This window comes from Rhizobium sp. F40D2 (assembly GCF_051810745.2).
Classification (GTDB): Bacteria; Pseudomonadota; Alphaproteobacteria; order Rhizobiales; family Rhizobiaceae; genus Rhizobium.
Genome location: NZ_CM131436.1, coordinates 1,570,001 through 2,021,860 on the forward strand (window position 1 = coordinate 1,570,001; position 451,860 = coordinate 2,021,860).

A 451,860-nucleotide genomic window follows, 5' to 3' on the forward strand; every position below is an offset into this window, starting at 1 on the left:
CCTATAGCGCGCCTCACTCGCTAGTCTCGGAGGAAAGACCGGTCCGGCGGAGTGAAGGTTTGTCCTCAAAGAAGAACAGCCGGCCGGCGCCACCTCCTTGCCTATGAGACGATGACAGGACGAAAGTGACAATCAGTGCATCATTGCCGGAGCTTCCGGTTTCACATGTCCTGCCGGCCGTCGGCGCCGCCCTGGCTGAGCAGAAACGCGCCGTTCTTTCGGCGCCACCCGGCGCCGGCAAGACGACGCTGGTGCCGCTTTACCTGCTCGACCAGGCCTGGCGCGGCGACGGCAAGATCATCCTGCTCGAGCCGCGGCGGCTGGCGGCGCGGGCGGCGGCAAACCGGATGGCATCATTGCTCGGTGAACAGGTTGGCGGCACGGTCGGCTACCGCATGCGCCTCGACAACAGGATATCGGCGGCGACGCGGGTCGAGGTGGTGACCGAAGGGGTTTTTGCCCGGATGATCCTCGACGATCCGGAACTCGCCGGGGTCTCGGTCGTAATCTTCGACGAATTCCACGAGCGTTCGCTGGATGCCGATTTCGGGCTGGCGCTGGCGCTCGACGTCCAATCGGCGCTGCGCGAGGATTTGCGGATCCTCGTTATGTCGGCGACCCTCGACGTCGAGCGTGTGGCGGCCCTGCTCTCTCATCCACCTGTCATCGAAAGCCTGGGACGCAGCTTTCCGATCGATACGCGTTACCAGGATCGACCAGGCGGTGAGCGTATCGAGGATGCGGTCACGCGGGCGATACTCGATGCCCATGCCGATGAAACCGGCTCGATCCTCGCTTTCCTGCCCGGCCAGGCGGAAATTACCCGAACCGCGGAACGCCTGCAGGGACGATTCGGAAGCGAAACACTGATTGCGCCGCTCTATGGCAATCTTGGCCAGAAGGAGCAGGACGCGGCAATACGACCGGCGCCCAAAGGAATGCGTAAGATCGTGCTGGCGACGTCGATCGCCGAAACCTCGATCACCATCGACGGTGTCAGGATCGTGATCGACAGCGGGCTGCAGCGTCTGCCGGTGTTCGAGGCGTCGACCGGGATCACAAGGCTGGAGACGGTGCGCGTGTCACGGGCGTCGGCCGATCAGCGGGCGGGCCGCGCCGGCCGAACGGAACCGGGCATCGCCGTCAGGCTGTGGCACCAGGGACAGACGGCGGCCCTGCCGGCCTTCACACCGCCGCAGATCCTTTCCAGCGATCTTTCCGGGCTGGTGCTCGATCTCGCCCATTGGGGCGTTCAGGATCCGGCATCGCTTGCCTTTGTCGACCAGCCGCCGGAGACGACGCTCAGGGAAGCGCGCGTGCTGCTCGGCCAGCTCGGTGCGCTCGACAAGGATGGAGCGCTGACGGCGCGCGGCAAGGTCATGCGCGATCTCGCCTTGCCGCCGCGGCTCGCCGCCATGGTCGTTTCTGCAGGCGAATCGGGGCACGCCCGGGATGCGGCATTGATTGCCGTGCTTCTGACCGAACAGGGACTGGGCGGGACGAACATCGATATCGAGGAGCGGCTGCGACGCTTCAAAGCCGAGCGCGGCGAAAGAGCCGAAGCCTCGCGGCGGCTGGCAGGACGGCTGGCGAGCAGCCTCGACAAAGTGATCTCCACGGCGCCGGCGCTTGCGGGGCAGTTGCTGCTGCATGCATTCCCGGATCGAATCGCCCTTCAGCGCGGCGGGCGCGGCCGATTCGTGATGGCGAACGGGCGCGGCGCGGAACTGCCGGAAACCGAGAGACTGGCCGGCAGCCAGATGCTTGTCATCGCCGATCTCACCGGGCGGGCGGCGCAGGCGCGGGTTCTGGCGGCGGCCGAGGTGACACGCGGCGACATCGAAGCCGAGCTGCCCGGCGAGATCAAAACCGGCGATCAGATCTTCTTCGACCGGCAAAGCAGGCAGATACGGGCGCGGCGGGCAACCCGGCTCGGTGCGATCGTCTTCGAAGAGACGCCCTTGCCACGACCTTCCGGAGCCGCGGTCACCCAGGCGCTGGTAGAGGGCGTGCGCGAGCTCGGGCTCGATCACCTCGCCTTCTCGAAGGAGGCCGTGCAGCTTCGCGAGCGGATCGGATTTCTTCACCGGACGATCGGCGATCCCTGGCCCGATGTCAGCGACAATGCCCTGCTTTCCCGGCTGGAGGACTGGTTCGGCCCGTTTCAGACGGAGGCCCGCGGCCTCTCCGAGATCTCCGCAGCCGGGCTTTCGAACGGGCTGATGTCCTTGGTGCCGCACGCGTTGCAGCGCGACCTTAGCCGACTTGCACCGACCCATTTCGAAGCGCCGACCGGTCAAAGGCATCCGATCCAATATGAAGGCGAGGAGCCGGTGTTGACGATCCGCGTGCAGGAGCTGTTCGGGCTGAAGCAGCACCCGGCGATAGCCGGAGGCCGTCTGCCGCTGCTGCTCGAACTAACTTCGCCGGCGCATCGGCCGATACAGACGACCCGCGACCTGCCGGGCTTCTGGGCCGGCTCATGGAAGGATGTGCGCGCCGATATGCGCGGCCGTTATCCGCGGCATCCCTGGCCGGAGCGGCCGGAAGAGGCGTTGCCGACGACACGGGCTAAACCGCGTGGTACATGAGGGCCATTTGAGGAGCCCGCGGCATGATCGACAAGACGGAAAGCCATACGCTGGAAGACCGGCACAGCAGCCGCAGGCTGCGCCTGCAGACGCTGGTGCGGCTGCGTTGGCTCGCGGTCTGCGGACAGGCGCTGACGGTGTTCATCGTGGCCTTCTGGCTGAAATTTCCCTTGCCGCTGATCGCCAGCTCTTCGCTAATCGCCGCCCTTGCCGGGGTGAATTTCTACCTGACGATCCGCTATCCGCCGACACACCGGCTGGAAGCGCCGGCCGCCTTTACACTGCTCGGCTTCGATCTTCTGCAGCTCTGCGCGCTGCTCTTCATCACCGGCGGCCTAGCCAATCCTTTCGCAGCCCTCGTCTGCGTGCCGGTCATCATCTCGTTTGCCTCGCAGCCGATTCGTTACAGCACGGCGCTGATCGGCTTTGCGATGGTCTGTATCACGGTGCTTGCCTTTTCGCCCTTTCCGTTGCCGTGGTTCGACGGCGTCGAGATCAATGTCCACAACGTCATGCAGTTCGGTGTCTGGTGTTCGATCGCCTCGACCATGGCCTTCGCTGCCTTTTACGCCTACCGGGTGTCGATGGAAGCGAGTCAGCTTGCCGATGCGCTGGCTGCGACCGAACTGGTGCTGCAGCGGGAAAAGCATCTTTCCCAGCTCGACGGACTGGCGGCGGCCGCTGCCCACGAACTCGGCACGCCGCTTGCCACGATCAGCGTCGTCGCCAAGGAAATGGAGCGGGAACTCAAGGACGACGATCGTTTCCGCGAGGACGTAATGCTGCTGCGCAGCCAGAGCGAGCGCTGCCGTGACATCCTGCGGCGGCTGACGACACTGTCTTCAGAAGGCGACGCGCATATGCGCCGCCTGCCGCTTTCCTCGATGATCGAAGAGATCGTCGCGCCTCACCGGGAATTCGGCATTACGCTGGAGCTGATCGAAAAGAGCCCGCGCAAGGACGAGCCGGTGACCGACCGCAACGCCGGCATTATGTACGGGCTCGGCAACCTGATCGAGAATGCCGTCGATTATGCCCGGGAGAAAGTGAGGATCACCGTCGAGCATGATCACGATAAAGTGCTGATCGTCATCGAGGACGACGGCAACGGTTACGCCCCCGATATTCTGACGCGGATCGGCGAGCCTTACATGACCAAGCGGCAAAAAGAGGATACGGCGGGCGGCCTCGGGCTCGGGCTTTTCATCGCCAAGACGCTGCTGGAGCGCTCGGGCGCATCGCTGGTTTTCGAGAATCGCGACCCGGAAAGTGCGGGCGCGCGTATCCGGATCGAATGGCCGCGCATGCTGATCGACGCAAATTCGACAAAGTGACTTTGTCGGCATAAGTAGGATATAAGCGATTTACGCAGATCAGGCGTTCAAGCGCCAGGGCCAAGACGATGACAGAACGCAATCACGAAAATTTCGCCGCTGGGGATGAAGACCATATCGGTCCCGACGCCAGCCTGCTGATCGTCGACGACGACGGGCCGTTCCTGCGCCGGCTGGCCCGGGCGATGGAGATGCGCGGTTTCCAGGTGGAAACGGCCGAATCAGTGGCGGAGGGAGTTGCGAAATCGAAAGGCAGGCCGCCGAAATATGCAGTGGTCGACCTTCGCCTCGGCGACGGCAATGGGCTTGATGTCATCGAAGCGATCCGCCAGCGGCGCGACGACACTAGGATCATCGTGCTGACCGGCTACGGCAATATCGCAACCGCGGTGACCGCCGTAAAACTCGGCGCCGTCGATTACCTGGCAAAGCCCGCGGATGCCGACGACGTCTTCTCGGCGCTGACGCAGCGGCCGGGCGAAAAGGCCGAGCTTCCCGAGAACCCGATGTCGGCCGACCGGGTGCGCTGGGAACACATTCAGCGGGTCTATGAAATGTGCGAGCGCAACGTCTCGGAAACGGCGCGCCGGCTCAATATGCACCGGCGCACGCTGCAGCGCATCCTCGCCAAACGCGCGCCGAAATAGCCGGGACATCCGTCAAACGTCATCGACGGTGAACGGCTTTCCGTTCGCCCATTCGGCCATCATCAGCCGTTGCGCGGCGGCGCGCGAGAAATTGAGCGTGACGGATTTACGCGTGGCCGGGGCCAAACGGTGTTCTGGCGCTTCGCGAATCATATGGGCGCCATAACCGTCCGAGAGGAAAAGCCCGCACTCCTCGGGAAAGATGTCGAGCGGCACACCTTCGTGAGTCGCGAAGAACAGCCGGTCGCAATGCAGCCGGTATTCCGGCCATTTGCGATCCACCCTGAAATCCTCGATCGAGGTCTTGATTTCGATGATCCAGACCTCGCCCTTTTCCGAAACGGTGATCAAATCAGCACGGCGGCCGCTGGCCAGCGGCAGTTCGGGCAGCACGGCATGGCGCATTTCATGCAGCAAAATCTGCGTTCCGCGCCGCACCATCATGGCTCTGTCCGATTGCCGGCCATCGATTAACGGATTGTTATTGTAAACGCTCAAAATCGTCATGGATAACCACAGTAGGGGCTGGCGTGTTGTTGCAAAAAAACCATGCGCTTCTAATTTGCGCCGCAGACCGATTTGTCGCGCTGCAGTAGCCTTGCAAAGCGCAAGTTAATCGAAAATAAACCATAATCAACGATGGTCGAAAGACTGTTCTCCTTGCCCTAAAACTTCAAGAGTCATCTATGCGCATCCGCAATGCATTCCCGGTATTTGGCCTGCTGACGACGCTCGCACTGGCCGGTTGCTCCACAAATTCCGACAGCGCATCCGTCGACGACAAGGGCGCAGGCCCGACGGTACAGACAGCCCAGATCTTTAACGACGCCTATGGCGTGACGAAGGATGCCGGATATTCTCTGCCGGCGATACCGATCGACAGGGTCAAGCCGCAGTTCCGCCGCCAGGTCGTCAGCTACCAGACCACCGAGCGCCCGGGTACGATCATCGTCAACACGCGCGAGCGCTTCCTCTATTACATCCTGGCCAACGGCAAGGCGATGCGCTACGGCATCGGCGTCGGCAAGCAGGGCTTCGCATGGGCCGGCACCGCCTACGTCGCCTGGAAGCAGGAATGGCCGACCTGGCACCCGCCGAAGGAAATGGCAGTTCGCCGCCCTGACGTCGCCAAGTATGTCGAGGACGGCATGGGCCCGGGCCTCAGCAATCCGCTCGGCGCGCGCGCCATGTATCTATTCAACGAGGATGGCAAGGACACGCTGTTCCGCCTGCACGGCACGCCGGAATGGGCCTCGATCGGCACCGCCGCTTCCTCGGGCTGCATTCGCCTGATGAACCAGGACGTGATCGATCTTTATAGCCGCGTCCGTCCCGGCAAGGGCACGTCCAAGGTCGTCGTCATCCAGTAAGCTAGATAGTGAATTCGGTATAAAGAAGGCCGCCGGACTATCGTCTCGGCGGCCTTTTCATATTCTCAGTATACCCTCAACCGGCCTGCTTCGCCTTCCGCTCGAGACGGCGGCGATGAAGCACCGGCTCGGTATAGCCGTTCGGCTGTTCCCTGCCCTTCAGCACGAGGTCGAGGGCGGCCTGGAAGGCGATCGAGCCGTCGAAATTGCCGGCCATCGGCTGGTAGAGGGGATCCGCCTCATTCTGCCGGTCGACGACGGCCGCCATGCGCTTCATGGTTTCGACGATCTGCGCCTCGGTGACGACCTTTTGGTGCAGCCAGTTCGCCATGTGCTGGGCCGAGATGCGCAATGTGGCGCGATCCTCCATCAGGCCGACATTGTTGATATCGGGCACCTTCGAGCAACCGACGCCCTGATCGACCCAGCGCACGACGTAGCCGAGGATGCCCTGGGCATTGTTGTCAAGTTCCCGCTGGATTTCCTCCGGCGTCCAGTTCGGCCGCACCGCAACCGGCACCGAGAGAATGTCGGAGAGCTTGGCGCGGGCGCGGTCCTTCAGCCCCTGCTGAACCCTGGCGACATTGACCCGGTGATAATGGGTGGCATGCAGGGTGGCGGCGGTCGGCGACGGGACCCAGGCGGTGTTGGCGCCGGCCTTCGGGTGGGCGATCTTCTGCTCCAGCATCGCCGCCATCAGATCCGGCATCGCCCACATGCCCTTGCCGATCTGGGCGTGGCCGGCAAGGCCGCATTCGAGGCCGATGTCGACGTTCCAGTTCTCATAGGCCGAAATCCAGGCCGCCTGACGCATGTCGCCCTTGCGAATCATCGGGCCGGCTTCCATCGAGGTGTGGATCTCGTCGCCAGTGCGGTCGAGGAAGCCGGTATTGATGAAGACGACCCGCTCGCGGGCAGCACGGATGCATTCCTTGAGATTGACCGTCGTGCGGCGCTCCTCATCCATGATGCCCATCTTGATGGTGTTGCGCGCCATGCCAAGCGCATCTTCGACCCGCGAAAAGATCTCGACGGCGAAGGCGACCTCTTCGGGCCCATGCATCTTCGGCTTGACCACATACATGGAGCCGGTGCGGGAATTCTTCCTCCGGCCGGCCGGCCCGATATCGTAAAGGGCGATCAGGCCGGTGATGACGGCGTCCATGATGCCCTCCGGCACTTCGGCACCGTCGCGGTCGAGGGTGGCCGGATTGGTCATCAGGTGGCCGACATTGCGCACCAGCATCAGCGAGCGGCGATGCAGCTCGAAGGCTGTGCCATCCGGACCGGTATAGTCCAGATCCGGGTTGAGCTTGCGGACGAAGCTCGTTCCGCCCTTTACCACCTCTTCCTGCAGGTCGCCCTTCATCAGGCCGAGCCAGTTGCGGTAGACGACGGTCTTGTCCTCGGCATCGACGGCGGCAATCGAATCCTCGCAGTCCATGATCGTGGTGATCGCCGATTCCAGCCAGACATCGGAAATATGGGCCGGATCGGTCTTGCCGATCGCCGTCGTCGCATCGATGACGATCTCGATATGGATGCCGTTGTTCTTCAGGAGAACATGCGTCGGGGCGGCAGCATCGCCGAGATAGCCGGCAAAACGCCCGCCATCGACCAGCATGGCCTGCTCGCCATCGACCGATCTGATGACAAGCACGCCATCCTTGACGGCGAAGCTGCCGACATTCTTCCAGCTGCTGTCCTGCAACGCCACTGACATATCGAGGAAATCGCGTACCCAGGCGATGACCTTCTCGCCGCGCTTCGGATTGTAACCCTTGCCCCTTTCAGCGCCGTCGCTCTCCGGAATGGCGTCCGTGCCGTAGAGTGCATCATAGAGCGAGCCCCAGCGGGCATTGGCAGCGTTCAGCGCATAACGGGCGTTCATGACGGGAACGACGAGCTGCGGGCCAGCGATCGAGGCGATCTCGGGGTCGACATTTTGGGTCGAAACCTGGAAGTCCGATCCTTCTGGCATGAGATAGCCGATCCCGCGCAGGAAGGATTGGTAGTCGTCCATATCCGCAGGCGCGCCGTGCTGGCGATACCAGTCGTCGATCTTGACCTGCAGCTCGTCGCGTTTTGCCAGCAGGGCGCGATTCCTCGGGGCAAGATCGTGGACGATCGCCGAAAAATCGGCAAAGAACTTGTCCGCATCGATCGCCAGACCCGGCAGAACCTCCTGGACGAGGAAATCATGAAGGACGGCTTCGATGGCAAGACCGTTCTTATCAATGCGGCTCATGCGACATTCTCCCTGGCAACGACTGTGAATGCTGCCACTTTGCCCGGCTTTCATTCACAGTCAATTCCGCAATAATTCGAAAGATTTATGCTTGTCGGGAAATTATGCGCGGCGTTACCCGCATCGGCAGGCCGTTCTGCGGCTGCGTCGTCAGCTTCTGCACCGGCCAGGGATTGGTCTCATCGGTGCAATCGAAGCGATAGCGATGCATCAGCACGGCAAGGGCAATCACCGCCTCCTGAAGCGCAAAGGTTGCGCCGATGCAGACACGCGGACCGGCGCCAAAAGGCAGGAACTGGAAGCGGCCGATGGAGCCGCGATTTTCCGGCAGGAAGCGCTCGGGCATGTAGGCGCGCGGCCTGTCCCAATAGAGTTCGTGGCGATGCAGCGTCCAGGGCATGATGAGTACGGTGATCCCGGCCTCGAGCTCGACCCGCTCGCCTTTGGGGCTTGTCCAGGAATCGTCCGATATGGCGGCGCGGTTGATCGATGGCGCCGGCGGATAGAGGCGTAAGGTCTCCTCGAAGGCGGCGCGGGTTTGCGGCATCATATCCAGCCATTCCACAGGTTCGGCCCCGGTGGCGAGCACCGAGTCGATTTCTGTTTCCATCGCCTCGCGGATATGCGGGCTGTTCGAGACACAATAGAGCGCCCAGGCCAATGCCCGTGCCGTGGTCTCATGCCCCGCGCCGATAAAGGTCAGAATATTGTCTTCGATTTCTTCCTTCGTCAGCCCGTCTGGGCCGGCCTGTTCCAGCAGCAAGGTCAGGAAATCTTCGGGTGCTGTAGCGCGATCGGCCTTCATCTTTGCGGTTCGCATATCCATCGTGTCGCGCACGATGGCACGGAATTTCTCCAGCACTTTCTGACCGCCGATGCGTGTCACACGTGGAATCCAGGAAGGAGCGCGCATCAGATCCATCGGGTCGACGCGGCCCATGCGATGCAGGAGAGCATTGACGTCATCGGCGAAATGACCGCTCGAGGTGACGATTTCACCCGAAAATAACGTGTCGGCGAGAATCGCGAAGGTCAGTTCGGTCATGTCGGTGCTGACATCGAAAATTGCCCCCGCCTCGCCCGCGCTCTGATATTTGCCGGCATAATCTTCCGACTGGCGCAGCATCTGCCCGGCAAAGCCCTGGGCATGGCGGGGCGTAAAAACAGGCGCCACTGCCTTGCGTGATCTTTTCCAGACAGGACCTTCGGCGGTCAGAAGACCGTCGCGGAGGATCGGACGCAGGACGAGCTGGCGCACATCCGACATGCGGTAATTATTGGCATTGTCGACCAGTACATGCTTGATGAGGCCGGGATCATTGACGATCAGCGTCCTCTGGCCGAAGAAATTGGTGCGGATCCAGGGCAGCGTATAGGACGGCTCACCCCAGAGTTCGAGCGGATTGCGCAGGATGGTGCGGATGATTTCAAGCCGGCTCGGCGGCACGGTGCGCGGCAACGGTGCCGGGGGAACGAAGGGTTCAGGACGCATGTCCATCGGAAAAGCCTTTTGGGGAAGATCAACGCTTCCCGTCAGGCTCTGAAGCTAGAGCAGACCCTTCAGTTCGTCCAGCTTGTCATTGATCAGCCAGCCGTAATAATTCTCTTCCGGCCAGACGGTCGCACCCGAAGAGCGGTTTTTCGCAGCGAGTGCGGCGGCGCGCTGGCGCGAGTTGCCGACATTGTAAAGCGTTGCCGTCAGACCGGGGTTGCCCGAGATATCCATGCCGGCAATCTCCTTGTAATCGTCGATCGACCGGCGGATCGAGGCCGCGACGAAAGCGAGCGAGATATCCGGATCCATGATCGCCCTGTAGACGGCGCCGGCATTCTTCTCGTTCAGCTTCGGATAACCGGAGACGCGGGCCACGAGATCGGAGAGCATCAGCGCCGTCAGCGGATTGACCTGGCCGAGGCCGAAGGTCTGACCGGCATAGAAGGGCTGAAAGAAAACCGCGCTGAAGCGATTGTTGGGGAAGCTCTTGCCACCCACGGTCTTGCCGCGGAAATCGCTTTCCCAGACATCTTCGCGGCAGGACCACAGCGTGTAGGAATCACTCTTGACTTTGCATTCGGCAAATTGCGGCCGCGCCACGAATTCATCGACGTTCTCGCCGTCATAGGCGAAGCGGAAGCTTTCTCCGGCGTAGGAAGCGGCCTTGACATAATAGGATTGCAGCCGGTCGTAGGCGTCGACATTATAGGTGTGTTCGCCAACGATCGCGCCGACGACATGGATGGGATTGATGCCGTAGGCGCTGGAGACCTTGCGGATCTTGGCCATAAGCTCGCGATCGGTTACCAGCAGCTCGTGAACCTTTTCATACTTCAGATCGAAGCTGCTCTTGGTTCCCTTGGTGCGCCTGACGGAAGCGCCCGGAATATCGGGCTGCTCGGCATGACGATTGCCGGCCGGCACCGTCTGCATGGCGAAGGCGGGCGCCGAATTCGCCAGGGCAACGGCAATCAAGAGGCTTGTCAAAAGGCGTCGCACGATCCGCTATCCCGTCCCGTTCCATCATCCTGTTTGCGATGCGGCTGACTGGACCAGAATCTTGGCCGAATAAAGCCGGAACGGAAAACAAAACGGGCCTTCACTAAAAAGTAAAAGGCCCGCTGTCGAGAGAGAGTTCGTCACAATCCGGCATCCACGTCGGGAAAGGCATGGACCGGTGCGCCAATATCACAGAATGAAGCGCGAGAGATCGGTATTTTGCGCGAGATCGCCGACATGTTCGCGCACATAAGCGGCATCGATGGTGACGGCCGTCCCGCCGCGATCCGGGGCGTTGTAGGAAATGTCGTCCAGGACCCGCTCCATCACCGTCTGCAGCCTGCGGGCGCCGATGTTTTCGACCGAAGAGTTCAGATGGACGGCGACATCGGCGAGCGCATCGATCGCGTCCTCGGTGAATTCGAGGTTCAGGCTTTCGGTTTCCATAAGCGCGCGATACTGGCGGATGAGGCTTGCTTCCGTCTCGGTCAGGATCCGGCGGAAGTCCTCCTTGTTCAGCGGGCGCAATTCGACGCGGATCGGCAATCGGCCCTGCAACTCCGGCAGAAGATCGGAAGGTTTGGAGACATGGAAGGCGCCTGAGGCAATGAAGAGGATATGATCCGTCTTCACCGGCCCGTATTTGGTCGAAACCGTCGTGCCTTCGACGAGCGGCAGAAGGTCGCGCTGGACGCCTTCGCGCGAAACGCCGGCGCCCATGCCGCCGTCGCGGGCGGCGATCTTGTCGATTTCATCGAGGAAGACGATCCCGTCATTCTCGGTGGAGCGAACGGCCTCGCGCTGGATCACCTCATTGTCGATCAGCTTGTCGGATTCATCACGGATCAGATCGGTATAGGAGGCCTTGACCGTCGTGCGAACCTTCTTGGTACGTCCGCCCATCGCCTTGCCGAACATTTCCGACAGGTTGAGCACGCCGATATTGGCGCCCGGCATGCCGGGAATTTCGAAGCCTCCCATGCCGGAACCGGCATCGGCCACCTCGATATCGATTTCCTTGTCGTCGAGCTCGCCGTCCCGCAGCTTCTTGCGGAAGCTCTCACGGGTGGCGGGCGATGCGGTGGTGCCCACCAGCGCATCGAGGACGCGCTCCTCGGCGCTGACATGCGCCTTGGCCTGGACCTCGGTCCGCTTCTTCTCACGCACGAGACCGATGCCGACCTCTACCAGATCACGGATGATCTGCTCGACATCGCGGCCCACATAACCGACTTCGGTGAATTTGGTGGCTTCCACCTTGATGAAGGGCGCGCCGGCGAGTTTTGCCAGACGGCGGGAGATCTCGGTCTTGCCGACACCGGTCGGGCCGATCATCAGGATGTTCTTCGGCATCACTTCGTCGCGCAGGCTCGGGTCGAGCTGCTGCCGCCGCCAGCGGTTACGCAGCGCGATCGCAACGGCGCGTTTGGCGTCATGCTGGCCGATAATGTAGCGATCGAGTTCGGAAACGATCTCGCGGGGGGAAAAGGTCGTCATTGCGTATCATTCTCCTGGCGGTCCAGGGCCATCAGCGCCCGGCCGCAATTCGTCTTTGTTCGCCGCGACAGCGGCAGGAAGGCCTGAGATTCAGCCTTCGACATCCAGCGATTCCACCACGATATTGTGGTTGGTGTAGACGCAGATGTCGGCGGCGATTTCGAGGGCGCGGCGCGCGATCTCTTCGGCCGATTTGTCGGTATCCATAAGCGCGCGGGCGGCGGCGAAGGCAAAATTGCCGCCCGAACCGATCGCCGTCGTGCCATGCTCGGGCTCCAGGACATCGCCATTGCCGGTGATCGCCAGCGTGATCGACTTGTCGGCGACGAGCATCATGGCTTCGAGATTACGCAGGTATTTGTCGGTGCGCCAGTCCTTGGCCAGCTCGACGGCGGCGCGCATCAGCTGGCCGGGATATTGCTCCAGCTTCTTTTCAAGCCTTTCGAGCAGGGTGAAGGCATCGGCCGTGGCGCCGGCGAAACCGGCGACGACTTCGCCCTTGCCGATGCGGCGCACCTTGCGGGCATTGCCCTTCATGACGGTCTGGCCGAGGCTCACCTGGCCGTCGCCGGCCATCACCACCTTGCCGCCTTTTCGAACTGTAATGATCGTTGTCATCGAACACCTGTCTGCCCACGACGCGGGCGTTTACGCGAGACCACACATTGGCCCTGTTGAGCCCTATGTAAGTGGGCCGGCGCCGTTTGCAAATGGGCGGGCTTTTCTCTTGCCCGGCTTCTGGATATTTGCCGATCCGCCTGATAAGGAACGGCCTTATTCCGATGGAGGGCCATATGGCCGAGACCGCAGCAAGCCGTACGGGCAGCGTTTCCCGCAAGACCAACGAAACCTCGATTTCCGTCTCCGTCAATCTCGACGGCACCGGTAAATCGAAGATTTCGACCGGCGTCGGCTTCTTCGATCATATGCTAGACCAGCTTTCGCGGCATTCCCTGATCGACATGGAGATCGAATCCCAGGGCGACCTGCATATCGACGACCACCACACGGTCGAGGATACAGGCATCGCCATCGGCCAGGCGATCTCCAAGGCGCTCGGCGACCGGCGCGGCATCACGCGTTACGCCTCGATCGATCTCGCCATGGACGAAACGATGACCAAGGCGGCGGTCGATCTTTCCGGCCGGCCGTTCCTCGTCTGGAACGTCGCCTTCAGCGCGCCGAAGATCGGCACGTTCGATACCGAACTCGTTCGCGAATTCTTCCAGGCGCTCGCCCAGAATGCCGGCATCACCTTGCATATTCTCAACCATTATGGCGCCAACAATCACCATATTGCCGAGACATGCTTCAAGGCCGTTGCCCGCGCATTGCGCACGGCGACAGAGATCGATCCGAGACAGGCCGGTCGTGTACCTTCGACGAAGGGCACGCTCGTCTGAGCCCCTCAAGGGAGCGGCGACAATGACATCCAGCTATATTTTCCTGACGCCGCCCGGCGGCACGAGCGCCACGGTCGAAGAGACTCGGACCATCCGTGATGGCTTCACGCTGCTCGCCTTTCTGTTTCCGTGGGTTTGGCTGCTCGCATACCGGCTGTGGCTACATGCGGCCGCGGCCTTCCTTCTGCAGGCAATCGGCGGTGCGCTGATGGACAAGCCGGGTCTCGGGCTGACGGGAGCAGCCCTCATGCTGGGCGTGAATGTGCTGGTCGGCCTCGAGGGCCAGAATTTCCGCATCCGCAACCTCGCCGCCAAGGGCTGGACCGAAGATGGGCTCGTTGCAGCCGATACGATCGCCATTGCCGAGGACGTCTATTTCTCGGACAAGGCGGCCGTTGCCGACAGCAACAAGGACACCCCACCGGACTGGGAGAACAAGACCCGTCCGAACAATCCGCCTGGCCAGGCGACCTCGCTTGGCCTCTTTGGTTTTGATGGAGGACGCTGACGATGCGCGTCGCGATTATCGATTATGGTTCCGGCAATCTGCGCTCGGCGACCAAGGCTTTCGAACGGGCCGCCCGTGAAGCGGGCATCGATGCGCATATCGATCTCACCGACAAGGCCGAAAATGTGGCCGCCGCCGATCGTATCGTGCTTCCCGGCGTCGGCGCCTATGCCGATTGCCGGCGCGGTCTCGATGCCGTGCCCGATATGGCCGAGGTGCTGATCGAAGCTGTCGAGAAGAAGGCGCGGCCGTTCCTCGGAATCTGCGTCGGCATGCAGCTGATGTCCTCGCGCGGCCTCGAGAAGACCGTGACGCAGGGTTTTAACTGGATTCCCGGCGACGTCGTCGAGATGACGCCCGGTGATCCCGCGCTGAAGATTCCGCAGATCGGCTGGAACACGCTCGACCTGAAGCGCGAACATCCGCTCTTCGACGGCATTCCGACGGGGTCCGAGGGGCTGCATGCCTATTTCGTGCATTCCTACCATCTTGCCGCCGAGAACGCCGACGATGTCATTGCGACCGTCGATTATGGCGGTGCGATGACGGCTTTCGTCGGGCGCGATAACATGGTCGGCGCCCAGTTTCACCCGGAAAAGAGCCAGAAGCTCGGCCTGGCGCTGATCGCCAATTTCCTGCGCTGGAACCCGTAATACCGCCGCCTTATTTCCCCTTTATGGAAACGGCGGAACAGGAGTGCGCTCGATGCCGGCTTCGCGGAAATCAGGCAAGGTGTTCTATATGCTGAGACCGTCCAGAGAAGGCCTGCCGCCCTTCTCGGATATCCGGCTTCCCGACGGGACGATCATCCGCCGTGTCGATGAGACCATTCACAAAAGAGCGCTTTCCAATGCAGCCAAGGCGTTGAAAGAAAGGCTGGACCAATGATCCATGAATTCCTTGCCGGCAACGAGAATTCGCAGCTGCGCGCCAACGGCATCAACGCCGACGATATCGCTGAGGCCGTGCTGGAATTTTATATCGAAGGCGAGGACGATCTGATCGGCCTGCTTGCCTATGCCCTTTACGAACGGCAGAAGCGCGATTTCGTCCTCAGCTATCGCAAGCGCAACGCCGGCCGTTCTCCCAACGAGGCCGAGCTTGCCGCGGTCGCCAGCAACTACCTCTCCACCGACCTGCGCAATACGCTGCGCGACCGCGCCTCGCAGATCCTTTCGAGTTATGCCGAAACCTATGTGGAGGCGATGGAGCCGGAAATCCGGCTCGCCGCCGTCAACAGCCAGGCGCTGCGAGAGGTGCGCGACATCGAGACATCGGTGAAGCGGCGTCTCGGCTTCTGGCGTCAGGTTCGGGCCGGCTTCACCGTCACCCTGCTCCTTCTTCTGCTTTTCGGCGCGGCCACCATTGCCGCTGTCTTTTTTCACTCGGATATCGTAGATGCGTGGAATGCGCTGATGGTACCGACCACTCTACGGACGTAAGACGACATGATCCTTTTTCCCGCGATCGATCTGAAGGGCGGCCAATGCGTCCGCCTGAAACTCGGCGACATGCAGCAGGCCACGGTCTACAACACCGATCCGGCAGCCCAGGCGAAATCCTTCGAAGACCAGGGTTTCGAATGGCTGCATGCGGTCGATCTTGACGGCGCCTTCGCGGGACATTCGGCCAATGGCGATGCCGTCGAAGCGATCCTCAAGGCAACGAAAAATCCGGTGCAGCTCGGTGGCGGCATCCGCACCCTCGATCATATCGAGGCCTGGCTGTCGCGCGGGCTGCGACGTGTCATACTCGGCACCGTCGCGGTCAGAAATCCTGATCTGGTCATCGAGGCCTGCCGGAAGTTTCCTGGTCACGTCGCCGTCGGTATCGATGCCAAGGGCGGCAAGGTGGCCGTCGAGGGCTGGGCTGAAGCTTCCGAACTGGGTGTCATCGAGCTCGCCCGGAAATTCGAGGGCGCCGGCGTCGCCGCGATCATCTACACTGATATCGACCGTGACGGCATCCTTGCCGGCATCAACTGGACCTCGACGCTGGAACTTGCCGAGGCCGTTTCCATTCCGGTCATCGCCTCCGGCGGCCTTGCCTCGCTCGATGACGTCAGGCGCATGCTGGAGCCGGATGCGCAGAAGCTCGAAGGGGCAATTTCAGGCCGGGCGCTTTACGACGGCCGCATCGCCCCTGCGGAAGCGCTGGCGCTGATCAAGGCCGGCAGGGCAAAGGAGACTGCATAAGTGACCCTCAAGGCCCGTGTCATCCCCTGCCTCGACGTCAAGGACGGCCGCGTCGTCAAGGGCGTCAACTTTCTCAACCTCGTCGATGCCGGCGATCCCGTCGAGGCGGCGAAGGCCTATGATGCGGCCGGCGCCGACGAACTCTGCTTCCTCGACATCACCGCTTCCTCGGACAATCGCGAGACGATCTTCGATGTCGTGTCGCGCACGGCCGACCAATGCTTCATGCCGCTGACAGTCGGCGGCGGGGTGCGCACCATCGCCGATATCCGCAAGCTCCTGCTGTGCGGCGCCGACAAGGTCTCGATCAATTCGGCGGCGGTTAGCAATCCCGACTTCGTCGCTGAGGCGGCCGACAAGTTCGGCGATCAGTGCATCGTCGTCTCGATCGACGCCAAGCGCAGGCGCACGCAGGCGGTCGGCGGCGACAATCTCAGCGCCTGGGAAATCTATACGCATGGCGGCCGCAATGCGACCGGCATCGACGCCGTCGAATTCGCCCAGAAGATGGTTGAACGCGGCGCCGGCGAATTGCTGGTCACCTCGATGGACCGCGACGGCACCAAGGTCGGCTACGATCTGGAACTGACCCGGGCGATTGCCGATTCGGTGCGTGTGCCCGTCATCGCATCGGGCGGCGTCGGCGACCTCGACGATCTCGTCGCCGGGGTGAAGGAGGGTCATGCCAATGCCGTTCTCGCCGCATCGATCTTCCACTTCGGCGCCTATTCCGTGGCAGAAGCGAAGCACTATATGTCGAAGTGCGGCATCGACATGCGTCTCGACTGAACCTTGGAAGCGGACATATGAACGGATTTTCTCTTTCCGATCTCGAAAGCATCGTCGCAGAGCGCTCGACAGCCTCGCCGGAGCAATCCTGGACAGCGAAGCTGGTCGCCGCCGGCCAGCCGAAAGCGGCAAAGAAGCTCGGCGAAGAGGCGATCGAAGCGGTGATGGCAGCGGTGACCGGCGACCGCGACAATCTGACTTATGAGGCCGCTGATGTGCTCTATCACCTATTGGTCGTATTGAAGATTGCTGAAATACCGTTAGAAAATGTCATGGCCGAACTCGAGCGCAGAACCGCGCAGTCCGGCCTCAAGGAAAAGGCCGACCGGCAGAGTTCATGAGTATCGCGACTGAGATTATCGGGGTGCCGGAAACGTTGGATCACTTCCAGTCGGACTCCTATTCGCCCTACCACTTCTTTTCTTCCGAACAATGGGCGCAGTTCCGCGCCGATACGCCGCTGACGCTGACCAGCGACGAGGTCAAACGGCTGCGTTCCATGGGCGACCCGATCGATCTCGACGAGGTCAGGCGGATCTATCTGTCGCTGTCGCGGCTGCTGTCGGCGCATGTCGAATCCTCGCAGATGCTGTTCGAACAGCGCAACCGCTTCCTCAGCCTCGCCGATGTGACGAAGACGCCCTTCGTCATTGGCATCGCCGGCTCGGTCGCCGTGGGAAAATCGACCACGGCCCGCATTCTCAAGGAACTTCTGGGACGCTGGCCTTCGAGCCCGAAGGTCGATCTCGTCACCACCGACGGCTTCCTTCATCCGAACGCCGTGCTGCAGCGGGAAAAGCTGATGCAGCGCAAGGGTTTTCCGGAGAGTTACGACACCGCCGCGATCCTGCGCTTTCTCTCGGCGATCAAGGCCGGGCAGCCGGATGTCAAGGCGCCGAGCTATTCGCACCTCGTCTATGACGTGCTGCCCGACGAATACAAGATCGTCGACCGGCCCGACATCCTGATCTTCGAGGGGATCAACGTACTGCAATCACGCGACCTGCCGGCCGGCGGCAAGATCGTGCCGATGGTTTCCGATTTCTTCGACTTCTCGATCTACATCGATGCCGCAGAAGACCAGATTCACAACTGGTACGTCGCACGTTTCATGCGGCTGCGCGAAACTGCCTTCCGCGATCCGAATTCCTATTTCCATCGCTACGCTTCGATCAGCGACGCGGAAGCGCTCGAAATCGCCGGGGATCTCTGGGCGAACATCAACCTGAAAAACCTGCGGCAGAACATCTTGCCGACGCGCCCGCGTGCCGATCTCATCCTGAAAAAGGGCAAGGACCATCTGATCGAGCAGGTCGCGCTGCGGAAACTATAGCAGGCGATCCTGGCTGACCATCAGCTTGGTGGATTGACGCGGCGCAGCGTCAGATTGATGCGGCCGCCATTCTTCAACAGCGTCGACGTCGCCGGATGAATGCGGTCGACGCCGTGGAAACACAGTCTCCCCTCGCCGCCCAGCACGACCAGATCCCCGCTCGAAAGCTTGAAGGATAGGGTACGATCATTGCGGCTGAGGCCGCCGACGCGGAAGAGGCAGCTATTGCCAAGCGAGATCGAGACGACCGGCGCCTGCAAATCCCTCTCGTCCTTGTCCTGATGCAGGCCCATGCGCGCTTCGTCGGAATAAAAATTCACCAGACAAGCTTCCGGCGGCTTGTCGTAGCCGGCAACGTGATTCCAGATATCGAGCAATTCCTGCGGCATATCGGGCCAACGCCTGCCGGTTGCCGGATGCGTCGGCTGGTAGCGATAGCCGCGCTCCTTGTCGGTCACCCAGCCGAGCGGCCCGCAATTGGTCATCCGCACCGACATCGGCTTGCCGGTCCCGGGCATGACGGGCACATAAAGCGGCGCCTCGGCGACAATCGTGCGGATCACCTCGACCAAGGCCTCCTGACGCGCCCGGTCGAGATAGCCGGGAAGATGGCGAATACCGTTCAAGAGCTCCGGCATGTCATTCACTGCCGCCGCCAGGGCGGCCGCGCATTTTCTTGACTTCCGAGCGGCCGGATTTTTCCTTCAGGCGGCGCTCGACCGAACCCTTGGTCGGCTTGGTCTTCTTGCGCGGCGGCGGTGGTGGCTTGGCGGCCTCCAATATCAATTCCTTCAGCCGCTCGCGTGCATCCTCGCGGTTGCGGTCCTGGCTGCGAAACCGGCTTGCCTCGATCATCAGCACGCCGTCCTTCGACAGGCGCCGGCCGGCGAGCTTGACCGCGTTGGTTTTGACACGATCATTCAGCGACGGCGAATTCGGAATGTTGAAAAACAGCTGGACCGCGGTCGAGACCTTGTTGACATTCTGCCCGCCGGGGCCGCCCGCCAGAACGAACTGTTCCGTCAGCTCCCATCCGGCGATGGTGATCCTGTCGTCGATATAGAGTGCGTCGCTGGCCATGCGCCGTTCTATCTCACATCGGCAGCCCGTTGAAAATATCGGCCGTCAACCGAAAAACCCGGCAATCCTACGATGCCGGGTTTCACGTGAGTCAACGATTATTCGTTTTATTCGGCCGCAACCTTCACGCCCGGGGCCGCGTCGCGGACGCCGCCATCGACGTGACCTTCGAATTTGGCGAAGTTGGCGATGAACATCGAGACCAGCTTTTCGGCCTGTGCGTCATAGGCTGCCTTGTCGGCCCAGGTCGAGCGCGGGTCGAGAATGCTGCTGTCGACGTCGTTGACGGAGACCGGCACGGCGAAGCCGAAATTGGTATCCGCACGGAATTCGACCTGACCGAGTTCGCCGGTCAGGGCGGCGGCGAGAAGCGCGCGAGTCGCCTTGATCGGCATGCGCTTGCCGGCGCCGTAGGCGCCGCCAGTCCAGCCGGTGTTGACAAGCCAACATTCGACGCCGTGGCGGCTGATCAGCTCCTTGAGCAGATTGCCGTATTCAGCCGGATGCCGCGGCATGAACGGCGCGCCGAAGCAGGTGGAGAAGGTTGCTTCCGGTTCGACGACGCCCTTTTCGGTGCCGGCCACCTTGGCGGTGTAGCCGGAGAGGAAGTGATACATCGCCTGATCGGGCGTCAAACGGGCGATCGGCGGCATGACGCCGAAGGCATCGGCGGTCAGCATGATGATCGTCTTCGGATGTCCGGCCCGGCCTGTTTCCGAAGCGTTCGGAATGAAATCCATCGGATAGGCGCAGCGGGTGTTCTCGGTCAGCGAGCCGTCATCGAAATTCGGCTCGCGGCGCTCGTTCAGCACGACGTTTTCGAGCACGGTGCCGAAGCGCTGGGTCGTCGCATAGATTTCCGGCTCGGCTTCGGCCGATAGACGGATGGTCTTGGCGTAGCAGCCGCCTTCGAAGTTGAAGATGCCGTTTTCGCTCCAGCCATGTTCGTCATCGCCGATCAGCGTGCGGGCCGGATCGGCCGACAGCGTCGTCTTGCCGGTGCCGGACAGGCCGAAGAACACCGCCGCATCACCATTCGGGCCGACATTGGCCGAGCAGTGCATCGGCATCACGCCCTTGGCGGGCAGCAGGTAGTTGAGAACGGTAAAGACCGACTTTTTCATTTCACCGGCATAGGAGGTGCCGCCGATGAGGACGAGACCGTTGGTCAGGTCGCAGGCGATCACGGTTTCCGAACGGCAGCCGTGGCGGGCCGGATCGGCCTTGAAGCTCGGCAGATCGATGATCGTCAGCTTCGGCGCAAAGCTCGGCAGCGCTGCGGCGTCGGGGCGAATCAGCAGATTGCGGATGAACAGCGAATGCCAGGCAAATTCGGTGACGACGCGGGTCGGCAGAGCATGGCCTTCCTCGGCACCGCCGACGAGATCCTGAACGAACAGGTCTTTCCCCGCAGCATGCGCCAGCATATCCGCGCGCAACAGCGCGAAATGTTCCGGCGAGAGCGGCTTGTTGTTGTCCCACCAGATTTCGCCATCGGTATTGCTGTCGCGAACGACGAACTTGTCACGCGGCGAACGGCCGGTGTGCTGGCCGGTGATAGCCCGCAATGCACCCTGAGCAGTCAGTTCGGCTTCGCCCCGGCGGATCGATTCTTCATAAAGCGCGGCGGCGGAAAAGTTGTAGCGAACGCTGGCTGCGCCGCCCAATCCAACCGTTGCCAGCTCTGTTGCCGGGTTATGAACTCCGAACATTTCCATGGCTAGTTCCCTTCGCTCAGGCTCGTTGCCGTTAAAACTAATCGCGAAAATACGGGTAGAAATTTTAAAACACAAGAGACAAAACTTGAAAAAATATAGTAATATCAATTATTTAATCGATTTAAATTTCACGCCATAATTTTAAATCGTTTTAGATGGGCGCGTTGAAACATTTTACCGCACCACTCAGGATTGCCTTCGAATTCCACGACAATCTTTCCCTTTATCTTTGCCACAATTTGTTCCACCTTTATCCTCCATAAGCGCATCCGGTCACTGAGACCGCCTGGGGAAAGCAAATCCGGGAGATTGCGCACTGATGACGGAGACGAACACCATGCCGACAATCGCGCTCGTTGATGACGACCGCAACATCCTCACCTCGGTGTCGATCGCACTGGAGGCCGAAGGATATAAGGTCGAGACCTATACGGACGGTGCTTCGGCCCTCGACGGCCTGCTGGCGCGCCCGCCGCAGCTGGCGATCTTCGACATCAAGATGCCGCGCATGGACGGCATGGAATTGCTGCGCCGCCTGCGGCAGAAGTCGGATATTCCCGTCATCTTCCTCACCTCCAAGGATGAGGAGATCGATGAGCTGTTCGGCCTGAAGATGGGCGCCGACGATTTCATCACCAAGCCTTTTTCGCAGCGCCTGCTGGTCGAGCGTGTCCGCGCCGTGCTGCGCCGCGCCTCGAGCCGTGAAGCCGCAGCCGCCGGCGCCAGCCCCGTCGGCGCACCGAAGAACGGTGCCGTGCAGCAGGCCCGCTCGCTGGAGCGCGGGCAGCTGGTCATGGATCAGGAACGCCATACCTGTACCTGGAAGGGTGAGCCCGTGACGCTGACGGTCACCGAATTCCTGATTCTGCATTCGCTGGCGCAGCGCCCCGGCGTCGTCAAAAGCCGCGACGCGCTGATGGACGCAGCCTATGACGAACAAGTCTATGTCGACGACAGGACCATCGACAGCCACATCAAGCGGCTGCGCAAGAAATTCAAGATGGTCGACACCGACTTTGATATGATTGAAACACTCTACGGAGTGGGATACCGCTTCCGCGAAGCAGCCTGAGCCCAAACGGCGCAGCGCGAGACATTGTTGAGGGCTGCGGGCCGGTTTATCCGGCCCCGCCCTTCGAAAGGGCCAGTCGTTGGCACAGTTGGTGCAGGAAAGGGATCTCGACGATGCGGAGGGCGTGAGCACCCGTCGCGTCCGAGGCCGCCGTTGGTCGCATCCCTTCACGCTGATCCGCCGCATCTTCGGCAATGCCGTGTTTTCGAGCCTGACGCGGCGCATCGTCTTCTTCAATCTCGTCGCACTGCTGGTGCTCGTCGGCGGTATCCTCTACCTCAACCAGTTTCGCGAGGGACTGATCGACGCCCGCGCCGAGAGCCTTTTGACGCAAGGCGAGATCATCGCCGGCGCCATTTCGGCTTCCGCATCGGTCGATACCAACTCGATCACCATCGATCCGCAGAAGCTGCTCGAGCTGCAGGCCGGCCAAAGCATCACCCCGGTACCGAACGACGAAGACCTCGAATTCCCGATCGATCCCGAGAAGGTCGCGCCGGTGCTGCGCCGGCTGATCTCCCCGACGCGCACGCGCGCCCGCATCTTCGATGCCGATGCCAATCTCCTGCTGGATTCTCGTCATCTTTATTCGCGCGGCCAGGTGCTGCGCTTCGACCTGCCGCCGGTCGAGGAAGAGAAGCAGACCTGGAGCGAATGGTTTGCCACCTTGTTCAACAAGGCGCTGCAGCCCGGCAACCTGCCGCTCTACAAGGAAGCGCCGGGCGGCGACGGCTCGATCTATCCTGAGGTGATGAACGCGCTCACCGGCGTGCGCGGCGCCGTCGTGCGCACGACCGAAAAAGGCGAGCTCATCGTTTCGGTCGCCGTACCGATCCAGCGTTTCCGCGCCGTGCTCGGCGTGCTGCTACTGTCGACGCAGGCAGGCGACATCGACAATATCGTGCATGCCGAGCGGCTTGCGATCATGCGCGTCTTCGGCGTCGCGACGCTCGTCAACGTACTGCTTTCGCTGGTGCTCTCGTCGACGATCGCCAATCCGCTGCGCCGTCTTTCAGCCGCCGCCATCCGGGTGCGCCGCGGGGCCAAGACACGTGAGCAGATTCCTGACTTCTCCGCCCGCCAGGATGAAATCGGCAATCTTTCCATTGCATTGCGCGAAATGACGACGGCGCTCTACGACCGCATCGATGCGATCGAGAGTTTCGCCGCCGATGTCAGCCACGAACTCAAGAATCCGCTGACCTCGCTGCGCAGCGCCGTCGAAACGCTGCCGCTTGCCCGATCCGATGATTCCAAGAAGCGGCTGATGGACGTCATCCAGCACGATGTCCGCCGCCTCGACCGGCTCATCAGCGATATCTCCGACGCCTCGCGCCTCGATGCCGAGCTTGCTCGTGTCGATGCCGGTTCCGTCGACATGGAGGTGCTGTTGCGCGACCTCATCGAGGTTTCGCGCCAGGTCAGGAGCACCAAGAAGCAAGTGGAGATCGAATATGCGATCGACCGCAAGCCGAACGTCAAGACCCGCTTCGTTGTTACCGGCCACGACCTGCGCATCGGCCAGATCATCGCCAACCTGATCGAGAACGCCCGCTCCTTCGTACCGGAGAAGGGTGGCAAGATTACCGTGCGGCTGGTGCGAACACGGTCACGCTGCGTTACCACGATCGAAGACAATGGCCCCGGCATCCAGGCTGAAAATATCGACCGCATCTTCGAACGCTTCTATACGGACCGGCCGGAATCGGAAGGCTTCGGCCAGAATTCGGGGCTCGGCCTGTCGATCAGCCGCCAGATCGCCGAGGCGCACGGCGGCTCGCTGAGAGCGGAGAACATTACCGATGCCGAAAGCGGCGAGGTGCACGGCGCGCGCTTTATCCTCGCCCTGCCCCTCGATCCAGCCGCATGAACGAGGCTTTGAACATCCACGCCACGGCGATCGTCGTCGGCAAGACGGGGCTCCTGTTCAGCGGTCCCTCCGGCTGGGGAAAATCGATGCTCGCCTTCACCTGCATGACCGAGGCGCGCCGGCTCGGGCTGTTTACGGCACTGGTCGCCGACGACCAGGTTCTTCTCTCCGAAGAGACCGGCACCGTGGTGGCCACATGCCCGCCGTCGATCGCCGGGCTGATCGAACTTCGCGGCACCGGCATCGTCCGACAGGAGCATGTGCCCCAGGCGGCGATGCATTATGCCGTGCTTCCGGGCAGTGCGTCCGGTGAAAACCGCGTGCCGCCGGAGGGTGAAATCGTCAGCCTCGCGCCTGGTCTTTCGCTTCCCGCGTTGCGGCTGCTCACAGGCGTCCCTTCACCGCTTGCAATGCTGATGGCGAAAGCGCCCGATATCGGACATTCAAGCCTTCCGGATTGATCAATCTGCCTTATATAGTCGCATTTTTATCTTGCACTTCGGCTTTTCATGGCCAAGATGTGCCCCCACCGGTGGACGTAATTGCTGCATTGCGATATTGGGGCCACCGTTCGCGTATATGGGAGCAGTAATATCATGATCGGACTTGTGCTTGTCACTCATGGCAAGCTGGCTGAAGAGTTTCGTCATGCTGTCGAGCACGTCGTCGGTCCTCAGAAATTCATCGAGACGGTCTGTATTGGCCCCGAAGACGACATGGATCAAAGACGGCAGGACATTCTGGAAGCTGTATCCGGTGCCGATGACGGCCATGGCGTCGTCATTCTGACCGACATGTTCGGCGGAACGCCGTCCAACCTCGCCATTTCAGTCATGAGCAGCGGCCATACCGAAGTCATTGCCGGCGTCAACCTGCCGATGCTGATCAAGCTCGCCGGCGTGCGTGGCGAGAACAATATGGAGAAGGCGCTGGTGGAGGCTTCCGAAGCCGGGCGGAAATATATCAATGTCGCGAGCCGCGTGCTCAGCGGAAAATAACGGCCCTTCATGACATCGCTCTCCCGGGAACTCCTCATCATCAACAAGCGCGGCCTTCACGCACGCGCCTCCGCCAAATTCGTGCAGATGGTCGAGACCTTCGATGCCGCCATCACCGTTTCCAAGGACGGGATGACGGTCGGCGGCACCTCCATCATGGGCTTGATGATGCTGGCGGCAAGCCCCGGATCGAGCGTCGTCGTCTCGGCAAGCGGCAGCCAGGCCGCGGAAGCGCTTGAGGCCCTGGACCAGCTGATCCAGAACCGGTTCGGCGAAGAGATGTGAGCTCTCTGAGCTCATATAAACATATAAAGACTTCTTTATATCCTTATTGCCTTCCCATCCGAAGCCTGCTAAACGGCGGATATGCCGTGCGCTAAAGCATGTTGCATCGAACTTGCTTCATGCGACACGCTTCAGCTCTCTTTTTCGTGCATGTCGTCATCCCGGAACCGCTGCAGACGTCCGGGTGACCTGCATCAGGACGCGGCCCATCCATCGCGCGGTCATCTTCGCGCCTGCGCCAATTTTGAGACGTTTTTCAGCCTGGAGACCTCTATGAGCACTGAAAAAGATTATGTCGTCGCCGATATCGGGCTTGCGGATTTCGGCCGCAAGGAAATTACGATCGCCGAGACCGAAATGCCGGGGCTGATGTCCTGCCGCACCGAATTCGGCCAGACCAAGCCGCTGAAGGGCGCGCGCATCACCGGCTCGCTGCATATGACCATCCAGACGGCCGTGCTCATCGAAACGCTGGTGGCCCTCGGCGCCGAAGTTCGCTGGGCCTCGTGCAACATCTTCTCGACGCAGGATCACGCCGCTGCCGCCATCGCCGCCGCCGGCGTTCCTGTTTTCGCCATCAAGGGCGAGTCGCTCGAAGATTACTGGGTCTACACCGACAAGATCTTCCAGTGGGCCGATGGCGGCCTTTCCAACATGATCCTCGATGACGGCGGCGACGCCACCATGTACATCCTGCTCGGCGCCCGCGCCGAAGCCGGCGAAGACGTGCTGTCGCATCCGCATTCCGAGGAAGAGGAAATCCTCTTCGCGCAGATCAAGAAGCGCCTCGCCGCTTCGCCTGGCTGGTTCACCAAGCAGCGCGACGCGATCAAGGGCGTCACCGAGGAAACGACGACCGGCGTCAACCGCCTCTACCAGCTCAGCCAGAAGGGCCTGCTGCCCTTCCCGGCGATCAACGTCAACGATTCCGTCACCAAGTCGAAGTTCGACAACAAGTACGGCTGCAAGGAATCGCTGGTCGACGGCATCCGCCGCGGCACCGATGTGATGATGGCCGGCAAGGTTGCCGTCGTCTGCGGCTACGGCGACGTCGGCAAGGGTTCTGCCGCTTCGCTCTCCGGCGCCGGCGCCCGCGTCAAGGTGACCGAGGCCGATCCGATCTGCGCCCTGCAGGCCGCCATGGACGGCTATGAAGTCGTGTTGCTCGAGGACGTCGTTTCCTCCGCCGATATCTTCATCACCACCACCGGCAACAAGGACGTCATCCGCATCGACCATATGCGTCAGATGAAGGATATGGCGATCGTCGGCAATATCGGCCATTTCGACAACGAAATCGAAGTTGCAGCACTTCGCAATCTCAAGTGGACCAACGTCAAGCCGCAGGTCGACCTGATCGAATTCCCCAAGGGCAACCGCATCATCCTTCTTTCCGAAGGCCGCCTGCTCAACCTCGGCAACGCCACCGGCCATCCGTCCTTCGTGATGTCGGCCTCCTTCACCAACCAGACGCTGGCGCAGATCGAGCTCTTCACCAAGCCCGATCAATATTCGAACCAGGTCTATATCCTGCCGAAGCATCTCGATGAAAAGGTCGCACGCCTGCATCTCGACAAGCTCGGCGTGAAGCTGACGGAGCTTTCCGAAGAGCAGGCTGCCTATATCGGCGTCTCGCCGAAGGGCCCGTTCAAGTCCGACCACTACAGATATTGATCTGATCGTTAATATCCACAAGATGTAGAAGCCGCGGCATTGACAAATGCCGCGGCTTATTTTTTGGGCGCTCCCTTCCCGCCGATTCCCTTCCGAAGTATTGTTTTAAGACTTGATTCGTGGCGCCGGACCCTGTCCGGCCGCTCCGGAAATGGGATGTCTTGTCGTAATGCGGCACATTGAAGGACGGAGACATACCGCGGATGTCGGAACTGAAACACAGCCTGCCCGGTCAGGCGGATGATGGCGCTCGCGCCGGTCGCCGCCCGCTGATGGCACGTCGAAAACATCAATCTGCAACGGCACACGAGGAGGCAAAGCAAGCGCATGGATCATTGTCGCGCTTCCTGAAAGCCTGCGCGGCCGGCACGGCGCTTGCCGCGCTTGCGCGGCCGGTTCTGGCACAGACGGAGCAGCAGGCGGTGGCCTCGGCTCACCTCTTTACATCTTCGCAGGTCGTCGGCGTTTCCGTCGTCATCGGCGTCATATCCGCAGCACTGCTTTCGACATTGTGGCTGGTGCGCCAGCGCGGCAATCTGGAAAGCGAGAGCCGGGAAATCCGCTCGGCGCTTTCCGATGCCCAACAGCGCATTTCGCAATACCAGGCGCTGATCGCCGACAAGAACCGGCGCATCGTCATCTGGGACGGCAATGCGCGTCCCGAACTGCTCGGCCAGCTTCCGCCCGAGACCGGCGCGCCGCAGGACGGCGAATTCCTGGCCTTCGGCCTCTGGCTGAAATCACGCTCCGCCGCCGATCTGGAAAAGGCCATCGACCGGCTGCGCGACGGAGCACAGAGCTTCGACATGGTGGTCGAAACCATCCGCGATGAAATCCTCGAGGCGCAGGGCCGGGTTTCCGGCGGCCGCGCCTTCGTCCGTTTCGTGGCACTCAACAATCTGCGCGCCGAGCTTGCGGAGCTCAGGATCGAGCGCGACCGGCTGATGACCTCGATCTCGGCCTTCCAGACCATGCTTGACGCGATCGACATGCCGGCCTGGCAGCGCGATCCGGCCGGTCGCCTCACCTGGGTCAACCAGGCTTATGGAGAGGCCGTCGAAGCGCGCTCGCCGCAGCAGGCGATCAATGAAGGCCGCGAGATGCTGACGACGGTGGCGCGCGAACGCATTCGCGCGACGACGACGCCGGAATCGCCCTTCCACGATACGATCTCGACGGTCGTGCACGGCAACCGCACCTTCTTCGACGTCGTCGACGTCAGGCTTCCCGGCGGCTCGGCCGGCATCGCAATCGATGTGTCCGACATTGAGGCGGTGCGCGCCGAGCTGGAACGGACGCTGAAGAGCCATGCCGAAACGCTCGACCATCTCGCCACGCCCGTTGCGATCTTCGACGGCGACCGCCGGCTGCAATTCTACAACCAGGCCTTCGTCGCACTCTGGGAGCTGGATATCGCCTTTCTCGAAGGCCGACCGGACAATAGTGAGCTGCTCGAGCGGCTGCGGGCAGCCAAGAAGCTGCCGGATCAGCTCAACTGGAAGAGCTGGAAGGAAGCGGCCCTTTCCGTTTATCGCGCGCTCGACACGCAATCCGATCTCTGGCACCTGCCGAACGGGCAGACATTGCGCGTTTTTGCGACCGCCCATCCGCAGGGCGGCGCCACCTGGGTATTCGAAAACCTGACCGAGCAGGTCGATCTCGAAACGCGCTACAACACGCTGGTCAAGGTGCAGGGCGAAACGATCGACCATCTTTCCGAAGGTGTGGCGGTGTTCGGCCCGGATGGACGCATCCGTCTGTCGAACCCGGCCTTCCGCGCGCTCTGGGGAATCACCGAAACCGAAGCAAAGCCCGGCACCCATATCCGCGCTCTCGGCGAGGCTTGCGCGCCCTCCTACGACCGGCCGGACGGCTGGAAGGCGTTCGCGGAACTGATCACCAGCTTCGACGACGAACGCCGCTCGGGCCAGGGAACGCTGGAACTCTTCTCCGGCCTCGTGCTTGATTACGCCGTCATCCCGCTGCCGAATGCGCAAACCATGCTGACCTTCGTCAACATGACGGACAGCGTGCGGGCCGAGCGGGCGCTGACCGAGAAGAACGAAGCGCTGCGCAAGGCCGACGAACTGAAGAACGACTTCGTTCAGCACGTCTCCTACGAACTGCGCTCGCCGCTGACGAATATCATCGGCTTCACCGATCTCCTGCGCACCCAGGGCGTCGGGCCGCTGAACGAACGGCAGGCCGAATATATCGACCATATATCGACCTCGTCGTCAGTCCTGCTGACTCTCGTCAATGACATTCTCGACCTTGCGACCGTTGATGCCGGCATCATGCGGCTGAACTATGCGGATATCGATCTCAACGACCTGCTCGAAGACGTCTCGATGCAGATCGCCGATCGGCTGCACGAAAGCGGCGTCGCGCTCGAAATCACCGCGCCGGCCTATCTCGGCTCGATCGTCGCCGATCCGCAGCGGCTGAAGCAGATCCTGCTGAAGCTGCTTTCCAACGCAGCGAATTTCTCGCCCGAGGGCACCTCGATCTCGCTGGAGTGCCATCGCGAAGGCACGGATTTCGTCTTCTCCGTCAGCGATCGCGGCCCCGGCATCTCCCCTGATATGATCGCCACCGTCTTCGACCGTTTTGCGACCGGAGCAAAAAGCGGCAGACGCGGCGGTGCCGGCCTCGGACTGTCGATCGTCGACAGTTTCGTCAGCCTGCATCATGGCGACGTGACGATCGATAGCGAGCCGGGCAAGGGCACGACCGTCGTCTGCCGCATTCCCTCGGTCGATATCCCGCATTCCGCTGCCGCCGAATGACGACCGGCGATACGATCTCGCTTTTCCTGAAGGACGAAGCCGCGACTATCCGCTTCGGCGAAGACCTGGCGCTCGCCCTGAAAGCCGGCGATTGCCTGGCCTTTTCCGGCGATCTGGGCGCGGGCAAATCCTCCCTCGCCCGCGCGATCCTGCGCGCCATGGCCGACGATGACGGGCTCGAGGTCCCGAGCCCGACCTTCACGCTGGTGCAATCCTACGATCTGCGCTTGCCCGTTTCGCACTTCGATCTCTATCGGCTTGGCGATCCGGCCGAACTGACGGAACTCGGCTTCGGCGAGGCCCTGGAAAACGGTATCTGTCTCGTTGAGTGGCCTGAGATGGCTGAGGGCGAACTACCCGCCGATCGCATCACGCTGAGGCTGGACCATGAGGGCAGCGGCCGCCGGGCAACGATCAAAGCCGCAGACCCACAGGCCTCACGCATCCGCAGGGTCCTGGCGATCCGTGCCTTCCTCGATGAAGCCGGCTATCCCGATGTCAAACGCCGCTTCCTGACCGGCGACGCTTCGCTGCGGGCCTATGAAGCGATCTATCCGGACAGTAGCCCGCGAAAAATACTGATGGATTGGCGCCCGCATCCCGAGGGACCGCCGGTCTATGACGGCAAGCCCTATCCCAAGGTCGCGCATCTGGCACAAAACGCCTATCCTTTCGTTGCGATTGCCGATGCCTTGCGCGAGCGGGGTTTTGCGACGCCGGAGATTTATAAGGTCGATTATGAGCAGGGCATCCTGCTGATCGAGGATCTCGGCACCGAAGGTGTGCTCGATGACCACGGAAGGCCGATCGCCGAACGTTACCGGCAGAGTGTCGCCTGTCTTGCCCATCTTCATTCCATGCAGATCCCGCAGGATATCCTGGTTTCTGCAACGCATACGCATCACATTCCGGACTTCGACCGCACCGCGATGAAGATGGAAGTGCAGCTTGTGCTCGATTGGCACATTGCTTGGAAGCGCGGCACACCTGCGACGGATACCGAACGAGCGGACTATCTGGCGATCTGGGACGCGCTTATCGACGAGCTCGCGACAGCCGAGAAGAACCTGCTGCTGCGCGACTTCCATTCGCCGAACATCATCTGGCGCGACGAGAAAAGCGGTATTGGCAAAATCGGCATCATTGACTTTCAGGATGCGATGATCGGCCCGACCGCCTATGACCTTGCTTCCATCGTCCAGGACGCGCGGGTTACGATCGAACCGGAACTCTTCCGGCAGCTGATGGATGATTATCTCGCCCTTCGCCGCGCCCAGGGCGGCTTTGACGAGGCCGGATTCATGAAGGCCTGGGCGATCATGTCGGCGCAGCGCAATTGCAAGCTGGCCGGTCTCTGGGTGCGGCTGTTGCAGCGCGACGGTAAGCCCGGCTATCTCAAACATATGCCGCGAACGCTCGCCTATCTCCAGGTCGCGTTCGAGCACGAAGCGCTTGCCCCCTTGCGCGATTGGTGCGCAAGGGCTGGAATAGGCCAAAGCGAATCATAAGTTCCGGATCAGCATGACCATCAGACAAGCCATGGTACTGGCTGCGGGCCTTGGAACCCGTATGCGCCCGATCACCGACACGATCCCGAAGCCGCTGGTGAAAATCGACGGCAAGCCGATGATCGACTATGCGCTGGATTCGCTGGTTGCGGCCGGAGTCGAACGGGCTGTCGTCAATGTTCACCACTTTGCCGGCCAGATGCTCGACCATCTCGAGGCCTATCGCGGCCTCGACATCATCATTTCCGACGAGCGGGAAGCACTGATGAATTCCGGCGGCGGGCTGGCGAAGGGTTTGACGCTGCTCGATCGCGAGAACGTTTTCGTCATGAATGCCGATCTCTTCTGGATCGGCGAACAGCTCGGACGACCGACGAACTTGCAACGCTTAGCTGGATTCTTCGATGCCGAACGCATGGACATGGCGTTGCTCTGTGTGAGGATCGAGGATACGACGGGTCATAACGGCCGAAATGATTTCGGTATGGCGGTCGACGGCCGCCTGACGCGGTATCGCGACGATCCGTCCAATCCCGTCGTCTATGCCGGCGCGATCGTCATGAACCCGTCGCTGCTCGACGACGCGCCAAAGGATGCCTTCAATCTCAATATTTATTTCGACAAGGCGATCGCGCGCGGGCGGCTTTTCGGCATGGTGCTCGAAGGCCACTGGCTAACGGTGGGAACGCCGGAGGCGATCGGCGAAGCAGAGGAAACGATCCGACGGCTGCGGACGTTTGCGTGAGATATGGCGGAGCGGCACCAGCCACGCATTCTGACAATCCCGGCGGGCCTCTCCTTCCTGAAAATGCTGGCGATGACGCTTTGCGACGGCCGCCTGACGCCGCTCTTCCGGCATGAGGCCGACGATCCGCTATCGCTTTCCAGGGTGACGATCTACCTGCCGACGCGGCGCGCCGTGCGTGTGCTGCGCTCGGAATTCGTCGATCTGCTCGGTGGCCGCTCGGCGATCCTGCCTGTTATTCGTCCCCTCGGCGAAACCGACGACGACAGCGGTTATTTCGACGAGGCGCTACCGGCAACGATCGATCTTGCCCAGCCGCTGTCGAATACCGCTCGCCTGCTGGAGCTTGCGCGCCTCATTCTGGCCTGGCGAAACAAACTGCCCGAGATCGTCCGCCACATTCATTCGGACTCACCGCTCGTCGCACCGGCAAGCCCGGCAGATGCGATCTGGCTCGCCCGCAACCTCGCGGAACTGATCGATTCGATCGAAACCGAAGACCTCGACTGGTCGGAACTGTCGAAACTCGACACCGGCGATTACGCCGCCTGGTGGCAGCTCACGGCGGAATTCCTGCAGATCGCCAGCGCCTTCTGGCCGGCGCGGCTTTCCGAACTCGGCAAATCCTCGCCGGCGCGGCACCGAAACGCCATTCTCCGGTCTGAAGCATCCAGGCTTTCGGCGGCGAAGCCCACCGGACCGATCATCATCGCCGGTTCAACGGGTTCCGTTCCTGCCACCGCCGATCTCATCGCCGCCGTCGCCAATCTGCCCGAGGGCGTGATCGTGCTTCCGGGCCTCGATCTTGCCATGCCTGAAAGACACTGGCAGATGGTGGCGCCGGAGCTTTCACCCGGCCAACACGCCAATCCCGCAAGCCGAAGCCACCCGCAATATGGCCTGTCGTCGCTGCTCAAGCGGCTGAAGCTCACGCGTGCCGACGTCACCCTCCTCGACAGGCCGGAAGCCGATCTTGACCGGCGCACCGAAATCCTGTCCCGCGCCCTCGTGCCGGCGGAGGCGACCAGCGATTGGGGCGCCTGGAAGAGCGGGCTGCCCGAGGGCGCGTTCTCTTCAGCTTTCGCCGATGTTTCGCTGATCGAAGCCGCCAACGAGCGCGAAGAAGCGACGGCGATTGCCATTGCGCTCCGACTGGCGCTGGAAAGACAGGGGCAGGACGGCGAAAGCCGGGCGGCGCTCATCACGCCGGACCGCAATCTCGCCCGCCGGGTGATGGCCGAACTTTCGCGTTTCGGCATCCTCGCCGACGATTCGGCGGGTACTCCGCTTGCGGCCACACCACAGGGCACGCTTCTGCAATTGCTGCTGGAGGCAGCGCTGCGCCCGGGCGATCCGGTGGCGATCGTCTCGCTGCTCAAACATCCGCTGGCCCGCTTCGGCCTCGAACGTACCGCATTGATTTCCGCCACCGAGACGCTCGAGCTGCTGGCGCTGCGCGGCGGTGTGGCGGAGGTGGATATCAGCAGGCTCGAACCACTGCTCACCCATCAGCTTGCCGAACAGGCGCAGGACAGGCACGCGCCGCAATGGCGAAAGGCGCTTGCGCCTGACGCCGCCGATGCCGCTTACGACCTTGCCCGCCGGGTCACACAAAAAACCGAGCCGCTGGCTTCGGCCCTGATGCGGCACCGGCCGGAAGATCGCGGAAGGACGGCAAGCTTTACCTTGTCCGAATGGGCTGAACGCACCGGCCGCTCGCTTGAAGCGGTGGCGGCCGATCCGCACGGCAATCTCGCCGATCTCTGGTCGGGCGAAGCCGGCGATGCGCTTGCCGCCCTGCTCGGCGAAGTGATCGACACGAACGGCCAGATGGAGGCCGACGGGCCGCAATGGATCGACATCATGGCAGCCCTTGCCGCCGGTCATGCGGTGAAGCCGCGGGCGCTCAGCCATCCCCGCCTCTTCATCTTCGGCACGCTGGAAGCCCGCCTGCAGAGCGTCGATACGATGATCCTCGGCGGCCTGAACGAGGGCACCTGGCCGGGGCAGACCGCCAACAATCCCTTCATTCCGCGCATGATGAAGACGGAAATCGGCCTCGAGCCGCCGGAACGGCGCATCGGTCAGCTGGCGCATGACTTCGAGATGGCGAACGGCACGCGCCATCTGATCTATTCACGCGCGCTGCGCCAGGGCTCGACGCCAACGGTCGCCTCGCGCTGGCTGCAGCGGCTGCTGGCGCTGGCCGGAGAGGCCTTCGAAGCAGAATTGAAGGGACGCGGCAACCGCTTCCTCCAATGGGCGAGCCTGATCGATCGGGGCGAGCCCCAGGCCCCGGCGCAGCGGCCGTCGCCGAAACCGCCGCTGACGCTGCAGCCGACATCCTACTCTTTCAGCGAAGTCGGACGACTGCGCCGGGACCCTACGCCATCTATGCCCGCCGCATTCTGCGGCTCGATCCGGTCGATGCGTTCAACCGCGATCCGGGAGCGGCCGAGCGCGGCACGCTCTACCACACGATCATCGACCGGTTCATTCGCGAAGCCCATGTCGCCGGCACGCCGGATGCGGCAGCGGCGATGGAGCGCATTCTTTCCGAGCTCTTCGACATGGAGCAGCTGCCGCCGCATATCGATGCGGTGTGGCGGCCGCGATTTCGCGCCGTGGCCGGCGCCTTTCTCGACTGGGAGGCCGGACGGCGGCCCGGCATCCGCAAGACGCTGACGGAGGTGCGGGGCGGCGTCGAACTGGAAGCGATCAATATCCGGCTCAACGGCGTTGCCGACCGGATCGACGTCACCGGACCGCATGCCGCCGATATCATCGACTACAAGACCGGCTACAATCCCTCGCCGACGCAGGCACGCGTGCTTCTCGATCCGCAGCTAGCGCTCGAAGCGGCAGCCCTGAGCGCCGGTGCCTTCCGCGATGCCGGCAGTCTCGTGCCGCAGGATCTGCTCTATGTGCGCCTGCGGCCGGGACGCCGTTTTCAAGTCGACACCGTCAACAACGAAAGTTCGGCGCGCAGCGACAAGGCGAAATCGGCAATGGATCTCGCCGAGGAATCGATTGATCAGCTGGTCAAGTTCGTGAGCCTGCTGCAATCCGGCGAGAAAGGCTTCACCTCGCGGCTGATCCCGGCGCAGCAATTCGATTTCGGCGGCGATTATGATCATCTTGCTCGCGTCTCCGAATGGTCGACGGCAGAAACCGAGGAAGGGGGCGGCGATGAGTGACGTGACCGCGCTTCCCAATGACGATGATCCGGGTGCCTGGATCGGCTGGACGACGATCCAGCAGGCGATCGCATCCGATCCCGAGCGTTCCGCGTGGGTCTCGGCCAATGCCGGCTCCGGCAAGACGCATGTGCTGACCCAGCGCGTCATCCGTCTACTGCTTGCGGGGGCGCGGCCTTCCGCCATTTTATGCCTCACCTATACCAAGGCCGCCGCTTCCGAAATGTCGAACCGCGTCTTCGAACGGCTGGCGGACTGGGTGGTGCTTGACGATGAGGACCTTAGCCGGCGGATCACCCAGATCGAGGGCGCGGCGCCTGACGGAATAAAGCTTGCGGAGGCCCGCCGGCTGTTTGCGAAGGCGCTGGAGACACCGGGCGGACTGAAGATCCAGACGATCCATGCCTTTTGCGAGGCGCTGCTGCATCAGTTCCCGCTGGAGGCCAATGTGGCCGGGCATTTCTCGGTTCTCGACGACCGCGCGGCGGAGGCACTGCTTTCCGATGCGCGCCGGGCGCTGCTGACGGCGACCACGCCGGAGGGAGACAGCGCCCTTGCCGAGGCATTCGCCTATGTGCTCGATCTCGGCGACGAATCCGGCCTGGAAAACCTACTCGGCGACATCGTCGCCAACCGCAACGCCATCCGTCGTTTTACGGCAAGGGCCGAACGGCAGGGCGGCATCGAGGCGGTTCTGCGCGAAAGACTTGACCTTGCCCCGGATGACACGGAGAGCCGGATCGCCGCCCAATATTGGCCGCTGCCGGAGCTTTCCAGCGGTATGCTGGAGCTTTATCTGTCGCTTGCCGATCAGAAGGGCGGCGCGAAGGCGCAGGAAGTTGCCTATGGGCTCAGGCTTGCCGGGCGGGAACGCGATGAAGCAAAACGCGCCGAGTTTCTCGAGAAAATCTTTCTGACGGTGAAGGGCGAGCCGAAGGCGGATTCGCAATTCACCGTCAAGGCGATGCTTACCGAAGCGCCGCAGCTGGCGGGCGCCATTGCCGCTGCCCGCGCCCATGTCGCCGCAAGCCGCGACCGGCTGAAACTGATGCGGATGTATGGCGCGACCTATGCCGCGCTGGTGCTGGCAGAGCGGCTCAATCACGACTATGAGGAGCTGAAGAAGCAGCGCAGCCAACTCGATTTCGAGGATCTGATCACCCGCACCGCCGACCTGCTGACGAAAAGCGGCGTCGGCCCCTGGATCCACTACAAGCTCGATCGCGGCATCGATCATATCCTCGTCGACGAAGCGCAGGATACCAGCCCGATCCAGTGGAGCGTCATCCAGTCGCTCGCCGAGGATTTCTTCTCCGGCGAAAGCGCCCGGCCGGTCGTGCGCACGCTCTTTGCCGTCGGCGACGAGAAACAGTCGATCTATTCCTTTCAAGGAGCGCGGCCCGAGCGTTTTTCCGAGGAGAGCGATCGGACGCGACGGCGCGTCTCCGACAGCGGGCAGAGCTTTTCCTCTGTGCGGCTGCCGCTCTCCTTCCGCTCGACCGCCGATGTGCTTGAGGCCGTCGACCATATTTTCAGGGAACCCGACAATTCGCGCGGCCTCAGCGCGCTCGGCGAACCGGTCGTGCATCGCTCCAGCCGCATCGGACATCCCGGCGCCGTCGATCTCTGGGAGATGGTCGCGCCGGAAGCGGTGGTCAAGGAAGACGACTGGACGGCGCCCTTCGACGCGACGCCGGAAAGTGCGCCGGCCGCAATCCTGGCCCGACGGATCGCCCATTCGATCGGCGCGCTTGTCGGCCGCGAGACGATCGTCGACAAAGGCCGGGAGCGCCTGATCGAAGCCGGCGACATCCTGGTGCTGGTGCGCAAGCGCGACGCCTTCGTCAATGCCTTGACGCGCGCCTTGAAACGCCGCGGCGACATTCCGGTCGCCGGCGCCGACAGGCTGGTGCTGACCAGCCATATCGCCGTGCAGGATCTGCTGGCGCTCGGCCGCTTCCTGCTGCTGCCGGAAGACGATCTTTCGCTCGCCGCCCTGCTTAAGAGCCCGCTTTTCGATCTTTCCGAGGACGACATCTTTGCGATCGCCGCGCTACGCGGCGACAATGAGAGCGTCTGGAACCATCTCAAACGCTTCGCCGCCGACGGCGCCGAGCGTTTCCGCGCGGCCGTGGAAAGGCTGGAGCTGTTCCTTCGCCAATCCAGAAGCCTTTCGGTTCATGATTTCTATGCGCGTGTGCTGGGCAGCCATGGCGGGCGGCGGCAGTTCCTTGCCAGGCTCGGCACCGAGGTCAGCGATATCCTCGACGAATTCCTGACCTTCACCCTCGATCACGAGAACTCCGGCCTTCCCGGCCTGCAATCCTTCATCTCGACGCTGGAGCTCGAAGCCCCGGTGGTCAAGCGCGAGCAGGACAAGGGGCGCAACGAAGTGCGGATCATGACGGTGCATGCCTCCAAGGGTCTCGAGGCACCGATCGTTTTTCTCGTCGACGGCGGTTCGAAGGCTTTTACCCATACCCATCTGCCGAAGCTTCGCCTGATCGAGACCGATGCCGACGAACCGCCGATGCCCGTCTGGGTTCCCGTCTCCGATCTCGCCAATTCGCTGACCCAGAACGACGCCGTCCGCATCCAGATGCTGGCGGAGGAAGAATATCGCCGATTGCTCTACGTCGCCATGACGCGTGCCGCCGACCGGCTGGTGGTCTGCGGCTATCGCGGCGTGCGTGTGAACAACGACACCTGGCATATGATGATTTCGACGGCACTGCGTGACGACCATCCGCATGTGGAGGCGACCACATTCTCCAGTCCCGATGGCGAATGGCCGGGTATCAAGTGGCGTGTGCCGCGAGTGGAACGAAGCTTCGAGCGCATCGACCGCAGCCAGGAGCGCGACAGCGAGGAGAGGCTGCCAGACGGCCTGTTGCGGCCATTACCACCGCAGGCCGAGCTGCCCCGGCCGCTCAGCCCATCCGGCGCCGGGACGATCATCAATGAAGACGAGGGCGGTTTGCTCGTCGTTTCGCCGCTGTTCGCAGAGAAGGAGCGCAGCGATCGGTCGCTGGAGAAGGGCCGTCTGATCCATCGCATGCTGCAGGCGCTTCCCGAAATTCCACCTGCCGAACGGGTCGATGCCGCAGGCCGCTATGCCGAACGGGCGGCGCGTTTCTGGCCGGAAGCCGAACGGCGCAAGCTGGTCGATTCGGTTCTGAAACTATTGGACGAAGAGGGTCTGCAGACCGTCCTCGGTGACGAGGCCCAGCCCGAGGTCTCGATCATGGGAACATTGACGCTTGAGGATAGGCGCTATGCCGTCTCCGGCCGCATCGACCGGCTTGCCGTCCTTCCCGATCGCGTCGTCATCCTCGATTACAAGACCAATCGGGTGCCGCCGGCGACAGAGGCGGCTATCCCCTTCGCGCACCGGGCGCAGTTGGCGATCTATCGCGAGATCCTGGCACCGCTCTATCCCGGTAAGCCTATCGAGTGCATGCTTGTCTACACCGAGAACGCCTCGCTCTATACGCTGAGCGAAAAGGCGCTCGGTTTGGCGCTTGCAGCGGTCAAGACAAAGTGAAATACCGGACATTGAAAATTCGGCACCGCACCATCACATGTGGTTCAACACCCGAGGTAAAGGAGCAGCCCATGGCTACCGTGAAAGTCGATATCAACAATTTCCAGTCGGAAGTTCTGGAATCCGCAGAGCCCGTCGTCGTCGATTTCTGGGCTGAATGGTGCGGCCCGTGCAAGATGATTGCGCCGAGCCTTGAAGAAATCTCCGTCGAGATGGAAGGCAAGGTCAAGGTCGCCAAGCTGAATATCGATGAGAACCCGGAACTCGCCGCACAGTTCGGTGTGCGCTCCATTCCGACCCTGGCAATTTTCAAGGGCGGCGAAGTCGCCGATATTTCTGTCGGCGCCAAGGCGAAGACCGCGCTCTCGAACTGGATTTCCAGCGCCGCCTGATATCGCCCAATTCACATCGATGAAAAAGCCCGGCTTCGACCGGGCTTTTTTCATTTCGTATTCTTCATTTCACCGATCACTTCGGGGGCGTGCCGTTGTCGGAAAGCACATCGCCAACGAGATAGAGAGAGCCGCCGACGAGGATGCGCGGGGGTAGACCCTCCGGATCGAGGACCGCTTTTATAGCTTCCAGCGCATCGCCGACGGTCGACATCGGTTCGGCAACCAGGCCGGCATCATAGGCGGCGTTCGACAAGATCACCGGGTCGATCATCGCATCGCTGTTGCGGATCGGCACGCAGAAGACCTTCTCGACCAAGCCGGCAAACGCCTTGAAATAGCCGACCGGGTCCTTGGTGTTGATCATGCCGATAATCAGGAAAAGCGGCCGGGACTGGCGCTCTTCGAAATTGGCCATGGCTTCGGCAATCACTTCGCCGGCACCGGGATTGTGCCCGCCATCGATCCAGATCTCGGCGCCGGCGGGCGCATGTTGCAGCAGCCGGCCTTCGCCGAGGCGCTGCAGCCGGCCCGGCCATTCCACCGAATTCATCGCCTTTTCCATCATCATCTCGGTGACGGTGAAGCCCGCCGCCTTGACGGCGCGGATGGCGGCGGCAGCATTGGCATATTGATGGCGGCCGGGAAGGCGCGGCAGCGGCAGGTCGGCCAGACCGAATTCGTCCTGATAGACGAGTCGGCCATATTCCTCATGCGCCATGAAATCCTGCCCGAAGACGGCGCTCGGGCAATGCAGCCGTTCGGCCGTCGACATCAGCACGTCGAGTGCGGCGTCATATTCCTGGTGGCCGATGACCACGGGAAGTCCCGGCTTCATGATGCCGGCTTTTTCGGCGGCGATCAGCTCGACCCTGTCGCCGAGATAGGGCTGGTGATCCAGCGAGATCGGCATGATCACCGAGACGGCCGGATCGGAAATGACATTGGTCGCATCGAACCGGCCGCCGAGGCCGACTTCGATGATCGCGGCATCGGCCGGCTGTTCGGAAAACAGGATGAAGGTGACCGCCGTCAGGATTTCGAAGACCGTAATATGCTGCCCGGCATTGGCATCGGCCACACGGCGCAAGGCCTCGGCAAAGACGGCGTCATCGACAAGCTGCCCGCGCCCGCCCGCCACACCGATGCGATAACGTTCGTGCCAATTGACGAGATGCGGCGAGGTGTGAACATGAGCGCTGTAGCCGCCGGCTTCGAGCAGAGCGCGACAGAAGGCGGTGACCGACCCCTTGCCGTTGGTGCCGGCGACATGGATCACCGGCGGCAGTTTCCGATGCGGATTGCCGAGCACATCGAGTAGACGGGTGATGCGATCGAGAGACAGATCAAAACCCTTGGGATGCAATCCCATGAGCTTGTCGATCTCCTGTGCTGCCTCACTCACCGCGGTTTGGCCTCTGGGTATCAATTCGGCACCCCGCCTGCTTATCGGTTATCGGGCGCTCGCCGCCAGGGCGATCGCGCCGCTATTCATGTCGTTCGCCGCCGAAACTGGCTTCTTCGTCAGGATCTTCAGGACGCGCGCCAGCGTTTCCGGAATATCGTGACGTTTGACAACCATATCGACCATACCATGCTCCAGCAGATATTCGGAGGTCTGGAAGCCTTCGGGCAGTTTTTCGCGCAAGGTCTGCTCGATGACGCGCTTGCCAGCAAAGCCGATTTCGGCGCCCGGCTCAGCCAGATGAATATCGCCAAGCATGGCATAGGAGGCCGTGACGCCGCCTGTGGTCGGATTGGTCAGGACGACGATATAGGGCTGACCGGATTCCTTCAGCAGGTCGACGGCAACCGTCGTGCGCGGCAGCTGCATCAGCGACAGGATGCCTTCCTGCATGCGCGCGCCGCCGGAAGCGGGGAACATCACCAGCGGGCACTTTTCAGACGTCGCACGCTCGAAAGCCTTGACGATGGCCTCGCCGGCAGCCATGCCGAGCGAACCGCCGATAAAGTTGAATTCGTGCACGACCGCGACGAGTTTCAGGCCCTGCACCTTCCCGAGGCCGGCGAGGATGGTATCCTCCTGTTCGGTCTTCAGGCGGCTGTCACGCAGGCGATCGCTATATTTTTTCGAATCGCGGAACTTCAGCGGGTCCTGGGCGACCTTCGGCTGCGGCAGCGATTCATATTCGCCATTGTCGAACAGATCGGCCAGGCGGGCCTTGGCGGGCATCTTCATGTGATAGCCGGAGGCCGGAATAACCCATTTGTTGCCTTCCAGATCCTTGTGGAAGACCATTTCGCCGGTTTCCGGGCACTTGATCCAGAGGTTCTCCGGCACTTCGCGACGGCCCAGCATGGAATTGATCCGCGGGCGAACGTAGTTGGTGATCCAGTTCAACTCGAATACTCCTGATTGACCAGAGCGCGTCGCGATCTTTCAGATCGCTTTCCACGCTCTAGGTCCTTGTTTTCCCGCATGTCGTTGCCGCAAAACCGCTGCACGGTTTTGCGCGACATGCTTTGACGCCAATGTGGGGAAACTATTCGGCAGCAACAAGGCGCGCCGAACGTGTTCCCGTGGAAAGGCCGCGCACCAGCGTGGCAACGGCCTGAACCGTGTCCGCCGTTGCCTTGCCCTCACTCGTCAGGCTGGTCGCGACCTGATTGACGATGGCGGTGCCGACGACGACGCCATCGGCCGAACCGCCGATGACCTTTGCATGTTCCGCCGTCTTGACGCCGAAGCCGACGCAGACAGGCAGTTGCGTGTGCTGCTTGATGCGTTCGACCGCGCCAGAAACCAGCGACGGATCCGGCAGCGCCGACCCTGTAATGCCGTTCATCGAGACGTAGTAGACGAAGCCGGAGGTGTTCTTCAAAACCTTCGGCAGGCGCTTCTCATCCGTCGTCGGCGTTGCCAGGCGGATGAAATTGATGCCTTTGCGGATCGCCGGAATGCAGAGTTCGTCGTCCATCTCAGGCGGCAGATCGACGACGATCAGGCCGTCGATACCGGCAGCAATCGCGTCGTCGAGGAATTTCTCGACGCCGTAAATATAGATCGGATTGTAGTAGCCCATCATCACGATCGGCGTGGCGTCGTTGGTCTTGCGGAAATCGGCCGCCAGCTGCAGCGTCTTCTTCAGTGTCTGGCCGCCTTTTAGCGCACGCTGACCGGCGAGCTGGATCGCCGGGCCGTCGGCCATCGGATCGGAAAAAGGCATGCCGAGCTCGATGATGTCGGAGCCCGCCTCCGGCAGCGCCTTCATAATGCCGAGAGAAGTATCGTAGTCAGGATCGCCGCCCATGAAATAGGTCACAAGCGCCGGACGGCCCTCGGCCTTCAGCTCGGCAAAGCGTTTGTCCATGCGTGCGGTCATGTCTTACAGTCCCATTCCCAGAATCTTGCCGACGGTGAAGATATCTTTGTCGCCGCGGCCGGAGAGGTTCATCAGGATGATCTCGTCCTTGCCCATCGTCGGTGCGCGCTTGATCACTTCGGCAATCGCATGCGCGGCCTCGAGCGCCGGGATGATGCCTTCGAGGCGAGTCAGGGTCTGGAAGGCTTCGAGCGCTTCGTGATCCATGATCGGCACATAGTCGACGCGGCCGATATCGCTGAGCCAGGAATGTTCCGGGCCGATGCCGGGATAATCGAGACCGGCCGAAATCGAATGGCCTTCCTTGATCTGGCCGTCGCCATCCTGCAGCAGATAGGTACGGTTGCCGTGCAGTACGCCCGGCGAACCGGCGGTGATCGACGCGCAATGTTCGTCGCCCTGCAGGCCCTTGCCGCCGGCTTCGACACCGACGATCTTGACGGAGGAATCATCAAGGAAGGGGTGGAAGATACCGATCGCGTTCGAACCGCCGCCGACGGCAGCGATGACGAGGTCCGGCAGGCGGCCTTCGGCTGCCAGCATCTGCTCTTTCGCCTCGGTACCGATCACCGACTGAAAATCGCGGACCATTTCCGGATAGGGATGCGGACCGGCCGCCGTTCCGATCAGATAGTAGGTATCCTCGACATTGGTGACCCAGTCGCGAAGCGCCTCGTTCATCGCGTCCTTCAGCGTGCCGCTTCCGGCCGTCACCGGCTTCACTTCGGCGCCGAGCAGCTTCATGCGGAAAACGTTCGGCGCCTGACGCTCGACGTCGGTAGCGCCCATATAGACGACGCAGGGCAGGCCGAAGCGGGCGGCAACGGTGGCGGAGGCAACACCATGCTGGCCGGCGCCGGTTTCGGCGATGATCCGGGTCTTGCCCATGCGCTTGGCAAGCAGGATCTGGCCGATGCAGTTGTTGATCTTGTGCGAGCCGGTGTGGTTCAGCTCCTCGCGCTTGAAATAGATCTTCGCGCCACCGAGTTCGGCCGTCAGCCGCTCGGCGAAATAGAGCGGACTCGGGCGGCCTATATAATGGGCGCCGAGATGCTTCAATTCGGCCTGGAATGCCGGATCGTTCTTCGCCCTGTCCCATTCGTCCTGCAGATCGAGGATCAGTGGCATCAACGTTTCGGCAACGAAACGACCGCCATAGATGCCGAAGCGGCCGTCTTCATCGGGCCCGGAACGGAAAGAATTCGGTTTAGGCGTCTCGTTCACTCTCAACTCCCTGAGGCCATGACAGGCGCATCCGCCTCGTCGACCGCATCGAAAAATTCATCGATCATTGCGACGCTCTTCACGCCAGGCGCACTCTCGACGCCCGAGGAGACGTCGATACCACGTGCCTTGGTATTCGCCAGTGCATCCGCGACATTGTCCTTGTTCAGCCCGCCTGAGAGCATGTAGTCGATGCTGCCGTCGAGCCAGCTCAAGAGGCTCCAGTCGAAGGAAATGCCGTTGCCACCCGGCAATTCGGAACCCTTCGGCGCTTTTGCATCGAAGAGGAAACGATCGGCGATGCCGATATAGGCCTCGACGCGCTTCAGATCATCGGCCGTGCGCACCGAAAATACCTTCATGACCGGCAGACCGTGAAGCGCCTTTATGGTCAGCACGTGTTCGGGGCTCTCATTGCCGTGGAGCTGCAGAATATCCGGCTTCAACAGCGAAACGATCTCGTCCAGTTCGTCATTGCTGGGATCGACGACGACGGCGACGATCTTCGCCTTACCGCGCGCGGGCTCGGCAAGTCTTGCCGCCAGGTCCGGCTCGATATAACGCGGGCTCTTTTCGAAGAAAATAAAACCGATATGGGTCGCACCGCGCTTCAGCGCGCGATCGACAGCGTCGGGCGTCGTCAAGCCGCAGATCTTGATATCCGGTCTCATGGCAGCGAAGTGACACGAAACGCGGCAAGAGTCGAGCCAATTTGCATGGAAAGCTGTATTTAGAGCTGCCTTCGGCTAAAGCGCGTCGCGATCTTTCAGATTCACTCCTCGCGCTTTAGCCCTTAATTTTTACGCATGTCGTTTGCGGCAAAAGCGCTGCACAGTTTTGCGCGACAGGCTCTAGTCGAAATCAATCGCATGCAGCTGGCTGCCATGCCGCTTCAGCCAGGATTTTGCTTCTTCCATCCCGGGGCAAAGCCTGCGGCAGAGCGCCCAGAAGTGCGGGCCGTGGTTCATTTCCTTGAGATGGGCGACCTCATGGGCGGCAAGGTAATCGATCACCGGCGGCGGTGCCATGACGATGCGCCAGGAAAAGCTCAGATTTCCTTCCGAGGAGCAGGAGCCCCAGCGGCTGCGCGTATCCTTCATCGAGATTGAGCGGATCGGCGCCCGGATCGTTGCGGCGTGCAACGTCGCAAGCTTCACCAGCTCAGCGCGCGCCTCCTTCTTGAGAAAGGCCGCGATGCGTCGTCCGAGATGTTCCTCCATTCCGCTGACACGCAGCACCGGTCTGCCGTCCACCAAAACCACCTCCGTCAGCCCACGCAAGCTGCCGGTATGCTGGATACGATGGGAAACGCCGCGAAAGAGGATTTCGCCGCCGTCGCGCAAGCCGGCATCGGTCGAAAACTTCGCAAGTTTGGTCAGCAGCCAACCTTGGTGCCGATCGAGAAAGGCATTGACCTCGCGCGCCGCAAGACCTTTCGGCACCGTCATCTTCAAAGCCCGGCCGCCCGGCTCGATCCGCAACGTGATGCGCGTCGCCCGGTCGTGCTGCTTGATGGTCAGAGGCATCGGCCGACCGGCCACCTCCAGCGTCCGCATTTCGGGCGGCGCCGGTTTCCGCGCTTTCGGCCTTGTCTTCAGAAGCGAGAACATGGGTGTTTTCTATCCGATTCGCCGGGAGAACGGACATAGAAAAACCGGCATCGGAAGATGCCGGTCATCAATTCAGCGTTCAGGCCTTCAAGGCGTCTGGTATTCGGCGACCGGGCCATTGTCGTCACGCTTGGCGTTCTTGCGGTCACGCATGAAGCGATCGAACTCTTCCTGGTCCTTGGCGCGGCGAAGTTCGCGCATGTAGGCGTCGAATTCCTCGCGCATTTCATCGAGCTTGCGGCGCTCTTCCTCTATCCGGTCGATCTCGGCCTTGCGCCAGTCGTCGAAGGCGACGTTGCCGGTCGAGAAATGCGGGCGGTGACGGCCGTTCGAGCGGCGGCAGGAGGCAAAGAAGCCATCGGTCGCCTGGTTGACGTCACGCTTGAAGCCGCGCAGACGGTCGCCGAAGATGATGTAGGCAAGCATGGCAAGACCCAGAGGCCAGAAAACCATGAAGCCGAGAATCATCAGGGCAATGGTAGCCGGAGTCCAATCCGGTCGAAGCAATGCTGACTGGTTCATCGTGCGGGTATCCTCGCTTTCCACGCCCGGCAGAATACCGAACGCTGAAATCGATGTGGTTACCGCAATAACGACCTTCAAGACGATTGCCCGTGAAATCGGACAAGCCCTTGAATCTATTTTGCTAATTCAGCTGCGCCTGATTTAGGCGGTCCGCCCGCCCTTGATGACACGCGGGACGGGACGCTTGACGGCAGAACGGGAATGCTGACGGACGAAATCGAGGATGCGCGGCGCGATCTCGCGGCGGAACCGCGAGCCGTTGAAAACACCATAATGGCCGACATCCGGCTGCAGATAATGCATGCGCATGTCTTCGGGAATGTTGACGCAGATTGTCTGCGCCGCCTTGGTCTGGCCGACCCCCGAGATATCGTCGTTCTCACCTTCGACGGTCAGAAGCGCCACCTTGCGGATCGCTGCCGGATCGACGCGTTTGCCGCGATGCATCAGTTCGCCTTTCGGCAGCGAATGCTTGATGAAGACCTGCTCGACCGTCTGCAGGTAGAATTCGGCAGTCAGATCCATGACGGCGAGATATTCGTCGTAGAATTCGCGATGTTTTTCCGGTTCGCCGTCGTTCTTCACGAGATGCATGAAGAATTCCTTGTGCGCGACGAGATGCCGGTCGAGATTCATCGACATGAATCCCGAAAGCTGCAGGAATCCCGGATAGACCGGGCGCATGAAGCCCGGCTGCGGCCAGGGCACGTTCATGATGACATTGTCGGAGAACCACTGCAGCGACCGCTCCTGGGCGAGTTTGTTGACCGCCGTCGGGTTGATGCGCGTGTCGATCGGGCCGCCCATCAGCGTCATCGATGCCGGCGACAGCGGATCATTGGCTTCCTCCATCACCGCAGCCGCAGCCAGCACCGGGACGGAAGGTTGACAGACGGCAATCACATGTGTGTCGTGACCGAGAAAATGCAGCATCTCGATGACATAATCGACATAGTCGTCGAAATCGAAGGTGCCTTCCGCCATCGGCACCATGCGGGCGTCGATCCAGTCGGTGATGTAGACATCGGCACTCGGCAGCAGCGCCTCCACCGTGCCGCGTAGCAGCGTCGCATAATGGCCGGACATCGGCGCAACAATCAGAATGCGCGGATCGTTGCCGCGGGCGGCTGGAACATTGCGGGCGAAATGCAGGAGATTGCAGAAGGGCCGCGACCAGACGACTTCTTCACGGACGGAAACCATCCGATCGCCGATCACCGTCTGCTTCAGTTCGAATTCCGGCTTGCCGTAACGGCGCGTCGTGCGCTCGAACATTTCAAGGCTTGCCGCCATCGTCCTGCCGAGAGGTGTATGGGAAAACGGGTTCAGCGGATTGGCATAGGCAAAACGCATGATATCGGCCGCAGCGCGAAACGGCGCCATGGCGGCATGGTTCAATTCATAAAGCTGATAAAACAAAAGCGCCACCTTTCTCTATCGAAAAGATGAGGCCGATTGAGCGGCATCGACTCTTTTCGTTACACGGGCACGTAACGCAGACTAACAGTTTTTTGTTGCACAGCAACATGGACGAACCAGACCCACACAAGAAATGCCGGAGATTTGATCCCCGGCATCATAATCGCTCTGAAAACTTAAGTTTCTCAACAGGAAGCGTCGTTAACGGTCCGCTACGAAGGTCTGCTTCTGTGTGCCGAGACCTTCGATGCCGAGCTCGACCACGTCGCCGGCCTTGAGATAACGCGGCGGCTTGAGGCCCATGCCGACGCCCGGAGGCGTGCCGGTCGAGATCACGTCGCCGGGATGCAGCGACATGAACTGGCTGAGGTAGGAGACCAGGAAAGCCACCCCGTAAACCATGGTCTTCGACGAGCCGTTCTGCATCTTCTGACCGTTGACTGTCAGCCACATGCCGAGGTTCTGCGGTTCGGGAATTTCGTCCTTGGTCACAAGCCATGGGCCGATCGGGCCAAAAGTGTCGCAGGATTTTCCCTTCGTCCATTGCCCGGACCGCTCGGTCTGGAAAGCGCGCTCGGAAACGTCATTGGAGACGCAATAACCGGCCACATAATCCAGCGCTTCGGCTTCCGTTACATATTTGGCAGTCTTGCCGATGACGACGCCAAGTTCGACTTCCCAATCGGTCTTTTCCGAACCGCGGGGGATGATGACATCGTCGTTCGGGCCGACGATTGCCGATGTTGCTTTCATGAAGATGATCGGCTCGGGCGGAACGGTGGCGCCGGTTTCGGCGGCATGATCCGAATAATTCAAGCCGATGCAGATGAATTTGCCGGTGCCGGCGACGCAGGCGCCAATGCGGCCAGCGCTGAGTTCCGGAAGGCTCTTCGGATCGATCGCCGCTATCTTTGCAAGACCGGCCGGCGCGATCACCTCGCCGCCGATGTCGGAAACATGGCCGGAAAGATCGCGGATCTTGCCATCGGCATCGAGAAGTGCGGGTTTTTCGCTGCCTGCTTGGCCAACACGCATCAGCTTCATGGAATTCCTCCTCATCGAAAAACGGATTTGTAGCCACCTATGAACGAATTATTCACGGGTGTCATTACGGCTTTGCCGCGTAGCGGTACGGCTTTGCTTGAATTCGGACGGATTCCTACGATGTTTTTCATGTCGTAAACCGCTTTTATGACGACAGTCTGTGCACCCGAATTGCGACGACGCTGCGCTTGCCAAGCCGACGCAGCAGGAAATATGACTCCCGACCGATACGAAGATGACGTGGAGTTCGAAAATGCATCTCTCCCAGGCTGTCGTGCGCACGGAACATGCAAGCCGCTATCTACAGCAGCTCTGCAAACACTGGAGTCATAAATTCAGCGTCGATTTCGATCCGCACAAGGGCCGCGTGCCGTTCAGCGAGACGACCGAGGTGACGTTTACCGCCGACGATGCGGCGCTGACCATGATGCTTTCCGTCGCCGACCCCGCGCAACAGGGAAGGATGCAGGGCGTCATCGATGATCATCTGAAGCGTTTCGCCTTTCGCGGGGAACTCGACATCGTCTGGACCGACTGACCCGAACCCCGATCCAAATTTCAGCCCTCAGGGAATTAGCATGACCAAGAGCAATAGCCGCGAATCCCAATATCCGATCGATCCGATGTTTCTCGACCGCTGGTCGCCCCGCGCCTTCACCGGCGAAATTATCGAGGAAGCCCAACTGCTCAGCCTGCTCGATGCCGCTCATTGGGCGCCGTCTTCATCCAATCACCAGCCCTGGCGCTTTATCTATGCGCTCAAGGGTTCGGAACATTGGGAGAAATTCGTCGCATTGCTCGTCGACGCCAATCAGGAATGGGCAAAGAACGCATCGGCGCTGATCTTTGTCGTATCGCGCAGCTTCACCGGCGCTGCCGGTTCCGGCGAGGAGAAGCCCAGTTACACCCATTCCTTCGATGCCGGCGCGGCGTGGGGCCACTTGTCGCTGCAGGCGCGCCTCTCCGGTTTCTACGCCCATGGCATGGGCGGAATCAAACACCCGGAAATCATGAAGAGCTTCGGCATCCCCGAGGGTTATCGGGTGGAAGCCGGCGTTGCCGTCGGCCGTCTGGCCGACAAGAGCGTTCTTTCCGAACGCAACCAGGCGCGCGAATTCCCCAGTCAGCGCAAGCCGCTCGCCGAGGTCGCGTTCAACGGCCGTTTCGTCGCGGATTAAGCGCCCCTCACAGGCAAAAGCCCCGCCATCTGGGGATGGCGGGGCTTTTGCTTGATAAAATAACAATCAGATATCGAGATTTGCGACGCTCAGTGCGTTGTCCTGGATGAATTCGCGCCGCGGTTCGACCTCGTCACCCATCAACCGGGCGAAGAGGCCATCAGCATCGGTGGCGTCGTTGACTTTGACCTGCAGCAGGGAGCGCACGTTCGGATCGAGCGTCGTTTCCCAGAGCTGCTCCGCATTCATCTCACCAAGACCCTTATATCGTTGCATGGTCAGGCCCTTGCGGCCGGTTGCAAAGATTGCGTCGAGCAAGGCGCGCGGGCCCGAGATCTCGAGGTCGCCTTCGCGGCGATGCAGGGACGGCGGCGTCTGATAGATTTCCTTGAGCCGTGACGTCAGCTGGTCAATGTGCCGAGCATCCGAGGAGCCGATCAGCGCCATGTCGAGCACGACGATTTCCTTGACGCCGCGCACCATACGTTCGAGGCGCAGGCCTCCATCGCTGGTCAGATCACCCTGCCAGCCACGTTCGGTTTCCTCAGCGATGATGTCGAGGCGGCTTGCCACCTCGCTCGTCAACGCCTGGGCTCTTGCCCGGTCGCTGACGCGTTCGGCATTGAGGGCGCCAGCGATCGCCGCCTGTTCGATGGCCGCACGATTGTAACGCGAATGGAGATTGTCGAGCAAAGCGCGCATGCGCAACGCATCGAGGATAACCTCACGCAGATCCTGGCCGGTGCGGACTTCGCCGCTGCCGAGCTTCAGCGCCGCATCTTCCAGGCCCTGGCTGATGAGGTATTCCTCCAGGGCCTTTTCGTCCTTCAGATACTGCACCGACTTGCCGCGCGAGACCTTATAGAGTGGCGGCTGGGCGATATAGAGATGGCCGCGCTCGATCAGTTCCGGCATCTGGCGGAAGAAAAAGGTCAGTAGCAGAGTGCGGATATGGGCGCCGTCGACGTCAGCATCCGTCATGATGATGATCTTGTGATAGCGCAGCTTTTCGACGTTGAACTCGTCCTTGCCGATGCCGGTGCCGAGTGCTGTGATCAGCGTGCCGATTTCCTGGCTCGACAGCATCTTGTCGAAACGGGCACGCTCGACATTGAGGATCTTACCGCGCAACGGCAGGATCGCCTGGTTTTCGCGCGAGCGGCCCTGCTTGGCTGAGCCGCCGGCGGAATCGCCCTCGACGAGGAAGACTTCGGATTTTGTCGGATCACGCTCTGAGCAGTCGGCGAGCTTGCCGGGCAGCGAGGCGATATCGAGTGCGCCCTTGCGGCGGGTCAATTCGCGGGCCTTGCGGGCCGCTTCGCGCGCCGCGGCTGCCTCGACGACCTTGCCGACCAGGATCTTTGCTTCGCTCGGATGCTCTTCGAACCAGGTGTTCAGTGCCTCGTTGACGAGACTTTCGACAACCGGACGGACTTCCGAGGAGACCAGTTTGTCCTTGGTCTGCGAGGAAAATTTCGGATCGGGCACCTTGACCGAGAGGACCGCGGTCAGGCCTTCCCGGCAATCCTCGCCCTGCAGCGTCACCTTTTCCCTTTTGGTGATGCCGGAACTGTCGGCGTAGGAGACGACCTGGCGTGTCAATGCCGCGCGGAAGCCGGCCATATGCGTGCCGCCGTCGCGCTGGGGGATGTTGTTGGTGAAGCAGAGCACGTTCTCGTGATAGCTGTCGTTCCACCACATCGCCACTTCGACGGTGATGCCGTCCTTTTCGCCGCGGATGGCGACCGGCTTGTCGACGAGCGACTTCTTGGCCCGGTCGAGATAGGCGACGAAAGCCTCGAGGCCGCCGTCATAACGCAGTTCTTCCTGCTTGATATCGGAATGGCGCTTGTCGGTGAGCAGAATGCGCACCCCTGAATTCAAGAAGGCGAGTTCGCGCAGGCGATGCTCGAGCGTACCGTAGTCGAACTCGGTCATGGTGAAAGTGTCGGTGCTCGGCATGAAGCTCACTTCCGTGCCGGTCTCATTGGGCGCTTCGCCGGTGACTTTGAGCGGCGCATCGGCCACGCCATGGGTGAAGCTCATTTCATGGATCTTGCCCTGGCGGCGGATCTTCAGTTTCAGCCAGACGGACAATGCGTTGACGACGGAGACGCCAACGCCATGCAGGCCGCCGGAGACCTTGTAGGAATTCTGGTCGAACTTGCCGCCGGCATGCAGCTGCGTCATGATGACTTCGGCCGCCGATACGCCTTCCCCGGTATGAATATCCGTCGGGATGCCGCGGCCGTTGTCGGTGACGGTCACCGAGCCATCCGGATTGAGCGTGACGGTGACGATGTCGGCATGGCCGGCAAGCGCTTCGTCGATCGCATTGTCGACGACTTCATAGACCATGTGATGAAGGCCGGAGCCATCGTCGGTATCGCCGATATACATGCCGGGACGCTTGCGCACGGCATCAAGGCCCTTCAGAACCTTGATGGAATCTGCGCCATATTCGGTGCTTACGCCGTTGTCCGTCGCGGATGTATCGCTCATTCTGTCGAGATTTTCCCTGTTGTCGTAAAGCTGCGGCGCGCCTTGCGAATCACCGGCTTTCTTCACTCTCGTATATAGGTTTTTTGGACACACTTCCCAATGGCAAGTCCCCTGAACAAGGCATAAAACAGGGGATTATGACGCTTTTCCGTCGCCTTTGACGCCATTTTCGAGAAGAGCGGATAGCCGGCCTATCTCTGCACTGTCAAGGCTACGGATCCGACGCGCCAATCGGTTAGCAAATTCAGTATATTCCGGCGGCAGGCCCGATGTGTCGATGACGACGCGCGGGTCGGAGGAGCGGGCGAGCAGAAACAGTTCCTCGGCCTCATCCCAGATGATGTTGAAATAGCCGGCGATGCGCTGCAGTAGATCGAATGTCGGCAAACCACGCTTGCCATGTTCCAGCGCCGAGAGATAGGCGGGAGAGACATTCAGCGCTTCCGCCATCTCTTTCTGCGAGACACCCTTACGCGCTCTCAGCTTGCGAATCGCCTCACCGAAAGGGGTCATGGCCTTTCCCCATGCCGCCGCGACAGGCGAATGTAGAGAGCGCCCTCCCCGCCGTGATGCTGTGCGGCCGACTCATAAGACGAAATCAGGTAGCGGAATTCCGGCTTCGAGAACCAGAGCGGCACGGCCCGCTTCAGCGCGCCGTCGCTGCCCATCGAGCTGCCCTTGCCGGTGATGACCAGGACATGGCGCATGCCGCGCTCGTGGGCGCGCATCAGGAAATCGAGCAGGATGACATGAGCCTCGCTCTGCACCAGCCCATGCAGGTCGATCCGGGCTTCGAGCGCCAGCCGGCCCTTGGCGATCTTGCGCTTGACCGGCTTTTCCAGTGGATGATGCACGCCAGCCGACGGTTTCGGCGCCGAGGGTGCTGCCGGCTGCGGCGGCAGAGGCGCGGCGGATGTCTGCTTTCCCGCCTTCTCCTCTTCGGCAGCGGCTTCAGCTTCGACAAGAAAAGCATCGAGTTCGGTCAACTCACCGGCCTTACCTGGCATCGGCCGCGTGCTGCGGGCAACCTTGCCCCAGAGGATCCTCTCGTCCGCGCTGAGTTTTCGATCCCTGGCCATCAGTCGAATCGTCCGGCGGCGGCTTGGGGAATAAGGATGGCGAAATCGGCGTCGTTGCGGACGGTGCCGGCCCTTTCTCCCGCCATATCGCCCGAGCCGGTGAAGATATCGCCGCGCGCCGGCCCGACGATCGCCGAGCCGGTATCGAGCGCCAGCATCAGCCGGCGGAAGGGCCGGCCGTCATCGAGATGGGTGAGACTTTCGGAGCGGATGAAAAAGGGAAAGCCGAAGGTATGGATCATCCGGTCGACGGCAAGCGAGCGGCCGGCGAGAAGCGGCACCTTGGCGGCGGCGATCGGACCGGCCTCGGGATCGGCCACCAGCGCCTCCCGAAAGAAGATATAGGAGCGGTTATGCCACAGCACCTCGTCGACGTGCTCGGGATTGCGCGCCAGCCAGGCGCGGATCGACTGCATCGAGATGTCGGCGCGAGCGATCTCGCCTCGGTCGATCAGCAGCTTGCCGACCGCCGAGAAAGGATGGCCGGCCTTCGCCGCATAGGTGATGCGGCCGATGCGGCCATCGCTGTAACGCAAACGGGCCGCACCCTGCACATGCACGAAGAAAACGTCGACCTTCGACTTCGCCCAGGCGATTTCGAGACCCCGGCCTTCGAGAAGACCCTGGTCGATGGCGCGGCGATCCGGATAGGCGGCGATATGGCCATCATGCAGGCGGCCGAAAGCATAGGAATTGTCGAGTTCGGCGGGGCGATTGGCATCGTCGAGATCGATCAGATCGTCCGGGCGCCGGTAGAAAGGAAAACGGAAAACCTCGTCCGGCCGCTCCGACACCTCGATATCAGGTTCGTAAAAGGCAGTGACGAAACCGGGATTGCCATCCTTGCGGCGAATCAGGAAGGGCCGACAATGCGTCTCGAAAAAGGCGCGCGCCGCTGATGGCGAGGACGGCGTGAAATCTTCGGCGGCCAGCAGAAGCGGGAGCAGGTCTTCCGACCTCAGGCCAAGCGATCCGGTGCGGTAGGGTTTGACATCGCTGATTTGGCGGCGGCAGCGTCGCATAACTTCAAAAAGGCCGGAGGGATCATCATCCTTCCAGCCTTCCAGAGTGTCGAAGCTTATGGCCTGCAGGACGAAATCCGATGCGTGGTCACTCATGTTCCGATTCGGTCGCCACGAGTTTCCAGTTCGGATCGCGCGAGCGGGTGTCGCGGGCGAAGGTCCAGAGGTCGTTGACCTCGGCGACGTTTTCAGCGTCGCCTTCGATCAGCACATCCGCTTTGTCGTAAGTGGCCGATATCAGCTGGCTGATGATGCGAACGGTGATCTGCGCTTCGCTGCCCTTCGTCTCCGCATGGGTGATTTCGGCCTTGTCGATGCCGACGAAGGTCGACTTCACTTTCTCGCCCCGGGTTTCGCGCTCGCCGATCGCGGCATCGAAGCCGTCGTAGACTTCGCGCGACAGCAGGTTCTTCAGCGTTTTCCGGTCGCCGTCGGCATAGGCCATGACAATCATCTCGTAAGCCATGCGGGCGCCGTTCAAAAACTCCTTGGGGCTGAAGGCCGGATCGGCCTTGTTCAGCGCGCGCAGCGATCTGTTGAGCGGCGTTCCGGGTGCGGCGAAGGCGTCGATGGCGGCGAAACGATCCTCATCCTCCGTCGTCGCATCGCGGCGCGGCAGCGTCACGACCTTGCCGGCATCGGCAGCTTCGGCCGGAGCCGCATCGCGCGGTGTATAGAGATCGCGCGGCGGCTTCTCATTTCCTGTGCGGCGCCCGAGCACGGAGCGGAGCTGAAAGAAAATCAGCACAGCCGCCACCAGGAAGAATAATGTGATGAAGTCGTTCGAACTCATATCGTATCGCAGCCGCCGTTAACATCTCTGATTTGTACTCCCATATAGTCTGCCTATACAGATGATTCAAATGATGGCTGGCATCTTCGCCGGCCCCAAGAGGAGACCGGCAAGCCCGGGACATCACGACCATGCGTTTTTCGATCCTGCCAGCTTTCATTCTGCTGCTGCCGCTCGCCGAAATTGCCGGTTTCGTCGTCGTCGGCCGGGCAATCGGATTGTGGCTGACACTGGCGCTCGTCATGCTTGGCTTCGTTCTCGGGATGGTTCTTCTGCGCCGGCAGGGCATCGGTATTTTGCGCCGCATGTCGAGCGAAGGACGAAACGGGGTGATGCCGGGCCGCGAGCTGCTGCGGCCGGCGATGAACGTCATCGCCTCGCTGCTGCTCATCATTCCCGGTTTCATCACGGATGTCATCGCAATCCTGATCCTCATTCCGCCGGTGCGTGATTTTGTCTGGCGGTGGGTCGCCAAACGCTTCGTCACCGTCAACGCCAGGACCGGCTTTTCCACTGGCCCGAAACCGGATTTCCGCGACCGCAACCGGAATTCGAAGGTGGTCGATCTCGACGACGAGGACTATCATAGGGAGCCGGACCGCAAATCGCCATGGTCGGGCAAACATCTCGGAGATTGAGGCGCTTCGACCGACCAGCGGTGCCAAGCGCTCAGGGTTGTAAGCCCTTCCCTGAAATGTTAGATGGCGGCACCATTCCCATGCCCCTCGAGGAAAAGCCAATGGCAGACGATAACAACACCAACGGTGCGGCCAGCCCCACCCTTTCGATCCTTGCGCAATATACCAAGGATCTCTCCTTCGAAAATCCGGGTGCGCCGCGTTCGCTGCAGGCACGCGACAAGGCGCCGACGATCAACATCAATGTGAACGTCAACGCCAACCCGCTTTCGGATACGGATTTCGATGTCGTGCTGTCGCTGAATGCCGAAGCCAAGGACGGCGACAAGACGGTGTTCCATACCGAACTTGCTTATGGCGGCGTCTTCCGCGTCGCCGGTTTCCCGCAGGAACACATGCTGCCGGTTCTCTTCATCGAGTGCCCGCGCATGCTCTTCCCCTTCGCCCGTCAGATCATCGCCGACGTCACCCGCAACGGCGGTTTCCCGCCGCTGATGATCGACCCGATCGACTTCACGCAGATGTTCGCCCAGCGCGTTGCCGAAGAACAGGCCCGCGCCAAGGTTCAGGCGGTTCCGAACTGATCTGATCTTTTCGGTTTTGAGATGCGGATGCCCGGGCAAGTCCCGGGCATTTTCAATTGAGGCCGTTTAATTGGGGCGGGCGTATTTCGCCCAGATGCCTTTTTCGCCGAGCTTGGCGACGAGCGCCTCATGTGCCTGCGTCTCGGACTGGCTGAGGCGGGGGGCAAGCGGGCGGGGCCGCTCGAGCACGGATGCAATCACCACATCGTCTTCCTCACTCGCATCCCCGCGACCGTTCTGACCTGATGTCGCGGTCATGCTCAGGCCGAAAGCTGCCTGCCTGCCGCCGATCATCTCGATATAGACCTCGGCGAGAAGTTCGGAGTCGAGCAGCGCGCCGTGTTTGGTGCGGTGCGAATTGTCGATGCCGTAACGCCGGCAGAGCGCGTCGAGCGAATTCGGCCCCATCGGATGTTTGCGCCGCGCCATCGACAGTGTGTCAACCACCCGCTCCGGCAGGATCGGCGGCATACCGATCCGCGCCAATTCGGCGTTGATGAAGCCCATATCGAAGGTGGCGTTGTGGGCAATCCACTTGGCGTCGCCGAAGAAGGCAAGAATTTCCTCGGCAACCTCAGCGAAGGGCTTCTTGTCCTTCAGGAATTCGTCGGTGATGCCGTGCACGGCGAGCGCATCCGGATGAACCTTCTGATCGCCGGGATTGATGAAGATATGGATCACGTTGCCGGTCGGGAAATGATTGAAAAGCTCGATGCCGCCGATTTCGATGATGCGGTCGGCGCGGTTGTCGAGGCCGGTGGTTTCCGTATCGAAGATGATCTCACGCATTCCGGAAATCTCCCTTGGCAATCCGCGTTTTCAGGTCGGCGATAATCTCGAGCACCTGTTCCTTCGTCTCCGAGATACTGCGGCTGCTGTCGATCAGATAATCCGCCCGGCGCCGTTTTTCCGCGTCCGGCGTCTGGCGTGAGAGAATCATCTCGAATTTTTCCTCGGTCATGCCTTCGCGCGCAAGCACCCTCTCCCGTTGAATCTGTGGACCGGCACTGACGACGACGACGACATCCACTCTTTCCCAGGCGTTGGTTTCGAAGAGCAACGGAATATCGAGCACGACCATCCCGGCGCCAGCGCGGCGCTGCTGTCTTAAAAATTCAGTCTCGCGTTTGCGCACGAGTGGATGGACGATCGCTTCCAGGCGTTTGAAGCCGCCGGGATCAAGCGCCAGCTGACGGCCAAGTTCGTGCCGGTCGACGGCTCCATCCTTCAACGTGCCGGGAAAGGCGGCATCCACCAGGGGTGCGGCCTCGCCGGCATAGAGATCGTGGACCACGGCATCCGAATCGTTCAGCGGGATCCCGGCCTCGGCAAAGAGCTTGCCCGCCGTCGATTTTCCCATACCGATGGAGCCGGTCAGTCCGATCTTCAGCATCAGTGTGCTTCCATATCCGCGATGATCAGCGCGCGCAGTGCCGCATCGACGACAGGACGCTTGCCGAACCATTTTTCGAATCCCGGCACGGCCTGATGCAACAGCATGCCGAGACCATCGACGATCGGAAATCCCTGTTCTTGCGCCTGCGCCAGGATCGGCGTCTTCAAGGGGACATAGACGATATCGGTGACGACGGCCCCAGCCGCGAGAGGGGTGAAATCGAGCTGCGGTGCGGCCTCGCCGTCCATGCCGAGCGAGGTGGTATTGATGAAGAGGCCGGCGCCTTTGATGACCTCGGCCAGCGCGCCGATCGGGTGGGCCTGAACTTTCGGGCCAAAGCGATCGGCCAGTTCACGGGCGCGTTCCACGGTGCGGTTGACGACATGGATCGTCTTGAAACCGCGGTCGCGAACCGCCTGGATGATCGCCCGGCTGGCGCCGCCGGCGCCGAAGACGACCGCCGTGTCCTGGCGGTCCCAGCCCGGATGGCGTTCGTCGAGATTGGCAGTAAAGCCGCGGCCGTCGGTGTTCGTCGCATGCAACAGGCCATCGTCCAGCCAAAGCGTGTTCGAGGCGCCGAGCTCGTGCGATAGTTCGTCCGGCCTGTCGGCGAGACGGAAAGCCAGTTCCTTGTGGGGAATGGTGACATTGCCGCCGGTGAAGCCGGAACTGCCGTCCTTCAGCGAAGCGACAAAATCGGCAAAGGCCTCGGGCGCCACTTCGTGGGCGCGATAGCTGCCCGGCAGACCGAGCGTCTTCAGCCAGTATCCGTGGATCAACGGCGAGCGCGAATGCTTGACCGGAAAGCCCGTGACAAACGCTTTCGCCCCGAATGTTTCACGTGAATCACCCATCGATCGCTCCGAGTTCGCGTAGTTTTTCTAGAAGCGGCAGCATCGGCAGGCCGAGAATGGTGAAATAATCACCTTCGATTTTCTCGAACAGCTGAATGCCCTCCCCTTCCAGCTGATAGGCGCCGACGCTGGAGAGCGCCTTGTCGCCGACCCGGGCCAGGTGCCGGCCAATGAAATCCGCCGTCAACGGCCGCATGGTCAGATCGGCATGGGCGAGATGTCCCCACACCACAGCCCCGTTGCGGACGATTGCCACAGCGCTGTTCAGTCGATGCGTTGCTCCCGAAAGAGTCTGGAGGTGATTTGCCGCTTCGGCCATATCCGTCGGCTTGTGGAAGACGCGATCGTCGAGTGACATCGTCTGATCCGAACCGATGACCAGGCCATCGGGGAAACGGCTGCTGACCTCTTTCGCCTTGGCCTTGGCCAGAACGAGAGCAACGGCATCCGGTTTAGCGCCGGCTTTTTCCAACGGGGCTTCGACCGCCCGTTCATCGATCCGCGCGGCATGCGCCTCGAAGGATAGGCCGGCATTTTCCATCAGCATCCGTCGAAACGGGCTCGACGATGCAAGGATGAGTTTTGTTGTCATAGGCTCCTCGACGTACCGGCTGCCGGTCAGCGCTTAGCGCAGCTTTGGACGCAGGGCAACGATTGCCGCTGCGGTTTCCTCGATGGAGCGGCGAGTGACGTCGATCAGCGGCCAGTTATGGCGAGCGCAGAGCGAGCGGGCATATTTCAGCTCCTCGGATATTGCGGCGCGATCGGTATAGTGTTCACGATCGAAGCCATGCGTCGCGCCGAGGATGCGATTTTCCCGCACCTGGGAGATACGATCGGTGGTGGCGATCAGGCAGACAATCAGCGGCTTGGTCGTCGTGAACAGGCTCTCCGGCAACGGCACGCCATAAACGATCGGAATGTTCGCCGTCTTGATGCCACGGTTGGCAAGGTAGATGCTGGTCGGCGTTTTCGACGTGCGGCTGATGCCGATGATGACGACATCGGCATCATTATAATCGTCCGGCATCTGGCCATCGTCATGATCCATGGTGAAATTCAACGCTTCGATGCGCGCGAAGTATCCGGCATTCATCACATGCTGGGCGCCGACCCGACGGCGCGACGGGGCGCCGAGATAGATCTGAAACGCATTCATGACCGGCTCCAGGACGTTCACCGAGGCGACACCCATCTCGACGCAGCGCTCATCGATCAGGCTCGCAAGCTCTCGGTCGATGATTGTGTAGAGCACGATGCCGGGGGCGTCATCGATCGCCTGCAGAACCGGCAGCAGCTGCTTGCGGTTGCGGATCAGCGGATAGACATGTTCGATCGGCTGAGCGGATTTGAACTGCGCCGATGCGGCGCGGCCGGCGGAGATCAGAGTCTCTCCCGTTGAGTCAGAAATCAGATGCAGATGAAAGAAGTTCGTTCTGTTCTCCACGCTATTTTCCACTGCCTGTTGAAAAGACTGGATGAAACAGAGCTAAGGCGGCAGGGCTGCTCCCGGCAAGGGAAAACATGCCCCTTTATCCACATTTCGAATTTTGCAGATCGCTTTCGGCAGGCCCTGTGGACGATGTGGAAGAGGTTGATTTGTCGTAACGAGGTCCACAGCTTATCCACAGCCGCAAGAAAAAACTTCTGTCCGGAAGGATTTGGAATCATTTTCAGATTCGGTTTCTCCGCAAACTTTCGATGGAATAGCGAAATCCTTCCCATATTTTTTGCGAGCACGCGACAAATGGCAACGGCGGTGGATGGATTTTAATCCTTGATAGACACCGACTCTAAGAAATAGAAACCTTTTAAAATATCTTTGATTTTTTATAGGGAAGACGCGCTTGAACGACACGCGCCGAAAGATCATGAGGGTTCTCGATGGCGAAAGCCTCTCCCCTCCTCCTCTCTGGCTGATGAGACAGGCGGGACGTTATCTCCCGGAATATCGGCAGACGCGAGCAAAGGCCGGGAGTTTCCTTGATCTCTGCTATACGCCCGATCATGCCGTCGAAGTGACATTGCAGCCGATCCGCCGTTATGGCTTTGACGCCGCCATTCTGTTTTCCGATATCCTGGTCATTCCCGATGCAATGAAGCGGAACGTCCGTTTCACCGAGGGCCATGGCCCGGAGATGGATCCGATCGATGAAGCCGGTATCGGGCGATTGAACGGGGAAGAGGTCGTCGATTATCTCAGACCGGTCCTGGAAACGGTGCGGCGGCTGCGCCAGGAGTTGCCTGATGAGACGACGTTGCTCGGCTTCTGCGGGGCACCATGGACGGTTGCGACCTATATGATTGCCGGCCACGGCACGCCGGATCAGGCCCTCGCCCGTCTCTTCGCCTACAAACATCCCCGCGCCTTCGAACAGCTGCTTATGCTGCTTGCCGACGTCTCGGCGGATTATCTCGTCGCTCAGATCGATGCCGGCGCCGATGCCGTGCAGATCTTCGATTCCTGGGCTGGCGTTCTCGGCGAGAGGGAGTTCGAGGCGTTCGCGATCCGACCAGTTGCGCGAATGATTGCTTCGGTCAAATCGCAGCGGCCGCACGCGCGGATCATCGCCTTCGCCAAGGGCGCCGGTTACCAGCTGAAGAAATATCGCCAGAAGACGGGCGCCGATGCGATCGGCCTCGACTGGTCGGTGCCTTTGGCCTTTGCCGCCGAACTTCAGAAGGACGGACCGGTACAGGGCAATCTCGATCCGATGCGCGTCGTTGCCGGCGGCCGGGCGCTGGAAGAGGGTATTGACGATATCCTGCAGCATCTCGGCCATGGACCGCTGATCTTCAATCTCGGCCACGGCATTACACCGCAGGCCGACCCCGATCATGTGCGCCTGCTGGTCGATCGCGTGCGAGGCGCCCAGATGCGAGGCGGGAAGTGACGATGGAAAGGCAGACCGATCGCAGACCCGGGGCTTATGCCCGCCGGCGCGCCCATTTTGCGCTGGTTTTCTTTGCGCTGATGGCGGTCGGGCTTTTCGCCTGGAACCCTGATAATCTCTATCTCTGGATCAAGGCGCTCCATATCATCGCGGTGATTTCCTGGATGGCCGGGTTGTTCTATATGCCGCGGCTGTTCATCTACCACACGGATGCCGAACCGGGCTCGGTGCAATCGGAAACCTTCAAGGTGATGGAGCGCCGGCTGCTTCGCATCATCATGACGCCGGCGATGATGCTGACATGGATTTTCGGCCTCTATCTCGCCTGGTCCGTCTATGGATTCCAGGGCGGCTGGCTGCATGCCAAGATCGGCCTCGTTGTGCTGCTGACCGGTGTTCATATGTTTTTCAGCCGCGCGGTCCGCGCCTTCGAGCGAGATGAAAATCGCCGCTCGGCGCGCTATTGGCGCTTCATGAACGAGGCGCCGACCTTGCTGATGATCGTGATCGTGATCCTCGTGGTGGTGAAGCCCTTCTGAGCCGAAAATCGCCCTCAGGTTAAATTTGCTTCATTTTAAGCAGCCCTCTTGCGGCGGCGATTGCGACTCGCTATTTTCCGCGCAACTCATCTACGTGGCATGTGTGTAGAGTTCAGTCGTCTGCGAGCCCTTTCGCAGTACCGAATACGACCCAACATCGCCTTTCCCCTTCAAAATTGAAAAGAGTATTGGTCACTTCATGGCTGAAATGAAGCTTCAGGAACTTAAAAGCAAATCCCCGACGGATCTTCTGGCTTTCGCCGAATCGCTCGAGGTCGAGAATGCCAGCACGATGCGCAAGCAGGAGCTGATGTTTGCGATCCTCAAAATGCTTGCCAGCCAGGATGTCGAAATTATCGGCGAAGGGGTCGTCGAGGTCCTGCAGGATGGTTTCGGTTTTCTGCGTTCGGCCAATGCAAACTACCTGCCGGGTCCGGACGATATCTATATCTCCCCGTCGCAGATCCGCCGGTTCTCGCTCAAAACAGGCGATACGGTCGAAGGGCCGATCCGAGGACCAAAAGAAGGCGAGCGCTATTTCGCGCTGCTGAAAGTCAACACCATCAATTTCGACGATCCGGAAAAGATCCGTCACAAGGTTCATTTCGACAATCTGACGCCGCTCTATCCGAACGAGCGCTTCAAGATGGAACTCGAGATCCCCACTTCCAAGGATCTTTCGCCGCGCGTCATCGACCTGGTGGCGCCGCTCGGCAAGGGCCAGCGCGGACTGATCGTTGCGCCGCCGCGCACCGGTAAGACCGTGCTGCTGCAGAACATCGCCCATTCGATCACGGCAAACCATCCGGAATGCTATCTCATCGTTCTTCTGATCGATGAACGCCCCGAGGAAGTGACCGACATGCAGCGTTCCGTTCGCGGCGAGGTCATCTCCTCGACCTTCGACGAGCCGGCCGTGCGTCACGTCCAGGTGGCGGAGATGGTCATCGAAAAGGCGAAGCGCCTTGTCGAGCATGGCCGCGACGTCGTCATCCTGCTCGATTCGATCACCCGCCTCGGCCGTGCCTATAACACGGTCGTTCCCTCCTCAGGCAAGGTTCTGACCGGTGGTGTCGACGCCAACGCCCTGCAGCGGCCGAAGCGTTTCTTCGGTGCTGCCCGCAATATCGAGGAAGGCGGCTCGCTGACGATTATCGCCACGGCGCTGATCGATACCGGCAGCCGCATGGACGAAGTCATCTTCGAAGAGTTCAAGGGTACCGGCAACTCGGAAATCGTCCTTGATCGCAAGGTCGCCGACAAGCGTATCTTCCCGGCGATGGACATCCTGAAGTCCGGCACGCGTAAGGAAGACCTGCTCGTTCCACGCCAGGATCTGCAAAAGATCTTTGTCCTCCGCCGCATTCTGGCGCCGATGGGAACGACCGATGCAATCGAATTCCTGATCGACAAGCTGAAGCAGACGAAGAACAACTCCGACTTCTTCGACTCGATGAATACATAATCCTTAGCCGGATTCATCCTATAGAAGCTGGAGGCATCCGAACGATGTCGCCAGCTTTTCTGTTTGGCAGGATCGATTCGGGCTCGAACCGAAACAGGCGATATGGCCATGCTGCATGATACGATCTATGCGCTATCGAGCGGTGCCACACCCTCAGGTGTGTCGGTCGTTCGTATCAGCGGCCCGTTGACCAAAGACATATTGGCGGGGCTCGTCGGATCGGTGCCGACAGCCCGATATGCTGTACGGCGAACGATTCGGACTCGTAACAACCAGCCGATCGACAGCGGCCTCGTATTGTTTTTTCCTGGGCCACACTCGTTTACCGGTGAAGATGTCGCCGAATTGCAGCTGCACGGCAGCAAAGCCGTGCTGGCGGCGCTGTTTGAGGCTCTTGGTGAAATGCCAGGCGTTCGGATGGCGGTTGAGGGCGAGTTCTCCCGCCGCGCCTTTGAAAACGGCAAGCTCGATCTCGTGGAAGTCGAAGGCCTGGCCGATCTTATCGGCGCAGAAACCGAGATGCAGCGGCGTCTTGCGGTCGAACAGAGCGCGGGCGGGCTTTCCCTGGTTTATGATTCGTGGGCGGAACGATTAACGCGCGCCCGCGCGCTGATCGAAGCGGAACTTGATTTTCCCGACGAGGATGATGTTCCAGGCTCGGTCTCAGACATGGTCTGGGCTGATATGGAAAGGCTGCGCCATGATATTGGGCAGCACCTCTCGGCAGCCTCGGCGGGAGAGATTATCCGGGACGGCTTTAAGGTGGTCATCGCCGGGGCGCCGAACGCGGGGAAATCCAGTCTGCTGAACGCTCTCGCACGACGCGACGTGGCGATCGTCACGGATATCGCCGGAACGACTCGCGATGTCCTGCAGGTCGATCTCGATATTGATGGCTACCTGATCAAGCTATACGACACGGCGGGTCTTCGCGAGGCGGACGATCGGGTTGAAATGGAGGGCGTGCGGCGCGCACGTGTCGCGCTCCGTGATGCCGATCTGGTGTTGCTGCTGGTCGACATGACGACCCCCTGCTCCCTGACGACTTGGACCAGGCTTCGCCACATGTTACTGTCGGGACGAAGAAGGATCTCGTGGATGTCGTCTCGGGTCATTACGATCTGCAGATTTCGACGGCAACGGGTGACGGCTTGTCGGAGTTGCGGCAGATGATCGGCAACAGCGTTGCGACGCGATTTACCGGCCTGTCCATGGCAATTCCAAGCCGCCAACGGCATAAGGATTCGCTGGCGAAATGTTTGGCGGCGCTTGAGAACGCTATCGCGGCGACGGATGTCAATCTTGAGCTGCGCACCGAACAGCTTCGTATTGCTGCGGACTATTTGGGCAGAATTACCGGCAGAGTGGATGTCGAGCAGCTGCTCGGAGTGATCTTCTCAGAGTTTTGTATTGGCAAGTGATTCACGTGAAACACCGAGGTTTATGCCGCGGTTTCACCTGAAACGACCGGTGGATTTGGAGTATCGGATGACCGATAAAGTCTATGATGTCATTGTGATCGGTGGCGGCCATGCGGGGTCGGAAGCCGCCAGTGCGGCCGCGCGCCTTGGCGCCAAAACCGCTTTGGTGACACATAGGAGGGATACGATCGGGGTGATGTCCTGCAATCCGGCGATCGGCGGGCTCGGCAAGGGCCATTTGGTTCGCGAGATCGACGCGATGGACGGGCTCATGGGGCGCGTCGCCGACGTCGCCGGCATCCAGTTCAGGATACTGAACAAGAAAAAAGGCGCGGCTGTGCGCGGACCGCGGACCCAGGCCGATCGAAAACTTTATCGTTTGGCGATGTTGGCGGCGATCGAGGCGACTGCCGGTTTGGATATCGTCGAAGGCGACGCCTTTGATCTGAAAGTCATCGATGGCCGCGTGGCCGGGGTGATCATGCAGGATGGTCGCGTGCTTGGAGCGGCGGCCGTTGTTCTGACGACCGGGACCTTTCTTCGCGGCCTCATTCATATCGGTTCAGAAAAGACGCCGGCTGGTCGCGTTGGCGAAGCACCGTCGATGGGGCTGTCGGCCACCCTGGCCAGGCTGGGATTGCGGCTGGGACGGTTGAAGACCGGGACACCGGCGCGGCTGGATGGAAGGACCATCGACTGGCAGGCCATTGGCCGGCAGGGGGCCGACGAGGAGCTTACCCCCTTCTCGCTGATGACCGATGCGATTACCACTCCGCAGATCGAATGCGGAGTCACCCGGACGACCGAGGCGACACACCGCATCATCGTCGACAACATCATGCGGTCGGCCATGTATTCCGGCCAGATCGAAGGCGTGGGTCCGCGCTATTGTCCGTCGATCGAAGACAAGCTGGTCAAGTTCGGAGAGCGGGACGGACATCAGGTCTTTCTTGAGCCTGAAGGTCTGGACGATGATACCGTCTATCCGAATGGGATCTCGACATCTCTGCCGGCAGAGGTCCAGGCTGAATTCATCAAGACGATTCCCGGTCTCGAGAGGGCGAGAATCATCCAGCCGGGTTATGCGATCGAATATGATCATGTCGATCCGAGAGAGCTGACGCCCTCGCTCGAGGTCAAACGGCTGAGGGGCCTGTTTCTCGCGGGCCAGATCAACGGCACCACCGGCTACGAGGAGGCGGCCGCCCAGGGTTTGGCCGCGGGACTGAACGCTGCACTGCAAAGCAGCGATTCGGATCCGTTTCATTTCAGCCGCACAAACTCGTATATCGGGGTGATGATTGATGACCTCACGTCGCGCGGCGTTACGGAACCGTATCGAATGTTTACATCGCGCGCTGAGTATCGGCTGACATTGCGCGCTGATAATGCCGATATGCGCCTGACACCGTTGGCGATACAACTCGGATGCGTGAGCGGCGAACGAGAACGGCGATTCACACGCTATCAGACAGAGATCGAAGCGAGTCGGGCGCTGCTGAAGTCACTGACGGTGACGCCGAACGAGGCGCGGCGCGTCGGTTTGAACATCAATCTCGACGGCCAGCGCCGGACGGCTTATGACCTGCTCTCCTATCCGAATTATGATTTTGATGTCCTGCGAAAGGTGTGGCCTGAAGAGTTGGGGACGGTTGCCGGAAAAGTCGCGGAGGCATTGGAAATCGAAGCGGGCTATTCGGTATATCTCGATCGGCAGGCCGCGGCGATTGCCGATCAGCAGCGCGACGAGGAACGGCATATACCGGCGGATTTCGACTATGCGGCGCTTTCCGGCCTTTCGAACGAGCTCAAGGCCAAGCTCGGCGCTGCTCGGCCTTTCAATATTGCCCAGGCCGCAATCGTTGAAGGAATGACGCCTGCGGCCGTCGCGCTATTGCTCGCGCATCTGCGTAGACGCAACACCTCCGAGCGATATAGCGCCTAGATACAAGATATTGAGAGTGAGAATGGAATTAAACGGCTTACGTGTTTCACGTGAAACACAGGAACGGCTGCAACACTTCGCGGCGCTTTTTCAGAAATGGGCAAAAACCATAAACCTGGTGGCGCCGTCAACGCTCGATGATCTCTGGAATCGGCACATCGCAGACAGCAGCCAAGTGTTTCAGATCCATCCCAAGCCGGTTATCTGGGTCGATCTCGGAAGCGGCGGCGGCTTTCCCGGTGTCATCACGGCGATCTTCCTGGCCGAATTGCGGGACGGATGGGTGCATCTGGTCGAGAGCAATCATAAGAAGGCAGCCTTTCTCCGGACAGCGCTGCGGGAAACAAATGCCCGCGGGAGTGTGCACAGCACCCGGATCGAAGATGCCCATGCAGAGATCGGTGAATGCAGGGCAATTTCGGCCCGGGCGCTCGCCGACCTCGATGGACTCCTCGAATATTCTGCTCCCTGGATGCTGGGTGAAGAAGATTGCCGCGGCTTTTTTCATAAAGGCCGGGATTACCTGAGGGAAATCGACAAAGCACGTGGTCGGTGGGAATTCGATCTGTTAGAACATAATAGCGCCGTCGAGCAGGAATCTGTCATTCTGGAAATATCGAATCTCCGGCGCTTGGTTTAACAGATCGGATATTGCGGCAATGGCTGGCGAACGACATCGGATTATCACCATCGCAAATCAAAAGGGTGGCGTTGGCAAGACGACCACCGCTATCAATCTGGCAACGGCGCTCGCTGCTATCGGCGAGCGTGTCCTGATCGTCGATCTCGATCCGCAGGGCAATGCCAGCACCGGCCTAGGCATCGACCGTCGAGATCGCAAGCTCTCCTCGTACGATCTGATGATCGGCGAGCGCGGAATCACCGAAGTGACACTCGAAACCGCTGTGCCCAATCTCTTCATCGTTCCTTCGACGATGGATCTGCTCGGTGTCGAGATGGAGATTTCGCAGCAGAGCGATCGGGTGTTCAAATTGCGCAAGGCCCTGTCATCGCCCGAAGCCATGGCATTTTCGTATATACTCCTGGATTGCCCGCCCTCGTTCAACCTGCTGACGATGAATGCGATGGCGGCAGCCCATTCGGTGCTCGTGCCGCTGCAGTGTGAGTTCTTCGCTCTTGAGGGGCTGAGCCAATTGCTCGAGACCGTCAGCCAGGTTCGCCGGACGGTTAACCCGCGCCTAGATATTCAGGGGATCGTCTTGACGATGTTCGATGCGCGCAACAATCTTGCCCAGCAAGTGGTCAATGATGTGCGGACGCATCTCGGCGAAAAGGTTTACCACACGTTAATTCCGCGCAACGTGCGGGTTTCCGAGGCGCCCTCCTACGGCAAGCCGGCCATTCTCTATGACCTGAAATGTGCGGGCAGCCAGGCCTATCTGCAGCTTGCCTCGGAGGTCATTCAACGCGAGCGCCAGAGGCTGGCGGCGTAGTTATCATTGCAGGGGTGAGTTTGGATCATGAATGACGATGTATCGAAAAGGCGATTGGGCCGTGGCCTTGCGGCGCTGATTGGCGAAATGGATCAGCCTGTCCCGGTGGAAGCCGAGCGGACGATTAGTGCCGACAGAATGATCCCGATCGAGTTCGTCAGCCGCAATCCCCGCAATCCTCGTCGATTCTTCGATGACACCGAACTGCACGATCTCGCCAGCTCCATTCGCCAGCACGGTATCGTCCAGCCGATCGTCGTGCGGACAATGGACCGCGACCGATACGAGATCATCGCCGGCGAGCGACGCTGGCGCGCCGCTCAACTGGCTGGGCTGATCGAAATCCCTGTTATTGTCCGGGACGTGGATGACAAGACGGCGCTGGAGATCGCCATTGTCGAAAACGTGCAGCGCGCCGATCTCAATCCCCTCGAAGAGGCCCTGGGTTACGAGCAGCTGATTGCCGAATATGGTTATACGCAAAACGACCTCGGCGAAATCATCGGCAAGAGCCGCAGCCACGTTGCAAACTCGTTGCGGCTATTGAAACTGCCCGATCCGGTTCGCGATCTGCTGGCCGCGGGCAGCTTGTCGGCCGGGCATGCGCGCGCACTGGTTTCGACGCCGGATCCGGCAGGTCTTGCTCGCACGATCGTTGCCAAAGGCATGTCGGTGCGCGATGCCGAAAAGCTGGCGCAAAACAATATCAAAGCTCAATCCGAGCCGCAGCTGTCCGCCTCGCGGCGAGATCAGAAGGACTCAGATACGCTGGCTTTGGAGCGGACGCTATCCGACGCACTGGGCCTCGATGTTGCGATCAATCACAAGACGAGCGGCGGCCAGATCAAAATTTCCTATAAGTCGCTAGAACAGCTCGAAGAAATCTGCCGTCTGCTTGAAAGGCGATAATGCATTTTGCCGGGAGTTGCGCGGCAGTTCCGGCTAACGACATCATTAGTAGAGCTTCGGGTCAGGCGGGTTTGCGGCCGGATTGAAGGGTGGTGGAAAGAAGCGTCTGCATCGCCACGCTATCCTCCAGCACCTGTCGCCGTCGGCCTTGAAGAATGGCGGCCTGTAGACGATTGGATTCACGCGCGATGGCTTCCGCGGTCCAATGGCGCAAGGCCTGTTCGATGATTGGCTTGCGGCGGAAGTGCAAATGACGGCCCATCGTCTGCATGATCTGAGGCGTCTGCAGGCGTTTTTCTTCCATTTCGGCGCGCATGGTATCGAGAAGCTGAAACTGCTTCAGGCATGCCTGCAACACAAGAAAGATCGCGGTTTTAGAGCTGCTGATCTTCTGCATTGCGTGCAAAAAACCGTTGAGATCGCCGCTTAAAATGGCGTCGACGGCATCGTCAACGGAGATCGCACTGGCATCGCCGATTATTTCGGTAACGTGATGTTCTTCGACCGTCGGGAAGCCGCGGCAATAGAGAGCAAGTTTGCGCACCTCGTTGCGTGAAGCGATGCGGTCGCCGCCGATCAAGGCAATCAGCGCTTGGCGGGCGGCTGGCGTGATGCCGAGCTTTTCTGCGCTCAATTCGGCATCGATGAGAGTGTTGAGGGCGCGGCTGTCATCGGCATAAGACGGGATCGTCATGATCGATCGCGCGGCCTCGGCCGTCTTGCGCAGCAGCGAACCCTTCTTCAAGTCGCCGGCTTCGACGATCAGATGGGCGGCTTCGAGTGGCTTTCCGGCCAGCAGCGCCAAGGGGTCGACAAGATATTTTTCATTGGCGGCGCCGCGGATCCAGATTAGCTTCTCACCGCCGAACAGTCCGATAGACTGGGCCTCGTCGACCAACCGTCCGGGATCCTTCTGCAGGTCGCCGATATCGAGTTTGGTCAGCGAGAAGGGATCATCGAGAGCCACACCGGTCTTACCGGCCAGCTGAGCGGCCCGCTCGGACACGAGACCGCGGTCTGGTCCGTAAACGACGAAGATCCGATAGTTCCGCGCCGATTTCTGCAGGAAGGTTTCGAATTCGTGGGATTTTATCTCCGCCACATCCCCGCCCTCAGCGGCTGAGCGCAGCGGCGATATCGGCCCCGACGAATTCCGCTACCTGATCGGCCGCACGGTTCTGGGCATCGCGGATTGCCCGCTGCTTGGCGAACTCCTGGTCAGGGAAATCCACCAGTGCCGTGGTCGAGCGGCTGCCGGCCTTGATGACGTGGTTATCGGTCGCCGCGCGCAGCGTGTAGGTAACGCTGACGGTGACACGACCGGCTCGCGACGTATCGGCCGAATCCGTAAGCAGCGTATCAGCCACAGACGAAGTGACGTGCAGATCGACCTGATAGTCCGGTTTTTCAGGTTCGCCGGCACCACGCGACGCCATGAAGATCAAATGATTGCGGACCTGCTGCTCGATCCGGCTGCCTGCCGGGGAAAAGCCGACCGCGGCAAGCTTTTCGGTGAGACCGGAATTTTCCGAATAAAGCGGCCGGACCTGGCAGGCAGAGAGAAAAGCTGCGGAGGCAAGGATCATGGCGATGCCGGCGTTGCGGGCCAGCTTGCAAGCGATATCAAACGACAATGTTCACAATCCTTTGGGGAACCACGATGATCTTCTTCGGTGCCTGTCCGTTCAGCGCGTTCTTCACCGCATCCAGATCCAGCACGGCCCTGGTGACGGCATTCTGATCTGCATCGCGAGAAATTGTCAATTCAGCGCGTTTCTTGCCGTTGATCTGGACCGGCAGGACGACATCATTTTCGATGACGAGTGTTTCGTCGTATTGCGGCCAGCCGGTCCGGGCAAGCAGCCCTTCATTGCCGAGTGCCGCCCAGCATTCCTCAGCCAGATGCGGCGTCATGGGCGCGACGAGCTGGATCAGGATCTCGGCGGCATCGCGCACTGCCGCGCGATAGGTAGCATCACCCTCGCCCGCCGCAACCCTGGTCATCGGTGCGGCCAGCGCGTTCACCAGCTCATAGATCCGGGCAACGGCTTTGTTGAACCAGAGCTTGTCATAATCGTTCTCGACAGCCTTCAGGGTCCTGTGAGCAGCCTGGGAGATTGACAGTGCTTCCCCCTCGGTTGCCGGCGCAGGCGCGACGGCGGACAGTGCGTCCGCGGCTTCGGAAATCAGCCGCCACAGACGCTGGGTGAAACGATGGGCGCCTTCGACGCCGGCTTCGGACCAGATCACATCACGCTCCGGCGGAGAGTCGGACAGAACGAAGAAACGGGCTGTATCGGCGCCATAAGAGGCGATGATATCGTCGGGATCGACGACGTTCTTCTTCGATTTCGACATCTTCTCGATCGAGCCGATGGCAATTTCCTCACCCGTCGTCAGCAGAAGGGCGCGGCGTTTGCCGTCGATCTCCTCGACGCGGATGTCGGCCGGCGCCACCCACTCACGGCTGCCGCCTGCACCGCGGCTATATGTTTCATGCACTACCATGCCTTGGGTGAAGAGACCCTTGAAGGGCTCCGTGGCGGCGACATGGCCGGTCTCGCGCATGGCGCGGGTGAAGAAGCGGGAATAGAGCAGGTGCAGGATCGCATGCTCGATGCCGCCGATATATTGGTCGACAGGCAGCCAACGGTTAGCCGCCTCAGGATCGGTTGGCTTTCCTTCCCAAGGGGCGGTGAAGCGAGTGAAGTACCAGCTCGAATCGACAAATGTGTCCATCGTATCCGTCTCACGGCGGGCGTCCTTGCCGCAGGTCGGGCAGGAGACGTGCCGCCAGGTCGGATGACGGTCGAGCGGATTGCCAGGCTGGTCGAAGGTGACGTCGTCCGGCAGCTTGACCGGCAAATCTTTCTTCGGCACCGGCACGACGCCGCAATCATCGCAATGGATGACCGGGATTGGGCAACCCCAATAACGCTGCCGGGAAATGCCCCAGTCGCGCAGGCGGAAATTGACCTTGCGCTCGCCCTGCGGCGCATTGCCGAGCGAAGCGGCCGACAGGCGGTCGGCAACAATATTGAAGGCTTCTTCCGTCGACTTGCCGTCGAGGAAGCGCGAATTGATCATTACGCCATCGCCGTCATATGCCGTGTCGCCGACGGAAAAGCTCGCCGCATCGCCATCCTTCGGCATGACGACGGCCACGACCGGCAGGCCATATTTTCGGGCAAAATCAAGGTCGCGCTGGTCGCCCGAGGGGCAGCCGAAGATCGCGCCGGTGCCGTAATCCATCAGCACGAAATTGGCGACATAGACGGGCAGCTCCCAGGAGGGGTCAAGCGGATGGCGGACGCGGATGCCGGTATCCATGCCCTTTTTCTCGGCGGTCTCGAGGGCGGCGAGCGAGGTGCCGGCGCGGCGGCACTCCTCGCAGAAGGCTTCGATATCGGCATTCTTTGCGGCGGCATCCTTTGCCAGCGGGTGATCGGCGGCAATCGCCAGGAAGGAGGCGCCGAACAGCGTGTCGGGCCTGGTCGTATAGACGGTGATCTCGGTTTCACCGGCGGGTGCCGTCTCCGCGACGATCTCCCAGCGGATCGTCAGGCCTTCCGACCGGCCGATCCAGTTCTTCTGCATCAATCGCACTTTTTCCGGCCACTGGTCGAGCGTATCCAGCGCGTCGAGCAGATCCTGGCTGAAATCGGTGATCTTGAAGAACCATTGCGTCAGTTCGCGCTGTTCGACCAGTGCGCCGGAACGCCAGCCGCGGCCGTCGATCACCTGCTCGTTGGCGAGCACGGTATTGTCGACTGGATCCCAGTTGACCTTCGACTGCTTGCGATAGACCAGGCCCTTCTCCAGGAAATCCAGGAAGAGATGCTGCTGGTGCTGGTAATATTCGACGTCGCAGGTGGCGAATTCGCGGCTCCAGTCCAGCGAAAGCCCCATGGCCTTCAGCTGTGCCTTCATCGAGCCGATATTCTGGTAGGTCCAGGAGGCCGGGTGCACGCCGCGCTCCATGGCGGCGTTCTCCGCCGGCATGCCGAAGGCGTCCCAACCCATCGGATGCAGCACGTTGTAACCGCGGGCGCGCTTGTAGCGGGCGACGACATCGCCCATGGCGTAATTGCGGACATGGCCCATGTGGATGCGCCCCGACGGATAGGGGAACATTTCGAGGACGTAATATTTTTCGCGCGGATCTGAATTGTCGGTCTCGAAGACCTTGTCTTCGTTCCATTTCTGCTGCCAGCGGGGCTCGGCATCGCGCGGATTATAACGTTCGGTGGCCATGGTATTCAAAATTCCGGAAAATCAGGGGAGGTCGGTCGAGACCTTCACCATGAAACCACGGTAGCGTCAAGTTTTGCAGGCGCTGCAAGCGGCCGATCTTCATCTTGGCCGGGCGATTTCGCGAGAGCGGGTCTTGGCAAGCACAGATTGGCTGGTTAGTTCATTGCCAATCCTTTCATGCTGGTATGTCGAGGCAGAACGATGGAACTTCAAGAGCGCTTGAACGACGTGCGGTCGCGGATTGCGGCTGGTGAACGCCAGGCAGCCCGCCCTGCGGGTTCCGTTCAGCTCGTCGCGGTGTCGAAGACCTTCGAGGCGGAGGCGATCCGCCCGGCCATCGACGCCGGGCAGCGCGTCTTCGGCGAGAACCGGGTGCAGGAGAGCCAGGGCAAGTGGCCGGCGCTGAAGGCCGAGCGGCCGGATATCGTGCTGCACCTGATCGGACCGCTGCAATCGAACAAGGCGGCGGATGCAGTGGCGCTTTTCGACGTCATCGAGACGGTGGATCGCGAAAAGATCGCCCGCGCGCTTGCCGAGGAGATGAAACGGCAGGACAAGAGGCCGCGGCTCTACGTCCAGGTCAATACCGGGCTCGAGCCGCAGAAGGCCGGCATCGCGCCTGACGATACGCCTGCCTTCGTTAGCCTTTGCCGCGACGAACTCGGTCTTTCCATCGAAGGTCTGATGTGCATTCCGCCGGCCGACGAAAATCCCGGGCCGCATTTCGCCCTGCTTGCAAAGCTCGCGCTCAAATGCGGCGTCGAAAAACTGTCCATGGGCATGTCGGGCGATTACGAGACGGCCATCGCCTTCGGCGCCACCAGCGTGCGCGTGGGATCGGCGATTTTCGGCGCCCGCTGATACTCTGCTTTGGTCGGGCTTCCCCTTCCCCCTACTGCTGCCTAGATTGATATCGAGGCTTGCATATCCTGGGGAGGAGCAGATGCAGAACGGCTATCATCAGGCTTATGCCGCCTGGAAACGGGATCCCGAAGCCTTCTGGCGCGAAGCCGCCGCCGAGATCGACTGGTTCAGACCGCCAGAGCGGGTATTTTCGCCCGAGGAAGGCGTCTATGGCCGCTGGTTCTCAGGGGCCGAAACCAATACCTGCCACAATTGCCTGGACCGGCATGTGACTGCCGGGCGTGGTGGCCAGACGGCTGTGATCTTCGACAGTGCGATGACCGGCGAGAAGCGCCGTTTCACTTACGACGAAGTCCTTGACGAAGTGAAGGCCATCGCTGCGACGCTTGTTGATCTCGGGATCGGTCGAGGCGATCGCGTGATCCTCTATATGCCGATGGTGCCGCAGGCGGTGTTTTCGATGCTCGCCTGCGCCCGCATCGGTGCGGTTCACTCCGTCGTCTTCGGTGGTTTCGCCGCCAGCGAGCTTGCTGCCCGCATCGATGATTGCGGTGCGAAGCTGGTGATCACCGCAAGCTGCGGGCTCGAGCCCGGCCGCATCGTCGCCTATAAGCCCCTGGTCGACCAGGCGCTCATGCTGGTGCGTTCGAAGCCGGAGCACTGTCTCGTCGTGCAGCGGCCGGAGCTTCGGGCGGATCTCGTCAGCGGCCGCGATCAGGATTTCGAGGCGGCGGTGGCGCAGCATCGCGGCGCCGAGATCGCCTGTGTTCCGGTCAAGGCGACCGACCCGCTCTATATCCTTTACACCTCGGGCACCACCGGTCAGCCGAAGGGCGTCGTGCGCGACAATGGCGGCCATATGGTCGCGCTCAACTGGTCGATGCGGAATATCTACGGCTTGAAGCCGGGTGAAGTCTTCTGGACGGCTTCGGATATCGGCTGGGTCGTCGGGCACTCCTACATCGTCTATGCGCCGCTGATCTCGGGCGTCACCACCCTGATCTTCGAGGGAAAGCCAATCGGCACCCCGGATGCCGGCGCGTTTTGGCGCATTGTTTCGGAATATCATGTGCGGGTGCTCTTCACGGCGCCGACGGCGTTCCGCGCCATCCGCCGGGAGGACGGCGACGGCGAACTGATGCGGCGATATCCGATGCCGGATCTGCGGGCGCTGTTTCTTGCCGGCGAGAGGGCGGACCCGGAGACCTTGAAATGGGCGGAGCGTATGCTCGCCATACCGGTCATCGACCACTGGTGGCAGACGGAGACTGGCTGGCCGATCGCCGCCAATCCGCTTGGCCTCGGCGCCCTTCCCGTCAAACCTGGTTCGCCGGCGCTGCCGATGCCCGGCTACGACATCGCCGTTCTCGACGATGCCGGCCATCCGATCGAAGCGGGAACGCTCGGCAATATCGTCATAAGGCTTCCGCTGCCGCCGGGCTGCCTGCCGACCCTCTGGAATGCGGACGACCGTTTCCGGTCGGCCTATCTCGACGAGTTTCCCGGCACCTACAAGACTGCCGATGCCGGCTATGTCGACGAGGACGGTTATCTCTTCATCATGTCACGCACCGACGACATCATCAATTGCGCCGGTCATCGGCTCTCCACCGGGGCGATGGAGGAAGTCTGCGCGCGTCATCCCGATGTCGCCGAATGCGCGGTCATCGGCGTGATCGACAGGTTGAAGGGTCAGGTGCCATGCGGATTCCTGGTGCTGAAACGGAATGTTTCGCGCGAGGTGACGACGATCGAATCAGAGGTGGTGGCGTTGATTCGCGATCAGATCGGGCCTGTCGCCGCCTTCAAGATGGCGATCGCCGTTAACCGGTTGCCGAAGACGCGCTCCGGCAAGATCCTGCGCGGGACGATGCAGAAAATCGCCGACGGCATACCCTGGAAAATGCCTGCAACCATTGATGATCCAACGATTTTGGAGGAAATTGCCGAGGCGCTGCGCCGGCGTGGTTTGGGCTCTCTGCCGATGTGAAATTAAACATTCCGTAAGCCTGATTGAGGAATCGTTAAGCGGCTGAAAGACGCGCGAATGCCTTCTCGATTCTGGAACGGATCATGACAAGCATCCTTACCAACAACGCTGTCACGGCAGCGCTGCAGACTTTGCGCCGCATAACGACAGCCTCAAGGACACCCAGCGTCGCGTTTCCTCGGGTTATCGCGTCGAAAAGGCGGCTGACAATGCCGCCTACTGGTCGATTGCCACGACCATGCGTTCTGACAACAAAGCACTCGCAGCCGTCTTCGATGCCCTCGGGCTCGGCGCGGCCAAGGTCGACACCGCCTATTCGACCATGGACAGCGCGCTCGACGTCCTCAGCGACATCAAGGCGAAGATCGTCGCCGCCGCGGAAAAAGGCGTCGACAATACGAAGATCCAGCAGGAGCTCGAACAGCTGCTCGGCACCGCTCAATCGGCCTGAAAACTGGGTTGTCGGCGCTGGCGGCACGAAGGGCGTGGTTTTCTCCTTCGTGCGTGACGGCAGCAATGCCGTCTCGGTCAGTATGACGGACTATGTGCTCGATCTCGGGCTTACTTGGAAACTTGCTCTTCGGGATGAGGAGCACCGGTGCGATCGAGACCACAGCGGGATCATCGGCACGGACTCAATGGAAGCCATGGCGGCACTGTCATCGTCATGGCGTCGTCTATGATCTCGACATCACCAATTTCGCCCAGGGCCAGCTCGATTCAGCCCTGACCGGCGTCGAACTGGTTCTAGGTGCCATGACGGCCGCCGGCTCGGCGCTGGGCTCGAGCTCGACCTGTATCCAGCTGCTGGAAAATTTCGTCAGCGGTCTTCACGATCCGATCGACTCCGGCGTCGACCGCCTGGTCGATGCCGATATGGAAGAGCAATCGAGCAAGCTCTCGGCGTTGCAGAGGCAGCAGCAGCTCGCCGTCGAGTCGCTGTCGATCGCCCAGAACATCCTCACCCTGTTCCGCAGCTAATCCGCAACAAAAAACCCCGCCGGTTAGCTCATACCGGCGGGGTTTTTCATGAGATCGTCGATCTCTCAGTACTGATCGTCGTCGTCCTCGTCCTTCGGCGCCGAGCGCAGCGAACTCAGCTTGCGGAAGACGGCATCGGCGTCGATTTCCTTTTCCTTTTCCTCCTCGCGCTCGTAGCTCGGGGTCAGGCGCTCGGTTTCCTGGGCCGATTGCAGCGTCGCGCCAAGCTCGGCGGCGGTCGGCAGAGGACGGCCCTTCGCAGCCTTTTCGACTTCCATGTCTAGATCGATCTGGCTGCAGAGGCCAAGCGTTACCGGATCCATCGGCGCCAGGTTGGCGGAGTTCCAGTGGGTGCGCTCGCGGATCTGCTCGATGGTGGATTTCGTGGTGCCGACAAGCCGGGAAATCTGCGCGTCCTTCAGCTCCGGATGGTTGCGAACGAGCCAGAGAATGGCGTTCGGACGGTCCTGACGCTTGGAAACCGGCGTATAACGCGGGCCCCGGCGCTTGGATTCCGGCACCCGCACCTTCGGTTCGGAAAGCTTCAGCTTGTGGTTCGGATTGGCTTCAGCGCGGGCGATCTCGTCACGGGAGAGCTGTCCGGTCGAGATCGGGTCGAGGCCCTTGATGCCCTGCGCGGCTTCGCCATCGGCGATCGCCTTGACTTCGAGCGGATGCAGTTTGCAGAACTGCGCGATCTGATCGAAAGACAGCGCCGTGTTGTCGACAAGCCAGATGGCGGTCGCCTTCGGCATGAGCAGTGTTTGAGCCATGGATATAGTCCTTCTATCGTCCGCGCCGGTCGCGGTCCGTGGATTGTCACCACAATGTCCGGGAAATATGCCGCTATATAACCGCACTGTCGCAGAATTGCAATTCTTCCGAAATCAAATGACCTTTGTCTAATTGCGGTGGCGATGCGAGCTGCTATGAATTGCCGTGATTTGAATCCGGGCCCTAACGCTCACCTGGCCCGTCGCATGTCCCATGAGGAGGAGTTGCATGTCGGAGAAGATCTATCCGGTCACGAAGCCGGTGAAGGCGCGCGCCCTGATCGATAAGGAAAAGTACCTGAAATGGTACGAGGAAAGCGTCGAGAACCCGGACAAGTTCTGGGGCAAACACGGCAAGCGCATCGACTGGTTCAAGCCCTATACTAAGGTCAAGAACACGTCCTTTACCGGCAAGGTTTCGATCAAGTGGTTCGAAGACGGTCAGACCAACGTCTCCTATAATTGCATCGACCGGCACCTGAAGACCAATGGCGACCAGGTGGCGATCATCTGGGAAGGCGACAATCCCTATATCGACAATAAGGTCACCTATAACGAGCTCTACGAACATGTCTGCCGGATGGCGAATGTGTTGAAGAAGCACGGCGTCAAGAAGGGTGATCGCGTTACCATCTATATGCCGATGATCCCGGAAGCGGCTTACGCGATGCTCGCCTGCGCCCGCATCGGCGCGGTGCATTCGGTAGTCTTCGGCGGTTTCTCGCCGGAGGCGCTCGCCGGCCGTATCGTCGACTGTGAATCCACCTTCGTGATCACCTGCGACGAAGGTCTGCGCGGCGGCAAGCCGGTGCCGCTGAAGGACAATACCGATACGGCGATCCATATCGCCGCCCGCCAGCATGTGCATGTCAGCAAGGTGCTGGTCGTGCGACGCACCGGCGGCAAGACCGGCTGGGCGCCAGGCCGCGATCTCTGGTATCACCAGGAGATCGCCACGGTGAAGCCGGAATGTCCGCCAGTGAAGATGAAGGCGGAAGATCCTCTCTTCATTCTTTATACGTCAGGTTCGACCGGCAAGCCGAAGGGCGTGCTGCACACGACCGGCGGTTATCTCGTCTATGCGGCGATGACGCATGAATATGTTTTCGACTATCATGACGGCGACGTCTATTGGTGCACCGCCGATGTCGGCTGGGTCACCGGCCACTCCTATATCGTCTACGGGCCGCTCGCCAACTGCGCGACAACGCTGATGTTCGAGGGCGTGCCGAATTTCCCCGACCAGGGCCGCTTCTGGGAAGTCATCGACAAACACAAGGTCAATATCTTCTATACCGCGCCGACGGCGATCCGCTCGCTGATGGGGGCCGGGGACGACTTCGTCACCCGTTCCTCGCGCTCGTCGTTGCGGCTGCTCGGCACGGTCGGCGAACCGATCAACCCGGAAGCCTGGGAATGGTATTACAGTGTCGTCGGCGACAAGCGCTGCCCGGTCATCGATACCTGGTGGCAGACGGAAACCGGCGGCCACATGATCACGCCACTGCCCGGCGCCATCGATCTGAAACCCGGTTCTGCGACGGTGCCGTTCTTCGGCATCAAGCCGCAGCTGGTCGACAATGAAGGTAAGGTGCTGGAAGGTGCCGCCGACGGCAATCTCTGCATCACCGACAGCTGGCCGGGCCAGATGCGCACGGTCTACGGTGACCACGAACGCTTCATCCAGACCTATTTCTCCACCTACAAGGGGAAATATTTCACCGGCGACGGCTGCCGGCGCGATGCGGACGGCTATTACTGGATCACCGGCCGTGTCGATGATGTGCTCAACGTGTCCGGCCACCGGCTCGGCACCGCCGAGGTGGAATCGGCGCTCGTCTCGCACAATCTGGTTTCGGAAGCCGCGGTGGTCGGTTATCCGCACCCGATCAAGGGCCAGGGCATCTATTGCTATGTGACACTGATGGCTGGCCATGAAGGAACGGACACGCTCCGCCAGGACCTGGTGAAACATGTGCGTGCCGAAATCGGCCCGATCGCCGCGCCCGACAAGATCCAGTTCGCGCACGGCCTGCCGAAGACCCGCTCGGGCAAGATCATGCGCCGGATTCTGCGCAAGATCGCCGAAGACGATTTTGGCGCGCTCGGCGATACCTCGACGCTCGCCGATCCTGCCGTCGTCGACGATCTAATCGCCAACCGACAAAACAAGGCGAACGCCTGATATAGCGAGCCGTTCCGGCCTTAACGGTTTCTGGGGCGGCTCACTTTGCTTCCATAACTGGATGCGTGGGCGTGGCCGGGCGATTCCCTCATTCCTGCAAGACGATTGCCGGCGCGGTGACGTTAGCCGGATTCCTGGGCGAACGATCCCACCATTCCGTCCGTCGCATCGCGCGCCAGATTCCGACCGAGACGAGAAAACCTAAAAATCGATCGCCCGACCGTTGATCTCGTAATCGCCGAAGCGGGCCGGTTCGGCGCCGCCGCGGCCGCCGGTTTCCGGCGGCAGTTCCAGCGGTTTCTGGTTCTTTCGCCGCTCCTCGGCTTCGGCAAGCGCACGTTTGGCAGCCGGGGACAGCATTTTGCGCGGCGGCGATGCCTCGGCCGTCGGCGTTTCGCTATTGTCGTTATCGGCGTCCTGCATGGCATCTCCTGCCGGAAATATTGAAAATGGCTGGCGAATAACCAAATCATAATGCGCCGTTGCCGGGATTGAAAGCTTGCGCCGGCGAAATCGGAGATGGAGATCCGCAATGAACCTCGTCCGCACTGCCATGTTGCTTGCCTTCATGACGGCGCTTTTCATGTTTGTCGGCTTTCTGATCGGCGGTCGCGCCGGCATGATGATTGCCTTCGTCATCGCCGCCGGCATGAATTTCTTCTCCTACTGGAATTCCGACCGCATGGTGCTTTCGGCTTATCGCGCCCAGCAAGTCGATGAACGCAATGCGCCTGAGTTCTTTGCGATCGTGCGCGATCTCGCGCGCAATGCCGGCCTGCCGATGCCGAAGGTCTATCTCTACGACAGCCCGCAGCCGAATGCTTTCGCCACCGGCCGCAATCCCGATAACGCCGCCGTCGCCGCCTCGACGGGCCTGCTCCAGGCATTGTCTCCGGAGGAAGTCGCCGGCGTGATGGCGCATGAGCTCGCCCATATTCGGAACCGCGACACGTTGACGATGACGATCACGGCAACGCTCGCCGGCGCGATCTCGATGCTCGGCAACTTCGCCTTCTTCTTCGGCGGCAATCGTGAAAACAACAACAATCCCCTTGGTTTCGTCGGCGTTCTTGTCGCGATGATCGTGGCACCGCTTGCGGCCATGCTGGTGCAGATGGCAATCAGCCGGACGCGCGAATATTCGGCCGACCGCCGTGGCGCCGAGATCTGCGGCAATCCGCTGTGGCTTGCTTCGGCGCTCGGCAAGATCGCGCGCGCCGCCGCCCACGTGCCGAACGAGGATGCCGAGCGCAACCCGGCGACCGCGCATATGTTCATTATCAATCCGCTGTCCGGCGAGCGTATGGACAATCTGTTTTCCACACATCCGAACACGGAAAACCGCATCGCTGCGCTGCAGGACATGGTGCAGGGCGGCATGAACGTCTCGACGCCGCCGGTTCGGGCTGCTAATCCGTCGCGCAAATCGCGCTCTGTTCCGGATACGGGTCTTGGTCGCGGTGGTTCGCAACCGCCAAAAGGTCCATGGTCTTGAATTCAGACGGCACGAAGAAACTATTCCGCAAGCATAAGCCGTCCACCGAACGATCTGCGCCGACCAAACCAGGCCTGCAGGCGCGGGCTGCGGCGGCAAAAATTCTCGGCGCCGTCGTCGACCGCAAACTGCCACTCGACGGCGCTCTCGATCATGAACACGGCAATCCGGCCTACCGGGCGCTCGGCGAAAACGATCGGGCGCTTGTCCGCGCCATGCTGAACACGACGCTGCGCCATTTGCCGCGCATCGATGCTGCGATAGCCTCGTTGCTGGAATCGCCACTGCCGGAGGGTGCGCGGGCGCTGCAGCATGTGCTTTCGATTGGCGCCGCGCAGATCCTCTATCTCGATGTGCCCGACCATTCGGCTGTCGACCTTGCCGTCGAGCAGGCCAATCAAGACCCGCGCAATCGCCGTTTCGCCAAGCTGGTCAATGCCATTCTCCGCCGGCTCGGCCGCGAGAAGGATGAGGTGCTCGCCGAGATCGGCAAGGTCGCACCAATGCCGGCCTGGTTCATCGCCAGGCTAGAAAAAGCCTACGGCCGGGACGCGGCGCTGGCGATTTCGGAATCTCAGCTCCAACCGGCCGCAATCGATCTGACCGTCAAGTCGGATCCCGAAGGCTGGGCAAAGCGGCTGAACGGTGTTCTGCTGCCGACCGGCGGCGTGCGACTTGCTGCCTTCGATGGCGGCATCCCTTCGCTCGAAGGCTTCGACGAGGGCGCCTGGTGGGTGCAGGATGCGGCCGCAAGCATCCCGGCGAAGCTGTTCGGCGATCTCTCGGGCAAGCGTGCCGCCGATCTCTGCGCCGCGCCCGGCGGCAAGACGGCGCAGCTCATCCTCGCCGGCGGCGCGGTTACCGCACTCGACCAGTCGGAAAGCCGGCTGAGGCGGCTGCGGTCGAATCTCGACCGGCTCGACCTGAAGGCAGAGACGATCGCGGCGGATCTGACGACGTTCGAACCGGCCGAGCGTTTCGACGCAATCCTGCTCGATGCGCCCTGCTCTTCCACCGGTACGACACGCCGGCACCCCGACGTGTTGTGGACCAAAGGGCCTGAGGATATCGGCAGGCTGGCGGCGCTGCAGGAGCGGCTACTGCGTCATGCGCTGACATTGCTGAAGCTGGGCGGCACGCTGGTTTTTTCGAATTGTTCGCTTGATCCCGCCGAGGGCGAGGAGGTCGTTGCCCGCGTTCTTGCCGATACGGATGGGATCGAGCGCGTTCGGATCGATGCCGGCGACTGGCCTGGCCTTGAAGCGGCGATCACGCCGCTCGGCGAATTCCGCACGCTTCCCACCATGCTGAAAATGCCAGATGGCATCGCCTCCGGCCTCGACGGCTTTTATGCCGCCGTGCTGCGGCGTGTGGCCTGATTGCGGGCGCAGGACGCTTTGCATCCGTGCGTGAACGCGGAAGAAATGCGTTAATTTGCGTATATTCGAACATTGTTACGAATTAATTCATTGCGGGCGATGAAATCGGCCGCTTTTCACCTATTCTTAACCACGAGGGTCAATAGACAATAGAATATGCAGTCCGGTCGGCGTTTTGCGAGCATGTATGTTCGGGAGGCTTGGCGGCGCGCCTTGCGCCGCGTCGCGCTGCTGCGCCTAAAGCTCTTTCGCCATTCGATCAACGTGCCCGAGCGTCTGATCGTCGCGCCGACCGATCTCCGCAGCATCGATTTGCATGTCGCCGACGAGATCCTCAACGGACGTTTTCTGCTGGCCGGGCGGATGCTGGAAACGAGTGGAAAGTCACCCTTCACCTTTACCCTGCCTTCGCGCCCCTTCGCGATTCGCCTTCACAGCTTCGGCTGGCTGCGGCATATGCGGGCGAACAAGACGGAGCGCAGTTCGGCCGCTGCCCGCGCGATCGTCGACAGCTGGCTTTCCATCCATGCCGGCCGCATGGAGGGGGTTGCATGGGAGATCGACGTTACCGCGCAGCGCGTCATTGCCTGGCTCTCGCATTCGCCGGTCGTGCTGCAGAATGCCGACCGCGGCTTTTATCGCCGCTTCATGAAGGCACTTGCCTTCCAAGTGAGGTTCCTGCATCGCATGGCGCCGTATACGCTTGGCGGCCTGGAGCTGTTTCGGCTGCGTATCGCGCTCGCCATGGCCTCTGTCGCCATGCCTGCCCGCGCATCGACGCTCAGACGGGCGGCGCAGGCGCTCGACCGCGAATTCGATAGCCAGATTCTGCCGGATGGCGGCCATATCTCGCGCAATCCGCGCGTCGGCCTGGAATTGCTGCTCGATCTGCTGCCGCTGAGACAAACCTATGTCAATCTCGGCCATGACCTGCCGCAGAAGCTGATCTCCGGCATCGACCGCATATATCCGGCTTTGCGGTTCTTTCGCCATCAGGACGGGGATCTGGCGCTGTTCAACGGGGCGACATCGACGCTGGCAAACGAGCTGATCTCCGTGCTGCGCTATGACGAGACCGCCGGCCAGCCGTTCAAGGCCTTGCCGCAGTCACGCTATCAGCGGCTTTCCGGAGGTAAAACAGTCATCATTGCCGATGCAGGCACGCCGCCTTCGGGAGGCGCGCTGCGGACCGTGCATGCCGGCAGCCTCTCCTTCGAAATGTCGTCCGGCCGCCACCGCTTCATCGTCAATTCCGGCTCGCCGAAATTTGCCGGGCACCGCTATGTCCAGATGGCGCGCACGACAGCGGCGCATTCGACGGTTATTTTGAACGACACTTCGTCCAGCCGCTTTTCGCCCTCGCCCTTCCTCAATCACGCGATCACCGAACCGGTGAGAACAGTCACTATCGAGCGCGCGGAAACTGAGGACGGACGCGACGGCATCAAGCTCAGCCATGACGGATATCTCAGGGTGTTCGGGGTGCTACACGAACGTGAGCTGACACTCAATGCCGCAGGCTCGATCGTGACCGGGCGTGACCGGCTCGTCGTCCGGGAAGGGTATGAACATCACGAGCCCCTGAAGGCCGTCGCCCGTTTTCATATCCATCCCTCCATCGTCCTTCAGCAGAGCGATGGGGAGTCCGTGCTGCTGACGGCGCCGGACGGCGAAAGCTGGCTGTTTTCGGCGCCCGGCAACGAAGTGCTGATCACCGAGGACATCTTCTTCGCCGACAGCTCCGGCATTTGCGGTTCGGACCAGATCGAAATCGACTTCGATCTTGCCGAGAAGACAGAAATCCGCTGGTTTTTGTCTCGCAAGGGGTAGCACCTGTTTGCGCGGCGGCGAAGCTGTGCTAACGCGGCCTCACAATGCGAGCGTCCTGGAGTAGGATGATCTTAGGCCCGAGCCGGCCTGAAATCCGAATCCTGCTCTAAAGCAAGCGGATGTCTCCCGAAGACCGAACGGAGAAGGTTTCATGGCCGTCATTTCCAAGAAGATCCCCGCCCCCGATAAGGTCGAAATCAAGACCGCCCTCCTCTCCGTCTTCGACAAGACCGGGATCGTCGAACTCGCCCAGGCACTTTCGGAACGAGGCGCGCGCCTGCTGTCGACCGGCGGCACCTACAAGGCGATCGCGGCCGCCGGCCTTGCCGTTACCGATGTCTCCGAGATCACCGGCTTTCCCGAGATCATGGACGGGCGGGTCAAGACGCTGCATCCGACGGTGCATGGCGGCCTGCTGGCGATCCGCGACGACAGCGAACACCAGGAGGCGATGAAGACCCACGGCATCGAGGCCATCGACCTCGCCGTCATCAACCTCTATCCCTTCGAAGAAGTGCGCGCGGCTGGCGGCGATTATCCCACAACCGTCGAAAATATCGATATCGGTGGCCCGGCGATGATCCGCGCTTCGGCCAAGAACCATGCCTATGTGACGATCCTGACCGATCCGAGCGACTATGCCGAGTTCAAGGAGCAGCTTTCCGCAGATGGTGGCAAGACCGGCTATGCCTTCCGCCAGCGCATGGCCGCCAAGGCCTATGCCCGCACCGCGGCCTATGACGCTGTGATTTCCAACTGGTTCGCAGAAGCGCTGTCGATCGACACGCCGCGCCACCGCGTTATCGGCGGGGCGCTGAAGGAAGAGATGCGTTACGGCGAAAACCCGCACCAGAAGGCTGCCTTCTATGTGACCGGTGAGAAGCGCCCGGGTGTTTCGACGGCTGCCCTCCTCCAGGGCAAGCAGCTCTCCTACAACAACATCAACGATACCGATGCCGCCTACGAGCTGGTCGCCGAGTTCCTGCCCGAGAAGGCGCCGGCCTGCGCCATCATCAAGCATGCCAATCCCTGCGGCGTCGCCACCGGGTCGAGCCTGGTCGAGGCCTATCGGCGGGCGCTTGCCTGCGACAGCGTTTCCGCCTTCGGCGGCATCATCGCGCTCAATCGGACGCTGGATGCCGAAACGGCTGAGGAGATCGTCAAGCTCTTTACCGAAGTGATCATCGCGCCCGATGTGGCCGAGGACGCGAAGGCGATCATCGCCCGCAAGCCGAACCTGCGACTGCTGTCGGCCGGCGGCCTGCCCGATCCGCGCGCTGCGGGCCTGACGGCGAAGACCGTTTCCGGCGGCCTGCTGGTCCAAAGCCGCGACAACGGCATGGTCGAGGATCTGGAGCTAAAGGTTGTCACTAAGCGTGCGCCGACGGCGCAGGAGCTCGATGATATGAAGTTCGCCTTCAAGATCGGCAAACACGTGAAATCGAACGCCGTGGTCTATGCCAAGGACGGCCAGACCGCCGGTATCGGCGCCGGCCAGATGAGCCGGGTCGATTCCGCCCGCATCGCCGCGCTGAAGGCGGAAGAGGCCGCCAAGGCGCTCGGCCTTGCAGTGCCGATGACGCATGGGTCGGCAGTCGCCTCGGAAGCCTTCCTGCCGTTTGCCGACGGTCTTCTGTCGATGATCGCAGCAGGGGCGACGGCGGTGATCCAGCCTGGCGGTTCGATGCGCGACCAGGAAGTCATCGATGCCGCCGACGAACACGGCATTGCGATGGTCTTTACCGGCATGCGCCATTTCCGGCACTGAATGAGGACTGCGCCACGCTTCCGTCAGGTCCGACGCGCGTAACCCTACGCGCGATCGGCCGGATAGGGCGTGCGGATGAGCAGCACCAGGCCGCCGGCGAGAAACAGGATCAGCGTGGCCATTCCAAGCCGCGGTGACCCGCTCATATAGGTCATCAGCGAGAAGAGCAGTGTCGCCATGAAACTCGTGGCGCGCCCCGAAAGCGCGTAGATGCCGAAGTAGCGGCCGGCTTCCTCAGGGCTAACGCTACGGGCGAGATAGGAGCGCGACGAGGCCTGCACCGGCCCGAAGGTGAACCCGATCAGCAGACCGTAAAGGATATAGGCCTTTTCCGCCGCGGTGCCGAAGAGGCCGCCGGAATCCGCCGTCGGCAGCGGCAGCAGGCCGAACAGGGTGTAACCCGGTCCTGTCGAAATGATGCCGATGGTGGCGAGAAGCAGCATGGTGAGGCTGATGACGACGGTCACCTTCGAACCGACGCCCTTGTCGATGCGGCCGGCGATCAGGCAGCCGAAGATCGCGACGACATTCAGGATGATGCCGTAGACGCCGATCTCGATCGTTGCCCAGCCGAACATGCCGGCGGCGAAAATACCGCCGAGGATCAGCAGGCCGTTGACGCCATCCTGATAGATCATCCGGGCGATGAGAAATCTCAGGATGCCGCGGCGTTCCTTGAGTTCGCCAAGTGTGTTTTTCAGTTCCCGCAGGCCGGCGCGGACGGCAGTGCCGAACGGAAGACCTCTGCCGACATCCGGCGTAAAGAAGAACATCGGCAAGATGAAGATCAGATACCAGACGGCTGAGATCGGCCCGGTGATGCGTGCATCCTGGCCGGTCCGAGGATCGAGACCGAAAAGCGGATCGAGGCCGAGGATGGTCTTGCCGCTCTCCGGGCTCGCAGCCAAGAGGGTCACGACGGCAATGAGCACGATGATGCCGCCGAGATAACCGAGCCCCCAGGCGGTGTTGGAGAGCTTGCCGACCTCGTGCTTGGCGACCAGCCGCGGCATCATCGAATCGTTGAAGACGATCGAAAACTCGGCCGAGATCGAGGCAAGGATCATGAAAATGACCGGATAAAGAACAGGCGAGCCGGGGGCTGCGAACCACAGGCAGAAAAGGCTGACGATCTTGATGATCGCGAAAAAGCCGATCCAGGGTTTGCGCGCGCCCGACTGGTCGGCGATCGAGCCGAGGATGGGCGAGAGCAGGGCGATGATCACCGAGGAGATCGTCGCCATGTTGCTCCACGTCGTCTGCGCGGAAACCGGGTCATCGGTCAGACGGGAAACGAAATAGGGACCGAAGATGAAGGTGGTGACCACGGTAAAGAAGGGCTGGGCTGCCCAATCGAAGAACATCCACCCCCAGATGCCCTTCTCCGTGGCCTTCGGCGGACGCGTTCCTGTCCAGTCAATGCGATTCAACATCCGCTCCTTTTTCCGCGGACTGTCTCACCTCACCCGGTCGCGCGCAAGATCGGTCAGGATACCTGCAGCAACGGTAATACGCGCAAGATTCGGATCGCCGCTGTCGCTGAGGCTCGACAGCTCTTCGACAATCCGGTTGATGCGGACGCGATCCTGGGCGTGCCAAGCCTGAACGGGGAGTTTTTCCTTGCTGTGATCGGACAGCGCCGAGATGACGATGTCGCGTCTTGCGCTGGCGATCTGGTCGATGCTGCGGGCAAGCGCCAGGTTCTCGTAATGGTCGGAGGTGACGATCCGTCCACCCGCCGCCAGCAGCCGGGCGATCCGGAAGGTCTGCGACACCGCGAAGTAGTTTTCGGCGGCGCGCACCAGAGGCTCGCCGGTGCGCTCGGCAATCTGCATGATCTCCGGCACCAGCGCGAAGCTCTGAAGATTGGCGATCTCGGCTGCGAGCTTTTCGGGCACGCCCGCCTGGATATATTCGGCCTGGCGCGCCGCGGTATCGCCGGCCGATTGTTCGGCGAAGGCAGGTTTCAGTTTCTTCAAAGCAGCCTGCAGCCGGCTAATTACTTCGGCCATATCCGACCTGGTCATCGCGGTCTTCAACAGCAGGCGTGTCAAAACGGTAAAGCTATGGCTGATTTCCTGGTAGATGCGGTTCTGCATCTCGCCCGATATCCGGCCGTCGAGCGCATCCGTTTCGGCCCAGAGTCTGGTCAAGTCGAAACCGTCGCGGGCAACGATCGCCGCTCGCACCACTTCCGGTGCCGACGCCGCCGTCGCATCCATCATGGCAACGGTGAAGCTCGGCCCGCCGCGGTTGATCGCCTCGTTGGCAAGCACCGTCGCGACAATTTCGCGCTTCAGGCGGTGACCGGCGATATCGCCGGCGTTCGACTTCTGCATCTTGACGGGGAAATAATTCAAAAGCGTCTCGGTAAAATAGGGATCATCCGGCAGATCGCTGGCGGCGAGCGCATCGAAGAGCACGATCTTGGCATAGGATACCAGGACGCCGATTTCCGGGCGCGTCAGCGGTTTGCCGGCGGTATAACGTTCGGCCAGCGTCTGTTCGTCCGGCAGCGTCTCGACCTTGCGGTTCAACTGTCCGGCGGCCTCGAGCACGCTCATGAAACGGCCAAGCTCCAGACCGTTTGCCGTGCCCTTGCGTTCCGTCAGCGAGATCGCCAGCGATTGCAGATAGTTGTTGCGCAACACCAGGCTCGCCACTTCGCCGGTCATCGAAGACAAAAGCTGGTCGCGTTTTGCGCGCGTCAGACGCCCGTCATGCATGGCGGACGCCAGTGCGATCTTGATGTTGACCTCGACGTCCGAGGTGTTGACGCCGGCCGAATTGTCAATGGCGTCGGAGTTGCAGCGTCCTCCCTTCAGACCGTAAGCAATGCGACCCTTCTGGGTGACGCCGAGGTTTGCGCCCTCGCCGATCACCTTGGCGCGCACCTCTACTGCCGTGACGCGGATCGGGTCGTTGGCGCGGTCGCCGACTTCGGCGTCGGTTTCGGACGGGGCTTTCACATAGGTGCCGATGCCGCCGAACCAGAGCAGGTCGACCGGGCTCTTCAAGATCGCCGTGATGATTTCGAAGGGCGTGGCCACGGCCTTATCGATGCCGATCGCTGCCACTGCTTCCGGTGTCAGCGTGACCGATTTCGTCGCGCGGGAGATGATCATCGCACCCTTGGAGAGCACGCTTTTGTCGAAATCCTGCCAGCTTGACCGGGGCAGGTCGAAGAGCCGCTGGCGCTCGGCTAGCGTCTTTTCCATATCGGGATCGGGATCGATGACGATATCGCGATGGTCGAAGGCTGCCATCAGCCGGATCTTCGGAGAGAGCAGCATGCCGTTGCCGAAAACGTCGCCGGACATGTCGCCGACGCCAGCGACCGTGAAGGGCGTCGTCTGGATGTCGATGTCCATTTCACGGAAATGGCGTTTGACGGTTTCCCAGGCGCCGCGGGCGGTGATGCCCATCTTCTTGTGGTCGTAACCGGCCGAGCCGCCGGAGGCGAAGGCGTCGTCCAGCCAGAAACCGGCTTCCTGCGCCAGCGCATTGGCGGTGTCGGAGAAGGTCGCGGTGCCCTTGTCGGCGGCGACCACGAAATAGGGGTCGTCGCCGTCGAGCCTGACCGTATCCTTCGGCGGCACGATCTCGGTGCCCGATATATTGTCGGTGATCGACAGCAGCGTGCGGATATAGGTCTTGTAAGCCTCGCGGCCGGCATTGAAGATCTCGTCGCGGCTGCCGCCGACGGGGAGCTTTTTCGGATAGAAGCCGCCCTTGGCGCCGACCGGCACGATGACCGCGTTCTTCACCTGTTGGGCCTTGACGAGACCGAGCACCTCGGTGCGGTAGTCCTCGGCGCGGTCCGACCAGCGCAGGCCGCCGCGCGCCACCTTGCCGAAGCGCAGGTGCACGCCTTCGACTTCGACGCCGTAGACGAACATCTCGCGGAAGGGTTTGGGCTGTGGCAGCCCGTCGACCAGGTGCGGATCGAGTTTGAACGCCAGCATCGGCTTCGACGATCCATCGGCATTCTTCTGGAAATAATTGGTGCGCAGCGTCGCATCGACGATATTGACGTAGCGGCGCAGGATACGGTCGTCGTCAAGGCTCGGCACGTCGGCAAGCTCGACCTCGATCGCCTGATGCAGGTCGGCCAGCTTCTTGACGCGGGCCTTTTCGGAAAGCCTGGTATCGAGCGTGTCGTGGAACAGCCGGAAGATGGCGGCGACAACACCGGGATATTTGTCGAGCGTCGTCGCGATATAGTCCTGCGAATAGGCGATGCCGGCCTGGCGGAGATAACGTGCATAGGCGCGCAGCACGTTCGTCTCGCGTGCCGACAGCCCGGCCGAGAGGATCAGCCGGTTGAAACTGTCATTGTCGATCGTGCCGGCGAAGGCAGCAACGAAGGCTTCCTCGAGGGTGGCGCCGTAACGCTGCAGATCGACGTCGTCGCCGTTGCGGGCCTCGAGCTCCATATCGTGCAGCACGACGAGTTTCGTTTCTCCGTCCGTTTCCGGTACTCCGATGTCGAAGGTGCGTTCGCTGACGACATTGAAGCCGAGATTCTCGAGAAGCGGCACCCGGCGCGACAGCGCCAGCTGGCCACCGGCATGGAAGATCTTCAGCGAGAGGGTTCTGCTCTGCTCTTCCCGACGATGGTAGAACTCGATACGAAGCGGCTCGCCAGCGGCGCAGGCGACGATATCGGCCAGGTCGGCCACTGTTTCCTCCGGCGTGAAGGAATCCTGAAAGGCCTGGTCGACCGATATCTTCGGCGCCTTGGGTCCGGCCAGCGCCTCGAAACGGTCGTCCCAGCGGGCGGTAATCTCGCGGATCACCTGCTCGAGCTTTGACTGCGGAACGCGCGGCGTCTTGCCGCTGGAGCGGCCGATGATGAAATGCACGCGCGCCACGCCGCCTTCCGGGAAAGCCGGGTAATAGGCGGAGACACGACCGTCATAGACAGTCTTCAGATAGGTGCCGATCCGTTCGCGGACGATCGAGTCATATTCCTCGCGCGGCACATAAACGATCACCGAGACGAAGCGATCGAAATGGTCGATGCGCGGCAGGACACGCACGCGCGGCCGGTCGGCCAGGTCGTTGATCTGTTCGGCAAAACTGGCAAGCAGCGTGGTGTCGATCTGGAAAAGGTCGTCGCGCGGATAGGATTCCAGCGTGTTGTCGAGCATGCGGCCGGAATGGCTCATCGGGTCGAAGCCGAAATGTTCCTTCACCTTCTCGATCTTGGAACGCAGGAGCGGGATTTCCGAGGCGAGCGACGTATAGGCCGTCGAGGTGAAAAGGCCGACGATGCGCAGCTCGCCGGTGACGTTGCCGTCGGCGTCGAAGCGTTTGACGCCGACATAATCCATGTAGGCGCGGCGATGGACGATTGATTTCACATTTGCCTTGGTGACGATCAGGAAGTCCGGGCCGTCGAGGAAGGCAAGGATTTCAGGCGTCGTCGTCACGGCGTCCTTGCCGGTGCGCAAAACGAGCACATCGGGATTGGAGAGAATGCCAAGGCCGGTACCCTTGTCGCGTTCGACCCTGGCATCGGAACCCTTGCCGGAATAGACATATTCGCGCATCCCGAGGAATGTGAAATTCTCGTCGCGAAGCCATGTCAGGAAGGCGACGGCTTCATCGCGATCAGCCTTCTTCCGGCTGGCGCCATTGGCTGAAAGCTCGGTGATCACTCCGTCGATCTTGGAAAGCATCGGCTTCCAGTCGGACACTGACAGGCGGACCTGCTCGAGCACGGTTTCGATGCGTTTGACCAGATCTGCGGCCTGCTCGGAGTTGAGCGGCGCAATGTGGAGCTGGATATGGCTGACGCGGTTGGCCGGGTCGCTCGGGTGATCGGCGGAATAGAGCGCAGGCGCCTTGCCCTTTTCCATGACCAGGATGGGATGCACGGCCATGAACAGGTCGCGATAGGTGCTCGTCACTTCACCCATGACCGACTCAAACAAGAAAGGCATGTTCCGGTCGGTGACCGAAAGCACCGAAACGGCAATGCCATCGGGCCTCACATCGGCGATGGTGTCGATGCCGACGCGGGGCGCCTTCCCGTTCCAGGCGGCGAGTTCCTTTGCCGAATGCACGGCGGAGAGCGCCAGCATCTCAGGCGTATAGAGTTCGAGATCGTCATTGCTGGCCCGTCCGAAGAGAATTTCCGGATCGAGATGCGCGTCGCCCGTCGCCTTGGCGATCTTCCGCGCGCTTTCGATCTGTTTTTCCCGTTTCGGATTGTTTCTGGCAGCCATGAATCGCCTCCCGCAATGGACTGGTTTTCTGCAAGCTAGCAGAAGATTTCACGAAAAAATCTCTAAAATTCCGCCTTGAGGGATCGCTTTGATGCTTTTTTGACGCTTGAAATGGGAAATTGTCGGAGATTTTCCGATTCGTGGTCAAAACGAGCCGGAGGACCCTCTTTTTGTTTTTCGTTCCGCCGCACATTTCCATGCCCACGTGAAGAATGGTTGACAGTGCGGCGTCAAAAAGATCATCAAACGCGGTCATCATTCGGATCTTGTCTCATGTCGGAAAATGCGGCGGGCGCAGTCATTGTCATCTCCAGTCATGTGGTGCGCGGCTCGGTTGGAAACCGGGCGGCTGTCTTTGCGCTGGAGACGCTTGGTCATCCGGTCTGGGCGCTGCCGACCATCGTGCTGCCCTGGCATCCCGGGCACGGCCGCTCGACGCGGCTGACATTTGCGGAAGCGGATTTCGACGCGGCGATCGACGATCTGATCCGGGCACCCTGGATCGGCGAAGTCAAGGCAGTGCTTTCTGGCTATTTCGGTAATGCCGCACAGGTGCGCTCCGTCGCCCGGCTGATCGCTGCACTCAGGCAAGATAATCCCGAACTCCTCTATGTCTGCGATCCCGTCATGGGCGATCTTGGCGGTCTCTACGTACCGGAGGCGACCGCGGAGGCCATTCGCGATCATCTCATCCCGCTCGCTTCGCTCGCGACGCCGAACCGCTATGAGCTTGCATGGCTGTCCGGGGCAGCGCTTGACGACAACAGCGCGATCATGGAGGCGGCACTGGCGCTCGGGCCGTCGCGCATGCTCGTCACCTCGGCCGTGCCGATGATGGCAGGCGGTACCGGCAATCTCTATCTTTCCGGCCGTCACGCGCTTCTTGCCGAGCACCGCGTCGTCGAAAACCCGCCGAATGGTCTCGGCGACCTGCTGGCCGCAGTTTTCCTCTCGCGCCTGCTATCCGGTCTCGAGGACGAAAAGGCGCTGCAACTTGCCACGGCAAGCGTCTTCGAGGTGCTGGCGCGCGCCGTCAAGCGCGGCAGCAACGAGCTGATGCTGGCGAGCGATGCTTCCAGCCTTTCGACGCCGATGGCCATGGTGCAGATGCGCCGGCTCGTGCACCCGGCGCAGCGGCGGAAAAAATGACGCATCCGCCAATGCACTCATTTTGCGGTGCAGCAGTTGATCTTGTCTCCCGCGCGCGCTAATCCAGAAGCATGCAGCGTTTTCCAAATTCCCTTCTGGACGGTTACCGCAACTTCATGAACGGGCGTTATGCCGACGCCCGCGACAGGTATCGGCTGCTTGCCGAAAACGGTCAGAGTCCTAGCACGCTGGTCATTGCCTGTTCGGATTCACGTGCGGCGCCGGAGCTGATCTTCGATGCCGGCCCGGGTGAGCTCTTCGTTATCCGCAACGTCGCCAACATGGTGCCGCCCTACGAGCCGGACGGTCATTTCCATTCGACGTCGGCCGCGCTCGAATTTGCGGTGCAGGCGCTGAAGGTCTCGGATATCGTCGTGATGGGCCATGGCCGCTGCGGTGGTATCCGCGCCGCGCTCGATCCGAATGCCGAGCCGCTGTCGCCGGGCGATTTCATCGGCCGCTGGATGTCGCTGGTCAAGCCCGCTGCCGAGCAGATCCAGAGCAATGACGTGATGACGGCCGCCGAGCGGCAGACGGCGCTGGAGCGTGTCTCGATCCGCAATTCGATCGAAAATCTCAGAAGCTTCCCCGACATCAAGGCGCTCGAGGAAGCGGGAAAAATGCATCTCCATGGCGCATGGTTCGATATTTCGACCGGCGAACTCTGGGTGATGGATGCCGAGACACGTGACTTCATTCGTCCCGAAATCTAGGGATCTGCCGCTTTATCAGTTTATTAAGAATTGCTGCTAAGATTGGCGTCAATTGGTCGCGCACGACCGACGTTTTGAGCACCGTGGCGATTGGCGATGAAGTTCGAAACCATCAAAAGGGTTATCCTGGCCGCGATCATGCTGCCCTTCGTCTTCATGCTCATTGAAGGCGTCGTCGTCATACGGGCTTCAGTCAACCAATACAGGGATCTCGAGAAAGACCGGCAGTTCGCCGACGTGCTAGCCCGTGGCGGGTCCATCGCGGCCACGGAGATCCTGAGTGAGATCGGCGCTACTCGCCTTTATCTCGCGCATCCGAGCAGCAAGACAGCCGCCGATATGCAGAAGAGCCGGGTAACGCTCGATGACGAGCGCCTTGCCTTCTATGCCAGCCTGCCTTCCCGCGATACGCTCGACGAAGGGCTTGTGGAAGAATTGTCGAGTCTCAGCCTTGCCTACAGCCGCATCGTCGCCGCGCGCAGCGCCGTCGACAAAGGCCGTTATGTCGGCAGCGATCCCGGGTCCATCTATTGGTATGCAGCCCTCAAACAGCTTGCCGTCGTCGATGCGCTTTCACCCCTGATCAGCGATCCGGTGCTGCTCGAGAAATCCAACCAGCTAATGGGCATTATGCTGACCTACTACGGGGAGAGGCTGATCACCGGGATTGGCAGCCGTTACCTCGACCAGAGCGTTTCCGCCAGATTTCCGGTGGAGCTGTTCGTGCAGGGCAAGGTCATGATCGGCGAGGGCATGGACCACATGGTCTTCCATTCGGCGGCGCCGATCGTGCGCGACATCGTCGCCTATCTCGATCGCCGCGACCAGGTGAAGGCGAATGCGATCACCGATGCCATCCTCGCCGGATCGCGGCCGACGCGCGCGGTGCGCGATGTCTGGGCGGCTGTACAGAGTGCACGCATGACCTTCCTGCAGCAGAAAATGATCGAGGCGGCGCGAGATATTCACGAGACCGGCGAAAACTTTTCGACGCGCTCGCATTTGCACCTGACGCGGATTCTGGCGCTGTGCGCCGGCCTGCTCATTCTCGCGACATTGGTGATGGTGCTGGCAGCACGGGGTCTGCGCCTGCTCGATCGGCTGACGCGGGACCGGGAGACGTTGGTCGGCGAGTTGCGCAACGCCGCCCAGACTGATCTCCTCACCGGTCTTTACAACAGGCGCGGCTTCGAGTTCGCCGCATCGGCGCTTCTCACGCAGGCCGAGCACGGATCACGCTGGATTTCCGTGGTGCTTTTCGACCTCGATCATTTCAAGAAGATCAACGATATCAACGGCCATGACGCTGGCGACGCCGTGCTCCGGCATGTCGCAGGCGTCGCGCGCGCGCATTTTCGCTCCTTCGATCTGCTGGTGCGCCATGGCGGCGAGGAGTTCCTGGCGCTCCTGCCGGATTCGACGCCCGACGAGGCGGCAATCGTTGCCGAGCGCGTGCGGCTGGCGATCGAGGCGGCGGAAATCCCCTTGGAGAATGGCGAGGTTCTCAAGGTGACGGCAAGTTTCGGATGCGCCGGCCGGGCAAATGAAGCCGCCAACCGGAACTTCGAGGATCTGGTCAAACGTGCCGATCTCTCGCTTTACGCCGCCAAGGCGTCCGGCCGCAACTGTGTCGTTTCGGGGCCAATCGTGCCGGCGCAGGAGGAGCGCCGCAAGACAGCCTCCGGCGGCGGCTTTGATTCCCGCATATGAAAAACGCCGCATGTCGTAACGGCGTTTTCGGGTGTTGTAGTCGAAGAAGACCTATTTGCCGTCGATCTGCTGGCCGATATAGGCGATTGACTGCTGATAGACGCTGGCGGCGTTCCAGCCCTGGATGGCGACGAAATTCGGCTCTCCGGGCTGATAGCCGGCGCCGGCGCGCCAGCCATGACCCTTGAGGAAATTCGCCGTCGAGGCCAGTGCATCGGCGCGCGAACCCACCATGTCGACGCGGCCATCGCCATCGCCGTCGGCGCCGAAGCGCACGACATTGCGCGGCAGAAACTGCGTCTGACCGATTTCACCATGGGCAGCACCCTTGGCCTGCGGGCTCAGATAACCCTCGGAGACGAGCTGGAGCGCGGCATAGAGCTGATCGGTGAAATAGTCCGAACGGCGGCAGTCATAGGCAAGGGTCGAAACGGCCGACAGCGTATGCTGATTGCCCATATAGCTGCCAAAACCGGTTTCCATGCCCCAGATGGCGATCAGCGGGCCGGCGGGAACGCCGAAACGGCGTTCGATCGAGGCAAAAAGCGCCTGGTTGGCTGCTTTCATGCTGCGGCCGCGGGAGATGACGGCGGCACCGCCGCGCTTCTGCATGAAGGCGTCGAAGGAAAGTTTGAAACTCTTCTGGCCGCGGTCGGCGGCGATCGTCGGTTTGTTGTAATTGACGTTGGCGAAGGCGCGGTCGAGGACCGAGCGGCTGACGCCGTTTGCCGCCGCTTCCTGCTTGAAGTCGGCGACCCATGCACTGAAACCGCTGCTATTGTTGCCGCATTGGGCGCCCTGGGCCGCTGCCGGCAGCGCGTGGAGCACGCCGGCTGTCGTAAACGCGGCCAGAAGGAATGTTGTCATGCGCATGAGAAACCCCGCTCCGGTCTGCTGAAGCGCGCCGCGGCCGATCGGACACGTGCGACGCGCCTTAAATCTTCGTTCTGTTCATGTCCCCAAAACCGCTACGCGGTTTCGGGCGGCATGGCCTAGCCTTGATGCCGGGCAGAATGCCAGCCGAAGGCGATTTTGTCACGATCACCCTTTAGTAAGCGCTTATGGACAAAGGGCGCCTACGGCTCGGCAAAAAGCCCTGCCTTCATCCGCAGGGCTTTAGCATATTATGGTTTACAAATCGTATCAGGCGGCCTGCTTGCGCGGCTTGACAAGGCCGCGATTGACGAGCAGCTCGGCGATCTGAATGGCGTTCAATGCCGCGCCCTTGCGCAGATTGTCGGAGACCACCCAGATGTTGAGGCCGTTTTCGACCGTCGCATCCTCGCGGATGCGCGAGATGTAGGTCGCGTCCTCGCCGGCGGATTCGTAAGGCGTGATGTAGCCGCCGTCCTCACGCTTGTCGATGACGAGGCAGCCCGGTGCATCGCGCAGGATGTCGCGAGCCTGGTCGGCGGTGATTTCGTTTTCGAACTCGATGTTGACCGATTCCGAATGGCCGATGAAGACAGGCACGCGCACCGCCGTGCAGGTCACCTTGATCTTCGGGTCGAGCATCTTCTTCGTCTCGGCCAGCACCTTCCACTCTTCCTTGGTATAGCCGTCTTCCATGAAGCTATCGATGTGCGGGATGACGTTGAAGGCGATACGCTTGGTGAACTTCTTGTTCTCGATCGGATCGGCGACGAAGACGGCGCGCGTCTGATTGAAGAGCTCGTCCATGCCGTCCTTGCCGGCGCCGGAGACCGACTGGTAGGTCGAGATGACGACACGCTTGATCTTGGCGAAGTCATGCAGCGGCTTCAGCGCCACCACCAGCTGGGCGGTCGAGCAATTCGGATTGGCGATGATGTTGCGCTTGGTGAACTGGCTGATGGCGTCCGGGTTCACTTCCGGCACGATCAGCGGCACGTCGGCGTCGTAACGCCAGGCCGAGGAATTGTCGATGACGATGCAGCCCTGCTGACCGATCTTCGGCGAAAACTTCTTGGAGATTTCGCCGCCGGCCGACATCAGGCAGATATCGGTGTCGGAGAAATCATAATTCTCCAGATTGGAGACCTTCAGCGTCCGGTCACCATAGGAAACCTCGGTGCCCTGCGAACGCGCGGAGGCGAGCGCCACGACCTCATCGGCGGGGAAGCCGCGTTCGGAGAGAATGTTGAGCATCTCCCGGCCGACATTTCCGGTTGCTCCCGCAATTGCTACTTTGAAACCCATTTCTCAAGCTCTCTTTCTCTTCTCTCCTCTTGTCCGGTGAGGGGAAAGGCGCGACGGATCGCGTCTTCCTGTCCCCAGCCGAGCCGGGGAGAGAGCGGCAGGCCAGAGACGTCAGACGGTTTTCGTCGTCGTTTTGGCCTTGGTTTTGGCAGAAACCGGAACGGCAATATCCACCCCGGCAACCCGTGCCCGGTCATTGCGGTCAGCAATGGCGTGTTCGTCGCGAACCATGGAGATTCCTTTTCCGCTGTTGCTCTTAGAAGGTTTTCCACAGGAGTCAAGGTTTTTGCGCTCGAAGCAGGAGGCGAAAGCGGCGGCCGCGATGCTGCGACGTTTTGTCATGCCGCTGTCATCCTCGGCAGGTATCCCGGCCAGGTTCTCAATGTCTGCAACGAAAACGGGGGTTTTCCATGCGTACGCTTCTTGCCGCCTTTGCGGCCACCACCATGCTTGCGGGCGCCGCTCAGGCGACGACGGTCTATCCGCTCGATCGCGCAACGATTCTTGCCGGTTCGCCGTTCGATTTCAAGGTCGAACTCAACAAGCAGGTCAAGCCCGAAGACGTGAAGATCACGGTCAACGGTCAGGACTACAAGACCGTCCTCGGCGGCGAAGCGCAGTTCATCGAACTGGAAAAGGGCAAAGAGGATAAGGCCCTCGGTTCCGCTCTGCTCCTGCGCAGCCTGAAGATTTCCGCTCCCGGTGCCTACAAGATCGAAGTCGCCGCCGGCGACGAAATGAAGTCCGTCACCTGGAACGTTTACGAAACCGCGGCCCAGCCGAAGGCCAAGAACATCATCTTCCTGCTCGGTGACGGTCTTTCCGTTGCCCATCGCACCGCTGCCCGCATCATGTCCAAGGGCATGACCGAAGGCAAGGCGAATGGCCGCCTGAACATGGACGATCTCGATCGCATGGCTTTCATCGGCACCTCGGCAACAAATGCGGTCGATACCGATTCGGCCAACACCATGTCGGCCTTCATGACGGGCCACAAGACGGCCGTCAACGCGATTGGCGTCTATGCGGACCGTACGCCGGCCTCGCTCGATGACCCGCGTGTCGAAACCTTTGGGGAAGCCGTCCGCCGCACGACCAAGAAGTCGATCGGCATCGTTGCGACCGCTGAAGTCGAGGACGCCACGCCGGCTGCCGTCGTTTCCCATACCCGCAACCGCAACGACAAGGCCGATGTCGTCGGCATGCTGCTCGACGTCAAGCCGGAAGTCCTGCTCGGCGGCGGCTCGGCCTATTTCCTCGGCAAAGAGGTCCCCGGTTCCAAGCGCAAGGACAACCAGGATTACATTAAGCTGTTCCAGGATGCCGGCTACAAGCTTGCGACTGACAAGAACGAGCTCGCCGCCAATGCATCGGCGGAAGGCAATCTCCTCGGTCTGTTCCACACCGGCAATATGGACGTCACGCTCGATCGCGAGTTCCTGAAGAAGGGCACAGTCGACAAGTTCCCGAACCAGCCGGGTCTCGTCGCCATGACCAAGGTTGCGCTCGACCGCCTCTCCAAGAATCCGGACGGGTTCTTCCTGATGGTCGAAGGTTCCTCGATCGACAAGATGTCCCATCCGCTCGATTGGGATCGCGCCGTCATCGAAACCATCGAATTCGACCAGGCCATCGGCGTTGCCCGCGAATTCCAGAAGGCTCATCCGGACACGCTGATCGTCGTCACCGGCGACCACACTCACGGTGTATCGATCATCGGCACCGTCGATGACGACAAGCCCGGCACGGAAATGCGCGAAAAAGTCGGCACCTATGCGGAAGCCGGCTTCCCGAACTACAAGGACGAAAACGGTGACGGTTACCCTGACAAGATTGACGTCAGCCGCCGCCTGTTTCTGAGCGCCAACAACGGCCCTGACCACTACGAGACCTTCCGTCCGAAGCTCGATGGTCCGTTCGTTCCGGCTGTCCAGAACGAAAAGAAGGAATATGTCGCCAACGAGCAGTACAAGGATGTTCCCGGCGCGGTCTTCGTTCAGGGCAATATTCCGAAGACCGGCGACAGCGGCGTCCATGCGGTCGACGACGTCGTCCTGCAGTCGGCGGGTCCGGGTTCGGAAGAGTTCCATGGCTACATGGAACAGAGCGACGTCTATCGCGTGCTCGCCGACACCTTCGCTCTTGGCGCCAAGCAGACGAACTGATCCGAAGCCGATCCGGCAGTCGCTTGCCGGCCTTGCCTGTTTCGTCGATCACGGTCCCGGCCGTTCAGCGGCCGGGATTTAACTCTTGGAGATCGCCATGGAAAAGCTCCCTTCGCTGCATCTCAGCCGCCGCGGCCTGATCGGCGCCATCGGCACGCTGGCTTTCGCCGCTGTTGCTCGCCCGAGTTTTGCTGCAGGTTCCGTGATCAGCTTCGATGAGCTTTATGGCAAGTTTGGCGTGCTCGGCCTCGAATTTTCCGACAAGGTGAAGCGCCTTGCCGGGCAGGAAATCAGCATAAAAGGTTTCATGGCGCCACCGCTGAAGGCCGAGGCGCAGTTCTTCGTGCTCACCGAGGTGCCGATGTCGCTCTGCCCCCTCTGCTCCTCGGATGCCGACTGGCCTGATAATATCGTCGTCGTCTATCTCTTGGAGAAACAGACCTTCGTGCAGCCGCGCCAGACGATCGAAGTGCGCGGCATGCTGGAATATGGTTCCTGGACGGACCCGGACACCGGCTTCGTCAGCCTGCTGCGTATGCGCCAGGCCGAATATTCCGCCATCTGAACCGATATGCTCGCTCTCGATATCGAAAATCTTGATGTCACCTTCCCGGGCCTATCCTCGCCGGCGTTGGCGATTGGCCGCCTGTCGATCGATGCCGGCAGCAGGGTTGCCATTACCGGCGCGTCCGGCTCCGGCAAAAGCACCTTCGTCAATATCATTGCCGGGCTGGAGCGGACCCGCCAGGGCCGCATCCATTGGAACGGCGAGGATATTGCGGGCCTTTCCGAAAGCCGGCGCGACCGGTTCCGTGCCGCCAATATCGGCCTGGTGATGCAGGAATTTCATCTTTTTCCCGGCCTGTCGGCGGTGGAGAATGTGCTTCTGCCGGCACGGCTTGCGGGTGCCGCCACGGCCGCCGTCATCGAGCGGGCGCATGCGCTTTTGGGCACGGTCGGCCTTTCGCGCCCCGGCCAGAAGATCGAAACCATGTCGCGCGGCGAGATGCAGCGCGTGGCGATCGGCCGGGCGCTGCTGCGCAAGCCCGGCGTCATCATTGCCGATGAACCGACGGCGAGCCTCGATGCCGAGAGCGGCGAGGCTATCGGCGATCTCATCCTCGATCTCGCCATTGCCGAAGGTAGCACGCTGATCGTCGTTTCACACGACCAGCGCCTGGCCGGCCGCTTCGACCGGCGCATCATCTTCGGTTCCGGCCGGGTCAGCAACGATTCCGCGGCAACGGCGGGAGAGGCTGCATGATCCGTTTCATCCTTTCCGATCTTCGTCGCCTCTGGGCGGGGTCGCTTGTGGTCGTGCTGCTGGTGGCGCTTGCGACGGCGCTCGGCGTTTGCGTCGTGCTGCAGGAGCGCGCGCTTCGTCTCGGCAGCGCGCGCGCCGCCGACAAATTCGATCTCGTCATCGGCGCCGGCGGCAGCGAGACGCAGCTCGTGCTGTCCTCTGTCTTCCTGCAGCCTTCGCCCTTGCCACTAATGCCGGGCGATGTGCTGGCCAGGCTTGCCGCCGATCCCCGCGTCGGCTGGGCCGCGCCGATCGGCTTCGGTGATTCCTTCTCCGGCTATCCGATCGTCGGCACGACGGTGACGTTAGTGGACAAGCTGTCTGACGGCTTCGCCAAGGGCAAGATTTTCGCCCGTGAGGGAGAGGCGGTGATCGGCTCGGCGGTCAAGCTGCCGCTCGGCGGCGAGATCAAGCCGATGCATGGCCTGGCCGAAGAAGGCGGCGAGACCCATACCGAACTCGTCTATCGCGTCGTCGGCAGCTTGCGGCCGACGGGCACGGCCTGGGACCGGGCCATTCTCGTTCCGATCCAGGCCGTCTGGCATATCCATGGTCTGGGGGCGGAGGAGCATGAAGCCGGGGCCGGACACGATCATGGGCATCAAGGCGCCGGTCACGATGCACATGAGCAGCACGGCGAAATCGACCCAGATGCCGTAATCGACGAAAAGTGGGCTGTGGATGCTCCCGGCCTTCCCGCCATCCTCGTCAAACCGAAGACGATTGCCGACGCCTACAAGCTGCGGCAGGATTATCGCAGCGGCAATACCGTCGCCGTTTTCCCCGGCGAAGTGCTGACCAATCTCTACGGCACGCTCGGCGACGCCAAGCAGATCCTTGTTGCGGTCGCCGCCGGCGCGCAAGCGCTCGTCGCCGCCTCGCTGGTGCTGGTCACGGTCATCCATACCGGCCAACGCCGCCGCCAGATCGGCGCGCTCCGGGCCTTCGGCGCCCCGCGCGGCGCGATTTTCGGCATCGTCTGGCTGGAGTTCTTCTTCCTGGTGGCAGTCGGCATCGGGCTCGGATTCACCTTCGGTTATGCTGCGGCGCTGATCTTGTCCGGCATGTTCTCCGAGACGAGCGGGATCGCCATGCCGGTCGTTTTCGCCCGTGAAGACGCCGGGCTTGCGGTGGTGCTGCTCGCCTTCGCCACAATTCTGGCCGCACTGCCGGCGGTGCTCGCCTACCGGCAATCGCCGGCGCAGGCGCTGAGAGCGTAACCAGCCCGGCTGACGACTCCGCTGCCTGCCAAAGCGCGTTGCCATTCGACTAAAGTCATAATCCCAAAGCATCTCTCTTTCTGACCTGCCGTTTCTGGCACACTCTCGTCAGGCGTGTCGCGGCCAGGGGTCTGCTTTGAGGAGAGTAGGTCGCACGCGTGCTCATCACTCTGTGGAGGACAGACAATGGCAAATGTCGCAAGCATCGACGGCGCGAAGGCCGGTCCGATGACGGGCGAAGAGAAGAAGGTGATCTTTGCCTCTTCGCTCGGCACCGTTTTCGAATGGTATGATTTCTACCTCTACGGTTCGCTCGCCACCTATATCGGCGCAACCTATTTCACCCAATATCCCGAAGCGACGCGCAACATCTTCACGCTGCTCGCCTTTGCCGCCGGCTTCCTGGTGCGCCCCTTCGGCGCGCTGGTATTCGGCCGTCTCGGCGACCTGGTCGGCCGGAAGTACACCTTCCTGGTGACAATCATGATCATGGGTTTGTCGACCTTCCTCGTCGGCGTCCTACCGGGTGCTGCGACCATCGGCATCGCAGCCCCGATCATCCTGATCGCGCTTCGCCTGCTCCAAGGTTTGGCGCTGGGCGGTGAATATGGCGGTGCGGCAACCTATGTCGCCGAACATGCGCCGAACGGACGCCGCGGCTACTTCACTTCATGGATCCAGACGACGGCGACGCTCGGCCTGTTCCTGTCGCTGATCGTTATCGTCCTGGTTCAATATCTGATGGGCCCGGCTCAGTTCGCCGCCTGGGGCTGGCGCATTCCGTTCCTGGTCTCGGTCGTCCTGCTCGGCATTTCCGTCTGGATCCGCCTGAAGATGAACGAATCGCCGGCGTTCCAGCGCATGAAGGCGGAAGGCAAGGGCTCCAAGGCGCCGCTCACCGAAGCCTTCGGGACCTGGAGAAACGCCAAGATTGCGATCATCGCGCTTCTTGGCGCCACCATGGGCCAGGCGGTCGTCTGGTACGGCGGCCAGTTCTATGCACTGTTCTTCCTGCAGAACGTGCTGAAGGTGGACCTGCAGTCGGCCAATATCATGGTCGCCATCGCGCTCTTCCTCGCGACCCCGTTCTTCGTCATCTTCGGCGGTCTCTCCGACAAGATCGGTCGCAAGCCGATCATCATGGCAGGCCTTCTCATTGCGGCGGTGACGTATAATCCTCTGTTCAAGGCGATGACCTGGACGGCGAACCCGGCGCTTGCCGAAGCACAGGCCTCGATCCGGGCAACGGTCACGGCCGATCCGGCGGATTGCAAATTCCAGTTCAATCCGACCGGCACGTCGAAGTTCACCAGCTCCTGCGACGTGGCGACGGCGTTCCTGACGAAGAACTCGGTGCCTTATGATGTCGTGCCCGGTCCCGCCGGTCAGCCGGCAACGGTAAAGGTCGGCAACGAGACGATCCCGAGCTTCGACGTCGTTGCCGCCGGTGACAAGGCCAAGGGCATGACCGCGGCTTTCGAAAAGGGCGTCAATATCGCGCTCCACGATGCCGGCTATCCGCTGAAGCGCGGCGCCGCCAAGGTGCCGGATGCCAAGCTCGATGCTTTCATCGCAGCCAATCCGGAACTGTCGCTCAATGCCGATACCGTGCGTGCCGGCGAGAAGGAAACCATGCCGGCGGCCAAGCTGGTCGAGACCAAGCTGCTGACGGCGGATGAGGCCAACGGCGTCACCGACATGGCGGTCTACAACGTCGCCAATGGCGGCACCTTCGCCATGACCGCCGATCCCACCCGCGTCAACTGGATCGGCACGATCGCGATCCTGTTCGTGCTCGTCCTCTATGTGACGATGGTCTACGGCCCGATCGCCGCTCTGCTGGTCGAGCTCTTCCCGACCCGCATCCGCTATACCGGCATGTCGCTGCCCTATCACATCGGTAACGGCTGGTTCGGCGGCCTGCTGCCGGCGACGGCCTTCGCGATGAGCGCTGCCGCGGGCGATATCTATTACGGTCTCTGGTACCCGATCGTCTTTGCGTCGATCACGTTGGTGATCGGCCTGATCTTCCTGCCGGAAACGAAGGACAGAGATATCCACGCCATGGATTGATCGGCGCTTCAGCGCTTGAGATAAATGGCCCGGCGCTTATAAGGCGCCGGGCTTTTTGATGTCGGGGAAGAAGTGCTTCGCAATCGGCCAGCCATCCGACGCCAGTTTGAAGAGAAGGCCGCAGCGGGCAAAGACGATCGCCGTCAGCAGCGAAAACCAGCCGCCGAAGGCAAGGCCGGCAATGACGTCGCTCGGATAGTGAGCGCCGACCATGACACGCGTCATGCCGAGCCAGATGGCGCCGGCGATGAAGAGAACGCGGTAGCGCGGAAACAGCAGGGCAAAGGCGGCGAAGAAGGCCCCGACCGTGGTGGAGTGGCCGGAGGGGAAACTTTCGAAAGCGGCATGGCCTGAAAAGGGCGTGAAGGAAAACATGCCGTAGTCGTGAAAATGATCGGGACGCGCCCTGCCGATCGCCCGTTTCAGCAGATTGGCGAGAAGCCCGGAGAAGACAACCGTGGCAAAGAGATAGGCGCCGATCCAGCTGACATAGAGCGCCTGCGCCTTGGAGCGCGCCGTCTTCACAAGCTTGTAGCCCGCCCGACCCTGAAAGAACAGGAGTATGCTGGTATAGATCAGCCAGGCGGAATCGCCGAAACCGGTCATCATCTCGCCGAGGTGCTTCACCGGCGCGGGAGCTTTGCTGGCGCCGATCGGCGCATCGAAGAGCAGCATCGAAAGGATCACGGCATTGAGCGTGATGAAGAGGCAGGCCTGCCAACGCAATGGCGGTATGCCGACGCCGCTCCGGCGCCAGCGCCTGTCCAGGGAAGCCCAAAATGCCCGCATTGCCATCGTCCGTTCGAATTCGCCCTGAGCGCCGCGCGCCCGAAAGACGCGTCGAGGGCGCGCTTATCACCGGAATACGCGCTCGCTGAAATCCGGCGCAAAAATACACGAGATTGTGGCCGAGAATAGTCCGTTTCGGAGAATTCGACCGAGCGGGTTGCGGCTCGCGCTCCCTGCATGAAAAGCCCTCCGCATGTCATGCGGAGGGCGCATGTTTCACGTGAAATATATCAGGCGGAAAGCGCCTTGAACTCGGCGAGGATCGCATCGCCCATCTCGACGGTGCCGACCTGCCTTGCGCCATCGGCCATGATGTCGCCGGTGCGGATGCCCTTGTCGAGCACGTTGGCGATCGCCTTTTCCAGGTCGTCGGCTTCCTTCACCAGATTGAAGGAGTAACGCAGGCACATGGCGAAGGAGGCGATCATGGCGATCGGATTGGCGATGCCCTTGCCGGCGATATCGGGCGCCGAGCCGTGCACCGGCTCATAGAGCGCTTTGCGCTTGCCGGTCTTGCCGTCAGGCGCGCCGAGCGAGGCCGACGGCAGCATGCCGAGCGAGCCGGTCAGCATGGCGGCGACGTCGGAGAGCATGTCCCCGAAGAGATTGTCGGTGACGATGACGTCGAACTGCTTGGGCTGGCGCACCAGCTGCATGCCGCCGGCATCGGCCAGCATATGTTCGAGCTGGACGTCGGAATATTTCGCCTTATGCGTCTCGGTCACCACCTGGTTCCAGAGCACGCCCGACTTCATGACGTTGCGCTTTTCCATGGAGCAGACGCGGTTCTGCCGGGTGCGGGCCATTTCGAAAGCGACGCCGGCGATGCGTTCGATCTCGTAGGTGTCGTAGACCTGGGTGTCTATCCCCCGCTTCTGGCCGTTGCCGAGATCGATGATCTCCTTCGGCTCGCCGAAATAGACGCCGCCGGTCAGCTCTCGGATAATCAGGATATCAAGGCCTTCGACCAGTTCCGGCTTCAGCGACGAGGCCGAGGCAAGCGCCGGATAGCAGATGGCGGGGCGCAGGTTGGCAAACAGCTGCAGATCCTTGCGCAGCCGCAACAGCCCGGCTTCCGGGCGCACTTCGTACGGCACGCTATCCCATTTCGGACCGCCGACAGCGCCAAAGAGAACGGCATCGGCAGCCAGCGCCTTCTGCATGTCGCCTTCCGAGATCGCCGCGCCATGGGCATCATAGGCGGAGCCACCGACAAGGCCCTCGTCGGTGACGAATCCGGCGCCCATCGCCTCGTTCATATAGGCGATGATCTTGCGGACCTCGCCCATGGCCTCGGGACCGATGCCGTCGCCCGGCAGCAGGAAAAGATTGCGCACAGTCATGAAACCCTCCTGGGAAAAACAAGTTGCGGTTTCTTAGACCCCGGAAATGGGCATTTCAAGCGAGAGAAGAGGTGAATCGGTACGCTTCGCTCTCGGTCGTGATGATTGCTCCTGCGCCTGTAAACGGGCTAAAGCGCGTCGCGATCTTTCAGATTCGCTCCTTGCGCTTTAGCTTTTTGTTTTTACGCATGTCGTTGCCGCAAAACCGCTGCACACTTTTGCGCGACATGCTTTAGAACAGCGTCCTACCTTCTATGTCTCCGGATGTTTGCCATGCCTTTCGCACCCCTCCACCTCGACACGCCCCTGGTTCAGACAGCGCCTGGCTACAGCGCCAGTGGCAAGCCGCTCTGGCTTAAGCTCGATGCGCTGCAGCCTTCCGGCAGCTTCAAGCTGCGCGGCGTCGGCCGGCTTTGCCAGCACGAGGTGGAAAACGGCGCGCGCGAAATCTTCTGTGCTTCCGGCGGCAATGCCGGTATTGCCGCGGCCTATGCCGGCCGGGCGCTCGGCGTGCCGGTCACCATCGTCGTGCCGGAAACGACGGCGGCTGATGTCCGGCAGACGATCGTTGCAACGGGCGCCAATGTCCTCGTCCACGGGTCGGTTTTCGACGAAGCCAATGCCCATGCGCTCGGACTCGCAGAGAGCCGCAAGGCGAGTTATGTGCATCCCTTCGACCATCCGCTTCTGTGGGACGGTCATGCGACGCTGATCGACGAGGTGGTGGCGAGGGGTGCAAAATTCGATTGCGTCGTCACCAGCGTCGGCGGCGGCGGGCTGCTTGCCGGCATTGTCGAGGGGTTGAAGCGCAATGGGCTTGCCGATGTGCCGGTGATCGCCGTCGAAACCGAGGGGGCGGCTTCGCTCCATGAAAGCCTCAAGGCAAACGAGCGCATCACCCTGCCCGCCATCACCTCGATTGCCACTTCACTCGGGGCGCGGCAGGTGGCGCAGCATGTCTTCGACCTGCCGAAACAGCATCCGATCGAAAGCGTTCTCGTCAGCGACGCCGATGTGGTTGCCGCCTGCCTGAAATTTGCCGATGCGCGGCGCATTCTGGTCGAGCCGGCCTGCGGTGCAGCACTTGCCGTTGCCGATGTGCACGCCGGGCTGCTCTCCGCTTTGACAATCCGCTGATCGAAATCTGCGGCGGCATTGGCGTATCGCTCGAAAAGCTGCGGCTCTGGAAAGAGAAGTTTCTCTGACCTGATATCAAAGAAAAAGCCGGGCGAAGGCCCGGCTTGATCGAGAATTTGGAAAGCGCTTAAGCCGCCCAGGGGTGCGAAGCAGCGTTCTTCTTTTCGAAGCTGTCGATCGCCTTGCCCTTTTCCAGCGTCAGACCGATGTCGTCGAGGCCGTTCAGCAGGCAGTGGCGCTTGAACTCGTCGAGATCGAACTTGATCGAGCCGCCATCGGGACCGGTGATCTCGAGGTTCTCAAGGTCGACTGTCAGGATGGCGTTGGAGCCGCGCGAGGCGTCGTCCATCAGCTTGTCGAGATTTTCCTGGCTGACCTTGATCGGCAGGATGCCGTTCTTGAAACAATTATTGTAGAAAATGTCGGCGAAGCTGGTGGAGATCACGCAGCGGATACCGAAATCGAGAAGCGCCCACGGAGCATGTTCACGCGAGGAGCCGCAGCCGAAATTGTCGCCGGCAACCAGGATCTTGGCATCGCGATAGGCCGGCTTGTTCAGCACGAAATCGGGGTTTTCGGAGCCGTCTTCGTGATAACGGGCTTCGGCGAAAAGGCCGGTGCCGAGGCCGGTGCGCTTGATGGTCTTCAGATAATCCTTCGGAATGATCATGTCGGTGTCGATGTTGACAACCGGCAGCGGCGCAGCAACGCCCGTGAGCTTCACGAATTTATCCATGACCCATGCTCCATTTCAGCAAATCTACTTTCCTGAATTTGCATCTAGTCCAGTTTTCCGCCGAAATGAAGGAGAATCTTTGAAAAATGGCGGCCACGCGACGTTTCGCGCGGCCTGCCCTCTGCGTATGTGCCGTTACTTGGTCGGTGCGTTCAGGCCCCAGAGGACACCGAACGGGTCGCGAAGCTGGCCGTAACGGTCGCCCCAGAACATCAGTTCGACCGGCATGACGACTTCGGCGCCGGCAGCGACGGCGCGATCCCACCAGAAATCGATATCGTCGATAACCAGCTGGATGGCGAAGCCTTCATGGCCTTTGAAGGGATGGCCGTATTCGGGATAGGCATCCGACAGCATGAGGGAGCTGCCGTTGATATAGAGATGCACATGCATCGTCCGGCCGCTTTCGTCGACCGGCACGATATAGGCTTCTTCGGCGCCGAAAGCTTTTTGGTAGAATTCTGCGGCTTTCACTGCGCCGCCGACCGTCAGATAGGGCAGCAGGCCATTCTTGACCGGCGGCATCTTGACCGGATTGTTTTCCGTCGCATCCATGCTCGTCCTCCATTCGTTTTGAAGCGCCGGCAGAATGCCCGGCTGCTTCTAAGACGTATGATGGAAGCATGATGCGACAGTGTCAGTCAGGTTTTTTAAGCGTGAGCCGTTCAGAGATCGATGATCGTGCCGCGGCCGTCGTTCCAGATGCGCATTTCGCGTTGGCCATTGTTTGCCTTGGCGCGCACCGGAGCGGGCTTCATCTTCATCGATAGCGCACGTCCGACCATAAGCACGGTCAGGATGCCGCCGACGGCAAGCGTCACCGAGAAGGTGAAAAGCAGCATGGCCACGAAAACGGTGGCGCCGGCAAGCATGAAGAAGATGGAGCGAATGTTCTGCATGGGTTTTAGACCTTTCTTCAGAAAGGAATGTGGTCCTTCTTTTTCCTCTCTGCAAGGCAAGCATGGCTTTTTGTTGTCTTGCCGGGCATTGCGAAGCTTGGCACTAATGATCGATGAGCCAAACCATCCCTCGCCGTTCGTTAAATCTGCGCCGCTCGGTGCTGAGCGTGCCCGCCATCAATCTCCGGGCGCTCGAAAAAAGCCATTCGCTTGATTGCGATGCGGTTATTTTCGATCTGGAGGATTCCGTTTCGCCCGAGAAGAAGGGGCAAGCGCGGGAAAATCTGCGCGCTTTTTTTGCCGGCCCGCCGCTTGAGGGCAAGGAAAGGATCATCCGCATCAATTCTTTGTCATCCGAATTCGGGCCGGCGGACCTGGATCTGGTCAAGGCGCTTTTGCCCGACGCGGTTCTCCTTCCCAAGGTCGACGGACCTCGAGATATCACCGATATGGGCGATCTGCTCGCCGATGCGGATGCGCCGGAGGAACTGCGCATCTGGGCGATGATCGAGACGCCGCGCGGCGTGCTGAATGTCGGAGCGATCGCCGAATTCGGCCGCACGCCGGGTTCGCGGCTCGATTGCCTCGTCGTCGGGCTCAATGATCTGCGCAAGGAAACAGGCGTCCTGCCGCAGCCGGGACGAACCTATCTCGTGCCGTGGCTAATGCAGGCCGTCCTGGCGGTCAGCGCCTGCGGGCTCGATGCGATCGACAGCGTCTTCAACGATTTCAGGGACGAGCAGGGTTTCGATGCCGAATGCCTGCAGGGCCGGGCCATGGGCTTTGCCGGTAAGATGCTGATCCATCCAACCCAGATCGAGGTCGCCAATCGGCATTTCGGCCCGGATCCGGCAGCGATTGCGGAAGCGGAGGCGATCATCGCTGCCTTTGCCGATCCGGCTTCCGACGGGCTGAATGTCATCAATTCGCGCGGGCGGATGATCGAGCGGCTGCATCTTGTCCAAGCCGAAGCTCTGGTTCATAAAGCTCGCCTGATTTCTGCAAGAAAGCCTGCCTGATGAAACTCTACCGCTTCCTGACCGGTCCCGACGATGCTTCCTTCTGCCACAAGGTCACCGCCGCCCTCAATAAGGGCTGGTCGCTGGAAGGCTCGCCGACCTATGCCTTCAATGCCGCAACCGGCGCGATGCAGTGTGGCCAGGCCGTCGTCAAGACCGTCGAAGGCAAGGATTACCATCCGGAGATAAAGCTCTCCGAGCAATAACGCGTCCTGCCAGACGCGTGGCTTTAGCTCTTTGTTTTATGCATGTCGTTATCCCGGAACCGATGCACGCTTCCGGGCGACATGCATTAGCGCTCGGCGGCTTCCTCGGCGCTTGCCTCGATCCGCTCCATATCGTCGTCGCTCAGCCCGAAATGGTGGCCGATCTCGTGGATCAGGACATGGGTGATGATATCGCCGAGCGTCTCGTCGTTCTCGGCCCAATAATCGAGAATGGGACGCCGGTAGAGACGGATGCGGTTTGGCATCTCGCCGGTTTCTAGCGTGAAACGTTCGGAAATGCCTCTGCCCTCGAAAAGACCCAGAAGATCGAAAGGGGTTTCCAGCGCCATGTCCTCGAAAACATCGTCATCGGGGAAATCTTCGATCTCGATCGTGAGGTTGGTGGTCAGCTGGCGAAATTCATCCGGCAGATGGCTATAGGCCTCCATGGCCAGCGACTCGAAGGCGCTTATCGTCGGCGCATGGCGGTCCCGCCAATCATCGCTCTGGTCTATGCGGGCCATGAATATTCCTTCCTTTGCGGGCCCATATAGAACCTTTATCGCCGATTTTCGAGTGCGGAATCAAAGGCAGGAATAAATTCATAGAAAATGGCCGTTGACTCTTCATTAGCTCTCTGGAATCTATAAGAACATAACAGGAACAATACAGATTGGAGAACGCCATGGCGCAGCACGCCCTGGCGCGCGAGCGGCTTTTTGCGCTCCGCGAAACCATCGCCAGACTGGAGGGGAAGCCCGCGCCGGCGCTTGCGGCAGCGGAGCGGAGCGGGAAACCTTGGCGGAAGGAGGAAAGACACCCTCGAGACGCAGTCTGCCGCCGCTGGCGTTCGGGGTGGAAAGTCTTGATGAGGCGCTGGAAGGCGGCCTGCCGCTCGATGCGATCACCGAATTCCGATCCGATCTGTCGCGCGATGCCGGTGCGGCAAGCGGGTTGGCGATGGCTGTCGCCGCGCGGCTGCAGAAGCAGGAAGCAGATGCCGGTAGGCTTCTGCCGCTGCTCTGGATCGGCGATGCTGTCGGCACGCTCGAGGCCGGTCGTCCCTATGCTCCCGGGCTGCGGGATTTCGGGTTGAGCCCGGAGCGGTTTCTCCATGCGGCGCCGCGCAAGCTGGACGAGGCGCTCTGGCTGGTGGAGACCGCGGTGGAAAGCGCTGCTTTCTCGGCTGTCATCTTCGAAGTGCGCGGCAATCCCGCCCATTTCGGCCTGACCGAAAGCCGCAGGCTCAGTCTTCGGGCGCGTGCTGCCCGCCGTCCGCTCTTTCTTGTCCGCCAGGCCGGGGCGGAGGAGGCAAGCAGTGCGGCCTTTCGTCTGCATGTCGGACCGGCTCCATCCGCTCTGCGGCCGCTGCCGGGGGAATCCAGTCTTTCCGGCAGCATCGGCAATCCGATTTTCCGTCTCACGCTGGAGAAGGGCCGCAATCCGGCCCCGCTCAGCTTTTTTCTGGAATGGAACCCCCATGAACGCGAATTTCTCCCTGTCGCCGAGCCAAACCTCGTTCGTCCTCCAGGCGAGCCGTCAGCGTATTCTGGCGCTCAGCTTTCCGCATCTGCCAACGGACCGCATCGCCCGCAGGCGATGGGGGCTCTCCTGGCGTTCGAAAGGGCGTCCTGAGACACCGCCTATCGTCTGTTCCGGCAAGCTCAACAATGCCATGCGGCTGACGGCGCTGGACGAGTTGGCCGAGAGGCTGGGGCTGAAAAAGGATCAGGGCCTTGCCGAAGCGCGCGCCATGTATCCAACGCTCGAGGTCGCGGAAGAGGATCCGGCGGCCGACCGCCGGTTGCTGGAGGCCATTGCTGACTGGTGCGACCGTTATACGCCGCTGGTGGCGTTCGACGGCAAGGACGGCCTGTTTCTCGACATTAGCGGCTGCGCCCATCTCTTCGGCGGGGAAAAGGCGCTTCTCAAGGATGTGCAGTCGCGGCTTTTTCATATGGGGATCGATGCGCGCGGCGCCATCTCATCCTCGCCAGGCCTTTCCTGGGCCGCGTCGCGCTTCGGACAAGGCGGCGTCATCGAAGACGAGGAGACGGAGCAGGTGCTAATGTCCTTGCCGGTTGCAGCCTTGCGGTTGGAAGGACAAACCGTCGATGCGCTGAAGAAGCTCGGCCTGAAATATGTCGGCGACGTCATCGATGCACCGCGCGCGCCGCTGACCCGCCGGTTCGGCCCGGGACTGCTTCTGCGTCTCGATCAGGCGCTGGGACGCGAGGAGGAGCCGGTCTCGCCGCGGCGTCCGGTCGCCAGCCTCTCGGCCGAAAGCCGCCTGATCGAGCCCATCGGCACGGAAGAACAGATCCTTGCCGTCACCCGGCAGGTCGCCATGTCGCTGCAGCCGTCGTTGGAGACGCGGGGGATTGGCGGGCGGGTGTTCGAACTGGTGCTGTTTCGCGTCGACGGTAGGGTTTTTCGTATCGCCGTCGGCGCTTCGCAGCCGCTTCGCGAACCAAAATTCATTGCAGGGCTTTTTTCCGAGCGATTGCAGGCGGTTTATGACGATCTTGATGCCGGCTATGGTTTCGAAATCCTGCGGTTGAATGTGTTGCGGCATGATCCCTTCAACGAGGCGCAGGCTGATTTCGAGGGCGACCGTCAGGGAGAGATCTCGCTTTCGGCCTTCGTCGATCGGGTCTCGGCCCGGCTGGGTGCGGATTGCCTGCAAAGCTTCCAGTTGCGCGAGAGCCATGTGCCGGAACGCGCCGTCATCACCGTTCCCGTGATGGATCGTCTTCCCAGGCGGAAGGCGGCGCAGGACATCCAGCTTCCTTTCCGCCAAGAGCGCCCGCTACGGCTCTTTGCCACGCCGGAGCCGGTCGAGATCATGCTTGCCGAAGTGCCCGATGGTCCGCCGCAGATTTTCCGCTGGCGGCGCTTGCAGCATCGGGTGGCAAGAAGCGAAGGGCCGGAACGGATCGCCATGGAATGGTGGATCGATGGGGATGACGCCGAGGCGCGCGACTATTTCCGCATCGAGGACGAGACCGGACATCGCTTCTGGATCTATCGTCGCGGTTTTTATGGCCGCGAACTCGATCCTCGCTGGTTCATGCACGGTGTGTTTGCATGAAGAGCGGGTCCGCATTTTTCGAGATCGGCGTGAGGACGAATTTTTCGTTTCTCGAAGGCGCCTCCGGTCCGGAAGAGATGGTCGTGCAGGCCGCTTATCTCAGACTCGGCGGTCTCGGCATTGCGGACCGGAATTCGGTTGCCGGCGTGGTCAGGGCGCATGCGCAGGCGCTGCAGCTCGAGGAGAGATACAGGAATAGAGATGCGATCTTGGCCCAGGCGGAGAAGGAAGGGAAAAGGGAAGAGATTCTCGAGCCTATCCGGATTCAGCCGGGCGCCCGCCTGGTCTTTTGTGATGACACGCCGGATATCCTCGCCTATCCACGCAATCGGCGGGGCTGGGCAAATCTCTGCCGTCTTCTCAGCGCTGGCAATCTGAAGGAAGAAGCGGTCAAGGGGAACTGCATCCTGACGGAAGCGGAGCTGATGGAATGGGGGGACGAGATGATGCTCGCACTGGTTCCCGATCGCACCCTTGTCGATGATCAGGAGGGCCAGTCGGCGCTGGAAGATTATCTGGGACGGTTTCGCAGACGGTTCCGCAAGGATTTCTTTTTGGCGCTGGCGCCAGCCTATGACGGCCGCGACAGGCAGGTCTTTGCGGTGCTTGCCATGCTTGCGACGCGCAATCGCGTGCCGCTGATTGCGACCAACCAGCCGCTTTATCATCATCCCGAACGCCGGCCGCTTTCGGATGTGGTGATTGCGATCCGGGAGCATGTGCAGATCGCGCAAGCCGGATTCCTGCTGGCGCCGAATGCCGAACGCTACCTCAAGGATTCACGTGAAATGGTCCGGATCTTCCGGGACTATCCTGGTGCGATCGAAAATACCCAGGCCTTCTTCGGCAGGTTGACCTTTTCGCTGAAGGAATTGGAGCATAATTATCCGCCTGAAAATGATCCCGGCGAAACGCCACAGCAGACGCTCGAGAGGCTGACGCGGGCGGGAGCGGCAAGGCGTTATCCCGAGGGTATCCCGGCCAAGGTGGCGAAGCAGATCGATTATGAGCTAAAACTCATCGGCGATAAGAACTATGCCTCCTACTTCCTGACGGTTCACAGGATCATCCATCACGCCCGTTATGACCTCAAGGTCTTGTGCCAAGGGCGCGGATCGGCGGCAAATTCGGTCATCTGCTATTGCCTCGAAATTACGGAAGTCGATCCTCAGAAGAGCACGCTGCTCTTCGACCGCTTCATTTCGATGGATCGTGACGAACCGCCGGATATCGATGTTGATTTCGAGCATGATCGGCGCGAAGAGGTCATCCAGTTCATCTACAGAACTTATAAGAGAGAACATGCCGGGCTAACGGCGGGGGTGACCACCTATCGGACCCGTTCGGCCGGCCGCGAAGTCGCCAAGGCCTTCGGGTTGTCGGAGGATGTCCAGTCGGCGATCAGCAGCCTCGTCTGGGGCTGGTCGGAGGACAATCTTTCCGAGAGGGATGCAAAGGCGGCCGGTCTCGACATTAAGGATCCGGTCACCCGGAACGTGCTGAAATATACCTCCGAGCTTCTCGGCTTCCCCCGCCACCTCACCCAGCATGTCGGCGGTTTCGTCATCACGCGGGATCGGCTCGACGAGGTGGTGCCGATCATGAAGACGGCGATGCCGGATCGCTACATGATCGAGTGGGACAAGGACGATCTAGACAACGTCAAGATCCTCAAGGTGGATGTGCTGGCGCTCGGCATGCTGACCTGCCTGCGGAAGGGTTTTTCGCTGCTTGAACTGAATTACGGTGTCAAGAAAACGCTCTCAGATCTCGGCAACAGGGAACATGGGGACGAAGGCAGACCAGTTTATGAGATGATGGGTCGGGCCGATACGCTTGGCGTCTTCCAGATCGAGAGCCGGGCGCAGATGAGCATGCTGCCGCGCCTCAAGCCGAAGCTGTTCTACGACCTCGTCATCGAGGTAGCGATCGTCCGGCCTGGACCGATCCAGGGCGATATGGTGCACCCCTATCTGAAGCGCCGGGAGCAGCAGGCCAAGAATATCCCGATCGAATATCCGAGCAAGGAGCTGGAAGCAGTTCTGGAAAGAACTCTCGGCGTGCCGCTGTTTCAAGAACAGGCGATGCAGATCGCGATTACTGCTGCAGGCTTCAAACCGGCAGAGGCCGACAAGCTTCGCAGAGCGATGGCGACATTCAAGAGAACCGGCACGATCGGCAATTTCGAGACGCGGTTCATCGAGGGAATGACCTCAAAGGGTTATGCTCCGGAATTCGCGCAGCAGTGTTTCAACCAGATCAAAGGCTTCGGTGAATATGGTTTCCCTGAAAGCCATGCCGCCTCCTTTGCGCTGCTCGTCTATGCCTCCTCATGGCTCAAGGCCTATTATCCCGACGTCTTCTGCGCGGCGATGCTGAATTCCCAGCCAATGGGGTTTTATGCGCCGGCGCAGCTGGTGCGGGATGCCCGCGAGCACGGCGTCAAAATTCTGCCTGTCGACATCAACGAATCCGACTGGGATTGCGATCTGGAAGAGGCCGCTTTCGATCCGAACGCCGTCGATTTCCGCCACCGTGAGATGCGCGGGATCATCAGGGCCCGATACGCGGTGCGGCTCGGCTTCCGGCAGATCAAGGGCGTCTCGGATAAAGAGATGGAGCTGCTCGTCAAAAATCGAGGCAAAGGCTACGGTTCCGTTCGGGATCTCTGGCTGCGGTCCGGCCTGCAGAAATCCGTCATCGAGCGACTGGCGGATGCGGATGCGTTCCAATCCCTGAGACTATCACGACGCGACGCACTTTGGGCGGTGCGGGCGTTGGATGTGAAGAGCGCGGCCGAGGAGCTGCCGCTTTTCGAGCGGGCCCGTCATATCGATCTCCAGGCTGAGCCGGCGACGAAGCTGCCGGAAATGCTGCCGGGAGAGCAGGTCATCGAGGACTATCGTTATCTCTCGCTGTCGCTGAAGGCGCATCCGGTCTCCTTCCTGCGCGAGGAATTGCGGGATGCTGATGTGACGCGCAATGTCGATCTGCTGACGGTTACAAACGGGCGTAGGGTAACGATCGCCGGCCTCGTGCTGGTGCGCCAGCGGCCGGGGTCGGCCAAAGGTGTGATCTTCATGACCCTTGAGGATGAGACCGGCGTCGCCAATGCGATCGTCTGGCCGAAAATCTTCGACACATACCGCTCGGTCGTGATGGGCGCCCGGCTGGTGAAAATCCGCGGCAGACTGCAAAGCCAGAGCGGCGTGATCCACACCGTCGTCGAGCATATCGAGGACATGACGCCGGCGCTCGGCATCCTCCAACGCGAGGCCCGGCGTTTTGGCGTCTGTGAGCGGGCAGACGAAGTGCTGAACCCAGGTATTGACCAGCGGCAGAGAAAGCTTGCGCAGGCGCAGGAGAGAGCGGAGCTGGAAAAACGGATGGTGGCCACAGGCCGCAATTCCGGCGCAGCGGAAACCGCCGAGGTGATGCCGCGCGGACGCAACTTCCATTAAAATGCGTGGGCACCGATCGGGACCGTCCGGCCTCCTTCACTCGCCTCATGGCGTCATCACCCTGGAAGAACTGCGTAACCCCGAACGACATCGATTGGCTTGTCATTCCGAAACCGCGTCTAATGAAGCGGGGCTCGAATTTTTTCTTGACAGCCACCATCTTCTTTAGCAGAAAACACGATAGTCAGTGTCATGTTTGGAATGAAGACGTGCTTGTCTGCAGCTGCAACTATATAACCGACAAGGAAATCCGGGAGGTTATCACCAACCTTCTCGATGAGGACTGTTGGCAGCTTATCGTGCCAGCGAAGGTCTACCACGCTATGGAGAAACGTGGCCGTTGCTGCGGCTGTTTCCCCAACGTCGTCGACATCATTATCCAGACGACTGAGGAATATCACGCCCGTCGCCACTCGACGGAGACCGAAATATTTGATTTCATGTCCCGCTTGAAACAATTTCATGAGGAAAACAGGAGAGCTGACATTGAAAGGCGACAAAAAAGTCATCGAGCGGCTTAACGAGGCGTTGTTCCTCGAGCTCGGGGCGGTCAATCAATATTGGGTTCATTATCGACTTCTTGAGGACTGGGGCTACACCAAGCTCGCCAAGAAGGAGCGCGCCGAATCGATCGAAGAGATGCATCATGCCGACCGGCTTGTTGCGCGCATCATTTTCCTTGAGGGCCATCCCAATCTGCAGACACTTGCACCTCTGCGCATCGGCCAGAACGTCAAGGAAGTGCTGGAGGCCGATCTCGCCGGCGAATACGATGCCCGTGCAGCGTACAAGAAGTCGCGCGATATCTGTCACGAAGCCGGCGATTACGTTTCCATGAAGCTCTTCGAAGAGCTGCTAATGGATGAGGAAGGCCATATCGACTTCCTCGAAACGCAGCTCGATCTGCTCGGGAAAATCGGCGAGAGCAAATACGGCCAGCTCAACGCGGATTCCGCCAACGAGGCAGAATAAGCTCCTACGAGATGCCGGCCGCCTTTGGGCGGCTGGAGCTCCTCTCGCTTGCCGGGCGCAAACGAAGGCGCCATCCCGCTATGATCAGTCTTCCGATTGCAGTGTCGCCAGATGCTGGAATTCAGCGATGACCTGATCGTAGACGCCGCGCTTGAAAGGGACGATCAGGCTGGGCAGTTCCTGCATCGGCTTCCATTCCCAGGCATCGAATTCGGGCTCGTGGCCGCCGGGCGGCGGGTTGATGGCGATCTCGCTGTCGTCGCCGTCGAAGCGGAAGGCGAACCAGCGCTGCGTCTGGCCGCGGAATTTTCCTTTCAGCCCAATGCCGATCAGTATCGGCGGCAGATCATAGTTGATCCAGTCTCCCGCTTCGGCAAGCAGTGTCACCGTCTTGATGCCGGTCTCCTCGTAGAGCTCGCGATAGGCGGCGTCCAATGGATCCTCGCCCTTGTCGATGCCACCCTGGGGCATCTGCCAGAGCTGTGGCGAGCCGTCATATTCGGAATTGCCGTCGGGAATGCGCCGTCCGGCCCAGACGAGGCCGTCGCGGTTCAGGATCATCACGCCGACACAGGGGCGGTAGGGCAGGTCCTCGGCTTTTACGGTCGCCTGGCTCATCTTCTTCTCCGTTCAGGGATTCCCTAAGAGACTGCTCTCAAGGGTTCCGGGGGTCGTTGGAAAGGGCGGCGACGCCGACGATCTCGATGCCGCGCATGGCAGCCTCCTCGCTCCATTTGGCGATGGCGTCGACGCTTTCATCGAAAGCCGAGGCGACACCGATCGCCTGGCCATTCTTGCGGGCGATGCGCTCGAGCTCATCAAGCTTCTTCAGGACCGCGTTGATATCGAGCTGGCCGTCGAGCTGCAGATCGGCGAAGGCATAGGGCAGTTGGGTTCCCTTGGCGACTGCCGCCGTCTTTGACTGCGCCGACGTGCCATCGTCGAGGAACAGCAGCCCGCGCTTGCCGATATCGCGCATGACAGGTTCCATGGCAGTGGAATCGGACAGGAAACGACCGCCGAGATAATTCATGACGCCGGTGTAATTGGTGATCTCGCCCATTGCCTTGTGCAGGTTCTCGATATTGCGGGCCACGGGTTTTGTGGTCAGCAGCGTCTCCGGGCCGGGATCGTTCGCCGGGTAATCAAAGGGCTCGAGCGGCACCTGCAGCAGAACCTCGTGGCCGCCGCGGCGAGCTTCCTGCATCCAGCGCTGCAGGCTGTTGCCGCTTGCGGCAAAGGCGAAGGTGATTTCTTCAGGCAATTCAGCGATGGCGCGCTGCGTCCCGGTCTGGCTGAGCCCGAGGCCGCTGACGACGATGGCGATGCGGACGCCGCGCGCGCCGGACGAGGGACGGGCATATTGATCCATCGGCCGTCGGCCATCGGGACCGACGATCGGCAGCCTGCCGAAAGGGGTATCTTCGAGCAGCGCTTCATTCGGCTGGGCCGCCATGCGCGGATCCTGGCCGATCTGCATGGCATCCACCAGCACCGGCCCGCTGCCGTCGCGCGGGCGGGGGCTGTATTTGGTGACGACGGAGCCGTCGCCGGTGGCCATCTGCTCGACATTGGCGCCCGAGCGCGGTTCGGCGCGCGGCATGCCGTCCGCCGCCTGGTTGGTGGTCGTCGTCGGTGGCTGAGGGGTATCGGAGGGCGTCGTTACGGCTTGTTCGGCCGGTAGTTTGGTACGTTCGAGGCCATCGCCGCGAAACGCCGTATAGAGGGAAAAGCCGCCTATCGCGAAAAGACAAAGACTGGCGGCGATGCGGCCGAGGCGCAGAACACCCGGGCGCCGGCTGCCGGCTTTGCGGTTGCGGCCCAAAGGCGCATGCAGGTCCGTTCCCAATTTTTCACCCGCTCCAAAACCGGGAAACAGCAGAAAGGGTCAAGGCCGGGCGGTGCCCGGCCTTGAGGTGATCATTACTTGGCGACGACTGCCTTATCAGGGTTTGGCGGGAAAGCCGGATCGGTCTTCTTACCACGCAGCAGATCGAGCGCGTAGTTAAGCTGAACGTCGTCCTTCGGATCCGGCGGGACATAGGCAACCGAGCCCGACCCTTCGTCGGTCTCGCTCTGGCCCTTGATATGGCCGCGCAGGCTGGATTCGCCTTCGGTCACCATCTTGCCCTGCAGTTCCTCCGGCAGCGGCTCCTCGACCTTGATGTCGGGGGTGATGCCGGTGCCCTGGATCGAGCGGCCCGACGGCGTGTAATAGAGCGCCGTGGTCAGGCGCAGCGCGCCGTTTTCGCCGAGCGGGATGATCGTCTGGACGGAGCCCTTGCCGAAAGAGCGTGTGCCTAGAACGGTGGCGCGACGCAGATCCTGAAGAGCGCCGGCGACGATTTCCGATGCGGAGGCCGAACCGCCGTTGATCAGCACGATAACCGGCTTGCCATCCGTCAGGTCGCCCGGGCCGGCATTGAAGCGGCGGGTTTCATCGGGATTACGGCCACGGGTCGAGACGACTTCGCCGCGCTGCAAGAGGGCGTCGGAGACGTTGATCGCCTGGTCAAGCAGACCGCCCGGATTGAGGCGCAGGTCGAGGACATAACCCTTCAGCTTTTCGGCCGGCACGGTGTCCTTGATCTTCTTGATCGCCTTTTCCATGTCGGGATAGGTCTTCTCGGTGAAGGAGATGATGCGGAGATAACCGACATCGTCCTCGACACGCGACTTGACGGCCTGGACGGCGACGACGTCACGGACGATCGTCAGCTCGATCGGCTTGTCGGCGCCCTTGCGGATCAGCGTTAGCTTGATCGGGGTGTTGACCGCGCCGCGCATCTTTTCGACGGCGTCCTCAAGCTTCAGGCCGCGCACGGACTGGCCATCGATCTCGGAGATATAATCTCCGGCGAGAACGCCGGCCTTGGCGGCGGGCGTGTCGTCGATCGGGGTGATGACCTTGACGAGCTCGTCTTCCATCGTGACTTCGATGCCGAGGCCGCCGAACTCACCCTTGGTCTGGGTGCGCATATCCTCGGCGTCCTTCGCATTCATGTAGCTCGAATGCGGATCCAGCGAGGAGAGCATGCCGTTGATGGCGTTCTCGATCAGCTTGTCCTCGGCCGGCGGCGTCACGTACTGGGCGCGCACACGCTCGAAGACATCGCCGAACACCGAGAGTTCCTTGTACGTGGACGATCCGGCCGCTTCTGCCGGCACACCCGCCGAGTAAATAACGCTCATGGCGGTCGCACCCATCAATGCGCCGACCAGAACAAGAGAAGCCCTACGAATCATTGCGTGCCTTTCCAGTGTCTTTGGCGGTCCACCACGGTCGGGAATCGACCGGTTTACCGTCCTTTCGAAATTCAATGTAAAGCGTTGGCCGGTCCGTTTCCAGCGCCAATGCAGTTGCGCTTGCCACTCTTTTCGCGCCCATCACGGCGAGCGGCTCGCCGGCGAAAACGAATTTTCCCTGACGGGTATTGATCGTCTCCATTCCCGAGAGAACCAAGTGGTAGCCATCGCCGGTGTCGAGGATGATCATCTGGCCGTAACTGCGGAAAGCGCCGGCGAAAACCACCAGGCCATCGGCAGGCGCCGTCACCACCGTCTCCGGATTGGTGGCGACCGTCATTCCCATTGCCTCGTGCCCGGTGCCGTCGGCATCGCCGAACTGGCGCAGGATATCGCCCGCAACGGGCACCTCCAATTTCGCCTTCAATTCTCCGAAGGGATATGCGGGCGCAATGCGGTTTTTATCGGGCACGCCGCTGTCGGCCAATGCCTTGGCCTGGGCGCGCTGCTCGTCGGTCATCAGCTTGCGATTCTCCTCCGCCTGGCGAGCGGCTGCAGCCGCATCGCGCACCGAAGCGATCTCGGATTCCATCGAGGCGACAAGGCCTTCAAGGCTGGTCGCCTTGCCCGCCAGTTCCTCGGAGCGTTTCCTCTCGGCCTCGAGTTCGGCGGCATTGCTGCGGCTGAGCTTGTCGTTTTCGGCAAGCAGCAGGTCCATGCGCCGTTCTTCCTCGATCCCGTTCGTCATCGTCGCGGTCAGGCCGGCCTTCTCGGCAGCACTTGCGGTCTGCAAAGCGGCGAGGCTTGCAAGGTCTCCGGCAAGCTTGTCTGTCTCCTTGCGGATGCCGGGTACGACGGCGCCGAGCAGGATGGCGCTGCGCACCGAGGCGAGCGCGTCATCGGGGGTGACGAGCAAAGCGGGCGGCGGGTTGCGGCCCATGCGCTGGAGCGCTGCCAGCACCTCGGCCAAAAGGCCGCGGCGCTCGTGCAGCGAACGGCGGATGCCATCCTCCTTGACGCCGAGATCGGCAAGCTTCTTTTCGCTTGCGAGGATCTGCTTATCGAGCGCCTTGCGGCGGGCGGCGGACTCGATCAGCGCCTGGCGGATGCTTTGCGTGCTCTTGTCCAGATCGGCGATGCTCTGTTGAAGCGCGCTCACCTTGTCGCTGGAAAGACTGATCGTTTTCGACAGGGTTTCCAGTTCGGCACGGGTCTTGTCCCGTTTGGCGGCCAGTTCGGCGGCCGGATCGGGTGGCGGCGGCTCGGCTGCCGGCTGCGGCGCGGATTGTGCCGCTTCAGGCGCGGCGTCCTGCGCCCGGACGATGAAGGGATTTGCCGACGCGGCAATCACCGCCACACCGACGCCGGCCGCAATAGCCGGCAGGATCATGCGGTGTCGCCTGGTTGCTTCTCTCGTCATGCGTGTTAGGGCACTTTCTGAAATCGCGCGGAGACTAAGCTGATTTGGCGCGCTTTGCCAGAAAGTTTGGAGCACAACGGCCCGCAGGCAGAACACGGCTGCGTGACCATGCGAATTGCCGAGGCATAAGGCCGGTGGGGCATCAGACGCGGTGATAGGGGTGGCCGGACAGGATGGTCACGGCGCGATAGAGCTGTTCGGCGATCAGCGTGCGCACGAGCTGATGCGGCCAGGTCATCTTGCCCAGACAGAGGGTAGCGTCGGCACGGTCGTAGAGGGAAGGATCGAGGCCGTCGGCGCCGCCGATGGCGATCGTCAGGTCGCGTTTGCCCTGGTCGCGATAGGAGCCGAGCAGGCTGGCGAAGGCTTCACTGTCGAGCGCCTTGCCGCGTTCGTCGAGAAGAATGAGAATGCTGCCATCGGCAAGCGATTTCAGAAGCATCGCCGCTTCGTCGCGCTTGCGGGTTTCCGCATTGGAGGCGCGGCTTTCGGCAACTTCGGCAACACGGGCAAGTTCGAGGCCGACGGCAGGGCCGGCCTTGGCGAAACGGTCGAAGTAACGGCCGGCAAGATCCTTTTCGGAGCCGGATTTCAGCCGTCCCACCGCAAAAAGACCAATTCGCATTCATCCGCTCCCGCTGATGCGGCACGTCGGGCGCACAAGGCGCCGCCGGCCGATTTTCATATCTCCGGCCAGCCAATGCCACGCTCAGGCGCCGGACAGAATGCCGGCCCGCCTGTCAGTGCCGTGTTTCTTCATCCATATCCGGAGCCGCCCACATCTTTTCGATGTTGTAGAACTCGCGGATTTCAGGACGGAACACATGCACGATAATGTCACCGGTGTCGATCAGCACCCAATCGCCGCCCTCCTGACCTTCGACGCGGGCCGTGCCGAGGCCGTCGTCCTTCAGGTCGGTGAGCAGGTGATCCGAGATCGCCATGACATGCCTGTTCGAGCGGCCGGAGACGACGATCATGTAGTCTCCCAGCGCCGATTTTCCGGCAATGTCGATGGTGACGATATCTTCAGCTTTGGAGTCCTCGAGGCTGGCGAGGACGGTTTCTAGGGCACGGGCGGCGGCATCGGCGCCACGTTCCGCACTCTTCGGGATAACGGCGAACGTTTTTCCCTTGGCGTGTACTGTTGTCAGTGCTTTCCCTTTCCTGGAATGACAAACCATGCACAACACAGATCCGATCGAGACCGGATCATGGTTAAGATAGGCATCAAACCATTAATGTTTCAAGACGTGCTAAGATACAGAACGGTCGAAAATCCGATCTGGCGTCCGAATTGAAGAATATTGCCACGCGGGCTGCTTGTGGGGGCGGTGTACAGTTTCCGTACCGCGGCGTAAAGTGCGGCAAATTTCACGATTTCACGATTCGATGACCGATCCAGCCGCCAAAACACTCGTGCCCGTCCTGCGAATCAGCTTCCCGGATGAGGATCGGCTCGGTCACGGCAAGATGGAGCTCTTGGAGCATATCCGCGCGACCGGATCGATCTCGGCGGCGGGGCGGGCGATGGACATGTCCTATCGCCGCGCATGGTTGCTGGTCAGCGAGATGAACCGGATGTTTTGCGAACAGGTGGTGGAGCCGCAGCGTGGCGGCCAGAAGGGCGGCGGCGCGGCGCTGACGCCGTTCGGCGAGGAATTGCTTCAGCGTTTCCGCCGGATGGAAAAGACGATGCGCGAAAGCCTCGCCGAGGATCTCTCCTGGCTCGAAGGCAAGCGCAATCCATAGGGAGGCACAGTCTGTGGAGAGCGGATCAGGCCTCCAGAGCAACCGTCTTGATGACGGCGAAGACCGTCTTGCCGGGGCGAAGATCGAGGCGCTCGCAGGATAGCGCAGTGATGCGCGAAAGAATGGCGTCGCCGCCGCAGTCGATCCGGATTTCGACGGTTCCGTCCTCGTCCGACGATATGGCTTCGATCCTGCCTTCGAGAATGTTCAGCGCGCTCAGGCCCTCGGGCCTGGCGGTCGCCAGCATGACGTCGCGCGCCGGAATGCGGATGCGCACCGGCTTGCCTGAAGCAAGCGCTGCGCTCGGGATATGCAGCTGAGAGGATTTCAGGGCGACGGTCGACAGGCGGTGACGCACATCGAAGCTTTCGACGGTGCCTTCGAGCAGTGCGCCTGCCTCTTTCCGGTCGGCCGCCGCAGAGGGACGGCTCAAGATGTCGACGGCCGGGCCGGTCGCTTCCACCTTGCCGTCGCTGAGGATGACGACCTGATTTGCCAGCCGCGCCACCTCCGCGATCGAATGGCTGACATAAATGATCGGAATTTCGGTCTGATCCCGCAATCGCTCCAGATAGGGCAGGATTTCGGCCTTGCGCGCCTCGTCGAGGGCCGCCAGCGGCTCGTCCATCAACAGCAGCCGGGGCGCGGAGAGAAGGGCGCGGCCGATGGCGACGCGCTGCTTCTCGCCGCCGGAAAGTTTTCCGGGACTGCGCTCCAGCAGCGGCTCGATGCCGAGCAGGTCGACGATGCGATCGAAGTTTTCACCGCGTTGGGTTTTCGCCGTAAACCAGCGGCCGTAGCAAAGATTGGCGCGGACGCTGAGATGCGGAAACAGCCGGGCCTCCTGGAAGACATAACCGAAGCGGCGGCGATGTTTCGGGACGAAGGCCCCGGTTTTGGTTTCGGTCAGGATCTCGCCGTCAAGGACGACGCGGCCTTCGTCCGGGCGGGCGAGGCCGGCGATGATGCGGATCATCGAGGTCTTGCCGGAGCCGGAGCGGCCGAACAACGCGGTGACGCCACGTTCGGAGGTGAAGGCGGCGTCGAGCAAAAAGCCGCCGAGCTTCTGTTTTGCTTCGACGATCAGCGTCATTCCGGATCAATCCTTTGGCCGGCCAGGCGGGCGAGGAATTCGGAGGCGAGCAGCGTGGCCATGGAAATGACGATGGCGACAAGCGTCAGGCGCAATGCGCCGGCATCGCCGCCCGGCACCTGGGTGAAGGTATAGATCGCGGCCGACAGCGTCTGGGTTTCGCCGGGAATGTTGGAGACAAAGGTGATCGTCGCGCCGAATTCGCCCATCGCCTTGGCGAAGGAAAGGATCATGCCGGTGATGATGCCGGGCAGTGACAGCGGCAGGGTGATCGTCAAAAACACCCAGGCGGGACCGGCGCCAAGCGTTCCGGCCGCCTCTTCCAGCTTGCGGTCGACCGCCTCGATCGACAGACGGATGCTGCGCACCATCAGCGGAAAGGCCATGACGGCGCAGGCGAGCGCTGCGCCCGTCCAGCGGAAGGAAAAGACGATGCCGAAATACTGGTCGAGCAGGCTGCCGATCGGACCGCGGCGGCCGAACAGGATGAGAAGAAGGAAACCGGTGACGACGGGCGGCAGGATCAGCGGCAGGTGAACGATGCCGTTCAGCACCGACTTGCCCCAGAAGCGGCCGCGGGCAAGCAGCAGGGCGACGAGGATGCCGAAGGGCAGGCTCGCCAGCATGGCGACAAAAGAGACGCGCAGGCTGAGCAGAATCGCCGTCCATTCCTCGTTGCTCAGGCCCAATATATCCAAATGCGGCTATCTCTCTCGAAAATTCGGTGTCACCCGGTGTCTGCCCTTCATCCGGCTGCCGCCACCTTCTCCCCGTAAACGGGGTGAAGGGGATATGCCGCGACCTCTCCGTCCCTCGCTAACCTTTCGCAGGGCAGGTCCCCTCTCCCCGCGAGCGGGGAGAGGGTTAGGGTGAGGGGCAGCCATCGACTCGAACCGGACAGGAGGCGCGCCTAAGTGCTTCACGCTAAGCTGTCACCATCGATTCCGCAATTAATTCAACCCATCATTTCAGCACAGTGAAACCCTGCGCCGTGAAGAAGGCGGCTGCCTTGTCGGACTTCAGGAAGTCGAGATAGGCTGCCGCATCGGGGTTCTTGCTCTCGGCAAGAATTGCGATCGGATAGATGATCGGCGAATGGGAATCGGCCGGGAAGATGCCGACGACGGCAACACCCTTATCGGCGGCGGCGTCGGTCTGGTAGACGATGCCATAGGGCGCTTCGCCGCGGGAGACGAGGGCGAGAGCGGCACGCACGCTTTCGGCGCCGGCGACCTTGGTTTCCACGGATTTCCAGATGCCGAGTTTGTCGAGTGCGGCCATGCCGTATTTGCCGGCCGGAACCGATTTCGGCTCACCCATGGCCAGCTTGCCGTCACCCAGAAGTGCTGCGAGATCGAAGCCCTGCTTGATCTCGACCGGCTTTGCCTTGGCCTTTTCGGCAACGAGCACGATCCGGTTTCCAAGCAGATTCGAACGGGTATCGGCCTTGATGAGGTTCTTCTCGGCGACGTAATCCATCCAGGCAAGGTCGGCCGAGATGAAGACATCGGCGGGTGCCGCGTTTTCGATCTGCTTGGCCAGTGCCCCGCTTGCCGCATAGGAGACGACGGCTTCCTTGCCGCTTTCCTTGGCCCAGGCGGCATTGGCGGCATCGAGCGCATCCTTAAGGCTTGCCGCCGCAAAGACGGTCAGCTTCCGCCCGCTGCGGCGGGCGTCGGAAGCGCTGCTGCGCCGAGCCACAGGGCGGTGATTGCGGCGGTTGCCAGTTTCATCCATTGGCGGCGGTTCTGCATGATTTACTCCCCACGGTTCGAAATATTGCGAGGAATATAACGATGCTCAAGGCTTGGCTAGGGATATATCCAGCAAAATATAACCGTATCGGCTGGGCACCCGGCATTCATGTATTCAACAAGCGCATGGGTTTCGGAGAATAACAGATCCAGGCGCGAACTGGCGAGGGGATCCAGACGGCATGCTATGGCGTGCCCGGGCAAAGGGTGTCTGGTTAGTCCTGCCGATAAAAACGGCAGAATCCCGCGCTTCGCCATCGACAGGATTGCATCGCTCGCATTGCTGCATTGCACAAATCGATATTCACCTTCCTGCGGAATGTGGTAAAACATACTCATCGAAACGGCATTCTCCTCCTCCCATAAGCCGTTCGACAGGGTCGACAACACTCCTCCTCCCAGTTGTCGATCGAGTTTATAAGCCCGACGGATCCTCCCCCGTCGGGCTTTCTCGTTTCTGGGATTTCCCGAAAGCATGTCGCGCAAAAGTGTGCAGCGGTTTTGCGATAACGACATGTGTAAAAACAAAGACTTAAAGCGCAAGGAGCGAATCTGAAAGATCGCGATGCACTTTAAGAATTGGTCTATTCCGAGCCGTTGCGGATTGCCGTCGAGCTCAGGCCGGAGCGCGGCCCGTGGATGAAGGTCCAGGCCGGCGCGGGTTTTTTCCAGAGAATGCGCGCGTCGTCCTCGTCGACGCGGGCGAAATCAAAGGTCCTCGTCATCTTCGAGGAGAGGTAGGAGAGCGTCGCGCCCGGCCGGTCGATCACGGCGATCGGGAAGGTGCGGACGATTTCCTGCCATTTCTGCCATTTGTGGAAGGTCTGCAGGCCGTCGGCGCCCATGATCCAGATGAAATGCACATGCGGATTGCGGGCCTTGACCCAGGCGAGCGTATTGGCGGTGTAGCTGACGCCGAGAGACTGTTCGAAGGCGGTGACTTTGACGCGCGGATCGGCGGCGACACGCTCGCTTTCGGCAATGCGCTCGGCAAGCGGTGCCAGCTGGTTGCGGCTTTTCAGCGGATTGCCGGGGGTGACCATCCACCAGAGTTGGTCGAGGCCGAGGCGCTTGATGGCGATCTCAGCGACCAGCGCATGGCCCTGGTGCGGTGGATTGAACGAACCGCCGAACAGGCCGACGACCATGCCGCGCTCGCTGTGCGGCATGCGGAGATAATGCCGGTCCAAACTCTCCGCCGTCACGTCAGGGCCGCGTCTGTCCGGCGCCGTGCACCCGATATTTGAACGAGGTGAGCTGTTCGACGCCGACCGGGCCGCGGGCATGCATCTTGCCGGTGGCAATGCCGATTTCCGCGCCCATGCCGAACTCGCCGCCATCGGCAAACTGCGTCGAGGCATTGTGCAGCAGGATCGCCGAATCGACCTCGGTAAAGAACCGCGCGACGACGTCGGGATCCTCGGCAATCACGGCCTCGGTATGGTTCGAGGAATATTTCTGGATATGGGCGATCGCGCCCGATATGCCGTCGACGACGGCGACCGAAACGATCGCGTCGAGATATTCGGTCGACCAGTCCTCTTCCGTCGCGGCCTTCAGGCCGGGCGCGACCTTCAGCACCGTTGGCGAAGCACGCACCTCGCAGCCGGCACTCGTGAGAGCCTCGAGCAGCGGCGTCAGATGCGTGCCGATCGCGGCACCATCGACGAGCAGGGTTTCAGCAGCGCCGCAGATGCCGGTACGGCGCATCTTGGCATTGACGACGATCTGCTTCGCCATCTCGATATCGGCCGAGCCATCGACATAGATATGGCAGAGGCCCTCGAGATGGGCGAAAACCGGCACGCGGGCCTCACTCTGGACGCGGGCGACCAGGCTCTTGCCGCCGCGCGGCACGATGACGTCGATTGCCCCGTCCAGGCCGCGCAGCATGGCGCCGACCGCGGCACGGTCGGTGACCGGGACGAGCTGGATAGCATGCTCTGGAAGCCCTGCCGCCTTTAGGCCCTCGACAAGGCAGGCATGGATCGCTTGCGATGAACGGCGCGAATCCGAGCCGCAGCGCAGGATCACGGCATTGCCGGCCTTGAGGCAGAGGGCGCCGGCGTCGGCCGTAACGTTCGGCCGGCTTTCGAAGATGACGCCGATGACGCCGAGCGGCGTGCGGACGCGCTCGATCTTCAAGCCGTTCGGCCGGTCCCAGGCGGCGATGACTTCGCCGACCGGGTCGGCAAGGGCGGCGATGGCGCGGATTCCCTCGGCCATTTCGGCGACGCGTTGGTCGTTCAACGTCAGCCGGTCGACGAAGGAGGCGAGCATCTCGCTGCCTTCGGTGTCTTTCAGATCCTTGGCATTTGCGGCAAGAATCTCAGCCTTATTCGCCAGGATCGCATCGGCCATGGCGTTCAACGCCCTGTTCTTCACCTCGGTGGGCGCAAAGCTCAGCGGTCGTGCGGCAGCCTTTGCCTTGCGGCCGATGTCGTTCATCAGCGCGTCAATCTCGGGGCTTAGCGCAACGGTATCAAGCATGGGCCGCGTCCTTCTTCTGCCTTTCCGATTTCGATCCGATCTGCGCGGTCATCACCAAGTCGTCGCGATGGACCATGGCGGCGCGGCCGGGATAACCGAGAATAGCCTCGATCTCCGCCGACTTGCGGCCGGCGATCCGCCGGGCGTCTTCGGCATCATAACTGACAAGCCCGCGGGCGATCTCGCGGCCGGCGGGACCGATGATCGCTACCGTATCGCCGCGGCTGAAGAGGCCGGAAACGCTGCGCACGCCGGCGGGAAGCAGGCTCTTGCCGGCGCCGAGTGCCGTGACGGCACCGTCATCGACATGCAGTTCGCCGGCCGGTTGCAACTGTCCGGCGATCCAGGTCTTGCGGGCGGTCACCGGCGTGCCGGACGGGGCGAACCAGGAGGAACGGGCGCCGTTTTCGATTGCCGACAGCGGGCTGTCGGTCTTGCCGGAGGCGATGATCATGGCGCAGCCGGATGTCGTCGCGATCTTGCCGGCATCGATCTTGGTGCGCATGCCGCCGCGCGAGAGCTCGGAGGCCGCGCCCCCTGCCATCGCTTCGATCTCCGGGGTGATTTCGGAAATCGTCTCCAGGAATGTCGCGTTCGGGTCGAGATGGGGCGGTGTGGTGTAGAGCCCGTCGATATCGGAGAGAAGGACGAGCAGGTCGGCGCCGGTCATCGTCGCGACGCGGGCGGCCAGGCGGTCATTGTCGCCATAGCGGATTTCGCTGGTGGCGACCGTGTCGTTCTCGTTGATGATCGGCACGGCGCCGATTTTCAAAAGCTGATTGATGGTGGCGCGCGCATTGAGATAACGGCGGCGCTCCTCGGTATCGCCAAGCGTCAGCAGGATCTGGCCGGCGACGATCTCGCCGCGCGACAGGCTTTCCGACCAGGCGCGCGCAAGCACGATCTGGCCGACGGCGGCGGCGGCCTGGCTTTCTTCCAGCTTCAGCGCGCCGGAGGGCAGGTCGAGCACCGAGCGGCCGAGCGCGATGGCGCCGGAGGACACGACGAGCACATCGATGCCTTTGGCTTTCAGGCCCGCAATATCGGCGCACATGGCGTCGAGCCATGCCTTCTTCAGGCCGGCCCTGCGGTCGACCAGCAGCGCCGAGCCGATCTTGATGACGATGCGGCGGTAGCGTCCAAGCGGCTTACGGCTGGTCATCGGCCCCATCCTCGCCAACGTCCTCGCCCTCATCGGTGACGACCATGTCGCGGTGGCGCTGCTTCGGCACTTTAGCCGGCTTTTCCTCGGCATTTTCCTCGACGATGACGTCGCGCAGCGCGCGCAGCACCTCGGTCATGCCCTTGCCGGTGACGGCCGAAATCTGGAACGGCGTCTTGCCGCAGGCCTTGGCCAATTCCTTCGTCTTCTTCTTCAGTTCAGCCTCGTCGAGCACGTCGATCTGCGACAGCGCCACGATCTCCGGCTTGTCCGTCAGCTCGTTGCCATAGGCTTCGAGCTCGTGTTTGACCGTCTTATAGGCCTTGCCGACCTTTTCTTCCTGGGCGGAGACGAGGTGCAGCAGCACGCGGGTGCGCTCGACATGGCCGAGGAAACGGTCGCCGATGCCGACGCCCTCATGGGCGCCTTCGATCAGGCCCGGAATGTCTGCCAGGATGAATTCCCGTTCGTCGATGGTGGCGACGCCGAGATTGGGATGCAGCGTGGTGAAGGGATAGTTGGCGATCTTCGGCCGGGCGCGGGTGACCGATGCCAGGAAGGTCGACTTGCCGGCATTGGGCATGCCGACGAGGCCGGCATCGGCAATCAGCTTCAGCCGCAGCCAGAGGGTCTTTTCCTCGCCGGGCAGCCCTGGATTGGCCCAATCCGGCGCCTGGTTGGTCGAGGTCTTGAAATGGGCGTTGCCGAAACCGCCATTGCCGCCACGGGCGAGGCAGTAACGCTGGCCTTCGACGGTGAGATCGCAGATCAGCGTTTCCCGGTCTTCCTCGAAGATCTGGGTTCCCACGGGAACCTTCAGCGTCACGTCACTGCCGTTGGCGCCGGTGCGGTTCCTGCCCATGCCATGGGTGCCGATCGTCGCCTTGAAATGCTGCTGAAAACGGAAATCGATCAGGGTGTTGAGGCCGTTGACGGTCTCGACCCAGACGTCGCCGCCGCGTCCGCCATCACCGCCGTCGGGGCCGCCGAACTCGATGAATTTCTCGCGCCGGAAGGAAACGCTGCCCCCGCCGCCGTCTCCGGATCGGATATAGACCTTTGCTTCGTCGAGAAATTTCATTTTACTTCCAGTATCCGGTGGCAGTTGGACGGCCCGTCTTGGCCCATTCGATATAGGCGGTTCCGACGGAGGTCAAAGATTATCGTGAATTTTGCGAGCTATAACATACAGTACGGCTTCGGTCTTGACGGCAGATACGATCTCGCGCGCATTGCCCGGAGCCTTGAGGGCGCTGATGTCATCGCGCTGCAGGAGGTGACCCGCGGCTTCTCGCGCAACGGTTTCGCCGACATGGCGGCCGACCTTGCAGCCTTCTTTCCCGACTATTTCTGGGTGTATGGGCCGGCCTGCGACATCCATGTCGAAGCTGATGGTGGCGGCAGTCAGCCGGTGCGGGACACCCGCTTCCAATTCGGCAATATGGTGCTGTCGCGCTGGCCTATCCTTTCGACCCGGACGCTGCTTCTGCCGCGTAGCCGCACGATCGGCAAGATCAACCTGCAGCGCGGCGCGACCGAGGCGGTGATCGCGGTACCGGGCGGGGCAATCCGCGTCTATTCCGTTCATCTCGACCATGTCTCTCCCGACGAGCGCATCCGCCAGCTGCAATTTCTGAACGCGCATATCAAAGCGTTCGTCCAGGAAGGCGGGTCGCTGACGGGGGGTCGCGAATTCGATCTGCCGGAGCCGCCGCTGCCGGAGGATTACGTCATTCTTGGCGATTTCAACATGGAGCCGGAATCGCCGGAATATTGCGCGCTTGCCGGTGCCGGCGGCGGATATTACGGCCGGGTCGCGAGGATCGGCACGCCGGTCGACGCCTTTGCGGCGCTTGAGGCCTATGGCCCGGGCAGCTACAGCTGGATGAATCCCGATGATCACGGCGAACGCATGCATCTCGATTATTGCTTCGTCAGTTGCGGCCTTGTGAGCCGGTTGCAAACCGCCCGGATCGATACGCAATCCGTCGGCTCCGATCATTTCCCGCTATGGGTCGAGATCGAAAATTGACGGAGACGCCGCCCCGAGCGGCGGCGTCTCCTTTGTGATTACGCCACCTTCCGCGGCTGCAGCATGCCCGGCTGCAGCACGGTTTCGATGTGCGAGACCATGGTGTTGCGGGCGAAACAATAGATTTCGCCGCAGCCGGTCATCCGGAAACCGAGCTTCTCCTGCAATCTGAGCGATGCCGGGTTGTCGGCGAAGACGCCGGAATAGATCGGCGTCTCCGGCATGCGGCGCGAGAAGCGCTCGATAATTCCAGCCACCGCCTCGCTCATATAGCCGCGCCGCCAGTAGTAGCGGTTCAGCCAGTAGCCGAGGTGCCAGCGGCCGTGGCGGAGCTCGATCGAGACGTTGCCGATATGGACATCGTCCTTGCCCGTGATCGCCAGCGGCCAGTCCGGCAGGGCGCCTGACGTGACCGGGACCAGCCAGTCCAGCGCATCCTGCCGGTCGAACGGCGCGGGCACGCGGGACAGCATGCGCGTGACGGCGAAATCGGAAAGCGATTCCGCAATCGCGGGCGCATCGCTCAGCCTGTGGGGGCGGAGCGTCAGCCGGGCGGTCGAGATGACAGGCGCGGGGCCTGGAATCATCGCCTTGGTTTCCGGCCTTTGCAGCGCGGTCGTGCTCATGCGATGTTCCCCCAGCTTCTGAGCGACATCCAGGTCTTGCGGTCGAGCCTGTACCATTCCACCGGCACGTTGCTGCCGAGCGCCAGCGAGGCGGCGAGCCCCGATCCCTGGAACTGGAAGCCGCACTTCTGGATGACGCGGCGCGAGGCGACGTTCATCACCCGGCAACGGGCGTCGATCTGATCGACATCCTGGCGGGTTCTGAACACCATATCGACCAGGGCATGGCAGGCCTCGGTCGTATAGCCCTTGTTCCAATAGGGTTCGCCCAGCCAGTAACCAATCTCGACGGTCCTGCCGTCCGCATGCGGCTCCACACCGCAGCAGCCGATAAAGGCGCCGTTTTCGGCTTTGGTGATCGCATAGACGCACTTGCCAATCTCGCCTTTTTTCGTGCGACGCACGAAGTCGGCAGCATCATCGGCGGTATAAGGGTGCGGCATACGCGATACCATGGTGGCGACTTTGGCGTTATTGGCGAGATGGGCAAGGGCGTCGATGTCTTCTTCGTGGGGCGCGCGCATGACGAGCCTTTCCGATAACAAGACAGGGCAATCGGTCCTTAACCGCTCCGGCCTCAGCCGTTCTTCGGAAGACACCTGGCCTTCCCGGGGCGACCGTGATTGGTCAACCCTTAACAATTCGCCTTGCATGGTTCAGTCCTCCTGTTTGGACAAAGAAAAAGGGGAGATGGCGCCCCATCTCCCCTGTTTTCTGGACTGAACCTGATACGGACAGCCGGGTCGATGAGACGCCGGCTGTTTTTGAGCGCTACCGGCTTATTCCGCTGCTTCCGCTTTCGGCATGACAGACACGTAGACGCGACCGTTGGCCTTCGTTCGGTAGTTCACATTGCCGGCGGTAAGCGCAAAAATCGTGTGATCCTTGCCGAGTCCGACGTTGGAACCCGGATGCCACTGCGTCCCGCGCTGACGCACGAGGATGTTGCCTGCGATGACGGCTTCGCCGCCGAACTTCTTCACGCCAAGGCGCTTGGATTCGGAATCGCGACCGTTGCGCGAGGAACCGCCAGCTTTTTTGTGTGCCATTGGAGTTCTCCTTTAAACCTTGTCCCGTTGATCTTACTTGGCAGCCACGATGTCCGTGATACGGACGACCGTGTGATGCTGACGATGGCCGCGCGAACGCTTCGAATTCTGACGGCGGCGCTTCTTGAAGGCGATGACCTTCTTGCCGCGGTTCTGTTCGACGACTTCTGCCTTGACAGAGGCGCCGGTGACGAAGGGCGCACCGATCGCAGCGTCGGCGCCTTCGCCGATCACGAGCACTTCGGTGAATTCAATGGAATCGCCAGCGGTGGCTTCCAGCTTTTCGATGGTCAGCACGTCGTTGGCTGCCACACGGTACTGTTTACCGCCGGTCTTGATGACTGCGAACATTTTTTATCCTTTCATGTTCGTTCCGGCTCTCCCCGCTGTTTCAGCAGGATGGCCGTCTTTTTATCAGTCGAAGTTAAGCAGGGATTTCAGAGGCTAATCCTCGAATTCGTCCTGCCGGTGAAGCCCCGTGCGAGCGCGGGACGGCTAAGGCACGGATTACTCCACACCTAGTGCGCAGCCGAGATACGCGAGTGACAAAAAAGTGTCAAGGCAAAAGGATGGAATGCTTCGACTTTTCGGCTTGCCAACCTGTCATCGGCCCGTTATGAGAACGCCCGCGCCGAATAAGCGCCGACCAGACCGCGGAGAGGTGGCAGAGTGGTCGAATGCACCGCACTCGAAATGCGGCATACCTGCAAGGGTATCGTGGGTTCAAATCCCACCCTCTCCGCCATAAGTTTCCGGGGCGTCAGCGTTTGCGATTTCAGGACGTCGGCATAGCCGGCGTCAGTGACCCAGCACCTTCTTCACCCAGGCCGCAACCTCGTCGCCGCTGCCCATATCCGACTGCACCAGTCCATCGATCATGAAGGTCGGCGAGACGTGGACACCGTTTTGACGGGCGTATTTGCACTGCCATTTGATCTCCCGGTCGAGATCGGGGATTGCGAAGGCATCCTTCAGTTTCACACCGCTATAACCTTCCAGGCGCTCAATGATCTGGTTCGGCGTCACATCCATGTTCGCGCCACCGGCGTGACGGTCGAACTCGAATTCCTCCCGATGCGCGGCGATAGCGGCCATGACCTTCTTTGCCGCCTCCTTGCCGCCTGCCAGCGTCGAGGCCGCGATGATGCAGCGGACGAGGACGCCGGAATACATGTGCCAGGGCTGCGACTGCAGGCGGATCTTGACGGTGATCTTGTCTTTGCCGGCTTGCTCGAGAAGGGCGTCGAGCTTGCCGAACGCCCTGACCGAGTAAGGGCAGGTCGGCTCGAGGAAGGCCTCGAAGATGCGCGGGCCGCTGCCCCAGGTCAGCGGATCGGCGTGCCAGGAAGTTCCGGTCATGGTGATGTCCTTTTCGTTGGGGGCTGTTCGGCCTAACGCAGCAGGCTCCAGAAGCCATGCTTATTTCCATGTTGGCGCTTCAACTCGGCAACATAGGCGTCGTGAGGCCGGGCGCTGCCGAAATCGTCGATATGAGGCGCGAGCGAGGCGCATTCCGCCAGGTGGCGGGCGGCATGCCTGTAACGGCTGGAACGGCCATAATCGAGGGCGAAGCCGATCATCGAGCGCAGCAGCATGGTTGCTGCGAGTGGGTGTTTTTCCTGCAGCATCTCGGCGGCCGGCGTCATCAGCTCGTAAAGGTTGCCGTCCAGTTCCGCCTGCCGCTTTGAGATGAGTTTCGCCGCCTCGGCAGCTGCGGGCCAAGCAAGGAAAAAGGCAAGGGCTTGATGAACATCCGGAAAGTCGTGTGCGAAGGCGAATGCCTTCTCCTCGGCCTCGATATCGTCGAAGTCGGCGAGCTTTCGCAAGAAGGCGCGAAGGTGCTGCCCATTCAGCGACTGCTCGAAACATTGCCATCGATACGCCTGCGCTTCGTCCCCCCGTCCGAGCGCTTCGAGCGTTTCGACGCGGGCTTCCTGCCATTCAAAAGGCAGTTCGAACCGCCCCCTGTGATCGGCGGCATCCAAAATCTCCAATGCTTCCTCGGCGCGCCCAGCGAGGAGCAAACGGTCGGCAATCTCGGTGGCGACCATCGGCGCCCTTAACGTTTCTTCCGGCTGCTGGGCGATGAAGGCATCGACATCATTTTCAGCATCGGCAATTTCCTGCAGGGCGATGCGCGCTGTCCGTTGCCGACGGTCGGCGTAGATCTCGTGCTTGTAGACCGGCCCGTTGCCGGCCCAGCCGAAAATCTCCCGGTCGACGTCGACAGGCTTCTCCTCCGCTTCGTTCGACCATTGCACCAGGAGGCCCTTCAAACGTTCCAGACCGTCCTTACCAAGCGCCGGAACCATTTCGGCGATCAGCGGGTCATATTGGCCGTGGTCGTTATCCTGCAACGCGGTGAAGACCTTGTCGGCAAGGACATCGATACCGATCCCGGCGGACCTGGCGATGACGCCGGCATCGGCGCATGCCTGATGGAATGTCTCGAGGAAGACGACGTCGCTGCTGTTGGATCGATGGAATATCGGATCGGCAACGGCAAGAAATTGCCAGATGAGATCGAACGCTTCCTTCGGATCGTCGGCGGCCACGACGGTAACGATCGTGGATCGCTGTGTTTCGAGGTCCGTGTTGATCTTCTTCACCTTGTGCCATTCGATAGCGCTTCGCGCCCGCGCGATGCTGGCGAGACGTTTGCGGATCTCACGAGCCACTTCCGCACTGCCTTGATCGCCGGCCAGCTCCATGCGAAGCCGTCGTTTGTGGGCAGCGCTGCCCGTGCTGATCTCGATCAGCAGTTCGGCGAGACGTTGCGCGCCGAGGGTTTCCAGGTTTTTCGCGTTGAGAGTTGTCTTTGCTGCCATGGACCGTCGCTATCGTTTCAGGCCGACAGTATCTCGGCGCTCACGCCAATCCAAGATGCTAAGCGCGGAGGCGGTAAAGGAGCGCTTCTACCGCGAATTCATATGACTTTATCGGCGGTTAGTCGCGCCGAATCATGGCCGTTAGCTAAAAAATAACGCTGCCTCGTAACGACTCCTAAAGCCCGGTTTGGCACCTTGTTGCCTATCGATATTTGTTTCCAAATTTTTCGGCTGGGGTTTGTCATGAGTCATAATAAAGACGCCTGGGTCAGCCAGCGCGCCTATTCGCTATGGGAATCGGAAGGCAGGCCGGATGGGCGCGGGGAAAGCCATTGGGCGCAGGCGCTGAGGGAGTTCGAGCATCTGGAACTGACGAAGGCCTCGCCCGATGGAAACGATCTCATCGAGAAGCTGAAGGCAGCCGGGCGGCTGATGCGGGTCTATGACGAGGCGGCTCCCGGCGTCGACGAGGACCGGCAGCTGAAAGCGGCCCGTTAGGCCTTATTGCCACCTATCAGCGGCATTCCAGGCGGATTTCGGTCTTGCTGGCAGATTGTCTTGCCACTTCAATGAAATCAGCATCAGGGAATATCGAAAGCTTTCCCGATAGAGATCAGCCGCCCTCGAGCGGTGGCCCAAGCTGCCAATCCCCACACTACTGGCGGGCAGCCCAGCTGAGGCCACGGCGCAGGATGAGGGGCATGTAGGGATGGTCGAATTCGGCGGCGACATGGCCGAGCGCGGAATAGAAGATGCGGCCTGCGCCGAAATGGCGCTTGAGGACGACCGGCATCACGACATTGCGAGCGGCAGGATCGTAGGCGCCGGTAAAGGTGGTGGTCGCCAGGATTTCGACTGTCGGGTCATAGTGCAGATAATATTGCTCCGACCGGTAGTCGAAATCGGGGATGCCCTCCATGACCGGATCGTCCTGGCGTGTGACGGCGACGCGGAAGTCGATGATGTTGCCGGGATGGGCGACCCAGGTGACGCCGGAGACATAGCGGAAAGGGGCGCTTTCCTTGAAGGAGGTGGCGAGCGCGCCGTGATGGCCGGCAAGGCCCAGCCCGCCGCGCACCGCTTCGACCAGAGCGCTCGCATGGGATTTTTCCAGCGTTTCGCCAGTGATGATCGGCACCAGTAGATCAGTTTTCACCAGCGTCGGCGATCCGAATATGCCGAGATCGGCGGTGACCTCCACCATAAAACCGTCCTCGCGCAGGAGATCGGCGACGATATGAGCGCATTGCTCCGGCTCGTGGCCTTGCCAGCCTCCCCAAACGACCAAAGCCTTCCTCATTCGCGCGCTCCCTGGCTGATGGCTGCGATTGCATCACACGTAGTAAAAGCCCCTTAAAACGGGCGGTTATGCAAATCACGCGAATAATTCACCCATCGCCAATCCGGCACAATTCGTAAGCGGCGGGAGCAGTTCGGCATTTGACGTATTGACCGTTCACGCCTATCGCAATTCCTTCTTTTTATTGACGTGTATCTCGTCTAGGTTTCTTTCATCTCTCGCTAATAAAAAGGGTGGTGCATGGCAGGTGAAACGGTTCTTGTGGTCGGCGGCGCCGGTTATATCGGCTCGCATACGTGTCTCGACCTGGCGAACAAGGGCTATAAGCCTGTCGTCTTCGATAATTTCTCGAACGGCCATCGCGAGTTCGTCAAATGGGGGCCGGCGGAGGAAGGCGATATCCGCGACCGGGCCCGGCTGGACGAGGTGCTGGCCAAACACAAGCCGGCGGCGATCCTGCATTTCGCGGCGCTGATCGAGGTCGGCGAATCGGTCAAGGATCCGGTTTCCTTCTATGAGAACAACGTCATCGGCACGTTGACGCTGCTGTCGGCGGCGCAGGCGGCCGGCATCAACGCCTTCGTCTTCTCTTCCACCTGCGCCACTTACGGCCTGCCGCAAAGCGTGCCGCTCGACGAGACGCACCGGCAGGTACCGATCAACCCCTATGGGCGGACGAAATATATCGTCGAACAGGCGCTCGCCGATTACGACCAGTACAGGAGCCTGCGCTCGGTGGTGCTGCGTTATTTCAATGCGGCGGGTGCTGATTTCGAAGGCCGGATCGGCGAATGGCACCAGCCGGAGACGCATGCGATCCCCTGGCGATCGACGCGGCACTCGGCCGCCGCCAGGGCTTCAAGGTGTTCGGCAGCGATTATGAGACTCGCGACGGCACCTGCGTGCGCGACTATATCCATGTGCTGGATCTTGCCGATGCGCATGTGCGCGCCGTCGAATATCTGTTGAAGGGCGGCGATTCGGTCGCGCTCAACCTCGGCACCGGCACCGGCACGACCGTCAGGGAATTGCTCGGCGCGATCGAGGATGTGTCGAACCGGCCTTTCCCGGTCGAATATATCGGCCGGCGCGAAGGCGATTCGCATACGCTGGTCGCCAATAACGACAAGGCGCGCGATGTGCTCGGCTGGGTGCCGCAGTATGATCTCGCCCAGATCATCCGTTCCGCCTGGGACTGGCATGCTAAATCCAACCAGCATTGAGCCAAGCGGAATTGAGAAGACCCGCCGGCCGAACATCCTGCTGATCACGGCGGACCAGTGGCGCGGCGACTGCCTGTCTGCTGTCGGTCATCCTTGCGTGACAACGCCGAATGTCGATGTCTTGGCGCGCCAGGGAACGCTCTTTCGGCGGCACTATGCCGGGGCGGCCCCCTGCTCGCCGGCGCGGGCCACACTCTATACCGGCCTTTACCAGATGAACCACCGCGTCTGCCGCAACGGTTCACCGCTCGATGCCCGTTTCGACAATCTGGCGCTGGCCGCCCGGCGGGCAGGATACGACCCGACGCTGTTCGGCTATACCGATACGGCGCCCGATCCGCGCGGCATGGATGCCAATGATCCGCATCTGACGACCTATGAAGGTGTGCTGCCGGGCTTTATCTCACGCCAGCTCTTGCCCGAGCATGAAAAACAATGGCTCTCCTGGCTCAGATCCCGCGGTCATGCAAATGCCGTCAGCCGCGACATCCATATACCCGTCGGCGCTGAAGCCGGCGACATTTCCGATGCGGCGCCGGCCTATTCCAGCGATGAGACCCAGACGGCTTTCCTGGCCGGCGAGTTCATCCGCTGGCTGGGCGAACAGGACAGGCCGTGGTTCGCGCATGTCTCTTTCCTGCGTCCGCATCCACCCTTTTCCGTGCCGGCTCCGTTCAACCGGATGTTCAAGCCGGGCGAGGGGCCGGCTTTTGCGCGAGCGGCAAACCGGGAAGCGGAAGAGGCAAGTCATCCCTATCTCGCCTATGCCATGCCGCGCACCGGCAAGGGCGCCTTCATCCACGGCGCAACGGGGCCGCTCAGCGGTTGGAACGGCGAGGATTTCGCCGCGATCCGGGCGATCTATTACGGCATGATAGCAGAGGTCGATGCGCAGCTCGGCCGGATCTGGCAGGCCCTGAAGGATGCCGGCGCCTGGGACGATACGCTTATTGTCTTCACCTCCGACCACGCTGAGATGGCCGGCGATCACTGGACGCTGGGGAAGGGCGGCTTCTTCGACGGCAGCTACCATATTCCGCTTGTTATTCGCGATCCCGCAAGCGGTGCCGCCGGCGGGATCGTCGACCATTTCACCAGTGCTGCGGATATTTTTCCGACCCTTTGCGAAAGGCTCGGTATCGAGGCAAAGAACGGGCTCGACGGCCTGTCGCTGATGCCGTTCGTCAATGGCGGGAGCGGACAGGGCTGGCGCGATGCGGCATTCTGGGAGTTCGACTTCCGCGATATCGCCGGAGGCGAGGCGGAGCAGTATTTCCGGCTCAAGCCGAACGAATGCAATCTCGCGGTGATCCGCGATGCGCAGTTCAAATATGTGCATTTTGCCGCCTTGCCGCCGCTGCTCTTCAATGTCAGCGACGATCCGATGGAGCTCGACAATATCGCAGGCGATCCCGCCTATGCGGCGATCCGGCTCGGCTATGCCGAAAAGCTGCTGTCGCTGAGGGCGCGGCATCTGGATCAGACGCTTGCCTATACCGAGCTGACGGAAAAAGGGCCGGCGACGCGCCGGCCCTCATAATTTGATCAGCCGAGATAGTCGCGCTTGCCGATCGGCGCACCCTGGTTGCGCAGAATGGCGTGAGCTGTCGTCACATGGAAATAGAAGTTCGGCAGGGCGAAGGTGGTGACATAGTCGACGCCCGGAAGCACGATGCCGCTCTTGCCCGGCAGAGTGATGTCACGCGTTTCCGCGCCCTCCAGCGCCTCCTCAGAGAAGCCGGCGAGATAGGCTTCGGTCTTTGCCAGGCGCTCGCGCAGTTCGTCGAACGTTTTTTCATTGTCCTCGAACTTCGGGGCGTCGGTGGCGGTCAGCCTGGAGAGGGTGAATTTGGCGCTGTCGCTGGCGCGCTGATACTGGCCGGAGAGCGGCAGCATATCGGGCGCGAGGCGCGCAGCGACCAAGACGGAGGGATCGATATTCTTTTCCTTCGCATAGGCTTCCGCCTTGTCGAGATAGGTTTTCAGGCTGGCGAGGCCGCGCTGAAACATCGGAACGGTGAGGCGATAGATCGAAATGGACATCTGTCCTGTCTCCAAAATCTTTAAATGACCGGCCGCGTCGAGGATATCGAAGACGCCTGCGGCCGCGGCTTTGTCTTCGATCCCTCCATAGATGGAGGCGGCCTTCGTCTTTCACAACACAGGCAATGCGGGCGCCGGTCATGACCTCCGCGGTATTGCGCCTTTATCGCTATCTCGTCGCCGCTAAAGAGGCTTGACGTCGTTCCCAGAAAATGGAATGAATATTCCGAAGAACAAATTTTACGGTTTGTTTGTTCCGTTTTGCACGGAACGCCGCAGGAGAGGCGGCGAGAAATTGCGGCTTCAGGGCAAATGCCTGGAGCTCCGGCGTGAGGAGGGTGCAGCCGGGCACCGATTTGTGGAGGAAGTGAAAATGAAAAAGTTTATCCTGGGCACTGCGATGGCGCTCGTCATGTCGACGGCCGCTCACGCAGAAACCGTCGGCGTTTCGATGGCGAAATTCGACGACAACTTTCTGACCGTTCTGCGCAACGGCATGACTGATTATGCCAAGACGCTGAGCGGTGTGACGCTGCAGGTCGAAGACGCGCAGAACGACGTTTCCAAGCAGCAGAGCCAGATCCAGAATTTCATCGCCTCGAAGGTCGACGCAATCATCGTCAACCCTGTCGATACCGATGCGACCACGGCGATGTCCAAGCTCGCCGCTGATGCCGGCATTCCGCTGGTTTACGTCAACCGCCAGCCGGTCAATGTCGACACGCTGCCGGACAAGCAGGCCTTCGTCGCATCCAACGAGCAGGAATCCGGCACGCTGGAAACCAAGGAAATCTGCCGCATTCTCGGCGGCAAGGGCAAGGCCGTCGTCATCATGGGCGAGCTCTCCAACCAGGCTGCGCGCATGCGTACCCAGGACGTCCATGACGTCGTCAAGACCGATGAATGCAAGGGCCTGCAGATCGTCGAAGAGCAGACGGCCAACTGGGATCGCACCCAGGGCGCCGACCTGATGACCAACTGGCTCTCCAGCGGCATCGAATTCGACGCCGTGATCTCCAACAACGACGAAATGGCGATCGGCGCCATCCAGGCGCTGAAGGCAGCCGGCAAGGATATGACCAAGGTGGTCGTCGGCGGTGTCGACGCCACGCAGGATGCGCTTGCCGCCATGCAGGCCGGCGATCTCGATGTCACCGTGTTCCAGGATGCTGCTGGTCAGGGCAAGGGCTCGCTCGATACGGCACTGAAAATCGCCAAGGGCGAAAAGGTCGAGAAGAAGGTTTATATTCCCTTCCAGCTCGTCACGCCTGAAAACGTCAAGGACTTCGTCACCAAGAACTGAGGCGAACGCCAGACGGGATGCGGGCGAAGCCCGCATCCTTTCCGCCTGTCCGTATCCGGAGGAGATGATATGGCCGTCAGCCCGACAACCATGGCCGCCGTGCGCGCAAGCGGTGCAGTTCCGAATGCGGAATATCTGTTGAGCGCCGAAGGCGTTCGCAAGGAATTTCCAGGTGTCGTCGCCCTCGACGATGTGCAGTTCCGGCTGAAGCGCGCCTCGGTGCATGCGCTGATGGGCGAAAACGGCGCCGGCAAATCGACGCTGATGAAGATCCTCGCCGGCATCTATACGCCCGATAAAGGCGATATCCGGCTGAAAGGCATCGAGATCCAGCTGAAATCTCCGCTCGACGCGCTGGAGAACGGCATCGCCATGATCCATCAGGAGCTGAACCTGATGCCGTTCATGACGGTCGCCGAAAATATCTGGATCCGCCGCGAACCGAAGAACCGCTTCGGTTTCGTCGATCACGGCGTCATGCATCGCATGACCGAAGAGTTGTTTGCCCGGCTCAATATATCAATCGATCCCGATATCGAGGTCCGGTACCTGTCGGTCGCCAATCGCCAGATGGTCGAGATCGCCAAGGCGGTTTCCTATAATTCCGACGTGCTGATCATGGACGAGCCGACCTCGGCGCTGACGGAGCGCGAGGTCGAACATCTTTTCCGTATCATCCGCGACCTCAGGGCGCAGGGCATCGGCATCGTCTATATCACCCACAAGATGAACGAGCTTTTCGAGATCGCCGACGAGTTCTCGGTCTTCCGTGACGGCCGTTATATCGGCACGCATGCCTCGACCGATGTCACCCGCGACGACATCATCCGGATGATGGTCGGGCGCGAGATCACCCAGATGTTCCCCAAGGAAGAGGTGCCGATCGGCGAGGTGATGCTCTCGGTCAAGGATCTATGCCTCAACGGCGTCTTCAGGGACGTCTCCTTCGAGGTGAGGGCGGGCGAGATCCTCGGCGTGGCCGGCCTTGTCGGTTCCGGGCGCTCGAATGTCGCCGAAACGCTGTTTGGCGTGACGCCGGCAAGCTCGGGCTCGATCGAACTCTACGGCAAGCCGGTGACGATTTCTTCGCCGACCGAGGCCATCCGCAACCGGATGGCGTTCCTGACCGAGGACCGCAAGGACACCGGCTGTCTGCTGATCCTCGATATACTCGAAAACATGCAGATCGCCGTTCTGCAGGACAGATATGTCAAGGGCGGCTTCGTGCAGCAGGGCGCAATCGAGGCGACCTGCGAAGACATGGCAAAAAAGCTGCGGGTGAAGACGCCCAATCTTTACGAGCGGGTGGAAAATCTTTCGGGCGGCAATCAGCAGAAGGTGCTGATCGGGCGCTGGCTGCTCACCAATCCGCGGATCCTCATCCTCGACGAGCCGACGCGCGGCATCGATGTCGGTGCCAAGGCGGAAATCCACCGGCTGGTCACCGACATGGCGCGAAACGGCGTGGCGGTGATTATGATCTCGTCCGAGATGCCCGAGGTTCTCGGGATGAGCGACCGCATCATGGTCATGCATGAGGGGCGCGTGACCGGTTTCCTCAATCGCGATGAAGCAACGCAGATCAAGGTGATGGAACTGGCTGCGCAGTGATGCGCCGTCGGCGATCGCCCAAGGGAGGTTTGACATGAGTACCAAGGCAGTAGAGGGCGCGGCTCCGCTCGCAACCCGGCAGAGGCGGCGGCGCATACCGACCGAGCTCAGCATTTTCCTCGTGCTCGTCGGCATCGCGCTCATCTATGAAGTACTTGGCTGGATGTTCATCGGCCAGAGCTTCCTGATGAATTCGCAGCGCCTGACGATCATGATCCTGCAGGTCTCCGTTATCGGCATCATCGCCGTCGGCGTCACGCAGGTCATCATCACCGGCGGCATCGATCTTTCCTCGGGCTCGGTTGTCGGCATGACGGCGATGATTGCGACAAGCTTCGCCCAGTCGTCGACCTGGGGAAGGGCGGTCTTTCCCTCGCTGACCGACCTCCCGGCTTTCGTGCCGATCGTGGTCGGCCTCTTGATCGGGGCCGCCGCCGGTCTGGCGAACGGCGCGCTTATCGCCTACACGAAAATCCCGCCGTTCATTGCAACGCTCGGCATGTTCGTTTCGGCCCGCGGTGTGGCGAAGTGGTATACGAAGGGACAGCCGGTTTCCGGGATCACCGAGCAGTTTCACTTCATCGGAACCAAGGCCTGGCCGGTCGTCGTCTTCCTGGTCGTTGCGCTGATCTTTCATATCGCGCTGCGCTACACCCGTTACGGAAAGTTCACCTATGCCATCGGCGCCAACCCGCAGGCTGCCCGCGTCTCCGGCATCAACATCGAGGCGCATCTCGTCAAGGTCTATGTGATCGCGGGATTGCTTGCCGGCCTTGCCGGTATCGTCACGGCGGCACGCGCGGAAACCGCGCAGGCCAGCATGGGCGTCGGATATGAACTCGATGCGATCGCCGCGACCGTCATCGGCGGCACCTCGCTCACCGGCGGCGTCGGGCGCATCACCGGCACCGTCATCGGCACCATCATCCTCGGCGTCATGACATCAGGCTTCACCTTCCTCAGGATCGACGCCTATTACCAGGAGATCGTCAAAGGTCTGATCATCGTCGCGGCTGTGGTCATCGACGTCTACCGGCAGAAGAAGCGCCGCAAGCACTGATCTCAGGCGGTGCGATCCGAATTGTTTTTGCGGGGGCTTCGGCCCCCGTTCCGTTTTTGGAGCGTGAGAACAGATTTATAAAAAAGAGGTAGCGAATTCCGTCAGCTTTTCTATTCTGGTCTTCCCGCTCGGGCAGCGCAGGAAAACAGATGCAATTCGTATTTGACGGTCACAACGACGTTCTCCTTCGACTCTGGACACATTCAAAAGACGGCAGCGATCCGATCGCGGAATTTGCAGACGGCACGACGGTCGGGCATATCGACGCGCGCCGGGCCAGGGAGGGCGGCCTTTCGGGCGGTCTTTGCGCCATATATATTCCCTCGGGCGATCTGGTCTTTGCCGATCCGGATGCCGACGGCCGTTATATCACGCCAATGGCGGCGCCTCTCGATCCGCTGCCGTCGCTCGCCATTGCCACTGAAATGGCGGCGATCGCACTGCGGCTCGACCAGGCCGGCGCCTGGCAGCTCTGCCGGACGGTGAAGGATATCCGCGGCGCCATGGCGGACGACATTTTTGCCGCCGTCATGCATATGGAAGGCTGCGAGGCGATCGGCGCCGATCTTGCGGCGCTCGAAGTCTTCTACGCAGCCGGGTTGCGGTCGCTCGGGCCGGTCTGGAGCCGGCACAACGTCTTCGGTTACGGTGTGCCCTTCGCCTTCCCAATGTCGCCGGACACGGGGCCCGGCCTCACCGATGCCGGTTTCGCGCTGGTGCGGGAATGCAATCGCCTCGGTATCGTGATCGACCTTGCCCATATCACCGAAAAAGGTTTCTGGGATGTGGCGAGGACGACCGAGCAGCCACTGGTCGCCAGCCATTCCAATGCCCACGCCTTGACGCCGGTCGCGCGCAATCTGACGGACAGGCAGCTCGATGCAATCCGAGAAAGACGCGGGCTCGTCGGCATCAATTATGCCACCGCGATGCTGCGTCCCGACGGCCGCTCGGACAGCAATACGCCGCTTGCCGACGTGATCCGCCACATCGACTATCTGGTGAACCGCATCGGCATCGATTGCGTGGGCCTCGGATCGGACTTCGACGGGGCCACCATTCCTGAGGAAATCGGTGATGCCAGCGGCAATCAGAAGCTGATTGCCGCTCTCCGGGAGGTTGGTTATGGTGAGGCCGATCTCACGAAACTTGCCCGTGAAAATTGGCTTCGCATCCTCGCACAAGCCTGGCGGGAGGACGGCGCCTAAAGCGCTGTGCGCCTCTGGACGCACCAGGAATGGACAATAGGTTTAATGAGGCATGACCAACAAAACGCTTCGTAATCAATCAAGAACAGGGGAACAGACCATGATGATGACCAAGCTCAGCCGCAATTTCCGCATGCTTTCCACGGGAGCTGCTCTTTCGCTCCTGATGATGGCAGCACCCTCCGCCTTCGCCGAGACACCCAAGGATACGCTGGTCGAGGGGTTTGCCATCGACGACATCATCACGATGGACCCGGGCGAGGCGTTCGAGCTTTCGACCGCCGAAGTCACCAGCAACAGCTACAGCCTGCTCGTCCGTCTCGACATGGACGACACGTCCAAGGTGAAGGGCGATTTGGCCGAGAGCTGGAACGTTTCCGACGACGGTCTGACCTATACATTCAAGCTGAAATCCGGCATGAAATTCGCATCCGGCAACCCGATCACCGCCGAAGACGTCGCCTGGTCGTTCGAACGCGCCGTCAAGCTCGACAAGAGCCCGGCCTTCATTCTCACCCAGTTCGGCCTGACAGGCGACAACGTCACCGAAAAAGCGAAGGCGGCCGATGCCGGGACCTTCGTCTTTACCGTCGACAAGGCCTATGCGCCGAGTTTCGTTCTCAACTGCCTGACGGCGACGGTTGCCTCCGTCGTCGACAAGAAGCTGGTGATGGAGCACCTGAAGGCGGTGACGCCCGATGCCGAGCACAAATACGACAATGATTTCGGCAATGAATGGCTGAAGACCGGCTATGCCGGCTCCGGCGCCTACAAGCTGCGCGAATGGCGCGCCAATGAAGTGGTCGTTCTCGAGCGGAACGACAATTATTACGGCGACAAGGCAAAGCTGAACCGCGTTATCTATCGCTACATGAAGGAAAGTGCTGCCCAGCGGCTGGCGCTCGAAGCTGGCGATATCGACATCGCCCGCAACCTCGAGCCTGGCGACATCGACGCCGTTTCGAAGAATGCCGATCTCGCGACGACAAGTGCGCCGAAGGGCACGATCTATTATGTCAGCCTCAACAACAAGAACGAGAACCTGAAGAAGCCCGAGGTGCAGGAAGCCTTCAAATATCTGGTCGACTATGATGCGATCGGCGCGACCTTGATCAAGGGTATCGGTGAAATCCACCAGACTTTCCTGCCGAAAGGCCAACTCGGCGCGCTTGACGAAAACCCCTACAAGCTCGATGTCGCCAAGGCCAAGGAACTGCTGGCCAAGGCGGGCGTGCCCGACGGTTTCTCGATCACCATGGACGTGCGCAACAACCAACCGGTGACCGGTATCGCCGAATCCATGCAGCAGACGCTGGCGCAGGCCGGCGTGAAGATGGAAATCATCCCGGGTGACGGCAAACAGACGCTGACCAAATACCGTGCCCGCACCCATGATATGTATATCGGCCAGTGGGGTTCGGACTATTTCGACCCGAATTCCAATGCCGATACCTTTACCGGCAATCCCGACAATTCCGATGCCGGCACAGTGAAGACGCTTGCATGGCGCAATGCCTGGGAGGCGCCGGAGCTCGACAAGGAAGCCAAGGCAGCGCTTCTCGAACGTGATGCCGCCAAGCGCGCCGCCATATATCAGGATATCCAGAAGAAGTACCTGGCAAACAGTCCCTTCGTCTTCATCTTCCAGCAGACCGAAGTGGCCGGTTACCGCAAGAACCTCAAGGACTTCAAGCTGGGTCCGAGCTTCGATACCAATTTCGTCGGTCCGATCGCCAAGGAATAGTCCGGCAGGATCGATCGCTTGAGCACCGTCGAAACTACGTCAGAGGCGCGGCCCCGAAAGGGCCGTGCTAGGGCCTTTGCAAAGGCGCTGGGGCGGTTCCTGTTTGCCGCCGTCACCACCTATCTCGGCCTGCTGGCCGTCACCTTCTTCATCGGCCGCGTCGTGCCGATTGATCCCGTGCTCGCTATTCTTGGCGACCGCGCGCCCAACCATGTCGTCGAGCGGGTGCGCCAGGAAATGGGCTTCAACCTGCCGCTCTATCAGCAGTTCTTTATCTATATCAAAGGCATCCTGTCCGGTGATTTCGGCAATTCGGTGCTGACGACCAATCCCGTCATGGTCGATATCCGCCGTGTCCTGCCGGCAACGATCGAGCTTGCGACGCTCGGAACGCTGATCGGCGCTTTCGTCGGCGTGCCGCTCGGCGTTCTCGCCGCCGTGCGCCGCGGCAGCATCGCCGACCAGGTCGTGCGCGTTGTCGGCCTGGTCGGTTATTCGGTACCGATCTTCTGGCTGGCGCTGATTTCGCTCGTCATTTTTTATGCGCAACTGCGCTGGGTGGCTTTTCCCGGCCGCATCGACATCGTCTTCGAATATACGTTCACGCCGATCACCGGCTTGTATCTGCTGGACAGCGCCTGGCAGGGGCAATGGGATGTCTTCTACGACGTCTTCCGCCACATCATCCTGCCGGCATCGCTGCTCGGCTATTTCTCGCTCGCCTATATCAGCCGCATGACGCGCAGCTTCATGCTGAACGAGCTTTCCCAGGAATATATCGTCGCCGCGCGCGCCAAGGGGCTTTCGGAAATGCGGGTGATCTGGGGCCATGCGCTGCGCAATGCCGCCGTGCCGCTGGTCACCGTCATCGCGCTTTCCTATGCCGGCCTGCTCGAAGGATCGGTGCTGACCGAGACCGTCTTTTCCTGGCCGGGCATCGGCCTCTACATTACCAATTCGCTGCAGAACGCCGATATGAACGCCGTACTCGGCGGCACCATCGTCATCGGCACTGTCTTCATCGGCATCAACCTTCTGTCCGATCTTCTCTACCGGACGCTCGACCCGAGGACGCGAAACCGATGACCGCTCCCGCCAGCCCATCTCCTGCGATGAGCCGCCGCGAATGGCTGCTGTCCGACCGACCGCAATCACGCCTGCAGGCTCGTCTCGGTCGCGCTTACGTCACGTGGCGGCAGTTCACGGCCAACCGGCTTGCCGTCGTCGGCCTGCTGATCATCATCGCGCTGCTTTTCGTCGCCGCGTTTGCCAATCTCATCGCCACCCATGATCCCGTCGTCGGCGATCTGCGCAATGCACGGCTGCTGCCGCCGGGAACGGATGGGTTCCTGCTCGGCACCGACGACCAGGGCCGCGATATCTTTTCGCGGCTGATCTACGGATCGCGTTTGACGCTGCTCGTCATCGTGCTGGTCGCCGTCATCTCGGCGCCGATCGGGCTGATTGTCGGCACGGTTTCCGGATATGCCGGAGGCTGGGCCGATGCGACGCTGATGCGCATCACCGATATTTTCCTCGCCTTTCCGAAGCTGGTATTGGCGCTCGCCTTCGTCGCGGCACTCGGCCCCGGTATCCAGAATGCGATCATCGCCATCGCCATCACATCCTGGCCACCCTATGCCCGCATCGCCCGTGCCGAGACGCTGACGGTCCGGCGCTCCGACTATATCTCGGCGGTAAAGCTGATGGGCGCCTCGCCGCTGCGCATCATCGTGCGGCATGTCATGCCGCTCTGCATTTCCTCGCTGATCGTGCGGGTGACGCTCGACATGGCGGGCATCATCCTGACGGCCGCCGGTCTCGGCTTCCTCGGTCTCGGTGCGCAGCCGCCGCTGCCGGAATGGGGGGCGATGATCGCCTCCGGGCGGCGCTTCATCCTCGATCAATGGTGGGTCGCCGCGATGCCCGGTATCGCCATCCTCATCGTCAGCCTCGGCTTCAATCTGCTCGGCGACGGCTTGCGGGACGCACTCGATCCGAAGGAGGCCGGCCAGTGACGACACTTCTGACGGTCGACAATCTCAAGGTCAGCTATCCCACCCGCACCGGGGTGATCGAGGCCGTTCGCGGCGTCTCCTTCACGCTCGGCAAGGAAAGGCTCGGCATCGTCGGCGAATCCGGTTCCGGCAAGTCGCAGACCGGCCGGGCGATCATGGGGCTGACGCCGACACATGGCATCGTCACCGCCGACAGGCTGGATTTCAACGGCATCGACCTGCTCAAGGCTTCCGCCGGCGAAAGGCGCCGGCTGCGCGGCAAGCGCATCGCCATGATCCTGCAGGATCCGAAATATTCGCTCGATCCTGTGATGACGATCGGGCGGCAGATCTGCGAAACGCTGCGCACGCATGAAAAGGTCGGCAAGGCGGAGGCGCGCGAGCGGGCGCTCGCCATGCTGGAGGCGGTGCAGATCCGCGACCCGAAACGCGTCTTCGACCTGCATCCGCACGAGGTTTCGGGCGGCATGGGGCAGCGTGCGATGATCGCCATGATGCTGATTGCCGGACCCGAACTGCTGATCGCCGACGAGCCGACCTCGGCGCTCGACGTGACGGTGCAGCTCGATGTGCTCAGAATCATGGACAGGCTGGTGGCTGACCGCGGCATGGGGCTGATCTTCGTCTCCCATGATCTCAGGCTGGTTTCCTCCTTCTGCGACCGGGTGATCGTCATGTATGCCGGAAAGATCGTCGAGGAGCTCGCAGCCGCCGATCTCAAACATGCGCAGCATCCCTATACGCAAGGGCTGCTGAACTGCATGCCCGAGATCGGCTCGAACCGTCATCCGCTGCCGGTGCTCGACCGCAAGCCGGAGTGGGCGGTATGAGCGCAGCTCTCGAGATCGACAATCTCAGCGTCGTCTACGATGAATTTCATGCGCTGAAGGACGTCAGCGTTGCGGTCGAACGCGGCGAATCCTTTGGCCTCGTCGGTGAATCCGGCTCGGGAAAATCGACCTTGCTGCGCGCTGTCGCCGGCCTTGCGCCGATCAGCAGCGGGGCGATCCGCATCGACGGCGAAGCGCTGAAGGGTTCGAAGCGCAGCAAAATCTTCTATCGTCGCGTGCAGATGGTCTTCCAGGACCCCTATGGTTCGCTGCATCCGCGCCAGACCATCGACCGGCTTCTGCTCGAACCGCTTGTGATTCACGGCATTGCCGATGGCGAGAGGCGCATCGAACGCTCGCTCGACGAGGTCGGCCTCGGCAATGGTTTCCGTTTCCGTTATCCGCACCAGCTCTCTGGCGGTCAGCGGCAGCGTGTGGCGATCGCCCGGGCATTGATCGTCGAGCCATCAATCCTGCTGCTCGACGAGCCGACCTCGGCGCTCGACGCCTCGGTGCAGGCCGAGGTGCTGAACCTCCTGGAGCAGATCCGGCGCGACCGCAAGCTCACCTTCGTAATGGTGAGCCATGACCTCGGCGTCGTCACCCACATGTGCGATAGGCTGGCGGTGATGCGCAACGGCGCCGTCGTCGAGCGGCTGAGCTCCCGGGAATTGGCGGAGGGTGCGGTTCATGAGGACTATACGAGAAATTTGATGATCGCCAGCAAGGGGTTCGTCAAAGCCTGAAAGCCAATCTTTTCAAACCTTTGAAAAGAAAAGACCAGCGGCGGCGTTAAGGATAAGATTTCCCTAAAAGACGACCATTCAACTAGACTATTGACAGCAGCCCCGCTTCTGTCATGATCCTGTTAACGATTGTTAGCTTTCGTGATCGATGGAGGTTGAGGCGTGTTCTTTCTCGGTGGGATGACCATGGGCTACCTCGATCCTCCCGTGAGAGCAGATCGCCGGGAACGGGTTTCGGCCTCCATGCCTGCGGAAAAGGATCGTCGGCTGATCGAGACCCCCGCCAACCCGTCTCAGACCGAGGACAGCGTCGAGCGTTCGTGGATCTGGGCATGGCGCACGCTCTGCTAAATAGGCGGGTCTGCTAAAAAGACGAGCTAATAAAAGGGCTGGTTGAATTTTCTCTTTCGTTCGCTCTGGACGGAAATTTATCTCTACCTACTTGATAGAGAATATACGAATATCAACGCGAGCCGCACAACCGGCCGCTGAAAAACAACGGAGGCGACATATGGCAGACCTGGGTATTTCGCATGCTCACGTGAACCAGTACGGTTCCGTAGAGACCAAGAAGTCGCTGACCACACGCCACAGGCTTCAAACTGTGCTCCATGGAGCAATCTTTACGGCGGCATTCCTGTTCGTCGTGGCGGTGGTTTGCGGCGTCGTCGGCTGATCGGCGAATTTAGACGTCGGCAAATGCCGGCGTTGCGGCGTTTTCGCCCGGTTGATCGGCATCCGATACCCTCTTCGTTCTTCCGTAATTCTTCATTTCATCCCGAGCGCCGCATCGAACTTCCTCGTGCGACGCATTTTCGATCTGATGTCTGCATGTCGTCGTTTTCGAACCGATGATACCATCCGAGATCACGCATCTTCTCCCAAAATCCAAGAGTTCTTGCACTGCCGGAACCGGGGCGGGCATCGTGTGGTTCACACACGTCCCAAGCTTGCCGGGCGCGCCGCTCATGCCTCTTGACTTGAATTATTCCGAAGGTGTCCAATTTTCGACATGGCTTTCGCGGAGAGGGTATCGATGGCCTTGATCACCTTTCGGGCCGCGCCCTGGACCGGGGCTTAGCCCGTTCGCATCGCTTGGCCCAAGCGTCATTTATCCCGGCTTCATCGATCTTCGAAGAAACGGGCTCCGTTCATGTAGCAGTCATGATAAGCAGTGCAAAAGGCTGAGCAAAACAGCCATAACTTCGTTTGGATCCAGAACCGAACCCATGTCTATTTCAAATCTTTCTCCGAGCCTTCCGCGTGAACCTGAGACGAAGCAGATCGATCACAACGATTCGATCCGCTCGACCTATCTTGCCATCGAGGACATCAAGGCGATCGGCAATACGGTCGCCCGCGGCGGCGTCGACCGGTTGCCGGCTTTCGCCCCCTTCGATTTCTTCGCGCGTCACAAGGAAAACGAGAAAGAAATTCTGCGCGTCTACCGGACCACGGCGACCGATGTCGAAGCCGGCGAGACGATCACGCCGGCGGCAGAATGGCTGCTGGACAATCATTATATCGTCGAAGAGGCGATCCAGGAGGTGCGGCGCGACTTCCCCCGCCGCTTCTATCGCGAATTGCCGACCATGACCGTCGGCGGTGTCGAGGTGCCGCGCACCCTCGTGCTCGCCTGGCTCTATGTCGCTCATACCCACAGCACGATCTCGCAGGAGAGCCTGACGGCGCTGGTCGACGGTTTTCAGGCCAGCGAGACGCTCAGGATCGGCGAACTCTGGGCGTTGCCGTCGCTTGTGCGTTATGTGCTCGTTGAAAACCTTCGCCGCATTTCAAGCCGCGTCGAAGCCAGCCGCCGCCTGCGCCGCCGCGCCAACGAGGCGGCCGACGAACTGGTGCGCCTGACCGATCCGGCCGCTGCGGCCGCCTATCTGAAGACGCTGGAACCGTTTGCCGAGGACAATACATTCGCGACGCAGTTCCTCTATCGCATGCGTGACGGCTCGCAGACATCGAGTCTCGCGATCACCTGGCTTGACGAGCGGCTGGAAGAGCTTGGCCGCAATACAGAAGAGGCGACGACGGCTGAACACAGCCGCCTCTCTTCCGGCAACGTGACGATGGGCAACATCATCCGCAGCCTTCGCGAGATCGACGATGCCGAATGGTCGGTCTGGGTCGAGCAGGTCAGCCATGTCGACAAGTTGCTCTGGGAGCATTCGGATTACGGCATCCTCGATTCCGGCTCGCGCAACAAATACCGCAAACAGATCGAAAAGCTCGCCAAACGCTCGCCGCTGACCGAAATGGAAATCGCCCAGCTGGCGCTCGACATGACGGCCGCAGCCAAGGCCTCAGACGAGCCGCAGCCGCATGAACCGAATGTCGGCGGTTTCCTCTCCGGCGCCCAGCGGCCGAAGCTCGAGGCGCGGGCGAACTATCGCCCGACTGTCACCCAGCATTTCGTACGCGCGGTGCGCCGGTTCAACTGGCTGGCAATTGCCGTGCCCGTCATGCTTTTGACGATCATCGCCATGGCGATCGTGGGCCGGTTCATGGCCAATGCCGGCATGGGGGCGATCGAAATCGCCCTGCTGCTGATCATGTTCTCACTGCCGGCGTCGGAGGGGGCGACAGGTCTCTTCAACACCGTGCTTTCCTTCTTCGTGACGCCGGCGCGCCTTGTCGGCTACGAGTTCAAGGAAGGCATTCCGGAGGATGCGCGCACACTGCTCGTCGTTCCCTGTCTGATCTCGAACCGCGACAGCGTCGACGATCACGTGCGCAATCTCGAGGTTCATTACCTTGCCAATCCGCGCGGCGAACTCTATTTCGCGCTGCTCAGCGATTGGCCTGACAGCGAGGCTGAAGAAACGCCCGCCGATCTCGAGGTTCTCGACTATGCCAGGCGCGAGATCGCCAATCTTTCCGCCCGCTATGCCTATGATGGCAAGACGCGTTTCTATCTGTTGCATCGCCGCCGCCTCTACAATCCCTCCGAAGGTGTGTGGATGGGCTGGGAGCGCAAACGCGGCAAGCTGCATGAGCTGAACATGCTGCTGCGCGGCGACCGCGACACGACCTATCTGCCGGGCGCCAACACCGTGCCGGCCAATGTGCAATATGTCATGACGCTCGATGCCGACACGCGCCTGATGCGCGATGCCGTCACCAAGCTCGTCGGCAAGCTCTACCATCCGATCAACCGCCCGGTCATCAATCCGAAAACCGGCCGTGTCGAAAGCGGCTACGGCGTGCTGCAGCCGCGCGTCACCCCGTCGCTGACGACGGGCAAGGACGCGTCGGTCTTCCAGCGCGTCTTTTCGATCAATCGCGGCCTCGACCCTTACGTCTTCACTGTGTCCGACGTCTATCAGGATCTCGCCGGCGAAGGCACCTTCACCGGCAAGGGTCTTTATCATGTCGATGCCTTCGAAGCCTCGCTGAAGGGCCGAATCGACGAAAACTCCGTGCTCAGCCACGATCTTCTCGAAGGCTCGATGGCGCGCTGCGCGCTCGTTACCGATCTCGAACTGGTGGAGGATTTCCCGATCCGCTACGAGGTCGAGACCTCGCGCCAGCATCGCTGGGCGCGCGGCGACTGGCAGCTGCTGCCCTATATGTTCAATCCGAAATACGGCGTCACGGCACTCGGCCGCTGGAAGATGTTCGACAATCTGCGCCGCTCGCTGACGCCGATCGCCTGGTTCTTCGCCTCCGTGCTCGGCTGGTATTTCATGGGTCCGCTCGGCGCGCTGATCTGGCAGATTCTGCTGATCTTCTGCCTGTTCGTCGCGCCGACGCTGTCGCTGATCAACGGCATCATTCCGCGCACCAGCGATATCGTCGCCCGCGCCCATCTCTATACCGTCTGGTCCGATATCACGGCCGCCAATGCGCAGGTTGCTCTGCGGATCGTCTTCATCGCCGATTCCGCCGCCATGATGGCCGATGCGATCGGCCGGTCGCTCTACCGCCTGTTCGTCAGCCGCAAGCTGATGCTGCAGTGGCGGACCGCCGCCAGCGTTCAAGCCGGCGGCCAGGGAACGCTGATCGCCTATTACAAGGCAATGTGGCATGCGCCGGCGCTGGCGCTGCTGGCGCTTGGTTTTGCAGCCCTGCCCGGCGACAACGCCTTCGTCGTCGGCATTCCCTTCGCGCTTTTGTGGATCCTGTCGCCGGTCGTCGCCTGGTATGTCAGCCAGTCGGCGGAGACCGAGGACCGGCTCGAGGTCGCCGATTCGGTGTCGAGCGAACTGCGCAAGATCGCCCGGCGCACCTGGCGTTATTTCGAGACCTTCACCACGGCGGAGCAGAACTATCTGCCGCCGGACAATATCCAGGAAACGCCGCATGTGATTGTCGCGGCGCGCACCTCGCCGACCAATATCGGCGTCTATCTGCTCTCCGTCGTGTCCGGCCGGCAATTCGGCTGGTTCTCCTTCGAGGAGACGCTCGAGCGGCTGGAGCAGACGATTTCGACGATCGACAGAATGGAGAAATTCCGCGGCCATCTGTTCAACTGGTATCACACCGATACGCTGCAGACGCTTGGGCCGCGTTATGTCTCGGCGGTCGACAGCGGCAATCTCGCCGGTCATCTGATCGCCATTTCGTCGGCCTGCCGCAACTGGGCCGAGGCGCCGTCCGCCCATATGCAGGGCAACCTCGACGGCGTCGGCGACACCGCCGGCATTCTCGGTGAAGTGCTGGCGGACCTGCCTGATGATCGCAAGACCGTGCGGCCGCTGCGCCGGCGCCTGGAGGAACGCATCGTCGGTTTCCAGAATGCGCTTGCCGCCGTCAAGCGCGAGCATGAATTCGCCTCGATCCGCATCATCAACCTCGCCGTTCTCGCCCGCGATATCGAGAAGCTCGCTGCCAATCTTGACCATGAGGTCAAGTCGAAACAGAGCGAAGAAGTCACCCAATGGGCGGCATCCCTGGTGAAGGTCTGCGAGGCGCATATTTCAGACAGCACCTTCGACCTTTCCAAGGTCGATGCGCTCAGGCCGCGCCTGGTGACGTTGCGCGACAAGGCACGCGATCTGGCTTTCTCGATGGATTTCGGCTTCCTGTTCCGGCCAGAGCGCCGTTTGCTGTCGATCGGCTATCGCGTCGAAAGCGGTGAACTCGACCAGGCCTGCTATGACCTTCTCGCTTCGGAATGCCGCCTGACCAGTCTGTTCGGCATCGCCAAGGGCGATCTGCCGACGGAGCACTGGTACCGCCTCGGCCGCCAGGTCGTGCCTGTGGGGTCGCGCGGCGCGCTGGTCTCCTGGTCCGGCTCGATGTTCGAATATCTGATGCCGCCGCTCGTCATGCAGGAGCGCGGCGGGGGCATTCTCAACCAGACCAACAATCTGGTTGTCGTCGAACAGATGAATTACGCCCGCAAGCTCGGCATTCCGTGGGGCATTTCGGAGGCGGCCTTCAATGCCCGCGACCATAACCTCAACTATCAGTACACGAATTTCGGCGTGCCGACGCTCGGCCTGAAGCGCGGCCTCGGCCACAATGCCGTCATCGCGCCCTACGCCTCGCTGCTCGCCAGCCAGTACGACCCGCCGAGCGCGCTCGAAAATCTGCAGAGGCTGCGCAAGGTCGGCGCGCTCGGCAAGTTCGGCTTCCACGATGCTGTCGACTTCACACCGACGCGCGTGCCGGAAGGCAAGAAATGCGCCGTGGTCTACAATTATTACGCCCACCATCACGGCATGTCGATCGCAGCCGTTGCCAACGTCGCCTTTAACGGCCATCTGCGCGAGCTCTTCCACGCCGATCCGGTCATCGAGGCAGCGGAGCTTCTGCTGCAGGAAAAGGCGCCGCGTGACATTCCGGTCATGAGCGGCAAGCATGAATCCGATACGCCGGCGAGCATCCAGGACGACCTGCTGCGACCGGAGATCAGGAAGATCAGCGATCCGGCGTCGCGCGACCGCGAACTCGTATTCTTGTCGAACGGCCATTATTCGTTGATGCTGACGGCGACAGGCGCCGGCTATTCTCGTTGGAACGGCCTTTCCGTTTCCCGCTGGAAAGCCGATCCGACCGAAGACCGCTGGGGCAGCTTCATCTTCCTGCGCGATACCGCCACAAACGAATGGTGGTCGACGACATCGGAGCCCAAGGGTGTCGAAGGCGAGAAGATGAAGGTCGAATTCGCCGACGAGAAGGCACAGTTCACCAAGACGGTCGGCGACCTGACGAGCGAGGTGGAATGCATCATTGCGACCGAGCATGATGCGGAGGCCCGCCGTGTGACCCTGCTCAACATGGGCGCGGAAGACCGTTTCATCGAAGTCACCTCCTATCTCGAACCGGTGATTACCTCCGACGATACCGACAATGCGCACCCGGCATTCGCCCGCATGTTCGTCAAGACCGAGATCGGCAAGCGCGGCGACGTCATCCGCGCCGAACGCAACAAGCGCGATCCGAACGAGCCGAACATCAGCATCGCCCATCTGATCGTCGACAATGCCGGCGACACCCGCCACACGGAATTCGAGACCGACCGACGCAAGTTCATCGGCCGTGGCCGCAGCCTTGCCGATGCGGCGGCCTTCGATCCGGGGGCGACGCTTTCCGGCAGCGACGGCTTCATGCTCGATGCGGTGATGTCGCTGCGTCGCACCGTCCGCGTGCCGGCCGGCAAGAAAGTCAGCGTGATCTTCTGGACGATCGCAGCGCCTAGCCGCGAAGAAGTCGACAAGGCGGTCAATCGCTACCGTCATCCCGACGCCTTTACCCACGAGTTGGTCCAGGCCTGGACGCGCACCCAGGTGCAGATGCGTCACGTCGGCGTCACCTCGCAGCAGGCGGCGGCCTTCCAGCATCTCGGCCGCTATCTCGTCTATCCCGATATGCAGCTGCGCAAAGACGAGGCGACCGTCGAGGCCGGCCTGCAGTCGCAATCGGCGCTGTGGCCGCTGGCGATCTCCGGCGACTTTCCGATCTTCACGCTGCGCATCAACGACGATATGGATCTCGACATCGCCCGTGAGGCACTGCTGGCGCAGGAATATCTGCGCTCGCGCGGCGTCACCGCCGATCTCGTCATCATGAACGAACGAGCCTCTTCCTATGCGCAGGACATGCAGCACGCGCTCGACGCCATGTGCGAAAACGTCCGCCGCATGGGCCAGGCCGACGGCTTGCGCCAGCATATCTTTGCAGTTCGCAAGGACCTGATGGAGGAGAGCACCTATCATGCGCTGATCGCGGCTTCCCGCGTCACGCTGCATACGAAGAACGGCAAGGTGGTCGACCAGATCAACCGCGCCGTCGCCCTGTTTGCCCCCTCCAAGGAGGAGCAGCAGGAGATGGAACGGGCCGAGCGCAACAAGGCCCCGGTCAAGCGCGCCGCGCCGGTGTCGCCGCCCGTCGTGCCAGCCGTCGTCATCGAGGAGGAGGGCGATCTCGACTTCTGGAACGGCATCGGCGGCTTTGCCCGCGACGGACGCGAATATGTCGTTCGCCTGCCCGGAGGCCACGCGACGCCGCAGCCCTGGATCAATGTCATCTCCAACGACAGGTTCGGCTTCCACGTGTCGGCTGAGGGCGCGGGCTTCACCTGGAGCGCCAATTCGCGCGACTATCAGCTTACCTCCTGGTCGAACGATGCGGTGATCAACCGTTCGGGTGAGGCGTTCTATCTCGCCGATCTCGACAGCGGTGCTGTCATGACGCCGTTCGCAGCGCTTTCGCGCCGGCCGGACATTCGTTTCGAAGCCCGCCACGGGCTCGGCTATTCCGCTTTCTCCAGCGTTCAGCACGATATCGCGCTGGAGCTCACGCAGACGATCGACCGCGAAAGGCCGGTGAAACTGCAGCGTCTGCGCCTGCGCAATACCGGTTCGACCAGCCGCAGGCTGCGTCTCTACGGTTACGTCGAGTGGATCCTTGGCAGCAATGCGGCACGCACCGCGCCCTTCATCCTGTCGAGATATGACGAGCAGACGGGGGCGCTGTTTGCCACCAATCCCTACAGCATCGATTATTCCAACCGCATCGCCTTCTTCGCGGCGAGCGAGGCGCTTTCGAGCTTCTCGGCAAGCCGGCGCGAATTCGTCGGCAAGGCGGGAACGATCCAGGCGCCGCAGGCCGTTATATCCGCCGCCTCGCTTTCCGGCACGGCCGATCTCGACGGTGATCCGGCCGCAGCCCTTGCGATCGACTTCGAGGTTGCCGCTGGCGAGGAGCGCGACTTCACCTTCCTCCTCGGCGATACGCCCACGGAGGAAGAAGCGCGCAGCGTCATCGCCGATATCCGCAAGGCTTCGTTCGACGATGTCGTCGAGACGAACCGGGCCTTCTGGCGGGATTTTACCGGAAGGCTGCAGATATCGACGCCGGATCGCGGGATGAACAATCTCGTGAACACCTGGCTGCCCTATCAGAGCCTCGGCTGCCGCATCATGGCCCGCACCGCCTTCTACCAGGCAAGCGGCGCCTTCGGCTTCCGCGATCAGCTGCAGGACACGCTGGCCTTCGTGCTGCACGAACCCTCGCTTGCCCGCGGGCAGATCCTGAACGCGTCTTCGCGCCAATTCCGCGAAGGCGACGTGCAGCATTGGTGGCTGCCGGGAACGGGTGCGGGCGTGCGCACATTGATCTCGGACGACGTCGTCTGGCTCAGCTATGCGATCCATCATTATTGCAGCGTCACCGGCGACAAGAGTGTGCTCGACGAGGAGATCGCCTTCCTGGAAGGACCGGCCCTGCTCGAAGGCCAGCACGATTCCTTCTACAGGCCTGAGATTTCCGAGGACAAGGCGAGCGTCTACGAACACGCGGCGCTGGCACTCGATCTCGCCATCGCCCGCAAGGGAGCAAACGGCCTGCCGCTGTTCCTTGGCGGCGACTGGAACGACGGCATGAACCGCGTCGGCATCGGCGGGCGCGGCACCAGCGTCTGGCTCGGCTGGTTCCTGGCAGGCGCCTTGCGTTCCTTCATTCCCTATGCCGAAGAGCGCGGCGACACGGCCCGCGCGGAGCGCTGGTCGGCGCATCTGACCGAGCTTAAGAAAGCGCTCGAAACTGCGGCCTGGGATGGCGGCTACTATCGCCGCGGCACGTTCGACGACGGTGCGCTGCTCGGCTCCAGGGAAAGCCCGGAATGCCGGATCGATTCGATTGCGCAGTCATGGAGCGTGCTGTCGGGCGAGGGTGATCCGGCCCGCGCCGTCACGGCGATGGATGCCGTGCTCGACCAGCTGGTCGATGAGGATGCCCGCATCATCCGGCTGTTCACGCCGCCTTTCGTCAATTCCGCCAGGGATCCCGGTTATATCAAGGCCTACCCACCGGGGGTGCGCGAAAATGGCGGGCAATATACCCATGCCGCGACCTGGGTGGTGATGGCGCTGGCGGAACAAAAGCGGGGCGATGATGCGTTGCGCTGCTTCCAGATCCTCAACCCGATCACCCACGCGCTCGACAAGGCTTCGGCGGAGCAATACCGCGTCGAGCCCTATGTCGTGGCGGCAGACGTTTACGGCCATGAGCCCTATACGTCGCGCGGCGGCTGGACCTGGTATACCGGTTCCGCCGGCTGGCTTTACCGTGCCGCCGTCGAGGGCATCCTCGGCATCCGGCTGAAGGGCGGGAGGCTTTATGTGCGGCCATCGCTCCCGTCGGAATGGGACGGTTTTGCGGCAGAGGTGGAACACGGCGGCGGCAAATACCGCATTTCGGTCTCAAAAGCGTCCAATGACAGCGGCTACACTCTATCAATCAACGGCTGCGAAGTCACCGATCCCGAAGAGGGATATCCGCTCGGATAACAGCATTCTCCATGCTGAAAAACACGGCGATTCGCGATGGCCAAAAAGGAACCCTTTTGGCCATCGTCGCGTTTGCAAATCGGATGACAAGGAGAAACCTATGGCAAGCACGCCGACCGAAGCCATCTTCACCGGGCGCAGTCCCCTATCCGCAGCTGCGCCAATGCGTGACACCAGGCTTGACGTCTTGCGCGGCGTGGCGCTGATCATGATTTTCATCAATCATGTTCCTGGACAGATCTTCGAATATCTGACGACGAAGAATTTCGGCTTCTCCGATGCCGCCGAGGCCTTCGTGCTGATCTCGGGCATCGCCGTCGGCCTTGCCTATGGTTCCGGGTTCCGGCCTGGCAATCGGCTCAAGATGGCGATCAAGGCGGCGAAACGCGCCTTCACGCTTTATCTCGCTCATATGATCACCACCTTCATGACGCTGGCGCTGTTCATCTGCGGAGCGTGGCTGTTTCACCGGCCGGGTTTGCTTGTTGAAATCAACATTCTAGCGGTGCTGATGAACCTGAAGGCCGGTATCCCGGCGCTGCTGCTGCTCGGCCATCAGATCGGCTACAACAATATCCTTCCGATGTACGGGGCATTGATGCTGATGGTGCCGATCATCCTGCTCTTGAATGCGCGCAGTTCGTTGCTGGCGCTCGGCGTCTCCGGCACGGTCTGGCTGCTTGCAGGCATTTATGAGGTGGCGCCGCACAACATGCTGATCGAGAGCTACTGGTTCCTCAATCCGCTTTCCTGGCAGTTCCTGTTTTCGATCGGCATCGTTTCGATGCTGCATATCAAGCGAGGCGGCACGATTCCGCAGCATCCGCTGCTGTTTGTGGCCGCTGCCGGTTACGTCGCGTTGTCCTTCGTCTGGGTGACCGGCCATCTCTGGGCCTTTGGCAATTCGCTGGCAGCACTTGGCCTGCCGACTGTTATCACCGGCTTCGACAAGACCTTCCTGTCGCTGCCGCGGCTGCTGCACGTGCTGGCGCTTAGCTATCTCGTCGTCAGCATTCCGGCGCTGTCACGCATTCTGCGCCGTCCTGCGGACCATCCGCTGACGATCCTCGGCCGCCATTCGCTGAACATCTTCGTTGCCGGCACGATCCTCGCCATGATCGGCCAGGTGGTGCTCTATATCACCAACAAGGACCCGCTGGTCGGTCCGCTCTTCGTGGTCGCCGGCATCGCGACGCAATTCGCCTATGCCTATTATCTCGAACGCAAGCGCCAGCAGGGCAAGGTCAAGGGGAAACTCGTCACCGAGCCCGGCACCATCCCGGTGCCCGTCCGGATCGGCGGAACGGCAAACGCCTACCGCCGCAACGATCGGAAATAAGTCTCGGACGTGGCAGTGAGATGAAGGAGCCGGTGGCCGATGGCCGCCGGCTCAATTTTCATGGACGAGAATGTTCACCAGCTTGCCCAGCGGATCGCGCACATAAAAGCGCCTGACGCCCCAGGGCTCGTCGGCCGGCCCATACTCGATCGCAAAACCGGCAGCCGACACCGCCTCGAACACGGCATCGAGATCATCAACTTCGATCGAAAGATCGGGCACCGGCGTTCCGGAACCGCCCTCGCTGGCGATGCTCAGCTGAACGTTCATCGGTCTCGCGGCGGCGAAGGTCGTGATCCAGCCGTGATCCATGACGACGTCGAGACCGAGGATATCCTGATAGAAGCGCCGGGCCGAGCTGATATCGGGGGCCTCGATATTGGCGACGATGCGCAGGACCTTCATGGGCTTTCCTTCCGATGCCGGGTGACAAGGCGGAAGGTAGGAAGATCGGCAGCGTGGTCAATCGGTGTAGTGGGAAGGAGATGTGGCGGTGTGGGACACCGCCTCTGCCCTGGCTGGCATCTCCCGCACAGTGGGGGATTGGCTGGGCGCGATGGTTTCCCCCGTCAATGACCAACCGATGTTCCGCACGGTACTAGAGTGGAGGGAGAGGGCAGCCGCTCGCCAATTCCCTCCGTGTTGGGACCACGTCTGACAGGCAGGGGTATCCACGCCTGGCTGCCGATCCATCGACCACAGAGGTATTGGGAAAAAACCAAGTCTTTAAAGCGCGCCGTATGAACGCAGTTCGATGCAGCCGCTTCACCCATCCCAACAAAAAAGGCCGGAAGGGAGCTACCCTTCCGGCCTTTGTCTTAAAACCCCGAGCGATCAGGCGGCTTCGGTGGTGTGGGCCTTGCGGACCTCTTCGTCCGTGAGGATGCCGCTGGCGCGCAGCAGGGCGGCGAAGCGGCCGTTGCTGTGGCTGAGTTCGTCGAAGCTGCCCTGTTCGACGACGCGGCCGTCATCGAGGAAGAGCACCATATCGGCTTCGCGAACCGTCGACAGGCGGTGGGCGATGATGAAGGTGGTGCGATTCTGACGCAGATTGTCGATCGCGGCCTTGACGCGGTTTTCGGTCTCGACGTCGAGCGCCGAGGTCGCCTCGTCGAGCACCAGGATCGGCGCGTCCTTGAGGATGGCGCGGGCAATCGCGATACGCTGGCGCTCGCCGCCGGAGAGCTTGTTGCCGCGTTCACCGACGTGCGTATCGTAGCGATCCTCACGGGTCTCAATAAAGTCGGCGGCGGCGGCGGCTTCGGCCGCACGGCGCATTTCCTCTTCGCTCGCACCTTCGCGACCGAGGCGGATATTGTCGCTGATTGAACGGTTCAGCAGGCCCGCATCCTGGAAGACGGTCGCGATATGGCGACGCAGTGACTTGCGGGTCACCTTGGTGATATCGGTGCCGTCAACGAGGATCTGGCCGCTTTGGGCGTCGTAGACGCGCTGCAGCAGGTTGACCAGCGTCGTCTTGCCGGCGCCGGTCGGGCCGACGATCGCGACCGTCTGGCCTGCCTTCACCGAGAAGGAGACATTGTGCAGGCCTTGCGAGCTGTTGCCGAAGCCGAAGGAGACGTCGCGGAATTCGATCGCACCCTTGACGTCCTTGATCTCGCCATTGCCGGCAGGTTCTTCGCGTTCACGCACTGAGTCTTCGAGCGTATAGAATTCCTCGAGCTTGGAACGAGCTTCGAAAATCTGCGTGGCGAACTGGCGCATCAGGTCGAGGCGGCCGATCAGCAGGTTGGCAAAGCCGATGAAGGCAATGACGTCGCCGACGCGCAACTGGCCGGCCTGGACGAGCATGGTGCCGATGATCAGAACCACCATCATCGCAATGGTCGACGCCATGCGGTTCAGCGCGCTGGCGATCGCCCACCAGTCGAGCACCGGATATTGGGCTTCGAGCAGGCGGTCGGCAAAGGATTTCAGCGCCCGGGTTTCAGCCTCGATGCGGTTGTAGCTGTGCAGGACCGAAACGTTGCTGATCGAGTCGCTGACATGCGAGAAAACCGTGTGATAATGGTTTTCGACCGAAGCCTGACCGTCCTTGGTGCGGCTCATGACGACGCGGCCGATCAGCCAGTAGGCGACGGCGAGCACCATCAGTACGGCGGAAAGGCGCAGGTCCATCGACATTGCGGTCGGGATCAGAAGGGCAAGCGCGATGACCGTCGACAGATGGTTGCGCATGAATTCCAGCCAGAGACCAAACAGCGTTTCGCAGGCGCGCAACAATGTATGCAGCGCGTTGGAGGTGCCGCGCTGATGGTGCCAGCCAAGCGGCATGGAAATGATCCGGCCGAAGGCTTCTGTCAGCAGCGTCGCCCGCCGGCCATGGGCCAGCCGGTCGGCCTCGCGGGCGACCAGGACGAAGGCGACGGTGTTGAAGACCGCGAAAGTCGCCCACATGAAAAGGATAGGCTTGACCTCACCCTTGCCGGAAATCGCATCGATAATGCGACCGAACAGGATCGGCTCCGCGATGGTAATCGTTGCCAGAACGATGTTTGCCACCACGACCAGGGATACGCGCAGCTTGTAAGCGCCAAGATAGCGCAGAGCTCTTGCATAGACCTTGAATAGCGTCACGTCGAACCTCTTGTGCATCTGCGAAAACGGGATGATGCCATGCTACAAAAGGCTACCTGAACCGGCGATTAACGGAGCATTCAGGGCTCCATCCAGGCGACGATTCACCCGATCGTACTATCGCAAGATGCGACGAGATAGGCTATGGCGCTGAAATTGTTACTCGGCTATATCCGCGCAACAATTTGCGCTTGCATTTTAGTAAATTTTTAGCACAGCATTAAAATTAGAGACTGCATTTTTTGAGAAGACCGTTTCGCGACCCATTTGAAAAGCCGCCGACGGCCTCGGATGCGGGCGTCACGTCCGGGCAAGGGGCATTTTGTGAATATTAATTTGTTAATTCAATTGCTTATAATTCTGGAAGAATCGCCAAACTCTCGGGCTGTGGTGACCGAGCTCGAGCGGGTGATCGACGATTGCGGCTTCGCATATTACGGCCTGCTGCGCCATTTGCCGCAAAATCCGGCGCAGCGGAATCCGGAATCTCGGGACGCGGCGCTTGCCCACCGCTGGCCGAAACAATGGCCGGAAATCTATTCCGCGAAAAAATATGTTATGATCGATCCGATGGTGCGCTATCTCGCCCATGCGCAACGGCCTTTCCGCTGGCGGGAAAGTTTGGCGGCCTTCGGCAAGGATGCGCAGCAGCGCCGCATGGAGCAGATGATGGTCGATGCCTTCGGTCACGGACTGGAAGACGGCTATATCTTTCCCGTCCACGGACGGAACGGCATTCTCGGCAGCCTCAGTCTCGCCGGCAAACCTGTCGAGCTGTCGCCCGTGGAGATCGCCCTGTTTGAAGCGGTGGCGCGCAAGAGTTTCTGGCGATTGCTCGAACTGAAGGACGAGGCGCAGGCGCTGGAAACCGTACTGCCGGCCGACACGCCGCTGACGCGACGTGAAATGGAGATCCTGCATTATCTCGCCGAAGGCATGACCTCGATGGAAATCGGCAAGGTGCTCAAGATCTCAAACCACACGGTTGACTGGTATATGAACGGCTTGCAGAACAAGCTGAAGGCGAAAAACCGGCAACAGGCGGTGGCGCTCGCCTTCCGTCACCGGCTGATAAGCTAAAGCATGATGCTGACAGTATAAGCGCGTTTCACGCTATCTCTCTGATTTGATAGGGATTCAGATTTTGGCCGATCCGGCCGGACAACATCCGTATCCAGAATGGCGAGAAATTGCATTTCGCAGTCGCAAGAGAAATTGAACTTCCTGTGACAAGAAGTTAAGAATTTCCTTCGCGGGTGCAGCATGCCCGCGTCTGAACGTCTGAGGAGACCGTTTTGCCCATTTCCAAGATTCTCGTTGCCAACCGCTCCGAAATTGCCATTCGCGTGTTCCGCGCGGCCAACGAGCTTGGAATAAAAACCGTGGCGATCTGGGCTGAAGAGGACAAGCTGGCGCTACACCGCTTCAAGGCGGACGAAAGCTATCAGGTCGGCCGCGGCCCGCATCTTGCGCGTGATCTCGGACCGATCGAAAGCTATCTGTCGATCGACGAGGTGATCCGCGTCGCTAAACTCTCGGGCGCCGATGCCATTCACCCGGGTTACGGCCTGCTGTCGGAAAGCCCCGAATTCGTCGATGCCTGCAACAAGGCCGGTATCATCTTCATCGGCCCGAGGGCCGATACGATGCGCCAGCTCGGCAACAAGGTTGCGGCCCGCAATCTGGCGATCTCGGTCGGCGTGCCTGTCGTGCCGGCGACCGAGCCCCTGCCAGACGATATGGCTGTGGTGGCGGAGATGGCGAAAGAGATCGGTTATCCCGTCATGCTCAAGGCTTCCTGGGGCGGCGGCGGGCGCGGCATGCGCGCCATCCGCGACCCGAAGGATCTCGCCCGTGAGGTGACCGAGGCCAAGCGCGAGGCGATGGCCGCCTTCGGCAAGGACGAGGTCTATCTGGAAAAGCTCGTCGAGCGGGCCCGCCATGTCGAAAGCCAGGTTCTCGGCGATACGCACGGCAATGTCGTGCATCTGTTCGAGCGTGACTGCTCCATACAGCGCCGCAACCAGAAGGTCGTCGAGCGGGCGCCGGCCCCCTATCTTTCCGAGGCGCAGCGCCAGGAACTCGCCGCCTATTCGCTGAAGATCGCAGCGGCGACCAATTATGTGGGCGCCGGCACCGTCGAATATCTGATGGATGCCGATACCGGCAAATTCTACTTCATTGAAGTCAATCCGCGCATCCAGGTCGAGCATACGGTCACCGAAGTCGTCACCGGCATCGACATCGTCAAGGCGCAGATCCACATCCTTGACGGCGCCGCGATCGGTACGCCGGAATCCGGCGTTCCCGCTCAGGCCGACATCCGTCTCAACGGCCATGCGCTGCAGTGCCGCATCACCACCGAGGATCCGGAGCACAACTTCATTCCGGATTACGGCCGCATCACCGCCTATCGCTCGGCTTCCGGTTTCGGCATCCGCCTCGACGGCGGCACCTCCTATTCGGGCGCCATCATCACCCGCTATTACGATCCGCTGCTCGTCAAGGTCACGGCCTGGGCGCCGAACCCCTCCGAAGCGATTTCCCGCATGGACCGGGCGCTGCGTGAATTCCGCATCCGCGGCGTGGCCACCAACCTGACCTTCCTCGAAGCGATCATCGGCCATCCGAAATTCCGCGACAACAGCTACACCACCCGCTTCATCGACACGACGCCGGAACTCTTCCAGCAGGTCAAGCGCCAGGACCGCGCGACGAAGCTGCTCACCTATCTCGCCGACGTCACCGTCAACGGCCATCCCGAAGCCAAGGACCGGCCGAGGCCGCTTGATAACGCCGCCCAGCCTGTGGTGCCCTATGCCAACGGAAATGGCGTCAAGGACGGCACCAAGCAGCTTCTCGACACGCTCGGCCCGAAGAAATTCGGCGAATGGATGCGCAACGAGAAGCGGGTGCTTCTGACCGACACGACGATGCGCGACGGCCACCAGTCGCTGCTCGCCACCCGCATGCGCACCTATGACATCGCCCGCATCGCCGGCACCTATGCGCATGCGCTGCCGAACCTGCTCTCGCTGGAATGCTGGGGCGGCGCCACCTTCGACGTCTCGATGCGCTTCCTGACGGAAGACCCATGGGAGCGGCTGGCGCTGATCCGCGAGGGCGCGCCGAACCTGCTGCTGCAGATGCTGCTGCGCGGCGCCAATGGTGTTGGCTACACCAACTATCCCGACAATGTCGTCAAATACTTCGTCCGCCAGGCTGCCCGCGGCGGTATCGATCTCTTCCGCGTCTTCGACTGCCTGAACTGGGTCGAGAACATGCGGGTGTCGATGGATGCCATCGCCGAGGAGAACAAGCTCTGCGAGGCGGCGATCTGCTATACCGGCGATATTATGAACTCGGCTCGCCCGAAATATGACCTGAAATATTATACCGACCTTGCGGTCGAGCTGGAAAAGGCCGGTGCCCATATCATTGCGCTCAAGGATATGGCCGGCCTGCTCAAGCCTGCGGCGGCGAAGGTTCTCTTCAAGGCGTTGCGCGAGGCGACCAGCCTGCCGATCCATTTCCACACGCATGATACGTCGGGCATCGCGGCGGCGACCGTTCTTGCCGCGGTCGACGCCGGCGTCGATGCCGTCGATGCGGCCATGGATGCGCTGTCCGGCAATACGTCGCAGCCCTGTCTTGGCTCGATCGTCGAGGCGCTGCGCGGTACGGAGCGCGATCCGGGCCTCGATCCGGAATGGATCCGCCGCGTCTCCTTCTATTGGGAAGCGGTGCGCAACCAGTATGCCGCTTTCGAAAGCGATCTGAAGGGTCCGGCCTCGGAAGTCTATCTGCATGAAATGCCGGGCGGTCAGTTCACCAACCTCAAGGAACAGGCCCGCTCGCTCGGTCTGGAAACCCGCTGGCATCAAGTGGCGCAGGCCTATGCCGACGCCAACCAGATGTTCGGTGATATCGTCAAGGTGACGCCGTCCTCCAAGGTGGTCGGCGACATGGCGCTGATGATGGTGAGCCAGGACCTGACGGTCGCCGATGTCGTCAACCCCAACAGGGAAGTCTCCTTCCCGGAATCGGTGGTCTCGATGCTGAAGGGCGATCTCGGCCAGCCGCCGTCGGGATGGCCGGAAGCGCTGCAGAAGAAGGCGCTGAAGGGCGACAAGCCCTACACCGTGCGTCCCGGCTCGCTGCTCTCCGATGCCGATCTCGATGCGGAGCGTAAAGTTATCGAGACGAAGCTGGATCGTGAGGTCAGCGATTTCGAATTCGCCTCCTATCTGATGTATCCGAAGGTCTTTACCGACTTCGCGCTCGCCTCGGATACCTACGGGCCGGTCTCGGTGCTGCCGACACCCGCCTATTTCTACGGTCTCAAGGACGGCGAGGAACTGTTTGCCGATATCGAGCGCGGCAAAACGCTCGTCATCGTCAATCAGGCGATGAGCGCCACCGACAGCCAGGGCATGGTGACCATCTTCTTCGAGCTCAACGGCCAGCCGCGCCGTATCAAGGTGCCGGACCGGGCGCATGGGGCGACGGGTGCGGCCGTCCGCCGCAAGGCCGAGCCGGGCAATGCCGTTCATGTCGGTGCGCCGATGCCGGGCGTCATCTCACGCGTCTTTGTCTCTTCAGGCCAGGCCGTCAGTGCGGGTGACGTGCTCGTCTCCATCGAGGCGATGAAGATGGAAACGGCGCTGCATGCCGAAAAGGACGGCACCATCACCGAAGTTCTCGTCAAGGCGGGCGACCAGATCGATGCCAAGGACTTGCTCGTCGTCTATGGCAGTTGAGCAATGGGCAATCACCCGATTGTGTATGATCGGGCCGCCAAAAAACTGATTTTTTTGAAGCGTTAGCCGCCTCCTCGCCTTGCCCGGCGAGGAGGCTTTCTCATAGACTTGCGCTCCCACCATCCGTCCCCCAAGACCAATCAGGAAATCATCTCCATGAGCAAGCTGAAGATTGCCGTCATTGTCGGCAGTACGCGTATTGGCCGTTTTGCCGAACATCCGGCCAAGTGGATCGCCGACCTCACCGGCCAGCGCCCCGATCTGGAAGTCGAGATTCTCGATCTTCTCGACTATCCCATGCATTTCTTCGGCGAAGCACGCGCTACGACGGCCGAAAGCGACTCCGCCGAGCGCTGGAAGAAGAAGTTGCGTGAATTCGACGGCTTCATCTTCACCGTTGCCGAGTACAATCATGCGCCGACGGCCGTTCTGAAGAACGCGATCGATCTCGGCGAATTCATCCAGAAGCCGGTCGGTTTCGTCGGTTACGGCGGCGTTGGCGGCGCCCGTGCGGTCGAGCAGCTGCGTCTGATCTTCGTGGAAATGAGCGCCGCTTCCGTCAAAACAGGCGTCCACATCGCATTCAGTGAATATCTTGCCGTTCTCAAGGAGGGCAAGAGCCTTGGCGATTACACCCATCTCAACGAGGCTGCCAAGAACCTGCTCGATCAGATCACCTGGTGGGGAAATGCGCTGAAGGCTGCGCGTGCCGTCGTCACGGCCTCCTGATTGGCATTCGAGCAATGCCGGGTGCCCCGCATCCCGGCATTGCCTCAGATATCGTAAGTGTGGGCGGCGTTGATCGTCGAGATGAAGCGCTTGGTGCGCTCGCGCTCTGGCGCCGTGAAGATCGCCCTGGCGCTGCCGGTTTCGACCACGCTTCCGGCTTCCAGGAAGACGACGTCATTGGCGATCTTCGAGGCGAGCCGGAGATCGTGGGTCGCCATCACCATTGTCGTGCCTTCTCTAGCGAGACGGCCGAGCACATCAACCACTTCGGCCGAAAGTTCCGGATCGAGCGCCGAGGTCGGCTCGTCGCAGAGAAGCACGCGCGGCGACGGCGCCAGGGCGCGAGCGATTGCCACACGCTGCTGCTGGCCGCCTGAGAGCGTCGACGGCCAGGCGTCGGCCTTGTGGGTCATGCCGACCTTGGTCAACAGCTCCATGGCGCGTTCACGCGCCTTTTCCCGCGGCCATTTCAGCACCGTCACCAGGCCCTCCATGACATTCTCGATCGCGGTCTGATGCGGGAAAAGCTGAAAGTTCTGGAAGACCATGCCCGTCTGACGGCGGATCTTCTGGATCGCCTGCCAGCTCGTTCGTTTGCCCGGTGCAAAGGACAGCGTTTCCTCTCCGAGGCGGATCGTCCCGGCCGTCGGGATTTCGAGCAGGTTGATGCAGCGCAGCAGCGTGCTCTTGCCGCCGCCGGAGGGTCCCACCAGCGCGGTGACGCTGCCTTCGGGAATGCGGATGCTGATGTCCTTCAGGATGACGGCGTCGCCGAAGCGCTTTTCGACATGGGAAAGCTCGATCATGCATTGGCCTCCAGCATGCCGCCATACCGCGCGAAGCGGCGTTCCAGCCGAACCTGCAGCTGCGAGAGGACGGAGCTCAGCATGAGATAGAGCAGCGCCGCCTCGATATAGAGGATCAGCGGCTCATAGGTGGTGGCGACGATGCGCTGTGCCGCCTGAAAGAGTTCCGGCACGGTGATGGCGGCGGCAAGCGAGGTATCCTTGACCAGCGAAATGAAGGTGTTCGACAGCGGCGGCACGGCGACGCGGGCGGCCTGCGGCAGGATGGTGCGGCTCATCGCCTGGCGCCAGCTCATGCCGATCGAATAGGCGGCCTCCCACTGGCCCTTGGGCACCGAGGAGATGACGGCGCGGATGATCTCGGAACTGTAGGCGCCGATATTCAGGGTGAAGCCGATGAGGGCGGCGGGAAAGGCATCGAGCAGGATGCCGATGCTCGGCAGGCCGTAGAAAATCACGAAAAGCTGGACGAGCAGCGGCGTGCCACGGATGACCCAGACATAAAAACGGGCGATGGCCGCGACAGGCCCGGGGCCGAAAAGGCGGGCAATCGCGGTGATCAGCCCGAGGATCAGGCCGAAAGCGAAAGACAGCAGCGTGAGGGGGATGGTGAAGATTAGTCCCGCCCAGAGAAGCGAGGGGAGCGATTCCGCCATCAGTTGGAGCCAGTGCGCCACAGGTGTTCTCTCTCGTGGGTTTGGGCAGGATATCTCGGAATACCCCTCCCCAACCCCTCCCCACAAGGGGAGGGACTTAATCTGGTAGCCCCTGCCCCTTGTGGGGAGGGGTTGGGGAGGGGACTTTCTCGTGAGCTTACTCCGAGACGTCCTGACCAAAATACTTGTCGGCGATCTTCTTGTAGGTGCCGTCGGCTTTGATGTCGGCGAGCGCCTTGTTGATTTCGGCAAGAAGCTCCGGCTCGTTCTTGCGGATGATGACGCCGGAATAATCGGCATTCTCCTGCTCGGCGGCGATCTTCACCGGCGCGTCCGGCTTGTGCTTCTTGAAATCGAGGAAGGACAGGCTGTCGTTGATCGTCGCGTCGGCGCGCTTGGTCAGCACGAGCTGGATCGACTGGTCGAAACCGTCGGTGCCGACGAGTTCGGCGCCGGCTTCGGTTGCGATCTTGCCAAAGTTGCTGGTCAGCGACTGGGCGGATTTCTTGCCCTTCAGGTCGGCGAAGGTCTTGATGCTGTCGTCGCCGTCGCGGACGATCAGCACGGCCTTGGAGGCGATATAGGGTTCGGAGAAATCATATTTCTGCTTGCGGGCTTCGGTGATGCCGACCTGGTTGATGACGGTGTCGTAGCGCTTGGCGTCGAGGCCGGCGATCAAGCCATCCCACTTGCCTTCGACGAACTCGGCCTTGACGCCGAGCTTGGCAGCGATCGCTTCGCCGATCTCGACGTCGAAGCCGACGAGCTTGCCGCTTTCGTCATGATAGGTGAAGGGCGCATAGGTGCCTTCGGTACCGATCTTGAAGACGCCGGCCGATTTGATGGTGGCGAGGTTTTCGCCGGCATGGGCGGGCAGGAGGGCGGCAGCCTGAATGAGGGCGGCAGCGGCGACGGTTTTCAACCATTTCATTGTTTTATCCATCCTTGGGAGGTTGTCATCGGATGAGGGATAGTTCGCAGAAATTTAGGGCGCCGGAAGCGTAAAAAACTGCGAATAAAAGCAGCAACTGCAAATATTTTTCTCAAGCGGTCGTCTCAGCCGTGAATCCTGCAGAAACAAACTCATTCCCCGCGCGGCACTCAGGATTCTCACTCTGGCGGTGAGCTTTGTTTCACAACGTCAAGAAACGTGTGTTCGTGCATATTGTGCGCCTGATCATAAGCGTTTATGCACGTTTTAGGTTTTCAAGATTTTCAATCCGGTAAAAACATGCAGGATTTTTTGTTGCGCGAGCGCCAGGGCGTGATTTTCGAGAGGCTGCGGCTGAACGGCCGCGTGCTTGCGACGGAACTTGCGCTCGAATTCGGCGTCTCCGAAGATACGGTGCGGCGCGATCTGCGGGAAATGGCTGCGGCGGGCCTCTGCGAGCGGGTTTATGGCGGCGCTTTGCCGATCTCGCCGGCGCATGGAAGTCTGACGCAGCGCATCGGTTTTGCCGTCGACCGGAAACAGGCGCTGGCGCGGGCTGCGACACAGCAGATTGCCGCCGGTTCGACCGTATTCTTCGATGCCGGCAGCACCAATCTGGCAATTGCCAATGCACTGCCGGCTGAGCTTGCGCTGACGGCTGCGACGAATGCTCCGGCGATCGCCGCAGCGCTGATCGACAAGCCCGCCGTCAACGTCATCCTGATCGGCGGAATGGTGGACCGGCAGACGGGCGGTTCGCTCGGTGCCAAAGCCTTGCGGGATATGGAGCAGATTTCGCCCGATCTCTGCATTCTCGGCGCCTGCGGCGTCGATCTTGAGGCCGGCATCACCGTATTCGGTTTCGAAGATGCCGAGTTCAAACGCTATGCGGCGTCGCGAAGCAGAAAGGTATTGGTGGCGGCAACCTCGGAGAAATTCGGCACTGCCGCCCCCCATAGCATTCTGCCGGTTGCCCATTGCGAATGCCTGGTCGTCGAGCACGATGCGGATCCGGCCATTCTCGCCGATTACCGCGCGCGCGGATGCAGGACTGTTGTCGCCGAGAAAACGAACTGAGACCCTCGTCATCGAGCTTAGGGAAACCGGGCGTGCAAGCCTGGCAATGAGGAAAGACCGAGAAATGGATAGTCATGTGAATGCGCCGCCGGCAGCTCGAAGCGGTTTCATCACCAGAAGCAGGGCGGCGGTTTCCCTGCTCTTTCTCATGAACGGCTTCGTCGTCGGCTGTTGGGCACCGAAGATTCCGGATTTTGCCGAGCGGCTGGCGCTCTCCAAGTTCGAGCTCGGGCTGATGATCCTCGTCTTCGGCGTCGGTTCGCTGGTCATGATGCCGATCGCCGGGGCGCAGATTGCCAAACACGGCTCGCGTATCGTCGTTCAGCTGCTGGCTGTCTGCGTGTTGCCGCTGCTCCTGGCATTGACGCTCGCGCCGAACGTGATCACCGGAGCAATCTCGCTCTTCCTGTTCGGCGGTTTTATCGGTGCCATGGATGTGGCGATGAATGCCAATGCGGTATCGGTCGAAAAATCCATGCGCCGCTCCATCATGTCTTCCTGCCACGCTTTCTGGAGCCTTGGCGGACTGATTGGCTCGGGTCTCGGCGGCATCGTGATCTCCAAGCTCGGTATTCTCGGTCATGCCGAACTGGCAACGGTGCTGGCGGCGATCTTCCTCGCGATCGCGTGGCCAATGATCCTGGCCGATCCGCCGCATCCCGATGCCAAGAAGGAAAAGACCAGGCTGCCGATGGTGGCGCTGCCGTGGCTGCTCGGATTGATGGCCTTGTTCTCCATGGTGCCGGAAGGCGCGGTTCTGGACTGGGGCGCGCTCTATCTCCGCCAGGAAATGGATGCCTCCGTGGCGCTGTCCGGCCTTGGTTTTGCAGCCTTTTCGGCGACGATGGCAATCATGCGCTTTGCCGGCGACCTGGTGCGCGATCGCCTGGGCGGTGTCAAAACGCTGCGGATCTGCACCGTGTTTGCCATCGTCGGCATGCTGCTTGCAGGCCTGGCGCCCAATGCCGAGATCGCCATTCTGGGCTTTGCCTTTTGCGGCATCGGCATTTCCAACATGGTGCCGATCGCCTTCTCGGCGGCGGGCAACATTCCCGGCCTCAAGCCCGGCATCGGCATCTCGGTCGTGACGGCCATGGGCTATTCCGGCATGCTGGTTGCGCCATCGCTGATCGGCTTCGTCGCCGAGCATGTCGGCTTTGCGGCGGTCTTCATGGCGCTGCCGGCGCTGCTGCTCGTCGTTCTGCTGTTTTCCAAACTGGCCCGTTATGCCGACGGAGTCTCCGGCGGCGGCCACTAAACAGGATGATTTTAGGCCCGGTTGGCCTAAAAACTGAATCCTGTTCTCCATTAAAAAGTCAGAGCATGATGTCATGAGAAAACCGCTCACACCTTTCGGTGTCATGCTCTGAGCCGCCTCCCGATAAAAGTGATATCAGGAGCGGTTGACAAGAAAGCAGTCATGATCCACCTGAAAGGCACTGTTTACAGGGGTCCAGGAACTCTTAATGTCTCCAACTGCCGATTTTGATCCGAAACCGCGCCGCGCGTCCGTTGCTGTCGATGTCGGCGGTGTCATCGTCGGCGGCGGGGCGCCGGTCGTCGTGCAATCGATGACGAACACCGATACGGCTGATATCGATTCGACCGTCGCTCAGGTCGCCGCTCTCCACCGGGCGGGCTCGGAACTGGTGCGCATCACTGTCGACCGTGACGAGTGCGGCGGCCGTGCCGAAGATCCGCGAGCGGCTGCTGCGGCTCGGCACGGACGTGCCATTGATCGGCGACTTCCACTATATCGGCCACAAACTGCTTGCCGATCATCCTGATTGTGCTGCAGCGCTGGCGAAATACCGCATCAATCCCGGCAATGTCGGCTTCAAGGACAAGAAGGACAAGCAGTTCGCCGAGATCATCGAGATGGCGATCCGCTATGACAAGCCGGTGCGCATCGGCGTCAACTGGGGTTCGCTCGATCAGGATCTCTTGACGGCGCTGATGGATGAGAATGCCGCAGCCGGCTCGCCGCTTTCGGCCCGGCAGGTGACGCGAGAGGCAATCGTGCAATCGGCGCTGCTTTCGGCGGCCCTTGCCGAAGAGATCGGCTTGCCGCGCAACCGAATCATCCTGTCGGCCAAAGTCAGCCAGGTTCAGGACCTGATCGCCGTCAATTCCATGCTCGCCGAGCGTTCCAATCACGCGCTTCATCTCGGCCTGACCGAAGCCGGCATGGGCACCAAGGGCATCGTCGCCTCGTCGGCGGCGATGGGTTTCGTGCTGCAGCACGGCATCGGCGATACGATCCGCGTGTCGCTGACGCCGGAGCCGAACGGTGACCGCACGCGCGAAGTTCAGGTGGCGCAGGAAATTCTGCAGGTCATGGGCTTCCGCCAGTTCGTGCCCGTTGTTGCCGCCTGTCCCGGCTGCGGACGCACGACGTCGACGGTGTTCCAGGAACTGGCCCAGAACATCCAGAACGACATCCGCAAGAACATGCCGGTCTGGCGCGAGAAATATCCGGGCGTCGAGGCGCTGAACGTTGCCGTCATGGGCTGCATCGTCAACGGGCCGGGCGAAAGCAAACATGCCGATATCGGCATTTCGCTTCCCGGCACCGGCGAGACGCCGGCGGCCCCTGTCTTCATAGACGGCCGGAAGGCGCTGACATTGCGCGGTCCGAATATTGCTGCCGACTTCGAGGCGCTCGTCGTCGACTATATCGAGAAGCGTTTCGGCCAGCGGACGGCGGCGGAATGAAGGTCCGCGAATTCGAATGAGCCGCTACTGGTCGCCCATCGTCAGCAAGCTCCGTCCCTATGTCGCCGGGGAGCAGCCCCGCATCCCCGGGCTGGTCAAGCTTAACACCAACGAGAACCCCTACGGGCCGTCCCCCAAGGCAATCGAGGCGATCGGCCAAGCGGCGGATGATCGTCTGCGGCTCTATCCCGATCCGGCGGCGACGGAATTGCGCGAGACGATCGCTGTTCGTCACGGCCTGACGACGGATGAGGTCTTCGTCGGCAACGGCTCCGACGAGGTCCTCGCCCATGCGTTTCAGGCGCTGCTGAATCATCAGCTGCCGCTTCTCTATCCCGATGTGAGCTACAGCTTCTATCCAACTTATAGCCTGCTATACGACATCGAAGCGATCGAAGTGCCTGTCGATGACAAGTTCCAGATCCGACTGGCGGATTACGACAGGCCGTGCGGCGCGATCATCATCCCCAATCCGAATGCGCCGACCGGCATCGGCCTGCCGCTTGCAGATATAGAGGCGCTTGTCGCCGCCCATCCGGACGCGGTCGTGGTGATCGATGAGGCCTATGTCGATTTCGGCGGTGACAGCGCCATCCCGCTCATTTCCAAATATCCCAACCTGCTTGTCGTTCAGACCCTGTCGAAATCCCGCTCTTTTGCGGGCCTGCGCATCGGCTTCGCGCTCGGGCAGCGGGACTTGATCGAGGCGCTGGTGCGCGTCAAGGACAGCTTCAATTCCTATCCACTCGATCGCCTGGCGCAGGTTGCTGCAACGGCGGCGATCAAGGACGAGGCGTGGTTCGAGACATGCCGGAAGATGCTCATCGCCAGCCGGGACGGTCTCGTCCGGGACCTCGAAGCGCTGGAATTCGAAGTGCTGCCGTCTCAGGCGAATTTCGTTTTCGCACGGCATGAAAGCCGGTCGGGTGCCGCGCTTCAAGCGGCTCTGCGGGAGCGTGGTGTTCTCGTCCGGCATTTCGCCAAGCCGCGCATTTCGGATTTCCTGCGCATCAGCATCGGCACGGACGAGGAATGCGCCCGTCTGGTTTCCGCCCTCAAGGAAATACTGGCAGCCTGAGTGACGCTTCAGCTCTTCCGGTCGGCGATGAAATGCGCCGCGGCGATGAGGGTCGAGGCGCGGCCGCCGTAGGGGGCCAGCAGCGCATCGGCATCGCGGACATGCTGGCGGAGCTGCTCCTCGGCCCATTCGATGCCATGCAGCGCCACAAGGGTTCCCTTGCCGCGGGCCGCATCCTTGCCGGTCGCCTTGCCCATGGTCGCGGCATCCGAGGTCAGGTCGAGAATGTCGTCGGCGAGCTGAAAGGCAAGGCCGATCTTTTCGCCGAAAGCACGCAGGCGGTGCCGATCCTCCGGCAGGCTTGCCGCGATGATGGCGCCGGCTTCGCAGGCGAAGCGGATCAGCGCGCCGGTTTTCATCGCCTGCAGGCGGATGATGCCGGCCTCGTCCGGAGCCTGTTTTTCCGCCGCGAGATCAAGCGCCTGGCCGCCGGCCATGCCGCCGAGACCGGCGGCACGGGCAAGCGCCAGAACCAGTGATGCCTTGCTCGTATCGGCAAGCGCCGTTTGCGGCGCGGCGATGATGTCGAAGGCGTAGGTCAGCAGGCTGTCGCCTGCGAGGATCGCCGTGGCTTCATCGAACTGGATGTGGACCGTCGGTTTGCCGCGGCGGAGATCATCATCATCCATGGCGGGCAGATCGTCATGCACGAGCGAATAACAGTGGACGCATTCGAGTGCGGCGCCGACGCGGCGTGCGGCCTCAGCATCGCCGCCGAGAAGGGCGGCACTTTCGACCACCAGGAACGGGCGCAGCCGCTTGCCGCCGTTCAGCACGGCATAGTGCATGGCGCTGCGCAGGGTCTCTGGCCTGGCGATTTCGTCGGAAAGGGCGTTCGGCAAAAGCAATGCATCGAGCAGCGCCTCGATCTCGCGGGCGTTGTTCTTCAGCCTCGTCTCGAAAGTGTCCCGGTTCGCATCCATGGGCGCTGTTTGGCATGAGCGCCCCCGGGCTTGCAACGGAATTGTCGATGGCGCAGCAAGATTCGCCACGCACTCTGGCATAAGCGGCCCACAGGGGTTATGAGAACGACAGGAGCGAAATCGGGCTGGGGACATTGGATATAGCGCCGGAGAGAGAGGACATCGCCGACATGCCGGCCCGTCGGCAATGGTTCGGAGACCGGCGTGTGTTGAAACGCATCGTGCTTGCCGTGCTGGCGCTGGTGATCCTTCCTTACGCGCTGATCTTTTTCTACCTGCTGCCTTTCATTCACCCGGTCTCGACGCTGATGCTGCGCGATCTCGTGCTGCTGCGCGGTTATGACCGCAGATGGGTGTCGCTTGATGAGATCGCCCCGGTTCTGGTGCAGTCGGTAATGATGTCCGAAGACGGGCAATATTGCTTTCACGGCGGCGTCGACTGGGCGGAAATGCGCATGCTGGTCGAAGATACGCTGAAAGGCCAGGCAACGCGCGGCGGCAGCACCATCCCGATGCAGACGGCGAAGAACCTATTTCTCTGGAACAGCCGCTCCTTCGTGCGCAAGGCGATGGAGCTTCCGCTGGCCGTCTCCACGGATTTCGTCCTGTCGAAACGGCGGCTGATGGAAATCTATCTCAACATCGCTGAATGGGGTCCGGGCATTTACGGCATCGAGGCGGCGGCCCAGCATCATTTCAAGGTGCCGGCCTCGAAGCTGACGCGGCGCCAGGCATCACTGCTTGCGGTCTCGCTGCCGAACCCGATCGACCGCAATGCCGGCAAACCAGGCCGCGGTCTTCGCCGGCTTGCCGGCGTCATCGAGAGACGTGCACAGGGTTCCGGCGATTACATCAAATGCATCTATGAGTGAGATCAGAATTTCTCGTTAGAAGGACCAAGCGTCATCTGACATTCTTGGTTTTGTCATATGGGCGGTGCAGTCCAATCAGAACCCTTGAGTCGCCCATGACCCCTACGATGTTTTCTCCCGAGCTTCTTCTCTATTCGAAGACGCACAATCCGAACCCGCCCGCCCATCTCGGCAGCCGTTATCGCAAAGCCGGCGGCTTTTTGCCGGAAGCCGGCAACACCATCGTCTGCCATGCCGAGAAAGGGTCGCGGACGCAGACGGTGCTGATCGAGGCGCGGGAGAAATATCTGGCGATGCCGGAGGCCGAGCAGTTCCTCTTCACGCCGATATCAAGCCTTCACATGACGCTTTTCGAAGGCGTCATCGAGACCAGGCGCCGGCAGGATTGCTGGCCGGGCGATCTCCCCCTCGAGACGCCGATCGACGACATGACGGAACTGTTGGCGGCGCGGCTCGAAGGCTTTTCGATGGCCGACCCCTTCAATGTCGCTATCGTCGAAGCTCGCCCGTCGGGCCTGCTCCTCGACGGGGCGACGGAGAACGACCGCAGCATCATGCGCGCCTGGCGCGGCGCCTTTGCCGACCTTTTCGGCTATCGCCAGCCGAACCATGAGGACTACAAGTTCCACATGACCTTCGCCTATGCGATCGAGCGGCTGGAGGACGAAGCATTGCCGCGCTGGCAGGCGATGCTCGATGACGCTGCCGAGGACATCCGCCGCAAGGCCCCTGTTTTCGAGCTGACGCCACCGGCATTCTGCGTCTTCGAGGACATGAACCATTTCCACGAATTGCTGATTTTCGATTTCGACGCCTGAACGGGAGAAGTCCATGGACAGACCGACGCTCTACATCGCCAACAAGAACTATTCCTCCTGGTCTTTCCGGCCCTGGATGGCGCTGACGGGCGTCGGTATCGATTTCGAGGAGGTCCTGATCCCGTTCGACGACGCGGGCGGCAACCCCAATATCAAGGCCGTATCTCCGAGCGGACGAGTGCCGCTTCTGCAGCATGGCGCGTTGAAGATCTGGGAATCGCTGGCGATCATCGAATATGCCGCCGAGCTTTATCCGGACGCCGGTCTTCTGCCTGCCGATCGCGCCCAGCGGGCGCTCGCCCGGTCGGTTTCGATGGAAATGCTCTCGAGCTTCCGGGCTCTGCGCAGCGCTTGCCCGATGAATATCCGTCGGCCGAAGGCCAGGATTGCGCTACCGGATGGTGTCGATACCGATATCAGCCGCATCGAGGCAATCTGGCGGGACCTCCTGCAGCAATCCGGCGGACCGTTTCTCTTCGGCGCGTTCAGCGGCGCGGATGCGATGTTTGCGCCCGTCGTCAACCGGTTCGAGATCTATGAGCTGGTCAACCGAAGCGATACGCTCGCCTATATGCAGACCATGAAGGCGCATCCGGCCTGGCGGAAATGGGAAGAGGCGGCGCGCGCCGAGCCTTGGGTCGTGCCGGAAGACGAAGTCTGAGGTGGGAATCGTCGGCGTGTCAAAAAATATGCATGGGGACTGGTCAAGGCCGCCCCTTGCATGTATAAGCGCGCAAAATTTCCGAAATCGCGACATGTCCGTTTCGGCCGCCAGTCTGGCCGTGGGAATGTTTTGCCCGCAAGTGGAGTAAGAGAAATGGCTGTACCGAAGAGAAAAACAAGCCCGTCCAAGCGTGGTATGCGCCGTTCGGCTGATGCGCTGAAGGCTCCGACCTATGTCGAAGACAAGAACTCCGGCGAACTGCGCCGCCCGCATCACATTGACCTGAAGACCGGCATGTATCGCGGCCGCCAGGTTCTGACGCCGAAGGAAAGCGCATAATTTCCGATTCGGCTCGTCCGATCGAAAGTTTCAAGGCTGGCGTCACGCCGGCCTTTTCATATTCGGCGATATAATATTTGCAATGACTTGCGGTGGGGCAATGCTTTGCGGCAGTATTCTTCCAGCCGCCAAGGAGATTGCCGATGATAGCCGCAATGCCGCTGATGATTATCCCGTTCGTTCTCTACAATCTGGCGATGCTGGGCCTGATGGGCGAGGGCGGTATTCCGGCGCTGCAGCATGACGTCATCGTATTGTCGATGATCTCCGGGGCGATCTGGAGCATGGCGCTCGGCGATCTCTTCATCGTCATAGCGCTTGTCGTGCTGTTCTTCGAAATCCTGAAGGCGACCAGAACGGGTCCCGGCAACCTCATCAATCACATATTGTCGATGCTGGTTTTCATCGCCTTCCTGGTCGAGTTTCTGCTCGTCCGGGATGCTGCGACGCAGGTCTTCTTCATTTTGATGACGATCGCTCTGATCGATGTGATCGGTGGATTTGCCGTGTCGATCCGGAGCGCCGGGCGGGATGTCTCGATCGGATTATAGGTTATCGAGTTTGTTCTGAAGGGCGCGGAGCTGTTCCTTCAGCTCATCGATATCCTTAGCCTCGGCCTTGCGGCTTTCCTTGGCAGGCGGTGTCATGAAGGGCGAGAACATCTGCATGGCTTGCTGAAACAGCTCGGTGTTGCGGCGAACCTGGTCCTCGACCATCTGCATCGGCAGTTGCAGGTTCTTGCCGAGCGGTGTTTCGCCGAAGGCGCGGTTCACCTGCTCGCGCATCTGGGACTGCTGTTCGCTGAAGGCGCGCATCGAATGTTCGAGAAAGCTCGGCACGACCATCTGCATCTGGTCGCCGTAATAGGTGATGAGCTGACGCAGGAAGGAGATCGGAAGAAGCGTATTGCCGGTCTTCGATTCCTGCTCGAAGATGATCTGGGTCAGCACCGAATGAGTGATGTCATCTCCGCTTTTTGCATCTTGGACGGTAAATTCTTCGCCCTTCTTCACCATCTCCGCCAGGTCTTCCAGCGTGACGTAGGTGCTGGTGCCCGTATTGTATAGCCGGCGATTGGCGTATTTCTTGATGACTATCTGACCCTCATTCTTCGCCATATCAGTCTCCTGGACCCCCGTCTGAATTATGGATATTCCTCCACTTCAGACTGTAAACGCAAAAGAAGGCCGGTGACAATCTCTTTGTGCGTTGCGGCAAACCTTTCACAGAGCAGATGAATTCGCGCTTTCGCGTTCGTGCCGAAAAATGACCCCGGCTGGTCTTCGCGTTTGACTTGCGCTCCAAGCTTTGCCAGTTTCCTCTTATGTAAGTGAGACGAAAACGAGGAGCGTCACCATGAGCAATTCATCCATCGTCATCGCCAGCGCAGGTCGAACGGCCGTCGGCTCGTTCAACGGCGCTTTCGCAACGGTTCCCGCGCATGAGCTCGGCGCGGCCGTCATCAAGGGTGCGCTCGCGCGCGCCGGCGTCGATGCCGGGGAAGTGGATGAGGTGATCCTCGGTCAGGTGCTCGCTGCCGGCGAGGGCCAGAACCCGGCTCGCCAGGCGGCGATAAAAGCCGGCATTCCGAAGGAGGCGACGGCCTGGGGCGTCAATCAGCTCTGCGGTTCGGGTCTGCGCGCCGTCGCGCTCGGCATGCAGCAGATCGCCACCGGCGACGCCAAGATCATCGTTGCCGGCGGCCAGGAATCCATGTCGATGGCGCCGCATGCCATGCACCTGCGCGGCGGCGTCAAGATGGGCGACGCCAAGATGGTCGACACGATGATCAAGGACGGCCTGACCGATGCCTTCCACGGCTATCACATGGGCATCACCGCCGAGAATATCGCGCGTCAGTGGCAGCTTTCGCGCGACGAGCAGGATCAGTTCGCCGTCGCCTCGCAGAATAAGGCGGAGGCGGCGCAGAAAGCCGGCCGCTTTGCCGACGAGATCATCCCCTACATCATCCAGACGCGTAAGGGCGACGTTACGGTCGATGCCGATGAATATATCCGCCATGGCGCCACGCTGGAGGCGATGGGCAAGCTGCGCCCGGCCTTCGATAAGGAGGGCACGGTTACGGCCGCGAACGCCTCCGGCCTCAACGACGGCGCCGCTGCCGCGGTGCTAATGAGCGAAGCAGAAGCGGTCCGTCGCGGCATCCAGCCGCTTGCCCGCATCGTTTCCTGGGCAACGGCGGGCGTCGATCCGCAGATCATGGGGACCGGCCCGATCCCGGCGTCGCGCAAGGCGCTCGAAAAGGCCGGCTGGTCGGTCGGCGATCTCGATCTCGTCGAAGCCAACGAGGCTTTTGCGGCGCAGGCCTGCGCCGTCACCAAGGATCTCGGATGGGATCCGGCGATCGTCAACGTCAACGGCGGGGCGATCGCGATCGGCCATCCGATCGGCGCTTCCGGCGCGCGCGTTCTCAACACGCTGTTGTTCGAAATGAAACGCCGCGGCGCCAAGAAGGGCCTGGCTACGCTTTGCATCGGCGGCGGCATGGGCGTCGCCATGTGCTTCGAGGCACTTTAAACAGCATAGGATCCGTCATGGATTGAAAAACCCCGCCACGGCGGGGCGAAAACAAAAGGGGAGCGGAACATGAGCAGAGTGGCTGTGGTCACCGGGGGTACGCGCGGCATTGGTGCGGCCATATCCGTGGCGCTGAAAAACGCCGGATACAGGGTTGCCGCCAATTATGCCGGCAACGACGAGAAGGCCAAAGCCTTCCACGACGCCACCGGCATCCCGGTGTTCAAATGGGATGTTTCGGATTACGCCGCCTGCGGCGAGGGGATCGCCCGGATCGAAAGCGAAATCGGGCCGGTCGAAGTGCTCGTCAACAATGCCGGCATCACCCGCGACGCGATGTTCCACAAGATGACGCCGCAGCAATGGCACGAGGTGATCAATACCAACCTCACCGGCCTGTTCAACATGACGCATCAGGTCTGGACCGGCATGCGCGACCGCAGCTTCGGCCGCATCGTTAATATCTCGTCGATCAATGGCCAGAAGGGCCAAATGGGTCAGGCGAACTATTCGGCGGCCAAAGCCGGCGATCTCGGCTTCACCAAGGCGCTGGCCCAAGAAGGAGCGGCCAAGAACATCACCGTCAACGCCATCTGCCCCGGTTACATCGGAACCGAGATGGTGCTTGCCGTGCCGGAGAAGGTGCTGAACGAACGCATCATTCCGCAGATCCCCGTCGGCCGTCTCGGCGAGCCTGAGGAAATTGCGCGCTGCGTTACCTTCCTCGCCTCCGACGATGCCGGCTTCATCACCGGTTCGACGCTGACCGCCAATGGCGGGCAGTTCTTCGTCTGACCGGCCCCGATAATCGGAATCGACTTGAAAGCGATAGCGCGTCCAGCCGGACGCGCTATCGCTTTTTTCATGGCTGCCCTCGGTGCGGACATCAGGAACGGTCGCCGGCGTTTTGGTGACGCCGTGGCGGAATCTTGACCGGCACACGCTGCGGTGAGCGATCCCGGCCGCGAAGAGCTGAAATCGCGGTTGTCAGGAAAGCCAAGGCGATGAGAATGGCGACGGCGGAATTCAGGAAAATCTGACCCATGGAAGCGTTCCTTTCAGATGCGTCGGGCGGCTTCGCCTGCCCGCTGCGCTCATGATGGAAATATGCGCCTGCCTGATGAAGGTCGGTAGGTTTGGCTTTGGCGACCGATCGTCAACGCCGCGTTGACGGAGGCGGGCATCAAAGAAAAACGGGCGCCGAAGCGCCCGTTGGGAAGTCCGATATGCTTTTGCCGATCAGTAGCGGCAACGAGCCTCGTAGCGGCGGCCGTAGCGGTCGCGATAGACGCAGTAGCCGCGGCGCTCGACCGACTGGCCGATGAGAGCGCCGGTCAGACCGCCGGCAACGGCGCCGACGGCGGCACCACCCCAACTGTTGGTGACGACACCGCCGATGACCGCACCGGTGCCGGCGCCGATCGCCGTGCCCTGCTCGGTCGCTGTGCAGGATGCCAGAGCGCCGACGAGCGCACCAATAAGAACAATCTTCTTCATCATGTCGTAACTCCCCAGGTTTGTTGGCCTTTAGATGCGGCCCATGAGTACAAGGATAATGATAATCACGAGAACTAGCCCCAAACCGCCAGAAGGTCCATAGCCCCATCCACGGCTATAACCCCAATTCGGCAAGGCTCCGATCAAGAGCAGAATGAGGATAACAAGAAGTATTGTGCCAAGCATGGTGTGTTTCCTTCATTTCATCCGCAATTTGAATGGACCAGAAACACGCATTGGCGATTTTTGTTCCCGGTTAAGCCAGGAAATGTGACGCGCCCGGACCCCCGCCCTATCGGAAACCCGCCCGTATGGTTAAAAAGTCGTTCAAATACAATATGTTGCGGTGAACAAAGCGAGAAGGTCCCGATGTCGCCGATTCGTCAGCGATTCGTTCCGTATTTGATCGGCGCGCCGCCAGCGACCATCCCGGCTTAACGGGATATGAATCCGGCTTCCGAAAGACTAGTGCCGATGGGACAAGGCGGAACGGGCAAGCCGGTCGGCGATCCGCATTTAGCGCATCGGCCGAGTTTCGCCACCAGATGTGGCCGTGAACGAAAGGCGAAAACGATGCGGTCAGCGATTCGTCGCCGATTCGTTCCGGCTTTGGTCGACAGGTTAATTTCGGGCGCAATTTTCGATTGTTCGCCGCTTGCCGGATTCGCTGATGGCGGCGACGAAAATGCCAAGCGGAGGGAGTCCGGCGATTCAGCATCTAGTGGGAAAAAGTGATTCAAAATCAATACTTAGCCGTGAACAAAAGCTGAATCATCGGGAGTCAGCGATTCGTCGCTGATTCGTTCTCACGCTGTTCCGAATCGCAGATGCGGGCGTTCCGCGTGACTCGCAAAGGTCGTAATCCCAGCAGCATTTTGAAATCTGCCCTTGCGTTTGCTGCGGCGGCTGTCCATGTGTTCTCTGGCTTCCGTCGCGGGAGCACTGTTTTCCTGGGGGCTGCCCGCCTCATTTGCATGGACCATGACTCTGACTTCGCAGCCGATGATTCTGAGCGGGCGCGGTGTGACCGCGGTGCTTGGGCCGACCAATACCGGTAAGACCCATTATGCCATCGAGCGCATGGTCGCGCACGGGACCGGCGTGATCGGCCTGCCGCTCAGGCTGCTGGCGCGCGAGGTCTATACGCGGGTGGTGGAGAAGGTCGGCGCGCAGAATGTGGCGCTGGTCACCGGCGAGGAAAAGATTTCGCCGCCCAATGCGCGTTTTTCGGTCTGCACCGTCGAGGCGATGCCGCGTGAGACCAAGGCCGCCTTCGTCGCAATCGACGAGGTGCAGCTCGCCGGCGATCTCGAGCGTGGCCATATCTTCACCGACCGCATCCTGCATCTTCGCGGCCGCGAGGAAACGCTGCTGCTCGGCGCGGCGACGATGCAGCCGATCCTGCAGCAGCTCCTGCCCGGCATCACGATCGTCGAGCGGCCGCGGCTTTCGCATCTTTTCTATGCCGGGCAGAAGAAGATCACCCGGCTGCCGCAGCGCTCGGCCATCGTCGCCTTCTCGGCCGACGAGGTCTACGCCATCGCCGAGCTCATCCGCCGGCAGCGCGGCGGCGCGGCTGTCGTGCTCGGCGCGCTCAGCCCGCGCACCCGCAATGCGCAGGTGGCGCTTTATCAGGCCGGCGATGTCGAATATCTGGTGGCGACCGATGCGATCGGCATGGGCCTCAACCTCGATGTCGATCACGTCGCCTTCGCCCAGGACCGGAAATTCGACGGCTACCAGTTCCGCAATCTCAACCCGGGCGAACTCGGCCAGATCGCCGGGCGCGCCGGGCGGCACGTGCGCGACGGTACCTTCGGCGTCACGGGGCAGGTCTCTCCCTTCGACGAGGAGCTGGTGCAGCGCATCGAGGGGCATGAATTCGACAACGTCAAGGTTTTGCAGTGGCGCACCACCGAGATGGACTTCTCCTCGATCCAAGCGCTGCGCGCCAGCCTCGAGGCGGGACCGCGCGTGGCAGGGCTGACGCGGGCGCTGCCTGCGGTCGACCAGCAAGCGCTGGAACAGCTTTCGCGTTATCCCGAGGTGATCAACCTTGCCGACAGGCCAGCCCGGGTCGAAAAACTCTGGGAGGCTTGCGCGCTTCCCGACTATCGGCGTATCACCCCGGCACAACATGCCGATCTTATCTCGACCCTCTTTTCCGATCTCGTGCGCTATGGCACGGTGAACGAGCAGTTTCTCGCGGAACAGGTTCATCGCTCGGATCGGACAGATGGGGAAATTGACACGCTTTCGGCGCGAATCGCGCAGATAAGAACCTGGACCTATGTTTCGAATCGGCCTGGTTGGCTTGCCGATCCGACACACTGGCAGGAAAAGACGCGGGAAATCGAAGATCGATTGTCCGACGCGTTACATGAAAGGTTGACGAAACGCTTTGTTGATCGCAGGACATCTGTGCTCATGAAGCGCCTGAGAGAGAATGCGATGCTGGAAGCTGAAATCAGTGTGAATGGCGATGTCTTCGTTGAAGGACATCATGTAGGGCAATTGAGCGGATTCCGTTTCACGCCGGTGGCGGGAACGGACGGACCGGATGCCAAGGCGGTTCAGGCTGCGTCGCAGAAAGCGCTCGCGCTCGAATTCGAGGCCCGTGCGGCTCGAATCCATGCCGCTGGCAACAGCGACCTGGCGATCGGTTCGGATGGGTTGATCCGTTGGATCGGCGACCCGGTGGCGCGGCTTTCGGGCAGTGATCACATCATGCGGCCGCGGGTGATTCTGCTGGCCGACGAACAGTTGACGGGCAATGCCCGCGATCATGTCGCCGCCCGTGTCGAACGCTTCGTCAATCATCATATCAGCACGGTGCTGAAGCCGCTCGATGATCTGTCGCGCGCCGAGGACCTGCAGGGCCTGGCCAAGGGGCTGGCCTTCCAGCTCGTCGAGAATCTCGGCGTGCTGTTCCGCCGCGACGTGACCGAGGAGGTCAAGTCACTCGACCAGGAGGCCCGCGCCTCGATGCGCCGCTACGGCGTGCGTTTCGGCGCTTACCATATTTTCGTTCCGGCACTTCTGAAGCCGGCGCCGGCCGAGCTCATCACGCTGCTCTGGGCGCTGAAGAACGACGGTTTGGACAAACCGGGCTACGGCGATCTCATTCCGGTGCTTGCCGCCGGCCGCACCTCGGTCGTCACAGACCCGAGTTTCGAGCGGATGTTCTACAAGCTCGCCGGCTTCCGATTCCTCGGCAAGCGTGCCGTGCGCATCGACATCCTCGAACGGCTTGCCGATATCATCCGGCCGCTGCTGCAATGGAAGCCCGGTCAGAGCAACCGCCCGGAGGGTGCCTATGACGGCCGCCGCTTCACGACGACGACGGCGATGCTGTCGATCCTCGGGGCGACGCTCGAGGACATGGAAGAAATCCTCAAGGGTCTCGGCTATCGCGCCGATGCGGTGAAGGCGGAAGAGGCATCGGCGCATCTTGCGACGCAGGATGCGGTTTCGGCCCCGACAACGACTACGGAAACGGCTGCCGACGAGACAGCCGAAAAGGCCGATCACGACGATGCCGACGGCGCGACGGAAGAGACCGCTGCCGAGCCATCTGCATCCGAGGCAGCTGCTGCTGATGTCGACACGCCGGCGGCGGAAACGGTGGAAATCGCCGCTCCTGATGAGGCGGTCGAGACATCTGCTCCTGATGAAGCCTCCGCTCCCACGGAAGCGGCGTCTGCGCCTGAGGAAGCAGTATCCACTTCCGGGGAAGCCGGCGAGCCGGTGGAACCGAAGCCGGTTCTTCTGTGGCGTCTCGGCGGCCGCAACGACAATCAGCGGCAGGCGCGCGGCGGGCATGGCGAACGCCGTGGCGGCCAGGGTCAGGAGCGCAGCCAGAACCAGGAACGCGGCGACCGCAATCGGCGGCCGGGTGGTGGTGAAGGCGGCGAAGGCAATCGCGGCAGCGAAGGTCGCGACAATAGTCGTCACAACCGCGGCAAGGACGGCGGCAGCCGCGAAGGCGGCCGGCCGCAGCAGGCAAGAGGCGACCGCAACAACCAGCCGCGGGGCGATCAGCCGCGCGGCGACCGGCAGGACCGCAAGGATCGCGGCGACCGCAACGACCGCAACGACCGCAACAACAACCGCGGCGGTTCGCAGCCGCTGCGCTTCGAGGCCAAGCCGCCGCGCAAGGAGAAGCCGATCGATCCGGATTCACCTTTCGCCAAGCTCGCGGCTCTCAAGGAGCAGATGAAGAAGTAATCATGAGCGGGGAGACACAGCCGACAAGCGGTTCGCGCCAGCGCATCGACAAGTGGCTGTTCTTCGCGCGCATGGTGAAGTCGCGCTCGCTGGCGCAGAGCCATATCCAATCGGGCCATGTGCGCGTTAACGGCGAGCGCTGCAATCATCCGAGCCAGATGGTCAAGCCGGGCGACCGTATCGAGCTGACGCTGGAGCGGCGCGACGTCGTTCTCGTCATGCGCCTCGCCGGCGAGCGGCGGGGGCCTTACGACGAGGCCCGCCTGCTCTACGAGGACCTGTCGCCGGCGCCCGATGAGGCAAAACGCCTCACCCCCTACGAGCAGGCGATCCGGGCGACCGGCACCGGCCGTCCGACCAAAAAGGAACGACGCGCAATCGACAGGCTGATGTCGGATGAGGATTAGAAAACTCTGCCCGCGGCGGCGGCTTTTGCAGATCGTTTATCCTTGAAATCCGGCGTTAAAGCCGATACGTCACTGACAACCTGCCGGAAGCGTGCTTGCCTCCCAAGCCTGCCCACGCTTTTCCTCCGGCACGGGGATAGGCGCGACGTTCCAGGTTGCCCGGCCCCCATCAGCATGGAATCCTGGAGTTCTTCATGACCTATGTCGTGACCGACAATTGCATCAAGTGCAAATACACCGATTGCGTTGAAGTCTGCCCCGTCGACTGCTTCTACGAGGGCGAGAATTTCCTCGTCATCCATCCCGACGAATGCATCGATTGCGGCGTCTGCGAACCTGAATGTCCTGCCGAGGCGATCAAGCCGGATACCGAGCCGGGCCTCGACAAATGGCTGAAGATCAACACCGAATATGCCACTATCTGGCCGAATATCACGGTCAAGAAGGATCCGTTGCCGGAGGCCAAGGAGATGGATGGCGAGACCGGAAAGTTCGAGAAGTATTTCTCGGAAAAACCCGGTTCCGGCGATTGAGACGGCGGCCATAATCGGCCGCCGGATTGGGGCGGCCGTGGGGTAAAACGTTTTAAAAGCTGCGTGAGGAATATGGGTGACATGTGTTGCCCGCATGACTCAAGCGAAGCAAATTATTGATTTCCTCATATTTTTATGATAGGTTTCGTCTACTGTTCCATTTGTGGCATGACGCATGCCCAAAACCATCACGAAAGCAAAACAAATCCGTACGCGGTTTCCGTGACATATCAACGCTTTGAGCGCCGGGTCCCAAGATCGTGCGCAAGAAGTCTTTGCTTTTGCCCGATGGGACCAGAGTGAAGTCACCCGACGGATTCTACCGTCTCACCCGGGCCTGACTGACCCGGCTCCGGCCGCCGCCGGAAGCGTAACAGGGAGTTTTTGAATAGAATGACGACTCAGCAGAAAAAGCCTTCCACAGCACGCCATGGCTTCAAGACCGGTGAATCGATCGTCTACCCCGCTCACGGCGTCGGTACCATCACCGCTATCGAAGAGCAAGAAGTTGCCGGCATGAAGCTCGAACTTTTCGTTATCGATTTCGAAAAGGACAAGATGCGGCTGAAGGTTCCGGTCGCGAAGGCGATGAGCATCGGCATGCGCAAGCTTTCGGAAACGGATTTCGTCGAGCGTGCATTGAAGGTCGTGCAGGGCAAGGCGCGCGTCAAGCGCACCATGTGGTCCCGCCGCGCCCAGGAATATGACGCGAAGATCAATTCCGGCGACCTGATTTCCATCGCTGAAGTCGTGCGCGATCTCTATCGTGCCGAAAACCAGCCTGAACAGTCTTATTCCGAGCGTCAGCTTTATGAAGCTGCACTCGACCGCATGGCGCGCGAAATCGCCGCCGTCAACAAGATGTCGGAAACCGAAGCCGTCCGCCTCGTCGAGACCAATCTCAACAAGGGTCCGAAGCGCGGCAAGGCGATTGAAGAAGACGATTCGCAGGACGAAGCCGCCTAAGGCGATCCTGTTTTTCCTATCAAAAAACCCGGCGCAAGCCGGGTTTTTTATTGGAACTTTTTCGCGGCTGCCGCGTTTAACACACGTAATTGCGGACTGCTCGTCGGGCAATATGCCTCAACGGGCTAACTGCTATTCCGTCAATGTTCGATGAGGAGCGGATCATGCCTTTTCAATATTGCCCATCCGGCAACGTGAAGAAACAGGTCCAGCCCGGCCGTCTCAACGGCACATGATGAGAAATAGGGCCTCCCCCTGAAAAGTCCAGGGGCGAGGCCTTTATGCATTCAGAACCCCCATTCAGTCCGGACAGCGATGTTCCGGAAGGTGTGTTTTATTGTTCATTTAGGGCGAGAGGCCTGTTTCAGGAGATCGAAATGAAGAACATGTCTGCAGACCGGCGCATGATCAAGATCGCGATGGCCGCTCCCTATCTCGCCCGCCAGGAAGAGCACGATCTCGCCATCCGCTGGAAGGATCACGACGACCGCGGCGCGCGCAACCAGATCGCCATGGCCCATATGCGGCTCGTCATATCGATGGCGGGCAAGTTCCGCAATTTCGGCCTGCCGATGAGCGATCTCGTGCAGGAGGGCTATGTCGGCCTGCTGGAGGCCGCCGCCCGCTTCGAGCCGGAACGCGACGTGCGCTTTTCGACCTATGCAAGCTGGTGGATCAGGGCTTCGATCCAGGATTATATCCTGCGCAACTGGTCGATCGTGCGCGGCGGCACGAGCTCGGCGCAGAAGGCGCTGTTCTTCAATCTGCGTCGTCTGCGCGCCAAGCTCGCCAAGGGCGACACGCAATTGACGCTGCAATCCATTCACCAGGAAATCGCCGCGGCGCTCGGCGTCAGCCTCGCCGATGTGCAGACGATGGATGCCAGGCTTTCCGGCAACGACGCCTCGCTGCAGGCGCCTTCGGTCTCCGGCGATGCCGAGAGTGCGGAGAAGATGGACTTCCTCGTCAGCGATGATCCCCTGCCGGACGAGCAGGTTTCCAACATGATCGACGGCGAGCGCCGCCGCGTCTGGCTCGCCTCGGCGCTGAAACATCTCAACGAACGGGAGATGAAAATCATCAGCGCCCGGCGTCTGGCGGAAGACGGCGCCACGCTCGAAGAACTCGGCGCCGATCTCGGTATTTCCAAGGAGCGTGTGCGGCAGATAGAAAGCCGGGCGATGGAGAAGCTCCGCAGCGCGCTGGTGAGCGCCGATCCGCACATGGCGGCCTATGCTTAGGTTTAAAATTCTGCTGCGTCTTGAGGGCGTCGAAAGACGCCCGGCGCCGTAACTTCATTCCCCTCCAGCAGCACTAACTCGCCCGGCGTAAGCCGGGTTTTTTTATTCGGCGATGATCTTGACGCGATCGCCGGGTGAAACGGCTGCACCCGTGGGCAGGGCATTGATGAGTTTGAAGAGATCGAGTTTGCGATCGGTGCCCATCATGCGGGCGGCGAGCGTCGAGATATTTTCACCCGGCCGGACGGTGACGACGCGGATGCGCAGCGGCTTCAGCGAGGCTGCCTCCGCCGGCGTCATGCGCCGGAAACTTGCGCGCAGGACATTGGCGGTCGGCTCGAGCGCGTCGCTGCCTTTCGGCACGGCGGTCAGAAAACGGAAGATCTGCGAATTGTTGCGGATCACAGTGACATCGAAATCCCAGCGATCCGCGCTTGCGCGGGCGGTGGCAGCTTCCATGCCGTTGATGGTGACCGTCTGGATGGTCGACGGGTCGAGACCGGTCACCCAGCCGCTGGAGATATAGTTGGTGAGGCTCTGGTTCTGATTGTCGGCGACGCCGTCGAAGCGGACGGCGATGTCGTTCGGCCCAGTGGCCATCACGGCTTCGACCTTGTTATCGATGTGGAAGTCCGGCGGCACGTCGAAGCGGATGCCGAGGCCTCCATGCAGGAAGGTCTGGCCGCGCACATAGCCTTCCTCAGGGCTGTCGCCGTAGAGCAGGCCGTCTATGCCGTCGAGATAATAGTTGCGGCCCTTGTCGCCGACCGACCCTTCCTGGCCGAAGGCACGTGCATGGGTGCGGGCAAGCTCGATGCGTTGCGCGGAATTCGGATGGCTCGACAGGAAGTCAAGGCTTTGATCGGCTTCGGGATCCACCGACATGAAGCGGCTGTACGCCGCCATGGAATCGAGGAAGCGGGCGGCGGCATAGGGGTCGTAGCCGGCTTCGCCGAGCATGCGCACGCCGATGACATCGGCCTGCAGTTCCTGCTGGCGGGAGAAGGCGGCGAGCCGCAGTTTGCCGCGGGCCAGCGCCTGCTTGCCGGCGATATCGCTGGAAAGGACCTCGGCGACGACGCGGCTGGCGATGACCTCAGCCTCTTCGCGCTTCTGCCGCTCGATGCCGTGGTTCGCCGTCACATGGCCCATCTCGTGCGACAGCACGGCGGCGACCTCGGAGGCGTCGTTGGCAAGGGCGAGGAGGCCGCGGGTGACGTAGAGATAACCGCCCGGCAGCGCGAAGGCGTTGATCGCCGGTGAATTCAGGATGGTGATGCGGTACGACTGGCTCGGATTTTCCGACACCGCCGTCAGCGCGCCGGCGATGCGGGCGACGAGGCGCTCGGTCTTGGCGTCCTTGTATTCGCCGCCGTAGCTTGCCACGATGCGCGGATGTTCGCGGGCGCCCATCGCGGCGCGCGGGTCGTTCTTCTGCACCTCGTCGACGATCTGCGGATTGGAAGAAGGCGAGACGCTCGGCTGATAGGATTGCTCGATCAGCGTTTGACAGCCATTCAGCGCCAGTGCGATTGCCGAAAGCAGCATCAGGCGACGCGCGAAACGCCGCAGCGCGAAGATGGCGTCACTGGAAAGCGCGGGCGATTTCCACGTCGTCAAGCTTTCCAGTCTGGTTCTCCGCATCATGTCGCTATTTTGCCGGTTCGCCGCAGATTGGCACCGACCGTGGCAAGGGGAATTCAACAGGTGCCCACCCCTGATCTCGCGCTGCACAATCGGCCGATACAAGTCCTTGCTGTAGCTGATTTACGCATCGGTTGCATAGCGAGACTCTGCTTAAATGTGGCGGCGTTGCATTTTGGCAAGCCTCGGGCGTTGAGGCCTCCCTTCGCTCGGATGAAATTATGGCGAAAGTTCCGTCAGAAAGCGGAGATCTGTCGGCTGCGCAGAAAAAGAACGGCCCGATTGAAGCAATCGAGCCGGCGGCGGCAGTCAGGCGGGAAAATAACAATCCCTGATAGCCCAATCCGAGAAGAAACGCCCTCCGATAAGGTATCGGCCCCGATTCGTTATTCCGCTGCTTCGGCCGTCGTCGGTTGCGGTCTCTGCGCCTCACCGGCGCGGGGCAGTTGCACAGGCTTCAGCATGAGAGCGGCCACAAGGCCGATCAGCGCAATGGCGCAGGCGGTCATGAAGAGCGGCGAGAAGGCGGCGGCATAGAGATCGGCGACAGACTGGCGGCTTGCTTCGGGAAGGGAAGCCATCATCTTCGGCGTCAGTTGCTCGATATCGGCGACACCGGGAATGGAAACACCGACCTTGTTAAGCTGAGAGGCGATGATGGCGCCATAGATGGAGATGGCGATCGACGCGCCTCCCATGCGCGACAGCGTCACCGAACCGGTGGCGGCGCCGACGTCGCGGGCAGGCGCTGCATTCTGCACGCCGATGACGGGAACCTGCTGGGCGAGGCCGATGCCGATGCCATGCAGCATCATGATCGCGCCGATGAAAGCGATCGGCGTTCCCGCATGGATCTGCGACATCAGTGCGAAGGCGATGGCGCTGCAGGTCAGGCTTGCAATGGCGAAGGGTTTGTAGCGGCCCGTCTTTGAGATAATGCGGCCTGCGGACAGCGATCCGCAGACGAGGCCGCCCGTCAAAAGGATGAAGAGAAGGCCGGCGGCAGAGGGCGAAAGGCCGGTGGTGGTCTGCAGAAAGAGCGCGAGATAGTTGACCATGCCGATGGCAATGGCGCCGCCCATGATCGAGATCACCAGAAGCAGATTGAAGGTCGAATTACGAAAGAGTTCGAGCGGCACGATCGGCTCCGGCGCGCGGCGCTCGACGAATACCCAAGTGACCGCGCAGACGACGCCGAAGGCGACGATGGCGATACTCTGCCGCGAGACCAATGCGCCGAACAGTTCGCTGCTGTCGGTGGCAAGCACGATGCTGGTCGTCGTCAAGGCGAGCAGCAGCGCACCGGCATAATCGATCCTCGGGCGGCGATGCGGTTTGCGATAGGGCAACATCACGGCAAGGCCGGCAAGCGCGATGAGGCCGATCGGCACGTTGACGAGGAAAATCGAACGCCAGCCGAAAAGATCGCTCATCGTGCCGCCGAGCACCGGACCGATCGCGCCCGACGCCATCAGCACGAGGCTGGAATAGCTCTGGTAACGCGCCCGCTCGCGCGGCTCGAACAGATCGGCATTGACGGCGAAGATCGACACCATGATGCCGCCGCCGCCAAGACCCTGCAGCACGCGGGCGGCGATCAGCGTGTTCATCGAGACCGCGAGGCCGCAGACCGCCGAGCCGACGGTGAAAATCATGATCGCCGTCATCATCACATATTTGCGGCCGAAGAGATCGCCGAGCTTGCCATAGAGCGGCATGACGGCACTGAGCGCCAAGAGATAGGCCGAGCCGATCCAGCCGAAACGCTCGAGATGGCCGAATTCGCCGACGATCGTCGGCAGCGCCGTCGAAACGATCTGATTATCGAGCGTCGCCATGAACATGGCGGTCATCAGGAAGAAGAAGAGGATGAGCCGGCGACGAGGATCCGTCACGAGCGGCTGAGGCGCGAGTTGCATGTCCATGGGAGCATCATTCCGGGTTGCTCACCTTTTATGTGCTGATAGCATATATTTGTCAATGGCACATTAATGACATCGGCATATTCAAAATTCGAAACGGCTCTGATAAGGTCCGATGATGAATGACGTGCTGACCAAGACCAATTCCACGGAACCGGCTGCGCCGGATGAGAAAAACGTGCCGCGCATCGGCCGGAGCATGGGGCGCATGCGGTTGATGACCGGGCGGCGGTTGATCGGCCGGCTGGCGATCCAGAGTGCGGCACCGGGCCTTGAACTTTCGCATCTCGATGTGCTCGATGCCGTGCGCAGGGCGCAGCCTGCCGGCGAAGTCACGGTCGGCATGATCGCGGAGATGCTGCGCATCGATCCGTCACGGGCAAGCCGGGTGGTGGCCGACATGGTCGGGCGTAACGTGCTGCGCCGCGAGGCTTCACAGGCTGATGCCCGGCGCATTGTCGTCGTCATGACCGAGGTCGGCCAGAAACTGCTTGCCGAGATTGTCGCGCAGAAACTCGCGATCATCTCCGAGATCGTCTCCGACTGGCCTGAGGAGGATGTCGATCGCTTCGCTATATTGTTCGAGCGTTTCATCGGCGGCTACGAGGCGGTCTTCCAGTCGCGCGACAAGGACACGCCGGGCTAGCCTCATTTTAAGATGAGCGCGGGCGCGTCCTGTTGGATGCGTAGCGCTCGACGGCAAATGGGGCCGATCCGGCCGCGCCCCTTCCCCTCGACCCCTCGTTTGCGCTAAGGGCAATGCCCATGAGCCAATCCACCTTCACCATTCTCCTTGGCGGCGAACTCAGCCTGACGAAGCGCCTGCGCCATGCCGTCGGCGACAGCCGTTTCATCGCGGCCGATGGCGGTATGCGGCATGCGGCGGCACTCGGCATTACGCCGGAGATCTGGGTCGGCGATTTCGACTCGACCCCGGCCGATCTCGAAGGCGCCTTTCCCGATGTGCCGAAACAACCCTATCCCGCAGCAAAGGCGGCGACGGACGGCGAAATCGCCGTGTCGGAAGCGATCGCGCGGGGTGCGCGGCGGCTGATTCTTGCCGGTGCGCTTGGCGGCGAACGCTCCGACCACGCGCTTCAGCATCTGCTGTCGGCCGTCAGTCTGGCGGAACAGGGTTTCGACCTGCTGCTGACCTCGGGCAAGGAGGAGGCGGTGCCGCTGCTTGCCGGAATGATCGAGCTGGATCTTCCCGAGGCCAGCCTGTTTTCCGTGCTCGGGTTCAGCGAGCTGACCGGGCTTTGCATCGACAATGCGCGTTATCCGCTGGCCGATTTCCATCTGCCTTTCGGCTCGTCACGTACCATTTCCAATGTCGCGGAAGGCAAGGTTCGCTTTTCGCTCGGCAGCGGCCGGGCGATCGTGCTCGCCAGGCCCTATGATCTTTCCGGAGTCTGATTTTTGGCCCCTCCCATTCTGAAACTCGACGATATCTTTCTGAGCTTCGGCGGCGCGCCGCTTCTGGCCGGTGCCAGCCTGCAGATCGAACCCGGTGACAAAATCTGTCTCGTCGGGCGCAACGGCTCGGGAAAATCGACGCTTCTGAAGATCGCCGCCGGCCTGGTCGAGGCTCAATCCGGCGAGGTCTTCCGTCATCCGTCCTCGACTGTGCGTTATCTCGAACAGGCGCCCGATTTTGCTGGTTTCAAAACTGTCCAGGCCTATGCCGAGGCCGGGCTCGGGCCGGGCGATGACCCTTATCGCGTCACCTATCTGCTGTCCCATCTCGGGCTCACCGGCGAGGAAGATCCGAGCACCCTTTCCGGCGGCGAATCGCGCCGCGCCGCGCTTGCCCGCGTGCTGGCGCCGGAGCCCGACATTCTCCTGCTCGACGAGCCGACCAACCATCTCGACCTGCCGACCATCGAATGGCTGGAAGGCGAGCTGCAGAAGACGCGCAGCGCCCTGGTGCTGATATCGCACGACCGGCGCTTCCTCGAAAAGGTTTCGACCGCAACCGTCTGGCTCGACCGCGGCACCTCGCGCCGGCTCGACAGGGGATTTTCGCATTTCGAAGCCTGGCGCGACCAGGTGCTCGAGGCCGAAGAACTGGAGCAGCATAAACTCGGCAAGGCGATCGAGCGCGAGGAGCACTGGCTGCGTTACGGCGTCACGGCGCGGCGCAAGCGCAACATGCGCCGTCTCGGCGAGTTGCAGACGATGCGCTCGCAATATCGCGGCCACAAGGGGCCGCAGGGCACGGTGCAGGCGACGGCTTCGGACGCACAGGAATCCGGCAAGCTGGTGATCGAGGCCGACAAGATCACCAAGAGCTTCGGCGACCGGCCGATCGTCACGCCTTTCTCGATCCGCGTGCATCGCGGCGATTGCATCGGTCTGGTCGGGCCGAACGGCGCCGGCAAGACGACGCTGCTGAAGATGCTGACCGGGCAGCTTTTACCGGATAGCGGTACGATAAAGCTCGGCACCAATCTGGAGATCGCGACACTCGACCAGAAGCGCGAGGATCTCGATCCCGAGGATACGCTCGCCAATTACCTGACGGATGGGCGCGGCGAAAACCTGCTCGTCAACGGCGAGCAGCGTCATGTCACCGGCTATATGAAGGAGTTCCTGTTCCAACCGGAGCAGGCGCGAACGCCGATCAGAAGCCTCTCCGGCGGCGAGCGCGCTAGGCTGATGCTGGCGCGTATTCTCTCGCGCCCGGCGAACCTGTTGATCCTCGACGAACCGACCAACGACCTCGATATCGAAACGCTCGATCTGCTGCAGGAGATCGTCGCCGGTTTTCCCGGCACCGTCATTCTCGTCAGCCACGACCGTGATTTCCTCGACCGCACCGTGACCTCGACGATTGCACCCGCCGTGCCGGACGCCCCTGATGGCCGCTGGATCGAATATGCCGGCGGCTATTCCGACATGCTTGCGCAGCGCAAGGGTGCGATCGACGAGCGCAAGCGGGCCGAGAAGGCGGCGGAGAAGCCGAAGACGCAGGAGACGGCGCCTTCCGGGGGAAGCTCGAAGAGCAAGCTCTCCTTCAAGCAGAAATTTGCGTTGGACAATTTGCCGAAGGAGATGGCGAAAGCCGAGGCCGAGATCGCCAAGCGCGAACAGGCGATGGCCGATCCCAACCTCTTTACGCGCGATGCCGCTGCCTTCAACCGGCTTGCCAGCGAGATGGAGAAGCTGCGGGCCAGCCTCACCAAGATGGAAGAGGAGTGGCTGGAGCTCGAAATGCTGCGGGAAGAGCTGGAAGGCTGAGGTTTTCCAACTCCACCCGCCTCACCTTTCCTTGATTAGCCAGTCTGCCGTCGCGCGGCATAAGGTGCCGTCCGGCAGAAAATCCAAGTGTTGCAGCCTCCGTTGTGCGTCTGAAAAGACGCGCGGCGCTACGAGGATATGCCAATCGCAATGGCGACAAGGAAAACTCATATGTCCCGCAAGCCTCATTCCAGAATTTTCACGGTACTTGCCGCCGTCGGCCTCGCCGCGCTTGCCGCATCGCAGGCCGCACAGGCACAGGATGGCAACCGCATTCGGGTTCGCGGTGCCATCGAAAGGTTCAGCGGCGATAGTCTCGTCGTCAAGACGCGCGAAGGCAGCGATGCGACGATCACGCTGAAAGCCGGCTGGAAAGTCGGCGGCATCAAAAAAGCGTCGGTCGAGGATATCAAGCCCGGCGATTTTGTTGGGGTTGCTTCGCTCCCGAAAGGCAGCGGCCCGGATGGGGCGATCGAAGTGCTGATCTTTCCGGCGTCGATGAAGGGAACCGGCGAGGGCAACCGCCCCTGGGATGCGCAGCCGAACAGCCAGATGACCAACGCGACCGTCAGCAATGCCGTCAAATCCGTCGACGGCCATACGATCACGCTGACCTATCAGGGCAAGGAAAAGACGATCACCATCGCCGATGCGACACCGATCGTGACCTTGGCGCCGGCGACCAAGGAAGATCTGAAGGCCGGCGCCGGTGTCATCGTCACCGGCGAGAAAGCGGCGGACGGCAGCATTTCGGCCAGCCAGGTGGCCGTCGGCCTCAACGGAATTACTCCGCCGATGTGACCATGCGTGAAATTCAAAGGGATGTAGCGGCTCTCGGTGCGGCGCTTTACAGCGCCGGCGCGGGCATGGCGGCGGCACCCGTGGCGGCGCTGGCGCCGGCACGGGTGACTTGCTGCTGTTGCTGCTGCGGTTCCTCGGATTTTGCCGGCAGCGCCTGCAGGTGCAGCACGCGCGGCTTCAATGCCTCGAGATAGGCCTCGGAACGGCCGATATAGATCATGCCGCTTTCGGGCATGGAGGTGAGCAGCCCGGCCATCGTTTCCTGCCACTCCGGCTCCATGCCCTCAAGCACTTCGTCGAAAATGATCCAGCGCGGACGCGCGAGAAGCAGGCGGGCGAAGCCGATTGCCTTCTGTTCGTCGCTATCGAGCAGTTTATCCCAGCGAGCGCGGGTATCGAGCCTAGATATCAGCGAATGCAGGCCGGCTTTGTCGAGCGCGGCCTCGACGGCGGCTTTGTCATAGGCATCGGGGCTTTCGGGGAAGGCCAGCGCCTCACGCAGCGTGCCGCCGGGAATATAGGCGATCTGCGGGACGAACAGCATGTCGTCGATCGGCGGCAGGCCCATTGTGCCGCTGCCGCACGGCCAGAGACCGGCCATCGCCTGGAAGAGCAACTTGCGGTTGACGCTGTGATCGCCGTTGATCATGATCTTTTCGCCGGCCTTGATCACGACATCGGTTTCGCGCAGGCGGAAGCCGCCGCATTCGTCGATCTCTTCACCGATCTTGGCGACGATCACCACATCCTTCAATGTCAGCGTATCGGGCGCGGTGTTTTCATAGGCGATGCCGTCCTTCAGGGCGAATTCCTCTTCCATGTCGAGCAGCGCCTGACGGAAATCGGTGACGCGCATCAGCGTGGCGCGCCATTCGGCGATCGGACCGAAATTGGCGACATACCAGCGCAGCGCCGTGTTCACCTGGTTGAAGGCGCCGACCGACATCATCAGCTGACCAAGCGTGAGGCCGCCGGAGAAATAGGCCGGCGCGGCGACGATGATCGGAATGACGATGACCAGCCAGCCGTAGCCGGCCGAAACCCAGGTGAGGTTGGTATTGGCCATGGCGAGCCGCTTGACGACCCTCAGCACCGAGCTGATGTCGGTGTTGATGCGCCGGCGTTCGTTCTCCTCGCCGCGGGCAACAGTGATCGCCGGCATGTTCTCGTTGGCATGCATCAGCGTGAAGCGAAGCTCGGCCTCCTTCGAGAAGCGGTCGGCATTGAGCTTCACCAGTTTGCGGCCGACGACCTGGCTCAGCACCGAGGCGGAGGCGGCGTAGAAAATCGCCGCCCAGACCATGTAGCCGGGAATGGAGAAGCTGTGGCCGCTGATGTGGAAGATGAAGCCGCTGGAAAGCTCCCAGAGTACGCCGATGAAGCTTACGAGAAGAATGGTCGCCTGCAGCAGGCCGAGAACAAGCCCTGTCGTGCTTTCGGCGAGATTGCGGGAATCCTCGTGCAGGCGCTGGTCCGGATTGACGCCGATCAGGCCGCTCGAGGCGAGCCGCAGCGCCCGCTTGCGCTTCAGCCACTGGTCAACGAGGTCGCGCGACAGGCCCTCGCGCATATAGAGCGCGGTCATCTGATTCAGCCATGCCTGCAGCACGTTGAGCAGCAGCAGCGTGCCGGCGATCATCGCGAAGATTTCGAGCTGGTGGAAGAATTCACCGAGGTCGCGGCGCTCCAGCGAATCATAGAAGGGAGCATTCCACCTATTGAGGATGACTTGGCCGTAGGATGTCGCCAGGATGACGAGGATCAGCACGGTCGCCAGAAACAGCACCTTGCCACGCACTTGCGAATTCCAGAATGCTGAGAACATCACCCCGAGGCGGTCAGTCAGGCTGAGATCATAGCCTACCCTATCCTGCCTTCGGATGCCCGGCCTCCCCTCGGTCTTATCTGCCATCACGCTTTTCCAACATCGCCCATGCTTACCATTATTAACATGGTGGCGTTACCGGTCTATCAACAGATTCTATCAGTCATTAAACTGTGATGATGCTTGCATGGGTTGCCCTCGCATGCATTCGGCAGTTGATTCGCGGCTCGACTGGGTCTAATTAAGCGTTTCGTGGTGATTTGGCCGGCCGGCTTGCAGCCACGTTAAAAAAGTCGCTAAAGGGCCGCGTGCGGACCGGTAGCGATTTTTTTCGCCGCCGGTTTTTGTTTTTTGATCGAGTGACCGCCATGCCCATCAAGATCCCCGACACGCTGCCTGCCTTTGAAACCCTTGTTCAAGAAGGTGTGCGGGTGATGACCGAGACGCTGGCGATCCGTCAGGATATTCGTCCGCTGCAGATCGGGCTGCTCAACTTGATGCCGAACAAGATCAAGACCGAATTGCAGATGGCCCGCCTCGTCGGCGCCTCGCCGCTGCAGGTCGAGCTGTCGCTGATCCGCATCGGCGGCCATAAGGCGAAGAATACCTCCGAAGATCACCTGCTTGCCTTCTACCAGACCTGGGAGGAGGTGAAGCACCGCAAATTCGACGGCTTCATCATCACCGGGGCGCCGATCGAGCTTTTGCCCTATGAGGACGTTACCTATTGGCCAGAGATGCAGGAGATTCTCGACTGGACGGAAACGAATGTGCATTCGACGATGAACGTCTGCTGGGGCGCGATGGCGGCGATCTATCATTTCCACGGCGTTCCGAAATACGAGCTGAAGGAGAAGGCTTTCGGCGTCTACCGCCACCGCAACCTGAAGCCCTCGTCCATCTATCTCAACGGCTTTTCCGACAATTTCGAGGTGCCGGTGTCGCGCTGGACCGAAGTGCGCCGAGACGATATCGAGAAATCGGACAAGCTGGAGATCCTGATGGAATCCAGCGAGATGGGCGTCTGCCTCGTGCATGAGAAGCGGGGCCGGCGGCTCTATATGTTCAATCACGTCGAATATGATTCCACCTCACTGTCCGACGAGTATTTCCGCGACGTCAATGCCGGCGTGCCGATCAAGATGCCGCATAATTATTTCCCGCATAATGATCCGGCGCTTGCGCCACAGAACCGCTGGCGCAGCCATGCCCATCTTTTGTTCGGCAACTGGATCAACGAGATCTACCAGACGACGCCCTTTGACGTGGAGGAGATCGGCACGGACCTGTGAGTGCTGTTCCTTTCTGCTCCTGCCCGGTTGCGGTTTGGAACAAATGCGGGCAGGTTCCGGTCGGAATGCTGGATATCAAATGGGCGGTCGATCATGTCGGATAAGTTGGAGCGGGAAGTTTTTGGGCAGACGAAGGCGGGCGAGACCGTCTATCGCATCGTCATCAAGGGCGGCGGGCTGACGGCCAAGATCATCACCTGGGGCGCGGTGCTCCAGGACCTGCGCCTGGAAGGGCATGACGCGCCGTTGCAGCTCGGCTTTGAGGATTTCGACAGCTACCCGCTCTATTCGGCCTATTTCGGCGCGACGCCCGGCCGCTGTGCCAACCGTGTCGGCGGCGGCGCCTTCACGCTCGACGGCAAGAGCCACCAGCTCGAACTGAACGAAAACGGTGTGACGCATCTGCACGGCGGCAGCGACAATATCGCCAAACGCAACTGGACGGTGGTCGAGCATGATATCGACCGTGTGGTGCTAAAGATCGTCGATCCCGACGGCCGTGCCGGCTATCCCGGCAATTGCACCATCCAGGCAACCTTCTGGGTGCACGGCAACGGCGAACTGTCGGTCACCTACGAATCGACCAGCGACCAGCCGACGCTCGCCAATGTCTGCCAGCACGCCTATTTCAATCTCGATGGCCGCGAGGACGCGCTTGGCCACGACATCATGATTGCTGCCGACCACTATCTGCCGACCGACGAGAAGCAGGTGCCGACCGGCGAGATCTGTTCCGTCGCCGGCACGGAATTCGATTTCCGCGAGATGGCGCCGATGAAGCGGTTCGTCGGCAGCGAGCAGGTGTTGTACGACCATAATTTCTGCCTGTCCGGCGACCGCACCGCCAAGCGTAGCGTCGCGCTCGCCCGCAGCCTCTATTCCGGCGTGTCGCTTGAAGTGCGCAGCACCGAGCCGGGCGTGCAGTTCTATGCCGGTTTCAAGCTGGATACCGGTGCTCCCGGCCTCGGCGGACGCAAATACGGCCCCTTCGCCGGCTTCTGCCTGGAGACGCAAGTCTGGCCGGATGCCATCAATCACCAGGGTTTCCCAAATGCGGTGCTACGCCCCGGCGAAGTGCTGCGTCAGGAGACGGATTATATCTTCACCAAGAGCTGAGCGTCTTTTTTGAGGCGCGGCGCCGGGACGTACGGCTGTCAAATTTTGACGCTATGAAACCTCTCCGGCCCGCCGGGGAGGTTTTTTCGTGCTTGCCGGTGATTCTATCTTGTTGATTGGTTCTAAATAGGTTCTATAGTGTGCTCATGGATAGAACCAGTCTGATAGCGGAGCTGAACAGCCGCGGCCTGCGTGACGCGGCGCTGACCGGGCCGCTTTACAAGCGGCTAGCGCAAACGCTGACCGGTCTCATTCAGGAAGGATTGCTGAAGCCCGGCGCGGCGCTGCCGGGGGAGCGCGATCTTGCCGAGGCCTTGAAGCTCGGCCGCGTCACCGTGCGCACCGCCTATCGCGATCTGATGGCATCCGGCGCACTGGAATCGCGCCACGGAAGCGGTACTTTCGTATCGAGCAAGGTGGAGCGCATGGAGCAGTCGCTCTGGCGGCTTTCCTCCTTCTCGGCCGACATGCGCTCGCGCGGGCGTCAACCGGCTGCAAAGATATTGTCACGGACGGTCAATACGCCGTCGCCGGACGAATCCTTCCTGCTCGGGCTTGGCGGCGATGAACCGGTGCTCAGGCTCGACCGGTTGCGTCTCGCCGACGGCCTACCGCTGGCGATCGAACGCGCCGTGGTGCCGATCAAATTTTTGGGCGACGATGCCGGCGGCGAGGGATCGCTCTATGATGCGCTGACGGCCAACGGCCACAGGCCGGTGCGGGCGCTGCAGCGGTTGACCGCTGTCACGCTTGATCCGTCCTCCGCGGCGATGCTGAACGTCGATGCCGGCGCGCCGGCGCTGCTGATCGAACGCGTCTCGCGCCTGGAAGACCAGCGCGTCGTTGAATACACCCGCTCGCACTATCGCGGCGATGCCTATGATTTCGTTGCCGAATTGAGAATCGGAGATGACCTATGAGTGAGAACCAGTCGCTGATGCTTCAAGAAGCGGGCCAATCGCCGGAGGTGGTGGCCACGCTTCTCGAAAAGGAAAAGCCGGTCTTTGCCGAGATCGCCCGGCTGTTTTTGTCCACCCGCCCGAGCGTAGTGACGACGGCGGCGCGCGGCTCCTCGGACCACGCCGCGACTTTCTTCAAATATCTTTTCGAGATCACCTGCGGCGTCCCGGTCGCATCGGTCGGCCCGTCGATCGCTTCGGTCTACGGTGCTGCCCTCCACCTGAAGGGTGGCGTTCATTTCACCGTCTCGCAGTCGGGCGCCAGCCCCGATATCGTCGCATTGCAGGATGCGGCCAAGAAGGGCGGCGCGACGACGATTGCCGTCGTCAACGTCACCGACAGCCCGTTGGCGAAGCAGGCCGATATCGTTCTCGGCCTCAATGCCGGCGCGGAAAAGAGCGTCGCGGCGACGAAATCCTTCATTGCCTCGGTCGCTGCCCTTTCCGGGGTGACGGCTGCGATCGGCGGCGCCACCGAGCTGCAGGCCGCACTCGGCAAGCTGCCGGAGGCGCTTTCGGCCACCGCGGGGATCGACACGGCGACAGCCGAAGAGGTGCTCTTCAACGCGACCTCGCTCTATACGGCCGGCCGCGGCCCGGCCTTCGCGATCGCGCTCGAAGCGGCGCTGAAGGCCAAGGAAACGTCCGGCCTGCATGCCGAGGCCTTCTCGTTGGCGGAACTGATGCACGGTCCGATGCGCCTGGTGCAGCCGGGCTTCCCGATCGTCGCCTTTGCGCCCGACGATGCGGCCTTCGCCAATAATGGCCAGGCGCTGGAGCGTCTGCAGAAGCTCGGCGCCACCACTGTCGGTTTTTCCACGCAGCCGCTTTCCGGCGTCAATCTGCGCGTGCCGACGACGGGCAACGGCCTGGTCGATCCGCTGGTGTCGCTGCTCGTCTATTACCGGCTGATCGAGTCGGTGACGCGGCGCAAGGGCTTCGACCCCGACAGGCCGGCAAACCTGCTCAAGGTGACGGAGACGGTCTGATGGCCCGCAAGATCTTCGTCGGCGCGCGTATCTTCGATGGCGAGCGCTTCCATGACGACAAGGCACTCATCGTTGCCGATGGCCGGGTCGAAGCGATCGCTGCTGGAAACGATCTGCCGGATGGCGAGACGGTGACGCTTTCCGGCGGCGTGCTGTCGGCCGGCTTTATCGATGCGCAGGTCAATGGCGGCGCCGGGCGAATGCTGAACGACGAACCTTCGGTTGCCTCGATGGCGATTATCGCCGGCGGGCACCGGCCCTATGGCACGACATCGCTACTGCCGACGCTGATCACCGATACGGCTGAAGCGTCCATTGCCGCGATCGAGGCGGCGACAGAAGCGGTGAAAGTGAACCGTGGCGTCGCCGGCCTGCATCTCGAGGGCCCGCATCTGGCGCCGGCCCGCAAAGGCGCGCATCTGGCCGAACTGATGCGGCCGGTCGAGGATCGCGACGTCAAGGCCTTCATCCAGGCGCGCGAGGCGATCGGCGCGCTGCTCGTCACCATGGCGGCCGAGCAGGTAACGGTTGCCCAGGTGCGCGAACTTGCGGAAGGCGGCGTCACCGTCAGCATCGGCCATTCCGATTGCTCGAGCGAGGCGGCGGCGGAACGTTTCGATGCCGGCGCGCGTGGGGTCACGCATCTTTTCAACGCCATGAGCCAGATGGGGCACCGAGCGCCAGGCCTCGTCGGCGCGGCGATCGACCATCCCTCGACCTGGTGCGGCATCATTGCCGACGGTCACCACGTCGATCCGAAAGCCCTGCGCACGGCGCTGCGCGCCAAGCGCGGCGAAGGCAAGCTGTTCTTCGTCACCGATGCGATGTCGCTTGTCGGGTCTGAGAAGGATTCGTTCACGCTGAACGGGCGCACCGTCCGCCGCGAAAGGGGCGGCTTCTGCTCGAAGCTGGTGCTTTCCGACGGCACGCTGGCCGGGTCCGACGTCGACATGATCTCGACGATCCGCTACGGCGTCACTTATCTGGACCTGACGCTCGCCGAAGCCTTGCGCATGGCGACGCTTTACCCCGCCCGTTTCCTCAGGCTTGCCGATCGCGGCCATCTCTCGCCGGGCGCGTGCGCCGATCTCGTGCATCTCACCGATGCGCTTGCCGTCACGGCCACCTGGCTTGCCGGCGAAGCGATGTGACCTCAAGGAGACGTGGGATGACCGACATCACCAATGCCTATTTCTCCAACCTGATCGGCCGGCTGGAAGAATTGAAGCAGACGCTTGCCGAGCCGATGGCGCAGGCGGCTGAAGTCATTCTCGATGCTGCCCGCGGCGACAAGCGCGTCTACGTCTTCGGCACCGGCCATTCGCATATGCTGGCGGAAGAGGTGCATTATCGGGCCGGCGGGCTTGCCTTCACCGTGCCGGTGCTCGTCGGCTCGGCCATGCTGCATGAGGGGGCGGTCATCAGTTCGGTCTATGAGCGTACGCAGGGCCTGGTGCGGCCGATGTTGGAGCGATACGGCATGCAGCCGGGCGACGTCATCATCATCGCCTCCAATTCGGGCGTGAACGCCGCGCCGATCGAGGCCGCCGACTATGCGCGCGAAATCGGCGCAAAGGTGATTGCCATCACGTCGATCGCCTATTCCTCGGCGATCGCCAATGGCCGCCGGCGGCTTGCCGACGCGGCCGATGTGGTGCTCGACAATGGGCTGCCGCCGGGGGATGCCGTTCTCGATCTGGAAGGCACGGGGCTTCGGGTTGGGCCGGTCTCGACGGCGGTCGGGGTGACGGTCATCAATGCGATCTTCGCTGAAGTCGCCTCGGAGCTTTCAAAATCCGGTGATGCGCCGGTTTATCTCAGCGCCAACATGCCAGGTGCCGCCGAGATCAATCAGAAGCTCGTGCGGAAATACCGGCCGCGCAACCCGCATCTCTAAAGCGCGTCGCATCGAATTTGATTCATGCAACGCGCTTTCGTTTTTTATTCTTATGCATGTCGTTATCCCGGAACCGCTCCACACTTCCTGATGACATGCATTAATCGGAAATTCCCTGTTGGCGGCGGATACAAAAAAGCCGGTCGAGACCGGCCTTTTGCATGCAATGAGAACCAGGATCAGTCCTTGGCGCGTTCGACGTAGGAATTGTCTTCCGTCGCGATGACGACGCGGGTGCCGGCATTGATGTGCGGCGGCACCATGGTGCGTACGCCGTTCGACAGCATGGCCGGCTTGTACGAAGACGATGCCGTCTGACCCTTGACGACCGGCTCGGTCTCGGTGATTTCGAGCGTGACGTGGCGCGGCAGTTCGAGCGCCAGCGGAATGCCTTCATGGATCGACAGGATGCAGGACATGCCTTCCTGCAGATAGGCCTTCTGATCGCCCATGGTTTCGACATCGACCACGACCTGATCGTAGTTGCCCGGGTTCATGAAGTGGAAACCTTCGCCGTCTTCATAGAGATACTGGAAGGAGACGTCCTCAACGAAGGCGCGCTCGACCTGTTCGGTGGTGCGCCAGCGCTCGGAGACCTTCACGCCGTCGACGATGCGGCGCATGTCGACCTGGGTGACCGGCGTGCCCTTGCCCGGGTGAAAGTTCTGGGCGGTGAGAACGACGTAGAGCTTGCCGTCGACATCGAGAACGTTGCCCTTGCGGACCGAAGAGGCGATGACCTTGACCATAAGACTTCCTTGTAACTCGGCTTTCGGCGTCGTAGATGACTGTCGAGACGCCTCTGAGACGCAAATATTTTTCTTTGGGGCGCAACTAACCTAAAATCCGGGAAATAGCCATCCCCATACCGGCTTCTCCGGAGAAGAAAGCTTGGAATGAACTCTTCGGCGAAAGCGTCCCCCTGGTGGACCCCGTCCGTGCATGCCGATCGCCGCCCGTTCCTCGTCGGGCGCAATGCGATCCAGGCGGCGCTGCGCGGGTTTTTCGCCCGCGAGGATTTCATCGAGGTGGATACGGCGACGCTGCAGATTTCGCCGGGCAACGAGGCGCATCTGCATGCCTTCGCGACGGAAGCGCTGACGACGGACGGGCAAAGGGCGCCGTTTTATCTGCACACCTCGCCGGAATTCGCCTGCAAAAAGCTGCTTACGGCAGGCGAGGAACGTATATCGTGTTTTGCCCATGTCTATCGCAACCGCGAGCGCGGGCCGCTGCACCATCCCGAATTCACCATGCTCGAATGGTACCGGGCCGGCGAAAGCTATGAGAGCCTGATGATGGATTGCGTGCGGATCCTGGCGCTTGCCGCCGAAACGGCAAAGACCGAAAAGCTCGCCTATCGCGGCGGCGAGAGTGATCCTTTCGCCGGCCCGGAGCGGATCAGCGTTGCCGAAGCCTTCGAGCGTCATGCCGGCATCGATCTTCTCGCCTCGGTCGCCGCCGACGGTTCGACCGATCGCGATCATCTGGCGGCCGAGATGAAGCGTGTCGGCATGCGTGTTGCGGATGACGACGGCTGGGCCGATCTGTTCAGCCGGGTGCTGGTCGAAAAGATCGAGCCCCATCTCGGCTTCGGCCGCATCACCATCCTCGACGAATATCCGGTCTCGGAGGCAGCGCTTGCGCGTCCCTCGGCGCGCGATCCCAGGGTTGCCGAGCGTTTCGAGCTCTATGCCTGCGGCGTCGAACTTGCCAACGGTTTCGGCGAACTCACCAATGCTGCCGAACAGCGGCGGCGGTTCGAGATCGAGATGGCCGAGAAAGCGCGTATCTATGGCGAGACCTATCCGATCGACGAGGATTTCCTCGCCGCACTTTCGCTGATGCCGGAGGCAAGCGGCATCGCGCTCGGCTTCGACCGGCTGGTGATGCTGGCGACGGGAGCGTCGCGCATCGATCAGGTGCTCTGGGCGCCGGTCGCGGAGTATGGAAGATGAATGTCGTTAAACCGGTCAAGAGCGTCGACGATCTGGTAATGGCGGGGCTGGTCGCGCCGGCCGATCGCAGAGCGCTCGAGGAGGTTGCCGCGCGTTACGCAATTGCCCTGACGCCTGCTATAACCAGGCTGATCGATCGCGCCGATCCTGATGATCCGATCGCGCGTCAGTTCGTGCCCGACGCCGCCGAACTGACGGTCTTGCCCGAAGAACGCGCCGATCCGATTGGCGATCAAGCCCACAGCCCGGTGGAAGGCATCGTTCACCGCTATCCCGATCGCGTGCTGCTCAAGGCCGTGCATGTCTGCCCGGTCTATTGCCGTTTCTGTTTCCGGCGCGAAATGGTCGGGCCGCAGGGTCTCGGCACGCTCGATGCGGCGGCGATGCAGGCGGCCTTCGACTATATCAGAGGCCACGAGGAGATCTGGGAGGTCATCCTCACCGGTGGTGATCCGCTGGTGCTGTCTCCGCGCCGCCTTCGTGAGATCATGGAGGCGCTGGCGGAAATTGCGCATGTGAGAATCGTGCGTTTCCACACCCGTGTTCCCGTCGTCGATCCCAACAAGATCGACGACGCATTGATCGCCGCGCTGAAGGCGAGCGGCAAGACGGTCTATGTGGCGCTGCATGCCAATCATGTCAGGGAACTGACGGCGGAAGCGCGTGCCGCCTGCGCCCGTCTGGTCGATGCCGGCATCGCAATGGTCAGCCAGTCGGTGCTGCTCAAAGGCGTCAACGACGATCCCGACGTGCTTGCGGCGCTGATGAAGGCTTTCGTCGAAATCCGCGTCAAACCTTATTATCTGCATCACCCGGATCTGGCGCCCGGCACGGGCCATTTCAGATTGACGATCGAGGAGGGACAAAGGATCGTCGCCGCGTTACGCGGGCGGATTTCCGGGCTATGCCAGCCGACCTACATCCTCGATATTCCGGGCGGTTACGGCAAGACGGTTGTCAGCGGCAGCACCGTGCAGGCCAGGGGTGACGGATGTTACTCCGTCTCGGATTATCGCGGTGACGAGCATTCCTACCCGCCTGTGGGATGACGCAAAGCGGCGCTTTGCGTGTCATTTCTGTACTCGCCGCGGCGAAAATTGCGTCGAGCGTCATCGCTGGCACCGGGGTAAGGCGTTGATTTCAAATCAATATTATAGCTCTGGCCACTGCAATCGCTAAAATCCTAACTGTGAGCCTTAGTCATATTTAACGCTATAAATTAGCGGAATGTTCTGTTTTCCGCACTAAAAGAACGCTCATGACAAGGCGATGAACGCCGGTTCGGGATCATGAGAATCTTGGAGTGATGGGATGAATAAGACAATCCGCGACCTCGTAGCCAAATTCGGCAAACTTCCTGCGTCGATCGACCAGGTCGCCGACGATGCCGATCTTTATGCGGCAGGTCTGACGTCCTTTGCTTCGGTGCAGCTGATGCTTGGTATCGAAGAAGCCTTCGACATCGAATTTCCCGACAATCTCCTGAACCGCAAATCCTTCGCGAGCATCTCGGCGATTGCCAGGACGGTCGATCTCATTCGGGACAGCCGGAAGGTCGCCTGATGAATTTCCCCGTCAAGATCATGCAGGACGGTCTTGTCGCTCGGGTCGCCCGCGTCGCCGAAATCGCGGCGAAACACGCCGATGCCGTCGACGTCGAAGCCCGCTTCCCCAGGGAAGCCGTGGACGCCATGAAGGCCGAAAGGCTGCTCGGTATCCAGGTGCCGCGCCAATTCGGCGGCGAATCCGCCTCGGTCACCGAGATAGCCGAATTGTGCTCGATGCTCGGTCAGGCCTGCGCTGCAAGCGCCATGGTCTTCGCCATGCATCACATCAAGCTGTCGAGCCTCGTCGAACACGGCGCCGACAGCGAATGGCATGGCGACTTCATGCGCCGCATTGCCGCCGAACAGTTGCTGATCGCATCGGCCACCACCGAGGGCGGTATCGGCGGAAACCTGCGCAACAGTATCTGCGCTGTCGAGGTCGACGGCGATACCTGCCGCCTCGAAAAGGATGCGACCGTCATTTCCTACGGTTCGCATGCCGACGCCATCCTCATCACCTCGCGTGCCCATGCGCAAGCGGCTTCCTCAGACCAAGTGCTGACGGCCTTCCTCAAGGACCAGTACACGCTCGAGAAGACGCACGCCTGGAATACGCTCGGCATGCGTGGCACCTGCTCCGACGGTTTCCTCTTCAAAGGCGAAGCGCCGGCGCATCAGATCCTGCCGAAGCCTTTCGCCGAGATTGCGGCGCAGTCGATGCTCGCCTCCTCGCACCTCTTATGGAGCGGCGTCTGGTACGGCATCGCGGTCGACGCGGTTGCGCGCGCCCAGGCTTTCGTGCGCACCGCTGCCCGCAAGGCGCCGGATACCCAGCCGCCCGGCGCCCTGCGCCTCGCCGAAGTCTCGAACCTGTTGCAGATGGTCAAATCCAACGTGGTTGCCGGGCTCAAGGCCTATGAGGATGCAAAGGCAGATGTCGACAGGCTGTCCTCGATGGGCTTTGCCGTGGCGATGAACAACGTCAAGATCGCCTCTTCCGAGACGATCCTGGAGATCGTCAATCATGCCATGCTGATCTGCGGCATCATGGGCTACAAGAACGGCACGCCCTTCAGCCTCGGACGCCATCTGCGCGATGCGCATTCCGCTCAGCTGATGATTTCCAACGACCGCATCCTCGGCAATACGTCGAGCATGCTTCTAGTCCATAAGCAGGACACTAGCCTACTGGGGTGACAGTCATGGATATGCAGACCTCGTTTCTCGACCGGCTTTTCGAAGCCGGGCTGCTGATCGATACGGGCATCGACGGGCTCTATGGCCGCAGCGGCCAATTCGAAGAGGTGATCGCTGCCTTCGAGCGTCTCATCGACAAGGTCGGCGGTGGCGACGGTGCGGAGGCCATGCGCTTTCCGCCCGGCATGAATCGCGCCTTCTTCGAAAAGAGCGGCTATATGAAGAGTTTCCCGCAGCTTGCCGGCACGGTGCACAGCTTCTGCGGCAGTGAACTCGACCATGTCAGCCTGCTGCAATGCATGGAAGTCGGCGAGGACTGGACCAAGGGGCAGGAGGCGACCGATATCGTGCTGACGCCGGCGGCCTGCTATCCGCTCTATCCGACGGTTGCCAAGCGCGGCAATCTGCCGAAGACGGGCGGCCTCTTCGACCTGCAATCCTATTGCTTCCGCCACGAGCCGTCGAAAGATCCGGCCCGCCAGCAGCTGTTCCGCATGCGCGAATATGTCTGCATGGGCACCGAAGAGCATGTCACCGATTTCCGCCAGCGCTGGATGGATCGCGGCGTCGAAATGATGAAGGCCGTCGGCCTCGATGTAACGATCGATATCGCCAACGATCCCTTCTTCGGCCGCGCCGGCAAGATGCTCGCCAACAACCAGCGCGACCAGAACCTGAAATTCGAGCTGCTGATCCCGATCACCTCGACCGCCAATCCGACCGCCTGCATGAGCTTCAACTATCATCAGGATGCCTTCGGCACGAAATGGGGCCTGAACCTTGAAGACGGCAGCGTCGCGCATACGGCCTGCGTCGGCTTCGGGCTGGAGCGCATCGCGCTTGCCCTCTTCCACCATCACGGGCTCGACGTGAAGGAATGGCCGGCCAACGTGCGGAAAGCGCTGTGGGGCTGAGCCGGTCGATGACATCGGTATTTTCGGGGATCGACCCGGAAACCTACCGTCAGCACGCGCTGCATTCCAGCGAACGCGCCTGGCCTGAAACCAATTGTTACGTCGATCTCTGGATCGAGGTGCTGGCGACCTCGGGTGTTGCACCCGAGGCGATGCTCGGGTTCACCCTGACGCAGGATTTCGAGGGCGACCAGTTCACCTTCTTCAAGGTGCCGCTCGAGGATCTCGACGCGCTCTATGGCATTCGCGCGACCGAGCTTGCCATCTACGACCGTGTCGAACGCCATGTCGACGTGCAGATCGCGCGGGGCCGTCTATGCCTGGTCGAGATGGATTCCTTCTACATGCCGGATACACGCGGCACCGCCTACCGGCAGGAGCACGGCAAGACGACGGTTGCGATCAACCGGCTGGACGTTGCGGCCAAGCGCGTCGATTATTTCCACAATGCCGGCTATTTCCGCCTCGAAGGCGAGGATTTCGACGGGCTGTTCCAGCTGCAGATGACGGAGAACGAGCCGCCGTTCCTGCCCTATACGGAATTTGCGCGGTTCCCGGAAAAGCCTGCTGAAGAAGTGCATCTGCGCGCGACCGCCCGGCGGCTTGCCGGTGTTCATTTCAACAGGCGCCCGAGCGAAAATCCGATCCGCGCCTTTGCAGCTGTCTTTCCGCAGCAGGTCGAAGCAGTGGCGGAGCGGCCGTTCGGCTTCTTCCACAAATATGCCTTCAATACGCTTCGCCAAGTCGGCGCCAATTTCGAGCTGGCGGCCGATCACCTCGCCTGGCTCTCCCCGGATGAATTCGCCGCCGCCGCTGAGCATGCCCGGCGCATTTCGGATACGGCGAAATCGGTGCAGTTCCAGCTTGCCCGCGCCATCGCCCGCCGGAAGTTCGAGCCGCTGCAGGTAGCCCTTGATCCGGCCGCCGATGCATGGGATTCCATGATGACATCGCTTGCGGAGCGAATCTGAGGCCGGAGATCTGACCATGCGGGGGCGTTTGGCAAGCATCGGTGCCGAGGAAAGCCTGCTTTCCGAAGGCTGGAACCTGATCCTGACGGAGCCGGGCGCCTGCGCCGTGCCGCATGACATTCCGCTTTCTGCGCAATTCATTCCCGCCCCCGTTCCCGGCACCGTTGCTGCAGCACTCGAAAAGGCCGGACTGTTCGACCGGGAAAATCCAGAGCCGTTGAACACGCGGGATGCCTGGTATCTCTGCCGGCTGTTCGATGCCGAGCCGGGTGAAGCGATCCTGCGTTTCGCGGGACTTGCCACGCTTTGCCATGTCTTTCTCAACGGCCAGGAGATCCTGTTTTCCGAGAGCATGTTCACGGCCCATGAAATCCCGGTGACGCTTGTGGGGGCGACGAACTGGCGCTGTGCTTCCGGGCGCTCGGCCCCCGCCTGTCGGAACCCGGCCCGCGTGCACGCTGGCGGCCGCAGATGATCACGCCGGCGGGTCTCAAAAATTTCCGCACGACGCTGCTCGGCCATATGCCGGGCTGGTGCCCCGATATCCATGCGGTCGGGCCATGGCGGCCGATCTCGCTGGTGCAACGCAAGCCCGTCTCGATCGACAATATCTCCGTCCGCGCCGTGTTGGATGAGAACGGCGTCGGCCGTCTTAGCGTTTCCCTGCACAGCAATGCCGAGGATCCGAAAATGCTGCTGCGCTGCGGTGGCATGGAGCAGCCTTTCGAGAAGATCGGCGACAGTCATTACTCGGCTATCCTCAAGCTTGCCGACATCGAGCCCTGGTGGCCGCACACATGGCCTCCCGCGTCTTTACGATTTAGCGCTGGTTTCCGACGGTGTGGATTATCCGCTCGGCACGACCGGTTTCCGGCGGATCGAGGTCGAGCGTGGCGCCGATGGCGACGACTTCGCGCTCCTTGTTAACGGCGAACGCATCTTCTGCCGCGGCGCGGTGTGGACGACAGCGGATATCGCGCGTCTGCCGGGCACGCGGGCGGATTACGAGCCGTTCCTGCGGCTTGCGGCGCAAGCCGGCATGAACATGATCCGCATCGGCGGCACCATGGCCTATGAGACACCGGATTTCTTCGGGCTTTGCGACGAACTCGGCCTGCTGGTCTGGCAGGATTTCATGTTCGCCAATTTCGATTATCCGCGCAACGACAAGGCGTTTCTCGGCCACGTGCATGCGGAGGTCGAGGAATTCCTGCACGGCGTCCAGGCCTCGCCATCGCTGGCGGTGCTCTGCGGCGGCAGCGAAATCCATCAGCAGGCGGCGATGCTCGGTCTGCCCGTGGAATTCTGGAGCGGACCAGTCACCGATGAAATCATCCCGGCCATCGTTGCGCGCATGCGTCCCGACGTGCCCTATCTTCCGAATTCGCCCTATGGCGGGGCGATGCCGTTTTCGCCGAATGCCGGTATCGCCCATTATTACGGCGTCGGCGCCTATATGCGGCCGATTGCGGATGCGCGCCGCGCCGATGTGCGTTTTGCCTCCGAATGTCTTGCCTTCGCGCATGTGCCGCAGCAAAGGACGCTGCATCGTCATCTCGACGTGCCGGCCGTCCACAGCCCGCTCTGGAAGGCCCGCGTGCCGCGCGACCGCAGCGCATCGTGGGATTTCGAGGATGTTCGCGATTTCTATCTGGAGCTTCTCTACGGCTTCGATCCGGTCCGGCTGCGGCGCGAAGATCCGGAACTTTATCTCGATTTCTCCCGCGCCGTCACCGGCGAGGTGATCGAGGAGACTTTCGCCGAATGGCGGCGCAAGGGCTCCGCCTGCAACGGCGCACTCGTCTGGACGCTGCAGGACCTCCTGCCCGGCCCCGGCTGGGGGGTGATCGATTCCACCGGCGAGCCGAAGCCGGTCTGGTATGCGATGCGCCGCGCCTTCCGGCCGGTTCAGACGGTCTTCACCGACGAGGGCACCAACGGTCTCGACGTGCATGTCGTCAACGAGACGGACGCAGACCTCGACGTGGAACTCGAGGTCGTCTGCCTGCGCGACGGAAAGCAGCAGGTCGTCAGCGGCAGCAGAGCCTTCAAGCTGGCGGCAAGGGACACGGAGCGTCTTGCCGCGACCGCGCTGTTCGGCGCCTTCTTCGATACGACCTATGCCTTCCGTTTCGGACCGCCGTCGCATGATGTCGGTGTGGCGCGCCTGCGTTCGCTGGCGGATGGCGTCGTTCTCGCCGAAAGCTTCCACTTTCCCTGCGGACGGGACAAGGCGCTTCATGAAGCAGGCATCGAGGCATCGCTCGGCAGAGATGGTGACGACTGGTTCGTCGATCTCAGGACCGACCGGCTGGCACAATCGGTGCATATCGACGTCTGCGGCTATCGGCCCGATGACGACTGGTTCCATCTCGCCCCTGGCGCAATGCGGCGGGTGAAACTCGTTGCGCTGCCCGGCACCGAGAGCGATATCGCGCCCGCAGGCGAGATCAGAAGTATAGGCAGTTCGCATCGTGTCGTGCTCTCGGGCTGACGCTCTCCGCGAAAAACGATGCCCATCCATTGAGAAAGACCGTGATTTGAGAACGACATACCGCTTTTTGCGTGCCCATGTCCTGCAGCGGCTGATCCCGCGGTCGCGTGTTGCCTTCAATCCGCGCCGGCCGGTGGAAATCGTCGGCTATCTCTCGATGGCTGTCGGCGTCGGCAGATCGGCAAGGCTTTGCGCCGGTGCTTTGTCGGAGGCGGGAAGGGCAATTTCGCTCTCCGACGTCAGCACGCATCCCGAGGAGAAGTCCTTCCCCGGATGGACGTCGTCGCGTCCCTCCGCCGAGCCGCCGGGAAGCCGGATCTGGCACCTCAATCCGCCGATGCTGCCGCGCGCCATCCTGAAGAAGGGTGTCGCGAATTTCACCCGCGCCTTCAATATCGGCTATTTCGCCTGGGAGCTGGAAGTGGTGCCGGCGGAATGGCGCAATGCCATGCATTATATGAATGCCGTTTTCGTGCCGTCGGAATTCACCCGGCGGGCGATTGCGCCGCTCACCAAGGCACCGGTCATCGTCGTTCCCCATCCGGTGATCGAGGCGCCGGCGACCGAAGGCATGCGGGAGAGGTTCGGCATCGAGAAGGACGCCTTTCTCGTCAGCTTCATTTTCAGTGCCGGCTCGTCGATCAACCGGAAAAATCCGCAGGCCGTCATCGAGGCTTTCAGGATATTTGCCGTCGAAGCCCCAGGCGCCTTCCTGTTGATGAAGGCCAGCGGCGATGTGAACAAGGATGAAGCCCTCAGCGCGCTGGTCGCCTCGGTTGCGGGCGACGCCCGGATCAGGATCGTCACCGACAGGCTGTCGAACGCCGATATCAACGGCATCATCCGCTCTTCCGATGCCTATCTTTCGCTGCATCGTTCCGAGGGTTTCGGGCTGACGGTCGCCGAGGCGATCATGCAGGGCACACCCGTCGTCTCCACGGCCTGGTCGGGCACAGCGGATTTCTGCGACCCCGGCAATAGCTGGCTGGTCCCCTCTCCTCTCATTCCCGTCGCCGATACCCATCCCGAATTTGCCGGGCTTGAGGGCGCGGTCTGGGCGGATCCGTCTCCGCAAGCCGCCGCCGCTCATTTGAGCGACATCTTCAGGGCGCCCGAGCTTGCGCGAGGAAAGGTCGAGAAAGCGCGGGAGTTCCTGCTGCACTATCTCGCTGAGAACAGCTATGAGAGGGCGCTCCAGACGTTGGCTGCGATGCAATCCAGCTAAGGTGAGGTCGTCACTCCGCTTTATTTTAACATTTTCGCATTAGAGATGACGGGTATGCGGCTTTAGAGCATGGCGCGCAAAAGTGTGCGGCGGCTTTGCGATAACGGCATGCGTAAAAACAAGAGCTAAAGCGCGAGCAGCGAATTCGAAAGATCGCAGCGCGCTTTAGGCCGATGCCGGCGGATGGACAGATGTCGAAGGGTATTATCGCAAATTCGGTGATGAATGCGGCGGCAGGCATGCTGCTGCTGCTGACGGGATTCGTTTCGTCGATCATAACCGCGCGGCTGCTCGGGCCGGAGGCCAACGGCATCGTCGCCTTCTCGCTGTGGCTGGTGGTCACGGGCGCCTCGATCGCCGAACTCGGTTCCAGCATCACGCTGTTGAAGACCCTGCCGCAACTTTCGGCGGAAGGTTACGACATGCGCCGGCGGCGGGGTTTTGCCGCCATCCTCGTCAGCTTCATGATGTTTTCGACCGTCGTGTTGCTGGCGCTCTATGCGCTGTTCTTCCTGACCTCGGAGGAGATGCACTGGGCCGATACCGCGCCCTCCGTCGCTTTGGTCACCGGCGTGCTGTTCTTCATCCAGGCGATCGGATCCTTCGTCAAATTCTACCTTATCGGCGAAAAGAAACTAGGCGCCTTCTTCCGGCTGACGGTTGCAGTCTCGATCGTGCAGCTTGCCGGCGTTGGCGCCGGCGCCGTTTTTTTGGGGGTCGAGGGCGTGCTCGTCGGTTATGCGCTCGGCCAGCTTGTCCTGTTTTTTGCCACGCTGCCGATCCTGCTTGCGCGGCACGACTGGTGCGGAGTCTCGCTGAAAGCTCTCGCCTCCTCCTCCGTCATCCTGTCGATCCAGTTCATCATCGATTCGATCTTCCTCAACCGGCTCGAACTGCTCTTCCTGCAGCAGTTCTGGTCGGTGGAAATGGTTGGCTACTACGCCGTCGGCCTGTCGATCGCCAATATCGCGCTGCAGTTGCCGATCCAGATGACCGGCAGCCTGCTGCCCTATTATTCCGAGCGGCGCCACAACAGTGACGATTCGACCTTGCCGGTCGAGATCTTCGCCGCCGTCACCCGCAGCATGGCCTATATCGTATTGCCGATGAGCCTCGGGCTAGCGGCAATCTCCAGCGAACTGGTGCTCGTGGTGTTCGGCGAAGCGTTCCGCCGCAGCGGAACGGTGGTGGCGCTGCTTGCGCTGGTCGCGCCCGCCTATACCTTCATGCAGATCCTCAGCCTCTACCTCTTGTCGATGGACAGGGCTCGCTCCCGCCTGAACATCAGTGTGATAGGTGGCCTTCTGATGGTAGTCGGTTGTTTACTGATCATACCTAGGCTTGCAGCCGAGGGTGCCGCACTCGTGCGCATTCTCGTCTTCGTTGCGATGTCGGTGATGATGATCAAACAGACAGGATTCGGATCCCAGCTCTCGGGCCTCTACACAAGCCTGACGAAGGTGACGCTTGCCGCCGTGATCTGTGCTTGCGGGGCAATCTCGGTGCTGGAATTCATCCAGGGTCCGGTCGGTCTCGTGGCGGCGATCCTTGCCGGCACATTCTGCTATTTCGTGGCGCTCCGCCTGCTGCGCGTCATGCCAGTCGAAGATGTCGAGGTCATGCGCTCCATTCTCGCCAAGATGCCGCGCGTGCTGCAGCGCCCTGTGGGCTACGCGATCAATTTTATTGCGCCGCGGCTTCCGGGCGAGCCCGACCGCGCCAAGGTCGCGCCCGGTGAATTTTCGCTCGAACCGGCCGAGGGCGCCGGCCGAAATGCTGCCCTGCCTGTCGTCTTCGACGGCACGATCGGGCTGTTCATGCCTGAAAACCCTCTAGCGAAGAAGCGTTCGGCCGCCGTGCTCTTCGTCAGCCCCTGGGGTTTCGAAGAAATGTGCAGCCGCAAATTCTTCCGTGTGGCCGCCGAGCATTTCTCCGATATCGGCGTGGCGAGCCTGCGTTTCGACTATCGCGGCACCGGTGATGCGCTCGATTTCGGCGCACTGCCGGCAAGGCTGGAAACCTGGGAAAATTCGATCCGCGCCGCCGCCGCCAAGCTCAAATCATTGAGCGGCTGCGACCAGATCATCCTCATCGGACAGGGCCTCGGCGCAACGCTTGCCCATCGCATCGGCGCCTCGATCGACGGCGTCGACAGCCTCGTCATGCTGGCGCCGGTTTTGAGCGGCCGGGCCTATCTGCGCGAACTCAACATGTGGTCCAAGATCATCGATGCCGATCTCGGCCTCGGCAAGGAGCATGTCCAGACCGCGAAGGTGCAGATCGCCGGGCTCGTCATGCCCGAAGAAATCGCCGCCGAGCTCGGCAAGCTCAACATCGCTGCGCCGCAGGAGCTTGCGGCCTCGCGTTATCTGATCCTCGAACGTCCCGCCAAGGCCGACGATACCGGCTTTGCCGATGCACTGAAGGCGCTCGGCGCCGATGTCGAACAGACGGTTTTCGAAGGCTATGACGAGCTCGCCACCAATCCGCTGTTTGCCAAGACGCCGGCTGAGGTCGTCGAGTTGCTGAAGACGTGGCTGGAGAGGGTGACGACGGAGACATCCGGCGCGCATTCGCCGGCAACGATCGAGAATGCGCCGCTTGCCGGCGAGGGTTTTGTCGAAACACCGGTGCGTTTCGGCAGCCACGACCATCTCGTCGGCGTCGTCAGCCGGCCGCTCGGCGAGATCAAGGGCAATGCCGTGCTCTTCCTGTCGACGGCCTATGACCGGCATGCCGGCTGGGGACGGACGACGGTGGATATGGCGCGTGAGCTGGCGCGCCAGGGCGTCGTTTCGCTGCGCTTCGATTCCGCCAATGTCGGAGACAGTCCGCCGCGCCCGGATGCGCCGGAGCAGGTGCTTTATTCCAGCAAGCAGACCGAGGATGCGGTTGCCGCACTCGATCTGCTCGAAAGCGTCGTTGCGGGTCCGGTCATGGTGGCCGGCAGATGCAGCGGCGGTTATGTCGCCTTCCGCGCCGGCGTCGCCGACGAGCGGTTGAAGGCGGTCGTCTCGATCAATCCCTTCGTCTATTATTGGGATCCTGAGGTGCCGGTGCGTAGGGAGCATGTTGTCTCCGTCCCCCGCAGCCTCGATGATTACGGTCAGCGCCTGGCGCGGGTGGATACGCTGAAGCGGCTGCTCAGCGGCCAGGTGGACGTGGTGTCGGCGCTGCAGAATATCGTCATCGCCGGCGGCCGGCGTCTGTCGCCCTGGATCGCACCGCTGCTCGAACTGCTTCCCGACCGGCGCCATATTGCCCGCGAGGTCCGGCATTCCTTCGCACTGTTCGGCAAGCGCAATGTGCCGCTGACGCTGATCTACAGCGAGGGCGATGTCGGGCTCGACCATGTCTATTTCCATTTCGGGCCGCGCGGCGCCAAGCTTTCCCGCTATCCGAACGTGCGGCTGCTGATGCTGCCGGATGCCGACCACAATCTGACGCCGCCGCAATCGCGCAAATTCGTGCTCGACGAGATCATCCGCCTGGCGAGGGCGTGAGGAATTTCAGGCAGGTAAACTAGATGCTGTCTGCGGCGGCAACGTTCAGCGACCGATAAAGATCGATATAACGCCCGGCGACGATGTCCCAGGAATAACCGCGCGCGGCGTCGAGAAGCTCGGCGCGGACGGCGTCGGGTTGGCGTGCGAGCGTTTCATAGGCCGCTTCGATCCCTGTCGCGGCGGTCTCCGGATTGGTGAAATCGGCAAGCGTGATGACGGGATGCCGGCCGGCAAGTGTGGTAAAAGCGTCGTTGGCGTTCAGCACCGGCAGCAGGCCGGCGCTCATCGCCTCCAGCGCCACCAGGCCGAAACCTTCATATTCCGAGGCGGAAGCGAAAAGCGAGGCCTCGGCGATGATGCGCCGGATGGCGCCGTTGTCGGGCGAAACGTGCAGGGTGACACGGCCGGACAAGTCGCGCCCTTCGATCGCGGCTTCGATATCGGTCCGGTTCAGGTCGGATTCGGCTCCGACGATGTCGAGATGCCATTTCGCATTGCGGGTCTTCAGCACGGCCATCGCATCGAGCAAATGGTCCAGCCGCTTGTTTACCGAGAACCGGCCGATGGTGACGATGCGGCGCCTTGCCCGGCGCGAAGCGGTGTCGGCAAACTTGCCGATATCGGCGCCGTTTTCGATCAGCAGGCTGTCGGGCACGATTTCGGAAAACTGCTTGAGGTCGGAGGCGCTGCAGCAGACGACGCGCCGGTAGGCCAGCGCCGAGGCGCGGGTCAGCGTCCGGAACCAGATCTTCTTGATCGCCGCGTATTTCCTGGTGTGGAAGAAGCCGCCATGGGTGGTGACGATCATCGGCCTGCCGTGCAGCAGCCGGCCCCAGGCGAGCGCGTCGAAGAAGAAATCGATGGCATGGACATGGACGAGATCGGCATCGGCGAGATGGCCGAAAACTTTGGGCGCCAGCGGATAACGGCTGCTGCCGGACCAGGGAATGCGCACCACCTCGATGCCGTCGATGTCTTCGCGCGGCGGCAGCTTGTCTTCAGGCGCAGTAAACAGCGAATCGAGGGTGACGACGCGGACGCGATAACCGTGGCGAACGGTCTGGCGGCCGAGATTGGCGACCACGTCTTCCAGGCCGCCTCGGTTGGGCAGGAACTGGCGCACGACATGGACGATCAGCGGCGCCGTTTCCGGCTGCGGCCTCTCGCGCACCCTGTCTGCCTCGACGATCGCCATTTTCCACCTATCGCTGCACACGCCGCCTCATGCCGAGACGGAACTCTTATAGCAACGACCAGATATCTCAGGCGTTAAGCCGCGGTTTAAGCGGCATCCCGAGAAGCGATTCTTCGTAAAAAGGTTAACCGGGTCTGACGGAAGTTCGACCATCTCACGCAATACCGGACGCAAAACCGCTGCGCACTTTTGCTGGAATTGCTTCAGAAGGCCTTGAAGGTCAGGGTCGTCAGCGAGCGGACGATGCCGGGAATATTGGCGATGTTGTCGTTGATGAACTTGCCGATATCCTGGCCTTCCTCGATGTAGACCTTCAGCAGCAGGTCGTAGTCGCCGCTTGTGGAATAGAGCTCCGAGACCAGTTCGGTCTGGTAGATGGCGTCGGCGACCTCATAGGTCTTGCCGGGGGCGCATTGGAGCTGGACGAAGATCGGCTTCATGGGGACTTCCTGCAAAAGTTTGTTTGGCTGATATAATGGTCGAAAGCGCCATGCCGATGCAAGCCGTTCGTCACGCCGCCGGCTCGGCGGCCGCTTCCGCGACGATCCAGTCGCGGAAGGCGGCAAGCGGCGCATACTCGGCGCGCTCGGACGGAAAGGCGAGATAATAGCGCTCGCGGCTTTCCATTTCGCGGTCGACGGCGGCGACCAGATCGCCGCGGCTGATCTCCTCCTGCATCAGAAATGTCGGCAAGAGGGCGATGCCGAGACCGGCGATCGCCGCTTGCGCTGCGGTGGCGAACTGGTCGAAGAGCATGCCGTGCACGCTTTCGAAAGACACGCCGTTGCCGGCGAACCATTGCTCCCAGGCGTCGGGCCGCGTCGTCAGATGCAGCAGCGGAACGGAGAGCAGATCCTGCGGCCCGGAGATCGTGTATCGCTTCAGAAAATCGGGGCTGCAGGCCGGCACCGTGTGCTCCGACATCAGAAAGGCGAGTTCGGCGCCCGGCCAGTGCGGATGGCCGAAATGGATGGCGGCGTCGATCGAATCGAGGCGGAAATCGAAGGGTGAAAGCCGGGTCACGAGATTGATCGTCACGCCCGGATTGGCGGCGAGGAAGCGCCCGAGGCGCGGCGCCAACCAGCGCGTGCCGAAGGTCGGCAGGATGGCGAGATTGAGCGTGCCGCCATGCGGATTGGCGCGCAGGTTCAGCGAAGCGCTCGATATGCGCCGCAGCGCCTCGCGGATCTCGCGGGCATAACTGTCGCCGGCCGGCGTCAGGCGCATGGTCTGACGTTCGCGCAGGAAGAGTTCGACGCCAAGCTGCTCCTCCAGTGCGCTCACCTGGCGGCTGACGGCGCTCTGCGTCAGATCGAGTTCGCGGGCGGCGGCCGTGACGCTGCCGGTGCGGGCAACGGCTTCGAAGGCGGCGAGATGCGAAATCGACGGCAGAAAACGTCTCGAAGCGAACATGTTCATTCCATTTCAGAATGAGCTATTTCCAAAATGTCGATATTTCCGCCTTTATGGTCGTTGTAAAGAGGCTCGTCCTGCAAAAACGGAATGAGCCGGAGTTTCCGAAATGCCGCAATCCTTCGTTTCCACTGATCGTATCCGCTCGCTCTTCACCGAAGCGATGTCGCAGATGTATCGGGCGGAGGTGCCGCAATATGGCACGCTGATCGAACTGGTGGCGGATGTGAATGCCGGCTGCCTTAAAAACAATCCCGATTTGCGCGAACGGCTGGCGGGCGCCGGCGAACTGGAGCGCATCGATGTCGAGCGCCATGGCGCCATCCGGCTCGGCACGGCGGAAGAGCTTTTCACCATCCGCCGGCTGTTTGCGGTCATGGGCATGCAGTCGGTTGGCTATTACGATCTCTCGGTCGCCGGCGTGCCTGTTCATTCCACCTGTTTCCGGCCGGTCGACGAGGCCGCACTCAACATCAATCCGTTCCGCGTCTTCACCTCGCTGTTGCGATTGGAGCTGATCGAGGACGAAGGGCTGCGCAGCGAAGCCGAAGCCATTCTGGCAAAGCGGCGCATCTATACGCCGCGCGCCGTCGCGCTGATCGAGCGCCACGAGCAGAACGGCGGCCTGACGGAGGCGGAGGCGACGGAATTCGTCGCCGAGGCGCTTGAAACCTTCCGCTGGCACGGCGAAGCGACGGTCAGCGCCGAAACCTACAAGCGCCTGCATGATGCGCACCGGTTGATCGCCGACGTCGTCAGCTTCAAGGGACCGCATATCAACCATCTGACGCCGCGCACGCTCGATATCGACGCGGTTCAGGCCCACATGCCGGAACGCGGCATCACGCCGAAGGCCGTCATCGAAGGCCCGCCGCGCCGCCATTGCGATATTCTGCTGCGGCAGACGAGCTTCAAGGCGCTGGAGGAAACGATCGTCTTTGCCGGTGACGCGGACGCGGTTCAAGGAACGCATACCGCCCGTTTCGGCGAGATCGAGCAGCGCGGCGTGGCGCTGACGGCCAAGGGCCGAGCGCTCTATGACCGGCTGCTCGCCTCGGTTCGCAGCGAGGTGCAGGTCGGCGCCGGCGGCGCCAAGGCCGGCGCCTACGACCAGGAACTCGCCGAGCGCTTCAAGGCGCTGCCGGATAGCTGGGACGAGCTGCGCAGGCAAGGTCTTGCCTTCTTCCGCTATTGCGCGACGCCTGCGGGCATTGCCGCCGCGGTCAACGGCACGCTACCCAAGGATCCGGAGGCGCTGATCGCCAAGGGTTACCTCGCCTTCTCGCCGATCGTCTACGAAGACTTCCTGCCCGTCAGCGCGGCCGGCATCTTCCAGTCGAACCTCGGCACAGACCAGCAGCAGAATTATGCGACGCATTCGAACCGCGATGCCTTCGAGGCGGCGCTCGGCGGGACCGTTCAGGACGAGCTGGCGCTCTACGCCGCGCGCCAGGCCGCCTCGCTGGATGCGGCGATGGAGGCGCTGGGCCTTGCGGCCCTGCAGCTGAAGACCGTTGCGTGAAATGCCGGCTTCAACACTTGGCTTTCTAAAGCGCGTCGCGATCTTTCGGATTCGCTCCTTGCGCTTTAGCTCTTTCTTTTTGCGCATGTCGTTGCCGCAAAACCGCTGCACACTTTTGCGCGACATGCTTTAGGTTAGAGTAGCGCAATTTCGATCCGATCGGACTAGACCATGCTGAATGATCCGCGCTCCCACGGCCTCTGGGAAAAGACCGCAGCCGAACCGCCGGTGACATCGCCTCTCGAAGGCGCGGTGTCGGCCGATGTCGTTATCGTCGGTGGCGGCTACACCGGTCTCTCCTCCGCCCTGCATCTCGCCGAAGCCGGGTCGAAAGTGGTGCTCTTGGAGGCCAAGGAGATCGGTTTCGGCGGCGCGGGGCGCAATGTCGGCCTGATCAATGCCGGCATGTGGGTGATGCCTGACGATCTGCCCGGCGTGCTCGGGCCGGTGCATGGCGAGCGTCTGCTCGAGCTGCTCGGCAATGCGCCGAAGCTCGTCATGGAACTGATCGACAGGCACGGGATTGCCTGCGAGCTCGAACGCAACGGCACGCTGCATTGCGCGGTCGGCGCGGATGGGCTGAAGGAGATCGAGGACCGTGCGGCGCAATGGGCCGCGCGTGGCGCGCCCGTGAAGCTGCTCGATGCGGCGGAGACGGCCAGACGCATCGGCAGCGATGCCTATACCGGTTCGCTTCTCGACATGCGCGCCGGCACGCTGCAGCCGCTGGCCTATGCGCGCGGCCTTGCCCATGCTGCCGTCAAGGCGGGGGTCGCCATCCATACGTCGAGCCCCGTTATCGCAACGGAACAAAGCGGCAGCCGCTGGACGGTGAAGACCGCAAAGGGCGAAGTCAACGCGGACTGGATCATCGTCGCGACCGATGCCTACAGCACCGGCCCCTTCGAGCAGGTGCGCAACGAACAGGTCTACCTGCCCTATTTCAACTTCGCCACCGTGCCGCTCGGCCACAATCTGCGCCAGTCGATCCTGCCGGGGCGGGAAGGCGCATGGGATACCAAGGAGATCCTTTCCTCCTTCCGCATGGACCAGGCCGGGCGTCTCGTTTTCGGCAGTGTCGGAGCGCTGCGCAATACCGGGCTTGCCGTGCACAAGGGCTGGGCCAAGCGCGCCCTGAAGCGGCTCTTCCCTATTATCGGCGATGTCGAATTCGAGTGCGAATGGTACGGCCAGATCGGCATGACCGACAATGCGCTGCCGCGCTTTCATAAATTCGCCCCCGGTGTCATCGGCTTTTCGGGTTACAATGGCCGCGGCATTGCCCCCGGCACGGTGTTCGGCCGGACGCTGGCCGAGCATATCCTCGGCCGGTTTACCGAAGCCGATCTGCCGCTGCCTTTGACATCACCGACCGAGCCGAGCTTCCGTGCGCTCAAGGAACTATGGTACGAAGCCGGCGCTCAGGTCGCCCATTTCGCCGATGCCCGCTTCTGAGAACAATAAGATTGGAACCACGACAATGACTATCGCCGTCCTCGATCTCGCCACCGAAACCGCCAAGCTGCTTGCCGAACTCGGCGTTGACGCCGGCCGCTATCACGGCGGCACGCTTTCCGTCGCCTCACCGGTGACGGGCAAGGAAATCGGCAAACTGAGGGAGCACACCGTCTCCGAGACCAAAGCGGCGATCGAAGAGGCGCACAAGGCTTTCCTCGAATGGCGTGACGTGCCGGCGCCGAAGCGCGGCGAGTTGGTCCGCCTGCTCGGCGAGGAGCTGCGCGCCGCAAAGACGGCACTCGGCCGACTCGTCTCGATCGAGGTCGGCAAGATCACCTCGGAAGGTCTCGGCGAAGTGCAGGAGATGATCGATATCTGCGATTTCGCCGTCGGCCTTTCCCGCCAGCTCTACGGCCTGACGATTGCCACCGAGCGCTCCGAACACCGGATGATGGAAAGCTGGCATCCGCTCGGCGTGGTCGGCATCATTTCCGCCTTCAACTTCCCGGTCGCCGTCTGGTCGTGGAATGCAGCACTTGCGATGGTCTGCGGCAATTCAACCGTCTGGAAGCCCTCGGAAAAGACGCCGTTGACCGCACTTGCGGTACAGGCGCTGTTCGAAAAGGCGCTGAAGCGTTTCATCGCCGAGGGCGGCACGGCGCCGGCCAATCTGTCGACACTGATCATCGGCGGCCGCGAGGTCGGCGAAGTCCTCGTCGACCATCCGAAGATCCCGCTCGTCTCCGCCACCGGTTCGACCGCCATGGGCCGTGCCGTCGGTCCGCGCCTGTCGCAGCGTTTTGCCCGCGGCATTCTCGAACTCGGCGGCAACAATGCGGCGATCGTCTGCCCGAGCGCCGATCTCGACCTGACGCTGCGCGGCGTTGCCTTCTCCGCCATGGGCACAGCCGGCCAGCGCTGCACGACGCTGCGCCGTCTCTTCGTGCATGAAAGCGTCTACGACCAGCTGGTGCCGCGCCTGCAGAAGGCCTATGGCTCCGTCACCATCGGCAATCCGCTCGAAACGGGCACGCTTGTCGGACCGCTGATCGACGGCCAGGCTTTCGAGAAGATGCAGGCAGCACTCGGCGAGGCGGCATCGGCCGGCGGCAAGGTGACCGGCGGCGATCGCGTCGGCAACGGTTTGACCGATGCCTTCTACGTTCGCCCGGCGCTCGTCGAAATGCCGGCGCAGACCGGCCCGGTCGAGCACGAGACCTTCGCGCCGATCCTCTATGTGATGAAATACAGCGATTTCGATGCGGTGCTGGCCCTGCACAACGCGGTGCCGCAGGGGCTGTCGTCGTCGATCTTCACCAACGACATGCGCGAGGCCGAAACCTTCGTCTCGGCGCGCGGCTCGGATTGCGGCATCGCCAACGTCAATCTCGGCCCATCGGGTGCGGAAATCGGCGGCGCCTTCGGTGGCGAGAAGGAAACCGGCGGCGGCCGCGAATCCGGCTCGGATGCCTGGAAGGCCTATATGCGCCGCTCCACCAACACGATCAATTACGGCAGAACGCTGCCGCTCGCCCAGGGCGTCAAGTTCGACGTCGAATAATCCGGCTTGCAGAAAAGCTCGAAAAAGAAAGGCGGCACCCCCGGGTTGCCGCCTTTTTCAACTGATCGAGATTTATTCCCTTTTAATATGAAATATTCACTCAAGATATTGTGATGACTTTTCCTTGCAAGCCAAACTTGAAATGCGCAGTCAGGAAAAATATACGCCTGTGATCGCCCTTGCGAAGCTCGGGCGGCATTGCCACGGAGGCCATCATGAACTTTGCTCTCAACCGTTTTTCCCAGGCGCTTGCGCTTGCCGCTTCGTTTCTCTCCGCAACTGCGCTCGCCGGCAGCGCCAATGCGCAGGACGAAGGTCTCGTCGTCTACAATGCCCAGCACGAAAGCCTGGGCCGCGAATGGATCGACGCCTTCACCAAGGAGACCGGCATCAAGGTCACCATGCGCCAGGGCAGCGACATGCAGTTCGCCAACCAGATCATCCAGGAAGGCGACGCCTCACCGGCTGACGTATTCCTGACCGAGAATTCGCCGGCGATGACGCTCGTCGATGGCGCGGGCCTCTTCGCCCCCATCGAAAAGGACACGCTGGAACAGGTTCCCGATCAGTACCGGCCGGCCGATGGCATGTGGACCGGCATTGCCGCCCGCACCACGGTTTTTGCCTATGACAAGACGAAGCTCACCGAAGACAAGCTGCCGAAGTCGATGCTCGACCTCGCAGACCCGGCCTGGAAAGGCCGCTGGGGTGCGGCTCCCGCCGGCGCCGATTTCCAGGCCATCGTCGCCGCCCTGCTGCAGCTGAAGGGCGAGCAGCCGACGGCCGACTGGCTGAAGGCGCTCAAGGAAAACGCCACGCCCTATAAGGGCAACAGCGTTGCCATGAAGGCGGTCAATGCAGGTGAAGTCGAAGGCGCGATCATCTATCACTATTACTGGTTCGGCGATCAGGCCAAAACAGGCGAGAACAGCAAGAATGTCGGCCTGCATTACTTCAAGAACCAGGATCCGGGCGCTTTCGTCAGCGTTTCGGGCGGCGGCATCCTGAAGTCGACCCAGCACATGAAGGACGCACAGGCTTTCCTGAAGTTCCTGACCAGCAAGACGGGCCAGGCCATTCTTAAGGATGGCGACTCCTACGAATATGCCATCGGCAAAGACGCTGCTTCCAACGACAAGCTCACCCCGCTTGCCGATCTCAACGCTCCGAAGGTCGAAGCTTCGACGCTGGACAGCAAGAAGGTCGTGGAGCTGATGACGGCCGCCGGCCTGATCTGACGCTTCTGCCGCAGGCTTGCCACGGCCAAAACTATTGCTTTTGGCTCAAGAAAACCTTAGGGCATGACGATATCCGGCAACCGCTCCTCAAAGGCGGTTGCCTTCCTTTTTCGGCGTATGAAGGCATCGGCCTTGCTGCAGGACAACAGATTGCTCGCATCCGGCAACCAGGCGCCGGTCGCGCCGAAGGCCGCGCGCATGGGTTTGCCGCGCGCGCGCATGCCGCACGCCTCCGTGCTCCTGCTTGCCACCATCGTCGCGATCTTCAGTCTGGTGCCGCTCGGCTTCATCAGCTGGGTCACCTACGACGTCGGTTGGGAGACGGTGAAGGCCCTGGTCTTCCGGCCGCGCGTCGGCGAACTGCTCGTCAATACGGTCCTGCTGGAATCGATCACCATTCCGCTGTCGATCGCGCTTGCCGTGACGCTTGCCTGGCTGACCGAGCGGACCGACATTCCTTTCGCGAGGCTCTGGGCCTGGCTTGCCATCGCCCCACTCGCCGTGCCCGCCTTCGTGCACAGCTATGCCTGGGTCAGCCTTCTCCCCGGCATGCGCGGCCTGCAGAGCGGCGTCTTCATCTCGGTGATCGCCTATTATCCCTTCCTCTACCTGCCGGTCGCCGCAGCCCTGCGCCGTCTCGATCCGGCGATCGAAGATGCCGCAGCCTCGCTCGGTCTTAATCCCTGGCGGGTCTTCTTCCGGGCCGTGCTGCCACAGCTCCGGCTTGCCATCTGCGGCGGCTCGCTGTTGATCGGGCTGCATCTGCTGTCGGAATACGGCCTGTTCGTGATGATCCGCTTCGACACGTTCGCGACGGCGATCGTCGACCAGTTCCAGTCCTCCTACAACAGCCCTGCCTCCAATATGCTCGGCGGCGTGCTCGTCGCCTGCTGTCTTTTTCTGCTCGGATTCGAGGTGCTGGTGCGCGGCAACGAACGTTATGCCCGCGTCGGCACCGGCTCGCCGCGTCCCACGGACCGCCGGCGGCTCGGCTGGTTCATGCTGCCGGCGATTTTGCTGCCCGTCGGCCTGGCGGTGCTGACGCTCGGCGTGCCGCTGGTGACGCTTGGCCGCTGGCTCTATCTCGGCGGCGCGGAGATCTGGCGCATCGAGGTCGGCAGCGCCTTCCTGCAGACGATCGTGCTTGCCATTGTCGGCGGCGTGCTGGCGACGATTGCCGCGGCCCCGATGGCCTGGCTTTCCGTGCGTTCGCCCGGCCGCTTCCAGCGCGTGCTCGAAGCCTGCCACTATTACGTCGGCTCGCTGCCGGGTGTCGTCGTGGCGCTGGCGCTGGTGACGATCACCGTGCGTCTGGTGCTGCCGCTCTATCAGACCTTCGCAACGCTGCTCGTCGCCTATGTGATGCTTTTCCTGCCGCGCGCCATGGTCGGGCTGCGCGCCAGCATCGCCCAGGCGCCGGTGGAACTGGAGCGCGCCGCGATGGGGCTTGGCCGCACGCCGGGCCAGGCGGTGCGGCAGATCACCATGCGGCTTGCCGCACCCGGAGCGGCCGCCAGCGTGGCGCTGGCCGCCCTCGGCATCACCAATGAACTGACGGCGACGCTGATGCTGTCGCCCAATGGCGTCGATACGCTGGCGACGAAATTCTGGTCGCTGACCAGCGAGATCGATTATGTCTCGGCCGCACCCTATGCCTTCATGATGGTTGTTCTGTCGCTGCCGCTCACCCTTATGCTCCATACCCAATCGAAACGGACCGCCGGCCAATGACGCTGCTTACGATCGAAAACATCAGCAAGCGCTATGGCCCTGTGCAGGCGTTGAAGGATATTTCGCTCGAGGTCCAGGCGAGCAGCCGCACCGCCGTCGTCGGCCCGTCCGGTTCCGGCAAGACCACACTGCTGCGCATCATCGCCGGCTTCGAACAGCCCGATGCCGGAAGGGTGACGCTGAATGACGAGGTGCTCGCCGATGGGCCCGCGACGGTGCCGGCCCACAAACGCGGCATCGGCATCGTCTCGCAGGACGGGGCGCTGTTTCCGCACTTAAGCGTTGCCGAGAATATCGGCTTCGGCTTCGAGCGAAGGGCTGTCGATCGCGAGAAGCGCATCGTCGAGCTGCTCGATATGGTCGAGCTCGACCGCGGCATGCTGGCGCGGCGCCCGCATCAGCTCTCCGGCGGCCAGCAGCAGCGCGTGGCGCTGGCGCGCGCGCTCGGCCGCAAGCCGCGGCTGATGCTGCTCGACGAACCTTTCTCGGCCCTCGATACCGGGTTGCGCGAGAATATGCGCAAGGCGGTTGCGCGCGTTCTGAAGGCGGCCGGCATCACCACCATTCTCGTCACGCATGATCAGGAAGAGGCGCTGACCTTTGCCGATCAGGTGGCGGTGCTCCGGGAAGGGCAACTGATCCAGGCGGGGTCGCCGCAATCCCTCTATCTGCATCCGAGAGACCGCGAGACGGCGCTGTTCCTCGGCGATGCCGTGCTGCTTCCCGCCATCATCCGGAATGGTCTCGCCGACTGCGCCCTTGGCAGCGTCGCCGTCGAAGGCACTCGTCAGGGCAAGGCGGAGATCATGCTGCGGCCCGAGCAAATCCGCGTCGTTGCCGATGAAGGCGATCGTCGTTATGGCGGGCGTGTCGTCGAGGTGGAGTTCGGCGGCGCGGTCTGCACCGTTGCCGTTTCGCTCGACGGCGTCGCCCTGCCGCCGATCCTGATCAAGACCTCGAGCGTCGCGCTTCCCTCACGAGGCGATCTCGTTCGCTTGGATATCGCCGGCAAGGCGCATGTTTTCGAAAGCTAAATTCAGCCGAACTTGCGCACCACTTCTTCCGGCTCGACGCCTTCCAGCCAGCCGCCGGTAAAGCCGGCGCGTTCGAGCCCGAGGCGGATGACCGGCGATTGCCGCATCAACTTCCAGATGAAGTCGGAGCGCTCGTTCTCGACCGTCATGACGACAAGACCCTGGTCGATGCCGACGGTGCGGTCGTCGACCCAGCCTTCCGGCCGCTTGGTCTTGACCGTCGGGTTGAAGCCGCCGGGAAAGCCGCCTTCCAGGAGCAGGTTCGGATAGCTGGTCAGCAGCGCCTTGGTGCCGTCCAGAGCCGCCTGCCGGTCATAGGGCAGGCAGGCAAGGGCCGCCCAGGGCGCGATCGTGCCGTCATCAGGCCCAAGCGGGGCGCCGCGGGCGGCATAACCCAGAACCTTCGGCTGGCGGCCGCCGCGCATGCGCCGTGTCGGCGGCGGACCGTCGCAGGCGGAAAAGCCCCAGATATTCCTGTTATAGCCGACGAACTGGCCGGGATTGCGCTCGGCATAATCACGCTGGACGTTGATGACGACCTGCGTGTTGCGGAAATAATCCCAGTTCCGTTCGGCCATCGGTCTGTCCCCAATGCCGCGGAAATCGATCCAGGCATGGGAGAAGAGATGGATGAACAGCGGCCCGGCATAGAGATAGGGCTGTTCGCCATGCATCATCCACGAATAACTCGACGTAAAGGCGTCGTAGCACGATTGCGGGATCGGGTGCGTCGGCGAGGCGAGCGCCAGCGCATAGAGGATGATCGCTTCGTCGAAGCCGTGATAGCGCCAGCGTAGGAAGCCGGAAGAGGGCTTCCAGCCCATGGCAATCGTATCGCCCTTGTTCAGCGCCCAGCGCCAGTCGACGCGCTCGTAGATGAAGGTCGCCAGCTCACGGATTTCAACTTCAGTCTCGTCGTCTTCGCGATCGAAATATTGCGCTGATGTCAGGATGCCGGCGACGAGCAGCGCCGTGTCGATGGTCGAAAGCTCGCTGTTCCAGGCGCGATTGCCGGTATCCATGTGCAGGAAGTGGTAGAAAAAGCCGCGATACCCTGTGGCGTGGCGTTCCTCGCCCTGGCGCGCCTCGGCGAAGAAACGCAGCGTATTGACCACGCGTTCGGCGGCTTCCTTTCGGGTGATCCAGCAACGCTCGACACCGACGGGATAGGAGGAAAGAGCAAAGCCGACGGCTGCGATGCTTGCCGGCACGCCGCCGATCGAAGTATCGGCCACCAGGCCATTTTCGGGATTGGAATATTTCAGGAAGTACTTGAATGCCGAATGCTGCAGCCTGTCGATGAGTGCTGCATCAATGTCTTCAATCCGTTGCAGCATAGGCTCCTACCCAACTGTTGCATCGCCCCATGCTTCAACATGGCGGCCGTCCCCGGGCAAATCAAACCTTTTTGATTCGCAAGGATAAGAGAACACAAATGGGCGGAAGTGGTCGTTAATAATTATTGGTGAAATAATATCTAGCAGAAGTCATATAAGCGGTGCAGCAAAAACGGCGCGCCGCGCCACCGGGCCGGGTTATTTTCCCGTAATACTTGTTGCCTCCACCCCTCTTGGAAGCGGCCGACGACGAGCCCTGAGGCGCTATCGTCCGACCGCATAGGCCTGCATGAGGCGCGGGGTGGCCGCGGCGCGCAGCAGCCCGTCAGCATCGCGCCGCGCGGCGGTCAGCCGGCCGATGGTCCAGGGATCGGTGACCGTCAGCTTGTGGCCTTTGCGGGCCAGCGCATCGAGCACAGCGGGGCCGAAATTCGCTTCCGCCATCAGGCTGCCGGGTTCGCGGGTGCGCGGATAGAAGGAGCTCGGAAAATGGGCGGTGTGAAACAGCGGCTGATCGATTGCTGCCTGCAGGTTCAGCTGGTGATTGACATGGCGCAGGAAGAAGGAGAGCTGCCATTGTTCCTGCTGGTCGCCGCCCGGCGTGCCGAAGGCCAGGGTCGGGCGGCCCTCGTAAAGGCCGAGCGAAGGCGTCAGCGTCGTGCGCGGCCGTTTTCCCGGCACCAGCGAGGTCGGCAGGCCAGGCTTCAGCCAGAACATCTGGGCGCGGGAATTGAGGCAGAAGCCGAGGCCGGGAACGGTTGGTGAAGACTGCAGCCAGCCGCCGGAGGGGGTGACGGAGACCATGTTGCCGTCGCGGTCGATCACGTCGATATGCACGGTGTCGCCGCGTTTTTCCAGATGCGCCATGGTCGGTTCGTAGACCGTGCCGGTCCCGGAAGCGGCGCCGAGCATCGTCACCGTTAGATCGCGCTGCGCCTCGAAACCCGGAATGATGCCGGGGCGAAGATCGAAGGAGGCGTCAGCGCCGATCAGTTTGCGGCGCTCAGTCGCATAGGTCTCCGACAGTAGATGCGCGACGGGGACCTCGGAAAAATCGGGATCGCCGTAATAGACCTCGCGGTCGGCGAAGGCGAGCTTCATCGCCTCGGTAACGGTATGGACGAAATCGGCGCCGTCAGGGTCCATCGCGGCGAGATCGAAGTCCTTGAGGATCGACAGGGCCTGCAGGAAGACCGGCCCCTGGCCCCAGGGACCGGTCTTGGCGATGGTCCAGCCGTGATAGTCATAGGTCAGCGGCTCCTCGATCGTTGCCGACCAGGTCGCCATGTCGTTGGCAGTCAGCACGCCTTTGTGGCGGCTACCGCTCGCATCCATCACCTCGGCGGTCTTCAGATAGGCGTCGATCTTTTCGGCGATGAAGCCGCGGTAGAAGGCGTCGCGTGCCGCCCCCACCTGAGCCTCCCGGCCGCTGTTTGCCTCGGCTTCGGCAATGACGCGCTTCCAGGTTTCGGCTAGCACCGGGTTCCTGAAATTCGCTTGCCCTGCGGGGACGCTGCCACCGGGCAGCCAGGTTGCGTAGGAGGTCGGCCATTCCTTTTCGAAGAAGGCCGCAAGCCCCTTGATAGTCGCGGAGACGCGCGGCAGCAGGGGATGGCCGTGCTCGGCGTAATAGATCGCCGGCTCCAGCACGTCGCGCACGCCGGGGATCAGCGTCAGGCCTTCGCGGGTATAATGCTCAATCGTCGCGCCGGCGGGTGCCGGGCCCTGGGCCGAGATGACCTCGACCTTGTCCTTCTTCTTCGAATAGATCACCGCCGGCAGGTCACCGCCCGGGCCGCAGAGATGCGGCTCGACGATCTGCAGCACGAATCCGGTCGCCACCGCGGCATCGAAGGCATTGCCGCCCTTTTCGAGAATGCTCATGCCGACCGCCGAGCCGATCCAGTGCGTCGAGGTAACGACACCGAAGGTGCCGAGGATTTCGGGACGGGTCGTGAATTCGGTCATTCGGGATGCCTTTCTGGCCGGATGTCTTTGCGGGCCGAATGTCTTATCTAGGAAGTCGGATGGCTCGAAGCTCAGGCGTGCGCCGAGCGCGCGGAGACGAAGACCTGTGGCTCGAAGGCAAAATCCTTGTCGAAGGGGTAGGTCGGATGCTGTTTGCGCAGCCGCGGCAGGCGCTCGACGAACTGATCGACGACACCGGTCGAGAGCGCCATCAGGTTCGGATTGGCGATCGGCGCCAGCTCGGGCGAAAGATAACCCGATTTGACGACGATGATCCTGGCGCGGTGCGGATCAAGGCCGAGCCGGGTGAAATCGACGATATTGTGATAGGGCCGGCGTTTGGCGGAGAGCACGAGATCGATGCCATCGATCGAAACCACCGCCTGACGGTCGGCCGGGTCCGACGTTTCGTGCAGGAATTTCACGGTGAAGCGGGCCGTGACCGGTTTGCTGCCCTTGGTATCGAGTGAGGCGCCGACGCTGAGATTGAGCGCCGCGCCGATGCCGCCGGCATAACAGGCCTCAGTCGCCGCCCTGTCGGCAATGCCGGCGAAGACAACGCCCGTCGCACCTCTGGCGATCAGCTCGGCCAGCACGTCGGCCCGGTCGCCGACGCCGCCGCCTGTGGGGTTGTCGCCGGATTCGGCGAGCACGACAGGAGCAGTCGGGCTTGAGATGGCTTTCTCGACACATTCCTCGACCGAGCCGGTCTCGCAGCCGAAGACGAAATCTTCGCGCGCATCCCAATAGGCGCTCGCGAGGCGTTTGGCCTCGCGCTCCAGCACGGCGCGATCGGTTCCGGTCATGATGGCGGCGGCGGTGGCGCGCGGTTCGTCGGCCCAGACGTAGCCGACCATCAAGGATGCATCCCAGACGCCGTCGATCGCGTCAATGCCGGGCAGCATGTCGTAGAGGCTTTTAGCCGGCTCATCGACGGTGCTGGTGCGTTCGCCGGGCAGCACGACCGGGATCGGCGCCCAGAGAACGATCGGCCTCACGCCTGTTGTCAGGCTCTTCACCAGCATGGCGACCGAACGGCGCATCGTCTCTTCGACATCGATATGCGGCGCGGTGCGATAGGTGGAATAGATGTCGAGCGCATCGATGATGCGCTGGGTGACGTTGCCGTGCAGGTCGTAGCTAGCCGAAACGGTGCAATCCTCGCCGACCAGCGCGCGGGCGGCGCAGATCCAGTCGCCTTCGGCGTCCTCCATGCCCTCGACATACATGGCGCCATGCATGGCGAGATAAAGACCGTCGAGCGGCAGCATCGGCTTCAGCCGCTCGAGGAATTCGCGTTTGAAAGCCTCATAAGTGGCGCGCGAAACCGGGCCGCCGGCAATGGCGCGGGCATGGATCGTCGGCAGGAACTCGGCGTCGTAATCCTTGAGGAAGGCGAAGTAGGGTGATGCCAGCAGTGCGTCCCCGCGCACCACGCGAAAATCCTTCTCTTCGTTCAGGACGGGATTGTATGTGCTGCATTCGATATGAATGCCACCGACGGCGATGCGCATGAAAAACCTCAGCTGATGTTGGGAGCGATCAGGATTTTATGGGTGATGTCGGCGCCGATGCGTCAGGGTAGGGTCGGCGGCGGCAGAAGGGACTGAACTGAACATGAGGGTCTCGATCCGAAGACGTGTTCACTTTGCCTCGACAATAAGTTTACAGCCGAAGCAATCAACCAAAATAAATTACAAACTTGATGAAGCTCCGGTTCCGCGCCAGCCGGCGCCCTATGCAGCCAAAGTGGATATGTTATCAGACGATCATGGGATTCGGGGTCTTCATCCACCGCTCAGATCGATTTATGACGACAGCCCGGCTGAGCGATATCAGTTTCCTAGCCAGTATCTCCAGCGTGTCCAAGCCTGCCTCGGCGACTGGATCATCTATTACGAACCTCGAAAGGTCACGGAGACCCGAGGTTATTTCGCTCTGGCAAGGGTTGAGCAGGTCATTCCTGATCCCGCTGCGCCGGGCATGTATCTGGCGCTGATTGAACCCGGAAGTTATCTCGACTTCGTCAACCCTGTTCCCTTCAGCGGAGCCGACGGTGTTGTCGAGCGTAGCGTGCTGAACACGCAAGGCCGGATTTCCGGCCGCGCGCAGTCGGCTGTTCGCCCGATTTCGTCGAACGACTTCAGCAGGATCATTGCGTTGGTCCTCGATAACAGCGAGCCACTGCTTCCGCGCGTCGACGCCAACGCATCCCCCTCGGGCTTTGAGGAAGAGCAGGCACCATTTCAATTTATCGCGTCACGAATAGTTCGAGACCGAGTGTTCCGCCAGGTCGTCTTGCGCGCCTATGACAAGCGTTGCGCAATTACCGGGCTCAAACTTATCAACGGTGGAGGCCGGGCGGAGGTCGCTGCAGCGCATATCCGACCGGTCGAGGCGAGCGGTCCCGATATCGTCAGCAACGGAATTGCCCTATCCGGCACGGCCCATTGGATGTTCGATCGAGGATTGATCGGTCTGTCCGATGATATGGAGATTCTCATCTCACGACACGTTAATGATCCCGACGCGGTACGGGGCCTGATCAACAAGACCGGCCGCGCGATAATGCCCCGGCGCGCATTCGAACGACCGCATGCGCATTTTCTGCAATGGCACCGCGAACACTGCTTCAAGCAGTAAATGCGTCGGCTATTTATTTTCTCGGGGATTGCAGAACGATAGCTAAGCGCGCGGTAGTGCACAGGACGCCGTCACCTTGTCCCGGCTACGTCCCGTACCCATGTCGTCGGTATGAACAAGAGAGAAAACTGGAGCGGGCGAAGGGATTCGAACCCTCGACCCCAACCTTGGCAAGGTTGTGCTCTACCCCTGAGCTACACCCGCTCAATCCGCATCGGTCCGGGGTAGTTGTTGGACCGTGGGCGCCGCCTCGTGGCGACGGGCGCTATATGGCCTAACGGATTTTCAAATGCAACAGGGAAATGACGAAGAGGCGAAGAAAAATTCGCAAGGTCGCAGGAGGCAGGCGGAAAGGCCGCAAATGCGGGGGTAGAGCGTCGGTGGCGAAGATTGCCAAATGATGGGGACGGATTTAATCAGGACGCCTCGACTTTGTCCCTCCTGCGCAATGGATTATCCGATGTCCGAAAATATCCCCAAGACCAGAGAAGAATTGTTCGCTTTCCTCGACGGGCTCGGCATTGCTCACAAGACGGTCGATCACGCGCCGGTTTTCACCGTCGCCGAATCGGTTGCGCTGCGCGACGAGATCCCGGGCGGCCACACCAAAAATCTCTTCATCAAGGACAAGAAGGACAGGTATTTTCTGTTGACCGTCGAGGAGAATGCCGAGGTCGACCTCAAGCAGGTGCATAATGCCATCGGCGGGTCCGGCCGGGTCTCCTTCGGCAGGGCGGAGAAGCTGATGGACTATCTCGGTGTCATCCCCGGCGCGGTCACCGCCTTCGGCGCCATCAACGATACGGCGGGGAATGTCACTTTCGTGCTTGATGCCGATCTGATGCGCGAGGAGATCCTCAACTGCCATCCGCTCTCCAACGATGCGACGACATCGATTGCAAGCAGCGATCTCGTCCGTTTCATGGAGGCGACCGGACATAAGCCGCTTGTCTTGAAAGTGACGTCCTGACATACGATTTTAGCGCTACAATGAGGCCGGCAGGATCGGCACGGCGGGAGATACCTATGAGCGGCAGCGACAACCCCTATAACGGTTCCTTCGGAAATCAGATGACGGCGACGACAAGCTTCGGCGCTCAGCCGGCAACCGCCGCTGCGGCAGGCAGCTATATCACCGACACGACGACTGCGAATTTCGGCAAGGACGTCATCGAGGAATCACGCAATCAGCCGGTGCTGGTCGATTTCTGGGCGCCGTGGTGCGGGCCGTGCAAACAGCTGACGCCGGTATTGGAGAAGGTGGTCAACGAAGCCAAGGGCCGCGTCCGGCTGGTCAAGATGAACATCGACGACCATCCCTCGATTGCCGGACAGCTCGGCATCCAGTCTATCCCCGCCGTCATCGCCTTCGTCAACGGCCGCCCCGCCGACGGCTTCATGGGCGCGGTGCCGGAAAGCCAGATCCAGCAGTTCATCGACCGCATCGCCGGTCCGGCCGGCGCCGACGAGGCGGCCGAGATCGAGGCTGTGCTGACGGAAGCGGCAGAATTGCTGGCCACCGGCAATATCAATGAGGCTGCTCAGCTCTATGCCGCCGTGATGCAGGCCGATCCCGAAAATGCCAAAGCGGTTGCCGGAATGGCCGAATGTATGATCGCCGCCAACCAGCATGAGCGTGCGCGCCAAACTCTGACGGATCTGCCGGAAGAGCTGGCGAAAGACGCCGGCATCCAGGCGGTGCTGAAAAAGCTCGAACAGATCGAGGAAGCCCGCAAGCTCGGCGATCCCGTTGCGCTCGAACGTGACCTTGCGGTCAATCCCGACGACCACGAGGCCCGGCTGAAGCTTGCCAAGATTCTCAATGTCGAAGGCCGGCGCGACGAAGCGGCCGAGCACCTGCTGCTGATCATGCGCAAGGACCGCGCCTTTGACGATGACGGCGCCCGCCGCCAGCTGCTGCAGTTCTTCGAGGTCTGGGGCTTCAAGGATCCGGCGACGGTTTCGGCCCGGCGCAAGCTTTCGGCGATGCTGTTCTCGTAGCCTGCCGCGGCTCTAACAGGACGGCAAGGCGCTGGATCGCTTGAATCGGTGTCCAATCCTGTTGAAAGCCGATTTCGATTTTCGGGGCTATACGCTAAGTTTCGAGGATCTGCCCTTGCGTTTTTGGACAGGGGCACCACATTCTCGTCAAGACGGGCATGCCCGTTACAAGAATGCGGGACGGTTTCATGCAAGTCGGGAATGCCAGATACCTGAAGGCGGGCGATCTGCCTGATACGATCGCCGTCTTCCCCCTGACCGGTGCCCTCCTTCTGCCGGCCGGGCAGCTTCCGCTCAACATTTTCGAGCCGCGTTATCTGGCGATGCTGGATGCAGCACTGACGGGAAATCGGCTGATCGGTATGGTCCAGCCGGCGCTCGGCGAACACGAGGAGAAGGGCGGCGATCCCAACCTTGCCGCTGTCGGCTGCCTCGGCCGCATTACTTCCTTCGCCGAGACCGGCGATGGGCGCTATATCGTATCGCTGACCGGCGTCTGCCGCTTCCGGCTGCTGGAGGAGAAAACCACCAGCGATCCCTTCCGCACCTTCCGGATCGCCCCGTTCATCGCCGATCTCTCGGCCGCGAACGAGGAGGAGGCGGTGGACCGCGCGGCGCTTCTGACCGCCTTCAAGGCCTATCTCGATGCCAACAAGCTGGAAGCCGATTGGGAGAGCGTCGAGCGGGCGAGCAATCTGACGCTCGTCAATTCGCTGGCGATGATGTCGCCGTTCGGGCCGGCGGAAAAGCAGGCGCTGCTGGAGGCGCCCGATCTGAAGACGCGGGCTGAAACGCTGATCGCCATTACCGAGATCGTGCTGGCGCGCGTCTTCGGTGACTCCGACACCGTTCTGCAGTAAACTTCAGCCATGGACGAAAAACTCAGCCGCGTCGATCCAAAGCTGCTCGATCTTCTGGTCTGCCCGCTCTCCAAGGGGCGGCTCTCCTATGATCGCGAGCACAATGAGCTTGTCTCGGAAAAGGCGCGGCTTGCCTATCCGATTCGCGACGGCATTCCGATCATGCTGGTCTCCGAAGCCCGCCGCCTCGACGAATAACGTCCCGGGAAATCGGCTTTAAAGCATGTCGCGCAAAAGTGTGCAGCGGTTTTGCGATAACGACATGCGAGAAAATATGGATTTAAAGCGCAAGGAGCAGGATCTGAAAGATCGCGATGCGCTTTAAATTGCCTGGCCGGCCAGCAGCCGCGGATTGTCCTTTGCCGTCGTTCCAGCCGCCTGGCCGATAAAGAAGGATTTGAGGCGCGGCAGCCGGTCGACGAGGCCGAGGCCGATGTCGCGAGCGATGCGGATCGGCGTCGCGTCGTTGGAGAACAGCCGGTTCAGCACGTCTGTCGTCATTCCCATCCGGAAGGTGTCGAAGCGCCGCCAGGTCTGGTAGCGTTCGAGAATGTTGATCGAGCCGATATCGAGACCGAGGCGATCGGCCTCGACGATCGTTTCGGCAAGTGCCGCCACATCCTTAAAGCCGAGATTCAGGCCCTGTCCCGAAATCGGGTGAATGCCATGTGCGGCGTCGCCGGCCAGCGCAAAACGCGGTGCGACGAAGGCACGGGCGAGCGTCAGGCCGAGCGGGAAGGCGCGTTTGTCGCCGATGACCTTCAGCGCCCCGAGCTTGTGGCCGAAGCGGCGCTCCAATTCCTCCTCGAAGACCAGATCGTCGGCGGCAACCAGCCGGTCGGCGTCATGCGTCCGCTCCGTCCAGACCAGCGAGGAGCGGTTGTTTTTGAGCGGCAGGATGGCAAAGGGGCCGGCGGGCAGGAAATGCTCTTCGGCGCAGCCCTCATGCGGCCGCTCATGTTCGACTGTCGCAACGATGCCGGACTGGCCGTAGTCCCAGGTGACGGTCTTGATGCCGGCGAGGTCGCGCAGTTTCGAGCGCACGCCGTCGCAGGCCACCAGCAGCCGGCTCTCCAAAGTACTGCCGTCCGAAAGCGTGACGGTGACATGGCTGTCTTCGGTCTTCAGCTCGGTGGCACCGAGCCCATGGCGGATGTCGATACCGAGGCGCGCGCAGACGCCGCGCAGGGCCGCGACCATCGCCACATTCGGGATCATGTGGGCGAAAGGCCGGCCGTCGGCCACTTCGCCGTCGAAGGTGAGAAAAACCGGGCGAACCGGATCGGAGGTTTTCGAGTCGGTGACGATCATTTTGGTGATCGGCTGGGCCGCCGGCTCGATCTCGTTCCAGATGCCGAAGATTTCGAGCATCTTCGCCGCCGCCGCGATAACGGCAGAAGCGCGCGTGTCGTTTTTCCAGACATGCTCCGGGGCCGCCTCGACGACCGCGACGGTCAGATGAGGTGCTGCCTGCTTGACCGCGACAGCGGCGGAAAGGCCGACATAACCCCCACCCACAACCAGCATATCAAGCATAGCGCCGCTCCCGTACCTTGTGCCTCAGATGCGACCTATATAGATCATCGCAACTTCACTTCCTACCGCCGGGAGGCATACAAAATGACGCGTGAGACATCAGGGCCTTCGGCGATGGAGACGCTGCTTTCGACGCTCGACCTGGAGCCAATCGAGGTCGACATCTTCCGCGGGCGCAGCCCGCAGGCCGGCTGGCAGCGGGTCTTCGGCGGCCAGGTGATCGGCCAGGCGCTGATGGCGGCGCAGCGAACCATCGAGGGCGAGCGTTTCGTCCATTCGCTGCATGCTTATTTCATGCGTCCCGGCGATCCCTCGGTGCCGATCATCTATCAGGCAGAGCGGATCCGCGATGGATCGAGCTTCAATACGCGGCGCGTCGTCGCCATCCAGCACGGCAAGGCGATCTTCACGCTGTCGGCTTCCTTCCAGGTGGGGGAGCCGGGCTTCGACCACCAGATCGCCATGCCCGAGGTCGAAATGCCGGAAGGGCTGCTCGGCGAACAGCAGATCAAGGATCAGTATCTGACGCATGCGCCGGAGGCGATCCGAAAATACTGGCAGCGCGAGCGGCCGATCGAGATCCGTCCCGTCTCGCTGACGCATTATTTTTCCGACAGGAAGCTCGACCCCAAACAGGACGTCTGGGTGCGCGCCACCGGCCCGGTTCCCGACGACCGGCTCTATCAGGCGGCGGTTCTTGCCTATCTCTCAGATATGACCCTGCTCGATACGTCGCTCTATGCACACGGCACCTCCATCTTCGACCAGAGCCTGCAGGTTGCGAGCCTCGATCATTCCATGTGGTTCCACAGATCCTGCAAGCTCGACGACTGGCTGCTTTATACGCAGGACAGCCCCTCGGCTTCGGGTGCCAGAGGGCTGACCCGGGGCAGCCTCTTTACCCGATCGGGTGAGCTGATCGCCTCCGTCGCCCAGGAAGGTCTGATTCGCAAAAAGGCAAATGAATAAATAATATGCATCTTTGAAAATTTGCGCATTATTTGTGCGCTTATTGGCCGATCATTTGCCTGTTTATTGGCGCTCTATATTATAATTGTTATTTTTCAATAGGTTATATCTCGCCTCGAATCTGGCACGTCCCTTGAATGTATATCGCCGGTCGCTGTTCAGGAACGTCAGCGGCAAGGAGAGTCGGCTCCGTGCCGAGGATAACGAAGGATGGGAAACCAGATGAAAATTGTGATGGCTATTATCAAGCCGTTCAAGCTCGATGAGGTCCGCGAAGCTCTTACGGCGATCGGTATTCAGGGGCTGACCGTGACCGAAGTGAAGGGCTACGGGCGCCAGAAGGGGCATACCGAAATCTATCGCGGCACCGAATATGCAGTCAGCTTCCTGCCGAAGCTCAAGATCGAAATCGCTGTTGCATCCGAACTCGTCGACAGGGCGGTCGAAGCCATCGCGGCATCGGCCAAGACCGGTCAGATCGGCGACGGCAAGATCTTCGTCTATTCGATCGACCATGCCGTGCGCATCCGTACGGGCGAAACCGATTCAGAAGCGCTGTAAAGAACGGCAGATCAAGGAGCTTTTTCCAATGTCAATTTCGAAGTTTTCTTCCACCTTTGCGCGGGTCGGCGCAGCAACGGCTGCCCTTCTGGCGCCGGCCGTCGCCTTCGCGCAGGAGGCTGCGCCCGCCGCGGCTGCAGCGCCGGTACCGGACAAGGGCGATACCGCCTTCATGTTCATTTCCACGATTCTCGTGCTGTTCATGCTCGTCCCCGGCCTGGCGCTTTTCTATGGTGGTCTCGTTCGTGCCAAGAATATGCTCTCCGTTCTGATGCAGTGCACGATGATCGGCGCGGTCGTTATGCTGATTTGGGTAATCTACGGTTATTCCTTCGCGTTCGGGGGGTCGGACAGTCCTTATTGGGGCGGCACGGCCAAGATGTTTCTTTCCGGCGTTTCGACGGCGACCACGGCGGCCACCTTCTCGAAGGACGTCGTGATTCCGGAATTCATCTTCATGCTATTCCAAATGACGTTCGCGGCCATCACGCCTGCCCTGATTGTCGGCGCCTTCGCCGAGCGCATCAAATTTTCGGCTGCCGTTGTTTTCTGTGCGCTTTGGGCAACTTTCGTCTACTTCCCGATCGCGCACATGGTCTGGGATGCGAACGGCATGCTCTTCAAGATGGGCGCGCTTGACTTCGCAGGCGGTACGGTCGTTCACATCAATGCAGGCGTCGCCGGTATCGTTGGCGCTCTTCTGGTTGGCAAGCGCACCGGTTATGGCAAAGACATGATGGCGCCGCATTCGATGACACTGACCATGGTCGGCGCCTCGATGCTCTGGGTCGGCTGGTTCGGCTTCAACGCTGGCTCCAACCTCGAAGCCTCCGGCGGTGCGATGCTCGCAACGGTCAACACCTTCATCGCGACCGCAGCTGCCATCGTTTCCTGGTCGGTCGTCGAAACCCTTGCTCGTGGCAAGGCGTCGATGCTCGGCGGTGCTTCCGGCATGGTTGCCGGCCTGGTTGCCATTACGCCCGCTGCCGGTATCGCCGGCCCGATGGGCGCGATTGTCATGGGCCTGCTCGTTTCGCCGCTTTGCTACTTCTTCGTCTCTGTCGTGAAGAACAAGTTCGGCTATGACGATACGGCAGACGTCTTTGGCGTGCATTGTGTTGGCGGGATCTTCGGCGCTATCGCCACGGGCGTCTTCGCCAGTGCTTCGCTCGGCGGCGTCGGCTATGTCGAAGGTGTGACGATGGGAAGCCAGGTCATTGTTCAGCTCACCGCCGTTCTCACCACGATCATCTGGTGCGGTGTCGGTTCGGCGATCCTCTACAAGATCGTCGACGTAGCGATTGGCCTGCGCGTCCCCGTCGAAGCCGAGCGCGAAGGTCTCGACCTCGCATCGCATGGCGAAGCCGCCTACCACTCCTGATCACAGGGTTTGCGCGCCCGGCACAAGGGCGCCGCTCCACGGCCCGTCGCGGCCTATCTAATCATAAGCCGCACTTGGCCCGGACCTTCCAAGGTTCGGGCCCTTTTCGTTGTGCGCCCAGCATGGGCGCATTCTTGTGGGTGGAAGTCCCATCGTAAGCTGGTCATGTGCGGACCCGCATGCGGGGTGGTGTGACAGGGGTGCGATCAGCAATGATCGCTCTCTATGCCGAATTGCCTCCGGAATGCGCATCCTGGCATGCATGGTTAACACCGCTTTAACCCGGCTCTGATTAGGTGGAGCGGACGCATTTTGGCATGGCGAAGCTTCGGTGATTCGCATGCCCTCAGGCATTGGACGGGTTAGACACATGGCAAGAAGCACGTCGCCGGCGATGGATGGCCGTCCGGATCGGTTCTCCTTCTCGGCATTCATGCTGCGGCAGATCCAGGCGCTCATCGGCTTTGCGATCTTTCTGTTGCTGGCGCTCTGCGTCGCGGCGCTGGCGACATGGAACGTCGCGGATCCGAGCTACTCCTATGCCACAGCCAACCTGCCGACGAATATCCTCGGTTACAGCGGCGCCGCCTTTGCCGATATCGTCATGCAGTTCCTCGGCCTTGCCAGCGTCGTTTCGATGCTGCCGATCGTTGCCTGGGCGCTGGCGTTGATCTCGGGCCGCCGCTTCAGCCGCATTCCCGCCCGCGTCGGAGCCTGGCTTGCTGGGACTGTACTGTCCTGCGCCGTGATCGGCTGCTTTCCACCACCGCTCACCTGGCCGATCCCGAACGGCATCGGCGGTGTCGTCGGCGACATGATCCTGCGATTTCCCGCACTCTTCGTCGGCGCCTATCCCACCGGCACCTTCGCCATGGTCGTCGGCTGCATCTTTGCCGCGCCGACAGCCTGGATGATGCTCTTTGCCTCAGGTCTGGTCGGCCGCAGTGAGGCCGAGGAGGAGATCGAGGAAGATTACGTCGGGACAACAAGCAGGGCCCGCGTCGTCGGAGACGAGGACGAAGAGGACGAGTCGCGCTGGGTCGCTCTCAGCGGTGCGGTGACGCATGCCTGGTATATGAGCCAGGGGCGTCTGCGCCGGCTCTTCGGCATGGGCCCGCGCAAACGCCGCCAGGGCGATTTCGAATCGCCCTATGATTTCAACGATGATGAGTTCGGCACGCTGAACGAACCGGTTCGCGCCAAGGCGCCGGCTGCGCGCGGCGAGCGGATGGAGCCGTCGATGGAGCCATCGATGGGAGCAAGGTCGGCTTCGCCGCGCCGCATCGTCGCGGCGCCATCGCTTTCCATCGATGACGAGGATGACGACGACGATCTGCCCTTCGACCCCGACATGCCGCCGCGCCCGGCCGATATTCTGCCCGACGACGATGATGACGACTGGATGATCCGCGCGCCGGCGAAAGCCGCCGGCAAGCCGGAGCCGCGCGTCGTTCCCGCCGTCACGCGTCCGAAGCCCGGCGCCCGCGTCGAGCGGGAGGCGCAGGGCTCGTTCATTCGTCCCGAAGGTTTCCAGCTTCCCTCGATGCATCTGCTTGCCGAACCGAAGAATGTCGTGCGCGATTCGACGCTTTCGGCCGACGCGCTGGAGCAGAATGCCCGCATGCTCGAAGGCGTGCTCGAAGATTTCGGCGTCAAGGGCGAGATCATCCATGTCCGCCCCGGTCCGGTCGTGACGCTCTACGAACTGGAGCCGGCGCCCGGCATCAAGTCGTCGCGGGTTATCGGCCTTGCCGACGATATCGCCCGCTCGATGAGCGCCATTGCCGCCCGTGTTGCGGTCGTGCCCGGCCGCAATGCGATCGGCATCGAATTGCCGAACCAGACGCGCGAGACCGTTTATCTGCGCGAACTCATCGCTTCCCGCGATTTCGACGGCAGCAAGGCCAAGCTTGCCATGGCGCTCGGCAAGACGATCGGCGGCGAAGCCGTCATCGCCGACCTCGCCAAGATGCCGCATCTGCTGGTTGCCGGCACCACCGGCTCGGGCAAGTCGGTCGCCATCAACACGATGATCCTGTCGCTGCTCTATCGCATGACGCCGGAACAGTGCCGGCTGATCATGATCGACCCGAAAATGCTCGAACTCTCCGTCTATGACGGCATCCCGCATCTGCTTTCGCCTGTCGTCACCGATCCGAAGAAGGCCGTCGTCGCGCTGAAATGGACCGTGCGCGAGATGGAAGAGCGCTACAAGAAGATGTCGAAGATCGGTGTCCGCAACATCGACGGCTTCAACACCCGCGTCGAGCAGGCCCTATCGAAGGGCGAGGCGATCTCGCGCACGGTGCAGACCGGCTTCGACCGCCACACCGGCGAGGCAATGTACGAGACCGAAGAATTCGATCTCCGGCCGATGCCCTATATCGTCGTCATCATCGACGAAATGGCCGACCTGATGATGGTCGCCGGCAAGGATATCGAAGGCGCCGTCCAGCGCCTGGCGCAGATGGCGCGCGCGGCCGGCATCCACGTGATCATGGCGACGCAGCGACCGTCCGTCGACGTCATCACCGGCACGATCAAGGCGAACTTCCCGACCCGCATCTCCTTCCAGGTGACCTCGAAGATCGACAGCCGCACCATTCTCGGCGAACAGGGCGCCGAGCAGCTGCTCGGTATGGGCGACATGCTCTACATGGCGGGCGGCGGACGCATCCAGCGCGTGCACGGTCCTTTCGTCTCGGATGTCGAAGTGGAAGAGATCGTCTCCTACCTGAAGACCCAGGGCTCGCCGCAATATCTCGACGCGATCACCGCCGATGACGACGAGGATGGCGATTACGGCGTCGGTGGCGGCGGCCCTGCCGGTACGTCGAACCTTTCGGATTCGGAAGATCCTTACGATCAGGCCGTCGCCATCGTGCTGCGGGATGGCAAGGCCTCGACCTCCTACGTCCAGCGCCGGCTCGGCATCGGCTACAACCGGGCCGCCTCACTCATCGAGCGAATGGAGAAGGAAGGCATCATCGGGCCGGCCAACCATGCCGGCAAACGCGAAATTCTTGTTCCGACCGAGGGCGATATCCTCGACCGCTGAAATAATCGGCATATATTTCCTATTGGGACCGCTTTTGCGGAAACCTGACGGCAGCCAAACCGTTACCTCACGCTGGCCAGATCGCAACGCCTTGAAGCCGCCGCCTTTCGGCAGCATGCAGATCGCATAAAGGAGATTTAGATGAGTAACTCCGACACCTTCCTCTCCGGCCTGACGGTAACGCGCCGCGATCTTCTCGGCGCCTTTGCGATTGCTGCGATGGCAAGCGCCATTCCCTTCGGCGCGCACGCGCAGGCGGCGGCTCCTGCCTCCGGCACGGCGCAGGCGATCGCCGACCATTTCTCCGGCGTCACGACGATGCAGGGTGAATTCGTGCAGTTCGGTCCGCGCGGCGAGCAGACCGGCGGCAAGTTCTTCATTCAGCGCCCCGGCAAACTGCGCTTCAACTATGACGACCCGTCGCCGATGCGGGTGATCGCCGACGGCAAAAACGTCGCCATCGGCAATACCAAGCTGAAAACCTGGGATCTCTATCCGCTCTCCAAGACGCCGCTCAGCCTGCTGCTGGCGCAGCATATCGACCTTTCGGCCGGCATGGTGAAGCGCGTGAAGGAAGAGTCTGATCTGACGACGATCGCGCTCGGCAACAATACGGTGTTCGGCAATTCGACCATCACCATGATGTTCGACCCGAAGACCTACGACCTGCGTCAGTGGACGATCACCGACAACCAGGGCAAGGACACGTCGGTGATGATCTTCAACGTCAAAACAGGCATGCAGTTCGACGATCGCGTGTTCCGCGTGCCTTACGAGAGTATTCCGGGCACGGCAGCCTCCCGCGACTGAGGGTTTTCGGTTGATCGCCCGAGCCTTTTGCACGCGGCCGGTTCCCTCCTGTGCGCCTTTGTTCTAAAGCCCTTTCATGAAAGCACGCCGTCTCAACACCCGGCGTGCGGGAAAGGGCGTGGGCATGGGCTTTTCGATCACCACCTGGAACATCAACTCGGTGCGGCTGCGCATGCCGATTGTCGAGCAGCTGGTTCTCAAGCACCGGCCGGATATTCTCTGCCTGCAGGAAACCAAGGTGACGAACGAACTCTTTCCGGCGGCACCGCTGCGGGCGATGGGCTACGACCACATCATCATCCACGGCCAGAAAGGCTATCACGGTGTGGCGATCGCCTCGCGCATTCCGCTGACGGAGGATCACCGGCAGGATTATTGCGGGGTCGGCGATGCCCGTCACATCTCGGCGATCTTCGAGCACGGCAACCGCCGTATCCGGCTGCACAATTTCTACGTCCCGGCCGGCGGCGACGAGCCGGACCGCACGATCAATCCGAAATTCGGCCACAAGCTCGATTTCATCGAGGAGATGAAGCTCCTGAAAGCCAATGGCGAAGCCAACACCTCCGCCATCCTGGTCGGCGACTTGAACATCGCGCCGCTGGAGCACGATGTCTGGTCGCATAAGCAGCTGCTGAAGATCGTCAGTCATACGCCTGTCGAAACCGACGGCCTGCTCGAGGTGATGAAGCGCGGCAACTGGCTCGATCTCATGCGCCAGCATGTGCCGGAAAACGAGAAGCTCTACACCTGGTGGAGCTACCGCGCCAAGGATTGGGAGGCGGCCGACCGTGGTCGCCGTCTCGACCATATCTGGTCGTCATCGGATCTCGGGCCGCATCTCAAGCGCATCGAGATCCTGAAAGAGGCGCGCGGCTGGGATCGGCCCTCGGACCATGTGCCGGTCACGGCGCATTTCGATTTCTGATGCAGTGGCTGCTCCAGGAGTTCGAAGACACCCATAAGCTGGCCGAGGCACTCGACCGGCTCGATATCCCTTACACATGGCACAAGGTCGTTCCGTTCATCGGCGAGCTTATTCCCGATCCTGTTGTCGCCGACCCAGGCTCGGTGGTCATGTTCGGCTCCTACTCGCTGTGGAAGAACGCCGAGGCGAACGGTTACTGGCCTGGCGTCTTCAAGCTGCGTCCCTTCGTCCAGGAACAGGTGTGGCATCCCTACCTCCTCAACGGCGCCGACGCGCTGTTCCTGACGCTCCGCGACGTTCCCGCCCGTCTGACCGACGATGGGAGGGAATGGTTCTTGCGCCCGGTCGACGACAGCAAGGAGGAGCCCGGCAACGTGAAGTCGACGGGCGAGATCATCGGTATGGCGGAGAGGGTTCTCACACTTGACGAGGATGAAATCCCGAGCGGATCGCTTCGCCACGACACGCTGCTGATGTTCACCAAGCCTGTCCGCATCCTGCGCGAATGGCGTCTCTGGGCCGTCGACGATCGGATCGTCACCTATTCGCTCTACAAGGACGGATCGCGTGTCATCCACCGCCACGAGATCGATGACGATGCGCTGGAATTCGGGCAGCGCATGGTGGATATCAATCCCGGCTACTCGCCGGCCTATGTCATCGATGTCTGCCGTACTGAAGAGGGGCTGAAGCTGCTCGAGACGAATTGTCTCAATGCCGCCGGGTTCTACGCCGCAGATCTCGCGACACTTGCGGCGGCAATCGACGGCCTTACCCGCGGTGAAGCTTGCGCTTTATAGATGCGCTCCAAAAGCGGTCAGCTGAAGCGGTAGAACTGGCTTGCGGCCTTTGCCGCAAGTTCGGCGAGATTGTCGCGGATGCGGTTCTCGATCAGCCGGGCTGCGTCCGGATATTCTTCGATCAGCCGGTGGAAGAGGGCGCGGGTGATGCGGATGATGCTGGTGTCCTCGCGCGCGACCGCGGTGAATTTGCGTTCCACCAGCGTGACCAGCGCCAGCTCGGAAACCAGCGTTCCCGGACCGGCAACCCCTTCTGTCCTCTGCATGCCGTCGCTGCTCGTCGCGCTCAGCTCCAGGCTGCCGCTGATGATGACATAGGCGCTCTCGGCGGGCGAGCCCTGGCGAAACAGCATCTGGCCGGCGGCGATCAAGCGCCGGTCGGCGCCGAAAGCGATCAGCCGCAGCTGATCCTCGTTCATATCCTTGAACAAAGGAAGCTGCGCGAGCATGCGGATGTCGTCGGTCAGCGCCATGCGGGCTTTTCGCCTTAGAGCAATCCCAGCAAAACTGCGTCGCTGTCTTGCATCCGGAATTGCGTGAAAACAAAGAGATAGAGCATTTTCGTGTTCTGTGAAAACGGAAATGCCCTAGGGTATGATCTTGTAGCCGCCGTTTTCCGTCACCAGGATTTCGGCATTGGAGGGATCGCGTTCGATCTTCTGGCGCAGGCGGTAGACGTGGGTTTCCAGCGTATGCGTCGTCACGCCGGAGTTATAGCCCCAGACCTCTTCGAGGAGCACGTCGCGAGTGACGACCTTCTGTTCGGCGCGGTAGAGGTAGCGGATGATCGCCGCTTCCTTTTCCGTCAGACGGATCTTCTGGCCGTTGTCGGTGGTCAGCAGCTTCTGGCTTGGCTTGAAGAGGTAAGGGCCAACGGTGAAGGTGGCGTCCTCGCTCTGCTCGTGCTGGCGCAACTGCACACGGATGCGCGCGAGCAGCACGGCGAAGCGGAAAGGCTTGGTGACATAGTCGTTGGCGCCGGCTTCGAGGCCGAGGATCGTATCCGAATCGGTATCGTGGCCGGTCAGCATGATGATCGGCGCCTTGAAGCCGCCTTTGCGCAGCAGCTTCACCGCCTCGCGGCCGTCCATATCGGGCAGGCCGACATCCATGATCAACAGATCGACCGGTGTCGAGCGGGCGGTTGCAACGCCCTTGCCGGCGTTGGCTTCCTGCAGAACCGAAAATTCCTCATACAGCGACAATTGCTCCGTCAGCGTCTGACGAAGGTCATCGTCATCATCCACCAGAAGAATGGTGCGTGCGGTCATGCCCTTGCTTTCCTCATGTTAAGTCCCCTAGTCCTACGCCAAATTCCTGGTTTGGCAAGGATGGGGCGGCGGGCTGTTGCCGCGCAGGTTTTGATATGATTTCAATTGGAGCCCCAAACAATGCAAGACATGCGAGAAAAATGGAAAAAACAAGGCAGGAGCCGGGGATGAGGCCGTCGATGATCGTGGTGCGGCCGGCGCCTGGGCGCAAGAGCCGGGCGATCGTCCAGTTCGGCGCGATCACCGTCCCCGCCGCGATCGGCCGCTCCGGCCGCACTGTGATCAAACGCGAGGGCGACGGCGCCACACCGATCGCCTCGATGCGGCTGATATCAGGCTTCCGCCGCGGTGAGCGCAACGGCCGGCTCGCCACTGCGCTTCCCATCCGCCGCATCCGTCGCGACATGCTCTGGTGCGACCAGCCCGGCAACGCCAGTTATAACCGTCTCGTCCGGGCCCCGTTCGGCGCAAGCCATGAGGAGATGCGGCGCTGCGACCGGCTCTACGATATCTGCCTGGTCATGGATTGGAACATCTCCTCGCGGGCGCGCAATCGCGGTTCGGCGATCTTCTTCCATCTCATCCGGCCGGGCTACGAGCCGACGGCCGGCTGCGTGGCGGTGAGCCTCGCCGACATGCGCCGCCTTCTCCCGCACCTTCGAAAGGGCACGATTGTCCGGGTCCTCTGATTGTCTTCCGGATGCGGCCGCCTATATGTTTCCGGTGACCGGACGCTCAGGCTGAAATGCGTTCCGGGACGCCCAAACACGGGCGCAATTCATGCCTCGTCCAATTCTTCAAACTCCCGGAGATATATTGTGACCGCTCAACCCATCATCACTTTCCATGACGGACATTCCATTCCCCAGGTCGGGCTCGGCGTCTGGCAGACGCCGCAGGAGATTGCCGCTCCGACGGTGCGTACCGCGATCGCCGCCGGCTACCGCCATATCGATACGGCGTCCGGCTACGACAATGAAGAGGGTGTCGGCGAAGGCATCCGCTCCTCCGGCCTCGACCGCAAGGACATCTTCGTCACCACCAAGCTCAGAAACACCGATCAGGGCTACGACAATACGCTGCGCGCCTTTGACGGCAGCCTGAAGAAGCTCGGTTCCGCCTACGTCGACCTCTATCTCGTTCACTGGCCGTCGCCGCATCGCGGCCTCTATACCGAGACCTGGAAGGCTTTCGTGCGCATCCGCGAAGAGGGCCGCGCCCGGTCGATCGGCGTGTCGAATTTCTGCCCCGAACATCTGGAGCGCATCATCGGCGAAACCGGTGTCGTTCCCGTCATCAACCAGATCGAGCTGCATCCCGACTTCCAGCAGAAGGCGGCGCAGGACGCACACAGGAAATTGAACATAGCCACCGAATCCTGGAGCCCACTCGGCCAGGGTAAGTTCATTTCGAACCCTGTTATCGGTGAGATCGCCGGGAAACATCGCAAAACGCCGGCCCAGGTCATCATTCGCTGGCATATCGATACCGGCCTCGTCGTCATCCCCAAGTCGGTGACGCCGTCGCGCATCGAGGAAAATTTCCAGGTGTTCGACTTCAAGCTCGATGCCGACGATATGGCGGCGATCGCCAGGCTCGACAGCGCCGGCGCCCGCATGGGACCGGATCCGATGACGGCGACTTTCTGATCGCCGTTGCGATCATCGCGAATGTGCGTCGTATTAAACGGGATTCATGCGACGCGCTTTAGCTCTTTGTTTTGATGCATGTCGTTATCCCGGAACCGCTGCACAGTCCGGGCGACATGCATTAAGGCAATTGTGGTGGCGGTCTCGATGGAGGAAATCACCCGCGACGACCGCCGCATGGCTGGGCATGCAGCCTTCGGTCAATAATTGCAGTTCGACGATCCGTTTGTCGGGGCAAAGCCGAAGTCGCAGCTATTGCGCATACGCTGCGGCCGTCCGATCGAACCGGTATATTGGTCAGAAGCGTTGAAAGCCCGCGCGGGATACCAATAGCCGTTCGAGCTCTTGCTATAGCCGGGCCGGGCGCTGCCATAGCCGCGATATCCGTTGAGGGACGGGATCTTGTTTTGCGCGACCTGCTGCAGCAGGCCGGACGCGGTCATGACCGGCATCGCCGGATGGATCGTCCCGGCGCCGGCGGCGTCGATTGATGTCAGGGATGCAAAGACGATCAGGCTGGCTTGCAGTAAACTCCGTACTATTTTCTGCCTCATGGCCATTCCCTCGATGGCGCGTGTTTGCCGAAGCCGGAACGGTATCTGTCGCGTATCGCGCCCCATATAAATGAGGCCACAGGCGCTCCTGGATGTCGATTGCCCGAAAGGATGAAATCGGGAAGACGGGCGATGCACAAACGGGCTTACCCGGTGAATGACAGCGGGATAGGGAAGCACAGCCGCCATGAAAAGCGAAACCGCCCAATGCGCTGACAGCGCATCGGGCGGCTTTCATTCTCTTCCGTGGGACGACGGATCAGTTCCACTCGCGGATATCGACGAAATGACCGGCGATCGCTGCGGCGGCGGCCATTGCCGGCGAGACGAGGTGCGTGCGGCCCTTGAAGCCCTGGCGGCCTTCGAAGTTGCGGTTCGAGGTGGACGCGCAGCGCTCGCCCGGCTTCAGGCGGTCGTCGTTCATGGCAAGGCACATGGAGCAGCCCGGCTCGCGCCAGTCGAAACCGGCGGCCTTGAAGATCTTGTCGAGGCCTTCGGCTTCCGCCTGTTCCTTGACAAGGCCGGAGCCCGGAACGATCATCGCATCGACGGTGGCGGCAACCGTCTTGCCTTCGACCACCTTGGCGACTTCGCGCAGGTCCTCGATGCGGCCGTTGGTGCAGGAGCCGATGAAGACGCGGTCAAGCGTGATGTCGGTCATCTTGGTGCCGGGCTTCAGCCCCATATAGTCGAGGGCGCGCCATTTGGAGGTGCGCTTGGTCTCGTCCTGGATGTCGTCGGGGTTCGGGACGATGCCCTGGACGGAGATGACGTCCTCGGGCGAGGAGCCCCAGGAGACGATCGGCGGCAGGCTGGCGGCATCGAGCACGACGACACGGTCGTAGTGCGCGCCCTCGTCGGTTTGCAGCGTTTTCCAGTAGGCGATCGCCTGTTCCAGCGCCTCGCCCTTCGGCGCGCGCGGCTTGCCCTTGATGTATTCGAAGGTCTTTTCGTCAGGGGCGATCAGGCCGGCGCGGGCGCCGCCTTCGATCGTCATGTTGCAGATGGTCATGCGACCTTCCATCGACAGCGAGCGGATCGCTTCGCCGGCAAATTCGATGACGTGGCCGGTGCCGCCGGCGGTGCCGATTTCGCCGATGATGGCGAGGATGATGTCCTTGGCGGTGACGTGCGGCGGCAGCAGGCCGTCGACCCGCACCAGCATGTTCTTCGCCTTCTTCTGGATCAGCGTCTGGGTTGCCAGCACATGCTCAACCTCGGAGGTGCCGATGCCGTGAGCCAGCGCGCCGAAGGCGCCATGCGTCGAGGTGTGGCTGTCGCCGCAGACGATGGTCATGCCGGGCAGGGTGAAGCCCTGTTCCGGGCCGACGATGTGAACGATGCCCTGGCGCTTGTCGCTTGCCGAATAATATTCGACTCCGAATTCGGCGGCGTTGGTCGCCAACGCTTCCACCTGGATGCGGCTTTCCTCGTTCTTGATGCCGAGATGGCGGTCGGGCGAGGTCGGAACGTTATGGTCGACGACGGCAAGCGTCTTTTCCGGGGCGCGAACCTTGCGGCCGGTCATCCGCAGGCCTTCGAAAGCTTGCGGCGAGGTGACTTCGTGGACCAGGTGGCGGTCGATGTAGAGAAGACAGGTGCCGTCTGGCTGTTCGTCGACCAGGTGATCGTCCCAGATCTTGTCGTAGAGGGTACGCGGTGCGCTCATGGCGTTAAGTCCGTTTTTCGGATGCTTTTGGGAAATCGAGTAAAAGCGGATCAAGCTCCGCCGGCCGTCATTCGATCAACGAAGTCGGCTGTTGAGCGCACCGGACACGCATGCAAAGAACCGCGCCGGCAGGCGATAATGGTCCTGCAGCACGAAAATATGCGCGCCTGTGCATCTGAACTTGGATTCCATGGCCTGCATATAACGATTTTTCGCGGCGGCTTCAATTTGAATCATCAACAGCCCGTCCGCGGCCTGCTCAGCGTGCCACCGCTTTACCGAGACTTCATCCATTTCTCCGTCCGCCGCAGCGCTAGCGACAGGCCGATCGTCAGGATCAGGTAGATATAGGTGACGATCGAATAGGTCTCGAAGAAGCGGAAGGAGCCGGCGGCATAGACCTTGCCCATCTGGGTAATGTCGGCGACGCCGAGCACGGAGACGAGCGATGAATCTTTCACCATCGAAACGAAATCGTTGGAAAGCGGCGGGAAGATCACCCGGATCGCCTGCGGGAAAACGACCGAGCGGAAGCGCCGATAGCGGGAAAGGCCGAGCGCCTTGGCAGCCTCGATCTGGCCGAGGTCGACCGATTGGAAACCGGCCCGGAAGATTTCGGCGATGAAGGAGGAATAACCGATCGTCAGGGCGATGATCGCCCGCCACATCAGCGACAGATCGCGCACCAGGATGGGCTCGGCTATGCCTGAGTTCACCAGCGGCGAAATCAGAAAATTATAGCCGGCAACCAGGGCCGGGGCGCCGACGAAGGCGACGTAGAACAAGAGCACGAGGATCGGGATGCCGCGGATGATCTCGATGTAGAACCGCGCGATCTGCCGCGCGATCTGGCTGTCGGCCATGCCAAGCAGGCAGATGCCGAGGCCGAGCACGGTGGCGAGCACGAAGGCGACCAGCGTCACGAAGACGGTGATGCCGACGCCGTTGACGACGGTGCGGAAAACCTGGGCGTAGATATCGTTGGTGACGATGACGGCGGCAAGGACTATCCCGATCGCGACGAGCGCGACCAGCCACCAGGGATAGTCGTCCTTGACGTGTCTGTCGGGAGATGGTCGCAAGGCCATCAGCAATGGCTCGGCGTCATTCGCCCATCTTGTAGTCGAGGAACCACTTCTTGTTCAGCGCATCCAGCGTGCCGTCGGCCTTGAGCGCAGCGATGGCGGCGTTGACCGGAGCGACGAGATCGGAGCCCTTCGGGAAGATGAAGCCGAAATCCTCAGTGCCGAGCGGCTCGCCGATCAGCTTCAGGGCGCCGTTCGAGGCGTCGACATAACCCTTGCCGGCGGTGCCGTCGGTCAGCACCACGTCGACGTCGCCGGCCTTCAGCGCCTGAACGGTGGCGCCGAAGGTTTCGAAGAGCTTGATGCGCGGGTTCTGCTCGTTGCCGTCGAGCACTTCATAGACAGCGGTATAGAAGGGCGTAGTGCCGGGCTGGGCGCCGACCAGGCCATCCTGGAACGCGCCGAAGCTCTTGGCATCGGTGAAACGCTTCTCGTCGCCGCGCACTAGCATGAACTGCTGCGAGCGCATATAGGGGTCGGAGAAATCCACCTTCTGCTTGCGGTCTTCCTTGATGGTGATGCCGGTCATGCCGATATTGTACTGGCCGTCGGAGACCGCCTGGATCATCGCGTCCCAACTGGTGTTCTGATACTCGACCTTGAAGTTCAGCCGTTTGGCGATCTCGTTCATCGCGTCATATTCCCAGCCGATCGGCTTGCCGGATTTCGGATCGACGAACTGCAGCGGCGGATAGGCATTCTCGGTGACGACGACGACGCTCTTGCCGCCGAGATCAGGCAGCCCGGCCGCCGATGCGGTCAAGGGTGCAAGCGCAAGGGCGGCAAAGCTCGCAAGGACGGTACGACGAAACAGCATGGAACGGCTCCCGGATTGAACGGCGAAAACTGTCACGGAAGACCTGCCGAAGGCAAGGCCGCCGGCTGCGTGCCCAAGCAAAAAAGAGAAAAGGCGACCCGAAGGCCGCCTTTCCAAGCGAAAGAATTTTGCTCCAAGCGAAGAATTTTGCTTCAAGCAAAGATTTTGTGTGGCGTAGATCTTATTCTGCTGCCGGTTCCGCTGCAGCGGCTGCTGCTTCAGCGGCGGCCTTTTCAGCCGCTGCCTTGGCTTCGGCAGCTTCTGCTGCTGCCTTCTCGGCGGCGAGCGCCTGGGCTGCTGCAACCTTTTCAGCTTCGATGCGGGCCTTTTCCTCGGCGATGGCGGCGCGCTCGGCGTCGTTGAGCTTGCGGGCGCGGACGCCGGTGTCTTCAACGATACGGGCAGACTTGCCGCGACGGTCGCGCAGGTAGTAGAGCTTGGCGCGACGGACCTTACCGCGGCGCACGACGTCGACGCTTTCGATCATCGGCGAGTAGACCGGGAATACGCGCTCGACGCCTTCGCCGTAGGAGATCTTGCGGACCGTGAAGTTTTCCTGCAGGCCGCCGCCGGAGCGGGCGATGCAGACGCCTTCATAGGCCTGAACGCGGGTACGGTTGCCTTCCGTGACCTTCACGTTGACGCGGACGGTGTCGCCCGGGGAAAATTCGGGAAGCGTGCGCTTGGCTTCGATCTTGGCGGCCTGTTCGGCCTCAAGCTGCTGAATGATGTTCATCGTCTTAACCTTTGGTTCTTCTGAAACAGCCAGAGCGCTCGACACTGATCCTTTGGAACTGGCCTCAGGACTTTGCCCTTCAGGGCGGGAGCGGGTTCGCCATTCTTTGTTTGCTGGCAGACGGGGATAACCCCATTTCCGCGTGCGCCAATACACGAAAGGCCGGGGCTTGTCATCCCTCGCACGACATTTTTGTGAAGAGGAGGCTGGAATCAGCCGTTTTTCTCGGCTTTCGCCTTTTCCAGGAGATCCGGCCGCCGTTCCCGCGTCAGCCGCACCGCTTCCTGGTGCCGCCACTTTTCAATGGCGCCGTGATTGCCGGATGTCAGGATCGCTGGAATTTCCCGGCCTTCCCACGCCTGCGGCCTAGTATAATGCGGATGTTCCAGCAGCCCGCCTTCGAAGCTTTCGTGCAGGCCGGAAAGATCATTGCCCATGACACCGGGCAGGATGCGGATGATCGCGTCGAGCACGATCAGCGCCGCCGACTCGCCGCCCGACAGCACGTAGTCGCCGATCGAAACCTCTTCCAGCCCGCGCGCCTCGATCACCCGCTGATCGACGCCCTCGAAGCGGCCGCAGACGATGATGACGCCGTCGCCTGAAGCAAGCTCGCGTACACGCTCCTGTGTCAGCGGCCGGCCGCGCGGGCTCATCAGCAGGCGCGGGCGGGTATCGTTTCCCGCGGTGCTGTCGATCGCACGGGCAAGAACGTCGGGTTTCAGCACCATGCCGGCGCCGCCGCCGGCCGGGGTGTCGTCGACGGTGCGGTGCTTGTCGGTGGCGAAATCGCGGATCTGCACCGCATCCAGCGACCATTGCCCGCGCTCCATCGCCTTGCCGGCGAGCGAGAAGCCCAGATGCCCCGGAAACATTTCCGGATAGAGTGTCAGCACGCTCGCCCGGAAAGCCATCACTTCTTCTTTTTCGGCTTGTCCGCGGTGAATTTCGAAAGCTCTTCGGGATCGTCGACCAGCCCTGCCGCCAGCGGGTCGATCAGCAATGTGCCGGCCTCGAGGTCGATCTCCAGCACCGAGGCTTCGGAGAAGGGGATCAGCACCGGGCGCTTGCCCGGGCCTTTGAGTTCCAGCAAATCGCCGGCGCCGAAATCGAAGACGCCGGTGACCGTGCCATAGCTGGCACCCTTGTCGTCGCGTGCTTCGAGACCCTCGAGATCGGCATAGTAGAACTCGTCGTCCTCCAACTCCTCGTCCGGCAGGTTGTCGCGCTCGATATAGAGCTCGAGCCCGTTCAACGCCTCGGCGGCATTGCGGTCGTTGACGCCGCGGAAACGGACGACGACGACATTCTTCGTCTCGCGGATTTCGAGGACTTCGAAGCTGCGGCCGTCCATGCTGTGCAGGTGGCCATAATCGCCAAGGGCGCTCGGATCGGCCGTGTAGGCCTTGGCGCGCACCTCTCCCCGGAGGCCTTGCGCGCCGCCGATCGTCGCCATCAGAACGGGGTTTTCAAGCTTTGTCATGGGTTCCTTCATGTGAAGCCGAAAGACAGGTTTCTCATAAACGAAGTGCGGGTAATTGGAAACGAAAACGGGCGGCATGTCGCCATGCCGCCCGTTAGAAGGGATTGTCCCGATTATTCCGCGGCGTCGGCAGCAGCAGCGGCGGCGTCAGCCACCTTCTGAGCCTTTTCGGCGGCGCGTTCCTGGGCGCGCTTGCCGGGCTTTGCCTTGACCGGGTTGTTCTTGGCTTCGCGCTTGGCAACGCCGGCTTCATCGAGGAAGCGCAGAACGCGGTCGGTCGGCTGGGCGCCGTTTTCGATCCAGTGCTTGATGCGCTCGGCGTTCAGCTGAACGCGCTTCTCGTCGTCCTTGGCGAGCATCGGGTTCCAGGAACCGAGGTTTTCGAGGAAGCGGCCGTCACGCGGGCTGCGCGCATCGGCGAGAACGACGTGGTAGTACGGGCGCTTCTTGGAGCCACCGCGGGCGAGACGAATTTTCAGTGCCATGTTCTTTACTCCTTAGGCTTTTCTTGATCGCCTGATCAGGCGGGTTATCGGGCTGCAGCGCTTTGTTCAGCGTGATCCGCAGCGATCTGCTCATGATGCCGGATGACTTCCTTGATGACGAAGTTCAGGAACTTCTCGGCGAAATCCGGGTCCAGATTGGCGGCTTTCGCCAGCTGGCGAAGGCGTTCGATCTGGTATTCCTCGCGCGCCGGATCGGCCGGCGGCAGATTGTATTTGGCCTTCAGCACGCCGACCTCTTTGGTGCAGCGGAAGCGTTCGGCCAGCATATGCACGAGAGCGGCATCGATATTGTCGATCGACTGACGATAGCTCGCGAGCTGGGCTTTGACGTTTGGATCAATCATGGGGCAAGCGATCCTTTCACTTCTTCTTCGGCAATCCGGGCAATCCCGGGAAACCACCGCCCAAGCCCGGCAGCTTGGCGCCGCCGAGGCCAGGCAAACCACCCGGCAGACCGCCGAGACCGGGCATACCCCCACCCGGCTTTCCAAGTCCCGCTGCTTCGGCCTGCTTCTGCAGGGCCTCGAGCTGGCGGGGATCGATATTCGAGAGATCGGGCATGCCACCACCCATACCGCCCAGGCCGCCGCCAAGCCCCATCTTGCCGGCAAGACCGCCCATCATCTGCTTCATCATGCCGCCTTTGCCCTTGCCGCCCATCATCTTCATCATGTCGGCCATCTGGCGGTGCATCTTCAGAAGCTTGTTGATGGCGGCGGCATCGGTGCCGGAGCCGGCGGCGATGCGCTTCTTGCGCGAATGCTTGAGCAGGTCGGGATTGGCGCGCTCGGCCCTGGTCATCGACTGGATGATGGCGATCTGACGGCCGAAAAGCCTGTCGTCGAGGCCAGCTGCGGCCATCTTGTCCTTCATGCCGGCCATGCCGGGCATCATCCCCATGATGCCACCCATGCCGCCCATCTTCTGCATCTGGCGCAGCTGGTCGGCGAGGTCGTCGAGGTCGAATTTGCCCTTGGCCATTTTGGCGGCCATGGCGGCCGCCTTCTCGGCGTCGATATTCTCGGCCGCACGCTCGACGAGCGAGACGATGTCGCCCATGCCGAGAATGCGGTCGGCGATGCGGCGGGGATGGAACTCCTCGAGCTCGCTCATCTTCTCGCCGACGCCGATCAGCTTGATCGGCTTGCCGGTGACGGCGCGCATCGAAAGGGCGGCACCGCCGCGGCCGTCGCCGTCCATGCGGGTCAGCACCAGGCCGGTGATGCCGACGCGTTCGTCGAAACTGCGGGCGAGGTTGACGGCGTCCTGACCGGTCAAGCTGTCGGCGACCAGCAGGATTTCATGCGGGTTCGAGCGCTTCTTGATGTCGGCCATCTCGACCATCAAGGGCTCGTCGATATGGGTGCGGCCGGCGGTGTCGAGGATGACGACGTCATGGCCGCCGAGTCTTGCCGCCTGCACGGCGCGGGCGGCAATATCGGTCGGTGACTGGCCGGATATGATGGGCAGCGTATCGATGCTGGCCTGGGCGCCGAGTTGGCGAAGCTGCTCCTGGGCTGCCGGACGGCGCGTGTCGAGCGACGCCATCAGCACTTTCTTCTTATCGCGCGTCGACAGGCGATGGGCGATCTTGGCTGTCGTCGTCGTCTTGCCGGAGCCCTGCAGGCCGACCATCATGACGACGACGGGGGCGGGCGCATGCAGGTCGATGCCGACGCCTTCACCGCCCAGCATTTCGATCAGCTCGTCATGGACGATCTTGACGACCATCTGGCCGGGCTTGATCGACTTCAGGATCTCGGCGCCGACGGCCTTTTCCCGCACGCGGTCGGTGAAGGAACGCACGACGTCGAGCGCGACGTCGGCCTCCAGCAACGCACGGCGAACCTCGCGCAGCGCTGCGGAAACATCGGCTTCCGAAAGCGCGCCACGGCCTGTCAGTCCATTCAGAATGGATCCAAGACGGTCCTGGAGGTTTTCAAACATCGGCTCTTCCTTGATACGTTTCGGGCGGGTTCGATCTGCCCGGAAACGTCGTGCTTTTCCTTGACGAAAACAAGACGCAAAGCCAAAAAGCACCCGAGGGCGCATCGCGCTGTCGGGTGTTGACCTCCGGGATCTGAGGTCCCGGTCGGCGGCTCGGAGTCATGCGGCTCGTCGCGGATTGGGCGCGGTAAACAGGAAAGCCGCGCGAAAGTCAAGGCGAAAGCGTGGAATGACCGCTTGGCCAGCGTTTGGGATGCCGATGCCGCAGAAAGCGATCAGGTAAAAATTTCCGGCCGGCGGCCCGAATTCCCAATAGTGGCCAGTTGCAAAATATTCCACTTATGATTCTACTTTCTACTTAAGTGCGTCCTGTAAAATGATTCGTAAATATCCTTGATGCCGGATGATCCGGCGGAGATATCGAATGATAAGTCCTGATATTGAAAGCTGGGCACTGGCACGAGCCCATCACATTGTTCTGAACGAAGGCCTTAATCTTGCAAAAGCGGCACAGGATTTGGATCGCAAGCGGTCCCGCTCGCTGGTCTACGAGCTGAGAAAGGTCATCACCGCCGCCATCGTCGAAGCGCATGCGGCGTCTTTTGCTTCCGACGGTGTTGAGCGGTAAGCCGGACTGCCTCGAGAGGGCGGCCGGCGGCAATGGCTGCGCGGCACTCACCCACTGGTAATTCCTTCGCATTTCCGCCATATACAGCGGAAACACGGACGGAATGATACTATGAGCGCAACGGTCGAATTCGCGAGGATGAACGGGCTTGGCAACAAGATCCTGGTCGTCGACATGCGCGGCCGGCCCGATAAGGTGACGCCGGCCGCGGCGGTCGCGCTCAATGCCGACCCGCGGACCGAGTTCGACCAGATCATGGCGATCCATGACCCGAAGGCCGACGGCACCGATGCCTTCATCGACATCCTGAATTCCGACGGCTCGAAGGCGCAGGCCTGCGGCAACGGCACGCGCTGTGTCGTGCAGGCGCTTGCCGCCGAGACCGGCCGCAAGGCCTTCACCTTCCAGACGGTCGCCGGCATCCTCAACGCTGTCGAGCATGAGGACGGAACGATCTCCGTCGATATGGGCCGGCCGGTCTTCGATTGGAACAGGATCCCGCTGGCGGAAGAATTTCATGATACCAGCCGCATCGAATTGCAGATCGGCCCGATCGACAATCCGGTGCTGCATTCGCCCTCAGTGATGTCGATGGGCAATCCGCATGCGATCTTCTGGGTCGACAGGGACGTGATGTCCTATGATCTCGCCCGCTTCGGGCCGCTGCTCGAAAACCATCCGATGTTTCCCGAACGCGCCAATATCACCCTGGCGCAGGTCACCTCGCCGACATCGGTGACGACGCGCACCTGGGAGCGCGGCGCGGGGCTGACGCTTGCCTGCGGCTCGGCGGCCTGTTCCGCCGCCGTCAGCGCCGCGCGCACCGGCCGCACCGGCCGCAAGGTGACGATCAACGTGGCGAGCGCCAAGCCGCCGGCTACGCTTTCGATCGAATGGCGCGAGCGCGACGATCACGTGATCATGACCGGCCCGGCCGAATGGGAATGGTCGGGCAATCTCGATCCCTCGACCGGCCTCTGGTCGCGCCAGGCGGACCACGAGGCGGGGGCGCGGTGAGCGGCGTCGACGTCATTACCTTCGGCTGCCGCCTCAACACCTATGAATCCGAAGTGATGAAGGCGCAGGCCGAGAAGGCCGGGCTCAACAATGCCATTCTGGTCAACACCTGCGCTGTGACCGGCGAGGCCGTGCGTCAGGCGCGCCAGGCGATCCGTCGGGCACGGCGCGACAATCCGCATGCCCGCATCATCGTCACCGGCTGCGCCGCACAGACGGAAAAGGAAACCTTCGCTGAAATGGTGGAGGTCGATGCCGTGCTCGGCAACGAGGAGAAGCTTGCGAGCGCCTCCTATCGCAGCCTGCCGGATTTCGGCGTTTCGACTGAGGAGAAGCTCCGCGTCAACGATATCATGAGCGTCAAGGCGACGGCGCCGCAGATGGTCAGGCATATCGACGGGCATGTGCGCGCCTTCATCCAGGTGCAGAACGGCTGCGACCACCGCTGCACCTTCTGCATCATCCCCTATGGCCGCGGCAATTCCCGCTCGGTGCCGATGGGCGCGGTCGTCGACCAGGCCCGCAAGCTCGCCGACAGCGGCTACCGCGAAATCGTGCTGACCGGGGTCGACGCCACAAGTTATGGCGGCGACCTGCCGGGTGCGCCGACGCTTGGGCTTCTGGCGAAGACGCTGTTGAAGCAGCTCCCCGATATCAGCCGCCTCAGGCTTTCCTCGATCGACAGCATCGAGGCCGATGCCCATCTGATGGATATCATCGCCGACGAGCCGCGTTTCATGCCGCATCTGCATTTGTCGCTGCAGCATGGCGACGACATGATCCTGAAGCGGATGAAGCGCCGGCACTCCCGCGCCGATGCGCTGCGTTTTATCGAGGACGTACGCCGGCTTCGCCCCGAGATGAGCTTCGGCGCCGATATGATCGCCGGCTTCCCGACGGAGACGGAAGAGATGTTCGGAAATGCCGTGCGGCTCGCCGAAGCGGCCGATATCGCGCATCTGCATGTCTTTCCCTACAGCCCGCGACCCGGCACGCCGGCCGCCCGCATGCAGCAGCTCGACCGGTCTCTCGTCAAGGATCGCGCTGCCAGGCTGCGCGCCACTGGACACAGGCTGCATCAGTCCCATCTCGACGGCATGGTCGGAACCCGGCAATGGCTGCTTGTCGAAAACAACGGCCTGGCGCATACGGAAAACTTCGCTCTGGTGGCAGCACCCGGCCTTCGTCCCGGTGAACTTGTGCCGGCCATGATCACCGGCCACAATGGCAAACATCTCGACATGCAATTGACGGCCGCAGCCGCGGCCTGACTTTCACGGAATCCTCATGGCGCTCAGTTTCATCAAAAAGGTCTTCACCTTCGGCAAGGACAAGCCGGCGGAAGAGCCCGTGCCTGAAACCGTGGCAAGGGAGCTCGATCCGCGCTCGCGTGCCGAAGATCTGCCGGTCGCCGCTGATCCGGTGCTTCCCGAAGAAATGGATACGGCCGGCGGGCCGGCGGCGGATGTCGGTGAGGGTGAGATAGAGGAGCCAGGCATCCTCGATGAGGTCTTGCCTTTGCCTCCCGCAGATCAAATGAGCGATTTCGGGCTGGTGCCGCTTTCTTTGCTGGAAGCCGAAGCAGATAGGCTGGCGAGTGCGGAGAGTGAGGTGGAAACACGCCCCTCTGTTTCTTCGGGACATCCCCCCTACAAGGAGGGAGATCGTGCGGAAGCTGACGCGCCGGCTTCGGTCGAAGAGACCGCGGAAGCCGCAGAGGTACTCTCTGAGGAAATTCCTGCCGAGATCGCTGTAGAAGAAGACATTTCCGTTCAGCCGATCTCCCCCCTTGTGGGGGAGATGTCCGGCAGGGCAGAGGGGGGTATCACACCCGCCGCGCCTTCCGACACGACTGCGGAACAGCCGAAGCCGGAATATACTGTCCTCCCTAAAGGCTTCGCCACAGGCCCGGCAATCGTCGAACAGCAACCCATTGCCCCGCAGCCAAAACTCAGCTGGTTCCAGCGCCTGCGCAACGGCCTTGCGCGCACCTCTTCGCAGCTAACCGGCCAGATCACCGCGCTGTTCACCAAGCGCAAGCTTGATGACGAGACGCTGCAGGATCTCGAAGACCTGCTGATCCAGGCCGATCTCGGCGTCGAGACCGCACTGCGCGTTACCGACACGCTGGCGTCCGAGCGTTATGGCAAGGATGTGACCGGCGAGGATGTCAGCCGGATCATGGCGTCCGAAATCGCCAAAGTTCTGAAGCCGGTCGCCAAGCCGCTGCAGCTCGACCTCTCGCACAAGCCGCATGTCATCCTGGTCGTCGGCGTCAACGGCACCGGCAAAACGACGACGATCGGCAAGCTTGCAGCAAAACTTTCCGGCGCCGGGCTGAAGGTGATGCTGGCCGCCGGCGATACCTTTCGTGCCGCGGCGATCGAGCAGCTGAAGATCTGGGCCGAGCGGACGAATTCCGAATTCATCGGTACCAAGCTTGGCGCCGATGCCGCCGGCCTTGCCTATGACGCCTTCGAACAGGCGAAAGCCCGGAAATGCGACGTGCTGATCGTCGATACCGCCGGCCGGCTGCAGAACAAGGCGGAGCTGATGGCCGAGCTCGAGAAGATCGTGCGCGTGCTCGGCAAGCTCGATCCCGATGCGCCGCACACCGTGCTGCAGACGCTCGATGCGACGACGGGACAGAATGCGCTGAGCCAGGCCGAGATCTTCCGCAACGTCGCTGGCGTCAACGGGCTGATCATGACCAAGCTCGACGGCACGGCACGCGGCGGCATCCTCGTCGCCATTTCCGCCAAGCACAAGCTGCCGGTCTATTTCATTGGTGTCGGCGAGGGTGTCGACGATCTGGAGCCGTTCGAGGCCGAGGATTTCGCGCACGCCATTGCCGGACTTCCCCAATGATGCCACAGATATGCCGCCGAAAGCCTGCAAGGCACGGGCGGCAACCAGGTTTTTAGGAATAGCAGGTTTGAAGAACGCATGACCACCGAAAGCGATATCACCCCGACCCCGGCCGACCGGCATCACCCGTTGCTGAAGCTGGCGCTGGAACTCGGGCCGCTGTTGATCTTCTTCTTCGCCAATCTGCGCGGGCAGTGGCTGGTGGAGAGATTTCCTGCCCTTTCCGAGCTTGGTGGGCCGCTGTTCGTCGCAACCGGGCTCTTCATGGCGGCGACGATCCTTTCGCTCGTCGTTTCGAAGATCGTGCTCGGCCATCTGCCGATCATGCCCTTCGTCTCCGGAATAGTGGTCGTCATCTTCGGTTCGCTGTCGATTTGGCTGCAGAACGAGACCTTCATCAAGATGAAGCCGACCATCGTCAACGCGCTCTTCGGCGTCGCGCTGCTCGGCGGACTTGCCTTCGGCCGATCGCTGCTCGGCTACGTCTTCAACGCCGCCTTCCAGCTCGATGCCGAAGGCTGGCGCAAGCTCACCATCCGCTGGGGCATCTTCTTTCTGTTCCTCGCCGTGTTGAACGAAGTCGTCTGGCGTAATTTTTCGGATGATACCTGGGTCGCCTTCAAGGTCTGGGGCACGATGCCGATCACCATCATCTTCACGCTGGCGCAGATGCCGCTGGTGCTCAAACATAGCATCAACCTGGAAATGGACGGCGAAAAGTGAGCGCTGCAGACGCCGAATATCGTGTCAGACACCAGAGTTTCTGGTTCGTCGCCTGCCTTGCGGTGCTGGTCGCGCAGATCGTCGCCGAATATCTGATGGGCCGCGTGCCGATCTGCGCCTGCGGTTATATCAAGCTGTGGGAGGGCGGGGTCAATACCAGCGGCAATTCTCAGCATCTGTCGGACTGGTACACGCCGTCGCACATCATCCACGGCTTCCTGTTTTACGGGCTCGGCCATCTCGTCCTGCGCCGCAAGCCGCTGGCGGCAAAGCTGCTGCTGGCGCTGTTCGTCGAATCCGGCTGGGAACTGCTGGAGAATTCGCCTCTGATCATCGATCGCTACCGCACGGCGACGATCGCGCTCGACTATTACGGCGACAGCATTCTGAATTCGGCGATGGACACCGTCTTCATGTGCCTCGGCTTCTTCTTCGCATCGCGGGCGCCGGTGGCGCTGACGGTGGCGATCGCCCTCTTCTTCGAGATTCTCACTGGCTATGTGATCCGCGATAATCTGACGTTGAACGTGGTGATGCTGATCTGGCCGGTGGAGGCGATCAAGGTCTGGCAGGGCGGCGTTTAAGCCCCACGTCTTTCTTGACTTACGAAACCGGCTTCCCCAGCGCCTTTTCCATCGCTGGAAACAGCCCTTCCTTCAGGCTGATATCGTCGAAGGGGCCGACGCGTTTGTAGAGGATCGTGCCGTCGGGGCCGACGAGGTAGCTTTCCGGAATGCCGTAGACGCCCCAGTCGATTGCCGCCTTGCCGTTCGGATCGATGCCGATTGCCTGATAGGGATTGCCGAGCTCGCCGAGGAAACGCAAGGCGTTGTCGCTCTTGTCCTTGTAATTGATGGCGACGATGTTCAGCCGTGGGTCCTTGGCCAGTTCTTTCAAAACAGGATGTTCGTCCCGGCAGGGAATGCACCAGGAGGCGAAGACGTTGACGAGGGTGAGCTTGCCCTTGATTGCCGCATCGGTCAGCGCCGGCAGGTTTGCGCCATCAAGCGGCGGCAGGTTCAGCGCCGGCGCCTTGGTGCCGATCAGGGCGGAGGGGATTTCGGCGATGTTCTTGCCGTGGAAATCCTGGTCGTAAAGCATCTTTGCGGCCGTTGCCGCAATGCCGCCGAAGACGATCAGCGGCAGAAGCGCCAGCGCATAACGGCCAAGGCCGTGCGGCTTGGCGGTCTTGTTTTCTGATGTTTCGCTCATTCGCTGTCCCTTGCGCGCGCCGAGCGGCGTCGAATGCCAGCGGCTTCGAGCGCTGCGAGTTCCTGGCGGCGCGCCCGGCCGTCGGCCCAGGTCCAAAGCGTGACGGCGACCGTCATGAATGCTGCAAAGCCATAGGAGGCGTAGACATAGAAGGCATGCGTCACCGGCTATTCCTCCCGGCTCGCCATGCGGGCGGCAAGACGGCGCTGGGCGGCGATGCGGCGGCGCCAGATCTCGTTGCGCATGGCCATGATATGCAGCGTGAAGAAGAGCAGGGTGAAGGCAATCGCCATGACGAAGAGCGGCCGCAGGAATTCCGGATCGATCGCCGGGCCATCAAGGCGCATCACGCTTGCCGACTGATGCAGCGTGTTCCACCACTCGACCGAGAATTTGATGATCGGGATATTGATGAAGCCGACCAGGATGAGTACGGCGGAAACGCGCGCGGCCCTCGACGGATCGTCGATGGCCCGGCTGAGCGCAATCAGGCCGAGATACATCAGGAAGAGAACGAAAACGGAAGTCAGCCTCGCATCCCAGACCCACCAGGTGCCCCACATCGGCTTGCCCCAGAGCGAGCCGGTGACGAGCGCGAGCAGGGTGAAGGCTGCGCCGAGCGGGGCTGCGGCCTTGGCGGAGACGTCGGCCAGCGGATGGCGCCAGACCAGCGTGCCGATCGCCGAGAGGCTCATGATCGTGTAGCACATCATCGACAGCCAGGCGGCGGGCACGTGGACATACATGATGCGCACGGTCTCGCCCTGCTGGTAATCGCCCTCTGTGGCGAAGCTGAGATAGAGGCCGATCAGAAAACAGAGGGCGGTGATGCCGGCCAGCCACGGAATGACGCGTGCCGCCAGCGCCAGAAACCGCGTCGGGTTGGCGAGATCGCTGAATTTGCTGATGGCAAGGCTCGTTTGGCTCATGTCCGCTTCCTTACCTTGATCTGGCTTTTCCCGCAATCGAATGGCTGGTCAATCCGCCGTGTTTCGCAGCGCCAGCGCGGCGGCGGCTGGGCCGATGACCGCAAAGAACAGCGTCAGCGCGATAAGGATGAGGAAAGGCGGCAGGAACGGGGCGGGATCCTCGACCGCGGCATAGGCAGCGCTGACGCCGAAGATCAGCACCGGGATGGTCAGCGGCAGCACCAGGATCGAAACCAGCAGGCCGCCGCGCGGCAGCGCCACAGCGACGGCGGCGCCGACGGCGCCGATGAAGGTGATGGCGGGCGAGCCGACAAGAAGCGTCAGCGCGGTGGCGCCGATCGCCGCCTCGTCCATGTTCATGAACAGGCCGAGCAGCGGCGAGGCGATGACCAGCGGCAGGCTGGTCGCCGTCCAGTGGGCGAAGCATTTGACGAGTACGGTGAGGACGAGCGGCGTGTCCTGCATCAGCATCAGGTCAAGCGATCCGTCGTCGCGCTCGGCCTGGAACAGCCGGTCGAGGCCGAGAAGTGCTGCCAGCAGCGCGCCGATCCAGACGATGGCGGGACCGATGCGGGAGAGCAGCTTGAGATCGGGGCCGACGCCGAAAGGGATGACGGCGACGACGGTCAGGAAGAACAGTACCCCGACCAGCGCGCCGCCGCCGGCGCGGATCGAGAGTTTGAGATCGCGGAGGAAGAGGGCGGTCATGCGGGGCGCTTTACCCTGGAGGCGAAGGAAAACCCCTCCCCAACCCCTCCCCACAAGGGGGAGGGGTTAAGCTGCGGCCCCTGGCAGTGGCGAAAAAGAAGCACTGTGCGCGCTGTTGCCATTCTGCAGGTTGTGACGATGCGGTTCGTATGAGGCAGCGCGGCACGGTAGCCCCTCCCCCATGTGGGGAGGGGTTGGGGAGGGGGCTTCACGTCATGTCCTTGCAAACAACCGTAAATCATCATTCCCACACTCCCTGATCCACGCCGGCAAAGCCCGGCATCTGCAATTCCTGCATATTCTTCAGCCCCAGCGGCTGATGCGTCGCCGCGAGCACGATGCCGCCGTTTGTCAGATGCGCTTCGATCAATCCGGCAAACAGCCGGTCGGCGCTGGCATCGAGTGCGGCCGTGGGTTCGTCGAGGATCCAGACGGGGCGGTGGGCGACGAGCAGCTTGGCGAAGGCGAATCGGCGCTGCTGGCCGGCGGAGAGGTAACCGAAGGGAAGGTGGGTAATACCCGGAAGGCCGACGGCCTCAGTGGCGTCCTCGACGGAGAGGCCGGCAGAGTTGCCCAGAAAGCGACGCCAGAAATCCAGATTCTCTGCAACCGTAAGTTCATCCTTCATTGCATTCCGGTGGCCGAGGTAGTGGCTGACATCGCCAGGATGCCCGTCTTCCCGGCCGTCTCCGTCGCGGAAGATGACAGTGCCTCTTTCCGGCTTGAGCAGGCCGGCAACAACGCGCAGTAAAGTGGACTTTCCCGATCCATTTCTGCCCGTCAGGATGAGCGCCTCGCCGGCAGCCAAGTGAAAGGAAATGTTAACGAAAATCAGATCCTCACCGCGCCTTGCGGCCAGATTTTCGGCGGTGAGATGCATGCGTCGGCTCTTTCTTCGTTTCGGCTTCCGGAGGGCTTAAAAAATCTCCGATTTTGACCTTGCTCGGGTATGGCAAGTTTTTAGGAAATTATCTATAAGACCGGCAACCACGCCAGCGGTCGGCGTGAATTTCATCCTTGCGCCGAACTTGGAGCATCTGTTCCACGTGCGGACAGCGGAAATGGCCGTACCCGCATCCTGATGTGCATTAAGTGCATAGGCGTTCGCACGACTGTGTTGGCTATCAGAAACGGGGTCTCTCGTGTCTAAATCTCTTGACAGTTTCAATTGTCGTTCCACGCTTTCCGTTGGTGGAAAGGACTATGTCTATTACAGCCTGCCCAAGGCTGAGGCAAACGGTCTGCCCGGCGTCTCGAAGCTTCCCTATTCGATGAAAGTGCTGCTCGAAAACCTGCTGCGTTTTGAAGACGGCCAGTCGGTCACCAAGGAGCACATCCTGGCCGTTGCCGAATGGCTGAACAATAAGGGTGCAGTTGAAAACGAGATCGCCTATCGCCCGGCGCGTGTGCTGATGCAGGACTTCACCGGCGTTCCGGCCGTCGTCGATCTTGCCGCGATGCGCGACGCGATGGTGTCCCTCGGCGGCGATCCCGAGAAGATCAACCCGCTCGTTCCCGTCGATCTCGTCATCGACCACTCCGTCATCGTCGACGAATTCGGCACGCCGCAGGCTTTCGCGAGGAATGTCGAGCTCGAATACCAGCGCAACGGCGAGCGTTATCGCTTCCTGAAGTGGGGTCAGCAGGCCTTCAAGAATTTCCGCGTTGTTCCCCCAGGCACCGGCATCTGTCACCAAGTCAACCTCGAATATCTCGGCCAGACCGTCTGGACCAAGGAAGAGGACGGCGAGACGATCGCCTATCCGGACACCTGCGTCGGCACCGACAGCCATACGACGATGATCAACGGTCTCGGCGTTCTCGGCTGGGGCGTGGGCGGTATCGAAGCTGAAGCGGCAATGCTCGGCCAGCCGGTTTCGATGCTTCTGCCCGAAGTCATCGGCTTCAAGCTGACCGGCAAGCTCAAGGAAGGCGTCACCGCGACCGACCTCGTTCTGACCGTCGTGCAGATGCTGCGCAAGAAGGGCGTGGTTTCGAAGTTCGTCGAATTCTTCGGCCCCGGCATGGACAATATGCCGCTCGCCGACCGCGCGACGATCGGCAATATGGGCCCGGAATACGGCGCCACCTGTGGCTTCTTCCCGGTCGATGGCGAAACCATCAACTACCTCACCATGTCCGGCCGCACGCATGACCGGATCGCCCTTGTCGAAGCCTATTCGAAGGCCCAGGGCATGTGGCGTGACGGCGACGGTTCCGATCTCGTCTTCACCGACACGTTGGAACTCGACCTCGGCGACGTAGTGCCGTCGATGGCCGGTCCGAAGCGTCCGGAAGGCCGCATCGCTCTCGAAAACATCGCTTCCGGTTTCGCCGGTTCGATGGATGTCGACTACAAGAAGCCCGGCCAGCTCAATAACCGCTATGCGGTCGAAGGCACGGATTTCGATCTCGGCCATGGCGACGTGGCGATTGCCGCCATCACCTCCTGCACCAACACCTCCAACCCGTCAGTGCTGATCGCTGCCGGCCTTCTCGCCCGCAACGCCGTTGCCAAGGGCCTGAAGACCAAGCCGTGGGTCAAGACCTCGCTCGCGCCGGGATCGCAGGTCGTCGGCGAATATCTCGCCAAATCCGGCCTGCAGGCCGACCTCGACAAGCTCGGCTTCAACCTGGTCGGCTTCGGCTGCACCACCTGCATCGGCAATTCCGGTCCGCTGCCGGCGCCGATCTCCAAGACGATCAACGACAAGGGCTTGATCGTATCGGGCGTTCTCTCCGGCAACCGTAACTTCGAAGGCCGCATTTCGCCCGACGTGCAGGCGAATTACCTGGCTTCCCCGCCGCTCGTCGTCGCCTATGCGCTCGCCGGCACGGTGCAGAAGGATCTGACCAAGGAGCCGATCGGCGAAGACCAGGGCGGCAACCCCGTCTACCTCAAGGATATCTGGCCGACCTCGCACGAGGTGCAGGAATTCATCCAGAAATACGTCACCCGCGAACTGTACGAAAGCAAATATGCCGACGTCTTCAAGGGCGACGTCAACTGGCAGGCCGTTCAGGTTCCGCCGGGCCAGACCTATGCCTGGGACGACAATTCGACCTACGTCCAGAACCCGCCCTACTTCGTCGGCATGGGCAAGAAGGGCACCGGCGTCTCCGACATCAAGGGCGCTCGCGTCCTCGGCCTGTTCGGCGACAAGATCACCACCGACCACATTTCGCCGGCCGGTTCGATCAAGGCGGCGTCGCCGGCCGGTGCTTACCTCATCGACCACGAAGTGGCCGTTGCCGACTTCAACCAGTACGGCACGCGCCGCGGCAATCATGAAGTGATGATGCGCGGCACCTTCGCCAATATCCGCATCCGCAACCATATGCTTGGCCCGAATGGGAAGGAAGGTGGTTACACCATCCACTACCCGTCGAAGGAAGAGACTTCGATCTACGACGCCGCAATGCAGTACAAAGCCGAAGGCGTGCCGCTCGTCATCTTCGCCGGTGTCGAATACGGTAACGGCTCCTCGCGCGACTGGGCTGCCAAGGGCACCAATCTGCTCGGCGTGAAGGCCGTCGTCGCCCAGTCCTTCGAGCGTATTCATCGCTCGAACCTGGTCGGCATGGGTGTCATCCCCTTCGTCTTCGAAGAGGGCACCACCTGGCAGAGCCTCGGCCTGAAGGGCGACGAGCTCGTCACCATCGAAGGTCTCGACAAGATCAAGCCGCGTGAGAAGAAGATCGCCAAGATCACCTATGGCGACGGCACCGTGAAGGAAGTTCCGCTGCTGTCGCGCGTCGATACGCTCGATGAGGTGGTCTACCTCAACAATGGCGGCATCCTGCAGACGGTTCTGCGCGACCTCGCTGCCTGATTGTTAATAGCCTCGTATGATAATGGCCGCCGGAGAGCAGTTTCCGGCGGCCTTTTCTTTGCGGCGACAAGATTTGCGGGGGCTCACGATGATTTGTCTTATGGGGGTTCCGGTCGCGCTGCGTCTCACCCGTTCGTGACTTTTCGTTTGGACCCGGAAGGATTATTCGTACGTTCATATGTCAGGGCCTCCGGTTCGAACACGCCGTCGGCGCTGAAAAAGAGGTGCAGGTGAATGTCCCCCCGTTTTTTGATTCCGCTGATCGCCGGCGTTGTTCTCTCAGGCCCGCTGCAGGCCGAAGACGGGACGCCGAAAGGTGTCGTCGAACTTTTCACGGCGCAGGGCTGCTCTTCCTGTCCTCCTGCTGACGCCGCTTTCCGCAAGCTGGTGAGCCAGGGCGATGTCATCGCGCTCGCCTATCATGTCGATTACTGGAATTATCTCGGCTGGGCCGATACACTGAGCTCCAAGGAAAACACCGAGCGGCAATATGGTTATGCGAGGACAATGGGCCGCAGCAACGTCTATACGCCACAGGCGATCGTCAACGGGCGCGACCATCTGGCCGGCGCCGATCTCAATGGCATCAACAGCAAGATCGACACCTATAGCGGCGAAGGCAACGGGCTGACCGTTCCCATCAGCGCGGCAATGCGCGGCGACGAGCTGGAGATCAAGATCGGCGCGGGACAGGGCAAAGCCAATGTGGTGATGGTCTATTTCGACAAGGAAAAGACGATCGAGGTCGAAAAAGGCGAGAACAGCGGAAAGAAGCTGTCCTATCTGCACAGCGTCACCAATGTCGAAACGGTCGGCATGTGGGACGGCAAAGCGACCAGTCTGACGCTGCCGGCCAGCGTGCTCCAACGGCCGCAGCTCGAGGGCTGCGCGATCCTGCTGCAATCGGCGAACGACAACGGCGATCCGGCGGCGATCCTTGGCGCGACCGTGGTGATGGCTGGCAAAAATATCTGAGATTTCATCCGCTCGCGGGTGAAGTACCGGGCGGCCCGGCTGAGCGTATTCGGGGCTGGGGTTAAGGTCGATACGCTCCGCCGGGCCCTTTGGCGCGCTGGCGCCAAACCGGGATTCATAAATCTCCTGCAAATGAGGCGCTGTTTTGACTGAAATGCGGCGCCGCCGAGAAAGCGACAGCGCTGTCATGCGCGGCTGAATGTAACGGCCGGCGCTCTTGCAATTTGCGGCGGCTCGGGCACACTGTCACGCAGCTGTCACATGCAGAGGCCTTGGAGACTGAATGACAGATCAGCCGGATTTGCGACACGGCGAAAGCCGTTCCGTCGACAATAGTTCCTCAGTCGTCGTCGATCTCAGGGAATACAAGCAGAGCAAGGACCCGCTTCCGGTGACCTTTCATCGGCGTGAACTGGACGCGATCCTCTGGATCTACGGCCGTATGGTCGGTGACGGCGAATGGCGCGACTACGCCATCGATCACCTGAAGGACAAGGCGGTGTTCTCCGTCTTCAAGCGCTCCGGCGAAATGCCGCTGTTCCGCATCGAGAAAAATCCCAAGCTCGCCGCCAAACAGGGCGCCTATTCGGTGATCAACGTCCACGGCACCATCCTGAAGCGCGGTCACGAGCTGAACCAGGTGCTGAAGGTGTTCGACAAAGCGCTGAAGCTGGTCGACAAGTAGGCCGTAACATTTTATTCGGCATGTCGTTATCCCCGAACCGCTGCACACTTCCTGATGACATGCATCAGCCGGCAAACAGCGTGCCGGGATAGGCGGAGGGATCCGGATCGGTCGTCATGCCCTCTCCGAGGGAACGCTGCATGAGCATCGTATCCAGCCAGCGGCCGTGCTTGTAGCCGGCGCCCCGCATCAGGCCGACCTCCACGAAGCCTGCCTTGAGATGAAGCGCGATCGAGGCGGGGCTGGCGCCGCCGATGACGGCGATCATCTGACGAAAACCGAGACTTGTGCTGCGGTCGATCAGCTCGGCCATCAGCGCTTTGCCGATGCCGCGGCCACGGGCTTCGGGCGCCAGATAGATCGAATCCTCGACCATCCATCGATAGGCCGGGCGGACGCGAAAGGCCGAGGCATAGGCATAACCGAGCAGGCCTCCACCCGCACCGGCTGCGGCGATATAGGGATATTGCTGGCCGACGATCGCCGCAAAACGCTGCGCCATCTCGGCCTCAGAGGGCGGGGTGATCTCGTAGCTCGACGTGCCGTTCAGAACGGATTCCCGGTAGATACCGGTAATGGCGGGAATATCGGCTTGCAACGCATCGCGCAGGAGAAAGGACATTCGATGGCGGGTCCACTAGGAGGGCAAGGCTCTCCTAAAGCGCGTCGCGATCTTTCAGATCTGCTCCTAGCGCTTTAGGTCTTTGTTTTTGCGCGTGTCGTTGCCGCAAAACCGCAGCACACTTTTGCGCGACACGCTTTAAAACCATCCGAGGAAAATCAGCGCAACAAAAAAGGCGGCCGAAGCCGCCTTTTCGCCTTAGTCTGCCTGCTTATTTGCGGTTGCCCATGAACTGCAGCAGGAACATGAAGAGGTTGATGAAGTCGAGATAGAGCGTCAGCGCACCCATGATCGCCTTGCGGCCGGCCACGGCAACGTCATCGGCTTCCAGGTACAATTCCTTGATCCGCTGCGTGTCGTAGGCGGTGAGGCCGGCGAAGATCAGAACGCCGATCACCGAGATCGCAAACTGCATGGCCGACGAGGCCAGGAAGATGTTGACGATCGAAGCGATGATCAGGCCGAAAAGACCCATGATCAGGAACGAGCCCATCGCCGACAGGTCACGCTTCGTCGTATAGCCGTAAAGCGACAGCGCGCCGAAGGAGGCGGCAGTGACGAAGAAGGTCTGAACGACGCTCTGGCCGGTGTAGACCAGGAAGATCGACGAGAGCGACAGGCCGACCAGCGCGGCATAGACCCAGAAGGTCGTCTGTGCGGCGGCCACGCTCATGCTATTGATGCGGAAGCTCAAGAAGAAGACTGCCGCAAGGGGCGCAAGGATCACGACCCAGCGCAAGGGCGACTGGAACAGGAGCACGCCGAACTGGGTGAGCTGGCCGTCCTGAACTGCGAAGTTGAATCCGAGATATGCGGCCACACCGGTGATCGCCAGACCCAGCGCCATCAGGTTGTAAACCTTGAGCATATAGGCGCGCAGGCCTTGATCAATCATCTCGCCGGTCTGAGCGCGGCTTTGATAGTTACGAAGGTCAGCCATAGTTTCCTCTTACAAGCTCCGATGGAGATACGGTGTCGGGGTTTTCGACCCGGGCGCCGCTGCGGAGCTCCAGCATGCCTGCAGACAATATGAGGCTTTCGCCCTTCGCAAACAAGAGGGTTGCAAAGGCCCGGCCGGTTAAATCGCCGTAAGGTGAAGGGTTTGAGGCGCCCTATGCGGTCAAAGCTCGCGCAGGACGGGTGCCGCCTTCTGCCCGAGGATGCGCCACGTGCCGATGAGGCCAATGCCGACGGTGAGGACGAGCGCGGTGACCAGCGTCAGTCCCGCCACATCGGGCAGGAAGGTCGAAGGCAGGCGCATGATGCGGGCGACGATGAACCAGGCGGCAACGCCGCCGGCCATCAGCGCGAAGATCGCGGTCGCCAGCCCAAGGATCAGATATTCGTAGCTGAAGGCGCAGATCAGCATGGCGCGGGTGGCGCCGAGCGTCTTCAGCACCACCGCGTCGTGGGTGCGGGCGCGGTTTCCGGCGGCAAGCGCCCCGGCAAGGACGAGGATCGAGGCGATGAGGGCGACGGAGGCCGCGGCGCGGATTGCGGTCGCAAGCTGCGCCACCAGCTGGTTGACGATGTCGATCGCGTCCTTGACGCGGATGCTGGTGATCGTCGGATAGGTGTTGGTGATGGATTTCAGGATCGCCGCATCTTCGGCTGGTGTCGAGGCGGGATCGGTCAGGGTCGCCAGCCACGCGTGCGGGGCGCCGCGGAATGTATTCGGCGAGAAGACCATGACGAAGTTGATCGACAGCGATTCCCATTGGACGCGGCGCAGATTGGCGATCTTCGCGGTGATGTTGCGGCCGAGCACGTTGACGGTAATCTTGTCGCCGATCTTCAGGCCGAGTTCGTGCGCCTCTTCCGCGGAGAAGGAGACGAGCGGCTCGCCGCTGTAATCCTTGTCCCACCAGCTGCCTTCGGTGAGCGCGGCATTTTCCGGCAGGGTGTCGGCGTAGGTGATGCCGCGATCGCCGTTCAGCACCCAGCGACCGGCGGCCGGCACGTTCATCCTGCTGACGTCCTCGCCGTTGAAGGCGACGATCCGGCCGCGCAGCATCGGCACTTCCATCAGCCTGCCCTTTGGCGCCTGTGCCTGGACGAGAGCACGGAATGCGTCGACCTCGGCGCTTTGGATATCGACGAAGAAGAAGTTCGGCGCGCCCTCGTTCATGCGGCCGGTCAGCTGCTGGCGCAGGTTTCCGTCGATCAGGGTCAGCGTGACCAGCAATGCCAGGCCGAGGCCGAGCGAGAGCACGACCGAGGGCGTCAGCGCGCCGGGGCGGTGGATGTTGCCGATCGCAAGCCGCAGTGCCGGCGAGTTGACCCGCGGGCTGCGGCGCGCGAGCCAGGCGATCGCTGCTGCGACCAGGCGCAGCACGACGAAGGCGAAGACGATTGCGCCGACGAAGACGACGGCGATGAAGCGGTCATAGGCGGTGAGGATGGCAAGGCCGGCAAGGGCGGCCATGAACAGCGTGGCCAGCAGGATATAGGGCCAGGAGGGAAGGCGGCGGGCCTCGAAGCCTTGCTCGCGGAAAAGCGCGGTCGCCGGCACTTCGCGGGCATGGCCGAGCGGCAGGATGGCGAAGGCGAGCGTCGTCAGGATACCGAAGAGCGTCGCCAGCAGCAGGGCGCCGGGATAAAGCGTCAGCGCCGTCGAGACCGGCAGGAACTGCGCCAGAAACTGGGCAGCGAAGATCGGCGACAGGGCGCCGATGAAAAGGCCGATCATGATGCCGCCAAGCGCGATGATGGCGATCTGGAAGAGATAGATCAGAACGACGACCTGCGCCGGCGCACCGAGACATTTAAAGGTTGCGATGGTGGTGCGCTTGGCATCGAGGAAGGCGCGCACCGCATTGGCGACGCCGACGCCGCCAACGATCAGCGCCGTGAGGCCGACCAGCGTCAGGAACTGCGAGAAGCGGGTGATGTTTTCGGTGAGCGAGGGGGCGGCGCGGTCGCTGGTGCGAACAGCCCAGCCGGCGGAGGGAAATTCCTTGGCGGCGCGCGCCTGGATGCCCGACATCGCGCCCTTGTCTTCCAGCCGGATCTTGTAGGCATGCTCGACCAGGCTTCCCGTCTGGATCAGCCCGGAGGCTTCGAGTGCTCGGCGGCTGACCAGTAGACGCGGCGCAAAGCCGAAACCTTCCGACAGCGCGTCCGGCTCGGTTTTGACGGTAGCGGTGATGCTGAGCTTGACATTGCCGAGCAGCAATTCATCGCCGACCGCAAGCCCGAGCCGATCGAGAAGCAGCGGGGCTGCGACGGCGCCATAGGTGCCGCCTTGGCCCGAAAGCAGGGCTGCGATCGGATAGTCCGGCTCGGCCACGAAGCTGCCGTAGAGCGGGTAGGCGTCGTCGACCGCCTTGACCTCGACGAGTGCCTGATCGGAACCGTCAGGCTTGCGGGCCATCGAGCGCAGGCCGGTCGACACCGAAACGGTGCCGAGGCCTTCGAGGAAAGCCATTTCCTCAGGCGTCGCTTCGCGGTTGTTGAGTTCGAAACGGACGTCGCCGGCCAGCAGCTCCTGCCCCTGAGAGGCGATCGTATCGGTGATCGACTGCGAGACGGAATTGACGGCGGCGATGGCGCCGGTGCCGAGCGCGATGCAGGCGAGGAAGATATAGAAGCCGCGAATGCCGCCGCGCAGCTCGCGGAGCGCCAGGCGAAAAGCGAGCGAAACGCGCGGCGTGACGATGCTCATGCGATCGCCGCCTCGCTATGGCGGGCGGTGCTGTCGCCTTCGATCCGGCCGGAACGGACACGGATCTGGCGCGAGCAGCGGTTTGCCAGCGAGACGTCGTGGGTAACAAGAAGCAGGGTCATGCCGCGTTCGGCCTGCTTGGAAAACAGCAGGTCGGAAATCTGGCGGCCGGTCTCGGTGTCGAGATTGCCTGTGGGCTCGTCGGCGATCAGCAGGGCGGGCGAGGGGGCGAGCGCCCTGGCGATCGCCACGCGCTGCTGTTCGCCGCCGGAAAGCTGGCCGGGATAGTGGTTCAGCCGTTCACCGAGGCCGACCGACTTCAGCTCGCGATGGGCGATCTCGAAGGCGTTGCCGACCTTGGCGAGCTCGAGCGGCACGGCGACGTTTTCCAGCGCCGTCATGTTGGCGATCAGGTGGAAGGACTGGAAGACGATGCCGATGTTGCGGCCGCGGAAATCGGCCACCTGATCCTCGCTCAGCGCGTGGATCGGCGTGTCGTTGATATTGATTTCGCCGCTGTCGAGCTTCTCCAGCCCGGCAAGCACCATAAGCAGGGTCGACTTGCCGGATCCGGACGGGCCGACGATGCCGACGGATTCGCCTGACGCGATATCGAGATAGATGCCCTTCAGCACATGCACGGAAGCGGCCGCGCTGCCAAGCGTCAGATCGGCGCCCTTCAACTCGATGATGGTTTTAGCCAACAGAAATCGCCCTATATAAATCCATAACGAAACAGCCGCATAACGGCACTTTGCCAATCTAGGGAAGCCAGAATGAGATTTAAAGTTGCCGCGCTTCAATTCACCGTCATTGCCGCCTCGTTGATCTTTGCCGCTGCAGCCGATGCCCGGACGATCAACCTCGTCGGTTTTGGGGACAGTTTGATGGCGGGCTACCAATTGCCGCCCGGCGACGGCTTTCCGGAAAAGCTGCAGACGGCGCTGAAGGCGAAGGGGCTCGACGTCGCCATTGCCAATGCCGGGGTCTCCGGCGACACGACGACAGGTGGGCTTGCGCGGATCGACTGGTCGATACCCGACGGCACCGACGGCGTCATCCTCGAACTCGGCGCCAACGATGCGCTGCGCGGCATTCCGCCTGAAGAAAGCGAGAAGAATCTCGACCAGATGATTGGCCGGCTGAAAGAGCGTGGCATCGCCGTGCTGCTCGTCGGCATGATGGCGCCGCCGAATATGGGGGCGGATTATGCCGCACGCTTCAATCCGATCTACCGGAAGCTTTCGGAAAAACACGGAGTTCCGCTGTATGGCTTCTTCCTCGACGGCGTGGCGCTCGACGCGGGGCTGAAACTCGACGACGGGATGCATCCGAATGCGAAGGGCGTGGATGTCATGGTCGGGAAGATGGAAGCCGATGTCACAAATTTCGTCGGAACGATTTCTACTGTGAAGAAATAGGGGCTTGCGCGGTCATTGATTGCATGATTCCGTGTAAGCACCTGCAAAAGATTCGGGGAGTGCTCGTTATGCCGAGACTGTTTACCGCCCTCGAAATTCCGCGCAATGCGGCGATGAGCCTTTCATTGCTGCGCGGTGGCCTCCCCGGAGCACGATGGATCGATGTGGAGAATTACCACATCACCCTGCGCTTCATCGGTGATGTCGACGGCCGCACGGCCGATGAAATCGTAGAACGCCTTGACCGGATCGATCGGCCGGAATTCCAGTTCCGGCTCGAAGGCATCGGTTCCTTCGGCTCGAAGAAACCGCATTCAGTCTGGGCCGGCGTCTCGCAATCGCCGGAGATGTACGCCCTGCAGGGTGAGATCGAGCGGATCTGCCAGCGCATCGGCCTGCCGCCGGATCCGCGCAAATTCATGCCGCATGTGACGCTGGCGCGGCTCAAATCGTCGCGGCTCGACGATGTCGTGCAATATCTGGCCGGACGCGGCAACTTCCACACGTCGACCTTCACGGCGCCGCGCTTCGTGCTGCTGTCGTCGCGCGAATCGGTCGGCGGCGGCCCCTATCTCACCGAGGAAGTGTTCCCGCTGCACGAGGCGCGCTCGGCGCCCAGCGCTTCGAGCAGGCTGCTGCAGCCGGTCAAGAGCCTGGTGTAGACCAGCTCGAAACCTGCCGGGCCGCCATAATAGGGATCGGGAATATCCTCCCCCGTTCTAAGTGCGATATCGGCGAACAGGCGGATGCTCGCCTCAGGCGGGGCGATCTTCTCGAGCGCCGTCAGGTTGTCGCGGTCCATCGCAAGGATCAGATCGAAATCCCTGAAATCGCTGGAGCGGATTCGGCGGGCACGCTGCCCCGAAATATCGATGCCGTGGTTTTGGGCGGTGGCAATCGACCGCCGGTCGGGCGGCTCACCTTCATGCCAGCCGCCAATGCCGGCGGAATCGACCGTGAAACGGCCGGTCAGGCCAGCTTCGGCGACCAGATGGCTGAAAATTCCTTCCGCCAGAGCCGAAAAGTGTAAGCGGTTTTCGGGCGACATCATGCTCTAACTTTATAATATAGAACAGGATTCAGATTTTAGGCCGACCCGGCCTAAAATCATCCTGTTCTAGGGAGAACGGCATATATTGCCCATGCAAACGAAGAGGATGCTGATGCGTTTCATCGGTAAACCTGTCGGCGGATGAGAGGACCATGGCATGAAAATGGAAAGACTGGAACGGACGGCGGTCGAGGCGCAACTGGCCGGGCTTACGGGCTGGGCGCTCAATGAAGCGGCTTCTTCGATATCGAAGACATTCAAGTTTTCGAATTTCATCGAGGCATTCGGATTCATGACCGAGGCAGCGATCACGGCCGAAAAACTCAACCACCATCCCGAATGGTTCAACGTCTATTCCCGGGTGGATGTGACGCTGAACACACATGATGCCGGCGGACTGACGGAGCTGGATTTCAAGCTCGCCAAGGCGATGGAGAAGGCGGCGGCGCGACGCATCGGTTGAAAACGGGCCGATTGAATGCGTGGGCGCCATCACCATATGTTCGCAGGGACGAAAGGATGGAAGGGATGGACGAGGTCAAGTTCGGGGAAATCCTGTTGCCGGGCGACGAGGACACCCAGAGCCGCCGGGAGAAGACGGTCAGGCAGAAATTCTGGCCGACCTTCCGGCGGGCGGTGCGGCAGATTCCGTTCTCGCGCGATGTCGTTGCCGGGTTTTACTGTGCGCTTGATCCGCAGACGCCGACGAAGGTGCGCGGCGTGCTGCTCGCAGCGCTCGCCTATTTCGTCATGCCGGTCGATATCATCCCGGATATTTTCGCCGTCATCGGCTTTTCCGACGACATCGCCGTGCTCTCGGCCGCCTTCGCCATGGTGCGTGGCCATATCCGCCCCGGCCACTACGAGGCGGCCGACCGCGTTCTGGCCGACCGGACCGAAGAAACGATGAAAACAATTTAGAGCCTTTCCCGGTCAGCTTGAAGCATTCTGCCGGAGCAGGGTTTCGTCAGGGCAGAGGCGATTGGCGAAGGGCATACCCCCAGGTACGTCCGAGCCGATCGTCTCTGATCCTGGCTAGAGATGCCCGGCCCACCGGCCGCACTGCTTCGCCACGGCGAAGCGATAAAGTGCGTCCGGCGATTCCTAAGTCTTGCAGATTTGCCAGGCAAATCTGCGGGAGGGTTGGCTGAAACGGGCCGGCTGATCGACCGGCCGGCTTGGCCGTAGCGCCGGGCTACAACGCGCGCCGGCCAGTCGACCATCCGACTCCGTTTGAGCACAGAATGCTTCAATCCAACCAGGAAAGGCTCTAGGCGAATTCGCGCTCCAGCACCTTGCGGAGCTTGCCGAAGGCAAGTCGGATCCGCGATTTCACCGTGCCGAGCGGTAGTCCGGTCGCTTCGGCGATCTCCGAATGCGATTGACCAAGGAAGAAGGCGGCACGCAGCATGTCGCGCTGCTCCTCCGGCAATTGGCCGACGGCGGCGCGAATCCTGGCGTCGCGATCGTCATTGGCGATGATTTCGTCCGCGCCGATTGCGGCCGGTGGCTGCAGGGCTGGATCGGTCTCGTCGAAGATGCGGGCATTGATGCGGCGCTGCATGTCGATGCGGCGGTTGCGGGCAATGCGGAAAAGCCAGGTCGAGAGTGAGGATCGCGTGGCATCATAGAGATCTGCCTTGTGCCAGAGCACGATCATGATCTCCTGAACCAGTTCCTCGGCCTCGCCTGATGTCATCTTCTGGCGCATCAGCCAGGCTTTCAGCCGCGGTGCGAAATAGTCGAACAGGATGGAAAAGGCCTGCTGGTCGCGATCCCTGGCGACGGCCTTCGCGAGGGCAGCGAAACGCTGTCTTTGCTCGGCATCCATGTCCCCTCACGAGCCCCCTGCGGCAATAATTTCGTATCGGATTTCCAAGTCTTACTGAGGTACAACGGATTTGGGAAAGGTCAAACTCTTGCCTGAATCTTTGTGTCTTAAATTCAGCCGAACGGACGGCCAGTGCCATTGGGGCACCATGTCGCGGCCGATACCGTCAAAGGGGCGAAAATTGATACCCGAGCTGAAATGACACAGGCAGACACAAATCGCAGCTATTGTTGACCATTTGGTAACCTGAATTAAGTCAAAATAAAGCAGATCGTGATTATGCGGCGCCCGCTATGATCGCTTCGGGCCTTGAATCGCAAGAACCGGCAGGAATCCATGTTTGTAAAAAGTATCGTATCCGCTCTCGCACTCACCCTTGCCATGGCCGGAGTTGCGGCAGCGCAGCAGGCCGCGCCGAACCGCATCCAGCAGTTCCAGGCATGGGGCGCCTACTCCTACAAGTCGGGCGCCAGCACCGTCTGCTACGTATTGTCGGTTCCGACGGCAAAGCAGCCGGCAAGCGTCGACCACGGCGACAACTTCTTCATCGTCTCGCAGCGTCCGGGCCAGAACATCTCCTACGAGCCGCAAGCGATGATGGGCTACACGGTGAAAGAAAATTCGAAGATCAACGTCGTCATCGACAACAAGACCTTCGTGATGTTCACCAAGGACAAGGCCGGCTGGGTCGAGAATGCCGCCCAGGAACCGGCCCTCGTCGCGGCGATGAAGACCGGTCATTCGATGACGGTGAATGCCGTTTCGCGCAAGGGCACCGGCACCTCCTACAGCTATTCGCTCTCGGGCATCTCGGCAGCGCTGAAGCAGATCGAAAGCTGCAAGTAAGCGGTCTTGAGCCGCAGAGTTTCACGAGGCCGGCCTTGCGCCGGCCTTTGCTGTTTTCCATCTCTAAAGCGCGTCGCAGCAAACTTGATTCATGCGACGCGCTTTAGCTCTTTGTTTTGATGCATGTCGTTATCCCGGAACCGCTGCACACTTCCGGGCGACATGCATTAGTGACGTGCGGGCAAAATGATGCTAAAGGGCGCGCCAACAGCGGATAGATCGCGATCAGTCGCCGTTCCGCCATTCAATTTTTGCCGATCTGCCGTCATGCGTCCGCAAGTCTTCCGGTTCACCCCGAAGCGTGCGGGCTCGCAGGGGCAGGACATGTTTGAATTCGGGATGAATGCCTATGTCCGTCATGGATGCGATCGTTGTTAGCAAGCCGCAGGCGCACACGTCCGCCAGCTTGGAAAAGCCGTCTTTGATCGGGCTGTCGCGCGAGGAGATGGGGGCGGCACTCCGGGAAAGGGGTGTGGCCGAGAAGCAGATCAAGATGCGCGTCGCGCAGCTTTGGAACTGGATCTATGTGCGCGGCGTCTCCGATTTCGATCATATGACGAATGTCGCCAAGGACATGCGTGAAATGCTGAAGCAGCATTTCACCATCGCGCGTCCGGAGATCGTCGAAGAGCAGGTCTCGAACGACGGCACGCGCAAATGGCTGCTGCGCTTTCCCCCGCGGGGTGCTGGCCGCCCGGTCGAGATCGAAGCTGTCTATATTCCGGAAGAGGGCCGCGGCACGCTCTGCATCTCGAGCCAGGTCGGCTGCACGCTCACCTGTTCCTTCTGTCACACCGGGACGCAGCGTCTGGTGCGCAACCTGACGGCGGAGGAAATTCTGTCGCAACTGCTGCTTGCCCGCGACCGGCTTGGCGACTTCCCCGATCGCGAAGCGCCGCAGGGCACGATCATGCCTGCCGAGGGCCGCAAGGTCAGCAATATAGTGATGATGGGCATGGGCGAGCCGCTCTATAATTTCGACGCCGTCAAGCAGGCATTGCTGATCGCCACGGATGGCGACGGCCTGTCTCTCTCCAGGCGCCGCGTGACGCTGTCCACCTCGGGCGTCGTGCCGGAAATCTTCCGCACCGGCGAGGAGATCGGCGTCATGCTGGCGATCTCGCTGCATGCTGTGCGCGACGACCTGCGCGACATTCTGGTGCCGATCAACAAGAAGTATCCGCTGAAGGAACTGATCGAGGCGTGCAAGGCCTATCCCGGCCTTTCCAATGCGCGGCGCATCACCTTCGAATATGTGATGCTGAAGGACATCAACGACAGCCTTGAAGACGCCAAGGGGCTGATCAAGCTGTTGAAGGGCGTGCCGGCGAAGATCAACCTCATTCCGTTCAATCCCTGGCCCGGCACCAATTACCAGTGTTCCGACTGGGAGCAGATCGAGAAGTTCGCCGATTTCATCAATTCGGCCGGTTACGCCTCGCCGATCCGCACGCCGCGCGGCCGCGACATTCTTGCGGCCTGTGGCCAGCTGAAATCGGAGTCTGAACGCATGCGCAAAACCGAGCGCCTGGCCTTCGAGGCGATGATGATCGCCAATCACGGCGCCGACGACTGATCAGCAAGTTTGATCCTCGCTACAATTCTCCTGCATTGATTTAAGCATGCGCATTTCCTAATAGTGCCGCCAAAATCAATCAGGAGGATACAAATGCGCCCGATTCTGCTCGCTCTTGCCGCCAGTTTGGCCCTTTCCCTGCCCGCAAAGGCTGACAACGTCACGGTCGCCGTGACGGCGATCGTCGAGCATCCGGCGCTGGATGCAGCCCGCAAGGGCGTTCTCGATGCACCGACGGCCGCCGGCTACAAGGAAGGCGAGAACCTGAAATTCGTGTTCAGATCGGCGCAAGGCAATCCGGCGACGGCCGCCCAGATCGCCCGCCAGTTCGCCGGCGACGAACCGAACGTCATCGTGCCGATCTCCACGCCCTCGGCCCAGGCGGTCGTCTCCTCGACGCGCGACATTCCGGTCGTCTTCACCGCCGTCTCCGATCCGCTCGGCGCCCAGCTCGTCAAGAACATGGACAAGCCCGGCGGCAACGTCACCGGCCTTTCCGATATGTCGCCGGTCGCCGAGCATCTGGCGCTGATCAAGGAAATCCTGCCCGATGTGAAAACCATCGGCTATCTCTACAATTCCGGTGAGGCCAATTCCGTTTCGCTGCTTGCCGTCTTGAAGGCCGAAGCCGAAAAGGCCGGCCTGAAGGTTGTGGAATCGGCTGCCACCAAGTCGGCCGAGGTCCAGGGTGCGGCCCGCGCCCTCGTCGGCCGCGCCGACGCGATCTACATCCCGACCGACAACACGATCATCTCTGCGCTCGAAGGCGCCGTTGCGGTTGCCGAGGAGAGCAAGCTGCCGCTCTTCACCGCCGATACGGATTCGGTTTCGCGTGGTTCGGTCGCCGCCCTCGGCTTCAACTATTACGATGTCGGCAAGCAGACGGGCGAGATCGTCGTGCGGGTGCTGAAGGGCGAAAACCCGGGCGATATCGCAGTCAAGACCGCCGCTGGCAGCGACCTCGTCGTCAACAAGGCGGCTGCGGCCAAGATGGGCGTCACCCTGCCGCAGAGCGTGCTTTCCCGCGCCAACAAAGTCATCGAATAATCGGTCGTCGTTCCATCGACCATTCACATTCAGCCGCTCCCGTTTGCACGGGGGCGGCTGAAGTATTAAAAAGCTGCGGTTTCGCGACGGGCGGAACGGTAACAAAAAGGGGCTGAAAGCCTTGAGCCAAATCGCATTTTGGGGGGCCGTCGAGCTCGGTCTGGTCTATTCCTTCGTCGCTCTCGGCGTCTATCTCGCCTTCCGCATTCTCGACTTTCCCGATCTGACGGTCGACGGCTCGTTTCCGCTCGGCGCGGCGGTGACCGCGGTGCTGATCATTGCCGGTGTCAATGCCTGGCTTGCGGCCGTGGTCGCGATGGCGGCCGGTGCGGCTGCGGGCATGGTGACGGCGCTGCTCAACGTGCGCTTCAAGATCCTCAACCTTCTGGCCTCGATCCTGACGATGATCGCGCTGTTTTCCGTCAATCTCAGGGTGATGGGCAAGCCCAATGTCGCCCTCATCAATGCCGATACGATGATCAGCCCGTTCTTCGGCCATGGCCTTCGCGATTTCTACGTGCGGCCGCTGTTCGTCGGCGTTCTCGTCATCGTCGCGCTCATCCTGGTCTGGCGTTTCCTCGAAAGCGATGCCGGGCTGGCGATGCGGGCGACCGGCGCCAATGCGCGGATGGCTCGCGCCCAGGGCGTCGACACCAGCCGACAGATCTATCTCGGCATGGCGATCTCGAATGCGCTGGTGGCGTTCGGCGGCGCGCTGTTTGCCCAGACGAACGGCTTTGCCGATGTCACTTCGGGTGTGGGGACCATCGTCGTCGGTCTTGCCGCCGTCATCATCGGCGAGACGCTGCTCGGGCGCCGCGGCCTGTTGATCGCGTTGATCGGCTGCGTGCTCGGCTCGATCCTCTATCGCATCGCGATCCAGCTGGCGCTTTCGAGCGATGTCATCGGCCTGCAGGCGTCCGACCTCAATTTCGTGACGGCGGTGCTGGTCACCGTGGCGCTCATCCTTCCCCGTCTTCGCGGAGGTGCCGCATCATGATCAGCGTCAAGGATATCAAGGTCGTTTTCGGCCGCGGCACGCCGCTGCAGAAGCAGGCGCTGAACGGCGTCAGCCTGACCATCGAGCAAGGCTCCTTCGTCACCGTCATCGGCTCCAACGGCGCCGGCAAATCGACGCTGCTCGGCGTGCTCGCCGGCGATGTCCTGCCGAGCGAGGGGCAAGTGCTGATCGGCAAGAACGAGGTGACGCGCAAGTCGACGGCATCACGCGCCGGTCTGGTTGCGCGCGTCTTCCAGGATCCGCTGACGGGAAGCTGCGGTTCGCTGTCGATCGAGGAAAATCTCGCTCTCGCCGCCCGGCGTGGCGAGAGGCGCGGACTTGCGCCGGCGCTCGGGGGCAGCAGGCGCGACTATTTCCGGGAGCGGATTGCCGAACTCAATCTCGGGCTGGAAAACCGACTGAAGGACCGGATGGATCTTCTGTCCGGCGGGCAGCGTCAGGCGGTTTCGCTTGTGATGGCGACACTCGCGGGCTCGGAAGTGCTGCTGCTCGACGAACATACGGCAGCACTCGATCCCGGGATGGCGGAGTTCGTGATGAGCCTCACCCAGAAGATCGTTACCGAGCGAAAGCTTACGACGATGATGGTGACGCACTCGATGCGCCAGGCGCTGGACTACGGCCACCGCACGATCATGCTGCATGGCGGCGAAATCGTTCTCGATGTCGCGGGCGACAACAGGAAGAACCTGCAGGTAGAGGACCTGATCGCCATGTTCCGCAAGATGCGCGGCCAGACGCTCGACGACGATGCTTTGCTGATCGGATAAGAACGACAGCGTGCTGATCATCTGGCCTGGGTGAGCAGGATCTTTGCGGCGAAGACTGAGAAGACGCCGGCGAAGGTATAGTCGATGCCGCGCAACACCTTCTTGTTGGTCTGCAGCCAGGAGGCCAGCCAGTCGGCGGCAAAGACGACACTGGCATTGACCGGCATGCCGATTAGGATGAAGCAAAACCCGAGGAAAAGCAGCTTCTGCGTTACTGCCGGATCGCCGGCGCTGACGAATTGCGGCAGGAAGGTCATGAAGAAGATGATGACCTTGGGGTTCAGAAGATTGACCCAGAAGCCCGACGAGATGTTCGCAAGCGCCGTGCCCTTTTGCGCCTCGACCTTGGCGACGGTGAGCTTCGAGCCGAAACGGATCGCCTGCACCGCCAGCCAGAGCAGATAGGCGGCGCCGCCGGTCTTCAGGATCAGGAAGGCGGTCGGCGAGGCGGTGATCAGCGCCGAAATGCCGAAAGCGACCAGCATGGTGTGAACGACGATCCCGAGGCTGGTGCCGACAACGACGAAAAGAGCCGCCTTCTTGCCTTGGGCCAGCGAACGGCTGATCGATAACGTCATGTCGGGGCCCGGGGTCGCCGCGAGCAACAGCGTCGCGGCGGCGAAGGCGAGAAGCGTCGACAGGCTGGGTAGGAAATCCATGGCACACTCTGAAAGCCGGAAAGATCCGACGATTTCTCACTCGGCTTCCAGAAAATTACCAATCAAACCTTGGAATAGTAACGATCACTTCTGTTCCAGGAACGCTTTGAACTTGTCGCCGTAGTCCTTGTGCCAGCGTGACAGCGGCGGGCGATTCTCGATGACGTCACCGGCAGCCCATGCCATGCGGCGTTCGTCGACCGGCCGGGCCACGTCGTTATCGGGGCAGAGGATATAGAAATCGCCGCGCTCGAGGCTTTCGACCATGAAATCGACGGTCTGCTCCGGCGTCCAGGCGCCGGCCGGCTTTTCCGCGCGGTCGCCCTTGGTGAGGCCGGTGAAGACGAAGCCCGGGATCAGAAGATGGGCGGAGATCTTTCCGCCGTCGATGTTGCGAAGCTCGTGTTCGAGCGCTTCGGTGAAGACCTTCACCCCGGCCTTCGAGATATTGTAGGCGGGATTGCCGGGCGGCGTTGTGATGCCCTGTTTAGAGCCGGTGTTGATGATCAGGCCGGGCTCGCCATGCGACAGCATCTTCGGGCCGAAGGTGCGGGTACCATTGATGACGCCCATCAGGTTGACGGCGAAGATATGGTCCCAGTTCGCCTGCGGGCTGAAGATCGAGGTTTCCGGGCCGATGCCGGCATTGTTCATCAGCACGTGCACGCGGCCGAAACGCTGAAGCACGGCGCGTTCGAGCGCCTCCAGCGAGTCCCGGCTGGCGACGTCGGTCTCGACCGCCATCACATTTTCTTCGCCGGCAATGGCCTTGAGTTCGTCGGCGGCCTCGGCCAGCCGATTGCCGCCGAGATCGGCGATGGCGACGCTCATGCCGCGCCCGGCGAAATATTTCGCCGCCGCCAGGCCGATGCCGGAGGCGCCGCCGGTGACGACTGCAACATTGGATTTCTTGAAAATGTCTTGAATATTGGTCACGGGGAGCCCCTCCTCGATCATTGCTAGGACGTTGGCGAATATGGGCTCCGCTTTGGCGCTGTCAACGCTATCGCGCCGGCGGCTTAGCACTTGCCCTTGCGTCACGCGCCAATCTCGCTAAAAGTGCCGCGATACCGGGTTTTCGCCGGCCTTTTATGCAACGGACCTCATCACCATGGCATCATACAAAGACGTGAAGAAAGTCGTTCTCGCCTATTCCGGCGGCCTCGACACCTCGATCATCCTGAAGTGGCTGCAGACCGAACTCGGCGCCGAAGTCGTTACCTTTACCGCCGATCTCGGCCAGGGCGAAGAGCTGGAGCCGGCGCGCAAGAAGGCCGAGATGCTCGGCATCAAGGAGATCTACATCGAGGATGTGCGCGAGGAATTCGTGCGCGATTTCGTCTTCCCGATGTTCCGTGCCAATGCCGTTTACGAAGGCGTCTACCTGCTCGGCACCTCGATCGCCCGGCCGCTGATTTCCAAGCATCTGATCGATATCGCCCGCAAGACGGGCGCGGACGCGATCGCCCACGGCGCCACCGGCAAGGGCAACGACCAGGTCCGCTTCGAGCTGTCCGCCTATGCCCTGAACCCCGACATCAAGATCATCGCGCCGTGGCGCGACTGGGCGTTCAAGAGCCGCACCGACCTGCTCGCCTTCGCCGAACAGCATCAGATCCCGGTTGCCAAGGACAAGAAGGGCGAGGCGCCGTTCTCCGTCGACGCCAACCTTCTGCATTCCTCCTCCGAGGGCAAGGTTCTCGAAGACCCTGCTCAGGAGGCGCCGGAATATGTGCATATGCGCACGATCTCGCCTGAGGCCGCGCCCGACAAGGCGACCGTAATCAAGGTCGGCTTCCGCAAGGGCGATGCCGTCTCGATCAACGGTGTCGAGATGTCGCCGGCAACGCTGCTCGCCACACTCAACACCTACGGCCGCGACAACGGCATCGGCCGTCTCGACCTCGTCGAGAACCGCTTTGTCGGTATGAAGTCGCGCGGCGTCTACGAAACGCCCGGCGGCACGATCCTGCTCTCGGCGCACCGCGCCATCGAATCGATCACGCTCGACCGGGGTGCCGCCCATCTCAAGGATGAGATCATGCCGCGTTACGCGGAGCTCATCTATTACGGCTTCTGGTTCTCGCCGGAGCGCGAGATGCTGCAGGCGCTGATCGACAAGAGCCAGGAGCATGTCGAAGGCGAAGTGACGCTGAAGCTCTACAAGGGTAATGTCATGGTCACCGGCCGCGAAAGCGAAAAGTCGCTTTATTCCGACAAGCTCGTCACTTTCGAGGACGACCAGGGCGCCTACGACCAGAAGGACGCGGCCGGCTTCATCAAGCTCAACGCGTTGCGTCTGCGCACGCTCGGCAAGCGCAATCTCAAGAAGTAGTCACGGTCGCTTTCGCACCGGATATGAGCCCGCCGGCATTGCCGCGCGGGCTCTTTTTTACGCGGCGGCTGAATCGACACGTAGTCTGACGTCACCGCGACGCGGTCCCCAGCTTTCGGCCCACAGCGGCAGGCCGACCAGATCGGCTATCTCGGACGCCGCTTCGACAGGATCAAGCGGCATCACCTCTCCGCAATCCGTCACCGCAAAACCATCCTCGGCCTGATCGAGGCAGGTCACCGCCAGTCCGGCTCTCACCTTGATATCGTTGCGGTCCAACGTCAGATCGCGTGTGATGGCTTCACGCAACAGGCCGAGATCGAGCGGGGCGAGCCTCAGGCGCCCCTGCCATTCGTTCGGCGCGTTGGTGGGGTCGACGACAGTGACGCCGGGGAGTGCGGCAACTTCGCCCTTGAGGGGCCCTGCGCCGTGCCGGGTGGTGTAGCAGCGCGTCGCATATGTTGCGTCGAGCGCGGTGATGCCTGCCTCGGCGGCGATAGCGAGCATGTTGGCGAGCCCGGTATTGGAACGGGTGACGTGGGGAAAGTCGCCACCGTCCTGATCGAGCCCGAGGCCCTGTGCCGCTTCGAAGATGACGGTGCCGCGTTCGCACAGCCGCCGGTCGGGCCAGAGCGTGACGCGGTCGAGATAGGCGGCGCAATCTGCCTCGAAGCGGGCGATGGTGGTGTCGTCGGCCAGCGCGCCGGCCAGTTCCGCGGGCAGGGCGGTGATGCCGAGCGCGGCCAGCCGGAGAGGCACCCAGGCATCGCGGATCGAAACAAGGCGGGTGTGCAGATCGGGGCGGAACAGATCCTTGGTCGAGAGGGCGAATTCCGGGCGCAGGTTGCGTTCGATGGTCTCGCCGAAGCCGAGGCCGCAGCTGCCGTGACGGGCAGCGCCACGCGCCAGCTCCAAGGCCTGGTTGATGATGACGTCGAAGGGGTGGTGACCGGCGCCCGCGGGTCGCTGCTGATCTCGGGCTTCACACCGAACTGGCCGAGATCGGCCAGCTCGTCGAGCAGTAGCATCGGATGGGCGACGAAAAAGCGGCTGAAATGCGTGGCGGCCCCGGCAAAGCTGCCCGAGCCGATATGGTGGAAGACATGACGGCGTCCGGCGGGATCGACGACGGTGTGGCCGGCCTGAGCGCCGCCATTGCTGCGAACCACCACGGCCCCCGGCGCGGCTGCGGCAAGGCGATCGACCATCAGCCCCTTGCCTTCGTCGCCATAAAGCGCGCCGATCACGGCCTGTGCTCGAGTGCTCATCCTCTGCTCCTCAAAATGGTTCCCGGAGCGCGCCGGGGCTTTTGTTCTCTACGATATGGGGCCGGAGCGGTTCAGCTTTTATGGAAGCTCTGAACCGCTCCAGCTTTTTGTCTTTAACTCCCCGGGAAAAGCGCCTCGCACCTTTCCCGGGGAAGCCGGATCAGAAGAATGGCAGCAGGCGCCGCTTCGGGCGTTCGCCGATCGCCTTGGCGACGACCGCAGCCGCCGCACCCGGCCAGCTGGCGGCCACCTCGCCGGCATCCCGGCCCTCGGTGATCTCAATGATCGACACCACCAGTTCGGCGATGCGCCTGTGACCATCGAGCACGAAGGTCCGGCCCGGCAGCAACGGCTGCCAGCTCGCCAGCACCCGGTCGAGCCGCGCGGCTGCATAACCCTCGCGGATGACGATGTGGAAGACCTCATAGGATCTCTGTGCCATCGCAAGGCATTCCCGGGCGCTCAGGCCGCGCGGCGGTTCGATGCCGAAGATGCGGGCGATCTGGCCGGCGGTCAGGCCGTTGTGAACCGGCTCGTCGCCGATGGTGAAGAGATAGCCTTTGCGGCCGCGCCTTTCGAAGGCATCGGTCGAGGTTTTGAGGGCTGCCAGAAGGTGGGCGGCGCTGTAGCTCTCGCCGTCATTGCCACCGCCATTGCCTTCCAGCCACAAGGCGCGGATCTGGCTGGCAAGCGAGATGTCGGCCTCGAACTGGGTGGCCTGCAGCGGCGCCGTATCGGTGTACGCATCTCCTACCGCCGCCACCATGATATGCGGATCGGATACCGGCCGGCGGTCGTAGATCTCCGATGTCAGGGTGATGAGCCCGCCGCGCATGAGCTCGTGGGCGATCATGCCCATCGAGCCGGTCACATCCGAGGCGAGAATAATCGGGGTCGATTGCGGATTGTACGCGCTGTCGCGGCTCTCGCGCGTCGCAAAGCGCGCCGGATCGAACCGGGGGTCGATGCCGGTGGCGCCGAATACTTCGGACCGGCTGCGGCCATCCACATGGCGTGCATTGTAGGCCGCCCAGTCGGTTGTGCTGAAACGTCCCATACCCATGGCATCACTCCTTTGCTGTTGCCTTGGCGATCAGGCTCGCAGGTTCTGGCCGCTGCCCTCGTTAGCAATCATATAGGCTTGCAAAGTGCATTTTGCAAGTTGCTATTTGCAAATTGTGTTTTTCGCGATTAGCCGATATCAACTCCCGGAACGTTCACCAGGAAGATACGGATGGCAGAGCCTGAATTCGCGCGGCCGATCGTAACAGTCGACATCGTCTTGCTGACGCTGCACGAAGGACGACTATGCGTGGCTTTGCTGGAACGGTCCGCCGAGCCGTTTGTCGGCGTTCCCGCGCTCATCGGTGGCTATGTGCACACGGATGAGGATGCCGATGCGGAGGCGACAGTGCGGCGCATCCTCAAGGCCAAGGCAGGGCTTGAAGGCATCTTCTTCGAACAGCTCGGCACCTTCGCTTCGGCGCGGCGCGATCCTCGCGACTGGTCGGTATCGATCGCGTATTTTGCGCTGGTCCCGCAGGAAGCGTTGAAGATCGCCGCCAGCCCTCTGGAATTGCGGCCGGTCGAGGCCGCAGGCGAACTGCCCTTCGACCATCAGGAGATCGTCACCGCTGCGCTGGCGCGGCTGCGCGGCAAGGGCGCCTACTCGACCATTCCGGCAAGGCTGCTTCCCGAGGTCTTCACGATGTCGGAACTGCAGGCAATCTATGAAACGGTGATGGGCGAGCAGCTGGACCAAAGCGCCTTTCGCCGCAAGGTCAACGATCTTGATCTGCTCGAAGTGGTCGAGGGCGAAAAACGACAGACCGAGCGGGCCCGGCGACCGACGACGCTCTATCGGCTGAAGACGCCGGTCGCTGTGTTCCATCGAAGAATTTGAGCGGCCAGCGTCCAGCAGGTCACTCAGCCGCAAGCAATGTCTTTCCCGGGGCAAATTGGCAAGCGTAGAAAATCCTCACTGACAGAACGACGCCGGCGATCAGGACAACCACCCCAGCGACTTCGATCGGGGTTGGCCAACGAGCGTGCACGATAAGTCCCCCGAGGACACCGAAGGCTGTTTCCGAAACGATCAGCTGCGCAGCCAGGGCAACGGGCAGGCCCCGTGAGGCAATGTTCCAAGCCCAAACGCCGCCTAGGGTTGCCAGCAGCGCGAAAGATGCACCCCAAACATATAAGGTGCCGGCGGCGCCCCAGCCGAATCCCAGTGCTGGAAGCTGGAAGAGGTCCATTGCGGCACCGATAGGGTAGAAGGCCAGCATCAAGACGCCACCCCCGACCAATATCAGGGCCGACCACACACCGGAGGGCATTTCCGGTCGGGCGGCGAGTGCAGCGTGATTGGCGAGAGCGAACCAGACCCACAGCCCCACGGCAGCGAGCGCCAGCGGCACGCCAACCCACAAGGATCCGACGGAGTTCAATCCCTCAGCCGTGAATGCCGTGCCATTGACGAGGATAAGGCCGACCAGCACCAGCGCCAAAGGCATCATAAGGGATCGCCATGGCAATGATCCCTGACGCTGATTGCCAATGACCATCAATGCGATCGGCACCAGACCGAGAAAGGCCGGAGCGATGACGGGGCCGGCAAAGACGGCTGCTCCCGTCACCGTCAGGAAGTAACCGACATATCCGATGAAGGCGAGCCAGATGGCCTGTAAACAGTTCTGAAGCGTGAGATGGCGCATGACGCGCTTCTCCGAAGCCAGAATGTATAGCCCGACCAGACCCGAGACGAAATGACGGATGAGGGCGAAATCAAAGGTGGAATAGTCACCGATGATGAAGGGCACAACAAAGTTGAGCGAAAAGGCAAAGGCCGCAAACAGAGCGGCTGACACGCCGACATAGAAGAGTCTGTCCATGATGTTCACCCGCTTGACGTTGCGTCACTTAGCCTTCGACCTCGGTGACGCCGGCAGTCGGTTGGCAATCAAGAGACAGCCTTGATCGAATGGGTGAAATTTACTTGCCGAAAGTCCTGGCCGGTACCCGGTGAATATGAGAACCACCCTCTCGCTGCTCATCCATGCCGCTTTTCATCGGCATTCAACCGCCCTTGACGGATGCCCGGGATGGCTTACTCTGCCAAATCATCCTCCGGAGCATCTCCATGACGCACTCCCTGGTCTTCGGCGCCTTTATGGCGGCGCTCTTCTACGTGCTCATTCCGGGACCCGCCTTTCTGCAGCTGCTCGGCATCGGCGCCGGGCAGGGCCGCAAGGCCGGCGCTTTCTTCATGATGGGGCATCTGGTCGGGGACCTCATCTGGTCGTCGCTGGCGCTGATCGCGATCGTCGGCGCGAAGACGATCGGAACCTTCGTCTTCGACCTGCTCGGCCTTGCCTGCGGCTTCTACCTTGCCTGGATCGGCTGGAGCGCCGTCAATGCCAAGCCGAAAGCAGAGGGACAGGCTCTGGTGGTGGTTGAGCGGCCGTTTCGCCGCGGGCTGATCTTCGGCGTCACCAATCCAAAGGGCTATCCCGTGGCGCTCGCCACCTTCACCGCACTGGTCGCGGGTTCGGCCGGGGCGCTTGATTTCGAGGCGTTGCCGATGCTTCTCGGCGTGTCCTTCGTCGGTTTCGTGACGGCCGACATCATCCTGATCGGCGTCATCGGCGCCGGCGCGGTGCGCCGCTTCTATCGCGCGCACGAGCGGCTGATCGTGCGCTGCTCCGGCGTCCTCTTCATGGGGTTTGCCGCCCAGGCACTCTGGCACGCCACACCCGGTCTCATCGGCTGGCGCAGGGCCTGATTTAGAGTTCAGCTATCCAGGAAATTGACGATCGATTTCAGCGTCTGGACTTCATCGGGATCGCCGATCGACATGGCGATCTGTAACTGATTTTTGTAATAATCGAGAAAATTGAAGCTGGTGCCGTCGGTGACGCTGGAGAGATCGATGACGTTGCCGAGCGGATCGATCGCATGCATCGGCAGCGGCTCGGAGATTGCTGCGTAGGTGCTCTGATCGATCAGGCCGCTGTCGAAACTCTGACGCGCGTAATTGCGCAATTCGCCAGCGCTGACCGCGGTGAAATCCGGACCTTCATCACTATTGTCGTCGATCTGGAACGAGGCCGGGGCGGGAACTCTGGTCCCGATTTCAATATCAGAGGTCTTCGAACTTTTTGCGTTATTAGGATTGTTTTTAAATAGCAAACTCTGAGAAGACCGCACAGAAAAAATTTCCATGGCGCATGTTCCCGTACAGGAAGAAACATGGGAAAACTAGCGCCCGCTCGTGATTCGCGTCAATCGTTAACGAATGGTTAATTTTCGCGCGTCAATTTTTGTCCACCAGATTTTGCAGGCGAGGCAAAAGGCCCTTCCCGCATACCAATTCTACGACAGCTCTCCTATATTGACGAACCCGTGCGTGCCAAAAAGGAATTCTCTGATGCCTTCTCCCCATGATTTCAATCCGGCGCTGGTGACTTGGGACGGCCTTCACGGCCTGCCGCGTTTCGATGCTGTCGATGACGGCGATTTCGCCGCGGCGTTCGAAGCGGCGCTTGCCGCCCATGAACAGGAGATCGACGAGATCGCAGGAAATGCTGAGACGCCGACATTCGAGAATACGGTCACGGCGCTGGAGATAGCCGGCGATGCACTGTCACGCGTTTCGGCGCTGTTCTGGAACAAGGCGGGCGCGCATACCAATGATGTGATCCAGGCGCTGGAGCGGGAGATATCGCCGAAGATGTCGCGCCACTATTCGAAGATCGGCATGAATGCCGCGCTCTTTTCCCGCATCGACACGCTTTGGGAGAAACGCGAAAGCCTCGGCCTGACGCTCGAGCAGACGCGCGTGCTGGAGCGCCACTGGAAAGGCTTCGTCAAGTCGGGCGCCAAGCTCGAGAAGGCCGAGCAGGAGAAACTCGCAGCGATCAATGAAAAGCTTGCCGGCCTCGGCACGCAATTCGGCCAGAATGTGCTGGCCGACGAGAAGGCCTGGGCCCTGGTGCTTTCCTCTGGAGCCGAGCTCGACGGGCTGCCGGAATTTTTGCGCGACGCGATGGCCGCAGCTGCGCGCGAACGCGGCGAAGAGGGCAAATATGCGGTGACGCTGTCACGCTCGATCATCGAGCCGTTCCTGACCTTTTCGGAGCGCCGCGACCTGCGCGAGCAGGCTTTCAAGGCGTGGGTTGCGCGCGGCGAAAATGACGGCGAGACGGACAATCGCGCCGTTATCCGAGAAACGCTGGCGCTGCGCCATCAGGTGGCGCGCCTGCTTGGTTACGGCAATTTCGCCGAGCTGAAGCTCGACAACACGATGGCAAAGACGGCGGAGGCGGTGAACGACCTGCTGAAAGCGGTCTGGGCGCGGGCGGTGAAACGCGCCGGTGAGGAGCAGGCCGATATCGCGGCGCTGATCGCAGAGGAGGGGCGTAACCACGAGGTGATGCCCTGGGACTGGCGCCATTACGCCGAAAAGATCCGGGCGCGGAAATTCGATTTCTCCGAGGCCGAGCTCAAGCCCTATCTGCAGCTCGAGAAGATCGTCGAAGCCTGCTTCGACGTGGCCGGCCGGCTGTTCGGAATCCACGCCGTCGAGAAGAAGGGCGTGGCCGCCTATCATCCGGATGTCAGGGTGTTTGAAATCAGGGACCGCGACGACCGGCTGGTCGCGCTCTTCCTCGGCGATTATTTCGCTCGCGGCTCGAAACGATCAGGCGCCTGGATGAGCTCGCTGCAATCGCAGCATAGGCTGGACCTGAAGAACGGCCGCCACGGCGAGCTGCCGATCGTCTACAATGTCTGCAACTTTGCCAAACCCGCCGAGGGCAAGCCGGCGCTGCTGTCGCTCGACGATGCGCGCACGCTGTTCCACGAATTCGGCCACGCGCTGCACGGCATGCTTTCGAATGTCACCTACCCCTCAGTCTCCGGCACCGGCGTTTCCCGTGATTTCGTCGAGCTTCCCTCACAACTCTACGAGCACTGGCTGACGGTACCCGCTATTCTGAAGCGTTATGCCGTGCATGTCGAAACCGGCGAGCCGATGCCGCAGGCGCTGCTCGACAAGGTGCTGGCCGCGCGCACCTTCAATGCCGGCTTCAACACCGTCGAGTTCACCTCGTCGGCCTTGGTCGATATGGCCTTTCACACGCGCCAGGCGGTCGAGGACCCGATGGCTGTGCAGGCCGAGGTGCTGGCTGAGATCGGCATGCCGAAATCGATCGTCATGCGCCATGCGACGCCGCATTTCCAGCATATCTTCTCCGGCGGTTATTCGGCCGGCTATTACTCCTATATGTGGTCGGAGGTGCTCGACGCCGACGCCTTTGCCGCTTTCGAGGAGACGGGAGACGCGTTCAACGGCGATATGGCGCGCAAGCTCAAGGAAAACATCTATTCCGTCGGCGGCTCGGTCGATCCGGAGGATGCCTACAAGGCTTTCCGCGGCAAGCTGCCGAGCCCGGATGCGATGCTGGTCAAAAAGGGACTTTCGACCTTCGAGGAATTGACAGGCAGCGACGCCTAAGACAATTTGATGACACGCTTCGGTGCGGCATGGCGGCGGCCATGCCGCAGCTTTTGCGCGTTCCCCTCTTTCGCAATCGCAAAAAAAACTGTATGGACGCCCCAAACCAATAGGCGCGTCCTCAAGAGCGTGCGCCGCAGCCTCAGAGATTTCACATATGGCACTTCGCAATATCGCGATCATCGCGCACGTTGACCATGGCAAGACGACCCTGGTGGATGAGCTTCTCAAGCAGTCCGGCTCGTTCCGCGAAAATCAGCGTGTCGCTGAACGCGTGATGGACTCGAACGATCTCGAAAAAGAACGCGGCATCACCATTCTCGCCAAGGCAACCTCGGTCGAGTGGAAGGGTGTCCGTATCAACATCGTCGATACCCCCGGCCACGCCGACTTCGGCGGTGAGGTCGAGCGCATTCTCTCTATGGTGGACGGCGCGATCGTTCTCGTCGATGCGTCCGAAGGCCCGATGCCGCAGACCAAGTTCGTCGTCGGCAAGGCGCTGAAGGTTGGCCTTCGCCCGATCGTCGCGATCAACAAGATCGACCGTCCGGACGGCCGCCACGAAGAAGTCATCAACGAGGTCTTCGATCTTTTCGCCAATCTCGACGCGACCGACGAGCAGCTCGACTTCCCGATCCTCTACGGTTCGGGCCGCGACGGCTGGATGAACGTCAATCCGGAAGGGCCGAAGGACGAGGGCCTTGCGCCGCTTCTCGACCTGGTGCTCAAGCATGTTCCAGAGCCGACCGTCCACGAAGGCCCGTTCACGATGATCGGCACGATCCTCGAGGCCAACCCCTTCCTCGGCCGTATCATCACCGGCCGCATCAATTCCGGTTCCATCAAGCCCAACCAGGCGGTAAAGGTTCTTCACGCCGACGGCAAGACGATCGAAACCGGCCGAATCTCCAAGATCCTCGCCTTCCGCGGCATCGAGCGCACGGCGATCGACGAAGCGCATCAGGGCGATATTGTTGCGATCGCCGGCCTTTCCAAGGGCACGGTCGCCGACACCTTCTGCGATCCCTCGATCACCGAGCCGTTGCAGGCGCAGCCGATCGATCCACCGACTGTCACCATGTCCTTCATCGTCAACGACAGCCCGCTGGCAGGCACCGAAGGCGACAAGGTGACCTCGCGCGTCATCCGCGACCGTCTCTTCAAGGAAGCAGAAGGCAACGTCGCCCTGAAGATCGAAGAAGCCGAAGGCAAGGATTCGTTTTACGTGTCCGGCCGCGGCGAACTTCAGCTCGCCGTGCTCATCGAGACCATGCGTCGCGAAGGCTTCGAGCTTGCCGTGTCGCGTCCGCGCGTCGTGATGCACAAGGATGAAAGCGGCCAGCTTCTTGAGCCGATCGAAGAGGTTGTCGTCGACGTCGACGAAGAGCATTCCGGCGTCGTCGTCCAGAAGATGTCCGAGCGCAAGGCCGAAATGGTCGAGCTGCGTCCGTCGGGCGGCAATCGTCTTCGCCTGCGTTTCTACGCACCGACCCGCGGCCTGATCGGCTACCAGTCGGAACTGCTGACGGATACCCGCGGCACGGCGATCATGAACCGCCTGTTCCACGACTACCAACCCTACAAGGGTGTGATCGGCGGACGCGTCAACGGCGTGCTGCTCGCCAACGCTCCCGGCGAAGCCGTCGCCTATGCGATGTTCAACCTCGAAGACCGCGGCCCGATGATCATCGAGCCGGGTGAAAAGGTCTATGCCGGCATGATCATTGGCATTCATACGCGCGACAACGACCTTGAAGTGAATGTCCTGAAGGGCAAGCAGCTGACCAACATCCGCGCCGCCGGCAAGGACGAAGCCGTCAAGCTGACGCCGCCGATCCGCATGACGCTTGATCGTGCTCTTTCCTGGATCCAGGAAGACGAGCTGATGGAAGTGACGCCGAAGAATATTCGTCTGCGCAAGATGTATCTCGACGCAAACGATCGCAAGCGTTTCGAAAAGTCGAAAGCGGCCCTCTGAGAGTAATGCATGTCGCCCGGAAGTGTGCAGCGGTTCCGCGATAACGACATGCATAAACAAAGAGCGTCAAAGCACCCTTTAAGACCCCGGCTTTCGTGCCGGGGTTTTTTATTGTGCGCTGCGCTGATTCCGACTTGTGACAATCGTTAAAAAAGCGTTAAATTTTATCTGTCGTCCACATATCAAGTCTGTGGGCAATCGATCACGATGCGCTGGCTGCATATGGTTAATTGCCTTCGGCGGGACCAGAGTAAACGTTATGAAGACGTTGTCGATCGATGTTCGGCGGGCCGAACCGCACGATGCCCGAGCCATATCGGAAACGCACAGGCTTGCCTGGCAGCACACATACGCAGGCATTATCCCACATCGGGCGCTGACGCAGATGATCGAGCGGCGCGGTGAAAACTGGTGGCGCAAGGCGACGCGCGGACCCGCGACGCTCCTGGTTCTCGATGTCGCCGGAACGGTTGCCGGCTACGCGACGCTCGGCCTCAACCGCGCCCGCGCCTTGCCGCAGGAGGGCGAAATCTACGAGCTCTATCTTCGGCCGGAGTATCAGGGCATCGGCCTCGGCCGGATGCTGTTCGGCGAGGCCCGCCGGCTGCTGAAGTCGCTCGGCTGCAATGGGCTGGTCGTCTGGTGCCTCGAGGAAAACGAGACTGCGGGCCGGTTCTACCGCCATCATGGCGGTGTCGATTTCTGCGAAGGCATGGAAAATTTCGACCACAAGCAGCTGAAGAAGATCGGCTTCATCTGGAACTGACCGGCTTGGTCGGCAATCGCCTGTTTTCTATTCGAAAGTTTCGAGCTCTTTGCGCCGATGCCATCACGCATTGGTGATCTCAAATGTTGCGTTGCGAGATGAAACTGATTATCTGGCTGCGAGAAATTCAACCCCGCGGGAGTTCCTATGCGCATCGACGCCATTTCCATCGGTAATAATCCACCTGAGGACGTCAACGTTATCGTCGAGGTTCCGGTCGGCGGCCATCCCATCAAGTATGAAATGGACAAGGAAGCCGGCACGCTGGTCGTCGATCGTTTCCTCTACACACCGATGACCTATCCGGGCAATTATGGTTTCGTGCCGCACACGCTGTCTGAGGACGGCGACCCGATCGACGTGCTGATCGCCAGCACCCGTCCCCTGGTTCCGGGATGCGTTATCAATGTTCGCCCGATCGGCGTCCTGAAGATGGAAGACAATTCCGGCAAGGACGAGAAGATCATCGCCGTGCCGTCGCCGAAGCTGACGCTGCGCTATGAAAAGGTGAAGGACTTCACCGATCTTCCCGAGATCACGCTGAAGCAGATCGAGCACTTCTTCGAGCACTACAAGGATCTGGAGCCCGGCAAGTGGGTGAAGATCTTTGGCTGGGGCGATTCCAAGGAAGCCGGCCAACTCATCCTCGAAGCTGTCGAGCGCGCGAAGAAGACGAAAGGCTGATTGTTCAGCCTAAAGCGCGTCGCATCAAACTTGATTCATGCGACGCGCTTTAGCTCTTTGTTTTGATGCATGTCGTTATCCCGGAACCGCTGCACACTTCCGGGCGACATGCATTAAAAGCGTTTCAAGCTTTTTTGCCAAATCCTCCGGGTCGCCGTCGATCCGGAGGATTTTTTTGCGCGCGGTATCGCCGGAAACGAGGCTTATGCTGGATTTTGGGATGCGCAGCGATTGGGCGAGCAGAAGGATCAGGGCTTTGTTGGCCTTGCCCTTTTCCGGGACTGATGTGACGCGCGCCTTCAGGTGCGTTTCGCCCTTGCTATCGGCGTCGATGCCATCGATCGCGTCACGCCTGCCATTCGGCGTCAGCCGGACGGCAAGGCGAAGATGATCGTCGAAAAGGCTCCAGGGACGGCTCAAGCGACCAGCGGGTATAGCGTCGTCCAAAGCAAGGTACGCAGGAAGAAAATGATCAGCAGCAGAATGATCGGCGAGATGTCGATGCCGCCAAGGTTCGGCAACCGGCTGCGGATCGGCTTCAGCACCGGCTCGGTGACGTTATACAGGAATGTGCCGACCGAATTGACGAACTGATTGCTGGAGTTGATGACGTTAAAGGCATAGAGCCAGGAAAAAATGGCACTGGCAATCAGGATCCAGGTGTAAATATTCAAAGCCAAATCAATGGTTTGAAACAGCGCAAACATCGTCTTCTCCAATTCGTTGTTGACAGACATGTAGACATTGGCGACTAAACGAGCAAGTGCCGTGTGGGAACACGCGGTGAATCATGTTTAACGGGCGGCCTTGCAGCTATTCCCGAGCCCGTCTCCTCGGAAAACATCCATGTCGTTTTCGCCCACCGGAGACCGTTTTGCCGCGTTCCGGCATTCGTCCTACACGCGGTTCTTCTTCGCCCGCTTCCTGCTGTCCTTCTCGCAGCAGATCGTCAGCGTCGCCGTCGGCTGGCAGATGTACGACCAGACGGGCAAGGCAATCTATCTCGGCCTGATCGGTCTCGTGCAGTTCCTGCCGTCGCTGCTGCTGATGCTCGTCACCGGTTCGGTGGCCGACCGGTACAATCGCCGGGCGATCGCGGCCCTTTGCTCGCTGGTGAGCGCGCTCTGCACGCTGGCGCTGCTGATCATGACGGCAATGGGGACCTTCACGCCCCTGCCGGTTTTCGCCGTGCTTTTGATCTTCGGCATCGAACGCGCCTTCATGTCACCGGCGGTGCAGTCTCTCGCGCCCAACCTCGTGCCGGAGCATGCGCTTTCGAATGCGATCGCCTGGAATTCGTCCTCCTGGCAGCTCGCCGCGATCACCGGGCCGGTGATCGGCGGTCTGCTCTACGGCGTCAGCGCGACGACTGCCTATACGGTGGCGGTGATCTTCTCCATTCTCGGTGCTGCTCTCCTCTTCATGATCCCGAAGCCTGAACAAAAGACGACGGGCGAGGCCAAGAGTTGGGCGATGATCCTCGGCGGTTTCAGTTTCATCCGCGCCGAAAAGGTGGTGCTCGGGGCGATCTCGCTCGATCTCTTTGCCGTGCTGCTCGGCGGCGCGACGGCACTGATGCCGATCTTCGCCCGCGATATCCTGACGCTCGGCCCCTGGGGGCTCGGCCTGCTGCGCGCGGCACCGGGGCTCGGCGCCATCGTCATGGCGATCTTCCTAGCCGCCTATCCGCTCAAACACCGCGCCGGCATCTACATGTTCATCGGTGTTGCCCTGTTCGGTCTGGGAACCATCGTCTTCGGCATGTCGACCAACACCGAAGTCTCGATCGCGGCGCTGGCGCTGATGGGGGCAGCCGACATGGTATCGGTCTATGTGCGCGAGAGCCTGATTGCGCTCTGGACGCCGGATCAGCTGCGCGGCCGCGTCAATGCGGTCAACATGGTCTTCGTCGGCGCTTCGAACGAGCTCGGCGAATTCAGGGCGGGCACCATGGCATCGATCTTCGGCGCGGTGCCGGCAGTTATTATCGGCGGAATCGGGACTTTGGCAGTGGCGGCGATCTGGGCGTCGAGTTTCCCCAAATTGCGCAGAATCGATACGCTCGACGCGCCCAGCACGTGAGATAGCGGGGATCTGCAGTTCTCTACGCGGAAAGTGCGATCGAAGAGGCGGCCTTTGCCGGTTTGCCTTCGAAGACGATATCGAGGAATTCGGTCAACCAGGCTTTCAGCGGCGCGTCAAACAGCATGCGGCCTTCGAGATGTTCGCGGCCCTGCTGGGCGTTCGGCAGGATGAAGCGGTGCGCGCCATGCACCACCCAGCGATGCATCATCGCCCGGGTCAGTTCGGCGTGAAACTGCAGGCCCCAGGCGTTGCCGTCATAGCGGAAGGCCTGGTTCGGATAGGCATCGCCTTCGGCCAGCAGATCGGCACCGTGCGGCAATTCGAAGCCTTCGCGGTGGAAATGATAGACCATCTTCGGCCAATGCATCAGCAGGCGGCCCTTCTCGGTCGGGTGCAGCGGATACCAGCCGATCTCCGTCGAGTCGTCGGCATTCGACTGGACCTTGCCGCCGAGATGACGGACCAGCATCTGCGCGCCGAGGCAGATACCGAGATAGGGACGTTTTTCCCGCAGCGGAACGTCGATCCAGCCGATCTCCTTCTTGACGAAGTCGTCGGGATCATTGGCGCTCATCGGCCCGCCGAAGACGACGGCGCCGGCATGGTCTGCGAGCGTCGCCGGCAGCGGTTCACCGAGAACAGGGCGGCGGATATCGAGGCGGTAGCCCTTTTCGACGAGCAATTGGCCGACACGGCCGGGGCTAGACCGCTCCTGATGCAGGACTATGAGGATCGGGCGCCTGTCGCGGCCCGGCTTTTGCTCAGTCGCTATCATCTTGCGCAACCCGGACATCCGTCACCCTGGCGGCCGCCTCCTGCCGCTTCTGGATTCGCTCGCGCGAGGAGACGCCGAGCAGATCGGCGATACGCCAGATTACATGGTCCTCCATTTCGCTGCGTTCGCCATCGGCATAGACGATGTCCCAGAGAATGCCGATCAGCTCCAGCCGTTGCTCGGTATTGAGGTGGCGTTTCAGGTCGGCGGTGAAGCGATAATAATCGACGGCGGTGCTTTCGGCCTCGAGGCCGGCCGCCATCAGGGCATCCAGCTGCTTGCCGTCGAGCGCGTATTGCTCCTTCAACAGCTTGCGCAGCCGCTTCTTCTCGCTGGCTTTGATCTGACCGTCGGCTTCCATGACCTGCATACAGAGGGCGGCCACTGCGATGCGCGGATCGTCAGGGGCAAAACCTTTCTTGGGGTGGTCGGCGGTGAGCTTCTGGAAGAATGCCTGAAAGCGTTCGAACATGCGGTTTTCGTTCCATTTCAGAAAAGGCGGAGCCGTGTCTTGGGTTCCGGGGCCACCCTGGGATCGCGAACGCCGGGATCATCCGGCAGGCCGCCAAAGAAAGGTTTCGCTTCGCCCGGTGCGGGTGCTTTATCGCTGGCGGGTTCGGCGGGCTTCGGTTTTGCCGGTGCCGGCGTCGGGCGCACAGCCTCGGCGATCGTCGCGGCGCGTTCCAGTTCGATGATGCGATGGTCGTTGACCGGGCTTTCGGGCCTGACGTCGCGCAGCGGCGGCAAGGTCTTCAGGGCGGTTTCGATCGAGGCCGGCGCCGAGCCGTCTTCGAGCGGACCCTCGATCTGGCCGAAGGGCGCCTTCCATTCGAAGGCGTCGAGGCGGCCGGTCACGGGTGACACGGGCAGCCATTTGTCCGACACGAAACCATCAGCGACCCAGGCCGGATCGCGCGGGGCCTTGAGCGCCTGGGCCAGCCAGTGGCGCACGCGGCCCTGGTCTCCGGTCTCGGCTTCTTCGATGTCGGCCAAAAGCAGGAAGGCGGCTTCACGCGGCTGCATGCGGGCGGCGGCTTCCGCCTTGGCGCGGGCCTTGGCGAATTCCTGCGCGTCGAGTGCGGCCTGGGCGACGACGAGAAGGGATTCGACGTTGTTCGGGCGCAGCCCCTCCAGCCGTTCGGCACGCTTCAGCCGGTCGAGGGTGGAATCGCCGCTGCGGGCCCTGACATAGGCCTGACCGATCTCGGGATGCGGTGCCGATTTCCATGCCTGTTCGAGGATCGAGGCGGCCTTGCGCACCCCGCCTTCGCGAAACAGCGCCTTTGCGGCAATGAGGGCTGCCGGAATGAAATCGGCGGCGAGCTTCAGCGCCTGTTGCGCGTCGTCCCGTGCTCCGGCCGGGTTGCCTTCTAGCTTCTCGCCGGCGCGCGCCGTCAAGAGGACCGCATGCAGACGGTTGGCGTCGGCCTTTTCGACGACGCGGGCGGCCTTTTGCTGTTCGAGCAGGCGGATTGCATCGTCCCAGCGGCCGGCCTGGCTGCGATATTCGAGGGTGGCCTGTGCGGCCCAGGGCAGATAAGGCGCGTTGTCGGCAGCCTTCTCGGCATATTGCCGGGCGGCCTCGTTGGCGCCGAGCCGGCGGGCCTCCAGATAGAGACCACGCAGGCCGAGTTCGCGTGTCTCGGGATCGTTGGCCATGGCCTCGAACTTGGCGCGCGCCTCATCATAGCGACCCTCGATCAAGGCGGCCTGAGCCTCGAGCAGGCTGATCAGCGGCTCCTGATCGGCGCGGATGAGGCCGCGCGAGCGGGCGGCCATCTTGCGGGCGAGCAGCGCATTGCCGGCGCCAGCGGCGATCAGGCCGGTCGACAGCGCCTGATAACCGCGGTCTCGCTTGCGGGCACGGAAATACCGCGTCACCGAATGCGGCGAGGTCCAGACCAGGCGGATGAACCACCAGGCGATCATCACGGCGGCGATGAGAGCGATGATCGCGCTGGCAGCGACGATCAGCTTGGTCTGGTAGATCTGGCCCTCCCAGATCAGCGAGAGGTCGCCTGGACGATCAGCGAGCCAGGAGAAGCCATAGGCGAGAAGCAGTACGAAAAGGGCGAAGGCGACAAGGCGGATCAACATGGTCTCATCCCTCCTTGCCGGTGCCGGAAACCGCTTTCGACAGCGCCCCGCCGACCAGTTCCTCGACGCGGATACGCGCTTCGAGCGATTGCTTGAAGGCGGCGGACGCCTGCTTGCCGGGAGCCGGCAGGTTGTTCCATTCGGCGGAAGCAGCTGGCAGATCGCCACTCTTCACCTTGTCCTCCATGCGGGCGGCGATGGCTTCGACGCTGTCGCCCTCGATATTGCCGACGGGACGAACGCTCACCAGCGACTTGGCGCTCGACATCAACCGGTCCGACCAGCTCTCGTTCGGATCCGGCTGGTTGACGGCTTCGACGATCGCCGTGGCGACATCGGGAACCTGACGCATGAGTTCGGCGCGCGAAGGAATGCCGGTTTCGGCAAAGGCTCGGAGGTCGGCAACGGCGGGATCGTCGGGGGCGACGCCGGCGAAAGTATCGAGTTCGGCCAGGAACGGCCCGCCGCGATCGATCGCCGCCTTGAGGGCGGCCGCCGCGATCGCCCGGGCGACGGCAACATCCTCGCGCGGCTCGTTCAGCTTCTTTTCGGCCTCGTCGAGACGTTTGGCGATATCGGCGCCGCTCGTCGTCTGCTGCTCGGAAGACTGGGCCAGGGTGGCACGCAGCTGGTCGACCTGGCCGGTCAGTTCGGCAATCTTCTGGTTGAGTGCCTCGACATTTGCCGAATCGGCCGGTGCGGCGGCTGCGGGCGCCTTGGCAGTCGTTTCCAGCGCGGCGATGCGCTTTTCAAGCGCGCCGTCATCTGTACTCGCCGGATTGGCGGCAAGATTGGCAACGGTCTGTTTCAAGCCATCGATCTCGCCGGAAAGATCGGCGATGTCAGGCGAGGTCGCATGCGGCGCGGAGGAACCCGGGAGATAGCCGGCATATTGAATGGCGCCGGCGCCAAGCAGCGCCACCAGGCCGCCGAATATGCCGGCGGCGATCAGACCGGAGGTGGCGGCGCGCCGCGGTTGTTCGGGAGGCGGCGCGAAGGCAGGCTCCGGGGCTGCCGGCTCCTCCTCCGGCGCATCCGTTGCAGGCTGGTCCTCTTGTTCGGCTGGTTCGTGTTCGGCTTGTTCCTGCTCGGTTCGTGCCTGTTCGAACTGCGGCGCAGCCTCGGTTTCGGGCGTCACGCCGGCATCGGCGGTGCTGTTGTCGGCGTCGCCGACATCCTTCTCAACCGGCTTTTCGGTATCGGCTGCAGAGGCGAAATCCTGTGCTTCGAGGTCGATCGTGACCGGCTCGTCGGCGCTCTTCGAATGGCGTGGCGGGTTTCCCGATACCATGAGGTCCTCTTTATCCTGCATTGCAACGAAACTAGACAGTGATGCCAATTAAGGGAAGAGGTTAGATCAAATTTGGGCGGCTGAAGCATTCAAAGCAGCGACAAAAGACCTTTCTCATCCGGCATCGGCGCAATCGCCGCATTTTTTTCAAAGCCGCCGGGATGGCTTGCGCCACTGCCTCGCTGAGGCAGAGAAGGCGGATTCCGCTTTCCTCCCGCAGGGCCGAACGGAGTTCCGCCACGCCAAAGAAATCGTCGGCCGTCTGCCGGGAGTAGAAGAGAACCGCGTCCGGCCGACCACCCGAAAAAATCGCTTCGATCTCGGCCGGGCCAGGGGCAACCGGCTGCATGCGATAACATTCAGCGACGGAAAAGCCGATGCCGCGTTGGCGCAATCCTGCTTCGAACGTTTCCGCACGCGGCGTGCCGGCAAGGTAGAGCAGGCCATCCGCCGCCTGCGCGCCGACGAGTTCGGCCAGATCGCGGCCATTGCCCTTAGATGAAGCGACCGAGCGGAAGCCGAGGCTGAGCGCTGCCTCCGCCGTCGTCTCTCCAACCGCGAAAAGCGGGCGGGCAAGATGCGGATGAAGTTGCTCACCAAGAGCGGAGAGGACCCTGACAGCTTCGGCGCTGGTCACGGCGATCGCGCCGCGGCTGGCTGCGAGCGCACGTGCGGCCACGGCGCTGTCATGCACCGGTCGGCGCAGCGGCAGCAGCAGCGGCTCATGGCCCATATCGCGCAGACGTTGTGCGGTTTTTTCAGCCGAATGCGCGGGGCGGGTGACGAGCACGCGCATGGCCGCGTCAGTGCCAGTCGTCGAAAAAGGCGTTACCGGCTCTTGCGCGCACGTCCTGGCCGGCCCGCGTGCCGAGTGCGGCCGCATCGCGGCGGTGGCCGTCGGTCGTCACCGCATGCTGGCTGCGGCCGTCGGGGGTGATGATGAGACCGGAGAAGCGGATCAGATCGCCTTCACAGACGGCATAACCGCCGATCGGCGTACGGCAGGAGCCGTCGAGTGCGGCGAGGAAAGCGCGTTCGCAGGAGACAGTGTCGAAGGTCGCCGCATCGTTGACCGGCGCCAGCAGATCGTCGATCTCGGTGTCGCCGATGCGGCTTTCGATGCAGATCGCCCCCTGCGCCGGCGCCGGTGGGAAGGTGTCAGGGTCGAGAATATCTGTGAGAACCTCGACTTTCCCCAGGCGTTTCAGGCCTGCAAGCGCCAGTAAGGTTGCGTCGACCTGGCCTTCTTCGAGCTTGCGCAGGCGTGTTTCCACCAGGCCGCGGAAGGTCACGACATTGATATCGGGCCGCATGCGGCGGATCAGCGCCTGGCGGCGCAGCGACGAGGAGCCGACGGTGGCGCCATGCGGCAGGTCGATCAATTTGCGCGCGGTACGGCCGATGACGGCGTCGCGGATATCCTCGCGCGGCAGATAGGCGGAGAGATGAAGGCCGTCGGGCAGCTTCGTCGGCATGTCCTTGGCGGAGTGGACGGCGAAATCCAGCTCGCCTGATACAAGTTGCTGTTCGAGCTCCTCGGTGAAGAGGCCCTTGCCGCCGATCTCGGCCAGCGACCGGTCGGTGACGCGGTCGCCCTTGGTCGTCAGCACGACGATCTCGAACATCTCCTCGGGCAGATGATGCGCCGCCATCAGCCTGTCGCGGGCCTCATGCGCCTGGGCAAGCGCCAGCGGGCTGCCCCGCGTGCCGATCCGGAAAGGTTTTGTTTGCATCCGCTCAGTTCCGTTGTTACCGGAGTTCTCGTAAACGGGTTTCCATCCCATCGCAATCAACGAACAGGCCTCATGGTTCCCTTTCTGCGCATCCTTGGCATCGAAACGAGCTGCGACGAGACCGCGGCCGCCGTCGTCGAGCGCGATGCGGAGGGAAATGCCAACGTGCTGTCCGATGTTGTGCTGTCCCAGCTCGACGAGCATAGCGCCTATGGCGGCGTGGTGCCGGAGATTGCGGCGCGCGCCCATGTCGAGGCGCTGGACGAGCTGATCGAGGAGGCGCTGAAGCGCGCCAATGTGTCGCTTGATGAAGTCGACGCCATTGCCGCCACGTCCGGGCCAGGACTGATCGGCGGGCTGCTTGTGGGATTGATGACCGGTAAGGCGATCGCGAGAGCCGCCGGCAAACCGCTCTATGCGGTCAACCATCTCGAAGGCCATGCGCTGACGGCGCGGCTGACCGATGGGCTTGCCTTTCCCTATCTGATGCTGCTCGTTTCCGGCGGCCATACCCAGCTGATCCTGGTGCGTGGCGTCGGAGAGTATCAGCGCTGGGGCACGACGATCGACGATGCGCTCGGCGAGGCTTTCGACAAGACGGCAAAGCTGCTCGGTCTGCCCTATACCGGCGGCCCGGCGGTGGAACGGATGGCGCGGGACGGCAATCCCGACCGCTTCGCGTTTCCGCGGCCGTTGGTGGGCGAGGCGCGGCTCGATTTCTCCTTCTCCGGGCTGAAGACGGCGGTGCGGCAGGCGGCACAGGATATCGCCCCGCTCAGCGATCAGGACGTGGCCGATATCTGCGCCTCGTTCCAGAAGGCGATTTCGCGGACGCTGAAGGACCGCATCGGCCGTGGCCTGCAGCGGTTCAAGACGGAATTTGCCTCGACCGATGAGAAGCCCGCCCTCGTCGTTGCCGGCGGTGTCGCCGCCAATCTCGAACTGCGCGGCACGCTGCACGCACTCTGCGACAAGAACGGCTTCCGCTTCATTGCGCCGCCGCTGCACCTCTGCACCGACAATGCCGTGATGATCGCCTGGGCGGGACTGGAGCGCATGGCGACGGGCGCTGCACCGGATCCGCTCGACGTCCAGCCGCGTTCGCGCTGGCCGCTCGATTCCAATGCGGAAACGCTGATCGGTTTTGGAAAGAGAGGGGCCAAGGCATGAGCGAAAACATTGCCGTCGTCGGATCGGGAGCTTTCGGAACGGCCCTCGCCGCCGTCATCGCCCTTGCCGGCCGCAGCGCGGTGACGCTTGTCGGGCGCAATCCGTCGCTGATGGCCGATCTGAAGGCCGAACGGTTGCATGATGCGGCGCTGCCCGGCATATACTTGCCCGATACGCTGGAATTTGCCGCCGAGCCCGAGGCGATCGCCGCCGCCTCCATCGTGCTATTTGCGATGCCGTCGCAGGCGCAGGCCGATGCGGCCCGGCAATACGGCCCCTATCTTTCGAAAGACGCCATCGTCGTCACCTGCGCCAAGGGCATCGAGCGGGCGACCGGCAATCTCTTGACCGACATGCTGGAACGAGAACTGCCCGACCATCCCATCGCCGTGCTCTCCGGCCCGGGTTTTGCGGCCGATATCGCCAAGGGCCTGCCGACGGCGATGGCGATTGCGGCTGAGGATGTGGAGATCGCCGAACGACTCGCCCTGGCGATTTCCGGCCGGACCTTCCGGCTCTATGCCTCCAGCGACCGCATCGGCGTGCAACTTGGCGGCGCGCTGAAGAACGTGCTGGCGATCGCCTGCGGCATCGTCGAAGGCGGCGGCCTCGGCGACTCCGCCCGTGCGGCGCTGATTGCGCGCGGGCTTGCGGAAATGTCGCGCTTCGTCGTCGCCAAGGGCGGGCAGGCCGACACCGTGCGCGGGCTTTCCGGTCTCGGCGATCTGGTGCTGACGGCAACGAGCCATCAATCGCGAAACCTGCGCTTCGGCATAGCGCTCGGGCGCGGCGAAAAGGTCGATCCGCTGCAGGGCGCGCTGGTGGAAGGCGCGCTTGCCGCCTCCGTCGCCTCGCGGCTCGCCGCGGAGCTTGGGGTCAGCATGCCGATCACCGACGCCGTTTCCGCCATCATCGACGGCAGGCTCGACATATCAGAGGCGATCGAGCAGCTGATGACGCGCCCAATCACCACCGAATAGGAGACAGACATGCTTTTCGCCCTTCTCTGCAAGGACAAGCCGGGCCATCTGAATGTGCGCATGGAAACCAGGCCGACGCATCTTGAGTATCTGAACGGGCTGAACGCCGAGGGCACGCTGAAGATCGCCGGCCCGTTTCTCGATGATGAGGGCAAGGCCTGCGGCAGCCTGATTATCGTCGAAGCTGAGACGAAGGAGGCGGCGCGGGCGCTTGCCGATGCCGATCCTTATGCCAAGGCCGGCTTGTTCGAAAGCGTCGACGTCAAGGCCTACAACTGGGTCTTCAACAAGCCGGAGGCGTGAGGCATGGCGCACTGGCTCTATAAATCAGAACCTGCCTCCTGGTCCTGGGAGCAGCAGAAGGCCGCCGGCGAAAAGGGCACGGAATGGACCGGCGTTCGCAACTATCTGGCGCGCAATAACATGCGGGCGATGCAGATCGGCGACAAGGGCTTCTTCTACCATTCCAATGACGGTCTGGAGATCGTCGGGATCGTCGAAGTCTCAGCCCTGTCGCAGCCGGATTCGACCGCCAAGGGCGATCCGAAGTGGGATTGCGTCCACATTCGCGCCGTCATGGACATGCCGAAGCCGGTGACGCTGAAGGATGTCAAGGCGAGCGAAAAGCTCGCTAAGATGTCGCTCGTCACCTCCATGCGGCTTTCCGTGCAGCCGGTGACGGATGACGAATGGGCCGAAGTCTGCCGCATGGGCGGGCTAGATAATCCGCCGCGTTGAAGACTGATCCGGAAGCCTTCATCCGCGCCAATACCAGCGTGATGGCGCCGCCGCACGTGCCGGAGATCTTGCTCCATCTGGCAAGCGAAGCGCATGAGCTCTGGCTGAAGACGGAGGAGGAGCTGGAGGCGATCGGTCTACCGCCGCCCTTCTGGGCTTTTGCCTGGGCGGGCGGCCAGGGACTGGCGCGCTATATCCTTGATCATCCGGAGATGGTGCGCGGCAAGCGCGTGCTGGATTTCGCCAGCGGCTCCGGCCTCGTCGGCATTGCGGCCGCGATGGCCGGTGCCCTGAAGGTGACGGCCGCCGATATCGATCCCTGGACGGAGAGCGCGATCCGGCTGAATGCCGCGGCCAACGGCGTTGCGCTCGGGTTTGCCGGCGCCGATCTGATCGGCAAACCCGTCGATGCGGATATCGTGCTTGCCGGCGACGTCTTCTACGACCGCGCTTTTGCCGATGCGCTCATTCCCTGGTTCTCGAGGTTGGCGGAGGGCGGTAAGCCGGTGCTGGTTGGGGATCCCGGCCGCAGCTACCTGCCTCGGGATCGATTAGAATTCTGCGCGGATTACGAGGTGCCGGTGACGCGTGCGCTCGAAGACAGCGAAATCAAGAACACGACGGTGTGGCGGTTTCTAACTAAGGCCGGATGACGCAGACATTGGCCTCGTAGGCGCAAGGGTCGTCCTGGACGGCGACGTCGATGACCTTCGCCTTTGGGGCCAGCGGCTGAGGCCGCGGCGCGGGATAGAAACCGTAGCCGGCTCCGCCGACATAGGTTCCGCCATCGACCTGATAGACATAGGAAGAGCCGGCATAGTTATCGCCGCCGTCCCCGCCCCGTGCCGGAGGCAATACGACGACGAGGCTGCCGCGGGTCACCCGCTCTGTTGCCGCCGACGAAAACTGCTTCAAGAACGGCATCCGCTCTCTGCCGTGCCGGCGGCCATAGCTTGACGAAACGGATGCCGCGATCGCGCCAGTTTGCCCGTTCGCCGAGAAACAATCCGTTGTGAAAGGCGTGGCGATGGCCAACGAAGCGTTGATCGGGGAAGCGACGATCAAGACGGCGCTCGCCGGCGGCGGCAGGCAGTGCTGCAAGCGCGGCGAGTGAAAGCAGGGTGACTGCGCATAGACTGCGAAACATGGACGCCGGCCTCCGGAATTCCGATCGTTAACAAATCGTTAACGCCAGATTGCGCCAAAAGCGGCAGCTTGTCCATGCAACTCGCGAGAACGACATAATTATTGAGCCGAAAACACAAGTTTCGTTAGCCTGCAAATTTCATGGTAACCCCAATCGATTAAATTAAGGCAAGATAGCGATTGTGCTTGTCGTCGGCGTTTCCGGTGATTAAACGTCGCAATTGATGCAACGCACACAGAGAATTTGTCATTCGTGTGGTTGACTGAGCATGCTCCGAAATCCGGGAGCGCAGAGAAGCCGCCGCGAGGTTCTGATGGCGAACGTGACAAATAACCGGCCTCTATCGCCGCATTTGCAGATTTACAAACCTATTCCCACAATGGTCATGTCCATCGTCCACCGCATTACCGGTGGCGCGCTCTACGTCGGGACGCTGCTCGTCGCCTGGTGGCTGATCGCAGCGGCAAGCGGCCAGGGCTCCTACGACTGGGCCAGTTGGGTGCTCGGCAGCCTTCTCGGCAAGCTGGTGCTGCTCGGCTATACCTGGGCGCTGCTGCACCACATGCTCGGCGGCTTCCGCCACTTCATGTGGGATCTCGGCTACGGCTTCGAGAAGGAATTCTCGACCAAGCTCGCCATTGCCAACATCATCGGGTCGCTCTGTCTGACCGTGCTGGTCTGGGTGATCGGCTTCCTCATTCGCTTCTGAAGGTCCTCTCATGGATATGCGCACCCCCCTCGGCAAGGTTCGCGGGCTCGGCTCCGCCAAGGACGGCACGGACCATTTCTGGCGCCAGCGTCTGACGGCCGTCGCCAATGTTCCGCTCATCCTTTTCTTCCTTTTCTTCATGATCGCCTATGCCGGCGCGCCCTATGCGGATGTGGTGCGTGCGCTGTCGAACCCTTTCGTCGCGGTCGTCATGGGGCTGATGGTGATTTCAGGCGTCATCCACATGAAGCTCGGCATGCAGGTGATCATCGAGGATTACGTGCACGGCGAGTTTGGCAAGATCGCTCTGCTGATGCTGAATACGTTCTTTGCGATCCTGATCGCCGGCCTCTGTCTCTTCGCCATTCTGAAAATCGCATTCGTAGGATAAGCTCGATATGGCACCGACTTCACCCGCCCAGAACGACAAGGCCTACAAATATGTCGATCATTCCTACGACGTGATCGTCGTCGGCGCTGGCGGCGCCGGCTTGCGCGCCACGCTCGGGATGGCCGAGCAGGGTTTTCGCACGGCCTGCATCACCAAGGTATTCCCGACCCGCTCGCATACGGTCGCGGCGCAGGGCGGTATTGCCGCCTCGCTGCGCAACATGACGCCCGACAGCTGGCAGTGGCACCTCTACGACACCGTCAAGGGCTCCGACTGGCTCGGCGACGTCGACGCCATGCAGTATCTCACCATGGAAGCGCCGAAGGCGGTCTACGAGCTCGAGCATTACGGCGTGCCGTTCTCGCGCAATGACGAAGGCAAGATCTACCAGCGCCCGTTCGGCGGCCATATGCAGAATTACGGCGAAGGCCCGCCGGTGCAGCGCACCTGTGCCGTTGCCGACCGCACCGGCCACGCTATCCTACACACGCTTTACGGCCAGTCGCTGCGCCACAATGCCGAATTCTTCATCGAGTATTTCGCGCTCGACCTGATCATGTCGGAAGACGGCAGCCGCTGCACCGGCGTCGTCGCCTGGTGCCTCGACGACGGCACGATCCACCGCTTCGCCGCCAAGATGGTGGTGCTGGCGACCGGCGGCTACGGCCGCGCCTATTTCTCGGCAACCTCAGCCCATACCTGCACCGGCGACGGCGGCGGCATGGTGGCGCGCGCCGGCCTGCCGCTGCAGGACATGGAATTCGTCCAGTTCCACCCGACCGGCATCTACGGTTCGGGCTGTCTGATCACCGAAGGCGCACGCGGCGAAGGTGGCTACCTGGTCAACTCCGAGGGTGAGCGCTTCATGGAGCGTTACGCGCCGTCGGCCAAGGACCTTGCCTCGCGTGACGTCGTTTCGCGCTGCATGACGCTTGAGATCCGTGAAGGCCGCGGCGTCGGCAAGAACAAAGACCATATCTTCCTGCATCTCGACCATCTCGATCCGGCCGTGCTGCACGAGCGGCTGCCGGGGATTTCCGAGAGCGCCAAGATCTTTGCCGGCGTCGACGTCACGCGCGAGCCGATCCCGGTTCTGCCGACCGTTCATTACAATATGGGCGGCATTCCGACGAATTACTGGGGCGAAGTGCTGAACGCCGACGGCGCCAATCCGGAACGGATCATCCCCGGGCTGATGGCCGTGGGCGAAGCCGGCTGCGCCTCGGTGCACGGCGCCAACCGCCTCGGCTCCAACTCGCTGATCGACCTCGTGGTCTTCGGCCGCGCCGCGGCGATCCGCGCCGGCGAGGTGATCGACCGCGCAGCGCCGATCCCACATCTCAATGTCTCAGCCTGCGACAAGATCATGGACCGTTTCGACGGCTTGCGTCACGCCAGCGGCAACACGCCGACGGCGGAACTGCGTGAGAAGATGCAGCGCGCCATGCAGGAAGACGCAGCCGTCTTCCGCACGCAGGAATCGCTGGAATCCGGCTGCCGGCGCATCTCGGCGATCTGGCAGGAAATGCGTGATATCAAGGTCACCGACCGCTCGATGATCTGGAACTCGGATCTGGTCGAGACGCTCGAACTGCAGAACCTGATGGCCAACGCCATCACGACGATCTACGGCGCCGAGGCCCGCAAGGAGAGTCGCGGTTCACATGCCCGCGAGGACTATACCGAGGGCGCATTCGCCGGCCGCGACGACGTCAACTGGCGCAAGCATACGCTTGCCTGGGTCAGCGAGGCAGGTGACGTGAAACTCGACTACAGGCCTGTTCACACCGACCTCATCGCGGAAGGCATCGATCCGCACAAGATCGAGCCCAAGGCTCGCGTGTACTGATCTCAAGAGGAACCGGACATGGTTGAACTCGCTCTCCCCAAGAATTCTCAGATGCGCGAAGGTAAGGTCTGGCCGAAGCCGGCGGGTGCCAAAAACACCCGCGAATTCCGCGTCTATCGTTGGAGTCCGGATGACGGGCAGAACCCGTCGATCGATACGTTCTACATCGACGTCGACGATTGCGGCCCGATGGTGCTCGACGGCCTGCTCTATATCAAGAACAAGATTGACCCGACGCTGACGCTGCGCCGGTCCTGTCGCGAGGGCATCTGCGGCTCCTGCGCGATGAATATCGACGGCACGAACACGCTCGCCTGCACCAAGGGCCTCGACGATATCACCGGCGCGGTGAAGATCTATCCGTTACCGCATTTGCCTGTCGTCAAGGATCTGGTGCCTGATCTCACCAACTTCTATGCTCAGCATCGTTCGATCGAGCCCTGGCTGAAGACGGTGTCGCCGGCGCCCGCCAAGGAGTGGAAGCAGAGCCATGAGGACCGGCAGAAGCTCGACGGCCTTTATGAATGCATCCTCTGCGCCTGCTGCTCGACTTCCTGTCCGAGTTACTGGTGGAACGGCGACCGCTATCTCGGTCCGGCCGTTCTGCTGCAGGCCTATCGCTGGCTGATCGACTCCAGAGACGAGGCGACCGGTGAACGTCTCGACAATCTCGAGGATCCGTTCCGCCTGTATCGCTGCCACACGATCATGAATTGTGCGCAGACCTGCCCGAAGGGCCTCAACCCAGCCAAGGCGATCGCCGAAATCAAGAAGATGATGGTCGAGCGCCGGGTCTGATCAGCACATGCATGCCGATGGTTGAAGAGACGCAGGCCAGGTCGCGCAGCGCCTGAATGCTGGTGCGATCCGGCGGCGCGCGCTGAAGCGCTTTCTCAGGACTTGCGGGAATTCGACCGGGGTCCGGGCATAGATCAGCACGCACAACACCTTGCTGACAAATTCTATGTGCAGGAAGTTTTGCAGCGGGACAGTTGAACTGTATCGTTTTTCGGTTAGTTGTTGTCACGGGCAATTTATGCCGTCTGACTTGATTAACCAAAGCGAGTTACGATAATCGGACTTGTCTCACGCCCGTTTCTCTGCGGCGCTAGCCGAAATCAGGAGTATGATGATGCAGTTGCGATATGCGATGACAGGTCTGGTGGTGGCTCTCGCTCTAGCCGGTTGTCAGCGTACGGCATATGATTACAACTCAGGCCCGAATGCCGGGCCGGCGCCGTTGACGGCGCAGCCGGTTCCCTCGGTTCAGGGTGGGCAGCTTCCGCCGGTCAACAACTCGCAGTTCCCCGCGGCGCCGGCATCGACGGCACCGATGCCGGGCGCGCAGGCCGGCGCCATGGCTGCGAATGCGCTCGATGTCACCAAGGAATCGATGGTCGGAAGCTGGCGCGTCAATGGCAGCTGCGACATGTTCCTGACGCTCACCAATCTCGGCAGCGGTTCGCGCGGCGGCACACGTGGCTGCGTCGGCGAGCTGACGGCGATGGGCTCTTGGGAGGTTGCCGGCAAGCAGGTGCTGCTCAAGGACCGCTCGGGCAATCAGCTCGGCAGCGTCTACAAGACGGCCGACAACCGCTTCGAGGGCCAGACCAGCACGGGCCAGCAGATCAGCCTCAGCCGGTAACAAGTACCGGCGCGGTAACAAGTGCCGGCGCGGTAACGATCCGGCGGGCCCGGCCGATGACTGACAGGCGGATATGCCCTCATGCAGCCAATGCCAGATTATGCGCTCAGCGTCTGCGAACAGCTTAAATCGCTGACGCTTTCCGGTACGCTGCAGGTCGATGCCGCCCAGATGGACGTGGCCAAAAGCCTGGATCGGGTGCTTGCCGGGCTGAAGCAGCAACGGCCGGCGGCAAAATCGAGCGCGCTTGGCTGGCTGTTTGCCGCCAAGAAGAAATCCGCCGCCGGCATCAAGGGGCTTTATATCCACGGCAGCGTCGGACGCGGCAAGACCATGCTGATGGACATGTTCTTCTCGATGGCGCCGTGCAAAAAGAAGCGGCGGGCGCATTTCCACGAATTTATGGCGGATGTGCATAGCCGCATCGCAGCGCATCGGCTGAAGCTCAAGAACGGCGAGACGAAGCAGGCCGATCCGATGCCGCCGGTTGCCGCCGCCCTCTACGAGGAAGCGGAACTGCTTTGCTTCGACGAATTCACCGTCACCGATATCGCCGATGCGATGATCCTGTCGCGGCTGTTCTCCGAGCTTTTCGCGCGCGGATGCGTGCTGGTTGCGACTTCGAATGTCGAGCCCGACAATCTCTACGCGGATGGCCTCAACCGCGGCCTCTTCCTGCCCTTCGTCGCCCTTCTCAAGCAGCATGTCGACGTCGTCACCCTGGATTCGCCGACCGATTACCGGATGGAGAAGCTGAGCAGCCAGCCGGTCTATCTGGTGCCGGTCAACGACCACAACGACATGGCCATGGATGCGTCCTGGACGCAGGCGCTGCACGGGCGCAAGGCGCAGCCGCTGGATATTCCGATGAAGGGGCGCCACATCCACGTGCCGCTCGCCGTCGAGCGCATGGCGCGGTTTTCCTTCACCGATCTTTGCGACAAGCCGCTCGGGGCAGTCGACTTCCTGGCCATCGCCGAGCGCTTCGATACGGTCTTCCTCGATCACGTTCCCTTGCTCGGACCGGAGAAACGGAACCAGATCAAACGCTTCATCATTATGGTCGATACGTTCTACGACCATGCGGTGCGGCTTTACATTTCCGCGGCGGCCATGCCGGAGGAACTTTTGCTGCACCGCCGGGGCACCGAGGGGTTTGAATTCGACCGCACGGCATCCCGGCTGTTTGAAATGCGCAGTGCCGAATATCTTGTGCTGCACCATGAGAAGCGGGCCGCCGAGTAACAATTCGGTGACAGAATATCTTACGTTTACGTAAGAATTTTTGTATCTAAACGATTGAAAATGCTGCATCAAAATTAATGCATTGCCATTTTAAGGCTTTCGGTCTATGCGATTGCGTCATTGGGCGGTGCCTCGCGCGTCGTTCACCGAATTTGATCGCAAAGGAAACAGCGAAATGGCGCGTAACAAGATCGCACTCATTGGTTCTGGCATGATTGGTGGCACGCTGGCGCACCTCGCCGGCCTGAAGGAACTGGGCGACATCGTCCTCTTCGACATTGCGGACGGCATTCCCCAGGGCAAGGGTCTCGATATCTCCCAGTCCTCGCCGGTCGAAGGCTTCGACGTCAACCTGACAGGCGCCAGCGATTATTCCGCGATCGAAGGCGCTGACGTCTGCATCGTCACCGCCGGCGTTGCCCGCAAGCCCGGCATGAGCCGCGACGATCTTCTCGGCATCAACCTCAAGGTCATGGAGCAGGTCGGCGCCGGCATCAAGAAATATGCCCCCAACGCTTTCGTGATCTGCATCACCAACCCGCTCGACGCGATGGTCTGGGCGCTGCAGAAGTTCTCCGGCCTTCCGGCCAACAAGGTCGTCGGCATGGCCGGCGTTCTCGACTCCTCGCGCTTCCGTCTGTTCCTCGCCAAGGAATTCAACGTCTCCGTCCAGGACGTCACCGCCTTCGTGCTCGGCGGCCACGGCGACACGATGGTGCCGCTCGCCCGCTACTCGACGGTCGGCGGCATTCCGCTTACCGACCTCGTCACTATGGGCTGGGTCACCAAGGAACGCCTCGAAGAGATCATCCAGCGCACCCGTGACGGCGGCGCCGAAATCGTCGGCCTGCTGAAGACCGGCTCGGCCTATTACGCGCCGGCCGCCTCGGCGATCGAGATGGCAGAATCCTACCTCAAGGACAAGAAGCGCGTTCTGCCCTGCGCGGCTCACCTGAGTGGCCAGTACGGCGTCAAGGACATGTATGTCGGCGTTCCCACCGTCATCGGCGCCGGCGGCGTCGAGCGCATCATCGAGATCGATCTCAACAAGACCGAGAAGGAAGCCTTCGACAAGTCCGTCGGCGCCGTCGCCGGCCTCTGCGAGGCCTGCATCAATATCGCGCCTTCCCTCAAGTAATTGGCGCTGAACTAATCCAAACAGGGATAGACCCATGAACATTCATGAATATCAAGCCAAGGCTCTGCTGAAGGGCTATGGCGCGCCGGTCGCCGAGGGTGTGGCTATTCTCAAGGTCGAAGAAGCCGAGGCTGCCGCCAAGTCGCTTCCGGGCCCGCTTTACGTGGTCAAGAGCCAGATCCATGCCGGCGGCCGCGGCAAGGGCAAGTTCAAGGAACTGTCGCCGGAGGCCAAGGGCGGTGTGCGTCTCGCCAAGTCGATCGACGAAGTGGTTGCCCACGCCAAGGAAATGCTCGGGAATACGCTGGTGACGGCGCAGACCGGCGACGCCGGCAAGCAGGTCAATCGCCTCTACATCGAAGACGGCGCCGACATTGCTCGCGAGCTTTATTGCTCGCTGCTGGTCGACCGTTCGGTCGGCCGCGTGGCTTTCGTGGTTTCCACCGAAGGCGGCATGGATATCGAGGCTGTCGCCCATGACACGCCGGAGAAGATCCAGACGATCGCCATCGATCCGGAAGCCGGTGTGACGGCTGCCGACGTTGCTGCGATCGCTAAGGCTCTGCAGCTCGACGGTGCGGCCGCCGAAGATGCGACGTCGCTCTTCCCGGCGCTCTACAAGGCCTTCAACGAGAAAGACATGGCGCTGCTCGAGGTCAATCCGCTGATCGTCATGAAGGACGGTCACCTGCGGGTTCTCGACGCGAAGATGTCCTTCGACGGCAATGCGCTCTTTCGTCACGACGACGTCAAGCTCCTGCGCGACGAAACCGAAGAAGACGCCAAGGAAATCGAGGCCTCGAAGTGGGACCTCGCCTATGTCGCGCTCGACGGCAATATCGGCTGCATGGTCAACGGCGCCGGCCTCGCCATGGCGACGATGGATATCATCAAGCTCTACGGCAAGGAGCCGGCTAACTTCTGCGACGTCGGCGGCGGCGCCGGCAAGGAGAAGGTTGCTGCGGCTTTCAAGATCATCACCGCGGACCCCAAGGTCGAAGGCATTCTCGTCAATATCTTCGGCGGCATCATGAAGTGCGATGTCATTGCCGAGGGCGTCATTGCCGCGGTCAAGGAAGTCGGTCTCAAGGTTCCGCTCGTCGTGCGCCTTGAAGGCACGAATGTCGAGCTCGGCAAGAAGATCCTGAACGAGTCGGGTCTGGCGATCACGGCGGCTGACGACTTGGACGATGCGGCCAAGAAGATCGTCGCGGCAATCAACGGCTGAGAGCGATCATGGCCTTCCAGTCCACGCCATCTGCTGCTCATATCCGTCTCAACGCCTTTTCCGGCGTATGGGAAGGGGAGGAGCGTGTCGCAGGATCGGCGTGGACGACAGAAGGTAAGGCCGATGCTAGACTTTCCGGCGAGCCGCTGTTCGGTGGCTTCTTCCTCGAGCAGCGCTATCGGCAGACGCGCGATGGGGCTGTTTCGTTCGAGGCCCGCAATGTCTTCGGCTTCGATGCTTCGGATAAGACCTACAAGCTGTACCAGTTCGACAGTGCAGGTTTTGCGCCGCCCTCGCCAGCTTCCGGCGAATGGAGCGGCAAGGAACTCGTGCTGATGAAGGCTTCGCCGCGCGGCCGACAGCGCACCACATTCACATTTGAAAATGAAGACTGCTACCGGATGGGCGTCAGCTTTTCGCCTGCAGGCAGCGATACTTGGCAGGAGGTCGTCAGCGGCATCTATCGTCGCTCGTCCCCCACGTCTTCCAACCTCTCCTAGACAAAGGCCTCGCATGTCTATTCTCGTCAATAAAGACACCAAGATCCTCGTGCAGGGTCTGACCGGCAAGACCGGCACGTTCCACACCGAACAGGCGCTTGCCTACTACGGCACGCAGATGGTCGGCGGCATCCACCCGAAGAAGGGCGGCGAAACCTGGGTCGGCGCAAGGGCGAAAGCCTGCCGATCTTCGCGACCGTTGCGGAGGGCAAGGAAAAGACCGGCGCCGACGCGACCGTCATCTATGTTCCGCCGGCCGGTGCCGCCGATGCGATCATCGAGGCGATCGACGCCGAGATCCCGTTCATCACCTGCATCACCGAAGGTATCCCGGTCATGGACATGGTGCGCGTCAAGGCTCGCCTCGACCGCTCCAAGTCGCGCCTGCTCGGCCCGAACTGCCCGGGCATCCTGACGCCGGAAGAATGCAAGATCGGCATCATGCCGGGTTCGATCTTCCGCAAGGGTTCGGTCGGCATCGTGTCCCGCTCGGGCACGCTGACCTATGAAGCCGTGTTCCAGACCTCCAATGAAGGCCTCGGCCAGACGACGGCCGTCGGCATCGGCGGCGACCCGGTCAAGGGCACCGAGTTCATCGACGTGCTCGAAATGTTCCTGGCCGACGAAGCCACCCAGTCGATCATCATGATCGGCGAAATCGGCGGCTCGGCTGAGGAAGACGCCGCACAGTTCCTCAAGGACGAGGCCAAGAAGGGCCGCAAGAAGCCAATGGCCGGCTTCATCGCCGGCCGCACCGCACCTAAGGGCCGCACCATGGGCCATGCCGGCGCTGTGGTTTCCGGCGGCAAGGGCGACGCTGAATCGAAGATCGCGGCGATGGAATCGGCAGGCATCAAGGTGTCGCCATCTCCGGCCCGCCTCGGCAAGACGCTGGTTGAAGTCCTCAAGGGCTAAACCAACTTATTCCCGGGCGGAGGAACGGCATCTGCGCCTTCCGCCCGGTCTTGACGGCACGATACATGCAGATGCGTCGCGGACAGGCGGCAATCGGAATGCGGCAGCCGGCGATCGAGCCGGCAAATTCATCAAAGTCAGGAGGCGGACGGAAGCGTCCGCATATCACCATGGCACGGCAAGAAGCCAACGAACAGTTTCAGATCACCTCGTTTCTGGATGGCGCCAACGCTGCCTATATCGAGCAGCTTCATGCGCGGTACGAAGAGGACCCGGCATCGGTCGACGATCAGTGGCGGACCTTCTTCAAAGCTCTGGAGGAAGATCCCAGCGATGTGAAGAGGGCGGCCAAGGGGGCTTCCTGGCGCAAGAAGAACTGGCCGCTGGTCGCCGGCGGCGACCTGGTGTCCGCACTCGACGGCGATTGGGGCATCGTCGAGAAGGTCATCGAAACCAAGGTCAAGGCCAAGGCCGAAGCGCAGGGCAAGCCCGCCGACGGCGCCGACGTTCTGCAGGCGACGCGCGATTCCGTGCGCGCCATCATGATGATCCGCGCCTACCGCATGCGCGGCCACCTGCATGCCAAGCTCGATCCGCTCGGCATCGCCGCCTCCGTCGACGACTATCGCGAGCTGTCGCCGGAGAACTACGGCTTCACATCAGCCGATTACGATCGCAGGATCTTCATCGACAACGTGCTCGGCTTGGAATACGCGACCATCCGCGAGATGATCGATATCCTCGAGCGCACCTATTGCTCGACGCTCGGTGTCGAATTCATGCATATCTCCAATCCGGAAGAGAAGGCGTGGATCCAGGAGCGCATCGAGGGGCCGGACAAGGGTGTTGCCTTCTCGGCCGAGGGCAAGAAGGCGATCCTCGCCAAGCTGGTCGAAGCCGAAGGCTATGAGCAGTTCCTCGACGTCAAGTTCAAGGGCACCAAGCGCTTCGGCCTCGACGGCGGCGAGTCGCTGATCCCGGCGTTGGAGCAGATCCTCAAGCGCGGCGGTCATCTCGGACTTAAGGAAGCCGTCTTCGGCATGGCCCATCGCGGCCGTCTCAACGTGCTGTCCCAGGTCATGGGCAAGCCGCACCGGGCGATCTTCCACGAGTTCAAGGGCGGCTCCTACGCACCCGACGAAGTCGAAGGCTCGGGCGACGTCAAGTACCATCTCGGCGCCTCTTCCGACCGCGAATTCGACGGCAACAAGGTGCATGTGTCGCTGACGGCAAACCCCTCGCATCTGGAAATCGTCGACCCTGTCGTCATGGGCAAGGTGCGTGCCAAGCAGGATATGAGCGCTACGGTGTGGGAAGGCGACATCATTCCGCTATCTGAACGCTCCAAGGTTCTGCCGCTGCTGATTCATGGCGACGCAGCTTTTGCCGGCCAGGGCGTCATTGCCGAAATCCTCGGGCTTTCCGGCCTGCGCGGCCACCGCGTCGCCGGCACCATGCACGTCATCATCAACAACCAGATCGGCTTCACCACGAACCCGGCCTTCTCGCGTTCGTCGCCCTATCCATCCGACGTCGCCAAGATGATCGAGGCGCCGATCTTCCACGTCAATGGCGACGATCCGGAAGCGGTGGTCTATGCGGCCAAGGTCGCGACCGAATTCCGCATGAAGTTCCATAAGCCCGTTGTGGTCGACCTGTTCTGCTACCGCCGCTACGGCCACAATGAAGGCGATGAACCGTCCTTCACGCAGCCGAAGATGTACAAGGTGATCCGCGGCCACAAGACCGTGCTGCAGCTCTATGCGGCGCGCCTCGTCGCCGAGGGCCTGCTCACCGACGGCGAAGTCGAGAAGATGAAGGCCGACTGGCGCGCTCATCTCGAACAGGAGTTCGAGGCCGGCCAGCACTATAAGCCGAACAAGGCCGACTGGCTGGACGGCGAGTGGTCGGGCCTGCGCGCGGCCGACAATGCCGACGAGCAGCGCCGCGGCAAGACCGCCGTGCCGATGAAGACGCTGAAGGAAATCGGCCGCAAGCTGTCTGAGATCCCGGCGGGCTTCAATGCGCACCGCACGATCCAGCGCTTCATGGAAAACCGCGCCAATATGATCGCCACTGGTGAGGGTATCGACTGGGCGATGGCCGAGGCGCTCTCCTTCGGCGCGCTCTGCGTCGAAGGCAGCAAGATCCGCCTGTCCGGTCAGGATTGCGAACGCGGCACCTTCTCGCAGCGCCACTCGGTCCTCTATGATCAGGAAACCGAGGAACGCTACATCCCGCTCGCCAATCTTTCACCGACGCAGGGGCGCTACGAAGTCATCAATTCGATGCTTTCGGAAGAGGCCGTACTCGGTTTCGAATATGGCTACTCGCTGGCCCGTCCGAATGCGCTGACGCTCTGGGAAGCGCAGTTCGGCGATTTTGCCAACGGCGCGCAGGTGGTCTTCGACCAGTTCATCTCGTCGGGCGAACGCAAATGGCTGCGCATGTCGGGCCTCGTCTGCCTGTTGCCGCATGGCTATGAGGGACAGGGTCCGGAACACTCCTCGGCCCGCCTCGAGCGTTTCCTGCAGCTTTGCGCCGAGGACAACATGCAGGTCGCCAACGTCACGACGCCGGCGAACTACTTCCACATCCTGCGCCGGCAGTTGAAGCGCGACTTCCGCAAGCCGCTGATCCTGATGACGCCGAAGTCGCTGCTGCGCCACAAGCGGGCGGTCTCGACTCTTGCCGAAATGGCCGGTGAATCAGCCTTCCATCGCCTGCTCTGGGACGATGCCGAGGTCATCAAGGACGGCCCGATCAAGCTGCAGAAGGACAACAAGATCCGCCGTGTCGTCATGTGCTCCGGCAAGGTCTATTACGATCTTCTCGAAGAACGTGAAAAGCGCGGCATCGACGACGTCTATCTCCTGCGTGTCGAACAGCTCTATCCGTTCCCGGCAAAGGCGCTGATCAACGAGCTGTCGCGCTTCCGCAATGCCGAGATGGTCTGGTGCCAGGAAGAGCCAAAGAACATGGGCGCATGGTCGTTCATCGATCCCTTCCTCGAATGGGTGCTCGCCCACATCGATGCAAAGTACCAGCGCGTCCGTTATACCGGCCGTCCGGCCGCCGCCTCGCCGGCGACGGGCCTGATGTCCAAGCATCTGTCGCAGCTCGCCGCATTCCTCGAGGATGCACTGGGCGGCTAACATAAGGGGGGCGCAATGGCTTATTTCTTTCTGAGACTGCTGCCGCCGCGCCCCACTTTCCCGCATGACGGGACCGGGGAGGAAATGGCGGCGATGAAACGCCATGTCGAATACTGGCACCGGCACGCCCTTGCGGGATCGGCGATCGTCGTCGGCCCGGTCTTCGAGGGTGAAGGCGCCTTCGGCATGGCGATCGTCGAAGTCGAGGATCAGGCGGCGGCACAGCTTCTTGCCGACGGCGACCCGATCATCGCTTCCGGTTTCGGTTTCCGTTTCGATATCCTGCCGATGCCCTCGATCATCTTGCGGCCGCCCGCCGTCTGAAACGCTTAAACGAACACACACGAAATCAGGATCTGAACAATGGCCACAGAAATCCGCGTTCCAACTCTCGGTGAATCCGTCAGCGAGGCAACCGTCGGCACCTGGTTCAAGAAGGTCGGCGACGCCATCAAGGCCGACGAGCCGATTCTCGAGCTTGAAACCGACAAGGTGACCATCGAAGTTCCGGCACCCGCCTCCGGCACGCTTTCGGAAATCGTCGTCGCCGCCGGCGAGACCGTCGGCCTCGGCGCGTTGCTCGGCCAGATCGCCGAAGGTGCCGTCGCTGCGGCAGCACCGGCTGCTGCTGCCCCGGCCGCCGCTCCTGCCCAGCCAGCCGCTGCTGCTCCCGCTCAGCCGGCGCCGGTTGCTGCTGCTGCCGCATCGTCGTCGAGCGCTTCCGTCTCCACCATGCCGCCGGCACCAGCGGCTTCGAAGATGCTTGCCGAAAGCAACCTTTCGGCCGATCAGATCGACGGCAGCGGCAAGCGCGGCCAGGTGCTGAAGGGTGATGTCATTGCTGCCGTCGCTAAGGGCATTTCCGCTCCGGCTGCGGCACCCGCCGCCGCTCCTGCCGTCGCGCGCGGCCCGTCGACGGTCGAGGATGCCTCGCGCGAAGAGCGCGTGAAGATGACGCGCCTGCGCCAGACGATCGCCAAGCGCCTGAAGGACGCGCAGAACACCGCCGCCATGCTCACCACCTACAATGAGGTGGACATGAAGGCGGTCATGGATCTGCGCAACAAGTACAAGGACATTTTCGAGAAGAAGCACGGCGTCAAGCTCGGCTTCATGGGCTTCTTCACCAAGGCGGTGACGCATGCGCTGAAGGAACTGCCGGCGGTCAATGCCGAGATCGACGGCACCGACGTCATCTACAAGAACTACTGCCACGTCGGCATGGCCGTCGGCACCGATAAGGGTCTCGTCGTTCCCGTCATCCGCGATGCCGATCAGATGTCGATCGCCGAAGTCGAGAAGGAACTCGGCCGTCTTGCCAAGGCCGCTCGTGACGGCTCGCTATCCATGGCCGACATGCAGGGCGGTACCTTCACCATCACCAATGGCGGTGTCTACGGCTCGCTGATGTCGTCGCCGATCCTGAACGCGCCGCAGTCCGGCATTCTCGGCATGCACAAGATCCAGGAGCGGCCGGTGGCGATCGGCGGCCAGGTGGTCATCCGTCCGATGATGTATCTGGCGCTGTCCTACGATCACCGTATAGTCGACGGCAAGGAAGCGGTGACCTTCCTCGTGCGCGTCAAGGAGAGCCTGGAAGATCCGGAACGTTTGGTTCTCGATCTCTAAGGGAGCGCTTTCGATGCGGAACCGGATCATGCGAGCGGCGCGCCTTCTTCTCTGCGCTGCCGCCGCGCATATTCCGGTTTCGGCAACGGCGGCCGGCTTAGATCTCAGCAAGGCAAGCAGCAATTTCGAGCTGGTGGTGCTCAGCGACGCCGAACTCTCCAGCCGGTCGATCAACGCGATCCACATGGGTAATGTCGAGCTGACCTCCGGGCGCATCGTCGCGGCCGATCCGCTTGCCCAGCCCGATCGTCCGGCGCTCGCAAGAACGGTTGCGCCGGGCGAATATCCGGTGACGCTCTACCAGGCCTTCGGGCGCATCGTTGCCGCCAGCATGCGGTTTGCCGAGGGCAAGCCGGATCATTGGGAGCTTGCCGTCCTGCCCGGCCAGGACGTCGCGACGCTGAAGGACGGCGAGATCTTCGGCTATCCGGTCGATGCCGGCCTCGGCTGTTACATGGACGCCGATACGCTTGAGCTGATCGGAGAGCGTGAAGCGCAGGCGCAGGCGCAAAAACCTGACGCCGATATCAATTATTACGACAATGTGCTGGCCGCGGATCTCGATGCCAACAAGGGCCGTTATGCGTTGCACCGGCCGGTCGCCGGCAAGAACGGCAATGTCGCGGTGTTCTGGAGCGGCTGGGGCGACGGTTTCTATCCAGTTTTCTGGGGGCTCGACAGGGATGGCCGGGCGCTGGTGCTGCTGACGGATTTTAGCGTTGTCGAGAATGCCGACGGGCGGAAGGAGCCGAGGCTGCAATGAGCGGGAGGATCGGGATCACGGCGAAGCGGAAAGGCGTGGCTGCAATCGCAGCCGCTGCGTTTTGCGCCGTTCCGGTCTCCTCGCTTGGGGCGGAATGCAAGCAGGAACGGGCCGTTTATGTCGATCGTGACGGCGCCTATGAACTGCGCTTTGCCCCGCTGAATTCCGCCTCGGCCGCCGCCAGCAACCAGTTCAAGGTCAGTGCCCTCAAGACGTCGGTCGTGATGGAAGGGTATGTCATGCCGTCGGAAGATCCGGTTCGGGCCATCGGCATTCTGATGTTCAACTGCCCCGAGGGTGATGCGACCGGCGCCGATCTCGATGCCTGCACGGTCTGGCAGGGCGCCGTCTATGGCGTGGACGCCAAGGGCGAGATGGACAATCTGCAGCCGGAAGGGGCTGCGGCGGCCGAAAGGCTCGTGCTTCCCGGCCTTGGTCCCGCCATCCGCGAATCCAGCGCCTGGGGCGAGGGCAAGGCTTCCGTGGCGCCATGGGATGTGCTGACATTCAAGGAGTGTGCGACATGAGCGATACCCCTGTTGTTCTCGTGACCGGCGGAAGCCGGGGCATCGGCGCCGCCGTCTGCCGCCTCGCCGCGCACCGGGGCTGGTGTGTCGCGGTGAATTACGCCTCTAACCGCAAGGCTGCTGATGCTGTCGTGGCTTCGATCGTCGAGGATGGCGGCGAGGCGGTGGCGATTGAGGGTGATGTCGGCAAGGCTGCGGATATCGCCGCGATGTTTGCGGCGGTCGACGGCCATTTCGGCCGGCTCGACGGTCTCGTCAACAATGCTGGCATCGTCGACTATCCGCAGCGGGTCGATGAGATGTCGGCAGAGCGGATCGAGCGCATGCTGCGCGTCAATGTCACCGGCTCGATGCTCTGCGCCGCAGAGGCTATACGCCGCATGTCGAGCCGGCACGGCGGCCGGGGCGGGGCGATCGTCAACGTCTCGTCGATAGCGGCGATCCTCGGCGCGGCGACGCAGTATGTCGATTATGCCGCGTCGAAGGCGGCGATCGATACGTTCACGGTGGGGCTTTCCCGCGAGGTCGCTGCCGAGGGCATTCGCGTGAATGCGGTCAGGCCCGGTATCATCGAAACCGACCTCCATGCTTCGGGCGGACTGCCGGATCGGGCGCGGGAGATGGCGCCGTCGGTCCCGATGCAGCGGGCCGGCACGGCCGAGGAGGTGGCGGATGCGATCCTCTATCTTCTTTCCCCTTCGGCTTCCTATATAACCGGCGCGATCCTCAATGTGAGCGGCGGCCGCTAGAAGACAGGGCGAAAAACTGCATGCAGTATATTCTCGAATTTCTCAGCCTGATGGCGGTTTTCTCGATCTTCATCGTCGTGCCGGGGGCCGATTTCGCCGTCATTCTGCGCCAGAGCATAGTGCATGGGCGCCGCGCCCCTGTTATGACCGGGCTCGGCATGGGCTTCTCGCTGCTCTTCCATATCAGCTACACCATCCTCGGCCTCGGCCTGATCGTCTCCAAGTCGCTGATGCTGTTTGCGATGATCAAATGGGCGGGTGTCGCCTACCTTGTCTATCTCGGCATCAAGTCTTTCCGCGAACCGGGCTTCAGGGTGCAGGAGATCGAAGTGACGGCCGAGGACCGCAAGCCGGTCTCGATGTCGAAATGCCTCGGCATGGGTTTCATCACCAATGCGCTGAACCCGAAGCCGGTGCTGTTCTTCCTGTCGCTGTTTTCGACGCTGGTGCATCACGACACACCGGCGCTGATCCAGTTCTCCTACGGCATCGGCATGGCGACGGCGCTGGTCGCCTGGTTTGCCGGCGTCTCCTATTTCTTCACGGTCAAGGCGATCCGTGACCGCTTCATCGCCAGCGGCAAATGGTTCAACCGTATTACCGGAGCGGCGCTCGTCGGCTTCGGCTTCCGCCTCGCACTGTCGCGCGCGGCCGACTAATTGAAAAATCCAAAGGGAAAGAAGCAATGTCTTACGATGTGATCATTATCGGAACCGGCCCGGGCGGCTATGTCTGTGCCGTCAAGGCAGCCCAGCTCGGCCTCAAGGTCGCCGTCGTCGAAAAGCGCGCGACCTATGGCGGCACCTGCCTGAACGTCGGCTGCATTCCGTCGAAGGCGCTGCTGCATGCCTCCGAAATGTTCCATCAGGCCGGCCACGGCATGAGCGCGCTCGGCATCGACATTGCAGCGCCGACGCTCAATCTCGGCAATATGATGGCTCACAAGGACGCCACGGTGAAGTCGAATGTCGACGGCGTCGCCTTCCTCTTCAAAAAGAACAAGATCGACGCCTTCCAGGGCAGCGGCAAGATCGTCTCGGCCGGCAAGGTTGCCGTCACCGCCGAAGATGGCACGATGCAGGAGATCGAAGGCAAGAACATCGTCATCGCCACCGGCTCCGACGTCGCCGGCATCCCGGGCGTGCAGGTCGAGATCGATGAAAAGACCATCATCTCGTCCACCGGCGGCATCGCGCTGGAGAAGGTGCCGGAAACGCTGATCGTCGTCGGCGGCGGCGTTATCGGGCTCGAGCTCGGCTCGGTCTGGTCGCGTCTCGGGGCCAAGGTCACGGTCGTCGAATATCTCGATACCATTCTCGGCGGCATGGATGGCGAAGTCTCCAAGCAGTTCCAGCGCATGCTCGCCAAGCAGGGCATCGATTTCCATCTCGGCGCCAAGGTTACCGGCGTCGAAAAGGGTGACAAGGGCGCCAAGGTCACGTTCGAGCCGGTCAAGGGCGGCGACAAGGTGACGCTCGATGCCGAAGTCGTGCTGATCGCCACCGGCCGCAAGCCCTATACGGCGGGCCTCGGCCTCGAGGAGGCTGGTGTTGCGCTCGACAATCGCGGCCGCGTCGAGATCGACGGTCACTTCAAGACGAATGTCGCCGGCATCTATGCGATCGGCGATGTGGTCAAGGGCCCGATGCTGGCGCATAAGGCGGAAGACGAGGGCGTGGCGCTTGCCGAAATTCTCGCCGGCCAGCATGGCCACGTCAATTATGACGTGATTCCGAGCGTCGTCTATACCCAGCCGGAGATCGCCTCGGTCGGCAAGACCGAGGAAGAACTGAAGGTGGCGGGTATCGCCTACAAGGTCGGCAAGTTCCCGTTCACGGCGAACGGCCGCGCCCGCGCGATGCTGGCGACCGACGGTTTCGTCAAGATCCTTGCCGATAAGGAAACCGACCGGGTGCTCGGCGGCCATATCGTCGGCTTCGGCGCCGGCGAGATGATCCACGAGATCACCGTGCTGATGGAGTTCGGCGGTTCGTCGGAAGATCTCGGCCGCACCTGCCATGCACATCCGACGATGTCGGAAGCGGTGAAGGAAGCCGCGCTTGCGACCTTCTTCAAGCCGATCCATATGTAATCTTACATATTCGTAATGAAGCGTGCAGCCGCTTGCCGCGAGGCAGGCGGCTGTTTTAATTGTCACCTATCGCTAATTTTGCCATTTGACGAAGGTTAGAAAATGCAACAGCCGTGCGCCAAAGGTTACAGCTTAAGCCAGCGTTTGCTTCATTGGACGGTGGCGCTTTTGATCTTCTTCAATCTGCTGTTTCCCGATGGCATGAACATCTGGCATCGGCTCATGCGCAGAGGCGAGGTGCCGACGCCGGAGCAGATTGCGTCGGCGAATATCCATGCCTATGTCGGCATCGCTATTCTGCTGCTCGCCGTGGTCAGGCTCGGGCTGCGTTTCTTCAACGGCGTTCCGACCGAGGCGACGGAGGAGCCGACGATCTTTCGCCTTGCTGCGAAGCTTGCCCATGCCGGCCTCTACGTCCTGATCTTCGCCTTGCCGCTTACGGGTATCGCCGCCTACTATTTCGGCATCAATTCCGCCGGTTCGCTCCACGCGGACGTCCTGAAGATCATTCTCTGGGCGCTGATCGCAGCGCATGTCGCGGGCGCGCTCGTCCATCAGTTCTATTGGAAAACTAATGTGCTCCGCCGCATGACGCTCGGCTGAGCGCTTGCTCGTTCAGTCAGTTCACGGCGGTCACGGTAAACCCTGCTGGCGCAGCAGCTCGATGACGCCGGCCTTGCCGGGCAGGTGCAGGGCGCCGACTGCCATGAAGACGTTGCCGCCTTCGAGAATGGGAGCGGCGCGCTCGGCCATCACCTTGTTGCGGTCGAGGATGACGCGCTGTTCGAAAGCGGCGTAGTCGCTATCTTCGCCTTCCGTCTCCGGCGTCACGGTCTTCAGCATCGGCATGGTCAGGCCGATATCGCCGGAGAGATAGAGGTCGGTCATCGTCTCGACGACGTCGCTCATCTTGTCGCCGAGCTCCAGCGTCTCGATCAGGGACTTCAGATGGAATTCGATCGGCAGGTCGGCCATGGCCTGGATCTGCTCGGCAAGGGTCTCCAGCCCCTTGACCTGCTTGCCTTCGGCAGCGGCATCGGCGGCGATCTTCTGGTCGAGGAATTTTACGCCTTTCGCCTTGCGGGCGATTTCGCAGGCCGGCAGGGCGACGGCGCTCGAGATCATCCACGGCCGCATGCGGGAGACGGCACCGAGCGGAATGCCGCGCTGCTTCAGGCCGGCTTCGAGGCGCTTGTAGTCCTCGGGGGAGAGCAGCTTGTCGATCGTCGTGCCGTCGGTGAACATCGTCAGCTCCGGCTTTGCGAGCAGGGCGGCGGTCGCCTTCCGCTCATCGAGGATCTCGTCGGATTCGATGATGATCGTATTGGCCGCGTCGTGAGCGGCCTTTGCGCGCGGCGGCAGGGCCAGCACGCGCGGATCGGTGACATGCATACTGCCAAGCAGCCATGAAGGCTGAAGTCCTGCCTTTTCGATCTTCCAGAAGATGCCCTTGCCGTTTGGCGTCGTGTCGGCTTCCTTCAGCGCCTCGGCATAGCGGGCGGGATCGTTCTGCTGCAGCTCGACCATCAGGTTGCGGCCGGTGCAGGCCGCGTCTTCGGCCGCCGCCGGTCTAGCCGCCAGGAAGGCCAAAAACAGGGCCGCAAGAAGCAGCATATGAAAGGCCGCAATCAGCCAGAGCAGCAGATTGCCGGATGCTGCGAGAAAAGTCCGGCGGCCGATTGATGTCGTCATGATGATGTTCCGGTCACATGCCTTGTGGTTTCATGCTCTACGCCCGGCTTGCGCATAATCCTTTAAGAGAATGCGTTAACGAAAGCTTAGAGGCTTCCTTGCTCCGGCAGAATGTTTCGATCCGACCGGAAAGGCTCTACGCGCGCGGATGAGCGCGATCATACACCTCAAGCAGCCGCGACGCATCGACGCCGGTATAGACCTGTGTCGTCGACAGGCTGGCATGGCCGAGCAACTCCTGGATGGTGCGCAGATCGCCGCCCCCGGCAAGCAAGTGCGTGGCGAAGGAATGGCGCAGCGCATGGGGCGTCGCCGTCTCCGGCAGGCCGAAGGCGCTGCGCAGCTTCTGCATGGCGCGCTGGATGATCGCCGCCTGCAGCTTGCCGCCGCGGGCACCACGAAACAGTGGCTCGTCGGGCTCGAGATCATAGGGGCAGAGCGTGCGGTATTTCTCGACCGCGTCGAACACCACGGACAGCAGCGGCACGAGCCGCGTCTTGTTGCCCTTGCCGGTGATGCGCAGCGTTGTGGCGCCCTTTTGCAGGTCTGAGGGAATAAGATCCAGCGCCTCGGAGATGCGCAGGCCGCAGCCGTAAAGCAGCGTCATGACAGCCGCATCGCGGGCGGCGATCCAGGGTTCGTCGTGAAGCTGGGCTTCGTTGCTGACGACGGTAATCGCCTGCGTGTCCGACAGCGGCTTCGGCAGCGATTTCGGCTGTTTCGGCGAGCGGATCGCGCCGGCGCCGGCAGCGTTGACCAGGCCCTTCTTTTCGAGATGGCGCAGCAGCGAACGAAGGCCGGCAAGATTGCGGCCGAGCGAGCGGGCGCCGGAGCCCTGCTTGCGCCGGGCCGCCAGGAAGGCGCGGAAATCGGCGGGGCGCAGCTCCCTGATATCGCCAAGCGTCGCCGGGCCGGCGAGATGGCCGGTCAGGAAGGTCAGGAATTGGCGGGTGTCGCGCTCATAGGCATCGAGTGTATGCTCGGAAAGACGACGCTCGCGGGCGAGATTTTCGAGCCATGCGGCCCGTTCCGCCATCAGGCGCGGATCGGCGATAACAAGCAGTTCGTTCACGTCGCTGGCCTTGAATTTGCCTTCAAGTCCGCCAATTTGAAACAGGAACGGTTATGGAATTGCTAATGCCCGCCAAGCCTTTGTCATCCTTAGATCATATTCCACTGCGATAGCTTATAGCCCATAGACAGGATCTTTCATGGCACGGCGCGACTCCATGACGGCTTTCGGACAGCTCGCGGAAGCGATCGCTCTCGTTTCACAGGGAAAGCCGGGTCATATCGTCGATACGCTGATTGCCGAACGTGGCCAGAGGATCGTGAAAAATCCGCTCTGGCCGGTCATGCGGCCGTTCCTCTACACGCTGCTGCGCTACAACAAGGCGATCGAATTCGCCAATGCCGTCGCCAAGATGCCGGGTTTCCAGTCGTTCGAATATCTGAGCGACGTGCTGAAACTCGATATCGGCATCACCAACGGCGAACGTATTCCCGGTGCCGGCGGCTTCATCCTCGTCAGCAACCACCCCACAGGCATCGCCGATGGTGTCGCCGTGTTCGATCTCCTGAAGACGCGCCGGCCGGATATGATGTTCTTCGCCAACCGCGATGCGATCCGTGTCAATCCGCGGTTCGCCGAGATGATCATTCCCGTCGAATGGCGGGAGGAACACAAGAGCAAGCTCAAGGCGCGCGAGACACTGCAATTGACCAACCACGCGGTCAGGGAAGGCAAGGCGACAGTGCTTTTCCCCTCAGGCCGCATCGCCTATTGGGCCAACGGCCGGCTGAACGAACGCCCATGGAAGACCTCGGCTGTCGGGCTGGCGCGCAAATACAATCTGCCGATCCTTCCCGTCCACATGACGGCGCGCAATTCCGGCCTGTTCTACTGGCTGGCGAAGTGGTCGACGGAGCTCCGCGACATGACGGTCTTTCACGAGCTCTTGAACAAACGCGGCGACCGTTTCGATTTCGTGATCGGCAACCTCATTCCGGCCGAACATCTGGACGGTGATCTCAACGATGTGACGAAGGCGCTGGAGAAACATACGGTGCACGACATGGCGGCGGATGGCGACGCGACCTTCGTGCCGGTCAGCCTTCCGGCTGTAGCAACGTCTCGCGAGCTTCCCGTTCCTGCGGTCTAATAGGTTCTGCCATGTCGGTCGACATCCGCGTGATCCGCGATCGATTGCCGCGGGAGATCGCAGACCTCGAAAGCGAGGCCCGGCGGGAGGGCCATCTCCATATCGCCCGCCTTATCGACGAATGGTCGGCTGGCGACATCAGGTTCGAGCGTGACGGCGAAAGGCTGCTTGGCGCCTATGTCGGGGAGGCGCTTGCCGGCGTCGGGGGTGTGACCGTCGACCCCGCCCTATCCCAAGCGTTGCGGATGCGGCGTTTCTACGTCAGCCCCGAAATGCGCGGCCACGGCATCGGCCGGCTGCTGGCCTTGGCGCTGCTCAATCATGTGCGGGATTTCTGCAGTGTCGTCACCGTTCATCCGGGCAATCCTGGCGCAGCCAAATTCTGGGAGGCTCTCGGGTTTCGACCTCACGCGCCTGATGGCGATACGCTGTATGTCGAAATTGCCCGCATCCCCTCCGGTCGGGATGTTTCAGGCTCTTTAAGCTTCAGGCCCCGATCTCTTTGAGGCGGATGGCCTGACGCGCTAGCAATCGCTCGACATCGGCAATATCGAGCGCCGAGAGCTTGGCGCCCGGCTTGCGCAGGGTGGCGGATTTGATGACGCCGCGCTTGGCGAGCACATATTTACGGGAGGCAAGCCCGATGCCCTGCTGCTGTTCGTAGCGGGCGAGCGGCAGATAGGCGTCGAAGATCTCGTGGGCGCGATCCGGATTTCCGGCTGCATAGGCCGCGACGACGCCGACCATCATCTCAGGATAACAGAAGCCGGTCATGGCGCCATCGGCGCCCCGGCCCATCTCTTCGGGTAGAAAAAGCCCGCCATTGCCGCAAAGGATGGAGATGCGCCGCATGGTGCCCTTGTCGCTGGCGGCGCGGAGTGCGGTAATTTTTGAAAGCCCTGGCCAGTCCTCGTGCTTGAGCATGACGCAATTTTGCACCTCGTTGACGATGCGCTCGATAACCTTGGGCGCCATCGTCACGTTGGTGGTAAGCGGATAATCCTGGAGCACGAAGGGTGTGTCGCCCAGGGCCTCGCCGACCGACTGGTAAAAGGCGAAAGCCTGGTCGTCGGTCTTGACGGTCCAGGGCGGCGCTACCATGACGCCGGCGGCACCTTCGCCCATGACGGCTTCGGCAAGTTCGCGCATCGGTGCAAGCCCCGGCGCCGACACGCCGACGACGACGGGCAAGCGCCCGTCGAGGCGCTTCAGCACACGCTCGACCACGGTCCGCGATTCCTCGGCGGTCAGCTTCGGGGCCTCGCCGAGCTGGCCAAGCACCGTCAGGCCGGTGACGCCGGCGGCCTCGTAGAAATCGACCATGCTGTCGATGCTGTCGAGATCGAGCCCGCCGTCATCGGTGAACGGGGTTACGGCGATCACGTAGACGCCCTTGGCATCTTCGGTCAGTCTGGCCATCGGTGCTCTCCAATTCAGCGGCCGAAGAGCAAAGGCTCCGGCAATTCGAATAATCCTTGCCGCAATCTATGCGGCCAATCGCGCGCCCGGCAAGCTTTTCGTAAGGGCACGGGCGATCTCCGAAGCCACATTCCTTGCTCGATACTCAGCCTTGTCTTTGCGGTTCCAATTGCATCGATTTCCGGGCATGGTCTCGCCCGATGAGCACAGATTCGTCCGATCTCTTTGGCGCGCTTTTCGAAGCACCGCCCGCGAACCGAACGGTTCCCGTGCTGGTGCCGATGCCGGCGCCCAAACCCTATTCCTATTCGGTGCCGGATGGCATGGCGGTCGAGCCCGGCTCTGTCGTGCAGGTGCCGCTCGGGCCGCGGCAGGTGATCGGCGTCGTCTGGGACGGTGGCGAGGATGGAGTGGATCCGAAGAAGCTCCGGCCGATCAGCCATGTCTTCGACTGCCCGCCGCTGACCCGGGAGATGCGCGATTTCATCGATTGGGTCGCGGCCTATACGCTTTCGCCGCCCGGCCTCGTCGCCCGTATGGCGCTGAGGGCGCCGAACGCCTTCGAGCCGGAGCCGATGGTGGAGGGGCTGAAATTCGTCGGCGGCGAACCGGAGCGGATGACGCCGGCGCGCGCCCGGGTGCTCGATACGGCCTCCGACGGTTTGTCCTGGACACGCAGCGGCCTGGCCCATGCGGCCGGTGTTTCGACAAGCGTCGTCGACGGGCTGATCACGCTCGGCATTTTTGAGACGATATTCCTGCCGCCGCCGCCGGTGGTGGCATTGCCTGATCCGGAATTTACGGCCGCACGTCTCGAAGGGCCGCAAAAAGAGGCGGCAGCGGAGATCGTTTCCGATGTCCGCAAGGGCGATTTTTCCGTGTCGCTGATCGACGGGGTGACGGGATCCGGCAAGACCGAGGTCTATTTCGAGGCGATCGCCGAGACGCTGAAACGCGGCAAGCAGGTGCTGATCCTGCTGCCGGAGATCGCGCTGACGGCAAGTTTCCTGGAGCGCTTCCAGGATCGCTTCGGCGCAAAGCCGGCCGAATGGCATTCCGATCTCGCGCCGCGCATGCGCGAAAAGGTCTGGCGCCAGGCAGTGACCGGCGAGGTCCGTGTCGTGGCCGGGGCCCGCTCGGCGCTTTTCCTGCCCTTCGAGGATCTCGGTCTGATCATCGTCGACGAGGAGCATGATCCGGCCTACAAGCAGGAGGATCGCGTCTTCTACAATGCCCGCGACATGGCTGTGGTGCGCGGCCGCATCGGCGATTTTCCCGTCATTCTGGTGTCGGCGACGCCATCGGTCGAAAGCCAGGTCAACGGGCAGTGCGGGCGCTACAGCACCGTCCACCTGCCGACGCGTTTCGGCGACGCGGCGCTGCCGGACCTGCACCTCATCGATATGCGCCGCCACGCGCCTGAGCGCGGCGGTTTCCTGTCGCCGGTCTTGATCCGGGCGATCGGCAAGACGGTGGAGAAACGCGAACAGGCGCTGCTCTTTCTCAACCGCCGCGGTTATGCGCCGCTGACGCTCTGCCGGGTCTGCGGCCATCGCTTCCAATGCCCGCAATGTTCGAGCTGGCTGGTCGAGCATCGCTTCCGCAAGCAGCTGCAATGCCATCAATGCGGCCATGCCGAGCGCACGCCGGAGGCATGCCCGGAATGCGGCACGCTCGACCACCTCGTTGCCTGCGGGCCGGGCGTCGAGCGCATCGCCGAGGAGGTAGAGCGGCATTTTCCAGAGGCGCGGACGATCGTTCTCTCCTCCGATATCATGGGCGGGGTGAAGCGGCTGCGGCTGGAGCTGGAGGCGATCGCCAAGGGCGAGGCCGATATCGTTATCGGCACCCAGCTCGTCGCCAAGGGACATAATTTTCCGCTGATGACGCTTGTCGGCATCGTCGACGCCGACCTCGGCCTTGCCAATGGCGATCCGCGCGCCGCCGAACGCACCTTCCAGCTTTTGTCGCAGGTGACCGGCCGCGCCGGGCGCACCGGCCTCAAGAGCCATGGCCTGCTGCAGACCTACCAGCCGCAGCATCCCGTCATGCAGGCGATCGTCTCGGGGGATTCCGACGCCTTTTATGAACGCGAGATCACGGAGCGCGAACGCGCCATATTGCCGCCCTTTGGCAGGCTCGCCTCGATCATCGTTTCGGCGGAAACCCGCCATGATGCCGAAACCCATGCGCGCGGCATGCGCAATGCGGCGCCGCAAGTGTCCGGCATCTCGGTGCTCGGCCCGGCAGAAGCTCCGCTGGCGCTGGTGCGCGGCCGCCACCGCTTCCGCCTTTTGGTGCACGGTCGGCGCAACTCCGACATGCAAGGGTTCCTGCGGGCAATGCTGTCGCAATCGCCGAAGGAGCGTGGATCGGTGCAGGTGCAGCTCGACATCGATCCGCAGAGTTTTCTCTAAAAAGATACGCCGCCATTTCCTCCCTTTCGGGCCCATGTCATAAAACACTGATTCTTCCGGGTGATTTGGGGCTGATGCATGGAATTTTATTTTCCGACCGAGCTCGGCGAGCAGCTCGCCTTTTGCTCCGCCGCCTTCACGGCGCTTGCCGGCTTCATCATGATGTTTGCGCCGGGCCATAGCTTCCGTCTTCTCGGCCTGCAGGCGCAGGAGGGGCGGCCGGAAGGATACGGCGAGGGGCGCTCGATGGGCGGTTTCTATCTCGGCTTCGGTCTGTCGGCGATCATGCTCGCACAGGACTGGATTTACATGGCGCTCGGCGCTTCCTTCGCGATGGCCGCCTTCGCCCGAATTATCTCGATCCTGTCCGATAAGGGGAGTAATCTCGTCAACTATTTACTTCTGGTTGTGCAAATTGCCTTGGCGGCGCTGCCGCTGCTTTATGTTTTCGGCTTCACCCAGACGTGAATATCACGGCCGGCAGACGGCTTCCCCGGCCGGCTTCCAGGCCGTTGCGCAATTTTGCGAACAGAAATTCATGTGAAAGGCGTATTCGGGCATTACGCGTGTTGCGAGTCCGAACATCCTATGTTAGACGGACCCCGAATTTCGGAAGAAGCAAGAGGCTTCTCTTGTGGTTTCTGGGGGAAATCAAAACGAATTCAAGATCATAGGTTCGGCGTCCGCCGAGAGCCGGATTTTGGGTTGAAATCAGGGAAATTTGTGCCAGTGGCAGACACGTCCCAGCTTACATCTGGTGTTGCCGAGCGCTATGCCTCGTCGCTTTTCGATCTGGCGCTCGAGCAGGGCGCCGTCGACAGCGTAACCGCCGATCTTGACCGTTTCCAGGCAATGCTGGATGAGAGCGCCGATCTGAAGCGCTTCGTCGCAAGCCCGGTTTTCTCTGCCGAAGACCAGCTAAAGGCGATCGTCGCCATCAGCGAGAAGGCTGGCATCAGCGGTTTTTTCGCCAATTTCCTGAAGGTCGTGGCGCGCAACCGCCGCCTGTTTGCCCTGCCGGGCATGATCAAGGCCTTCCGCATCATCGCCGCGAACCATCGCGGTGAAATCTCCGCCGAGGTCACCTCGGCCCATGCGCTTTCGCAAGCGCAGGAAACTGAATTGAAGGTGGCACTCAAGAGCGTTACCGGCAAAGACGTGACGATTGCCGTCACGGTTGATCCGTCAATTCTTGGTGGTCTGATCGTCAAGGTCGGGTCCCGCCAGATTGATACGTCTCTTCGTACCAAACTCTCCACTCTTAAGCTCGCATTGAAAGAGGTTGGCTGATGGATATCCGCGCCGCGGAAATTTCCGCAATTCTCAAAGACCAGATCAAAAATTTCGGCAAAGAGGCAGAAGTCTCGGAAGTCGGCCAGGTTCTCTCCGTCGGTGACGGTATCGCCCGCGTCTACGGTCTGGACAATGTCCAGGCCGGTGAAATGGTCGAGTTCCCGGGCGGCATCCGCGGCATGGCGCTGAACCTCGAATCCGACAATGTCGGCGTCGTCATCTTCGGTTCCGACCGCGACATCAAGGAAGGCGACACCGTCAAGCGGACCGGCGCCATCGTCGACGTCCCGGTCGGTCCGGAACTGCTCGGCCGCGTCGTCGACGCGCTCGGCAATCCGATCGACGGCAAGGGTCCGATCAATGCGACGCGCCGCTCGCGCGTAGACGTCAAGGCTCCCGGCATCATTCCGCGCAAGTCGGTTCATGAGCCGATGTCAACCGGTCTCAAGGCAATCGATGCGCTGATCCCGGTCGGCCGTGGTCAGCGCGAGCTCGTCATCGGCGACCGCCAGACTGGCAAGACCGCGATCCTTCTCGATGCCTTCCTCAATCAGAAGGCCATTCACGACAACGGCCCGGAAGGCGAGAAGCTTTACTGCGTCTACGTCGCCATCGGCCAGAAGCGCTCAACCGTCGCTCAGTTCGTCAAGGTGCTCGAAGAGCGCGGCGCGCTGAAGTATTCGATCATCGTCGCGGCGACCGCTTCCGATCCGGCCCCGATGCAGTATCTGGCTCCATTTGCCGGCTGCGCCATGGGCGAATATTTCCGCGACAACGGCATGCACGCGCTGATCGGTTATGACGATCTGTCCAAGCAGGCCGTTTCCTACCGCCAGATGTCTCTGCTACTGCGCCGCCCGCCGGGCCGCGAAGCCTATCCGGGCGACGTTTTCTACCTGCACTCGCGCCTGCTCGAGCGCGCTGCGAAGATGAACGATGACCAGGGCGCTGGTTCGCTGACCGCTCTTCCGGTCATCGAAACGCAGGGCAACGACGTGTCGGCCTTCATTCCGACCAACGTGATTTCGATCACCGACGGTCAGATCTTCCTTGAAACGGATCTGTTCTACCAGGGTATCCGCCCGGCGGTGAACGTCGGTCTGTCGGTTTCCCGCGTTGGTTCCGCGGCGCAGATCAAGGCGATGAAGCAGGTTGCCGGTTCGATCAAGGGTGAACTCGCCCAGTATCGCGAAATGGCCGCCTTTGCCCAGTTCGGTTCGGATCTCGACGCTGCGACGCAGCGCCTTCTGAACCGCGGTGCACGCCTGACCGAACTCCTGAAGCAGCCGCAGTTCTCGCCGCTGAAGACGGAAGAACAGGTCGCGGTGATTTTCGCCGGCGTCAACGGTTATCTCGACAAGCTGCCGGTCGCTTCGGTCGGCAAGTTCGAGCAGGGCCTCCTCTCCTATCTGCGTTCGGAAGGTTCCGCCATCCTCGACGCGATCCGCACGGAAAAGGCAATCAGCGACGATACCAGGGGCAAGCTCACTGCTGCTCTCGATGGCTTCGCAAAGTCTTTCGCGTAATCAGGCCCTAAGTTAGGACAGATCACGGATGCCTTCACTTAAGGATCTGAAAAACCGGATCGCCTCCGTCAAGGCGACGCAGAAGATCACCAAGGCGATGAAAATGGTCGCCGCGGCGAAGCTTCGGCGTGCGCAGGAGGCGGCCGAAGCCGCTCGGCCTTATTCGCAGCGCATGGGCGCGGTTCTGGCCAACATTGCCAAGGCCGTCACCGATGCGGACGGGGCGCCGACACTGATGACCGGCACCGGCAAGGACCAGGTTCATCTGCTGGTGGTCTGCACGGCCGAACGCGGTCTTTGCGGCGGCTTCAACTCGCAAATCGCACGCTTTGCACGTGATCATGTGCGCAAGCTTGTTGCCGAGGGCAAGACGGTGAAGATTTTCACCGTTGGCAAGAAGGGTTACGACATCCTTCGCCGCGAATATGCTTCGCTGATCATCGAGCGCAAGGAATTGCGCGACGTCAAGCGGATCGGCTTCGAGAATGCGGACCAAATCGGCAAGCGCATCATCGACATGTACGGGGCAGGCGAATTCGACGTCTGCACGCTGTTCTATTCCGAGTTCAAGTCGGTGATCAGTCAGATCCCGACGGCGCAGCAGCTCATCCCGGCTTCGACGGGCGCAGTGCAGGCCGAAGATGCGGCACATGCCGGCGCGGTCTACGAATATGAGCCGGATCCGGCGTCGATCCTCGAAGACCTGATCCCGCGCAACATCTCCGTCCAGATCTTCCGCGCGCTCCTTGAGAACGTCGCGGGCGAAATGGGCGCGAAGATGAGCGCCATGGACAATGCGACGCGTAATGCTGGTGAGATGATCAACAAACTGACGCTCAGCTACAACCGCCAGCGTCAGGCGCAGATCACCAAGGAACTCATTGAAATCATTTCGGGCGCGGAAGCGCTCTGAGGCTAGGAAAAGAGGGTCAGAAAATGGCTGAGGCAGCTACCCCCAAGATCGGCTCTGTCGGCAGGGTCACACAGGTTATCGGCGCCGTCGTTGACGTCGCTTTCGAAGGCGAACTGCCAAAGATCCTGAACGCGCTGGAAACCACCAACAACGGCGTCCGTCTGGTTCTCGAAGTTGCACAGCACCTTGGCGAGAATGAAGTTCGTACGATTGCGATGGACTCGAGCGAAGGTCTCGTGCGCGGCCAGGAAGTCAGCGATACCGGTGCTCCGATCATGGTTCCGGTCGGCAACGAGACGCTCGGCCGTATCATGAACGTCATCGGCGAGCCGGTCGACGAAGCAGGTCCGCTGGTCACCGCGCACAAGCGCGCCATCCACCAGGATGCGCCGTCCTATGTCGAGCAGTCGACGGAAGCGCAGATCCTCGTCACCGGCATCAAAGTCGTCGACCTTCTGGCGCCCTATGCACGCGGCGGTAAGATCGGCCTGTTTGGCGGCGCCGGCGTCGGCAAGACCGTTCTGATCATGGAACTGATCAACAACGTTGCGAAGGCGCATGGTGGTTACTCGGTTTTCGCGGGCGTCGGTGAACGCACCCGCGAAGGCAACGACCTTTACCATGAAATGATCGAATCGAACGTCAACAAGCATGGTGGCGGCGAAGGCTCCAAGGCTGCGCTGGTTTACGGCCAGATGAACGAACCGCCGGGTGCGCGCGCTCGCGTCGCGCTGACCGGCCTGACGGTCGCCGAACATTTCCGCGACCAGGGCCAGGACGTTCTGTTCTTCGTCGACAACATCTTCCGCTTTACCCAGGCAGGTTCCGAAGTGTCGGCTCTGCTCGGCCGCATCCCGTCGGCGGTCGGCTATCAGCCGACGCTCGCCACCGACATGGGCCAGATGCAGGAGCGCATCACCACGACGACGACCGGCTCGATCACCTCGGTCCAGGCCATTTACGTTCCGGCCGACGACTTGACCGACCCGGCGCCGGCTACCTCGTTCGCGCATCTTGACGCGACGACGGTTCTGTCGCGCTCGATCGCTGAAAAGGGCATCTACCCGGCTGTCGATCCGCTCGACTCGACCTCGCGCATGCTCGACCCGATGGTCGTCGGCGAAGAGCATTACGAAGTCGCCCGTAAGGTCCAGTCGACGCTGCAGCGCTACAAGGCCCTTCAGGACATCATCGCCATCCTGGGCATGGACGAACTGTCCGAAGAAGACAAGATTGCCGTTGCCCGCGCCCGTAAGATCGAGCGTTTCCTGTCGCAGCCATTCTTCGTCGCCGAAGTCTTCACCGGCTCGCCGGGCAAGCTGGTTGCTCTCGAAGACACGATCAAGGGCTTCAAGGGCCTCGTCAACGGCGAATACGATCACCTGCCGGAGGCCGCCTTCTACATGGTCGGCTCGATGGAAGAAGCGGTCGAAAAGGCCAAGAAGCTCGCAGCTGCTTAATGAGCGACGTGCTAGACGAGATCTTCTGCTGCGATCCCTTGAAAGGGGTCGTGGCGGATCTTCCGGAACCAGCCGCGCCGACCATCTATCGCGCCGATAACGGCGTGCTGATGATGGTGGTCGGTCTGGTTCAGAGCGAGGAAGGCCTCGGTTATCTCGACCAAGCGATAATGCACTGCCCGTTCTGCGGGATCCAATTGCAAGATGCGAAAGCCATAGCCGAGAAGGTAAGTCACTGATGGCTGACAATTTCAACTTTGAGCTCGTTTCGCCGGAACGTCTGCTGCTGTCGGAGATGGTGACCGAGGTCGTCATTCCAGCGACGGAAGGCGAAATGACCGTCATGGCGCACCATGCGCCGACGATGACGACGATCAAGCCGGGTGTCGTGAGCGTGCGTTCGGCCTCCGGCAAGAAGCAGGACTATGTCGTGTTCGGCGGTTTTGCCGATATCCTGCCCACCGGCTGCACGTTGCTTGCTGAATCCGCCGTGCCGGTCGAGGAACTCCACAAGGATGAGCTGACCCGTCGCATCGAGGCCGCCCGCAAGGAGCTCGAAGATACCGAGCTGCACGAACGCAAGTCGAAACTCGAGCACTTCATCATGGAACTGACGCATCTGAACGGCGTCGTCCAGCAGGATTGATTGTAGTCGATTTTGCAACGATGAGAGGCGGCTCAACGGCCGCCTTTTTTGTGTCTGCGCATCTCCCGGGATCCGGCGGGCAATGTCTGACGGCGGATTCAAACGAAGAAGCGGCCGCTATGCCCCTTTGCCGACATTCCGGATCGTCTCAGAAGCCTGTGCCGCCACGCAGCTCGATAACGAGCGTCTTCAATAAAATCTTGAAATCCAGCAACAGGCTGAAATTCTTGACATAATAGATATCGCAGGCGATGCGGGCGCGGGCCTGCAACGGTCGCGCCGTCGGGCCTCGCCAGCCGCGTGTCTGCGCAAGGCCGGTGATGCCGGGGCGCATGATGTGGCGTTGGTGGTAGTGCGGCACCAGCTCTTCGTAGAGCCTGCCGGCTGCGCGCATATTGATCGCATGGCAGCGCGGACCGACCAGCGACATGTCGCCCATGAGGACATTGAAGAGCTGCGGCAGCTCGTCGATGTTGGTCCGTCGGAGCAGCGCGCCGATACCGGTCATCCGGCTGTCGCCCTTGACGGTTTGTTGAATGCCGCTCGGATCACAATCTTCGGCGCGCATCGAGCGAAACTTGAAGACCATGATCTTCCGGCCGTTCAGCCCCCAGCGGATCTGCCGGAAGAATACCGGGCCGCCATCATCGAGTTTGATGAAGAGAGCGATCGCCAGGAAAAACGGCGCCAGCACGATGAGGGCGCTGACTGAGGCGGCGACGTCGAACAGCCGCTTCACGCCCAGACGCACAGCCATCTTTCTTTCGACAGGAGAAAAGCTATCCGGCTGGCGAATGTTGGAGTTCGCGATAACCAGGGTCTTGGTTTTGTCTTGACGCTGAGACGGATCGAAGCGTGACTTCGTCTTCGAAGTAAAAGCATTCATTACGCAAGGTCCACAAGTTTAGATGCGATACTGAACTACAGGGAGACAGATACATGGTCACGTATCGTTTGTCATCGTTATAAAAAAGAATTTCATAACCATAAAGAAGCCAAAAATGGGAGTATTTCGCGTTAACCGTAATGCCTGTAGTTGCGCTGGTTGAAAGCTTATACTTTGAAAGGAGTAGCCCAATTGGATTGGCGGGATGTCAGTCGGTTGCCGAGGCCGATCGCCGGTTTCTCCAGCAGGTGGTAGCTGAGGCTGGCGACGAGAAGGACCAGCGCTGCCGCCAGTCCGCAGGACTGCAGCCATCCGGTGACGACATTGTCCGAGGAGACGCCGAACGAACCAGGGTCGAGCCTCTGGATCGATATCAGGATGATCTCTTGCCAGACATAGATGCCGAAGGAGACCTTTGCGATGTAGCGGACGGGCGCATTGTCGAGCAGCCTGCCCAGGCGTTGCGAATGGCAGAGCGAAGCGAGCGCTGTGGCGATCGCCAACGGGAAGACCGGGAAGCCATAGGGGATTTCGAGCCAGCCGTAAGATTCGGGGGTGCCGCCGGGCGATATGACGAGGCGGTAACCGGCAACGGCGAGGCTGAGCAGCGCTGCTGCATCGAACCAGAAGGAGGGCCGTCTTCTCAGCATGATCTCGATGCCGGCGGCCAGCGCGCCGAGGGCGAAGACGGCAAAGAAGCCGATCGGATTATATCTAGGCATCCACTCCTTCGCCCCGCCCTGGAGGCCGTACTGCCAGCCGCGTCCGATGTCGTCGAGCGGAAAGACGGTAAGGATCAGCAGATGGGCGAGAAGCACGCCTGCGATGACGCAAAGCCAGGCGACCCGGGCAAGCAGCGGATGCTGCCTGAGGCGGGGCAAACGAAACAGCAGGAGAAAGCAGACCGGCAAGAGCACATAGCTCGTGACCTCGAAGGGAATGGACCAGAGCGGGCCGTCGGCTTCAACGGGAAAAAACGTGCGCCAATGCCACTGGCTCATGAACAGCAGCCCGGAGACGTAGCGAAGTGTAAGCTCCGGCGTCAGCGGCAGGGCAAGCAGCGTCAGGCTGAGGGCGAAGCTGACGGTTGCGGCCACCCAGAAACCCGGCGCGATTCGCGCCGCCCTGCGGATCGTGTAATGGCGGAGGCTCGGCATGTTGCCGCCGCCGTCGAGCGCGCGCCAGAAGGGATGGGCAAGAAGAAAGCCGCTGAGCACGAAGAAGATGGCAACGCCGAAATTGCCGAAGCGGAGGATCTGCGCAGCCGTTCCCAGTTCGTCGGGAACTCTGCGCATGTCCAGCCGAAGCGCGAGATGGTGGGCAAGCACCAGCAGACAAGCCGTCGCGCGCAGAAAGTCCGCTCCGGCCAATCTCTCCTGTTGTCGCATCTGTCCCTCGCCTTATAGCTCAGGACTTTGCCGCGGAACGCCGCGGCGAGCAAGGCCAGGGCTGCGCTCAGGCGAGCAGGTCGTTGGTATAATAGGTGGAAAAGTCCGGCTTCTCCTTGAGTGCGGCGCCATTCGCATCGACCAGAATGCCGTTCTCGACCAGGAAGCCGCCGATAGCATCGGCCTTGGCCGGATCGAGGGTGCCGATCACACCGGCCTCGGACTTCAGGAAGTGTCCTTCGATCAGTGCCTTTTGCGAAGCTTTCACCAATTCGGTGTTCATTAGCGCGCCGTTGCTCTCTGCTATCAGCAGCGCACAGGCTTCGTCGGGATGATCGACCGAATAGGCATAACCCTTTCGCGTCGCCTGAATGAAAGCGCGGGCATTTTCCCGATTGGCCGAGAGATAAGTGTCGCTGGAGACGATGACCGTGGTCTGCTCGTCGGGAATGCCATAGTCGGAATAGTGGAAGCGGGCGATCTTCCGGTTTTCCAATTCGGCGGCAACGCCTTCCCAGGTATAGATCTCCAGGGTGAAATCGATCGAGCCATTGTCCAGCGCCTCGTAGGCGGAGGTGCCGAGCGTGACGGTCTTGACCTCGCCTTTGCCGCCATCATTGCGGATCATCGCGGAGATCAGCGCGCTCTCCCAGGTGCCGCCGAAGCCGCCATAGGTCTTGCCGTCGAGATCCCTCGGGCTCTTGATGTCGTCGCGTCCGCCCTTGAAGATCAGGCGCGCTGTTTCGGTCTGGACGACGCCGTAGACCATCTTCACGTCGCCGCCCGCGGCGCGCTGCGTGATGGCCTCGATCTCGCTGCTGATCCCGAAGTCGGCAACGCCGTTCGACACTAGCGTTCCGGCACTGGTATCGGCATAGGGTAGAATGTCGACATCGAGGCCCGCGGCGGCATAAAAACCCTTCGCCTTGGCGACATAGATACCGATATGGTTGGTGTTGGGCGTCCAGTCGAGCGCGATGCGAGCCTTTGCGGGCGCCGACTGGGCGAAGGCCGGGCGGCCGGCAAGGCTTGCCGCGATGGCGGCGAAAATCGTCTGGCGACGGGTGAGAAGCAGCATGATGACCTCCTCAGGTCTCTAGAGCATCGTGCCGAAAGTGTGCGCGGTCTTCGGCGTCATGCTCTAACTCTCTAAATCAGAACAGGATTCAGATTTTAGGCCGATCGGCCTAAGATCATCCTGCTCTAGCGGATGAAGCAGGGTTTGCAGGATTTCGGTTTCAATCGCCTGGGCCGCGGGCGAGCCGAGATCGGCAAGGCTTCGCGGGCGGGGCAGGGGAACGTGGAATTCGCGGATGATACGCGCCGGGCGGGCCGAAAGCACGTAGATGCGGTCGGAGAGGAACACGGCCTCGCGGACATCATGGGTGATCAGCAGCGCCGTCCAGCGGTGTTCGGTCCACATGCCCTGCAGCCATTCCTGGATCTGCGTGCGCGTCAGCGCGTCGAGCGCGCCGAACGGCTCGTCGAGCAGCAGCATGTCCTGGGTCTGGACGACGGTGCGAAGCAGGGCGGCGCGCTGGCGCATGCCGCCTGATAGTGCGGAGGGATAATGGTGTTCGAAACCGGCAAGGCCGAAGCGCTCGAACAGCGGTGCCACGGTGGCGCGGGCCGTCCGGCGGCCCATGCCCCGCACCTCGAGGCCGAGTGCCGCATTGTCGATGATCCGGCGCCAGGGCATCAGTGCATCGCGCTGCGGCATGAAGGCGAAGGTATGCGGCGCCCCTTCCAGCGGCGCGCCCTTGAAAAGTACGGCGCCGGCATCGGGTCGAAGCGCCTGTGTCAGCAATCGGAGTACCGTCGATTTCCCGGAGCCGGACGGGCCGACGATCGAAACGAACTCGCCGCTTGCGACGCCGAGCGAAATATCGCCGAGCACCTTCATGCCGTCGAAGGACTTGGAGATATTGCGCAATTCAACCATCTTGTCGCTCATCGGTGCCGCTCCGCGGTTGGTTGCCAGGGCATGACGAGGCGCTGGATGACGAGTGTCAGGCCGAACAGGCAAAGGGTCAGCACGGCGCTGACCACGACGGCAGCGAGCACGAGATCGGGACGAAAATTGTTCTTGGCGTTGAGGATATAGATGCCGAGGCCGCGGGCAGCGCCGGCATATTCGGCAAAGATCGCACCGACGACGGCATAGGTGATCGAGATCCTCAGGCCGGCGAAGAAATAAGGCAGCGCCGAGGGAAGCCGTGCCAGGCGGAAAACGCTCCAGCGGCTCGCCTTCATCGAATGCAGCAATTCGGCGATGTCGCGGTCGGTCGATTCATAGCCCTGCAGCAAGGCGACGAGCAGCGGGAAGAAGGTGACCAGCGCGACCAGCAGGATCTTCGGCAAGAGGCCGAAACCGAACCATAAGACGACGAGCGGCGCGATCGCCACCAGCGGCAGGGTCTGGCTGGCGATGAAGATCGGCAGCAATGCCCGGCGCATGAAAGGCATGAAATCCATGAGGATCGAAGCGGTGAAGGCGAAGGCAAGCGACAGCGCGAAACCGCCGAGTGTCGCACCAAGCGTCGGCCAGGTGTTTGATATCAGCGCCTCACGGTTCAGCCAGCCCTGGATGACGATGCGCGAAGGCGCCGGCAGAATGGAAGGCTTGATGCCGGAAAGGTCGACATAGAGTTCCCATGCCGCCAGAAAGGCGCAGCCCGCGAGCAAGGCGGGGACCCCCTATAGAGAGCGGAGCGGAGCGCGGCAAGGCGCGAATCCGGTGGTTGCGGCGACGTCATCAGCGCTTGTTTTCGGTCTCGATGCGCAGCCGGTCGCGATAGGGATCGAGTGTCTTGACGGCATCGAGAATGATGCCGACGAAATTGCCGGACATCGGATAGAGTGACACTTGGGCGCCTGAGAACATCTGAACCTCGCTCCGCTGGCATTACCCAGATCAGCTTTGAAGGGTCCAGAGGCTTGCGCCTCATATCTCAGCCCCGGCGATACGGAGCTCCCCTGTTATTTCGGCGGAAACTATCATCCGGGTTTTTTTCCCGCAACCGCAAAATTGCGAACCCGTCGGCGCGGTCGGAATAGCTCCGATGTGAGGGAAACACCCGAGCGGGATCCCGCTCGGATGTTCCTCGGTGGGCCCGTACCTGCCGGGAACGGGACCGCAGCTTGCTGCCTGAGGGCGGCAGTATAGGCGTAAGGGGCGCGAGCGCTGGCGAGCGCCGGATCGGGCTTTACGACGGCAGGAGCAAAGGGTATAAAACCTCAACTAATATTGAGGTCAAGAGGCGATGAATGGGATTTCAGCAGCCCCGCTCGGCAAGCTCCTGACTGTCGGCGAAGTGGCGGAGCGTAGCGGTCTTGCCGTTTCGGCGCTGCATTTTTACGAGACCAAGGGTTTGATCTCGAGCATCCGCTCCCGCGGCAACCAGCGCCGCTATGGGCGCGATGTGCTTCGCCGCCTCGGCATCATCAAGGTGGCACAGCGTGTCGGTATTCCGCTTTCGGAAATCCAGGCGGCGTTCCAGTCCCTGCCGCAGGGGCGCACGCCGACGGTCGCCGATTGGCAGACGCTGTCGGCACGATGGAAGGACGATCTCGACGCACGAATCAGTCGGCTCAGTCTGCTGCGCGACCGCCTGACCGGCTGCATCGGCTGCGGCTGCCTGTCGATTGAAAGCTGTCCGCTGCGCAATCCCTGCGACCGGCTCGGCAAGGAAGGGCCCGGCGCGCGGCTTCTGGAGACCGAAAACGAACTCGATGTTTAGTTCTGGCTTTCCCAGGAAAGATCGATACCTGCCTTTCTTTCGGTCGGAGTGCTCATATGTTAAGGGCAAGTGACGCAACCGGCGGCACTGCCCGCGAGGAGGACGGCTTCGTGTTTCATCCCAGACTGTTCGAAAATCGCCATGTCGTCGTCACTGGCGCCGGCCGCGGCATCGGCCTCGAAGTCGCTCGGCAGTTTCTGGATTGCGGCGCGAAGGTGATCGTCCATACCGGGCGCAAACCGGGGCGGGACCTGCCGGATTTCCTGCTGACGGCTGAATCGGAAAGACGGGCGCTGCTGCTGCATGCCGATTTCTCCGCCGCCGGCGGTGCGGCGCAATTTGCCGAAGATGTTCTCGCTTTCTTCGACAGGGTCCATGTGCTCGTCAACAATGCCGGCACCATGCTCGGCCGTTTTCCCGCTGCGACGCTGACCGATGCGGAATATGAGGCGGTCATACGGTTGAACCAGACATCGGTGGTGGCGCTGACGCGCGCATTGCTGCCGGCGTTGAAGGCGGCCGAGGGTGCTGCCGTCGTCAACACCGTTTCGATCTCGGCACTCACCGGCGGTAGCCCCGGCTCCTCGATTTATTCGGCCTCGAAAGCCTTCGTTGCGACCTATTCCAAGGCGCTTGCCCGCGAGCTCGCCCCGGATGGCATCCGCGTCAACTGCGTCTCGCCGGGAACGATCGAGACGGATTTCCACGAGCGCTACTCCTCCAAAGAAAAGCTGGAGCAGACGCGGAAATCCATCCCCCTGCAGCGGCTCGGCACGGCGGAGGATTGCGCTCCCGCCTATCTGTTCCTGGCGTCGCCTTTACTCTCGGGATACATCACCGGGCAGGTGATCGAGATCAATGGCGGACAGCTTATCTGCTGATTTACTTGGACCTTTTTTGGCATTTCATCACAATTGACCAATTCGTTTGTGCGAATATGCTATTGTGCTGATCTATCAAATCGCCTCCCTTCCGAGATATCGAATGTCGTTGCCTAAACCGGAGCCGGGGATGACCGGTCAGGACTTGCACATACTCGCTGGAAAAGCCCATGAAGCGAGCGATCTGCTGAAAGCTTTGGCGCATCACACCCGATTGCTGATCCTCTGCATACTGGCGAAACAGGAGCGGACGGTCGGTGAAATCGAAAATATTCTCGGAATTCAGCAGGCGATGGTTTCGCAGCAGCTTGCGCGTTTGAGGCTCGAGGGCCTGGTCAATACGCGCCGTCAGGGCAGGCTGGTTTATTACAGTATCGGCAATGTCAGCGTGCTCGCCTTCCTCGAATCGCTGTTCGATCTATTTCCTGTTGCGGAAAACTGCTAAAGCGCGTCGCCTTAACTTGATTCATTCCCTTGCGGAGCACGGTTGCTGTGTCGAAGATGAGGCCGGACGCGAAATGTCGCGGGAGACCGGATGATCGACAAGCTGGAATTCTTCATCGCCCTTGCTAATGAAAAGCATTTCGGCCGCGCTGCGGAGGAGTGCGGGATTTCGCAGCCGACGCTTTCGGCCGCGATCCGGCAACTCGAGGATCAACTCGGAGTCATGCTGGTGCAGCGCGGTTCGCGCTTTCAAGGGCTGACGCCGGAGGGGCAGCGCGTGCTCGAATGGGCCCGGCGCATCGTCGGCGATACCCGCACCATGCGTGAGGAAATGCGCGCCGCCCGCCGTGGCCTTTCCGGCCACATTCGCCTTGCCGCCATTCCGACGGCGCTCGCCATGCTTTCGCGCATCACCACGCCCTTTCAGGAGCGGCATCCCGGTGTGACCTTCTCCATCGTCTCGCGTAATTCGCTGCAGGTGCTGAGCATGCTCGAAAACCTCGAAATCGATGCCGGCATCACCTATCTCGAAAACGAGCCGCTCGGCCGTGTCACCAGCGTTCCGCTCTATGCCGAGCGCTATCATCTGATCACGGCTGCAGGCAGCCCGCTGTCCGATCGCGACAATGTGACCTGGAAGGAGGTCGGCGATCTTCGGCTTTGTCTATTGACCGCCGACATGCAGAACCGCCGAATCATCAATCGGCACCTGACGGAAGCCGGTGCCACAGTGCATCCGACACTCGAATCCAATTCGATGATCGTGCTGTTTTCGCATGTTCGAACCGGGCGCTGGGCGAGCATCATGCCGCGCAATGTCGCCAAATCTTTTGGTTTTCCGGTGGAAATCCGGATGATTCCGATCGTCGAGCCGGAGGCGCATCACCTGGTCGGGCTTGTGGCGCCCTATCGCGAGCCCTTCACGCCGCTCGTCTCGGCCTTGCTGCACGAAGCCAGAGTGCTCGTGCAGGACGAGGAACTTTGATAGGAAAAACCTATCAACCAACGTGATAGCTTTATTGATCGCCAGCGGCTTCCTTGAGATGCTGTCGGCGGAATAGCACTCGGGCTGGAGGAGGCCGCCATTCCGCAACGAGCAAGCCGTCGGGAGGGCTGCCTTATGACCATTCATATCGCCGAAGGCGATATTGTCGCGCGCACTCGCGCCATCATTGCCGATCTTCGCTTCCTCGAAGGGCCGCTGCTTCCGATTCTGCACGAGATTCAGGACGAGTTCGGCTATATCCCGCAGGAAGCCGTGCCCGTGATCGCGGAGGAGCTGAACCTCTCCCGCGCCGAGGTGCATGGCGTCGTGACTTTCTACCATGATTACCGTGACCATCCGGCCGGCCGACATGTGCTGAAGCTCTGTCGCGCCGAGGCCTGTCAGTCGATGGGCGGTGATGCGCTGGCCGAGCGCGTCAAGACGCTGCTCGGAATCGATTTTCATCAGACGACGCTCGACGGCAGCGTGACGCTGGAGCCGGTCTACTGTCTCGGGCTCTGCGCCTGCGCCCCATCGGCGATGCTCGACGGCGAGGTCTATGGCCGGGTTGACGATCAGCTGGCGGCGGAACTCGTTGCGGAGGCGCGCCGATGAGCATCAAGATTTATGTTCCGCGCGATGCCGCTGCGCTGGCGCTCGGGGCCGAAAAGGTGGCAAAGGCGATTGCCCAGGAGATCGCCGCCCGCGGCCTCGATGCCGAGATCGTGCGCAACGGCTCGCGCGGAATGTTCTGGCTGGAGCCGCTTGTCGAAGTCGAGGTCGCCGGCAAACGCATCGGTTACGGACCGGTGAAAGCAAAGGATGTGCCGGCATTGTTCGACGCCGGGATGATGACTGGCGGCGATCACCCGCTCTGTCTCGGGGAGGTTGAAGACCTCCCGTTCCTGAAGGAACAGACCCGCCTGACCTTTGCCCGCTGCGGCATCACCGATCCGCTGTCGCTTGCCGACTACGAATCGCATGGCGGTCTTGCCGGCCTTCGCCGGGCCGTTTCGATGACATCTGCCGAAGTCGTCAAGGAGGTCACCGATTCCGGCCTGCGCGGACGCGGCGGTGCCGGCTTTCCCACAGGGATCAAGTGGAAGACTGTTCTCGATGCCCCGGGCGACCGCAAATATATCGTCTGCAATGCCGATGAGGGTGACAGCGGCACCTTTGCCGACCGGATGATCATGGAGGGTGATCCCTTCGTGCTGATCGAGGGTATGGCGATATCCGGTCTCGCCACCGGGGCGACCAAAGGCTACGTCTACACCCGTTCCGAATATCCGCACGCCATCGCGGCAATGACCGCGGCCGTTGGCACCGCGCGCCAAGCCGGCATTCTTGGCCCATCGGTGCTCGGCTCCGGCCGCGCTTTCGATATCGAGGTGCGCACCGGCGCCGGCGCCTATGTCTGCGGCGAGGAGACGGCCCTGCTGAACAGCCTCGAAGGCAAGCGCGGCGTCGTGCGCGCCAAGCCGCCGCTGCCGGCGCATCAGGGGCTGTTCAACTGTCCGACCGTCATCAACAATGTGATCTCGCTCGCCTCCGTGCCGGTGATCATGGAGAAGGGCGCCGCCTTCTATCGCGATTTCGGCATGGGCCGCTCGCGTGGCACCATTCCGCTGCAGATCGCCGGCAATGTCAGATACGGCGGTCTTTACGAAACGGCGTTCGGCCTTTCGCTCGGAGACATCGTCGACCGGATCGGCGGCGGCACTGCGACGGGGCGGCCGATCAAGGCCGTGCAGGTCGGCGGACCGCTCGGCGCCTATTTCCCGCGGGCATTGTTCGACACGCCGTTCGACTACGAAGCTTTCGCCGCCAAAGACGGGCTGATCGGCCATGCCGGCCTCGTCGTCTTCGACGACACCGCCGATATGCTGAAGCAGGCGCGCTTCGCCATGGAATTCTGCGCCGTCGAAAGCTGCGGCAAGTGCACGCCCTGCCGCATCGGCTCGACGCGCGGCGTCGAGACGGCCGACAAGATCGCCCATGGCATCGAGCCGGAGAAGAACCGGGTACTGCTCGCCGATCTCTGCAACACGATGAAATTCGGCTCGCTCTGCGCGCTCGGCGGCTTCACCCCCTATCCCGTCATGAGCGCCATGACGCATTTCCCGGACGATTTTTCGCCGGCGCCAATGGTGGAGGCGGCTGAGTGATGATTTTCTACCTGCCAACTCCCTCCGCATTGCTCAATTCCACTTTCATACAGGAGGCCGACCATGTCGCTCATCCATGAAATCGACTACGGCACCCCGGCATCGACATCCGAAGTGATGGTGACGCTCACCATCGATGGGCAGCAGATCAGCGTGCCGGAGGGCACGTCGATCATGCGCGCCTCGATGGAGGCCGGCATCACGGTGCCGAAGCTCTGCGCCAGCGACATGATCGACGCCTTCGGCTCCTGCCGGCTCTGTCTCGTCGAGATCGAGGGCCGCAACGGTACGCCGGCCTCCTGCACGACGCCGGTGGCGGCCAATATGGTGGTGCACACGCAGACAGGACGGCTGAAGGATATCCGCCGCGGCGTGATGGAACTCTATATTTCCGACCACCCGCTCGACTGTCTGACCTGTGCAGCCAACGGTGATTGCGAATTGCAGGACATGGCGGGCGCCGTCGGTCTGCGCGATGTGCGCTATGGCTATGACGGCGACAACCACGTCAGGGCGCGCAACAATGGCGAGATCAATCTGAAATGGACGCCGAAGGACGAAACCAATCCTTATTTCACCTTTGATCCTTCCAAATGCATTGTCTGTTCGCGTTGCGTGCGCGCCTGCGAAGAGGTGCAGGGAACCTTCGCGCTGACGATCGAGGGGCGTGGTTTCGGCTCCCGTGTTTCATCGGGCGCGAACGAGGACTTCATCGATTCCGAATGCGTCTCCTGCGGGGCCTGCGTCCAGGCCTGCCCGACGGCAACGCTGACGGAGAAGTCGGTGATCGAGATCGGCCAGCCCGAACATTCGGCCGTCACCACCTGCGCCTATTGCGGCGTCGGCTGTTCCTTCAAGGCGGAAATGCGCGGCGAGGAATTGGTGCGCATGGTGCCGTGGAAAGACGGCCAGGCCAATCGCGGCCATTCCTGCGTCAAGGGCCGCTTCGCTTACGGCTATTCCACCCACAAGGACCGTATCCTCAACCCGATGATCCGCGAAAAGGTCAGCGACCCTTGGCGGGAGGTAAGCTGGGACGAGGCCTTCGCGCATGTGGCGTCGGAGTTTCGCCGCATCCAGTATCAATACGGTCGCGACGCGGTCGGCGGCATCACCTCGTCGCGCTGCACCAATGAGGAAACCTATCTGGTGCAGAAGCTGGTGCGGGCCGGCTTCGGCAACAACAATGTCGATACCTGCGCCCGCGTCTGCCATTCGCCGACCGGCTACGGCCTCGGCCAGACGTTCGGCACGTCGGCCGGCACGCAGAATTTCGACAGCGTCGAGCAGTCCGATGTCGTCGTCATCATCGGCGCCAATCCGACCGACGGCCATCCGGTGTTCGGCTCGCGGCTAAAGAAGCGGTTGCGCCAGGGCGCCAAGCTCATCGTCATCGATCCGCGCCGCACCGATATCGTCCGCTCGCCGCATATCGAAGCCTCCTACCACCTGCCGCTGAAGCCCGGCACCAATGTCGCCGTCATGACGGCGCTGGCGCATGTGATCGTCACCGAAGGGCTCTATGACGAGGCGTTCATTCGCGAGCGCTGCGACTGGTCGGAATTCGAGGACTGGGCCGCCTTCGTCGCCGAACCGGCGCATAGCCCCGAACAGACGGAGGTCTTCACCGGCGTGCCGGCGGCGGATCTGCGCGGCGCGGCAAGGCTTTATGCCAAGGGCGGCAACGGCGCGATCTATTACGGTCTCGGCGTCACGGAACACAGCCAGGGCTCGACCACGGTTATCGCGATCGCCAATCTGGCAATGGCGACCGGCAATATCGGCCGTCCTGGTGTCGGCGTGAATCCATTGCGCGGCCAGAACAACGTGCAAGGATCCTGCGACATGGGCTCCTTCCCGCACGAACTGCCTGGCTACCGGCACATTTCCGACGATGCGACGCGGGATATCTTCGAAAAGCTCTGGGGCGTGAAGCTCAACAACGAGCCGGGCCTGCGTATTCCGAACATGCTGGACGCGGCGGTCGATGGCTCCTTCAAGGGCCTCTACGTCCAGGGTGAGGACATTCTCCAATCCGATCCCGATACGAAACATGTCGCGGCCGGCCTTGCGGCGATGGAATGCGTCGTCGTGCAGGACCTGTTCCTCAATGAGACCGCCAATTACGCCCATGTCTTTCTGCCGGGCTCGACCTTTCTCGAGAAGGACGGCACCTTCACCAATGCCGAGCGCCGCATCAACCGGGTGCGCAAGGTGATGACGCCGCGCAACGGCTATGGCGACTGGGAGGTGACGCAGAAGCTTGCTCAGGCAATGGGGCTCGACTGGAATTACAACCATCCGTCGGAGATCATGGACGAAATTGCCGCAACGACGCCGAGTTTCGCCCTGGTGTCCTACGATTACCTCGACAAGATGGGCTCGGTGCAGTGGCCCTGCAACGAGAAGAACCCGCTCGGCTCGCCGATCATGCATGTCAACGGCTTCGTGCGCGGCAAGGGCAAGTTCATCCGCACCGAATATGTGGCGACCGACGAGCGCACCGGCCCGCGCTTTCCGCTGCTGCTCACCACCGGCCGCATCCTCAGCCAGTACAATGTCGGGGCGCAGACACGGCGGACCGAGAATGTTGTCTGGCATGCGGAAGACCGGCTGGAAATCCATCCGCACGATGCCGAGCAGCGCGGCATTCGCGATGGCGACTGGGTGAAGCTCGTCAGCCGCTCCGGCGACACCACGCTGAGATCGCTGATTACCGACCGTGTTGCGCCGGGTGTCGTCTATACGACCTTCCATCATCCCAATACGCAGGCAAACGTCATCACCACCGACTTTTCCGACTGGGCCACGAATTGCCCTGAGTATAAGGTGACGGCGGTGCAGGTTTCGCCCTCCAACGGGCCTAGCGACTGGCAGATGGAATATGACGAGCAAGCACGGCAATCGCGCCGCATCGCCGGCAAGCTCGAGGCCGCGGAGTGAAAAAGCGGGGGTGGTTTGGCAAGAAGGGATTTGCATGATGACCTTCCAGACCACCGCCCGTGCTCCCGAAACCGCCCGCCGCAACGGCCTCATGCACTCCGGCTCTCGCATCGTGCCGGAAGAAGTGCCGATTGCCTTTTCCTATGGCGGCAGCTCGCACGCGGTGATGATGGCGACGCCCGCCGATCTCGAGGATTTCGCCGTCGGTTTCAGCCTGACCGAAGGGATTATCACCGAACGCACCGAGATATCGGCCATCGAGATCGTCGAAGGCGAGCAGGGGATCGATGTCCAGGTGAGCCTTGTCGACGACGTCGCCGATCGGCTGCGGGCACGACGCCGCAGCATGGCGGGGCCGGTCGGTTGCGGGCTCTGCGGCATTGAATCGATCGAGCAGGCGGTGCGGCCGGTGCCAGATGTCTCGGCATCGCCGCTGGCGCTGTCGCATGCCGATATCGTACGCGCCGTTTCGCTTCTGAACGAGGCACAGCCGCTGCATCGGGAGACCCGGGCGGTGCACGGCGCCGGCTTCTATCTTCCGGCCAAGGGATTGCTTGCTGTGCGCGAAGATGTCGGACGGCATAATGCGCTCGACAAGCTCTGCGGCGCCGTCATTGACGCCGGCGAAAACGGCCGAAACGGCGCCGTCGCAGTGACCAGCCGTCTTTCTTTAGAGATGGTGCAGAAGGCAGCGATCCTTGGCTCTCCCGTGCTCATCGCCATTTCAGCGCCGACGGCTCTTGCCATCCGCACGGCCGAAGAAGCCGGCATGACGCTCGTCGCCCTGGTGCGCGGCGAGGACTTCGAGATTTTCACCCATCCTCACCGCATCTCGCCCGGAAGCATCGCCGATGTCGCATGATACCAAGACCAAACTCGTCTATATGGCAAACCAGATCGCCACCTTCTTTAAGAGCCAGCCGGCAAGCGAGGCCGTTGAGGGAGTCGCCAATCATATCAACAAATTCTGGGAGCCGCGCATGCGGCGGCAATTGTTCGAAATTCTCGAAAAGGAGGAAAACGGCCTGGATGCCCTCGTGCGGCAGGCCGCTCCCATGATCCGCAAACCGGAGGGGGAAGCACACCAGATCCGATAATCCAAAGTGGCTCATGCTGGAACGAGGCAGCGGTATACTGCCTGCGTATGCGCCACCTAAATTTAAATCGATTTAAAATTCAAAAATTCAAGATGTTACAGCGTCCTTTGCGCCCCCGAAAAGACGGGCGGCGCTCCAATCACAGCAAGGTCTGCAACAAGGAGGAGTTGTTCATGACTGCAGCGGAAACACGTACAGATGGGGCGGTGGCGGGCTCGGGCCTGCTCGATCGCGAAAGAATTGTCGCAAGACCCGGGTTCAACAGGTGGCTTGTGCCGCCGGCCGCGCTCGCCATCCATCTTTGCATCGGCATGGCCTATGGTTTCAGCGTCTTTTGGCTGCCGCTTTCCAAGTCGCTCGGGATCACATCCTCGACCGCCTGCCCCGATCTGACGCTTGCCTCGGCGCTGTTCACCACCACCTGCGACTGGCGCGTTGCCGACCTCGGCTGGATCTATACGCTATTCTTCGTCCTGCTCGGCTCGTCCGCCGCCATCTGGGGCGGTTGGCTCGAGCGGGCCGGTCCGCGCAAGGCGGGCGTCGTTTCCGCCTGTAGCTGGTGCGGCGGCATCGTGCTTGCCGCTATCGGCGTCATCACCCATCAGCTCTGGCTGATGTGGCTCGGCGCCGGCGTCATCGGCGGCATCGGTCTCGGCCTCGGCTACATCTCGCCGGTCTCGACGCTGATCAAATGGTTTCCCGACCGGCGCGGCATGGCGACCGGCATGGCGATCATGGGCTTCGGCGGCGGCGCGATGATCGGCGCTCCGCTTGCCAACCTGCTGATGAACGCCTTCAAGACCGATACCTCGGTCGGGGTCTGGCAGACCTTCATCGTCATGGCGGCAATCTATTTCGTCTTCATGATGGGCGGTGCCTTCGGTTACCGCATTCCGCCAGCCGGCTGGCGGCCGGAAGGCTGGACGGCGCCGGCGGCCAAGAGCACGATGATCACGACCAGACATGTGCACCTGCGCGATGCCCACAAGACCAAGCAGTTCTGGCTGATCTGGGCGGTGCTCTGCCTCAACGTTTCCGCCGGCATCGGCGTTATCGGCATGGCCTCGCCGATGCTGCAGGAAATCTTCGCCGGCTCGCTGATCGGTCTGCCGGATGTCGGTTTCGCCCAGCTCGACGCCGGCCAGAAAGCATCGATTGCCACAATCGCCGCGGGTTTTGCCGGCTTGTTGTCGCTCTTCAATATCGGTGGGCGGTTCTTCTGGGCGTCGCTCTCCGACAAGATCGGCCGCAAAAACACCTATTACTGCTTCTTCATCATCGGCATCGCGCTTTATGCGCTGGCGCCGAGCCTCGCCGGCATGGGCAACAAGGCGCTCTTCGTTCTCGCCTTCGGCGTCATTTTGTCGATGTATGGCGGTGGCTTTTCGACAATCCCAGCGTATCTCGCTGATATTTTCGGCACGCAGTTCGTCGGCGCCATCCACGGACGACTGCTGACGGCCTGGGCAACGGCCGGCATCGTCGGTCCCGTCGTCGTCAACTATATCCGCGAAGCGCAGATCGCCGCCGGTGTGGCGCCGGGTCCGAGCCTTTATACCGGCACCATGTATATCCTCGCCGGCATGCTGGCCCTCGGCCTTGTTGCCAATTCACTGATCAGGCCGCTTTCGGACAAATGGTTCATGTCCGATGGTGAAGTCGCTGCGCTGCAGGCGAAGTCGGCGGCCGTCAATGCCGGACCGACCGGCTCCTTCGGAATCGGCACCGGCGGGCTGGACGCCAAGGCGATGCTTGCCTGGGCCGTCGTCGGCATTCCGCTGCTCTGGGGTGTCTGGGTAACGCTGAAGGCGACCTTCGCGCTGTTCGGGTAAGATATCAAAGCGCGCCGCATGGCCCTCATGCGGCGCGCTTCTTCCTCGCTACGCAGAAACAATCGCGAGCTATGGGGGCGTGGCTCAGAACTCTTCCCAACTCTGCGCGGTTGCAGCGGCAGCGCCGTGCGCCTTGCCGATGCGGGAAACGAGATGCAGCGCCGGCGAGCCTGCCTGTCTTACTTCCGGCCTGCCGGCGGTCTGGGGCCCGGCTTGGGTCCGGGTCTGACCTGGCAGGCGGAACCGTGCCAGCAGGACCCGCAGCGTTTCGGCTTCCGTTGCCAGGTTATGACTGGCGGCGGTGCTCTCCTCGACCATGGCGGCATTCTGCTGGGTTGCCTGATCGAGCGAATTCACCGCCTGGTTGATTTCCTTGAGGCCGGTTGCCTGTTCCCGTGAGGCTTCGACGATGGCGACGACATTGCCGTTGATGTCGCCGACCTGGGTGACGATCTCCTCAAGCGCCTTACCTGTCTGGCCGACGAGGCCGACGCCGTTCTTGACGAGGTCGCTCGACGTATTGATCAGAGCCTTGATCTCCTTGGCCGCTTTGGCGGAGCGTTGGGCGAGTTCGCGGACCTCCTGGGCCACCACAGCGAAACCCTTGCCGGCTTCGCCGGCGCGGGCCGCCTCGACGCCGGCATTCAGCGCCAAGAGATTGGTCTGGAACGCAATATCGTCGATGACACCGATGATATTGGTGATTTCGCGCGAAGACTGCTCGATCTGGTCCATGGCGGCGACGGCGTTGCGGACCACGACGCCCGACTGCTCCGCGCCCTGCTTGGTCACGGCGACAAGGCGGCCCGCCTCATCGGCGCGGCGACTGGAATCGTTGACGGTGGTGGTGATCTCCTCCAGCGCGGCTGCGGTCTCCTCGATCGACGCGGCCTGCTGTTCCGTCCGCTTGGAAAAGGAATCCGCCGATGCGCCGATCTCGCTCGACCCGGCGGCGATCGCAATGGCATTCTCGCCGATCGTCTTCATCGTATCGGCAAGACCTTTGACCGCGGCGTTGAAATCGTGGCGCAACTGCTCCATCGAGGGGACGAAGGGCGTGTCCACCGTCCTCGTTAGATCACCTTCGGAAAGCTGGCGTAGCGCGCCGCCGAGCAGGGAAATCGCGCTCATCCGCTGGGTGACGTCGGTTGCGAACTTCACGACTTTGTAGACCTTGCCGTCGGCATCGACGATCGGGTTATACGCTGCCTGGATCCAGATTTCGCGGCCGCCCTTGCCGAAGCGGACGAATTCGTTGGCAATGAATTCGCCATTGGCAAGACGCCGCCAGAAGCTGCTGTATTCCTCGGTGCGGGTATGGGCCGGATCGCAGAAAATGCTGTGATGTTTGCCGGCGATTTCGGCCAGCGAATATCCCATGGCCTGGCAGAAATTCTCGTTCGCGGTCAGGATCTCGCCCTTCGGGGTAAATTCGATCACCGCCTGCGAGCGCGAGATCGCCTCAAGCTTGCCGGAATCCTCGACCGCCTGCTTCTTCGCCGCGGTGATGTCGGCGGCGAATTTCACCACCTTGAACGGCTTTCCGCCTTTTGAAACGGGATTATAGGATGCCTGGATCCATATCTCCCTGTTGCCCTTGGCAAGACGCTTATACGCGCCGGCGTCATATTCGCCGCGCCCGAGCCTCGCCCAGAAGGCGCGATATTCGGGCGTCGCCGCATAGGCCGGCTCGCAGAACATGCTGTGATGCTTGCCGACGATCTCGTTGAGGCGATAACCAAGCGCGTTGCAGAAATTCTCGTTCGCCGTGAGAATATTGCCGTTGAGATCGAATTCGATGATCGCTTGCGATTTGGAAATGGCGTCAAGAATGTATTTCGAATAGGAGGCTAGACCAAACATTCTTGTCCCTTTGAGATGCACAGCTTCCGCTGTTTCGGCTAGAGAAGCGAAGGGGCGGGCGAGGTATGCCGGTGCCGGGGACAACCGGTCTCCGGTTATCACTCCGTCTGTACCGGAGATTTATCATCCGTATGCTTCACCACCATACTGAGGGAGCGTGGTTAATTTAGCGTATAAAAGCCGTTGCTAATAATAACGCGGCGATTTATCTCAGGCGCATAACAAAAAACCGCCCGGGACGGACGGTTTTCAACTCTTCGGATTGCTTGATGACGATCAGGCCGCCAGTTCATCCGTCTCGTTTTCCTTGAACATCTTGGCGAGGTTCAGGAAGCAGATCATGCCATTTTCCGAAGCGATGATGCCTTCGCAATAGGCGCGGTCGAAGGAGGCTGTCACCTCGGGCACCGGCTGGACCTGGCTGGACGAAATGGTAAGAATATCAGAGACGCGGTCGACGAGCATGCCGATGACCATGCTGTGAACTTCGGCGACGACGATCGCGCTGCGTTCGTTGGCGACGGTGCTCTTCATGCCGAGCTTAAAGGCGAGGTCGATAATCGGGATGACCGAGCCGCGCAGGTTCATCACGCCGATGACATCGGCCGGCGCGTGTGGAATCGGGGTCGACGGCGCCCAGCCGCGAATTTCACGGATGGTCGTGGTCTTGACGCAGAATTCCTGATCATGCAGGCGAAAGGCAATGATCTCGAGCGTATCGCCGCTGAAGCTAGTGGAATTGATCGTGGTCATAGAATTCTTCCCAACTGTCGTAAGCCAGGGCAGAAGCGGGCGCGCCACCATTGGCGCGGACGAGCTTTGCCTTCACACCACGCGATGGCTTTGCGCTCGGCCAAGCATCGTTACGGTTATCGACGACATTAGCGGAAGAGTGTTGCCCAAATCTAAATCAGGAACCGTATTTGCGAAGGTTTCGTCCTCGATTGACCTCAGCTTATGGTCTTTTCGATCTGCGAGACCGCCCAATCGACCTGCTCCCTGGTGATGACCAGCGGCGGAGCGAGGCGAATCGTATGGTCATGCGTATCCTTGGCGAGCAGGCCGCGTTCCTTCAGCGCATGACAATATTGCCGCGCGCCGCCGGCTTCGGGTTCCAGTTCGACAGCCATCATCAGGCCGCGGCCGCGCACCTCCCGGACGATGTTCGAGCGGATCGACCTGAGGCCCTCGAGGAAATAGTCGCCCATCGCTGCGGCGTTCTCGATCATGCCGTCTTCCGTCAGCACCTTCAGCGCGGCGCGCGCCACCGCGCAGGCGAGCGGATTGCCGCCGAAGGTGGAGCCATGCTGGCCGGGCTTCAGCACCCCCAGTACCGCGGAATTGGAAAGCACCGCCGAGACGGGATAGAAGCCGCCGGACAGCGCCTTGCCGATCAGCGTCACATCGGCCTCGATGCCTTCATGTTCCTCCGCCAGCAGCCTGCCGGTACGGCCAAGGCCGGTCTGGATCTCGTCGAGGATGAGGGTGACGTTGTTATCAGTGCAGAGCTCGCGGATGCGGGTGAAGTATCCTGCCGGCGGGATAATGACGCCCGCTTCCCCCTGGATCGGTTCGATCAGGGCGGCGACCGTATTGCCGTTGATGGCGGCCTCGAAGGCCTCGGCATCGCCGAAGGGAATGGTGCGGAAGCCCGAGGTGTAGGGGCCGAAGCCGGTGCGGGCGTCGGGATCGGTGGAGAAACTGATGATGCTCAGCGTCCGGCCATGGAAATTATCGGCGCAGACGATGATCTCGGCCTGGCCTTCCGGTACACCCTTGACCTCGTATCCCCATTTGCGCACCGCCTTGATGGCGGTCTCCACCGCTTCGGCGCCGGAATTCATCGGCAGGATCTTGTGCGATCCGGTGAGAGCGGCGAGCTCTTCATAGAGATAAGCGAGCTGATCGTTGCGGAAGGCGCGGGAGGTGAGCGTCAATCTCCCCGCCTGCTCGACCATGGCGGCAAGGATTTTCGGGTGACAATGGCCCTGGTTGACGGCGGAATAGGCCGAGAGGCAATCGAGATAACGATTGCCGTCGGTATCCCAGACATGAACACCTTCGCCGCGCGTCAGCACCACGTCGAGCGGCTTGTAGTTGTGAGCGCCGAGACGCTGTTCGGTGGCGATCAGTTTTTCCGAAGTGTTCATGGTTCTTCCCCCTCTAGATCATGATGCCGATAGGCGGCGCGTGCCGTCTATGCGGCGCGGGTTGGACGATCGAAGATACGGCGGCCGAAGAGGCTTGCCGTCAGTTCCACCAGGACGCGGGCGCTCTTGCCGCGATCGTCGAGAAACGGATTGAGTTCGACGAGATCGAGCGACGAAACGAGGCCGCTGTCCGACAGCATTTCCATCACCAGATGCGCCTCGCGGAAGGTCGCGCCGCCGGGCACCGTCGTGCCGACGCCGGGGGCAATTTCGGGATCGAGGAAATCGAGGTCGAGGCTGACATGCAGCAGACCGTTCGCCTTGGCGACCACCTCGAGGATCTCACGCATGATGGCGCCGATGCCCTGCTCGTCGATCGCGCGCATATCGAAGACGTTGACGCCGTGTTCGTGGATTTCCTCGCGCTCACGCGCATCGACCGAACGGATGCCGACCTGGAAGACATTCTTCGGGTCGACGAAGGCACGATCCCTAGGCAGGATCTCGGCGAACTCCGCCTCGCCGCAGAAGAAGGCGACGGGCATGCCGTGAATATTGCCGGATGGCGAGGTGGCCGGAGAGTTGAAATCGGCATGGGCATCGAGCCAGAGCACGAAAAGCGGGCGGCCTTTGCCGGCGGCGTAACGCGCCATGCCGGAGACACTGCCCATGGAAAGGCTGTGGTCGCCGCCGAGAATGAGCGGAAAGCGGCCCGCGGCGGCGACGTCATGGACGCTGCTTTCGAGCGCACGGGTGAAGGCGCCGACGATTCTCAGATTATGGGCCTTCGGATGGTTCGGCAGGTCCATCGCCGGCACGATCCTCAGATCGCCGAGATCGGCGACGTCGTGGCCGAGTTCGATCAACGTCTGATCGACACCGGCGATGCGCAGGGCGGCCGGGCCCATGGCGGCACCCCTACGGCCGGAGCCTTCTTCCAGCGGCGCGCCGATAAGGGTGACAGATTGCGATTGGGCATTCATTCGAGGGCTCCGTGGTGAGGCCGGTTTAGGCCGATAGTGAGACAAAGGACTGACGGCAAAAAGATGGAAAAGTGTCAGAAATGGATTATGATTGCGCAAATTGATAAACCTATTTTGACAAAGTGATCAGCGTGGACGATCTCGACAGCGAGCTTCTGAGTGCACTTCGCCACAATGCCCGGATTTCCGTCTCGTCGCTTGCGGCCATGACGGGCGCGTCCCGGGCAACGGTTGCCGCCCGGATCGACCGGCTGGTCGCCGGCGGCACGATCGTTGGCTTCACCATCCGCACCGGTCACGAGACGCGGTCCGCCGGCGTGCGCGCCATCGTCATGATCGAGGTGTTCGGCAAACTCGCCGACAGGGTGGCCGATCAGCTGCGGGGCCTGCCGCAGGTCCGCGCCCTTCACAGCACCAACGGCAAATGGGATTTCGTCGCCGAGCTCGAGGATCGCGACCTTGCCTCTTTGACGAGACGCTGCGCCGTATCCGGCTGATCAACGGCATCAATTCGACCGAGAGCAATATTCTGCTCAAGACCAGCAAGACGGGTTTTTAGAGCATTCTCCGTGTTCCCGCTGAGCGAGAGATCAGCAGAAATGCGATGTCACCTGAGAGTCAGGCCGAGGAGGCCTGCGAGATCAGCCCCTCATTCGGCTGCCGCCACTTCTCCCCGTGAACGGGGCGAAGGCGCATGTCGCGGCCCTTCAGTCCCCCGCAGAGGTCTCGCGGCGCACGTCCCCTCGCCCGCTTTACGGGGAGGGGTGAGGGTGAGGGGCAAATCACGGGTCCGGACCGCCATCCGCTGTGTTGTTTCAACCGAATTGATAAGCCGGCTCAATATTCCCGTTCGTAGACGACGCCCGCCTCGCCGGCACCGTTACCGCCAGCAGCACCCCGCAGCTTGACGCCCCGGCCGACGTCGAGGTTGATGATCGCCTTGGCGCCGGCCGAACCACCCTGCTGCAATTCGAAATAGGTGCGGTCGTTGAGATAACGGCCGACGCTGACGCTCGTCTGGCCCTTGGAATCGGTGCTGATATCGAGATCGTCGACGCCGAGCTGATTGCGCAAGCCTTCGAAAAGCGAGGTCGAGCGGTTGCCAGCCAGCTGGCTGACGGCGTCGGCGAGCTGGGCGATCTGCACCGGCGAGAGTTTTGACATCGACTGGCCAAAGATCAGCTGCGCCAGCACCTCGTCCTGCGGCAGCTGCGGCGAGGAAGAGAAGGTGATGGCCGGGTCGGTGGCGAGGCCGGCGACGTCGACGGTCAGCGTCGTCGACCCGGACGATGAGGTCGCTTCCATATCGAGGGTCGGCGTCAGGTCGCCGGCAAATGTGATCCTGCTCTTGTCGGTGAAATCCAGACGGCGGTTAAGAATGGTCAGGCGGCCGCGGCGCATGGTGAAACCGCCGGTGACGACCGGCGCTGCGGCCGTTCCGCGGATCGTCACCTTGCCGCCGAGCTCGGCATCGATGCCGCGGCCGCGCACGAAGATATGCGAGGGCGCGTCGATTTCGAGATCGAGGGTGATGGCGGAGGATTTCTCGGTGGGTTTCCGCTCACCGTCGTCGCGCAGCTGCGCAAGCACCGCCCGCGGCGCATTCTTGTGGCGGATGTCGATTTCCCTGAGCGAGGTCGGCAATTTTTCCGGAACGGTGATCGAGGTCTTGTCCAGCCGAAGCTTGCCGCTCAATGTCGAATTCATGATCGGCCCGCGCAGACCAAGCGTGCCGTTGACGGTGGAGACGACAAGCGTTCCATCGACATAGACCGCCTTGTCGAGCTTGATCGAAATATCGGCGGGAAAGCCGCCGGCCGGCTGGATGCCGATGGTGCCGCTTGCCGAAATCGTGCCGCCGCCGCCAAGATTGCCGCTGAGGCGCGATATCACCGCCTGGCTGCCGTTGAAGGTCACCGTCGCCGCGAGATTGTTGACGGCGAGATTGCGCCGGACATCGACCAGCTTGGCGCCATTGGTCGAGACGGTGCCGTTGATGACGGGTGCCGCGGCCGTTCCGCCAACCTGCAGGTTGAGGGTGGCGACGCCGTCGGCGACGAGGCCCTGCTGCGCGAGCGGCGCGCCGAGCACGGCGAAAGGAAGATTGCCGTTGAAGTGCATGTCGAGGGCGCGATTGCCTGTGATCACGACGCTGCCGCCGCCCTTCAGCGACATGCCGGCATCACCGGCAAGGCTGGTGTCGACCGTCAGCCTGTTGCCGGCAAGTTTGCCTGATGCGCCGATGGTGAACGGCGAAAGGCCGGCGCCTTTTGTCTGGCTGGTTGCGGCGTTCTTCCAGTCGACCTTGAAATCGACGGAGGGCGCCGTTAACGCGCCGGTGGCCTTTGCGGTGGCCGAGACCGCGCCTTCGGCTGCAAGGCCTGGAACAAAGCCGTTGGCGATCGCAGCCGGGACATTGGCGGCATTCAGGGTGGCATCGACCGCGCGGATCGAGGTGCCGGCGAGCGAAAGATTACCGGCGGCTTTCAGCGCAATGCCGCCGCTGCCGCTGAGATTGGCATCGAAATCGAGCCGGTCACCGGCGTATTTTCCCTTCGCCGCCAGCGCCAGGCGGGAGAGGCCGGCAGCCTTAGTGTGGCTGGTAGCCGCATCCTTCCAGTCGAGCTTGAAATCGACGATCGGATTTTTAGGCGTTCCCGATGTGACGGCGCTGGCCGAAAGTGTGCCCTCGGCACCGAGGCCGGGAACGAAGGCATTGGCGATATTGGCCGGAAGTGCGGGAATATCGGCATTGATCGAAAGATCGCGGATGGCCGTTCCGGCGATGGTGACGCCGCCGGTCGCCTTGGCCAGCACCCCGTCCTTGCCGGCAAGGTTGGCATCGAAGTCAACCCTGTCGTTGGCGTATTTTCCCGATGCCGCCGCACTCAGGCCGGAAAGGCCGCTGCTCTTGGTCTGAGCGGTTGCGGCGTTCTTCCAGTCAAGCTTGAAATCGACGGCGGGTTTGGGCAGGGCGCCGGAGGCGGATGCCGTTCCCGACACTGTGCCCTCGGCGGCCAGACCGGGGACGAAGCCGTTGGCAAGGGCTGCCGGCAGGTTGGCAAGCTCGGCCTTGACGTCAAGGTTGCGAACCGAGGTGCCTGCCGTTGCGACATTGCCCTTGGCTTTCAGCGAGAGGCCGTCCTTGCCGCCGAGATGGGCATCGAAATCGAGCCGGTTGTCGGCGAAATGGCCGGAGGCGGCAAGCGCCAGTCCCGAGAGGTGAGCGCTTCTGGTGTGGCTGGTCGCGGCGTCGGTCCAGGCGAGCTTGAAGTCGGCATTCGGTGCGGCAGGGGTCCCGGCGGCGGACAGGGTGCCCGATATCGTGCCGCCGGCCGCCAGATCCGGAACGAACGCATTTGCGAGACTAGCCGGAATTTTGGCGATCTCGGCATCGACCTTGATGTTTTCGATGGTCGTGCCGGCGAGGGCGACATTGCCGGTGCTCTTCAGCGAGAGGCCTTCGCCGCCGCTGGCCGCGGCATTGAAATCAAGCTTGTTGTCGGCAAATTTTCCCGATGCGGTCAGACCGAGAGCGGCAAGCCCGGCGCGCTTCGTGTGGCTGGTCGCGGCGTCTTTCCAATCAAGGTCGAAATTGGCCGTCGGGGCTGCAAGCGAGCCTGCGGCCGAAACCGTTCCGGAGATTGCGCCTTCGGCGGCGAGGTCGGCGACGAAGCTGTTTGCGATGCCGGCCGGGATATTTTTAAGCGTAGCATCGACCTTGATGTTGTCGATCGTCGTGCCTGTGATGGCGACATTGCCGTTCGCCGTCAGCGAGACGCTGTCGGCGCCCGCTATCGCTGTGTCGAAATCAAGCTTGTTGTCGGCGAATTTACCGGATGCCTTCACCGCGAGGTCGCCAAGGCCGGTACGCTTGGTGTGGCTCGTCGCAGCATCTTTCCAATCAAGGTCGAAATTGGCGGTCGAAGCGGCAAGCGAGCCTGCCGCCGAAACCGTTCCGGAGATCGCGCCTTCGGCGGCGAGATCGGCGACGAAGCTGTTTGCAATGCCCGCCGGAATATTTTTGAGCGTTGCATCGACCTTGACGTTGTCGATCGCCGTGCCTGTGACGGCGACATTGCCGTTTGCCTTCAGCGAGAGGCTGTCGGCGCCCGCTATCGCCGTGTCGAAATCGAGCTTGCTGTCGGCAAATTTGCCGGATGCCTTCACTGCGAGGTCCGCAAGACCGGCACGCTTGGTGTGGCTCGTCGCAGCATCTTTCCAATCGAGATCGAAATTGGCGGTCGGCGCGGAAAGCGGTCCGGCCGCCGAGATCTTCCCGGTTATCACGCCTTTTGCGGCAAGATCGGGAACGAAACCATTGGCGATGCGGGCGGGCAGGTTGAGAATATCGGCGTCGATATCGAGCACCGGCGCCTTCGGGTCGGCGAGTGCGACATTGCCGGCGGCCTTGAGCGACAGGCCGTCACCGCTGCCGATCGTCGTGTCGAAATCGAGCTTGTTGTCGGCGAACTTACCGCCGGCGGTGATGCCGAGCGGCGCCAACCCGGCTCCCTTGGTCTGGCCGGTCGTCGCATCCTTCCAGTCGAGCTTGAAGTCGGCGACGGGTGCGGCCGGCGTTCCGGTCACGACAATCTTTCCGGAGATCGTGCCGCCGGCCGAAAGGTTGGGCACGAAACCGTTGGCGAGAGCGGCCGGCAGTTCGCGAATGTCGGCATCCAGCTTCAGCGTCTCGCCGGCCGAGCCGGTGACGCTCACCGAGCCGGTGCCTGTTTTCAGCGTCAGGCCGGTCAGGCTGGCGGTGCCGCCGGTGATCGCAACCTGCGTCGGTGCCGCAAGTTCGACCGGGATATTGCGGGGGCTTGCCGAAAAGCGGTCAAGGTTAAGGTCGATCGCCCCATCCGCCATCTCGATATTGCCGGCGGCTAGAACCGGGTTGCCGTCATAGGCGGCATTGAGATCGAAATCGGTCTGGTTCTGCTGTCTGGTAAAACCGAGCGCAAGGCCGGTAAGCCTGTTTGCTCCGGCATTCAGTTCCTCGGCCTTGACCGTGCCGTTTGCCGCAAAAGTGGAGAGATCGCTGACCGTGACATCGATATCCGGCTTGATGATCGCAAGCGTATCACGGCGGAGCGATGCGCCTGATGCACGCAGCTTGAGCGCGATCTTGCCATTGTCGCTGGCGACGCCAAGCGATCCCTTGAGATCGCCTTCGGCCTTCTGACCGCCGAGTGCCGCGAGCAGGCCGATATTGGGGAAGTCGAATGTCAGCGCGCCGGTCGGCTCCAGGGCGGGCGAAAGTTCCAGATTGCCGGTCAGCCGGTTGCCGCCGATATCGGCGTTCAGCGCCGGAATACGCATCCGGCCGTCGGCAGAGCTAATGTCTCCGGTGACGGCGATCGGCTGGCCGTCGATCGTACCGGTGGCGGCGATCTCGGCCTGCGGCGCCTTGGGGTCGGCTAGACCCGACAGGTCGATATTGAGGTTCCCGAGCGTACGGTCGGCCACTTCAAGGCTGGGGGACTTGAGATTGGCCGTCACCGAGATTGTGGGGAGCTCACCGCCCACTCTCAACGCGTAACCAGCCCCGCCGCTGGCGCCGGTCATGAGTTTGCCGATGTCGGGCAGTCGGCCGGAAAGATCGGCATTCACCTTCGAGCCGTCGAGCGCGACATTGCCGGCAGCCTCAAGCGTGCCGGAGGTCAAGACGAGGTTGGACAGCGCGAATTTCGACGGGATGCTACCGGCCAGCTGACTTTCGAGCGTGATCGGTTCGTCGAACCTGCCCGAGACCGCAACCGGCAAGGCTGCCGGCGCGATGGTGAGCTTGACGTTGCCGGTCAGCGCCTGGTCTGCCAGCTGGTATGAGCCGTTGAGGCCGCCGTTTATATTGGCGCTTTCGAGGGTGGTGCCGTTGAAGCCGATGCTGCCGGGCGTTATCTGCAGGGGCGAGGCGATCGTGACCGGGCCCTGGACGGCGCGATTGAGGTTCGGCTCCGCAAAGGTCATGTCGCCGGCAACGAGGCGCAGCTGGACGCTGCCGGAACGGGCGGCGAGATTGAAGGCGTCGCTCTTTGCCGTCAGTTTGACATTGCCGATAACGGCCTGCGGCAGGGTCGCGGTATCGAGCGAGCCGCTAACATTCAGTCGGGCCGCCCGCGCATCGCCCGTCAGCGCCAGGTTGAGGCCTGAGATCAGGAAGCGTGCTTCGCCTTCGGCGAGCGGCCAGCGGAAATCGACCGGTCCCGATGTGCCGAGCAGATTGGCGTTCAGGCTGTTGTTACCGGCCGGATCGAGCGTGCCCGAGGCGGCGATGACGACGCTGCCGGTGGCGATATTGCCGGTCTGGATATCGATCTTGCCGTGGTCGTCGAAGGTGGTGGCCAGATCGATATTGGTCTGGCCGGCGAAAAGCGGCCGGAATGCCGATGGAAGCAGCGAGCTCAGGTCACCGCCACCCTTGAGGTCGAGGTGGTGCAGTCCGTCCGCGCTGATCTGATGCCGGGCCTCGATTGCGGCGCGCTGCTGTCCGTCGAGAGCGGCCTGCACTTTGCCCCTCCAGTCGGATATCGGTCCTTGGCCGTCGAGATCGATGTCGACGGCGGGATTGTCGGCCAGGCCGAGAAAGCCCGCCAGCAGCCCACCCTTCGGTTCGGCAAGCTGCGCTTTCAGCCGCAGCCGGTTTTCAGCCGGCGCATAGGCGATATCGGCGACAAGCCGTGCATCCGGAACGGCATGACGGCGGACATTGACGATTGCCTCGCCGCCATCGCCGTTCGCCGACAGACTGCCTTCGGCGGCGAGCGCGAAGGCGCGCCCGGCAAAGGATTCGGCCAATTTGATATCGGGCAGCGCGACGCGGTCGATATCGACCTTGATCGGAAGGCTAAAACCGCCGGCATTTTCCGCTCCGGGCCGCGAGGGCAGGGTGCGCACCGGCTTTCGCAGCACGTTGATCGCTTCGATCTCGAAGCGTTTGGCATGGAAGGTTCCCGTCAGCAGCGCCAGCGGGTTCCAGTCGATGGCGATGCCGTGAATTTCCGCAAAGACGCCCCTGGTGTCGGAGACGGTGATCTCGGCGGCGCGAAGGCCGCCGGTCAAAAGACCTTGCGGTTCACGCACGGTAATCGTCATGTCACGGTTGGACAGCGTCGAGGCTATTTTTTCGGTGACGATGCGGGCGCCAAAGGCGGTGAAGCCGAAGATCGCCAGTGCCAAGACGGCAAGAATCAAAATGGCGCCCACGCCGTAGGCGGTGAGGCGCAGGAACCAGTTGACGATTTTTGCCAGCGTTTGCATCGGCGCGGACACTATCCCGTTTTCACGATGGTTCACAAATCGGCATCGGCCCTTCTAGAAGGATTGGCCGATGCCGGCGTAGATTCCATAATCTGTGCCATCTTCGTACTTGTTCAGCGGCATGGCAAAATCAAGCCGAAGCGGGCCGAAAGGTGTGGCATATCGTATTCCGGCGCCGGCGCCCGCGCGGATATCCGAAAAGCCCGGAAAGGTGCTGTCCGATACGGTGCCGACATCGATGAAGGGCACGATGCCGATCGTATCGGTGATCTTGATGCGGGCCTCCAGCGAACCTGTGACATAGGAGCGGCCGCCGGTGGGGTCGCCATTGTCATTGTAAGGCGAGATTTCCTGGTAGCTGTATCCGCGCACGGAGCCACCGCCGCCGGCAAAGAAGCGTTGCGTGGCGGGAATATTCTCGATGCCGCCGCCGCCGATCAGCACACCGGCGGCGACCTTGCCGGCCAGCACCACGCCATCCTCGGCGCCGAGGGGCAGATAGCCGGAGATCGAGCCCTGGAATGCCGCATAGGGCGTGGCGTTGAATATCTCGTAGCCGGGCTTTGCCGAAAATGTCGCGCGATAACCTTCGGTCGGGTTGAACTTGTCGTCGCGGGCGTCGCGGTCATATTGAAGCGGCAGGGTGAAGGTCAGATAGTCGTTGGTGCCGAAGGCGTCGTCGTCGCGCTCCCAGCTGACCTCGCCGCTTGCCGAGACGGTGTCCCGGTCGGTCAATTCGTAGGACAGGCCGAGCGAGGCGGTGACGAGCGTCGCATTATAGGCATCCGGGTTTTCGGTCTTGGCGACGATGCCGGCCTTCAGCGTGGCGGCGGGGAAGAAGGCGCCGGGCCTGGTGAAGAGGATGCCGGCGGAATAGTCGAGGCTGCCGATATCGGTGGTTTCGCCAAGCCGCGACACTGATCCCTCGATCCGCAGCGTTTCGGCTTCACCGAACAGGTTGCGATGGCCCCAATAGCCTTGGACGCCGAAGCCGTCGGTGGTGGAATATTGGGCGCCGACGCCGAAATAGCGCTGCTTGCCTTCGGAAACCTCGATCGTCATCGGTAGCGTGCCGTCCGGCGCCAGCGCATCTCCTTCGTGGATGGTGACGCTCGAAAAGACGCCGAGGGCGCGAAGCCGCTCGCCGGCTTTCTTCAGCGCCTCCGGGGAGTAGGCTTCGCCCTTGTCGAGCCGGGAATAACGCTGGATGAACCCCGGCTTGACGGTTTTTTCGCCGGTAACGCCAACATCGCCGATCGGGGCGACCGGGCCGCCTTCGGCCGCAAGGACGATATCGACGGTGTCGCTCCTGTGATCGGCGACGACCTTGCGTTCGGTCAGCTTGGCGAAGGGCCGGCCCTCGCTCTTCAACTGCTCGACGATCTTGTCGCCGGCCTTGATGATGGCAAGCGAGCCGGCCTGGGCGCCCGGGGCCAGGTCGTAGTCGGCGGGATTGTGGTTTGCGGCATCGCCGCCGAACTGGACCTCCCTGACCTTGAAAATCGGGCCCGGCGTTATGTCGACGGTGACCGGGACCGGCCCGGTCCGGTCGAATGTCGGATTGGGCGGCAGGTCGTCGATATTCTTGCCGGCGATGGTGATGGTCACCACGCCGCCGTAACGGGCCTTTTCATAGAGCGCTGCGATCAGCCGCTCGCGATCGTCGCGCGCCTTGACGACGACGCCGAGATCGCCGGAAACCGGCTGCTTCTGGTCACTGAGGAGGCGGGAGCTGTTTTGCAGAGCTTCTTTCAGGTCGGGATCGGCGGTGTCGGCTTTAAGATCGACATTATAGCGCACCGGATCGGGCACCTGCTGTGCTTCGTCCTCGTCCTTGCCGAAAATGGTGATGCCGAAAAGCTTGAAGGCGTAAGCGTCGCCGATCAGGACCGGTGAGAACGCAGCTGCTGCTGCGACCACAATCATGGTGCCTGTTCGCCGATACGCAATACCTGTTTTCGGGCTTGTCCCTCTAATCCGCATACGCCGCTTTTGGTTAGGTCTACAATGAAGCTTCGTTGCCCAGCCGTGAACAGCTTAGCGGCAAAACCGCGCCGGGTGTACCATTTTAAATTGCCAGCGCACTAATTTAGCACAAAAAATCCCGGAGGTGTGTCCGGGATTTCCTGGATGTACCGATTTGTCGGCGGTATCAGCGCGGGCAGGTATCGATATAGCGGCGGCCGTAGCGGTCGCGATAATAGCACTGGCCGGGCTGTTCGGCGACGCTGCCGATGAGGGCGCCGGACACGCCGCCGATCGCGGCGCCAACGGCTGCGCCGCGGACGTTGCCGGTCACCGCGCCGCCGATGACCGCACCTGATGCGGCGCCGATGCCGGCGCCCTGCTGAGTCGGCGTGCAGCTTGCGATCGACAGGCCGATCAATGCGAGTATGACAGCTTTCTTCATCTTTTCTCTCCGAGGTTGTTGCCCAGCGGGCAAAGGCCGTCCCTTTTTATTTTTTGTCAGACTAGAGCGAAAACTATGTCGGAAGAAAGGGTTGTCCACAGTTGCGCCGATTTTTTTGCGATACGGGCTATCGTCGTCCACTGCAGGAATCGCAAACCTGGCTGCGTTTTGCAGCATCAATTTCATTGAGCACAGCGCGCAGATATTTTATCTGGAATCATTCAAAAAACTGGGCCTTTTGCCGCAGTTGATGTTAAAGCAAAGGGTAAGCATTGACGCGCGGACGTCCGGTCGGCAAGAACGGTCGCGCGATACTGGAGCAGATGATGGATTTCGAAGCGTTTTTCAAAAACGAGTTGGACGGGCTTCATGCCGAGGGCCGTTACCGCGTTTTTGCCGATCTCGAGCGTCACCGCGGCAATTTTCCGCGCGCCACGCGCCATACGACCGACGGCGAAAAGGAAGTCACGGTCTGGTGCTCCAACGACTATCTCGGCATGGGGCAGAACCCGAAGGTGATCGAGGCGATGAAAAACGCCATCGACCACTGTGGCGCGGGTGCGGGAGGCACCCGGAATATTTCTGGCACCAACCACTATCACGTCATGCTTGAGCGTGAGCTTGCCGATCTGCACGCCAAGGAAGCAGCGCTGATCTTCACCTCGGGCTATGTCTCCAACTGGGCAGCGCTCGGCACGCTTGGCGCCAAGATCCCCGGCCTGGTCATCTTCTCCGACGCGCTGAACCATGCCTCGATGATCGAGGGCATCCGTCATGCCAAGTGCGACAAGGTGATCTGGAAGCACAATGACGTCGCCGATCTCGAAGCCAAGCTTAAGGCCGCCGATCCGAAGGCGCCGAAACTGATCGCTTTCGAAAGCGTCTATTCGATGGACGGCGATATCGCCCCGATCAAGGAAATCTGCGACCTCGCCGACAAATACGGCGCAATGACCTATCTCGACGAAGTGCATGCGGTCGGCATGTACGGCCCGCGCGGCGGCGGCATTGCCGAGCGCGAGGGGCTGATGGACCGGCTGACCGTCATCGAGGGCACACTCGGCAAGGCTTTCGGGGTGATGGGCGGCTATATCGCCGCGTCTTCAGCGCTTTGCGATTTCATCCGTTCCTTCGCCTCCGGCTTCATCTTCACCACGGCGCTGCCGCCGGCGCTTGCTGCCGGCGCCGTCGCCTCGATCCAGCACCTGAAGGTCAGCCAGTTCGAGCGCGCCCGCCATCAGGACCGGGTACGCAAGCTCCGGATGCTGCTCGATCAGAGCGGCATTCCGCATGTGCCCAATCCGAGCCATATCGTGCCGGTGCTGGTCGGCGATGCTGCCAAATGCAAGTGGATATCTGACCTGCTGCTCGACAATTGCGGCGTCTATGTCCAGCCGATCAACTATCCCACCGTGCCGAAGAAGACCGAGCGCCTGCGCATCACGCCGACGCCGCTGCATTCCGATGCCGACATCGCCCATCTGGTCGAAGCGCTGCATTCGCTTTGGTCGCGCTGCGCACTGGCAAGGCACGTCGCCTGATTTTTCGATGACCGCGCCATTCAGGACCTCCCTTGGAGGTCCTGACGGTGATCAGTCGTGCCCCTCTCCAGCCGGCCAACCTTCCCTATCCTGACCCAGATCATCCGCTCGGTGCTGCCTCGTGGCGATGATGCGCCGCATCGGTCCATCGATGCGCGTGGCTCCTTCTCTGCATTTACGCCTTCTCGCGACCGCTCACCCGGTGACGGCGCTTCAACCGCATGAGAAAACCTTTTCTCACTTGACACAGCGATTGGTAAAAGCTTTTCTCAAGCCACTTCAGAAGGAGGATGGTCTGAACATATCGGGAGGAAAAAGAGGCAGGATCACCATCCATGAGGTGGCGGCGGCTGCCGCGGTGAGCATCTCGACCGCGTCGAAGGCGCTCAACGACACCGGCCGGATGGGCGCGGAAACGCGCGAGCGGGTGAAGCGCATCGCCGGCGAAATCGGTTATCGGCCGAATGCGCTGGCAAGAGGGCTTCTCAGCAAGCGCAGCTTCACCATCGGGCTGCTGACCAACGACACCTACGGCCGTTTCACGCTGCCTGTGATGGCGGGTATCTCGGACGCGCTCGTCGATCATGGGGTTTCGGTTTTTCTGTGCGCCATCGAAGACGATCCGGCGCTCGCCCAGATCCATGTCGATGCGATGCTGGACAAGCAGGTCGACGGAATCATTGCCACGGGAAAGCGGCTGGACAGGCGTCTGCCCGTCGATCTGTCGAATTTGCATGTGCCTGTCGTCTACGCCTTCACCGAGGGGACGCAGAACAGCGTTACCTTCCGTTCGGACGACGAGCAGGGTGCGAGGCTGGCGGTGGAATGGCTCGCCAAGATCGGACGGCGGCGGATCGCCCATATCACCGGGCCGGAGGATTTCTTCTCGGTGCGGGAACGTGCCGGTGCCTATCACGAGGTGGCAGGCCATCGCGAGCCGGTGCTCTACGGCGTCTGGTCGGAAAGCTGGGGCCATGAGGCGGTCGAGCAGCTTTGGAAGAGACCGGGAGAAAAGCCCGACGCGCTGTTCTGCGGCAATGACCAGATCGCCCGCGGTGCCGCCGATGCCTTGCGCGAGCGCGGCGTCAAGGTGCCGCAGGATGTCTCGGTGATCGGCTTCGACAATTGGGAGATTGTCGCGGCCCAGACGCGGCCGCCGCTGACGACGGTGGATATGGAGTTGAAGGAACTCGGGCGGCAGGCCGGATTGACGGTGTTGGCGCTCGCGGAAGGACGGCCTGTCGAGCCGGGAGTGAGGAAATTGCCGTGCCGGCTGATCGTCCGGCAGTCATGCGGGGGCAAAACCTCGAATGATCAAGGGAATGAGACCTAGGGAATGAGCAAAGGCGCAGGGAGATGCGCCATATCGGGAGGAGTGTCATGATCAAGCGTCTTTTGGCGGCGACCAGCATCGCTACCTTATGCCTGTTTTCGGCTGCGTCTGCGGCTGAAAATGTCGAAATGTGGGTTCGCTCGGGCATCGGCGACGCCTTCAAGAAGGTCGTCGAAGCCTATAATTCCGGCCATGAGAACAAGATCGTGATGACCGAAGTGCCGTTCTCCGAACTGGTGCAGAAATATGCAACGGCGATCGCCGGCGGACAGGCGCCCGACGCCCTGTCGATGGATCTGATCTATAACCCTGCCTTTGCCGCCGCCGGCCAGTTGGAAGACCTGACGGACTGGGCGAAATCGCTGCCCTATTTCAACTCGCTGTCGCCCTCGCATGTCCGCCTCGGCACCTATCAGGACAAGATCTACGGCCTGCCGCTCTCGGTGGAGACATCGGTCTTCGCCTGGAACAAGGATCTCTACAAGAAAGCCGGTCTCGACCCGGAAAAGGCGCCTGCCAACTGGGATGAAATCACCGCCAATGCCGAGAAGATCCGGGCCCTGGGTGACGACACCTATGGCTTTTATTTCTCTGGCGGCGGCTGCGGCGGCTGCATGATCTTCACCTTCACGCCGCTCACCTGGGGCGCCGGCGCCGATATCCTGTCGGCTGACAGCAAGACGGCGACGCTCGATACCCCGCAGATGCGCAAGGCGGTCGATATCTACCGCAACATGGTCAAGAAGGACCTGGTGCCGGCGGGTGCGGCCAGCGACACCGGCGCCAACTTCCTGACCTTCACCAACGGCAAGATCGGCCAGCAGAGCCTCGGCGCCTTTGCCATCGGCACGCTGGTGACCGAGCATCCCGACATCAATTTCGGCGTGACGCTCATCCCCGGCGTCGACGGCAAGCCTTCGTCCTTTGCCGGCGGCGACAATTTCGTCATCACCAAGGGCACGAAGAAGATCGATGCGGTGAAGGGCTTCCTCGAATATGTCTATTCGGAAGACGGCCAGAAGATCATGGCGAAATACGGCAGCCTTCCGACACGCGGCGATATTGCCGACAAGGTGCTGGAAGGTCTCGATCCGCGCATGCAGGTCGGCCTCAAGGCGATCAGTGTCGCCAAGACGCCCTATACGCTGCAGTTCAACGACCTGATCAACAGCGCCAACGGCCCGTGGGCAAGCTTTACCAACGCCGCGATCTTCGGCGACGATGTCGACGGCGCGTTTTCGAGCGCCCAGTCGGAAATGCAATCGATCATCGATAGCGGCCAGTAACTCTCCCCCGGCCGCGGCCGGGGAGCGGTGGCAGCTTCCCGGCCAATCCCAACCGACAGATGCGGAGCGTTTCGATGACCGGTTCCGGTTCAGAGATCCTATTGCCTCGGCGCAGGCGACGGCGCCAATCGAACTGGCGCGGCCTTGCCTATATCGCGCCGGCCATGGCGCTGGTCATCGTCTTCTTCATCATGCCGGTTCTGTTCACCGGATGGATGAGCCTGCACAACTGGCCGCTGATGGGGGCGTCGCGCTGGATCGGCTTCAACAATTATTACCGCATGGTCAACGACACCCGCTTCGTAACGGCGCTGAATTTCACCGCCTATTATACCGTGATCGTCACCATCGCCATCTTCGCCGTCGCCTTTCCGCTCGCCATCTTCGTCGAGAAGGAACGGCAGTTCGTCAGCGCCTATCGCACCATCATCTTCCTGCCCGTCGTCGTCGGCCTTGCCACCGCATCGCTGCTCTGGGTCTGGCTTGCCAATGTCGATAGCGGCTTTATCGGCCCGGCCCTCAAAGCGCTCGGTCTTTTGGAAAAGAGCCCCAATCTGCTGGCGACCTTCGACACCGCCTTTCTGACGATCGTGGTGATGGTCGTCTGGAAGATCGCCGGCTTCACCATGATCATTCTTCTCACCGGCCTGCAGGCCATTCCGTCCGAGCTGACGGAGGCCGCCCGCATCGACGGCGCCGGCCGCTGGCAGCGTTTCCGGCATCTGACGCTGCCGCTGATGCGGAAGACGATCGCACTGGCGCTGATCGTCTCGGTCACCGGCTCGATCCTCGCCTTCGACCAGTTCTACATCATGACCTCGGGCGGACCGCAGAACAAGATGATCTCGGTGGTCTATTACATCTTCAACCAGTCCTTCGTCTCCTTCAATCTCGGTTACGGCGCGGCACTGTCGATCGTGCTTCTCGCCATCCTGGTGGCGATCAGCATCGTGCAGCTCTGGCTGCTGCGCGTCGGGGAGGAGCGTCCATGAGCACCTCAAGGGAACGCCGTGCCCGCAAGGCCATCCGCGTAAAATCCGCCTATCATCTCACCGGCATCGCCATCTCGATCTTCTTCCTGGCGCCGTTTGCGATCACGCTGCTCGCCTCCTTCCGCCAGGGGACCGAAGCCAGCCTGCCGCCGCTGCCGCCATGGCCGACATCGGGCGTCAGCTTCGATGCCTATGCGCTGCTCGATACGTTCGGCGCCGGCATCTGGCGGCACATGATCAATTCGCTGTTCGTCTCGGTCGCCACCGTGGTGCTGACCGTCGCCGTCAGCCTGCTCGCCGGCTACGGTTTCTCGCGCTATCGCTTCCCGATGAAGAATGCGCTCTTCGTGCTGATCATCGCCACGCTGATGATCCCGTTCCAGTCGATCCTGACGCCGCTCTTCATCATCCTGGCCAAGCTCGGTCTCAACAATTCGCTGCTCGGGCTGACGCTCGTCTATGTGACGCTGCAGCTGCCCTTCTCGGTCTTCATGATGCGCAACGCCTTCGATGCGGTGCCGAAGGAGATCGAAGAGGCGGCCCGCATCGACGGCGCCCGCGATCTCCGGCTTCTGGCCCGCGTTCTGCTGCCGCTGGTGCTGCCTGGTGTGGCGACGGTGGCGATCTTTGCCTTCCTCAATGCCTGGAACGAGTTTCTCGCCGCACTGGTGCTGCTCTCCAGCAATGAGAAATACACCCTGCCGGTGCTGATGACGGCGGTTCGCGCCGGACGGCTCGGCGCCATCAACTGGGGAGCGGTGCAGGCCGGCGTCGTCGTCATGACGATCCCTTGCCTGATCGTCTTCCTGCTCCTGCAACGCTACTACATGCGCGGGCTGATGGCCGGCGCGGTGAAATGATCATAGGGAAAGTCGAAGCCATGACCAAATCAAGCAACGACCGCCAGTTTCGTCCCGTCGCCGTTCCCGATGTGGAGCTCGGCGGCTTCTGGGGCAAATGGCAGGACGCCGTCTGCAATTCCACCGCCGAGACCCTGCTCGACCGCTGCGTCGATGCCGGCATGCTGAAGGCGATCGACGTCAACCAGCCGAGCCCCGGCGTCGTCATTCCCATTCAGCCCTGGGGCGGGACGACGCAGATGTTCTGGGATTCCGATCTCGGCAAGTCGATCGAGACCATCGCCTATTCGCTCTATCGCCGGCCGAACCCGAAGCTGGAGGCGCGCGCCGATGAGATCATCGACATGTATGAGAGACTGCAGGACAAGGACGGTTATCTCAATGCCTGGTTCCAGCGCGTCGAACCGGCCCGCCGCTGGACCAACCTGCGCGACCATCACGAGCTCTATTGCGCCGGCCATCTGATGGAAGCCGCGGTCGCCTATTATCAGGCGACCGGCAAACGCAAGCTGCTCGATATCATGTGCCGTTTTGCCGATTACATGATCACCATGTTCGGCCATGGCGAAGGCCAGCTCCCCGGCTATTGCGGCCATGAGGAGGTCGAGCTTGCGCTGGTCAAGCTTGCCCGCGTCACCGGCGAGAAGAAATATCTCGAGCTGTCGAAATTCTTCATCGACGAGCGCGGCACCGAGCCGCATTTCTTCACGGCGGAGGCCGCAAAAGATGGCCGCAGCCTGTCCGACTATCATCAGAAGACCTATGAATATGCGCAGGCCCACCAGCCGGTGCGCGAGCAGAAAAAGGTCGTCGGCCATGCGGTGCGCGCCATGTATCTCTATTCCGGCATGGCCGATATCGCCACCGAATATAAGGACGACAGCCTGACGGCGGCGCTGGAGACGCTCTGGGACGATCTGACCACCAAGCAGATGTACATCACCGGCGGAATCGGCCCGGCCGCCTCTAATGAAGGTTTTACCGATTATTACGACCTGCCGAACGCCACGGCCTATGCCGAGACCTGCGCCGCGGTCGGCCTGGTGTTCTGGGCAAGCCGCATGCTCGGGCGCGGTCCGGACCGGCGTTATGCCGACATCATGGAACAGGCGCTTTATAACGGCGCGCTGCCCGGCCTTTCCACCGACGGCAAGACCTTCTTCTACGACAATCCGCTCGAAAGTGCCGGCAAACACCACCGCTGGAAATGGCATCATTGCCCCTGCTGCCCGCCCAACATCGCCCGGCTGGTGACGTCGATCGGCTCCTATATGTATGCCGTTTCGGACGATGAAATCGCCGTGCATCTCTACGGCGAAAGCACCGCCCGGCTGAAGCTTGCCAACGGCGCCGACGTGGAACTCGCGCAGACCACCAACTACCCGTGGGACGGAGCTGTCGCCTTTAGCACCAGACTCAAGGCGCCGGCCAAATTCGCGCTGTCGCTGCGCATTCCCGATTGGGCTGAAGGTACCACCCTCAGCGTCAATGGGGAAATGCTCGATCTCGCAGCCAATATCCGCGACGGATATGCCAGGATCGATCGCCAATGGGCCGATGGCGATCGTGTCGCTCTCCACCTGCCGCTTTCGCTTCGCCCGCAATATGCCAATCCGAAGGTGCGCCAGGATGCCGGCCGCGTCGCACTGATGCGCGGTCCGCTGGTCTATTGCGTCGAGACGACCGACAATGGCGAGGATCTAAACGCCATCGTCCTGCCCCGCGAACTTCCGACCGCCGAAACCGTCGTGCTGAAGGATCTCAACGATGCGGTCGCGCTTGATCTCAAGGTCGAGCGCGAGGAGACGTCGAACTGGGGAACACCGCTCTACCGCAATGCGCCGGCTCAAAGGCAGGTCGCCACCGCGCGTTTCGTGCCCTATCATCTCTGGGACAACCGCGCGCCCGGAGAGATGCTCGTCTGGGTCCAGTCGGACAAGTAGGTCGTTTGGGGATGACGAACGGTATGGCTAACAAGAGCGTCGTGCTCCAGGACGTGCGCAAAAGCTATGGCAATCTGCAGGTGGTCCACGGGATCGACCTGACGATCGAAGAGGGCGAATTCGTCGTCTTCGTCGGCCCGTCCGGTTGCGGAAAATCGACGCTGCTTCGCATGATCGCCGGTCTTGAGGACGTGACCGACGGCGAGGTCGAGATCAAGCGACGTGTTGTCACCGATCTCGATCCCTCCGAGCGCGGCATCGCCATGGTCTTCCAGTCCTATGCGCTCTATCCGCATATGAGCGTGCGCGACAATCTGGCCTTCGGGCTGAAGATGGCGCGCACCCAAGCCGCCGAGATCGAGACGCGCGTCAAGGCGGCCTCCGCCATCCTGAAGATCGACCATCTTCTGGACCGGCGGCCGGGACAGCTTTCCGGTGGCCAGCGGCAGCGCGTGGCGATCGGCAGGGCGATCGTGCGCAAGCCCGATGTCTTCCTGTTCGACGAACCGCTGTCCAATCTCGATGCGGAACTCAGGGTGTCGATGCGCATCGAGATCGCCCGCCTTCACCGCGAACTCGGCAACACGATGATCTATGTCACACACGACCAGACCGAGGCAATGACACTCGCCGACAAGATCGTCGTGCTGCGCGACGGCCGTGTCGAGCAGGCCGGAACGCCAAGGCAGATCTACGAAGATCCCGCCAATACCTTCGTGGCGGGCTTCATCGGCTCGCCGAGGATGAACCTGTTGAATGCCCGCTGGGGCGAGGGCGGACTGGTCGAGGTTGCCGGCGCCCGCATCGAAACCGCCTTAGTCGGCACGGGCCGGCCGGCCGGAGGCGCGGTGACGCTCGGTCTGCGGCCGGAGCATCTCAAGGTGGCGCCCGATCGGTCGGGCAAGCTGACGGCCACGGTCGATTTCTCGGAATATCTCGGCGGAACGCAGTATCTCTATTGTCAGCTCGCCGACGGCCAGTCGCTGACCGTCGAGCACCGGTCGCCGATCAGCATCGCGGCGGGCGAGCAGGTCGGCCTGCTGTTCGAACCGTCGGATTGCCGCTTGTTCGACGAGGTCGGCAACCGGCTGCGGTAAACTTCAGCCGGCGATCTCCAGCTTCATCAGATCCGCCGCCCTTTGCCGAGCCTGCCGGTCGGCAGCGAAGACATCGTCCATGTCTTCAGCCGGCGGCAGGCCGGCCAGATCGTCCATGACCCTTTCGGTGATCTCGGCCATGGCGAGGAAGGGCAGCCGCCCTTCGATGAAGGCTTCGAGCGCCACTTCCTTGGCGGCGTTCAGCACCGCGCCCTGAACACCGCCGCGCGTCATCGCCAGGCGCGCCAGCCGCAAGGCCGGAAACCGCAGCTCGTCCGGCGCCTCGAAATCGAGCCTCGCGAGCTTGGCAAAATCCAGCCGCTCGATCGGCAGGTTCGGCCGGCGCGGAAAGGACAGGGCATAACCGATGGCGGTGCGCATATCGGGGGCGCCGAGCTGGGCCAGCACCGAACCGTCGGTATAGCCGACCATCGAATGGATGATCGATTGCGGATGGATGATGACCTCGATCTGTTCGGGCGTCAGGCCGAACAGATGGCGGGCTTCGATCATCTCCAGCGCCTTGTTGAACATTGAGGCGCTGTCGATCGAGATCTTCAGGCCCATCGACCAGTTCGGGTGGGCGCGCGCGGTTTCCGCCGTCACACCGGCCATCTCCTTCAGCGAGGCGGTGCGGAAGGGCCCGCCCGAAGCCGTCAGCACGACCCGTTCGATGGCATGGCGCTGGTTTTCTTCCAGCACCTGGAAGATCGCATTGTGTTCGCTGTCGACGGGAAGCAGCCTGCCGCCGCCCTTGCGGATCGCTGCGATGAAAAGGTCGCCGGCCGAGACCAGGCATTCCTTGTTGGCAAGGGCGATATCGGCGCCGCGCTTTGCTGCGGCCAGCGTCGGCGCCAGGCCCGCGGTGCCGACGATTGCCGCCATCACCCAGTCGGCGTCCCGGTCGGCCGCTTCCATCAGGCCGGATTTTCCGCATGCGACCGCGATGCCGCTGCCCGAAAGCGCGCTCTTCAGCGATTCGTAATGCCGGTCGTTTGCCGTCACAGCCATCCGCGCGCCGAAGGCTTTCGCCTGCCGGGCCAGCAATTCGACATTGCCATTGCCGGTCAGCACGGAAATTTCGAAATTCTCCCGTCCGCCCAGGTGATCGACGACATTGAGGGTGTTCTGGCCGATCGAGCCGGTCGAGCCGAAGATGCTGAGGCGCCGCGGCGCGGTTTTGCCGGTCATTATCTGCAATTTCGCGAAAATTTCTCTCGTAGGCTCAGGCTCTACTAGGCTTTGCAGGGGGCGGCAAGTGTGCGGTGCAGCAGATTTCATGCCTCAAGGGGTTTACAGAGCCGCGGCTGGATGTGATCCTTGTGACGTTGCCGGCGGATTCGAAATCCGTCGCGCCGTTCGCGGTCGCAGAGGCAATTCGGGACGCTACGGCGTCCTTCGGAAACTGGCACTGAAGTGCCGACGGCCTTTCCGGCCAAACATTAAAATCGAGGATGAAACCGGGATAGGCGGCTTGGCTGCAATCCCTCATTACGTTCGCTGTGGGCACATTCATGTGCGCTGCAGCCCCCGTGTCCGTGAAAACGTTGGATTTCATGACGATAGTCAAAGCAACCTGTATTCTCTTCGCCATCCTCCTCTCGCTCGCCCCTGCGGCGAGGGCGGATGATCTGCTGATCTGGTCGCCGGCCAAACTCTCCGACCGATCCTACAAGGCGACGATGGGTTTCCGCCTGCCGGCCGAATGGGAAACCAGCGCCGGCGCCGATATTGCGCTCGCCTCGACCAAAGGTGGGGCGCCGCTTCCCGATTCCGAGCAGGCAATGCTCTGGGGCAGGATCGTCAGGACAAACGTCACTCCGGCCGGCCAATCGCAGCGGGGCGCAAGGATCAGCGTCGATACGCTGCGCGGTAGCGGCGCGCTGACGCTCAGCCGCTCGCGCAGCTGGATCCTGTCGGATTCGCTCGACATGCAATCCAGCAGGTCGATCAGCGTGCAATATGACGCGGTCGATATCAAACAGGCCTCGGTGACGGCGTCGCAGGCACTGAAGCTGATCCATCCCTGGACGGGAACGTCGCTTTCGGCAGGCGCCGGCATTAGCAATGCCAGCGGCGATTTTTCCAGTTCGGTTGCCGTCAATCAGGCGATCCTGCCCAACCTCAATCTCGATGCCTCGGTGAGCAATCCGTTTTCGCCAGATGAGGCTGGCAGCGTCAACCTGCGCTATCGCCTCAACTGGTAGCGGCCCTGCAACCAAAACCGGCCGAGGGGCGTTTCTTCCGCAGACTTTAAGGAGGAACGGATCATGGTGTTCAAGGAACAGACATTTCATGGGCTAGAGCCCGAGATGGAAACGGAAATTGCCAATCGTGCATCGGTCGAAGCCGCCGTCGCCAACGCGCTGGCGATTGCCGGCGGCATCGATGCATCAGATGTCGAAGTGACGATGGAAAACGATCAGATCGTGCTGACCGGTACGGTTGGTACCGTTGGTGAGATCGAACGGGCGACCGCGGTCGCGATGGCCGTGGAAGGCGTGCATTCGGTGCAGAACCGGATTCTGCTCGGCGGGCCTCCGATCAATGAACGGCATTGACGCGCCGTTATCTCTCCATCAGTGCTCAGCCCGGTCAACCGGCGAAGCGCTCGACTAGGAAGGACGAACCGGCCATGCGATCCGTCTTCTGCAGGGCCACCGGCCCGTGCGGCTGATAGGCGATGGCAAGCAGCACGGCGCTGACGGCGACATAGGCGATTGCCAGAAGAGTCATCTTGATACGCATGACGTTACTCCTTTTGCCGAATAACGCGGCCGATATAGCGAAGTTCCGCACCAGAAGATCAAATGAAAAGCCCGGCGGATCAGCCGGGCTTTGTGTGTGGATCGGCCTATCGGCAGACCCGGGTTTCCTTGATGATCGTATGACCGTGACGGCGGATTTTCTCCGTCTTGGTAAAGCAGTCGCGGGAAACGTAACGCCGCATATCGTGGCGGTAATAGGGGCTGTGATGGCGGTAATAGGGACGTTCAGAATCACGGTAGTACGGGCGCTCATCACCCGTGGTGATCGTCACACTGGCCGCCTGGGACGGCATGGCGGAAAAGATCGATGCGGCAGCGAGCGTGCAGGCTAGGATAATCCGTTTCATGACAAGCCTCTCTTTCTCAGTTGGTCAGGGGAGCAACTCGCCGGAAGCGTTGTCGGTTCAATCACATAGCGTTACCGATTGTGTCGAACAGAAACCTTTGCGGCCGCGGATCGTTACCGCAGAGCAGAGCTGGAGGCATCGAGAATGGGACCGATTGCAAGGATCATCGCCATCGTCGCCGGTCTTGCCGGAGCCACGGTCTTCTCGCAGGCGCCGGAATTTGCCCAGCAATACCGCCAGCGGATCGGCGGCGCGATCGACGAATTGCGGGTCATCGTCGAGGATTTCAACAGGCAGGCAGCCGACCACCACCTCGATCGCCAACAGGCGCTGAACACCTACGCGCAGTCCTCCGACGATTTCCTGCGCGACCGGGGCGTTTCCATGCAGCGCACGATCACGCGCTATGAAACGTTGTTGTCGCAGCAGCTGAAACTCGGCACCGCCGCCCCGGTCGCCAAGCCCTTCGTGCTACTCGGCGAGCCGGACGATGTCGTGTTCGCCAATACTTGGCGCGATTTTGTGCCGGGTGTGCCGGTCAGCTTTGCGGGTCTGGTTTGGGGTGCGATCGGTTTTGTCGGTGGCTGGCTGGTGGCGGCGCTGTTGGGATTGGGGGCGCGACGCGCGGTGAGGACACGGCGAGCCGACGGCTCCTCAATGTGATGATGAGGCTAGCCAAGCTTTGGAAGATGATTTAGCCGCCGACGGCCGCCAGCTTTTGCAGAGGATCTGCGAAGGGCGCTATAAGGCAGCCGCCTTCCGCAATGCATCGTTCATCCTTTCATCAACGTGGTCATGTTCACATGAAGCCATCGCCAGCATGGTCTTTGAAGCGGTCGGCGCGGCGGACATAGGTCTCGGCTGTCCCGCGGATCTCATGCCTGGTCACCTCCATAATGCGGCTGATGGAGGCGCGTTTCTCTGCAGCCGACGTGACAAATCCAGCGCGCAGCGAATGTGCGGACATGGTTCCAATCCCCTCAGATTTTATTGACCCAGAACATCCACCTCGGGATGAAGCACCAGGCGACAGTGAAGTTGTCGACGTAGCATTGCGGCTGGATGCCTAGCCCCTAGATGCCATGCACGCCCGCCGGTGTTCGGTTGCAGCGTTTGCCGGCTCAATCTTCCTCTCGATGATGAGCATCGAGCATTCTCCGTTGGTCTGCTGCGCATTCGAAGAGGACCAGCCGAAGACCACCAGGAGCAACACCATACCGGCCACGAAGAGGCCGCCGATCGCCAAGACAATCTTCGTGATCACTTTGAAATCTCGCATACGTCCCCCGATTGAGAGCGATAAGGGTTCTTCTCGCTATGGATTGTCGCCATAACTCTTGCGGAGCTCGTTCTTATGGCGGGTATTCGAATCCGCCAACCCTGCTTGAAGATAATGCCAGCTGGTTTCGCCGCCGGGTGACGGACTATGGCGGGCGCCGTAACCCTCTGCCAACTAGCTGCGTTGCCTAAACACTGGTGGGTTCTCGATAATCTCTACCAGGGTTGCGAGTTCGGTAGGCACATGCCCTTGCTGATAGACCGACTCGGGTAAGGGCATGTTCTGGAAAATCTGTAACACTTCGAGCCCAGCAGGAGCGGTGAACCCTGGTGCGTATCGAGGAGCGACCAGACGCAGAGGCCTAATTTGGCCGGTGGTGATGTCTTCCAGCCAGACAGGGGCGAACCACGATCGGTTCTGCCAGTTGACATAGTCCATCATTACAACGCTGCCGCCTAGGGGCAGCATGATTTGTCCGGCGATCTCGATTTCTTCCATCCTAAAGCCTCCGGCTGGAAAACTACCACCACCCAAAAGAATGGCCGAAAGGGTGCAAACCTGCGGCGAACGCCCCCGCGGCGGCCAAGGTAGCGAGCACAATTTGATAGGTTTCCAATCGGACGCGCTTCTCCAGCAGCACCGGCTCGCCTCTCCAGTGCAGTCGCCCCTGTTCGTCGAATTGGAAGTTATCGAACTCATCTATACCGATCGATCTAAGCGCCATGATAAGATTCCTCTCAAGTTGCGTTCTCAGTAGGGCACAACTGATTGAGTCGCTGAAGCCGTCCGGCAACTTGTAGGGCGAAACTTGCAGGTTATTTCGACTTTACCCACGTTGTTCGACTTCTCCACAAGCCATCGGGCTCTATGAAATTAAATACGCGGCTCTTTCGGCAAGGGTCTTTCATGTCGCGTTCCACGTTGCATGGATTCGCGGTCATTAGAAGGAAATGCCAGCCGATCGGTTGCCATCTTCGTGTACCAGAGCGAAGAGCCGGGCGTCCACGCCTTGAGGTGGTCGGCCAGCATCTTACCCTTCAGTTCCTTGTTGCCGGCGAGCGCCTGCACAAGATCGCCGACGCCGGCGATGATCTCCCCAGGTGCCGGGCCGGTGGTAATGATTGGGGGATTGGTGGTGATCCCGACGCGATTCGAACGCGTGACCCCCAGATTAGGAATCTGGTGCTCTATCCTGCTGAGCTACGGGACCACTGGATGCCATGCATACAAAAGGCTTGGCGCGAAGCCAAGCCTTAATTGTTGTCAGAGGCCCAAGCGTTGTTCGGCCAGGCGGACCCAGTAGGAGATGCCGTGGGCGATGGCTTCGTCGTTGAAGTCGTAGGCCGGGTTGTGCAGGCCGGCGCTGTCGCCGTTGCCGATGAAGATGAAGGCGCCGGGGCGGGCGTTCAGCATGTAGGAGAAATCCTCGCCGCCCATCATCGGATCGATTTCGGCGTTGACGTTGCCCTCGCCGGCAATCGCACTGGCAGTGGCCACCGCATGCTCGGTCTCGTCGGGATGGTTGACGGTGACGGGGTAGTTGCGGTGGAAGCTGATTTCGGCCTCGGCGCCGTGGGCGGCGGCCACACCCTCGACGATCTGGCGGAACCGGGTCTCGGCCAGCGTGCGCACCTCGGCGTCGAGGGTGCGCACCGTGCCGGCGAAGGTCGCATCGTTCGGGATGACGTTATGGGCGAAACCGGCATTGAACTTGGTCACCGAGACGACGACCGAGCTGATCGGATCGGCGGTGCGCGAGGCGATCATCTGCAGGTTGGCGACGATCTGGGCGCCGATGGCGATCGGGTCGATCGTCCGGTGCGGCTGGGCGGCGTGGCCGCCGCGGCCCTTGATGGTGACGGTGAATTCGTCGGTCGCCGCCATGATCGCGCCCTTGCGGGTGGCGAACTGTCCCACAGGCAGGCCCGGCAGATTGTGCATGCCGTAGACCTCTTCGATGCCGAAGCGCTCCATCATGCCGTCCTTGACCATCAGGTTGCCACCGCCGCCGCCCTCTTCGGCGGGCTGGAAGATGACGGCGATATTGCCGTTGAAATTGCGGGTTTCGGCCAGGTATTTCGCAGCGCCGAGCAGCATGGCGGTGTGGCCGTCATGGCCGCAGGCATGCATCTTGCCCGGCGTCTTCGAGGCCCAGGGTTTGCCGGTGATTTCGGTCAGCGGCAGGGCGTCCATATCGGCGCGCAGGCCGACGGTGCGGCGGCCTTCGCCCTTGCCCTTGATCAGGCCGACGACGCCGGTGCGGCCGATGCCGGTGACGATTTCGTCGACGCCGAATTCCTTGAGCTTTTCAGCGACGAAGGCGGCCGTGTTCTCAACCGCGAAGAGCAGCTCGGGCCGGGCGTGGATATGACGGCGCCATTCGGCAACCTCGTCCTGCAATTCGGCGGCTCTGTTCAAAATCGGCATGTTGGCGTTCCTGTTATGAAATCCCGGCAATCGTTCATCGCATCACAAGGACGTGAGGCGGGGGGTGTGAGGAGGCTGAGGCGTGAGCCTGTGGAAATTACTTAGTCAATGACCTTTGCCATGTCATAGCCATATAGGCTAAATAGGGGAAGGTTTCGAGATTTTCCTGATATTCGAAGGACAAAGCGTGTCGACGAGCCACTTCCGTTTGTTTGCCGCCTTGCGGCCGCTGAGTTTCGCGGTTGCCGCGACGGCTGGTTTTCTTGCCTCGGTTCCGTTCGCCGCGGCCAATCCGCATATTCTCGTCGATGTGCAGACCGGCCGCGTGCTCGAACATGAAGAAGCTTTCCGCAAATGGTATCCGGCGTCGCTGACCAAGCTGATGACCGTCTATACCGTGTTCGATGCGATCCGGGCCGGGCAGATCAGCCTCGATACGCCTGTCGTCATGAGCAAGCGCGCCGCCGCGCAGCCGGCCGCCAAGATGTATTTCAAGCCGGGCCAGAAGCTGACGCTCGACAGCGCACTGAAGATCCTGATGGTGAAATCGGCCAACGACATCGCCGTTGCTGTCGCCGAAGCCATCGGCGGCACGCAGGAAGGCTTCGTGACGCGGATGAACGGCGAGGCGCTGAAGCTCGGCATGACGGATTCGCATTTCGTCAATCCGAACGGCCTGCCGGGCAAGGGTCAGTATACGACGGCGCGCGATCTTGCGGTGCTGACCGTGGCGCTGCGCCGCGATTTTCCGCAATATGCCTCTTATTTCGCGCTTGAAGGTTTCACCAACGGCCAGCAGAACGTGCCGAGCCTCAACATGCTGATCGGCCGCTTCGCCGGCGCCGACGGCATGAAGACCGGCTTCATCTGCGCCTCGGGCTTCAACCAGATCGGTTCGGCGACCCGCAACGGCCGCACCATCGTCTCGGTCGTGCTCGGCACCGACAGCCTTGCGGCGCGCGCCGATGCGACGGCGAACCTTCTGCAGAAGGGCTTCACCACCCAGTTTCCCGGCAATGAAACGCTGGGTTCGCTGCGGCCCTACGGGCAGGGACAGGACCAGGTGACCGACATCTCCGCCGACATCTGCAGCGCCAAGGGCGCCAAGGTGCGCAGTGAAACGCGCGACGAAGTCGGCCGCATGCGGGTGCAATCGCCCTATATCCAGGAAATGGACCACGATCCGCGCTTCGTCTTTGCCGGCCTCATTCCCGGTCAGGATCCGCAGCCGGCGGCACAGCCGGAAAAGGTGGCGACCGGCGATACGGCGGGCGGCATTGCCAACGTGCCGGTGCCGATGCCGCGCCCGACATCTTTCTAAGATAGGCTTTTAAGGTCAAACGACATGAGCGCGCTCAACGACAGGATTCCGGTCACCATCCTGACCGGCTTTCTCGGCGCCGGCAAATCGACGCTGCTCAACCGCATCCTCAAAGATCCCGTGATGAAGGATGCGGCCGTCATCATCAATGAATTCGGCGATGTCGGCATCGATCATCTCCTGGTCGAAAGCTCCGGCGATTCGATCATCGAACTCTCGGACGGCTGTCTCTGCTGCACCGTGCGCGGCGAGCTTGTGGATACGCTGGCAAACCTGATGGACGCGGTTCAGACGGGCCGCGTCAAGCCGGTGAAGCGTGTCGTCATCGAAACGACCGGCCTTGCCGATCCAGCCCCGGTCATGCAGGCGATCATGGGCAATCCCATCATCGCCACGAATTTCGAGCTCGATGGCGTCGTGACCGTCGTCGATGCGGTGAACGGGCTGCAGACGCTCGACAATCACGAGGAAGCACGCAAGCAGGCGGCGGTCGCCGACCGGCTGATCGTCTCGAAGAAGGCGATGGCCGCGGCAACGGACGGGCTGGAAAAGCGGCTGCGGAGCCTCAACCCGCGCGCCGCGATGATGGATGCCGACAGTGCTGAGGCGGGCAGCGCCGCGGTGCTCGTCAATGGGCTCTACGATCCGGCAACGAAGATCGCCGATGTCGGCCGCTGGCTGCAGGACGAGGATGCGCACGAGGCGCATCACAATCATGCTCCGCACGATCATCATCATGACGGGGATCACCACGGCCACCACCATCACGGTCATCACAATCATGATCATGATGGTGATCACGCGCATCAGCACCCGCATGAGGTCAACCGTCACGATGCCTCGATTCGCTCTTTCTCGATCATCGAGGAGAAGCCGATCGACCCGATGGCGCTCGACATGTTCATCGATCTCCTGCGCTCGGCCCATGGCGAGAAGCTGCTCAGAATGAAGGCGATCGTTTCCGTCTCCGACCGGCTGGACCGGCCGCTGGTGCTACATGGCGTGCAGAGCATCTTCCATCCGCCGGTGCGGCTTGCCGCCTGGCCGGATCCCAGCGACCGTCGCACACGCATGGTGCTGATCACCAAGGATCTGCCGGAAGCCTTCGTGAAAGATCTGTTCGACGCCTTCCTCGGCAAGCCGCGCATCGACATGCCGGATCGCGCGGCGCTGTCCGACAATCCCCTCGCCATTCCCGGCATGCGGATTTAGAGCGTTTTCACATTTGCTGTTACGCGATCTTCTTCAGCCGCTGTGTTTACCGGTGCCTGAAAGCCATCTTGCCTGCTGGCCGCTCAGCAGCCTGCGATAGCGCTCCTGGCTTTCGGTCAGGTGGGCGCGCATGGCGGCGCGGGCAGCTTCCGGGTCGCCGGCCGATATCGCCTTCAGGATCGCCAGATGCTCGCGCTGCAGGCCTTCCTGATAGTCACGCGACAAGGTGCTGTCTGTGCCCCAGGGTGATGCGACGTCGCAGGGAATCGCCCGCATGCCGAGCGCATCGAGAACTTCCACATAATATGAATTGTTCGTAGCAGCGGCGATTTCCCGATGAAAAGCGAAGTCGCTCTTGCCCGTCGCTTCGCCGCGCTCGAGCAGCCGGTCGAATTCGAAGAAGGCTTCTTGGATCTGCGCTTCCTGGGCTGCATTGCGTCGCAGCGCAGCAAGTCCAGCGCTTTCGATCTCCAGTCCCATGCGTACCTCGATCACGTTGAGCGCATGGGAAATCCTGTTGCCGGCATCGAGGCTGATCGAGCCGAAGGCAATCGTTGGATGGTTCATGACGAAGACGCCGGCGCCTTGCCGCGCCTCGACCAGGCCGTCGGCCGCAAGGGTTGCGATCGCTTCGCGGACGACAGTGCGGCTGACGCCGAAAAGCTCCGCCATCCGGTTCTCCGTCGGCAGCTTTTGCCCGGGCGCGTAGACGCCGGACACGACCTGAGCGCGGAGCGCCGAAACCACCCCCTCGGACAGTTTCGGCCTTCGCTCGATCCTTAGCTCAACGGCTGTATCGGCCGCCATGTCGATCTCCTATTTGAAGGCAGCCGGCAGCCATAGCGAAATTGCCGGGATGTAGGTGACTAGACCGAGCACCACGAGGCCGGCGCCGTAGAACGGCCAGATCGAGCGCATAGCCTCCCAGACTGAAATTTTTCCGACTGCACACGTCACGAATTGCACAGCGCCGACTGGAGGCGTATTCAGCCCGATCCCGAAATTCAGGATCATGATCACGCCGAAATGCACCGGATCGACGCCGTAAGCCTGCGCGACCGGCAGGAAGATCGGCGTGCAGATGATGATCGTCGGTCCCATGTCCATAAAGGTGCCAAGCACCAGCATAAGCACGTTGAGCAGGAGCAGCACTGTCAGCGGGTCGTCCGCGACGCTCTTCATCCAGACAACGAGCGAGGCAGGCACCCTCAGGAAGGCCATCAGCCAGGAAAAGGCGGCGGCAGTGCCGATGATCAGAAGCACCATTGCCGTCGTGCGCACGGCGCCGTGCGTGGCGTGGACAAAGTCTTTCCAACTCATCTGCCGGTAGACGAAGAGGGTTACCAACAGCGCGTAGAGCACCGCGATGCATGAGCTTTCCGTCGCTGTGAAGATGCCGGATCTCACCCCGCCGAAGATGATGGCGATCAGCAGAAGTCCGGGCAATGCGACCGCCAGCAAATGAGCTACCATGGCCAAGCCTGGAAACGGCTCCGTCGGATAACCGCGCGAGCGCGCGACGAAGTAGGCGGTGACCATAAGCGCAACGGCGAGCAATATGCCGGGCAGGACGCCGGCGGTGAACAGGTCGGCAATGGATATCTTGCCGCCGGCAGAGATCGAATAGATGATCATGTTGTGGGAAGGCGGCAGGAGCAGCGCGATCAGCGCCGCCATGGAGGTCACATTGACCGCATAATCCGTGCCGTAGCCACGTTGCTTCATCTGTGGGATCATCAGGCCGCCAACGGCTGCGGCCTCTGCCACTGCCGAACCGGAAATACCGCCGAACAGCGTCGCTGTGACGATGTTGACCTGGCCGAGACCGCCGCGCACATGGCCGACCAGTGACGCTGCGAAGGCGACGATGCGGCTTGCGATGCCGCCGCGCACCATCAGGTCGCCGGCATAGATGAAGAAGGGGATGGCAAGCAGCGAAAAAACGCTCATGCCGGAATTGAGCCGCTGAAAGACGACGAGGGGCGGCAGACCCATATAGAGTACCGTAGCAAAGCTGGCGACCCCGAGGCAGAAGGCGATTGGCGTGCCGATCAGCATCAAGGTGGTGAAAACACCGAACAGAATCCAGAGTTCCATCGTGCTATACTTTCATCTTGGCGTTCGGGTCGGCATTGATGTTTTCGATCTCGACGGCTATCTCTGCCGGCAGAACCTCATCCAGCACATCGTCAATCGGTTCGCCGGCGAGGCGGAGCACAATGCGCTCCAACGAAAAGATCACGGCGAGTACACCGCCGGCGGCGAGCGGCAGATAATCGAACGCACCTGAGATACCGAGCGACGGCAGGGTCGTGTTCCAGGTGAGGCTCATAAGCGCGCCTCCATACCAGATCATCCCTGCACCGAAGGCGAGAATGACCACATCCGAGATCGTGCGCAGGACACGTTTGCCGGATTTCGGCAGCACATAGAGCAGCACGTCGAAACCAAGATGATTGTTCTCCCGGATACCGACAGCGGCGCCGAGGAAGATAAACCAGCTCATCAGCATGACCGAGCCCGGCTCCGTCCAACTCGGCGAGTCGTTCAGTACATAACGGCAAAATACCTGCCAGGCGACAAAGGCCGTCATCAGCACCAGACCGGCGCCGGCGATCCACAGGGCGGCGTTGTTCAGGCGCGCCAGGAAGTTGGTGACGGGTGTCAGATTGTTCGGCATGAGGGCCTCGTCGAAAGCGGGCGGACATTCTCCCTCATCGGGAGGACCGATCAAAAAGTGGACGAAACGGAAGGGTGAAAGGGGTGGAGATAAGCGTCCACCCCCGATACGTCACAGCGCTTCCGCAAAAGAGGAAGGCAGGCGAAGGCTACTGTACAGCCTTTACATCCTCGACCATCTTTTTCAGTACGTCGTCTTTGACGTGCTTTTCGTAAACCGGTGCCATGGCTTCGATAAAGCCCTGCTTGTCCGGTGTGGTGATTTGCGCGCCGAGTTTTTCGACATTGACGCGTGACTCGGCGACCTTGGCTGCCCAGAGTTCGCGCTGCTTGGCGACGCTATCCTTGCCAGCCTGCTTGAAGATCTCCTGATCCTCCGGCGTCAGCTTATCGAACGCCGCTTTGTTCATCACGAACACCTCCGGCAGAATGGTGTGCTCGTCGAGCGAGTAGTTCTTCGCCACTTCCGCGTGTTTGGCGGTGTCGTAGCTCGGGAAGTTGTTTTCTGCGCCGTCGATGACGCCGGTTTCGATCCCCGAATAGACTTCGCCATAGGGCATCGGCGTGGCGTTGGCGCCAAGCGCCGCCACCATGTCGACGAAGATGTCGGACTGGATGACGCGGAATTTCAGGCCTTTCATGTCGGCGACCGAGTTGATCGGCTTCGTCTTGTTGTAGAATGAGCGCGAGCCGGCATCGTAGAAGGCAAGCACGACGAGGCCAGCTGGTTCAAATGCCTTCTTGATCTGATCGCCGATGGCGCCGTCCATGACCTTGTGCATGTGCTCTTCGGAACGGAAGATATAGGGCAGTGCTGGAACGATCGACTCTTTCACCGTACCGTTGAAAGGTGCCATCGACACGCGATTCAGTTCGATTACGCCGGAGCGCACCTGCTCGATTGTGTCCTTCTCTTCGCCGAGCTGGGCCGAATGATACACTTCAACCGAATAGCGGCCCTGCGTGCGCTCCTTCACCAGTTCACCGAAATATTTGACGCCTTCGACGGTCGGATATCCGTCCGGATGAGTATCCGACGACTTTAGCACCGTTTGAGCGCTGGCCGCGGTGCCCATGAATGAGGCGGCAACGATAAGTCCCGCCGCCAGTTTAACAAAATTTCCCATGCTCTCCTCCCATTTTGCATGACGATGAATTCTCAGTACCCGGCTTGCCTGAACATCCTGAATGCGCCGCGTGTTTCCTGCGATATTCCCCGGCCAGACACCAATGGTCAGGCTCAGTTGAACGTCGCGCAAATTAAGAAGAAGCTCGGAGACATAGCAAAGTGCATCGACCTGCTCATCGGTCGGATGGGGCAGTCGCTTATGTCTGCACTCCCGCTATTCTTCTTATGGAAACAGAAGACTTGGATTGATCAGCCTCCTCCATTTTTGCCGCTCCTCCGATCGGCTCACTATGGCTAAAACCAGCGAAGTATAATGTCAACATACAAAAGCTGCGTAGTTGTATGATGAATTTTCTCCGTTGGTTCGGTCGCTGGCTTCGTCGGTAAGCAGGGCCAGGGATTTGGAGATGCACAGACAGGCTTCTGATTGATCCTGCCGCTTGGCAAGACTGCGGGAGCCGGATTCCGGCGCGAACGCGTGCGTCATCAAGCGCGCAAAAGCCGCTGTCACACGTTGGATACGCGTCGCAGGGATCGAGTTTGATGCGACGCGCTTTGGTGTCGAACAAACCATATTGTCGATCACGAATTCGTGTTCGTTGCCATGCGTAACAGAAGGCCTTGCCGAACCGAATGGAGAATTACCCGGCCGATAACCGGCCGGCGGAACATCCAAGAGGAGATCATTCATGAACCGTTCGACGCTCACCCTTACCCTCGCCGGCTCGCTCGCCACCGCTTTTGCGTCCGTTGCCTTCGCCGCCCCGCTGCCGGCTGAGAAAATGGTCGGCAACGAGAAGTGCTATGGCATCGCGCTCAAGGGACAGAACGACTGCGCCGCAGGCGCCGGCACGACCTGCGCAGGCACCTCGACGATGGACTATCAGGCCAACTCCTGGAAGGCTGTGCCGGCCGGTACCTGCACCAGCATGAATGTCGACGGTCACATGGGCAAGCTGGAGCCGATGAAGGGCTGACCGTCAAGCGGGGGCCCAGCTACACGGGTCCCCGCCATTATCCGACAAATCGGGAGGAACCGCGATGTCCGCTTCGAAAATCCCAACTTCCGCCTTGCCCGCCCGTGCCGGCCTTGGTCTCAAGCCCGAGCACTATGAGACTATTCTCGCCGATCGGCCGGATATCGGCTTCTTCGAGGTGCATGCCGAGAACTACATGGGCGCCGGCGGGCCGCCGCATCGCTATTTGGAAGCCGTGAGTGCACTCTATCCACTTTCGCTGCATGGCGTCGGTTTGTCGATCGGTGCAGCGCACGCGCTTGACAAGGCGCATCTGAAGCGGCTGCGCGGCCTGATCGATCGCTATCGGCCGCAGAGCTTCTCCGAACATCTGGCCTGGTCGACCCACGACACGGGCTTTCTCAACGACCTGCTGCCGCTTCCCTATACGCCGGAAACTCTGGCGCGCGTCATCGATCATGTCGACGAAACACAGCAGGCGCTCGGACAGCGCCTGCTGCTCGAAAACCCGGCGACCTACGTGCTGTTTGCCGACAGCACGATCGATGAGGCAGACTTTCTGGCGGCAATTGCGGAGCGGACCGCCTGCGGTCTGCTGCTCGACGTCAACAACGTGATGGTCTCGGCGGTCAATCACCGGCTCGATGCCGCCACCTATATCGACCGCTTCCCGGTCGAGTTGGTCGGCGAGATTCACCTTGCCGGCTACGACGAGGCCGTCGACGACGCCGGCGACCGGTTGCTGATCGACACACATGGTACGGCGGTCAAGGCCGATGTGATGGCGCTCTACGAGCACACGCTTGCGCGCAGCGGACCGCTGCCGACGCTGATTGAATGGGACAACGACGTCCCGGATTTCGTGACGTTGCAGACGGAGGCGGCCCGCGCGGATGCGATGCTCGCTGCCGAAGCGCTCGGCCGCAATAAGCGTAGGATCCGGGCGGCATGACAATGGATTTCGCCGCAAGCCAGAACGCCTTTGCTGATGCATTGCTGCATGCCGACCGACCGGTGCCGGACGGTATCACCACAGCGCGCGGCACGACCGACGCTGCGCGGTTCGCCATCTACCGCAACAATGTCTTCGTTGGGCTGACAAGGGCATTGGCGCAGAACTTTCCGGTGACGGAGCGGCTCGTTGGAAAGCAATTCTTCACCGCTATGGCGCGGGCCTATGCCCAGGATCACAAACCCGCATCACCGCTGATCATCGAGTATGGCGGCGACTTTCCGGATTTCATTGCAAGCTTCCGGCCGGCGAGTGATCTTGCCTATCTGGCCGACGTCGCCCGGATCGAAGCGGCCTGGAGGCGGGCCTATCAGGCGGCGGACGCCGCGCCGCTCGATCTCGCGGCCCTCTCGGCCGTGGCGCCCGAGACGCTTGCCGACTTGCGGCTGGTCCCGCATCCTTCAGCGGACTTGATCCGTTCGGACCATCCTGTTGGCTCGATCTGGAGCGCGCATCAGCAGGACATGGTTATGCCGGTCGCCGACTGGCGAGCGCAGGATGTGCTGGTCGTGCGGCCGGGGATGACCGTCCATGTTCATATCCTGCCGCCGCAGGACTCCGTTTTCGCGGCCTGCTTGTTCAAGGCCGCCACGCTGGGCGCGGCAGCAGAGGCGGCATTGATCGCCGCCCCCGAATTCGATTTTGGAACAGCGCTGATTGGTCTTGCCAGTCTCGGTGCATTCAGCGCCCTGCAACAGGATGAAGGAAACGTCCCATGAAGACCGAAGCAGCCTCCTCATACGGCGCTGGCGCTGCCCTTGCCGCTCTCGTCACACGCACGGAAGGCCTGTTCGCCTCCCTTCCCCCGTCGCTGCCGCTGCTGGCGCTGCGCTTCGCGCTCGCAATTCCCTTTTTCAAGTCGGGATTGACGAAATGGGACGGATTCCTGACGCTTTCACAGGGGGCAAGATATCTCTTCGAACAGGAGTTTAGACTCCATATATTCGGCAGCGAGATTCCTTATCCGTTTCCCTTGACGATGGCGACGGCAGCAGGGATCGGCGAACTGGTGCTGCCGGTCTTGTTGATCTTCGGCTTGGGGACGCGGTTTGCCGCCCTCGGCTTGCTGCTGATGACGGCGATTATCCAACTGACCATTCCCGATGGCTGGGCGAATTTCCACCTGCCCTGGGCGGCGATGGCATTGGCACTGGTCGTGTTTGGCGGTGGCAGGATCGCAATTGATCCACTGGTGATGCAGCGCCGCATATGACCTGCGTTGCGCCTTGTTCGGCCCCGATTTTCGGGCATGCCGCGCAAAGTGTGCAGTGGTTTCGCGATAAAACATACGTAAAAACAAAGTGCTAATGCATGTCGCCCGGAAGCGTGCAGCGGTTCCGAGATAACGACATGCATCAAAACAAAGAGCTAAAGCGCGTCGCATGAATCAAGTTTGATGCGACGCGCTTTAATGCGCCGGGAGCGAACCTGAAGATCGCGACGTGGTTTAGCACTTCCGAATCAGGAAGCGGTGGCCGGTTTCGGTCTTTTCGGTCTCGACCAGTTCGTGGCCGTCCTCATTGCAGAAATGTGGCATGTCGATCACCGCCAGCGGATCGGTGGTGTCGACGCGGATGAGCGTGCCGCTTGCCATGGCGGCAAGCTTCTTGCGCGTCTTGATCACGGGGAAGGGGCATTTCAGGCCGCGAAGATCGTAGAGAACGGGGTTCAAGCCGTTCAGTTCCGCGCCCAGAATTTCCAGAACGGCTTCTTTGCCGCGGCTTCCGCTGTTTCCTGCGGCGCGGGCGCCGTATAGGCCAGCGGGTTGGGCACCGGCACCGGCACGGCCGCGGGCGTCGCGGCAGCGACTGCCATTGGCTGCGGTTGGGCAGGGGCAGCAATAGGCGTGGCGCCCGTCGCGGTCTTGGCGGCAATGCCTTGCGCGGTGCGCTTGGCCATCAGGTCTTCGAGTTCGGCGACCTTGACCATGCGGCCGGCTTCGAGCGACGTGCCGGTCGGGGCATAAGCAAGTTCCCGGCCCTTGCGGGTCTTGGCGACCACGGCCTTGCGCTCGGCTTCTGTGGGATCGTACCAGGCCATGCCGTCGAATTTGCTCATCGCCTTGGCATAATCGGCATCATAGGTCTTGCCGTAGGAGGCAAGGGCGGCCGTCAGCGCCGGCGGCGTCGACATGGCAGGGCATTTGCCGGCGGCATTGAAGGCGCCGCCATCGGTTGCCTGCTGGTTGAAGACGTATTTCTTCTCGCAGACGGCCACCTCGGGCGGGCGTTTCGTCACTTCGAAATTGTCGTAGCCGACCTTCAGCATCTTCCAGAAGTCGTAGCTTGAGTCGAGGCGATGCTTGACCATGTTTTCCGCCGTCATGCGGAAGGGGAAGGCCTGCAGCTGCACGGTCGCCTGGCCGCCCTTGAAGGCGTCGCGGGCGAAGGCGTAAATTTCAAGCACCTGCTGGTCGGTCATCGAATAGCAGCCGGAGGACGAGCAGGCGCCATGAATCATCAGATCGGAGCCGGTGCGGCCGTTCGCCGCGTCGTAGCGGTTCGGGAAGCCGGTATTGATCGCCAGATAATATTTCGAATTGGGATTCAGGTTGGCGCGCGTCAGATCGTAAAAACCTTCCGGCGCCTGCCGGTCGCCGGTCTTTACCTTCGGGCCGAGACGGCCCGACCAGGCGCAGATCTTGTAGTCGGCGATCTTGTCGAAACGGTTGTCGGTCTTCGCCTTCCAGATCTCCATGGCACCTTCTTCCTTGAAGATGCGGATCATGATCGGCGAATTGCGGTCCATGCCTTTGGCGGACATGGCGGCGAGGATATGAGGGGAAGCGGCTGCTCGACCTTGTTCTTGACCTTGGAGAGATCGACCTGCGCGGTTTCCAACGCGTCATTGCAGCCGGTCAGAGCCAGCGCCATGAGGGAAACATAGGCAAAATAACGTATGCGCATCCAAATAGCCCATAAAGATAATGCGACCCGGTCCGCCTATGGAGTTCGGGCATCAGACGGAATCATAGGCGGCTTATACTTTACAAATCCTTACCAGCCTATGACGCGCCCTGAACATCCCCGCAAGCGCGAATGCTACAGATAATATCAATGTGGCCAAGATTTGGCCCCAATCGCTGAAAGCCGAACTTGTCTCGGACATGATGCCGAAATGTGTCAGCGATTTTCGGGCTGTTCTGGAGATGATGCCGAAAACTGTGCGCGGTCTTCGGACGAAACCCTGTTTTAGAGATTGCGGCCCATATTGAGGAATTTCTGGCGGCGCTCGTTGCGCAGCTGTTCGCCGGAGCGGGAGGCCATTTCGCCGAGCGCATTGGCGATCACATCGCCGGTTGCGGCGATGACGCTGTCGGGATCGCGGTGCGCGCCGCCGAGCGGCTCGGAAATGATGCCGTCGATGACGCCGAGCGATTTCAGGTCTTCGGCGGTGATCTTCATGTTGGTCGCCGCTTCCCGGGCGCGGGTGGAGTCGCGCCAAAGGATGGAAGCGGCCCCTTCCGGCGAGATGACGCTGTAGATCGAATGCTCGAGCATATAGACCTTGTTGCCGGTGGCAATCGCGATGGCGCCGCCCGAGCCGCCTTCGCCGATGACGACGGAAACGAGCGGAACCTTGACGCCGAGACACATTTCCGTCGAGCGGGCGATCGCCTCGGCCTGGCCGCGCTCTTCGGCGCCGACGCCGGGATAGGCGCCAGCGGTATCCACCAGCGAAATCACCGGCAGGCCGAAACGATCGGCCATTTCGAGGATGCGGATCGCCTTGCGGTAGCCTTCCGGGCGGGGGCTGCCGAAATTATGCTTCAAGCGGGTCTTGGTGTCGTTGCCCTTTTCCTGGCCGACGACGGCGACGGGCTGGCCGCGGAAGCGGGCGAGGCCCGCCTGGATCGCGGCATCCTCGGAGAACTTGCGGTCGCCGGCGAGCGGGGTGAATTCCTGGAACAGCGTCTTGGCGTAGTCGACGAAATGCGGGCGCTGCGGATGGCGGGCGACCTGCGTCTTCTGCCAGGGATTGAGCTTGGAATAGATTTCGACGATCGCCTCGCGGACGCGAACCTCCAGCCTGCCGATCTCATCGGTGGTGTCGATGCTCTCGTCTTCCGTTGCGAGCTTCTTCAGCTCGATGATCTTGCCTTCGAGGTCGGAGATCGGCTTTTCGAAGTCGAGATAATTGTGCATGAGGTGCGTTTCCGTTCCTTGTGCCCGGGGCGTTTTCCTGGCTCCGCCCCTTGTCGCCGGTCCTATTCGTGCTTTTTCGCCTGTTTGGCAAGGGGGTGATGCGTCTGGACGAGCTGCTGCAGCCTCTCTTCGAGGACATGCGTGTAAATCTGTGTGGTCGAAATGTCCGAATGGCCGAGGAGTTCCTGCACGACGCGCAGGTCGGCGCCATTGGCAAGCAGGTGGCTGGCAAAGGCGTGGCGCATCACATGCGGCGAGATCATCGATGGCGTCAGGCCGGCGCGGATCGCCAGGTTCTTGAGGTCGCGGGCGAAAACCTGGCGGGGCAGAAAACCCTCCTTCGAGGCGGCCGGAAACAGCCAGGGGCTTTCCTGCGGATCCTTGGCCGCGGCATATTCCGCCGCCATCAGGCGGCCGTAGGATTTCAGCGCCGATATCGCCGATTGCGACAGCGGCACCAGCCGTTCCTTGTTGCCCTTGCCGCGGATCATCAGGAAACGCCCTTCCTGATCGAGCACGCGGGCGGGAAGCGAAACCAGTTCGCTGACACGCATGCCGGTGGCATAGAGCAGCTCCAGGAGCGCCAGCATGCGCAGGCGCTGCAGCTGGCCGGGCGCTGCATCGCCTGCCTCGGCTTCAGCCTGGGAAAGCAACTTGCCGACCTCCTCGACGCCCATCGTCTTCGGCAGCGGGCGGCCTTTCTTCGGCGCGTCGAGAATGCCGGTGGGGTCGTCGGTCCTCAGCCCCTCGGCGTAGAGGAACTTGTAGAACTGCCGCATGGCGGCAAGCCGGCGCGCCTGGGACGAGGCTTTGAAGCCCTTTCGGGCGAGCGAGGCGAGATAGGCGGCCAGATCGGCGGAAGCGGCTTCGGTCAGCCGCACGCTGCGCCCGGTCAGGAACGAGTGGACATCGTCGAGGTCGCGCTCATAGGATTGCAGCGTGTTGACGGCCGCACCGCGCTCGGCGCTCATCATCTCCAGGAAGGATTCCACATGGACGCGGCTCAGATCCACCATGCCGGTCACTTCCTGGTCGTGTTGATCGTGCCCGTCGCCGGCGGATTGACCCGCTCGGACGGAATACGGATGGTCACGTCGCGCGGCTCGGGCTCGACGAAGGTCACCAGCGCCCACATCGCTCCGTAGACCGTCCCGGCGAGGATCGCGCAGACGAACAGAAAACGGAACAGGGTCGGCATCCGGCAACTCCTTCATGCTCTGCTTCTGTTATAAGAAGCGTATCTGCAAGTGCAAGAAGCGGTATTCAAGCCATGATTCCCTTGTCCGCGACTTGACGCTCCAACTGCATTTGTCGATACGGTTTGCAAACAAAGTGTGAATGGACCGATGAGTGAACCACTGCTGACCGTTGCTGACAGCCTGAGAGACAGAGCTCGCGCCGCGCTCGGTTCACGCAATCTGATCCTCGTCGGCCTGATGGGTGCGGGAAAATCCTCCGTCGGCCGCATCGTCGCCAGCCAGCTCGGCATTCCCTTCATCGACAGCGATCACGAAATCGAGCGAGTGTCGCGCATGACGGTCGCCGAACTCTTCGCGGCCTATGGCGAGGTAGAGTTCCGGGCGCTGGAAACGCGGGTGATAAAGAGGCTCTTAAAGAGCGGGCCGCGGGTCGTCTCCACCGGCGGCGGCGCCTTCATCAATGAGCGCACACGCAGGCATATCAAGAAGGGTGGCGTTTCCGTCTGGCTGAAGGCCGATCTCGACGTGCTCTGGGAGCGGGTCAACAAACGCGACAACCGCCCCTTGCTCAAGACCGAAAACCCCAAGCAGACGCTCGAAGGCCTGATGAATGCGCGCTACCCGATCTATGCGCAGGCCGACCTCACCGTGCTCTCGCAAGACGTGCGCAAGGAAATCATGGCCGAGGAGGTGCTGAGGGCGGTGATCGAAGCTCAGAAGGAAAGTACAGCGTCATGAATGCGATACCCTCCGCCTCTACCGCCCAGACGGTGCACGTGCCGCTCGGCGAGCGCGCCTACGACATCCTGATCGGGCCGGGGCTGATCGCGCGGGCCGGCGCCGAAATCGCCTCCCGCCTCAGGGGCCGCAAGGCGGCTGTCGTCACCGATGAAAATGTCGCGCCGCTCTATCTCAAGGCGCTTGTCGCGAGTCTTGAGGAAGCGGGCATCGCTTCGGCTGCGGTCGTCTTGCCGGCCGGTGAGAAGACCAAGAGCTTCGAGCATCTGATGACCGCCTGCGACAAGGTGCTCGAAGCCCGCGTCGAGCGCAACGATTGCGTCATCGCGCTCGGCGGCGGCGTTATCGGCGATCTCTCCGGATTTGCGGCAGGCATCGTGCGCCGCGGCGTGCGCTTCGTGCAGGTGCCGACTTCGCTGCTGTCGCAGGTCGATTCCTCCGTCGGCGGCAAGACCGGCATCAATTCCCGCCATGGCAAGAACCTGATCGGCGTCTTCCATCAGCCGGATCTGGTTCTGGCCGATACCGATGTGCTGAATACGCTGAGCGAGCGCGAATTCCGCGCCGGTTACGCCGAGGTCGCCAAATACGGGCTGATCGACAAGCCGGATTTCTTCGCCTGGCTGGAAGCCAACTGGCAGGCGGTTTTCACAGGCGGCTCCGCCCGCATCGAGGCGATTGCGGCCAGTTGCCAGGCGAAGGCCGATGTCGTCGTTGCCGACGAGCGCGAGAACGGCCAGCGGGCGCTGCTCAATCTCGGCCATACGTTCGGCCATGCGCTTGAGGCGGCGACAGCCTATGACAGCTCCCGCCTCGTGCATGGCGAGGGCGTTTCGATCGGCATGGTGCTAGCGCACGAATTCTCCGCACGGATGAACCTTGCAAGCCCCGACGATGCGCGGCGCGTCGAGCGGCATCTGCAGGAGGTCGGTCTTCCTACCCGGATGTCCGACATTCCGGGCGAGCTGCCGCCGGCCGAAACGCTGATGGATGCGATCGCCCAGGACAAGAAGGTCAAGAGCGGCAAGCTCACCTTCATCCTGACGCGCGGCATCGGCCAGTCCTTCGTCGCCGACGACGTTCCGGCCTCCGAGGTGGTCAGCTTTCTCAGGGAAAAACACCCCTAATGACGGTCGAAGGCGCTCTGGCATTTCTTGCGACATATTGGCCGGAGATCCTTTCGATCACGGCGCTCGTGCTGATATCAGCCTTCTTTTCCGGCTCGGAAACCGCGCTGACCGCCGTGTCGCGCAGCCGTATTCATACGCTTGAGGCCAACGGCGACGAACGCGCCGGCCTCGTCCGGCAGTTGATCGAGCGGCGCGACCGGTTGATCGGCGCGCTGCTGATCGGCAACAATCTTGCCAATATCCTATCCTCCTCGATTGCCACCAGCCTGTTCCTCGGCCTGTTCGGCAGTTCCGGCGTGGCGCTGGCGACGCTGGCAATGACCGTCATTCTGGTGATCTTTGCCGAAGTGCTGCCGAAGAGCTGGGCGATTTCGACACCCGACCGCTTCGCGCTTACCATCGCACTTCCGGTCAGGCTCTTCGTTCTCGTCGTCGGCCCGATTTCCTCCTTCGTCAATGCGATCGTGCGGCGGATCCTTTCGCTGTTCGGTATCAATCTCTCGCGGGAGGTATCGATGCTGACGGCGCATGAGGAACTGCGCGGCGCCGTCGACCTGCTGCACCGCGAGGGATCGGTGGTGAAGGCCGACCGCGACCGGCTCGGCGGCGTGCTCGATCTCGGCGAGCTCGAACTCTCCGACATCATGGTCCACCGCACGGCGATGCGGGCGATCAACGCTGACGATCCGCCGGAAGCAGTGGTGCGCGCCATTCTCGAAAGTCCCTATACGCGCATGCCGCTGTGGCGCGGCTCGATCGACAACATCATCGGCGTCGTTCACGCCAAGGATCTGCTGCGGGCGCTGGCCGAGCCGAACATGGAGCCGCAGAACCTCGATATCGTGAAGATCGCGCAGAAGCCGTGGTTCGTGCCCGATAGCACCAATCTTGAAGACCAGCTCAACGCCTTCCTGCGCCGCAAGCAGCATTTTGCCGTCGTCGTCGACGAGTATGGCGAGGTGCAGGGCATTGTCACGCTGGAGGATATTCTCGAGGAAATCGTCGGCGATATTTCCGACGAGCACGACATCGAGATCCAGGGCGTGCGCCAGGAGGCCGACGGCTCGGTCGTCGTCGACGGCGGCGTGCCGATCCGCGACCTAAACCGCGCGCTCGACTGGAACCTGCCCGACGAGGAGGCGACGACGATTGCTGGCCTGGTCATCCACGAATCGATGACCATCCCGGAAGAGCGCCAGGCCTTCACTTTTTATGGCAAGCGTTTCGTGGTCATGAAGCGGGAGAAGAACCGCATCACCAAGCTGCGCATCCGCCCCGCCGGGGAAGACGGCGTGAAATCGGCCTGACCAGGCTTGGATCGCTGACGATCAATCTTATATAGGCCGTGCTACCAGCGCGTTGGTTCGTCAGGTGCTGCCGGTTCGACGGCCAGCGCATGCAGACCGGCATCGAGTTCCGGTTTCAGCAGGTCGGTAATCGCCCGGTGGCGCGCCAGCCGCGACATGCCGGCGAATTTGGCCGAGACGATCCTCACCCGCATATGGGTTTCGCCGGTGCCTGACATATCGGGCTGATGGCCGGCATGCAGATGGCTTTCGTCGACGACGCTCAGGCGCTCCGGCGCGAAGGCTTCGACTAGTTTTTCTTCGATGCGGGTTCGCAGGGTCATTGTCCGGTCTTGCTGGTTCGCGAAAAAGGTTCCCACCAAGCCAGCAACAAACCCGTTTGTCAATTCTTGTTGTCGCCTCGCGACAGCCTCATAATTAGCACCGTCATGAGACTTGATTCCAAATATTTCGATCGCATCCGAACACGCCGCAAACGCGAGCAGGAGACAGAGCAGGCGCCGCCTGCCTGTCAATGGGACGGCTGCGACAAGAAAGGCTCTCATCGCGCTCCTGTCGGACGCAATGCGGAAGGCCAGTTCTTTCTGTTCTGCTTCGAGCACGTCAAGGACTACAACAAGGGCTACAATTATTTCTCCGGTCTGTCGGACGGCGAGATCGCCCGCTACCAGAAAGAGGCGATCACCGGCCACCGGCCGACCTGGACCGTCGGCGTCAACAAGTCGGCGAAGGACAGTCCGCTGCATTCGGAAGTTCGCTCCGGCGCCTATAGCCGCGTTCGCGATCCCTTCGGCTTCGTCAAGGAAGGCGGCAAGGGCAGCGGGCCGCGGTTTCCTCAGGCGCGCAAGCTGAAATCGCTGGAAAGCAAGGCCTTCGATACGATGGGCCTCGATGCCAGTGCGACCTCGGCGGAGATCAAGAGCCGCTACAAAGAGCTGGTCAAGAAGCACCATCCGGACGCCAATGGCGGCGACCGCGGCTCGGAGGAGCGTTTCCGCGCCGTCATTCAGGCCTATCAATTGTTGAAGCAGAACGGTTTTTGTTAGTTCCCGTCCTTGCTCTTGGGCTTCAATCGGGTATGGTCCAAATCGGCTGAGGCCGCAGGCAAACGCGGCTTATATTTGTGCGTTTTCCCGACATCGCCTCCGCCGACCTTCCGGACGCGGCGTTTCTTGTCCGGGACTCTTTCAAGAATGCTCGCACGCGGTCATTATCCCGCCGAGGTTTCGTTTCAGTCCCGGAGAAGTATCGCCGACGTTCCGACCTGGACGGGCGCGGAATAAAAATCGCGGCGTCACGGTTGCGACATGGCCTGAGACAGTATGGCCGGGTGGCATCACCCGCCTTGGAGACATGATGAGCAAGATCGACCTCGATATATCAGAACTGCCCGATACCACCGTTTCGGTCCGCGAGGCCTTCGGCATCGATTCCGACATCCGCGTTCCCGCCTACAGCAAGGGCGACGCCTATGTGCCGGACCTCGACACCGATTACCTGTTTGACCGCGACACGACGCTCGCCATTCTTGCAGGCTTTGCCCATAACCGCCGCGTAATGATCTCCGGCTATCACGGCACGGGCAAGTCCTCGCATATCGAGCAGGTCGCGGCGCGCCTCAACTGGCCCTGCGTGCGCATCAACCTCGACAGTCATGTCAGCCGTATCGATCTCGTCGGCAAGGATGCGATCGTCGTCAAGGACGGGCTGCAGGTCACCGAATTCAAGGACGGCATTCTGCCCTGGGCCTATCAGCACAATGTCGCGCTGGTCTTCGACGAATATGATGCCGGCCGCCCCGACGTGATGTTCGTCATCCAGCGCGTGCTGGAATCCTCCGGCCGCCTGACATTGCTCGACCAGAGCCGCGTCATCCGGCCGCACCCGGCGTTCCGCCTGTTTGCGACCGCCAATACGATCGGCCTCGGCGACACCACCGGCCTCTATCACGGCACGCAGCAGATCAACCAGGCGCAGATGGACCGCTGGTCGATCGTCACGACGCTGAACTATCTGCCGCATGATCACGAAGTGAATATCGTCGCCGCCAAGGTGAAGAGCTTCGGCAAGGACAGGGAAGGCCGCGACACCGTTTCGAAGATGGTTCGTGTCGCCGATCTGACGCGCGCTGCCTTCATGAATGGTGATCTCTCCACCGTGATGAGCCCGCGTACCGTCATCACCTGGGCCGAGAATGCCGAGATCTTCGGCGATCTCGCCTTCGCCTTCCGCGTCACCTTCCTCAACAAGTGCGACGAATTGGAGCGCCCTCTGGTCGCCGAGCACTATCAGCGCGCCTTCGGCGTCGAGCTGAAGGAAAGTGCCGCCAATATCGTTCTCGGAGCCTGAGACCGACCGATCATGGCAGCTCGCGGTGACAATTCGAAAGCAAAGCCCGGCGCGCCCGTCGACGTCGAGCCATTGCGCCGGGCGATATCCGGCTGCGTGCGCTCGGTCGCCGGCGACGGCGATGTCGAGGTGACCTTCGCTAACGAACGGCCTGGAATGACCGGCGAGCGCATCCGGCTGCCGGAGCTTTCCAAGCGGCCGACGGCGCATGAGCTGGCGGTCACCCGCGGGCTCGGCGATTCCATGGCGCTGCGCCTTGCCTGCCATGACGAGAAGATGCATGCGACGATGGCGCCGCAGGGCTCGGACGCCCGGGCGATCTTCGATGTCGTCGAGCAGGCGCGCGTCGAATCGATCGGCGCGCTGCGCATGGAGGGCATGGCGACCAACCTGCGCTCCATGACCGAAGAGAAATATTCCAAGGCGAATTTCACCGGCATCGAGCGTCAGGAAGACGCACCGGTCGGCGAAGCCGTCGCGATGATGGTGCGCGAGAAGCTGACCGGTCAGCGCCCGCCGGCCTCCGCCGGCAAGGTGCTCGACCTCTGGCGCGGCTTCATCGAGGAAAAGGCGGGATCCGAACTCGACAATCTGTCAGGCGCGATCAACGACCAGCAGGCCTTCGCCAAGGTCATCCGCAACATGCTGTCGGCCATGGAAATGGCCGAGGAATACGGCGACGACGACAGCGATGCCGACAATGACGACCAGTCGGATCAGGAAGACCAGCCGAGCGGCGACGACCAGGATCAGGACGAGGTCGACGAGGATGCCGGCACCGATGCCGCCCCGGTCGAAGACAGCGAAGTCGCCGACGAGCAGTTGGAGGACGGCGAGACCGAAGGCGCCGAAATCTCCGACGACGACATGATGGAAGAGGGCGAGGACGATTCGGAAACGCCGGGCGAGACCCGCCGTCCGAACACGCCTTTCGCCGATTTCAACGAGAAGGTCGATTATCACGTCTTTACCGAAGAGTTCGACGAGATCATCACCGCCGAGGAACTCTGCGACGCCGCTGAACTCGAGCGCCTGCGCGCCTTCCTCGACAAGCAGCTGGCGCATCTGCAGGGCGCGGTCGGCCGTCTCGCCAACCGGCTGCAGCGCCGCCTGATGGCGCAGCAGAACCGCTCCTGGGATTTCGACCTGGAAGAGGGTTATCTCGATCCGGCCCGGCTGCAGCGCATCATCATCGATCCGATGCAGGCGCTTTCCTTCAAAATGGAGCGCGACACGCAGTTCCGCGACACCGTCGTCACCTTGCTGATCGACAATTCCGGTTCGATGCGCGGCCGCCCGATCACGGTTGCCGCCACCTGCGCCGACATTCTTGCCCGCACGCTGGAGCGCTGCGGCGTCAAGGTCGAGATCCTCGGCTTCACCACCAAGGCCTGGAAGGGCGGGCAGGCGCGGGAAAGCTGGCTTGCCGGCGGCAAACCGCAGACGCCCGGACGCCTCAACGACCTGCGCCACATTATCTACAAATCGGCCGACGCGCCGTGGCGGCGGGCACGCGCCAATCTCGGGCTGATGATGCGCGAGGGGCTGCTCAAGGAAAATATCGACGGCGAGGCGCTGATCTGGGCGCATAATCGCCTGCTCGCACGCCGCGAGCAGCGCCGCATCCTGATGATGATTTCGGACGGCGCGCCGGTCGATGATTCGACGCTGTCGGTCAATCCAGGCAATTATCTCGAGCGGCACCTGCGCGCCGTCATCGAACAGATCGAGACACGCTCGCCGGTGGAATTGCTGGCAATCGGCATCGGTCACGACGTGACGCGCTACTATCGCCGCGCCGTGACGATCGTCGATGCCGACGAACTTGCCGGCGCGATGACCGAGCAGCTCGCTTCGCTGTTCGAAGATCAGTCCACCCAGCCGCGTGGCGGCCGGCTCCGTCGTGCCGGCTGACACCGCTGGAAGGAATCGCCCGGAATGACCGTCAGGCGCCTCTGCCGCCTGGCGGCGATCGTCCTCAGCATCGCCGCCGCAGGCGCTTCCCCGTCACGGGCGGCGGCGAAGTACCGGTCATTAGCCGGCAAATCTCCGATTTTAGGATCGGCTCTTCGGAGACGCGCTTCGGTTCGCTGGAATTTCTCGGCGGGCTGGAGATGGTTTCCAGCAAAGCGCTGTTCGGCTCGCTTTCCTCCATCCGCTTCCGGCCGGACCAGAAACATTTCGTCGTGGTCCTCGATACCGGCCAATGGCTGACTGGCAGTATCGAGCGCGACATCAAGGGCAGGCTGTCCGGCCTTTCCAATGTCGAGATCACCCCGATGAAAAACAGCGCCGGGCGCAGCTTCGAAGGCAAGGGGCATATGGATGCCGAGGGCCTGGCGTTTGATGGCGACAGGATCCTGGTCTCCTTCGAGCAGGATCACCGCGTCGATGTCTATCCCGATCCGGGCTTTGCCGAATCTCGCGCGATCGCCACTTTGCCGATCCTCATCCCGCGCAAGATGCTGAGCGACAATCGCGGCATCGAGACCATCACCGTGGCGCCGGCATCGGGCCCGCTGAAGGGCGGCGTGGTCATCGTTTCCGAACGCGGTCTCGACAGCGACGGCAACCGGCTGGCGGCCATTTTGAGCGGCCCGCTGAAGGGGCGGTTTGCGGTCGCGCGCAACGGCAGCTTCGACGTCACCGATGGCGCCTTCCTGCCGAACGGCGACCTGCTGCTCCTGGAGCGCCGCTTCAACATGGCCGAAGGCATCGGCATGCGCCTTCGGCGCGTCAAGGGCGCCGATATAAGGCCCGGGGCCGTTGTCGACGGCGAACTTTTGCTCGAAGGCAATTTCAACTCGCAGATCGACAATATGGAAGGGCTCGACGCCTTCCAGGCCGCCGACGGCACGACCCATATCATCCTGGTGTCGGACGACAATCATTCGATCCTGCAGCGCAATCTGATGCTGGAGTTCCGGCTTTCCGAACAAGCCGAACACAAAGCGTCAAACTGATGTCATAGGTCTCGGCTATCCCGCCCCGCGGCATCGGTGGCTAGAACAGGATGATTTTAGGCTCGGCCTAGAGCATCATGTCGTCCGAAAACCGCTGACACTTTTCGGAATCATGCTCTGCCTGGCGGAGGAAATCATGGTGCATATTCACGTCATGGGCGCGTCCGGTTCCGGCACGACATCGCTCGGCCTTGTGCTCGCTGAGAAGCTCGATATCGCCCATCTCGATACCGACGATTTCTTCTGGCTGCCGACCGATCCGCCGTTCACAACGCCGAGGGATGCGGGCGCGCGCATCCGGCTGCTGCTCGAGGAAACGAGCCGGCCGGGTGGCTGGGTGCTTTCCGGATCGGCGCTGAAATGGGGCATGCCGCTCGAGCCGCTCTACGATCTGATCGTGTTCCTCAGGATCGAGCCGGAGCTTCGTATGGCGCGGATTCGTGCCCGGGAGGTCGCCCGATACGGCGACAGGATCGGGCCGGGCGGCGATATGGAAGTGAAAAGCGGGCAATTCCTGGAATGGGCGGCAAGTTACGACACCGCCGGGCCCGAACGCCGCAGTCTTTGCGCGCATGAGCAATGGCTGGAAACGCAGACGGCGCCTGTTCTGCGGCTCGATTCATCGCTTGAGATCGACGACCTGGCGGCGCAGGTTCTTCTGCATCCTGCCATCGCCGCCGGAGCGGTCCGGCGGCGTCGGTGAGTTGAATCAGTTGGCACGGGCGGCCTGCATCGGCCGCAGCACATTCATCAGCGCGCCATAGGGCAAGAGCATGACGAGGCCGACGATCATCTTGACGGCAAAATCGCCGATCGCCCAGGAGATCCAGCGGGGCGCCTCGGTGGCGAAGACGCCGAGGACCGGGGCTGCCTCAAGCGCGAAGGGCTCGTTCGGGCCGAGGAAGACGAAAAACGCGGCGAAGGACAGCGAGAAGAACATCACCGTATCGAGCGCCGAGCCGATCAGCGAGCCGACGAGTGGCGCGCGCCACCAGGCCTGGCGGCGGAGGCGGTTGAAGACGGCGATATCGAGTAGCTGGCCGGCGAGATAGGCCGAGCCGGAGGCAATGGCGATACGCGGCGCCGAGGTGAAGAAAGACAGCGTCACACCGACGACGAAGCCGGCAAAGACGACCTTGCGGGCTGCCTGCGGACCGAACTGGCGGTTGGTGAGATCGGTGATCAGGAAGGCGACCGGATAGGAAAAAGCGCCCCAGGTCAGGATATCGGCAAGGTTGATGCCGGCGACTTCGGCGTTCAGCGGAAACTGGACGAGGAAATTGGAGGCGACGACGACAAGCGTCATCAGCGCGACATAGGCGATGGTATAGCGGGTCTTCGGCATTTTTTTATCCTGGGTGATGCCACCAGTTGGAGTGCTCAGGCAAAACAAAAGGCTTGACCGGAGGTCATCCGTGCAAGCCTTTCGAAGCCGTATGAAAGAAGGCGGAAGCTTAGGCAGCAACAGGCGCTTCGGCGGTCTTCTTGACGATCTGGCGGCGCAGCAGGCGTGCGCGCATCGACAGTTCGGTTTCGCTGGCCTTCAGCAGGAAGGCATCGAGGCCACCGCGATGCTCGACCGAGCGAAGGGCAGCAGCCGAAACGCGAAGACGGTAACGCTGGTTGAGAGCGTCGGAAATCAGGGTGACCTGGCACAGGTTCGGCAGGAACCGGCGCTTGGTCTTGTTGTTGGCATGGCTGACATTGTTACCAGTCAGGACGGCCTTGCCGGTCAATTCGCACACGCGGGACATGGAACACCTATTCTTGTTTTTCTCGGGCCATCGAATTGCCATTCCCGGCAAAACCGGGCGCGCAATCCAACGGGCATGATTGGAAAGTTGCGGTTCTATAGTCAGACAGGCTGGCCGCGTCAAGCCAAACCTTGGGTTTTCCCGCAATTCTGTCAAAATGCTGCTGTTTTCTTCCCATCGCGGCAGGGGTATAGAGCATTTTGGCAAAGGCTGCCGGCGCGCGGCAAGACAAGGCTTGATTCATGGCTCATTCGGGCAGACGGATTTTCATTTCGGCCATCGCGGCGCTTCTTGCCATACCGGCATCGGCGGCCGAAATCCAGCATCGGACGGAATACCGGGTGACGCTTGCCGGCCTGCCGATCGCGCGCGCCGCGTTCCTGACGAAGATCGAGGACGATCACAGCTACATGATTGCCGGCAGCATCAGCTCTGCCGGTCTTGTCGATCTGATCACGACCATTTCGGCCAAAACCAGCGTCACCGGCGTCGTGCGCAACGACAGGCTGCAGGCGCAGAATTATTCGCTCTACTATAAGAGCGGCAAGAAGGCCCGCGTCTACGAGGTCAGCTACCGCAACGGCAACATCGTCTCGTCGACGACGACACCGCCGCCGAAGCGTCCGAAGAACTGGATCGACGTAACGCCACGCGACATGCGCTCGGTGCTCGATCCGATCTCCGGCCTGGTCTTCACCGGCGACACCAAGGTCTGCTCGCAGACGCTGCCGATCTTCGACGGCGAGACGCGCATGGATTTGGTGCTGTCGCCGAAGGGCGACGAGGATTTTTCCACCAACGGCTTCAAGGGCAAGGCGGTTGTCTGCGGCGTGCGCTTCGTGCCGCGCTCGGGCTACAAGAAGGGCCGCAAGGACATCGTCTACCTGAGCAAGAGCGACCGGATGGAAATCTGGTTTGCCAAGTCGGACGCGGCAAATGTATACGCTCCCGTCTATGTGCGCATTCCCACCGAATATGGGATGGTGACGATTACTGCCGTCAAATACGGCAGCAGCTGACGGAGTTCATGCCTCCGTCAAAGGGGGACGAGTGAAACTTCGCGCGACATTGATCGGTTTTACCGCCATCTTGATGTGGTCGTTCCTGGCGCTGTTTACGGCCGCCTCCGGCAAGATGCCGCCGTTCCAGCTGTCGGCCGTCTGCTTTGCGATCGGCAGCCTGCCCGGCCTCGCCGTACTTGTCGTCAACCCCGCGCGGCTGGCGCTGCTGAAGCAGCCGGCCAAGGTCTGGATCATCGGCATCTCAGGGTTGTTCGGCTATCATTTCCTCTATTTCACCGCGCTCAGGAACGCACCGGCGGTGGAGGCGGGACTGATCGCCTATCTCTGGCCGCTGCTGATCGTCGTCGGCTCGGCGCTGCTGCCGGGCGAGCGGCTGCGCTGGTATCATCTGGCCGGTGCGCTTGCCGGGCTTTGCGGCACCTTCCTGATCGTCGGCCGCAACGGCATCGATTTTAACGGCGCCTATGCCATCGGTTACGCCGCCGCTTTACTCTGCGCCTTCACCTGGTCCGGTTATTCGCTGCTGACCAGGCGTTTCGACGCCGTCTCCACCGATGTCGTCACCGGCTTCTGCCTGGCGACATCAATTCTGTCGCTCATCTGCCATCTCGGCCTGGAGACGACCGTCTGGCCGGCAACGCCTTTCGAATGGCTCGCCGTCGCCGGGCTCGGGCTGCTGCCGGTCGGCGCCGCCTTCTACGCCTGGGACCACGGCGTCAAGAACGGCGATATCCAGATCCTCGGCGCGGCCAGTTATGCCGCACCGCTGCTTTCGACGCTGATCCTGACGCTGTTCGGCTTTGCCGAACCGAGCTGGCGCATCGCGCTTGCCTGCCTGCTTGTCACCGGCGGGGCGGTGCTGGCCGCCCGGGACATGTTCCGCCGTAAAACTCAAGTGCAGCCTGCTGCGGCGGAATGATCTCAGCCGCCGGGCGTCCAGCCCGGCGGGGCCATCTCGAAGCTCGAAAATTCGAAGCCGGGTGAAACGGTGCATCCCACAAGGGTAAACTCGCCGAGGCTTTCGGCCGCTTGCCACCAATTGGCGGGAACGATCGCCTGCGGCCGCTCGCCGGCGGACAGATTGGTTCCGAGCGTCAGAGTTTCGCTTGCCGTTCCGTCTTCAGAGCGATGCAGCGAGAGCGGCGCGCCGGCGTAATAATGCCAGACCTCCACCGCATCGTGGACGCGGTGCCAGTGCGAGCGCTGCCCTTTGGTCAAGAGGTAATAGATCGCCGTCGAATGGCCGCGTTCTCCGCCCGCCGTGTCGCGGAAGGTCTCGGCATACCAGCCGCCTTCCGGATGCGGCTGCATGCCGAGTTCGCGGATGATGTCCTCAGGCGACATCAGAAATTGTCCTTGCGCTTGCGGATCTCGGCAAAGACTTCCTCATTAGTCTTGCCTTCCATCAGCAGATTGCGGCGGATCGCCGGATCGGCGGCGCGCAGGAACGGATTGGTTTCCTTTTCCAGCCCCAGCGTCGTCGGAATGGTGAATTTCCCGTCGGCGCGCAAGGCTTCGATCTCGGCGGCACGGCCCTTCAGCCGTTCGTTGCCGGGGTCGACCGTCAGCGCGAAACGGGCGTTGGAGAGCGTATATTCGTGGCCGAAATAGATGGCGGTCTCATCGGGCAGCACGGCAAGCTTCTGCAGCGAATGCCACATGTCGGCGGCGGGGCGTTCGAACAGCCGGCCGCAGCCGAGCGCAAACAGCGTGTCGGCGGCAAAGAGCAGCTTGTCGTCGACGAAGTGATAGCAGATGTGGCCGGCGGTGTGGCCAGGTGTCTCGATGACGTTGATCGTGTGATCGCCGAACAGGAAGCTATCGCCATCGGCCATCGTCCGGTCGAGGCCGGGAATGGCAATGGCCTCGTTGATCGGGCCGATGATCTCGCAGCCGAACTGTTCCTTCAGCGCCAGATTGGCGGCGACATGGTCGGTGTGGTGGTGGGTGGTGAAGATATGGGTGATCTTCCAGCCGCGGCGTGTCGCCGCTTCCAGGATCGGTGTCTCCTCCGGCGCGTCGATCGCCGCGGTAAATCCTGTTTCCGGGTCGTGGACGAGAACGCCGAAATTGTCGGTGCGGCAGAGAAAAACGTCCAATTCCAAAGGTTTCATCGTGCAATAGTCCCTTGTCATGCGAGTCTCGCGGAAATGTAGAGGGTCCGGCCTTGAAGTCCAACCGCCCGCTGATAACATTTGTCGCAATGCACGCCGATATCGTCGACCTACGCCAGTTCTACCACTCCGAGCTCGGGCGTCTTGCCGAGCAGTCGATCGCCATGGCGCTGTCGTCGCTCTGGGTGCGGCTGCCACAAGAGCGGCTGGTCGGCCTCGGTTATGCCGTTCCCTTCCTCGACCGCTTCCAGGCCGACACCGAACGCACCTTCGCCTTCATGCCGGCCGGGCAGGGCGCGGTGAATTGGCCGATGGGCTCGCTCTCGTCGACGACACTGGTCTTCGACGAGGAATTGCCGCTGCCGGATTCCTCGATCGACCGGGTGCTGATGGTGCATTCGCTGGAATTCGCCGAAAGCCCGCGCGAGACGCTGAAGGAACTGTGGCGGGTGCTGGCGCCGGGCGGACGGCTTGTCATCGTCGTGCCGAACCGGCGCGGCGTCTGGGCTCGGATGGAACATACGCCCTTCGGCTCGGGCCGGCCCTATTCCCGCGGGCAGCTGACGGCTCTGCTACGCGAGACGAATTTTACCCCGGGCGCGACGGCCGAAGCGCTGTTCTTCCCGCCCTCGAAGCTCAGGACCATCCTGCGGCTTCGCCGCGCCTTCGAGCGGATCGGCCGGACATTGTGGCCGGCCTTCTCGGGCGTCATCATTGTCGAGGCGCAGAAGCGGCTCTATCAGGGGCTGCCGGTCGCCGCACGCGCCTCGCGCCGCGTCTTTGTGCCGGTTCTGGCACCCCATGGCGTGCCGAGCACACGCAACCGCTGACGCACTCCCGGCTCTCGACAAGAACGGCATTCCGCTTTAATGCCACGTGGTCATTTCCGGCAATTCCAAGGTCGACCCATGAGCGTTGAGATGAGCAAGCCCGTTCCGCGTCCCGGTATTCTCGATATCGCATCCTATGTGCCGGGCAAGGAACATGCGCCGGGCGTTGCCCGCATCTACAAGCTTTCGTCCAACGAAACGCCGCTCGGCGCCAGCCCGAAGGCGATCGAAGCCTGTAAGGCGGTTGCCGACCATTTGGGGCGTTATCCCGACGGGCAGGCGGTGGAACTGCGCGAGGCGATCGCCGCCGTGCACGGCCTCAACCCGGCAAACATCCTCTGCGGCAACGGTTCCGACGAACTGCTCGGCCTGCTCTGCCATGTCTATCTCGGCGCCGGGGACGAGGGCATCATCACCGAGCACGGTTTCCTAGTCTACAAGATCCAGATCCAGGGCGCCGGGGCCACGCCCGTGGTCGTCAGGGAAAAGGATCATACCGTCGATGTCGATGCGATCCTTGCCGCGGTAACGGAGAAGACGAAGATCGTCTTCATCGCCAATCCCGGCAATCCGACAGGCACCTATGTCCCGGTCAGCGAGATCCGCCGCCTGCAGGCCGGGCTGCCGAAACGTGTCGTCCTAGTGCTCGATGCCGCCTATGCCGAATATGTGCGCCGCAACGATTATGAAGCCGGCATCGAGGTCGTGTCCGCCAATGCCAACGTCGTGATGACCCGCACCTTCTCGAAGGCCTACGGACTTGCGGCGCTGCGCGTTGGCTGGATGTATGCGCCCGCCGAGATCGTCGACGCGGTGAACCGCGTGCGCGGGCCCTTTAATCTGAACGCGCCAGCAATCGCCGCCGGGGCAGCGGCTATCCGCGACCAGGCCTTCGTCCAGCAGGCCGTCTCCTTCAACCAGATGTGGGTGGAGACGCTCACCCAGGCACTCGAAACGATTGGCCTGAAGGTGACGCCGTCGGTCGCCAATTTCGTCCTCATCCATTTTCCCGATATTGACGGCAAGCGCGCTGCCGATGCCGACGATCTGCTGACGAGCCGGGGGTTTATCCTGCGCGCCGTGCGCAGCTACGGTTTTTCCAATGCGCTGCGGATGAGCATCGGCCCTGAAGAGGCCAATCGCGGCGTCATCGCCGCCCTCAGCGAATTCATGGGACATAAGGCATGAACGTGCAGTTCGATCGTATTGCGCTGATCGGCATCGGCTTGATCGGCTCTTCGCTTGCCTACGACATCCGGCGGCTCGGCCTTGCAAGAGAGATCGTCGTCGCCACACGCAGCGCCGATACGCTGAAGCGTGCCGAAGAGCTCGGTCTCGGCGATCGTTACACGACCTCTTCGGCGAATGCCGTCGAGGGGGCCGATCTGGTGATCGTCTCGGTGCCGGTCGGCGCTTCGGAAAGTGTGGCAAAAGAGATTGCAGCAAGCCTGAAGCCCGGGGCAATCGTCACTGATGTCGGTTCCACCAAGGCTTCGGTCATCGCGCAGATGCAGCCGCATATCCCGGCCGGTGTGCATTTCATTCCCGGCCATCCCTTGGCCGGCACGGAAAAATCCGGCCCGGATGCCGGCTTTCCCGGTCTTTTCGAAAGCCGCTGGTGCATCTTCACGCCAGTCGCAGGCACCGATGAAACAGCACTGAAACAGCTGCGTGGTTTCTGGGAGGCGCTCGGCTCGAAGGTCGACGAGATGGATGCGGAGCACCACGACAAGGTGCTGGCGATCGTCTCGCACCTGCCGCATATCATCGCCTACAACATCGTCGGCACCGCCGACGATCTGGAGACGGTGACGGAGTCGGAAGTCATCAAATATTCGGCCTCGGGCTTTCGCGACTTCACCCGACTTGCGGCCTCCGACCCGACCATGTGGCGTGACGTCTGCCTGCACAATCGCGATGCGATCCTCGAAATGCTGGCACGCTTCTCGGAGGATCTTGCCTATCTGCAGCGGGCGATTCGCTGGGGCGAGGGCGACAAGATTTTCGAACTCTTCACCCGCACCCGCGCCATCCGCCGCTCGATCGTCCAAGCCGGCCAGGACGTCGACGCACCAGATTTCGGCCGCCCCCACGCGCTGGACAAGAAGTAGCCGCGCCCGATGGTGGAGGTGGTCAGCGCGAGCCAAGCCGATACCGACTGGCTGGTTCGAGAGGATGCCGGTGCCGGCAAGGCATGGGTATCGCGATGCGTGAGGCTTGGCGAATATCTCATCGCCCGGGAAGCCGGTGAAATCGTCGGCTTCCTGCGCTTCTCCCGCTTCTGGGGCAGGGTTCCCTATATGGAAATGATTCGCGTCCTGCCCGGCCACCGCCGCTCGGGCGTCGGGACGACACTGTTTCTTGCTTGGGAAGAGGCAATGCGCGGCGAGGGCGCCCGCTTGCTGATGACCTCAAGCGAATGCGACGAGAGCCGGCCGCAGGACTGGCATCGCCGCAACGGATTTTCCGAGACCGGCGCGATCGAGCTGCCCGGTCTGCAATCCGTGCCTGAGGTTTTCTTCATCAAGCACTTAGCCTGAAAGGCGATGGACTAGATCGGCGGGATCCGGCCGAGCGGAATGAAGCCGCTGACGGTGGCGTTGCCGCGATCGACGACGAGATCGACCGAGACCTTGTCCTTGCCGCCGGCCAGCGACTGCAGCAGCTTTGTCGCCGTCTTGACGGTCGGGGCGATATCCGGGAAGGCCTGTTTCAGGCTGTCGCCCCAGGGGCCGAGCTGTTCGATCTCCAGCTTGAATTTTCCCGAGAGGAGACCGTGCTCGTCGAAGGAGAAGGGACCGGTGAGCGTCATTACCTTGCCGTCGCCGATGTCGGCGACGATGCGGCGCAGCTCGCCGGCGGCACCATTGAGGCCGCTCGGGTCGCTGCCGTCGATCAGGCCGGCCTTGCCGGCGACGGTCAGATCGATGCTGGCAGAGAATTTCGGGAAGATCTGCGGCCAGTCCTTGATCGCCGTATTCGCATCCTGCACGGAGATCGCGCCGTCCAGATCGGCGCCGTTCTGGCGCAGATGGATCTCGGTGCGGGCCGCATCGAAGCTGATGGTCTGGCCGGTATAGGAGGAAACCGCCGTCGCCTTCAGGCCCTCGATCACCGTCGAGCTGCGATTGATGCCCTGCAGTTTGGTCGCCAGACTCGCCTGCAGGTCTGCCCATTGGGCCGAGATCGAAAGGCCGTTGCTGGTGCGGATTTCAGCCGGCGAATCGAGCTCCCAGACGATGTTGCCCGGCGCATAGACCTGGGCTGCCGAACGCAAGGCGCCGAAGGTGGCCGAGACGCCGTTGACAGTGTCATCGACATCGATCTTGGAGCAGAACAGGCCGATACGGAAAGGATAGCCGCGGAATTCGATATCGGAGCATTCGCCGCTGACGCCTGACTGATCGCGCGGCGCGATCGCCTTCAGCACCGTGGTCTTCAACGCCGAGGCCGCATAGAACCAGCCGCCGGTATAAAGCGCGATCACCAGGAGGATGCCGCCGCCCAGCAGCCAGAATTTCTTACCGCTGCCAGATTGGCTGCTAGCGGATTGGCTTGACGCTGCCATGATGTTCTCCAATGGTGAATCGCAAAAGTGATTCCGGTCTGGCGTGCGATATGGACGAATTTTGGGTATTTGGCTACGGTTCGCTGATGTGGAATCCGGGCTTCGAGTTCATGGAGCGGGCAGAGGCTCTGATCTACGGCTACAGGCGCTCGCTCTGCGTCCGCTCCTTCGTCCATCGCGGCACGCGCGACAATCCGGGCCTGGTTCTCGGCCTCGACAGAGGCGGCGCCTGCCGCGGCATGGCTTTCCGCATTTCCCCGGAAAAATGGGATGAGGTGATCGATTATCTCCGCGCCCGCGAGCTGGTGACCAATGTCTATCTGGAGCGCCGGGTGCTGCTGCAGCTTGCCGGCCGGCGCCGGATGGAGGCGGTTACTTACATCGCTGATCGCGACCATGAGCAATATGCCGGTACGCTCGACGCGCTTGCGGCGGCGCGGGTGGTGAACGAGGCCAAGGGCCAGTCGGGTTCGAACGATGCCTATGTCTTCAACACGCTGACGCATCTGAAGCAGATGGGCATTCGCGACCATTGGCTGGAGCAGGTCGTCGACGAAGTGGAGCGACTGCGCACGCCTTGACTTCAGGCGGTCGCCGCCTTCAGTCTGCGCAGCTCCGCTACCCTTTCGACCGCAGTCGGCGGCAGCGGCACATGCGGGTTTGCCTCGACGGTTTCGAGCAGAAGCTCGTCGCTTGCCCGCTCCGAAACCTCGATCAGATGGGCGAAAAACGCGTCCGGATCCATTCCCGGCATGATCGGCGGCAGGATCCTCACCTTGAAATGGCCGGGATAACGACGAATGCTCCGGCGCGGCCAGAACAGACCGGGATGCATGACGATCGGCACCACGGGGATGGCGAGATCGCGGTACATGCGGGCGATGCCGTATTTATAGACCGGCTCGGCGCCCGGCGGACGGCGGGTGCCCTCGGGATAGATGATTAGCTGGCGGCCGGTCGAAAGCTCTTTCTTCGTGCGCTTCAGCACTTCCACCATCACTTTGCCGCGGGCGCCGCGATCGACGGGGATTACCCGCTGCTTCTTGGCATACCAGCCGAACAGCGGAATCCACATCAGCTCGCGCTTCAGAATGTAGACCGGGTCTTTCAGCCAGGGCAGCAGGGCATAGGTATCCCAGAAGGACTGGTGCTTCGGCGCCAGGATGTAGCTGCCGTCAGGCAGGTTCTCCAGACCCTCGATCTCGAAGGTGGTGCCGACGATCACCCGCATCAGCCAGTGGTTGGAGCGCGCCCAATTCTTCGGGATCGCATAGGCGGTCAGGCGTGGCGCCAGGAAATAGTATGGCGAGAGCACGATCATCCGGATGATGAGGTTGGCGTAGAAGATCGTGTTGAAGAGGACGGAACGCAGGGCGATCATGAAACTTTCCCGAGGCATGCTCACGCGACCGGCCTACACGATATTGCCCGTCATAAAAAGCGTTTGATGATACTCCAGAACAGGATTCAGATTTTCGGCCGGGCCTAAAATCTGAATCCTGTTCTGGATTAAAGGGTTAGAGCATGATGTCATGAAAAAACTGCTCACACTTTTCGGCATCATGCTCTAGCAAAAGCATCAATTCTCGCCCGACGCGCTTGCCGAGCGCAGCCCCGTGTGGCGGCCGAAGCCGGTAATGTTGCGGGCGCCGGCCAGCAGCACTTTTGCATATTCGGCCAGCATGACGCGCATCGCATTCGGGTCGGTGAACCAGTTTCGGCTCTTCAAATCCGAATTGACCACGGGATAAGCAATGAACTCGATGTCGGGATCGACATAGGAGAGTTCGGCCAGGCTTCGCGGCATATGATAGTTGTTGGTGACGATCAGAACGCTGCGGTAGCCCTTGGCGTGGATCCAGTTCGAAGCCTCTTCGGCATTGCCGATCGTGTCGATCGCATCGTAGCCGATATCGACACAGCAGGAGAACAGATCGGCCGAGCCCTGCGTCATCTTGCGGATCTGCGCCGGCGTCGTCGTCGGGTGGACGCCTGAGATGAGCAAGCGCTTGCCGGCACCTTTCTGCAGCAGTTCCACCGCCTGGTCGATGCGCTGGTAGCCGCCCGTCAGCACGACGATCGCATCGGCCTTCGGCTCGGCCGGGGGCTTCAGCGTCGTGACGGAATCGGCGAAACGCAGGAAACCGCCGAACACCAGTGCGATCGCCAGCACGCAGGCAAATCCACCCCAGCGCAACAGGCGGCGGATCAGCCCGCGCCGCGGCGGCAAAGCCACCGGGCGGTCAAGCTCCGGGTCCTGATGAATCGGGTTGGGTGTCGTATCTCCCATGGTCATGAATCGTGACTATACGCTGATTGCGGCGCGGAACAGACGCTTTCATCACAAAACGGCATGGTCGCGATCAACTCGCAATGCCGTCGGTGCGTGTCGGGTCCGAGCGCAATGTATCGATTTCATAGATCGTCCGCATGACGGTCAGGCGCGCGGTGAAGGTGGTCAGAAGCGCGATGACGATCATCGTTGCGAAGATGCCGGCATAACCGAGCACGCCGACGGAGAAGGTGCCGAAGAGCGCCGTCGCCTGATCGGTTTCCGGGGTGGCCAGCGTGCGGCTCTGCCAGAAGCCGGCGGTGGCGAAGAACAGAGCGGCAAGGGCGCTGCCGATCGCCGAGCCCTTGAGGCTGATCTTCAGGAAATGCTTCTGGAATTCGGTGGCGACGAAGGAGCTTTCGGCGCCGACGAAGTGCAGCACTTCGACGATGTGGCGGTTGCCCGACAGCGCGCCGCGCGTGGCGAAGACGACGGTCAGCACCATCGCCGAGAAGACCAGGAGCAGGATGCCGGTGCCGATCATGACGGTGGTGTGCGCCATGGACACCAGCCGGTCGACCCAAGTGCGGTGATCGTCGAGGGTAGCCTGCGGGATACTGTCTTTGAGCAGCGCCCGCATGGAATCGAAATCCGGTGGATTGCTCTCGTCGATGGTGATGATGACGAGGCGGGGAACGGGCAGATCCTTGAGATCGAGACCGGGGCCGAGCCAGGGTTCGAGCAGGCGGGCGGTCGCCGCCTCGTCGACGATCTGGCCGCTCTTGGTGCCGACGAAGGTCAGCGCCAGGTCGCGCGCCTGGGTCAGCGCCTTTTCCATCTCGAGATTGTCGTCCGGCTTGATCTGGATGGTGATCTCGCGGGAGATCTGGCTCTCCCAGCTTGCTGCCGTCGAACGCACCATGCTGACGCCACCGAGCGTCAGGCAGGCGAGAAAGGCCATGATCGAAATCACCACCATCAATGCGCTGCCCTGGATGTTGGACGGAGGCAGGATCGGCGCAGTCGGACGCACGCGCATTTCCGGCCGCTTCTGCTCAGTCTTGGCCGGCGCCTTGTCCGGGTTTTTGGACGGGGGCTCAGTCATAGATATCGAGATGCCCCCCCGAGAGGATCATGCGGCGGGCTTCCACCTGTTCCATCAGCGCCAGGTCATGCGTGGCGATCACAACGGCGGTGCCGAGACGGTTCAGTTCGAGGAAAAGATTGAGCAGGCGCTTGGCCATCGGCGGGTCGACATTGCCGGTCGGTTCGTCGGCGAGCAGCACTTCCGGCCGGTCCATCAACGCCCGGGCGATCGCGGCGCGCTGCTTCTCACCGCCGGAGAGCACGGGCGGCAGCACGTTGATGCGTTCGCCGAGGCCGACCCATTTCAACAGTTCCAGCACGTCGGTCTTGTAGGAACTCTCATCCTTGCCGCGCACGCGTAAGGGCAAAGCGACATTCTCATAGGTGGTCAGGTGATCGAGCAGACGAAAATCCTGGAAGACGATGCCGACTCGGCGGCGCAGCAGCGGCAGTTCCGGGCGGGGGATTTCGGAAATGTCGCGCCCGAACATACGGATCAGGCCGCGCGTCGGCTGCAGCGACATGAAGAGCAGCCGCAGCAGCGACGTCTTGCCGGCGCCCGATGGGCCCGTTAGGAACTGAAAGGATTTCTTCGGAATGTCGAAGGTCAGGTCCCGGAGGATTTCCGGGCCCATACCATAGCGCAAACCGACATTCTCGAAGTGGATCAACGGGCAGCTCAGTCTGTTGTGGGTTTCACCGCGTGACTTGTTAACCAACACCGTTAACAGCCGGTAAATTTTGCCGGAAAGACGCCCGTTTGATGGCGATCTTTGCGAAGCATTAACCATTAAAATTTACGACTGAGCAGGATTCGTTTCAATGCCAAGATTGCCCCTGGCAGCGAAACCATGTGGACATCTGCGAGGCAGCCACCATGGAAGCATCCTCCTTCAGCCGCCGGACGCCGGGCCAGGCCTATGATTTCCTGCCGCCGGAACCTGTCGCCCGCCAGTATCGGGCGGCGCGTCCTGCCGATATTTCCGACGCCGAATTCGTAACGCTCGGCAAAGTTCGACCGAAGGAATTCACTGCAAGGACCTATAACGACAACCGCAAGCGCGCGGCTCAAGCACGGGCAGCACAGCCGCCGCAGACAGCTGCGATGGCAACTGTTCTGCGCGATGTGGAAGCTTTCCTGCAGCGCGCGTCGATGCGGAGCTTCGCAGGCTTGGTGCTGGCGCTCGCCGTGCTCGTCTTCGGGCTTGCGGGCGGCTTTTCCGGCTTTTCCGCCGAGCCGGCCTATTCCGGAGCGCCGCTGCATTTCACCCATGTGACGGTGGCGCCGCGCGACGCGAACGGCATGCGCGTGCTCGTCATCAACGGCATCATCGAAAACGACAGCGGCACGACGCAGACGGTGCATCCGATCCGCGCCGATGTCGTGACCGACGAGCGGCTGACCGCAAGCATCGTCATCAATCCGCCCTCCGATGTCATCTATGGCGGCCAGAGCCGGGGCTTCTCGGCGCGTTTGCAGCATGCTGGCGGAAAACTGCCGGAAGTCAGGCTCTCGTTCCTCCCGTAGAGAGCGACTTGACACGGAATGGCTGGCTTTCCCCCGCAAGTCGCGCCAATTCCGTTAATTTCATAGCTGACGAGGCTGTTTCAAGCTCGCATATGTGCTAACGGCTTACCCTTCTTTTCATGGAGCAAGCCCTTATGCCTGTCGTGCGCGGAAAAAATATCGAGCCGCTCTTCACTGCCGAGCAGATCGCCGAGCGCAATCATTCGATGGCGCGAGAGATCGCCAACGGGCCGACCAAGGATCTGCTCGTCATCGCCGTGCTCAAGGGTTCATTCATCTTCGCCGCCGACCTGATCCGCGCCCTGCATGATAGCGGGCTTGCCCCGGAGGTCGAATTCATCACGCTGTCGAGCTATGGTATCGGCACGGTCTCCCAAGGCGTGCGCATCGTCAAGGATATAGACAGTGACGTCCATGGCCGCGACGTCCTGCTGATCGACGATATCCTCGAATCCGGCCGCACGCTGCTCTTTGCCAAGGAGTTGCTGTTCGAGCGCGGCGCGCGCAACGTCACCATCGCCGTGCTGCTCGACAAGCGCGTCAAGCGCAAGGAAAAGCTGGAGGCCGATTATGTCGGCTTCGAATGCCCCGACTATTTCGTCGTCGGTTACGGCATGGATGTGGCTTACGCCTTCCGCGAACTGCCCTTCGTCGGCGTGGTGACTGGCGACGCCTGAGCTGCTGCACAATTCCTTAAATCGGAAAAGGATGCAGCGATTCAAAGTGTTACAGCGTCCTTCGCGCATCTTTTCAGACGCGCAGCGCTGTCATGCTGTCGAGACGGGTTGTTAACCATTCCGTCCATCGCTTCGACATCTTTACCGATCGAAAAGGAAAGTCTGGTGATTTCCGTCGGGGGCTGAAGACGGAGCAATGCACATATGGCAAGAATTCTGATTACGGAAGACGAGGACTCCCTGCGGTCTTTCGTAGCCCGGGCGCTCAGGCTTGACGGTCACGAGACCGATGAAGCGGCCGATGGCGCCGAGGGACTGGAGAAGCTGAGGGACGGGGCCTACGATCTGCTGCTTTCGGATATCCGCATGCCCGTAATGGATGGCATCGAACTCGCTCACCAGGCAAAAGACGCCTTTCCCGGCCTGAAGATCCTGCTGATGACCGGCTATGCCGAGCAGCGCGAACGGGCCGACGATCTTGCCGAAAAGATCATCGACGTCGTCGCCAAACCATTCGCGCTTCCCGATATTCGCAAGGCAGTCGCCCGCGCGCTCGTCGCCTGAAGCATGCTGCCGAAACGCCTGAACGGGTTTCGGGCAACGTCATGCATGGTTTTGCGTGACATGGCTTAACGCGCCGCCGATCGATTATACGGCGGCGTAAGACCTATTGAATGTCCAGCAACCGTTCGAGATACCGCCGTTCCATTTCCTGCGGCGGATTGTAGCCGAGCTTTTCGCGGATCGCGTCGAGGATTTCCCGGGCACGCTGAACGTCGATCTCGTCGGGCACCTTCACGCTGTTGTCGCCGAAATCCGGCCCCTGGACGCGGCGCGGCCGGCCGAGCGGGTCGCGGCCGTTCTGATCCCCCTGACCGACCTGACCGTTCGGACCTTGGCCCTGCTGGCCCTGTTGGGCCTGCATCATCTGGTTCATCATGTCGCGGGCGCCCTGGCGAAGCGCTTCGAGCGCGCGGCCCTGGCCCTCGATGGCCGGCTGGCCGCGGCCCTGGCCGAGCTCACGGCCGGCACCTTCCATCTCGCGTTGCGCCTGGCCGAAGCCGGGGCCAGGCTTCATGCCCAATTCGCCGAGGCTCTTCTGCAATTCGCCGAGCTGCTTGCCGAGCGCATCCTGCTGGGCGCGCAGCTGTTTCAGGGCTTCGCGCAGCTGCTCGGCCGTCATCTGGTCGGAGGGCTGCTGCCCTTCCTTGCCCTGCTGGCCCTGCTGCTGATCCTGTGGCTCGCCGTTCTCGCCAGGGTTCATCTCGTCAAGCAGTGGATCGTTTTCGCCCATGTCGGGTTCGCCGCGCTGCATGCGGTCCCGGAGCTGCTGATCGAGACGGAAGGTCTGTTCCATCAGCTTCTGCTGGTCGCGCAGGATCTCGCCGAGCTTGTCGATCTGTTTGCGGGCCTCGCTGTTTTCCTGGCTCTGCTGGCCGCGCTGCGGCCTGCCGGCCTGCAGGTTGTTCATCATACGCTGCAATTCCGACAGCATCTGCTGGGCTGCGTCGCGATTGCCGGAGCGGGCGAGATTCTCGATCTGGTCCATCATCCGTTCCAGATCCTGCTGGCGCAGGATGTTCTGGGCGTTCTGGTTCGGCTGCATGGGCGCGTTCTGCATGCGTTGGGCAAGCTCGGTCATATAGTCCTGCATCGCCTTGCGCAGCTCATCCATCAGCTTCTTGATCTCCTCGTCCGGCGCGTTGCGGTCCAATGCGTCGGCAAGTTTCTGCTGGGCCTCGCGCAGCTTGCGCTCGGCAAGGGAAAGATCACCGTCCTCCATGCCGAGTGCGATCTCCCAGAGATACTGAGCCGTATCCTTCAGCGCCTCCTCGCCCCTTGCAAGCTTCATGCGCGTCAGGGCGGATTCCAGCAGCAGATAATTGGTGAGCTTTGGGATGGTCTCCTCGGGACGGATGGTCAGCGCCTCGTTCAGCGCGATCGCCTGCGGCATCTTGCGGGTATCGAGCGCGAAAACCTGCCGCTCCTCGGCGACAGCTGCGGCAAGCGGCTCGTTGAAGGGCCGCGACGGCAGGATCATCTCATGCGGTGGGCTGCGGCCGGTCTGACCGGCGCCATCCTTGGCGACGAGCGTCACGCGCACGCGCTTGCCGGCAAGAGGATGTTCGGTCAGGTTACGGCTGGTCACGCCCTTGGCGTCGCGGGCGTTGCGGCGGGGAATATCCAGCCGGTATTCCGGCAACGGATAGAGTGGCGTCGCCGTCGGATCGGTTTCGACCGGAACAATCTCCGCATGCGCTTCCTGGACGCCGTAATCGTCCTTGACGGTAAAGCCGATTTCAAGCGCGCCGTTGACGCTGGGCTTCGGCAAACCGTCGAAGGCGATCTCCGGCGCCTTGTCGGGGAGGACCTCGAAGCTCCAGCGGCGGCCGTTGACTTCGAGAGCGCCATTCTCTTCGAGCTTCATCACATGCGTCTGCGCCACCTGTGCCTGGTTGGTGGCGGCCTCGCCGGCCGGCGCCGCCTTCGGCTGTTCACGGCCTGCCGCCGTTTGCCGCGGTTTAGCATCCGCCTGCACGGCGATATCCTGCGCTTGGCCGTTCGTCTTGCGGAACACGACCTTTTCGGCCGTCTTTCCGCCGCTGACACGAACGGTAAGGCCTGAAAACTGCGGAATGCCGATCGGTGCCTGCTCGCTGCCGTCAGCGGTGAGGTAGACCGGAGCGCGGCCGGTATAGGAGGGCGGGGTCACCCAGGCGTCGATGCGCACCGCCGGATCGACGATCACCTGCTCGGGTGCTGACTGAAATGCGTCACCGAGCGAGCCGCCGTTGATCGACAGCGAATAGGCAAAGGCGGTGACCAGTAGCAGCGCCGGCACGGCGCGCAGCGCAAAACGGTCATGCGCGGCGATATCCGGCTGCGGCAGTCCGGCATCGAGGGCTGCGATCTTTTCGGCCATACGGGTCTGGTGTTCGCGCCAGAGCGCCCGGGCGAAGGGCGTATCGAAGGCCGGCTCGTCTTCCTGGACGGTGACCGGCTGGTGCTGCAGGCCGTTGCGCTCTTCCAGCATGCGGTCGGCTTCGGCGACCCCCGGCCAGCGCAGATTGCGCAAGGGCAGCAGCGAGACGAGAAAGGCCGCAGCAAAGGCGATCAGCAGCAGGATGCGCAGCCAGTCCGGCACACTGCGGAAGAGGCCGAACCAGGAGGCTGCGAGATAAAAGGCGATGACTGCCAGAACCGGCATCAAAGGCGGAAGCAACTGCTCGAAAAACAGCACCACGCGCGCCAGCAGGCGTTTTGTCGTCACCAGCCGGGCAAGCGAGGGGCGGAGCGCAAACGCACCTTTCCTCTGCCTTGAGGGGCTTGTCATCGGTCCGGTCTCCGCGATCTGGCGTTCTGGAACAGAGGGCGCATCCGGCGATTGCAGGGCAATACGCTCATGACTGACAAGGATAACACTCTTTGTGGCGAAGGCGAGGGCGAGCGGCCGGCAATACCGGCTTTTCACGTCTGTTCGCCAAAAAGTGATGGCTGGTCAAAGCGCGTCGCGATCTTTCAGATTGCTGCTGGCGCGTCAAATCCATGTTTTACTAATGTCGTGATCGCAAAACCGCTGCACCGTTTTGCGCCACGTACTTTAATCGAGCCAAGCGGGAACGGAGTCGAGGCCGATCAGTTCGGCATAGGTTCTGCGCGGGCGAATGGCATGGAAATCGCTGCCTTTGACCAGAACCTCGGGCACCAGCAGCCGGCTGTTATAGGTGCCGGCCTGCACCGCGCCATAAGCGCCGGCAGTGCTAACGGCAATCAGGTCACCGGGCTTCGGCATCGCCATCTCGCGGTCGAGCGCCAAGTAATCGCCTGTCTCGCAGACGGGGCCGACCACGTCGGCGCGGATGCGCGGGGCGTTCGCCGCCGAAATCGTCACCGGGCGGATTTCGTGATAGGCCTCGTAGAGGGTCGGGCGGATCAGATCGTTCATCGCGCCGTCGACGATCACGAAGGTCTTCTCGCCGCCGTCCTTCACATAGAGGACTTCGGTGACCAGGACACCGGCATTGCCGACGATCAGGCGGCCGGGCTCGGTGATGATCTTGCAGTTGAGGCCGCGCAACTGGTTCTTGACGATCGCCGCATAGGCGTCCGGCAAAGGTGGCGGATTGTTGTCGTCCTTATAGGGGATGCCGAGGCCGCCGCCGATATCGACGTGATCGATCGTGTGGCCGTCGGCGCGCAGCGTCGCGACAAGATCATGCAGCAGCTTGAAGGCGTCGTCGAAGGGCTGCAGCTCGGTGATCTGGCTGCCGATATGCATGTCGATGCCGGTGACCTCGATGCCCGGCAGCCTGGCGGCATGGGCATAGATGGCGCGGGCACGCTCCCAGGAGATGCCGAACTTGTTTTCCTTTTTGCCAGTCGAGATCTTCGAATGTGTTTTTGCATCGACATCGGGGTTGATGCGGAAGGAGACCGGCGCTTTCGTCCCGGCCTTGACGGCGCGCTGGTTGAGGATTTCGAGCTCAGGCTCGGATCTGACGTTGAAGCAGTAGATGCCTGCCTCGAGAGCGAAATCCATTTCCTGCGGCGTCTTGCCGACACCTGAAAACATGATGCGGCTGGCCGGGATGCTGGCGGCGAGCGCGCGGCGCAGTTCGCCTTCGGAGACGACGTCGATGCCAGCGCCGAGGCGGCCGAGCGTCTTCAGCACGGCCTGGTTCGAATTCGCCTTCATCGCGTAGCAGACCATGGAGTCCATATCCGCGAAGGCTTCGGAGAAAACCCGGTAATGGCGCTCCAGCGTCGCGGTGGAATAGACGTAGAAGGGCGTGCCGACCGCCTTGGCGATCTCGGGAACGGGGACGTTTTCGGCATGCAGGACGCCGTCGCGGTACTCGAAATGGTTCACGGGCTTATGCCTTAAAGAAGGGGATCGAGAAGGAAGGGCTTGTCGACGGTTCCCGGCTGTTTCGTCGGCTTGGAAACGTCACCTTCTTTGGTTGCCGCAGCACTCGGCGGATCGAGGTCGCCCTTGCGCCCGCATCCGGCAACGGCAAGGCCGATGACGGCGAGAACCGCCGTCAGGCGGATGAGGTGCGGCAAGCTCTTCTGCATGGATATCCTCTTCGGCGGCATTTCGATGGACATTGTCATAGCGAAGTTTATCCGCCTTGTGCACCCTGATTGTTGGACGCTCTTTCCGCCTATGCGGCAAGGCCGCGGCGGCTTGTGCCGCCTGATATCCCTCAGTTGCGGGCGCGCCAGAAGGCGATCTGCCTGCGGACTTCGGAGGGTGCGGTACCGCCGAAGCTCTTGCGGCTGGCGACCGAGGCTTCGACGGTCAGCACGTCGTAAACCTTGTCGGTGATCGCGGCATGGATCGCCTGTAGGTCGGCGAGCGGCAGTTCGGCCAGATCGCAGCCTTTGCTTTCGGCAAGCGCCACGGCCCGGCCGGTGACGTGATGGGCATCACGGAAGGGCAGGCCCGCTTCCCGCACCAGCCAGTCGGCCAGGTCGGTCGCCGTCGAAAAGCCGGAGCCGGCCGCCGCCTTCATGCGCGCGGTGTTTACGGTCATGTCGCGCACCATGCCGGTCATAGCGGCGATTGCCAGCTCCAGGCTCTCGGCGGCGTCGAAGACCTGTTCCTTATCTTCCTGCATGTCCTTGGAATAGGCGAGCGGCAGGCCCTTCATGATCGTCAGCAGCGCAACCAGGGAGCCGTTGATGCGGCCGGTTTTGGCGCGCACCAGTTCGGCGGCATCCGGGTTCTTCTTCTGCGGCATGATCGAGGAGCCGGTCGAGAAGGCATCGGAGAGGCGGACGAAACCGAATTGCGGGGTCGACCAGATGACGATCTCTTCGGCCAGACGCGACAGGTGCATGCCGGTGATCGCGGCGATCGACAGGAATTCGATGGCGAAGTCGCGGTCGGAGACCGTATCGATGGAGTTGCGGGTCGGCTCGCGAAAACCGAGCGCCTTGGCGGTCATATGACGGTCGATCGGATAACCGGTGCCGGCAAGGGCCGCCGCGCCGATCGGGCTTTCGTCCAGATGCTCGATGGCGTGGCGCACGCGCGAGCGGTCGCGGCCGAACATTTCGACATAGGCCATGCAGTGATGGCCGAAGGTCACGGGCTGGGCGGTCTGCAGGTGGGTGAAGCCCGGCATGACGCTTTCGGCATGCTCTTCGGCGCGGTCGAGAAAGGCGGCGATCAGGCCGGTCAGCATCTTTTCGGTCTTCTCGAGCTCTTCCTTCACCCAGAGGCGGAAGTCGAGCGCGACCTGGTCGTTGCGCGAACGGGCTGTGTGCAGCCGGCCGGCGGCCGGTCCGATCAGTGTCGCCAGACGTGCTTCGATATTCATATGGATGTCTTCGAGCCGGCGCGAAAATTCGAAATTGCCGCTCTCGATTTCTGACAGGATCGTGTTTAGCCCGTGAACGATCTTGTCCTTATCCTCGGCCGATATGATCCCCTGATGGGCGAGCATGGTCGCGTGGGCGATCGAACCGCGGATATCCTGCGCGAAAAGCTTCTTGTCGAAACCGATCGAGGCATTTATCTCCTCCATGATCGCGTCCGGGCCGGAGGCGAAGCGCCCGCCCCACATCTGGTTGGAGGATTTGGTATCGGCTTTGCTCTCGGCCATGGAAGATGCCCGTCCTGGAGAATGAAATGACGACGAGAAAACCCTTCGGCCTGCCGTCCGTAAAACTGATCGCAATCGCCGCCGTTGCAGGCATTGTTGCCGGTGCGGCAGCGGTATACGTGAAGGAGACGGGGATTGGCAATGGCATCGGCGATACCGCTTCGGCCGAATGCTCGCTGGCGAAGGAGCGTGCTGACAATCTGGCGCCGCTGATGAAGGGGCAAGTCGCCGCCATGGTCGCCGCCAACGAACCGCGCAAGCTGACTGCGGTCGCATTCAACGGCCCTGACGGCAAGGCGATGACGCTCGACCATTTTGCCGGCAAAACCGTGCTTCTCAATCTGTGGGCCACGTGGTGCCTGCCCTGCCGCGAGGAGATGCCGGCGCTGAATGCGCTGGAAAAGGGTATGGGAAGCGACAAGTTCCAGGTCGTGCCCGTCAATATCGATACCGGTGACGAGGAGAAGCCGAAGGCCTTCCTGAACGAGATCGGCGTCGATGCGCTGCAGCTTTACCGCGACAATACGATCGGCGTCTTCAATAGCCTGAAAAAGGAAGGTCTCGCTTTCGGTCTGCCGGTGACATTGCTGCTCGACGACAAGGGGTGCCTGATTTCGGCGATGAACGGCCCGGCTGCCTGGGACAGCGAAGATGCCAAGGCGCTGATCAAGGGTGCGATCGGGTCCTAAAGCTCCTTGTTTTCATGCATGTCGTTATCCACTTCCAGGCGACATGCATAAGGAGCCCGTCAAGAGTCTCCGTCTCCTTTGATGAGGAAGACACCCGCAAGCCCGATGAGCACGCAGCATTGCAGCAGGAACATCGGTGTTTCGGTCGACATGGCGTTTCCTCCCGTTCACGGCAAGAAAGCATTTCGCGGGCGTTCGGTCCATTCGCCCTTTCGGGCGACACCTGTTTACCGCGTCGGGACCGGCACTTCACCGCGATAGTCATAGAAGCCGCGTCCGGACTTGCGCCCGAGCCAGCCGGCCTCGACATATTTCACCAGCAGCGGGCAGGGGCGGTATTTCGAGTCCGCCAGGCCGTCATGCAGCACCTGCATGATCGAAAGGCAGGTGTCGAGGCCGATGAAATCGGCAAGCTGCAGCGGTCCCATCGGATGGTTGGCGCCGAGTTTCATCGCCGTGTCGATGGCGTCGACGGTGCCGACGCCTTCATAGAGCGTGTAGATCGCCTCGTTGATCATCGGTAGCAGGATGCGGTTGACGATGAAGGCCGGGAAATCCTCGGCGACGGTGATGGTCTTTTCCAGCGTACCGACGAATTCCTTGGCGGCCGAGAAGGTCTTCTCATCGGTCGCGATGCCGCGCACCAGTTCGACCAGTTTCATCACCGGCACCGGGTTCATGAAATGAATGCCCATGAAGCGTTCGGGGCGGTCGGTGGCGGCAGCTAGCCGGGTGATGGAAAGGGAAGAGGTGTTGGTGGCAAGCAGCGCTTCCGGCTTCAGGACCGGACAAACCTGCGCGTAGATCTTGCGCTTGACCGTTTCATCCTCGGTGGCGGCCTCGATGACGAGATCGGAGGGGGCGAGATCATTGACATCGGACGAGCCTGTGATGAGCGACAAGGCCGACTTGCGCTCCTCTTCGGTCATCTTGCTGTTCGTTACCAGACGAGCCAGGTTGCCGTTGATGGTGGCAAGGCCGGACTCGATGCGATCCTGTGAGAGATCGTAGATGTGAACCCTATAACCTGCGGCGGCCGAAACATGCGCGATGCCGCAGCCCATCTGGCCGGCACCGATAATACCAATATTCTTCAACACCGCATTCATCTCCAAACCCCCGCACGGCATTTGCCCCCGCGCTGCCGCATTTTTTAGCAATGCTGCCGGACGAAGGATCGCCCGGCAGCAGTAGTAGCCCGATAAAAGATAATTTTCCAGTCATTCGCAAGTGCGAAAGAAAAGCATTTGAGGCGTTTGAAGCGCGCCGTGATCTTTCGGATTCGCTTCTCGCGCTTTCGGCCTTTGCGCGACCTGCTTCAAAGCGCCTTTTCCAGTTCCGGCAGGGCTTCGAACAGATCGGCGACCAGGCCATAGTCGGCGACCTGGAAGATCGGCGCCTCCTCGTCCTTGTTGATGGCGACGATCACCTTGCTGTCCTTCATGCCGGCCAGATGCTGGATGGCCCCGGAGATGCCGGCGGCAATATAAAGCTGCGGGGCGACGACCTTGCCGGTCTGTCCGACCTGCCAGTCGTTCGGGGCGTAGCCGGCATCGACGGCCGCACGGCTGGCGCCGACGGCAGCCCCGAGCTTGTCGGCAAGCGGCAGGATGACCTCCTTGAACTTCTCGGCCGAACCCAGCGCCCGACCGCCGGAAAGGATGATCTTCGCCGAGGTCAGTTCCGGCCGGTCGGAGGCCGACAGCGCGTCCTTCACGAAACGCGACAGACCCGGATCGGAAACGGCCGCGATCGCCTCCACTGTTGCCGAGCCGCTTGTCGGCGCCGAAGTGAAGGAGGCGGTGCGCACGGTGATGACCTTCTTGGCATCACTTGCCTGCACCGTCTGGATGGCGTTGCCGGCATAGATCGGCCGCTTGAAGGTATCGGGGCTGACAACCTCGATGATCTCCGAGACCTGGGCGACATCAAGCAGGGCAGCCACCCGCGGCAGCACGTTCTTGCCGACCGAGGTGGCGGCAGAGACGATGGTGTCATAGCTGCCGGCCAGCGAGACGATCAGGTCGGCAAGCGGTTCGGCGAGATTGTTGGCAAGCGCGTCGCTTTCGGCCAGCAGCACCTTGGAGACGCCGGAAAGTTTGGCAGCGGCATCGGCCGCAGCCTTGGCGCCCTTGCCGGCAACCAGCACATGGATATCGGAGCCGATCTGGCTTGCTGCCGTCAGTGCCTTGGCGGTCTGGTCGGAAAGGCTGACATTGTCGTGGTCGGCCAGAAGAAGAATGGTCATGATGGTGTTCTCTCTTTCCTGCCTTAAAGCACGCCGGCTTCGTTCTTCAGTCTGTCGATCAGTTCGGCGACCGACTTGACCTTGACGCCGGCCTTGCGGCCACTGGGCTCCTCGGTCTTCAGCACCTTCAGCCGCGGCGTGGTGTCGACACCGAAGTCAGCCGGCGACTTCTTGTCGAGCGGCTTCTTCTTCGCCTTCATGATGTTCGGCAGCGAGGCGTAACGCGGTTCGTTCAGCCTGAGGTCCGATGTGACCACTGCCGGCAGCTTGATCTCGATCGTCTGCAGGCCGCCATCGACCTCGCGGGTCACCTCAGCCTTGCCATCGCCGATCTCGATCTTCGAGGCGAAGGTCGCCTGGGCCGAACCCAGCAGTGCCGCCAGCATCTGGCCGGTCTGGTTGCTGTCGTCGTCGATCGCCTGCTTGCCGACAATGATCAGACCCGGCTGTTCGGCATCGGCCACGCCCTTGAGGATCTTGGCGACGGCCAGCGGCTCGACCTGATCGTCGGTTTCGACCAGGATCGCCCGGTCGGCACCCATGGCAAGGGCGGTCCGCAGCGTCTCTTCGGCCTTGGCGGGGCCGATCGAGACCACCACCACTTCCTCGGCTTTGCCGGCCTCCTTCAGACGTAGCGCCTCTTCCACCGAAATCTCGTCGAACGGGTTCATCGACATCTTCACATTGGCAAGCTCGACACCGGAACCATCCGGCTTCACCCGGATCTTCACATTGTAGTCGACGACGCGCTTGACGGGCACGAGAATCTTCATGGTGTCCTTCCTTCAGGGGAAATTGGCTTCAGCGAAAATGCGCGCTCGCGCGCCATTTCGATTGTCGAATGGCGACATGGATACGCGCTTTTCCTCCAATTACAACGCTTCCATGCTAGCGGCGGGCGATTTGCCGGGCAATATATGGACGTTTACGTTCACGTCAATATCCTTGTCGGCGCCGACCCCAGGGAAGGCGTTGAAACTTGCGCCCGGCTGCGTCGACGGTGATGGCCGGACCGGCGCCGGGATCGCTTCTCACAGCCCGGGGCGTGACGATTTCCCGGTCGAAGAGCGGCACACCTGGCCGGCGCATTACCAGGATCAGAAGCGCCCCGGCAAGGATGCCGCCGACATGCGCGCCCCAGGAAACGTCGCCGTCGGGGGCGATCGCCAGCATGAAGAATTGCTGACCGATCCACAGAAGCAGCGGCACGAATGCCGGCAGCGGCAGTGGCACACGAAAGAAGACGAGCACCCAGACCTTGACGCGCGGATGCAGCAAGACATAGGCGGCAACCACACCGGAAATCGCCCCCGAGGCGCCGACCAGCGGCACCTGCGACGCCATGCTGAGCAGCCCGTGGCAGAGCGCGCCGGCGCCTGCGCAGGCGAGGTAGAAAATCAGGAAGCGCAGATGCCCCATCGCATCCTCGACATTGTCGCCGAAGACCCAGAGGAAGATCATGTTGCCGGCGAGATGCCAGAAGCCGGCGTGGACGAAGGCATAGGTGAGATAAGTCAGCGGTTCCGGCACAATTTCGAGCCCCGGCGCCAGCACCGCGTCGCCGAAGACGATGGCCGGGATGTAGCCGAGCCCGACTGTTGTCGCCTGGGCTGCCTGCTCGCTCTCCAGGCTGGTCAATAGCCAGATTGCGATATTGAGCGCGATCAGTGAGAGCGTCACCCACTGCACCTTGATATGTTTCAGCGTATTGGCGTCGTGAAGTGGTATGAACATCAAGGCCCCCCGGCGATCGTGATCGCGGCAAGCCTATCTGTTTTTTCCCGGAACCCAAAGCACATCCGCATGGCCTCTGTCATTGGCATGACGCGCGGCGACGAAGAGGAAATCGGAGAGGCGGTTGACATATTTCCTCGCCGGTTCGCTGACGATTTCGCCGTCGGTACGTGCAAGCGCCACCATCAAACGCTCGGCGCGCCGCGCAATCGTACGGGCCAGATGCAATTGTGCTGCGGCCGGGCAGCCGCCCGGCAGGACGAACGATGTCAGCGGCTCCAAGCCAGCGTTCAGCTGATCGATATCGCGCTCCACGCGGTCAACCTGCTTCTCGACAATCCGCAGCGGTTCATAGGCCGGCGGCTCGCCGGTATCGGGGGTGGCGAGATCGGCGCCGAGATCGAAGAGATCGTTCTGGATCGACATCAGCATGGCGTCGAGTTCGGGCAGGCCGGCCGTGTGCAGCCGCGCCAGGCCGATCGCGCAATTGGCCTCGTCGATCGTGCCATAGGCCTCGACGCGCAGATCGTCCTTTGCCCGGCGCGGGCCGGACACCAGCCCGGTCGTGCCGTCGTCGCCAGTTTTGGTGTAGATCTTGTTGAGCTTCACCATGTTGCACCGCCGGTGGGCGGGAGAGCCGAACCACCCCATCCTCCGTCATACTCGGGCTTGACCCGAGCATCCACGCCGCATCCATCAGCCGTTGTGGCATGAATCCTCGGCTCAAGGCCGAGGATGACGGAAGGTGGGGTTGGCATTGTCGTCAAATTTGCCCGTGCGTAGAGAGCTACCGCGTCAGGCGTCGTCTCACCACGCCCCTCATCCGGCTGCCGCCACCTTCTCCCCGTAAAACGGGGAGAAGGGGAAACGCCGCAGCCTCTCCGTCTCTCGCCAACGTCTCGCAGGGCACGTCCCCTCTCCCCGTTTTTTACGGGGAGAGGGTTAGGGTCAGGGGCGGCCATTGGTACGAGCCGGGCAGCCGTGGGCCTGACCCGAGGATCCACACCGCATCCGTCAGCGGCCGCGGCCTGGATCCTCGGCTCAAGGCCGAGGATGACGGAAGGTGGAGTTGGCTTTGTCGCCAAACCTGACCGGGGGTACAAAGACACGGCTTTTGGCATCATTCCTTCTCTATATTTCCTATTCGCGCCGATCATCAAAAATACTCACGTCGGCCGGCCGCCGCCGGTGATCCAGAGTGTCAGCATGATCAGGAAGATGGCGATTGCCTGCAACAGGACGCGAAGCTGCATCAGCTTGTTGGAACGGTTGGCGTCGCCGCCCTTCATCATATTGAAGAGGCCCCGGATCAGGACGAGGGCGACGCAGCCCATGACGATGATCGCGAGGATATAGGTGACCGTGGACATGGCATTCAGCTTTCTCAGTCCGTCCAGCGCATCAGGCGGTAGAAGAGGTCTGCCGGAAGCAGCCGCTTCAGGAACATGCCCTGCTTGGCCGGTGTCGTTACAGGATAATGTGGCCTCGGATTTTTCGAGTTCAATGCGTGTTTCAATACGGAATAGACGGCCTCCGGGCCAAGCTTGTGGCGGTTGACCGGGCCGGATCCGTCGAGCCTTGCCAGTTGCCTGACATAGTCGGCTGCGTGCGGCGAGTTCTCGACGTCGATATGCTCCCGGATCTTAGCAAGTGCGTTGGTGGTGAAATGTGTGGCGATCGGCCCGGGCTCGATCAGGCTCACGTGGATGCCGCTGCCCTGCAGTTCCATGCGCAGGGTGATGCTGAGGCCTTCGAGCGCAAATTTGGAGGCGGTATAGGCGCCGCGATAGCGATAGGGCACGACGCCGAGAATGGACGAGCATTGCACGATCCGGCCCTGGCCGTATTTGCGCATCGCCGGGATCACCTGCCGCGTCAATTCGTGCCAGCCGAAGAAATTTGCCTCGAACTGGGCGCGCAGCGTTGCCGTCGAAAGATCCTCGACGGCGCCCGGCTGTCCGTAAGCGCCGTTGTTGAATAGCGCGTCGATGCGGCCGCCGCTGCGTTGCAACACGGTGTCGACCAGCGCGGAAATCGTCTCGGGCCTGGCATAATCCATCAGGAGGGCTTCGATGCCGTCGGCTTCCAAGCCCGGCAGATCGTCCGGTTTGCGCACCGTTGCGAAGACGCGCCATCCGTCGGCTTTCAGCGCCCGCGCGCAATGAGCGCCGATACCGGACGAGCATCCGGTCACGACGATGCTGCGCTCTCCCGCCATGGAATGATTCCTGTACAAAATGGGACTCGTTTCCCATATTCGGCGAGAGGATACAATCTGGAAAGCTGGGGACGGAATGCCGAAGGCGCTGCGCACGATCTATGACGTGGTCTACGATGCGATCTGTCACATGGTCGAGGACGACGGCTTTGCCATGGCGAGCCATGTGGCGCTGTCGAGCCTGCTGGCGGTTTTCCCTTTCCTGATCTTCGGTACCGCACTGGCAAGCTTCCTCGGCGCCGATCAATTTTCCTCGACCGCCATCCATCTGATCTTCGACACCTGGCCCGAGGCGATCGCCAAGCCGCTGGCCGACCAAGTGCTGCAGGTGCTGACCATTCCGCGCGGCGGGCTGCTGACGATCTCGGTGCTGGCGGCCGCCTACTTCGCCTCGAACGGCGTCGAGGCGCTGCGTATCTCGCTCAACCGCGCCTACCGGGTGCAGGAGACGCGGCCGTGGTATTTCACCCGCCTCGCCAGCCTCGGCTATGTGCTGATCGCGGTGGTCATCTTTGCGGCGATCAGCATTCTGCTGGTCGCCGTGCCATTGGCGCTCGATTATGCCAGGAACTGGTTTCCGCTGTTTGCCGATACGCTCGACATCGTCTTCAGCTGGCGCATCTACGGCACGCTCGTCGTGCTGACCGTCGGGCTGCTGGTCATGCATCTCTGGCTGCCGGCCGGCAAGCGGCGGGTCTTCGACGTCATTCCGGGCGTACTGCTGACCCTGCTGCTCTGGCTCGCCGGGGCGCTGATCTTTGCCTATTATCTGGCGACCTTCGCCAACTATACCGCAACCTATGCCGGTCTCGCCTCGGTTATGATCGTGCTGATCTTCCTTTATATGGTCGGCGTCATCTTCATCATCGGCGCCGAGATCAATGCGGCGCTGATCAAATTCCGCGTCTTCCGGATGTTTTCCCACACGCTTTCGATTGTCGGCAGGCAGCGTGTGGAAAGGCCATCAGAGCCCGACAAGGCGGCGAACATCGGCCCCTGACATGCCGCGGGCGCGCAATTCGCCAATCCCGCTGTCGCCCTGACTTTTCGAAAGCTTGCGGCCGGCATCGTCGAGAATGAGACGATGATGGTGATAGACGGGCTGCGGCAGGCCGAGCAGCACCTGCAGCAGCCGGTGAACCGATGTCGCGGGGAAGAGGTCGAGCCCGCGCACCACATGGGTGACACCCTGGAGCGCATCGTCGACCACCACCGAAAGATGATAGCTCGACGGGGCGTCCGAGCGCGACAGGATGACATCGCCCCAAACTTCCGGCTCGGCGGCGATGTCGCCCGATCTGCCGTCGCCGGTTTCGGTCCAGAACAGCAGCTCGCCGATCAGGTCGAGCGCCTTGCGCATATCGAGGCGCCAGGCATGTTTCTTCCCGGAGGTCAGCATATCCCGCCATTCGTCTTCCGGGCGCTCGCGATCGTTTGCGGGGTAATGCGGCGTGCCGTCTGGATCGCGCGGCCAGGACCTGCCGGCGGCCTCATAGGCCGTGACGAGCGTCTTCACTTCGCCGCGCGTCAGGAAGGCCGGATAGACCAGGCCGCGTTCGATCAGCGCGAGCAGTGTTGCCCGATATTCGGGGAAATGTTCCGACTGCCGCCGCACCGGGCTTTCCCAGCCGATCCCCAGCCAGTCGAGATCGCTGAGGATGCCGGCCTCGAACTCGGGCGTGCAGCGCGTCTGGTCGATATCCTCGATGCGAAGCAGCAGGCGGCCATGCTCGGCCTCCGCCATGTCGCGGTTCAAGAGGGCGGAGAGGGCATGACCGAGATGCAACTGCCCGTTGGGGCTCGGCGCAAAACGAAAGACAGGTTTTTGACGCTCGCTCGTGGTCATGCTTTCTTCTGCCATGGATTTAGGTTTCGAACCACTGCGAGGCGATGTGCAGATCATCCGCAACGAAGACGACGTCAGGCAAGGGCTCGAAGCGCTGCTTCGTCTCGATCCGCGGCTTGTGCCGATCGCGGCCGATGCCGGGCCTGTGCCGCTGCGGCTGCGTGAACCGGGTTTTGCCGGCCTTGCCCATATCATCGTCTCGCAAATGGTGTCGCGTGCCAGCGCCGAGGCGATCTGGCGGCGCATGCAGCCGGCGGACGGTCTCCTGACTGCCGAAGGTTACACGCTGCTTCACGCCGAGGCCTGGCGCGACTTCGGCCTGTCGCGCGCCAAGGCCGAGACCCTCTCGCGGATCGCCGAAGCCGTTGCCTCCGGCCGCCTCGACCTTTCCGGGCTCTGCCTGAAGCCGCCTGGTGAAGCGCTTGGCGAACTCACGGCGCTGAAGGGCGTTGGTCCGTGGACGGCGGAGGTCTATCTGATGTTCTGCGGCGGCCATGCCGATGTGTTTCCGGCCGGCGATGTCGCGCTGCAGAATGCCGTGGGTGCGGCATTCGGTCTCGCGGCACGGCCTCAGGCAAAGGCGCTGACTGCGCTGGCGGAAGCCTGGTCGCCGTGGCGCTCAGTGGCGGCACGG

General features: G+C 61.6%; 408 protein-coding genes, 3 tRNA genes, 20 pseudogenes and 2 riboswitches (1 of these 433 running past the window's edge). Of the genes and pseudogenes, 246 read left to right on the forward strand and 185 right to left on the reverse strand.

The features are described 5' to 3' along the window. Positions 1 to 125 precede the first annotated feature (125 nt). From hrpB to ACS4RS_RS07630, 3 genes are all read left to right on the forward strand, one after another. Positions 126 to 2,591 carry an ATP-dependent helicase HrpB gene (hrpB, locus tag ACS4RS_RS07620; RefSeq protein ID WP_449313936.1) on the forward strand — a complete coding sequence of 822 codons (2,466 nt, stop codon included), beginning with the start codon at positions 126 to 128 and terminating at the stop codon, positions 2,589 to 2,591. Between the two features lie 23 nt (positions 2,592 to 2,614). After that, positions 2,615 to 3,925, forward strand: a complete 1,311-nt coding sequence (locus ACS4RS_RS07625) for an ActS/PrrB/RegB family redox-sensitive histidine kinase (protein WP_439011461.1) — start codon at positions 2,615 to 2,617, stop codon at positions 3,923 to 3,925. A gap of 68 nt (positions 3,926 to 3,993) precedes the next feature. Continuing rightward, the gene (locus tag ACS4RS_RS07630; protein ID WP_439011460.1) at positions 3,994 to 4,572 is read left to right on the forward strand and encodes an ActR/PrrA/RegA family redox response regulator transcription factor; all 579 of its coding nucleotides are present in this window, start codon (positions 3,994 to 3,996) and stop codon (positions 4,570 to 4,572) included. A 12-nt stretch (positions 4,573 to 4,584) separates the two neighbouring features. Here ACS4RS_RS07630 and ACS4RS_RS07635 read toward each other — a convergent pair whose 3' ends face one another. After that, complete coding sequence (locus ACS4RS_RS07635; protein ID WP_003589465.1) at positions 4,585 to 5,079, reverse strand: MmcB family DNA repair protein; 495 nt, start codon at positions 5,077 to 5,079, stop codon at positions 4,585 to 4,587. A gap of 179 nt (positions 5,080 to 5,258) precedes the next feature. Between ACS4RS_RS07635 and ACS4RS_RS07640 the strand changes: the two genes are divergently transcribed. Then, positions 5,259 to 5,942, forward strand: a complete 684-nt coding sequence (locus tag ACS4RS_RS07640; RefSeq protein ID WP_003571351.1) for a L,D-transpeptidase — start codon at positions 5,259 to 5,261, stop codon at positions 5,940 to 5,942. 76 nt (positions 5,943 to 6,018) lie between these two features. Here the strand turns inward: ACS4RS_RS07640 and ACS4RS_RS07645 are convergent, their stop codons facing one another. From ACS4RS_RS07645 to hslV, 5 genes are all read right to left on the reverse strand, one after another. Continuing rightward, the gene (locus tag ACS4RS_RS07645) at positions 6,019 to 8,190 is read right to left on the reverse strand and encodes a malate synthase G (RefSeq protein ID WP_439011459.1); all 2,172 of its coding nucleotides are present in this window, start codon (positions 8,188 to 8,190) and stop codon (positions 6,019 to 6,021) included. Positions 8,191 to 8,275: 85 nt separating this feature from the next. Further along, complete coding sequence (locus tag ACS4RS_RS07650; RefSeq protein ID WP_439011458.1) at positions 8,276 to 9,688, reverse strand: cytochrome P450; 1,413 nt, start codon at positions 9,686 to 9,688, stop codon at positions 8,276 to 8,278. 48 nt (positions 9,689 to 9,736) lie between these two features. After that, on the reverse strand, positions 9,737 to 10,684 hold the full coding sequence (locus tag ACS4RS_RS07655; RefSeq protein ID WP_439011457.1) for a DUF1402 family protein: 948 nt from the start codon (positions 10,682 to 10,684) through the stop codon (positions 9,737 to 9,739). 189 nt (positions 10,685 to 10,873) lie between these two features. Further along, positions 10,874 to 12,181 carry an ATP-dependent protease ATPase subunit HslU gene (hslU, locus tag ACS4RS_RS07660; RefSeq protein ID WP_439011456.1) on the reverse strand — a complete coding sequence of 436 codons (1,308 nt, stop codon included), beginning with the start codon at positions 12,179 to 12,181 and terminating at the stop codon, positions 10,874 to 10,876. Between the two features lie 90 nt (positions 12,182 to 12,271). Next, positions 12,272 to 12,799, reverse strand: coding sequence for an ATP-dependent protease subunit HslV (hslV, locus tag ACS4RS_RS07665; RefSeq protein WP_003583308.1), 528 nt, complete (start codon positions 12,797 to 12,799; stop codon positions 12,272 to 12,274). Between the two features lie 176 nt (positions 12,800 to 12,975). Here hslV and hisB point away from each other — a divergent pair, with 176 nt between their 5' ends. From hisB to coaA, 9 genes are read left to right on the forward strand one after another with little or no spacing between them, the layout of a single operon-like run. Further along, positions 12,976 to 13,584: an imidazoleglycerol-phosphate dehydratase HisB gene (hisB, locus tag ACS4RS_RS07670; protein WP_054185459.1), complete on the forward strand. Its 609-nt coding sequence runs from the start codon at positions 12,976 to 12,978 to the stop codon at positions 13,582 to 13,584. A gap of 22 nt (positions 13,585 to 13,606) precedes the next feature. Continuing rightward, positions 13,607 to 14,092 (forward strand): DUF2628 domain-containing protein, encoded by a 486-nt coding sequence (locus ACS4RS_RS07675; RefSeq protein WP_439011455.1) that lies wholly within the window; start codon positions 13,607 to 13,609, stop codon positions 14,090 to 14,092. Between the two features lie 2 nt (positions 14,093 to 14,094). Next, complete coding sequence (gene hisH, locus ACS4RS_RS07680; RefSeq protein WP_439011454.1) at positions 14,095 to 14,745, forward strand: imidazole glycerol phosphate synthase subunit HisH; 651 nt, start codon at positions 14,095 to 14,097, stop codon at positions 14,743 to 14,745. Between the two features lie 52 nt (positions 14,746 to 14,797). Further along, positions 14,798 to 14,980, forward strand: a complete 183-nt coding sequence (locus ACS4RS_RS07685; RefSeq protein WP_439011453.1) for a hypothetical protein — start codon at positions 14,798 to 14,800, stop codon at positions 14,978 to 14,980. Beyond that, complete coding sequence (locus ACS4RS_RS07690; RefSeq protein ID WP_439011452.1) at positions 14,977 to 15,534, forward strand: hypothetical protein; 558 nt, start codon at positions 14,977 to 14,979, stop codon at positions 15,532 to 15,534. Before ACS4RS_RS07685 ends, ACS4RS_RS07690 begins: the two co-directional genes overlap by 4 nt. A 6-nt stretch (positions 15,535 to 15,540) precedes the next feature. Then, positions 15,541 to 16,287, forward strand: coding sequence for a 1-(5-phosphoribosyl)-5-[(5-phosphoribosylamino)methylideneamino]imidazole-4-carboxamide isomerase (hisA, locus tag ACS4RS_RS07695; protein WP_439011451.1), 747 nt, complete (start codon positions 15,541 to 15,543; stop codon positions 16,285 to 16,287). After that, positions 16,288 to 17,076: an imidazole glycerol phosphate synthase subunit HisF gene (hisF, locus tag ACS4RS_RS07700; protein WP_439011450.1), complete on the forward strand. Its 789-nt coding sequence runs from the start codon at positions 16,288 to 16,290 to the stop codon at positions 17,074 to 17,076. It begins immediately after the preceding gene. A 17-nt stretch (positions 17,077 to 17,093) separates the two neighbouring features. Next, entirely contained in the window at positions 17,094 to 17,417 is a 324-nt protein-coding gene (locus ACS4RS_RS07705) for a phosphoribosyl-ATP diphosphatase (RefSeq protein WP_439011449.1), read from the forward strand. Then, entirely contained in the window at positions 17,414 to 18,409 is a 996-nt protein-coding gene (gene coaA / locus ACS4RS_RS07710) for a type I pantothenate kinase (protein ID WP_439011448.1), read from the forward strand. The genes ACS4RS_RS07705 and coaA overlap by 4 nt, the downstream gene beginning before the upstream one ends. 20 nt (positions 18,410 to 18,429) lie before the next feature. Here the strand turns inward: coaA and ACS4RS_RS07715 are convergent, their stop codons facing one another. The 3 genes from ACS4RS_RS07715 to ACS4RS_RS07725 form a co-directional block, all read right to left on the reverse strand. Further along, positions 18,430 to 19,047 carry an alpha-ketoglutarate-dependent dioxygenase AlkB gene (locus ACS4RS_RS07715; RefSeq protein ID WP_439011447.1) on the reverse strand — a complete coding sequence of 206 codons (618 nt, stop codon included), beginning with the start codon at positions 19,045 to 19,047 and terminating at the stop codon, positions 18,430 to 18,432. A gap of 1 nt (position 19,048) precedes the next feature. Beyond that, positions 19,049 to 19,489, reverse strand: a complete 441-nt coding sequence (gene arfB / locus ACS4RS_RS07720; RefSeq protein ID WP_439011446.1) for an alternative ribosome rescue aminoacyl-tRNA hydrolase ArfB — start codon at positions 19,487 to 19,489, stop codon at positions 19,049 to 19,051. A gap of 107 nt (positions 19,490 to 19,596) precedes the next feature. Continuing rightward, the gene (locus ACS4RS_RS07725; RefSeq protein WP_439011445.1) at positions 19,597 to 21,207 is read right to left on the reverse strand and encodes a phosphoenolpyruvate carboxykinase; all 1,611 of its coding nucleotides are present in this window, start codon (positions 21,205 to 21,207) and stop codon (positions 19,597 to 19,599) included. 337 nt (positions 21,208 to 21,544) lie between these two features. Here ACS4RS_RS07725 and ACS4RS_RS07730 point away from each other — a divergent pair, with 337 nt between their 5' ends. The 12 genes and pseudogenes from ACS4RS_RS07730 to trxA (ACS4RS_RS07785) all read left to right on the forward strand — a co-directional run bounded on the left by ACS4RS_RS07730 (position 21,545) and on the right by trxA (ACS4RS_RS07785) (position 39,281). Then, on the forward strand, positions 21,545 to 22,279 hold the full coding sequence (locus ACS4RS_RS07730; protein WP_439011872.1) for a response regulator: 735 nt from the start codon (positions 21,545 to 21,547) through the stop codon (positions 22,277 to 22,279). A gap of 79 nt (positions 22,280 to 22,358) precedes the next feature. Next, a complete protein-coding gene (locus tag ACS4RS_RS07735; protein WP_439011444.1) occupies positions 22,359 to 24,149 on the forward strand; it encodes a stimulus-sensing domain-containing protein in 1,791 nt (596 codons plus the stop codon). After that, a complete protein-coding gene (locus ACS4RS_RS07740; RefSeq protein ID WP_439011443.1) occupies positions 24,146 to 24,610 on the forward strand; it encodes an HPr kinase/phosphorylase in 465 nt (154 codons plus the stop codon). Before ACS4RS_RS07735 ends, ACS4RS_RS07740 begins: the two co-directional genes overlap by 4 nt. 135 nt (positions 24,611 to 24,745) lie before the next feature. Next, positions 24,746 to 25,147, forward strand: a complete 402-nt coding sequence (locus ACS4RS_RS07745) for a PTS sugar transporter subunit IIA (protein ID WP_003544139.1) — start codon at positions 24,746 to 24,748, stop codon at positions 25,145 to 25,147. Positions 25,148 to 25,156: 9 nt separating this feature from the next. Continuing rightward, complete coding sequence (locus ACS4RS_RS07750) at positions 25,157 to 25,432, forward strand: HPr family phosphocarrier protein (protein WP_012559412.1); 276 nt, start codon at positions 25,157 to 25,159, stop codon at positions 25,430 to 25,432. 273 nt (positions 25,433 to 25,705) lie between these two features. Beyond that, on the forward strand, positions 25,706 to 27,106 hold the full coding sequence (gene ahcY / locus ACS4RS_RS07755; RefSeq protein WP_439011442.1) for an adenosylhomocysteinase: 1,401 nt from the start codon (positions 25,706 to 25,708) through the stop codon (positions 27,104 to 27,106). A 203-nt stretch (positions 27,107 to 27,309) separates the two neighbouring features. Next, on the forward strand, positions 27,310 to 29,895 hold the full coding sequence (locus ACS4RS_RS07760; RefSeq protein ID WP_439011441.1) for an ATP-binding protein: 2,586 nt from the start codon (positions 27,310 to 27,312) through the stop codon (positions 29,893 to 29,895). Then, positions 29,892 to 31,403 (forward strand): tRNA (adenosine(37)-N6)-threonylcarbamoyltransferase complex ATPase subunit type 1 TsaE, encoded by a 1,512-nt coding sequence (gene tsaE / locus ACS4RS_RS07765; protein ID WP_439011440.1) that lies wholly within the window; start codon positions 29,892 to 29,894, stop codon positions 31,401 to 31,403. Before ACS4RS_RS07760 ends, tsaE begins: the two co-directional genes overlap by 4 nt. 13 nt (positions 31,404 to 31,416) lie before the next feature. Next, positions 31,417 to 32,148 carry a sugar phosphate nucleotidyltransferase gene (locus ACS4RS_RS07770; protein WP_439011439.1) on the forward strand — a complete coding sequence of 244 codons (732 nt, stop codon included), beginning with the start codon at positions 31,417 to 31,419 and terminating at the stop codon, positions 32,146 to 32,148. 3 nt (positions 32,149 to 32,151) lie between these two features. Then, positions 32,152 to 35,345 (forward strand): annotated as a pseudogene (gene addB, locus ACS4RS_RS07775) (double-strand break repair protein AddB). Continuing rightward, positions 35,338 to 38,889, forward strand: a complete 3,552-nt coding sequence (gene addA, locus ACS4RS_RS07780; RefSeq protein ID WP_439011437.1) for a double-strand break repair helicase AddA — start codon at positions 35,338 to 35,340, stop codon at positions 38,887 to 38,889. The pseudogene addB and the gene addA overlap by 8 nt, the downstream one beginning before the upstream one ends. Before the next feature lie 71 nt (positions 38,890 to 38,960). Continuing rightward, positions 38,961 to 39,281, forward strand: a complete 321-nt coding sequence (gene trxA, locus ACS4RS_RS07785) for a thioredoxin (protein WP_003589503.1) — start codon at positions 38,961 to 38,963, stop codon at positions 39,279 to 39,281. A 76-nt stretch (positions 39,282 to 39,357) separates the two neighbouring features. Here trxA (ACS4RS_RS07785) and ACS4RS_RS07790 read toward each other — a convergent pair whose 3' ends face one another. The 9 genes from ACS4RS_RS07790 to ACS4RS_RS07830 all read right to left on the reverse strand — a co-directional run bounded on the left by ACS4RS_RS07790 (position 39,358) and on the right by ACS4RS_RS07830 (position 48,447). Then, positions 39,358 to 40,710 (reverse strand): Mur ligase family protein, encoded by a 1,353-nt coding sequence (locus tag ACS4RS_RS07790; protein WP_439011436.1) that lies wholly within the window; start codon positions 40,708 to 40,710, stop codon positions 39,358 to 39,360. Positions 40,711 to 40,734: 24 nt separating this feature from the next. Beyond that, a complete protein-coding gene (gene accD / locus ACS4RS_RS07795) occupies positions 40,735 to 41,643 on the reverse strand; it encodes an acetyl-CoA carboxylase, carboxyltransferase subunit beta (protein ID WP_439011435.1) in 909 nt (302 codons plus the stop codon). 142 nt (positions 41,644 to 41,785) lie between these two features. Continuing rightward, positions 41,786 to 42,625: a tryptophan synthase subunit alpha gene (gene trpA / locus ACS4RS_RS07800; protein ID WP_439011434.1), complete on the reverse strand. Its 840-nt coding sequence runs from the start codon at positions 42,623 to 42,625 to the stop codon at positions 41,786 to 41,788. A 3-nt stretch (positions 42,626 to 42,628) separates the two neighbouring features. Beyond that, a complete protein-coding gene (trpB, locus tag ACS4RS_RS07805) occupies positions 42,629 to 43,849 on the reverse strand; it encodes a tryptophan synthase subunit beta (protein ID WP_439011433.1) in 1,221 nt (406 codons plus the stop codon). A 2-nt stretch (positions 43,850 to 43,851) separates the two neighbouring features. Then, positions 43,852 to 44,520, reverse strand: a complete 669-nt coding sequence (locus ACS4RS_RS07810) for a phosphoribosylanthranilate isomerase (protein WP_439011432.1) — start codon at positions 44,518 to 44,520, stop codon at positions 43,852 to 43,854. A 180-nt stretch (positions 44,521 to 44,700) separates the two neighbouring features. Further along, the gene (locus tag ACS4RS_RS07815; protein ID WP_439011431.1) at positions 44,701 to 45,459 is read right to left on the reverse strand and encodes a YgjP-like metallopeptidase domain-containing protein; all 759 of its coding nucleotides are present in this window, start codon (positions 45,457 to 45,459) and stop codon (positions 44,701 to 44,703) included. A gap of 87 nt (positions 45,460 to 45,546) precedes the next feature. Continuing rightward, the gene (locus ACS4RS_RS07820; protein ID WP_003571403.1) at positions 45,547 to 45,981 is read right to left on the reverse strand and encodes a DUF2852 domain-containing protein; all 435 of its coding nucleotides are present in this window, start codon (positions 45,979 to 45,981) and stop codon (positions 45,547 to 45,549) included. A 144-nt stretch (positions 45,982 to 46,125) separates the two neighbouring features. Then, positions 46,126 to 47,403 carry a polyhydroxyalkanoate depolymerase gene (locus ACS4RS_RS07825; protein ID WP_439011871.1) on the reverse strand — a complete coding sequence of 426 codons (1,278 nt, stop codon included), beginning with the start codon at positions 47,401 to 47,403 and terminating at the stop codon, positions 46,126 to 46,128. A 201-nt stretch (positions 47,404 to 47,604) separates the two neighbouring features. Beyond that, positions 47,605 to 48,447 (reverse strand): fumarylacetoacetate hydrolase family protein, encoded by an 843-nt coding sequence (locus ACS4RS_RS07830; RefSeq protein WP_439011430.1) that lies wholly within the window; start codon positions 48,445 to 48,447, stop codon positions 47,605 to 47,607. A gap of 253 nt (positions 48,448 to 48,700) precedes the next feature. Here ACS4RS_RS07830 and ACS4RS_RS07835 point away from each other — a divergent pair, with 253 nt between their 5' ends. Both ACS4RS_RS07835 and ACS4RS_RS07840 read left to right on the forward strand, forming a co-directional pair. Beyond that, positions 48,701 to 48,985, forward strand: coding sequence for a DUF2218 domain-containing protein (locus tag ACS4RS_RS07835; protein WP_439011429.1), 285 nt, complete (start codon positions 48,701 to 48,703; stop codon positions 48,983 to 48,985). A 40-nt stretch (positions 48,986 to 49,025) separates the two neighbouring features. Further along, positions 49,026 to 49,625 (forward strand): nitroreductase family protein, encoded by a 600-nt coding sequence (locus ACS4RS_RS07840; protein WP_439011428.1) that lies wholly within the window; start codon positions 49,026 to 49,028, stop codon positions 49,623 to 49,625. 66 nt (positions 49,626 to 49,691) lie between these two features. Here ACS4RS_RS07840 and gyrB read toward each other — a convergent pair whose 3' ends face one another. From gyrB to ACS4RS_RS07865, 5 genes are all read right to left on the reverse strand, one after another. Continuing rightward, positions 49,692 to 52,127, reverse strand: a complete 2,436-nt coding sequence (gyrB, locus tag ACS4RS_RS07845; RefSeq protein ID WP_439011427.1) for a DNA topoisomerase (ATP-hydrolyzing) subunit B — start codon at positions 52,125 to 52,127, stop codon at positions 49,692 to 49,694. 135 nt (positions 52,128 to 52,262) lie between these two features. Beyond that, positions 52,263 to 52,640 carry a helix-turn-helix domain-containing protein gene (locus tag ACS4RS_RS07850; RefSeq protein ID WP_012559396.1) on the reverse strand — a complete coding sequence of 126 codons (378 nt, stop codon included), beginning with the start codon at positions 52,638 to 52,640 and terminating at the stop codon, positions 52,263 to 52,265. Then, a complete protein-coding gene (locus ACS4RS_RS07855; protein ID WP_439011426.1) occupies positions 52,637 to 53,206 on the reverse strand; it encodes a Smr/MutS family protein in 570 nt (189 codons plus the stop codon). The genes ACS4RS_RS07850 and ACS4RS_RS07855 overlap by 4 nt, the downstream gene beginning before the upstream one ends. Beyond that, on the reverse strand, positions 53,206 to 54,324 hold the full coding sequence (locus ACS4RS_RS07860; RefSeq protein ID WP_439011425.1) for an MltA domain-containing protein: 1,119 nt from the start codon (positions 54,322 to 54,324) through the stop codon (positions 53,206 to 53,208). The genes ACS4RS_RS07855 and ACS4RS_RS07860 overlap by 1 nt, the downstream gene beginning before the upstream one ends. Then, entirely contained in the window at positions 54,317 to 55,021 is a 705-nt protein-coding gene (locus ACS4RS_RS07865; protein WP_439011424.1) for a Tim44/TimA family putative adaptor protein, read from the reverse strand. The genes ACS4RS_RS07860 and ACS4RS_RS07865 overlap by 8 nt, the downstream gene beginning before the upstream one ends. Positions 55,022 to 55,152: 131 nt before the next feature. Here ACS4RS_RS07865 and ACS4RS_RS07870 point away from each other — a divergent pair, with 131 nt between their 5' ends. Together ACS4RS_RS07870 and secB are read left to right on the forward strand one after the other, a co-directional pair. Continuing rightward, positions 55,153 to 55,659, forward strand: a complete 507-nt coding sequence (locus ACS4RS_RS07870; RefSeq protein ID WP_439011423.1) for an FxsA family protein — start codon at positions 55,153 to 55,155, stop codon at positions 55,657 to 55,659. Between the two features lie 101 nt (positions 55,660 to 55,760). Continuing rightward, entirely contained in the window at positions 55,761 to 56,243 is a 483-nt protein-coding gene (gene secB / locus ACS4RS_RS07875) for a protein-export chaperone SecB (protein ID WP_439011422.1), read from the forward strand. A gap of 66 nt (positions 56,244 to 56,309) precedes the next feature. Here the strand turns inward: secB and dnaQ are convergent, their stop codons facing one another. From dnaQ to ACS4RS_RS07900, 5 genes are read right to left on the reverse strand one after another with little or no spacing between them, the layout of a single operon-like run. Then, positions 56,310 to 57,032 carry a DNA polymerase III subunit epsilon gene (gene dnaQ / locus ACS4RS_RS07880; protein WP_439011421.1) on the reverse strand — a complete coding sequence of 241 codons (723 nt, stop codon included), beginning with the start codon at positions 57,030 to 57,032 and terminating at the stop codon, positions 56,310 to 56,312. Next, positions 57,025 to 57,636: a dephospho-CoA kinase gene (gene coaE / locus ACS4RS_RS07885; RefSeq protein ID WP_439011420.1), complete on the reverse strand. Its 612-nt coding sequence runs from the start codon at positions 57,634 to 57,636 to the stop codon at positions 57,025 to 57,027. Before coaE ends, dnaQ begins: the two co-directional genes overlap by 8 nt. Continuing rightward, a complete protein-coding gene (locus tag ACS4RS_RS07890) occupies positions 57,636 to 58,493 on the reverse strand; it encodes a shikimate dehydrogenase (protein ID WP_439011419.1) in 858 nt (285 codons plus the stop codon). Before ACS4RS_RS07890 ends, coaE begins: the two co-directional genes overlap by 1 nt. Then, on the reverse strand, positions 58,486 to 59,085 hold the full coding sequence (locus ACS4RS_RS07895; RefSeq protein WP_439011418.1) for a Maf-like protein: 600 nt from the start codon (positions 59,083 to 59,085) through the stop codon (positions 58,486 to 58,488). Before ACS4RS_RS07895 ends, ACS4RS_RS07890 begins: the two co-directional genes overlap by 8 nt. A gap of 33 nt (positions 59,086 to 59,118) precedes the next feature. After that, positions 59,119 to 59,940, reverse strand: a complete 822-nt coding sequence (locus ACS4RS_RS07900; RefSeq protein ID WP_439011417.1) for a pyruvate, phosphate dikinase/phosphoenolpyruvate synthase regulator — start codon at positions 59,938 to 59,940, stop codon at positions 59,119 to 59,121. A gap of 400 nt (positions 59,941 to 60,340) precedes the next feature. On the opposite strand from ACS4RS_RS07900, the gene hemE reads away from it, so the two are divergent. From hemE to ACS4RS_RS07940, 8 genes and pseudogenes are all read left to right on the forward strand, one after another. Continuing rightward, entirely contained in the window at positions 60,341 to 61,387 is a 1,047-nt protein-coding gene (gene hemE / locus ACS4RS_RS07905; RefSeq protein ID WP_439011416.1) for a uroporphyrinogen decarboxylase, read from the forward strand. Positions 61,388 to 61,389: 2 nt separating this feature from the next. Next, positions 61,390 to 61,926 carry a protoporphyrinogen oxidase HemJ gene (hemJ, locus tag ACS4RS_RS07910; protein ID WP_184376342.1) on the forward strand — a complete coding sequence of 179 codons (537 nt, stop codon included), beginning with the start codon at positions 61,390 to 61,392 and terminating at the stop codon, positions 61,924 to 61,926. 199 nt (positions 61,927 to 62,125) lie between these two features. After that, a complete protein-coding gene (rho, locus tag ACS4RS_RS07915; RefSeq protein ID WP_003589536.1) occupies positions 62,126 to 63,391 on the forward strand; it encodes a transcription termination factor Rho in 1,266 nt (421 codons plus the stop codon). Positions 63,392 to 63,493: 102 nt separating this feature from the next. Continuing rightward, positions 63,494 to 64,812, forward strand: a pseudogene (gene mnmE / locus ACS4RS_RS07920) (tRNA uridine-5-carboxymethylaminomethyl(34) synthesis GTPase MnmE). 67 nt (positions 64,813 to 64,879) lie between these two features. After that, positions 64,880 to 66,757 carry a tRNA uridine-5-carboxymethylaminomethyl(34) synthesis enzyme MnmG gene (gene mnmG, locus ACS4RS_RS07925; protein WP_439011413.1) on the forward strand — a complete coding sequence of 626 codons (1,878 nt, stop codon included), beginning with the start codon at positions 64,880 to 64,882 and terminating at the stop codon, positions 66,755 to 66,757. Between the two features lie 22 nt (positions 66,758 to 66,779). Continuing rightward, on the forward strand, positions 66,780 to 67,397 hold the full coding sequence (rsmG, locus tag ACS4RS_RS07930; RefSeq protein WP_449313937.1) for a 16S rRNA (guanine(527)-N(7))-methyltransferase RsmG: 618 nt from the start codon (positions 66,780 to 66,782) through the stop codon (positions 67,395 to 67,397). Positions 67,398 to 67,416: 19 nt separating this feature from the next. Then, positions 67,417 to 68,211, forward strand: coding sequence for a ParA family protein (locus tag ACS4RS_RS07935; protein WP_003589541.1), 795 nt, complete (start codon positions 67,417 to 67,419; stop codon positions 68,209 to 68,211). 27 nt (positions 68,212 to 68,238) lie between these two features. After that, positions 68,239 to 69,120, forward strand: a complete 882-nt coding sequence (locus ACS4RS_RS07940) for a ParB/RepB/Spo0J family partition protein (protein WP_439011412.1) — start codon at positions 68,239 to 68,241, stop codon at positions 69,118 to 69,120. A gap of 61 nt (positions 69,121 to 69,181) precedes the next feature. Here the strand turns inward: ACS4RS_RS07940 and holA are convergent, their stop codons facing one another. From holA to leuS, 3 genes are read right to left on the reverse strand one after another with little or no spacing between them, the layout of a single operon-like run. Beyond that, positions 69,182 to 70,222, reverse strand: a complete 1,041-nt coding sequence (holA, locus tag ACS4RS_RS07945; protein WP_439011411.1) for a DNA polymerase III subunit delta — start codon at positions 70,220 to 70,222, stop codon at positions 69,182 to 69,184. 10 nt (positions 70,223 to 70,232) lie between these two features. Then, complete coding sequence (gene lptE, locus ACS4RS_RS07950; protein ID WP_439011410.1) at positions 70,233 to 70,754, reverse strand: LPS assembly lipoprotein LptE; 522 nt, start codon at positions 70,752 to 70,754, stop codon at positions 70,233 to 70,235. Continuing rightward, on the reverse strand, positions 70,744 to 73,374 hold the full coding sequence (leuS, locus tag ACS4RS_RS07955) for a leucine--tRNA ligase (RefSeq protein ID WP_439011409.1): 2,631 nt from the start codon (positions 73,372 to 73,374) through the stop codon (positions 70,744 to 70,746). The genes lptE and leuS overlap by 11 nt, the downstream gene beginning before the upstream one ends. Positions 73,375 to 73,575: 201 nt before the next feature. Between leuS and ACS4RS_RS07960 the strand changes: the two genes are divergently transcribed. From ACS4RS_RS07960 to ACS4RS_RS07970, 3 genes and pseudogenes are all read left to right on the forward strand, one after another. Then, entirely contained in the window at positions 73,576 to 74,235 is a 660-nt protein-coding gene (locus ACS4RS_RS07960; protein ID WP_439011408.1) for a YggS family pyridoxal phosphate-dependent enzyme, read from the forward strand. A gap of 82 nt (positions 74,236 to 74,317) precedes the next feature. Beyond that, complete coding sequence (locus ACS4RS_RS07965) at positions 74,318 to 76,228, forward strand: propionyl-CoA synthetase (protein ID WP_439011407.1); 1,911 nt, start codon at positions 74,318 to 74,320, stop codon at positions 76,226 to 76,228. Positions 76,229 to 76,311: 83 nt separating this feature from the next. After that, positions 76,312 to 77,209 (forward strand): annotated as a pseudogene (locus ACS4RS_RS07970) (flagellin N-terminal helical domain-containing protein). 65 nt (positions 77,210 to 77,274) lie between these two features. On the opposite strand, the gene ACS4RS_RS07975 reads toward ACS4RS_RS07970, so the two are convergent. Then, positions 77,275 to 77,982, reverse strand: a complete 708-nt coding sequence (locus ACS4RS_RS07975; protein WP_126921543.1) for a DUF1013 domain-containing protein — start codon at positions 77,980 to 77,982, stop codon at positions 77,275 to 77,277. A 229-nt stretch (positions 77,983 to 78,211) separates the two neighbouring features. Here ACS4RS_RS07975 and acs point away from each other — a divergent pair, with 229 nt between their 5' ends. Next, entirely contained in the window at positions 78,212 to 80,167 is a 1,956-nt protein-coding gene (acs, locus tag ACS4RS_RS07980) for an acetate--CoA ligase (protein WP_439011406.1), read from the forward strand. Positions 80,168 to 80,368: 201 nt separating this feature from the next. Here acs and ACS4RS_RS07985 read toward each other — a convergent pair whose 3' ends face one another. Beyond that, on the reverse strand, positions 80,369 to 80,590 hold the full coding sequence (locus tag ACS4RS_RS07985) for a DUF1674 domain-containing protein (RefSeq protein ID WP_071085833.1): 222 nt from the start codon (positions 80,588 to 80,590) through the stop codon (positions 80,369 to 80,371). A 109-nt stretch (positions 80,591 to 80,699) separates the two neighbouring features. On the opposite strand from ACS4RS_RS07985, the gene htpX reads away from it, so the two are divergent. From htpX to purH, 4 genes are all read left to right on the forward strand, one after another. Next, positions 80,700 to 81,662: a zinc metalloprotease HtpX gene (gene htpX / locus ACS4RS_RS07990; protein ID WP_439011405.1), complete on the forward strand. Its 963-nt coding sequence runs from the start codon at positions 80,700 to 80,702 to the stop codon at positions 81,660 to 81,662. Next, positions 81,653 to 83,041, forward strand: a complete 1,389-nt coding sequence (locus ACS4RS_RS07995; protein ID WP_439011404.1) for a transcription antitermination factor NusB — start codon at positions 81,653 to 81,655, stop codon at positions 83,039 to 83,041. Before htpX ends, ACS4RS_RS07995 begins: the two co-directional genes overlap by 10 nt. Positions 83,042 to 83,197: 156 nt before the next feature. Then, positions 83,198 to 84,871, forward strand: coding sequence for a heparinase II/III domain-containing protein (locus ACS4RS_RS08000; protein ID WP_439011403.1), 1,674 nt, complete (start codon positions 83,198 to 83,200; stop codon positions 84,869 to 84,871). Positions 84,872 to 85,022: 151 nt separating this feature from the next. Next, the gene (gene purH / locus ACS4RS_RS08005) at positions 85,023 to 86,639 is read left to right on the forward strand and encodes a bifunctional phosphoribosylaminoimidazolecarboxamide formyltransferase/IMP cyclohydrolase (protein WP_439011402.1); all 1,617 of its coding nucleotides are present in this window, start codon (positions 85,023 to 85,025) and stop codon (positions 86,637 to 86,639) included. 44 nt (positions 86,640 to 86,683) lie between these two features. On the opposite strand, the gene ACS4RS_RS08010 is transcribed toward purH, so the two are convergent. Further along, complete coding sequence (locus ACS4RS_RS08010; RefSeq protein ID WP_439011401.1) at positions 86,684 to 88,072, reverse strand: MFS transporter; 1,389 nt, start codon at positions 88,070 to 88,072, stop codon at positions 86,684 to 86,686. A gap of 24 nt (positions 88,073 to 88,096) precedes the next feature. Then, positions 88,097 to 92,872, reverse strand: coding sequence for an NAD-glutamate dehydrogenase domain-containing protein (locus tag ACS4RS_RS08015; protein ID WP_439011400.1), 4,776 nt, complete (start codon positions 92,870 to 92,872; stop codon positions 88,097 to 88,099). 273 nt (positions 92,873 to 93,145) lie between these two features. On the opposite strand from ACS4RS_RS08015, the gene pdxY reads away from it, so the two are divergent. The 3 genes from pdxY to ACS4RS_RS08030 all read left to right on the forward strand — a co-directional run bounded on the left by pdxY (position 93,146) and on the right by ACS4RS_RS08030 (position 96,444). After that, a complete protein-coding gene (gene pdxY / locus ACS4RS_RS08020) occupies positions 93,146 to 94,021 on the forward strand; it encodes a pyridoxal kinase PdxY (protein ID WP_439011399.1) in 876 nt (291 codons plus the stop codon). A 71-nt stretch (positions 94,022 to 94,092) separates the two neighbouring features. Beyond that, positions 94,093 to 94,734 carry a carbonic anhydrase gene (locus ACS4RS_RS08025; protein WP_003589561.1) on the forward strand — a complete coding sequence of 214 codons (642 nt, stop codon included), beginning with the start codon at positions 94,093 to 94,095 and terminating at the stop codon, positions 94,732 to 94,734. 96 nt (positions 94,735 to 94,830) lie between these two features. Continuing rightward, complete coding sequence (locus tag ACS4RS_RS08030; protein ID WP_439011398.1) at positions 94,831 to 96,444, forward strand: diguanylate cyclase; 1,614 nt, start codon at positions 94,831 to 94,833, stop codon at positions 96,442 to 96,444. 51 nt (positions 96,445 to 96,495) lie between these two features. Here the strand turns inward: ACS4RS_RS08030 and ACS4RS_RS08035 are convergent, their stop codons facing one another. From ACS4RS_RS08035 to ACS4RS_RS08045, 3 genes are all read right to left on the reverse strand, one after another. After that, positions 96,496 to 97,317: a lytic murein transglycosylase gene (locus tag ACS4RS_RS08035; RefSeq protein WP_439011397.1), complete on the reverse strand. Its 822-nt coding sequence runs from the start codon at positions 97,315 to 97,317 to the stop codon at positions 96,496 to 96,498. Between the two features lie 270 nt (positions 97,318 to 97,587). Next, positions 97,588 to 98,622 (reverse strand): aspartate-semialdehyde dehydrogenase, encoded by a 1,035-nt coding sequence (locus tag ACS4RS_RS08040; RefSeq protein ID WP_439011396.1) that lies wholly within the window; start codon positions 98,620 to 98,622, stop codon positions 97,588 to 97,590. 111 nt (positions 98,623 to 98,733) lie between these two features. Beyond that, a complete protein-coding gene (locus ACS4RS_RS08045) occupies positions 98,734 to 98,964 on the reverse strand; it encodes a hypothetical protein (RefSeq protein ID WP_012559370.1) in 231 nt (76 codons plus the stop codon). 68 nt (positions 98,965 to 99,032) lie between these two features. Here ACS4RS_RS08045 and ACS4RS_RS08050 point away from each other — a divergent pair, with 68 nt between their 5' ends. The 5 genes from ACS4RS_RS08050 to ACS4RS_RS08070 all read left to right on the forward strand — a co-directional run bounded on the left by ACS4RS_RS08050 (position 99,033) and on the right by ACS4RS_RS08070 (position 105,383). Further along, a complete protein-coding gene (locus ACS4RS_RS08050; RefSeq protein WP_439011395.1) occupies positions 99,033 to 100,787 on the forward strand; it encodes an alkaline phosphatase in 1,755 nt (584 codons plus the stop codon). 97 nt (positions 100,788 to 100,884) lie between these two features. Then, the gene (locus ACS4RS_RS08055; RefSeq protein ID WP_439011394.1) at positions 100,885 to 101,352 is read left to right on the forward strand and encodes a hypothetical protein; all 468 of its coding nucleotides are present in this window, start codon (positions 100,885 to 100,887) and stop codon (positions 101,350 to 101,352) included. Between the two features lie 6 nt (positions 101,353 to 101,358). Continuing rightward, a complete protein-coding gene (locus ACS4RS_RS08060; protein ID WP_439011393.1) occupies positions 101,359 to 102,051 on the forward strand; it encodes an ATP-binding cassette domain-containing protein in 693 nt (230 codons plus the stop codon). Beyond that, a complete protein-coding gene (locus ACS4RS_RS08065; protein ID WP_449313938.1) occupies positions 102,048 to 103,310 on the forward strand; it encodes an ABC transporter permease in 1,263 nt (420 codons plus the stop codon). The genes ACS4RS_RS08060 and ACS4RS_RS08065 overlap by 4 nt, the downstream gene beginning before the upstream one ends. Positions 103,311 to 103,496: 186 nt before the next feature. Beyond that, positions 103,497 to 105,383: an MFS transporter gene (locus ACS4RS_RS08070; RefSeq protein ID WP_439011391.1), complete on the forward strand. Its 1,887-nt coding sequence runs from the start codon at positions 103,497 to 103,499 to the stop codon at positions 105,381 to 105,383. Positions 105,384 to 105,419: 36 nt separating this feature from the next. Here the strand turns inward: ACS4RS_RS08070 and lpxE are convergent, their stop codons facing one another. Together lpxE and leuB are read right to left on the reverse strand one after the other, a co-directional pair. Further along, positions 105,420 to 106,172 (reverse strand): lipid A 1-phosphatase LpxE, encoded by a 753-nt coding sequence (gene lpxE, locus ACS4RS_RS08075; protein WP_439011390.1) that lies wholly within the window; start codon positions 106,170 to 106,172, stop codon positions 105,420 to 105,422. Between the two features lie 230 nt (positions 106,173 to 106,402). Next, positions 106,403 to 107,515, reverse strand: a complete 1,113-nt coding sequence (leuB, locus tag ACS4RS_RS08080) for a 3-isopropylmalate dehydrogenase (RefSeq protein WP_439011389.1) — start codon at positions 107,513 to 107,515, stop codon at positions 106,403 to 106,405. Between the two features lie 273 nt (positions 107,516 to 107,788). Between leuB and ACS4RS_RS08085 the strand changes: the two are divergent. Beyond that, positions 107,789 to 108,720 (forward strand): annotated as a pseudogene (locus ACS4RS_RS08085) (pyridoxal-phosphate dependent enzyme). 59 nt (positions 108,721 to 108,779) lie between these two features. On the opposite strand, the gene leuD reads toward ACS4RS_RS08085, so the two are convergent. The 3 genes from leuD to ACS4RS_RS08100 form a co-directional block, all read right to left on the reverse strand. After that, entirely contained in the window at positions 108,780 to 109,388 is a 609-nt protein-coding gene (leuD, locus tag ACS4RS_RS08090) for a 3-isopropylmalate dehydratase small subunit (RefSeq protein WP_049733269.1), read from the reverse strand. 135 nt (positions 109,389 to 109,523) lie between these two features. Then, the gene (locus ACS4RS_RS08095; protein ID WP_439011387.1) at positions 109,524 to 109,943 is read right to left on the reverse strand and encodes a VOC family protein; all 420 of its coding nucleotides are present in this window, start codon (positions 109,941 to 109,943) and stop codon (positions 109,524 to 109,526) included. A 110-nt stretch (positions 109,944 to 110,053) separates the two neighbouring features. Beyond that, positions 110,054 to 110,287: a hypothetical protein gene (locus tag ACS4RS_RS08100; protein WP_003589579.1), complete on the reverse strand. Its 234-nt coding sequence runs from the start codon at positions 110,285 to 110,287 to the stop codon at positions 110,054 to 110,056. A 113-nt stretch (positions 110,288 to 110,400) separates the two neighbouring features. On the opposite strand from ACS4RS_RS08100, the gene ACS4RS_RS08105 reads away from it, so the two are divergent. Both ACS4RS_RS08105 and ACS4RS_RS08110 read left to right on the forward strand, forming a co-directional pair. Next, a complete protein-coding gene (locus ACS4RS_RS08105) occupies positions 110,401 to 111,306 on the forward strand; it encodes an aldolase/citrate lyase family protein (protein ID WP_439011386.1) in 906 nt (301 codons plus the stop codon). Continuing rightward, positions 111,306 to 111,512 carry a DUF1737 domain-containing protein gene (locus tag ACS4RS_RS08110; RefSeq protein WP_003589581.1) on the forward strand — a complete coding sequence of 69 codons (207 nt, stop codon included), beginning with the start codon at positions 111,306 to 111,308 and terminating at the stop codon, positions 111,510 to 111,512. Before ACS4RS_RS08105 ends, ACS4RS_RS08110 begins: the two co-directional genes overlap by 1 nt. Positions 111,513 to 111,598: 86 nt before the next feature. On the opposite strand, the gene ACS4RS_RS08115 is transcribed toward ACS4RS_RS08110, so the two are convergent. Next, positions 111,599 to 112,036 (reverse strand): metallopeptidase family protein, encoded by a 438-nt coding sequence (locus ACS4RS_RS08115; protein WP_439011385.1) that lies wholly within the window; start codon positions 112,034 to 112,036, stop codon positions 111,599 to 111,601. 161 nt (positions 112,037 to 112,197) lie between these two features. On the opposite strand from ACS4RS_RS08115, the pseudogene ACS4RS_RS08120 reads away from it, so the two are divergent. From ACS4RS_RS08120 to bfr, 5 genes and pseudogenes are all read left to right on the forward strand, one after another. Next, positions 112,198 to 113,147, forward strand: a pseudogene (locus ACS4RS_RS08120) (ImuA family protein). A 40-nt stretch (positions 113,148 to 113,187) separates the two neighbouring features. Next, positions 113,188 to 114,603, forward strand: a complete 1,416-nt coding sequence (locus ACS4RS_RS08125; RefSeq protein WP_449313968.1) for a Y-family DNA polymerase — start codon at positions 113,188 to 113,190, stop codon at positions 114,601 to 114,603. Next, the gene (locus ACS4RS_RS08130; protein WP_449313939.1) at positions 114,600 to 118,064 is read left to right on the forward strand and encodes an error-prone DNA polymerase; all 3,465 of its coding nucleotides are present in this window, start codon (positions 114,600 to 114,602) and stop codon (positions 118,062 to 118,064) included. The genes ACS4RS_RS08125 and ACS4RS_RS08130 overlap by 4 nt, the downstream gene beginning before the upstream one ends. A gap of 122 nt (positions 118,065 to 118,186) precedes the next feature. After that, on the forward strand, positions 118,187 to 118,585 hold the full coding sequence (locus tag ACS4RS_RS08135) for a (2Fe-2S)-binding protein (RefSeq protein WP_082366254.1): 399 nt from the start codon (positions 118,187 to 118,189) through the stop codon (positions 118,583 to 118,585). After that, positions 118,551 to 119,036: a bacterioferritin gene (gene bfr / locus ACS4RS_RS08140; protein WP_003589587.1), complete on the forward strand. Its 486-nt coding sequence runs from the start codon at positions 118,551 to 118,553 to the stop codon at positions 119,034 to 119,036. Before ACS4RS_RS08135 ends, bfr begins: the two co-directional genes overlap by 35 nt. Before the next feature lie 84 nt (positions 119,037 to 119,120). Here the strand turns inward: bfr and ACS4RS_RS08145 are convergent, their stop codons facing one another. The 6 genes from ACS4RS_RS08145 to rsfS form a co-directional block, all read right to left on the reverse strand. After that, positions 119,121 to 119,654 carry an RNA pyrophosphohydrolase gene (locus ACS4RS_RS08145; protein WP_439011383.1) on the reverse strand — a complete coding sequence of 178 codons (534 nt, stop codon included), beginning with the start codon at positions 119,652 to 119,654 and terminating at the stop codon, positions 119,121 to 119,123. 37 nt (positions 119,655 to 119,691) lie between these two features. Next, a complete protein-coding gene (locus ACS4RS_RS08150) occupies positions 119,692 to 120,885 on the reverse strand; it encodes a divergent polysaccharide deacetylase family protein (protein ID WP_439011382.1) in 1,194 nt (397 codons plus the stop codon). Positions 120,886 to 120,959: 74 nt separating this feature from the next. Beyond that, on the reverse strand, positions 120,960 to 122,282 hold the full coding sequence (locus ACS4RS_RS08155; RefSeq protein ID WP_439011381.1) for a S41 family peptidase: 1,323 nt from the start codon (positions 122,280 to 122,282) through the stop codon (positions 120,960 to 120,962). Beyond that, a complete protein-coding gene (locus ACS4RS_RS08160) occupies positions 122,272 to 123,672 on the reverse strand; it encodes a peptidoglycan DD-metalloendopeptidase family protein (protein ID WP_439011380.1) in 1,401 nt (466 codons plus the stop codon). The genes ACS4RS_RS08155 and ACS4RS_RS08160 overlap by 11 nt, the downstream gene beginning before the upstream one ends. Positions 123,673 to 123,844: 172 nt before the next feature. Continuing rightward, positions 123,845 to 124,327 (reverse strand): 23S rRNA (pseudouridine(1915)-N(3))-methyltransferase RlmH, encoded by a 483-nt coding sequence (gene rlmH / locus ACS4RS_RS08165; protein WP_439011379.1) that lies wholly within the window; start codon positions 124,325 to 124,327, stop codon positions 123,845 to 123,847. A 115-nt stretch (positions 124,328 to 124,442) separates the two neighbouring features. After that, a complete protein-coding gene (gene rsfS, locus ACS4RS_RS08170; RefSeq protein ID WP_003589592.1) occupies positions 124,443 to 124,886 on the reverse strand; it encodes a ribosome silencing factor in 444 nt (147 codons plus the stop codon). 208 nt (positions 124,887 to 125,094) lie between these two features. On the opposite strand from rsfS, the gene ACS4RS_RS08175 reads away from it, so the two are divergent. Further along, complete coding sequence (locus tag ACS4RS_RS08175) at positions 125,095 to 125,454, forward strand: winged helix-turn-helix domain-containing protein (RefSeq protein WP_439011378.1); 360 nt, start codon at positions 125,095 to 125,097, stop codon at positions 125,452 to 125,454. A 25-nt stretch (positions 125,455 to 125,479) separates the two neighbouring features. Here ACS4RS_RS08175 and modC read toward each other — a convergent pair whose 3' ends face one another. From modC to obgE, 7 genes and pseudogenes are all read right to left on the reverse strand, one after another. Beyond that, positions 125,480 to 126,547, reverse strand: coding sequence for a molybdenum ABC transporter ATP-binding protein (gene modC / locus ACS4RS_RS08180; RefSeq protein ID WP_439011377.1), 1,068 nt, complete (start codon positions 126,545 to 126,547; stop codon positions 125,480 to 125,482). Continuing rightward, a complete protein-coding gene (gene modB, locus ACS4RS_RS08185; RefSeq protein ID WP_439011376.1) occupies positions 126,544 to 127,245 on the reverse strand; it encodes a molybdate ABC transporter permease subunit in 702 nt (233 codons plus the stop codon). The genes modC and modB overlap by 4 nt, the downstream gene beginning before the upstream one ends. A 265-nt stretch (positions 127,246 to 127,510) precedes the next feature. Next, positions 127,511 to 128,301: pseudogene (gene modA / locus ACS4RS_RS08190) on the reverse strand (molybdate ABC transporter substrate-binding protein). A 584-nt stretch (positions 128,302 to 128,885) separates the two neighbouring features. Then, a complete protein-coding gene (locus ACS4RS_RS08195) occupies positions 128,886 to 129,470 on the reverse strand; it encodes a nicotinate-nucleotide adenylyltransferase (RefSeq protein WP_439011869.1) in 585 nt (194 codons plus the stop codon). Positions 129,471 to 129,507: 37 nt separating this feature from the next. Further along, on the reverse strand, positions 129,508 to 130,791 hold the full coding sequence (locus tag ACS4RS_RS08200; RefSeq protein WP_439011374.1) for a glutamate-5-semialdehyde dehydrogenase: 1,284 nt from the start codon (positions 130,789 to 130,791) through the stop codon (positions 129,508 to 129,510). Beyond that, positions 130,784 to 131,953: a glutamate 5-kinase gene (gene proB, locus ACS4RS_RS08205; protein WP_439011373.1), complete on the reverse strand. Its 1,170-nt coding sequence runs from the start codon at positions 131,951 to 131,953 to the stop codon at positions 130,784 to 130,786. Before proB ends, ACS4RS_RS08200 begins: the two co-directional genes overlap by 8 nt. Then, positions 131,940 to 133,034: a GTPase ObgE gene (gene obgE, locus ACS4RS_RS08210; protein ID WP_439011372.1), complete on the reverse strand. Its 1,095-nt coding sequence runs from the start codon at positions 133,032 to 133,034 to the stop codon at positions 131,940 to 131,942. The genes proB and obgE overlap by 14 nt, the downstream gene beginning before the upstream one ends. Before the next feature lie 84 nt (positions 133,035 to 133,118). Between obgE and ACS4RS_RS08215 the strand changes: the two genes are divergently transcribed. After that, a complete protein-coding gene (locus tag ACS4RS_RS08215; RefSeq protein ID WP_439011371.1) occupies positions 133,119 to 133,985 on the forward strand; it encodes an endonuclease/exonuclease/phosphatase family protein in 867 nt (288 codons plus the stop codon). Between the two features lie 38 nt (positions 133,986 to 134,023). Here ACS4RS_RS08215 and ACS4RS_RS08220 read toward each other — a convergent pair whose 3' ends face one another. The 4 genes from ACS4RS_RS08220 to rplU all read right to left on the reverse strand — a co-directional run bounded on the left by ACS4RS_RS08220 (position 134,024) and on the right by rplU (position 136,011). Continuing rightward, complete coding sequence (locus ACS4RS_RS08220) at positions 134,024 to 134,611, reverse strand: GNAT family N-acetyltransferase (protein ID WP_439011370.1); 588 nt, start codon at positions 134,609 to 134,611, stop codon at positions 134,024 to 134,026. Continuing rightward, the gene (locus tag ACS4RS_RS08225) at positions 134,608 to 135,264 is read right to left on the reverse strand and encodes a GNAT family N-acetyltransferase (RefSeq protein WP_012559345.1); all 657 of its coding nucleotides are present in this window, start codon (positions 135,262 to 135,264) and stop codon (positions 134,608 to 134,610) included. The genes ACS4RS_RS08220 and ACS4RS_RS08225 overlap by 4 nt, the downstream gene beginning before the upstream one ends. Positions 135,265 to 135,390: 126 nt before the next feature. Continuing rightward, a complete protein-coding gene (rpmA, locus tag ACS4RS_RS08230; protein ID WP_003567620.1) occupies positions 135,391 to 135,660 on the reverse strand; it encodes a 50S ribosomal protein L27 in 270 nt (89 codons plus the stop codon). Positions 135,661 to 135,693: 33 nt separating this feature from the next. Continuing rightward, positions 135,694 to 136,011: a 50S ribosomal protein L21 gene (gene rplU / locus ACS4RS_RS08235; RefSeq protein WP_003543907.1), complete on the reverse strand. Its 318-nt coding sequence runs from the start codon at positions 136,009 to 136,011 to the stop codon at positions 135,694 to 135,696. Positions 136,012 to 136,315: 304 nt separating this feature from the next. On the opposite strand from rplU, the gene ACS4RS_RS08240 reads away from it, so the two are divergent. Further along, positions 136,316 to 136,405, forward strand: a tRNA-Ser gene (locus ACS4RS_RS08240). Positions 136,406 to 136,458: 53 nt separating this feature from the next. On the opposite strand, the gene ACS4RS_RS08245 is transcribed toward ACS4RS_RS08240, so the two are convergent. Both ACS4RS_RS08245 and ACS4RS_RS08250 read right to left on the reverse strand, forming a co-directional pair. Beyond that, positions 136,459 to 137,019 carry a thioredoxin domain-containing protein gene (locus ACS4RS_RS08245; protein WP_439011369.1) on the reverse strand — a complete coding sequence of 187 codons (561 nt, stop codon included), beginning with the start codon at positions 137,017 to 137,019 and terminating at the stop codon, positions 136,459 to 136,461. Between the two features lie 32 nt (positions 137,020 to 137,051). Then, entirely contained in the window at positions 137,052 to 138,488 is a 1,437-nt protein-coding gene (locus tag ACS4RS_RS08250) for a DUF6880 family protein (protein WP_449313940.1), read from the reverse strand. 243 nt (positions 138,489 to 138,731) lie between these two features. Between ACS4RS_RS08250 and ACS4RS_RS08255 the strand changes: the two genes are divergently transcribed. Next, entirely contained in the window at positions 138,732 to 138,986 is a 255-nt protein-coding gene (locus ACS4RS_RS08255; RefSeq protein WP_439011367.1) for a DUF2934 domain-containing protein, read from the forward strand. Positions 138,987 to 139,143: 157 nt separating this feature from the next. On the opposite strand, the gene ACS4RS_RS08260 is transcribed toward ACS4RS_RS08255, so the two are convergent. After that, positions 139,144 to 139,788, reverse strand: coding sequence for a ThuA domain-containing protein (locus ACS4RS_RS08260; RefSeq protein WP_439011366.1), 645 nt, complete (start codon positions 139,786 to 139,788; stop codon positions 139,144 to 139,146). Between the two features lie 240 nt (positions 139,789 to 140,028). On the opposite strand from ACS4RS_RS08260, the pseudogene galE reads away from it, so the two are divergent. Both galE and ACS4RS_RS08270 read left to right on the forward strand, forming a co-directional pair. Further along, positions 140,029 to 141,011, forward strand: a pseudogene (gene galE / locus ACS4RS_RS08265) (UDP-glucose 4-epimerase GalE). Continuing rightward, complete coding sequence (locus ACS4RS_RS08270) at positions 140,989 to 142,551, forward strand: alkaline phosphatase family protein (protein ID WP_439011364.1); 1,563 nt, start codon at positions 140,989 to 140,991, stop codon at positions 142,549 to 142,551. The pseudogene galE and the gene ACS4RS_RS08270 overlap by 23 nt, the downstream one beginning before the upstream one ends. A gap of 5 nt (positions 142,552 to 142,556) precedes the next feature. On the opposite strand, the gene ACS4RS_RS08275 is transcribed toward ACS4RS_RS08270, so the two are convergent. Then, a complete protein-coding gene (locus ACS4RS_RS08275; protein ID WP_439011363.1) occupies positions 142,557 to 143,054 on the reverse strand; it encodes a DUF1993 domain-containing protein in 498 nt (165 codons plus the stop codon). Between the two features lie 373 nt (positions 143,055 to 143,427). On the opposite strand from ACS4RS_RS08275, the gene ACS4RS_RS08280 reads away from it, so the two are divergent. From ACS4RS_RS08280 to ACS4RS_RS08340, 13 genes are all read left to right on the forward strand, one after another. Further along, a complete protein-coding gene (locus tag ACS4RS_RS08280) occupies positions 143,428 to 144,357 on the forward strand; it encodes a sugar ABC transporter substrate-binding protein (RefSeq protein WP_183692477.1) in 930 nt (309 codons plus the stop codon). 69 nt (positions 144,358 to 144,426) lie between these two features. Next, complete coding sequence (locus tag ACS4RS_RS08285) at positions 144,427 to 145,968, forward strand: ATP-binding cassette domain-containing protein (protein ID WP_439011362.1); 1,542 nt, start codon at positions 144,427 to 144,429, stop codon at positions 145,966 to 145,968. Between the two features lie 34 nt (positions 145,969 to 146,002). Then, entirely contained in the window at positions 146,003 to 147,028 is a 1,026-nt protein-coding gene (locus ACS4RS_RS08290; protein WP_439011361.1) for an ABC transporter permease subunit, read from the forward strand. 149 nt (positions 147,029 to 147,177) lie between these two features. After that, positions 147,178 to 148,236, forward strand: coding sequence for a membrane dipeptidase (locus ACS4RS_RS08295; RefSeq protein WP_439011360.1), 1,059 nt, complete (start codon positions 147,178 to 147,180; stop codon positions 148,234 to 148,236). A 100-nt stretch (positions 148,237 to 148,336) separates the two neighbouring features. Continuing rightward, entirely contained in the window at positions 148,337 to 149,980 is a 1,644-nt protein-coding gene (locus ACS4RS_RS08300; protein ID WP_439011359.1) for an ABC transporter substrate-binding protein, read from the forward strand. A gap of 18 nt (positions 149,981 to 149,998) precedes the next feature. Beyond that, the gene (locus ACS4RS_RS08305) at positions 149,999 to 151,066 is read left to right on the forward strand and encodes an ABC transporter permease subunit (RefSeq protein ID WP_439011358.1); all 1,068 of its coding nucleotides are present in this window, start codon (positions 149,999 to 150,001) and stop codon (positions 151,064 to 151,066) included. Continuing rightward, positions 151,063 to 151,998 carry an ABC transporter permease subunit gene (locus tag ACS4RS_RS08310; protein WP_439011357.1) on the forward strand — a complete coding sequence of 312 codons (936 nt, stop codon included), beginning with the start codon at positions 151,063 to 151,065 and terminating at the stop codon, positions 151,996 to 151,998. The genes ACS4RS_RS08305 and ACS4RS_RS08310 overlap by 4 nt, the downstream gene beginning before the upstream one ends. Then, positions 151,995 to 152,828: an ATP-binding cassette domain-containing protein gene (locus tag ACS4RS_RS08315; protein ID WP_439011356.1), complete on the forward strand. Its 834-nt coding sequence runs from the start codon at positions 151,995 to 151,997 to the stop codon at positions 152,826 to 152,828. Before ACS4RS_RS08310 ends, ACS4RS_RS08315 begins: the two co-directional genes overlap by 4 nt. After that, a complete protein-coding gene (locus tag ACS4RS_RS08320) occupies positions 152,825 to 153,574 on the forward strand; it encodes an ATP-binding cassette domain-containing protein (RefSeq protein WP_439011355.1) in 750 nt (249 codons plus the stop codon). The genes ACS4RS_RS08315 and ACS4RS_RS08320 overlap by 4 nt, the downstream gene beginning before the upstream one ends. A 162-nt stretch (positions 153,575 to 153,736) precedes the next feature. Further along, complete coding sequence (locus ACS4RS_RS08325) at positions 153,737 to 153,925, forward strand: hypothetical protein (protein WP_439011354.1); 189 nt, start codon at positions 153,737 to 153,739, stop codon at positions 153,923 to 153,925. Between the two features lie 160 nt (positions 153,926 to 154,085). Then, positions 154,086 to 154,250, forward strand: coding sequence for a hypothetical protein (locus ACS4RS_RS08330; protein WP_439011353.1), 165 nt, complete (start codon positions 154,086 to 154,088; stop codon positions 154,248 to 154,250). 553 nt (positions 154,251 to 154,803) lie between these two features. Next, positions 154,804 to 163,323, forward strand: a complete 8,520-nt coding sequence (locus ACS4RS_RS08335; protein ID WP_449313941.1) for a GH36-type glycosyl hydrolase domain-containing protein — start codon at positions 154,804 to 154,806, stop codon at positions 163,321 to 163,323. 100 nt (positions 163,324 to 163,423) lie between these two features. After that, complete coding sequence (locus ACS4RS_RS08340) at positions 163,424 to 164,662, forward strand: OpgC family protein (RefSeq protein WP_439011351.1); 1,239 nt, start codon at positions 163,424 to 163,426, stop codon at positions 164,660 to 164,662. 51 nt (positions 164,663 to 164,713) lie between these two features. Here ACS4RS_RS08340 and ACS4RS_RS08345 read toward each other — a convergent pair whose 3' ends face one another. Next, a complete protein-coding gene (locus tag ACS4RS_RS08345) occupies positions 164,714 to 165,067 on the reverse strand; it encodes a VOC family protein (RefSeq protein ID WP_439011350.1) in 354 nt (117 codons plus the stop codon). 429 nt (positions 165,068 to 165,496) lie between these two features. Further along, a complete protein-coding gene (locus ACS4RS_RS08350; protein WP_439011349.1) occupies positions 165,497 to 167,260 on the reverse strand; it encodes a glucan ABC transporter ATP-binding protein/ permease in 1,764 nt (587 codons plus the stop codon). Between the two features lie 324 nt (positions 167,261 to 167,584). Between ACS4RS_RS08350 and ACS4RS_RS08355 the strand changes: the two genes are divergently transcribed. The 3 genes from ACS4RS_RS08355 to ACS4RS_RS08365 all read left to right on the forward strand — a co-directional run bounded on the left by ACS4RS_RS08355 (position 167,585) and on the right by ACS4RS_RS08365 (position 172,749). After that, positions 167,585 to 168,340, forward strand: coding sequence for an autoinducer binding domain-containing protein (locus ACS4RS_RS08355; protein WP_439011348.1), 756 nt, complete (start codon positions 167,585 to 167,587; stop codon positions 168,338 to 168,340). A gap of 215 nt (positions 168,341 to 168,555) precedes the next feature. Then, positions 168,556 to 172,020: a pyruvate carboxylase gene (gene pyc / locus ACS4RS_RS08360; RefSeq protein WP_439011347.1), complete on the forward strand. Its 3,465-nt coding sequence runs from the start codon at positions 168,556 to 168,558 to the stop codon at positions 172,018 to 172,020. A gap of 156 nt (positions 172,021 to 172,176) precedes the next feature. Next, a complete protein-coding gene (locus ACS4RS_RS08365) occupies positions 172,177 to 172,749 on the forward strand; it encodes an NAD(P)H-dependent oxidoreductase (protein ID WP_439011346.1) in 573 nt (190 codons plus the stop codon). 44 nt (positions 172,750 to 172,793) lie between these two features. On the opposite strand, the gene ACS4RS_RS08370 is transcribed toward ACS4RS_RS08365, so the two are convergent. The 3 genes from ACS4RS_RS08370 to ACS4RS_RS08380 form a co-directional block, all read right to left on the reverse strand. Then, entirely contained in the window at positions 172,794 to 173,555 is a 762-nt protein-coding gene (locus ACS4RS_RS08370) for an ATP-binding cassette domain-containing protein (RefSeq protein WP_439011345.1), read from the reverse strand. Further along, the gene (locus ACS4RS_RS08375; protein ID WP_439011344.1) at positions 173,552 to 174,232 is read right to left on the reverse strand and encodes an ABC transporter permease subunit; all 681 of its coding nucleotides are present in this window, start codon (positions 174,230 to 174,232) and stop codon (positions 173,552 to 173,554) included. Before ACS4RS_RS08375 ends, ACS4RS_RS08370 begins: the two co-directional genes overlap by 4 nt. Positions 174,233 to 174,368: 136 nt before the next feature. Next, positions 174,369 to 175,142 carry an amino acid ABC transporter substrate-binding protein gene (locus ACS4RS_RS08380; RefSeq protein ID WP_439011343.1) on the reverse strand — a complete coding sequence of 258 codons (774 nt, stop codon included), beginning with the start codon at positions 175,140 to 175,142 and terminating at the stop codon, positions 174,369 to 174,371. 300 nt (positions 175,143 to 175,442) lie between these two features. Between ACS4RS_RS08380 and ACS4RS_RS08385 the strand changes: the two genes are divergently transcribed. The 4 genes and pseudogenes from ACS4RS_RS08385 (at position 175,443) to hisC (ACS4RS_RS08400) (ending at position 180,012) form a co-directional block, all read left to right on the forward strand. Continuing rightward, on the forward strand, positions 175,443 to 176,219 hold the full coding sequence (locus ACS4RS_RS08385; protein ID WP_439011342.1) for a DeoR family transcriptional regulator: 777 nt from the start codon (positions 175,443 to 175,445) through the stop codon (positions 176,217 to 176,219). 64 nt (positions 176,220 to 176,283) lie between these two features. Next, complete coding sequence (locus tag ACS4RS_RS08390) at positions 176,284 to 177,477, forward strand: MFS transporter (RefSeq protein WP_439011341.1); 1,194 nt, start codon at positions 176,284 to 176,286, stop codon at positions 177,475 to 177,477. 208 nt (positions 177,478 to 177,685) lie between these two features. Continuing rightward, positions 177,686 to 178,934, forward strand: a pseudogene (gene ispG, locus ACS4RS_RS08395) (flavodoxin-dependent (E)-4-hydroxy-3-methylbut-2-enyl-diphosphate synthase). Positions 178,935 to 178,950: 16 nt separating this feature from the next. Beyond that, the gene (gene hisC, locus ACS4RS_RS08400; protein WP_439011339.1) at positions 178,951 to 180,012 is read left to right on the forward strand and encodes a histidinol-phosphate transaminase; all 1,062 of its coding nucleotides are present in this window, start codon (positions 178,951 to 178,953) and stop codon (positions 180,010 to 180,012) included. A gap of 8 nt (positions 180,013 to 180,020) precedes the next feature. On the opposite strand, the gene ACS4RS_RS08405 is transcribed toward hisC (ACS4RS_RS08400), so the two are convergent. Next, complete coding sequence (locus ACS4RS_RS08405; protein WP_439011338.1) at positions 180,021 to 180,935, reverse strand: farnesyl diphosphate synthase; 915 nt, start codon at positions 180,933 to 180,935, stop codon at positions 180,021 to 180,023. A gap of 134 nt (positions 180,936 to 181,069) precedes the next feature. On the opposite strand from ACS4RS_RS08405, the gene mtgA reads away from it, so the two are divergent. The 5 genes from mtgA to ACS4RS_RS08430 all read left to right on the forward strand — a co-directional run bounded on the left by mtgA (position 181,070) and on the right by ACS4RS_RS08430 (position 184,179). After that, entirely contained in the window at positions 181,070 to 181,807 is a 738-nt protein-coding gene (mtgA, locus tag ACS4RS_RS08410) for a monofunctional biosynthetic peptidoglycan transglycosylase (RefSeq protein WP_439011337.1), read from the forward strand. A gap of 95 nt (positions 181,808 to 181,902) precedes the next feature. Then, positions 181,903 to 182,625 carry a DUF1868 domain-containing protein gene (locus ACS4RS_RS08415; RefSeq protein ID WP_439011336.1) on the forward strand — a complete coding sequence of 241 codons (723 nt, stop codon included), beginning with the start codon at positions 181,903 to 181,905 and terminating at the stop codon, positions 182,623 to 182,625. 13 nt (positions 182,626 to 182,638) lie between these two features. Next, positions 182,639 to 183,286, forward strand: a complete 648-nt coding sequence (locus ACS4RS_RS08420; protein ID WP_439011335.1) for a glutathione S-transferase N-terminal domain-containing protein — start codon at positions 182,639 to 182,641, stop codon at positions 183,284 to 183,286. 156 nt (positions 183,287 to 183,442) lie between these two features. Further along, on the forward strand, positions 183,443 to 183,628 hold the full coding sequence (gene rpmF / locus ACS4RS_RS08425) for a 50S ribosomal protein L32 (protein ID WP_003543812.1): 186 nt from the start codon (positions 183,443 to 183,445) through the stop codon (positions 183,626 to 183,628). A 143-nt stretch (positions 183,629 to 183,771) separates the two neighbouring features. Further along, positions 183,772 to 184,179 (forward strand): hypothetical protein, encoded by a 408-nt coding sequence (locus ACS4RS_RS08430; RefSeq protein WP_003589652.1) that lies wholly within the window; start codon positions 183,772 to 183,774, stop codon positions 184,177 to 184,179. On the opposite strand, the gene phaR is transcribed toward ACS4RS_RS08430, so the two are convergent. Then, a complete protein-coding gene (phaR, locus tag ACS4RS_RS08435; protein ID WP_439011334.1) occupies positions 184,174 to 184,746 on the reverse strand; it encodes a polyhydroxyalkanoate synthesis repressor PhaR in 573 nt (190 codons plus the stop codon). The two genes, ACS4RS_RS08430 and phaR, sit on opposite strands and share 6 nt — an antisense overlap. A gap of 238 nt (positions 184,747 to 184,984) precedes the next feature. Between phaR and ACS4RS_RS08440 the strand changes: the two genes are divergently transcribed. Next, entirely contained in the window at positions 184,985 to 186,166 is a 1,182-nt protein-coding gene (locus ACS4RS_RS08440; RefSeq protein ID WP_439011333.1) for an acetyl-CoA C-acyltransferase, read from the forward strand. A gap of 69 nt (positions 186,167 to 186,235) precedes the next feature. Then, entirely contained in the window at positions 186,236 to 186,961 is a 726-nt protein-coding gene (locus tag ACS4RS_RS08445; protein WP_439011332.1) for a beta-ketoacyl-ACP reductase, read from the forward strand. Between the two features lie 91 nt (positions 186,962 to 187,052). Here ACS4RS_RS08445 and ACS4RS_RS08450 read toward each other — a convergent pair whose 3' ends face one another. From ACS4RS_RS08450 to ACS4RS_RS08460, 3 genes are all read right to left on the reverse strand, one after another. After that, the gene (locus tag ACS4RS_RS08450; protein WP_439011331.1) at positions 187,053 to 187,211 is read right to left on the reverse strand and encodes a hypothetical protein; all 159 of its coding nucleotides are present in this window, start codon (positions 187,209 to 187,211) and stop codon (positions 187,053 to 187,055) included. 194 nt (positions 187,212 to 187,405) lie between these two features. Further along, on the reverse strand, positions 187,406 to 187,666 hold the full coding sequence (locus ACS4RS_RS08455) for a YMGG-like glycine zipper-containing protein (protein ID WP_011653968.1): 261 nt from the start codon (positions 187,664 to 187,666) through the stop codon (positions 187,406 to 187,408). A 27-nt stretch (positions 187,667 to 187,693) separates the two neighbouring features. Further along, a complete protein-coding gene (locus ACS4RS_RS08460) occupies positions 187,694 to 187,849 on the reverse strand; it encodes a DUF3309 family protein (RefSeq protein WP_003543790.1) in 156 nt (51 codons plus the stop codon). Positions 187,850 to 188,644: 795 nt separating this feature from the next. Here ACS4RS_RS08460 and ACS4RS_RS08465 point away from each other — a divergent pair. The 5 genes from ACS4RS_RS08465 to ACS4RS_RS08485 all read left to right on the forward strand — a co-directional run bounded on the left by ACS4RS_RS08465 (position 188,645) and on the right by ACS4RS_RS08485 (position 195,037). After that, positions 188,645 to 191,890 carry a helicase-related protein gene (locus tag ACS4RS_RS08465; RefSeq protein WP_449313942.1) on the forward strand — a complete coding sequence of 1,082 codons (3,246 nt, stop codon included), beginning with the start codon at positions 188,645 to 188,647 and terminating at the stop codon, positions 191,888 to 191,890. Between the two features lie 2 nt (positions 191,891 to 191,892). Further along, entirely contained in the window at positions 191,893 to 192,297 is a 405-nt protein-coding gene (locus tag ACS4RS_RS08470; protein ID WP_439011329.1) for a S4 domain-containing protein, read from the forward strand. Positions 192,298 to 192,491: 194 nt separating this feature from the next. Continuing rightward, entirely contained in the window at positions 192,492 to 192,830 is a 339-nt protein-coding gene (gene fdxA, locus ACS4RS_RS08475; protein ID WP_003567552.1) for a ferredoxin FdxA, read from the forward strand. Positions 192,831 to 193,223: 393 nt separating this feature from the next. Next, positions 193,224 to 193,796, forward strand: coding sequence for a CarD family transcriptional regulator (locus tag ACS4RS_RS08480; RefSeq protein WP_003543775.1), 573 nt, complete (start codon positions 193,224 to 193,226; stop codon positions 193,794 to 193,796). Between the two features lie 377 nt (positions 193,797 to 194,173). Beyond that, a complete protein-coding gene (locus ACS4RS_RS08485) occupies positions 194,174 to 195,037 on the forward strand; it encodes an RNA polymerase factor sigma-32 (RefSeq protein ID WP_012559312.1) in 864 nt (287 codons plus the stop codon). A gap of 102 nt (positions 195,038 to 195,139) precedes the next feature. Here ACS4RS_RS08485 and ACS4RS_RS08490 read toward each other — a convergent pair whose 3' ends face one another. After that, complete coding sequence (locus ACS4RS_RS08490) at positions 195,140 to 196,684, reverse strand: M48 family metalloprotease (protein ID WP_439011328.1); 1,545 nt, start codon at positions 196,682 to 196,684, stop codon at positions 195,140 to 195,142. 383 nt (positions 196,685 to 197,067) lie between these two features. Continuing rightward, on the reverse strand, positions 197,068 to 198,606 hold the full coding sequence (locus ACS4RS_RS08495) for an MFS transporter (RefSeq protein WP_439011327.1): 1,539 nt from the start codon (positions 198,604 to 198,606) through the stop codon (positions 197,068 to 197,070). 112 nt (positions 198,607 to 198,718) lie between these two features. On the opposite strand from ACS4RS_RS08495, the gene ACS4RS_RS08500 reads away from it, so the two are divergent. From ACS4RS_RS08500 to ACS4RS_RS08515, 4 genes are all read left to right on the forward strand, one after another. Then, positions 198,719 to 199,249: a MarR family transcriptional regulator gene (locus ACS4RS_RS08500; RefSeq protein ID WP_439011326.1), complete on the forward strand. Its 531-nt coding sequence runs from the start codon at positions 198,719 to 198,721 to the stop codon at positions 199,247 to 199,249. A gap of 113 nt (positions 199,250 to 199,362) precedes the next feature. Further along, positions 199,363 to 200,019 carry a thiamine diphosphokinase gene (locus ACS4RS_RS08505; protein ID WP_439011325.1) on the forward strand — a complete coding sequence of 219 codons (657 nt, stop codon included), beginning with the start codon at positions 199,363 to 199,365 and terminating at the stop codon, positions 200,017 to 200,019. A 3-nt stretch (positions 200,020 to 200,022) separates the two neighbouring features. Continuing rightward, positions 200,023 to 201,843, forward strand: a complete 1,821-nt coding sequence (locus ACS4RS_RS08510) for an ATP-binding cassette domain-containing protein (protein WP_439011324.1) — start codon at positions 200,023 to 200,025, stop codon at positions 201,841 to 201,843. A gap of 171 nt (positions 201,844 to 202,014) precedes the next feature. Further along, complete coding sequence (locus ACS4RS_RS08515) at positions 202,015 to 202,644, forward strand: hypothetical protein (protein ID WP_439011323.1); 630 nt, start codon at positions 202,015 to 202,017, stop codon at positions 202,642 to 202,644. A gap of 46 nt (positions 202,645 to 202,690) precedes the next feature. Here ACS4RS_RS08515 and ACS4RS_RS08520 read toward each other — a convergent pair whose 3' ends face one another. Next, a complete protein-coding gene (locus tag ACS4RS_RS08520) occupies positions 202,691 to 204,556 on the reverse strand; it encodes an SbmA/BacA-like family transporter (RefSeq protein ID WP_439011322.1) in 1,866 nt (621 codons plus the stop codon). Positions 204,557 to 204,711: 155 nt separating this feature from the next. Next, a riboswitch (SAM riboswitch) is annotated at positions 204,712 to 204,789 on the forward strand. Positions 204,790 to 204,837: 48 nt separating this feature from the next. On the opposite strand from ACS4RS_RS08520, the gene metA reads away from it, so the two are divergent. The 6 genes from metA to ACS4RS_RS08550 all read left to right on the forward strand — a co-directional run bounded on the left by metA (position 204,838) and on the right by ACS4RS_RS08550 (position 210,722). Continuing rightward, positions 204,838 to 205,761, forward strand: a complete 924-nt coding sequence (gene metA, locus ACS4RS_RS08525) for a homoserine O-acetyltransferase MetA (RefSeq protein ID WP_439011321.1) — start codon at positions 204,838 to 204,840, stop codon at positions 205,759 to 205,761. 93 nt (positions 205,762 to 205,854) lie between these two features. After that, on the forward strand, positions 205,855 to 206,877 hold the full coding sequence (locus tag ACS4RS_RS08530; protein WP_449313943.1) for an aldose epimerase family protein: 1,023 nt from the start codon (positions 205,855 to 205,857) through the stop codon (positions 206,875 to 206,877). A 146-nt stretch (positions 206,878 to 207,023) separates the two neighbouring features. Beyond that, positions 207,024 to 207,797, forward strand: a complete 774-nt coding sequence (locus ACS4RS_RS08535) for a UTRA domain-containing protein (protein ID WP_439011319.1) — start codon at positions 207,024 to 207,026, stop codon at positions 207,795 to 207,797. Beyond that, positions 207,794 to 208,825 carry an SIS domain-containing protein gene (locus ACS4RS_RS08540; RefSeq protein WP_439011318.1) on the forward strand — a complete coding sequence of 344 codons (1,032 nt, stop codon included), beginning with the start codon at positions 207,794 to 207,796 and terminating at the stop codon, positions 208,823 to 208,825. Before ACS4RS_RS08535 ends, ACS4RS_RS08540 begins: the two co-directional genes overlap by 4 nt. Next, a complete protein-coding gene (gene nagA, locus ACS4RS_RS08545; protein WP_439011317.1) occupies positions 208,825 to 209,976 on the forward strand; it encodes an N-acetylglucosamine-6-phosphate deacetylase in 1,152 nt (383 codons plus the stop codon). Before ACS4RS_RS08540 ends, nagA begins: the two co-directional genes overlap by 1 nt. Positions 209,977 to 209,993: 17 nt before the next feature. Then, on the forward strand, positions 209,994 to 210,722 hold the full coding sequence (locus ACS4RS_RS08550) for an SIS domain-containing protein (RefSeq protein WP_439011316.1): 729 nt from the start codon (positions 209,994 to 209,996) through the stop codon (positions 210,720 to 210,722). 179 nt (positions 210,723 to 210,901) lie between these two features. Here the strand turns inward: ACS4RS_RS08550 and efp are convergent, their stop codons facing one another. After that, the gene (gene efp, locus ACS4RS_RS08555; RefSeq protein WP_003589676.1) at positions 210,902 to 211,471 is read right to left on the reverse strand and encodes an elongation factor P; all 570 of its coding nucleotides are present in this window, start codon (positions 211,469 to 211,471) and stop codon (positions 210,902 to 210,904) included. A 147-nt stretch (positions 211,472 to 211,618) separates the two neighbouring features. Between efp and epmA the strand changes: the two genes are divergently transcribed. The 9 genes and pseudogenes from epmA to ACS4RS_RS08600 all read left to right on the forward strand — a co-directional run bounded on the left by epmA (position 211,619) and on the right by ACS4RS_RS08600 (position 224,531). Next, on the forward strand, positions 211,619 to 212,680 hold the full coding sequence (gene epmA / locus ACS4RS_RS08560) for an EF-P lysine aminoacylase EpmA (protein WP_439011315.1): 1,062 nt from the start codon (positions 211,619 to 211,621) through the stop codon (positions 212,678 to 212,680). Then, positions 212,677 to 213,729: a lysine-2,3-aminomutase-like protein gene (locus ACS4RS_RS08565; RefSeq protein WP_439011313.1), complete on the forward strand. Its 1,053-nt coding sequence runs from the start codon at positions 212,677 to 212,679 to the stop codon at positions 213,727 to 213,729. The genes epmA and ACS4RS_RS08565 overlap by 4 nt, the downstream gene beginning before the upstream one ends. 262 nt (positions 213,730 to 213,991) lie before the next feature. After that, entirely contained in the window at positions 213,992 to 214,243 is a 252-nt protein-coding gene (locus ACS4RS_RS08570) for an acyl carrier protein (protein ID WP_012559298.1), read from the forward strand. Further along, complete coding sequence (locus ACS4RS_RS08575) at positions 214,243 to 215,424, forward strand: acyl-CoA dehydrogenase family protein (protein ID WP_439011312.1); 1,182 nt, start codon at positions 214,243 to 214,245, stop codon at positions 215,422 to 215,424. Before ACS4RS_RS08570 ends, ACS4RS_RS08575 begins: the two co-directional genes overlap by 1 nt. Positions 215,425 to 215,429: 5 nt before the next feature. Continuing rightward, positions 215,430 to 216,338, forward strand: a complete 909-nt coding sequence (locus tag ACS4RS_RS08580; RefSeq protein ID WP_439011311.1) for an amino acid--[acyl-carrier-protein] ligase — start codon at positions 215,430 to 215,432, stop codon at positions 216,336 to 216,338. Continuing rightward, positions 216,329 to 217,309 carry a DUF1839 family protein gene (locus ACS4RS_RS08585; protein ID WP_439011868.1) on the forward strand — a complete coding sequence of 327 codons (981 nt, stop codon included), beginning with the start codon at positions 216,329 to 216,331 and terminating at the stop codon, positions 217,307 to 217,309. The genes ACS4RS_RS08580 and ACS4RS_RS08585 overlap by 10 nt, the downstream gene beginning before the upstream one ends. A 16-nt stretch (positions 217,310 to 217,325) precedes the next feature. Further along, a pseudogene (locus ACS4RS_RS08590) lies at positions 217,326 to 219,803 on the forward strand (glycosyl hydrolase 2 galactose-binding domain-containing protein). A 46-nt stretch (positions 219,804 to 219,849) separates the two neighbouring features. Then, entirely contained in the window at positions 219,850 to 221,028 is a 1,179-nt protein-coding gene (locus tag ACS4RS_RS08595; RefSeq protein WP_449313944.1) for a glycosyltransferase family 4 protein, read from the forward strand. Positions 221,029 to 221,219: 191 nt separating this feature from the next. Further along, positions 221,220 to 224,531 (forward strand): oligosaccharide flippase family protein, encoded by a 3,312-nt coding sequence (locus ACS4RS_RS08600; protein ID WP_439011309.1) that lies wholly within the window; start codon positions 221,220 to 221,222, stop codon positions 224,529 to 224,531. Positions 224,532 to 224,550: 19 nt separating this feature from the next. Here ACS4RS_RS08600 and ACS4RS_RS08605 read toward each other — a convergent pair whose 3' ends face one another. From ACS4RS_RS08605 to ACS4RS_RS08615, 3 genes are all read right to left on the reverse strand, one after another. Next, a complete protein-coding gene (locus ACS4RS_RS08605) occupies positions 224,551 to 225,729 on the reverse strand; it encodes a glycosyltransferase (RefSeq protein ID WP_439011308.1) in 1,179 nt (392 codons plus the stop codon). 203 nt (positions 225,730 to 225,932) lie between these two features. Continuing rightward, positions 225,933 to 226,169, reverse strand: a complete 237-nt coding sequence (locus tag ACS4RS_RS08610; RefSeq protein WP_003567502.1) for an Lrp/AsnC ligand binding domain-containing protein — start codon at positions 226,167 to 226,169, stop codon at positions 225,933 to 225,935. A 70-nt stretch (positions 226,170 to 226,239) separates the two neighbouring features. Then, positions 226,240 to 227,148, reverse strand: a complete 909-nt coding sequence (locus ACS4RS_RS08615) for a LysR substrate-binding domain-containing protein (RefSeq protein ID WP_439011307.1) — start codon at positions 227,146 to 227,148, stop codon at positions 226,240 to 226,242. 103 nt (positions 227,149 to 227,251) lie between these two features. On the opposite strand from ACS4RS_RS08615, the gene hglS reads away from it, so the two are divergent. The 6 genes from hglS (at position 227,252) to ACS4RS_RS08645 (ending at position 235,686) form a co-directional block, all read left to right on the forward strand. Further along, positions 227,252 to 228,664: a 2-oxoadipate dioxygenase/decarboxylase HglS gene (gene hglS, locus ACS4RS_RS08620; protein WP_449313945.1), complete on the forward strand. Its 1,413-nt coding sequence runs from the start codon at positions 227,252 to 227,254 to the stop codon at positions 228,662 to 228,664. Between the two features lie 171 nt (positions 228,665 to 228,835). Further along, the gene (locus tag ACS4RS_RS08625) at positions 228,836 to 230,119 is read left to right on the forward strand and encodes an FAD-dependent oxidoreductase (RefSeq protein WP_439011305.1); all 1,284 of its coding nucleotides are present in this window, start codon (positions 228,836 to 228,838) and stop codon (positions 230,117 to 230,119) included. A 25-nt stretch (positions 230,120 to 230,144) separates the two neighbouring features. Further along, on the forward strand, positions 230,145 to 231,683 hold the full coding sequence (gene amaB, locus ACS4RS_RS08630) for an L-piperidine-6-carboxylate dehydrogenase (protein ID WP_439011304.1): 1,539 nt from the start codon (positions 230,145 to 230,147) through the stop codon (positions 231,681 to 231,683). Between the two features lie 215 nt (positions 231,684 to 231,898). Further along, positions 231,899 to 232,921 (forward strand): iron ABC transporter substrate-binding protein, encoded by a 1,023-nt coding sequence (locus tag ACS4RS_RS08635; protein ID WP_439011303.1) that lies wholly within the window; start codon positions 231,899 to 231,901, stop codon positions 232,919 to 232,921. Positions 232,922 to 232,984: 63 nt separating this feature from the next. Beyond that, on the forward strand, positions 232,985 to 234,652 hold the full coding sequence (locus tag ACS4RS_RS08640; RefSeq protein WP_439011302.1) for an ABC transporter permease subunit: 1,668 nt from the start codon (positions 232,985 to 232,987) through the stop codon (positions 234,650 to 234,652). Further along, the gene (locus tag ACS4RS_RS08645) at positions 234,649 to 235,686 is read left to right on the forward strand and encodes an ATP-binding cassette domain-containing protein (RefSeq protein WP_439011301.1); all 1,038 of its coding nucleotides are present in this window, start codon (positions 234,649 to 234,651) and stop codon (positions 235,684 to 235,686) included. The genes ACS4RS_RS08640 and ACS4RS_RS08645 overlap by 4 nt, the downstream gene beginning before the upstream one ends. 2 nt (positions 235,687 to 235,688) lie before the next feature. Here the strand turns inward: ACS4RS_RS08645 and ACS4RS_RS08650 are convergent, their stop codons facing one another. The 3 genes from ACS4RS_RS08650 to ACS4RS_RS08660 all read right to left on the reverse strand — a co-directional run bounded on the left by ACS4RS_RS08650 (position 235,689) and on the right by ACS4RS_RS08660 (position 240,505). Beyond that, positions 235,689 to 237,023 (reverse strand): glucoamylase family protein, encoded by a 1,335-nt coding sequence (locus ACS4RS_RS08650; protein WP_439011300.1) that lies wholly within the window; start codon positions 237,021 to 237,023, stop codon positions 235,689 to 235,691. Between the two features lie 264 nt (positions 237,024 to 237,287). Continuing rightward, positions 237,288 to 238,991 (reverse strand): gamma-glutamyltransferase family protein, encoded by a 1,704-nt coding sequence (locus tag ACS4RS_RS08655; protein ID WP_449313946.1) that lies wholly within the window; start codon positions 238,989 to 238,991, stop codon positions 237,288 to 237,290. Between the two features lie 71 nt (positions 238,992 to 239,062). Beyond that, on the reverse strand, positions 239,063 to 240,505 hold the full coding sequence (locus ACS4RS_RS08660) for a M81 family metallopeptidase (RefSeq protein WP_439011299.1): 1,443 nt from the start codon (positions 240,503 to 240,505) through the stop codon (positions 239,063 to 239,065). Positions 240,506 to 240,762: 257 nt separating this feature from the next. Between ACS4RS_RS08660 and ACS4RS_RS08665 the strand changes: the two are divergent. Next, a pseudogene (locus tag ACS4RS_RS08665) lies at positions 240,763 to 241,634 on the forward strand (HNH endonuclease). A 129-nt stretch (positions 241,635 to 241,763) separates the two neighbouring features. Here the strand turns inward: ACS4RS_RS08665 and ACS4RS_RS08670 are convergent. Further along, positions 241,764 to 241,838: transfer RNA gene (locus ACS4RS_RS08670), tRNA-Gly, on the reverse strand. A gap of 256 nt (positions 241,839 to 242,094) precedes the next feature. Between ACS4RS_RS08670 and ACS4RS_RS08675 the strand changes: the two genes are divergently transcribed. The 4 genes from ACS4RS_RS08675 (at position 242,095) to ACS4RS_RS08690 (ending at position 244,693) form a co-directional block, all read left to right on the forward strand. Further along, positions 242,095 to 242,604, forward strand: coding sequence for a prolyl-tRNA synthetase associated domain-containing protein (locus ACS4RS_RS08675; RefSeq protein WP_439011298.1), 510 nt, complete (start codon positions 242,095 to 242,097; stop codon positions 242,602 to 242,604). 56 nt (positions 242,605 to 242,660) lie between these two features. Next, positions 242,661 to 243,635 carry a thioredoxin gene (gene trxA / locus ACS4RS_RS08680; RefSeq protein WP_439011297.1) on the forward strand — a complete coding sequence of 325 codons (975 nt, stop codon included), beginning with the start codon at positions 242,661 to 242,663 and terminating at the stop codon, positions 243,633 to 243,635. A 173-nt stretch (positions 243,636 to 243,808) separates the two neighbouring features. Further along, entirely contained in the window at positions 243,809 to 244,495 is a 687-nt protein-coding gene (locus ACS4RS_RS08685) for an LON peptidase substrate-binding domain-containing protein (RefSeq protein WP_439011867.1), read from the forward strand. A 9-nt stretch (positions 244,496 to 244,504) separates the two neighbouring features. Further along, positions 244,505 to 244,693, forward strand: coding sequence for a Trm112 family protein (locus tag ACS4RS_RS08690; protein WP_003589705.1), 189 nt, complete (start codon positions 244,505 to 244,507; stop codon positions 244,691 to 244,693). 123 nt (positions 244,694 to 244,816) lie between these two features. Here the strand turns inward: ACS4RS_RS08690 and ACS4RS_RS08695 are convergent, their stop codons facing one another. Beyond that, a complete protein-coding gene (locus ACS4RS_RS08695; RefSeq protein ID WP_439011296.1) occupies positions 244,817 to 246,031 on the reverse strand; it encodes a ubiquinone biosynthesis hydroxylase in 1,215 nt (404 codons plus the stop codon). A gap of 84 nt (positions 246,032 to 246,115) precedes the next feature. Between ACS4RS_RS08695 and tesB the strand changes: the two genes are divergently transcribed. From tesB to ACS4RS_RS08730, 7 genes are all read left to right on the forward strand, one after another. Continuing rightward, complete coding sequence (gene tesB / locus ACS4RS_RS08700; RefSeq protein WP_439011295.1) at positions 246,116 to 247,000, forward strand: acyl-CoA thioesterase II; 885 nt, start codon at positions 246,116 to 246,118, stop codon at positions 246,998 to 247,000. A gap of 210 nt (positions 247,001 to 247,210) precedes the next feature. Beyond that, positions 247,211 to 247,561: a P-II family nitrogen regulator gene (locus ACS4RS_RS08705; RefSeq protein WP_003543684.1), complete on the forward strand. Its 351-nt coding sequence runs from the start codon at positions 247,211 to 247,213 to the stop codon at positions 247,559 to 247,561. Positions 247,562 to 247,589: 28 nt separating this feature from the next. Next, the gene (locus ACS4RS_RS08710; RefSeq protein WP_439011294.1) at positions 247,590 to 248,942 is read left to right on the forward strand and encodes an ammonium transporter; all 1,353 of its coding nucleotides are present in this window, start codon (positions 247,590 to 247,592) and stop codon (positions 248,940 to 248,942) included. A 370-nt stretch (positions 248,943 to 249,312) separates the two neighbouring features. Continuing rightward, positions 249,313 to 252,000: a DNA translocase FtsK 4TM domain-containing protein gene (locus tag ACS4RS_RS08715; protein WP_449313947.1), complete on the forward strand. Its 2,688-nt coding sequence runs from the start codon at positions 249,313 to 249,315 to the stop codon at positions 251,998 to 252,000. A 141-nt stretch (positions 252,001 to 252,141) separates the two neighbouring features. Next, on the forward strand, positions 252,142 to 252,810 hold the full coding sequence (locus ACS4RS_RS08720) for an outer membrane lipoprotein carrier protein LolA (RefSeq protein ID WP_439011292.1): 669 nt from the start codon (positions 252,142 to 252,144) through the stop codon (positions 252,808 to 252,810). A 124-nt stretch (positions 252,811 to 252,934) separates the two neighbouring features. Further along, a complete protein-coding gene (locus tag ACS4RS_RS08725; protein ID WP_439011866.1) occupies positions 252,935 to 253,738 on the forward strand; it encodes an exodeoxyribonuclease III in 804 nt (267 codons plus the stop codon). Continuing rightward, positions 253,738 to 254,538, forward strand: coding sequence for an ATP-grasp domain-containing protein (locus tag ACS4RS_RS08730; RefSeq protein WP_449313948.1), 801 nt, complete (start codon positions 253,738 to 253,740; stop codon positions 254,536 to 254,538). Before ACS4RS_RS08725 ends, ACS4RS_RS08730 begins: the two co-directional genes overlap by 1 nt. Positions 254,539 to 254,555: 17 nt before the next feature. On the opposite strand, the gene ACS4RS_RS08735 is transcribed toward ACS4RS_RS08730, so the two are convergent. Both ACS4RS_RS08735 and ACS4RS_RS08740 read right to left on the reverse strand, forming a co-directional pair. Next, complete coding sequence (locus tag ACS4RS_RS08735) at positions 254,556 to 255,011, reverse strand: cyclic nucleotide-binding domain-containing protein (RefSeq protein WP_439011291.1); 456 nt, start codon at positions 255,009 to 255,011, stop codon at positions 254,556 to 254,558. A gap of 114 nt (positions 255,012 to 255,125) precedes the next feature. Next, positions 255,126 to 255,809: a response regulator transcription factor gene (locus tag ACS4RS_RS08740; protein WP_003582964.1), complete on the reverse strand. Its 684-nt coding sequence runs from the start codon at positions 255,807 to 255,809 to the stop codon at positions 255,126 to 255,128. Positions 255,810 to 255,976: 167 nt separating this feature from the next. Here ACS4RS_RS08740 and ACS4RS_RS08745 point away from each other — a divergent pair, with 167 nt between their 5' ends. Together ACS4RS_RS08745 and ACS4RS_RS08750 are read left to right on the forward strand one after the other, a co-directional pair. After that, on the forward strand, positions 255,977 to 256,498 hold the full coding sequence (locus tag ACS4RS_RS08745; protein WP_439011290.1) for a L,D-transpeptidase family protein: 522 nt from the start codon (positions 255,977 to 255,979) through the stop codon (positions 256,496 to 256,498). A 129-nt stretch (positions 256,499 to 256,627) separates the two neighbouring features. After that, complete coding sequence (locus tag ACS4RS_RS08750; RefSeq protein WP_439011288.1) at positions 256,628 to 257,458, forward strand: aldo/keto reductase; 831 nt, start codon at positions 256,628 to 256,630, stop codon at positions 257,456 to 257,458. A gap of 200 nt (positions 257,459 to 257,658) precedes the next feature. Here ACS4RS_RS08750 and ACS4RS_RS08755 read toward each other — a convergent pair whose 3' ends face one another. The 11 genes from ACS4RS_RS08755 to ffh all read right to left on the reverse strand — a co-directional run bounded on the left by ACS4RS_RS08755 (position 257,659) and on the right by ffh (position 266,255). Next, positions 257,659 to 258,012 carry a cell surface protein gene (locus ACS4RS_RS08755; RefSeq protein WP_439011287.1) on the reverse strand — a complete coding sequence of 118 codons (354 nt, stop codon included), beginning with the start codon at positions 258,010 to 258,012 and terminating at the stop codon, positions 257,659 to 257,661. Positions 258,013 to 258,271: 259 nt separating this feature from the next. Further along, positions 258,272 to 259,681 (reverse strand): 3-isopropylmalate dehydratase large subunit, encoded by a 1,410-nt coding sequence (gene leuC / locus ACS4RS_RS08760; protein WP_439011286.1) that lies wholly within the window; start codon positions 259,679 to 259,681, stop codon positions 258,272 to 258,274. 75 nt (positions 259,682 to 259,756) lie between these two features. Further along, positions 259,757 to 259,975 carry a hypothetical protein gene (locus ACS4RS_RS08765; protein WP_439011894.1) on the reverse strand — a complete coding sequence of 73 codons (219 nt, stop codon included), beginning with the start codon at positions 259,973 to 259,975 and terminating at the stop codon, positions 259,757 to 259,759. Then, positions 259,957 to 260,769: an ABC transporter permease subunit gene (locus tag ACS4RS_RS08770; RefSeq protein ID WP_439011285.1), complete on the reverse strand. Its 813-nt coding sequence runs from the start codon at positions 260,767 to 260,769 to the stop codon at positions 259,957 to 259,959. The genes ACS4RS_RS08765 and ACS4RS_RS08770 overlap by 19 nt, the downstream gene beginning before the upstream one ends. A 16-nt stretch (positions 260,770 to 260,785) precedes the next feature. After that, the gene (locus ACS4RS_RS08775) at positions 260,786 to 261,583 is read right to left on the reverse strand and encodes a basic amino acid ABC transporter substrate-binding protein (RefSeq protein ID WP_439011284.1); all 798 of its coding nucleotides are present in this window, start codon (positions 261,581 to 261,583) and stop codon (positions 260,786 to 260,788) included. Positions 261,584 to 261,764: 181 nt separating this feature from the next. Then, positions 261,765 to 262,319 carry a 50S ribosomal protein L19 gene (gene rplS, locus ACS4RS_RS08780; RefSeq protein ID WP_028758031.1) on the reverse strand — a complete coding sequence of 185 codons (555 nt, stop codon included), beginning with the start codon at positions 262,317 to 262,319 and terminating at the stop codon, positions 261,765 to 261,767. 212 nt (positions 262,320 to 262,531) lie between these two features. Next, positions 262,532 to 263,233, reverse strand: a complete 702-nt coding sequence (gene trmD, locus ACS4RS_RS08785) for a tRNA (guanosine(37)-N1)-methyltransferase TrmD (protein ID WP_439011283.1) — start codon at positions 263,231 to 263,233, stop codon at positions 262,532 to 262,534. Further along, positions 263,233 to 263,802 (reverse strand): ribosome maturation factor RimM, encoded by a 570-nt coding sequence (rimM, locus tag ACS4RS_RS08790; protein WP_049733506.1) that lies wholly within the window; start codon positions 263,800 to 263,802, stop codon positions 263,233 to 263,235. The genes trmD and rimM overlap by 1 nt, the downstream gene beginning before the upstream one ends. A 113-nt stretch (positions 263,803 to 263,915) precedes the next feature. Further along, positions 263,916 to 264,287, reverse strand: coding sequence for a 30S ribosomal protein S16 (gene rpsP, locus ACS4RS_RS08795; RefSeq protein WP_003589731.1), 372 nt, complete (start codon positions 264,285 to 264,287; stop codon positions 263,916 to 263,918). A gap of 44 nt (positions 264,288 to 264,331) precedes the next feature. Next, positions 264,332 to 264,652, reverse strand: a complete 321-nt coding sequence (locus tag ACS4RS_RS08800) for a chorismate mutase (RefSeq protein ID WP_003543666.1) — start codon at positions 264,650 to 264,652, stop codon at positions 264,332 to 264,334. Positions 264,653 to 264,668: 16 nt separating this feature from the next. Continuing rightward, positions 264,669 to 266,255, reverse strand: coding sequence for a signal recognition particle protein (gene ffh, locus ACS4RS_RS08805; protein ID WP_439011281.1), 1,587 nt, complete (start codon positions 266,253 to 266,255; stop codon positions 264,669 to 264,671). Positions 266,256 to 266,658: 403 nt separating this feature from the next. Here ffh and ACS4RS_RS08810 point away from each other — a divergent pair, with 403 nt between their 5' ends. From ACS4RS_RS08810 to ACS4RS_RS08835, 6 genes are all read left to right on the forward strand, one after another. Further along, positions 266,659 to 266,883 (forward strand): hypothetical protein, encoded by a 225-nt coding sequence (locus ACS4RS_RS08810; RefSeq protein WP_172643263.1) that lies wholly within the window; start codon positions 266,659 to 266,661, stop codon positions 266,881 to 266,883. Between the two features lie 111 nt (positions 266,884 to 266,994). Further along, positions 266,995 to 267,900: a diaminopimelate epimerase gene (dapF, locus tag ACS4RS_RS08815; protein ID WP_439011279.1), complete on the forward strand. Its 906-nt coding sequence runs from the start codon at positions 266,995 to 266,997 to the stop codon at positions 267,898 to 267,900. Then, on the forward strand, positions 267,897 to 269,171 hold the full coding sequence (gene mtaB / locus ACS4RS_RS08820) for a tRNA (N(6)-L-threonylcarbamoyladenosine(37)-C(2))-methylthiotransferase MtaB (RefSeq protein ID WP_439011278.1): 1,275 nt from the start codon (positions 267,897 to 267,899) through the stop codon (positions 269,169 to 269,171). Before dapF ends, mtaB begins: the two co-directional genes overlap by 4 nt. A 16-nt stretch (positions 269,172 to 269,187) precedes the next feature. After that, a complete protein-coding gene (gene ftsY / locus ACS4RS_RS08825) occupies positions 269,188 to 270,768 on the forward strand; it encodes a signal recognition particle-docking protein FtsY (protein ID WP_449313949.1) in 1,581 nt (526 codons plus the stop codon). Positions 270,769 to 270,846: 78 nt separating this feature from the next. Further along, positions 270,847 to 271,491 (forward strand): septation protein A, encoded by a 645-nt coding sequence (locus tag ACS4RS_RS08830; RefSeq protein WP_439011277.1) that lies wholly within the window; start codon positions 270,847 to 270,849, stop codon positions 271,489 to 271,491. Next, positions 271,488 to 272,075 carry a DUF2585 domain-containing protein gene (locus tag ACS4RS_RS08835; RefSeq protein WP_439011276.1) on the forward strand — a complete coding sequence of 196 codons (588 nt, stop codon included), beginning with the start codon at positions 271,488 to 271,490 and terminating at the stop codon, positions 272,073 to 272,075. Before ACS4RS_RS08830 ends, ACS4RS_RS08835 begins: the two co-directional genes overlap by 4 nt. Positions 272,076 to 272,094: 19 nt before the next feature. Here the strand turns inward: ACS4RS_RS08835 and ACS4RS_RS08840 are convergent, their stop codons facing one another. From ACS4RS_RS08840 to ccmA, 5 genes are all read right to left on the reverse strand, one after another. After that, positions 272,095 to 272,703, reverse strand: a complete 609-nt coding sequence (locus ACS4RS_RS08840; protein WP_439011275.1) for a DsbE family thiol:disulfide interchange protein — start codon at positions 272,701 to 272,703, stop codon at positions 272,095 to 272,097. Beyond that, entirely contained in the window at positions 272,700 to 272,867 is a 168-nt protein-coding gene (gene ccmD / locus ACS4RS_RS08845; RefSeq protein ID WP_439011274.1) for a heme exporter protein CcmD, read from the reverse strand. Before ccmD ends, ACS4RS_RS08840 begins: the two co-directional genes overlap by 4 nt. A gap of 3 nt (positions 272,868 to 272,870) precedes the next feature. Then, positions 272,871 to 273,632 (reverse strand): heme ABC transporter permease CcmC, encoded by a 762-nt coding sequence (locus tag ACS4RS_RS08850; protein ID WP_439011273.1) that lies wholly within the window; start codon positions 273,630 to 273,632, stop codon positions 272,871 to 272,873. Between the two features lie 48 nt (positions 273,633 to 273,680). Next, the gene (ccmB, locus tag ACS4RS_RS08855; protein WP_183855538.1) at positions 273,681 to 274,340 is read right to left on the reverse strand and encodes a heme exporter protein CcmB; all 660 of its coding nucleotides are present in this window, start codon (positions 274,338 to 274,340) and stop codon (positions 273,681 to 273,683) included. A gap of 241 nt (positions 274,341 to 274,581) precedes the next feature. Then, entirely contained in the window at positions 274,582 to 275,220 is a 639-nt protein-coding gene (ccmA, locus tag ACS4RS_RS08860; protein WP_439011272.1) for a heme ABC exporter ATP-binding protein CcmA, read from the reverse strand. A 262-nt stretch (positions 275,221 to 275,482) separates the two neighbouring features. Between ccmA and acnA the strand changes: the two genes are divergently transcribed. From acnA to ACS4RS_RS08875, 3 genes are all read left to right on the forward strand, one after another. Continuing rightward, on the forward strand, positions 275,483 to 278,173 hold the full coding sequence (gene acnA / locus ACS4RS_RS08865) for an aconitate hydratase AcnA (protein WP_439011271.1): 2,691 nt from the start codon (positions 275,483 to 275,485) through the stop codon (positions 278,171 to 278,173). A gap of 234 nt (positions 278,174 to 278,407) precedes the next feature. Beyond that, the gene (locus tag ACS4RS_RS08870) at positions 278,408 to 279,148 is read left to right on the forward strand and encodes a DUF1223 domain-containing protein (protein ID WP_439011270.1); all 741 of its coding nucleotides are present in this window, start codon (positions 278,408 to 278,410) and stop codon (positions 279,146 to 279,148) included. A 283-nt stretch (positions 279,149 to 279,431) separates the two neighbouring features. Continuing rightward, positions 279,432 to 279,833, forward strand: coding sequence for a DUF2794 domain-containing protein (locus ACS4RS_RS08875; protein WP_097624950.1), 402 nt, complete (start codon positions 279,432 to 279,434; stop codon positions 279,831 to 279,833). Positions 279,834 to 279,897: 64 nt separating this feature from the next. Here ACS4RS_RS08875 and ACS4RS_RS08880 read toward each other — a convergent pair whose 3' ends face one another. The 4 genes from ACS4RS_RS08880 to ACS4RS_RS08895 form a co-directional block, all read right to left on the reverse strand. Beyond that, positions 279,898 to 280,455 (reverse strand): GNAT family N-acetyltransferase, encoded by a 558-nt coding sequence (locus ACS4RS_RS08880; protein ID WP_439011269.1) that lies wholly within the window; start codon positions 280,453 to 280,455, stop codon positions 279,898 to 279,900. Positions 280,456 to 280,666: 211 nt separating this feature from the next. Then, a complete protein-coding gene (locus ACS4RS_RS08885; RefSeq protein WP_003567385.1) occupies positions 280,667 to 281,395 on the reverse strand; it encodes a Bax inhibitor-1/YccA family protein in 729 nt (242 codons plus the stop codon). A 180-nt stretch (positions 281,396 to 281,575) separates the two neighbouring features. Further along, complete coding sequence (locus ACS4RS_RS08890; protein WP_439011268.1) at positions 281,576 to 284,119, reverse strand: FtsX-like permease family protein; 2,544 nt, start codon at positions 284,117 to 284,119, stop codon at positions 281,576 to 281,578. Beyond that, positions 284,116 to 284,823, reverse strand: a complete 708-nt coding sequence (locus tag ACS4RS_RS08895; protein ID WP_439011267.1) for an ATP-binding cassette domain-containing protein — start codon at positions 284,821 to 284,823, stop codon at positions 284,116 to 284,118. Before ACS4RS_RS08895 ends, ACS4RS_RS08890 begins: the two co-directional genes overlap by 4 nt. 72 nt (positions 284,824 to 284,895) lie before the next feature. Here ACS4RS_RS08895 and ACS4RS_RS08900 point away from each other — a divergent pair, with 72 nt between their 5' ends. Beyond that, positions 284,896 to 285,540, forward strand: a complete 645-nt coding sequence (locus ACS4RS_RS08900; RefSeq protein ID WP_439011266.1) for an arylesterase — start codon at positions 284,896 to 284,898, stop codon at positions 285,538 to 285,540. 68 nt (positions 285,541 to 285,608) lie between these two features. Next, positions 285,609 to 286,202, forward strand: coding sequence for an RNA 2',3'-cyclic phosphodiesterase (thpR, locus tag ACS4RS_RS08905; RefSeq protein ID WP_012559245.1), 594 nt, complete (start codon positions 285,609 to 285,611; stop codon positions 286,200 to 286,202). Here thpR and ACS4RS_RS08910 read toward each other — a convergent pair. Continuing rightward, positions 286,109 to 286,591, reverse strand: coding sequence for an arsenate reductase/protein-tyrosine-phosphatase family protein (locus ACS4RS_RS08910; RefSeq protein WP_439011265.1), 483 nt, complete (start codon positions 286,589 to 286,591; stop codon positions 286,109 to 286,111). The two genes, thpR and ACS4RS_RS08910, sit on opposite strands and share 94 nt — an antisense overlap. Positions 286,592 to 286,748: 157 nt before the next feature. Here ACS4RS_RS08910 and ACS4RS_RS08915 point away from each other — a divergent pair, with 157 nt between their 5' ends. After that, on the forward strand, positions 286,749 to 287,054 hold the full coding sequence (locus tag ACS4RS_RS08915; protein ID WP_439011264.1) for a 4a-hydroxytetrahydrobiopterin dehydratase: 306 nt from the start codon (positions 286,749 to 286,751) through the stop codon (positions 287,052 to 287,054). A 65-nt stretch (positions 287,055 to 287,119) separates the two neighbouring features. Continuing rightward, the gene (locus tag ACS4RS_RS08920; protein WP_439011263.1) at positions 287,120 to 287,512 is read left to right on the forward strand and encodes a DUF1232 domain-containing protein; all 393 of its coding nucleotides are present in this window, start codon (positions 287,120 to 287,122) and stop codon (positions 287,510 to 287,512) included. A 349-nt stretch (positions 287,513 to 287,861) separates the two neighbouring features. On the opposite strand, the gene ACS4RS_RS08925 is transcribed toward ACS4RS_RS08920, so the two are convergent. Then, positions 287,862 to 288,422: a sigma-70 family RNA polymerase sigma factor gene (locus ACS4RS_RS08925; protein ID WP_439011262.1), complete on the reverse strand. Its 561-nt coding sequence runs from the start codon at positions 288,420 to 288,422 to the stop codon at positions 287,862 to 287,864. 336 nt (positions 288,423 to 288,758) lie between these two features. On the opposite strand from ACS4RS_RS08925, the gene ACS4RS_RS08930 reads away from it, so the two are divergent. The 5 genes from ACS4RS_RS08930 to ACS4RS_RS08950 all read left to right on the forward strand — a co-directional run bounded on the left by ACS4RS_RS08930 (position 288,759) and on the right by ACS4RS_RS08950 (position 293,682). Further along, entirely contained in the window at positions 288,759 to 289,268 is a 510-nt protein-coding gene (locus ACS4RS_RS08930; protein ID WP_003589764.1) for an invasion associated locus B family protein, read from the forward strand. A 349-nt stretch (positions 289,269 to 289,617) separates the two neighbouring features. Beyond that, positions 289,618 to 290,844: a 23S rRNA (adenine(2503)-C(2))-methyltransferase RlmN gene (gene rlmN / locus ACS4RS_RS08935; protein ID WP_439011261.1), complete on the forward strand. Its 1,227-nt coding sequence runs from the start codon at positions 289,618 to 289,620 to the stop codon at positions 290,842 to 290,844. A 93-nt stretch (positions 290,845 to 290,937) separates the two neighbouring features. Then, positions 290,938 to 291,891, forward strand: coding sequence for an ABC transporter substrate-binding protein (locus tag ACS4RS_RS08940; protein ID WP_449313950.1), 954 nt, complete (start codon positions 290,938 to 290,940; stop codon positions 291,889 to 291,891). A gap of 121 nt (positions 291,892 to 292,012) precedes the next feature. Then, positions 292,013 to 292,891 carry an ABC transporter permease subunit gene (locus tag ACS4RS_RS08945; protein WP_439011260.1) on the forward strand — a complete coding sequence of 293 codons (879 nt, stop codon included), beginning with the start codon at positions 292,013 to 292,015 and terminating at the stop codon, positions 292,889 to 292,891. Further along, positions 292,888 to 293,682 (forward strand): ATP-binding cassette domain-containing protein, encoded by a 795-nt coding sequence (locus tag ACS4RS_RS08950; RefSeq protein ID WP_439011259.1) that lies wholly within the window; start codon positions 292,888 to 292,890, stop codon positions 293,680 to 293,682. Before ACS4RS_RS08945 ends, ACS4RS_RS08950 begins: the two co-directional genes overlap by 4 nt. A 17-nt stretch (positions 293,683 to 293,699) precedes the next feature. Here the strand turns inward: ACS4RS_RS08950 and ACS4RS_RS08955 are convergent, their stop codons facing one another. Both ACS4RS_RS08955 and ACS4RS_RS08960 read right to left on the reverse strand, forming a co-directional pair. Next, positions 293,700 to 294,341 carry a LysE family transporter gene (locus ACS4RS_RS08955; RefSeq protein ID WP_439011258.1) on the reverse strand — a complete coding sequence of 214 codons (642 nt, stop codon included), beginning with the start codon at positions 294,339 to 294,341 and terminating at the stop codon, positions 293,700 to 293,702. Positions 294,342 to 294,425: 84 nt separating this feature from the next. Then, positions 294,426 to 295,277 (reverse strand): SDR family NAD(P)-dependent oxidoreductase, encoded by an 852-nt coding sequence (locus ACS4RS_RS08960; RefSeq protein ID WP_439011257.1) that lies wholly within the window; start codon positions 295,275 to 295,277, stop codon positions 294,426 to 294,428. 175 nt (positions 295,278 to 295,452) lie between these two features. On the opposite strand from ACS4RS_RS08960, the gene ACS4RS_RS08965 reads away from it, so the two are divergent. Next, a complete protein-coding gene (locus tag ACS4RS_RS08965) occupies positions 295,453 to 296,676 on the forward strand; it encodes an argininosuccinate synthase (protein ID WP_439011256.1) in 1,224 nt (407 codons plus the stop codon). Positions 296,677 to 296,733: 57 nt separating this feature from the next. Here ACS4RS_RS08965 and ACS4RS_RS08970 read toward each other — a convergent pair. Both ACS4RS_RS08970 and ACS4RS_RS08975 read right to left on the reverse strand, forming a co-directional pair. Next, positions 296,734 to 297,944: pseudogene (locus tag ACS4RS_RS08970) on the reverse strand (adenylosuccinate synthetase). A 160-nt stretch (positions 297,945 to 298,104) separates the two neighbouring features. Continuing rightward, on the reverse strand, positions 298,105 to 299,007 hold the full coding sequence (locus tag ACS4RS_RS08975; protein ID WP_439011254.1) for a hypothetical protein: 903 nt from the start codon (positions 299,005 to 299,007) through the stop codon (positions 298,105 to 298,107). A gap of 171 nt (positions 299,008 to 299,178) precedes the next feature. On the opposite strand from ACS4RS_RS08975, the gene ACS4RS_RS08980 reads away from it, so the two are divergent. Next, entirely contained in the window at positions 299,179 to 299,847 is a 669-nt protein-coding gene (locus ACS4RS_RS08980) for an NrtR DNA-binding winged helix domain-containing protein (RefSeq protein WP_439011253.1), read from the forward strand. A gap of 19 nt (positions 299,848 to 299,866) precedes the next feature. Here ACS4RS_RS08980 and ACS4RS_RS08985 read toward each other — a convergent pair whose 3' ends face one another. Continuing rightward, the gene (locus tag ACS4RS_RS08985; RefSeq protein ID WP_449313969.1) at positions 299,867 to 300,835 is read right to left on the reverse strand and encodes an EamA/RhaT family transporter; all 969 of its coding nucleotides are present in this window, start codon (positions 300,833 to 300,835) and stop codon (positions 299,867 to 299,869) included. 248 nt (positions 300,836 to 301,083) lie between these two features. Between ACS4RS_RS08985 and ACS4RS_RS08990 the strand changes: the two genes are divergently transcribed. Continuing rightward, positions 301,084 to 301,725, forward strand: coding sequence for a LysE family transporter (locus ACS4RS_RS08990; RefSeq protein ID WP_439011252.1), 642 nt, complete (start codon positions 301,084 to 301,086; stop codon positions 301,723 to 301,725). A gap of 8 nt (positions 301,726 to 301,733) precedes the next feature. On the opposite strand, the gene ACS4RS_RS08995 is transcribed toward ACS4RS_RS08990, so the two are convergent. After that, positions 301,734 to 302,165, reverse strand: coding sequence for a hypothetical protein (locus ACS4RS_RS08995; protein WP_439011251.1), 432 nt, complete (start codon positions 302,163 to 302,165; stop codon positions 301,734 to 301,736). 205 nt (positions 302,166 to 302,370) lie between these two features. On the opposite strand from ACS4RS_RS08995, the gene ACS4RS_RS09000 reads away from it, so the two are divergent. The 4 genes from ACS4RS_RS09000 to ppa all read left to right on the forward strand — a co-directional run bounded on the left by ACS4RS_RS09000 (position 302,371) and on the right by ppa (position 307,886). Further along, the gene (locus ACS4RS_RS09000) at positions 302,371 to 304,458 is read left to right on the forward strand and encodes a M3 family metallopeptidase (protein ID WP_439011250.1); all 2,088 of its coding nucleotides are present in this window, start codon (positions 302,371 to 302,373) and stop codon (positions 304,456 to 304,458) included. Between the two features lie 157 nt (positions 304,459 to 304,615). Beyond that, a complete protein-coding gene (gene typA, locus ACS4RS_RS09005) occupies positions 304,616 to 306,436 on the forward strand; it encodes a translational GTPase TypA (protein ID WP_449313951.1) in 1,821 nt (606 codons plus the stop codon). A 259-nt stretch (positions 306,437 to 306,695) separates the two neighbouring features. Next, complete coding sequence (locus ACS4RS_RS09010) at positions 306,696 to 307,202, forward strand: GNAT family N-acetyltransferase (RefSeq protein WP_003582861.1); 507 nt, start codon at positions 306,696 to 306,698, stop codon at positions 307,200 to 307,202. 147 nt (positions 307,203 to 307,349) lie between these two features. Then, entirely contained in the window at positions 307,350 to 307,886 is a 537-nt protein-coding gene (gene ppa, locus ACS4RS_RS09015; protein WP_439011248.1) for an inorganic diphosphatase, read from the forward strand. Between the two features lie 75 nt (positions 307,887 to 307,961). Here ppa and ACS4RS_RS09020 read toward each other — a convergent pair whose 3' ends face one another. Then, positions 307,962 to 308,306: a DUF167 domain-containing protein gene (locus ACS4RS_RS09020; protein WP_439011247.1), complete on the reverse strand. Its 345-nt coding sequence runs from the start codon at positions 308,304 to 308,306 to the stop codon at positions 307,962 to 307,964. Next, positions 308,303 to 308,593 carry a YggT family protein gene (locus ACS4RS_RS09025; RefSeq protein WP_003543619.1) on the reverse strand — a complete coding sequence of 97 codons (291 nt, stop codon included), beginning with the start codon at positions 308,591 to 308,593 and terminating at the stop codon, positions 308,303 to 308,305. The genes ACS4RS_RS09020 and ACS4RS_RS09025 overlap by 4 nt, the downstream gene beginning before the upstream one ends. A 139-nt stretch (positions 308,594 to 308,732) precedes the next feature. Between ACS4RS_RS09025 and ACS4RS_RS09030 the strand changes: the two genes are divergently transcribed. Further along, positions 308,733 to 309,968 carry an MFS transporter gene (locus ACS4RS_RS09030; protein ID WP_439011246.1) on the forward strand — a complete coding sequence of 412 codons (1,236 nt, stop codon included), beginning with the start codon at positions 308,733 to 308,735 and terminating at the stop codon, positions 309,966 to 309,968. Positions 309,969 to 309,990: 22 nt separating this feature from the next. Here the strand turns inward: ACS4RS_RS09030 and ACS4RS_RS09035 are convergent, their stop codons facing one another. The 6 genes and pseudogenes from ACS4RS_RS09035 to hemC form a co-directional block, all read right to left on the reverse strand. Beyond that, positions 309,991 to 310,764, reverse strand: a complete 774-nt coding sequence (locus tag ACS4RS_RS09035; RefSeq protein WP_439011245.1) for a glutamine amidotransferase — start codon at positions 310,762 to 310,764, stop codon at positions 309,991 to 309,993. Next, positions 310,733 to 311,218: a tellurite resistance TerB family protein gene (locus ACS4RS_RS09040; RefSeq protein ID WP_003589787.1), complete on the reverse strand. Its 486-nt coding sequence runs from the start codon at positions 311,216 to 311,218 to the stop codon at positions 310,733 to 310,735. The genes ACS4RS_RS09035 and ACS4RS_RS09040 overlap by 32 nt, the downstream gene beginning before the upstream one ends. Positions 311,219 to 311,235: 17 nt before the next feature. Next, positions 311,236 to 312,843, reverse strand: coding sequence for a heme biosynthesis protein HemY (locus ACS4RS_RS09045; protein WP_439011244.1), 1,608 nt, complete (start codon positions 312,841 to 312,843; stop codon positions 311,236 to 311,238). 4 nt (positions 312,844 to 312,847) lie between these two features. Beyond that, on the reverse strand, positions 312,848 to 314,155 hold the full coding sequence (locus ACS4RS_RS09050) for a COG4223 family protein (RefSeq protein ID WP_439011243.1): 1,308 nt from the start codon (positions 314,153 to 314,155) through the stop codon (positions 312,848 to 312,850). A gap of 68 nt (positions 314,156 to 314,223) precedes the next feature. After that, positions 314,224 to 314,930 (reverse strand): annotated as a pseudogene (locus ACS4RS_RS09055) (uroporphyrinogen-III synthase). Between the two features lie 7 nt (positions 314,931 to 314,937). After that, a complete protein-coding gene (gene hemC / locus ACS4RS_RS09060) occupies positions 314,938 to 315,867 on the reverse strand; it encodes a hydroxymethylbilane synthase (RefSeq protein WP_439011241.1) in 930 nt (309 codons plus the stop codon). A gap of 72 nt (positions 315,868 to 315,939) precedes the next feature. Here hemC and tsaD point away from each other — a divergent pair, with 72 nt between their 5' ends. From tsaD to ACS4RS_RS09085, 5 genes are read left to right on the forward strand one after another with little or no spacing between them, the layout of a single operon-like run. Next, on the forward strand, positions 315,940 to 317,037 hold the full coding sequence (gene tsaD / locus ACS4RS_RS09065; RefSeq protein ID WP_439011240.1) for a tRNA (adenosine(37)-N6)-threonylcarbamoyltransferase complex transferase subunit TsaD: 1,098 nt from the start codon (positions 315,940 to 315,942) through the stop codon (positions 317,035 to 317,037). After that, positions 317,034 to 318,017: an NAD(P)H-dependent glycerol-3-phosphate dehydrogenase gene (locus tag ACS4RS_RS09070; protein ID WP_439011239.1), complete on the forward strand. Its 984-nt coding sequence runs from the start codon at positions 317,034 to 317,036 to the stop codon at positions 318,015 to 318,017. Before tsaD ends, ACS4RS_RS09070 begins: the two co-directional genes overlap by 4 nt. 9 nt (positions 318,018 to 318,026) lie before the next feature. Further along, a complete protein-coding gene (locus ACS4RS_RS09075) occupies positions 318,027 to 318,320 on the forward strand; it encodes a YciI-like protein (RefSeq protein ID WP_003589799.1) in 294 nt (97 codons plus the stop codon). Between the two features lie 3 nt (positions 318,321 to 318,323). Then, on the forward strand, positions 318,324 to 318,755 hold the full coding sequence (locus ACS4RS_RS09080) for an EVE domain-containing protein (protein WP_049733437.1): 432 nt from the start codon (positions 318,324 to 318,326) through the stop codon (positions 318,753 to 318,755). After that, positions 318,752 to 319,408: a 50S ribosomal protein L11 methyltransferase gene (locus tag ACS4RS_RS09085; protein WP_439011238.1), complete on the forward strand. Its 657-nt coding sequence runs from the start codon at positions 318,752 to 318,754 to the stop codon at positions 319,406 to 319,408. Before ACS4RS_RS09080 ends, ACS4RS_RS09085 begins: the two co-directional genes overlap by 4 nt. Here the strand turns inward: ACS4RS_RS09085 and ACS4RS_RS09090 are convergent. Continuing rightward, positions 319,395 to 319,902: pseudogene (locus ACS4RS_RS09090) on the reverse strand (hypothetical protein). The gene ACS4RS_RS09085 and the pseudogene ACS4RS_RS09090 sit on opposite strands and share 14 nt — an antisense overlap. Positions 319,903 to 320,215: 313 nt before the next feature. On the opposite strand from ACS4RS_RS09090, the gene sdhC reads away from it, so the two are divergent. The 19 genes and pseudogenes from sdhC (at position 320,216) to ACS4RS_RS09185 (ending at position 339,040) form a co-directional block, all read left to right on the forward strand. Further along, entirely contained in the window at positions 320,216 to 320,611 is a 396-nt protein-coding gene (gene sdhC, locus ACS4RS_RS09095; protein ID WP_439011236.1) for a succinate dehydrogenase, cytochrome b556 subunit, read from the forward strand. A gap of 10 nt (positions 320,612 to 320,621) precedes the next feature. After that, positions 320,622 to 321,002 carry a succinate dehydrogenase, hydrophobic membrane anchor protein gene (gene sdhD / locus ACS4RS_RS09100; RefSeq protein ID WP_003567272.1) on the forward strand — a complete coding sequence of 127 codons (381 nt, stop codon included), beginning with the start codon at positions 320,622 to 320,624 and terminating at the stop codon, positions 321,000 to 321,002. Between the two features lie 7 nt (positions 321,003 to 321,009). Next, on the forward strand, positions 321,010 to 322,851 hold the full coding sequence (sdhA, locus tag ACS4RS_RS09105) for a succinate dehydrogenase flavoprotein subunit (RefSeq protein WP_439011235.1): 1,842 nt from the start codon (positions 321,010 to 321,012) through the stop codon (positions 322,849 to 322,851). Positions 322,852 to 322,869: 18 nt separating this feature from the next. Continuing rightward, positions 322,870 to 323,649, forward strand: a complete 780-nt coding sequence (locus ACS4RS_RS09110; RefSeq protein WP_003589808.1) for a succinate dehydrogenase iron-sulfur subunit — start codon at positions 322,870 to 322,872, stop codon at positions 323,647 to 323,649. A gap of 334 nt (positions 323,650 to 323,983) precedes the next feature. After that, on the forward strand, positions 323,984 to 324,496 hold the full coding sequence (locus ACS4RS_RS09115) for a protease inhibitor Inh/omp19 family protein (protein WP_439011234.1): 513 nt from the start codon (positions 323,984 to 323,986) through the stop codon (positions 324,494 to 324,496). 81 nt (positions 324,497 to 324,577) lie between these two features. After that, on the forward strand, positions 324,578 to 325,741 hold the full coding sequence (gene zapE, locus ACS4RS_RS09120) for a cell division protein ZapE (protein WP_439011233.1): 1,164 nt from the start codon (positions 324,578 to 324,580) through the stop codon (positions 325,739 to 325,741). A 175-nt stretch (positions 325,742 to 325,916) separates the two neighbouring features. Continuing rightward, complete coding sequence (mdh, locus tag ACS4RS_RS09125; RefSeq protein WP_049733453.1) at positions 325,917 to 326,879, forward strand: malate dehydrogenase; 963 nt, start codon at positions 325,917 to 325,919, stop codon at positions 326,877 to 326,879. Positions 326,880 to 326,913: 34 nt separating this feature from the next. After that, positions 326,914 to 328,107, forward strand: a complete 1,194-nt coding sequence (gene sucC / locus ACS4RS_RS09130; RefSeq protein ID WP_439011232.1) for an ADP-forming succinate--CoA ligase subunit beta — start codon at positions 326,914 to 326,916, stop codon at positions 328,105 to 328,107. 8 nt (positions 328,108 to 328,115) lie between these two features. After that, complete coding sequence (locus tag ACS4RS_RS09135; RefSeq protein WP_439011231.1) at positions 328,116 to 328,607, forward strand: DUF1579 family protein; 492 nt, start codon at positions 328,116 to 328,118, stop codon at positions 328,605 to 328,607. Between the two features lie 13 nt (positions 328,608 to 328,620). Then, a pseudogene (gene sucD, locus ACS4RS_RS09140) lies at positions 328,621 to 329,522 on the forward strand (succinate--CoA ligase subunit alpha). 170 nt (positions 329,523 to 329,692) lie between these two features. Further along, on the forward strand, positions 329,693 to 332,677 hold the full coding sequence (locus tag ACS4RS_RS09145) for a 2-oxoglutarate dehydrogenase E1 component (RefSeq protein ID WP_439011229.1): 2,985 nt from the start codon (positions 329,693 to 329,695) through the stop codon (positions 332,675 to 332,677). Between the two features lie 15 nt (positions 332,678 to 332,692). After that, the gene (locus tag ACS4RS_RS09150) at positions 332,693 to 333,001 is read left to right on the forward strand and encodes a YciI family protein (protein ID WP_439011228.1); all 309 of its coding nucleotides are present in this window, start codon (positions 332,693 to 332,695) and stop codon (positions 332,999 to 333,001) included. A 39-nt stretch (positions 333,002 to 333,040) separates the two neighbouring features. Then, a complete protein-coding gene (gene odhB, locus ACS4RS_RS09155) occupies positions 333,041 to 334,306 on the forward strand; it encodes a 2-oxoglutarate dehydrogenase complex dihydrolipoyllysine-residue succinyltransferase (protein ID WP_449313952.1) in 1,266 nt (421 codons plus the stop codon). A gap of 13 nt (positions 334,307 to 334,319) precedes the next feature. Beyond that, a complete protein-coding gene (locus ACS4RS_RS09160) occupies positions 334,320 to 335,069 on the forward strand; it encodes a DUF4241 domain-containing protein (protein WP_439011226.1) in 750 nt (249 codons plus the stop codon). After that, a complete protein-coding gene (locus ACS4RS_RS09165) occupies positions 335,066 to 335,596 on the forward strand; it encodes a hypothetical protein (RefSeq protein WP_439011225.1) in 531 nt (176 codons plus the stop codon). The genes ACS4RS_RS09160 and ACS4RS_RS09165 overlap by 4 nt, the downstream gene beginning before the upstream one ends. Next, positions 335,593 to 336,345 (forward strand): SDR family oxidoreductase, encoded by a 753-nt coding sequence (locus ACS4RS_RS09170; protein ID WP_439011224.1) that lies wholly within the window; start codon positions 335,593 to 335,595, stop codon positions 336,343 to 336,345. The genes ACS4RS_RS09165 and ACS4RS_RS09170 overlap by 4 nt, the downstream gene beginning before the upstream one ends. Positions 336,346 to 336,365: 20 nt before the next feature. After that, entirely contained in the window at positions 336,366 to 337,004 is a 639-nt protein-coding gene (locus ACS4RS_RS09175; protein WP_439011223.1) for a LysE family transporter, read from the forward strand. A gap of 26 nt (positions 337,005 to 337,030) precedes the next feature. Next, entirely contained in the window at positions 337,031 to 338,437 is a 1,407-nt protein-coding gene (gene lpdA, locus ACS4RS_RS09180; protein ID WP_439011222.1) for a dihydrolipoyl dehydrogenase, read from the forward strand. A 102-nt stretch (positions 338,438 to 338,539) separates the two neighbouring features. Then, positions 338,540 to 339,040: a cytochrome b/b6 domain-containing protein gene (locus ACS4RS_RS09185; RefSeq protein WP_439011221.1), complete on the forward strand. Its 501-nt coding sequence runs from the start codon at positions 338,540 to 338,542 to the stop codon at positions 339,038 to 339,040. A gap of 16 nt (positions 339,041 to 339,056) precedes the next feature. Here ACS4RS_RS09185 and ACS4RS_RS09190 read toward each other — a convergent pair. Both ACS4RS_RS09190 and ACS4RS_RS09195 read right to left on the reverse strand, forming a co-directional pair. Beyond that, positions 339,057 to 340,129: pseudogene (locus tag ACS4RS_RS09190) on the reverse strand (TraB/GumN family protein). 136 nt (positions 340,130 to 340,265) lie between these two features. Next, on the reverse strand, positions 340,266 to 341,201 hold the full coding sequence (locus tag ACS4RS_RS09195) for a tyrosine-type recombinase/integrase (RefSeq protein WP_439011219.1): 936 nt from the start codon (positions 341,199 to 341,201) through the stop codon (positions 340,266 to 340,268). A 139-nt stretch (positions 341,202 to 341,340) separates the two neighbouring features. Between ACS4RS_RS09195 and ACS4RS_RS09200 the strand changes: the two genes are divergently transcribed. Both ACS4RS_RS09200 and ACS4RS_RS09205 read left to right on the forward strand, forming a co-directional pair. Next, on the forward strand, positions 341,341 to 342,291 hold the full coding sequence (locus ACS4RS_RS09200; protein ID WP_439011218.1) for a GNAT family N-acetyltransferase: 951 nt from the start codon (positions 341,341 to 341,343) through the stop codon (positions 342,289 to 342,291). Positions 342,292 to 342,302: 11 nt separating this feature from the next. Further along, positions 342,303 to 342,797 (forward strand): GNAT family N-acetyltransferase, encoded by a 495-nt coding sequence (locus ACS4RS_RS09205; protein ID WP_439011217.1) that lies wholly within the window; start codon positions 342,303 to 342,305, stop codon positions 342,795 to 342,797. Here the strand turns inward: ACS4RS_RS09205 and ACS4RS_RS09210 are convergent. After that, entirely contained in the window at positions 342,778 to 343,710 is a 933-nt protein-coding gene (locus tag ACS4RS_RS09210; RefSeq protein ID WP_439011216.1) for a dihydrodipicolinate synthase family protein, read from the reverse strand. The two genes, ACS4RS_RS09205 and ACS4RS_RS09210, sit on opposite strands and share 20 nt — an antisense overlap. A gap of 200 nt (positions 343,711 to 343,910) precedes the next feature. On the opposite strand from ACS4RS_RS09210, the gene ACS4RS_RS09215 reads away from it, so the two are divergent. The 8 genes from ACS4RS_RS09215 (at position 343,911) to ACS4RS_RS09250 (ending at position 351,965) form a co-directional block, all read left to right on the forward strand. Then, positions 343,911 to 346,127: a primosomal protein N' gene (locus ACS4RS_RS09215; protein ID WP_439011215.1), complete on the forward strand. Its 2,217-nt coding sequence runs from the start codon at positions 343,911 to 343,913 to the stop codon at positions 346,125 to 346,127. 78 nt (positions 346,128 to 346,205) lie between these two features. Next, positions 346,206 to 346,595, forward strand: coding sequence for an AGROH133_08824 family phage infection protein (locus ACS4RS_RS09220; RefSeq protein ID WP_012559187.1), 390 nt, complete (start codon positions 346,206 to 346,208; stop codon positions 346,593 to 346,595). A 255-nt stretch (positions 346,596 to 346,850) separates the two neighbouring features. After that, entirely contained in the window at positions 346,851 to 347,417 is a 567-nt protein-coding gene (locus ACS4RS_RS09225) for a F0F1 ATP synthase subunit delta (RefSeq protein ID WP_003589849.1), read from the forward strand. After that, positions 347,417 to 348,946, forward strand: coding sequence for a F0F1 ATP synthase subunit alpha (atpA, locus tag ACS4RS_RS09230; protein WP_439011214.1), 1,530 nt, complete (start codon positions 347,417 to 347,419; stop codon positions 348,944 to 348,946). The genes ACS4RS_RS09225 and atpA overlap by 1 nt, the downstream gene beginning before the upstream one ends. 28 nt (positions 348,947 to 348,974) lie before the next feature. Further along, a complete protein-coding gene (locus tag ACS4RS_RS09235; RefSeq protein WP_439011213.1) occupies positions 348,975 to 349,859 on the forward strand; it encodes a F0F1 ATP synthase subunit gamma in 885 nt (294 codons plus the stop codon). Between the two features lie 23 nt (positions 349,860 to 349,882). Next, the gene (atpD, locus tag ACS4RS_RS09240) at positions 349,883 to 351,319 is read left to right on the forward strand and encodes a F0F1 ATP synthase subunit beta (protein ID WP_097624884.1); all 1,437 of its coding nucleotides are present in this window, start codon (positions 349,883 to 349,885) and stop codon (positions 351,317 to 351,319) included. Continuing rightward, positions 351,319 to 351,558 (forward strand): hypothetical protein, encoded by a 240-nt coding sequence (locus ACS4RS_RS09245; RefSeq protein WP_439011212.1) that lies wholly within the window; start codon positions 351,319 to 351,321, stop codon positions 351,556 to 351,558. The genes atpD and ACS4RS_RS09245 overlap by 1 nt, the downstream gene beginning before the upstream one ends. Next, complete coding sequence (locus tag ACS4RS_RS09250; protein WP_097624883.1) at positions 351,558 to 351,965, forward strand: F0F1 ATP synthase subunit epsilon; 408 nt, start codon at positions 351,558 to 351,560, stop codon at positions 351,963 to 351,965. Before ACS4RS_RS09245 ends, ACS4RS_RS09250 begins: the two co-directional genes overlap by 1 nt. A 148-nt stretch (positions 351,966 to 352,113) precedes the next feature. Here ACS4RS_RS09250 and ACS4RS_RS09255 read toward each other — a convergent pair whose 3' ends face one another. The 6 genes and pseudogenes from ACS4RS_RS09255 to ACS4RS_RS09280 form a co-directional block, all read right to left on the reverse strand. After that, the gene (locus tag ACS4RS_RS09255) at positions 352,114 to 352,851 is read right to left on the reverse strand and encodes a sugar transferase (RefSeq protein WP_439011211.1); all 738 of its coding nucleotides are present in this window, start codon (positions 352,849 to 352,851) and stop codon (positions 352,114 to 352,116) included. 167 nt (positions 352,852 to 353,018) lie between these two features. Next, positions 353,019 to 354,239 (reverse strand): acyltransferase family protein, encoded by a 1,221-nt coding sequence (locus ACS4RS_RS09260; RefSeq protein ID WP_439011210.1) that lies wholly within the window; start codon positions 354,237 to 354,239, stop codon positions 353,019 to 353,021. 67 nt (positions 354,240 to 354,306) lie between these two features. Then, positions 354,307 to 355,317: an ABC transporter substrate-binding protein gene (locus ACS4RS_RS09265; RefSeq protein WP_439011209.1), complete on the reverse strand. Its 1,011-nt coding sequence runs from the start codon at positions 355,315 to 355,317 to the stop codon at positions 354,307 to 354,309. 63 nt (positions 355,318 to 355,380) lie between these two features. Next, complete coding sequence (locus ACS4RS_RS09270; protein ID WP_439011208.1) at positions 355,381 to 356,193, reverse strand: ATP-binding cassette domain-containing protein; 813 nt, start codon at positions 356,191 to 356,193, stop codon at positions 355,381 to 355,383. Then, a pseudogene (locus tag ACS4RS_RS09275) lies at positions 356,190 to 356,995 on the reverse strand (ABC transporter permease). The gene ACS4RS_RS09270 and the pseudogene ACS4RS_RS09275 overlap by 4 nt, the downstream one beginning before the upstream one ends. A gap of 8 nt (positions 356,996 to 357,003) precedes the next feature. Continuing rightward, positions 357,004 to 357,123, reverse strand: a pseudogene (locus ACS4RS_RS09280) (YkoF family thiamine/hydroxymethylpyrimidine-binding protein); the annotation flags it as partial. Beyond that, positions 357,114 to 357,227, reverse strand: a riboswitch (TPP riboswitch). It overlaps the preceding pseudogene by 10 nt. Before the next feature lie 275 nt (positions 357,228 to 357,502). Between ACS4RS_RS09280 and soxR the strand changes: the two are divergent. The 10 genes from soxR (at position 357,503) to ACS4RS_RS09330 (ending at position 368,329) form a co-directional block, all read left to right on the forward strand. Then, the gene (soxR, locus tag ACS4RS_RS09285) at positions 357,503 to 357,979 is read left to right on the forward strand and encodes a redox-sensitive transcriptional activator SoxR (RefSeq protein ID WP_439011206.1); all 477 of its coding nucleotides are present in this window, start codon (positions 357,503 to 357,505) and stop codon (positions 357,977 to 357,979) included. A gap of 56 nt (positions 357,980 to 358,035) precedes the next feature. Continuing rightward, positions 358,036 to 358,860 carry an SDR family NAD(P)-dependent oxidoreductase gene (locus ACS4RS_RS09290; RefSeq protein ID WP_449313953.1) on the forward strand — a complete coding sequence of 275 codons (825 nt, stop codon included), beginning with the start codon at positions 358,036 to 358,038 and terminating at the stop codon, positions 358,858 to 358,860. Positions 358,861 to 358,963: 103 nt separating this feature from the next. After that, entirely contained in the window at positions 358,964 to 359,305 is a 342-nt protein-coding gene (locus ACS4RS_RS09295) for a metalloregulator ArsR/SmtB family transcription factor (protein ID WP_439011864.1), read from the forward strand. Positions 359,306 to 359,395: 90 nt separating this feature from the next. After that, positions 359,396 to 360,289, forward strand: a complete 894-nt coding sequence (locus ACS4RS_RS09300) for a LysR substrate-binding domain-containing protein (RefSeq protein ID WP_439011204.1) — start codon at positions 359,396 to 359,398, stop codon at positions 360,287 to 360,289. Positions 360,290 to 360,424: 135 nt separating this feature from the next. Next, a complete protein-coding gene (locus tag ACS4RS_RS09305) occupies positions 360,425 to 360,904 on the forward strand; it encodes a formate dehydrogenase subunit gamma (protein WP_439011203.1) in 480 nt (159 codons plus the stop codon). Next, positions 360,901 to 362,457, forward strand: a complete 1,557-nt coding sequence (locus ACS4RS_RS09310) for an NADH-ubiquinone oxidoreductase-F iron-sulfur binding region domain-containing protein (RefSeq protein WP_439011202.1) — start codon at positions 360,901 to 360,903, stop codon at positions 362,455 to 362,457. The genes ACS4RS_RS09305 and ACS4RS_RS09310 overlap by 4 nt, the downstream gene beginning before the upstream one ends. Before the next feature lie 63 nt (positions 362,458 to 362,520). After that, entirely contained in the window at positions 362,521 to 365,400 is a 2,880-nt protein-coding gene (gene fdhF, locus ACS4RS_RS09315; RefSeq protein ID WP_439011201.1) for a formate dehydrogenase subunit alpha, read from the forward strand. Positions 365,401 to 365,437: 37 nt separating this feature from the next. Beyond that, positions 365,438 to 366,262 (forward strand): formate dehydrogenase accessory sulfurtransferase FdhD, encoded by an 825-nt coding sequence (gene fdhD, locus ACS4RS_RS09320; RefSeq protein ID WP_439011200.1) that lies wholly within the window; start codon positions 365,438 to 365,440, stop codon positions 366,260 to 366,262. Beyond that, a complete protein-coding gene (locus ACS4RS_RS09325) occupies positions 366,252 to 366,497 on the forward strand; it encodes a formate dehydrogenase subunit delta (RefSeq protein WP_439011199.1) in 246 nt (81 codons plus the stop codon). Before fdhD ends, ACS4RS_RS09325 begins: the two co-directional genes overlap by 11 nt. A 173-nt stretch (positions 366,498 to 366,670) precedes the next feature. After that, the gene (locus tag ACS4RS_RS09330) at positions 366,671 to 368,329 is read left to right on the forward strand and encodes an MFS transporter (RefSeq protein WP_439011198.1); all 1,659 of its coding nucleotides are present in this window, start codon (positions 366,671 to 366,673) and stop codon (positions 368,327 to 368,329) included. An 84-nt stretch (positions 368,330 to 368,413) separates the two neighbouring features. Here the strand turns inward: ACS4RS_RS09330 and ACS4RS_RS09335 are convergent, their stop codons facing one another. The 4 genes from ACS4RS_RS09335 to rocF all read right to left on the reverse strand — a co-directional run bounded on the left by ACS4RS_RS09335 (position 368,414) and on the right by rocF (position 373,325). Next, entirely contained in the window at positions 368,414 to 370,192 is a 1,779-nt protein-coding gene (locus tag ACS4RS_RS09335; protein WP_439011197.1) for a methyl-accepting chemotaxis protein, read from the reverse strand. 276 nt (positions 370,193 to 370,468) lie between these two features. Beyond that, complete coding sequence (locus ACS4RS_RS09340; protein WP_439011196.1) at positions 370,469 to 370,945, reverse strand: chemotaxis protein CheW; 477 nt, start codon at positions 370,943 to 370,945, stop codon at positions 370,469 to 370,471. A gap of 197 nt (positions 370,946 to 371,142) precedes the next feature. Continuing rightward, entirely contained in the window at positions 371,143 to 372,342 is a 1,200-nt protein-coding gene (gene rocD, locus ACS4RS_RS09345) for an ornithine--oxo-acid transaminase (protein WP_439011195.1), read from the reverse strand. Between the two features lie 47 nt (positions 372,343 to 372,389). Beyond that, positions 372,390 to 373,325: an arginase gene (gene rocF, locus ACS4RS_RS09350; protein ID WP_439011194.1), complete on the reverse strand. Its 936-nt coding sequence runs from the start codon at positions 373,323 to 373,325 to the stop codon at positions 372,390 to 372,392. A gap of 122 nt (positions 373,326 to 373,447) precedes the next feature. On the opposite strand from rocF, the pseudogene ACS4RS_RS09355 reads away from it, so the two are divergent. Continuing rightward, positions 373,448 to 373,884, forward strand: a pseudogene (locus tag ACS4RS_RS09355) (Lrp/AsnC family transcriptional regulator). 278 nt (positions 373,885 to 374,162) lie between these two features. Here ACS4RS_RS09355 and ACS4RS_RS09360 read toward each other — a convergent pair. The 3 genes from ACS4RS_RS09360 to ACS4RS_RS09370 form a co-directional block, all read right to left on the reverse strand. Continuing rightward, the gene (locus tag ACS4RS_RS09360) at positions 374,163 to 380,585 is read right to left on the reverse strand and encodes a translocation/assembly module TamB domain-containing protein (protein WP_449313954.1); all 6,423 of its coding nucleotides are present in this window, start codon (positions 380,583 to 380,585) and stop codon (positions 374,163 to 374,165) included. A gap of 54 nt (positions 380,586 to 380,639) precedes the next feature. Further along, positions 380,640 to 382,568, reverse strand: coding sequence for a BamA/TamA family outer membrane protein (locus tag ACS4RS_RS09365; RefSeq protein WP_439011191.1), 1,929 nt, complete (start codon positions 382,566 to 382,568; stop codon positions 380,640 to 380,642). Between the two features lie 169 nt (positions 382,569 to 382,737). Continuing rightward, positions 382,738 to 382,995, reverse strand: a complete 258-nt coding sequence (locus tag ACS4RS_RS09370; protein ID WP_003582726.1) for a YMGG-like glycine zipper-containing protein — start codon at positions 382,993 to 382,995, stop codon at positions 382,738 to 382,740. Positions 382,996 to 383,321: 326 nt separating this feature from the next. Between ACS4RS_RS09370 and hemA the strand changes: the two genes are divergently transcribed. From hemA to ACS4RS_RS09405, 7 genes are all read left to right on the forward strand, one after another. Further along, positions 383,322 to 384,536 (forward strand): 5-aminolevulinate synthase, encoded by a 1,215-nt coding sequence (gene hemA, locus ACS4RS_RS09375; RefSeq protein ID WP_439011863.1) that lies wholly within the window; start codon positions 383,322 to 383,324, stop codon positions 384,534 to 384,536. Between the two features lie 340 nt (positions 384,537 to 384,876). Next, positions 384,877 to 385,869, forward strand: a complete 993-nt coding sequence (locus tag ACS4RS_RS09380) for a substrate-binding domain-containing protein (protein WP_439011862.1) — start codon at positions 384,877 to 384,879, stop codon at positions 385,867 to 385,869. A gap of 47 nt (positions 385,870 to 385,916) precedes the next feature. Continuing rightward, positions 385,917 to 387,155 (forward strand): extracellular solute-binding protein, encoded by a 1,239-nt coding sequence (locus ACS4RS_RS09385; RefSeq protein WP_439011190.1) that lies wholly within the window; start codon positions 385,917 to 385,919, stop codon positions 387,153 to 387,155. Positions 387,156 to 387,229: 74 nt separating this feature from the next. Further along, positions 387,230 to 388,147 carry an ABC transporter permease subunit gene (locus ACS4RS_RS09390; RefSeq protein WP_439011189.1) on the forward strand — a complete coding sequence of 306 codons (918 nt, stop codon included), beginning with the start codon at positions 387,230 to 387,232 and terminating at the stop codon, positions 388,145 to 388,147. Further along, on the forward strand, positions 388,144 to 389,007 hold the full coding sequence (locus ACS4RS_RS09395; RefSeq protein WP_003589887.1) for a carbohydrate ABC transporter permease: 864 nt from the start codon (positions 388,144 to 388,146) through the stop codon (positions 389,005 to 389,007). The genes ACS4RS_RS09390 and ACS4RS_RS09395 overlap by 4 nt, the downstream gene beginning before the upstream one ends. Positions 389,008 to 389,027: 20 nt before the next feature. Further along, entirely contained in the window at positions 389,028 to 390,950 is a 1,923-nt protein-coding gene (locus ACS4RS_RS09400) for a beta-L-arabinofuranosidase domain-containing protein (protein ID WP_439011188.1), read from the forward strand. Positions 390,951 to 390,961: 11 nt separating this feature from the next. Then, the gene (locus ACS4RS_RS09405; RefSeq protein WP_439011187.1) at positions 390,962 to 392,047 is read left to right on the forward strand and encodes a sn-glycerol-3-phosphate ABC transporter ATP-binding protein UgpC; all 1,086 of its coding nucleotides are present in this window, start codon (positions 390,962 to 390,964) and stop codon (positions 392,045 to 392,047) included. A gap of 3 nt (positions 392,048 to 392,050) precedes the next feature. Here the strand turns inward: ACS4RS_RS09405 and dxr are convergent, their stop codons facing one another. After that, on the reverse strand, positions 392,051 to 393,241 hold the full coding sequence (dxr, locus tag ACS4RS_RS09410) for a 1-deoxy-D-xylulose-5-phosphate reductoisomerase (RefSeq protein ID WP_439011861.1): 1,191 nt from the start codon (positions 393,239 to 393,241) through the stop codon (positions 392,051 to 392,053). A 362-nt stretch (positions 393,242 to 393,603) separates the two neighbouring features. Between dxr and ACS4RS_RS09415 the strand changes: the two genes are divergently transcribed. Further along, positions 393,604 to 394,254: a hypothetical protein gene (locus tag ACS4RS_RS09415; RefSeq protein ID WP_439011186.1), complete on the forward strand. Its 651-nt coding sequence runs from the start codon at positions 393,604 to 393,606 to the stop codon at positions 394,252 to 394,254. Positions 394,255 to 394,317: 63 nt separating this feature from the next. Further along, positions 394,318 to 394,608, forward strand: coding sequence for a BON domain-containing protein (locus tag ACS4RS_RS09420; protein WP_439011185.1), 291 nt, complete (start codon positions 394,318 to 394,320; stop codon positions 394,606 to 394,608). A 34-nt stretch (positions 394,609 to 394,642) separates the two neighbouring features. On the opposite strand, the gene ACS4RS_RS09425 is transcribed toward ACS4RS_RS09420, so the two are convergent. Beyond that, positions 394,643 to 394,795: a hypothetical protein gene (locus ACS4RS_RS09425; RefSeq protein WP_165503973.1), complete on the reverse strand. Its 153-nt coding sequence runs from the start codon at positions 394,793 to 394,795 to the stop codon at positions 394,643 to 394,645. A 106-nt stretch (positions 394,796 to 394,901) separates the two neighbouring features. Then, positions 394,902 to 395,162, reverse strand: a complete 261-nt coding sequence (locus tag ACS4RS_RS09430) for a hypothetical protein (RefSeq protein ID WP_439011184.1) — start codon at positions 395,160 to 395,162, stop codon at positions 394,902 to 394,904. Positions 395,163 to 395,306: 144 nt separating this feature from the next. On the opposite strand from ACS4RS_RS09430, the gene ACS4RS_RS09435 reads away from it, so the two are divergent. Next, entirely contained in the window at positions 395,307 to 395,825 is a 519-nt protein-coding gene (locus ACS4RS_RS09435; protein WP_439011183.1) for a DUF2937 family protein, read from the forward strand. A gap of 136 nt (positions 395,826 to 395,961) precedes the next feature. On the opposite strand, the gene ACS4RS_RS09440 is transcribed toward ACS4RS_RS09435, so the two are convergent. The 7 genes from ACS4RS_RS09440 to ACS4RS_RS09470 form a co-directional block, all read right to left on the reverse strand. Beyond that, on the reverse strand, positions 395,962 to 396,129 hold the full coding sequence (locus ACS4RS_RS09440; protein ID WP_439011182.1) for a DNA recombinase: 168 nt from the start codon (positions 396,127 to 396,129) through the stop codon (positions 395,962 to 395,964). A 99-nt stretch (positions 396,130 to 396,228) separates the two neighbouring features. Further along, positions 396,229 to 396,426, reverse strand: a complete 198-nt coding sequence (locus ACS4RS_RS09445; protein WP_439011181.1) for a hypothetical protein — start codon at positions 396,424 to 396,426, stop codon at positions 396,229 to 396,231. 189 nt (positions 396,427 to 396,615) lie between these two features. Further along, complete coding sequence (locus ACS4RS_RS09450; protein WP_439011180.1) at positions 396,616 to 396,939, reverse strand: hypothetical protein; 324 nt, start codon at positions 396,937 to 396,939, stop codon at positions 396,616 to 396,618. A 22-nt stretch (positions 396,940 to 396,961) separates the two neighbouring features. Next, positions 396,962 to 397,165, reverse strand: a complete 204-nt coding sequence (locus ACS4RS_RS09455; RefSeq protein ID WP_439011179.1) for a hypothetical protein — start codon at positions 397,163 to 397,165, stop codon at positions 396,962 to 396,964. A 149-nt stretch (positions 397,166 to 397,314) separates the two neighbouring features. Further along, on the reverse strand, positions 397,315 to 397,509 hold the full coding sequence (locus ACS4RS_RS09460) for a hypothetical protein (protein WP_439011178.1): 195 nt from the start codon (positions 397,507 to 397,509) through the stop codon (positions 397,315 to 397,317). 65 nt (positions 397,510 to 397,574) lie between these two features. Then, positions 397,575 to 397,651 (reverse strand) — tRNA-Arg (locus tag ACS4RS_RS09465). A gap of 53 nt (positions 397,652 to 397,704) precedes the next feature. Next, positions 397,705 to 398,868: an amidohydrolase gene (locus ACS4RS_RS09470; protein WP_439011177.1), complete on the reverse strand. Its 1,164-nt coding sequence runs from the start codon at positions 398,866 to 398,868 to the stop codon at positions 397,705 to 397,707. 187 nt (positions 398,869 to 399,055) lie between these two features. Between ACS4RS_RS09470 and ACS4RS_RS09475 the strand changes: the two genes are divergently transcribed. Together ACS4RS_RS09475 and ACS4RS_RS09480 are read left to right on the forward strand one after the other, a co-directional pair. Then, positions 399,056 to 400,189: a serine hydrolase gene (locus ACS4RS_RS09475; protein ID WP_439011176.1), complete on the forward strand. Its 1,134-nt coding sequence runs from the start codon at positions 399,056 to 399,058 to the stop codon at positions 400,187 to 400,189. A 24-nt stretch (positions 400,190 to 400,213) separates the two neighbouring features. After that, the gene (locus ACS4RS_RS09480; RefSeq protein ID WP_449313955.1) at positions 400,214 to 401,401 is read left to right on the forward strand and encodes a CobW family GTP-binding protein; all 1,188 of its coding nucleotides are present in this window, start codon (positions 400,214 to 400,216) and stop codon (positions 401,399 to 401,401) included. Between the two features lie 33 nt (positions 401,402 to 401,434). Here the strand turns inward: ACS4RS_RS09480 and ACS4RS_RS09485 are convergent, their stop codons facing one another. From ACS4RS_RS09485 to ACS4RS_RS09505, 5 genes are all read right to left on the reverse strand, one after another. After that, positions 401,435 to 402,208: an FCD domain-containing protein gene (locus ACS4RS_RS09485; RefSeq protein WP_439011174.1), complete on the reverse strand. Its 774-nt coding sequence runs from the start codon at positions 402,206 to 402,208 to the stop codon at positions 401,435 to 401,437. Between the two features lie 9 nt (positions 402,209 to 402,217). Next, positions 402,218 to 403,498 carry a TRAP transporter large permease subunit gene (locus ACS4RS_RS09490; RefSeq protein ID WP_439011173.1) on the reverse strand — a complete coding sequence of 427 codons (1,281 nt, stop codon included), beginning with the start codon at positions 403,496 to 403,498 and terminating at the stop codon, positions 402,218 to 402,220. A 4-nt stretch (positions 403,499 to 403,502) separates the two neighbouring features. Further along, positions 403,503 to 404,081: a TRAP transporter small permease subunit gene (locus ACS4RS_RS09495; RefSeq protein ID WP_439011172.1), complete on the reverse strand. Its 579-nt coding sequence runs from the start codon at positions 404,079 to 404,081 to the stop codon at positions 403,503 to 403,505. A 148-nt stretch (positions 404,082 to 404,229) separates the two neighbouring features. Beyond that, complete coding sequence (locus ACS4RS_RS09500) at positions 404,230 to 405,207, reverse strand: TRAP transporter substrate-binding protein (RefSeq protein WP_439011171.1); 978 nt, start codon at positions 405,205 to 405,207, stop codon at positions 404,230 to 404,232. A 318-nt stretch (positions 405,208 to 405,525) separates the two neighbouring features. After that, positions 405,526 to 405,900 carry a hypothetical protein gene (locus ACS4RS_RS09505; protein WP_439011170.1) on the reverse strand — a complete coding sequence of 125 codons (375 nt, stop codon included), beginning with the start codon at positions 405,898 to 405,900 and terminating at the stop codon, positions 405,526 to 405,528. On the opposite strand from ACS4RS_RS09505, the gene ACS4RS_RS09510 reads away from it, so the two are divergent. From ACS4RS_RS09510 to ACS4RS_RS09525, 4 genes are all read left to right on the forward strand, one after another. Then, positions 405,899 to 406,186, forward strand: a complete 288-nt coding sequence (locus tag ACS4RS_RS09510) for a BufA1 family periplasmic bufferin-type metallophore (RefSeq protein WP_439011169.1) — start codon at positions 405,899 to 405,901, stop codon at positions 406,184 to 406,186. The genes ACS4RS_RS09505 and ACS4RS_RS09510 overlap by 2 nt on opposite strands. A gap of 64 nt (positions 406,187 to 406,250) precedes the next feature. After that, on the forward strand, positions 406,251 to 407,138 hold the full coding sequence (bufB, locus tag ACS4RS_RS09515; RefSeq protein WP_439011168.1) for an MNIO family bufferin maturase: 888 nt from the start codon (positions 406,251 to 406,253) through the stop codon (positions 407,136 to 407,138). Then, a complete protein-coding gene (locus tag ACS4RS_RS09520; RefSeq protein ID WP_439011167.1) occupies positions 407,135 to 407,917 on the forward strand; it encodes an HvfC/BufC N-terminal domain-containing protein in 783 nt (260 codons plus the stop codon). Before bufB ends, ACS4RS_RS09520 begins: the two co-directional genes overlap by 4 nt. Further along, the gene (locus ACS4RS_RS09525; protein ID WP_439011166.1) at positions 407,914 to 408,411 is read left to right on the forward strand and encodes a DoxX family membrane protein; all 498 of its coding nucleotides are present in this window, start codon (positions 407,914 to 407,916) and stop codon (positions 408,409 to 408,411) included. The genes ACS4RS_RS09520 and ACS4RS_RS09525 overlap by 4 nt, the downstream gene beginning before the upstream one ends. A gap of 234 nt (positions 408,412 to 408,645) precedes the next feature. Here the strand turns inward: ACS4RS_RS09525 and ACS4RS_RS09530 are convergent, their stop codons facing one another. The 5 genes and pseudogenes from ACS4RS_RS09530 to ACS4RS_RS09550 form a co-directional block, all read right to left on the reverse strand. Then, positions 408,646 to 408,870, reverse strand: coding sequence for a sulfurtransferase TusA family protein (locus ACS4RS_RS09530; RefSeq protein WP_439011165.1), 225 nt, complete (start codon positions 408,868 to 408,870; stop codon positions 408,646 to 408,648). Between the two features lie 5 nt (positions 408,871 to 408,875). Beyond that, a pseudogene (locus ACS4RS_RS09535) lies at positions 408,876 to 410,104 on the reverse strand (L,D-transpeptidase family protein). A 285-nt stretch (positions 410,105 to 410,389) separates the two neighbouring features. After that, positions 410,390 to 411,343 carry an acetyl-CoA carboxylase carboxyltransferase subunit alpha gene (locus ACS4RS_RS09540; RefSeq protein ID WP_003589922.1) on the reverse strand — a complete coding sequence of 318 codons (954 nt, stop codon included), beginning with the start codon at positions 411,341 to 411,343 and terminating at the stop codon, positions 410,390 to 410,392. A gap of 62 nt (positions 411,344 to 411,405) precedes the next feature. After that, entirely contained in the window at positions 411,406 to 412,359 is a 954-nt protein-coding gene (gene xerD, locus ACS4RS_RS09545) for a site-specific tyrosine recombinase XerD (RefSeq protein WP_439011163.1), read from the reverse strand. Positions 412,360 to 412,364: 5 nt separating this feature from the next. Continuing rightward, positions 412,365 to 412,541 carry a hypothetical protein gene (locus ACS4RS_RS09550; protein ID WP_003589926.1) on the reverse strand — a complete coding sequence of 59 codons (177 nt, stop codon included), beginning with the start codon at positions 412,539 to 412,541 and terminating at the stop codon, positions 412,365 to 412,367. Between the two features lie 148 nt (positions 412,542 to 412,689). On the opposite strand from ACS4RS_RS09550, the gene ACS4RS_RS09555 reads away from it, so the two are divergent. From ACS4RS_RS09555 to ACS4RS_RS09565, 3 genes are read left to right on the forward strand one after another with little or no spacing between them, the layout of a single operon-like run. Next, positions 412,690 to 413,280, forward strand: coding sequence for a shikimate kinase (locus tag ACS4RS_RS09555; protein WP_439011162.1), 591 nt, complete (start codon positions 412,690 to 412,692; stop codon positions 413,278 to 413,280). Continuing rightward, entirely contained in the window at positions 413,277 to 414,407 is a 1,131-nt protein-coding gene (gene aroB, locus ACS4RS_RS09560; protein WP_439011161.1) for a 3-dehydroquinate synthase, read from the forward strand. The genes ACS4RS_RS09555 and aroB overlap by 4 nt, the downstream gene beginning before the upstream one ends. Further along, complete coding sequence (locus ACS4RS_RS09565; RefSeq protein WP_439011160.1) at positions 414,407 to 415,717, forward strand: CNNM domain-containing protein; 1,311 nt, start codon at positions 414,407 to 414,409, stop codon at positions 415,715 to 415,717. The genes aroB and ACS4RS_RS09565 overlap by 1 nt, the downstream gene beginning before the upstream one ends. A gap of 41 nt (positions 415,718 to 415,758) precedes the next feature. Here ACS4RS_RS09565 and ACS4RS_RS09570 read toward each other — a convergent pair whose 3' ends face one another. Continuing rightward, positions 415,759 to 416,040: a BolA family protein gene (locus tag ACS4RS_RS09570; RefSeq protein ID WP_439011159.1), complete on the reverse strand. Its 282-nt coding sequence runs from the start codon at positions 416,038 to 416,040 to the stop codon at positions 415,759 to 415,761. A 105-nt stretch (positions 416,041 to 416,145) separates the two neighbouring features. Here ACS4RS_RS09570 and ACS4RS_RS09575 point away from each other — a divergent pair, with 105 nt between their 5' ends. The 5 genes and pseudogenes from ACS4RS_RS09575 (at position 416,146) to ACS4RS_RS09595 (ending at position 421,732) form a co-directional block, all read left to right on the forward strand. Next, positions 416,146 to 416,763, forward strand: coding sequence for a DnaJ domain-containing protein (locus tag ACS4RS_RS09575; RefSeq protein ID WP_439011158.1), 618 nt, complete (start codon positions 416,146 to 416,148; stop codon positions 416,761 to 416,763). Between the two features lie 310 nt (positions 416,764 to 417,073). Beyond that, complete coding sequence (cobS, locus tag ACS4RS_RS09580; protein ID WP_003589933.1) at positions 417,074 to 418,066, forward strand: cobaltochelatase subunit CobS; 993 nt, start codon at positions 417,074 to 417,076, stop codon at positions 418,064 to 418,066. A 12-nt stretch (positions 418,067 to 418,078) separates the two neighbouring features. Continuing rightward, positions 418,079 to 419,980 (forward strand): cobaltochelatase subunit CobT, encoded by a 1,902-nt coding sequence (gene cobT / locus ACS4RS_RS09585; protein ID WP_439011157.1) that lies wholly within the window; start codon positions 418,079 to 418,081, stop codon positions 419,978 to 419,980. A 24-nt stretch (positions 419,981 to 420,004) separates the two neighbouring features. After that, positions 420,005 to 421,029: pseudogene (locus ACS4RS_RS09590) on the forward strand (esterase-like activity of phytase family protein). A 136-nt stretch (positions 421,030 to 421,165) separates the two neighbouring features. Then, a complete protein-coding gene (locus ACS4RS_RS09595; RefSeq protein WP_439011155.1) occupies positions 421,166 to 421,732 on the forward strand; it encodes an ATP-binding protein in 567 nt (188 codons plus the stop codon). A gap of 6 nt (positions 421,733 to 421,738) precedes the next feature. Here ACS4RS_RS09595 and ACS4RS_RS09600 read toward each other — a convergent pair whose 3' ends face one another. The 3 genes from ACS4RS_RS09600 to ACS4RS_RS09610 all read right to left on the reverse strand — a co-directional run bounded on the left by ACS4RS_RS09600 (position 421,739) and on the right by ACS4RS_RS09610 (position 423,027). Beyond that, the gene (locus ACS4RS_RS09600; RefSeq protein WP_439011154.1) at positions 421,739 to 422,374 is read right to left on the reverse strand and encodes a VUT family protein; all 636 of its coding nucleotides are present in this window, start codon (positions 422,372 to 422,374) and stop codon (positions 421,739 to 421,741) included. 109 nt (positions 422,375 to 422,483) lie between these two features. Continuing rightward, on the reverse strand, positions 422,484 to 422,783 hold the full coding sequence (gene rpmB, locus ACS4RS_RS09605) for a 50S ribosomal protein L28 (protein ID WP_439011153.1): 300 nt from the start codon (positions 422,781 to 422,783) through the stop codon (positions 422,484 to 422,486). A gap of 7 nt (positions 422,784 to 422,790) precedes the next feature. Next, positions 422,791 to 423,027 (reverse strand): hypothetical protein, encoded by a 237-nt coding sequence (locus tag ACS4RS_RS09610; RefSeq protein WP_439011152.1) that lies wholly within the window; start codon positions 423,025 to 423,027, stop codon positions 422,791 to 422,793. Here ACS4RS_RS09610 and ACS4RS_RS09615 point away from each other — a divergent pair. Continuing rightward, on the forward strand, positions 423,026 to 423,802 hold the full coding sequence (locus tag ACS4RS_RS09615; RefSeq protein ID WP_439011151.1) for a DUF3108 domain-containing protein: 777 nt from the start codon (positions 423,026 to 423,028) through the stop codon (positions 423,800 to 423,802). The genes ACS4RS_RS09610 and ACS4RS_RS09615 overlap by 2 nt on opposite strands. A 31-nt stretch (positions 423,803 to 423,833) precedes the next feature. Then, positions 423,834 to 424,724, forward strand: a complete 891-nt coding sequence (gene yddG, locus ACS4RS_RS09620) for an aromatic amino acid exporter YddG (RefSeq protein ID WP_439011150.1) — start codon at positions 423,834 to 423,836, stop codon at positions 424,722 to 424,724. Between the two features lie 2 nt (positions 424,725 to 424,726). Here the strand turns inward: yddG and ACS4RS_RS09625 are convergent, their stop codons facing one another. Continuing rightward, positions 424,727 to 425,149 carry a cupin domain-containing protein gene (locus ACS4RS_RS09625; RefSeq protein WP_439011149.1) on the reverse strand — a complete coding sequence of 141 codons (423 nt, stop codon included), beginning with the start codon at positions 425,147 to 425,149 and terminating at the stop codon, positions 424,727 to 424,729. Then, complete coding sequence (gene gloB / locus ACS4RS_RS09630) at positions 425,149 to 425,919, reverse strand: hydroxyacylglutathione hydrolase (protein ID WP_439011860.1); 771 nt, start codon at positions 425,917 to 425,919, stop codon at positions 425,149 to 425,151. The genes ACS4RS_RS09625 and gloB overlap by 1 nt, the downstream gene beginning before the upstream one ends. Positions 425,920 to 425,972: 53 nt before the next feature. Here gloB and ACS4RS_RS09635 point away from each other — a divergent pair, with 53 nt between their 5' ends. The 4 genes from ACS4RS_RS09635 (at position 425,973) to ACS4RS_RS09650 (ending at position 429,289) form a co-directional block, all read left to right on the forward strand. Then, a complete protein-coding gene (locus tag ACS4RS_RS09635; RefSeq protein WP_439011148.1) occupies positions 425,973 to 426,749 on the forward strand; it encodes a methyltransferase domain-containing protein in 777 nt (258 codons plus the stop codon). 90 nt (positions 426,750 to 426,839) lie between these two features. Next, positions 426,840 to 427,937 carry a histidinol-phosphate transaminase gene (gene hisC, locus ACS4RS_RS09640; RefSeq protein ID WP_439011147.1) on the forward strand — a complete coding sequence of 366 codons (1,098 nt, stop codon included), beginning with the start codon at positions 426,840 to 426,842 and terminating at the stop codon, positions 427,935 to 427,937. Next, complete coding sequence (locus ACS4RS_RS09645) at positions 427,934 to 428,860, forward strand: prephenate/arogenate dehydrogenase family protein (protein WP_439011146.1); 927 nt, start codon at positions 427,934 to 427,936, stop codon at positions 428,858 to 428,860. The genes hisC (ACS4RS_RS09640) and ACS4RS_RS09645 overlap by 4 nt, the downstream gene beginning before the upstream one ends. A gap of 9 nt (positions 428,861 to 428,869) precedes the next feature. After that, positions 428,870 to 429,289 carry a GNAT family N-acetyltransferase gene (locus ACS4RS_RS09650; RefSeq protein WP_439011145.1) on the forward strand — a complete coding sequence of 140 codons (420 nt, stop codon included), beginning with the start codon at positions 428,870 to 428,872 and terminating at the stop codon, positions 429,287 to 429,289. An 11-nt stretch (positions 429,290 to 429,300) separates the two neighbouring features. Here ACS4RS_RS09650 and ACS4RS_RS09655 read toward each other — a convergent pair whose 3' ends face one another. Further along, entirely contained in the window at positions 429,301 to 430,317 is a 1,017-nt protein-coding gene (locus ACS4RS_RS09655) for a DUF2125 domain-containing protein (protein WP_439011144.1), read from the reverse strand. Positions 430,318 to 430,367: 50 nt separating this feature from the next. On the opposite strand from ACS4RS_RS09655, the gene ACS4RS_RS09660 reads away from it, so the two are divergent. Beyond that, a complete protein-coding gene (locus ACS4RS_RS09660) occupies positions 430,368 to 430,898 on the forward strand; it encodes a gamma-glutamylcyclotransferase (RefSeq protein ID WP_439011143.1) in 531 nt (176 codons plus the stop codon). Positions 430,899 to 430,900: 2 nt separating this feature from the next. On the opposite strand, the gene ACS4RS_RS09665 is transcribed toward ACS4RS_RS09660, so the two are convergent. The 4 genes from ACS4RS_RS09665 to ftsE form a co-directional block, all read right to left on the reverse strand. Next, positions 430,901 to 431,698 (reverse strand): 1-acyl-sn-glycerol-3-phosphate acyltransferase, encoded by a 798-nt coding sequence (locus ACS4RS_RS09665; protein ID WP_439011142.1) that lies wholly within the window; start codon positions 431,696 to 431,698, stop codon positions 430,901 to 430,903. A 198-nt stretch (positions 431,699 to 431,896) separates the two neighbouring features. Beyond that, positions 431,897 to 432,613 carry an ElyC/SanA/YdcF family protein gene (locus tag ACS4RS_RS09670; protein ID WP_439011141.1) on the reverse strand — a complete coding sequence of 239 codons (717 nt, stop codon included), beginning with the start codon at positions 432,611 to 432,613 and terminating at the stop codon, positions 431,897 to 431,899. Between the two features lie 67 nt (positions 432,614 to 432,680). Next, entirely contained in the window at positions 432,681 to 433,694 is a 1,014-nt protein-coding gene (locus ACS4RS_RS09675) for a cell division protein FtsX (protein WP_439011140.1), read from the reverse strand. Next, positions 433,687 to 434,346: a cell division ATP-binding protein FtsE gene (ftsE, locus tag ACS4RS_RS09680; RefSeq protein ID WP_003567051.1), complete on the reverse strand. Its 660-nt coding sequence runs from the start codon at positions 434,344 to 434,346 to the stop codon at positions 433,687 to 433,689. The genes ACS4RS_RS09675 and ftsE overlap by 8 nt, the downstream gene beginning before the upstream one ends. Positions 434,347 to 434,552: 206 nt before the next feature. Between ftsE and ACS4RS_RS09685 the strand changes: the two genes are divergently transcribed. From ACS4RS_RS09685 to ACS4RS_RS09695, 3 genes are all read left to right on the forward strand, one after another. Then, a complete protein-coding gene (locus ACS4RS_RS09685; protein WP_439011139.1) occupies positions 434,553 to 435,203 on the forward strand; it encodes a hypothetical protein in 651 nt (216 codons plus the stop codon). Between the two features lie 134 nt (positions 435,204 to 435,337). Continuing rightward, on the forward strand, positions 435,338 to 435,880 hold the full coding sequence (hpt, locus tag ACS4RS_RS09690) for a hypoxanthine phosphoribosyltransferase (RefSeq protein ID WP_003567049.1): 543 nt from the start codon (positions 435,338 to 435,340) through the stop codon (positions 435,878 to 435,880). A 204-nt stretch (positions 435,881 to 436,084) separates the two neighbouring features. Continuing rightward, positions 436,085 to 436,444 (forward strand): response regulator, encoded by a 360-nt coding sequence (locus ACS4RS_RS09695; protein ID WP_003567048.1) that lies wholly within the window; start codon positions 436,085 to 436,087, stop codon positions 436,442 to 436,444. 103 nt (positions 436,445 to 436,547) lie between these two features. Here the strand turns inward: ACS4RS_RS09695 and ACS4RS_RS09700 are convergent, their stop codons facing one another. The 4 genes from ACS4RS_RS09700 to argH form a co-directional block, all read right to left on the reverse strand. Beyond that, on the reverse strand, positions 436,548 to 439,214 hold the full coding sequence (locus ACS4RS_RS09700) for a TIGR02302 family protein (protein ID WP_439011138.1): 2,667 nt from the start codon (positions 439,212 to 439,214) through the stop codon (positions 436,548 to 436,550). Positions 439,215 to 439,481: 267 nt separating this feature from the next. Further along, a complete protein-coding gene (gene lysA, locus ACS4RS_RS09705) occupies positions 439,482 to 440,750 on the reverse strand; it encodes a diaminopimelate decarboxylase (protein ID WP_449313956.1) in 1,269 nt (422 codons plus the stop codon). Positions 440,751 to 440,761: 11 nt separating this feature from the next. Then, complete coding sequence (lptM, locus tag ACS4RS_RS09710) at positions 440,762 to 440,956, reverse strand: LPS translocon maturation chaperone LptM (RefSeq protein ID WP_003582619.1); 195 nt, start codon at positions 440,954 to 440,956, stop codon at positions 440,762 to 440,764. Positions 440,957 to 441,087: 131 nt separating this feature from the next. Continuing rightward, positions 441,088 to 442,491 carry an argininosuccinate lyase gene (argH, locus tag ACS4RS_RS09715; RefSeq protein ID WP_439011136.1) on the reverse strand — a complete coding sequence of 468 codons (1,404 nt, stop codon included), beginning with the start codon at positions 442,489 to 442,491 and terminating at the stop codon, positions 441,088 to 441,090. Between the two features lie 26 nt (positions 442,492 to 442,517). Between argH and tlpA the strand changes: the two genes are divergently transcribed. Next, the gene (gene tlpA / locus ACS4RS_RS09720; protein WP_449313957.1) at positions 442,518 to 443,180 is read left to right on the forward strand and encodes a thiol:disulfide interchange protein TlpA; all 663 of its coding nucleotides are present in this window, start codon (positions 442,518 to 442,520) and stop codon (positions 443,178 to 443,180) included. A 227-nt stretch (positions 443,181 to 443,407) separates the two neighbouring features. Here tlpA and ACS4RS_RS09725 read toward each other — a convergent pair whose 3' ends face one another. From ACS4RS_RS09725 to ACS4RS_RS09755, 7 genes are all read right to left on the reverse strand, one after another. Then, positions 443,408 to 444,289: a 3-hydroxybutyryl-CoA dehydrogenase gene (locus tag ACS4RS_RS09725; RefSeq protein WP_439011135.1), complete on the reverse strand. Its 882-nt coding sequence runs from the start codon at positions 444,287 to 444,289 to the stop codon at positions 443,408 to 443,410. A 209-nt stretch (positions 444,290 to 444,498) separates the two neighbouring features. Continuing rightward, a complete protein-coding gene (locus ACS4RS_RS09730) occupies positions 444,499 to 445,428 on the reverse strand; it encodes an FAD-binding protein (RefSeq protein WP_439011134.1) in 930 nt (309 codons plus the stop codon). Between the two features lie 23 nt (positions 445,429 to 445,451). Beyond that, positions 445,452 to 446,201: an electron transfer flavoprotein subunit beta/FixA family protein gene (locus ACS4RS_RS09735; RefSeq protein WP_439011133.1), complete on the reverse strand. Its 750-nt coding sequence runs from the start codon at positions 446,199 to 446,201 to the stop codon at positions 445,452 to 445,454. 163 nt (positions 446,202 to 446,364) lie between these two features. Next, entirely contained in the window at positions 446,365 to 447,162 is a 798-nt protein-coding gene (locus tag ACS4RS_RS09740) for a rhomboid family intramembrane serine protease (RefSeq protein ID WP_439011132.1), read from the reverse strand. A gap of 33 nt (positions 447,163 to 447,195) precedes the next feature. Further along, positions 447,196 to 447,774, reverse strand: a complete 579-nt coding sequence (locus ACS4RS_RS09745; protein WP_439011131.1) for a cob(I)yrinic acid a,c-diamide adenosyltransferase — start codon at positions 447,772 to 447,774, stop codon at positions 447,196 to 447,198. Between the two features lie 554 nt (positions 447,775 to 448,328). After that, the gene (locus ACS4RS_RS09750; protein ID WP_003589977.1) at positions 448,329 to 448,532 is read right to left on the reverse strand and encodes a twin transmembrane helix small protein; all 204 of its coding nucleotides are present in this window, start codon (positions 448,530 to 448,532) and stop codon (positions 448,329 to 448,331) included. Positions 448,533 to 448,546: 14 nt separating this feature from the next. Continuing rightward, positions 448,547 to 449,380: an SDR family oxidoreductase gene (locus ACS4RS_RS09755; protein WP_439011130.1), complete on the reverse strand. Its 834-nt coding sequence runs from the start codon at positions 449,378 to 449,380 to the stop codon at positions 448,547 to 448,549. A gap of 76 nt (positions 449,381 to 449,456) precedes the next feature. On the opposite strand from ACS4RS_RS09755, the gene ACS4RS_RS09760 reads away from it, so the two are divergent. Further along, positions 449,457 to 450,380 (forward strand): YhjD/YihY/BrkB family envelope integrity protein, encoded by a 924-nt coding sequence (locus ACS4RS_RS09760; RefSeq protein ID WP_439011129.1) that lies wholly within the window; start codon positions 449,457 to 449,459, stop codon positions 450,378 to 450,380. Here ACS4RS_RS09760 and gluQRS read toward each other — a convergent pair. Continuing rightward, positions 450,345 to 451,226: a tRNA glutamyl-Q(34) synthetase GluQRS gene (gene gluQRS / locus ACS4RS_RS09765; protein WP_439011128.1), complete on the reverse strand. Its 882-nt coding sequence runs from the start codon at positions 451,224 to 451,226 to the stop codon at positions 450,345 to 450,347. The genes ACS4RS_RS09760 and gluQRS overlap by 36 nt on opposite strands. On the opposite strand from gluQRS, the gene ACS4RS_RS09770 reads away from it, so the two are divergent. Next, positions 451,225 to 451,860, forward strand: the 5' portion of a protein-coding gene (locus ACS4RS_RS09770; RefSeq protein ID WP_439011127.1) for a DNA-3-methyladenine glycosylase family protein. Its footprint extends 57 nt past the window's final position; the window shows 636 of its 693 coding nt (coding positions 1–636); it begins with the start codon at positions 451,225 to 451,227; its stop codon lies off the right edge, out of view. The genes gluQRS and ACS4RS_RS09770 overlap by 2 nt on opposite strands.

Excerpts from the sequence above, each read along its gene's own strand:
- ACS4RS_RS08280 (WP_183692477.1), top strand. The coding sequence starts at position 143,428 with ATGAAAAAGTTTATCCTGGGCACTGCGATGGCGCTCGTCATGTCGACG.
- ACS4RS_RS09175 (WP_439011223.1), top strand. The coding sequence starts at position 336,366 with ATGCAGTATATTCTCGAATTTCTCAGCCTGATGGCGGTTTTCTCGATC.
- ACS4RS_RS08445 (WP_439011332.1), top strand. The coding sequence starts at position 186,236 with ATGAGCAGAGTGGCTGTGGTCACCGGGGGTACGCGCGGCATTGGTGCG.
- ACS4RS_RS09645 (WP_439011146.1), top strand. The coding sequence starts at position 427,934 with ATGAACGTGCAGTTCGATCGTATTGCGCTGATCGGCATCGGCTTGATC.
- ACS4RS_RS08245 (WP_439011369.1), bottom strand. The coding sequence starts at position 137,019 with ATGACCGGAACTTCCTGGCACGCCGATCCGCTGACCTGGGGCAGCGGC.
- cobT (WP_439011157.1), top strand. The coding sequence starts at position 418,079 with ATGGCAGCTCGCGGTGACAATTCGAAAGCAAAGCCCGGCGCGCCCGTC.
- ccmA (WP_439011272.1), bottom strand. The coding sequence starts at position 275,220 with ATGCATCTCACCGCCGAAAATCTGGCCGCAAGGCGCGGTGAGGATCTG.
- ACS4RS_RS08695 (WP_439011296.1), bottom strand. The coding sequence starts at position 246,031 with ATGCTTGATATGCTGGTTGTGGGTGGGGGTTATGTCGGCCTTTCCGCC.
- ACS4RS_RS08320 (WP_439011355.1), top strand. The coding sequence starts at position 152,825 with ATGAGCGCAGCTCTCGAGATCGACAATCTCAGCGTCGTCTACGATGAA.
- ACS4RS_RS09295 (WP_439011864.1), top strand. The coding sequence starts at position 358,964 with ATGTCGTTGCCTAAACCGGAGCCGGGGATGACCGGTCAGGACTTGCAC.
- tsaD (WP_439011240.1), top strand. The coding sequence starts at position 315,940 with ATGGTTCCCTTTCTGCGCATCCTTGGCATCGAAACGAGCTGCGACGAG.
- ACS4RS_RS09425 (WP_165503973.1), bottom strand. The coding sequence starts at position 394,795 with ATGCGTATCAAGATGACTCTTCTGGCAATCGCCTATGTCGCCGTCAGC.
- atpA (WP_439011214.1), top strand. The coding sequence starts at position 347,417 with ATGGATATCCGCGCCGCGGAAATTTCCGCAATTCTCAAAGACCAGATC.
- ACS4RS_RS09675 (WP_439011140.1), bottom strand. The coding sequence starts at position 433,694 with ATGACTGAGCCCCCGTCCAAAAACCCGGACAAGGCGCCGGCCAAGACT.
- ACS4RS_RS07675 (WP_439011455.1), top strand. The coding sequence starts at position 13,607 with ATGACATCCAGCTATATTTTCCTGACGCCGCCCGGCGGCACGAGCGCC.
- ACS4RS_RS08605 (WP_439011308.1), bottom strand. The coding sequence starts at position 225,729 with ATGGCGATCGTCGAGGCAGACAGGGTGCGCGAGAGGCCGCAGCCGGAA.
- ACS4RS_RS09395 (WP_003589887.1), top strand. The coding sequence starts at position 388,144 with ATGAGCACCTCAAGGGAACGCCGTGCCCGCAAGGCCATCCGCGTAAAA.
- ACS4RS_RS08065 (WP_449313938.1), top strand. The coding sequence starts at position 102,048 with ATGATCCGTTTCATCCTTTCCGATCTTCGTCGCCTCTGGGCGGGGTCG.
- ACS4RS_RS09010 (WP_003582861.1), top strand. The coding sequence starts at position 306,696 with ATGAAGACGTTGTCGATCGATGTTCGGCGGGCCGAACCGCACGATGCC.
- ACS4RS_RS08220 (WP_439011370.1), bottom strand. The coding sequence starts at position 134,611 with ATGAGCACGACCGCGCTGCAAAGGCCGGAAACCAAGGCGATGATTCCA.
- ACS4RS_RS08715 (WP_449313947.1), top strand. The coding sequence starts at position 249,313 with ATGGCAAGAAGCACGTCGCCGGCGATGGATGGCCGTCCGGATCGGTTC.
- ACS4RS_RS09665 (WP_439011142.1), bottom strand. The coding sequence starts at position 431,698 with ATGATCGCCCTGCGTTCCGTCCTCTTCAACACGATCTTCTACGCCAAC.
- ACS4RS_RS07810 (WP_439011432.1), bottom strand. The coding sequence starts at position 44,520 with ATGAGACCGGATATCAAGATCTGCGGCTTGACGACGCCCGACGCTGTC.
- ACS4RS_RS08600 (WP_439011309.1), top strand. The coding sequence starts at position 221,220 with ATGTCGAAGGGTATTATCGCAAATTCGGTGATGAATGCGGCGGCAGGC.
- ACS4RS_RS09025 (WP_003543619.1), bottom strand. The coding sequence starts at position 308,593 with ATGTTTGCGCTGTTTCAAACCATTGATTTGGCTTTGAATATTTACACC.
- hpt (WP_003567049.1), top strand. The coding sequence starts at position 435,338 with ATGCCTGTCGTGCGCGGAAAAAATATCGAGCCGCTCTTCACTGCCGAG.
- ACS4RS_RS08580 (WP_439011311.1), top strand. The coding sequence starts at position 215,430 with ATGGATATGCAGACCTCGTTTCTCGACCGGCTTTTCGAAGCCGGGCTG.
- ACS4RS_RS08015 (WP_439011400.1), bottom strand. The coding sequence starts at position 92,872 with ATGGCTGCCAGAAACAATCCGAAACGGGAAAAACAGATCGAAAGCGCG.
- ACS4RS_RS08340 (WP_439011351.1), top strand. The coding sequence starts at position 163,424 with ATGGCAAGCACGCCGACCGAAGCCATCTTCACCGGGCGCAGTCCCCTA.
- ACS4RS_RS08485 (WP_012559312.1), top strand. The coding sequence starts at position 194,174 with ATGAAGAACATGTCTGCAGACCGGCGCATGATCAAGATCGCGATGGCC.
- ACS4RS_RS08125 (WP_449313968.1), top strand. The coding sequence starts at position 113,188 with ATGCGGCTGACGGCGCTGGACGAGTTGGCCGAGAGGCTGGGGCTGAAA.
- ACS4RS_RS09440 (WP_439011182.1), bottom strand. The coding sequence starts at position 396,129 with ATGTCCGCACATTCGCTGCGCGCTGGATTTGTCACGTCGGCTGCAGAG.
- dnaQ (WP_439011421.1), bottom strand. The coding sequence starts at position 57,032 with ATGCGTGAGATCATCTTCGATACGGAAACCACCGGCCTCGACAACCGC.
- ACS4RS_RS09165 (WP_439011225.1), top strand. The coding sequence starts at position 335,066 with ATGAGCGGGAGGATCGGGATCACGGCGAAGCGGAAAGGCGTGGCTGCA.
- ACS4RS_RS09370 (WP_003582726.1), bottom strand. The coding sequence starts at position 382,995 with ATGAAGAAAGCTGTCATACTCGCATTGATCGGCCTGTCGATCGCAAGC.
- sdhC (WP_439011236.1), top strand. The coding sequence starts at position 320,216 with ATGGCGAACGTGACAAATAACCGGCCTCTATCGCCGCATTTGCAGATT.
- ACS4RS_RS08310 (WP_439011357.1), top strand. The coding sequence starts at position 151,063 with ATGACCGCTCCCGCCAGCCCATCTCCTGCGATGAGCCGCCGCGAATGG.
- ACS4RS_RS08255 (WP_439011367.1), top strand. The coding sequence starts at position 138,732 with ATGAGTCATAATAAAGACGCCTGGGTCAGCCAGCGCGCCTATTCGCTA.
- ACS4RS_RS08465 (WP_449313942.1), top strand. The coding sequence starts at position 188,645 with ATGACTCTGACTTCGCAGCCGATGATTCTGAGCGGGCGCGGTGTGACC.
- ACS4RS_RS08365 (WP_439011346.1), top strand. The coding sequence starts at position 172,177 with ATGAGCAAGCTGAAGATTGCCGTCATTGTCGGCAGTACGCGTATTGGC.
- ACS4RS_RS08195 (WP_439011869.1), bottom strand. The coding sequence starts at position 129,470 with ATGCCGCACAGCGAGCGCGGCATGGTCGTCGGCCTGTTCGGCGGTTCG.
- ACS4RS_RS08690 (WP_003589705.1), top strand. The coding sequence starts at position 244,505 with ATGGACGAAAAACTCAGCCGCGTCGATCCAAAGCTGCTCGATCTTCTG.
- rocD (WP_439011195.1), bottom strand. The coding sequence starts at position 372,342 with ATGAACACTTCGGAAAAACTGATCGCCACCGAACAGCGTCTCGGCGCT.
- arfB (WP_439011446.1), bottom strand. The coding sequence starts at position 19,489 with ATGGCCAGCGACGCACTCTATATCGACGACAGGATCACCATCGCCGGA.
- tsaE (WP_439011440.1), top strand. The coding sequence starts at position 29,892 with ATGACGACCGGCGATACGATCTCGCTTTTCCTGAAGGACGAAGCCGCG.
- tlpA (WP_449313957.1), top strand. The coding sequence starts at position 442,518 with ATGACGACGAGAAAACCCTTCGGCCTGCCGTCCGTAAAACTGATCGCA.
- ACS4RS_RS08495 (WP_439011327.1), bottom strand. The coding sequence starts at position 198,606 with ATGGACATGCAACTCGCGCCTCAGCCGCTCGTGACGGATCCTCGTCGC.
- ACS4RS_RS09000 (WP_439011250.1), top strand. The coding sequence starts at position 302,371 with ATGCCTTCTCCCCATGATTTCAATCCGGCGCTGGTGACTTGGGACGGC.
- ACS4RS_RS08940 (WP_449313950.1), top strand. The coding sequence starts at position 290,938 with ATGCGCCCGATTCTGCTCGCTCTTGCCGCCAGTTTGGCCCTTTCCCTG.
- ACS4RS_RS09255 (WP_439011211.1), bottom strand. The coding sequence starts at position 352,851 with ATGAATGCTTTTACTTCGAAGACGAAGTCACGCTTCGATCCGTCTCAG.
- ACS4RS_RS08645 (WP_439011301.1), top strand. The coding sequence starts at position 234,649 with ATGACGCTGCTTACGATCGAAAACATCAGCAAGCGCTATGGCCCTGTG.
- ACS4RS_RS07835 (WP_439011429.1), top strand. The coding sequence starts at position 48,701 with ATGCATCTCTCCCAGGCTGTCGTGCGCACGGAACATGCAAGCCGCTAT.
- ACS4RS_RS09070 (WP_439011239.1), top strand. The coding sequence starts at position 317,034 with ATGAGCGAAAACATTGCCGTCGTCGGATCGGGAGCTTTCGGAACGGCC.
- ACS4RS_RS09730 (WP_439011134.1), bottom strand. The coding sequence starts at position 445,428 with ATGACCATTCTTCTTCTGGCCGACCACGACAATGTCAGCCTTTCCGAC.
- ACS4RS_RS08405 (WP_439011338.1), bottom strand. The coding sequence starts at position 180,935 with ATGGATGCGAACCGGGACACTTTCGAGACGAGGCTGAAGAACAACGCC.
- ACS4RS_RS08720 (WP_439011292.1), top strand. The coding sequence starts at position 252,142 with ATGAGTAACTCCGACACCTTCCTCTCCGGCCTGACGGTAACGCGCCGC.
- rplS (WP_028758031.1), bottom strand. The coding sequence starts at position 262,319 with ATGAACATCATTCAGCAGCTTGAGGCCGAACAGGCCGCCAAGATCGAA.
- odhB (WP_449313952.1), top strand. The coding sequence starts at position 333,041 with ATGGCCACAGAAATCCGCGTTCCAACTCTCGGTGAATCCGTCAGCGAG.
- ACS4RS_RS08675 (WP_439011298.1), top strand. The coding sequence starts at position 242,095 with ATGTCCGAAAATATCCCCAAGACCAGAGAAGAATTGTTCGCTTTCCTC.
- ACS4RS_RS09755 (WP_439011130.1), bottom strand. The coding sequence starts at position 449,380 with ATGGCGGGAGAGCGCAGCATCGTCGTGACCGGATGCTCGTCCGGTATC.
- ACS4RS_RS08885 (WP_003567385.1), bottom strand. The coding sequence starts at position 281,395 with ATGGCTGACCTTCGTAACTATCAAAGCCGCGCTCAGACCGGCGAGATG.
- modC (WP_439011377.1), bottom strand. The coding sequence starts at position 126,547 with ATGACGCTGATCGTCGAAGCAAAACAGAAGCTCGGCGGCTTTTTGCTC.
- ACS4RS_RS08115 (WP_439011385.1), bottom strand. The coding sequence starts at position 112,036 with ATGGCCCGCATAGACCAGAGCGATGATTGGCGGGACCGCCATGCGCCG.
- ACS4RS_RS09145 (WP_439011229.1), top strand. The coding sequence starts at position 329,693 with ATGGCACGGCAAGAAGCCAACGAACAGTTTCAGATCACCTCGTTTCTG.
- ACS4RS_RS08980 (WP_439011253.1), top strand. The coding sequence starts at position 299,179 with ATGGCAGAGCCTGAATTCGCGCGGCCGATCGTAACAGTCGACATCGTC.
- ACS4RS_RS08130 (WP_449313939.1), top strand. The coding sequence starts at position 114,600 with ATGAAGAGCGGGTCCGCATTTTTCGAGATCGGCGTGAGGACGAATTTT.
- ACS4RS_RS09435 (WP_439011183.1), top strand. The coding sequence starts at position 395,307 with ATGGGACCGATTGCAAGGATCATCGCCATCGTCGCCGGTCTTGCCGGA.
- gyrB (WP_439011427.1), bottom strand. The coding sequence starts at position 52,127 with ATGAGCGATACATCCGCGACGGACAACGGCGTAAGCACCGAATATGGC.
- ACS4RS_RS09205 (WP_439011217.1), top strand. The coding sequence starts at position 342,303 with ATGTCGGTCGACATCCGCGTGATCCGCGATCGATTGCCGCGGGAGATC.
- ACS4RS_RS07625 (WP_439011461.1), top strand. The coding sequence starts at position 2,615 with ATGATCGACAAGACGGAAAGCCATACGCTGGAAGACCGGCACAGCAGC.
- ACS4RS_RS08295 (WP_439011360.1), top strand. The coding sequence starts at position 147,178 with ATGCAATTCGTATTTGACGGTCACAACGACGTTCTCCTTCGACTCTGG.
- sucC (WP_439011232.1), top strand. The coding sequence starts at position 326,914 with ATGAACATTCATGAATATCAAGCCAAGGCTCTGCTGAAGGGCTATGGC.
- ACS4RS_RS08770 (WP_439011285.1), bottom strand. The coding sequence starts at position 260,769 with ATGGCCTTGCGACCATCTCCCGACAGACACGTCAAGGACGACTATCCC.
- ACS4RS_RS08890 (WP_439011268.1), bottom strand. The coding sequence starts at position 284,119 with ATGAGCATCGTCACGCCGCGCGTTTCGCTCGCTTTTCGCCTGGCGCTC.
- cobS (WP_003589933.1), top strand. The coding sequence starts at position 417,074 with ATGAGCAAGATCGACCTCGATATATCAGAACTGCCCGATACCACCGTT.
- ACS4RS_RS09035 (WP_439011245.1), bottom strand. The coding sequence starts at position 310,764 with ATGTCCGGGTTGCGCAAGATGATAGCGACTGAGCAAAAGCCGGGCCGC.
- ACS4RS_RS08335 (WP_449313941.1), top strand. The coding sequence starts at position 154,804 with ATGTCTATTTCAAATCTTTCTCCGAGCCTTCCGCGTGAACCTGAGACG.
- ACS4RS_RS08055 (WP_439011394.1), top strand. The coding sequence starts at position 100,885 with ATGGAAAAGCTCCCTTCGCTGCATCTCAGCCGCCGCGGCCTGATCGGC.
- phaR (WP_439011334.1), bottom strand. The coding sequence starts at position 184,746 with ATGGCGAAGAATGAGGGTCAGATAGTCATCAAGAAATACGCCAATCGC.
- ACS4RS_RS09390 (WP_439011189.1), top strand. The coding sequence starts at position 387,230 with ATGACCGGTTCCGGTTCAGAGATCCTATTGCCTCGGCGCAGGCGACGG.
- ACS4RS_RS08535 (WP_439011319.1), top strand. The coding sequence starts at position 207,024 with ATGGATAGAACCAGTCTGATAGCGGAGCTGAACAGCCGCGGCCTGCGT.
- ACS4RS_RS08955 (WP_439011258.1), bottom strand. The coding sequence starts at position 294,341 with ATGGATTTCCTACCCAGCCTGTCGACGCTTCTCGCCTTCGCCGCCGCG.
- ACS4RS_RS08455 (WP_011653968.1), bottom strand. The coding sequence starts at position 187,666 with ATGATGAAGAAGATTGTTCTTATTGGTGCGCTCGTCGGCGCTCTGGCA.
- dapF (WP_439011279.1), top strand. The coding sequence starts at position 266,995 with ATGAGCGCAACGGTCGAATTCGCGAGGATGAACGGGCTTGGCAACAAG.
- ftsY (WP_449313949.1), top strand. The coding sequence starts at position 269,188 with ATGGCGCTCAGTTTCATCAAAAAGGTCTTCACCTTCGGCAAGGACAAG.
- ACS4RS_RS09115 (WP_439011234.1), top strand. The coding sequence starts at position 323,984 with ATGCAGTTGCGATATGCGATGACAGGTCTGGTGGTGGCTCTCGCTCTA.
- ACS4RS_RS07895 (WP_439011418.1), bottom strand. The coding sequence starts at position 59,085 with ATGACAACAAAACTCATCCTTGCATCGTCGAGCCCGTTTCGACGGATG.
- ACS4RS_RS08000 (WP_439011403.1), top strand. The coding sequence starts at position 83,198 with ATGCAGTCCGGTCGGCGTTTTGCGAGCATGTATGTTCGGGAGGCTTGG.
- ACS4RS_RS08725 (WP_439011866.1), top strand. The coding sequence starts at position 252,935 with ATGGGCTTTTCGATCACCACCTGGAACATCAACTCGGTGCGGCTGCGC.
- ACS4RS_RS08570 (WP_012559298.1), top strand. The coding sequence starts at position 213,992 with ATGAATAAGACAATCCGCGACCTCGTAGCCAAATTCGGCAAACTTCCT.
- ACS4RS_RS09235 (WP_439011213.1), top strand. The coding sequence starts at position 348,975 with ATGCCTTCACTTAAGGATCTGAAAAACCGGATCGCCTCCGTCAAGGCG.
- purH (WP_439011402.1), top strand. The coding sequence starts at position 85,023 with ATGGCCGTCATTTCCAAGAAGATCCCCGCCCCCGATAAGGTCGAAATC.
- proB (WP_439011373.1), bottom strand. The coding sequence starts at position 131,953 with ATGACCAGCCGTAAGCCGCTTGGACGCTACCGCCGCATCGTCATCAAG.
- ACS4RS_RS08925 (WP_439011262.1), bottom strand. The coding sequence starts at position 288,422 with ATGGATGCCGAGCAAAGACAGCGTTTCGCTGCCCTCGCGAAGGCCGTC.
- ACS4RS_RS08500 (WP_439011326.1), top strand. The coding sequence starts at position 198,719 with ATGATGAATGACGTGCTGACCAAGACCAATTCCACGGAACCGGCTGCG.
- ACS4RS_RS08250 (WP_449313940.1), bottom strand. The coding sequence starts at position 138,488 with ATGGCAGCAAAGACAACTCTCAACGCGAAAAACCTGGAAACCCTCGGC.
- hisA (WP_439011451.1), top strand. The coding sequence starts at position 15,541 with ATGATCCTTTTTCCCGCGATCGATCTGAAGGGCGGCCAATGCGTCCGC.
- ACS4RS_RS09325 (WP_439011199.1), top strand. The coding sequence starts at position 366,252 with ATGTCGCATGATACCAAGACCAAACTCGTCTATATGGCAAACCAGATC.
- atpD (WP_097624884.1), top strand. The coding sequence starts at position 349,883 with ATGGCTGAGGCAGCTACCCCCAAGATCGGCTCTGTCGGCAGGGTCACA.
- ACS4RS_RS09245 (WP_439011212.1), top strand. The coding sequence starts at position 351,319 with ATGAGCGACGTGCTAGACGAGATCTTCTGCTGCGATCCCTTGAAAGGG.
- ACS4RS_RS09450 (WP_439011180.1), bottom strand. The coding sequence starts at position 396,939 with ATGGAAGAAATCGAGATCGCCGGACAAATCATGCTGCCCCTAGGCGGC.
- ACS4RS_RS09735 (WP_439011133.1), bottom strand. The coding sequence starts at position 446,201 with ATGAAGATTCTCGTGCCCGTCAAGCGCGTCGTCGACTACAATGTGAAG.
- ACS4RS_RS07745 (WP_003544139.1), top strand. The coding sequence starts at position 24,746 with ATGATCGGACTTGTGCTTGTCACTCATGGCAAGCTGGCTGAAGAGTTT.
- ACS4RS_RS09525 (WP_439011166.1), top strand. The coding sequence starts at position 407,914 with ATGAAGACCGAAGCAGCCTCCTCATACGGCGCTGGCGCTGCCCTTGCC.
- ACS4RS_RS08880 (WP_439011269.1), bottom strand. The coding sequence starts at position 280,455 with ATGTCCTTTCTCCTGCGCGATGCGTTGCAAGCCGATATTCCCGCCATT.
- ACS4RS_RS09695 (WP_003567048.1), top strand. The coding sequence starts at position 436,085 with ATGGCAAGAATTCTGATTACGGAAGACGAGGACTCCCTGCGGTCTTTC.
- ACS4RS_RS09760 (WP_439011129.1), top strand. The coding sequence starts at position 449,457 with ATGCCGAAGGCGCTGCGCACGATCTATGACGTGGTCTACGATGCGATC.
- ACS4RS_RS09650 (WP_439011145.1), top strand. The coding sequence starts at position 428,870 with ATGGTGGAGGTGGTCAGCGCGAGCCAAGCCGATACCGACTGGCTGGTT.
- ACS4RS_RS09470 (WP_439011177.1), bottom strand. The coding sequence starts at position 398,868 with ATGCCGATTTTGAACAGAGCCGCCGAATTGCAGGACGAGGTTGCCGAA.
- ACS4RS_RS07630 (WP_439011460.1), top strand. The coding sequence starts at position 3,994 with ATGACAGAACGCAATCACGAAAATTTCGCCGCTGGGGATGAAGACCAT.
- acs (WP_439011406.1), top strand. The coding sequence starts at position 78,212 with ATGTCGGAGAAGATCTATCCGGTCACGAAGCCGGTGAAGGCGCGCGCC.
- ACS4RS_RS08840 (WP_439011275.1), bottom strand. The coding sequence starts at position 272,703 with ATGAGCGAAACATCAGAAAACAAGACCGCCAAGCCGCACGGCCTTGGC.
- metA (WP_439011321.1), top strand. The coding sequence starts at position 204,838 with ATGCCCATCAAGATCCCCGACACGCTGCCTGCCTTTGAAACCCTTGTT.
- ACS4RS_RS09135 (WP_439011231.1), top strand. The coding sequence starts at position 328,116 with ATGGCCTTCCAGTCCACGCCATCTGCTGCTCATATCCGTCTCAACGCC.
- ACS4RS_RS08550 (WP_439011316.1), top strand. The coding sequence starts at position 209,994 with ATGACCGACATCACCAATGCCTATTTCTCCAACCTGATCGGCCGGCTG.
- ACS4RS_RS09405 (WP_439011187.1), top strand. The coding sequence starts at position 390,962 with ATGACGAACGGTATGGCTAACAAGAGCGTCGTGCTCCAGGACGTGCGC.
- ACS4RS_RS08965 (WP_439011256.1), top strand. The coding sequence starts at position 295,453 with ATGGCATCATACAAAGACGTGAAGAAAGTCGTTCTCGCCTATTCCGGC.
- ACS4RS_RS09555 (WP_439011162.1), top strand. The coding sequence starts at position 412,690 with ATGAGTGAACCACTGCTGACCGTTGCTGACAGCCTGAGAGACAGAGCT.
- coaE (WP_439011420.1), bottom strand. The coding sequence starts at position 57,636 with ATGCTGAAGATCGGACTGACCGGCTCCATCGGTATGGGAAAATCGACG.
- ACS4RS_RS09045 (WP_439011244.1), bottom strand. The coding sequence starts at position 312,843 with ATGTTGATCCGCCTTGTCGCCTTCGCCCTTTTCGTACTGCTTCTCGCC.
- rpsP (WP_003589731.1), bottom strand. The coding sequence starts at position 264,287 with ATGGCACTGAAAATTCGTCTCGCCCGCGGTGGCTCCAAGAAGCGCCCG.
- coaA (WP_439011448.1), top strand. The coding sequence starts at position 17,414 with ATGAGTATCGCGACTGAGATTATCGGGGTGCCGGAAACGTTGGATCAC.
- ACS4RS_RS07730 (WP_439011872.1), top strand. The coding sequence starts at position 21,545 with ATGCCGACAATCGCGCTCGTTGATGACGACCGCAACATCCTCACCTCG.
- ACS4RS_RS09660 (WP_439011143.1), top strand. The coding sequence starts at position 430,368 with ATGGACGAATTTTGGGTATTTGGCTACGGTTCGCTGATGTGGAATCCG.
- ACS4RS_RS08950 (WP_439011259.1), top strand. The coding sequence starts at position 292,888 with ATGATCAGCGTCAAGGATATCAAGGTCGTTTTCGGCCGCGGCACGCCG.
- hisC (WP_439011147.1), top strand. The coding sequence starts at position 426,840 with ATGAGCAAGCCCGTTCCGCGTCCCGGTATTCTCGATATCGCATCCTAT.
- secB (WP_439011422.1), top strand. The coding sequence starts at position 55,761 with ATGGCAGACGATAACAACACCAACGGTGCGGCCAGCCCCACCCTTTCG.
- ACS4RS_RS09200 (WP_439011218.1), top strand. The coding sequence starts at position 341,341 with ATGGCACGGCGCGACTCCATGACGGCTTTCGGACAGCTCGCGGAAGCG.
- ACS4RS_RS09300 (WP_439011204.1), top strand. The coding sequence starts at position 359,396 with ATGATCGACAAGCTGGAATTCTTCATCGCCCTTGCTAATGAAAAGCAT.
- sdhD (WP_003567272.1), top strand. The coding sequence starts at position 320,622 with ATGGATATGCGCACCCCCCTCGGCAAGGTTCGCGGGCTCGGCTCCGCC.
- ACS4RS_RS08380 (WP_439011343.1), bottom strand. The coding sequence starts at position 175,142 with ATGAAATGGTTGAAAACCGTCGCCGCTGCCGCCCTCATTCAGGCTGCC.
- ACS4RS_RS09310 (WP_439011202.1), top strand. The coding sequence starts at position 360,901 with ATGAGCATCAAGATTTATGTTCCGCGCGATGCCGCTGCGCTGGCGCTC.
- ACS4RS_RS08300 (WP_439011359.1), top strand. The coding sequence starts at position 148,337 with ATGATGATGACCAAGCTCAGCCGCAATTTCCGCATGCTTTCCACGGGA.
- amaB (WP_439011304.1), top strand. The coding sequence starts at position 230,145 with ATGACTATCGCCGTCCTCGATCTCGCCACCGAAACCGCCAAGCTGCTT.
- gluQRS (WP_439011128.1), bottom strand. The coding sequence starts at position 451,226 with ATGACCACGAGCGAGCGTCAAAAACCTGTCTTTCGTTTTGCGCCGAGC.
- ACS4RS_RS08730 (WP_449313948.1), top strand. The coding sequence starts at position 253,738 with ATGCAGTGGCTGCTCCAGGAGTTCGAAGACACCCATAAGCTGGCCGAG.
- ACS4RS_RS08415 (WP_439011336.1), top strand. The coding sequence starts at position 181,903 with ATGACCCCTACGATGTTTTCTCCCGAGCTTCTTCTCTATTCGAAGACG.
- ACS4RS_RS08985 (WP_449313969.1), bottom strand. The coding sequence starts at position 300,835 with ATGGACAGACTCTTCTATGTCGGCGTGTCAGCCGCTCTGTTTGCGGCC.
- ACS4RS_RS07650 (WP_439011458.1), bottom strand. The coding sequence starts at position 9,688 with ATGGACATGCGTCCTGAACCCTTCGTTCCCCCGGCACCGTTGCCGCGC.
- ACS4RS_RS09495 (WP_439011172.1), bottom strand. The coding sequence starts at position 404,081 with ATGCCGAACAATCTGACACCCGTCACCAACTTCCTGGCGCGCCTGAAC.
- fdxA (WP_003567552.1), top strand. The coding sequence starts at position 192,492 with ATGACCTATGTCGTGACCGACAATTGCATCAAGTGCAAATACACCGAT.
- ACS4RS_RS08850 (WP_439011273.1), bottom strand. The coding sequence starts at position 273,632 with ATGAGCCAAACGAGCCTTGCCATCAGCAAATTCAGCGATCTCGCCAAC.
- ACS4RS_RS08450 (WP_439011331.1), bottom strand. The coding sequence starts at position 187,211 with ATGGGTCAGATTTTCCTGAATTCCGCCGTCGCCATTCTCATCGCCTTG.
- ACS4RS_RS09360 (WP_449313954.1), bottom strand. The coding sequence starts at position 380,585 with ATGCAAACGCTGGCAAAAATCGTCAACTGGTTCCTGCGCCTCACCGCC.
- ACS4RS_RS08440 (WP_439011333.1), top strand. The coding sequence starts at position 184,985 with ATGAGCAATTCATCCATCGTCATCGCCAGCGCAGGTCGAACGGCCGTC.
- rplU (WP_003543907.1), bottom strand. The coding sequence starts at position 136,011 with ATGTTCGCAGTCATCAAGACCGGCGGTAAACAGTACCGTGTGGCAGCC.
- ACS4RS_RS09415 (WP_439011186.1), top strand. The coding sequence starts at position 393,604 with ATGACGATAGTCAAAGCAACCTGTATTCTCTTCGCCATCCTCCTCTCG.
- aroB (WP_439011161.1), top strand. The coding sequence starts at position 413,277 with ATGAATGCGATACCCTCCGCCTCTACCGCCCAGACGGTGCACGTGCCG.
- trmD (WP_439011283.1), bottom strand. The coding sequence starts at position 263,233 with ATGGCTTTCCGGGCGAGCGTGCTGACACTCTATCCGGAAATGTTTCCG.
- ACS4RS_RS08995 (WP_439011251.1), bottom strand. The coding sequence starts at position 302,165 with ATGGAAATTTTTTCTGTGCGGTCTTCTCAGAGTTTGCTATTTAAAAAC.
- ACS4RS_RS08490 (WP_439011328.1), bottom strand. The coding sequence starts at position 196,684 with ATGATGCGGAGAACCAGACTGGAAAGCTTGACGACGTGGAAATCGCCC.
- ACS4RS_RS08100 (WP_003589579.1), bottom strand. The coding sequence starts at position 110,287 with ATGCAGAACATTCGCTCCATCTTCTTCATGCTTGCCGGCGCCACCGTT.
- ACS4RS_RS07860 (WP_439011425.1), bottom strand. The coding sequence starts at position 54,324 with ATGAGTGACCACGCATCGGATTTCGTCCTGCAGGCCATAAGCTTCGAC.
- ACS4RS_RS07890 (WP_439011419.1), bottom strand. The coding sequence starts at position 58,493 with ATGGGTGATTCACGTGAAACATTCGGGGCGAAAGCGTTTGTCACGGGC.
- leuS (WP_439011409.1), bottom strand. The coding sequence starts at position 73,374 with ATGGCCACCGAACGTTATAATCCGCGCGATGCCGAGCCCCGCTGGCAG.
- ACS4RS_RS08155 (WP_439011381.1), bottom strand. The coding sequence starts at position 122,282 with ATGATTCGTAGGGCTTCTCTTGTTCTGGTCGGCGCATTGATGGGTGCG.
- rsfS (WP_003589592.1), bottom strand. The coding sequence starts at position 124,886 with ATGGTTTGTCATTCCAGGAAAGGGAAAGCACTGACAACAGTACACGCC.
- ACS4RS_RS09290 (WP_449313953.1), top strand. The coding sequence starts at position 358,036 with ATGTTAAGGGCAAGTGACGCAACCGGCGGCACTGCCCGCGAGGAGGAC.
- ACS4RS_RS09565 (WP_439011160.1), top strand. The coding sequence starts at position 414,407 with ATGACGGTCGAAGGCGCTCTGGCATTTCTTGCGACATATTGGCCGGAG.
- ACS4RS_RS08200 (WP_439011374.1), bottom strand. The coding sequence starts at position 130,791 with ATGCTTGATACCGTTGCGCTAAGCCCCGAGATTGACGCGCTGATGAAC.
- ACS4RS_RS08135 (WP_082366254.1), top strand. The coding sequence starts at position 118,187 with ATGAAGCGGGGCTCGAATTTTTTCTTGACAGCCACCATCTTCTTTAGC.
- leuC (WP_439011286.1), bottom strand. The coding sequence starts at position 259,681 with ATGAGCGCACCGCGTACCCTCTACGACAAGATCTGGGACGATCACCTG.
- rpmA (WP_003567620.1), bottom strand. The coding sequence starts at position 135,660 with ATGGCACACAAAAAAGCTGGCGGTTCCTCGCGCAACGGTCGCGATTCC.
- xerD (WP_439011163.1), bottom strand. The coding sequence starts at position 412,359 with ATGGTGGATCTGAGCCGCGTCCATGTGGAATCCTTCCTGGAGATGATG.
- rimM (WP_049733506.1), bottom strand. The coding sequence starts at position 263,802 with ATGACAAAGCTTGAAAACCCCGTTCTGATGGCGACGATCGGCGGCGCG.
- ACS4RS_RS08345 (WP_439011350.1), bottom strand. The coding sequence starts at position 165,067 with ATGAAGGTCCTGCGCATCGTCGCCAATATCGAGGCCCCCGATATCAGC.
- ACS4RS_RS09610 (WP_439011152.1), bottom strand. The coding sequence starts at position 423,027 with ATGAATCAAGCCTTGTCTTGCCGCGCGCCGGCAGCCTTTGCCAAAATG.
- ACS4RS_RS08655 (WP_449313946.1), bottom strand. The coding sequence starts at position 238,991 with ATGACCGAATTCACGACCCGTCCCGAAATCCTCGGCACCTTCGGTGTC.
- ACS4RS_RS08530 (WP_449313943.1), top strand. The coding sequence starts at position 205,855 with ATGTCGGATAAGTTGGAGCGGGAAGTTTTTGGGCAGACGAAGGCGGGC.
- ACS4RS_RS07865 (WP_439011424.1), bottom strand. The coding sequence starts at position 55,021 with ATGAGTTCGAACGACTTCATCACATTATTCTTCCTGGTGGCGGCTGTG.
- soxR (WP_439011206.1), top strand. The coding sequence starts at position 357,503 with ATGAATGGGATTTCAGCAGCCCCGCTCGGCAAGCTCCTGACTGTCGGC.
- rlmH (WP_439011379.1), bottom strand. The coding sequence starts at position 124,327 with ATGCGAATTGGTCTTTTTGCGGTGGGACGGCTGAAATCCGGCTCCGAA.
- ACS4RS_RS09480 (WP_449313955.1), top strand. The coding sequence starts at position 400,214 with ATGAGCGCGCTCAACGACAGGATTCCGGTCACCATCCTGACCGGCTTT.
- ACS4RS_RS08800 (WP_003543666.1), bottom strand. The coding sequence starts at position 264,652 with ATGATTGATCCAAACGTCAAAGCCCAGCTCGCGAGCTATCGTCAGTCG.
- ACS4RS_RS08565 (WP_439011313.1), top strand. The coding sequence starts at position 212,677 with ATGAATGTCGTTAAACCGGTCAAGAGCGTCGACGATCTGGTAATGGCG.
- ACS4RS_RS08270 (WP_439011364.1), top strand. The coding sequence starts at position 140,989 with ATGCTAAATCCAACCAGCATTGAGCCAAGCGGAATTGAGAAGACCCGC.
- ACS4RS_RS09110 (WP_003589808.1), top strand. The coding sequence starts at position 322,870 with ATGGTTGAACTCGCTCTCCCCAAGAATTCTCAGATGCGCGAAGGTAAG.
- ACS4RS_RS07740 (WP_439011443.1), top strand. The coding sequence starts at position 24,146 with ATGAACGAGGCTTTGAACATCCACGCCACGGCGATCGTCGTCGGCAAG.
- ACS4RS_RS08420 (WP_439011335.1), top strand. The coding sequence starts at position 182,639 with ATGGACAGACCGACGCTCTACATCGCCAACAAGAACTATTCCTCCTGG.
- ACS4RS_RS07935 (WP_003589541.1), top strand. The coding sequence starts at position 67,417 with ATGGCTGGCGAACGACATCGGATTATCACCATCGCAAATCAAAAGGGT.
- rpmF (WP_003543812.1), top strand. The coding sequence starts at position 183,443 with ATGGCTGTACCGAAGAGAAAAACAAGCCCGTCCAAGCGTGGTATGCGC.
- ACS4RS_RS08870 (WP_439011270.1), top strand. The coding sequence starts at position 278,408 with ATGTCCCCCCGTTTTTTGATTCCGCTGATCGCCGGCGTTGTTCTCTCA.
- ACS4RS_RS08775 (WP_439011284.1), bottom strand. The coding sequence starts at position 261,583 with ATGCTGTTTCGTCGTACCGTCCTTGCGAGCTTTGCCGCCCTTGCGCTT.
- fdhD (WP_439011200.1), top strand. The coding sequence starts at position 365,438 with ATGACCTTCCAGACCACCGCCCGTGCTCCCGAAACCGCCCGCCGCAAC.
- ACS4RS_RS08370 (WP_439011345.1), bottom strand. The coding sequence starts at position 173,555 with ATGATCGAGCTTTCCCATGTCGAAAAGCGCTTCGGCGACGCCGTCATC.
- ACS4RS_RS08515 (WP_439011323.1), top strand. The coding sequence starts at position 202,015 with ATGTCCCGCAAGCCTCATTCCAGAATTTTCACGGTACTTGCCGCCGTC.
- ACS4RS_RS09745 (WP_439011131.1), bottom strand. The coding sequence starts at position 447,774 with ATGGTGAAGCTCAACAAGATCTACACCAAAACTGGCGACGACGGCACG.
- ACS4RS_RS07960 (WP_439011408.1), top strand. The coding sequence starts at position 73,576 with ATGGAACTTCAAGAGCGCTTGAACGACGTGCGGTCGCGGATTGCGGCT.
- rho (WP_003589536.1), top strand. The coding sequence starts at position 62,126 with ATGGCTGAAATGAAGCTTCAGGAACTTAAAAGCAAATCCCCGACGGAT.
- ACS4RS_RS07760 (WP_439011441.1), top strand. The coding sequence starts at position 27,310 with ATGTCGGAACTGAAACACAGCCTGCCCGGTCAGGCGGATGATGGCGCT.
- hisB (WP_054185459.1), top strand. The coding sequence starts at position 12,976 with ATGGCCGAGACCGCAGCAAGCCGTACGGGCAGCGTTTCCCGCAAGACC.
- ACS4RS_RS08615 (WP_439011307.1), bottom strand. The coding sequence starts at position 227,148 with ATGAACATGTTCGCTTCGAGACGTTTTCTGCCGTCGATTTCGCATCTC.
- ACS4RS_RS08025 (WP_003589561.1), top strand. The coding sequence starts at position 94,093 with ATGCAGCGTTTTCCAAATTCCCTTCTGGACGGTTACCGCAACTTCATG.
- argH (WP_439011136.1), bottom strand. The coding sequence starts at position 442,491 with ATGGCCGAGAGCAAAGCCGATACCAAATCCTCCAACCAGATGTGGGGC.
- ACS4RS_RS07820 (WP_003571403.1), bottom strand. The coding sequence starts at position 45,981 with ATGAACCAGTCAGCATTGCTTCGACCGGATTGGACTCCGGCTACCATT.
- ACS4RS_RS08390 (WP_439011341.1), top strand. The coding sequence starts at position 176,284 with ATGGATAGTCATGTGAATGCGCCGCCGGCAGCTCGAAGCGGTTTCATC.
- ACS4RS_RS08625 (WP_439011305.1), top strand. The coding sequence starts at position 228,836 with ATGCTGAATGATCCGCGCTCCCACGGCCTCTGGGAAAAGACCGCAGCC.
- ACS4RS_RS09270 (WP_439011208.1), bottom strand. The coding sequence starts at position 356,193 with ATGAGCGACAAGATGGTTGAATTGCGCAATATCTCCAAGTCCTTCGAC.
- ACS4RS_RS09170 (WP_439011224.1), top strand. The coding sequence starts at position 335,593 with ATGAGCGATACCCCTGTTGTTCTCGTGACCGGCGGAAGCCGGGGCATC.
- ACS4RS_RS09570 (WP_439011159.1), bottom strand. The coding sequence starts at position 416,040 with ATGACCCTGCGAACCCGCATCGAAGAAAAACTAGTCGAAGCCTTCGCG.
- rlmN (WP_439011261.1), top strand. The coding sequence starts at position 289,618 with ATGTCCGTCATGGATGCGATCGTTGTTAGCAAGCCGCAGGCGCACACG.
- ACS4RS_RS09510 (WP_439011169.1), top strand. The coding sequence starts at position 405,899 with ATGAACCGTTCGACGCTCACCCTTACCCTCGCCGGCTCGCTCGCCACC.
- ACS4RS_RS08045 (WP_012559370.1), bottom strand. The coding sequence starts at position 98,964 with ATGACAAAACGTCGCAGCATCGCGGCCGCCGCTTTCGCCTCCTGCTTC.
- ACS4RS_RS08460 (WP_003543790.1), bottom strand. The coding sequence starts at position 187,849 with ATGCTTGGCACAATACTTCTTGTTATCCTCATTCTGCTCTTGATCGGA.
- nagA (WP_439011317.1), top strand. The coding sequence starts at position 208,825 with ATGGCCCGCAAGATCTTCGTCGGCGCGCGTATCTTCGATGGCGAGCGC.
- epmA (WP_439011315.1), top strand. The coding sequence starts at position 211,619 with ATGAACTCTTCGGCGAAAGCGTCCCCCTGGTGGACCCCGTCCGTGCAT.
- ACS4RS_RS09725 (WP_439011135.1), bottom strand. The coding sequence starts at position 444,289 with ATGAATGCGGTGTTGAAGAATATTGGTATTATCGGTGCCGGCCAGATG.
- leuB (WP_439011389.1), bottom strand. The coding sequence starts at position 107,515 with ATGACTGTGCGCAATCTTTTCCTGCTGCCGGGCGACGGCATCGGTCCC.
- ACS4RS_RS07725 (WP_439011445.1), bottom strand. The coding sequence starts at position 21,207 with ATGGAAATGTTCGGAGTTCATAACCCGGCAACAGAGCTGGCAACGGTT.
- ACS4RS_RS09740 (WP_439011132.1), bottom strand. The coding sequence starts at position 447,162 with ATGTTCATACCACTTCACGACGCCAATACGCTGAAACATATCAAGGTG.
- ACS4RS_RS08765 (WP_439011894.1), bottom strand. The coding sequence starts at position 259,975 with ATGGATGAAGTCTCGGTAAAGCGGTGGCACGCTGAGCAGGCCGCGGAC.
- ACS4RS_RS09050 (WP_439011243.1), bottom strand. The coding sequence starts at position 314,155 with ATGCAGGATAAAGAGGACCTCATGGTATCGGGAAACCCGCCACGCCAT.
- hisC (WP_439011339.1), top strand. The coding sequence starts at position 178,951 with ATGAGCCGCTACTGGTCGCCCATCGTCAGCAAGCTCCGTCCCTATGTC.
- ACS4RS_RS08430 (WP_003589652.1), top strand. The coding sequence starts at position 183,772 with ATGATAGCCGCAATGCCGCTGATGATTATCCCGTTCGTTCTCTACAAT.
- ACS4RS_RS08575 (WP_439011312.1), top strand. The coding sequence starts at position 214,243 with ATGAATTTCCCCGTCAAGATCATGCAGGACGGTCTTGTCGCTCGGGTC.
- ACS4RS_RS08260 (WP_439011366.1), bottom strand. The coding sequence starts at position 139,788 with ATGAGGAAGGCTTTGGTCGTTTGGGGAGGCTGGCAAGGCCACGAGCCG.
- rocF (WP_439011194.1), bottom strand. The coding sequence starts at position 373,325 with ATGAATGCCCAATCGCAATCTGTCACCCTTATCGGCGCGCCGCTGGAA.
- bufB (WP_439011168.1), top strand. The coding sequence starts at position 406,251 with ATGTCCGCTTCGAAAATCCCAACTTCCGCCTTGCCCGCCCGTGCCGGC.
- ffh (WP_439011281.1), bottom strand. The coding sequence starts at position 266,255 with ATGTTTGAAAACCTCCAGGACCGTCTTGGATCCATTCTGAATGGACTG.
- ACS4RS_RS09210 (WP_439011216.1), bottom strand. The coding sequence starts at position 343,710 with ATGGCCAGACTGACCGAAGATGCCAAGGGCGTCTACGTGATCGCCGTA.
- trxA (WP_003589503.1), top strand. The coding sequence starts at position 38,961 with ATGGCTACCGTGAAAGTCGATATCAACAATTTCCAGTCGGAAGTTCTG.
- ACS4RS_RS09655 (WP_439011144.1), bottom strand. The coding sequence starts at position 430,317 with ATGGCAGCGTCAAGCCAATCCGCTAGCAGCCAATCTGGCAGCGGTAAG.
- ACS4RS_RS09600 (WP_439011154.1), bottom strand. The coding sequence starts at position 422,374 with ATGCCGAAGACCCGCTATACCATCGCCTATGTCGCGCTGATGACGCTT.
- ACS4RS_RS08030 (WP_439011398.1), top strand. The coding sequence starts at position 94,831 with ATGAAGTTCGAAACCATCAAAAGGGTTATCCTGGCCGCGATCATGCTG.
- ACS4RS_RS09615 (WP_439011151.1), top strand. The coding sequence starts at position 423,026 with ATGGCTCATTCGGGCAGACGGATTTTCATTTCGGCCATCGCGGCGCTT.
- ACS4RS_RS08010 (WP_439011401.1), bottom strand. The coding sequence starts at position 88,072 with ATGTTGAATCGCATTGACTGGACAGGAACGCGTCCGCCGAAGGCCACG.
- ACS4RS_RS09265 (WP_439011209.1), bottom strand. The coding sequence starts at position 355,317 with ATGCTGCTTCTCACCCGTCGCCAGACGATTTTCGCCGCCATCGCGGCA.
- ACS4RS_RS09340 (WP_439011196.1), bottom strand. The coding sequence starts at position 370,945 with ATGACCACGATCAATTCCACTAGCTTCAGCGGCGATACGCTCGAGATC.
- ACS4RS_RS09700 (WP_439011138.1), bottom strand. The coding sequence starts at position 439,214 with ATGACAAGCCCCTCAAGGCAGAGGAAAGGTGCGTTTGCGCTCCGCCCC.
- ACS4RS_RS07830 (WP_439011430.1), bottom strand. The coding sequence starts at position 48,447 with ATGAAGCTGATGCGTGTTGGCCAAGCAGGCAGCGAAAAACCCGCACTT.
- rpmB (WP_439011153.1), bottom strand. The coding sequence starts at position 422,783 with ATGTCCCGCGTGTGCGAATTGACCGGCAAGGCCGTCCTGACTGGTAAC.
- ACS4RS_RS08735 (WP_439011291.1), bottom strand. The coding sequence starts at position 255,011 with ATGGCGCTGACCGACGACATCCGCATGCTCGCGCAGCTTCCTTTGTTC.
- ACS4RS_RS08740 (WP_003582964.1), bottom strand. The coding sequence starts at position 255,809 with ATGACCGCACGCACCATTCTTCTGGTGGATGATGACGATGACCTTCGT.
- ACS4RS_RS08930 (WP_003589764.1), top strand. The coding sequence starts at position 288,759 with ATGTTTGTAAAAAGTATCGTATCCGCTCTCGCACTCACCCTTGCCATG.
- ACS4RS_RS07965 (WP_439011407.1), top strand. The coding sequence starts at position 74,318 with ATGCAGAACGGCTATCATCAGGCTTATGCCGCCTGGAAACGGGATCCC.
- ACS4RS_RS07645 (WP_439011459.1), bottom strand. The coding sequence starts at position 8,190 with ATGAGCCGCATTGATAAGAACGGTCTTGCCATCGAAGCCGTCCTTCAT.
- ACS4RS_RS09260 (WP_439011210.1), bottom strand. The coding sequence starts at position 354,239 with ATGCGACAACAGGAGAGATTGGCCGGAGCGGACTTTCTGCGCGCGACG.
- ACS4RS_RS07705 (WP_439011449.1), top strand. The coding sequence starts at position 17,094 with ATGAACGGATTTTCTCTTTCCGATCTCGAAAGCATCGTCGCAGAGCGC.
- htpX (WP_439011405.1), top strand. The coding sequence starts at position 80,700 with ATGAACCTCGTCCGCACTGCCATGTTGCTTGCCTTCATGACGGCGCTT.
- addA (WP_439011437.1), top strand. The coding sequence starts at position 35,338 with ATGAGTGACGTGACCGCGCTTCCCAATGACGATGATCCGGGTGCCTGG.
- ACS4RS_RS08385 (WP_439011342.1), top strand. The coding sequence starts at position 175,443 with ATGCAGGATTTTTTGTTGCGCGAGCGCCAGGGCGTGATTTTCGAGAGG.
- ACS4RS_RS07750 (WP_012559412.1), top strand. The coding sequence starts at position 25,157 with ATGACATCGCTCTCCCGGGAACTCCTCATCATCAACAAGCGCGGCCTT.
- hslV (WP_003583308.1), bottom strand. The coding sequence starts at position 12,799 with ATGACAACGATCATTACAGTTCGAAAAGGCGGCAAGGTGGTGATGGCC.
- ahcY (WP_439011442.1), top strand. The coding sequence starts at position 25,706 with ATGAGCACTGAAAAAGATTATGTCGTCGCCGATATCGGGCTTGCGGAT.
- ACS4RS_RS09330 (WP_439011198.1), top strand. The coding sequence starts at position 366,671 with ATGACTGCAGCGGAAACACGTACAGATGGGGCGGTGGCGGGCTCGGGC.
- ACS4RS_RS09505 (WP_439011170.1), bottom strand. The coding sequence starts at position 405,900 with ATGAATGATCTCCTCTTGGATGTTCCGCCGGCCGGTTATCGGCCGGGT.
- ACS4RS_RS08875 (WP_097624950.1), top strand. The coding sequence starts at position 279,432 with ATGACAGATCAGCCGGATTTGCGACACGGCGAAAGCCGTTCCGTCGAC.
- ccmB (WP_183855538.1), bottom strand. The coding sequence starts at position 274,340 with ATGACCGCCCTCTTCCTCCGCGATCTCAAACTCTCGATCCGCGCCGGC.
- ACS4RS_RS08685 (WP_439011867.1), top strand. The coding sequence starts at position 243,809 with ATGCGGGACGGTTTCATGCAAGTCGGGAATGCCAGATACCTGAAGGCG.
- ACS4RS_RS09160 (WP_439011226.1), top strand. The coding sequence starts at position 334,320 with ATGCGGAACCGGATCATGCGAGCGGCGCGCCTTCTTCTCTGCGCTGCC.
- ACS4RS_RS08105 (WP_439011386.1), top strand. The coding sequence starts at position 110,401 with ATGAGCCAAACCATCCCTCGCCGTTCGTTAAATCTGCGCCGCTCGGTG.
- ACS4RS_RS09430 (WP_439011184.1), bottom strand. The coding sequence starts at position 395,162 with ATGAAACGGATTATCCTAGCCTGCACGCTCGCTGCCGCATCGATCTTT.
- ACS4RS_RS07715 (WP_439011447.1), bottom strand. The coding sequence starts at position 19,047 with ATGCCGGAGCTCTTGAACGGTATTCGCCATCTTCCCGGCTATCTCGAC.
- lptM (WP_003582619.1), bottom strand. The coding sequence starts at position 440,956 with ATGCAGAAGAGCTTGCCGCACCTCATCCGCCTGACGGCGGTTCTCGCC.
- ACS4RS_RS08900 (WP_439011266.1), top strand. The coding sequence starts at position 284,896 with ATGAGATTTAAAGTTGCCGCGCTTCAATTCACCGTCATTGCCGCCTCG.
- ACS4RS_RS09365 (WP_439011191.1), bottom strand. The coding sequence starts at position 382,568 with ATGCGGATTAGAGGGACAAGCCCGAAAACAGGTATTGCGTATCGGCGA.
- ACS4RS_RS08505 (WP_439011325.1), top strand. The coding sequence starts at position 199,363 with ATGCCCATGAGCCAATCCACCTTCACCATTCTCCTTGGCGGCGAACTC.
- ACS4RS_RS09305 (WP_439011203.1), top strand. The coding sequence starts at position 360,425 with ATGACCATTCATATCGCCGAAGGCGATATTGTCGCGCGCACTCGCGCC.
- ACS4RS_RS09750 (WP_003589977.1), bottom strand. The coding sequence starts at position 448,532 with ATGTCCACGGTCACCTATATCCTCGCGATCATCGTCATGGGCTGCGTC.
- ACS4RS_RS08035 (WP_439011397.1), bottom strand. The coding sequence starts at position 97,317 with ATGCGCATGACAACATTCCTTCTGGCCGCGTTTACGACAGCCGGCGTG.
- ACS4RS_RS09520 (WP_439011167.1), top strand. The coding sequence starts at position 407,135 with ATGACAATGGATTTCGCCGCAAGCCAGAACGCCTTTGCTGATGCATTG.
- ACS4RS_RS09685 (WP_439011139.1), top strand. The coding sequence starts at position 434,553 with ATGGAAGCATCCTCCTTCAGCCGCCGGACGCCGGGCCAGGCCTATGAT.
- ACS4RS_RS07870 (WP_439011423.1), top strand. The coding sequence starts at position 55,153 with ATGCGTTTTTCGATCCTGCCAGCTTTCATTCTGCTGCTGCCGCTCGCC.
- ACS4RS_RS09385 (WP_439011190.1), top strand. The coding sequence starts at position 385,917 with ATGATCAAGCGTCTTTTGGCGGCGACCAGCATCGCTACCTTATGCCTG.
- ACS4RS_RS09625 (WP_439011149.1), bottom strand. The coding sequence starts at position 425,149 with ATGTCGCCTGAGGACATCATCCGCGAACTCGGCATGCAGCCGCATCCG.
- ACS4RS_RS08910 (WP_439011265.1), bottom strand. The coding sequence starts at position 286,591 with ATGATGTCGCCCGAAAACCGCTTACACTTTTCGGCTCTGGCGGAAGGA.
- ACS4RS_RS08975 (WP_439011254.1), bottom strand. The coding sequence starts at position 299,007 with ATGGGTATGGGACGTTTCAGCACAACCGACTGGGCGGCCTACAATGCA.
- thpR (WP_012559245.1), top strand. The coding sequence starts at position 285,609 with ATGCCGAGACTGTTTACCGCCCTCGAAATTCCGCGCAATGCGGCGATG.
- ACS4RS_RS07690 (WP_439011452.1), top strand. The coding sequence starts at position 14,977 with ATGATCCATGAATTCCTTGCCGGCAACGAGAATTCGCAGCTGCGCGCC.
- ACS4RS_RS09575 (WP_439011158.1), top strand. The coding sequence starts at position 416,146 with ATGAGACTTGATTCCAAATATTTCGATCGCATCCGAACACGCCGCAAA.
- ACS4RS_RS08810 (WP_172643263.1), top strand. The coding sequence starts at position 266,659 with ATGATCCGGCGGAGATATCGAATGATAAGTCCTGATATTGAAAGCTGG.
- ACS4RS_RS08095 (WP_439011387.1), bottom strand. The coding sequence starts at position 109,943 with ATGGATGCGACGGAAAACAATCCGGTCAAGATGCCGCCGGTCAAGAAT.
- ACS4RS_RS09595 (WP_439011155.1), top strand. The coding sequence starts at position 421,166 with ATGGTGCATATTCACGTCATGGGCGCGTCCGGTTCCGGCACGACATCG.
- lpxE (WP_439011390.1), bottom strand. The coding sequence starts at position 106,172 with ATGCGGGCATTTTGGGCTTCCCTGGACAGGCGCTGGCGCCGGAGCGGC.
- ACS4RS_RS07770 (WP_439011439.1), top strand. The coding sequence starts at position 31,417 with ATGACCATCAGACAAGCCATGGTACTGGCTGCGGGCCTTGGAACCCGT.
- pdxY (WP_439011399.1), top strand. The coding sequence starts at position 93,146 with ATGTCGGAAAATGCGGCGGGCGCAGTCATTGTCATCTCCAGTCATGTG.
- ACS4RS_RS08110 (WP_003589581.1), top strand. The coding sequence starts at position 111,306 with ATGAAACTCTACCGCTTCCTGACCGGTCCCGACGATGCTTCCTTCTGC.
- ACS4RS_RS09420 (WP_439011185.1), top strand. The coding sequence starts at position 394,318 with ATGGTGTTCAAGGAACAGACATTTCATGGGCTAGAGCCCGAGATGGAA.
- ACS4RS_RS07995 (WP_439011404.1), top strand. The coding sequence starts at position 81,653 with ATGGTCTTGAATTCAGACGGCACGAAGAAACTATTCCGCAAGCATAAG.
- ACS4RS_RS08285 (WP_439011362.1), top strand. The coding sequence starts at position 144,427 with ATGGCCGTCAGCCCGACAACCATGGCCGCCGTGCGCGCAAGCGGTGCA.
- gloB (WP_439011860.1), bottom strand. The coding sequence starts at position 425,919 with ATGAAACCTTTGGAATTGGACGTTTTTCTCTGCCGCACCGACAATTTC.
- fdhF (WP_439011201.1), top strand. The coding sequence starts at position 362,521 with ATGTCGCTCATCCATGAAATCGACTACGGCACCCCGGCATCGACATCC.
- hemJ (WP_184376342.1), top strand. The coding sequence starts at position 61,390 with ATGGAAAGGCAGACCGATCGCAGACCCGGGGCTTATGCCCGCCGGCGC.
- ACS4RS_RS07640 (WP_003571351.1), top strand. The coding sequence starts at position 5,259 with ATGCGCATCCGCAATGCATTCCCGGTATTTGGCCTGCTGACGACGCTC.
- ACS4RS_RS09030 (WP_439011246.1), top strand. The coding sequence starts at position 308,733 with ATGTCGTTTTCGCCCACCGGAGACCGTTTTGCCGCGTTCCGGCATTCG.
- ACS4RS_RS08520 (WP_439011322.1), bottom strand. The coding sequence starts at position 204,556 with ATGGCAGATAAGACCGAGGGGAGGCCGGGCATCCGAAGGCAGGATAGG.
- ACS4RS_RS09500 (WP_439011171.1), bottom strand. The coding sequence starts at position 405,207 with ATGGGAAATTTTGTTAAACTGGCGGCGGGACTTATCGTTGCCGCCTCA.
- ACS4RS_RS09080 (WP_049733437.1), top strand. The coding sequence starts at position 318,324 with ATGGCGCACTGGCTCTATAAATCAGAACCTGCCTCCTGGTCCTGGGAG.
- ppa (WP_439011248.1), top strand. The coding sequence starts at position 307,350 with ATGCGCATCGACGCCATTTCCATCGGTAATAATCCACCTGAGGACGTC.
- ACS4RS_RS09185 (WP_439011221.1), top strand. The coding sequence starts at position 338,540 with ATGCAACAGCCGTGCGCCAAAGGTTACAGCTTAAGCCAGCGTTTGCTT.
- ACS4RS_RS07815 (WP_439011431.1), bottom strand. The coding sequence starts at position 45,459 with ATGTTCTCGCTTCTGAAGACAAGGCCGAAAGCGCGGAAACCGGCGCCG.
- ACS4RS_RS08745 (WP_439011290.1), top strand. The coding sequence starts at position 255,977 with ATGAGGCCGTCGATGATCGTGGTGCGGCCGGCGCCTGGGCGCAAGAGC.
- sdhA (WP_439011235.1), top strand. The coding sequence starts at position 321,010 with ATGGCACCGACTTCACCCGCCCAGAACGACAAGGCCTACAAATATGTC.
- typA (WP_449313951.1), top strand. The coding sequence starts at position 304,616 with ATGGCACTTCGCAATATCGCGATCATCGCGCACGTTGACCATGGCAAG.
- efp (WP_003589676.1), bottom strand. The coding sequence starts at position 211,471 with ATGGTCAAGGTCATCGCCTCTTCGGTCCGCAAGGGCAACGTTCTCGAT.
- ACS4RS_RS07975 (WP_126921543.1), bottom strand. The coding sequence starts at position 77,982 with ATGGCTCAAACACTGCTCATGCCGAAGGCGACCGCCATCTGGCTTGTC.
- lpdA (WP_439011222.1), top strand. The coding sequence starts at position 337,031 with ATGTCTTACGATGTGATCATTATCGGAACCGGCCCGGGCGGCTATGTC.
- ACS4RS_RS08050 (WP_439011395.1), top strand. The coding sequence starts at position 99,033 with ATGCGTACGCTTCTTGCCGCCTTTGCGGCCACCACCATGCTTGCGGGC.
- ACS4RS_RS07685 (WP_439011453.1), top strand. The coding sequence starts at position 14,798 with ATGCCGGCTTCGCGGAAATCAGGCAAGGTGTTCTATATGCTGAGACCG.
- ACS4RS_RS09400 (WP_439011188.1), top strand. The coding sequence starts at position 389,028 with ATGACCAAATCAAGCAACGACCGCCAGTTTCGTCCCGTCGCCGTTCCC.
- ACS4RS_RS08290 (WP_439011361.1), top strand. The coding sequence starts at position 146,003 with ATGAGTACCAAGGCAGTAGAGGGCGCGGCTCCGCTCGCAACCCGGCAG.
- hisH (WP_439011454.1), top strand. The coding sequence starts at position 14,095 with ATGCGCGTCGCGATTATCGATTATGGTTCCGGCAATCTGCGCTCGGCG.
- ACS4RS_RS08470 (WP_439011329.1), top strand. The coding sequence starts at position 191,893 with ATGAGCGGGGAGACACAGCCGACAAGCGGTTCGCGCCAGCGCATCGAC.
- hemC (WP_439011241.1), bottom strand. The coding sequence starts at position 315,867 with ATGCAAACAAAACCTTTCCGGATCGGCACGCGGGGCAGCCCGCTGGCG.
- trpA (WP_439011434.1), bottom strand. The coding sequence starts at position 42,625 with ATGACCGCACGCATGGACAAACGCTTTGCCGAGCTGAAGGCCGAGGGC.
- zapE (WP_439011233.1), top strand. The coding sequence starts at position 324,578 with ATGCAGCCAATGCCAGATTATGCGCTCAGCGTCTGCGAACAGCTTAAA.
- ACS4RS_RS07635 (WP_003589465.1), bottom strand. The coding sequence starts at position 5,079 with ATGACGATTTTGAGCGTTTACAATAACAATCCGTTAATCGATGGCCGG.
- mnmG (WP_439011413.1), top strand. The coding sequence starts at position 64,880 with ATGACCGATAAAGTCTATGATGTCATTGTGATCGGTGGCGGCCATGCG.
- ACS4RS_RS07985 (WP_071085833.1), bottom strand. The coding sequence starts at position 80,590 with ATGCAGGACGCCGATAACGACAATAGCGAAACGCCGACGGCCGAGGCA.
- ACS4RS_RS09550 (WP_003589926.1), bottom strand. The coding sequence starts at position 412,541 with ATGCCGACCCTGTTCCGTTTTCTGTTCGTCTGCGCGATCCTCGCCGGG.
- tesB (WP_439011295.1), top strand. The coding sequence starts at position 246,116 with ATGACGCGTGAGACATCAGGGCCTTCGGCGATGGAGACGCTGCTTTCG.
- ACS4RS_RS09540 (WP_003589922.1), bottom strand. The coding sequence starts at position 411,343 with ATGCACAATTATCTCGACTTCGAAAAGCCGATCTCCGACCTCGAAGGC.
- ACS4RS_RS09250 (WP_097624883.1), top strand. The coding sequence starts at position 351,558 with ATGGCTGACAATTTCAACTTTGAGCTCGTTTCGCCGGAACGTCTGCTG.
- ACS4RS_RS09335 (WP_439011197.1), bottom strand. The coding sequence starts at position 370,192 with ATGTTTGGTCTAGCCTCCTATTCGAAATACATTCTTGACGCCATTTCC.
- trxA (WP_439011297.1), top strand. The coding sequence starts at position 242,661 with ATGAGCGGCAGCGACAACCCCTATAACGGTTCCTTCGGAAATCAGATG.
- ACS4RS_RS07850 (WP_012559396.1), bottom strand. The coding sequence starts at position 52,640 with ATGACCCCTTTCGGTGAGGCGATTCGCAAGCTGAGAGCGCGTAAGGGT.
- ACS4RS_RS08755 (WP_439011287.1), bottom strand. The coding sequence starts at position 258,012 with ATGAGGCAGAAAATAGTACGGAGTTTACTGCAAGCCAGCCTGATCGTC.
- ACS4RS_RS07840 (WP_439011428.1), top strand. The coding sequence starts at position 49,026 with ATGACCAAGAGCAATAGCCGCGAATCCCAATATCCGATCGATCCGATG.
- ACS4RS_RS09215 (WP_439011215.1), top strand. The coding sequence starts at position 343,911 with ATGAGCACAGATTCGTCCGATCTCTTTGGCGCGCTTTTCGAAGCACCG.
- ACS4RS_RS09220 (WP_012559187.1), top strand. The coding sequence starts at position 346,206 with ATGGAATTTTATTTTCCGACCGAGCTCGGCGAGCAGCTCGCCTTTTGC.
- ACS4RS_RS08660 (WP_439011299.1), bottom strand. The coding sequence starts at position 240,505 with ATGCGCATCGCCGTCGGTGGCATTCATATCGAATGCAGCACATACAAT.
- hglS (WP_449313945.1), top strand. The coding sequence starts at position 227,252 with ATGCCGCAATCCTTCGTTTCCACTGATCGTATCCGCTCGCTCTTCACC.
- ACS4RS_RS09485 (WP_439011174.1), bottom strand. The coding sequence starts at position 402,208 with ATGGCGGCCGATACAGCCGTTGAGCTAAGGATCGAGCGAAGGCCGAAA.
- ACS4RS_RS09455 (WP_439011179.1), bottom strand. The coding sequence starts at position 397,165 with ATGGCGCTTAGATCGATCGGTATAGATGAGTTCGATAACTTCCAATTC.
- ACS4RS_RS08915 (WP_439011264.1), top strand. The coding sequence starts at position 286,749 with ATGAAAATGGAAAGACTGGAACGGACGGCGGTCGAGGCGCAACTGGCC.
- ACS4RS_RS08145 (WP_439011383.1), bottom strand. The coding sequence starts at position 119,654 with ATGAGCCAGGCGACCGTAAAAGCCGAGGACCTGCCCTACCGCCCCTGT.
- ACS4RS_RS08160 (WP_439011380.1), bottom strand. The coding sequence starts at position 123,672 with ATGATCCTGCCGGCTATTGCGGCCGGCGTCGGTGTGGCGGTGATTGCC.
- ACS4RS_RS09150 (WP_439011228.1), top strand. The coding sequence starts at position 332,693 with ATGGCTTATTTCTTTCTGAGACTGCTGCCGCCGCGCCCCACTTTCCCG.
- ACS4RS_RS08920 (WP_439011263.1), top strand. The coding sequence starts at position 287,120 with ATGGACGAGGTCAAGTTCGGGGAAATCCTGTTGCCGGGCGACGAGGAC.
- ACS4RS_RS08060 (WP_439011393.1), top strand. The coding sequence starts at position 101,359 with ATGCTCGCTCTCGATATCGAAAATCTTGATGTCACCTTCCCGGGCCTA.
- ACS4RS_RS08330 (WP_439011353.1), top strand. The coding sequence starts at position 154,086 with ATGGCAGACCTGGGTATTTCGCATGCTCACGTGAACCAGTACGGTTCC.
- ACS4RS_RS08175 (WP_439011378.1), top strand. The coding sequence starts at position 125,095 with ATGACCGATCCAGCCGCCAAAACACTCGTGCCCGTCCTGCGAATCAGC.
- leuD (WP_049733269.1), bottom strand. The coding sequence starts at position 109,388 with ATGGATAAATTCGTGAAGCTCACGGGCGTTGCTGCGCCGCTGCCGGTT.
- ACS4RS_RS08225 (WP_012559345.1), bottom strand. The coding sequence starts at position 135,264 with ATGCAAGGCGAATTGTTAAGGGTTGACCAATCACGGTCGCCCCGGGAA.
- ACS4RS_RS09670 (WP_439011141.1), bottom strand. The coding sequence starts at position 432,613 with ATGACCATGGGAGATACGACACCCAACCCGATTCATCAGGACCCGGAG.
- ACS4RS_RS08040 (WP_439011396.1), bottom strand. The coding sequence starts at position 98,622 with ATGGGTTTCAAAGTAGCAATTGCGGGAGCAACCGGAAATGTCGGCCGG.
- ACS4RS_RS08275 (WP_439011363.1), bottom strand. The coding sequence starts at position 143,054 with ATGTCCATTTCGATCTATCGCCTCACCGTTCCGATGTTTCAGCGCGGC.
- ACS4RS_RS07940 (WP_439011412.1), top strand. The coding sequence starts at position 68,239 with ATGAATGACGATGTATCGAAAAGGCGATTGGGCCGTGGCCTTGCGGCG.
- ACS4RS_RS08990 (WP_439011252.1), top strand. The coding sequence starts at position 301,084 with ATGACGCACTCCCTGGTCTTCGGCGCCTTTATGGCGGCGCTCTTCTAC.
- ACS4RS_RS08610 (WP_003567502.1), bottom strand. The coding sequence starts at position 226,169 with ATGAAGCCGATCTTCGTCCAGCTCCAATGCGCCCCCGGCAAGACCTAT.
- ACS4RS_RS07855 (WP_439011426.1), bottom strand. The coding sequence starts at position 53,206 with ATGGCCAGGGATCGAAAACTCAGCGCGGACGAGAGGATCCTCTGGGGC.
- ACS4RS_RS08635 (WP_439011303.1), top strand. The coding sequence starts at position 231,899 with ATGAACTTTGCTCTCAACCGTTTTTCCCAGGCGCTTGCGCTTGCCGCT.
- hemA (WP_439011863.1), top strand. The coding sequence starts at position 383,322 with ATGGATTTCGAAGCGTTTTTCAAAAACGAGTTGGACGGGCTTCATGCC.
- rsmG (WP_449313937.1), top strand. The coding sequence starts at position 66,780 with ATGGAATTAAACGGCTTACGTGTTTCACGTGAAACACAGGAACGGCTG.
- ACS4RS_RS08705 (WP_003543684.1), top strand. The coding sequence starts at position 247,211 with ATGGGAAACCAGATGAAAATTGTGATGGCTATTATCAAGCCGTTCAAG.
- mdh (WP_049733453.1), top strand. The coding sequence starts at position 325,917 with ATGGCGCGTAACAAGATCGCACTCATTGGTTCTGGCATGATTGGTGGC.
- obgE (WP_439011372.1), bottom strand. The coding sequence starts at position 133,034 with ATGAAATTTCTCGACGAAGCAAAGGTCTATATCCGATCCGGAGACGGC.
- ACS4RS_RS09075 (WP_003589799.1), top strand. The coding sequence starts at position 318,027 with ATGCTTTTCGCCCTTCTCTGCAAGGACAAGCCGGGCCATCTGAATGTG.
- ACS4RS_RS08480 (WP_003543775.1), top strand. The coding sequence starts at position 193,224 with ATGACGACTCAGCAGAAAAAGCCTTCCACAGCACGCCATGGCTTCAAG.
- ACS4RS_RS08650 (WP_439011300.1), bottom strand. The coding sequence starts at position 237,023 with ATGCTGCAACGGATTGAAGACATTGATGCAGCACTCATCGACAGGCTG.
- ACS4RS_RS08830 (WP_439011277.1), top strand. The coding sequence starts at position 270,847 with ATGACCACCGAAAGCGATATCACCCCGACCCCGGCCGACCGGCATCAC.
- ACS4RS_RS09490 (WP_439011173.1), bottom strand. The coding sequence starts at position 403,498 with ATGGAACTCTGGATTCTGTTCGGTGTTTTCACCACCTTGATGCTGATC.
- ACS4RS_RS09040 (WP_003589787.1), bottom strand. The coding sequence starts at position 311,218 with ATGTTCGAACGCTTTCAGGCATTCTTCCAGAAGCTCACCGCCGACCAC.
- ACS4RS_RS08640 (WP_439011302.1), top strand. The coding sequence starts at position 232,985 with ATGACGATATCCGGCAACCGCTCCTCAAAGGCGGTTGCCTTCCTTTTT.
- hslU (WP_439011456.1), bottom strand. The coding sequence starts at position 12,181 with ATGACGACCTTTTCCCCCCGCGAGATCGTTTCCGAACTCGATCGCTAC.
- ACS4RS_RS08070 (WP_439011391.1), top strand. The coding sequence starts at position 103,497 with ATGGCAAATGTCGCAAGCATCGACGGCGCGAAGGCCGGTCCGATGACG.
- ACS4RS_RS08540 (WP_439011318.1), top strand. The coding sequence starts at position 207,794 with ATGAGTGAGAACCAGTCGCTGATGCTTCAAGAAGCGGGCCAATCGCCG.
- ACS4RS_RS08710 (WP_439011294.1), top strand. The coding sequence starts at position 247,590 with ATGTCAATTTCGAAGTTTTCTTCCACCTTTGCGCGGGTCGGCGCAGCA.